A 461,373-nucleotide genomic window follows, 5' to 3' on the forward strand; every position below is an offset into this window, starting at 1 on the left:
TCGAAAAACTCGACAAGTGGAACGGCGAGACCCACGCCCAGCTCACCCCCGGCGAGTACACGCAGCTCACCGGACGCGCCGGGCGGCGCGGCATCGACGTGGAGGGCCACGCGGTGGTCGTGTGGCAGGCCGGGACCGACCCCGAGTCGGTGGCCAGCCTCGCGGGCACCCGCACCTACCCCCTCAACTCCAGCTTCCAGCCCTCCTACAACATGGCGGTGAACCTGGTCGGCCAGGTCGGCCGTCAGCGCAGCCGCAACATGCTGGAGGCGTCCTTCGCCCAGTTCCAGGCCGACCGCGCCGTCGTGGGCCTGGTCAAACAGCTGCGCAAGAGCGAGGAGGCCCTGGAGGGCTACGCCCAGGCGGCCGAGTGCCACCTGGGCGACTTCATGGAGTACGCCGCGCTGCGCCGCGCCCTGAGCGACCGCGAGTCCATGCTCTCCAAGAACCGTTCGGCCCGGCGCCGCGACGAGGCCCTGGAGAGCCTGGAGAAGCTGCGCACCGGCGACATCATCCGCATCCCCTCGGGCCGCTACTCCGGACACGCGGTCGTGCTGGACCCGGGGCTGCGCCACGACCTGCCCGCGCCCCTGGTGCTCACCGTGGACAAGCAGGTCAAGCGGGTCAACGCCAGCGACTTCACCGTGCCGGTGCACCCCTCCGGGCGCATCCGCGTGCCCAAGTCGTTCTCGGCCAAGTCGCCGCGCTCGCGCCAGGACCTGGCCTCCACGCTGCGCAACAAGCTCAAGGAGCGCGGCACCGACCCCGTCTACGAGCGGGGCTCGCGCGACGCGGGGGAGGACTCCGAGGTGCTGCGCCTGCGCGGGGAGATGCGCCAGCACCCCTGCCACGGGTGCGCCGACCGCGAGGACCACGCCCGCTGGGCCGAACGCTACTTCCGCCTGCGCCGGGAGACCGACGGCCTGCGCCGCCGGGTGGAGGGGCGCTCGCACGTCATCTCCCGCACCTTCGACCGCGTGTGCGGGGTGCTGGACGACCTGGGGTACCTGGAGGAGGACAGCGTCTCCGACGACGGGTCGCGGCTGGCCAAGGTCTACTCCGAACTGGACCTGCTCGTGGCCGAGTGCCTGCGCCGCGGCCTGTGGAAGGGGCTGACCCCGGTCGAGCTGGCCGCCTGCGCCGCCTCGCTGGTCTACGAGGCGCGCCGGGGCGACGACGCCTACCCGCGTCTGCCCGGCGGGCGGGTGGACGAGACGCTCGCGGAGATGGTGCGCCTGTGGGGCGAGCTGTCCGAGGTCGAGTCCCGGCACCGGGTGTCGTTCCTGCGCCAGCCCGACCTGGGCTTCGTGTGGACGGCGCACCGGTGGGCGGGCGGCGACCGGCTGGACGCCATCCTGCGCCAGGCGGACATGCCCGCCGGTGACTTCGTGCGCACCGCCAAGATGCTGGTGGACATGCTCGGCCAGATCGCCGGGGCCAGCGGCGACGCCGAGGTGCGCACCACCGCGCGCAAGGCCGGTGACCTGGTGCGGCGCGGGGTGGTGGCCTACTCCTCGCTCACCTGACGCGCCGACCGGACCGTCGCCGGTGTGACCGGGGGTTCCGGCCTGCGGCGGCCTGGCCCCCGGCGGCGCGACGGGCCGTCGGCGGCGCCCCCGGGAGCAGGGTCGTCCCGGCGGCCCCGTCCGGTCGCCGCTCCGGGCACGTCCGGGTCCGCTCCTCCCGAGCCCGAGCCCGAGCCCGAGTACGGGCCCGGGAGGGCCGTCAACGCGGGTCCGGCGGGGGGATCTCCCCGGACCCGCGCACGACGAGCGCGGTGGGCACCCGCTCCTCGCGGGGCGGGCCGTCGTCGCCCGCGATGCGCGCGAAGAGCCGCCGCACCGCCAGGGCGCCGATGCCCATCACGTCCTGGGCGATCACGGTCACCCGGGGCGTGAGCAGGTCGGCCATGGGGAAGTCGTCGAAGCCCACCACCGCGACGCGCTCGTGCAGGCCGCGTTCCTGGAGGGCCTGGATGGCGCCGATGGTCACCAGGTTCTGGGCGGTGAACAGGGCCGTGGGCGGGTGCGCGGAGTCCAGCAGCGCAACGGTCGCCCGCGCCGCCGCGGCGGAGCCGCCCAGGCCGCACACCACGCGCCCGGGGCGCTCGGGCAGGCCCCGCTCGTCCAGGGCGGTCCGGTAGCCGGCCAGGCGCTCGCCCGCCGTGCTGATCCCGCGATCGTGGCCCAGGAAGGCGATCTCGGTGTGCCCGTGGTCGGCCAGGTGCAGCACCGCCTCGCGGGCCCCCTCGGCGTTGGCGGCCATGACCGCGTCGGCGTCCAGGCCGCGCGGCGGGCGGTCGGCGAACACCACCGGGGTGCCGGTGCGGATCTCGCGGTGCAGGTAGGCGTGGTCGGGCGCGGCCGGGACCAGCAGGATGCCGTCCACCCGGTGCAGGGTGGCCGCCCGCACCAGCTCCAGTTCGCGCCGGGGGTCCTCGTCCAGGCTCCCGGACAGGACCAGGGTGCCGTGCTCGCGGGCCACGTTCTCCACCGCCCGGCTCAGCGTGGCGGAGAAGGGGTTGGCCACGTTCTCCAGCAGCAGGGCGATCTGGCGGGTGGCGCCGTCGGTGCGGCGCAGGCTGGAGGCGGCCAGGTTCGGCCGGAAGTCCAGCTGGGCGACGGCCCGCATGACGCGGTCGCGCAGCTCCTCGGAGACGGTGGAGACGTCGTTGACCACGCGCGAGACCGTCTTGACGCTCACCCCGGACAGGGCCGCGACGTCGCGCATGGTGGCCCGGCGCACCGGGTCCGCCGTGGGCCGACCGCCGTTGTGGTCCACCGCTACCAACCCCCTCGTCCCGACACCGGCCGCGGCCCCCCGGCACGGGGGCGGGGCGCCGCGCGCGGTGCCCCGCCCGGGGGCTCAGGGAGGTCCGGGCACGCGCGGTCCCATTGTGCCCCAGCGACCCCGGCCGGTGAGCGGGAACGCCGCAGACGCCTCCCCGTCGGCGCAGGGGAATCGGGGGCGCGTGGACGGAGGAAGGCGTCCGGGTGGCGCACGCCACACGCGGAACACCCCGGTGGCGTGCGATGTTGGACGCGATGGCGGACCCCGGTGGCCGGAGCGGCACCCGGAGGGGGTCATCATGGAGAGACACGGGACCCCTGGGCCTGTAGTTCGCAAGACACCTGAAACGAGGCTTGAGCAGTGCTGCGCACCCTCATCAACGGCAAGATCCACCGCGCCACGGTCACGCAGGCCGACCTGCACTACGTCGGGTCGGTCACGATCGACGCCGACCTGATGGACGCCGCCGACATCGTCGACGGCGAGCAGGTCCACATCGTCGACATCGACAACGGCGCCCGGCTGGTCACCTACGCGATCACCGGCGAACGCGGTACCGGCGTCATCGGCATCAACGGCGCCGCCGCCCGGCTGGTCAGCCCGGGCGACCTGGTCATCATCATCTCCTACGCCCAGCTCACCGAGGCTGAGCGGGCCGAGCACGTCCAGCACATCGTGCACGTGGACCGCGACAACAGGATCATCTCCCTGGGCGAGGACCCGGCCGAGCCGGTGCCGGGCAGCGCGCTGGTCTCCGGGCGCTGAACCCGGGCCGACCGAACCCGGTCCTCCCCAGCCGGAGCGCCGGACCCGGCCCCGCCCGCCGGACTCCCCACGGTGCCCGCGCCGACGCCCCCCGCGTCGGCGCGGGCACCGTCTCCGTATGGGGGTGTCCTCGCAGGCGGGACGCGCCTTCGGAGCGGGGGTGCGGCGCCCGCGCGGCTCCCGGACCCGCTTTCGTGCGGCCGAAACCTCCGAAGCGGGAGACCGAATCCCGTGTTCGGCAAGGGTCGCAGGTCACTGGTGCCGTGGCCGGTTCCGGCCTGATCACCCCTGCCCGTGCCGGGTATGTCCTCCATCGGCATGGACAGGACTGGGGAGCAGGAACAGCGCCGGATCGCCGAACACATCGAGTGGCAGAAGCAGGGTGCGTGGGTGGTCCTGTGGGGTCCCTACACCCGCTGTTTCTGGGCGTTCGCCTGCTGGCCGGTGATCCCCGCGGGCGGTGTCGTCATCAGCGCGCGCGACCCGCACACCCTGTACTCGGAGATGCGCTACGTCGAGCGCGAGCACGACTACCTGCGGTGGCGCTACGGACGTCACTGAGCGGCGTCCGTCAGGGGCGGTGTTTACGACATGGCGGACATAACACGCTTCTGGCTAGGATTCCTCCGTTGGTAGGACCAAACAGAGGACGCACGCGTGTCGACACACACCGCTCAGCCAGGGGACGCCCTCACCGAGTCCGAACGGGCCCGGCTCCAGCGGCGCACCGTCCTGGTCCTCATGCTCGCCCAGGTGGTCGGGGGCGTGGGCATGGGCGCGATGATCGCGGTGGGCGCGCTCATCGCCCTCGAACTCACCGGCTCCGACACCTGGTCCGGCATGGCCACCACCATGATCACCCTGGGCGCCGCGGTGTTCGCCCTGCCCCTGGCCTCGCTGGCAGCCCGGCGCGGCCGCCGACCCGGCCTCGCGCTGGGCTGGATGCTCGGCGCGCTCGGCGGCACCGTCGTCATCGCCGCCACGGTGCTGGAGGCGTTCGCGCTCTTCCTCGTCGGCATGGTCCTGGTCGGCGCCGGGACCGCCACCAACCTCCAGGCGCGCCACGCCGCCGCCGACCTGGCCTCCGAGCGCAGCCGCGGCCGGGACCTGTCGATCGTGGTCTGGGCGACCACCGTCGGTTCGGTGGCGGGCCCCAACCTCACCGGCCCCGGCGCGCGCGTGGCCGACCTGTTCGGCCTGCCCGCCCTGCTGGGCCCGGTGCTGTTCACCACCACCGGGTTCGTCCTGGGCGGACTGCTGATCCTCGCCCTGCTGCGCCCGGACCCGCTCCGCGCAGCCACCGCGGACCGCCCCTCCGGCGGCGCGGCCCCCTCCGGAGCCCGGCTGTCCGTGGCCGGGGCGCTGCGGGTGGTCGCGGCCGGCCCGGGGGCGCTGCTCGCGGTGGTCGGCATCGTGGCCAGCCACACCGTGATGGTCGCGGTCATGACCATGACGCCGGTGCACATGTCGCACCACGGAGCGGCGCTGACCGTGATCGGCCTGACCATCTCCCTGCACATCGCCGGCATGTACGCCCTGTCGCCGGTGGTGGGGTGGCTCACCGACCGGTTCGGGCGGGTGCCCGTCCTGCTGGCCGGTCAGGGGATCCTGATCGCCGCCGCGGTGGTGGCGGGCACGGCCGGGCACGATGAGGCCAGGGTGACGGTCGGTCTGGTGCTGCTGGGGCTGGGGTGGTCGTTCGGGCTGGTGTCCGGGACGGCGCTGCTGGCGGAGTCCCTGGCGGCGGACGTGCGCCCCCGCGTGCAGGGTGTGAGCGACCTGGTGATGAACCTGGGCGGCGCGGCGGCGGGCGCCCTGTCGGGTGTGGTGCTGGCCCAGGCGGGCTTCGGCGGCCTCAACCTGTTCGCGGCCGTGTTCACCGTGCCGGTGTTCGTGCTCGCCGTGCGCGCCCGGCTGGCCCGGGCGGACCGGCGGGAGCGGACCGGGGAAGCGCGCTGACCGCCGGTCGGCCTGTCGCCGCCGAGCGCGGTGACCGGGCTCCGCGGCCCCTGTCGTGCGCCCTTTGCCCGGGCCTTACCGAAAACGCCCCGTGACCTCCACGCGCGGGCCCGCCCCCGCGGTTACCGTGCAGGCGTGAGGCGCCCGACGGCGGTGAATCGGCGGGCGGACCGCGCTGACATGAGGGGTGTTCTCAGTGTCCGATCGGGAGTCCGAGGGTGTGCCGCCGGAGCAGTCGGGACAGCGCCCGGACCCGGTGAACCACCGTCCGCCGGAGGAGTGGCGTCCCGGCGACGCCGGTGACCCGATCGAGGGCGGGCCGCAGCCGCCGGGGGAGCCGCCGCACCGCTTCCCCCGCAGGGAGACGCCGTCCGGAGAGGACCGGCCCGCGGGAGGCGGAGAAGGAGGGTCCCCGCGCGGCCCCCAGGACGCGCCGCCTCCTGGCGGAGCCGACGGAGGCCCCCGGGAGCCGCTCGCGCCGCCCGGGGAGGGACAGCCCCCGCGCGGCCGCCACGAGAGCCCTCCCCCGACGGGGGCCCACGCCTACGGGGAACCCCCGGCCGGGCGCGCCCCCGGAGACGTCCCCCCGGGCGGGCACCCGACGGGCGCGCCGCCCGAACCGGTGACCGGCGAGCTCTCCGAGGGACCCAACGGTCCCGGCCAGGCAGGATACGAACACGCGGGCTACGCCCCCGGATACGGGGAGTCGGACGGGCCCGCGCCCGGCGCGGGCGGTCAGCCCCCCGGCGGGCCCCCGGGCGACTTCAGCTCCGGTCAGGGGCCGGGCTACGCCGCGGCGGGCGGCTACCCCTCGGGTCAGGGGCCGGGGTACGCGCCGGGGCGGGCCGGCGGTTACGGACAGGCCTACGGTTACGGGCCGGAGCCCGGCGCGGGCCAGGGCTACCCGCCCCAGGGCGGCTACGGGCCGCCGGAGAGCAGCCCCACCCCGTGGGGGAAGATCCTCGGCATCGGCTGCGGCGTCCTGCTGCTGCTGATGTTCGTCATCGCCGGGTGCACGACCGTCGCCCTGTTCGCGGCGGCCCACAGGCAGCCCCCGGCACAGGAGACCGAGTCCCGGCAGGAGGGCGGCGAGGCGGCCGGGCCCCGGGTCGAGCTCACCGCCTCACCCGCCGACTTCGACCCCGGGCCGCTTTATACCGAAGGGGATTACACCAGCATCGACGTGTCGGTGACGAACACCGGCCAAGAGGACATCGAGGTCAACCCGCTCTACTTCCGGGTCGTGGACGCCCGGGGCGACCAGCACAGCACCTCCGAGGCCGTCGGCATGGACGCCGACGAGATCGGTGCGCGCACGCTCGCCCCCGGGCAGAGCGTCTCGGGGGTCATCACGGTGGAGGGCGACGTTGACCCCGAGACGGTGGTCTTCTCCCCGTTCTTCGGCGAACCGGTGGAGGTGCCGGTCAGCTGACCGGCGGCGCCGGGGGAGGGCTCAGGGGGCCAGCGCCGGGTCGCGCAGCCACTCCGACAGGTCCTGCTGGCGCTCGCCGTCGCACTTGAGCGGGCACGTGGTGCAGTAGCCGTGCTCCGGGTCGCCCTTGTAGTCGAAGCAGCAGGTGCCCCGCACCGCCCAGGTCCCGCGGGGGTGGTCGGGGGCGAACGGGAACAGGCGCGGGCGCCTGCGGGTCACCGCGCCCGCCGCGACCACCGCGTCGCCCAGGCGGGTGGCCAGCTCCCAGGCCTGTCGGGGGTCGCGGCCCAGGTAGCGGGCCGGGTTGAGCATGTAGAAGTGCAGGGTGTCGAGCACCCAGCCCCACAGCGTGCGCTTGCCCGAGCGCGTGTGCCCGTGCAGGGCGTCGATGATCGGCTCGAACGTGGCGAACAGGGCCTCGGCGGCCATCCGCAGCTGGGCGTCCTCGTCCTCGGCGACCACGGTGTCGGGGTGGCCGACGGCGGGGTCGTCCGGCAGGACCGCGGTCCGCGTGCCGACCGAGGCGGGCGTGCCGAAGCGCGCCAGCCCGGAGTCCCAGGGCAGGTAGAGGGTGTCCGGGCTCAGCAGCGGGGCGCGACCGGTCAGGTACAGCGAGGCCGAGACCAGGAAGATGGGCTCGCGCAGGGTCACCCGCAGGAAGTTCGTGGCGGCGGGGAGGCGGTGGCCGGGGCCGTGCTCGCTGCGGAGGCGGTCGTACAGGACCGGCAGCCAGCCGTCCTCGGCCATGGCGCCCGCCTGGTGCCAGTGCACGCGGCCGCGGGGAACGGCGGAGAGCTCCTCGAAGGAGAGCAGGTCGGGCAGGGGCGCGAACTTCAGCGGCGCGCAGGCGTCGCGGAACGCGTCGAGCGGGTCTGGTGTCACCGCTGAACCTGCCCTTCGTCGCACGATGTCGTCATGTCCGGGGGTCGTGTGAGTGCAGTGACCTTCGGGGGACGAGTACATCTGCGCCTCTTAAGTGAGGCTACCCTAACGAGCACGTGTGCCGCAATGATCATCGGATTATCCCCTAACCGAAACGCGGGCAAAAGATGCAGGTCCGGACGGTTTTCTCCGGATACGGGTCAGGGGTGGCGTAGGTCACCGGTGCCGTTTTCGCTGGCTCTGCGGTGTGACGCGGGTGTCTGAAGGGACAGCAGAGACAGACTCACGCGTCCCTCCAGCCCCACGCGGGGACGGTGCCGAACGCGGACGCCCGGGGCCGCGCACACCGCCCGGACGCGGCCGAGCGGGGCACGGGCCTGGGCCGGACGCGGTCGAGCCGGTCGCGGGCCTGGACCGGTCGCAGACGCCGCGGGCCCGGGGATGCGCCGGGGCCCGCCGGAGGCGCCGTCCGAGGCGGGTACACGGAAGGGACCCTTTCCGCGGTCGGGCCGCGGGGAAGGGCCCCTGCGGAGGGTTCAGGCCGCGGCGCGCGGGCGCCGCCCGCGCGGGCGGCGGTACTTGAGCCACCACTCCACCAGCAGCAGCGGCACGATCCAGGACAGGAAGGCGTTGGCCGGGGCGATGGCCAGCCCCAGCGCATCGGCGTCGCCGCCGTAATCGCTCTCCAGCCGGGGCAGATGCGCCATGACCAGCACGACGGTGAGCACCCGGCTGAACGCGATGCCGTAGATGAGGGCGAAGCTGCGCAGCATCCACTCGCGGTGCTGGGCGAAGCGGCGCCGACGCGCCATCCGGTACCCGATGACGGTGAAGGACAGCCACAGGAGGGCCCAGATGACGTTGCTGATCTGGACGCTGGTGCCGAAGTGGCTGAGCGGGGCGATGAGCAGCCCGGGGACGCCCACGAGCGGGATTCCGGCCAGGACGTAGACGCGGCCGCTCCAGCGGTGCACGGCCGGGTGGCGGGCGCGCAGCCACGGCCACACCTGGAGGATCACCAGCAGCGTCAGCAGGGAGCCGCCGAAGACGTGGGTGACCAGTACCGGGTAGTACCAGGCGACGTCCCCGGGGAGGCCCACGCGCGCCTGGGCGGGGTCCAGGCCGAGGTAGGGCGGTAGGGCGTAGACCAGGAAGGTCGCGCTGAACAGGGCCAGGGGCAGGATCCAGGGGCGCTGCCACCAGCGGGGGCCGGGGCGCTGGGCGGTCCGCTCCGGAGGGGCGGCGGTCGCGGTCATGTCGTTCGTTCCTCTGCGGGAGACGGGTTACGGGGAGGGGACCGCGGCGCGGGGCCGGGCTCGCGGCCGGGTCAGGCTGTTCGGGTCAGCGGCTGAGCCGCCGGAAGCGGCGCACGGCCAGCGGGGTGACCAGGAGCATGACGGCCACCGGCAGGGCCACGGCCACGAGCAGGGCGTTCTCCGCGGGCCAGGCGTCCGAGGGCAGGGACGGGTTGCCGAACAGGTCACGGGCGGCGGTGACCACCGCCGACAGCGGGTTCCACTCGGCGACCGGGGCCAGCCAGGAGGGCATGGCCTCGGACGGGACGAAGCTCGTCGAGAGCATGCTGAGCGGGAACGTCAGCGGGTAGACGATCATGCTCACGGAGTCGGCCGTGGGCAGCACCAGACCCAGCAGCACCCCGAGCCACACCAGGGCCAGCCTGAAGAGCAGCAGCACGCCGACGGCGGCCAGGGCTCCGGAGAGCCCCTCCCCGGCGCGCCAGCCCATCGCGAACCCGACCAGGAGCAGCAGGGCCACCTCCAGGCAGGCGCGCGCCATGTCCGCCAGGGCGCGGGCGCCGAGCAGGGCCGCGGGGGACATGGGCATGGACCGGAAGCGGCTCATCACGTCGCGGGCGGTGTCGCGGGCGATCCCGGAGGCGGTGCCGCCGATGCCGTAGAGCATGACCATCGCCAGCATCGCCGGGACCAGGAACTCGCGGTAGTTCTCCGTGCCCGGGGGCGCCATCACGTCACCGAACACGTAGCCGAACAGGAGCACCACCACCACCGGCATGGTGATCGCGATGGCCGGTTCGAAGGGGTCGCGGACCATGTGCCGGAAGTTGCGGCGGGTCAGCACCAGGGTGTCGGCCCCCGCCTTGCGCAGGCGCTGGGCCCGGGTGGGCCGGCGGGACGGCAGGCTCCCGTGGGCCAGCGGGCGCGGGGCGGACGAGGGGGCGGTGGCGGCGGTCATCGGGACACCTCCTGAGGGGCTTGGCGGGCGCCGTCGTGGTCGGCGGCGGTCGTTCCAGTCAGGCCGAGGAAGACCTCGTCCAGGCTCGGGCGGCGGACGCCGATGTCCTCCACCCGCAGGCCGGAGCCGTCCAGGGCGCGCACGGCCCGGGTCAGCGCCTCCATGCGGTCCTCGGCCGGAACGCTGACGCGCTGCTCGTCGCGGTGCACGCTGGCCCGCGCGGACACGGCCGCGCCCAGGAGCCGCGCGGCGGTGTCCAGGTCGGCGGGGTCGCGCACGACCACGTCGAGGCGGTCGCCGCCCACCTGCGACTTGAGGGAGTCGGGGGTGCCCTCGGCGATGACGCGGCCGTGGTCGATGACGGCGACGGCGTCGGCGAGCTGGTCGGCCTCCTCCAGGTACTGGGTGGTGAGCAGCACGGTCGTTCCGGAGGCGGTCAGGGCGCGCACCGACTCCCAGACCTGGAGGCGGCTGCGGGGGTCCAGCCCGGTGGTGGGCTCGTCCAGGAACAGGACGCCGGGCTCCTGGATGAGGCTGACGGCCAGGTCCAGGCGGCGGCGCATCCCGCCGGAGTAACCGTCGGCGCGGCGGTCGGCGGCCCCGACGAGGTCGAAGCGCTCCAGCAGGGCACGGGCGCGCTCGTCGGCGCCCCGGGGGGTGAGGCCGTACAGGCGGCCGAACATGACGAGGTTCTCGCGCCCGGTGAGGAGTTCGTCGACCGAGGCGTACTGGCCGGTCAGGCCGATCTCGGCGCGCACGCGGTCGGCCTGGGCGAGCACGTCGTACCCGGCGACGCGGGCGTGCCCGGAGTCGGGGCGCAGCAGGGTGGCCAGGACACGCACGGCGGTGGTCTTGCCGGCGCCGTTGGGGCCGAGCAGGCCGAAGACGCTCCCGGCCCCGACGGTCAGGTCGAGGCCGTCCAGGGCGCGGGTGGCCCCGTAGCTCTTGCGCAACCCCTCGGCGCTGATGGCCGGGGTCGTGTGGGACATGGCGGTGTGCTCCATAAACTGTTTATGCCATACATGTATTGGTGTAAGTAATACACAGATCTAGGATGGTGTCAACGACGCAGTCGACGACGGGTGGGGTATGACGGCCGAGCACCAGGGGACGAGCCGGATGGAGCGGGATGTCGAGCTCCTGTGGGGACTGCGCCAGCCCGAATCGCGGAGGGGACCCAAGCCCCGGCTCAGCCGGGAGGCGGTGGTGGAGGCGGCGGTCGCCCTCGCCGACGCCGAGGGCCTGGAGGCCGTGTCCATGCAGCGGGTGGCCAAGGAGCTGGGCTACACCACGATGTCGCTGTACCGGTACGTGGACAGCAAGGAGGACATGCTCGTCCTCATGAGCGACGCGGCCATGGACGGCGATCCGCCCCCGCCGCGCGAGGACGTGGACTGGCGGACCGGCGTGGAGGAGTGGGTCCGCGGGTTGGTCGCGATGTACCGCCGCCACCCGTGGGCGGTCTACCTCTCCCTGAACGGGCCGCCCAGCGGACCCAACGGGTTGCGCTGGATGGAGTCGGGGCTGCGCGAGGTCTCCCGGTCCGGCCTGGACCTCGGCTGGTCGCTCCAGATGCTGACGATGCTGTCCGCCGTCCTGCGCGAGACGGTCCGCATCGAACTGGACATCAGCCGCGCGGCCCGGGCGGCGGGCGGCACGATGGCCGACACCGGGCGCGACTACAGCAGGGGGCTGCGCCGGGTCGTCACCGCGGAGGGGTTCCCCACCATCGACCGGCTGCTCCGGGAGGGGGTTCTGGAGGAGTCCCCGGACACCCCGCGGGAGGACGCGGGCGGACCCGCGGAGGACCTGGACTTCTCCATCCGCCGGATCCTGGACGGCATCGAGGTCTACGTGGAGCGCCAGCGCGCGCAGGAAAAGCCGGAAGGCCCCGCGGGCGCGGGGGAATGAGCGTCGGCGTCCACCCCGCCCCGGCTGCCCCGAGTCGAACGGCCCCGGGCGCGGGGGAGCGGCGGGACCGGCCACCGGGGGCGAAGGGGCCGCGAACGCGCGCGGGTGCTAGCTTCCTGTGCCGTGACAGAGCACCAGGAACAGACCAGGGCGGGCTACGACGGGGTCGTGGAGCTGTACGCGTCGATGTTCGCCGACCGGCTGGAGACGCAGCCGTTCTCGCGCAACATGATCGGTACCTTCGCCGAGCTGGTACGCGCGACGGGGAACCCGCGGGCGGCCGACGTCGGCTGCGGGCCCGGGCACCTGACGGCCATGCTGTGCGAGCTGGGGCTGGACGCCCGCGGGTTCGACCTCTCCCCGGGCATGGTCGAGCACGCCCGGCGGGCCCATTCGGCGCTGCGGTTCGACGAGGCGCGGATGGAGGCACTGCCGGTCGGGGACGGCGCGCTCGGCGGCGTGCTGGCCCACTACTCGATGATCCACACCCCGCCCGGGGAGCTGCCCGCGCTGCTCGCCGAGCAGGTGCGCGTCCTGGCGCCGGGGGGCCTGCTCCTGGCCTCGTTCTTCGCGACCGAGGGACCGGAGCCGGTCCGCTTCGACCACAGGGTGGCGCCCGCCTACAGCTGGCCGGTGGACCGGTTCGCGGAGCTGCTGACCGGGGCGGGGCTGGTGGTGTTCGCCCGGCTGCTCCACGACCCGGCCTCCGAGCGGGGCTTCCTGGACGCCCACGTGCTGGCGCGTCTGCCTTAGGGCGTCCGCCAGCAGGTGCCGGGCGTGTACCGGACGGAACCGTCGCCGGTGCGGCGCGCGTGCCTCTGACCCGCGTCCTGGCGAGGTCGGACCGTCGAACCTCGCTGTAAGTGCAAGACCGCAGTGAAAGGGGAGCGCGCCCCGGCCGCCGGGGCGCGCGCGGTACCGCAGTGCGCGGGCAGCGCGAAGCCGGCGGGGTGGGGACCCCCCTACTACCACGGTAGGCGCGCGCGGGCCGGGCCCACCAGGCCCTTCGCGCGCCTGTGGACGGCTACCGCACCACCACCAGGTGGTGCCGCGACAGCGCGGACACGACCTCCGCCGCCCGCTGGACCTCCGCGCCCGCGCGCTCGGCCAGTTCGGCCACGGTCAGCTCCCGGTGCTCGGCGAGCGCCTCCAGGACCGGTCCGACCACGGCCGGGAACCGGTACCGGCGCCCGCCCACCGTCACGGCCACCCTCTCGCCGTCGTGCGACAGCGGCGGCGGCAGGATCGGCACGAACTCCACCCGCGCGTGCGCGGGCGGCGTCCTCTCCTCCACCGGCCACGGCAGCGAGAACGAGGTCCGGCGCGGGAAGCGCGCGTCCCGCTCGGCCAGGAAGCCGTCCAGGTCCAGCTCCTCGGCCAGCTCCGCCATCCGGGCCGCCAGCGCCCTCTGGTGCTTGCGCCGCACGTCCGGGTCGGCGAAGCGCGGCAGGTCCCTGCGGAACACCTCCTCCTCGAACAGCCGCCGCACCAGCGCGTCCGCCCACTCCACCCCGGTCGCCCGGGTGAAGCCGAAGGTCAGGTGCATGCTCACCCCGCCGGTTCCGGTCACCGTGTGCCACCAGCCGCGCGGCACGTGGATGACCTGGCCCGGCCGCAGCACGCCCTCCCACACCAGGTGCAGCTCGCCGTCGGCGTCACGCGGCGGCGTGTGGGCGTGGTCCACGTCGTTCTTCATCGGGTACGGGCGCGACCCCGGGCCGTGCACCTGCCAGTGCTTGGTCCCCTCCACCTGGACGATCACCGTGTCGTGGTCGTCCCAGTGGGTGTCGAAGCCGCGCGAGCCGCCCCAGATCAGGTACAGGTTGGCCTGCGCGCGCTCGCGCACCAGCCGCATGAGGTCGTCGGCCGCCGCGCCCACCGGCGGGTGCATCCGGTCCACACTGTCCAGGACCAGGCTCGCCCCCTCCCGCAGCTCCCGGTACAGCGCCTCGGGCCGCACCACCCGCCGCGCGCTCCGCGAGGAGGTCGCCGCCTCGGTGTAGCGGTCGGCCGGGACCGGGGACCCGTCCCGGTGCAGGCGCAGTCTGGGCGGCTCGGGGGAGCACGTGGCCAGCAGGTCGTTGAGGTCGTCGAAGGTCAGCAGCGAACGCACCGCGTCCGCGCCCAGGTCGGCGAAGACGAACTCCTCGGACAGGCGCTCGGTGAGGGCCTCCCTTCCCACGACGTCGCTCAGGGTCCGGGTGAACAGGTGGCCGGGATCGGTCATGAGGGGGCGTCCTCTCCGTGCACGGGGGCTGGGCCCCGCCCGACCCGGGGGGACCGGGCCGGGCGGGACGCGATCAGATGAAGTCGGAACTGGAGTCGGTGCCGTCACTGTCGCCACCCGCGGTGATGTCGCGGGAGGTCACCTCGGCCAGGTCCTCGGTCTCGACCTCGATCGGGTCCATACGCACCACACCTCGCTTTCTGTGTGCCGTTTCTCTTGCCAGGGCCGCCTTCCGCGCTCAGCGCGGCGACAGCCCCGTCCGGTGGGCCGCGAACGCGTGCGCGTCGGCGGCCAGTCCCACCGCCCGGCTGACCGCGCGCGGGCCGTGGCCCACGTCGCGTTCGTACCGGAGCAGGACGGGCGGGCGCCCCTCCTCCCGCGCGGCCGCCGCCAGCAGCGCCGCGCACATCTTGCGCGGGTGGGCGGCGTCGGTGCGGGTGTCACCGTGGAAGCCGGTGAGCAGGACGCTGGGGAAGCGCCGTCCCGGCCCGTCCCCGGCGCCCTCCAGCGCCCGGTGGTAGGGGGAGTAGGACATCAGGGCGGCGAAGTCGTCGGGGTCGGCGGCGGTGCCGAACTCGCGGGTCCACATCCGGCCCAGGCCCATCCGCTCGAACCGGGCCATGTCCGCCAGCGGCGCGGAGGCGATCACCGCCCCGCACAGGTCCGGGCGCGCGGTCGCGGCGGCCAGGACGAGCAGCCCGCCCGCCGAGCCGCCCGACAGGCACAGCTGTTCGCGGGTGCACATCCCCGCTCCGACCAGGGCCGCCGCCGCGGCCACCAGGTCCTCCACGGCGCGCGGCTTGTCGCGGCCCGAACCGGCCAGGTGCCAGTCGCGGCCCGCGTCCCCGCCGCCGCGCACGTGGGCGACGGCGTACCGGCCGCCCGAGAGCAGCCAGGCCAGCACGGTCGCGCTGAACCCGAACTGGCGCGGGCGCCCGAAGCCGCCGTAGGCGTGCAGGAGGGTCGGCTCGGGGATCAGCCCGCTGCCGGGCGCGGCGTGGTCGCCGCCCGCGGCGGTGAACACGGTCACCGGTACCCGCGTGCCGTCCGCGGAGCGGCACCAGACCACCGAGCGCTCCACGTCCGGGGAGGGCGGGGCCCCGGCGGCGCCGGGCGGCCAGGGGCGCGGGGTGCGCTCCCCGGGGGCCAGTCGCAGGACCCGCTGCTGGGTGGCCACGTCCGCGTACCCCAGGTACACCGACCCGTCGGGCGCCGTCTCCGGCGCGGAGACCATCCCCTCCCCGGGCAGGTCCACCGTGTACAGGAGCCCGCCGGTGCGGGTGTCGTGGACGGCCGCGGCGCTGATCCCCAGGCGGGTGCGCGCGACGAACAGGGCGGTGCCGCCCTCGGGTCCGGCGGGGCAGGGCGCGAAGGCGTCCAGGGTCGCCCCGTCCTCCTCGGGCACCACCTCGCGCCAGTGCCCCACCCCCGGCTCCTCGGGGGAGACCGCGCAGATCCGCCGCCAGGGCGCGCCCAGGGTGGTGCGCAGGTACAGGAGGCCGTCCGGACCCAGCCGGGCCTCTGTCTCGGCCTCCTCGCCCACCTGGACGGGCCGCAGCGGGGACCGCTCGGGGAGGTCGGCCGGGCCGGTCTCACAGGTCGGGGCGCTCGGGTCGGCCGGAGCCGCGGGTCGGTGCGGGCCGGTCAGGTCGGCCAACCACAGGTCGGTGCGGTGCCCGGTGCCGTGGCTCTCGGACACCAGCAGCCACCGGCTCCCCAGGACGCGCACCCCGGGCACGGTTCCGGACGCCGCGCAGGCGTGGACCAGCGTCTCGGTGCCGTCGAGGACCCGGCGCAGCCACACGCCGCGCACGCCCCTGGCGCCGTCGCGGCGCACGTAGTAGAAGGCGGGGACGCCCCGGGGCGCCCAGGCCACATGGGAGTAGCGCACTCCGGGCACGGCGGGGCCCACCGGCTCCCCGCTGGCCGTGTCGATCACTCGCAGGGCACCGCGCTCCACGCCCCCCGACGAGGTCTGCACGGCGACCAGCCCCCCGTCGGGGGAGGGTTCCCAGGCGTCCAGGGTGGTGTGTCCGGCGGGGTCCTCGGCCACGGGGTCGTAGACGGTGCGCGGCGGGCCGTCCCCGCTCAGGACCACCAGGCGGGGGTGCTCGCCTCCGGCCGGGCGCACGGTGGCGAACACCGCGCCGGGCCGGTGCACCGGCGGGCTCCACAGGTCGGTGTCCACCAGGGAGCGGATGAGCCCGGCCAGGCGGTCGCGCAGGGGCCAGGTGAGCGCCTCGGCAGCGTACTCGCGGCCCCGCTCCTCCAGCCAGCGCAGTGTCCGGGGGGAGTCGGCGGACTCCAGCCACCGGTAGGGGTCGGGCACGGGTCGGCCGTGCAGGACGTCGACGGCGGGCTCGGGCTCGGGCTCGGACTCGGTGACGAGAGCGGCTCCGGGGGCTCGGTTGGACACCACACAATCGTTGGGGTGCGCTCATCCGGGGGTCAAGAAACAGATGCCTTGCCCGCAGGTGCGCGACTGTGTCCTCGGAGCAAGGTTTGCCCCGGTACGGACTGGATAAGGTCCGCGCCCCGCCGGGCCCGTTCCCGCGGGTGCGCGACGGTGGTCGAGATCACCTGCCCCACCTGTCCTGCCCGCCTCACCTGCCCCGCCGGTCGCGCGGGTGCGTTCCACCGCGCCCTCGGGGACCCCGCGCACGGGTGCGCCCCGCCGGGCCCCTCCCGGAGGAGGGGAAGAGGGCCCGGCGGGGCGCTGGGGGAGGGGCTCAGACGTTGTCGGGGTGGCCGATGGCCAGGCCGCTCTGCGGGTCGAAGAAGTGCAGCTGGCTCACGTCCACCGACAGGCTGACCGGCTGACCCGGGCGCACGCTGCTGCGGGGGCTGACCCGGGCGGTGAACAGCGAGGTGTTGCCGCCCAGCGGCAGGCCGTCGCCCTCACCCTCCTCACCCGCGGCGTCCTTGGCCAGGGCGGCGGCGTCCTCGTGGCGCACCGGCGGGGCGTCCACGGTGAAGATCACGTTGATCTCCGTGCCCAGCTCCTCGGTCACGCTCGCCTTGACCTGGATCTGCGGGTCGCCGTTGCCGTCCAGGTCGGCGTCGTTGAAGTCCGAGGGGCGGATGCCCAGGATGAGGCTGCGGCCCAGGTAGTCGCGCAGGCCCTGGCGCGCCTCCAGGACGCTCGCCGGGACCGGCAGCTTGTGCTCGGCGAAGGTGAGCACCGCGCCGTCGCCCTCGGCGACCAGCTCGGCGTCGACGAAGTTCATCGCCGGGGAGCCGATGAACCCGGCCACGAACAGGTTGACGGGGGCGTCGAACAGGCGCTTGGGGGTGTCCACCTGCTGGAGGCGCCCGTCGCGCATCACCGCGACCCGGTCGCCCAGGGTCATGGCCTCGATCTGGTCGTGGGTGACGTAGATGGTGGTGACGCCCAGGCGCTCGTGGAGCTGGTTGAGGGAGGCGCGCATCTGCACGCGCAGCTTGGCGTCCAGGTTGGACAGCGGCTCGTCCATGAGGAACGCGCGCGGCTCGCGCACGATCGCGCGGCCCATGGCCACACGCTGGCGCTGACCGCCGGAGAGGGCGCCCGGCTTGCGCTTGAGGTAGGTCTCCAGGCCCAGCATCTCGGCCGCCTCCTTGACACGGCGCGCGATCTCGGGCTTGGCCACCTTGCGCAGCTTGAGGCCGAAGGCCAGGTTCTGCTCGACGGTCATGTGGGGGTAGAGCGCGTAGTTCTGGAAGACCATCGCGATGTCGCGGTCCTTGGGCGGGCGGTCGTTGACGATCTCGTCGCCGATGACCAGCGTGCCGCCCGTGATCTCCTCCAGGCCCGCGATCATGCGCAGCGCGGTGGACTTGCCGCAGCCGGAGGGGCCGACGAGCACCATGAACTCGCCGTCCTCGATCTTCAGGTTCAGGTTGTCGACGGCCTTGACGTCGCCGCCGTAGATCTTGTCAACGCCATCGAGGACGATCTCCGCCATGGTTGTCAGCTCCCGGGCCGGGGTCGAGATGTGGGGTGACGCGGATCATCGGGGCGTCCGCGCCGCCGACCTGGAACTTTCGCAATTGATCGAACCAGGCCGTTGTGCTGATCACATCAGACATGATCCTGATCGAAAAGTCCATACTTGAGTCGATGTCGATCCGATTGCGGTCAGACACAAACCCCGTCCGCCCAGCTGGCGTGGCGGCCCCAGGTGCGTTAGCCTGTCCGACGGTTCCTTCCTTTCTCCCCTCCACGCCCTCGGGGCGGCGGCCACGACACGGCAGCCGGGTTGAGGCATCGGGTCGGGGAGTCTGGGTAACCTAACGACCAGTCCAGCACTGGACGGACCGGTTGTGCGGCCCCCACTCGTCCGATCGGACGCTGCATCACGCGCCAGGTGCAGCTGGGATCGGGTGAGGGGTGGAGTACCGCGACCGGGCGGGGGGTTGGACCCGGAAAAGGCCCGAACATCCAGTAGACAACGGTCTTCCGAGCTCGCCGCCGACGGGACGGAGCCGGTCCGAAGGGTGGCTCGGGCCTTTTCCGCGTCCCCCCATATGCTGACCGCGAGCACCTCTCACCAGCAAGCGGAAAGCGAGCACCCCACGTGGTTGCCGAGCACACCGAGCAGGGCAGCGCCCACGGCTCCGACAGACCCTCGCCGGAACCGGCGGGGCGGGAGCGGACGGCGAACCCGGCACGCTCCTTCGCCTCCGCCTTCGCGCCGGGGCACCGCTGGGGACACCGCGATCTGCTGTGGCGGGTGCTCGCCGCGGTCGGATCCGGTCTGGCCCAGCTCTTCGCGCTGCCGCCCTACGGCCTGTGGTGGCTGGGCCCGCTCAGCGCCGCGCTGCTCGCCCTCGCCGTGGCGGGGGCCCGGACGCGCCGCGCGGCCTGGCTCGGCGCCCTGTCCGGGGCCACGCTCATGGTGCCGCTGGTGCACTGGCAGGACATCTTCGGTATCGACGTGTGGCTGCTCATCGCCGGAGCCGAGACCGTCTACTTCCTGCCCATGGCGATGGGCCTGGCGTTGGCCATGCGCCTGCCCGGCTGGCCGCTGTGGACCGCGGCCCTGTGGGTGGCCCAGGAGGCCGTGCGCGCCCGCTGGCCGCTGGGCGGCTTCCCCTGGGGCAAGCTCGCCTTCGCCCAGCCCGACACGCCCTTCGTCGGCTACGCCGCCCTCGGCTCCTCCGCCCTGGTGACCTTCGCGGTCGCCCTCACCGGCGGCCTGCTGCTGTGGAGCGCGCTGCGCCTGGCGGGCGCCCGTCGGACCGGACACGGTGATCAGGACGACCGAAACGATCGCAACGCCGCGCACGAGGCGGGCACGGGCCGGGGAGGCCCCGCCCGCACGGGCGGCCCGCTGCGGACCGGCTGGGTCCCGGCCGTCCTCGGGCTGGCCGCCGGAGCGGCCGTCGTCGCCGGCGGCGCCCTGGCCCCCGCGATCGGCCGCCCCGACGTCTCGCACACCGTCACCGTCGGCATGGTCCAGGGCAACGTCCCCAACGTCGGACAGATGTCCGTCGCGGGCGAGCGCATGCAGGTCCTCAACAACCACGCCGACGGGGTCCACGAGCTCGCCGACGCCGTCCGCGCGGGGGAGTACCCCCAGCCGGACATGGTGCTGCTGCCGGAGAACGCCAGCGACATCGACCCCTTCCGCGACCCCCAGGCGCGCGAGACCATCGACGCCGCCGCGGCCGACGCGGGCGTCCCCCTGCTGTGGGGCATGAGCCGCTTCAACGACGACGGCACCCGCTACGTCAGCAGCGTGGTCTGGGACCCCCGGAGCGGGCCGGGCGAGATCTACGACAAGCGCTACCTCGTCCCGTTCGGCGAGTACGTCCCCTTCCGCGACTTCTTCACGCGGTTCGTGGCCCGTCTCCAGCAGGTCAGCTCCGACGCCGTCCCCGGCACCGAGCCCGGCGCCCTGGACGTGGGCGGCACCACCCTGGCCGTGGGCATCTGCTTCGACGTGGCCTTCGACCTGCCGGTGCGCGAGTCCGTCGCCGCGGGCGGGCAGGTCATCGTGATCCCCACCAACAACGCCAACTACAACTTCACCGGCCAGACCAACCAGCAGCTGGCCATCACCCAGCTGCGCGCTGTCGAGCACGGCCGCCCGGCGGTGGTCGTCTCCACCAGCGGCGTCAGCGCCGTGGTCAACCCCGACGGGAGCCTGGCCTACAGCTCGCCCGAGGCGGTGCCCGACATCCACGTGGCCGAGCTGGAGGCGATGGAGGGCACCACCGTCGCCACCCGCCTCGGCGCCGCGCCGGAGGCGCTCCTGAGCGCCCTGGGGCTGGGAGCGGTGGTCGTGGCGGTGGTCCTGGGCCGCCGTCGCCGCGCCTGAGGGGGACACGCCCGCGCCGCGCCCGGCAGGCACGGGGCCGGCGGAAGGGCTCTGCGCGGGCGCGTGCGGACGCCGAGGACGGCGCATCTGAGGGGCGTTCGCGCGGACGCCCGGCCGGGAAGCACGTGCACGGGGAACCCCGGCGCCCGCGCGCGCGTTCTCTCCTGTAGGGGGAGCTCCCGCCGACGACCCGGAGGATGGTTACGCATGCCGCTGCTGACAGTGCTGGCGCTGATGGCGCTGCCCTTCCTGGAAGTGTGGCTGATGATCGCCGTCGGCGGCTGGATCGGCGTCCCGTGGACGCTGGCCGCGCTGGTCTCGCTGATGGTCCTGGGCGTGGCCGTGCTGCGCCGGGCCGGGACCAGGGCCTTCCGGGACGCGGACCAGGCCATGCGCTCGGGCGAGCAGCCGCGCGGGGGCCTGCTCGACCCGCTCATGCTGATGGCGGGCGGCATCCTGCTCGTGATCCCCGGGTTCATCACCGCCGTGCTCGGCCTGCTGATGGTCCTGCCCTTCACCCGGCCCGTCCTGCGCTGGGCCTTCGCCTCGTGGGCGCGGCGCCGCGTGCGCGGGATGCAGGAGCGGATGAACGAGGAGTTCGTCGTCCGCGGGTCCACCGCCCCCGGCCCGGGGGCGGGTCCGGCCGCGGGGCCGTTCGGTCCCGGCCAGAGCCCGTTCGGCCCCCGCAGCGACGGGGACGCCGCCCCGGAGAACCGCGGCCGCGTCATCCAGGGCCGGTTCGAGCCCCGCGACGACGACAAGGACTGACGACGCCCACCGCGCTGACGGTCCTCACGAGCCGACAGCGCTCACCGCGCCGACGGCCCCGCCCGCGCTCAGCGCGGGCGCGGCCGTCGACGGGCTGGGGGGAAGGCGCTGGTGTCAGTCCCGGCCGTGGAAGCGGGCCTGGAGCGACCGCACCCGCGTGACCAGGGAGTCCACCGGCCCCTCCACCGCGATTCCGGGCACGATCTCGCCGACCGGCAGGGGCCGCACCGGTGCCGGGGGCACGCCCCACTCCTCCAGCCACGAGACGAGCTGCGCCGAGGAGCTCGCGTACACGATCCGGCCCAGCCCCGCCCAGCCGTGGGCGGCCGAGCACATGGGGCAGTGCTCCCCGGAGGTGTAGACGGTCGCCGCCGCCCGCTCGCCGGGGCTCACGCGGGTGGCCGACCACCGGGCGATGGCGAACTCCGGATGCTGCGTCGGGTCGCCGCCGGCGACGCGGTTGCGGTCCTCGAAGAGCACCGTCCCCTCCCCGGACACCAGCACCGAGCCGAAGGGCTCGTCACCCGCCTCCAGGGACTCCTCGGCCAGATCGACCGCGCGCCGCAGGTGGCGCATGTCGGTTTCGCTCAGCATGTCCTGCCTCTCTCCCTCTCCAGGCCCCGCCGTGGACCCCGAGCGGACTGCCCCCGCGCGACCGGGCCTTCCGGGGCCGTACTCCGGGGACCGCGCCTTCCGGGTCCGTGCTTTCCAGGATGGGGCCTCCCCCGGCCGCGCCCCGCAACCGGGTCCCGGAGCGAAGACCGGTGTCACCCCGCCCTGCGCACGCGCTCTCACCGGGGCGGGGCGCCGGGGGGACCGGGGTGCCTGTACCCGGCCCCTCCGCCTCCCGGAGAACCGCTGTCACACCGGCTCCGGGGTGCGCTCCTCGGCCTCGCGCTCGTCCTCCCCCTCCGCCGCACGCGCCTCCGAGCGGGCCACCATCCGGTCGTCCACCACCCGGATCACCGTGATCACCACGATCGCCACACCGGCCACGGCCAGACCGGTCAGCACCTTGGTCGGGTCGCTCACGTCCAGGTCGAAGAACCACTGCCCCAGCGGTGTCACCATCGCCAGCGTCAACAGGCCCACCATGGAGCCCACCATCAGCACCTTCCACCACACGTACGGCTTGGCCACCAGCAGCAGCACCCACAGCGTCGTCGCGCACAGCGTGATGACCACCGCGGTCCGGTCGGCCGGGTCGGGCACCGTCCGGCCGCCCAGCACCAGCAGGTAGGTCGTCACCGCGGCGAAGCCCGCCACCATGCCCGAGGGGATCGCCAGCCGCAGCGTCCGCATCACGAACCCCGGACGGGCGATGTCGGTGTTGGGCGCCAGCGCCAGGAAGAACGACGGGATACCGAACGTCACCGCGTTGATGAGCGTCGCGTGGCGCGGGAAGAAGGGGTAGGCCACCGCCAGCAGGCCCACGATGATCGCCAGCGTCATCGTGTACACGGTCTTGGTCAGGAACAGGTTGGCCACCCGCTCGATGTTGCCGATGACCCGTCGGCCCTCGGCCACCACGCGCGGCAGCACCGCGAACCGGTTGTCCAGCAGCACCAGCTGGGCCACCGACCGCGACGCCGGGCTCCCCGAGCCCATCGCCACGCCGATGTCGGCCTCCTTCAGCGCCAGCACGTCGTTGACGCCGTCACCGGTCATCGCCACCGTGTGCCCGCGTTCGCGCAGGCCCCTGACCATGTCGCGCTTGCGCTCGGGCGTCACCCGGCCGAAGGCCGAGCGCCGCTCCACCTCGCGGGCCAGCTCGTCGCCGTCCTCCGACAGCGCCCGCGCGTCCACCGGCTGGTCCGCGCCCGGCAGCCCCAGCTCACGGCCCACCGCGCCCACCGACGCCGCGTGGTCGCCCGAGACGATCTTGACGTCCACACCCTGGTCCTCGAAGTAGTCCAGGGTCGGACCGGCGTCCTCGCGCAGCCTCTGGTCCAGCACCACCAGGGCCGCCGGCAGCACGGTCCCGGGGGCCTCGTCGGAGTCCACCCGCGCCGACGCGCGGGCCAGCAGCAGCACCCGGTGGCCCTGCGCGCCCAGCCGGGCCGCCTCGGCCGCCGCCGGGTCCCGCGGGGAGACCAGCACGTCGGCCGCGCCCAGCACCCAGTGCTCCTCGCCGCCGGAGGCCAGGAAGCTGGCCCCGCTCCACTTGCGGGCGGACGAGAACGGCGCCAGCGCCGTGACCGTCCAGTCGGGAGCCGTCTGGCCCGCGGCCTCGCACCCGCGCGCGATCGCCGCCATGCTCGCGTTGTGGTCGGGGTCGCTGGCCGCCAGCGCAGCCAGCACGAGCGAGGGGGAGTCCTCCCCGCCGTGCCCGCCCAGGTCGCGGATCCCGGCCAGCTTCATGCCCGCCTCGGTCAGCGTGCCCGTCTTGTCGGTGCACACCACGTCCACACGGGCCAGGCCCTCGATCGCGGGCAGCTCCTGCACCAGGCACTTGTGCCTCCCCAGCCGGATCACCCCGACCGCGAACGCGATGCTGGTGAGCAGGACCAGGCCCTCGGGGATCATCGACACCAGGGCCGCGACCATGCTGCGCAGGGCGTCCGCCAGCGGGCCGGAGATCTGGCCGCCCGACGTCGACTCCTCCAGGCCCACGTGCCCGCCCAGGACCAGTTGGCTGTAGATCAGCAGGGCGCCGATCGGGAACAGCGCGTAGGTGATCCAGGTCAGGATGCGGTTGATGCCCGACCGCAGCTCCGAGTGCACCAGTGAGAAGCGGCTCGCCTCCTCGGCCAGCCGCGCCGCGTAGGCGTGCCGCCCCACCTTGGTGGCCCGGAACCGGCCGGTGCCCGCCACCACGAAGCTGCCCGACATCACCGTGTCCCCGGGCCGCTTGACCACCGGGTCGGCCTCGCCGGTCAGCAGCGACTCGTCGACCTCCAGCCCCCCGGCCCAGGTGACGGTGCCGTCGACCACGATCTGGTCGCCCACGCCCACTTCCAGGACCTCGTCCAGGACGATCTCCTGCGTGGCCACGTGCACGGTGGCGCCGTCGCGCACCACCCGGGGCCGGGCGGCGTTGACGATGGCGAGCTTGTCCAGGGTGCGCTTGGCCCGCAGCTCCTGGACGATGCCGATCAGCGTGTTGAAGAGGATGACCATCGCGAACAGCCCGTCCTGCACCGGGCCGATCACCGCGATGATCGAGAACAGCACCGCGACCATGGCGTTGATCCGGGTGAACACGTTGCCGCGGATGATCTGGCCGACCGTGCGGCTCGCGCGCACCGGCACGTCGTTGGTCCGCCCCGCCGAGACCCGCTCGGCGACCTGCTGGCTGCTCAGCCCCGTCTCGGGCGGAGGGCCCGCCGGGCCGCTGGGGCCTGCGGGGGCGGGCTCGGCGGAGGCCCCGGCGGGGGCTCCGGCCGTCTCGGGGGCGCCGCCGCCCGCCTGTGGTCCGGGGACGGCGGAAGCCGCGTCCCGCGGCCTGTCCGCGGTGCTGTCCGCACCGCCGTCGGTCCGGTCGGGTTGCTCGGGCACGCACTACTCCTGTGTGGTCCGGGAAACGAGACGGGCGGGAGGCGCCTTGGACGCGGCATCCGCCCCGCACACGCGAAGGGGGAGGGAGACTACAGACTAGAAGACTCCCGGGCCGGGAACAGGCACACCGTCCCCCGGACCCGGGGTGGTGCCCGCACCACCCCGGGCCCGCGCGGAGCACCACCGGGGGCACCCTCCGGGTACGGTTGCGTCTACCTCCTGTCCACATCCCCGTTCCGCCCGCACCGTCGCGGGGACCGCACCACACCGGGGACCCACAGCAAAGGTCACAAGGTCGTCATGTGCACTGTCATCGTCGGCTTCGACCCCGGCGCGGACACGCCCCTGGTCATCGCCGCGCTCAGGGACGAGATGTCCTCCCGGCCCTGGGACGGGCCCGCCCGGCACTGGCCCGACCGGCCCGACCTCGTCGGCGGCCGGGACCGCCTCGCGGGCGGCACCTGGCTGGCGGTGGACCCCACGGGCCCGCGCACGGCGGCCCTGCTCAACGGCTGGCCCTGGGACGGGCGCATGCCCTGGGAGGGCACCTACCCGGCCAGCCGGGGCGAACTGCCGCTGCGCGCCCTCGCGCAGGCGGGCAGGAACCCGGGCCGCGACCCTCTGCACGGCGACGACCCCACCCTCTACGCGCCCTTCCACCTGCTGGACGCCGACGCCCGCCGGGCCGGACTGCACAGCTGGGACGGCCGGTGCCTGGACACCCGTCCGCTTCCGGTCGGCGTGAGCATGGTGGTCAACACCGGACTGAACCCGGACGATCCGCGCGCCGCCCGCCACACGCCCGAGTTCGCGCGCACCCGGCCCGAACCGGCCGACCTGTCCCGGGCGAAGGGGGTGGAGGAGATCTGGGGGGAGTGGCCGCGCCTGGTCAACGAGGCCGCCAACTCCGCGCCCCGCTCGGCGGGCCCCGACGAGTCCGGCGACCCGACGGGCCTGGTCGCCCGCGCCGACCTCGGCGGGGGCAGGACGTGGGAGACCGGGTCGGTGACCCTGCTCGCCATGGACCGCGAGACCGTGCGCTACGCCTTCACCGACGCCCCGGCCGATCCCGGGGCGTGGCGGATGGTCGACACCTCGGCCCCCCGGTTCTGAGACACGGGGGCCGAAGGCGCCGCCGGCCGCCCGAGCAGTGGCGGGCGGCGGGGCGCCGCCCGCCGGAGGGGTCGGCGGGCGGCACGGGGTAGGGGTCAGCCGTTCAGGCTCCAGCGCTGGACGGCGCTGCCGTCGCAGTCGGCGATCACCATCCGGGTGCCGTCGCTCTGCGCCCGGCCCTGGGGTTGCAGGCAGCGGCCCGACTGCGGGTTGCGCAGGGCCTGCGTCCCGCTGTCGTGGGTCCACCGCTGCGCGCCGGTCCCGTTGCAGGTCCACAGCTGTACGGGGGTGCCCGCGGCGGTGGCGCCGCCCGCCACGTCCAGGCACTTGTTGAACGCCCGGAACGTGCCGTCGGAGCCCTCGGTCCACTGCTGGGCCTGGTTGCCGTTGCAGTGCGCCAGCTGGATCGGGGTGCCGTCGCCCGTCTGGGCCCCGGCGACGTCGAGGCAGATGCCGTTGGAGGCGGTGATCGTCCCGGTGCCGCCGCCGGGGCCGCCGCCGTCCGAGTAGATCCGGACGTAGTCCACGAGCATCTGCTGGGGGAACTGGGTGGTGCCGTCGGGGTAGCCGGGCCAGTTACCGCCCACGGCGATGTTGAGGATCATGAAGAAGGGCTGGTCGTAGACCCAGGGGTTTCCGCGCGTGTCGGCCGGGGTGTAGGTCTGGTAGGCGTTGCCGTCCACGGACCAGGTGATGGAGCCGGGGCTCCAGTCGATGGCGAAGGTGTGGAAGTCGTCGGCGAAGGACCAGCCCTGCGGGTGCATGTAGGAGCCGGTCAGGGGGTTGCCCCCGGAGTAGCCGGGGCCGTGGAGGGTGCCGTGGACCAGGTGGGGTTCGCGGCCGATGTTCTCCATGATGTCGATCTCGCCGGAGTCGGGCCAGGGGGTGTCGGGGAAGTCGGCGCCGAGCATCCAGAAGGCGGGCCAGATGCCCTGGCCGCGGGGGATCTTGATGCGGGCCTCGATGCGGCCGTAGGCGTGTTCGACCTTGTTCTGGGTGGTCATGCGGGCGGAGGTGTAGCCGCCGTTGGCTTCCCTGCGTGCGGTGATGACGAGGTTGCCGTTGCCGTCGAGGGCGGAGTTGGCGCGGCTGCTGGTGTAGTTCTGGAGTTCGTTGTTGCCCCAGCCGTGGGCGCCGGTCTCGTGGTTCCAGTTGGCGGGGTTGGGGGCGCTTCCGGCGGCGCCGTTGAACTCGTCGGACCACACCAGGGCCGCCGCCTGGGCGGCTTCGGCGGACGCCGGGGCCGCCGTGTCCTCGGGGACGGGGGCGGCCGAGGCGGCCCCGACCGGGATCACGAGCGCGGCTGCGGTGAGGAAGGACAGGGCCGCGGAGGCGAGGGACCTGCGGGGCCGGTGCGCGATGCGCATGGGTTACTCCGGGGGGAAGCCCCGCCGCGGCGGGGCGGTGACGGGCGGAGTCGGCCCGGTGCACGGCGGGCGTGCGCGGGACCAGGTGGGCGACTGCGCGCAGTCGCCGTGTTACGCAACGAATCTAATCGGTAAGTTACTGTACGTTTAGTTTTCCTTCGGCACAAGGGGGGTGCGCGGGGCAGGAGCGTGGGGATGACAGCGGCTCCTGGCGCGAACCGCTCGGTCGGGTGTGGAACCGCCCGCGCTCGGGCGGACGGCGGCTGGCCGGGAGGCCGGTCGGCGGGCGCGGGCGGCGGGGGCAACGGGGCAGGTTCTGTCGGGCGCGGTCGGGTCCTGATTCCGAAGACGGACATGGGTGGCTTTGATGCGCCAACTCTGTGCATTCCGGACGGAACAACGGGTAGGGGACAGGAACACCGTGGGCGCTCCCTCCCCGATTCCCCGTTGACCTGGGGTGGAGCGAAAGGATTCCGAAACCGCGCTGGAGGCGGGCTACGGGACCGTGTTCACGGTGAACCCGGGGCGCGGAGGCAGCGTCACACCGTGACCCGGGCTGCCCCACAACCGCCGACCCACCCCCGAAGGACCATCCATGAGCGCTATGCCCGTCCGTGACCAGGCCGCCCCCTCCCGCCACGCCCTGAGCCCGCGCGGGGGGCGCCGCGACGTGTCCCGCGCCCGGTGGCGGCTCCGGGCGGTCCACGCCGACATGGTCGAGTTCGGCCCCGCCGGGGACCCCGAGCTGGCGCGCACGGCCGAGGAGTTGGACCTGCTGGAACTCGCGGACGCGGCCCGGCCCTGACCCCGGGCGGCCGGCCGGGGAGCGGTCCGCCCGCTCCGGCCCCACCTGCTCCGGCGCGGCCCGCCTCAGCCCTGACCAGGGTGGGCGTGCGTCACCGGTGCGCATAACCACCGTCACACCCCCGGGTCGCGACGGCGTGTCAACCCCGAGAGTGACCACGGCGTCTCAGAGAGAGACGGCGTGTGCCGTCAGGCTCGCGTGAGGGCACGCGTTCACGGCAGGGGGCACGATGGAGGGCCGTAACGGCAACCTGGTGGAGAGCGGAGCGTACTGGCTCCTCTACGTCGTCTCGGTCAGCGGCGCGCTGCTGCACTGGCGTCTGGGCAACGAGGGGATGGCCGCTCTGTGCGCCGCCGTGGCGGTGTTCGGCGCCCTGCTCATCAGCAGGAGGCACCACAACCTCGCCGCGTGAGCCCCGGTCCCGGGACGTGCGCACCCTCCGCCGCCCGGGCTGCGCCCGGCTTGTCCCCGCCCCTTGCGGGGTGCTCATCACGCGCGGTGCCCACCCTCCCGCGCGCGTCCGGTCGTAGTACGGGAGACCACCGCCCACACGGCACGAGAGACCACCGCCCTCCGGTTCGGTGATCCCCCGTGTCCCGTCACCGGTCAGCTGTCCCGCCCTCGCCTGCGCGGCAGGGGTGGGACGTATCCCGCGCGGGTCTCGATCACCTGGGCCACCAAGAGGTCGAGCCTGTCCCGCTGGACGTACTTCCAGGTTCCGTGCTGGCCCTGCCATCCCCAGGTCCAGTCGTCCTTGAGCCCGATGGAGACGTTTCCCAGGTAGGCGGGGCCGATGAGGGCGCGGTCGACGTCCGCGCCCCACGTCCAGGGGAAGCGCCTCCATTCCAGGGTGAAGGCGAGTCCCCGCCGGGAGAGGAAGGCGTCGCGGGCCTCGGTGAAGGGGTCCCGCCGTGTGTTCGCGTCCGTTCGACGCTGCTCGATATCGTTCATGCCTCCAGCGTCCGACCGAAACCCCGTGTCCCACAGAAAGTGCTTTGTGTCCTCCTCGGGACTGGTTGTGAGTGAGACAACTTGCATAGCGTATGGGACATGGTGGATCACAGTTTCGGGTCATACCTCTCGGGTGAACGCAAACGCGCAGGTTATACGCTGCGCAAGCTCGCGACTCACGCGAAGGTTTCTTCGTCAACCCTTTCCCGCTGGGAAAATGACCATTATGTCCCAGCACGTGACGACGTTGCGAAGCTCGACAAGGCGCTGGAGATGCGCGGCGCGCTGGTCCGCAAGTGGGAGGGTTTCACCGCTCCGTCCGCGTTGCTCCCGTGGATGCAGGACGCGGGCATGCTCGAAGAAGCCGCCTCCTTGATCGAGTACGTCTCTCCCGTGCTGGTTCCCGGATTGCTGCAATCACCCGGATACGCGGAGATCGTCTTCCGGGAGGGCCAACCGTTGTCGTCCGCGACGGATATCCGACGATTGGTCGCGTTGCGGTGTTCTCGTCACGAAGTGCTTCGAGTGCGCAACGACCCCGGGGTGTCGGCTGTGTTCCCGGTGTCCGCGCTGGAATGCGTTACAGACGCGGTCCGTACCGAACAGGCTCAACACCTGCTGTCCCTGATTGACGGGGGCCGGGTGTCCGTCCACCTGGTACCCGAGGGTTCGGCGTTGATCGGGATCACCTCCCCCATGCTCATGGTGCGCCTCAGAGGGGGCGGAAAGGCCGCGAGCGCGGACCACCTGACCGGTAATGTCGTCTACGGCGAAACTGACGACTTCGAGCGGCTGTCGGAACTGGTCAAACGCGCGTTCGCGTTGGCGCTCCCCGCCCAACAGTCGCGAAAGGTACTGGAGGAACTACTTTGAGTGACTGGCACAAGTCCAGCTACAGCAACACGGGTGGTCAGTGTGTCGAGGTTCGGGAGACCCCCCAGGGCGCGGACGTTCGCGACACCGTCAACCGTGCAGCCGGGCACCTGACGTTCCCCGCGTCGGAGTGGGCCGCCCTGCTGCGCACCCAGACGCGCTAGAACTCGCTCCGGGCGAAGGCTCTGACCTGGCCCGGGACCAGCGCGGAACCCCCAACCCGAGGACGGGCGGGGGTTCCGTCCCCGTCCCGGCTTATTCCCACCTCTTCTGGGGTGATCATCACGCGCGGTGCCCACCCTCCCGCGCACGCCTCCCGCCCACCCGTCCGGATAGGCTGCGCGGTATGCGTTCATGGTCTGCGCCTGACATCGTCCCCCTGCCGGGTACCGGCGGTCCCCTTCGTGTCCACGACACCGCCACCGGCCGGATAAGGACGACGACGCCGGGCCCCCGGGCCGGGATGTACGCCTGCGGCATCACCCCCTACGACGCCGCCCACCTGGGACACGCCTTCACCTACCTCACCTTCGACCTGGTCAACCGGGTCTGGCGCGACGCGGGCCACGACGTCAACTACGTGCAGAACACCACCGACATCGACGACCCGCTCCTGGAGCGCGCGGAGGCCACCGGCGTCGACTGGCGCGACCTCGCCCACCGCGAGATCGACGTCTTCCGCGAGGATATGGCCGCCCTGCGGATCATCCCCCCGACCTCCTACGTCGGCGTGGTGGAGTCCGTCGACCTCATCAGCGACCTCGCCGCCCGCATCCGCGACACCGGCGCCGCCTACGAGCTGGACGGGGACCTGTACTTCTCCGTCGCCGAGGCGCCCGAGTTCGGCGAGATCAGCAACCTGGACCGCGGGCAGATGCTGGAGCTGTTCGGAGAACGCGGCGGCGACCCCCAGCGCACCGGCAAGAAGGACCCGCTCGACTGGCTGCTCTGGCGTGCCGAGCGCCCCGGCGAGCCCGCCTGGGACAGCCCCCTGGGCCGCGGGCGCCCCGGCTGGCACATCGAGTGCAGCGCCATCGCCCTGGACCGGCTCGGCCCGGCCTTCGACCTCAACGGCGGCGGCAGCGACCTGATCTTCCCCCACCACGAGATGGGCGCGGCCGAGACCCGATGTGCCACGGGCGGACCCAACGCCCACAACCACCTGCACGTGGGCATGGTCGGCCTCGACGGCGAGAAGATGTCCAAGTCCCTGGGCAACCTGGTCTTCGTCTCCAAGCTGCGCCAGCAGGGCGTGGACCCGGCCGTCATCCGCCTGGCCATGCTCGCCCACCACTACCGCGCCCCGTGGGAGTGGACCGACGCCGAACTCCCCGCCGCCACCGCCCGCGCCGAGCGCTGGCGCTCCGCCCTCGCCCTGGGCGCGGCGCCCGACGCCGCCCCGGTGCTCGCCGCCGTGCGCGCGGCCCTGTCCGAGGACCTGGACTCCCCGGCGGCCCTGGCCGCGGTGGACGCCTGGGCCGACACCGCCCTCACCGAGGGCGGCGCCGACACCGGCGCGCCCGCCCTGGTGCGCGCGACCGTGGACACCCTGCTGGGCGTGCGCCTGTAACCTCGGGCCGCCTGACGCCACCGGACGCGACCGGCGACACCGAAGGCCTTCGATGCCGCCGGTCCGCCGCCCTAGGGAGCGGAGAGTCCGGGGTGGTGCTCACCGGCGGCCCCCGCGGGGGTCAACCGGACGACCGGGATGTCGTTCCCGATGTCCGCACCCCTCCGCTCGAACCACTCCTCGCTGTCGTCCACCTCGTAGCCCAGCGCGCGCAGCAGCGCCACGGCGGCGGCGGGGTGCCGCTCGGCGTAGCTCACCAGCGCCTCACCGGACTCCTGCGGCGACAGGACGGTGGCGGTGCCCCGGCGGCGCCGGTTGCCCAGCTGGAACAGCACCCGCGGCTCGTGCTCGACGTTGCGGAACCACTGCGACCGCCTTCCGTACCCGGAGGCCACCAGCACGGTTCCCGCGGCGTCGTCGCCGCCGATGACCTCCAGCACCGCCTGGCGGGCCTCTCCCGTGGTCCGCCCCCTGTGGGTGAGCAGTACGAACCGGCGGCCCATCAGTCCGCCCAACCCTGTCCGGTAGATCCAGATGGGGGCGCGGAACAGGGCCCGGCGCAGGGGTGTGGTGGGCGGCTGGGCGAACGACATGGTGTGGCCTTCCTTGGGGGGCGGCCCCGGAGTCGGGGGCCCGAGTATAGCCAGACCGTTCCCGGCGCTCCCCGGCGGCACACCCGCGGACCGTCGGTGGGCGCTGCCACAATCCGGGACATGCAGACAGGACCGGACGTACTCCACACCACCGACTGGACCCGCGCCTTCCACGCCTACGGCTCCGGCGCCGACACCCCCGGGCACCTCGCCAGCCTGCTCACCGGCGACGCGCGTGAGCGCGAGCGCGCGCTGGACCACCTCCACGGCGCGCTCCTGCACCAGGGCACGGTCTACCCCGCCACCGTCCCCGCCGCCCTGTTCGTCGCCGGGATCCTCGACCGCCCCGAACCCGACGACCCGGCCCGGGGCCCGCTCCCCGAGGCGTCGGACGCGGCCCCGGGTGCCCCGCGCCGCGTCCTGCTCGACTTCCTGGCCGCCGCGGCCGAGGGCGCACTGCACCAGACGCCCCCCGGCCCCGTGCCCGAACCCCCCGCCGGGGCCGAGCTGGACCGGGTCTACGCCGCACTGGCCTCCGACGACGAGGACGAGGCGGTCGGGGTCTGGGAGACCCCCGCCGTGGACGCGCTCATGCGGAGGGTGGGCCCGGACATGCGCGCCGCCGCGCCCGTGCTGTACGCGGCGGTCGAACCCCACCTGACCGCCTCCGACGCGCACACGCGCATGTGCGCGGTGGAGGCCGCCTCCGCCCTGGCCCGGCTCGGCGGGCTGGAGCCCGACCTGTCCGGCGCGGCCGACATGGCCGAGACCCGCGACGAGGGCGCGGTGATCGTCCTGGCCCTGGGCGCCTGCGGCGCCGACACCACCGAGTTCCTCGCCCACGCCGACCCCGCCATCCGCGCCTGCGCCGCGCTGGCGCCCGGCCAGCGAGCCAACCCCGCGGCCACCGCGGAGCTGGCCGCCGCGCTCGCGGACCCGGAGGCGGCCGACGCCTGGTTCACCAGGCGTCCCGCCCACTTCACCGGCCACGTGCGTTTCGCCCTGGTCCGGGAACTCGCCGAGCGCTCCACCGCCGAGGACGCCGCGCGCCTGCTCCCGGTGCTGCGCGCGCTGGCCCCGCTGACCTCACCCCTCACCGCGGCGGCCGACGCCGGTCCGCTGCTGGACCTGGCCTTCCGCGCCGCCGACACGGGCCGCGGCGCGGCCGCCGACGCGGACGACGGCACCACCGCTGACGCGGGCGCCGAAACGGGTCCCGACGGGTCGGCGGCCCCGTCCGCCACGGGGCCCGCCGCGCCGCGCGACCCCGCGGAGCTGACCGCCGTCCAGCGCGACTACCTCCGGGTCCTGGCCGACCACGACGGCTTCTGGGACGGCCGGTTCGCCAACTTCCTGGTCGTGCTCGCCCGGCTGGGGCTGCCCCGCGAGCGCCGCGGGCTCCGCGCGCTGCTCGCGGCCTGAGCCGGGCGGGCGCGGAGCCCCACGGCGGGCGGACCGGCAAGCATCGCGACCGTTTCGTCCCCACACGTCTCGTTGGACACGTACACGATGACCACCTGTGGCCACGGGCTCGCGAAAACGCCGGTATCCGGGGGCCGGCCGTGGTGGGATAGCCCCCATGACGACCCCCACGCGGCACAGCGCGGCCGCCGAACTCATCGCGGACTTCGTCTCCACCGGTGCCGGACTCGCCGACCGGGCCGACCTCGCGCGGTTCCTGCGCGAGCACCGCCTGGCCACCGAGGGAGCCATCCCCATCACCCTCGCCGACCTCGACGAGGCCATCGCCCTGCGCGACGGCATCCGGGCGGTCCTGGAGCGGCGGGCCGAACCCGACCACGAGGCCATCGCCCGGGGCCAGAAGGTCCTGGACGGCCTCCGCGTCACCGTGCGCCTCCAGGCCTCACGCGAGGCCCCCGTGCCGCTGACCCCGGCGGTCGTGGACGAGGTCCGCCGCGGGCTGGCCCGCATCGCCGGGGCCTGGGCCGTGGTGCTGTCCACGGGGGAGTGGCGCCACATGCGGCTCTGAGGGGACCGCGGCACACGCGGGGACCCGGCCCCGGGCCGGAGGGGTCCGCGCGGGCCCGCCCGCGGCGCGGGAGCCCCCGTTCCGCGCCGCTTTCCACCGGCCGCGGCGGCCCCGCCGGGGCCGCCGCCGGGGTTTCAGCCCTCGTCGTGGCGGCGCAGGTAGCGCTCGAAGTCCCGGGCGATGGCGTCACCGGAGGCCTCCGGCAGGTCGGCGGTGTCCTTGGCCTCCTCCAGGCCGCGCACGTACGCCGCGATGTCCTCGTCCTCGGCGGTGAGCTCGTTGACGTTGGACTCCCACGCCACCGCGTCCTCGGGCAGGTCGCCCAGCGGCACCCGCGCGCCCAGGAAGTCCTCCACCCACGCCAGCAGCGCCAGGGAGGCCTTCGGGCACGGCGGCTGGGCGACGTAGTGGGGGATGGCCGCCCACAGCGACGCGGTCTCGATCCCCACCGCGCTGAACGCCTCGTGCACCACGCCCACGATCCCGGTCGGGCCCGAGTAGGTGGTCGCCTCCAGCCCCAGCGCCGAGCCCAGCTCCACGGGCGAGGCCATCCCGGTCACCGGGATCGGCCGCGTGTGCGGGGCGTCCGCCAGCAGCGAACCCAGCATCACCATCCGCGTGACGCCCAGCTCCCGAGCCACGGCCAGCAGGTCGGCGGCGTAGGAGCGCCACCGCATGTTCGGCTCGGGGCCCGTCACCAGCACCACGTCGCGCTCCGACCCCGGCGGCGTCGCCACGCGGACCCGGGTCGTGGGCCACTCGACCTCGCCCACCACGCCGTCCACGATCGACATGCGCGGCCGGGTCACCTGGAAGTCGTAGTAGTCGTCCGGTGCCAGCGCGCACAGCTCGTAGGCGTCCCACTCCCTCGACAGGTGCTCCACGGCCAGGCTGGCCGCCTCACCGGCGTCGTTCCATCCCTCGAACGCCGCCACCATCACGGGATCGACAAGCTCCCGGACGAGCTTGGTCATGTGGCTCCTCCCTGCACGCGAACGGAGTCCACCCTACGTGGTGCCGACCCGCCCGGGGAACCGTTCGGGGGCGCTCGTCCGAGGGCTTCCGGCCGCCACGACGCGGGACACCTGTCTCACCTACTGGAACAGCCGATGGGATAACCTCACAGACAGCGACTGACAAGGACACCGCCGTCCCCGGACGACCGACCCGCCCCGCACCGCGGGTCCGCCCAGTGCCACGCGTCACGGGGACACCAACTGGGCCGCCGCGGTGCTCCGACGTAGAGTTGCCAGATATGAGAGCCAGCCCCACCTTCCGCGAAACGCTGTCCCGCCGTGTGGTCGTGGCGGACGGAGCGATGGGCACCATGCTCCAGGCGCACGATCTCGACCTCGACCAGTTCGAGGGGCACGAGGGATGCAACGACATCCTCAACCTCACCCGTCCCGACATCGTCCGCGACACCCATGCCGCCTTTCTTGCCGTGGGTTCGGACGCCATCGAGACGAACACCTTCTCGGCCAACCTCGGCGGGCTCGCCGAGTACGGCATCGAGGACCGCACCTACGAGATCGCCCACGCCGGAGCGCAGGTGGCCCGCGAGGCCGCCGACGCCTACTCCACCCCCGACCAGCCCCGCTACGTCCTCGGGTCCGTGGGCCCGGGAAACCGGCTGCCCACCCTGGGCCACGCGCCCTACACCCAGCTGCGCGACTACTACGAGCAGTGCGCGCGCGGCCTGATCGACGGCGGATCCGACGCCATCCTCATCGAGACCTGCCAGGACCTGCTCCAGGTCAAGGCCGCCGTGGTGGCCGCCCAGCGCGCCCGCCGCGCCGCGGGCAGGGACGTGCCGATCATCGCCCAGGTGAGCATCGAGACCAACGGCACCATGCTGCTCGGCTCCGAGATCGGCGCCGCGCTGACCTCCCTGGAGCCGCTGGGCGTCGACGTCATCGGCCTCAACTGCTCCACCGGCCCCGCCGAGATGAGCGAGCACCTGCGCTACCTGTCGCACCACTCGCCCATCCCCATCTCCTGCATGCCCAACGCGGGCCTGCCCCAGCTCGGCCCCGACGGCGCCTTCTACGACCTCTCGCCCGCCGAGCTGGCCGACGCCCACGACTCCTTCACCTCCGAGTTCGGACTGAGCCTGGCCGGCGGCTGCTGCGGCACCACCCCCGAGCACCTGCGCCACGTGGTGGAGCGCGTCCAGGGGCGCGGCATCAAGAACCGCAAGCCCCTGGTGGAGGCGGCCTCCTCCTCCCTGTACCAGAGTGTGCCCTTCCGCCAGGACGCCAGCTACCTGGCCGTGGGTGAGCGCACCAACGCCAACGGCTCCAAGAAGTTCCGCGAGGCCATGCTGGAGGGCCGCTGGGACGACTGCGTGGAGATCGCGCGGGACCAGATCCGCGACGGCGCCCACCTGCTCGACCTCAACATCGACTACGTGGGCCGCGACGGGGTCAGCGACATGCGCGAGCTGGCCTCGCGCCTGGCCACCTCCTCCACGCTGCCGATCATGCTCGACTCCACCGAGCCGCCCGTCCTGGAGGCGGGCCTGGAAGCCCTCGGCGGCAGGAGCGTGGTCAACTCCGTCAACTACGAGGACGGCGACGGCCCCGACTCCCGCTTCACCCGCATCATGGGGCTGGTCAAGGAGCACGGCGCCGCCGTCGTGGGCCTGTGCATCGACGAGGAGGGCCAGGCCCGCACCGCCGAGTGGAAGGTGCGCGTCGCCACCCGCCTCATCGAGCAGATCACCGGTGAGTGGGGGCTCAACACCAGCGACATCATGATCGACTGCCTCACCTTCCCCATCACCACGGGGCAGGAGGAGACCCGCCGGGACGGCCTGGAGACGATCAACGCCATCCGCGAGCTCAAGCGGCTCTACCCGGACGTGCAGACCACCCTGGGACTGTCCAACCTGTCCTTCGGCCTCAACCCGGCCGCCCGCATCGTGCTGAACTCGGTGTTCCTGCACGAGGCGGTCCAGGCCGGGCTGGACTCGGCGATCGTGCACGCCTCCAAGATCGTGCCGATCAACCAGATCCCCGAGGAGCAGCGCGAGGTCGCCCTCGACATGGTCTACGACCGGCGCGAGGGCGACTACGACCCCCTCTCGCGGTTCATGGAGATGTTCGAGGGCGTGGACGCCAAGTCCATGAAGGCATCCCGCGCCGAGGAGCTGGCCGCCCTGCCGCTGTGGGAGCGCCTGGAGCGGCGCATCATCGACGGCGAGATGACCGGGATCGAGGCCGACCTCGACGAGGCGCTGGAGTCCAAGCCCGCCCTGGCCATCGTCAACGACACCCTGCTCTCGGGCATGAAGACCGTCGGCGAGCTGTTCGGCTCCGGCCAGATGCAGCTGCCCTTCGTCCTCAAGTCCGCCGAGGTCATGAAGGGCGCCGTCGCCTACCTCGAACCCCACATGGAGAAGAGCGACGACGACGGCAAGGGCCGCATCGTCCTGGCCACCGTCAAGGGCGACGTCCACGACATCGGCAAGAACCTCGTGGACATCATCCTGTCCAACAACGGCTACGACGTGGTCAACATCGGCATCAAGCAGCCGGTGTCGGCGATCCTGGAGGCCGCCGAGGAGCAGCGCGCCGACGTGATCGGCATGTCCGGCCTGCTGGTCAAGTCCACGGTCATCATGAAGGAGAACCTGGAGGAGATGAACTCCAGGGGCCTGTCCGAGCGCTTCCCGGTCCTGCTGGGCGGCGCCGCGCTCACCCGCTCCTACGTGGAGCAGGACCTGGCCGAGGTCTTCGACGGCCACGTGCGCTACGCCAAGGACGCCTTCGAGGGCCTGCGCCTGATGGACGCGTTCATGGCGGTCAAGCGCGGTGACGAGGGCGCCGAGCTGCCCGCCCTGCGCCAGCGCCGGGTCAAGACGGGGGCCAAGCTCAAGGTGAGCGAGCCCGAGGAGGTGCCCGCCCGCAGCGACGTGTCGACCACCAACCGGGTGCCCAAGCCGCCCTTCCTGGGGGACCGGATCAGCAAGGGCATCCCGCTGGCCGACTACGCCGCCTTCCTCGACGAGCGCGCCACCTTCATGGGCCAGTGGGGGCTCAAGGCCGCCCGCGGCGGCGAGGGCCCCAGCTACGAGGAGCTGGTGGAGACCGAGGGCCGCCCCCGGATGCGGATGTGGCTGGACCGCATCCAGACCGACGGCCTGCTGGAGGCGGCCGTGGTGCACGGCCACTTCCCCTGCTACAGCGAGGGCGACGACCTGGTGGTGCTGGACGAGGAGGGCGCCGAGCGCACCCGCTTCACCTTCCCGCGCCAGCGCCGGGACCGCCACCTGTGCCTGTCCGACTTCTTCCGGCCCAAGGAGTCGGGGGAGCTGGACGTGGTGTCCTTCCAGGTGGTGACCGTGGGCTCGGCGATCAGCCGCGCCACCGCCGAGCTGTTCGCCAAGAACGCCTACCGCGACTACCTGGAACTGCACGGGCTGTCGGTGCAGCTGACCGAGGCCCTGGCCGAGTACTGGCACACCCGGGTGCGTGCGGAGCTGGGCTTCGCGGGCGAGGACCCGGCCGAGCTGGACGCGTTCTTCAAGCTCGGCTACCGGGGGGCCCGCTTCTCCCTGGGCTACGGGGCCTGCCCCGACCTGGAGGACCGCGCCAAGATCATGCGCCTGCTGGAGCCCGAGCGGGTGGGCGTGACCCTGTCGGAGGAGTTCCAGCTGGTGCCCGAGCAGGCGACCGACGCGATCGTCGTCCACCACCCGGAGGCGACCTACTTCAACGTCTGACCGGCTCGTCCGAGGCGGACCGCCCGGCGCGGCCCCGTCCCCCGACCGGGGGCGGGGCCGCGCGCGTGTGCGGGAGGCGCGCGGTCCGCCGCGCACGCCCCCGGGGCCGTGCGCGTGCGGGAGTGTGGGGCAGCTCTCCACCCGCAGGCGTCCGAGTGTTCGTAGTGTGGAAAGGACGCCGACAGGTCCTCTTCACGGCGCGGGCGCCCCGCGTCCCGCACGATGATGACGCACAGCCCGGGTGTCCCGTGGGCCAGCGGGCAACCCATGACACACGAGGGGAGAGCGTGGCGCCGCCCGGTCCGGAAGGCGCCACCGAACCTATGAGCGAACAGAGCACGCTGAGTCCCGAAGCCTCCGACACCCAGGCCCCCCAGGCCGGACGCCTCCAGGCCGTACTCCTGGACATGGACGGCACCCTCATCGAGAGCGAGCACCTGTGGGGTGAGGCCGAGGCCGACCTGGTCGCCGAACTGGGCGGCGTGTGGACCGAGGAGGACCACCAGCGCAACGTCGGCAACGCCGCCGAGCCCGTGGGCCGCTACATCATCGACCTGACCGGCGCGCACCACCTCACCCCGCGCGAGGTCGCCGACCGCCTCTACGAGAGGTTCCGCGCCAGACTCGCCGAGGGCGCCGACCTGCGCCCGGGTGCCAAGGAGCTGGTCACCCTGCTGTCGGAGTCCGGGGTCCCGGTGGTCCTGGTGACCTCCACCGAGAGGACGCTGGTGCAGGCGGCGATCGGCGGGATCGGCCTGGACAACTTCGACGACTCGGTGGCCGGGGACGAGGTCGAGGCGAACAAGCCCCACCCCGACCCGTACCTGAGGGCCGCCCGGCGGCTCGGCGTGGACCCCGCGCGCTGCGTGGCCTTCGAGGACTCGGTGGTCGGCGTGACCTCGGCGGCCGACGCCGGGTGCGTCACGGTCGCGGTGCCCAACCACGTGCACATCCCGCCGCGCGAGGGCGTGGTGTTCCGCGACAGCCTGGTGGGCGTGGACCTGGACTGGCTGGAGTCCCTGGTCGCCGACCGCTGAACCCGGGTCCGCCCGTCCCCCGGCCTCGCGGCTCTCCCCGCCCCCACCAGCCCCGACGCCCTCTTCCGTGCCCCGGCCGCCCGTCCGGGGTACGGGAGTAGCGTGGGCGTACAGGGGCCTCGCCTCCGGGGCCTGACCTAGGGCATGTCCGGCGGACACATACCCTGCTGCGCGACGGGCGGCATCCACCGCACACGCCCTAGGGGATCGACCGGATGTGCGCTCCGGCGCCGGATGGGAGACTGGGCCCATGCCTGAGAACTTGACGTGGATGACCGGTCTGGTCCTGGGAGGCGGACTCACCCTCGCGGGACTGGTGATCTCCTTCTTCGTGTGGCGCGCCAAGGGCGCCGCCTCGGGTCTGCGCGGCGTGGCGTGGTCGCTGCTGCCGCTGGCCGCCGGTCTGATCGGGCTGATGAACGCCGTCTGGCAGTTCGCCATGAACATCTTCGGCATCCTGGTCGGCCTGCTGTTCAACCCGGCGGTGTGGGCCGGTGTGGCCCTGGCGGGCCTGGCGGTGGTGCTCTACGTCGTCTCGGGCGTCATGCGCGCCCGTGACGTGGGCACCCGCCCCGCCAGGGCCAAGGAGCCCAAGGCCACCGGCGGGGCGGGCGGCGCGGCCGAGCCCGGCGCCGCCAAGCCCGGTGCGGCCCCCGCGGCCCCGGGCGCCAAGGGGAAGGTGGGGCCGGCCCCCAACAAGGCCGGGGCCGCCGACGACCTCTCCGACCTGGGCGACATCGAGGAACTGCTGCGCAAGCGCGGCATCGAGTGACCACCGCGGGCCCGGCCCGCGCACCCCTGCGACGACGGTTCCGCACGCGCGGGGCCGTCGTCCTCGCGTGCGCCGCGACCGTCACCGTACGTGTCCGTGGCGGTGCCCTGGCACGCTCGTGACCGTCGCCCTACGCACTCGGATGGACACGCTGAGACGTATAGCACTTGCCATAGCGTCCCTCTCGGGGGGTCGAACCGGTGCATATTCGGACGTATCGTGGGCGCGGCGGTGGAGGACGTCGCCGCAGCTCGCGGCCGGTCGTCGGATGAATGCGAACTCTGTAGCCTTTTGTTGTTATATAGGCTTTTTAACGTTGTTTGTCACGATTTAGATACATGATCGGATATTGGACGCTATGCGTTCAGATCGCGAGTAAGTTGGTCGCTGTGTAACAGCCCGGGCGCAACGGTCCCGGTGTGTCCAACTCCTCAGGTGATGTGGCGCACTCCCGCGGACCGGGTCTGCGGAGGCGGGTCATCCGCCCTCCCCGCCGACACGCAAGCCCACGCCAGCCAGCGTCGAGAACCGGCCGGCCCCACCGCGCGCGAACCGCAGGTCACCCCTCCTTGCGGCCGTACGCGTGGGTTCTGTCCCGTTCCCCTCGGCCAGAAGCGTATGAGTGGAGAGTGGTGGCCTGATGAGCGCGCCCTCGCATGCCCCCGATTCGGCGGAGCAGGCGGAGCAGAACGACGCCGTGAACGTCGCTGCGCAGGCCCACGGGGTCCGCGGAGACTCCGACAACCGGTCCCTGCGCCAGATCGCCTGGCAGCGGCTGCGCAAGGACAAGGTCGCGATGGTCTCCGGCGTGGTCGTGGTCCTGCTCATCCTCGCCGCGATCCTCGCGCCCCTCCTGGCCAAGTGGTTCGGGCACCCGCCCACCCAGTTCCACCAGGACCTGATCGAGCCCGGCACCGGCCTGCCGGCCAACGACCCGGCCAACCCGAGCCCGTTCGACACCGACCCCTGGGGCGGTATCAGCGCCGACCACCTGCTCGGCGTGGAGCCGGTGACCGGACGCGACCTGTTCAGCCGCATCCTCTACGGCGCCCAGATCTCCCTGCTGGTGGCCTTCCTGTCCACGCTGCTGTGCGTGTTCATCGGCACTGTCCTGGGCATCGTCGCCGGGTACAAGGGCGGCTGGGTCGACACCCTCATCAGCCGGGCCATGGACATCTTCCTGGCCTTCCCGCTGATGCTCTTCGCCATCGCGCTCGTGGGCGTCATCCCCGACGGCGTCCTGGGCCTGAGCGGCAACGGCCTGCGCATCGGCGTCATCGTCTTCATCATCGGCTTCTTCAACTGGCCCTACATCGCGCGCATCGTCCGGGGGCAGACGCTCTCGCTGCGCGAGCGGGAGTTCGTGGAGGCCGCCAGGAGCCTGGGCGCCAGCAACCGGCACATCCTCTTCCGGGAGATCCTGCCCAACCTGGTCACGCCGATCATCGTCTACTCGACCCTGCTCGTCCCCACGAACATCCTGTTCGAGGCGGCCCTGAGCTTCCTGGGCGTCGGTATCAACCCGCCCACGCCGAGCTGGGGCAAGATGCTCTCCGACGCGGTGCCGCTGTACGAGAAGGCGCCCTACTTCGTGGTCTTCCCGGGTCTGGCCATCTTCATCACCGTCCTGGCGTTCAACCTGTTCGGCGACGGGCTGCGCGACGCCTTCGACCCCAAGACCTCCGACTGACCCACGGTCGGTGGAGGCTGACCCGCCCGGCCTCCGCAAGGCAGGGATCCGACGACAGGTTGATCCCATCATCACCATCAGGTTCGCATGAGAGGCAGTTCCTTGAGGAAACGCACCCTCGGCTTCGTCGCGCTCGGCGCGGCGGCTTCCATCCTCCTTTCGGCGTGCGGGGGCGGTGGCTCCAACGGCGGAGACTCCGCGTCCGACGCCGCCTTCGACCAGGGCTCGACCGAGGTCGTCAACGCGTCCGACCAGACCGGCGGCACCCTGCGCTACGCCATCTCCTCGGACTTCGACTCCACCGACCCGGGCGACACCTACTACGGGTTCAGCTGGAACTTCACCCGCTACTACGCCCGTACGCTGCTGGCCTTCACCCCGGCGCCGGCCCAGGAGTCCACCGAGCTGACCACGGACATGGCCGCTGGCATGCCCGAGCCCAACGAGGACTTCACCGAGTGGACCATCAAGATCCAGGAGGGCCTCAAGTACGAGGACGGCTCCGAGATCACGGCGCAGGACATCAAGTACGCCATCGCGCGCTCGAACTACAACGGCGGTGAGCTGCCCAACGGTCCGCGCTACTTCGAGGCGCACCTGGACCAGGAGCCCTTCAACGTCTACGAGGTCGACGACCCGCTGGAGACCTTCACCGCGGTCGAGACCCCGGACGACTACACCCTGGTCTTCCACCTCAAGGACCCCTTCTCCGAGTTCCCCTACGTGCTGACCCAGCCGCAGACCGCCCCGGTGCCCGTGGAGGCCGACCGCGGCGCGCTGTACAAGGAGAAGGTCCTCTCCTCGGGCCCGTACAAGTTCGAGGGCAACTACGAGCCCGGCGTCCAGCTCAACCTGGTCCGCAACGAGCACTGGGACGCCGAGACCGACCCGATCCGCCCGGCCCTGCCGGATGAGGTCACCGTCCAGATCGGCATCGACCAGGACGAGATCGACCAGCGCCTGGTCAACGGCGACCTCGACGTCGACCTGTCCGGCGTCGGCGTCGGCCCGGCGATGAAGAGCAGCCTGCTCACCGACGAGGACGCCCAGGCCAACCTGGACAACCCGTACTCGGGCGCCCTGCGCTACGTCAACATCCACACCCCGGTCATCGAGGACGTGGCCTGCCGCCAGGCGATCATGTACGCGGCCGACCGGGACAGCCTGCACCGCGCCTGGGGCGGCGAGACCGGCGGCGACATCGCCACCAACCTGCTCCCGCCGACCATCCAGGGCTCGAACCCGGAGTCGGACCTGTACCCCTCCGACGACGACAAGGGCGACCTGGCCGCCGCCGAGGCCAAGCTGGAGGAGTGCGGCGAGGCCGAGGGCTTCAGCACCACCATCGCGGTCCGCGACGGCCGTCCCAACGACATCGCCACCGCGGAGTCCCTCCAGGAGTCCCTCAAGCGCGTGGGCATCGAGGTCGACATCCAGACCTTCCCGGCCGAGGACTTCTTCGCCCAGTACGCGGGCTCGCAGGACTACGTCCGTGAGAACAACATCGGCCTGAGCGTCTCCGGCTGGATCCCCGACTGGGCCACCGGCTACGGCTTCGCCTCCAAGATCACCGACGGCGACGCCATCCAGGCCACGGGCAACTACAACACCTCCGAGCTCGACGACCCGGAGATCAACGCCCTGTGGGACGAGGCGCTGGCCACCGAGGACCCGGACGAGCGCGCCAGCATCTACGAGCAGATCGACACCCTGGTCATGGAGCAGGCGGCCATCCTGCCGGTCGTCTTCGACCGCGCGCTGTTCTACCGCTCGGACGAGCTGACCAACGTCTACTACACGTCCTCGTACGCGATGTACGACTTCATGGCCCTGGGCGTGGACCGGGGTTAGTGCTCCGACCGGCCTGAACTAGTACGAGAAGGCAGGTGATGGCGGCGGGGGTGCCACGGCCCCGTGGGTACCCCCGCCGCCGACCGCGATGCTGAACTATATTCTCCGCCGCCTGGGTGCGGGACTGCTGCTGCTCGCCGTCGTCACGGCGGTGACCTTCTGGATCTTCTACGTCCTGCCCCGTTGGGCCGGCGTGACCCCGCGCGGTATGGCCGCGATGTACGTGGGCAAGGCCCCCACCCCCGAGGCGCTCGACGCCACGGTGGCGCGCCTGGGCCTTGACCAGCCCATCGCCGTGCAGTTCATGGACTTCGTCAAGGGTCTGGTCCTCGGCTCCGAGTACACCTTCGGCCGGGAGACGGTGGAGTGCGCGGCGCCCTGCCTGGGTTACTCCTTCACCACCAACAGCCCCGTGCTGCCCCAGTTGCTCGACCGCCTGCCGGTCACCGCCTCGCTGGCCCTGGGCGCGGCCGTCATCTGGATCATCGGCGGCGTGGCCGTCGGCGTCCTCTCGGCGGTCAAGAAGGGCAGCATCTTCGACCGCATCGCCATGAGCGCCGCCCTGGTGGGCGTGTCCATGCCGATCTACTTCACCGGTCTGCTCGCCCTGGCCTTCCTCGTGCACAAGTGGGAGCTGTTCCCGGTCTCGCGCTACGTCCCCCTCACCGAGGACCCGGTCGGCTGGTTCCAGGTGATGTTCCTGCCCTGGGTCACCCTGGCCTTCCTGCACGCGGCGCAGTACGCGCGCCAGACGCGCGCGGGCATGCTGGAGGTCCTGGGCGAGGACTACATCCGCACCGCCCGCGCCAAGGGGCTGAGCGAGCGCCGCGTGATCTTCAAGCACGCGCTGCGCCCGACGCTGACGCCCATCGTGACCATCTTCGGCCTGGACGTCGGCCTGGTCCTGGGCGGCGCGATCCTGACGGAGAAGGTCTTCTCCCTGAACGGCATCGGCGCCTACGCCATCGACGCGATCATCGGCAAGGACCTGCCCGTGGTGCTCGGTGTGACCCTGATGGGCGCTGTCTTCATCGTCGTCTGCAACCTGATCGTCGACCTGCTCTACCCGGTCGTCGACCCGCGCGTGCGCATCGCCGCCTGACGACCGACAGCGTTGAACAGAGCAGCTCTAACGAAGGAAAGTGACATGGCCTCGACCGACCCCGTCGTCCGCGTGGACGACCTGCGGGTGACGTTCCCGACCATGGACGGCGACGTCCACGCGGTGAAAGGGCTGTCCTTCGAGGTGCCCGCGGGCGGTGCCCTGGGCATCGTGGGCGAGTCGGGCTCGGGCAAGAGCGTGACCTCGCTGGCCCTCATGGGCCTGCACCGGGGCAGCAAGGCGAAGATCACCGGCTCCATCGAGGTCGCGGGCCAGGACGTGGTCAGCGCCTCGGACAAGAGGCTGCGGCGGATGCGCGGCAACGACATCGCCATGGTCTTCCAGGACCCCATGCAGTCGCTGCACCCGCAGTACACGATCGGCAACCAGCTGATCGAGGCCTACCGCATCCACCGGCCCAAGGCCACCAAGGCCGAGGCGCACGCCCGCGCGGTGGAGTCGCTGGAGCGGGTGGGCATCCCCGAGCCCGCCAAGCGGATCAACTCCTACCCGCACGAGTTCTCCGGCGGCATGCGCCAGCGCGTGGTCATCGCCATGGGGCTGATGTGCGAGCCCAAGGTGCTGCTGGCCGACGAGCCCACCACCGCCCTGGACGTGACGGTGCAGGCCCAGGTCCTGGACCTGCTGGACGAGCTGCGCCGCGACCTGGGCATGGGCCTGATCCTGGTCTCGCACGACCTGGCGGTGGTGGCGGGTTCGGTGGACGAGGTCGTGGTCATGCGCCACGGCGTCGCGGTCGAGCGCGGCGACGTGCGCAAGGTCCTCTCCGAGCCCGAGCACCCCTACACCCAGGGGCTCTTGGCCGCCGTGCCGCGCGTGGAGGTCTCCCGCGCCCAGCGGCGCGCCCAGGACCGGGCCGACCGGGTCGAGCGCGACAAGCGCGAGGGCAGGGTCACCGAGCCGGGCCAGTTCGCGGCCTTCACCCCCTCCGCCGGCGGCGAGGGCTCCTCCGAGGAGACCCCGCTCCTGCGGGTGGAGGACGTGGCGCAGCGGTTCAAGGTGCGCGGCGGCACCTGGGGCAAGGCCACGGACTTCTGGGCGGTCAAGGGGGTCTCCTTCGACCTGCACCGCGGTGAGACGCTGGGGATCGTGGGGGAGTCGGGGTCGGGCAAGTCCACGCTGTCGCGGATGGTGATGCGTCTGCTGGAGCCCACGCGGGGCCGGGTGGAGTTCGAGGGCCGCGACATCACCCACATGCCCGAGCGGGCGTTGCGTCCGCTGCGTCGGGACGTGCAGATGGTCTTCCAGAACCCCTATTCCTCGCTCAATCCGCGGGTGACGGTGGGGGACGCGATCGGGACCGCGTTGCGGGTGCAGGGGGAGAGGGACACCAAGAAGGTGCGCCGTCAGGTGCAGGAGCTGTTGGAGCGGGTGGGGTTGGAGCCCAATCACTACAACCGGTTCCCGCACGCGTTCTCGGGTGGTCAGCGTCAGCGGATCGCGATCGCGCGGGCGTTGATCCTCAAGCCGAAGCTGATCATCTGTGATGAGCCGGTGTCGGCGTTGGACGTGTCGACGCAGGATCAGGTGTTGCGGTTGTTGTCGGAGTTGCAGGACGACTTCGGGTTGACCTACATCTTCGTGGCCCACGACCTGGCGGTGGTGCGTCAGGTCAGCGACCGGGTCGCGGTGATGCGCGCGGGTGAGGTGGTGGAGATGGGTGACAGCGACGCGGTGTACGAGAACCCCACCAGCGACTACACCCGCCAGTTGCTGACTGCCGCTCCGGTCCTGGACCCCGACGAGGCCCGCCGTCTGCGCGCCGGGCGCGTGGAGAAGCGCGCCGAGGGCAAGGCCGTCGCCTGACGCTCCTCACGGGCTCAACGGTCCTGACGGACCGGTAGCCGACCGGCAGAACGACCCAGCGCCGGTGCCGCCGCGGAACCCCGCGGCGGCACCGGCGTTTCGCGTGTCCGGGACGGGGGCGCCGATGACAGTGCCGGGCCGCGCGTTGGCCCGCCGGGCCGCGCGCCGAGCCGGGTGCTGGACCCGTCACGGCGGGCGCGCCCGTGCGCGGCGGGGGACTGCCAGTACGGGCGTCCGGTCCGCGGCGGTTCCGGCGGCTGAACGCCGTCGGGCGGGGGTCGTCCACAGGGGAGAGATGACCCGGCCGAATCGGGAATGAAAACGGTTATCATTGACTTGTAACGCGTGGGAACCCTGAGGAGGCATCCATGGCACGCAACGAGATCCGGCCGATCATCAAGCTCAAGTCCACCGCGGGGACGGGCTTCACCTACGTCACCCGCAAGAACCGGCGCAACACGCCCGACCGGCTCACCCTGAAGAAGTACGACCCGCGCGTGCGCCGCCACGTCGAGTTCCGCGAGGAGCGCTGAGCCGGGCCGCGCCCCGGCCGCCCGTTCCCGGAAAGGCCGGGCCCCGGCTGACCGGCGCCCCGACCGGCGGCGGTGCCGCCGATCCTGACGGGCGTCCTCCCGTCGCACGCCGCCGAGCAGGCGGACCGCCGCGCCCAACGACCACCCCAAGGGGGCACACATGAAGCAGGGAATCCACCCCGACTACCACCCGGTCGTCTTCCGCGACCGCGCGGCCGACTTCTCCTTCCTCACCAGGTCCACCGCCACCAGCGACAAGACCATCGAGTGGAGCGACGGCCGCACCTACCCGCTGATCGACGTCGAGATCTCCAGCGCCAGCCACCCCTTCTACACGGGCAACGCCCGCGTGGTGGACACGGCGGGCCGCGTGGAGCGCTTCCAGCGCCGCTACCAGCGCAAGGGCTGACCGACACGAGCGCGAGGCGGGGCCCGTCGCCCCGCCCCCGACCACCCGAGAAGAAGGCAGAGGTCCCATGGCCGTACCCAAGCGCAGGATGTCGCGGTCCAACACCCGCACGCGCCGTTCCCAGTGGAAGGCCGCCACCCCCGACCTGGTGCGCGTCCACATCCGCGGCCGCGAGTACCTCGTGCCGCGCAACCTCGTCCGCGCCTACGAGCGCGGACTGCTCGCGCCGCCCGAGTAGCCGGACCCGGCACGGCCCGCCGGCCCCCGGTCCGGCCGCGACACCGGGCCCGGGCACCGCGGACGCCGCCGCGCGTCCGCCCGCACCGCCGCGCGCCGGGACCCCCTCCCGCCCGGCGCGCGGCGGTGCGGGCACCGCAGGCGAGCAGCCGGGCGGGGCGGCCGAGCGCCGTAGGGTGGTGGGCATGCCAGCCCGAACGCCCCCTACCGCGCCCGGCGGCGACGCCCCGGGGCTGCGCGCCGACGCGCTGCACAACCGCCACCGCATCGTCGAGGCGGCCCGCGCGGCCTTCGCCGAACGCGGGATCGACGTGCCGATGTCGGCCATCGCCCGCCGCGCCGGAGTGGGGGTCGCCACCCTCTACCGCCGCTTCCCCACCCGCGAGGCCCTGGTCACCGAGGTGTTCGCCGACCAGCTGACGGCCTGCGCCTCCCTGGTGGACGACGGCCTCGCCGACCCGGACCCCTGGCGGGGCTTCTGCTCGGTGGTCGAGCGGGTGTGCGCGATGCAGGCCGCCGACCGGGGCTTCACCGGCGCGTTCCTCACCACCTTCCCCGGCGCGGTCCCCTTCGAGGAGAAGCGCGAGCGCGCCGAACGCGGCCTCACCGAACTCATCCGCCGGGCCAAGGCGGCCGGGCGGCTGCGCCCCGACTTCGCGCTCGCCGACCTCACGCTGGTGTTCCTGGCCAACTGCGGGGCCGCCTCCGGCCCGCCGGAGGCGGCCGCCGCCTCCTCCCGCCGCCTGGTGGCCTACCTCCTCCAGTCCTTCGAGAACACGGAACGGCGCCGCCCCCTGCCAGCCGCCCCCGAGATCGGGCTGGACCAGATCCCCGACCTCTCCACGGGCTGAGCGCGGACGCTCCCGCGAAACGCACCGCCCCTGGCCCCCGGCCCCCTCGGATTCGGGCAGTCTTAAGGGTGTGACAACGCGAACCGACGAGATCCCCCCGCCGGACCCACGGACACCGAGAGCCCCGCGCAGGCCCGTCGACCTCCTCACGGGAACGGTCGGCCTGATCGTGGTGGCGGCGATCATGATCGCCGTCCGCGTGGTCACCGACGGTGTGGAGGGGACCGATCCCGACCGGCTCCGCGCGCTGCTGCCCTCCGGCCTGCTCCTGCTCGTCGCCGCGGGCGCCAACCTCCTGCTGATCGTCCTGGTCAGCTACGTCGTCCTGCGCACGCTGTTCACCGGGCGGCTGCGCTCCCTGGTCCGGCCGGTCGCCGCCGGAATCGCCGCCTACACACTCGCCTCGCTGATCAACGCCACCCTCTTCGCGCTGATCGGCCCGGAGCGGTTCCCCGACGCGCTCGCCCCCGACGACGTGTTCACCAGCGCCACCCTCGGCTACGTGGCCGCCGTCCTGGCCTTCATCCGCACCATGCCCACCGGGCTGCCGCGGGTCCGCTCGATCCTGTGGGCGGGCAACACCACCGTCGCGGTCTGCGCCCTGCTGGCCGGGGTCACCAGCCTCCTCGCCCTCGTCCTGACCGTCCTGGTCGGCCTCACCTGCGCCGCCCTGGTCCGGTACGCGCTGGGGGAGAGGCCGCCGCCGCAGACCGACAACGGACTGGACGCCGAGCTGCGCCGGTTCGGGCTGGCCGCCACCGGCGTCTCCCGCGCGGACGACGACGAGGAGGGCAACCCCCGCCACCTGGCCGAACTCGACGACGGCCGCCGGGTGGAACTGGTCGTGCTCAGCTCCGAGAACACCGCCGGGTTCTGGCGGCGCCTGCGCGACCTGCTGTTCCTGCGCGGTCCCGTGGCGCCCCGGATGCTCTACGGCGTGCGCCGCCGCGCCGAGCACGCCGCTCTGATGAGCTTCTCCGCCCGGCAGGCGGGGGCCGCCGTCCCCCGGGTCCTGGCCGTCGGCGAACTCGGGCCCGGCACCGTCCTGCTGGTCCGCGAGCTGCCCGCCTTCCGCGCGCTGGACGCGCTCGACGACGAGGAGCTCACCGACGAGCTGATCGACCTGTGCTGGCGCGAACTCGGACTGCTGCACCGCCACCGGCTCGTCCACGGCAACGTCAACGGCGCCACCGTCGGTGTCCTGGACCAGCCCTGCGACCCTGCCAGCGCCTCCGTCCCCGAGGGCGCATCAGAACCGGCAGACGCCGCCACCTCGGCAGGCACCTCCGAAACCGCGGTCCCGCCGGTCCCGGCGGCCTCTCATGAAGCGGCGGTCCTGCTCACCGGCCTGGACCGCGGCGGCGTGGCCGCCCCCCAGCTCCAGGTCTGGCTGGACCAGGCCGCCATGCTCACCCTGCTGGCCATGCGGGTGGGGTCCGGGCGCGCCGTGGACTCGGCGGTGCGCGCGCTGGGCGTGACCGCCACGGCCGCGGTCCTGCCCTTCCTGCAACCCGCAGGCCTGCCCTACGCGCTGCGCAGGGGGCTGCGCGGGGACCGCGGGCTCCTGGCCAGGCTGCGCGAGCGCGTGGTGCGCATCGCCCCGGAGGCGCCCTCCGAACCCGCCCGCCTGGAGCGCATGCGTCCGCGCACCGTGGTCAGCGTCATCGTCGCCACCGTCGTCGGCCTGGTGCTGCTGTACCAGCTCACCGGCGTGGACTTCACCGCCATCGGCCGGGCCGACCCGGTGTGGACGCTGGCCGCGCTCGCCGCGTCGGTGGTGTGCACGCTCTCCGCCGCGATGATCCTCATCGGCTTCGTGCCCGTGCCGCTGCCGTGGTGGCGCACCGTCATGGTCCAGTACGCGGGGTCGTTCGTGCGCATCGCCGCCCCCGCCGGGCTGGGGTCGCTCGCGATCAACACCCGGTTCGTCACCAGGGAGGGGGTCTCGACCTCCCTGGCCCTGTCCGCGGTGGGCCTCACCCAGCTGGTCGGGTTCCTGGTGCACGTACCGCTGCTGCTGGTGTGCGCCTACCTCACCGGCACCTCGTACTGGACCGGGTTCACGCCCTCCCCGACCGTCGTCGTGATCAGTGTCGCCGGAACGGCCGTGGTGGGGGTGGTCCTGCTGCTGCCCCGGCTGCGGCACGCCCTCGGCGCCCGGATCCGGCCCTACCTGCGCGGGGTGCTGCCGCGGCTGCTGGACATGCTCCAGAGCCCGTCCAGCCTGCTGCTCGGCTTCGGCGGAACGCTGCTGATCACCGCGGCGTTCGTGCTGTGCCTGCAGTTCTCGGTCCTGGCCTTCGCCGACCCGGGCGCCCAGGTGAGCCTGGTGGCGGTCGCGGTGGTGTTCCTGGCGGGCAACGCCATCGGCTCGGCCGCGCCCACGCCCGGCGGCCTGGGTGCGGTGGAGGCCGCCCTGATCGGCGGCCTGACCACCGTGGCGGGCGTCCCCGCCGCCGTCGCGCTGCCCGCGGTGCTGCTGTTCCGGCTGCTGACCTTCTGGCTGCCGGTCCTGCCGGGCTGGGGGGCCTTCTCCTACCTCCAGCGCCGCGAGGCCATCTGAGCGGGCCGGGCTTCAGGAGACGCCGGAGCGGGCGGGCACGAGCCTGCCGATCCCCCAGGCGACCAGACCGGTGACGGCGCCGACGGCCGCCCCGGTGAGGAGGCTGCTCACCACCGCGAAGCCGCGGATGACGACCGCGTGCGCGAGGGGCGGCAGGTCGCCGAGGTTGCCGCCGAGCCTGGGGGGACCGCCCTCCCAGGCGGTGTTCCACAGCAGCTGGTGCCCTAGGGCGAGGAGGACGCCGTAGAGCAGGCCGACCGCCAACAGCGTCAGGAACGGGTTCGGCGCCCGGGCCAGGACGGCCACCGCCACCCACACGAGCGGGGGGACGAACACGAACAGGGCGTTGACGAGCGTTCCCTCCTGGATGACGCCGAGGTCGTGCAGGATCACGCGGGGCGCCGCGAGCAGGGCCAGCAGGGCGATGACGGTCCAGGGCAGGCCGAGGGCGGAGCGTTTCTGTGCGGTCATGCCCACGACCCTAGGGAGACCGCCGCGCCAGCACATCCGCGTTCGGTATCGACCGTGTACGCCCGTGGTCGTACCCGGGGCCGCGCCCCGTCGTTAACCGGTTGAGCCCGCCCCGCCGGGTGCGCACAATGGCCGGATGACGACGAGGAGGCGGGAACCCGTGCGAGACTTCGACGACCTGGTGGAGGAGGCCGTCCGGCGGCCGACCTCCGGGTGGGACTTCCGTTTCCTGGACGGGAGGGTGGTCGAGGACCCGCTGCCCTGGTCCTACGGGGAGCGCGCCGGGCGGCTCGTGCGTACCGTGCGGGCGCCCGTCCTGGACCTGGGCACCGGGGGCGGAGAGTTCCTCTCCTCGCTGGCGCCGCTGCCGCCCGGCTCCCGGGCCACCGAGGGGTGGCCGCCGAACGTGCCCGTCGCGCGCCGCAGGCTCGCGGCCCTGGCGGTGGACGTGGTGGAGCCGGGGCCCGACGGGAGTCTGCCCCTGCCCTCCGGGGAGTTCGGCGCGGTGCTCGACCGCCACGAGGCCTACGACCCCGCCGAGGTCGCCCGGGTCCTGGCCCCCGGCGGGGTCTTCGTCACCCAGCAGGTCGGCGGAGACGACGGGTACGAACTCAGCGCCCTCCTGGAGGGGCCGCCCCCAGACCGGGACGCGCGCTGGAACCTCGACGCGGCGGTCGCGGGCCTGGAGGGGGCGGGCCTGGCCGTCACCCGCGCCCGCCGGGCCCGGACCCTGCGCCGCTTCCACGACGTGGGCGCGCTCGTGTCCTACCTGCGCATGGTGCCGTGGCAGGTGCCGGGCTTCGACGCGCACACCCACCGCGGGCCGCTGCTGCGGCTGCACCGGGACATGGCGCGGGGGATCCCGCTCACGTGCACGGTGGACCGCTTCCTCGTCGAGGCGGCCCGGCGCTGACCGGCGCTCACTCGCCCAGCGTGATCGCCTCGGCCTCGGCCCGGGCGGACTCGGGGCCGTTGTCCACCCTGCGCAGCGCCCCGCGGCCCAGGAGCACGATCCCCGCGGCCAGCGCCACGGACACCGCCGCCGCGTACATCGGCGCGCCGGGGGACAGGGCCGCGGCGAGCGCGGAGGCGGCCGGGGGAGCGGCGGCGCCGCCGAGGAAGCGCACCGCCGAGTAGGACGAGGACGCCACCGAACGCTGCAGGTCGCTGGCCTCCATCACGCACTCGGTCAGCACCGTGTTGAGCACGCCCAGCAGCAGGCCGCCCAGCACGATGGCGGTGATCAGCCCCGCCGTGGACGAGATGAGCGCGCCCGCGGCGACCAGGTCCGCGGCCAGCAGGAGCAGGGTCGCCCACAGCACCTGCGTGCGCGGCCACCGGCGGGTGAGCACCGGAGCCACGAAGACCGAGGTCACGGCGACCGCCAGGCCCCAGCCGAAGAAGGTGAACCCCAGGCCCATCTCGTCCAGCCCCAGCGGGAAGGGCGTGTAGGCCAGCAGGGCGAAGAACCCGATGTTGTAGAACAGCGCGGCCAGGGCCAGCACCAGGATGCCCGGGACGCGCAGCGCCGCGAACGGGGCCGACAGCGGCACCGGCGCGGTCCGCTCCGCGGCGTCGCTCCTGAGCAGGACGGCGATCGCGACGAACCCGACCGCCATCAGCGCGGCGGTACCGAAGAAGGGGCCGCGCCAGCTGACGCTGCCGAGCAGTCCGCCCAGGAGCGGGCCCGTGGCGATGCCCAGGCCCAGCGCCGCCTCGTAGAGCACGATCGCGGAGGAGGCCCCGCCGCTGGCGGCGCCGACGATGGTGGCCAGGGCGGTGGAGATGAAGAACGCGTTGCCCAGTCCCCACCCGGCCCGGAAGCCGATGACGGACTCGACGCTGCCGCTGGCCCCGGCCGCGGCGGCGAAGACCACGATCAGCGCCAGGCCGACCAGCAGGGTGCGCTTGGCGCCCAGGCGGCTCGACACCCAGCTGGTGACGAGCATGGCCAGGCCGGTGACCAGCAGGTAGCTGGTGAACAGCAGCGAGGTCTGGGTCTGCGTGGCCTCCAGGCTGCGGGAGATCGCGGGCAGGATCGGGTCGACCAGGCCGATGCCCATGAAGGCGATCACGCAGGCGAACGCCACGGCCCACACGGCGCGCGGCTGCCGGAGGATGGAACCCTCCGGCGCGTGTCCCTGGTCCGCGCCTCCGGGCGGTGCTGTACGCGGGGTGTCGGTCTTCGCCACCATGTTCTCGCTGCTCCCTGTCGTCGCTGATGGTGGGGAGGACGGCGGCCGATCCGGTCGGGGCCCTCATTCACATAGGTAACCTATGTTAATCCCCGCGCATTCCCGACCGGCACGCGAGGGGCCCGAGGGAGGGGAGGTGTCGATCACCGGAACCGCGGGAGGGCACGTGTGCGGCGGGCGCGAGGGCGGTGCGAGCCGAGGGTGTGACCGGGCTCCGGGAACGGAACCGCCCGCTCAGGCCCCGCCGCGGCGCAGCCGCTCGTCCAGCAGCCGCACCGACTCCGACAGCAGCTCCCGCTCGCGCGCGGACAGGTCGGAGAACAGCGGCTCCAGCGCGTCGCCGATCCGTTGCCGCCAGTCCTCCAGCGCCGCCGCGCCCGCCAGGGTCAGCTCGTGCAGCTGGGCCCGCCGGTCGTCGGGGTCGGGACTGCGCGCCACGTACCCGGAGGAGAGCAGCGACTCCACGATCACCGTCATGGTCGGCTGCCTGACCCGGCAGTGCTCGGCCAGGACGCCCAGCCGCAGCGGCCCCTTCTCCTGGAGCACGCTCAGCGCGCGCCATGTCGCCGGGGACGTGCGCTCACCGGTCTCGTGCGCGGCGTAGCGCCCGATCCGCTGGCTGATGTTGAGGAGGCGGACCAGGAGGTGGGCGACATCGGGGCCCCGGCCGTCCCCGGCGTCCGCGTTTTCGGTGTGCTCGTCGTCGTGGTGCACGCCGCAAGGCTAGGGCATCTTCGGCCGGCGTGCTCCGCCGTGGGACGGGCGCTGTTCCCCGCGGCGCGGTACGCCGCGGGGAACAGCGGTCACGGGCGCCTGCGTGCCCGCGCCACGGAGCCGTGCGGGGGCGGCCTCACGGCCGCCGTGGTCGGCAGTCCCGGTCCCGGGGTCGGAGGCGACCAGGCCCTGTCCACACGCCCGGACGCGCCGCCCCCTTCCCGGAGCTCACAGACCGTGGCGGCCCTCGCCCGCGACCAGCTCGCCCACACGCGCCTCGGACTCGGCCGAGAAGGCGTCGCGGCGGGCGGCGACCGCCCGGCGGGTGTCCTCGTTGACCAGGTCGGCGTTGATCTGGGCCCCGGCGGCGGCGCCCGAGGCCGCCGACGCGCCGACCTGGGCGGTCAGGTCGGTGACGTTGCCCGCGGCCCACACCCCGGGCACCTCGGTGCGGCCGTTCTCGTCGGTGGGGACGTACTCGCCGACCCCCATCGGATGCTCCCGCGCCCGCAGGCCGAGCGTCTCCAGGAAGGAGGCGCGTGCCACCATCCGCGTTCCGACGGCCACCACCTCCCGGTCGACCACCGTGCCGTCCGCGAGCCGCAGCCCCGTGATCCGGCCGTCGGCGGTCTCCAGGGAGGCCACCGGACCCTCCACCACGCGGATGCCGCGGGCGGCCAGCTTCTCGGCGTCCTCCTCGCCCGGTGAGGGCGTGGTGTGGGTGAAGAGCGTGACGTCCTCGCTCCACTGGCGGAACAGCAGCGCCTGGTGCACCGCCATCGGACCGCTGGCCAGCACGCCGATGGCCCGGTCGCGCACCTCCCAGCCGTGGCAGTACGGGCAGTGCACCACGCCCGCGCCCCACTGCTCCCGCACGCCCGCCACATCCGGTAGTTCGTCCACAAGCCCGGTGGTCACCAGGACCCGGCGCGCGTGTACGCCGCGGCCGTCGGCCAGTTCCACCCGGAACCCGCCGCCGTCGCGGGTCACAGCCGTGACCTCCCCTGTGTTCACGTGGCCGCCGTAGCCGCGCACCTCCGCCCGGCCCCGCTCCAGCAGTTCGGCCGGGGACATGCCCTCCCGGGCCAGCAGCCCGTGCACGCCCGACGCGGGCGCGTTGCGCGGGGCGCCCGAGTCGAGCACCGCCACCGAGCGCCGCGCCCGGGCCAGCATGAGGGCGCCGTTCAGTCCGGCGGCGCCACCGCCGACCACCACCGCGTCGTAGCCGTTCTCCAACTGATCGTTCACCGCGATCACCTCCATGCCCCCACCATGCGACCCCTCGCCGGTTCGCGCAATCTTTGTTGCCGTTATGGCAAAATGGCGGCATGGAACACGACCTCGACCAGGCGCTCGACGCGGTCGGACCCCGGCTGCGCGCACTGCGCAAGCAGAAGGAGACCACGCTGACCGACCTGTCGGCGGCGACCGGCATCTCGGTGAGCACGCTGTCCCGGCTGGAGTCGGGTTCTCGCCGACCCACCCTCGAACTGCTGTTTCCGCTGGCCAGGGCGTACGGGGTCACCCTCGACGAACTCGTGGACGCGCCGCCCACCGGCGACCCGCGCATCCACCTGCGTCCGGTCAACCGCCACGGCATGACCATGCTGCCCCTGACCCGCCGCCCCGGCGGCATCCAGGCGTACAAGCTGGTGATCCCGGGCCGCGACCGGCCGAGCCGGCCCGACCCGCAGACCCACGAGGGCTACGAGTGGCTCTACGTCCTCAACGGTCGGCTGCGGGTCGTGCTGGGCGAGCACGACCTGGTGCTCGCCCCGGGGGAGGCGGCCGAGTTCGACACCCGCGTGCCGCACTGGTTCGGCTCCGCCGACACCGAGGCGGTCGAGTTCCTCAGCCTGTTCGGCAGACAGGGGGAGCGCGCGCACCTGCGCGCCCGCCCCAAGACGGAGAACGCGTCCGGCGACGCCGACGCGTGACCGGGAGGGCGCGCCGACCCGCGCCCACCAGGGGCGGTCCTGCTCCCAGAGGCGCGGTGGACCGCTGACAGCGCCCTCGGGGGCAGGGCCACCGCTGCGGAACTCCCGTGCGTCACATCGTCCACGCTTTCGGGCAGGGGGTCGGCGCTCGGGAGCCGGGGACCGCCTGTTCGGCGGTGGGGCGGTCGGAGGCGCACACGCTCCGGCACGCGGCGACGACCTCCTCCACGCCGATCGCGTCCAGTCCCGGGTCCAGTTCGGCGGCGTGCGGATCGCCCAGGCGACCCGCCCACAGGCACACGTGGACGTCCCGGTCCACCCGCGGGCCCCACAGCCGCGGGGAGACCGGCCCGAACAGGCGCACCGACGGCGTGCCGTAGGCCGTGGCCAGGTGACCGACCCCGGTGTCCCCGCACACCACCAGCCGAGCCTCGCCGACCAGCCGCGCCAGCAGGTCCAGGGAGGTGCGCCCGGCCAGCACCGCCCGACCGCCGAGCCCGGCGGCCTCGGCCACCCGCTCGGCCAGCGCGGTCTCGTTCGGCGAGCCGGTCACCAGCACCCGCAGCCCCGAGGCCGCCAGGGCCCCCGCCACGCGCGCGAAACGCTCCGGGGGCCAGCGCCGCGACCCGGAGGCGGCCCCCGGGTGGACGATCGCGGTGTCCCCCTCGACCACCGCGCCCCGCCCCCGCGACGGGTCCGGCCACCGCAGGTCGTCCGGGTCGGCCGCCACACCGTGCGCGAGCAGCAGGCGGCACCAGATCTCGGCGTCGTGGACCCCCTCGGGCCACTCCGGGCCCGGCCACTGCGGGGCGGACGGGTGGCCGTGCGTCCACAGCCGCTCCGGCGTCAGCGCCGCCAGGGCCGCGGTGCTCTGCGGCCCCCGGCCGTGCAGGTTGACCGCCAGGTCCGGAGAGCGCGTGTCGGGCGCGCGCAGCGGCTCGGTCGGCAGGACCTCCCAGTCCAGCCCGGCCAGCGCGACCAGGTGCCGGTACCAGGAGGGGCCCGCCAGGGTGCGCCGCCAGGACGGCAGCGCCCGCTCCAGCGCGCGCAGCGCGGGAACGGCCGTGGCGAAGTCGCCCAGCCCCAGCGCCCGCAGCGCCAGCAGGGTCGGCCGCCCTCCCGTGCCGGGGACCCGGCCCCCGTCCGGGCCCCCGTGGCCGGGGCCCGGGTTCTCTCCCACCGGTTCCACCGGATACCTCAGCGGTTGGGGTCGGCGGCGCTGACGTCGGCCAGCGCCGAGTCCTCGTCCACGGCCCGCGCCAGGTCGCCCATGGACACCACGCCCACGACGCGGTCGCCGTCCACGACGGGAAGGCGGCGCACCGCGCTGGTGCGCATGACGTGCACCGCGTCGGCGATCCCGCTCTGCGGCGGCACGGTGGCCACCTCCGAGCTGCACACGTCGCCGACGCTGTGCTCGCTCGGGTCGCCGCCCTCGGCCACGCAGCGCACCACGATGTCGCGGTCGGTCAGGATGCCCATGATCTGCCTGTCCCGGGTCACGACGACGTCGCCCACGTCGGCGTCGCGCATGATCTCCGCGGCCTCACGCAGGGACGTGTCCGGCGAGACCGTGCGGACCGGGCTGCTCATCACCTGGTCGATGGTTCGCACCACCATGGTCCTGCTCCTTTCGTGCCGGTCGTGCCTCTTCCGTTCTCACCGGTCCCATAGCCCGCAACCGTGGGGGCAAACATGACGGCTCCCCCGCCGCCGCGGGGCGGACCGCGGGTGCGCTGGCGGCGTGCACGGAGCGGTTTCCACGCGCGCGTCGGTGCTGGTGAGCGGGTTCCGGTTCGCCTGTGGCCGATGTTTAGGCGTCGCTGCTGCTGGTAGTCGAGTGGGTGCGCTCGGCGTCTGAGTCGCAGACCGGGCCTGAGGAGGGAGCGGTTACATGCGTGTCCTCGGTGTCAACGCCGTCTTCCACGACCCGGCGGCGGCGATCGTCGTCGACGGCCGTACGGTCGCGGCGGCGGAGGAGGAACGGTTCTCGCGGCGCAAGCACGGCAAGGCCGCGGTCCCCTTCTCCACGTGGGAGCTTCCGGAGCAGGCGATGCGCTGGTGCCTGGAGCGCGCGGGGCTGCGCCCCGACGACCTGGACGCGGTCACCTACTCCTACGACCCCGCGCTGGCCGACCCCGACGGGCCCGGACAGGACCGCGGCTGGGAACGCCTGCGCCTGTTCTACGTCGAGCGCGCGCCGCACTTCCTGGCCACCGCGCTGCCGGGCCTGGACCCGGCCAAGGTCACCTACGTCCCCCACCACGTCGCGCACGCGGCCTCCGCCGGACTCGCCGCCCCGCCCGAGGCCGGAGGCGGCGAGTGCGCGGTGTTCGTGGCCGACGGCCGCGGCGAGAGCACCTCGCACATGGCGGGCGTCTACACCGGCGGGAAGCTGGACGTGCTGGTCCGCCAGCCGCTGCCCGAGTCCCTGGGGCTGGTCTACGAGGAGCTGACCGAACACGTGGGCTTCCACCGCTCCAGCGACGAGTACAAGGTGATGGCCCTGGCCTCCTACGGCGAGCCCACCATGCTCGACGCGGTCCGCAAGTGCGTGCGCTACGAGGGCGACGGCCTGGTCCGCGCCTCGGGCCTGGACTGGAACTCCCTCACCGACCCGTGCGAGCCGGGGCAGGAGCCCTCCAAGGAGCACGCGAACCTGGCCGCCAGCGTGCAGGCCGCCATGGAGGAGACCCTCCTGGCCGTCGTCGGCTGGCTGCACGAGCGGACCGGCCGCCCGCACCTGACGATGGCGGGCGGGGTCGCGCTCAACTGCGTCGCCAACAGCCGCATCGTCCGAGAGGGGCCCTTCGAGAGCGTCTGGGTGCAGCCCGCCTCCGGAGACGCGGGCACCGCGCTCGGCGGCGCCCTGCACGCGGCCTCGCTCGTGGAGGACGTGGCGCCCATGCCCGGGGCCGCCCTGGGCCGCTCCTGGGACGAGGACGAGCTGCACGCGATCCTGCGCGAGGCCGACGTCGCCTTCGAGCGCCCCGACGACCTGGCCGACACCGTGGCCGAGGCCCTGGAGCGGGACGCGCTGGTGGCCTGGTTCCAGGGCGCCGCGGAGTACGGGCCCCGAGCGCTGGGACACCGGTCCCTGCTCGCCAACCCGTCCAACCCCGACAACCTCGAACGGCTCAACCGGGTCAAGGGGCGCGAGCAGTTCCGCCCCGTCGCGCCGATGGTGGCCGAGCACAGGGCGTCGGAGATCTTCTCGGGCGGGCCCCTGCCCAGCCCCTACATGCTCTTCGTCCACGAGGTGCACCCCGACTGGCGCGACCGCCTGCCCGCCGTGGTGCACGTGGACGGCACGGCCCGCGTCCAGACCGTGGCCGAGCGGGACGACCCGCTCACCGCGCGCCTGCTGGACCGCTTCGAACGGCGCAGCGGCCTGCCGGTCCTGGTCAACACCAGCCTCAACACCGCCGGGCGGCCCATGGTCGACTCCCCGCGCGACGCCCTGGAGTGCTTCGGGTCCGCGCCCGTGGACCTGCTGGCCATCGGCCCGTTCGTCGTGCGCCGCCGCGCGGGCGAGGGGGCGCACCGGTGAGCGCTCCCCGCTACTCCGTGGTCGTGCCCACCATGGGGCGCGACACCCTGCCCCGCGTTCTGGAACCGCTTCTGGACGCACCGCCGCGGGAGGCGCCCGAGGAGGTCGTCGTCGTGGACGACCGGCCGCCGGACGACACCGCGCGGCTGCCCGGGACCGACCACGCCCGGGTGCGCGTCCTGCGCACCGGGGGAGGCGGCCCCGCAGCCGCCCGCCAGGCCGGGTGGCACGCCTGCGCCACCGAGTGGATCGCCTTCCTGGACGACGACGTGGCCCCGCCCGCGGACTGGCCGCGGCGCCTTCGCGCCGACCTGGCCGACCTGCCCGCCGAGGTGGGCGCCAGCCAGGGCCGCATCACCGTGCCCCGCCCGCGCGGGCACCGGCCCACGGACGCCGAACGGGCCACCCTGGCCCTGGAGGGCGCACGCTGGATCACCGCCGACATGGCCTACCGCAGGAGCGCCCTGGAGACGGTCGGCGGCTTCGACGCCCGCTTCCCGCGCGCCTACCGCGAGGACACCGACCTGGCCCTGCGGGTCGTGGGCGCCGGGTTCGTCCTCGTGCCCGGCGAACGCGAGTGCGTGCACCCGCTGCGCGGCGGCGGGCGCTGGGCGAGCCTGGCCGCCCAGCGCGGCAACGCCGACAACGCGCTGATGGACCGCCTGCACGGGCGCGGCTGGCGCAACCGGGTCGGGGAGGGCCCCGGCGGGCTGCGCGGGCACGTCCTCACCACGGCCGCCCTGCTGGGCGCCGCTGGGGCGGCCCTGACCGGGCGCCGCGCCGCGGCCGCCGCGTGCGCCGCGCTGTGGACCGCGCGCACCGCCGCGTTCGCCCGGCGCCGGATCCGAGGCGGACCCGCCACCCGCGACGAGGTCACCGACATGCTGGTGACCAGCGCGCTCATCCCGCCCCTGGCCTGCTGGCAGCGGCTGCGCGGCGAGATCCGCCACGCCGGGGCGCGGCCCGCCCCGGGGGTGGCGGCCGTGCTGTTCGACAGGGACGGCACCCTGGTCGAGGACGTCCCCTACAACGGCGACCCCGACAAGGTGCGCCCCACGCCCTCGGCCGAACGGGCGCTCGCCCTGGCCCGCGGCGCCGGACTCGCCGTCGGGGTGGTCAGCAACCAGTCGGGCATCGCCCGCGGACTGATCACCCGCGACCAGGTGGACGCGGTCAACCGGCGCGTGGAGGAACTGCTGGGCCCCTTCGACGTGTGGCGCGTGTGCCCGCACGGCGAGGAGGACGGCTGCGGATGCCGCAAGCCCGCGCCCGGCATGGTCCGCTCCGCCGCGGCCGAACTGGGCCTGCCGCCCTCCCGCTGCGCACTGGTCGGCGACATCGGCGCCGACGTGGACGCCGCGCGGGCCGCGGGCGCGCGCGGGGTGCTCGTGCCCACCGCCGCCACCCTGGACGCCGAGTGCCGTTCCGCGCCCGAGACCGCGCCCGACCTGGAGGCCGCCGTCCTGCGCCTGCTCGGAAGGGACGCTTCGTGAGCGGGGGAACCGTGATCGTGGCGCGCCTGGACAGCATGGGGGACGTCCTGCTGTCCGGACCGGCCGTGCGCGCCGTCGCCCACGGAGCCGACCGGGTCGTCTACCTCGCCGGACCCCGTGGCGCGGAGACCGCCGCGACGCTGCCGGGTGTGGACGGCGTCCTGACCTGGTGCGCGCCCTGGATCGCCGCCGACCCGCCGCCGGTGGACGCCGCCGACGTCACCCGCCTCGTGGAACGCCTGTCCGGCCTCGGCGCGGACGCCGCCGTGATCCTGACCTCCTTCCACCAGTCGCCGCTGCCGCTGGCCCTGCTCCTGCGCATGGCCGGGGTGCCCCGCGTCTCGGCCGTCAGCGAGGACTACCCGGGCAGCCTGCTCGACGTGCGCCACCACGTGGCCCACGCGATCCCCGAGGCCGAGCGGATGCTGTCCCTGGCACGCGCGGCCGGGTATCCGCCGCCCCCCGGCGACGACGGGCGCCTGGCCGTGCGCCGCCCGCTGCCCGACACCCGGGAGCTGACCGGGCCCGACGGGTACGCGGTGGTCCACGTCGGCGCGGACGCCCCCTCCCGGGAGCTGCCGCCCGCCCTGGCCGCCAAGACCGTCGCCGCGCTGGCCGAACGCGGCCACCGGGTCCTGGTCACCGGCACCGCCGGGGAGGCCGAGATGGCCCGCGAGGTCGCCGCGCACGGCGCGGCGGACCTGGCCGGGCGCACCACCGTCACCGAACTGGCCGACGTGCTCGACCGCGCCGCCGTCCTGGTCTCGGGCAACACCGGCCCCGCCCACCTGGCCGCCGCCGTCGGCACACCCGTGGTCTCGCTCTTCTCCCCGGTCGTGCCCGCCTCCGCGTGGGCGCCCCACGGCACCGCGGTCCGCGTCCTGGGTGACCAGCTCGCGCCCTGCGCCGACACCCGGGCCCGGGTCTGCCCCGTACCCGGCCATCCCTGCCTGAACTCCGTCTCCTCCGACGACGTCCTGACCGCCGTCGACGAACTCCTGGGGGCACGATGACCATCCACCACCCGACGCCCACGATCCCGGCGCACGCACCCCGGGGCATGGCGCAGGGCCGGGCCCGGACGCCCGCGCGCGTGCTGCGGATCCTGCTCTGGCACGTCCACGGCTCGTGGACGACCGCGTTCGTCCACGGCGGGCACACCTGCCTGCTGCCGGTGACCCCGGACCGGGGGCCCGACGGGCGGGGCCGCGCCCGCACCTGGGACTGGCCCGCCAACGCCGAGGAGCTGCCCCTTGGGGCGGTGCGCGACAGCGAACCCGACCTGGTGGTCCTCCAGCGACCGCACGAGATCGCCCTGGCCGAGGAGCTCCTGGGCCGCGTGCCGGGCCGGGACGTGCCCGCCGTCTACGTCGAGCACAACACCCCGCGCCGGGACGTGCCGGTCACCCGGCACCCCGTCGCCGACCGCAACGACATCCCCGTCGTCCACGTCACCCACTTCAACGACCTGTTCTGGGACTGCGGGCGCGCGCCCACCCGCGTGGTCGAACACGGCGTGCCCGACCCCGGGTACCGCTACACCGGCGAGGTCCTCCGCACGGGCGTGGTGCTCAACGAGCCCCTGCGCCGCTGGCGCTTCACCGGCACCGACCTGCTGCCCGCGCTCGCCGGGAGCGTGCCCCTGGACCTGTTCGGCATGGGCGTGGCCGGGATCTCCGAGCACCTCGGGCTGGCGCCCTCGCGGCTGCGCGCCCACGAGGACCTGCCCCAGGACGCCATGCACGACGAACTGGCCCGCCGCCGCGCCTACGCCCACCCGCTGCGGTGGACCTCGCTCGGACTGTCCCTCATCGAGGCGATGATGCTGGGCCTGCCCGTGGCCGCCCTGGGCACGACCGAGGCCTACGAGGCCGTACCGCCCGAGGCGGGCACCGTCTCGACCGACCCCCGAGTACTCGCGGAGGCGCTGCGCGCGTTCCATGAGGATCGCGACCTCGCCCTTCGCACCGGCAAGGCCGCCCGTGCGGCGGCACTGCGCCGCTACGGGCTCACCAGGTTCCTCGACGACTGGGACCGGGTGCTACAGGAGGTGACGTCATGAGGATCGCCATGGTCTCCGAACACGCCAGCCCGCTGGCGGCGATCACCGGAGAGGACGCGGGCGGCCAGAACGTCCACGTGGCCGAGCTGGCCGCGGCGCTCGCCGCGCGCGGACACGAGGTCGTGGTCCACACGCGCCGCACCGACGCCGAGCGGCCCGACAGCGTCTCCCTGGGCCCGGGCGTGCGCGTGGAGCACGTGCGCGCCGGACCGGCGGCCCCGATCAGCAAGGACGAGCTGCCCCAGTACATGCCCGAGTTCGCGCAGCGGCTGCGGGCGGCCTGGCGCGTCCAACGGCCCGACGTCGTCCACGCCCACTTCTGGATGAGCGGTTTCGCCTCCCTGCGGGCGGCCGGCGCCCTGGGCCTGCCCGTGTTGCAGACCTTCCACGCCCTGGGCACCGTCAAGCGCCGCCACCAGGGCACGGACGACACCAGCCCCGCCGAGCGCGTCCCGACCGAACGCGCCGTGGCCGGTCAGTGCGACATGGTCGTGGCCACCTCCACCGAGGAGCGGCGCGAACTCGCCGAGTGGGGGATCCCGCCCGCGCGCGTGGCCGTGGTGCCCTGCGGCGTGGACACCTCGCGCTTCACCGCCGAGGGTCCCGCCGCCGAGCGCGGCGACCGCCCGCGCCTGCTCAGCCTGGGCCGCCTGGTCAGGCGCAAGGGCGTGGACACGGTGATCCGCGCGCTGGCCGAGGTGCCCGAGGCCGAACTGGTCATCGCCGGAGGAACCGCCCGCGAACGCCTGTGGACCCAGCCCGAGGCGGTACGGCTGCGCATGGCCGCCGAGCGCGCGGGCGTGGACGACAGGGTCCGCTTCCTGGGCTGCGTGGACCGCGCCGAGGTCCCCGCCCTGCTCAGGTCGGCCGACGTGGCCGTCAACGTGCCCTGGTACGAGCCGTTCGGGATCTCCACCGTCGAGGCGATGGCCTGCGGTGTCCCCGTGGTCGCCTCCCGCGTGGGCGGCCACGTCGACACCGTCGTGCACGGGGAGACCGGGCTCCTCGTCCCGGCCAGGTCGCCCGAGCGGCTGGGCCGCGCCGTGCGCTGGCTGCTCTCGGACGAGGCGACCAGGATCTCCTTCGCCGACGCCGCGGCCGAGCGGGCGCGCGACCACTACTCGTGGGCGGAGGTGGCCCGGCGCACCGAGGAGTGCTACCTGCACGTGACCACGACCGCGACCGGTGCGGCCGTCCCCGCGCCCCGCGCGGGGCTCAGCACGCCGGTCGCCACCACCACCGGGGGAGGCGAGGAGTGATGCACACCCACCTGAGACAGCTCAGCTCCGCGCTGGACGGCACGGACGCGGCCCTGGTCGAGGAGTGGGGACGCCGCGCCGCGCGCGCCCTGAGCGGGGGGCAGCGCCTGTTCGCCTGCGGCAACGGCGGCAGCGCGGCCGAGGCCCAGCACCTGACGGCCGAACTGACCGGACGCTTCGAGGACGAGCGCGAGCCCCTGTCGGCCATCGCGCTGCACGCGGAGACCTCCAGCGTCACCGCCATCGCCAACGACTACGGCTACCACCAGGTCTACGCGCGCCAGCTGCGCGCCCACGCCCGCCCGGGCGACCTGCTGGTGTGCCTGTCCACCAGCGGCAACAGCGAGAACGTCGTCGCCGCGGCCAAGGCCGCGCGGGAACTCGGCGTCACCTGCTGGTCCCTGACGGGCCCCGGACCCAGCGCCCTGGAGTCGCTCAGCGAGGAGACGGTCTCCGTCCCCGCGCCCAGCACCTCCACCGTGCAGGAGGTCCACCTGGCACTGGTCCACGTGTTCTGCGCCGCGGTGGACGCCGAGGTCGCCGCCCGCGCGCACGGGGTCTTCGTCCCCGAGGGGAGGGCGGCCACATGAGTGGGGGAACCGTGGTGGTGGTCGGCGACGCCCTGCTCGACGTGGACCTGCGCGGCGTGTCCCGGCGCGACTGCCCCGACGCGCCCGCGCCCGTGCTGGAGGAGCCCGAGCCCTGGTACCGGCCCGGAGGCGCGGCCCTGGCCGCCCGCCGCGCCCGGCAGGACGGCCGCGACGTGGTCCTGGTGACCGCCGTGGGCCGCGACGCGGCCGCCGACGAACTGGCCGCGCTCGTGGGGGAGGGCGTGCGGCTGGTGGGGCTGCCCCTGATGGAGCACACGCCCACCAAGACCCGGGTCCAGGCCAACGGCTGCACCGTGGCCCGTCTGGACCAGGGGTGCGAGGGCGTGGAACTCGACGCCCGCGCCGAGGACGTCGCCGAGGCCCTGGCCGGGGCGGCGGCCGTGCTCGTGGCCGACTACGGGCACGGGCTCACCCGCCAGCGCGCCGTACGCCGGGCCCTGGCGGCCTGCGCGCGGCGCGGCGTCCCGCTCGTGTGGGACCCGCACCCGCGCGGCGCCGACCCCGTGCCCGGAACCCGCCTGGCCACGCCCAACGCCGCCGAGGCCGGGGTCGCCGGGGGGACCGGCGAGCGGGCCCTGCGCCGGGCCGGTGAGCTGGCCGGGGCGTGGGACGTGCACTCGGTGGCCGTCACCCTCGGCGCGCGCGGCGCCGCCTGGTCGGACGCCGGGGGCGGGTGCGCCCTCCTGCCGGGCACACCCGTCGACGCGCCGACCGACACCTGCGGCGCCGGGGACGCCTTCGCCGCCGCCTGCGCCACGGCGCTCGCCGACGGCGACGACGTACGCGACGCCGTCCGACGCGGGGTCGCCTCCGCCTCGGCCTTCGTCGCCGGGGGCGGGGCCTCGGCCTACGCCGCCCCGAGCACCGCCACCGCGGTGCCCGGCCCCCGCGCGGGCGAGGGCGGCCGGGCGGAGAGGGTCGTGGCGACCGGCGGCTGCTTCGACGTCCTGCACGCGGGTCACGTCGACCTGCTGCACCGCGCCCGCGCCCTGGGCGACCGCCTCGTGGTCCTGCTCAACAGCGACGCCTCCGTGCGCGCGCTCAAGGGCAGCGGCCGTCCGGTGGTCGCCGAACAGGACCGCGCCCGCGTGCTGGGCGCGCTCGACTGCGTGGACGAGGTGGTCGTCTTCGACGAGGACACGCCCGTGCGCGCCCTGGAGGAGCTGCGGCCCGACGTGTGGGTCAAGGGCGGCGACTACGAGGTGGAGGACCTGCCCGAGACGCCCGTCGTGCGGAGGGCCGGGGGGGAGGTGGTCACCGTGCCCCTCGTGCCCGGCCACTCCACGACCGGGCTGATCACCCGCATCCGCGGCCGGGGCCGCGACGGGGTACCCGCCCGCTGAGGGCCCCGGGACCGGACGCCCCGGCCCCGGAGCCCGGGAAGTCGGAAACGAACGACGGACAGCGACGAACGACGACGGAGAACGAGGGAGACAGATGCGTCCACTCGGAAACACGCTGATCACCGGAGGGTCCTCGGGCCTGGGAGCGGCCACCGCGCGGGCCGTGGCCGACGGGGGCGGCCACCCGATCATCCTGGACCGGCAGCACCCCGGCAACAACCTGTCCTTCTACCAGGTGGACCTGGCCGACCGCGAGGCGGTCGAGCGCGCCGTACAGCAGGTCAGCGTCCAGCACGGCCGCATCGACGCCCTGGTCAACGCGGGCGGGACCGACGCCTGCGGCACGCTTACCGACGTGTCCGCCGAGGACTGGGAGCGGGTCATCCAGGTCAACCTCATCGGCACCGCCGCCGTGACCCGCGCCGCCCTGCCGCACCTGCGCGCCTCCCGGGGCACGGTGGTCAACTGCGCCTCCACGCTCGGCCTGCGCGCGCTCAGCGACGCCACGGCCTACTGCGCCTCCAAGTTCGGGGTCGTGGGCTTCACCCGGGCGCTGGCCGCCGAACTCGCCGGACAGGTCGGGGTGACGCTCCTGGTCCCCGGGGGCATGAGCACCTCCTTCTTCGACGACCGCCCCGACCAGTACAAGCCGGGACCGGACGCCAAGCTCAACGCGCCCGAGGACGTGGCCCGCGCGGTGGTGTTCGCGCTGAGCCAGCCGCCCGGCTGCGAGGTGCGCGAGATGGTGATCTGCCCCTCGCAGGAGACGTCCTGGCCCTGACCGGTGTCTTTCGGGGCCTCCGCTTCGCTTCGGCCCGCGTTCGGGCGCCCGAAGCACGGGAACCTTCGGTGTCTCCGGTGAGACGGCTCGTTCCTCGCGGTCTCACCTGCGGCACCTCCAGAACCCCGTGGGCGCCCGAACCACCCCCCTCACGCCAAGACTCCGTTCACAAGACAGGCCCCAGGGGCCACAGAACAGCACCCAGGTAAGCGGTGAGACCATCCGAGGAGGTGGGCGACGATGCGCGAGCACGCGTCGAGAGGTAGGGCCCTGGTCACCGGTGGCGCCGGGTTTCTCGGCTCCCATCTGTGCGAACGGCTGCTGGAGAGGGGCACACGCGTGGTGTGCCTGGACAACTTCGCCACCGGCCGGGCGCAGAACGTGGCGCACCTGGCCGGGCACCCCTGGTTCGAGCTGATGGAGGCCGACCTCACCGAACCGTTCACGCTGGAGGAACCCGTGGACACGGTGTTCCACCTGGCCTCGGCCGCGTCCCCGCCGGACTACCTGCGCCTGCCGGTGGAGACGCTGGAGGTGGGCAGCCTGGGCACCCGCAACGCGCTGGAGTGCGCCGAGCGCCACGGCGCCCGCCTGGTCCTGGCCTCCACCAGCGAGGTGTACGGCGACCCGCTGGAGTACCCGCAGCGCGAGACCTACTGGGGCAACGTCAACCCGGTCGGCCCGCGCAGCGTCTACGACGAGGCCAAGCGCTACGCCGAGTCGCTGACCATGGCCCACCACCGCGCCCGCGGGGCCGACGTGGGCATCGCCCGCATCTTCAACTGCTACGGGCCGCGCATGCGCGCCGACGACGGCCGCATGGTGCCCACCTTCGTCAACCAGGCGCTGGAGGGCAGGCCGCTGACGGTGGCGGGCGACGGCCACCAGACGCGGTCGCTGTGCTACGTGGACGACACCGTGCGGGGCCTGATCGCCCTGGCCGACAGCGAGACGACGGGGCCGGTCAACATCGGCAGCGACGAGGAGCTGTCCGTGCTGAACCTGGCACGCGTCGTCCTCGGCGTCACCGGGACCCGGTCGGAGATCACCTTCGTCGAACGCCCCGAGGACGACCCGCACTTCCGGCGCCCCGACATCCGCCTGGCCGAGCAGGCCCTGGGCTGGAGGCCGCGCGTCCGCCTGGACGAGGGGCTGCGCCGTACCGTCGCCTACTTCGTGGACCAGCGCGACCGCTACGAGGACCTGCCCGAGGGGACCGCGCCCGCCAACTGAGGGCCGGACCGGAAACGGTACCGGTGTGACGCCAGAGGTCCCGGTTCGCGGTGCCCTCGTACTCGTGGCGAGTCCGGAGCGCCGGACCCCGCCACGAGTACGGAACCGCGGCGAAGGCGCGGATCGGGACACGAGAGGGGAGAGAGGGCCAGCGTGGGGAATCCGGAGCGCTCACGGGTCACCGTGGTGGTGGCCACCCGCGACCGGCGCGAGGAGCTGCTGCGCACGCTGGGGCACCTGGAACTGCTGGAGCCCCGCCCGCCCGTGGTGGTCGTGGACAACGCCTCCACCGACGGCACCGCCGAGGCCGTGCGCGAGGGGTTCCCCGACGTCGAACTCGTGCGCCAGGACCGCAACACCGGCTGCGTCGCCCGCAACACCGGGGTGGCGCGCGCCCGGACGCCCTACGTCGCCTTCTGCGACGACGACTCCTGGTGGGCGCCGGGGGCGCTGGAGGCGGCGGCCGACGCCCTGGACGCCCACCCGCGCCTGGGGCTGGTCGCCGCGTCGGTGTTCGTCGGCGAGGAGGGGCGGCCCGACCCGCTCAACGGGGCGCTGGCCCACAGCCCGCTCCCGGACGGCGACGGCCTGCCCGGCCCGCGGATCCTCGGGTTCCTGGCCTGCGCCGCCGTGGTGCGGCGCGCGGCGTTCACGGAGGCGGGCGGCTTCAGCCACCTGCTGTTCTTCGCCGGGGAGGAGGCACTCCTGGCCCAGGACCTGGCGGCCTCGGGGTGGGAGCTGTGCCACCTGGAGCACGTGCGCGTGCACCACCACCCGTCCTCGGCGCGTCCGCCCGGCCTGTGGCGGCGCACGCTGGAGGAGCGCAACGCCCTGCTGACGGTCTGGCTGCGCCGCCGCCCCGGCCTGGCCCTGGCGCGCACGGCCCGGCTGGCCGGGCGCTCGCTGCGCGACCCCGTCTCGCGCGGCGCCCTGACCGGGGCGCTGCGGGTCCTGCCCGCGGTGCTGGCCCGGCGCCGTCCGGTGCCCGCGCACGTGGAACGGGACCTGGCCCTGTTGGAGGAGGCATGAACCGGAGCGCGCGCGTGGGCGTCGTGGTCATCACCCGCGACCGCCGGGAGGAACTGCTGCGCACCCTGGACCGGCTGGCGGACCTGCCGGGGCCGCCGCCGACCGTCGTCGTGGACAACGCCTCGCGCGACGGCACGGCCGCGGCCGTCGCCGAACGCCACCGGTGGGTGCGGCTCGTCCGGGCGGGGGCCAACCTGGGCTCGGTGGGCCGCAACGTCGGGGTGGAGGCCCTGGACACGCCCTACGTCGCCTTCTGCGACGACGACACCTGGTGGGAACCGGGCTCCCTGGAGCGGGCCGCCGACCTGTTGGACGCCCATCCCGGGCTGGGTTCGGTGACGGCGCGGCTGATCGTGGAGCCCGGGGGCGGGGAGGACCCCCTCACCCCGGAGCTGCGCCACTCGCCGGTGCCCGGGCCGGACTGGCTGCCGGGTCCCGCCCTGCTCGGGGTGCTCGCCGGGGTCACCGTGTTCCGCGTCCGCGCCTTCTGGCAGACGGGGGGCTTCTCCCGGCGCCTGTGGATGGGCGGGGAGGAGGAGCTGCTGGCGCTGGACCTGGCCGCCGCCGGGTGGTGGATGTGCTGGGACGAGGACACGGTCGCCCACCACGCCGCCTCGCCGGTGCGCGACCCCACCCGGCGGCGGCGCCTGGGCATCCGCAACACCCTGTGGACCGCGTGGCTGCGGCGCCCGGTGGACGGGGCGTGGCGGCACACGTGGTCGGTGCTGCGGTCGGTGCCGCGCGACCTGTCGAGCGCGATGGCCGTCGCCGAGGCGCTCGGGGGGCTGCCCTGGGTGCTGAGGGAACGCGCGCCGGTCCCGCCGGGTGTGGAGCGCGGGCTGCGCACCCTGGAGGCGCCCCGCAGGGAGTCCCGGGCGCGGCGCTACGTGGGCTGAGGCGTCCGGGGCGCGGGTCGCCCGGGATGTGGGCTGCCCGGAACGCGGGACGCCCGGGCTGCCACGGCCGTGAGCCGCTCGGGACGTGAGTTGTCCGGGGCGTGAGCCGTCGGGGACGCGAGCCGTCCGGGTCCCTGGCACGGAGCCGCTTAGGGGACGCCCGGAACGGCTCCGGGTTCCGGGTGGACGCCTGCCCGCGATCCCGGGGGCGGCGCTCGTCCGGGGGCGGCGCCGTCCTCTCCGTGTGTGGTGGGGGGACTGGTCCCCATTCCGGGGGACAAAAGCTGGAATTCCAGGTAAGCGACAGATAGCCATTCGGTGAATACTCGGTGTAGTGGCGCGGGTATGTACACGAACGTGTCACCTGTCCGTTCGATCCCTGGGTCTGCCCCTCCCAGGGCGAGGAGTCCCCCGTGCAAGCGCAACGGAACCCTGTCCCCGTTCCCCCGCTTCCCCCGAACACCCGACCGGCACCGCGCGGGCGGCGCGCATGACACACCGACCCCTCCGCGCGTCGGGCCGGGCCCCCTCCGGCACGGACGCGCGCAGGGCGTTGGCCGCCCTGTGCGTCACCGTCACCGCCAGCCAGGGAGTGCTGTTCTACGCCTTCCCCGTGCTGGCGCCCGCCATCGCCGAGGACACCGGCTGGTCCCTGCCCGCCGTCATCGCCCTGTTCTCCGGGTCCCAGGTCGTGGCCGGACTGGGCGGGCCCCTGGTGGCCCGCTGGCTGCGCGTGCGCGGCCCCCGGCCGGTGATGACCGCGGCGGCCCTGCTGGGCGCGGTCGCCGTCGCCGGACTGGCCCTGGCCCCGAACCTGTGGTTCTTCGGCGCGGCCTGGCAGGTGGCCGGAGTCGCCGTGGCCGGGCTCTCCTACCCGCCCGCCTTCGCCGCCCTGACCCGCTGGTACGGGCCGGGCAGGGTCCGGGCGCTCACCGCCCTCACCCTGGTCGGCGGGCTGGCCAGCACCGTCTTCGCCCCGCTGACCGCCGCCCTGGAGGCGCAGGTCGGCTGGCGCGGCGCCTACCTCGCCCTCGCCCTGGTCCTGGCCCTGGTGGTGCTGCCGCTGCACGCCCTGGCCCTGACCCCGCCCTGGACTCCCGGCGGCACCGCCGACCGGGCCGGGCACCGCCGGGCGGTGCGCGGGGTGGTCCGCAGCGGTGCGTTCTGGGCGCTGACCACGGCGCTCGCCCTGGGCACCCTCACTGTGTACGCGGTCGTGGTCGGTGTCGTCCCGCTCATGGAGGGGCGCGGGTTCGGCACCGCCGAGGCCGCCTGGACGCTCAGCGCCGTGGGCGTGGGCCAGGTGCTGGGCCGCCTCGTCTACGCCCCGTTGGCGCGGTACAGCGGGGCGGTGCACCGGATCGCCGCGGCGCTCCTGGCCTGCGCCGGGGCGACCGGCCTGATCTCCTTGGTCAGCGGGCCGCTGTGGCTGGTCATGACCGCGGCGGCGCTGGTGGGCGCCGCGCGGGGCGTGCTCACCCTGCTCCAGGCCACGGCCGTGGCGGACCGCTGGGGGGAGGAGCACTACACCACGCTCAACGGCATCATGCACACCCCGCTCATGCTCACGATGGCCCTGGCGCCGGGGGCGTGCGCGCTGCTGGCCGGGCCCCTGGGCGGCTACCCGGCGGTGTTCCTGCTGCTGGCGGCCCTGTCGGTGCTCGGCGCCCTGGTCGCGCTGGCCAGCGGTCCGGCCCGCCGTTAGCGCTGTGACCGGCGGGGTCCTCCGGGGCGCGCCCCGGAGGCGATCCCGCTCCCCGCGGCACCCCCGACGGCCCGCGGTGCCGCCGGGAGCGGGAGCACCGGCGAGGAACCGCACACGTCACACCGGACACGTTCTCGGCCCGCCGTGATGAGCGCCCCGCCCACCCGTCCTCGGCGGGTGTCAGACCTCGGACGCCGACGCGACCCGCAGCAGCCGCAGCTGCCCGAGCTCGGCCACGTTCTTCATCAGCTCGCCGTTGACCCAGGCGGCCGTGTGCTCGACCGACAGCCCGGAGTCCGGCGGCCAGGGGAACGCGGCGGGGCCGTCCAGGTCCGGGCCGGTGAGCCCCTCCAGCACCTCCAGCCACTGCGTCCGCAGTGCGCGCAGCCAGTCGGCCGCCTCCTCCGGGCCCGGCCAGTGGACCTCCTCGCGCCCGCGCGGAACGCGCCCCCGCAGGTGGTCCAGGGCCGTGGACCACCACCAGCCGATGTGCCAGGTGACCCAGGCCGCGGTGGGGACGGGCACGGGGTCGGGTTCGGTGTCCGCCCAGTCGGGCACCCAGCGGCCCCCGCCGTCCCGGCGCACCGTCCAGCACAGGGGGCCGGGCTCCCAGAGCAGGTCGCCGGGCTCCAGGCGCTCCAGGTGGTACTCGAACAGGGACCAGGTGAAGTCGAACTGCCAGCGAAGCAGCGCGCGACGAGGATCGGACATGGGCCCAGCCTGGCACAGGGCCCCGCCCGCGCCGAAGCGGTTTTCCCGCGTCTGCCTCCACACGGGGCGGGCTGGACCACACGGCCCGCTGGTCCCCGCGTCCGGGTTTTCCCGCGTCCGCGCGGGCGCGGGAAAACCCGGACGAGAACGTGTTGCGGTTGACGTAGCGTCAACGCCTAACGTCGTTCCCCGGGCCGGAGGGACCGGCCCGACGAGGGAGAGACCGCGATGTCCTGGTCGATGGGAGAGGTGTGCCGTATGAGCGGCGTCACCTCCCGCACCCTGCGGCACTACCACCGGATCGGCCTGCTGGAGCCCGAGCGGATCGGCCCTGGCGGGATCCGCCACTACGGGCACGGCCAGCTGCTGCGCCTCCAGCACATCCTGGTGATGCGCGAGCTGGGCATGGGGCTGTCGGACATCGCCCGCGTGCTGGACGAGCGCGGGGATCGGACCGGGGCGCTGCGCGACCACCTGCGCGCCCTGCTGGTCGAGCGGGACCGCGTCGACACCCTCGTCGCCACCGTGCGTCGTACCGTCGACGCATTGGAGGAGGCAGACGCCATGAAGGCCGTACACCACCCCGAGGACCTGTTCGCCGGGTTCGACACGTCCGACTACAGCGAGCGCGCCCGCGTCGAGTGGCCGCACACGTGGGAGCGGGCGCGGCGGACCACGGAGGGGATGACCGAGGACGACCGGGAGCGGTACCGCGACGAGGCCGCGGACCAGCTGCGGCGCATGGCCGCCCACCTGGTCGCGGGCATCCCGCCCGACGACCCGGCGGTCCAGGCCGAGGTGCACGTCCACTACCTGGTGGTGAGTCGGATGTGGGCGTGGACGCCCGACGCGGGCGCGTTCGAGAACCTGGGCCGGAGCTACGCCGAGGAGGGACCCTGGCGCGAGGTCTACGAGGGCTGTGCCCCGGGACTGGCCGACTACCAGCACGAGGCCATGGCGTTCTACGCACGCCAGCGGCTCGACCGGAAGGAGGAAGCGTGATCCCCGAGGACTGGCCGGTGCACCGCCGCGACGAGGACGGCGAGGTGCTCGGCTACCTCGAACCCGCGGGGGAGGGGCGCTACCGCCCCGTCACCCCCTTCGGCCGTCCGCTCGACGGTCCCGGTGACGAGGACTCCGCCCGCGCCGTCCTGGACGCCTGGGGACTGTCCTACCTGGCCGACCCCTGGCTGCTCAGCCTTCCCGGGCGGGAGGAGCCGATCAGGGTGCGGATCGTGGAGGTCAGCCCCGAGCGCGTGCGGGTGGCCAACATCGACCACGGCTACGAGGAGGCCGACCTGGGCCGCGTCTTCGTCCTGGACGTGCCCGAGACCGAACGCCTTTGCCCGGTCGGGGGCTGAACGGCGCAGTCCTTCCTTCGTTGGGGCGTTCCGCGTCCGGGGGCCGGGAGGCCGGGGCATACGCGCCCCGGCCTCCCCCGCCGCCCCTCAGAGGACGTCGGGCGAGACGTCCAGCACCGTGCGGTCGCGCGAGGCCACCAGGTCGAACTGCGGCCCGGTGCGCGGCAGCTCGTGCCGGAAGAAGTACGCCGCCGCGGCGCGCTTGCCCTCGTAGAAGCCGCCCTCGCGCCCGTGCGCGGCCACCAGCTGCTCCAGCCACATCCAGGCGACCACCACGTGTCCCACCGCCTCCAGGTAGGGGGTGGCGTTGGCCAGCGCCACCGCCGGGTCTCCCTCGGCCCAGGCCTCGGCGGCCGTCTCCGCGGTCCGGTCCAGGGCCTCCGACAGCAGCGCCGCGTACTCGGCCTCGCGCCCGCCCAGCTCCCGGGCCCGGTCCGCGGTGGCGCGCGCGGTCTCCACCAGCAGCGACAGTCGGGAGCCGCCGTCGAGCACGGCCTTGCGGCCCAGCAGGTCCAGGGCCTGGACGCCGTGGGTCCCCTCGTGGATCGGGTTGAGCCGGTTGTCCCGGTAGTGCTGCTCCACGTCGTACTCGCGCGTGTACCCGTACCCGCCGTGCACCTGGATGGCCAGGCTGTTGGCCTCCACGCACCACTGGGAGGGCCAGCTCTTGGCGATCGGCGTGAGCACGTCCAGCAGCAGGTGGGCCCGCTCGCGCGCCTTGTCGTCCTCGGCACTCGCGGTCTCGTCCACCAGCCGGGCGCAGTACAGCACCAGGGCGAGCGCGCCCTCGACGTAGCTCTTCTGGGCGAGCAGCATCCGGCGCACGTCGGTGTGCTCGACGATGGGGACCTGCGGCCGCCCGGGGTCCTTGTCGCCCAGCGGGCGGCCCTGGAGGCGTTCGCGGGCGTAGGCCAGCGACTTGAGGTAGCCGGTGTAGCCGACGGCGGCGGCGCCCGCGCCCACCCCGATCCGGGCCCCGTTCATCATGTGGAACATGTACTTCAGCCCCTGGTGGGGCTCGCCGACCAGGTAGCCCACCGCGCCCGGCCGCCCGCCGGGGGTGTGGCGGCCCTCGCCGAAGTTGAGCAGCGCGTTGACGGTGCCCCGGTAGCCCATCTTGTGGTTGAGCCCGGCGGGCACGACGTCGTTGCGCTCGCCGATCGTCCCGTCGGCCTCCAGCAGGTACTTGGGCACGGCGAACAGGGAGATGCCCCGGACCCCGGGCGGACCGCCGGGGATCTTGGCCAGCACCAGGTGCACGATGTTCTCGGTCAGCTCGTGGTCGCCCGCAGAGATCCACATCTTGTTGCCGAACAGCCGGTAGCCGCCCTCCCCGTCCTCCTCGGCGCGGGTGGTGATGTCGGCCAGAGAGCTGCCCGCCTGCGGCTCGGACAGGCACATGGTCCCGGTGAAGCGCCCCTCCACCATGGGGCGCACCCAGGTGTCGACCTGCTCGGGGGTGCCGTGCGCCAGGAGCAGGCGCGCGTTGCCCGAGGTGAGGAAGGGGTAGGCCGAGGTGCCCAGGTTGGCGGCCTGGAAGTAGGCGCCGCACGCGCTGGAGACCACGTGCGGGACCTGGGCGCCGCCCACGGAGGCGGGCATCCCGGCGGCGCTCAGCCCGGTCTCGGCGTAGACCTCCAGGGCCCTCCCCACCTCGGGGATGACGTGGACGCGCTCGCCGTCGAAGCGGGGCTCGTTGGCGTCGTTGGTTTTGTTGTGCGGCGCGAAGTGGTCGGTGGCCACGCGTTCGGCCAGCTCCAGCGCGGCGTCGAGGGTCTCGCGCGAGTGGTCGGCGTAGTGGGGGCGTCTGGTGAGCGCCTCGGTGTCGAGCCACTCGTAGAGCAGGAAGTGCAGGTCGCGCGTGGACAGCAGGGTGGACGCCACGGGTCGCCTCCTCGGAATCATGGACCGACTGGTCGGTATGCTACCCCGTCCGCGGGACTCCGGGGCGACCGGGGCCACGGCGCCGCCCGGGCCCTAAGCTTGCTGCCACCGACCCGAGAAGGAGCGCTGACCCGCATGTCCGCTGTGTCCGACCCCTCCCGCACCGTCCTGCTGCTCAACGGCCCCAACCTCAACCTGCTGGGCACCCGCGACCCCGGGCAGTACGGCACCACCACCCTGGCGGAGGTCGAACGGCGGGTGGTCTCCCTCGGCGAGGAGCTGGGCGTGCGGGTGGTGTGCGCGCAGAGCAACAGCGAGGGCGTGATGGTGGACCGGATCCACGCCGCCCGCGACTGGGCCGGGGTGGTGCTCAACCCCGGCGCCTACGCGCACTACGGCATCGCGCTGCGCGACGCGATCGACGCGGTCGAGGCGCCCGTGGTGGAGGTGCACATCTCCAACGTCTACGCGCGCGAGGAGTTCCGGCACACCTCGGTGACCGCGCCGGTGGCCGCGGGCTACGTCGCCGGGTGCGGGGTCTTCGGCTACGAACTGGCCCTGCGCGCGGTGCTGCGGCGCGATGCCGAGCGCCGGGAGGCGGACGGCGCCCAGGCGGGGTGAGCCGGGCGGCAGGACCGCGCCCGGCCCCTCGGGGGCGTCCTCCGCGGACCGATCGGACCAGGGGTCCGCGGGGCTGTGTGCGCTCCGGCCCCGACCCGCGAGGGCGCGGGCCGGGCCGGAGCCGGGAAGCCGGGGGCCGCACGCGGTCGCACCGGCCGCCCAGGGGGCGGTACCAACCGGTCGGTTTGCACCGGGCGCGCGTCGGGCCGCACGTGCGTTCAGCGGTAGGTCATCAGCGCGGGACCGCCCTGTTCCAGGTGGGCGTGGTCGTTGAAGGACAGCAGTCGGGTGCCGCCCCGGCCGTGCAGCAGCTTGCTCACCGAACCGTTGACCACCACGCGGTTCAGGGCCAGGAACCCGGCGGGCGCCGTGCCCAGCAGGGTCGAGCACACCGTCGCGATCACCCCGGCGGAGGTGAAGACCAGCGCGGTCTCCCCCCTGCCCAGTCCGGCGACCAGGTCGTCCAGCGCCTGCCGGACCCCGCTCCGGAAGCCCTCCCAGGTGCCCGGACCGCTGCCCCCGGCCTCGATCCACGAGGACAGGGAGGCGTCGAGCCGCTCCTGGAGCGAGCCGGTCGCGCCCGGGTGGGCGCCCAGAAGGCCGAGGTGGTCGTACTCGTTCCACCGCTCGTCGCCGACCGGCTCCAGGTCCAGGCCCGCCTCGGCCAGGGCCGCGGCCGCCGTCTGGCGCTGGCGGCGCAGTGCGCCGGTCACCACGCGGCCGACGCGGGGGCCGCGCCGCCGGAGTTCGGCGCCCAGCAGGCGCGCCTGCTCGTAGCCGGTCGGGCTCAACTCGTCGTAGTCCTCCGCCTCGGGGGAGGCCTTCCCGTGGCGGATCAGATAGATCGCTGGCATCGCACCAGGGTACGAGCGGCCCCGCTGACGCCCCCACGCCGGGGGAGGCGATCGGAGGGACGGGCGAAGGCGCTGACGGGGTCCGGGAACGGGCGCCCGTCGTTCGGGAACGCCCGCGCACACGGCGTTTTCGCTTGCGTCACGCTTTCCGCGAGCAGGACAATACGGGCGCGAACCGCGCTTCCGGTGAGAGGGCACACCATGACGGACACACCCCCCATCGACACCACCGGGGCACACTCCGCCCGGGTGTGGAACTACTGGCTGGGGGGCAAGGACAACTACCCGGCCGACCGCGAGGTCGGCGACTACGTGTTCCAGGCCTACCCGGAGATGGTCACCGCGGCCCGCGCCGACCGGGAGTTCCTCATCCGCGCGGTCACCCACCTGGCCCGGGAGGAGGGCGTCCGCCAGTTCCTGGACGTGGGCACCGGGCTGCCCACGCACGACAACACCCACGAGGTCGCCCAGGCCGCCGCCCCCGACGCCCGGGTGGTCTACGTGGACAACGACCCGCTGGTGCTCACGCACGCCCGCGCGCTGCTGGTCGGAGAGGGGGCGGGGAAGGTCCACTACGTCGACGCCAACCTGCACGAGCCCGAGCAGGTCCTCAAGGCGGCCGCCGCCCACCTGGACTTCGGCCGGCCCATCGCGCTCACCATCCTGGGCACCATGGGGCACACCCCCGACAACGCCCGGGCCTACGCCACCGTGCGCGCCTACGTGGACGCGCTGCCCCCGGGCAGCTTCCTGGCCCTGTGCGACGGGACCGACACCAGCGAACCGATGATCGAGGCGTCCCGGCGCTGGAACGAGACCGCGCCCCTGCCCTACCACCTGCGCAGCCCCGAGGAGATCGCGGGCTTCTTCGACGGGCTCGACCTGCTGGAGCCCGGCGTGGTCCCGGCGCCCTTCTGGCGGCCCGACGCCGCGGAGGTGGGCGAGATCGTCGCGGCCGACCAGTACTGCGGCGTCGCCCGCAAGGCCTGACGGTCCGCCGGGCCCCGGGGAGCGCGCCCCGGAGCCCGGACGACCCGCCGGGCCCCGGCGGGCTGACCGGAGGGGTCGCCGGTGTGGCGCGTGGGGCCCGGCGAAGGGACGGATCGGGGCGCCGTTCCGGTCACGGGGTCAAACGGCCCCGGAGTCGGGTTCGAAGCGCACCACCACCGACTTCGACGTCGGCGTGTTGCTCACCTCGGCCGTGGAGTCCAGCGGCACCAGCACGTTCGTCTCCGGGAAGTAGGAGGCCGCGCACCCGCGCGCGGTCGGGTAGTGCACCACCCGGAAGTGCGCCGCGCGCCGCTCCCTGCCGTCGTGCCACTCGCTCACGAGGTCGGTGTAGGCGCCGTCGGCCAGCCCCAGCTCCCGCGCGTCCTCGGGGTTGACCAGCACGACCCGGCGGCCGTCCTTGATGCCCCGGTACCGGTCGTCGAGGCCGTAGACCGTGGTGTTGTACTGGTCGTGCGAGCGCAGCGTCTGCAACAGCAGCCGCCCCTCGGGCACCTCCGGCGCGTACGTGCCGTTCACCGTGAAGTTGGCCAGCCCGGTCGCGGTGGGGAAGCGCCGGTCGTCGCGCGGGGCGTGCGGCAGGGTGAACCCGCCGGGCCTGCGCGCGCGGGCGTTGAAGTCCTCGAACCCCGGCACCACCGCGGCCACGTGCTCGCGCACCCGGTCGTAGTCGGTCAGCTCCGACCACGCCACCGGGAAGTCGCCGAGCACCCGTTCGGCCAGGTCGCAGACGATGTCCACCTCCGAGCGCATGCCCGGCGACAGCGGGGCCAGCACGCCGTGGGAGGCGTGCACCTTGCCCATGGAGTCCTCCACCGTCACCCACCGCGGCTCGCCGTCGCGCAGGTCGCGGTCGCTGCGCCCCAGGGCGGGCAGGATCAGCGCCCGCGTCCCCGTCACCACGTGCGAGCGGTTCAGCTTGGTGGACACGTGCACCGTCAACCCCACCCGGCGCATGGCGTCCTCGGTCACCAGCGTGTCCGGGGTGGCCGCGACGAAGTTGCCGCCCATCGCGAAGAACACCCGCACGTCACCGCGCGCCATGGCGCGGATGGCGTTGACGGTGTCGTACCCGTGCTCACGCGGCGGCGCGAAGCCGAACTCGGCGCCCAGGGCGTCCAGGAACTCCTCGGCCGGGCGCTCGAAGATCCCCATCGTGCGGTCGCCCTGCACGTTGGAGTGGCCGCGCACCGGGCACACGCCCGCGCCCGGGCGGCCCACGTTGCCGCGCAGCAGCAGGAAGTTGACCACCTCGCGGATGGTGGGCACCGAGTGCCGGTGCTGGGTCAGCCCCATCGCCCAGCACACCACGATGCGCTCGGAGGAGGTGACCATCGCGAAGATCCGCTCGATCAGCTCCCGCTCCAGGCCGGTGTCGCGCTCGGTGCGCGCCCAGAACTCCTCGTCCGGCTCGGCCAGCAGCGCCTTGGCGAACTGCTCGAACCCGTGGGTGTGGGAGGAGACGAACTCCCGGTCCAGGGCCGGCTCACCGCGCTCGTCGGCCTCCAGCAGCAGGCGGTTGAGGGCGGAGAACAGGGCGAGGTCGCCGCCCAGCCGCACCTGTGCGAACAGGTCGGTCAGCTCGGTGCCGCGCCCCAGCAGGCCGCCCGCGCGCTGGGGGTTGCGGAACTCGCGCATCCCCGCCTCGGGCAGCGGGTTGACGGTGACGATCCGCGTCCCGGACTTCTTGGCCCGCTCCAGGGCGGTGAGCATGCGGGGGTGGTTGGTGCCGGGGTTCTGCCCGGCCACGATGATGAGGTCGGCCTCGCGCAGGTCCTCCAGGGACACGCTGCCCTTGCCCACGCCGAGGGTCTCGGTCAGGGCCGAACCGGACGACTCGTGGCACATGTTGGAGCAGTCGGGCATGTTGTTCGTCCCGAGGGCGCGGGCGAACAGCTGGTAGCAGAACGCCGCCTCGTTGCTGGTGCGTCCGGAGGTGTAGAACACCGCCTGGTCCGGGGAGTCCAGCGCCCGCAGGTCCTCGGCGACCAGGTCCAGCGCGCGCTCCCAGCTGACCGGCTCGTAGTGGGTGGCGCCCTCGGCCAGGTACAGCGGCTCGGAGAGGCGGCCCTGCTGCCCCAGCCAGTACCCGGACCGCCCGGCCAGCTCGGAGACCGGGTGCTCGGCGAAGAACTCCCCGGTCAGAGCCGTGGCCGTGGCCTCCTCCGCGACGGCCTTGGCGCCGTTCTCGCAGAACTCGGCCCGGTGCCTCTTGTCCCCCTCGGGCCAGGCGCAACCGGGGCAGTCGAAGCCGCGTTTCTGGTTGATCGCGAGCATGGCGGGCAGTCCGCGCCGCACGCCGGTGTGCTCGTTGAGGTGCCGGAGGCTGTTGAGCACGGCGGGGAGTCCGGCCGCGCTGCTCTTGGGCGGGCTGATCCGCGGGGAGTCCTGGGCGGGGTCTGCGTTGTCCGAGTGCTGGTGTCTCACACTGCGCATTCTGGCACTGACCATCCGATGGTGGGACGTCCGGGTGAGCGTCACCGGCCCGGGCGGGGCGCGGAGCGCACGGAGGCCTTCCCGCGCGGGGCGTCGCGCACCGCCCGCCGGAACCGCCGCAGGTCCGCGGGATGACCCCCGGGACCGGCACGCGTCACGACTCGTCGGGATATCCGATGAGCCGCCGTACGGCGGTCGGAGGCCCGTGCGCGCCGGAGGCGGGGTCGAAGACCAGGTCGTCGCGGAAACAGAAGTACAGCCGCTGCCAGATCCCCCACGCGCGGGCCCTGAGGGGCGCGTCCCGCTTCCTGCGCGCTTCGGTGCTCTGGACGTCCCGCAGGACCAGCGCGGTTCCCGCTCCGATCACCAGTGTCCACACGACCATGCCGAACACGAAGGAGGCGAACTGCTCCACTCCTCCGAGCAGGCTCAGGGCGCCGTTGGCCACCAGGCCCACGAGGAGGAGGACCGCGGCGGACGCGATGAGCGCTCTTCTCCACTCCCAACCCAGCAGCCAGCGCAGAACCAGACCGGTGGCCACCGCCGGTACGGCGCCGAAGACACCGAACTGGATCACCAGCGGGGCGGCGAGCACGAGTAGGGCGATTCCGATCCACCGGGCGAGCCCGGGCGCCGTTCCGGGCGGCGCGGGGAAGCTCAGTTGCGCCGCCAGGGTGCTCTGGGAGTGGGAGGTGGAGGAGTGCCGGGCCCGGGCGATCGTCGTTTCGCCGCGCAGCCACGACCATTCGTCATCCCCGCGGACCGTCGATGATCCGGCGCTCCGCGTGGTCGTCGTGCCCTCACGGACCACGGCGGACACCTTGACCGTCCGATCCTGCCGTGAGCACACCGGGCAGTTCGCCACCGGCCGCCTTCCTCCCGCGTCCCCGTGCCATCAGACCTCCAGCCGAGGTTAACCGTTGGCGGGGCACCGCGGAAAGGCTTTTCCTCCCGGTTCCGGGGCCCGGCCGGGCCCCTCCCGCGGGTCCGCCGCGGTGTTCGCGGGCGCCCCCTCGGGCGGTGGATGACATGCCGCCGACTCCGCAATGCGCTCCCCGGGCCGCCTCGCGGGGCAGACTGACGGCGCCGGTCATCAGGAGAAACGTGGGTAAGCGAACCGCATGGGTGTCTTCGATCGCAGCCTTCGGACGGCCCCGGCGGGGCCGCGGCCAACTCCCGCGCGGCGGCGCGGCAACCGGAGGGCGGCGCGATGAGCGACGACGGCTGGCCGCTGGAGACCGGCCTGCTGCGCGCGGTGTTCGACAGCGTGGGCGCGGGGATGTTCGTCATCGACACCACCGGCCGGATCACCGCCGCCAACCCCTACGCGCAGCACATCCTCGGCCGGCCCAGGGAGCGGATGCTGGGCCTGGACCTGCACGATCTGCTGCACCGCGACGCGGAGGGGGAGAGGAGCTCCAGGGAGGACTGCCGCGTCCTGGCCGTGCTCGCCAGCGGCCACCCGGCCGAGGGGAGCAGCGAGTCCTTCCTGCGCGGGGACGGCACGCTCGTGCCCATCATCTGGGCGACCACCCCGCTCCAGCACGAGGGACGCCTGGAGGGCGCGGTCATCGTCTTCCACGACTTCCGGGCGCACCGCGACGCCGCCGAGCAGACCGCGGCGCACCTGGCGGCCCTGGAGGAGCTCACCGGCCGGTTGAGCCTGGTCGCGGAGATCTCCGTGGTCCTGGTCTCCACCCTGGACGTGCCCGAGATGCTGGACAGGCTGGTCCGGCTGCTGGTGCCGGAACTGGGGGACTGGGCGGTGGTCGACATGGTCACCGACGGGCGCACCAAGGAGGTGGAGCGCGTCGCCGTGCACGCCCTCGGCGACCAGGACACGGCCGAGGCGCTCAAGGGCACGCTGCCGCCGCTGTCCTCCGACGCCCACGCGGCGCTGATGCGCGCCCTGTACAGCACCCAGCCCGTCCTGTTCGTCGCCGGTGACCTCGCCCGTGAACCGGACGAACCGCTCGCCCGGGCGCACCGGCGGCTGTTCGACCGCCTGGGCGGGCACTCCGCGGTGGTGGTGCCGCTGCACACCCGCAGGCAGGTCTTCGGGGCGCTGACCGTGGCCCGCACCGGGGAGCGGCCCGCCTACACCGACGCCGAGATCCTCGTGCTGGGGGACGTGGCCCGGCGCGCCGGTCTGGTGATGGAGAGCGCCCAGCTCTTCGCGCAGCAGCGCCACGTCGCCGAGACCATGCAGCGCCAGCTCCTGACCCCCCTGCCGCAGGTCGACCACCTGCGCTTCGCCGCCCGCTACCAGCCCGCGCAGCAGGCCGCCGAGATCGGCGGGGACTGGTACGACGCCTTCCTGCTCGCCGACGGCGTCATGACCATGGTCATCGGCGACGTGGTCGGCCACGACCTCCAGGCCGCCGCGCACATGGCCGAGGTCCGCAACATGCTGCGCGCCCTGGCGTGGGACCGCCAGGAACCGCCCAGCCTGATCATGCGGCGGCTGGACGAGGCCATGACCAACACCAGCGACGCCCCCATGGCCACCGCCGTCTTCGCCCGTATCGAGGGCCCCGAGGGCGGGCCCTGGTGTCTGCACTGGGTCAACGCCGGACACCCCCCGCCGCTGCTCGTCACCGCCGACGGCCGCACCCGCTACCTGGAGGACGGCCACGGACCCCTGCTGGGCATGAGCGCCGCCCTGCACCTGGGACTGGACTGGCCCGACGCCCGCGAGGAGATCCCCGCGGAGTCCACCCTGCTGCTGTACACCGACGGCCTCGTCGAGAGCCGCGACCACCCCATCGACACGGGCCTGGCCAACCTGCGCCGCCACGCCGCCGCCCTGGCCCGCCGCGACGTCGAGGACTTCTGCGACGAACTCCTCGCCCGCATCTCCCCCCGCGGTGACGACGTCGCCCTGCTCGCCCTGCGCATCCCGGCGGCGGGAGAGGGGGCGGGCGAGGACACCGCGCCGCCCCAGCACGCGCACAGCCCCGCCGCGCCCGACCGCGGGGCGCCCGGCGCGGCAGTCGAGGACAGCCCGGTCAGGGACACCTCCGAGCGGGGGTGAGCGGGAGCGGACCCGGGCGGGGTACGGGCCCGGTGCTCGGACCCGGAGCGCCGGTCCACGGCGCCTCGGTCCGGTGCGCCGACCGGCTCCAGACCGCACGCCGGGCCCACAGCGGACCGGTTCCGGGGCGCCAGCGACTCCCGTTTCCGCCGACACGGGCCGGGTAGTGGCCGAGGGCAGCCCAGGGGGCCGTGCGCTCCCCAGGCGACGACCGCCACCGTCGTGAGACCAGGGGGAACCAATGAAGGCAGTGGTGTGGAACGGGACCAGGAACGTCGACACCGTGACCGTTCCCGATCCGCGGATCGAGGAGCCCGGTGACGCCCTCGTCCGGATCACCAGTTCGGGCCTGTGCGGATCCGACCTGCACCTGTACGAGGTGCTCGGGCCGTTCATGACCCCGGGGGACATCCTCGGACACGAACCCATGGGCGTGGTCGAGGAGGTCGGTTCCGGCGTCACCTCCCTCACCCCCGGCCAGCGGGTCGTCATCCCCTTCCAGATCTCCTGCGGGCACTGCCTCATGTGCGACACCGGCCTCCAGAGCCAGTGCGAGAACACCCAGGTCGAGGAGCAGGGCATGGGCGCCGCGCTCTTCGGCTACAGCAAGCTCTACGGCTCGGTGCCCGGAGCGCAGGCCGAGTACCTGCGGGTTCCGCGCGCCGAGACCACCGCGGTCCCGGTGCCCGACCAGGGCCCCGACGACCGCTACCTGTTCCTGTCCGACGTGCTGCCGACCGCCTGGCAGGCCGTCCGCTACGCCGACGTCCCCGAGGGCGGGTCGGTGGCCGTCCTGGGGCTGGGGCCGATCGGCGACATGTGCTGCCGGGTCGCCCGCCACCTGGGCGCGGGCCGGGTGTTCGGCGTGGACCCGGTGCCGGAGCGGCGCGCCCGCGCCGCCGCCCGGGACGTGGAGGTGTTCGACTCCTCCAAGGGCACCGACGACGTGGTCCAGGAGATCCGCGACCGTACGGACGGGCGCGGCCCGGACGCGGTCATCGACGCGGTCGGCATGGAGGCGGCCGGGCACGGCTCGGCCAAGTTCGCGCAGCGCGTGGCCAACCTCATGCCCCGGGGCGTGGCGGCCAAGATGATGGAGACGGCCGGGGTGGACCGGCTGACCGCCCTGCACACCGCCATCGACCTGGTGCGGCGCGGCGGGACCGTCTCCCTGATCGGGGTGTACGGCGGCATGGCCGACCCGATGCCGATGCTCACGCTCTTCGACAAGCAGATCCAGCTGCGGATGGGGCAGGCCAACGTGCGCCGGTGGGTGCCGGAGATCCTGCCGCTGCTGGAGGGGTCCGACCCGCTGGGGGTGGACGACTTCGCCACCCACCACGTGGGCCTGGACGCGGCCTCGCTGGCCTACGAGAAGTTCCAGAAGAAGCAGGACGGCGTGTTCAAGGTCGTCTTCCGGCCCTGACCCGCCGGAGGCGGGCGCCCCGGGCCGGGGGGATCCGGCCCGGGGCGCCGTTCTGTTCGCCTCCGCCCGTCCGGACTAGTTCTCGTAGACCCGGACGTAGTCGACGACCATCTGCTGGGGGAACTGGGTGGTGCCGTCGGGGTAGCCGGGCCAGTCACCGCCCACGGCGATGTTGAGGATCATGAAGAAGGGCTGGTCGTAGACCCACGGGTTGCCGCCCACGTCGGCGCTGGTGAGGGTGTGGTAGGCGTTGCCGTCCACGGACCAGGTGATGGAGCCGGGGCTCCAGTCGACGGCGAAGGTGTGGAAGTCGTCGGCGAAGGACCAGCCCTGCGGGTGCGTGTAGGAGGAGCCGATGCCGTTCGCGCCCGAGTAGCCGGGCCCGTGCACGGTGCCGTGCACCATGTGCGGCTCGTACCCGACGTTCTCCATGATGTCGATCTCGCCGGAGTCGGGCCAGGGGGTGTCGGGGAAGCCGGCGCCGAGCATCCAGAAGGCGGGCCAGATGCCCTGGCCGCGGGGGATCTTGATGCGGGCCTCGATGCGGCCGTAGGCGTGTTCGACCTTGTTCTGGGTGGTCATACGGGCCGAGGTGTAGGAACCGTCCGCCTCCTGGCGGGCGGTGATGACGAGGTTGCCCTGGCCGTCGAGGGCGGAGTTGGCGCGGCTGTCGGTGTAGTTCTGGAGTTCGTTGTTGCCCCAGCCGTGGGCGCCGGTCTCGTGGTTCCAGTTGGCGGGGTCGGGGGCGCTTCCGGCGGCGCCGTCGAACTCGTCGGACCAGACGACGTCCCCGGGCGCGGCGCTGAGTTCGGCGTTGGCCTCGTCCACGTCGGCTCCGGTCCACTGCGGTGCGGTGAGGATCGCCGCGGCCAGCGCGGCGGAGGCGGTCACCGCCGTGGCGACGGTGGCGGTGCGGCGGGTACTGCGGCGGGCGCTCTTGGTCATGGCGTACTCCGGTGAGCGGGGGGACGGGCGAGCCCGGCGCCGCGACGCGTGCGAAATAGCGGGTCCCGCACGTGCCGCGAGGGGCTTGCCCGCGTGGGCGGACGCCCACTGAACAAGCGTTAAGTGACTGTACGTACGCGACCGCTCGCGGACAAGGGGGGTCGTGCGAAAAAGTTGGGATCGCTCCCATGGGGCTGGGGTGAAACGTGTGGTCTGTGTGCTTTTGGGGTGGTGTGGTCTTCGCAGGAGAGGACCTGTGGGGCGCGCCGTGTCCCGGCGCCTGAGTCCCAAGCCCTCGTGCTTACGGGGTCGGGCCGGATTCGGGTCACGCGCCACACGGCGGTCGGCCCACGTCCTCGTGCTCGCGGAGACAGGTGTTTCGGGCGTCCCTGCCCAGGCGCTCCGGACGCCCGTGCCCCCGCGTTCCTGCGCGGGCCGCCGGGACGAAAGCGCGAGCCGCGCGACCGTCGGCCTTCGGGCCCCGACGACGACGGGCCCCGCGGAGCGCGCGCTCCACGGGGCCCGGCAGGCGGGGCGTCAGCCGTTCAGGGTCTCCTGGAGCAGCGGGACCAGCTCGTCCAGCGCGTGGGAGATGCCCGGGTACGAACCGCTGGAGAAGGCGTTGGCCAGCTCCGGGTCGTCCAGGATGACCAGTCGGCCGTCCTCGGCGGAGGGGATGCCCTGGAGCACCGGGTCCTCGCGCAGGTGGTCCGCCGTGCCGCCGATGGGGAACATGACCGTCAGGTCCGCGTCCAGGACCTCCAGCCGCTCCGGGCTCAGGTCGACGTAGAAGGCGCCGTCGGCCATCTCCTCGACCTCGGGCTCGTACTGGAAGCCCAGCTCCTGGAGCAGGTCCACCCGGGAGTCGCCGGGCACGTAGGCGCCGTACTGGCCGTCGAAGTAGGCCCCCACGGTCAGGGTCATGTCGGCGAACTCGGGGTTCTCCTCGCGGATCCGGGCGAAGCGGCCCTCCAGCTCCTCGATGAGCTCCTCGGCGCGCTCCTGCTCGCCGACCACCTGGGCGACCTGTCGGGTCTGCTGCTGCCAGGTGGTGCCGTAGGTGACCTCCACCCCGGGCGGCGGGCCGACCACGGGGGCCACCGGAGAGAGCGTGTCGTAGCGCTCCTGGCTGTTGTCGGAGCGGGTGTCGAGGATGACGTCGGGCTCCAGGGAGGCGATCGCCTCCAGGTTCGGCTCCATGGTGCCGAGCTGGACCGGCTCCTCCTCGAACATGTCGGCCGCCCACGGGCCCACGCCCGTGCCGCCGTAGGCCTGCCAGTCGGCCACGCCGACCGGCTGCACGCCCAGCGCCAGCGCGGTCTCGGCGTCGGACCAGCCCATGGCGACGACGTTGGTCGGCTTGTCCGCGATCTCCACGTCGCCGAAGAGGGTCTCGATGGTGACCGGGTACCCCTCGGCGACCTCGCCGTCCGAGCCGCCCTCCTCGGAGCCGGAGGTCTGGCCGCCGCAGGCGGCGAGCAGCAGGAGGGAGAGCGCGCCGGCGGCGATCGCGCCGCCGCGGGTCAGCGGACCGGGGTTCATGGGGCCTCATTCGGTCGAGTGGATGAGCTTAGCCTTGCCTAAGCAAGGTTATGGTGCTGGAGGCGTCCGTTTTGCGCAAGCCCGTGGTGGGAGGGCGTGGAAAACCGCGTATGCCGGTGAAGCCCGTTGTGCACGGTCGTCGGCGGGGCCGCGCGGCGCTCCTCGCGGGCCGGTGCCGTGTCGAGGGTCACACCGTCACGAGTAGGCCGCCACGCCGTGGCGCCAGTAGCCGATGAAGGCGATGTCGTCCTTGGGAACGCCGTGTTGGCGGACGAGGGTGCGGCGCAGTTCGGTGGGGAGGGCGTTCTCTCCGGCGACGAAGCAGTAGGGGCGTCCTGGGGGGAACTCGGCGGTGCGTACGGTTTTCAGGGCGAGTCGTCCGGGGACGGTGTGGGGGTCGGTGCGGGCGAGCCAGTGCACGTCGACTCCGGGCGGGGCCTGGACGGGGCGTACGTCTTCGGGGCAGGGGACTTCGAGGTAGGCCTGTCCGCGCAGGTGGGCGGGGGCCTGTTCGAGGATGGAGAGCAGGGCGGGCACGGCGCTCTCGTCGCCGACGAGCAGGTGCCAGTCGGCCTCCTCCGGCGGCAGGTAGTAGATCCCCTCGGCGTACAGGCCCAGTTCGTCGCCGGGCCGCGCGGCCAGCGCCCACGCCGACGCCGGGCCCTCGTCCCCGTGCGCGACGAACTCGATGTCCAGCTCCAGCGCCTCGGCGTCGAAGCGGCGGACGGTGTAGTTGCGCACGTGCGGGCGCACGTCGTCGGGCATGGCGCGGAACGCGGCCACCCACCCGTTGCCGTCGCCGCCGCTGTCGGCGACGGGCAGGTGCAGCCTCTCCTGGCCCGGCCGGGCGAAGAGGATCCGCGTGCACTGGTCCAGGCCCAGGAACTCGAACCCGGTCAGCTCCTCGCCGGTGAGCGTCACGGTGAGGAAGTGCTCGCTGGTCCGCTCGGTGCGCGCCACCCGGGTGCGGATCATGCTGCGGTGGCTCGGATACCTGATGCGCAAGGCGCGGCCCCTTCGTTCGGGTCGGAGAGCGGCGGGTGTCGGGTTCGTCCGGTCTCGGGGTGCTGTGACCGTATACCGACTCGGGAAAGGTTAGCCTAACCAAGCTTGGTGTGGCACGGTGGTCCGGGGGCGCTCCTTCCCGGTTCCGCGGGCGCTCCGCCAGCCCACTAGCCTTGCCCAGGGCACGACACAGCGGGGGGAACGGGACATCGGATGAGTAGACGTCTGTACGGGGCCGCGCGCCCCGCGCCGAGCGGACGCGCCGTATGAGCGCCGCCCCCGCGACCGCCCCCGCCGCCGAGCGCGAACGGCGCTCCCCCCGCACTCCCGGGGGCGGGGTCCCCGACAGCGTGCGCGCCCTGCGCCGCCGCACCCTGCGGCGCAACCGAGGCCGCGTCCTCGTCGGCGTGGTCCTGCTCTCCCTGCACCAGGTCGCCGAGGCCCTCGTTCCGGTGGCCATCGGCCTGACCATCGACTGGGCCGTCTTCTCCGGCGACGTCGGCGCCCTCGCGGTCTGCGTCGCGGGCATGGTCGTGCTCTTCACCGTCCTGGCCCAGGCCTACCGCAACGGCGCCCGCTTCACCCTGCGCGCCGTCGAGAACGAGGCGCACCTGCTGCGGGTGGAGGCCGCCCGCCGCGCCCTGGACCCGCGCGGCGAGCGCAGCGGCCTGCGCGCGGGCGAGGTCCTGTCGGTGGCCACCTCCGACGCCGAGCAGGCCGCCCTGTACGTGCGTGCCTGGTCGGCCTCGATCGCCGTGGCGGTCGCCATCATCGTCACCACCGTCGCGCTCCTGGCCGTGGACGTGCCCCTGGGGATCGGCGTCCTGGTCGGCGTCCCCCTGCTCATGCTGCTCCTGCGCCTGCCCGCCGCCCGCATCACCCGGCGCAGCGAGGCCAAGCAGGCCACCGCCGCCGGGGCCACCGCCCTGGCCACCGACCTGGTCAGCGGCCTGCGCGTCCTCATGGGCATCGGGGCGCGGCACAACGCGGCCGCCCGCTACCGCCGGGCCAGCGCCCTGGCCTTGGACGCCTCGGTCGGCGCCGCCGCCAGCAACGGCGTCTACCGCGGCCTGGTCACCGCAGCCAGCGCCGTCTTCCTGGCCTGCGTGGCGGGCGTGGCCGGGTGGATGGCCCTCCAGGGACGCCTCAGCGTCGGCGAACTCGTCACCGTCATCGGCCTCGCCCAGTTCCTGGCCGAACCCGTGCAGAGTCTGGGCATGGTCGGCCAGCTGTTCGCCACCGCCCGCGCCTCCGCCCGGCGGCTGGTACGCCTGCTCAACGCCCCCGACGCGGTCACCCCGGGCGAGCGCGCCTGTGCGGAGGAGCCCGTGGTCGCGCTGTCCGGGGTCAGCTACCGCACGCTGCGCGGGGTGGACCTCGAACTCGCCCCCGGCGAACTCGTCGGCGTGCTCACCACCGACCCCCGCGACGCCGAGGCGCTGCTGGAACTGCTCTCGGGCCGGGCCGAACCCGCTGCCCTGGACGGCACGCTCACGGTGGGCGGCGTCCCCGTCCCCGAACTCGCCCTGGACGCCCTGCGCGAGGCGGTCCTGGTGGAGGAGCACGGGACCACCCTGTTCGAGGGCACCCTGCGCTCCAACCTGGACACCGGCGCGGACGGCGACGAGGAGCGGTTGCTGGACGCCCTGCGCGCCGCCTCGGCCGCGGACCTGGTCGAGGGCCACCCCGAGGGCCTGGACCGGCCGGTCGCCGACCGCGCGGCCAACCTCTCCGGCGGCCAGCGCCAGCGCGTGGCCCTGGCCCGCGCCCTGGTCGCCGACCCGCCCGTCCTGGTGCTGCACGACCCCACCACCGCCGTGGACGCGGTCACCGAGGAGGCCATCGCCCGGGGCACGGCCGCCGCCCGCGCGGGTGCGGCCAGGTCCACCCTGGTCGTCGCGAACAGCCCGGCGCTGCTGGCCCGCGCCGACCGCGTCGTGGTGCTGGCCCAGGGGCGGGTACGGTGCACGGGCACGCACGCGCGGCTGGTCGAGGAGGACGCGGCCTACCGCGAGGCGGTGCTGCGGTGACCGCCCCGCCGGGTGCGGCGCCGACGCGGTGCGCCTCACGGCCGTTCGCGGCACACCGGAGCGCCCCGCCGCTGACCGCCGACCCGGGGCGCCGCGCCCCCCTTCCCCGCCCCCACGACCCCGAGGACGACCGATGAGCACGCCAGTGGAGGACTCCGCGAGCGAACACGGGGAACTGCTCCCCACCGCCTCGGCCCGCCGCACGTGGGCCGTGCTGGGCGAGGGGGTGCGCGGCACCGGCTGGGGCGCCCCGCTTGCCCTGGCCACCGTGCTCGCGGGCAGCGCCGCCGGACTGGTCGCCCCCTGGGTGCTGGGCCGGATGGTCGACGACATCTCGGCGCAGCGGGGGCTGGACACCGTCCTGTCCTCGGTCCTGCTCATCGCCGGGGCGGGGCTGCTCGGCGGCCTGCTCACGGGTGTGGGCAGCTGGCTGGTCAGCCGGGTCGGCGAGACCGTCCTGGCCCGCCTGCGCGAAAGCGTCATGGACCGCGTGCTGCGCATGCCCGCCGCCCGCCTGGAGCGGGTGCGCATCGGCGACCTGCTCTCCCGGGTCGGCGACGACGTCGCCGTGGTCACCGCCAGCATCGCCCGCAGCGGCCCCGACGCGGTCGTGGCCCTGGCCACCGTCCTGCTGACCGCGGTGGGCATCACCGCCCTGGACTGGCGCCTGGGCCTGGCCGCGATGCTGTGCGTGCCGGTCTACGTGACGGCCGTGCGCTGGTACCTGCCCCGTTCGGGCCCCTACTACGCCCGCGAGCGCGTGGCCATGGGCGAGCGCTCGCACGCGATGATGGGAGCCCTGCGCGGGCGTTCCGCCGTGCGCGCCTACCGCCTGGAGGACGAGCACGAGTCCCGGGTGCGCGACCGCTCGGCCGCCGCCATGGACATCACGGTGTCGGTGTTCCGGCTGTTCACCCGCTTCGGGTCGCGGCTCAACGCCGCCGAGTGCGTCGGACTGACCTCGGTGCTGGTGGCCGGGTTCTGGCTGGTGCGCGCCGACCTGGCCAGCGTCGGCATGGTCACCGCCGCCGCCCTGTACTTCCACCGCCTGTTCGGCCCGCTGATCTTCCTGGTCATGAACTTCAACGAGGTGCAGTCGGCCGGGGCGAGCCTGGCCCGTCTGGCCGGCGTGGTCGACCTCCCGGTGGAGGCCGACCCGGGCGCGGAGGAGGGCCCGGCCGGTTCCTCGGTCCGCGTCGCGGGGGTCACCCACTCCTACGGCAGCGGCGGCCCGGCCGCGCTGGAGGAGGTGTCGCTGGAGGTCGCCCCGGGTGAGCGCGTGGCCCTGGTCGGGGCCAGCGGCGCGGGCAAGACCACGCTGGCCGCCCTGGTCAGCGGCCTGCGCACGCCCACGACCGGAACCGTGTACCTGGGCGGGATCCCCCTGGAGGAGCTGGGGGAGCGGCGGGTGCGCGAGCACGTCTTCCTCGTCAGCCAGGAGACCCACGTGTTCGCCGGAACCCTGCTGGAGGACCTGCGCCTGGCCCGCGCCGGGGCCGACGCGGCCGAGGCGGAGGCCGCCCTGGAGGCCGTCGGCGCCCTGGAGTGGGTGCGCGCCCTGCCCGAGGGACTGGACACGGTGGTCGGCGAGGGCGGGCACGCCCTGACCGCCGAGCAGGCCCAGCACCTGGCACTGGCCCGGCTGGTGCTGGCCGACCCGGACGTGGCCGTCCTGGACGAGGCCACCGCCGAGGCGGGCAGTTCCGGCGCCCGGCGACTGGAGCGCGCCGCCGCCGCGGCCACCGCCGGGCGCACCACGCTGGTGGTGGCGCACCGGCTGACCCAGGCGCAGACCGCCGACCGCGTGGTGGTCATGGACCGGGGCCGCGTCGTCGAGCAGGGGACGCACGCCGAGCTGGTCGCCGCCGGGGGGCGCTACGCCGACCTGTGGCGCAGCTGGCGGGGCGCGCCGGACGACGGGGAGCCGCTCTCCCGCTGACCGCGCCCGGGGGCGGCACGCCGGTGCGCCCGGCCGGGCACGGTCAGCGCCGCACGCGGCCGGGTCAGCGCCGTTCGGAGCGCGGGTGCCGGGGCGGGGAGTCCGGGAGGGGGCGCCGTCCGTACCCGCGCCGCCCCGGGCGCGGGACGGGCCGGGTCACAGCTGGAGTTCGCTCTCCACGCGCCGGAGGGTGTGGCGGGCCATGGCCAGGTTGGCGCGCTGGCGGTCCAGCGCCAGGTAGAGGAAGACGCTGCCGTGCGACTTCTCCAGCAGGCGGATGAGGTGGTACTGGCTGCTCAGCGTGATGAGGATGTCCTCGATGCGGTCGTCGAGGCCGATCGCGCCCAGGGCGCGCGTCTTGGCGCGCACGACCTCGGTGTTGGCCGCCGCGGCCATCTCCAGGTCGAAGTGGCCGCCGCCGCCCATGGTGCCCAGGGACATGCCGCTCTCGTAGTCGACGACCGCGACGCCGATCGCGCCCTCGATCCCCATGGCTTCCTTCATCGCCGCGTCGGCGTTCATGGCGTCTCCTCACGCTCGGTGTCCACCGCGGGAGCGGCGATACATGACGAAAATTAGCGAAACGCCCGGAGGGTGCGTAAGTGGACAGTTTGTGGCGGGAGTCCATCGTTACCACAGTGTGTTCTCTTTGCTCCTCTTTGACTGTTAAATGTCTTTTGGAGGCAACCAGACACCGGGGGGCACGTGTCGAGCACAGCTGTATCCACGGAGCGTTACCTGAGCTGTGACGGGGTCGTGGCCGCGATGCTCGTGGACCGCGCGACGGGTCAGGCGCACGCGCGGTCGGGTGCGGTGTCGGCGCTGCCCGACCCCGAGCACGTCGCGGACTCCCACCACCTGGCCCTCGACCTGGCCCTGGCCTCCCGCGAACCGGCGGTCCGGGAGAGCGTGGTCACCACCGACGGGCACCACGTGCTGACCCGCGCCGTGCCCTCCCCGGGCGCGGACGAGGTCCTGCTCGTCCTGGTCTTCGACCGCGCGCGGACCAACCTCGCGCTGGCCCGCCTCCAGGCCGACGAGCACACCGCGGCGCTGCTGTCATGAGCGCCGCCGAGCCCCCGCGGGCCCTGGCCGAGCCCCTGCTCCGCGCCCGCGAGGAGGGGTTCACCGGAGCCCTGCGCCTGACCGGCCCGCCCGAGGCCCTGGTCCACCTGACCGCCGGGCGCGTCACCGCCGTCACCACACCGGCCGCGCCCACACCCGAGACCCTCCTGGTCAGGTCCGGCACGGTCCCCGCCGGGGCCTGGGCCGCCGCCTACGAGGCGGCCGCCCACACCGACAGCCTGGCCCGGGAACTGCTGGACCGCGGCGCGGTCTCGGCCGCGGTACTGGAACTGGCGTGCGCCACGGCGCTTGCGGACGGCGTCCTGGCGCTGTGCCTGTCCCCCGAACCCCGGGTGGAGGCCGTGCTCTCCGACGCCGCGCCGCCGCTGCTGGGCCTGGAGCACGGCCTGGACCCCGAGGAGGTGCTGGCCGAGGCCGGGCGCCGCCTGGCCTTCCTCGCCGACCGGTGGGGCGCGCCCGCGGACCTGGCCCGCCGTCGCCCCGTGCCCGCCGGGCCGGTACACGACTCCCTCCCCTCCGCCTACCGGCTCCTGCTCGCCCAGGCCAACGGCCGCCGCACCCCCCGGGACCTGGCCTTCGCCCTGGGCCGGGGGCTGACCGGGGTCATGGCCGACGTCGCGCGCCTCACCGAACGCGGGCTGCTGGAGGCCGCCGCCCCCGGCGGGGCGGACGGCCTCACCCGCCGCACGCCCGAGGCCGCCGCCCCGGACGAGGGCCCGTCCGCGCTGGCCAAACGGCGTCCGGGGGCCAACACCGTGCGCCCCGCGCCCCCGTCCTCCTCCGTCCCGGTCCCCGGGAACGTGCGCGAACGCCTGCGCTCACTGGGCGCCGACCACGGGACGGCCGCGGCGGTCGGGGAAGAGGCGGCCCGATGAGCACGACCGGACACCCCTGTCCGGCCCGCGGCGGCGAACCGCCCGCCGGGGGACACGAGGCGGGCGGCCTGACCGCACTGCCCAAGCGCACCCCCTCCCCGGTGCCCCGGGGACCGCGCCCCCGGCCGGGCCTGTTCGGCCCCAAGGAGCCCGAACCGGGGCCCATCGCCGCCCTGCGCCGCGCGCAGCGCGCCGCGGTGCCCCTGGAGAGGGTGCGCCGCGCACTACAGGACCTGGACGCCCACACCGGCCGCGCGCCGCGGCCGACCGACGAGCACGGGAGCGAGTAGATGGTTCAGGGTCAGATCGCCGAGGAGCTGGCGCGGCTGCGCGAGCACGTCGTCGGCGTGACCGACAGCGCCGTGGCCGCCTCCGACGGCATGCTGGTGGCCTCCGACATCCAGGGCGGACGTCCCCACGCGCTGGCCGCGCTCGCCGCCGCCTCCCTGGGCCTGGGCAAGCGCACCGGTGACGAGACGGGGCTGGGACCGCTGCGCGAGGTCGTCACCCGCTGCCAGGGCGGCTACGCGGTCGTCTACGCGGTCGGGATGGAGGCCCTGCTCGTCGTGCTGGGCGACGAGGGCATGGACACCGCCGCCCTGCGCCGCGAGTCCCGGCTGACGGTGGAGCGCGTGGGCTCGCTGCTGGAGGTCACCGCCGCGGGCTGAGGCCCCGGCGGCGGGGCCCTCCCGGGCCCGGCCCGCCGCCCGACGGACAGCGGACCCGGCACGGGCCAGGGGCCGCCTGCTTCGCGCGCGGGCCGGTCAGGCGCCGACGTAGGCCGCGAGGTGCTCGCCGGTGAGGGTGGAGCGGGCGGCGACGAGATCGGCGGGCGTGCCCTCGAACACGACCCGGCCGCCGTCGTGGCCCGCCCCGGGGCCGAGGTCGATGATCCAGTCTGCGTGCGCCATCACCGCCTGGTGGTGCTCGACGACCACGACCGACTTCCCCGAGTCGACGAGCCGGTCGAGCAGGCCGAGCAGCTGCTCGACGTCGGCCAGGTGCAGGCCGCTGGTCGGCTCGTCCAGGACGTAGACGCCGCCCTCCCCGGCCATGTGGACGGCCAGCTTGAGCCGCTGCCGCTCGCCGCCGGACAGGGTGGTCAGCGGCTGGCCGACCCTGAGGTAGCCCAGGCCGACCTCCTCCAAACGCCGCAGGATCCGCGCGGCCGCGGGCACCTTCGCCCCCTCGCCGTCGAAGAACGCGTGCGCCTCGGCCACCGACATCGCGAGCACCTCGCTGATGTCGCGGCCGCCGTCCGGGCCGCCCAGGCGGTACTCCAGCACCTGCGGCTGGAACCTCCTGCCCTCGCACTCCTCGCACGGCGAGGCCACCGTGTCCATCATGGCCAGGTCGGTGTAGAGCACCCCGGCTCCGTTGCAGGCCGGGCAGGCGCCCTCGGAGTTGGGGCTGAACAGCGCCGGTTTGACGCCGTTGGCCTTGGCGAAGGCCTTGCGGACCGGGTCGAGCAGCCCGGTGTAGGTGGCCGGGTTGCTGCGCCGTGAGCCGCGGATCGCGCCCTGGTCCACCGACACCGCGCCCGCGCCCGCGGGCATCGACCCGTGGACCAGCGAACTCTTGCCGCTGCCCGCCACGCCGGTCACCACGCACAGCACGCCCAGCGGCACGTCCACGTCCACGCCGCGCAGGTTGTTGGCGTCGGCGCCGCGGATCTCCAGGGCGCCCCGGGGCGTGCGCACCCGCGGCTTGAGCCGGGCCCGGTCGTCGAGGTGGCGGCCGGTGAGGGTGCCGCTGGCGCGCAGCCCCCCGACGCCGCCCTCGAAGACGATCCGCCCGCCGTCGTCACCGGCGCCGGGGCCGAGGTCGACCACGTGGTCGGCGATCGCGATGGTCTCCGGCTTGTGCTCCACGACGAGTACGGTGTTGCCCTTGTCGCGCAGCCGCAGCAGCAGGCGGTTCATCCGCTCGATGTCGTGCGGGTGCAGTCCCACGGTGGGTTCGTCGAAGACGTAGGTGACGTCGGTGAGCGAGGAGCCCAGGTGGCGGATCATCTTGGTGCGCTGCGCCTCGCCGCCCGAGAGCGTGCCCGAGGAGCGGTCGAGTGAGAGGTAGCCCAGCCCGATCTCCACGAAGGAGTCGAGCGTGTGCCCCAGTTTCTCCAGCAGCGGCCCCACGGAGGGTTCCTCGAGCCCGCGGACCCACGCGGCCAGGTCGCTGATCTGCATCGCGCACGCGTCGGCGATGCTGATCCCGCGGATCCTGGAGGACCGGGCCTCCTCGCTGAGGCGGGTGCCGTCGCACTCGGGGCAGGCGGTGAAGGTGACCGCCCGGTCCACGAACTCCCGGATGTGCGGCTGCATCGCCTCCCGGTCCTTGGACAGGAACGACTTCCGGATCTTGGGGATCAGCCCCTCGTAGGTGAGGTTGACGCCCTCGATCTTCACCTTGACCGGTTCCTTGTGGAGGAAGTCGGCGAGTTCCTCCTCGGTGTAGTCGCGGATCGGCTTGCGGGGGTCCACGAAGCCCGACTCGGCGTAGACCCGCACCGTCCAGAAGTTGTCCGACTTCCAGCCGGGGATGGTGAACGCGCCCTCGGCGATCGACTTGGAGTCGTCGTAGAGCTGGGTGAGGTCGATGTCGGAGACCGTGCCCCGGCCCTCGCAGTGCGTGCACATGCCGCCGGTGCGGCTGAAGGTCTGCTTCACGGCCTTGCCGTTGCCCACCCTGATGGCGCCGCTGGCCTGGACCGAGGCGACGTTGAACGCGAACGCGTTGGGCGAGCCGATGTGCGGTTTCCCGAGGCGGCTGAAGAGGATGCGCAGCAGCGAGTTGGCGTCGGTGGCGGTGCCCACCGTGGAGCGGACGTTGGCGCCCATCCGCTCCTGGTCGATGATGATCGCCGTGGTCAGCCCGTCGAGGACGTCGACGTCGGGCCGGGCCATCGTCGGCATGAGGCCCTGCACGAAGGCGCTGTAGGTCTCGTTGATCATCCGCTGCGACTCCGCGGCGATCGTGTTGAACACCAGGGAGCTCTTGCCCGAGCCGGAGACGCCGGTGAACACGGTCAGGCGGCGTTTGGGTATCTCGACGCTGACGTCCCGGAGGTTGTTCTCACGTGCGCCGTACACGCGGATCAGGTCGTGGCTGTCGGCGGCGTGCGGCTCGGGCGCCTCCGCGTCCGCCCTGGTGGCCGTGCTCATCGTGATCTCCCTCGGTCGGGTGAGGCCTCTGCGTCGGCGTCGTCTGGGTCGGCCCACCAGCGCCGGGCGACGGCCGTCGCGTGCCGGTCCGTGTGACCGGTGGGGTCCGTGGTGCCAACGCTAGACGGGGGAGCGGGGGCGGCGCTTCTCGATTCCTGACCGGAGGGCCCGGAGCGCCTAGTCCATGGCGGCGCGGCCGTGGCGCCAGTAGCCGATGAAGGCGATGTCGTCCTTGGGGATGTGGTGTTGGCGGACGAGGGTGCGGCGCAGTTCGGTGGGGAGGGCGTTCTCTCCGGCGACGAAGCAGTAGGGGCGTCCTGGGGGGAACTCGGCGGTGCGTACGGTTTCCAGGGCGAGTCGTCCGGGGACGGTGTGGGGGTCGGTGCGGGGTAGCCAGTGCACGTCGACTCCGGGCGGGGCCTGGACGGGGCGGATGTCGTCTGTGCTGGGGACTTCGAGGTAGGCCTGTCCTCGCAGGTGGGCGGGGGCCTGTTCGAGGATGGAGAGCAGGGCGGGTACGGCGCTCTCGTCGCCGACGAGCAGGTGCCAGTCGGCCTCCTCCGAGGGCACGTAGTACACACCGTCCGCGAGCATGCCCGCCTCGTCGCCGGGAGCGGCGGCGCGGGCCCAGGCGGAGGCGGGACCGGCGTCGCCGTGGTCCACGAACTCGATGTCCATCTCCAGCGCCTCGGGGTCGAAGCGGCGCACCGAGTAGCTGCGCACGTGCGGCTGGCGGCTCGGCGGCATGGCGCGGAGCTGCTCGAACCACCGCTTGCCGGCGTCGGCGGGCATGTGCAGCCGGTCCTGGCCCTCGCGGGGAAGGAACAGGCGCACGAACTGGTCCCGTCCGAGGAAGGCGAAGTCGGCCAGCTCGGCGCCGCCCAGGGTCACCGTGACGAAGTGCTTGCTCAGGCGCTCGGTCCGCACCACGCGGGTGCGGATCATGGCGCGGTGGCCGGGCTGTTCGACGCGCACGGGACCTCTTCCTCCTGGTTCGGGGGCACGGGGGTGGACCGCCTCCAGGTGAGGTTAGCCGAACCTTGCTTCGCCTGCGTTATCCCGATTCCGAACCCCGGGACCCCTCCAGCGGCTGGGCCGCGCGCGTAGCCCGGACACCCGGCCGGTCAGTCCCGGGACCCGGCCCGCACCCACCGCCACGGGCCGCCCGCCCGGTGGCCATGGGGCCGGGTGGCGCGTCTTTCGCGCCTCTTGTCCAAGTTATGAATCTACGTGGTAAAGGTGCCACTTGTCCGTTTTTCCGTTGAACAGAGGAGTCTCTTCACGAAACCGGGCAGCCCAACGGGACACGACTGTCGGCACCGTGCCCGAGAATCGGCGTATGACACAGCCAGCACACCGACACCACGCCATCGACTACCTGGAGCTCACGGTCACCGACCTGGACCGGGCGCGGCGCTTCTACGCCGAGGCGTTCGGATGGCGCTTCAACGACTACGGCCCCGGCTACGCGGGCATCCAGAACCCCGAGGGCCCGGACGCCCCCGAGGTGGGCGGCCTCGCGCTGGGCGAGGAGACGCGCGCGGGCGGCCCCTTCGTCCTGCTGTACTCGGCCGACCTGGACCGCTCCGTCGAGGCCGTGGAGGGCGCGGGCGGCCGTGTGGTGCGGGGCCCCTACGCCTTCCCCGGCGGGCGCCGCTTCCACTTCACCGACCCCAGTGGCAACGAACTGGGCGTCTGGGCCGAGGCCTGATGGGCGGGCAGGGGCACGAGGGGGGCGACCCCGCCGTGGAGCACCTGACCGCGACCCTGCGCCGCCGCAGGGAGGAGCTGGCGGGAGCGGTCGGGGTGCGGATCGGCAACGCCCTGGTCGTGCACGCGCTCGCCACGCACATGTGGGCGGGGGTGCCGGTCCCGGCCGTGGCCTGTCACGCCTCCGTCGACCCGCTGCGGCTGCGCGCCTCCGCGGGGCCGGTGACCTGCCGCAGGTGTCTGGCCCAGAGCGGCCAGGAGCGGCAGCGGCAGGTGCCCGGGCAGACCGAACTGGAGGTGTGACCGGTCGCGGCTCGGGGTCCGTCGGGGCGCGGGGCGGCGGCGTGTCCCCCCGCCGCCCGCGCCCGGCTCCTTCCCCGCGCGCTCCCCGCCGCCCGGCTCAGGCGGTGTGGCCGGTGTGGCGGGCGACGGCCTCGTTGAGGACCGCGCAGGCGCGGCGCAGGTCGGCGCGGTGCGCCGACCCGTAGCCCAGGACCAGTCCGTGCACGGTCGGGGCGCCGTGGCTGGCCCGCGAGGTGTCGTCCACCAGCACGCCCCGTTCGGCGGCCTCGGCCACTACGGGGGCGACGGCGTCGGCGGGCAACGGGAGCAGGACGTGCAGGCCCGCGGTGTCCCCGACGGGGCGGGTGGTGAGGAGGTCGATCAGCAGCCCGCGGCGGCGGGCGTACTCCAGGCGCATGCGGCGCAGGTGCCGGTCGAGGTCGCCGCGTTCGAGCAGCAGGGCGGTGGCGGCCTGGACCGGAACGCTGGTGCGGTCCGACAGGTCGTGGCGGACGGCGGCCAGGCGTTCCAGCAGCGGGGGTTCGGCGACGATCCAGCCGATGCCCAGGTCGGGGGAGAGGGTCTTGGACAGGGTGCCGAGCAGGATGACGCGGTCGGGGCCCAGGCCGTAGAGGGCGGGCAGGGGCGCCACGTCGTAGCGGAACTCGGCGTCGTAGTCGTCCTCCACGATCATCGCCGCGTTCCGGCGGGCCCAGGCCAGGAGGCGTTCGCGGCGCGGGACGGGCAGCCGTCCGCCGAGCGGGTACTGGTGGGCGGGTGTGGTGTGGACGAGGGTCAGGTCGTCGGGCAGGTGCTCGGTGAGGATGCCGTCGTGGTCGACCGGGCAGGGGAGCACGCGGGCTCCGCGGGCGGCCAGGATGGTGCGGGCCTTCTGGTAGCCGGGCTCCTCCACGCCCGCGCGGGTGCCCGCGCCGAGCAGGGCGGCCCCGACCAGGTCCAGGCCGTTGCCGGTGCCGCGGGTGACCATGACGTTCTCGGGGCCGATGCGTACTGCGCGGGTGCGGCGCAGGTGGTCGGCCAGGAGTGCGCGCAGCCGGGGCAGGCCGCGGGGGTCGGGGTCCTCGTCCAGGGGTTGTTCGGCCGCGTGCCGCCATGCCCGGCGCCAGGCGGCGCGGTCGTGGTCGCGGACCCAGGGGGCGCCGGGGCGCAGGTCGATCATGCCCTGGCTGCGGGCCTGTTCCCGGGAGGGGCGCGGGGCGGTGGTGCGCACGGCGGGGCTCGCGGTGGCGGACGGGGCGCCGTGTCCGCCGTCGTCGCCGCTGATGGTGTGCTCACGAGCGCCGCGTCCGTCGGCGGAGGGCCGGGAGGGGGAGGGCGGTGAGCTGTCCTGGGCGACGAACGTGCCCGAGCCGTGGCGTCCCTCCAACCAGCCCTCGGCGTAGAGCTGCTGGTAGGCCTCGGTGACCACGGTCCTGCTCACGCCCAGCTGCGCGGCCAGGGCGCGGCTGGAGGGCAGGCGTTCCCCGGGTGCGAGCGTCCCGCCGGACATGGCCTCCCGCAGTGCGTCGGACAGCTGCGTCGTAAGGGGGCGGGCGGCGGAACGGTCGAGGTGGAAGGCCGGTTCGGCCAGGGGGCGGGGCACAGTGGTCCTTCGTTTTCGGGCAGAAGTGGCCATGGTCGTAAGGTCCACTTGCTTTCTAGGCTACGGTCATGCTCTCCACGACAGAACGCACCCGGCTGCGCCGCGGCAAGCACAAGGCCCGCACCGACCGGGCCGACCTGTACGACCTCCTGGACGAGGGGATGGTGTGCCACCTGGGGGTGGTGGTCGACGGCGCGCCCATGGTGGTGCCCACCGCCTACGGGCGGATCGGGGACACCCTGTACCTGCACGGTTCGACGGGGGCGCGGTCGCTGCGCGCGGGCGGTGAGGTGTGTGTGACCGTGACCCTGCTGGACGGCCTGGTGCTGGCCAGGTCGCTGTTCCACCACTCGGTCAACCACCGCTCCGCGATGGTCTACGGCGTGCCTCGGGTGGTGGAGGACGAGCGGGAGCGGCTGGAGGGGTTGCGCGCGCTGGTCGAGCAGTTGACGCCGGGGCGGTGGGAGGAGGCCCGCCAGCCGACCGCGAAGGAGCTGGCGGCCACGCGCGTGCTGGCGCTGTCGCTGGAGGAGGCGTCGGTGAAGGTGCGGACGGGGCCGCCGGCGGACGACGAGGAGGACCTGGCCCTGCCGGTGTGGGCGGGGGTGCTGCCGGTGCGGCGGGTGTTCGGGGCGCCGGAGCCGGATCCGGGTCTGGCTCCGGGGCTGGAGGTTCCGGCCTCTGTGGCGGGGCGGTCGCTGTTCCCGTCGCCGCTGTCCTGAGGTCGGCCGTTCCGGGAAAACGGTACGCGGGAAAACCGCGGGGCCGACCCGTCGGACATTCTTTGGTCTATTGGATAGGCCAATAGTCCTTTATTGCGGTGCGTTCGCCAGCCGGACACCGTCCTGGTCACCGCCGCCGGGGGAAGCGGCCCTGCGGTGTGGCGAATCTCGCGTGAAACGGGGGTCGGGCGGTGTGGCCGAGCGTTTTTTGTGGGGTTCCCACAACGCATCGGCTTCGCTATGCGTGGTTCGGCCCATTGGTGTACCGGGCGGTAACCGACCAGGGTAGAAAGGTAGGTGCAGGCGACGCTCCGAGACCCGGACGTCGCCTTCTGCGTGTGGTACTTGGGAGGCTCAACCGGTGTTCAGTCGTGTCGCCATCGTCAACCGTGGAGAGGCCGCGATGCGGCTCATCCACGCTGTCCGGGACCTCTCAGCGGAAACCGGCACGCGGATCGAGACGGTGGCCCTCCACACCGACGCCGACCGCGACGCCACCTTCGTCCGCGAGGCCGACGTCGCCTACTCGCTGGGTCCCGCCTCGGCCCGTCCCTACCTCGACCACGCCGTCCTGGAGCGCGCGCTGGTCCAGACCGGCGCCGACGCGGCGTGGGTGGGCTGGGGCTTCGTCGCCGAGGACCCGGCCTTCGCCGAGCTGTGCGAGAGGATCGGCGTCACCTTCGTCGGGCCCAGCGCCGAGGCCATGCGCAAGCTCGGCGACAAGATCGGCGCCAAGCTGATCGCCGAGGAGGTCGGCGTCCCGGTCGCGCCGTGGAGCCGCGGCGAGGTCGCCACCCTGGAGGAGGCGCTGCGCGCCGGTGAGGAGATCGGCTATCCGCTGATGCTCAAGGCGACCGCGGGCGGCGGCGGTCGCGGTATCCGCATGGTCGCCTCGGGCGAGGACCTGGCCGAGGCCTACGAGCGCACCAGCCAGGAGGCGCTGCGCGCCTTCGGCTCCGGCGTGGTCTTCCTGGAGCGCCTGGTCACCGGCGCCCGCCACGTCGAGGTCCAGATCATCGCCGACGGACAGGGCACGGCGTGGGCGCTGGGCGTGCGCGACTGCTCGGTGCAGCGGCGCAACCAGAAGATCATCGAGGAGTCGGCCTCCCCGGTCCTGGACGCGGAGCAGACCGCGCACCTGAAGGCGTCGGCCGAGCGGCTGGCGCTGGCCGTGGACTACCGCGGCGCGGGCACCGTCGAGTTCCTGTACCACCCGGGCGAGAAGCTGTTCGCGTTCCTGGAGGTCAACACCCGCCTCCAGGTCGAGCACCCGATCACCGAGATCACCACCGGCACCGACCTGGTCCGGCTCCAGTTGCACGTGGCCAGCGGCGGCAGGCTGGAGGGCCCCCAGCCGGTCGAGTCCGGCCACGCCGTCGAGGCCCGGCTCAACGCCGAGGACCCCGACCGCGACTTCGCGCCCGCCCCGGGCCGCATCGCGCGCCTGGTCCTGCCCTCCGGTCCGGGCGTGCGCGTGGACACCGGTGTGCGCGAGGGCAACACCATCCCGGCCGACTTCGACTCGATGATCGCCAAGGTCATCGCCTACGGCCGCGACCGCGAGCAGGCGCTGGCCAGGCTGCGCCGCGCGATGGCCGAGACCACGGTGATCATCGAGGGCGGCGCGACCAACAAGAGCTTCGTGCTCGACCTGCTGGACCAGCCCGAGGTGATCGACGCCAGCGCCGACACCGGCTGGATCGACCGCGTGCGCGCCCAGGGGCGCCTGGTCAGCCACCGCCACTCCGCGGTGGCCCTGGCCGCGGCCGCGATCGAGGCCTACCAGGACGAGGAGGAGGTCAGCCGCCAGCGGCTGCTGTCCACCGCGCACGGCGGCCGTCCGCAGGTGCAGCACGAGAGCGGCCGTCCGCTGGACCTGAAGCTGCGCGGCGTGGGCTACCGGGTGAGCGTGGCCAGGGTCGGGCACCGGCGGTTCCGCGTCGGCGTCTCCGGAGGCGGCGACGTGCACCCGGCGGACGTGGAGGTCGAGCGCTTCGACGCGCACAGCGGCCAGATCGTGGTCAACGGCCACCGGTTCCGGCTGGTGTCGGCCACGCACGGACCGGTGCACCTGGTCGAGGTGGACGGCGTCACGCACCGGATCAGCCGCGACGAGGGCGGTGTGCTCCGCTCCCCGGCGCCGGCCCTGGTGGTGGCGACGCCGTTGGCGGTGGGCGACGAGGTCGAGTCCGGCGCGCCCGTCCTGGTGCTGGAGAGCATGAAGATGGAGACGGTGCTGCGTGCGCCGTTCCGCGCCCGGGTGCGCGAGTGCCCGGTGTCGGTGGGCAGCCAGGTCGAGACCGGTGCGCCGCTGATGCGGTTGGAGCCGCTGTCCGACGGGGACGCCGAGGAGGCGGAGTCGGGCCCGGAGGCCGTGGCGATCGAGCTGCCCGAGGAGGCCGGGGAGGCGTCCGCGGCCGAGCGCGTGGAGCGCGGCCTGCAGGACCTGCGCGGTCTGCTGCTGGGCTTCGACGCCGACCCGCACGACCGAGGGCGGGTGCTGGCCGACTACCTGGTCGCGCGCGCCGAGATGGGCGGTCGTCCGGTCGAGGGCGAGCTGGACCTGTTCATGGTGTTCGCCGACCTGTGCGAGCTGAGCCGCAACAAGCCGGGCGGGGAGCCCGACACCGAGCCGCACAGCTCGGTGCACAGCCCGCGCGAGTTCTTCCACAGCTACCTGCAGAGCCTGGACGTGGAGCGCGCCGGGGTGAGCGAGGGCTTCCAGGCCAAGCTCACCCGGGTCCTGGCCCACTACGGGGTCTCCGACCTGGACCGCACGCCGGAGCTGGAAGCCGCGGTCTTCCGGATCTTCCTGGCCCAGCAGAACACAGGCGCCGCGCTGGCGATCGTGTCGGAGCTGCTGCGCCGCTGGCTGGCGGGCGGGCCGCCCGCGGAGGCGCTCAGCGAGCGCGCCGGTCTGGCCCTGGAGCACCTGGTGGAGGCCACGCAGGTGCGCTTCCCCGCGGTGTCGGACCTGGCCCGCGGTGTGGTCTTCCGCTGGTTCGCCCAGCCGCTGCTGCGCCGCAACCGGGCACGGGTCTACGCCGCGGTGCGCGACGACCTGCGCCACCTCGACCGCGACCCGGACGCGCCGGACCGGGCGGAGCGGATCCAGGCCATGGTGGCCAGCGCCGAGCCGCTGGTGCGGCTGGTCGGCCAGCGCATGGGGCGGGCCGGGCGCGACCACGCCCCGCTGCTGGAGGTGCTGACCCGCCGCTACTACGGCAACCGCGGGCTGTCCGGGGTCGCGGCGCGCGAGGTCGGGGGCTGCCGGTTCGTCACCGCCGAGCACAATGGCGCGGGCGGCCTGACGCGCGTGGTCACGACCGCCGTCGACATCGCCGCCCTGCCCGACGCCCTCGGCGCGGTCGGTGAGCTGGCCGCCGACGTGGCCGAGCGCGGCCTGGTGGCCGACCTCTACCTCACCTGGGAGGGCCAGCCCGACGCCGACGCGATGGCGGTGCGGCTCGGGGGGCTGCTGGCCGAGCACCCGCTGCCCGCGGGCGTGCGCCGGGTCACCGCCACCGTCGCCGGTACCAGCGGCGCGGTGATGCACCACCACTTCACCTTCCGGCCCGAGGGGGACGGCTTCGTCGAGGACCGGCTGATCCGCGGCCTGCACCCGCAGATCGCCCGGCGCCTGCAGTTGCAGCGCCTGCGCGAGTTCGACCTCACCCGGCTGCCCTCGGCCGACGAGGAGATCTACCTGTTCCGGGCGGTGGCCAAGAGCAACCCGGCCGACGAGCGCCTCTTCGCGATGGGCCAGGTCCGCGACCTGACGCCGCTGCGCGAGGCGGACGGGCGCCTGATCGCGCTGCCCGCGCTGGAGGACACGGTCACCGGGTGCCTGGACGCGATCCGCAACATCCAGGCGCAGCGCCCGCAGAACCGGCGCTTCGACACCAACCGCATCATGATGTACGTGTGGCCGGCGACCGAGCTGACCCCCGAGGAGCTGGACACGCTGGTCCAGCGGCTGCTGCCGACCACGGCAGGGGCGGGGCTGGAGGAGGTCCAGTTCCTGGCCCGCCAGCGCACCTCCTCCGGTGAGCTGACCGAGGTCGCGGTGCGCATCAGCCTGGACCAGGGCCAGGACGCGCGGGTCCACGTCGAGGAGCCCTCGACCGAGCCGGTGCTTCCGCTGGACGACTACCGCCAGAAGGTGCTGCGCGCGGCCCGGCGCGGGACCGTCTACCCCTACGAGCTGACCGGCCTGCTGTCGGGTCCGGGCGGCGGTTTCACCGAGTACGACCTGGACGACAACGGTGTGCTGGTCCCGGTGGACCGGCCGCGCGGGCACAACTCCGCGGCGATCGTGGCCGGTGTGGTCACCACGCCGACCGTGCGCCACCCCGAGGGGGTCACGCGCGTGGTGCTGCTGGGCGACCCGACCAAGGCGCTGGGCGCGCTCTCCGAGCCCGAGTGCTCGCGGGTGATCGCCGCGCTGGACCTGGCCGAGTCGATGCGGGTGCCGCTGGAGTGGTTCGCGCTGTCGGCGGGCGCGCGGATCTCGATGTCCTCGGGCACCGAGAACATGGACTGGGTCGCGGCCGCGCTCAAGCGGATCGTGGAGTTCACCCAGGACGGCGGCGAGATCAACATCGTGGTCGCGGGCATCAACGTCGGCGCCCAGCCGTACTGGAACGCCGAGGCGACGATGCTCATGCACACCAAGGGCATCCTGGTGATGACGCCGGACTCGGCGATGGTGCTCACCGGCAAGCAGTCGCTGGACTTCTCCGGCGGGGTGTCGGCCGAGGACAACTTCGGCATCGGCGGCTACGACCGGGTGATGGGGCCCAACGGGCAGGCGCAGTACTGGGCGCCGAACCTGGCCTCGGCCCGTGAGATCCTCATGGCGCACTACGACCACACCTACGTCGTGCCGGGGGAGGAGGCGCCGCGCCGGGCCAGGACCCTGGACCCGGTCGACCGCGACGTCTCGGCGTTCCCGCACGCGGTGGCGGGCAGCGACTTCGCCACCGTCGGCGAGATCTTCTCCGCCGAGCACAACCCGGACCGCAAGAAGCCCTTCGACATCCGCACGGTGATGCGGGCGCTCTCGGACCAGGACCACGCGGTGCTGGAGCGCTGGGCGGGCATGGCCGACGCCGACACGGCGGCGGTGCAGGACGTGCACATCGGCGGTTGGCCGGTGTGCCTGGTGGGGATCGAGTCGCGGTCGGTGCCGCGGCACGGCTTCCCGCCCACCGACGGCCCCGACACCTACACGGCGGGCACGCTGTTCCCGCGTTCGTCCAAGAAGGTGGCGCGGGCGATCAACGCGGCGTCGGGCAACCGGCCGCTGGTGGTGCTGGCCAACCTGTCGGGGTTCGACGGCTCACCGGAGTCGCTGCGCAAGCTCCAGTTGGAGTACGGGGCCGAGATCGGCCGGGCGATCGTCAACTTCGACGGCCCGATCGTGTTCTGCGTGATCTCGCGCTACCACGGCGGCGCGTTCGTGGTGTTCTCCAAGGCGCTCAACCCGAACATGACGGTGCTCGCGCTGGAGGGCTCGTTCGCCTCGGTGCTGGGCGGGGCCCCGGCGGCGGCCGTGGTGTTCGCCGGTGAGGTCAACACGCGTACCGCGAGCGACCCGCGGGTGACCGGGCTCCAGGAGCAGGTGTCGGCGGCCAGCGGCGCCGAGCGGGCCGCGCTCAACGCCCGGTTGGCCGAGACGCAGTCCTCGGTGCGGGCGGAGAAGCTCGGCGAGGTCGCGGCGGAGTTCGACCGGGTGCACAGCATCCAGCGCGCGGTCGAGGTGGGTTCGGTGGACGCGATCATCAGCGCCGCCGAGATGCGGCCGCGCATCATCGAGGCGATCGAGCACGGCATGAAGCGTTAGGGCCGGTCGTGGGCGGGGCGCGGGTGGACCGCGGCCGCCCGCGTGGGGCGGGGGTGCGGCGGCAGACCGCGGCCCCGCCCCGTTCGTGTTGTCAGCGGATCTTCTCGCCGTACACGTGGTCGACGGGCATGGTCATGAGCACCCTGCGGTCGGAGACCATGACCGACCGGTACTCCTCCCAGTCGGGGTGCTCCCCGGCGGCGAGGCGGTAGTAGTCCACCAGTGACTCGACCTCGGGGCCGTGCGGGTCGGTGCCCGGCCCGGTGAGGGTGGCCACGCCCTCGGCGGTGGCCCACGCCCAGCCGTCGGCGCTGGTGACCTGGAGCGTGGCGCGCGGGTCGCGGCGCAGGTTGGCGGTCTTGGCCCGGCCCTCGGTCATGGAGACGTGCAGCAGGTCGGTCTCGGCGTCGTAGAAGGGCTGGACGGGGGAGAGCTGGGGGCGGCCGTCGGCCTTGATGGTGGCCAGGACGCCGAGCCTGCTCTGGGCGAGCAGCGCGCGCGGGTCGAACGTCGTCGTGGTCATGTTCCAGGACCCCTCTCTGCCGGATGCTGGTAGTGCGCGGTGGTGCGGGGCCGTGTGCGGCCGGTCACGATCGTACTCCCGGTGTGTGCGCCGGTCCCGGCTCCGCCGCGTGGTCCGCGCCGCCGTGTCCGCCGGCCGCGGCCCGCGCGAGCGGGCCCGCCATCCGGTGTTCCGGGGCGCCCGCGTCCGTGTCGGCCGGAGCGAGGGCGCGGCCCCAGCGCTCCACCGGCTCCCCGGAGCCGCGCTGACCGGGGCGGGCACCGGAGCGGTGGCGCGGGCGCGGCCCCTGTGCGCCTTCCGGCCGTGAGGGGCCGAGGGGGCCTTGATAGTCTGCCGGGGCCAGTCGTACCACGTACGTGGTCAGGGAATCCGGTGCGAATCCGGAACTGACGCGCAGCGGTGAGGGGGACGGGCGGGGTACTCACGCCACTGGGGCGGAGGCCGCGGCGACCACGGAGTCGAGGCGGCACCGACCTGGGAAGGCACCCCGTCCGGGCGAACCCGAGTCCGAAGACCTGCTGGCCCCTCCGCGTCGAGTGCGCGGAGGCGTCCCGTGCCAGGCTCCGCGTTCGAGCCCCGACATCCAAGGCATGCCCATGCTGCGTCGCGCCCCGCGCCCCCTTCCCCTCCTGCTCGCCTCCGCCCTGCTGCTCACCGCCTGCGCCCCCTCCCCGGAAGGGGGGAGCGGCGGCACGGAGGCCGCCGACGCCGACGGCGCCCGCGCGGTCGACAACTGCGGACACCGGGTGGGCGTCGACGCCCCGCCCGAGCGCGTCGTCTCCCTCAACCAGGGCAGCACCGAGATCCTGCTCTCCCTGGGGCTGGCGGACCGCCTCGTCGGCACCGCCACCTGGACCGATCCGATCATGGAGGGGTTGGAGGAGGCCAACGGGGGCATCCCCCGCCTGGCCGACAACGCCCCCTCCTTCGAGGTGGTCCTGGACGCCGAACCGGACTTCGTGACGGCCTCCTTCGTCTCCACGCTCGGCACGGGCGGTGTCGCCACCCGCGAGCAGTTCGAGGAACTGGGCGTGCCCACCTACGTCTCCCCGACCGACTGCGCCACCGGCAAGGACAACGACAGCGGGGGAGACGGCTCGCGCAGCGAACCGCTCACCCTCGACGCCGTGTACGGCGAGATCCGCGACCTGGCCCTGCTGTTCGGGGTCGAGGAGCGCGGGGAGGAGCTGATCGCCGGGCTGGAGGGGCGGGTGGCGGCGGCCACCGCGGACCTGGACGCCTCCGGCGTCTCCCTCATGTACTGGTTCGCCAACTCCCAGTCGCCCTACCTCGCGGGCTGCTGCGGCGCCCCCGGCGCCATCACCCGCGCGGTCGGCGCGCGCAACGCCTTCGACGACACCCACGACGAGTGGCCCCAGATCAACTGGGAGACCGTCGCCGACCGCGACCCCGACGTCATCGTCCTCGGCGACCTGACCCGCGACTCCCAGACCGCGGAGTCCGCCGACGCCAAGATCGCGTTCCTGGAGTCCCACCCCGCCACGAGCAACCTCACCGCCGTGCGCGAGGAGCGCTACGTCCTGCTCAGCGGCCAGGCCATGAACCCCTCGATCCGCACGGTCGAGGGGATCGAGCAGGTCGCCGAGGGTCTGCGCGGCCTCGGGCTCGGCCGGTGAGCGGTGCGCGTCTGGCGCTGCTCTCCTGCGGTGGACTGGTGCTCCTGGCGGTGTCGGTCTCGGTCGCGGTGACCATCGGCCCCGCCGACATCACCACGGCCGAGGTCTGGAGGTCGGTCGCCGCGCGGCTGGGGTGGGGTGAGAGCGGCCTGTCGCCGCTGCGCGAGGGCATCGTGTGGGACCTGCGCATGCCCCGCACCCTGCTCGCCGCAGTGTGCGGGGCGGGGCTGGCGCTGTGCGGGGCGGTCATGCAGTCCCTGCTGCGCAACCCGCTGGCGGACCCCTTCGTGCTCGGGGTGTCCTCGGGGGCCTCCACCGGGGCGGTCGCGGTGCTGGTGCTGGGCTGGGGCGGCGCGGTGGTGTCGCTGTCGGCGGGCGCCTTCGTCGGCGCGCTGGTCTCCTTCGGGCTGGTGGTGCTGCTCTCGCACACCCTGGGCGCGAGCATGGACCGCGTGGTGCTGTCCGGGGTGGCGGCCATGCAGCTGTTCTCGGCGCTGACCTCGTTCATCGTGCTGACCTCGGCCGACGCCGAGACCACGCGCGGGGTGCTGTTCTGGCTGCTGGGCTCCCTCAGCGGCGCCGGGTGGGACGACGTGGTGCTGTGCGCGGCGGTGCTGGCCGGTGTGCTCGCCGTGTGCCTGGCGCACACCACCACCCTGGACGCGTTCGCCTTCGGTGAGGAGGCCGCGGCGAACCTGGGCGTGCGGGTGGCCCGCGCCCGCATGGTGCTGCTGTGCGCCACCGCGCTGCTCACCGCCGCCCTGGTCAGTTCGGCCGGGGCGATCGGCTTCGTGGGGCTGGTCCTGCCGCACGCGGCCCGCGCGCTCACCGGCGCGGCCCACGCCAGGCTCCTGCCGGTCACCGCGCTGGCGGGCGCCGTCTTCCTGGTGTGGGTGGACACGGTCGCCCGCACCGCGCTGGACCCCCAGGAGATCCCGGTGGGGGTGGTGACCTCCCTCATCGGGGTGCCCGCCTTCGTCGCCGTGCTCTACCGCGCCAGGAGGCACACATGACCCCATCCGACCAGGCGGTGGCGCGCGGCCGCGACGGCGCGTCCTCCGCGGCGGCGCCGGGGAGGGACGCCGCTCCGCTGGCGCTCGGCGGGAGCGGCCCGCCCGTGCGCCAGGCGCCCCCGACCGACGGCCGACGGCCCGAAGGAGGGGACCGGACGCGGCGCGGCGCGCCCGCCGGGGCCGGCCTGCACGCCGAACGGGTGAGCCGCCTGATCGGCGGAGGGCTCGTCCTGGACGGCGTCACCCTGGCTCCGCGCCCCGGCGAGACCGTCGGCCTGCTCGGCCCCAACGGTTCGGGCAAGTCCACGCTGCTGCGGCTGCTCTCCGGTGTCCTGGCGCCCTCCGCGGGCGTGGTCGCCCTCGACGGGACGCCGCTCGACCGGACCGCGCGCCGGGCGGTGGCGCGGCGCGTGGCCGCCGTCGAACAGAACGCGCACACCCAGACCGAGCTGACCGTCCGCGACGTGGTGGCCCTGGGGCGCGTCCCCCACCGCCGCGCCTGGACGCCCATGTCCGCGGCCGACGCGGACGCCGTCGCGGCGGCTCTGGAGCGCACCGGCCTGACCGGTACCGCCGACCGGTCCTGGCACACGCTCTCCGGCGGTGAGCGCCAGCGCGCCCAGATCGCCCGCGCCCTGGCCCAGGAGCCGAGCGAGCTGCTGCTGGACGAGCCGACCAACCACCTCGACATCCAGTACCAGCTCGACCTCATGGAACTGGTCGCGGGCCTGCCGGTCACCACCGTCATCGCCCTGCACGACCTCAACCTGGCCGCGATGTACTGCGACCGGCTGCTGGTGCTGTGCGGCGGGCGCGTCGTCGCCGAGGGCACGCCCCCGCGGGTCCTGACCCCCGCCCTCATCGAGGAGGTCTACGGGGTCCGGGCCGAGGTCGAACCCGGACCCGGGCACCCGGTGATCCGCTTCCTGCGCCGCGGCTCCGAGCCGCCGCGCCACAGTGACGCCCCCGCCGCCGAGGCGCGGACGACCCCCGGACCCGAACGGTCCGACCGACGATGGGGAGCCAACCCCGAAGGAGGAATCCGGCCATGACGGTACGGATCGCACTACTGTCCACCTCCGACACCGATCTGCTCTCCGCGCGGGCCAGCGACCGCGCGTACGCGTGGGCCAACCCCTCCCGCGCCTCCGACGCCGAACTCACCGGCGTCGTCGAGGGCGCCGACCTGGTGGTGGTGCGGCTGCTCGGCTCCCCGCACGACCTGTGGCCGGGCCTGGCCGCCGTCCGGGAACGGGGCACGCCGCTGGTCGTCCTGGGCGGTGAGCAGCAGCCCAGCGCCGAACTCATGGAGCACTCCACCGTCCCGATCGGCCTGGCGGCCGACGCCCACCGCTACCTGGCCGAGGGCGGCCCGGCCAACCTCGCGCGCCTGCACGCCTTCCTGTCCGACACCGTGCTGCTGACCGGCGAGGGGTTCGAGGCTCCCGCGCCCGTCCCGCTGTGGGGACTGGCCGAGCGCGACCGGCCGCGCGGCTCCGCGCCCGCCTCGTCCGCCACCGCCTCCGACGAGGGTCTGCCGAAGGTGGGCGTCCTCTACTACCGGGCGCACGAGGCGGGCGGCAACACCGCCTTCGCGCACGCCCTGGCCGACGCCGTCGACGCCACCGGGCAGGCCGTGGGCGTGCCCGTGTTCGCCGGGTCGCTGCGCTCGGCGCCCGACGAGCTGTACGAGGCGCTCGGCGGCTTCGACGCCCTGGTGGTCACCGTCCTGGCGGCCGGCGGCAGCGTGCCCGCGTCCGCGAGCGCGGGCGGGGACGACGAGGCGTGGGACGTGGAGCGGATGGCGGCCCTGGACGTTCCCGTCCTCCAGGGGCTGTGCCTGACGAGCCCGCGCGCCGACTGGGAGGCCTCCGACGACGGCGTCACCCCGCTGGACTCGGCGAGCCAGATCGCCATCCCCGAGTTCGACGGCCGCATCATCACCGTCCCCTTCTCCTTCAAGGAGATCGACCGCGACGGCCTGCCCCGCTACGTCGCCGACCCCGAGCGCTGCGCCCGCCTGGCCGGGATCGCGGTCGCCCACGCCCGGCTGCGGCACGTGCCCGCCGCCGACAAGCGCGTGGCGGTGGTCCTGTCCGCCTACCCCACCAAGCACTCCCGCATCGGCAACGCCGTCGGGCTCGACACGCCCCGCTCGCTGGTGCGCCTGCTGCGCCGGATGCGCGCCGAGGGCTACGACCTGGGAGAGCCCGGCGCCCTGCCCGGCCTGGACCTGCCCGACGAGACCGAGGCCGGGGACGCGCTGATCCACGCCCTGATCGCGGCGGGCGGCCAGGACGAGGACTGGCTGACCTCCGTGCAGCTGACCGACGCCCAGGTGCGCATCACCCCGGAGGAGTACGCCGCCTGGACCGAGGGACTGCCCGCCCCGCTGCGGGAGGCGATGGCCGAGGCGTGGGGCGCCGCGCCCGGCGGCCTCTACGTCAACGACGCCGGCGAGCTGGTCCTGGCCGCGATGCGCGCGGGCAACGTCGTCGTCCTGGTCCAGCCCCCGCGCGGCTTCGGCGAGAATCCGATCGCCATTTACCACGACCCCGACCTGCCCCCCAGCCACCACTACCTGGCCGCCTACCGGTGGCTGGAGCACGGCTTCGGCGCCCACGCCGTCGTCCACCTGGGCAAGCACGGCTCGCTGGAGTGGCTGCCGGGCAAGAACGCCGCGCTCTCGGCCGCCTGCGCCACCGACGCGGTGCTCGGCGACCTGCCGCTCGTCTACCCGTTCCTGGTCAACGACCCGGGCGAGGGCGCCCAGGCCAAGCGCCGCGCCCACGCCACGGTCGTGGACCACCTCATCCCGCCGATGGCCCGCGCCGAGTCCTACGGGGACATCGCCCGCCTGGAGCAGCTGCTCGACGAGCACGCCAACATCGCGGCCATGGACCCGGCCAAGCTGCCCGCCGTCCGCGGCGAGATCTGGTCCCTGATGCGCGCGGCCGAGATGCACCGCGACCTCGGCCTGGAGGAGCGGCCCGACGACGAGGAGTTCGACGACTTCCTGCTCCACGTGGACGGCTGGCTGTGCGAGATCAAGGACGCGCAGATCCGCGACGGCCTGCACGTGCTCGGCGAGGCGCCCGAGGGGGAGGCCCGGGTGAACCTGGTCCTGGCCGTCCTGCGCGCCGCGCAGGTGTGGGGAGGGGTGGGCGCCGCGGTGCCCGGTCTGCGTTCGGCGCTGGGCCTGAAGGAGGACGCGCCCGCCGTCGAGGTCGACCGGGTGGAGGCCCTGGCCCGCGACCTCGTGGAGCGGATGGAGGCCGCGGGCTGGGACCCGGCCGCCGCGTCCGGCCTGCACGACGACCCCGGGGTGCGCGCCGTCCTGGAGTTCGCCGCCGCGCAGGTGGCGCCGCGCCTGGCCCGCACCACCGACGAACTCGACCACGTCGTCCACGCCCTGGCGGGCGGCTTCGTCCCGGCGGGCCCCTCCGGCTCCCCGCTGCGCGGCCTGGTCAACGTGCTGCCGACCGGCCGCAACTTCTACACCGTCGACCCCCGCGCCGTCCCCTCCCGGCTGGCCTGGCAGACCGGGCAGGCGATGGCCGAGTCCCTGCTGCGCCGCCACCTGGAGGAGACCGGGACCTACCCCGAGTCGGTGGGTCTGTCGGTGTGGGGCACGTCGGCGATGCGCACCTCCGGCGACGACGTGGCCGAGGTGCTGGCGCTGCTGGGCGTGCGCCCGGAGTGGGACGAGGCCTCGCGCCGGGTCTCGCGGCTGGACGTGGTGCCGCTGGAGGAGCTGGGCCGCCCGCGCGTGGACGTCACGGTGCGCATCTCCGGCTTCTTCCGCGACGCCTTCCCGCACGTGGTCGCCATGCTGGACGACGCGGTGAACCTGGTGGCGGACCTGGACGAGCCCGAGGAGGGCAACTTCGTGCGCGCCCACACCCGCGCCGACCTGGCCGAGCACGGCGACCGGCGCCGCGCCACCACCCGGATCTTCGGCTCCGCGCCCGGCTCCTACGGCGCGGGCATCCTCCAGGTGGTGGAGTCGGGCACCTGGCGCGACGACCGCGACCTGGCGGAGGTCTACACGGCCTGGGGCGGCTTCGCCTACGGGCGGGGCCTGGACGGCGTCGCGGCGGCCGACGACATGCGCGCCAACTACCGCCGGATCAAGGTCGCGGCCAAGAACGTGGACAGCGCCGAGCACGACATCGCCGACTCCGACGACTACTTCCAGTACCACGGCGGCATGATCGCCACCGTCCGCGCCCTCACCGGCGCCGACCCCAAGGCCTACGTCGGCGACTCCACCTCGCCCGACGCGGTGCGCACCCGCACCCTGGCCGAGGAGACCGCCCGCGTGTTCCGGGCCCGGGTGGTCAACCCGCGCTGGATCTCGGCCATGCGCCGCCACGGCTACAAGGGAGCCTTCGAGCTGGCCGCCACCGTCGACTACCTCTTCGGCTTCGACGCCACGGCCGGTGTGGTGCACGACTGGATGTACGACAGGCTCGCCGCCGAGTACGTGCTCGACGCCGACACCCAGGAGTTCCTGCGCCGCTCCAACCCGTGGGCGCTGCACGGTATCGTCGAGCGGCTGCACGAGGCCGCCCGGCGCGGCCTGTGGGCCGAGCCGGACCCGGCGACGCTGGAGGCCCTCCAGGAGGTCTACCTGGAGGTCGAGGGAGACCTGGAGGACCGGTCCGAGTGAGGGTGCGCATCCTGGGCATCGGCATGGGGCCGCGGCACGTCACCCCGGAGGTCGCCGACGCGCTGCGCGGCTGCGACTACGCGGTGGCCGCCCGAAAACGCGGGGACGACGGGCTGCTGGCCCTGCGCCGGGCCGTGTGCGAGGCGCACGGCGTGCCGCTGGTCGTGGTGCCCGACCCCGAACGCGACCGCGACGACCCGGCGGACTACGCGGCCGCGGTGGCCGCCTGGCACGAGGCGCGGGTCGCCGCCTACGAGCGGGTGCTGGGCGAACGCGGCGGCACCGCGGCGTTCCTGGTCTGGGGCGACCCGGGTCTGTACGACTCCACGCTGCGGATCGTGGAACGGATCGCCGAGCGGGGGGCCGTCGCGGTGGAGTACGACGTGCTCCCCGGCGTCAGCGCCCCCCAGCTCCTGGCCGCGCGGCACCGGATCGTGCTGCACGAGGTGGGCCGTCCGGTGCACGTGACCCCCGCGCGCCGCCTGGGCGAGGCGGTGGCGGCGGGGCAGGACAACATCGTCGTCATGCTCGGGGGCGAGGCCGTGCTCGGGGGCGAGCTGGCGTTCGGCGAGCTGAGGGACTGGACGGTCTGGTGGGGCGCCAACCTGGGCACCGACACCGAGGAGCTGGTCGCCGGGCGGGTCGGCGCGGCGCAGCTCGACATCGCCGCGCGCCGCAGGCGGGCCAGGGCGCGGGCGGGCTGGGTGATGGACGTCGCGCTGCTGAGGAGGCCGAAGTGAACGGAACCGGGCCGGGGGCTCCGGCCGGTGGTGGTGGCCCGTCCCCGCGCGGAGCGGTCCCGCCGGACGACGGCGGGCGGCGAGGAGGGGAGGACCGCGTGCGGAGCGTGTCCGTTGAGGGTGGTGGCGGGCCGCAGGCCCCGGTGGGCTGCGGCCGTGGAGGAGGACTGCTGGTCGCCGGGACCACCTCCGACGCGGGCAAGAGCGTGGTCACCACCGCCCTGTGCCGGGCCTTCGCGCGCCGAGGCGCGCGGGTCGCCCCCTACAAGGCGCAGAACATGTCCAACAACTCGATGGTCTGCCACGGCCCCGACGGCCGCCCGGCGGAGATCGGCCGCGCCCAGTGGGTGCAGGCCCTGGCGGCCCGCGCCGTGCCCGAGCCCGCCATGAACCCCGTGCTCCTCAAACCGGGCACCGACCGGCGCAGCCACGCCGTCCTGCTCGGCCACCCCGCCGGGGACGTCTCCTCGGCCGACTGGGAGGCGGGCCGCCGCCACCTGGCCGAGGCCGCGCACGCCGCCTACGACGACCTCGCGTCCCGCCACGACGTCGTCGTCGCCGAGGGCGCGGGCAGCCCCGCCGAGATCAACCTGCGGGCGGGCGACTACGTCAACATGGGCCTGGCCCGGCACGCGGGCCTGCCCGTGGTGGTGGTCGGCGACATCGACCGGGGCGGCGTCTTCGCCGCGATGTACGGCACGGTGGGTCTGCTGGAGCCCGCCGACCAGGAGCTGGTCGCGGGCTTCGTGGTCAACAAGTTCCGCGGGGACCCCGGACTGCTGCGGCCCGGCCTGGAGGACCTCCAGCGGCTCACCGGCCGCCGGGTCTACGGCACCCTGCCGTGGGACCCGGGGCTGTGGCTGGACTCCGAGGACGCCCTGGACCTGGAGGGCCGCCGGACGCGCGGGGGAGCGGGGCTGAGGGTGGCCGTGGTGCGCCTGCCCCGGATCAGCAACTTCACCGACGTGGACGCCCTCGGGCTGGAACCGGGCCTGGACGTCGTCTTCGCCTCCGGTCCGCGCGACGTGGCCGACGCCGACCTGGTCGTCCTGCCCGGCACGCGCTCCACCCTGGCCGACCTGGCCTGGCTGCGCTCGCGCGGACTCGACCGGGCGATCGTCGAGCACGCCCGGCGCGGTCGGCCGCTGCTGGGGATCTGCGGCGGGTTCCAGATGCTCGGCCGCACCGTCACCGACGCCGACGGGGTCGAGGCCGCACCCGGGGCGCGCGCGGACGGCCTCGGGCTGCTCGACGCCCGGACCGACTTCACCGCGGACAAGACCCTGCGCCTGCCCTCGGGGGAGGCGCTCGGGGCGCCCGCGCACGGCTACGAGATCCACCACGGCCGGGTCACGGTCGGCGGCGGCGCGGAGGGGTTCCCGGGCGGCGCCCGCGCGGGCAACGTCTTCGGCACCATGTGGCACGGCAGCCTGGAGGGCGACGCCTTCCGCGCCGCCTTCCTGGCCGAGGCGCTGGGCTGCGCGCCCTCCGGGGTGCGCTTCGCCGCCGCCCGGGAGCGGCGCCTGGACCTGCTCGCCGACCTGGCGGAGGAGCACCTGGACGTGGACGCCCTGCTGGCCCTGGCCCGCGAGGGCGCCCCGGCGGGTCTGCCCGTGCTGGCCCCGGGAGCCCCGCCCGCCGCACGCCCGCGGCGCGGGCCCGGAGCGGAGGTGTCCCGGTGAGGCTGCTGCTTCTGGGGGGAACGTCCGAGGCCCGTGAGCTGGCCGCCCTCCTGGTCGACGCGGGGGTGGACGTGACCACGTCGCTGGCCGGGCGGGTGGCCCGGCCCCGCCTGCCGGTGGGCCGGGTCCGGATCGGCGGCTTCGGGGGAGTGCCGGGTCTGCGCGCGGCGCTGGCCTCCTACGACGCGGTCGTGGACGCCACCCACCCCTTCGCCCTGGGCATGACCGCCAACGCGGCGGCCGCCTGCACGGACCTTCCCCTGCTGCGGCTGGAGCGGCCGGGCTGGGACCCCGACCCGGCCTGGCGGTACGCCGCCACCCACGAGGAGGCGGCGGAGCGGGCCGCGGAGCTCGGGGAGCGGCCCTTCCTCACGGTGGGCCGCCAGGAGCTCGCCCGCTTCGTGCCGAGGCTGGAGCGGCGGGCGGTCCTGGCCCGGGTGGTGGACGTCCCCGAACTCGCGCTGCCCGGCACGTGGTCCCTGCTGACCAGCCGGGGGCCGTACACCCTCGACGGCGAACTGGACCTGATGGGCGGGCACCGCGCGGACGTGCTGGTCACCAAGGACTCCGGCGGCGCCTACACCCGGCCCAAGATGGAGGCGGCCGGGCTGCTGGGCGTTCCGGTCGTGGTGGTGCGGCGCCCGCCGGGTCCGACCGGCGTGCCCACCGTCCACGACGTGGCCGCCGCGTTCGCCTGGGTGACCGCCCTGGGGTGAGGGGAGACCGTGGGACGGTCGCGGCCGTCGCCACCGGTGCGCGCGGGCCGCGTCAGCGGGCGAACCGGCTCTTCAGCTCGTCGGTGTCCAGGATGATCCCGGTGCCGGGGATCTCGACCCTGTCGCCGTAGACGTGCCTTGACCGGTCCTGGTACTCACCGTGTTCGGGACGGGAGTGCACCACCACGGCGTTCACGTCACGGTCGACCAACAGGTAGGCGGGGATTTCGGTGGCGGCGTAGGCAGCGGGCTTCTCGACCCGGTCGCGGGCGTGCGTGTCGGCGTCCCAGGAGGTCACCTCGATGACGGCGAGAACCCCGTCGGGCTCGGCCCATTCGCCTTGGCCGTCGAAGTAGCCGACCGGTGTCAGGATGCCGTCGGGGCGGGCGCGTCCGTTGCGGTAGGTGTCGACCTTCAGGCCTTGGCCCTGTGTGAGGTCCAGGTCGGGCCGGTGTGCCATGAACTGGCGGAACAGCCACGTCAGGATGCTGTTGTGGTCCCCGTCGGTCACGCCTTCGGCCCAGATCTTTCCGTTGACGTATTCGAGTTTGACGTCCTCGCGCTCGGCAGCCAGGGCGATGGGCTCGAACTGTTGGACGGTGACGGATGGGTGGGTGGGCGGTGGGTGGTGGTCCGCAACGGTCATGGTGGGCTCCTCCAGCGCACATTCTAGGCCAACGCTTCGTGCAGGACACGTGTGCTCCCCGAGGGGCTCGACGCGTGGACTCCGGGCGATGACCGGGGCCGGTACCGCCATGCGAACCCGGACACCGTCGAACCCGGGAAAGGTGACGCTCGGGACGCGCGGACGCGCACGGCTCCCGTGCCCGGCTGGTCAGGGCGTGCGTTCCGGTTCCGTTGAGGGGGTCCCGGCCCGGGGGCCGCGCAGTGCGGGCATCAGGACGCCGTCCACCAGCGACACGAGGAAGTCCCGGTCGAAGGGCCTGCGCTGGACGAGCGCGCGGTAGGCGGCCATCGACGCGACCACCTGGGAGAGGGTGTCGACGTCGGCCGCGGCCGAGGCCTCCCCGCGCTCGACGGCGCGCCGCATGAGGAGGCGGTGGGCCTCGGCCCAGGGCTGGACGATCGCGGCGCTGACGGCGTCGGCGGACGCCTCGTCCTGGACGAGCATCGAGGCCAGTCCCGCCATGATCCGGAGCCTGCGCTCGCCCTCCCGTGCCGACTGGGGCCGGAACAGGCCGAGCAGGTCCTCCCGGAGGTCGCCGGTGTCGGGCAGGCTCCCGGTGTCGACCTGCTCGCGCTTCATGCGCGCCACCGCGTCGACCACCAGTTCCGTCTTGGAGGGCCAGCGGCGGTAGAGCGTGGCCTTCCCGGCTCCGGCCCGGGCCGCTACGGCGTCCATCGTCAGCCGGGCGAACCCGGCTTCGGCCAGGACCTCCAGCGTCGCGTCGAGGATGGCGCCGTCACGGGAGCTGTCCCGCCTGCGGCCGGGGCGCGCGGGACCGCCGCCGGGAGCGGCGGGGGCGCGGGTGTCGCTGTCTCGCGTCATGGCGGTCTCCTCCTCGTCTCACCGCTGGTCGGAACGATACACACCAGTTCCGGAACAGAGTAGTTCAGGAACGGAAGAGTTCCGGAACTGGCGCGTATCGAAATGTCCGGACGGTGTGGCACGATGAGCCGATGCACCACGTGAGTGACGACGAACGGCGCGCCCGCATCGGCGTTCGGCACGCCCTGGCGGCGGGTTTCCACGCGGACTCCCCGGAGGCGGCCACGCGGGCGGTGACCGCGCTGCACGCCACCGAACCGGCCACCGTCTACCTGTCGTGCCGGGCGCGCGTGCCCTCGCTGACCGTGGCCGACCTCGACAGGGCGCTCTACGAGGACCGGCGGCTGGTGAAGCAGCTGGCGATGCGGCGCACGCTCTTCGTGTTCCCGCGCGAACTGCTGCCCGCCGTGTGGCCGAGCGCCTCCGCGCGCGTCGCCGCCGCGGAGCGCGCCCGCATGCGCAAGGACCTGGTCAGGGAGGGGATCGCCGACGACGGCGACGCCTGGCTCGACCGGGCCGAGGCCGAGGTCCTGGCCCTGCTCGCCGACGAACCCGAGGGACTGGTGGCCGCCGACGTGCGCCGGGCGGTGCCGAGGATCGACGTGAGGGTGACGGGGTCGGCGGGTGAGGTGTGGTCGGCACCGCGGGTGCTCACCCTCCTCGGCGCAGCCGCCGACATCGTGCGCGGCGCCAACACCGGCCGCTTCGCGGTCTCGCAGCCGCGCTGGACCCTGACCGGGCACTGGCTCGACGGCGTTCCCGCCCCGTGGAGCGCCGCCGAGGGCTACCGGGAGCTCGTCCGCCTCTGGCTGCACAGTTTCGGACCGGGGACCGAGGACGACATCGTCTGGTGGCTGGGGTCCACCAAGACGGCGGTGCGCACGGCGCTGGCCGAACTCGGCGCCGTCATGGTCTCCCTCGACGGCGGCGCCACCGGCTGGCTCCTGCCCGACGACCTCGGCCGGACGGCCGACCCGGGCCCGTGGGTCGCCCTGCTGCCGGTGCTCGACCCGACCGTCATGGGCTGGCGCGGCCGGGACTTCTACCTGGGCCCCCACCGCCAGCAGCTCTTCGACAACCGCGGCAACGCGGGCACGACCGCCTGGGCGGACGGCCGCGTGGTCGGGACGTGGGTGCAGGACGGCTCCGGCGCGGTCCGGGTGCACCTGCTCGAACCGGTGTCGACGGCCACGCGCCGGGCCCTGGGGGAGGAGGCGGCGCGCCTGACCGAGTGGCTCGACGGTGTGCGGATCGGCACCGGCTACGTGTCGCCCGCGATGAGGGCCGCCCGGGCCGCGTGGGAGTGAGGGCGGACGACCCCGCGAGAGCCGCGGCGAGGGTGCCCGTGGTCAGCTCGTTGGGATACGCGGCCTTCCCGGGAGGCCAGCCACCGCTGGGGCTGCTCGGAGGGCTCTACGGTATCCAGCAGGCGATACTCGTGGTCTGCGCGGCGCTCGTGTCGGCCTTCCTCGCGGCCGGGTCCACCCGGCGGGCCACCGGCGCCGGGAAGGCGGGCGACCCCGGCGGGCCCCGCTGAGAGGGCCGCCGCAGGGGTCGCCCGGCCGGGTGCCGCTGTCCGCGGCACCCGGTCAGACGGCGGCGCGCACGGCGTCCGCGAAGCGGGCGGCGAGCCGGGGGTGTCCGGCCCAGTGGACGTGCAGGTAGGAGGCGTGCAGCGTCGGTGAGGCGAAACCCTCCGGCGCTCCCTCGATCTCCCACGCCGGGAGGTCGCCGCGGGCACCGGGGGTCAGGGCGGTGCGGTGGAACTCGTGCCCAGTGACCCGCTCTCCGGCCCGGGTCAGCAGGGTGTCCCCCGGTGAGACCGCCTCGGGGTAGCGCAGGGTGAGCCGCCCCGTCATCCGGGCGCGCGCGGGGACGGCCCCGGCCATGGGCTCGCCGTCCAGGGACTCGGCCAGGTAGAGCAGACCCGCGCACTCGGCGACGGTCGGCACCCCGTCCCGCGCCGCCTCGCGCAGCTGGGTCAGCAGGCCGCGGTTGGCGGCGAGCTCACCGGCGTAGACCTCGGGGAAGCCGCCGCCGAGGTAGACGCCCCGGGTGCCCGGGGGCAGCGCGGTGTCGCCCAGCGGATCGAACGCGACGACCTCGCACCCGGCGGCGGTGAGCAGTTCCTCGGTCTCGGCGTAGCGGAAGGTGAAGGCCCGGCCGCCCGCCACCGCGACCACCGGCCGCCGGGACGCGGGGGGTTCGTGGGGTCCGTGGTCGGTGTGGGCTGTGTGGCGCTCACCGGGTCCTCCGGGGGCACGAACCGTGTGGGTCTCGTGGTCCGTGTGGGCTGCGTGGGGAGCCTGGGACTCCTCCCGCGTCCGCGCCGGGTCTTCGGGCGGGGTGCCGGGACCCGAGTTTTCCCATGCCCGTGTCCGACCTTCGAGCGGAGTACCGGGAACCGATGTCTCCCGCGCCTGTGCCGGGTCCTCGGGCAGGGACCCCGGAGCGGGTGTTCCCAGTGCCAGTGCCGGATCCCAGGACCGGGCGTCCAGCGCGGGCGCGGAACGGGCCACCGCGAGCAGCGCGTCCAGGTCCACCTGGCGCGCGACGTGCTCCCCAAGCCGTTCGACCACGCGCGCCGACTCCGCCCGCTCCGACGCCGGAACCAGTCCCAGGTGCCGGGACGGGCTGGCGAGCCGCTCGTCGCGGTGGACCACGCCGAGGACGGGCAGGTGCGTGGCCCGGGTGATCTCGGCGACGTTGCGCACCGAACCCGCCTGGTTGAGGATCACCCCGACCACCTCGACCGCCGGGTCGTAGGCGGCCATCCCCGCCACCAGCGCGCCCACCGAACGCGACATCCGCGACACGTCCACCACCAGCACCACCGGTGTCCGCGTCAGGGCCGCGACGTGCGCGGACGAGGCGAACCCGTCCGTGCCCAGCCGCCCGTCGTGCAGGCCCATCACACCCTCGATGACGGCGACGTCCGCGCCGCGCGCCCCGTGCAGCAGCAGCGGCGCCATCCGCTCCACGCCGACCAGGTGCGGGTCGAGGTTGCGGCCCGGACGCCCGGTGGCCAGGGCGTGGTAGCCGGGATCGATGTAGTCGGGGCCCACCTTGTGGCCGCTCACCGCGTACCCGGCGTCGCGCAGCGCCGCCATCAGCCCGGTCGCGACCGTGGTCTTGCCCTGCCCGGTCATGGGCGCGGCGATCATCAGCCGGGGCAGCGCCGTCGGCCGTGCACGCGGTGTCGGCCGGAGCAGCCCTGTCGGCCGGGCCGACGGCGTCGGTCCGGCCCCCGCTTCTCCGGTTCCCGCGTACTCCCCGGCGGCCTCCGCGGGCCCGGCCGTCCGGCTTCGCGAACCCTCCGAGGTGCCCCGGGAGGTCACCACTCGATGCCCCGCTGCCCCTTGCGCCCGGCGTCCATGGGGTGCTTGACCTTGGTCATCTCGGTGACCAGGTCGGCGGCCTCCAGCAGCCGCGGGTCGGCGCGGCGGCCGGTGATCACCACGTGCTGGCGGCCGGGGCGGTCCCGCAGGGCGGCCAGGACGTCCTCGACGTCGACCCAGCCCCAGTTGAGCGGGTAGGTGAACTCGTCCAGGATGAGCAGGTCGTGCGTCTGGTCGGCGAGCCTTCGCCTGATCTCCGCCCAGCCCTCGGCGGCGTCCGCCGCGTGGTCCTCGGCGTCGCCCTTGCGACGGCTCCACGACCAGCCCGAACCCATCTTGTGCCACTCGACCGGACCGCCCTCGCCGGTCTGCTCGTGCAGCTCACCCAGGCGTTCCAGCACGGTCTGCTCGCCGATGCGCCACTTCGCCGACTTGACGAACTGGAACACCCCGATCCGCCAGCCCTGGTTCCAGCCGCGCAGCGCGAGGCCGAACGCGGCGGTCGACTTGCCCTTGCCGTCACCGGTGTGCACGGCGAACACGGGCTGGTTGCGGCGCTGGCGCGTGGTGAGCCCGTCGTCGGGGACGACGAGCGGCTGTCCCTTGGGCATCAGGCGGCCCTCTCTCGTACGGCGGTGCCCAGCGCGTCGGCGCTGACCTCGCTGACGGGCATGTGGTCGGCGCCCAGGCGGGCGGCCAGGGAGGCGGCCAGGCCCAGGCGCAGCGGCCCGGACTCCCCGTCCACCACGACGGTGGTCACGCCCAGTCCGGCGACGTGGTCGGCGGCGGCCATCGCGCGGCCCACCGCCCCCTTGCCGCCGGTGGCCCGGCCGTCGGTGACCACGACCAGGAGCGGACGCAGCCTCGGGTCCCGCAGCCGCTCGCGGCGCAGGACGCGGGCCGCCTCCTCCAGGCCCTCGGCCAGCGGGGTGCGCCCCCCGGCGGGCAGGTCGTCGAGGCGGGCCGCGGCCACGTCCACCGAACGGGTCGGCGGCAGCGTGAGTTCGGCCTCGCGTCCCCGGAAGGTGACCAGGCCGACCTTGTCGCGGCGCCGGTAGGCGTCCAGGAGCAGGGACAGGATCGCGGTCTTGACCTCGGTCATACGCCTGCGCGCCGCCATGGAGCCGGAGGCGTCCACGCAGAACAGCACCAGGTTGGTCTCCTGACCCTCGCGGACCGCGACGCGCAGGTCGCGGGGGCGCAGCCGCAGTCGGCCGCCGCCCTGGGGCCGCAGCGCGGCGGCCCGCACGGTCTCCACCAGGTGGACCGCGCTGCCCGCACCCCGGCCGGGCTCGGCGGCGCCGATCCGCCGGCCCCGCGTGCCGACGGCCCGGCTGCGCCTGCCGTCGGCGCCCTCGCCGGAGCCCCGCACGGTGAGCAGCCGGGTCCGGTAGGGGGCGGCGGCCCTGGCGGTGGTCGGGGAGGCGCCGGAGGGGCGGGGTTCGGGGGAGTCGCCCTCGGCATCCTCGGGCGCGTGCTCGGCTGAGGCGGGGGAGCGCTCCGGGTCGGGCTGTTCGCCGCCGGAGGTCTCGGCTTCCCCGGTGTCCCCGGCGTTGTCCGGGGGACTGGCGTTGTCGGAGGGATCCTGTGGGTCCTGTGTGTCTGACGGGGTTTCGGAATCGTCGCCGTCGTCGGTCCCCTGCGGGCCCGGCGGCTCCGGGGGGTCGGGCGGCGGTTCCTCGTCGCCCAGGATCCGGTCCAGGAGCTCCTCGTCGAGTCCCGGCGCGTCGAAGGGGTTGCGTCGGCGCCGGTGCGGCAGGGCGAGCGTGGCTGCGCGGCGGATGTCGGCCCGGGTGACCGAGGTTCGGCCCGACCAGGCCGCGTGCGCCATCGCCGTGCGCGCGGTCACGATGTCGGCGCGCAGGCCGTCCACGTCGTAGGCGGCGCACACCTCGGCGATCTTCAGCAGCGCGGCCTCGGACAGGCGCACCCGGCCCAGTGCCTCCCGGGCCGCCGCGATGCGTTCGGCCAGCGCCTTCTCGGCCCCGTGGTAGCGCCCGGCGAAGGCGGCGGGGTCGGCGTCGTGGGACATGCGCCTGCGCACCACCTCGGCGCGGATCGCGGGCTCGGACGGCGCGGCGACCTCGACGGTGAGTCCGAACCGGTCCAGGAGCTGCGGGCGCAGCTCGCCCTCCTCGGGGTTCATGGTGCCGATGAGCAGGAACCGGGCCGCGTGCTCCACGGAGAACCCGTCGCGCTCCACGGTGACCCGGCCGGTCGCGGCGGCGTCCAGCAGCAGGTCGACCAGGTGGTCGTGCAGGAGGTTGACCTCGTCGACGTAGAGGATGCCGCGGTGGGCCCGGGCCAGCAGGCCGGGTTCGTAGGCGACCCTGCCGTGGGTGAGGGCCTGTTCCAGGTGCAGGGAGCCCAGGACGCGGTCCTCGGTGGCGCCGACGGGCAGTTCGACCAGGCGCACCGGGCGGCTCTCCACGGCCGTGCCGGACCCGAAGGGCCCGTCGGGGGAGTGCTGCGCCGGGTCGGCGGGGTCCACGGAGAACCGGTCGCCCTGGTAGACGTCGACGGGCGGCAGGAGGGAGGCCAGGGCCCGGACCGCGGTGGACTTGGCGGTGCCCTTCTCGCCGCGCACCAGGACGCCGCCGATCTCCGGCGAGACGCTGGTGAGGACGAGGGACAGGCCCAGGTCGTCGAGTTGCTCGGCGTCGCAGCCGACGATTGCGGAAAAGGGGTAGTGCGGTGACCGCAATGGCATGTAGAGGCTCCCGCTCATGTCGCCATCGGTAAGGGACGGGCGCGAGGCCGGTCTTCGGACTTGCCGGGTCCTTCCTGGACGGAAGGCTCGGTTCACCGCAGCGGGCCTGTGCCGGAGTCTCACCGGGCTTCCCAGATTCTCCCCGCCGGCCGTCCCCACCGTTTCCGATGGCTGGGCCGTTGGGGCACCTCATGCCTGCCGCCACGATAGCGTCCGAGGAATGAAGGACGACAGCCGCCCTCCCGTCACCCACCACCGCCCGGATGCCGCTGCGCGGGGGAGTGGTGCACCCTCAACGGACGCCTGCGGCGCGGAGCCTGCTTCCGTCACCCACCGTGCCGCTGCGCGGGAGGACGGGGTCTCCCCGCCCACCGGGCGCCGGATCACCGTCGTCGGCATCGGCGCGGACGGCTGGCCCGGCCTGCCCGAGCGGCTGCGCGCGCTCGTCCTGGCCGCCGACACGGTGCTCGGCGGGCGCAGGCACCTGGCGATGCTCCCCGACCGGCCCCGGCAGCGCCGCCTGGCCTGGCCCTCACCCCTGCGCGAGGGCCTGCCGCCTCTGCTGGCCTCGCTCGACGCCGCCTCCGCCGACCCAGCTTCCGCCGACAGCGCCTCCCCTGACGGCCCCTCCACCGTGGCGCTGGCCTCCGGCGACCCCCTGGTGTCCGGCATCGCCACCACCCTGATCGACCTGCTGGGCGCGGACGCCGTGCGGGTGGAACCCGCCGTCTCCTCGGTCGCCCTGGCCCGCGCCCGCATGGGCTGGCCCGCCGAACGCTGCGCGGTGGTGGGCCTGGTCGGCCGCGACCCCCGCCTGCTGCTGCGCCAGCTCGCCCCCGGCCACCGCGTCCTGGTGCTCTCCTCCGACGGCGCCACCCCCGCCGCGGTCGCCGCCCTGCTGGTCGGCGCGGGCTACGGCGCCAGCCGGATGACCGTGCTGGGCGACCTGGGCGCGGACTCCGAGTCGCGCCTGGAGACCACCGCCGACCACTGGCTCGCGTCACCTCCCGGCACGGTGCCCCCGCTGCACGTGCTGGCCCTGGAACTCCTGGGCCCGCCCGGCCACGGCCTGGTCGCGGGGCTGCCCGACGACGCCTTCGAACACGACGGGCAGCTCACCAAGCGCGACCTGCGCGCCTCGGCGCTGGCCCGCCTGGCCCCCTCGCCGGGCCAGCACCTGTGGGACGTGGGCGCTGGCGCGGGCTCGGTGAGCATCGAGTGGATGCGCGCCCACCCCTCCTGCACCGCCACGGCGGTGGAGGCCCACCCCGAACGGGCCGCGCGGATCGGCCGCAACGCGGGCCGCCTCGGCGTTCCCGGCCTGGACGTGGTCACCGGCCGCGCGCCGGACGCGCTGGCCGGGCTGCCCGCGCCCGACGCGGTGTTCGTCGGCGGCGGCGCGACCCGGCCGGGCGTGCTCGACGCCTGCCTGGGGGCGCTGCGGCCGGGAGGGCGGATCGTGGTGCACGGGGTGACGCTGGAGACCGAGCACCTGCTCGCCGACGCCCACCGGCGCCACGGGGGCGAGCTGACCCGGATCGCCGTCGAGACCACCGCGCCCATCGGCGGGTTCACCGGCTGGACGCCCGCCCGCACGGTCACCCAGTGGTGTCTGGCGGTGCTGCCCTGACCCTCCGCTGCGCTGCTTCGCGCCCAGGCGCCGGAGGCACGGGAGCCCTCGACCCCCACGCACGCCCCTCCCTCCACGCGAACCCGCCCGCGGAGCCTCCGGAACCCCTTCGGGGCCCTCCCTACCCGCTGGCCCGCGGCCGGGCCGGGTCGTAGAGGTAGGACTCACCGCCCGCCCCGGGATCGAGCGCCCGCCCCACCAGGATCACCGCCGCCTGCCGGAACCCGGCCTCCTCCACCGCGTCGGCGACGGTGGAGACCGTGCCGCGCAGCACCGCCTCGCCCGGCTGGCTGGCCCGGTACACCACGACCACCGGGCAGTCGCCGCCGTACTCGGGTTCGATCTCGGCCATCAGCTCGCGCACCCGCCGGATCGCCAGGTGCAGCACCAGCGTGGCCCGGGTCGCGGCGAACGCGGCCAGCGACTCGGTCCCGGGCATGGCGGTCGAGCGGGCCCGCGTGCGGGTCAGCACCACCGACTGGGCCACCAGCGGCACGGTCAGCTCCCGTCCCGCCAGCGCCGAGGCGGCCGCGTACGCGGGCACCCCGGGCGTGACGTCCCACGGAACGCCGTGCGCGTCGAGCCTGCGGGTCTGCTCGGCCAGCGCCGAGTACAGCGACGGGTCGCCGGAGGTGAGCCGTACGACGTCGCGGCCCGCCGTGTGCGCGCGGACCAGGTGGTCGGTGATGCGGTCCAGGTCCAGGCCCTGGGTGTCCACCAGTTCGGCGCCGGGCGCGCAGTGCGTCAGGACCTGCGGGTCCAGGTAGGTGCCGGGGTAGAGGACCACGTCGGCCCCGGCGAGCATGCGTGTGGCGCGCACGGTCAGCAGGTCGGCGGCTCCGGGCCCCGCGCCCACGAAGTGCACGGTCACGGCTTCACCCACCTGGGGGTCCACACGCGGCCCGCCCCGGTGACCCGGGTTCCGGACGCGCCGACGATGAGCAGGCAGCGCATGTCCACGGCGGCGGGGTCGAGTTCGCCCAGGGTGGTCACCGTCAGGGACTCGCCTTCGCGGCCCACGTCGCGGCCGACGACGACCACGGTGTCGGGTTTGCGGTGCTCCAGCAGGATCCGGCGCGCGGTGACGATCTGCTCGGTCCGGGACCGGGAGGCGGGGTTGTAGACGGCCAGCGCCAGGTCGGCCTCGGCGACGGCGCGCAGACGCCGCTCGACCACCTCCCACGGCTTGAGGCGGTCCGACAGGCTCATCACCGCGAAGTCGCCGCCCACGGGGGCGCCCGCGCGGGCCGCGACCGCCTGGACGGCGCTGACCCCGGGCAGCACCCGGACGGGCACGTCCCGGTAGGCGGGGTCCTCGGCCGCCTCGAACACGGCGGTGGCCATGCCGAAGACCCCGGCGTCCCCGCCGGAGACCACGGCCACGCGTTCGCCGCGCCCGGCCAGGTCGAGGGCGAACCGGGCGCGCTGGAGTTCGACGGTGTTGCCGGAGGCGTGCCGGGTGAGCCCGGGGCGCTGCGGTACCCGGTTGACGTAGGGGCCGTAGCCCACCACGTGGTCCACCTCGGCCAGCGCCGCGCTCGCCTCGGGGGTGAGCCAGTCCTCGGGGCCCGGGCCCAGGCCCACGACCAGCAGTTCGGCCGCCGGTCCGGTGGTCGCGGACGCCGTGTCCGCCGCCGGTACGGCGGAACCGGGCCCCTCTTGGGTCGCCTGTGCCGTCTGCTCCGTCTGTGCCGTCTGCGTCCGCGCGGCCTCGCCGACCTTGCGGGAGCGCGGCCCGTTGCGGCTGTCCCCGGTCACCAGCACCAGGGAGAAGTAGGGCACCGTCGCCGGGTCCACCTCGGCCACCGGCAGCCGCCGCTCCCCGCCCATCGAGGCCCGCTCCACGTACACCGCGTGTTCCAGCCGCCCGGCCGCGGCCAGGGCGCGGCGCACGGCCGGGAAGGTCCGGCCCAGTTTCATGACCACGGCCGCGTCGGTGTCGGCCAGGCGGCGGGCCAGTTCCGGTTCGGGCAGGGTGCCGGGCAGCACGGTGAGCACGTCGGTCTGCCGGGCCAGCGGGGCGGCCGCGGCGGCCGTGGCGGCGGCGAACGCCGGGACGCCCGGCACGATCTCGGTGGGGTAGCGCTCGGACAGCCGGTCGTGCATGTACATGTACGACCCGTAGAACAGCGGATCGCCCTCGGAGAGCAGGACGACGTCGCGCCCGGCGTCCAGGTGGGCGGCCAGCCGGGCGGCGGACTCCTCGTAGAAGTCGGCCAGCGCCCCCGCGTAGCCGCCCGGGTGGTCGGTCGCCCCGGTGGTCACCGGATAGGTCAACCGCTCCTCGACCACCCCGTCCGGGATCAGCGCGTCGGCGATGCGGCGGGCGTTGGACTCCTTGCCCACACCCGCGTGGTAGGCGACGACGTCGGCCGCGGCGATGAGCCTGGCCGCCTTGAGGGTGATCAGCTCGGGGTCGCCCGGGCCGACGCCGACGCCGTGGAAACGGCCGGTCACTCTTCCTCCTTGGCGAGTGCGTTGAGGGCCGAGGAGGCCATCGCCGAACCCCCGCGACGGCCGCGCGCGGTCACGTAGGGGACGTCGAGGCCGTGCCGGTCGCGCAGCTCGGTCAACGCCTGCTTGGACTCGGCCGCGCCGATGAAGCCGACCGGGCAGCCGACGATCGCGGCGGGGCGCGGAGCGCCGTCGATCAGCATCTCCAGCAGGTGGAACAGGGCGGTGGGCGCGTTGCCGACGGCGACCACGGCGCCGTCGAGCAGCGGCTCCCACAGCGACACCGCGGCGGCCGTGCGGGTGGTGCCCCACTCCCGGGCCAGGCCGGGCACCCGCTCGTCACCCAGGAGGCAGAGCACCTCGTTGTCGCTGGGCAGGCGGCTCGCGGTCACGCCGGAGGCCACCATGCGCGCGTCGCACAGGATCGGCGCACCGGCCCGGAGGGCGGCGCGCGCCGCGGGGACCAGGTCGGGGTGGACGACGAGGTCGTCGGCGAGGTCGACCTGGCCGGTGCCGTGGATCATCCGCACGGCGAGCCGCTCGGCGTTGGCGGGCAGGTGGTCGAGCCGGGCCTCGCGCCGGATGGTGGCGAAGGAGTCGGCGTAGATGGCGGGCCCGTCGTCGACGTACTCGTAGTGCCGGTTCGGTCTTCTCGGGGAGGTCACCGCGCCTCCCCGGGGACGTGGTCGGGCTGTCCGGGAATGTGCTTGTCAGCCGGGACCGGCCTGTCGGGGCCGGGTCCGTGTTCCTCGGGGGCGAGCCTGTGCCGCCCGGACGCGGTCCCGTGTCCTGCGGGGACGAGGACGGCGCGCCACGGCGTGACGACGAGTTCGCCGGATCCGGCCTCGACGGCTTCGGCGGCGAGCGCGTCGGCGGCGGTCCGGTCCAGGCCCTCCTCGGGCACGGGGACGTGCCGTCCGATCCCGGGCACCGGGCCGTGCGGCAGCGGTGGCGCGGGCTCGGGCAGCCCCGGGGCGGGCGGCGCCGGGTCGATCAGGGGCGAGGGGAGTTCGGCCACGTGCCAGGGGGCGTCGGGGCCGTCCCCGCGCAGCTCCAGGAACCGGTCGGCGAGGCGCACGAGCGCGGCCGGGGCCTCCTCCAGCGGTGTCAGCGGGCCCCAGTGCTCCCCGACCCTGAGCTGGGCGGTACGCGCGTCGAGGGCGACCGCCCCCAGGTCGCAGGAGCGCTCCAGCAGGTCGCCGCTTCCGTCGTCCAGGACGAAGAGGAATCGGCCGGGCAGGGCGGCGCGGCGCGGTTCGGCGCACAGCAGCCCGTCCAGCTCGGCGGCCACGGGCCGCAGGTCCGCTCTTCCAGCCCCGAGCCCCGTGCGGGGGGAGACCATGATGTTGCGGACCAGCTCGTGGGAGGGCGAGGGCAGCAGGCCGGTGCCCTCCAGGGCCCGGAGCACCTCGGGGGACAGCCGCCCCCCGCTTCCGGGCAGGGCGCGCAGTTGCAGGTTGGCCCGCCCGGTGACGTGGATCCGGCCGTCGCCGTACTCCCGGGCCACGGCGGCCAGGGCGCGCAGCGAACGGACGGGGAGCCTGCCGCCGACGAGCCGGAGCCGGACCAGCAGCCCGTCGTCGGCGGGCCAGGGCCGCAGGGCGCCCGGGCAGCGGTCGCGCCGGGCGCGGACGGTGGGGGATGGGGATGGGGAGCCCATCGGGGACATGCGCGTCCTTCTGGTCAGGGACCCGTTCGCGGGGTCCTCGGTTGACCTGGCGGCCCGTCACCGCCAGCGCCAGCAGGTCTTCGGACTCGGGATCGACCGGTGCGGAGCGCCTTCCCGGAGCGTGCGCTCCAGTGGCTGTCCCGGGGAACCGCGTCCCCGGGGCGTGCCCGCCCGTCACCCTCACCGCTGCGCGTCAGCCCCGGATTCGCACCGGGTTCCCTGCCCCACGAGGTGGAGTTCGACTGGCTCGACGAGGGTACCGTTCCCCTCCCGGGCCAGGTCCGGGGGCCTTCCCCCGTCGCGGTCCCGGCGTGGCCCCGGCATGGTCCCGGCGTGGCCGGAGGCGGCCAGTCGCGGGCGGGAGAGCGCGGCCGGCACCGCACGACACAACCGGCCGATACGGTACGTACCGCGTATTCCTCGCACGGTCCGCGCCGCCGTGCCCTCACCCCCCGGGAGCCGATGGATGTACACGGTCCGAATCTCGCAGACCGACCCCTACGCCTTCCCCAGTCTGGACGCGGCGCTGCGGGCCCCGATGTACGCGGGAAGTGACCTGTACCTGCACGTCGAGCCGGGCCACTACGCCGAACCCCAGGTGATCGGTGTGAACCGGCACGTCATCGTGGTGCCCCTCCAGGGCCCCGGCACCGTGACGGTCTCGGCGGGCGACACGAACGTGTTCAACGTGCACAAGGGGCGGCTGGAACTGCACGGTGTGCACGTGCGCAACGCATCGGCCGAGTACCCGCCCGTGTACGTGCACCCCGAAGCCTTCCTGAAGGCCGTCGACTGCGTCTTCTCCGCGAGTACGCAAGTGAACGTGAAGAACACCGAAGCCGAGTTCACCAACTGCGGGTTCGCGGGCGGCGGACTCTACATGGACGGCTCCACGGGCAAGGTGGACGGCTGCCGTTTCACCGACGCCGTGCTCGTCGTCGAGGGCCCGGGCTCCCCCGAGATCCGCCGGACCACCTTCACCGGGGGCCACGACACATGGCACACCCTGCACATCTCCAAGGCCTCGCCCACGGTCACCGACTGCGTCCTGACCGACTGCGGAGGGGAGAGGACCCAGGCGGTCCACGTGCGGGACTCCGCCGCTCCGAAGTTCACCAACCTGACGATCACCGGGGACCGGGGCTGGCCGGTACGGGTGACCGGGCGCTCCAGGGCGGAGTTCCACCGCCTCAGGGTGGACGGCGGCCGTGCCGGAGGCGACTCCGTGTACGCCTGGGACGACTCCGAGCTGACCATCACCCACGGCCGCATCACCAACGCCAGGGCCAGCGCCCTGGCGACCGTCGGGGGCGCGTTGACCGTCCGGGACCTGGTCATCGAGGACGTTGCCCGGACAGGCCTCCACGGGGAGGGGGCCAGGGTCAGCGGTGAGGGGCTGTCCCTGGCCCGTGTCGATGGGAACGGGGTCTACGTCGAGGAGTGCCGGACGACGCTCTCCGACGTCGAGCTGCGTGACAGCCCCCAGGAGGCACGGGAGAAGTGGAGCGTGTTCGCCGCGCAGAAGGGGAGGTTCGAGGTCACCGGGTTGCGCGCCTCGAAGTCGCCGACGATGGTGCACATCGTCGACGCGCGGGGAAGCCTGACCGATCTGACCGGGGACGACGTCGAGGGCGGCCTCCTCGTCAGGCAGGACAGCACGGTCACGGTCAGCACGGCGACGGTCACCAACAGCAGACTCAACGCGCTGACCGTCAACGAAGGGTCCGAGGTCGAGGTCGACGGGATCCAGATCTCGGACTGTTCCCTGCACGGTGTCTACGCGGGGGGCGAGTCGCGCCTGGTCCTGCGCTCGTCGACGGTGAGCGGGTGCGCGTCGGCCGGAGTCGGCGTGGAGAACGGGGCCGTGGTCACGTTGGAGGACACCGTGGTCCGTGACGGGGACGGCTCCGGGCTGGCCGTGTACGGCACCAGCCGGGTGCGCCTGGTGGGGTGCACGGTCTCCGGCAACGCCGCTGAGGGGGTGGACGCCGAGGACACCGCCACCGTGCAGACCGAGGACACCGAGATCACCGGGAACGGGGGCGGTGACCGGGTCCAGGCGCGGGCCGCGACCGGCAGCGGCGGCGCGGCCGTGCCGGACGCGCCCGAGGGGGAGGTGCGGCCGCTGGAGGAACTGCTGGCCGAACTGGACGCCATGGTGGGCCTGGACGGGGTGAAGAAGGAGGTCCGCGCCCTCGTCAACTTCCAGCAGGTCAGCGTCAAGCGTGCGGCGGCGGGGCTGCCCGCGCTCAACGTCAGCCGCCACCTCGTCTTCTCCGGGCCGCCCGGAACCGGCAAGACCACCGTGGCCCGGCTCTACGGGCGGATCCTGCGCTCCCTGGGCGTGCTGGGGAGCGGCCAGTTCGTGGAGGCCGCCCGCCCCGACCTCGTGGCCGAGCACCTGGGCGGCACCAGCACCAAGGTCACCGAGGTGGTCGAGCGGGCCCGGGGCGGTGTGCTGTTCGTCGACGAGGCGTACGCGCTGTCCCGCAAGTTCGGCAGCGGATCGGACTTCGGCCAGGAGGCCATCGACACCCTCATCAAACTCATGGAGGACCTGCGCGAGGAGGTCGTCGTCATCTTCGCCGGGTACTCCAGCGAGATGCGCGGCTTCCTCGACGCCAACCCCGGGCTGCGGTCGAGGGTCGCCCGCACCGTCGAGTTCGAGAACTACTCGCCCGAACAGCTCACGACCATCTTCACGGGGATGGCGGACAGGCAGGGCTACACGCTGGGGGAGGGCACCCGGGAGCTGCTCATCCGGCACTTCCAGGCGCAGAAGCGCGACGAGACCTTCGGCAACGGGCGCGAGGCGCGCCGCGTGTTCGAGGAGACCGTCCAGACCCAGGCGACCCGGATCGTCGACGGCGACTTCGGTTCGGCGCGGGACCTGTCACTGATCCTGCCGGAGGACCTCGCCGACGTCGTGGACGGCGGGCTCTCCGCCAGGGTCGCGGAGGGGCCCAGGGACGCCGGTCAGGTCGAGGAGCTGATGCGCCGCCTGGACGCCATGGTGGGCCTGGCGGCGGTGAAGCGGGAGGTGGCCGACCTGGTGAACCTGATCTCGGCCGGACGCCGGCGGCAGGCGGCCGGGCTGGAGGCCCCGCTGCCCTCGCGACACCTGGTCTTCGCCGGGCCTCCGGGAACGGGCAAGACCACGGTCGCGCGGGTCTACGGGGAACTGCTGGCGGCCCTGGGGGTGCTCGCCCAGGGGCAGGTGGTGGAGGCCAGCCGGGCGGACCTGGTGGGCTCGTACGTGGGCCACACCGCCCAGCGCACGCGTGACGTGTTCGACCGGGCGCGCGGAGGCGTGCTGTTCATCGACGAGGCGTACGCGCTCGCCCGGCCGGGCGGCAGCGGCTCCGACTTCGGCCAGGAGGCCGTCGACACGCTCCTGAAGCTGATGGAGGACCACCGCGACGAGGTGGTGGTGATCGCCGCCGGTTACACCGGGGAGATGCGCGAGTTCATGGCGAGCAACCCGGGGCTGGAGTCGCGGTTCTCCGGGACGGTGGAGTTCGCCCCCTACGACGCGGACGAGCTGGTGCGGATCTTCGTCGGGATGGCCGAGGGCAGCGACTTCCTGGTGTCCGAGGAGACGCGCGGGGCGCTGGGCGCGCTGGTGGTCGAGCGGGCCGGGGTGTTCGGGGACGGCAACGGGCGCGAGGTCCGCAAGCTGTTCGAGGAGAGCGTGATCCGCCAGTCGCGGCGGATCGAGACGGCGGCCCTGGCGGGGGAGGTCCCCGGGGTGGCGGAGCTGCAGACCCTGCGCCCCGAGGACGTCGTGGGAGCTCCGTAGACCTCATGGGGGGCGACGGCTCCCCCCCCCACGCGGAGCGGTGGGTTCCGCAGCCTTGGAAACACGGCCCGCCCCCGGACGCGGAGGTGGGGCGGCGACGCGCGTTCGCGGGCCCGGCCCCGGTTCGTGTTCGGGCGGAACAGCGGTGGTGACGGCGGGCGTGGAGCGTTTCGAGGGTTTTGCGGGGATTTTAGGGTTTCTTGTTTCGGGCAGGGGACGGGGAGAGGGGCGGTTCGCAGGCCAGTACGCCGCTCCTCACGGGAACCACCGAAGGAGGAAGAGCGTGAGCGCCACCGAGAAGGGCCGCAGCCAGGCCGAGATGGTCAAGGGCAAGGCCAAGGAGACCACCGGCAAGGCCACCGGCAACGACCGCATGAAGAACGAGGGTCGCGCCGAGATGGCCAAGGGGCGCCTGCGCCAGGGCAAGGAGGACCTGAAGAAGGGCCGGTAGGTGCCGCCTTCGCGGACGGTCGCGGACGGCCCCCCGCCAGCGGGAGCCTCCCGCCCGACCAGCCGGACGGGGGAGGGTCGCGAGCCCCGGTCCCGCCGCGGCCGCCGACCTGACCGCCTTCGCGTCCGAGGGGAGCGGAGCACGTGCCCCGCACGTGCTCCGCTCCCCTTTCGCGTGGCCGCCCCGGGCGGGGCTCACGTCGTGGAGCGCTCCCGCTCCGGTTCGAGGCGGCGGATGCCGAAACCCCGGGTCAGCGGCGCGAGGAAGGCGATCAGGGCGGAGAACAGGAAACCGCTCCAGTTGAACACCGCCCACGGCAGGAACTCGAAGTTGGCCACGCCCAGGGTGGTGGCGAAGAAGACGCCCGACACCGTCCAGGGCATCAGCACCTCGGTGATCGTGACCGAGTCCTCCATGCTGCGCGACAGATTGACCGGGTGCAGGTTCCTGGCCCGGTAGGCGTCGCCGTAGACGTCCTTGACCAGGAAGAAGGTCACCAGCGCGTTGGAGGTGCCGTTGATGATGGTGAAGCCGGAGAGCAGGGTGGTGAGGATGAGGCTTCCCGTGGACCGCAGCCTGGCGATGAGCCCCTCCAGCAGGACCCGCAGCACGCCCGACTTCTCCAGCGCCGAGGCGAAGAAGAAGGCGCAGAAGACGAAGAACGCCGAGTTGTACATCGAGTACAGCCCGCCCCGGTTCACCAGCTCGGCCAGGACGTCGGAGACCCCGTCCCCCTGCGGCAGCATGTCGGTGGTGAAGCCGGAGACGACCGCGGCGAACAGGTCGCCCACGCTCGCCCCCTGGACCAGCAGCGCGATCAGCAGCGCCGTCATGGACGACGCGAACAGCACGACCAGCGGAGGCTTGCGCATGATCGACCCGGCGAGCACGACCACCGCCGGGATCAGCAGCAGCGGGTTGAGGGTGAACAGCTCGTTCAGCTCGGTGACGACCTCGTCGATACCGCCCAGACCGGCGGACGAGGTGGTGATGGTGGTGCCCGCGAGCAGGAAGACGACGGCGGCCAGCACCGACGAGGGCACGGCCGTGTAGAGCATGTGCCGGATGTGCTCGTAGAGGTTGGCGCCCGCCGCGAGCGAGCTCATGTTGGTGGTGTCCGACAGCGGCGAGAGCTTGTCCCCGAAGTAGGCGCCGGACACGACCGCGCCCGCCGTGATCGCCAGCGACACGTCCATTGTCTGGGCCACCCCGATCAGGGCGACGCCGATCGTGCCGCCCGAGCCCCAGGAGGTGCCGGTGAAGGTGGAGACCAGCGCGGTGGCCAGGAAGGCCAGCACGTACAGGTAGGACGGGTTGATGAGCTCCAGGCCGTAGTAGACCATGAGGGGGATCGTCCCGGCGATCATCCACGAGCCGATGAGCATGCCGATGCTCAGCAGGATCAGGACCGCGGGCAGGGCGCTCCTGAGCTTGTCGCCCATGTTCGTCAGCACGTCGTCCCAGCGCACGCCGTGCCAGAGCGCGAAGAGGGCGAACACCACCCCCGCGAAGATGAGCATGAGCTCGGCGGGGTACTTCAGGACGCCGATGCCGCCGACCAGAATCGCGACGGTGATGACCACGGGGACGCACGCCGCCGCCACGCCGGGTCGGCGGACGTGTTCGTCCGGGGGGTTAGCCATCTACTTTCCTCTCGGTGATGACCGCTTTCGGTCCTCTACAGTGCGGTGAAGGCCCTTTCGAGATCCTCGATCTGGCTGTCGGCCCCCTCCAGGCCCACGGAGAGGCGGACCATTCCGGGGGAGAATCCCCTCTCCCGCATCGCCCCCTCGTTTCCGGGCCGGACGGGAGCGGTGACCAGGCTTTCGTAACCGCCCCAGCTCGCGCCGATCCGGAACAGCGAAAGACGGTTGATGAAGGCCGCGACCTTCTCGAAGGAACCGTCCTTCAGGTCGAAACTGAGCAGCCCGGAGAAACCGCTGAACTGGTCCTTGACCAGGGGGTCGTCGGGCCGGTGGTCGTGGTGGGGGTGGTGGATCGCCGCCACCTCGGGCCGGGTCGCCAGGTAGTCGATGACCCGCACGGCGCTGCGCTCGTGCTCGGCCATCCTGATCGGCAGCGTCCGCAGCCCGCGCAGCACCATCGACGCCTCGACGGCCGACATGACCGAGCCCAGGAGCTGGAACCCCGTGTAGAAGAGGTCGCGCACGAAGGAGGCCGGGCCGATCACCGCCCCGCCCAGGACGTCGCTGTGACCGCCGATGTACTTGGTGCACGAGTGGATGACGATGTCCACCCCGGCCAGGATCGGCTTCTGGAAGAGCGGCGTGGACCAGGTGTTGTCCATCACGGTCCAGACGCCCCTGGCCCGTGCGGTCCGGGTGATCGCGGCCAGGTCCAGGACCTTCATCCGCATGGTCCCGGGGCTCTCGACGTAGACCAGCGCCGTGTTCTTGCGCAGGTGGGGCTCGATGTCGGACGTGCCGTCGGGCAGCACGGTGTGGTCGATGCCGAAACCGCGCAGGTGCTCGGCCATCTCCAGGGCCGGGCCGTAGGTGCTGTTGACGAAGAGGATGTGGTCCCCGCCGCGCAGCAGGCTCATCAGGACGGCGCTGATGGCCCCCATTCCGGAACCGAAGCACTTACAGGCCTCGCCGCGCTCCAGAAGGGCCAGCCTCTCCTCCAGAAAGGCCACCGTGGGATTGGCGCCGCGGCTGTAGACGTACCTCTCGTGTTCCTGTTCCTGCTCCTGGATGAACGCCTCGAACGAGGGTTTGGTGAAAATGCTGGTCTGGAAAACCGGAGGGGCGACCGCGCCGTGGACGTTCTCCGCCCCCTCCCACGCGCTCATGCAGATTTCCCTGTCGGACCTGTCCACCGTTGCCCTCCGGTCGGCTCGTGGGCGCGCTCGTGCGGGTGCGGTGGGGGGAGGTTTCCGACCCGCCGCCGCGCCCGCCGTCGCCGCCCGTGTGCGGGCGGTGCCCGCGCTCGTGTCGGTGCGGTCGGCGGTCGCCCGTGGCAGGCGACACCGCTCGCACGCGTGCTCACGGCAGGGCCGCGCGGTCGAGACGACGCGGGGCCCGTGCCGGTGCGGTCATCTTGTAGTACAAGCTGCTAAGTAGTCAATGGGGTGGTGCTGGTCAGCCCGCGGGTTCCGGTCTCTGTACGCTGGGGAGTCGGCACATCCCTCCAGCGAAGGACGAGGCGTACACGATGGGATCAGCGTCGCCGGGAACCCAGGGCGAAGGGCTCGCGGGCCGGTCCCAGCCGCGGCACGCCCGGCCGAACTCGCTGACCTCGCAGGTCGTCGCCTTCGTGGAGGAGCTGTGCGTGGGTCCCGACGCGCGGCCGGGCAGCCAGCTGCCCTCGGAGAAGGAACTCGCCGAACGCTTCGGCGTGAGCCGGGTCGTGCTGCGCGAGGCCCTGAGGACCCTGGAGGCCAAGGGCCTGATCCACCGCCGCCAGGGCAAACCCGCGGTCATCGCCTCGCCCAACGCCCTGCCGGTGGAGAACTTCGTGGCCCTGTCGGTGCTGCGCGACCGCCGGGCGCTGATGGAGTTCACCGAGATCCGCAAGGCGCTGGAGGTGCACGGCGCCCGGCTGGCCGCGCAGCGCATCGCCGGACCGGAGGAGGAGCAGACCCGCGAGGACATCGCCCGGGCCCGCCAGGCCATCGCCGACATGCGCGCCGCGCCCCTGGACGTGCCCAACCGCGTGCGCACCGACTTCGCCTTCCACCAGGCCCTGATCTCGGCCTCGGGCAACCGGAGCCTCACCCAGATCCTGGACGCGCTCGAACGGTCCCTGGCCGACAGCCGCGAGCAGAGCCACCGCCGGTTCCTGGCCACGGCGCAGGACCCGGCGGTGTCCGCGACCGAGCACGAGGAGGTGCTGGAGGCGGTGCTGAGCGGCGACCCCGCCCGCGCGGTGGCGGCGATGGAGGAGCACCTCCAGGTCACCCTGCGCGAGATCGAGACCCGCCCCAAGGCGGAGGGGACGCGGGAGGACCCGGCCTGACCGGCCGCCGGTCGCCGCTGTCCCGGGGGCGCGCGCCCTAACCCGCCGCTCCCGCGACGGGCAGCACCAGGCGCAGCGTCAGACCGCCGCCCGGGGTGGTCTCGGGCAGCAGCGAGCCCCCCATGGCCTCCATGAGCCCGCGCGCGAGCGCCAGGCCCAGCCCGAGCCCCGTCGCCGCGTCGGTGTCCCCGAGCCGCTGGAAGGGCACGAACATGCGCTCGCGCTCGTGCTCGGGCACCCCGGGCCCGTGGTCGGCCACCAGCAGTTCCACCTGGTCGCCCGTCCAGGAGGCGGTGACCGAGGGCGGCCGGTCGTGCGGGCTGAAGCGCAGGGCGTTGCCCACCACGTTGGCCAGCACCCGCTCCAGCAGGCCGGGGTCGGCCGCGACCTCCGGCAGCTCCTCGGGCACCCGCACCCGCACGGCGCGCCCCTGTTCGCCCAGGTCGTCCAGGACCGCGAACACCGACTCGCGCAGCGACAGGCCCGTGACCGTCACGCCCAGCACGCCCGCCTGGAGGCGGCTCATGTCCAGCAGGTCGGTCACCAGCCGGGTCAGGCGGTCCAGGGACTCGTCCGCCGTGGCCAGCAGTTCGGCCTGGACCTCCTCGCTGAAGCGCACCTCCCGGCTGCGCAGACTGGTCACCGACGCCTTGGCCGAGGCCAGGGGGGCCCGCAGGTCGTGGCTGACCGCGGCCAGCAGCGCGGTGCGCATCCGGTCGGCCTCCGCCAGCGTTCCGGCCGCGGCCGCCTCCTGAGCCAGCCGCTCCTGGCGCAGCGCGACGGCGGCCTGCGCGGCGAAGGCCTCGATGATGCGCCGCTCGCCCGCGCGCGGCCGGTGCCCGTGCAGCACCAGGGTCAGCCCCTCGTCCACCGGGACGTCCACGTCGGCCCCGCCCGGGGCCGAGTGGGGAAGCTCCCCGACGGAGGCGACCGCCTCCCACGCGCCGGGGTCGTTGCGGTGGTCGGGCCGGGAGGAGGCCTGCGGCCTGCGCTCCAGCAGCGCGACCGACTCCAGGGAGAAGGTCTCGCGCAGCCTCTCCAGCAGCGCCTCCAGGGGACGCGAGCCCCGCAGCACGCTTCCGGCCACCGTGGCCAGGGTCTGGGCCTCGGCGCTGGCCCGCGCCGCCTCGCGGGTGCGCCGGGCGGCCTTGTCGACCACCACGCTCACCGCCACGGCCACGAACACGAACACCACGAGGGTGAGCAGGTTGCCCGGCTGGTTGACCACCAGCGTCTCGTAGGGCTCGGTGAAGAAGAGGTTGAGCACCACGAACCCGCTGAACGCCGCCGCCAGCGCGGGCCACAGCCCGCCGACCAGCGCCGTCGCCGTCACGGTGGCGAACACCAGCAGGATTCCGCCGCTGAGGTACTCCTCGCTGTGGGGGACGCCGGTGCCGAACACCAGCAGCGCCAGCGCGGTGAGCGCCAGCGCGTACCCCGCCAGCCTGCGGCGGCGCGAGACCGCTCCCGAGCGGGCCCGTCCGGAGCCGCGCTCGGCCTCCTCCAGGATGACCAGGTGGACGTCGATGGACTCCGACAGCGCCGCGGTGGCCGCGCCCACCCCCGGCCGCAGCAGGCGGGCGAGCCTGCCCCGCCCGCTCGCGCCCAGGACCAGCTGGGTGGCGTCCACCCCCTGGGCGAACGCGGTCAGCGCGGCGGGTACGTCCTCGCCCAGGACCTGGTGGTAGGTGCCGCCCAGGTCCTCCACCAGCACCCGCTGCCGGGCGAGCATGGCGGGGTCGGCGCCCACCGGGCCGTCGCCGAGCGCCACGTGCACGGCCAGCAGCTCGACGCCCCTGCCGCGCCCCGCGATCCGGGCGGCCCGGCGGATGAGCGCCTCCCCGCCGGGGCCTCCGCTCAGGCCCACGACCACGCGTTCGCGGGTCTGCCACGCCGAGGCCGCGCGGTGCTCGCCGCGGTGGCGCCTGAGCTCGTCGTCCACGCGCCCGGCCAGCCACAGCAGCGCCAGCTCGCGCAGGGCGGTCAGGGTGTCGGCCCGGAACCGGTGGCCCAGCGCGGCGTCGATCCGGTCGGGGCCGTAGACGTTGCCGTGCGCGAGCCGACGCCGCAGGGCCTCGGGCGTCATGTCCACCAGTTCGATCTGGTCGGCCCCGCGCACCCACGCGTCGGGCACGGTCTCGCTCTGGCGGGTGCCGGTGACGCGCTCCACGACGTCGTTGAGCGACTCCAGGTGCTGGACGTCGAGTGTGGACAGCACCGTGATCCCCGCCTCCAGCAGGGCCTCGATGTCCTGCCAGCGTCGGGCGTTGCGCGCGCCGGGGGCGTTGGCGTGCGCGAGGTCGTCCACGAGGACGACCTGCGGGCGGCGGGCCAGCACGGCGTCCAGGTCCATCTCCTCCAGGCGGGCTCCCCGGTGGGTCAGGACGGCGCGCGGGATGGTTTCCAGGTCGTCCACCATCGCCTCCGTCATCGCCCGGCCGCGGCTCTCCACGAACCCGATGACCACGTCGGCGCCGCGGTCGCGGCGCCGGTGCGCCTCGTCCAGCATCCGGTAGGTCTTGCCGACACCGGGCGCCGCGCCCAGGTAGACGCGCAAGTGGCCGCGTGTCATCGTGTGCCCCCTTCCGGCTTCCCCATCCTGACTGGTCACGGAGGTGTTTTCGGACATTTCACTGCTAACAGGGCGCTAAATCCGGCCCCCGGGCTGCCAAGGGAGCGTTAGCGTTCCCCTCGTGCCGGCCGCCACCGCGCGGAGTCGTCGCGGCGCCGGTGCCGTCGCGACCTGCGGACACGGCGTCCGTGCCGCGGCGACCCGCGGGGGCGGCGCGTCTGGCATCGTGAGCGCGGAGCCCCGTCCGGGGCGTCCGAACGGGGGAGACACGGACCAGTATGGACACGGACACCGGCACCGGCGCGGACAGAGCGCCCTCGGTCCTCGTCGTCGACGACGACCCCCTCATCCGCAGGACGCTGGAGGTGAACCTGCGGGCCCGCGGCTACACCGCCTACCTCGCCGACACCGGTGAGCACGCGCTGCGGCTGGTGGCCCGCCACCATCCCGACCTGCTCCTGCTCGATCTGGGCCTGTCCGGCATGGACGGCCTGGAGGTCCTGCGGGGGCTGCGCGGGTGGACGGACGTGCCGGTGGTCGTGCTCTCGGGGCGCGACACCGAGCCCATGAAGGTCCAGGCGCTGGACCTGGGCGCCGACGACTACGTCATCAAGCCCTTCGGGATGGACGAGCTGTTCGCCCGGGTGCGCGCGGCCATGCGCCGCTCCGCGGTGCCCGAGTACGAGGCGGCGGTGGACACCGCCGACTTCACGGTGGACCTGGCCGCCAAGCAGGTCCTGCGCGGCGGCGAGCCGGTGCGGCTGACCCCGCGCCAGTGGCACATCGTGGAGGTCCTGGCGCGCAACCCCGACCGCCTGGTCACCCACAAGCACCTGCTCAACGAGGTGTGGGGACCCGCGTACGGGCGCGAGACCAACTACCTGCGGGTGTTCATGACCAAGATCCGCCAGCGCCTGGAGCCGGACCCGCCCCGGCCGCGCTACTTCCTCACCGAACCCGGGCTGGGCTACCGGTTCCGGCCGGGCGGTGGCGGCGCCGAGGGAGGGGCCGCCGGGGGCGCGTCCGGGGCGGAAGGTCGTGAGAGCGGGCCGGAGGGCCGGGAGACCGGGACGGAGGGTCCGGAACCCGGGCCGAAGGATCAGGAGAACGGCCGGTGAGAACGGGAACCGGGCAGTACCCACCGGGCCCACGGGCACCACGGGTCCCGAGGATCCCGGTCCGCGCCGGTGTCCGCGCGGACCGGAGGCTGCGCGACCTGTCCGGGTGGATCAAGCCGCCGCAGCTCACGGCGGCGGCCTTCGCCGCCCTGATCCTGATCGGCGCGGGCCTGCTGTCGCTGCCCGCCGCCACCGAGGCCGGGGAGCGGGCACCCTTCGACACGGCCCTGTTCACCGCCACCTCGGCGGCCAGCGTGACCGGCCTGGCGGTGGTGGACACCGCCTCCTACTGGTCGGGGCTGGGCGAGGCGGTGATCCTGGTCCTGATCCAGGTCGGCGGGTTCGGCATCATGGCGCTGGCCACCGTCCTGACCCTGGTGGTCGGGCGGCAGCTCGGGCTGCGGATGGCGGTGCGCACGGGCTCGGAGGCCAAGGTGGTCACGCTGGGCGAGGTGCGCCAATTGGTCACCGGGGTCCTGGTGGTGACGGTGGTGTTCGAGACGACCCTGGCCGTGGCGCTGACGCTGCGCTGGTGGCTGGGGTACGGGCTGTCCCTCCCCGAGGCCGTCTACACGGGCGTCTTCCACGCCGTCTCGGCCTTCAACAACGCCGGGTTCGCTCTCTACGCCGACAGCCTCATGGGGTTCGCCGAGGACCCGTGGATCACGGTCCCGGTGGCCCTGGGGGTCCTGGCCGGAGGGCTCGGCTTCCCGGTGTGGGTGGAGCTGTGGCGCTTCACCCGGCGCCGGGCCGAGCACCGCCACTGGACGCTGCACGTCAAGATCACCCTGGTGATGACGGGGCTGCTGCTCGTGGTGGGGTTCGTGGCCTTCCTGGCCCTGGAGTGGTCCAACCCGGCGACCATGGGCGGGCTCGACCTGCGCGGAAAGCTGCTCACCGCGTTCTTCCAGTCGGTGATGCCGCGCACGGCGGGCTTCAACAGCCTCGACTTCGGTCAGATGAACACCCAGACGCTGCTGGTCACCGACATCCTGATGTTCGTCGGAGGAGGCAGCGCGGGCACGGCCGGGGGCATCAAGGTGACGACCTTCGCCGTGCTGGCCTTCGTGATCTACGCCAACGTGCGCGGTGAGCCCACGGTCCACGTGTCGGGCCGCCGCCTGGCCGAGGGCACCACCTCGCAGGCGACCACGGTGGTGCTGCTGGCGCTGGGCCTGGTGCTGGCGGGGACGCTGACCCTGATGACGATCACCCCGTTCACCCTGGACCAGATCCTGTTCGAGACGACGTCGGCCTTCGCCACGGTCGGGCTGTCCACCGGCATCACGGCCGACCTGCCGCTGCTGGGGCAGGCGGTGCTGATGTTCTTGATGTTCGTGGGCAGGATCGGGCCGATCACGCTGGCCTCGGCCCTGGCGCTGCGCCGCCGCCCCCGCCTGTACGAGCTGCCCGAGGAGCGGCCGATCGTCGGTTGAGCGGTGAGCGGTGAGCGGTGAGCGTTCAGCGGTAGGCGCTGGTCAGCGCGCGGTCAGCGGTGTGCGGGCTGCCGGAGTCCGCGTCCCCGCTCCTGCCCGGTGCCACGCCGGCGGCGGGGCTTCGAGCCCCGCACGGGCCGCGACGGCCTGGGGGTCGGTGGCCCCGCCCTGGTCGGCGTCACGCCGCTGGCGCGCGCCGCTGTCAAAGCGGCGTTCGCCGGGGGAGGGCAGCGGCCCCCAACCCTTTCCGGAGAGCGCCGCGATCCCTACTCCCGCCGGGCGAGGGCGGCGGTGATCTCGGCGACGGTGGCCTTGGCCGTGCGCCCTGCGCCGATGAGGGTGGCCGACGCGGCACCGGTCCAGTCCCCGTAGCCCAGCAGGAACAGCCGGGGTTCGGCCACGGAGCGGGTCCCCTCCAGCGCGATCCGGCCACGGCCGTCCGCCAGCCCCAGCGGGGCCAGGTGGTCCAGCACCGGCCGGAACCCCGTGCACCACAGGACGGCGTCGCAGTCCAGGGAGGTGCCGTCGTTCCAGGCCACACCGGTGCGGGTGAGGCGGTCGAACATCGGCTCGGCCTTGAGCGCGCCGCGCTCGCGCGCCTCGCGGACCGTCGGCACCACCACGATGTCCCCCAGATCACCGACTCCCTCGGGGGCCTCCTCGCCCCGCTGCGCCGCCCGCTGCGCGCGGGTGGCGACGCCGAACAGGGCGCGCCCGTCCAGGTCGTCGGGCAGGAACCGGGGCGGGCGCGCGGTGGCCCAGGTGGTCTCGGCCACCTCGGACAGTTCGGCGAGGATCTGGGCCGCGGAGTTGCCGCCGCCCACGACCACGACCCGCTGCCCGGCGAACTCCTCCGGCCCCCGGTAGCCGACCGTGTGCAGCTGCCTGCCCGCGAACAGCCCCCGGCCCGCGACGTCGGGGACGTGGGGCGCCCGCCAGGTGCCGGTGGCGCTGATGACGTGGCGGGCGCGCCAGCTCACCAGGGGGGACCGCTGGGCGGGGGAACCAGGGGAGCCGGGGACGGCCGGTGGCCGCCCGCCGCCGTCCACGGGCCGCTCCGCCGCGGAGCGGGGCGCCCCCGACAGGAGTCCGCGCCCGGTCCCCTCCCGGGCGAGCACGCGCAGGGCCCCGTCCTCACGTTCGACCGCCTCCACACGGACCGGGCGGCGCACGGGCAGCTCGTAGCGGCGCTCGTACTCGGCCAGGTACCGGGCCACGTGCCGCGCGCTCGGGTACTCCCGCCCCTCCTCGGCTGGCATCCACCAGCCCGGCAGCATGCTGTGCTCGGCGGGGGAGAACAGCCGCAGCGAGTCCCAGTACTCCGTCCAGGACCCGCCCGGCCCCTCACCCGCGTCCAGGACGGCGAAGTCGAGCCCGGCCCGCCGCAGGAAGTACCCCGCCGCGAGCCCGGCCTGCCCGCCGCCGACCACCACCACGTCGTGCACGTGCTCCGCACCGTCCATTCCCCGTCCCTCCGTCAGCGGTGCCGCGGCACCCGGGTTCAGCAGACGCTGTCGCCCGGCTTGGGCACGCCCAGGCCGAACAGGCTGCGGGCCCGCAGCCCCGCCCAGGTCCCGGCCAGGGCGAAGACCGCCCACAGCCACCCGTGCAGGCTGCCCGAACCGATTCCGGCCAGGTAAGCGCCGATGTTGCAGCCGCCCGCCAGCCGGGCGCCGATGCCCATGAGGATGCCGCCCAGGAGCCCGGCGGCGACGAGCTTCCAGCTCAGGCCGGTGTGGAGCTTCCACGCCCCGGCGGCGGCCGCGGCCACGGCGGCGCCCAGGATGATGCCGATGTTGGTCAGGCTGGTCTTGTCCTGGAGCACCGGACCGGCGAGCTGCGCGGCCTGCTGGGGCTGGTTCCAGAACGCCCAGGTCTCGGGGTGCGCGCCCAGCAGCTGGAGCGCCTTGGCGCCCCACAGGTTGAAGGCGGAGGTGACGCCCCAGGCGCCGCCGGAGACCAGCAGCACCGCCGCGCCGAGCACCGACAGCACCAGGGCCCCGGCGATCATGGGCCAGCTGCCCCGGACCACGCGCAGCAGGCCCCGCGCCGAGGGCGGCGTGCCCACGGGCGGCGGGACGCGGCGGTTCTGCACGACGCGGGTGCCCACGACCACGGCCGCGAGCACGGCGATGGTGATCGCCCAGGATCCGCCCCATCCCACGTGGTCGGAGAGCAGGAACGGCGGCAGCGCGGGCAGGTCGTTGACCAGCGGCCACGCGGCGCTGTAGATCACCGATCCCGCGATGAAGCCGACGAGGGTGATGACGATGGCCGACTGGCCGGAGCCGACCGCGAAGAGCGTGCCCGAGGCGCAGGCGCCACCCAGCTGCATGCCGATGCCGAACAGGAACGCGCCCAGGAACAGGGCGATGCCGATGGGTCCGGCCGAGGCCTGCGGGTCGTTGCCGAACAACCCGGTTCCGGTGCCGATGACCAGCGCGAACAGGGTCGCGGTGGTGCCCAGCAGCACGGCGTGCGCGCGCAGGCCGGTGCCGTTGCCCACGGCGAGGAACTGCCGCCAGGCGGAGGTGAAGCCGAACCGGGAGTGGAACAGGGTGAAGCCCAGGCCCGTGCCCAGGAGCAGCAGGACGGCGGGCAGCGCGCCGTGGGTGTTCCACACGTAGGCGGCCAGGCCCACGGCCACGGCCAGGGCGATGCCGAGCGGCCACCAGCGGACCGGTTCGGCCTCGGCCGCGCGGGGCTGCGGCACGGACAGGGTCGGCCGCCAGCTCAGGGACAGGGCGGGCGAGACGGGCGCGGCGGCGTCCGGTGCGGTGCCCGCGGGGGCGGGTTCGGTGGCGCCGGGAGGCGCGGAGGGGTGAGTGGTCACGGGGCAGCTGTCCAAACGGTGACGGAGCGGGTGTCGGCCGTGGCCGAACGGGGACGGGGACACCGGTACCGCGGGGACGCCGGGCGCGGAGGAGACCGCGCGCAGGGGGAGGGGGACGGGGCCCGGTCAGCGCACGCCGTCGCGGCACCGGCGGCGACAGAGTCCGTCGTCGGTGCTCGTCAGCGACATGGAGATGAGCACCATGCGCAGGAAGCGGGCTTTATCGGACACGGGGCTCAGTGTAGGACAAAGTCCAGTGGGGGTGAGGAGACCGTGACGAAGCGCACGGGCGCGCGCTGGTCCAGAACGCTGGGTGTGTCGTCCCGGAGGCGGTGACGCGTACCGGCGCGCGAACGGGACGCGCCGTGGAATGTGTGTGATCCACCGGGAGACGTTGTCCCTGGTGGGGCGGTATCGGGGCTCGTGGCGCCCGCCGATCACGGCGGGTGGCGGGGCGGGCCCATGTTTACCCGAGGCAGGCCGGGTAGACAGGAGGGTGTGCACCTGCGCACCCCGCGGACCACGGGGGCGGCCGTCAAGGCCACGAGGTCCGGGGGACACGGCGCGGGTGCGGGGTCGGGCGCCTACGGGGGTGGGCGCGACCGGCCCGCGCCGGACCTCCGCTATCGGGGGATTCGAGAGGGTCCGGCGAGACGCGGGAGCCCCCGCGCGACCCGGTCGCGCGGGGGCTTTTCCCTTTTCCGGCTCGGTTGGCCGCTACGTGTAGTTACCAAGAGTTGCAATATAACTACTCTTGGTAAACACTGGATGTGTTCCGTCGCCCTGGCCCGTCCGCGGGCCTCCATCCGAGAAGGAAGAACCCTCCCCGTGCCCATGACACTGACGCGTGCCGCCCTCACCGCGGCCGCCGCCCTGGCCCTGGCCGGGCTGGCCGGCGCCCCCGCCCTGGCCGACGAGGCCACCGCCGAGCCCACCACGGAACCCTCCTGCGGCAGCCCCCTGGTGCTGCTCTCGCCCGGTGCGAAGGTCGAGGGCAGCAGCTGCTCAGTGGTGAGCACGGTCGAGCAGGAGCTCCAGAGCGTCGGTTCGGGTGGCCTGTTGCCCAGCATGCCCAGCATGGCCGGTATGTCCGGCATGCCCGGCACCGGCTGGGGCTGATCGCGGGCTCAGTCCTCCTCCGCGTGCCGGGGCACCACGACCACGGGCACCGGCGAACTGTGCATCACGCCCTGGCTGACCGAGCCCAGCAGTGCGCCGCGCACACCGCCCCGGCCGCGCGAGCCCACGACCACCAGGTCGGCCTCGGCGGCGGCCTCCACCAGCGCGTCCACCGGATTGCGCTGGGTGCGCACGGCGGAGATGTCCACATCGGCGGTGGCGTCGTCCATCACCTCGGCCAGCACACCCGAGACGAGTTCCTCGGACTGGCGTTCCAGCAGGTCGTCCGGTGGGGTCCACCCCGACTCGGTCAGGGAGGCGGTGGCGAAGGGCAGCGGAACCTCCCAGCTGTGCACCACCACGACCGAGGAGCCCTCCTGGAGCGCGGCCCGGTGCAGGGCGAAGTCCAGTGCGCGCCGGGAGTCCACCGAGCCGTCCACGCCGACCGCGATCCGCAGCGGACCCGACAGTCGCGGCGCGCGCTCCTCGGTGCCGGGGACGACGACCACCGGGCAGAGCGCCTTGGCGGCCAGCCGCATTCCGGCCGCGCCCGCGAGCACCGAGCGCACCGGCCCCATGCCGCGCGAACCCACGACGACCAGGTCCCCGTGGCCGGTGCGGCGCAGCAGCGCCAGCGGCGGTTCCTCCAGCCCCAGGGCGGTCTCCACGCGCAGCTCCGGCCGCAGCGAGCGCACGTGCTCGGCGGCCTCCTCCAGGATGCGGCGGCCCTGGGCGGTCATCTCCTCCGTGGGAGGGAAGCGGGTGGGACCGGCGTAGACCGACATCACCAGCGGCATGGACAGGGCGTGCACGACGTACAGGGGTAGCTGCCTGAGCTCGGCCTCCGCCGCGGCCCACTCCAGGGCTCCGCGCGCCGACGCCGATCCGTCGACGCCCACCGCGACCTTGGGGGAGGGGATCGGGTCATCGGCCATGGTTTCCTGCCTTCTCGTCGCGGGACGTGTTCTGCGGGTTCTGCGGGAGGCGGATCCCTCCCACCGCAGAGCGTGCCCTACGGCGGGGGTTCGCACCCGCCGCGGCGGCGGTGTGGCGCGAAAAACGTCCGCCTTTCCGCGTGGTTCTCCTACCCGGGCCGTCCGCGCGGACGCACTGGTGTGAGTGGTGAGTGGTGTCGTGTGCTGGGTGAGGATGTACGTCGAGGCCAAGAGTGTTTCCCCTAGCTCCGCAGCTCCGCGCACGCGGAGGCGAACCGGGCTCCGGGGAGCGCGACAGGGACACCCGACCCGCACGGACGCCCCTGTCCGCATTCGGCCACGACCCCGTACATCCTTACCGGGTACATCTCCGTGTGGAGGTGGTCATGTCAGGCAACTGCCCAGCGGGCCAGCACGACTGGCAATCCGGCCCCAACGGCACGGCCAAGTGCAGCAGATGCGGAGCGATCAGCTCGAAGAACTACTGACCTTCGACCTCGCAGGCCGGGGGGTGGCAGTCCACACAATCCTCCCGGCACGCGCCGTAGTTCGTCATCGACATCGACTTGCACCGGGTGCACAGCAACCGCTTCCCGCCCGGCGGGTCGTGCCGCCACCGGTGGTGGTCCCGGCGGCAGATCCCGGACGGTTGGATACGGGTGCGGTCTGTGGAGGTCTCCATGGATGCTCACCGTAGCCGTGACGGGACAGGCGGGGAAGGCTAATCGGCCACACCCGCACCCATCTCCTGGCGTTCGGGTGGACCAACAGCACCCCCGACGCTGACAGGAGCCACCCGTGGCCCAGCGCTCCATCCGCAAAGGTGAAGGCACCGTAGTGATCGAGTCCGACGGAGACGGCAGCGGCGGCGGTCGGACACACCGCCAGGTGGTCACGTGCAGCGGCTGCAAGGGAACGGGGGAGACGTGACGGATGACCTCGACGCGCTTCACACCGCCCTGGTGGAGCGTCTGGACACCACCGCCACGATCCGAGACGCGTTCGCGGCCCATCCCCGCCACCTGTTCATCCCTGATCTGGTCTGGCCTGACGCGACCGGCCTGCCCCTGCACCGGACCTCCGATCCTGGCCGGTGGACGCGTCTGGTGTACGGCTCCGACGCGGTTACCACCCAGGCCAACGACGGCGGTTCGGGGCCGCGCAACGAGCCCAGTTCTTCGTCGTCAGCGCCCCAGGTGATGGCGGACATGATCGCCGCGGCCGGGATCAGCGAGGGCATGCGGGTTCTGGAGGTCGGCACCGGCACCGGGTGGAACGCCGCGATCCTGGCCTCCCTCGTGGGGGAGAAGGGGTCTGTCACCAGCATCGAGATCGACCCCGGTGTGGCGGCCCTGGCCCGGGAGCGGCTGACCGGAACCGGCGTCACCGTCCGCACCGCCGCCGAGCCGCCTCCCGAGGAGGTGTACGACGCGGTCATCGCCACCTGCGCGGCGACCTGGATACCGGACGGGTGGTTCGCCGCCGCTGAGAGTGCGGTGCTCGTGCTTCCCTGGAGTCCGCACCCGGCCGCCCACAGCACGCCGATCGTCGCCCTTTCCGTTCGCGAGGGGCGCGGGTCGGGGCCGTTCGTGCGCGAGGCCGCGTTCATGCGCGACCGCACGCAGCGCCCGGGTGACCTTCCCTTCCCCGGCCTCGGGCAGCAACCGACTCCGGCTGCCGACCTTCCCGTCGGATCGGTGGAACTCATCGGCTCGGGGATGATGACCCAGCTGATGTTGATGATGCCCGGGGTTCGTCTGGGAACAGGGCTGAGGCCCTTCCGGGGTGAGCCCGGACGGATCGTGTGGATGGGTGTTGGGCAGGCGTGGGCGTACGTGTGGCCGGACGGCACCGCCACCGGCGGCGGTGATCGCGCCTTGGGCGAGGAGTTGGGGCACGCCTACCGGCTGCTGCGGGGCGCCGGGCTCCCGGGTCTGGAGAGCTTTGCCCTGCAAGGCGGCGCGGGTCAGGATTCCTGCCGGGTGGTGTGTGCGGCCCTGGGACAGCACTGGGATCACCCCGTATCGCCCTGACCTTCTCGTCTTGCTCATCCTGCTCTTCAGGGCTGTTTCTCCGGGCCGGGGGCCTGCGACCGCAGCCCAGGCATGGAACGCCTGTGTGCCCGGCGCAGTAGTGGGGATGAGCGCCGCCGTGCACTGTGTGAGGATGTACGTCGAAGCCGGGAGTGCTCAGCATGTCCAGGGCCAAGGTTGTGGCGAGATAACGGCCCGCATTGCCGCAGGTCGTTAAGCGTGAGCCCCGCGCACGCGGGGATGGACCGCTCGGGGTCGTCCACCAGGTTGCCAACGAGGGGTGAGCCCCGCGCACGCGGGGATGGACCGCCCGCTGCCCGCTTCATCGACGTCATCGCGCCGTGAGCCCCGCGCACGCGGGGATGGACCGGCGGACGCGACTCCCTGATCAGGCACCTGCTCGTGAGCCCCGCGCACGCGGGGATGAACCGCAGGACGACTACCTCGCGTTGCACCGCATCCTGTGAGCCCCGCGCACGCGGGGATGAACCGCTGAACTGCTTCACCCTGCGACCCTTGAGCAGGTGAGCCCCGCGCACGCGGGGATGGACCGGCTTTCCGCATCGCCTCCATGGCCACGTCCCCGTGAGCCCCGCGCACGCGGGGATGGACCGGTGACCGTGAGTGGCCACTGTGCGTTCGTGGCGAAGCGTGGTGTCCTCGGGGCGGCGGACGCAGAGAACCCCACCTCCCAAGAGAGAGGTGGGGTTTGTTCGCTGTGCCCGAGGTTAGACGGCGGGGTTCTCCGTCATGCCGAGCTGACCGAGGTCGAGGCGCTCGGCGCGGCGCGCGAGCAGGTACAGGTGCCCCGAGGTCCGGTCCATCTCGCGGATGAGCGTGAACCCCTGCTCCTGGTAGTACTTCGCCAGCTCGGGGAAGAAGCACCCTTGCCGCACCCACTGGCGTTCCTCTCGCGCCGCCCGGTCCACCGCCCACAGGTCGATCAGGGTGCCCGGCTTGTGCTCCCGGTAGTCGGGGTGGGTGCAGGTGGAGAACAGGTACAGGCTCGGCTCGTCGGCCTCGTCGGGGGTCCAGTCCTTCGGCGGCGCGTGCTCGGTCACCGTCGTGCACCCGACGACCCGGTCTTCGTCTTCGAGCACCCACATGAACCCGGCCGCGGCCTGCCCGGCGAGATCGGCGACGGCCTCGCGCCACGACTCCAGTCCGCGCTCCTCCATCCAGTCGCAGCGAGCGGTGATGACCGACGCGACCGCGCTGGTGTCGGCCTCGGTGGCGGGACGCATGGTGAACATGGTCGGGATCCTCTCAGCGCAGGAAGGCGGTCGCGGACAGGTGCAGGCTCAGGACTTCCAGGAGCTTCGACTCCCGCTCCTCCTGGTAGTGCTCGGCGGACAGCCGCTCGGCCGCGGCCCGCAGCCCATCGGGGTCGACCAGCCCGTCATCGAACAGGGGCGATCCGTCGGCCAGCATATGGGCGAACAGGGGCGGCGCATGGGAGATCAGGGCGTGCTGGATGACCTCCGCGAAGGACTCGCGTTCGGCCGGGTGCACGACGTCGTCGCTCATGCCGAGTGCGGCCATGCGCCTCCGCTGAAGCTGCTTCAGCTCTCGCCAGGCGAAGGAAAGCTGCTCGCCGAGTTCGACCATGTCGGGGTCGGCGAACGGGTGCACTGGCCACAGCCCTTCTCGCAGCAGGGCGGGCGCGGCGCCGGATCTGCTGTGCGCGCCCAGGGCCGCCGACCAGCAGGGTGGCGGTGGGGAACCGGTCGGGGTGGCGCTCGGCCGCGCGTGGGGTGCGCGACATCGGGGAGCATGTGAACCGCGGGGGCGAGAAAGGTCGGGGCGACGCGCGCCCCGCCCGGCTCCGGCCGCTCCGGACGCGCCCACGGGTGCGGTGCGCGCGGCCAGGATGAGCGGCGAGACGTCCCGCGCGCGCATTCTCACGCACCCGGACGCGCACCCGGACGCGCATCTGAGGGGCGTCCGCCGAGGACATCGGCGAGGCGGTGAGGCTCTCCGCGTCCCGGGTTCGCCGTCAGCTCAAGGTGATCCGTGAGGAACAGAGCGGCTCAACGCGCCACCCCCGCATGCGGGTGGGGCCTTCCGCGTTACCTCGCGGGCTTGGAATCCCGAGCCTCATGCATCCACGCCAGCGAAGCCCGCTCCAGCGCGAGCTTGCCGAGTCGCTGCGCCGACGCCGTTCGCAGTGCTGCCAGGGACGTGTCGATCCACGCCTGGGTGTCCGTGCCCTGTTCCCGGTACTCCACGGCCTGGAGGAGGCACTCCAGCTTGTCAGCGTCCTTGGCGCACACCGCCTCGGCCGTCTCGCGGGCCTCGTACTCGGCTTCCGCGTCGCCGATCAGCCGCGCCAGCCCTTCCGGCATACCCGTCGTCTGGTCGGCGGTCACCTCGGCGTTGGACGCGGCCTTGAGGTAGCGCTTCCCGATGTAGGGGATGTCGGTCAGCCGGGTCTCCTGCGTGTCGTGGAACAGCGCCAGGAACGCCGCCCGCTGCGGGTCCGCGCCTTCCAGTTCCGCGATGACCGCGGCCACGACGGCGGTCCGGTGCGAGTGGTCCGCGATCGACTCCGGCGCGGGCACCCCTGCCACCACCCACCCGGTGCGCTTGTAGCGCTTCAGCAGCCCCACCTCGTACAGGTAGTCCAGTGCCCGCACGTCCTGCTCGTCACCCATCGGGGCCCTCTCTAGCGTCGGTGGATCATCCGTAGAGCGTAGAGGACCTCCTCCAACTCTCGCCGTGACCGAGGAGAGAGCATGGTCGAGTCGAGGATCTGCGACACGGCTCCGACCAGTTCTCCGGCGGCCCGGGTGTTCAGCAGGGACGGCTTGCGGATGATGAGCGCCCACAGGGTGTGGCACACGACGTCGGCATAGGTGTTGATCGGGGTGAGGCGTCTGGTGAGGTGCTTGAGCAGCCGGTCGCCGTGCCAAGCATCCAGGTCGAGTTCAACCATGAACGTGTCCGCGAGCTGCGGGTCGCTGATCTCGCCGAGCCGGTACGCCCAGTAGTTCAGGTTCGCGATCTCGCAGGCGTCCGTGCGTTGTGTGAGGATGTACGTCTAGGTCAAGAGCGCTCAGTATGTCCTGAGTCAAGGTTGCGGGGAGATAACGGCCCGCGTTGTCGCAGGTCGTTAAGCGTGAGCCCCGCGCACGCGGGGATGGACCGGGCCGGTGCGACCACGAGGGCCGCCTCGCGTGGTGAGCCCCGCGCACGCGGGGATGGACCGGCTCACCGGACCGGCCGGGGTTCCGGCGCGGAGTGAGCCCCGCGCACGCGGGGATGGACCGTCGGGCACGGCCATGTTCAAGCTCCGCGTGCGGTGAGCCCCGCGCACGCGGGGATGGACCGCGCAGCGGGATCGCGTGCCGCTCTGCGGGCTGGTGAGCCCCGCGCACGCGGGGATGGACCGGCTCACCGGACCGGCCGGGGTTCCGGCGCGGAGTGAGCCCCGCGCACGCGGGGATGGACCGTCGGGCACGGCCATGTTCAAGCTCCGCGTGCGGTGAGCCCCGCGCACGCGGGGATGGACCGCGCAGCGGGATCGCGTGCCGCTCTGCGGGCTGGTGAGCCCCGCGCACGCGGGGATGGACCGAAGCGCGTCCCCGGGCTTCCACGCGCCTTAGGTGAGCCCCGCGCACGCGGGGATGGACCGGGGTTGGTGTACGTGTTTCCGCAGGTGCCGCAGTGAGCCCCGCGCACGCGGGGATGGACCGAGGAACTGCCGACCCTCAACCCCCGACGCCCAGTGAGCCCCGCGCACGCGGGGATGGACCGCCGATGAAGTCGTCGGGGAGCACGTCGTCGTAGTGAGCCCCGCGTACGCGGGGATGGACCGCAGCCGGGGACGATGTCGGGCGTGGCGATGGCGTGAGCCCCGCGCACGCGGGGATGGGCCTGTCTTGGGAAACTCCCGCCTGGTGGGGCGCGGTCTCGGTACGCTCACCGGGATGGTGACACTGAGACGCAAGGGGCCTGTGATGAGGGAGATCGAGACGAAGTACCGGGTGGCCGATCTCGAAGCGCTGCTGGCCGCGCTCAAACAGGCCGGGGTGTACATGAGCGACCCCGCCTACCAGGACGACCAGGCCTACGCCCCCGCTGGCTGGCGGCCGGAGTTGGGCAAGGTCGGCCACACCTTCGCCCGTGTGCGCACCCAGGATAGCGTGCACCTGCTGACCACCAAGACCCCGCTGGCCAACGCCATGGAGTGCGTGGAGTACGAGACCATCGTCGCCGACCGCGAGCAGATGCACGGCGCCCTGCTGGCGCTGGGCTACGAACCCACGGTGCGCATCGTCAAGCACCGTCGCACCGGCACCACAGGGCTCATCGGGGTGTGCGTGGACCTGGTCGAGGGCCTGGGCGCCTTCGTCGAACTGGAACTGGTGGTCGACGACGACCGCGACGGCCTGGCCGCCCAGGCCGAACTCGACGCGTGGGCGCGAGGGCTCGACGTGACCCTGGAACGCACCACCGACACCTACGACACCCTCGTGCGCGCCGCGACGGCCTGACGGCTTCACCAGCCGTGCGGCACGAACCGGGCCCCTTCCAGCCAGGCCCGAACGCCTGCGGCGGGGTAGGGGATGGTGTTGGACGGCAGCACGTTCGGGTCGGCCCACACGAGCTTGCCCGCCTCGGACGGTTCGGCGTTGTGGGGTTCGCCCCGCCACCGGGTGGCCACGAAGAACGCCCCCACACGGGCGTGGCCGGGCTCCTGTAGGTGGTGGACCACCGTCGCCAGTTCCAGATGGTCGGGGTCGATCACGACCCCGACCTCCTCGTGGGCTTCCCGTACCGCGGCCTGGTGGATGGGCTCGCCTGCCTCCAGGTGCCCGGAGGGCAGGTGCAGCATTCCGTCGCAGTAGCCGGTGTTCTGCCGTTCCAGCAGGGCGATCTCATCTGCCTGGTGCAGGATGATGTGGACATCGACGACGCTGGTGTAGGGCGGCACGGGCGGGGAACCTCTCTCAGGCGGCGGCTTGGCCCTGTGACCATAGCGCCCTGATGAGGTCGCTGAGGTGTGACGCCACCTGCTCCACCCCGGTAGAGGTGTCCACGACTTCGGTGGGTATCCCTTCGCGGAGCAGCTGTTGAGCAACCTGGTCGTACAGGTCGACCTCCCGCGCGGCGCTGGTCGGGTCGTCTTCGAACCGGCCGTGTGATCCGCGCACGGTTAAGCGTTCTCGTAGTTCCTGGGTGGGGGCTGTGAGGATCACCTGGAGGTCGGGGGAGGGGGCGTAGCTGTTGAGCGCTCGGACGAAGCCCTCGGGCACCTGGTCCAGGCCCGCCTGTAGAACGAGTGAGGACGCGGTGTAACGGTCGCACAGCACGAGTTCGCCCCGGGCCAGCGCGGGCCGGATCAAGGTGTCCAGGTGGTGGTAGCGGTCCGCTGCGACCAGGCACGCCAACGTCAATCCGCTGAGTTCATGGGTGGCGCCGCGTGCGAGCTGCCCGATCACCCCTCGCGAGGGCTGGGTGGTGGCTACTACCGGCAACCCGTCAGCGGCCAACCGTTCGCCCACTGCGGCGACCGTGGTGGACTTCCCGGCGCCGCCGGGTCCGTCGAAGACCACGAACAATCCCGTCATATCCCTGCCGCCCTTCGTCCGTGCTCGCCACGGGACAGCTCGACTAGTGCGGCTCGTACCTCGTCCACGGACGCTTCACCGAACTGGATGTTGGAGGAGAAGTTGAACTCGTCTCTTGCTCGCATGGCCTCGTCGACGCCCTGCTCGGTCAGGTCGATCGGGGTGTAGTCCATCAGCTCGGCAGGCGTGTGACGGCCGGTGGCCATGAGGCGGTGCCACTCGGGAGTACCGGGGTAGGGACGGAACTCGAACACTGAGGAACGGAAGCGGCCGGGTGCGTTCTCGGTCAGGTCCCACAGCTGGCGGACCAGGTCCACGGTCTGGACCATCTCGGTGCGGGTCTCAGTGGGAAAGCCGAGGATGAAGTAACCCTTCACGTCGATCCCCCGGTTCACGAGCCGGGTGACGGTTGAGCGGATCATGTCCTGGGTGATGCGTTTGTCGATGTAGGCCAGCATCCGTTCGGACCCCGACTCGATCCCCAGCGCCACCTCGCGCAGACCGTTGGCCACCAATTTGTCCAGGACGTCGTCGCCTTCGCGGGCGAGCACGTTGATGCGCCCGGTGGCGTCCCACACCGCCCACTCACCCACGCGGTGCTGGGAGAAGCCGTCCGTCATCGTGCGAATGACGCGTCGGGCCCCGAGGAAGAGGTCGTCGACGAACCGGAACGCGGTCACCCCGAGGGTGGCGCGCAGGTGTTCCATCTCGGCGACCACGTTCTCGGCCGAGCGAACGCGGATGGTCACGTCCGGATTGGCCGACACCGCGGCGCCACAGAAGGAGCAGTCGTAGGGGCAGCCCCGGGCGCCGACCATGTTGGCTTCCCACCTGTCCGCCTCCAAGTGCGGATCCTGGGTGAGAAAGGCCCGGTCGACGAACGGCATCGTGTCGATGTCGGGCGCCAGGTGGTGGTTCTGACCCGGTCGGCCACCGGTCACCGGAGTCTTCAGGACCGGATCAAGCCACATCACCCCGGGCAGGTCGCCCCGGGAGCGGTGGTCGTGGAGGAGTTCGACGGTGCGGGTCTCGCCCTCGCCGATGACCAGGGCCTCACAGCGGGCCATGCGCGGGTCGGTGAGGATTTCGACCGGCATCGCCTTGGCCTGGTGGCCGCCGAGCATGACCTTGATGTCTGGATGCAGGGCCGCGGCGATCGTCGCGGAGACCTCGTAGGTGGGAGCGAGAAGGTTGAACCCGACCCACCGGGGGCGGACGGTGTTCACCGTTCCAACGACGTCGGCGACGGGCAGCCCGAGCGCTTCGGCGTCCAGGACCCCGACGTTGAACCCGCCGCGCTGGGCGGCGTAGGTGGCGATGTAGCCCATTCCCAGTACCGGCAACGTGAAGTCGTTGACCCGCGGCCTGATGGCGTAGTCGCGCAGGGGAGCGTTGACGAGCAGCAGATCGAGGGACTGCCTGGGACGGTGTCCGCTGATCAGATCATGAGGGGGCTGGGTCCTGTCCACGGGATCCTCCCAGTGCGAGGGTGAGCACCGTCAGAGTGGAAAGCTGATGAGGTGTGGCGGTGAAAGACCGCCACCAGTGAGCGAAGGTGGATTCGTCGGTGGGCCAGGCGACGTCGGGGACCACCCGGGCGGCCCAGGTGCGCACGGCCAGGTCGCCGTAGGGGTAGAGGGAGAAGTCGCCGGTGACGTCAGCGACGGCCGCCCCCGCGGTCCAGGGGCCTATGCGGGGCACTGCCTGTACCTCCGCCACCAGGTCCTCGGGGGCCAGGTCGGCCCACTTGGCCCCAAACTCCAGGTAGGCCTCAGCGGCCGCGAGCAGCGGGCGGCGTTTGAAGGCCATCCCCAGCTCAGCGAAGTCGTTTTCGGTCAGGGTTAGTACCGTCTCGGGGCGGGGGAAGGCCGCAGGACCGTCGGCGAATCGAGCACCGTGGGCGTCGCAGAACCGGGCGAACATCTTTCGTGCCTGGTCGGCCCGGATCACCTGGCGGATGATCGCTGTGGCCAGGGCCTCCCACAGGTCAGGGGTGCGCAGCCGCCGCACTGGCCCCTGAGCCAGCAGTGCTTCACTCAGGGCACTGGGGCACTGCGATCCCAGGGCATCAGGGAAGTAGGTGTCCACGACCGGTGCCGGACCGGAGCCCTTGCCCAAGGGGGCCACCGGCAGATCCGCGCCAGCCGTCGCGGTCCAGACGCCGTGCTCGGTGCACACCGTGCGTTGGCGGCCCGAAGCAGTGGTGGTCCAGCCGGGGTGGTCGCAGATCACGTGCATGTGGTCCTCCTGAGACGGTGGTGGGCTGTCACTATCCCAAGGACCCGCCTCCGGCGTCAGGGGCATCGCGCTTTATGTGTGTAACGACTATGGCCAGTGCCCGCTCGCCGTAGAACCTACGGTCGGATCCCGGTTGGGGCTCCTCGTTGGACAAGGGAGCAGTTGGACAAGGGACCAGTGGGAAGGCGTCACCGAGGCGGGTGATCTGCGCGCGGGACTCTCCATCTGGTGATTCCAACAGCGTTGAGAGGCTCTCGGGGGACATAGGGCATTCCTTTCGCTCGGACACCTCGCGCCAGGACAGGGCGGGGGTTTCCCGGTTCCGCTCGGATGGTGTCCACGGAACCGGGGAGCTTTCGCGGTGCGGCCGAGACGGTGTTGTTCACGGGATGTCGGCAGGGGAGGCAGGCTGTATCGGATGCGCGGATCGGCTCGTGACGGTTTCAGGGGGCGGGGGCGGACTCATCCGGCTGGTTGAGGAGTGCCGCGATGTGTTCTTTGGGGTAGCGGCGTGCTCCGCCGGGGGTGCGGAAGGGTTTGAGGACGTTGTCCCATTGGCCTCGGTGGAGGCTGCGGGGGCGGATGTTGAACAGGGCGGCGACTTCGCTGGGTGTGAAGACGTCGGGGCGGCCGTCGAGGAGGTAGCTGTAGTCGGGCATGAGGGGCTTTCCGTGTCCGGTGTGGTGTGAGTGGTCGATCGGGTGGCCCCGCCTCCCCGGGGAAGGAGGAGGCGGGGCTTCGGGCTGGTGCGCAGGGCACCGGCCCGTCCGCACCGGCCCGGGGGACAGGTCGGGTGGTGCGGAGTCTGGAAGGGCTCGCCTGCCGGGGAGCGGGTTACCAGGGGAAGACGGCGCGGACCGTGATCGCGCCGCACGAGTGCTGCTTCCAGTCCCAGTAGGAGCACAGGGCCTCGACCAGGCGTAGCCCGTTGCCGCTGGGGCGCAGGGGTTCGGGGTCGGGCACGACCGGGAAGCTGGGTTCGTCTCCGGGGCGGGAGCCGTTGTCGGTGACCCGGAGTTCGAGGTGGCGTGAGGTGCGCTCGATCTCGACGCGGATGGTGCCGCCGGGGAGCCCGGAGGCCGAGTGGCGCAGGGTGTTCGTGACCAGCTCGGAGACGGTGATGCTGACGGGTTCGGCCAGGCTGGGGCGGGAGCGGGTGGCTTGGGCGGCCCAGCGGCGGGCGATCTTGACGTGGCCGAGTTCGGGGCCGAGCAGAATGCCTGATTTGGTGGCGGTTCCGCACAGTCGGCGTGGAAGCGTCGGGGCCTGGACGATAGGCTTGTTCATGTCTCACCTCGGGTATTCGGGGTGGGGCACTCTGCCTCGGAGATCGCTCTCACCTTCGGTCTCCGGGGCTTTTTCGTGCCCTTGTAGATATTTGGCCCGATATGGGCTGCGAAGCTTTCTGTATTTGCTTCGTCACGAACCTTGCCAACTGGTCTGTCTTTGGCGCTATGCTTATTACCTAAGACGGTAAAAATTCTATGGCCAGCGATATTTTTGGTTGGCCTGGTGGTGTGATGGTGCAAGAAGAAGATGCCGACAAGGCTGCACAGCTTCGTTTCGGCAAGTTGCTCCGCAAACTCCGAGGTCAGGCGGGTCTTACTCAGCAGGAACTCGCTTCCCTGGCTATGGTGTCACAGAGCACCGTCAGCGATTTGGAACGCGGGAAAAAGGGGACGCGGAGAGATCCAGTAGTACGACTCGACAAAGCCCTTACCGCCCGGGGCATGCTCGTGGACGCGTGGGACGCGGTGTTCTCCGGAGTTGGGGTGACCGCGTATTTTCGCGAGGTGGCCGAGGCGGAGCAGATGGCTCTCAAGATCCGCGACTACTCCTACGGCCTGGTTCCTGGACTGTTCCAGGTCGAGGAGTACGTGCGGGCCATCAGTGAACTCTCCAACCCCGAAGCCACCACGGAGGCCATCGACCAGATCGTCAAGGCCAGGAAGTACCGACAACAGATCCTGGACCGGCCCCACCCGCCGACGATCACGGTGCTCCTGGACGAGGTGGTGCTGCTGCGACGGTTCCGGAAGCCGGAGGTGATGAAGGAACAGATCGATCACCTCATTGACCAGTCCCATCGCCCGCGAGTGAACCTCCAGATCGTGCCGATCGCGACCGAGGGACATCCAGGTCTGTTCGGGTCCTTTAGGCTGATCGACGTGCCTGATTCGAGCACATTCGCCTATATCGAAAGCCAGAGGACAGGGGTGTCACTGAAGCAGCCGGACGTTGTGGCAAGCTACGACCGGATATTCGCGGAGCTGAGGAGCGCCGCCCTGCCGGTGCCCTCGTCACGGTCCCGCATGGAAGAGATTCGAGGCAGCATCACATGATGACTGAGGGTTGGAGTAAGTCCAGCTACAGCAACGGCGAGGGCGGCGATTGCGTGGAGGCCCGCCGCGACCAGGCGGCCGTCCTAGTGCGCGACACCCAGAACCGGTCGCTCGGCCACCTCGCGACCCCCACCGTCGAGTGGACGGCCCTGGTCAGCGCCGTTCGCGCCCAGTAGTCCACAGACACGACCGGCCCCGCCCAGACGCACCGGGCGGGGCCGCTCACTGTCCGGCCGCGTAGTCCCGGGGCGATGACCCCAGCACGCGCAGGAACATCGTGGAGAACGCCGACGGGCTCTCGTACCCCAACTCCATCGCCACCCTGGTCACCGGCTCACCTCTGGCCAACAGCGGCAGCGCGTGCAGCACGCAGGCCCGCTGCCGCCACCGCGCGAAGCTCATGCCCGTCTCCGCCCGGAAGAGCCGGTGCACCGTCCGCTCGCTGACGTGCAACCGTCCCGCCCACCGTGCGGGCGGATCGTGCACGTCCGGCGCCCCGAGGAACTCCTCGCACATCCGCCTCAACCCCTCGTGCCCGGGCAGCGGCAGATCCAGCGGCAACGGCACGAGCCGACGCAGTTCGTGCAGCACCAGCGCGAACACCGCCGCGTCCCTGCCGTGCGGGGAGTAGCGCGGCTCCAGGTCCACCGTCGTCAACAGCAGTTCCCTGAGCAGCGGCGACACCTCCACCACCTGGCAGCGCCCCGGGAACCACGCGACCGCGCTCGGCTCCAGGTACAGGCTGCGCGTGCTCACCTCCGTCATGACCACCCGATGATCGGTCCCGGCCGGGATCAGCACGGCCCGGTGCGGCGGCACGGTCCACTCCCCGTCCGCGGTCTGGACCCGCATCACCCCCGTCGCCCCGTAGAGGAACTGCGCCCGCCGGTGCCGGTGAGCGGGCAGCACGTGCTCGGGCGGGTAGTCGGTGCCGATCGCCAGGACGGGCCGGTCGATGGAGTCCACCTCGGCGACGGGGATGTTGCGCATGGGGTGGACGCTACCGGTGTTGTCCGCTGCGCGAAGGACAGTGGCGTTCTTTCGAAAGCGCGCCAGCGCCCGTCTGCCTAACGTGGTCCGGGTGCTCACCTTCGTCCTTCCCCTGCTCGCCCTGGGCCTGCTGACCGGCGTCACCACCGTCCTGTTCGGCTTCGGCGGCGGCTTCGTGGTCGTCCCCGTCGTCTACTACGTCACCCGCGCCCAGGCCGACCCCGGCGTGGACCCGATGGCCGTGGCCGTGGCCACCTCCACCGCCGTGATGGTCGTCAACGCGCTCAGCGCCACCCTCTCCCAGCACCGGGCCGGGCGGCTGCGCCGCGACTACGTGTGGCCGCTGGCCGCCTACATCGGTGTCGGCGCGGTGCTGGGCTCCCTGGTCGCCACGGTCGTCGGGGGAGGGGCCCAGCGCGTGCTGTTCATCGCCTACATCGCCGTCACCCTGCTCGACACCCTCCTGCGCAAGGGCTTCCTGACCCGCGACCCCGACACCGGGCCCCGTCTGCTGGGGCGGCGCACCACCACGGCGGGCGGGGTCGCCATCGGCGCGGTGACCAGCTTCCTGGGCGTGGGCGGCAGCGTCATGACCGTCCCCCTGCTGCGCCGCCGGAGCCTGCCGATGGGGGAGGCGACCGCGATGGCCAACCCGCTCAGCCTGCCCGTCGCGGTGGCGGGCACGGCGGTGTACGCGCTGTTCGGCGAGGGGGGAGGCGCCGGGCCCGGCCACCTGGGCTCGGTGGACCTCGTGGCCGGGGCCCTCCTGCTCGCCGGGTCGCTGCCCGCCATCGCCGTCACCCGCCGCCTGGTGGGCCGGGTGCCCGACCGGGTGCACGCGGTCTCCTACGTCGTGCTGCTGGCGGTGGTCCTGGCGGCCTTCCTGTTCGTGTGAACGTTCGGCCTCGGGGCGTCCCGCCGCTGGCCCTACCGCCGCGTACCGCTGGCCGCCGGGGCGCTCCGGCGGAGGGGCCGCACCAGTGCCCGGGGGCGCGTGTCGGTGACCGGTCCCCCCGCCACCTGCGGAAATACTGGCCGTATGGATCTTGAGGGAGCCCGAGTCCTGGTGGCCGGGGCCACGGGCGTACTCGGCGGGCACATCAGCAGGGCACTGAACCGGGAGGGCACGCGGGTCGTGCTCGCCGGACGCGACGAGGAGGCGCTCGACGCGCTCTCGCGGGAACTCGACGGGTCCTCCACGGCCGTGTTCGAGGCGGCCGACACCGAGGGCTGCGCCGCACTCGTGCGCCGCACCGCCGAGGAACAGGGCGGTCTGGACGGACTGGTCATCGCCTTCGGCGTCGTGGCCTTCGACACCGGCCCCGACTCCGAGGGCGGCATCGAGGACGCCGCGGTCGAGAAGATGTTCCAGGTCAACACGCTCGCGCCGATGGCGATGCTGCGCGCGGCAATCGACGCGGTCAAGCCCGGCGGAGCAGTGGCGGCGGTCACCGCCGTGACCGCCGAGTACCCGACCCACGGCATGGCGGCCTACTCGGCCAGCAAGGCCGCCCTGTCGGCCTGGCTTACCGCCGCCCGCGCGGACTACCGCGCCAGGCACGTCGCGGCCCTGGACGTGCGCGCGCCGCACATGGACACCGGCCTCGCCGACCGCCCCCTGGCCGGGACCGCGCCCGGGAACCTGCCCGAACCCCACCCCGTGGACGAGGTGGTGGACGCGATCGTGCGGGCCCTGCGCTCCGACGCCAGGTCGGTGGCCTTCGACCCCCGGGAGCGCAAGCTCACCGTCCGGTAACCGCTGGCGTCCGGCCCTGTCGGCGGCTGGGCTGCCAGGCTGCGGAGCGGGCGTCGTACCGTGCGCCGTCCGGTTGTCGGGCTGCGGGCCCTGTGCGGTGCTCGTCGGTGGCCGGGAGGAGGTTCGAGCCTTGTGTCGTGCTCGTCGGTAGCCGGGCCGCGGGGTTGCCAGAGGCAGGGCTGCGGGGCGGGCTCCGGGCCCGTGACTACGCGCGGTCCGGTGGCCGGTCGGCCGCCGGAGGGCGGGTGCGGCGGCCGAGGGCGTGCTCCCGGGCCGCCGGTGACACCCGTGCCGCCGCCCTGTGCCAGGGTTCGGCTGTGAGCCCCCGACCCTTTGCCCATCTCCCCGCTTCCCCTCGGCCCGACGAACCGGCCCTCGCCGCACTGGGCGCCCTGGTGGACCGCTCCGTCGTCCAGATCGCCGAGGCCGCACGCGACGCGCGCACGTTCGACCGCGAGACCGTCCGGGCCGTCTCCGACCTGTGGGACAACGCCGTTCTCCCCCTGTTCCGAGCCGCGACGGGCCGCCCCGGGCCGGAACGGGAACGGCGCGCCCGCGCGGCCCTGGAGTGGACGGCGCTCCTGCGGCCGACGCGCTGGGACTGGATGGTGGAGCAGGCCGCGCTGTGCGGGCACCGCCTCGACGGGCTCGTCCAGCCCCCGCCCGTGTACTTCGACAGGCCCTACCGCGACTACCGGGGCGAGGTCCGTCCGGCGTACTCCCGGTGGGCACCGCAGGCGCTGGCCGACCTGGCGGAGGACTACGCACTCGGCACCGCCGCCCTGCGCCACGTGCGGATCGAACGGGAGGGCGTCCGCCTGTGCGGGTTCCTGACCCTGGAACCGGCCCGCTCCTACGACCCCGGCGGCGCTGCTCCCGGCGACCCGCCCACGCTCGACGTGCACCTGGAGGACCTGACCGAGGTGGACGTGGACACCGACTCGGCGCACGGGGCGCGCCTGGACTCCGACGTGGACGGGGTCGCGGTCGGCCTGGGAACCGGGGGAGTACTGCGGGTCCGGGCGGCCTCGCTGCGGCTCGCCGACGGTTCCTGGCACCTGTCGGGGGCCGGTCGCCGCGCCGACGCGCGGACCCCGCCCCGCGAGGACGGGTTCCGGCCCGCCCAGCCGCCGCAGGAGGGGAGCGTGGAGGGCTCCGCCCGGGGCGCGGCGACCTTCCTGCGCTGGGCCATGCTGATGATCCGCCGAGTTCGTTATCCCGGAGAGGTCGCGCGGGTGCCGGTGGGGGCGTACTGCCGTGCCCTGGAGGGGGCCGGGCGGGGCGTCCTGGCGGCGGGGGCGCTGCCGCCGCCGAGGCGCGAGGCCGCCTTCCGGTCCCTGACCGCCGAGTGGCTGCGGCGCGGCGGAGCCGAGCTGGCGGCTGACTGGAAGCTGCTGCTCAGCGACGTTCCGGACGCCGGGGAGCTGGCTCGCGGCGTGCGCGACGAACTGCTCGCGCGAGGAGAGGCCCCGCCCGCCCCCGTCGCCCCCGAGGAGGTCACCGACTTTCCGGAACGGGCCCCGTTGCGCATGGTCTCCTACACGGCCGAGCACACCGACGGGCGCGTCCGCCGCGAAGCCGGTGCCATGGTGCACCTGGCCGTGCCCGGCCAGGACCGGGACGGACCGTGGCGGATGCGCGTCCTGACCGCGACCGACCCCGTCCGGCTGCGGGTGCGGACCGGGGCGTTCGACGGGACCGGCCGCGCCCGCGTGGACCGGGGCGGGGGCGGGCGGGAGGTCTTCGCGGTGGACGGCGACGCCCTGTGCGTGGACGCCCGTGCCTGGGTCCAGGAAACCCCGCCGCGCTGACCCGAGGCCGGGCCCTCACCTCAGCGCGGTGTTCTCCGGCAACGACGACGGCGTGCCCTCCCGCTCCGGGCGGGCCGCCGTCGTCGGCGGTGCGTCAGCCTTCAGGGTTCAGCACCGCCGCCGCGGCGGCCAGGTCGGCCTCGGCGCCGGTGGTCAGCGCGTACAGGGCGTACCCGATCGGGGAGGCGTCCCACAGGTGCCTGGCCTGCGCCGCCAGGCCGGGGTGGACGTGCCCGCCCGCCCGCTCGTAGGCGGTGAGGGTGGCCCGCAGCATCTCTTCGCCCGCGGCGCCGTACTGGGCGGACAGGTCGCGTGCGGGGTCGTCCACGCGGGCGGTCGTCCAGTCCAGGACCCCGGTGACCGCGCCCTCCTCGTCGAGCAGCACGTGCGCGGGGTAGATCTCGCCGTGGGTCATGACGGTCCGCTCGGGCCAGCAGGTGTCGTCGTCGAGCCACGCCCTCCATGCCTCGGTCAGGGCGGGGGAGACGGTGAAGGCCTCGCTCACGCGGGCGATGTCGTCCCGCCACGCCTGACGTACCCGGTCCGGGGTACGGACCTCGACGCCCGCGGCCTCGGCCCGCTCCGGGGCGATCGAGTGCAGGCGGGCCAGCAGGCGCCCCAGGCGCTCGGCGTAGTCGGGGCTGGCGGGGTCCATGTGCCAGACGGGCTCCCCGGAGCCGGTCAGGGTCAGGCCCGGGGCGCCGGGCAGGGCCGGGTAGGCGATCAGCTCGGGGGAGCGGACCCGCCAGTCGGGGACCGCGACGCCGTCCTCGGCCAGAACCGGGGCGACCAGGTCGAGGACGCGCGTCTCGGCGGCCATGCCCTCGGAGACGTCGGCGCGGCGGGGTACGCGCAGCACCCACCTCCGGCCGGTCGCGTCGCGGGCCATGACGACGCGGTAGTCCAGGCCCGCCTCGTTCACCGTGGCGTCCCGCGCGGACAGGTGTAGGCCGTGGGCGGCGGCGAGGGTGATGGTGTCGTCGATGGTGCTCATGGGACCAAGTTCCCATCCGCGCCCACGTAACGCGAGGCGACGGGTCGTGCGGGTGCCGCCGAGGACGGAGCGGGCGGCCGGATCACCCGTCCGTTCGACGGACCACCCAGTCCGGGGTCCACACGTCATCCGGGGTTCGCGGGCCCGAGGCGCGCAGGTACTCGCGCAGCGCGCTCAGCACGGGGTGCCGCTCCCCGCTGCGGGACAGCAGCACGTGCGGGTAGACCGGCGTCGGGTCGCGCAGGGGGACGCGCCGCAGGTCGTGGCCCTGGGGCCACAGGTACCGGTCCCCGCCGCCGACGAGGGTGGCCAGGGAGGCGGAGTCGGCCAGCGCGTCCATCAGGGCCTCGTCGCCGAAGTCGGGGCCGAGCGCGTCGATGCTCAGACCGAAGGCCTCCGACAGCGCCCGGTAGAACTCCGCCCACTCCGTGCCGGGCCTGATCCCGGGGATCCAGATCCGGTGACCGGCCAGGTCCGCGGGCCTGACCTCGGGTGCGTCCGCCAACGGGTGGGTGGGCCCGACCAGGAGCTCCAGGGGTACGTCCAGGAGCCGTTCGGCGCTGATCCCGGCCGGGACCCGCTCGGCCGCCAGGGCGCGGAAGGACGCGTCGACGGTTCCTTCGAGCACCGCCCGGGAGGCCTGGGCGGCGTTCTCGCCGCCCAGCGCGACCGCGTCCAGGTCCATCCCGGGGTGGGAGCGGTAGAACCGGTAGACGGCCTGGGCCGGGGCGATGCGCCGGTTGAGCACGTCCACGCGCAGGGGTCGGCTGCCGGGGCGCACGGCCCGCTCGGCCTGCTCCAGGGCCGCGAGGACCCTCCGGGCGTGCGGCAGGAGGACCTGCCCGTCCAGGCTCGGTCTGGAGCCCCGGGAGGTCCGCACCAGGAGCGCGGCCCCCAGGTGTCGCTCCAGGGCCGCGATCCGCTTGGAGACCGCCTGCTGGCTGATCCCGAGCTCGTCCGCCGCGGCCTGGAACTGGCCGGTCCGGGCGACGGCCACGAACGTGCGCAGCGCTTCGACATCCACGGCCCCAGCCTACTTGCACAACCTCTGGTTGTGTCCGGTGGATCGTGCGGTTGTTTGACCGGGCGTTCCGCCGGGTGGTGGGATCAGCGCATGTCCACACGCACAGAGCAGGTCATGTACGTCCAAACGCCCGAGTTCGCACGCCACGTGGAGCGCATCGCGGAGGTGACCGACGCGACGTCCCGGCTGAACGTGCTGCCGTTCAGCGACGGCGAGGGCCGCGCCGAACTACTTTCGGTTGTGTTCGGCGGCCCGCTGCCGGAATCGGTGACGATCTACCCGCCGTTCTTCACCGAGTACGGGCTCAACACGACCTTCGGGGAGGACGTCTTCGTCAACCAGGGCTGCACGTTCATGGACAGGGGCGGCATCCGCCTCGGCAGCCGTGTCATGATCGCGCCGAGGGTCAGCCTCATCACCGGCGGGCACCCCCTGCCCCTCGCCGAGCGCCGCGAGTACCTCTCCTTCGCCCCCATCGTCATCGAGGACGACGTCTGGATCGGAGCGGCCGCCGTGGTCACGCAGGGGGTGACCGTCGGCGCCGGTTCCGTGGTCGCCGCGGGCGCGGTGGTCACCCGCGACGTCCCCGCCCGCACCCTGGTCGGGGGAGTCCCCGCCCGCGTGATCAGGGCGATCGACTGAGCCCGCCCCGGGTCAACCGGCCCGGAGGGGGCCGGACTCCGGCGCCGGGGCGGCGAAGTACTCGTGCGCCGTGCGGGCGAGCAGCGTGGCGCCGTCGGAGATGACCCCGTTGGCGGCCTCCCCCACGCAGACGGCGGCGAACTCGGGCTGGTGGTTGCTGACCGGGAAGCAGCCCAGGCCGATGTAGGGGTGGATGGCCGGAACGTGCTGGGAGACGTTGCCCATGTCGGTCGAGGCGCGGTTCATCGTCTGGTGTTCGGGGGGCGCGTCGAACCGCCGCCCGAGCGCCAGGGCGTGACGCGTGTAGATCTCCAGGGCGCGCTCGTCGGTGCGGAACTCCGAGTAGGGCTGCGACTCCGGAGTGAACTCCAGGGCGGTGTCGGTCGCCAGCGCTCCGGCCCGGAAGCACTGTTCCACCCGGCGGCGCAACGGCTCCAGCTGCTCCAGGCTCTCGGCCCGGGTGTACCAGCGGCCCTCGGTCACCGCGGGGATGGCGTTGGGCGCCTGCCCTCCCACCGTCTGGATCCCGTGGACGCGGGTGCCCGGCGGGAGCTGCTGGCGCAGCAGGCCGAGGGCCACCTGGGCGACCACGAAGGCGTCGTTGGCGTTGCGGCCCTCGTGCGGGTAGGCGGCGGCGTGGGCCGACCGGCCGGTGAAGCGGACGTGGTCGTGGGCGACGGCGTAGGGCTCGGCCCGCGGTGCGTCCACCGGCCCGGGGTGGGCCATCAGCGCCAGGTCCAGGTCCCGGAAGGCTCCGGCGTCCAGCAGTTCGATCTTGCCGCCGCCGCCCTCCTCGGCCGGGGTGGCGATCACGTCGATACGCAGGTCGAGCCGGTCCGCCCAGGGGCGCAGCGCGATCGCCGCGCCCGCCGACATCGCGGCGATCAGGTTGTGCCCGCAGGCGTGGCCCAGACCGGGCAGCGCGTCGTACTCCACGACGAAGCCGACCCGGCGCCGACCGGACCCGTAGGTGGCGTGCAGCGCGGTGGGAAAGCCGAGGTAGGCGTTCTCGACGGCGAAACCGAACCGCTCCAGCAGCTCCGCCGTCCACCGCGCCGCGCGGTGCTCCTCCCAGGCGGTCTCGGGGTGGGCGTGCAGCGCCTCGGAGTAGGAGACCAGCTCTGGCAGGTGCTCCGTGGCGCTCGGCAGCGCGCCGTGTTCGGGCGCGCCGGGTTCAGCGGTCATCGCCCGGCACCCCGTATCCCGGTGAGGCGGCCGGTTCCAGGCCGCGCCGGACGTAGTCGTCGCGCTGGGGGAGCCAGACCTTGAGCAGTTCGCCCAACTCCCCGATCGGGTCCTCGCGCCAGTCCACGCGCAGGTCCGTGTCGCGCCAGCCGTGCGCGGACACGGTGGACAGCCCCGCGGAGTACACCGGTCCGGCCTCGCCTCCGGCGGCCAGGCCCGCGGCCAGGGCGGTGAGCAGGCGTTCCTCCAGCTCCCCCCGGGCCGAGCCGAAGGCCTCGCACATGGCCGCGGGGACGCCCGGGTCCGAGAGCATGTTCCCGGCGGCGGCGCAGTGGGGGCCGGTGGCCTCGCCGTGGACGCCGAGGGTGAGGCCGCCGCTGAACGTGGCCGCGGCGCCGGAGGCGTCCACCACCGTGAGCTGCCGGTAGGCGATGTCCGGTGCGGTGGCGGTCACGGCGTCGAGCGCCGCTCGGGGGCTCGCGCCCTCGGCGAGCCGGTCCAGCAGCGCCGTTCCCAGCCGCGGGTCGGTGATGTTCTGCGAGGCGACCGCGCCGACGGAGTCGCGCAGGTGGACGACCCGCGCGGCGACGGCGGGGGAGGACGAGGACGCGGCGACGCCGAACCTGCCGTCCTGGTGGGCCGCGATGGAGAAGGTCACTTGTCGCCTCCCGAGATCACGGCGGTCGCGTCGATCTCCACGAGCCATTCGGGCCGGGCCAGGGCCTGGACGACGATGCCCGTGGAGACCGGGTGGACCCCCTTCAGCCAGCGCCCCATCTCGCGGTAGACCTCCTCGCGGTAGCGCGGGTCGGTGAGGTAGACGGTCACCTTCACGATGTCCTCCAGACCGCTGCCCGCCTCCCTGAGCAGGAGGTCGATGTTGGCCATGGCCTTCTCGGTCTGCGCGCGGACGTCGCCGACGCCCACGGACTCGCGGGTGTCCAGGTCCTGGCCGATCTGGCCGCGCAGGTACACGACCCCTCCGGCCACCACCGCCTGGCACAGGTCGTTGTCGAGGTTCTGCTCGGGGTAGGTGTCCCTGGTGTTGAACTTGCGGATGCGCGTGTGCGTGGTCATGGTGTGATCACCCCTGGGTGTGGGACGGGTGCGGGTGCGCGTCGTGGTGTTCCATGTAGCCGCGCTGGATGCAGATCTGGTCGGCCACGTACTTGGCGTCGTGCCAGGCCCCCCAGATGAAGCTCGAACCGCGGCGGGACTGCCACGGCAGCCCCATGAAGTAGACGCCGGGCTCGGAGGAGACCCCGCGCTGGTGCCGGGGCCTGCCGTTCTCGTCGAAGGCGTCCACCCGCAGCCAGCCGTAGTCGGCGGTGAAGCCGGTCGCCCACAGGACGGTCCGGACCCCGGCGGCGGCGAGGTCGAGTTCGCGGAGGGGGTCGGTCACCGACTCCGGGTAGGCGCCCAGGACGCGGGCCCCGGGCTCCTCGGGCAGGTCGAGTCCGTTGCGTTCGACGTAGGCGTCGGCCTCGTCCAGCAGCGACAGGTAGTTGGCGTCGCCGCGGGCGATGTTGTCCCGCAGGTCGGGCGCGAAGCGGACGGTTCCGGCGTCGAAGGACTCCGTCCGGCCGACCAGCGTGATGCCGCGCTGAGCCAGGGCCCGGAAGTCCACGGTGTGGCCGCCGTGCGCGCCGCTGACCGCGATCGTGACGTGCTCGGCGCCCTGCGCGGGGGCCGAGGCCTCCCACTTGCCGAGGACGCCCAGCCACCAGACGAAGTCGTGCCCCCGGTACCGGCGCGGCGGGCGGTCGTGCGGACCGACGGACAGGTACACCCGTCGGCCGCTGGCGCGGAGTTCGTCGGCGATCTGGACCCCCGAGGAGCCCGACCCGACCACGAGCACGCCGCCCTCGGGCAGTTGCGCGGGGTTGCGGTAGGCGCTGGAGTGGAGCTGGACCAAACCCGAGTCCTCGGGGATGAGCGGGGGGACGACCGGCCGCTGGAACGGGCCGGTGGCGGCCACGACGTAGCGGGCGTCGATGTCACCGTCCGAGGTCCGGACCCGGAACCCCCGGCGTCCGGTGTTGCGTCGCACCGAGGTCACCTCGACCCCGCACCGGATCGGCGCGCCGATCTTCTCGGCGTAGGTCGCCAGGTAGTCCGCGACGCCGTCCTTGGAGGCGAAGTCCTCGGGGTCCAGGCCGGTGAACTCCAGGCCGGGGAACCGGTCGTGCCAGACGGGCCCGTTCGTGACCAGCGAGTCCCACCGCTCCGAGCGCCAGCGCTCGGCGACGCGGCTCCTCTCCAGGACGACGTGGGGCACCCTGCGGTCGCTGAGGTGCTCGCTCATCGCGATCCCGGCCTGCCCCCCTCCGACGACGACGACCTCGATCTCTTCCAGTGACATGCACAGCCTCCAGGCTCTGGTCAACGCGTGTGTTCGGGACGGGTGCGCCCCGCGTGCCTCCCCGGCCGCGCGGACGCCGTCCCCCGGGTCCGGCCGCGGCCGGACCCGGACGGGTGGGGGGAGGGTTCAGCGAGAGGCCCGGTCGCTCTCGTGCAGCAGGTCGGAGCCGCTGGTCTCGGGCATGGTGCGCAGTGTGACCGCGCCGATGACGCCGATCACGACCATGGTGAAGGCGGGGACCATGCTGCTGCCGGTGAGGGAGATCAGCCAGGTCATCAGGTACGGCAGGGTTCCCGCGAAGAACGCCCCGGCGACGCTGTAGGCCATCGACAGCCCGCTCTGCCGGGTCCGGGTCGGGAACAGCTCCGCCACGGCGGACGCGTGGGTGCCCAGGATGACCGCCAGGATCGCGGCGAGGCCGAAGGTCGCGGCGAACGCCGCCCACGAGGTCTGCACCTGCATCAGCCAGAACAGCGGCACGGAGGCCGCGATCAGCAGCGCGGCGGCGGTGTAGAGCACCGGCTTGCGGCCCACGCGGTCCGAGATCCTGCCCGAGAGCGGGATGATCCCCATGGCGACGACCGAGGCCACCGCGGAGAGCAGGGCCGCCCGGTCGGCGGGCACCCCCACGATCTCCTCCTGGTAGGTGATCAGGTACACCAGGACGATGTAGAAGGTGGAGTTCATGAAGGTCTCGATGCCGACCGTCTGGAGGAACTGCCTGCCGTTGGAGCGGAACACCTCGACGACGGGCTGGCTCGGGACGTTGTTCATGTCCTCCAGCGCGCGGTACTCGGGCGTGTCCTCGATGCGCAGGCGGATGTAGAGGCCCACCGCGGCCATGGGCACCGTCAGCAGGAAGGGGATCCGCCACGCCCAGTCGAGGACGACCTCGGCCGGGAAGGACGCGTGCAGGGCCCACACGGCGAACGACGCGCACAGGAACCCGCCGACCGAGCCGAACTCGATCCAGGAGCACCCGAACCCGCGGCGCTTGGGCGGCGAGAACTCCGCGAGGAAGGCGGCGGCCGAGCCGAACTCCCCGCCCGCGGCGAGCCCCTGGATGATGCGGGCGACCACCAGCAGGATCGGCGCGAGGATGCCGACGGACTCGTAGCTGGGCAGCAGCCCGAGCATGAGCGTGCCCGCCGCCATCGAGATGATGACGATCGACAGCGTGGTCTTGCGCCCGAAGCGGTCGCCGAGGTGGCCGAAGAGCACCGAGCCGAGCGGACGCACGAAGAACGCCACGGCGAAGACCGCGAAGACCGACAGCAGGGCGGTGGTGCCGTCCTGCTCGGGGAAGAACACCTGCGCCATGGTGGTGGCCAGGTAGGCGTAGACGGCCCAGTCGAACCAGTGGACGAAGACGCCCACCGCCCCGGCGAACACACCCCGCCGCAGGTCCTTCTCGTCGACCTGCTCCGCGACCTCGCTCGTCATCTCTTCTCCTGGGGTCTCGTCCTGGCGCGCACCGGGGTCGGGGAGGCCGCGGCGGCCTCCCCGGTCGGGGCGTCCCTGTGCATGGTCAGGAGGCCGCTCGTTCGCGGGAGTGTGGTCTCGAACGCCTGGCGGGAGCGGGGTGGGGCCCACGGCGCCGTCGGTATCCGACCTGCCTGTGTCATGGGTCACCACTATCCAGGCGGGGCCTAGGATCTGTAAAACACATAGTTCCGAAGATCTCCTTCGGAAAAAGCGATAGCTCCGAAGGGAGGGCCGGACCGATGGGCGACGTGAGCCTGCGGCAGCTGGAGTACCTGAGGGCCATAGCCAGGCTCGGGTCGGTGACGGCGGCGGCGCGGGAGCTGTTCGTCTCGCAGTCGACGGTCTCGACGGCGTTGTCCGATCTGGAGGCCGCGCTGGGGGTCACCCTCTTCGTCCGCTCTCCGAAGGGGATGCGCCCCACCGCGTCGGGGCAGCGCGCCCTGGCCGTGGCCGACGACGTGCGGGCCAGCCTCGAACAGCTCCGGGAGACCGCCAGCCGGGAGAGGGAGGAGGTCGAGGGGGACCTCACCATCGGCTGCTACGCGACCATCGCGCCGATCCTGCTGCCGAGGGTCATCGCGGAGTTCTCGCGCCGGTATCCGCAGGTGCGGCTCTCGTTCGTCGAGGCCTCCCACGGAACCCTCCTGGACGACCTGCTCAACTCCCGCATCGACCTGGCGATCACCTACCACTACGAGCTGGCGAGCGTCCGCCCGGCGGTCGGCGTGGCCTCGCAGTGGCTGCGGTCCGATCCCCCCTACGCGCTCACCCCCGTGGACGGACCCCTGAGCGCGAAGGGGGAGCTGACCCTGGCGGACCTGGCGGTCGAGCCGCTGATCCTCTTCGACCTGCCGCCCGGCGGCGACTACTTCCTCGGCCTGTTCGACAGGGCGGGGCTGACGCCCAACGTGCGCTTTCGCACCACGAGCTTCGAGATGGTGCGCGCCCTGGTGGCCCGCGGCCTGGGCAACGCCCTGCTCACCCAGCGCACCGTGCTGGAGCGCAGCTACGAGGACCTGCCCTACGCGACCAGGGAACTCGACATCCGGTCCGAGGGGCTCGGGATCGAGGTCATGCGGCTCGCGGGGCGCAAGCCGGTGCGGCGGATGGAGGCCTTCGTCGACGTGTGCAGGGAGGTCGTGGTCTGATCCGCCTGGGCGCCGGGGGCAGGGCGGCCCGGGGCGGAGCGCTCACCCGCGCGCGGTGTTCTCCGGGCCCGGCACGGGGGCCAGGTGCGGGAACTCCGCGGCGGTCGTGAACCGGCCCTCGTCGTGTCGGACCGTCAGTTCGCCGCCGCTGTCGGCCACCCGTTCGCGCAGGGTGGCCAGCCCCCGCAGCCGGGTGGGCGGTTCCTCGGCGGCGCCGTCGTTGACGATGGTGATGCCGGTCTCGGTCAGGGTGATGCGCACCCGCCTGGCCTGGGCGTGGCGCAGGATGTTGGTGGTGGTCTCGCGCAGCACCTGGCCCAGCAGCTCGCCCGCGCCCGGGGCCACCTCGGCCTCGCGGTCCACGCGCACGTCGATCTCGGCGGCCTCGAAGAGGTTCTTGGCGTTCTCCAGCTCCGCGGACAGGTTCAGGCGACGTTGGGCGTGGGCCAGTTCGCGGGTCTGGGTGATGGTGTCGCCGACCAGGGCCTGGATCTCGCCCAGTTCCTCCTCGGCGCGGTCGGGGTCGGCGCGCACCAGTTTGCGGGCCAGCGCGGTCTTGAGTTTGACCACGTGCAGGGTGTGGCCCTGGATGTCGTGCAGGTCGCTGGCGAAGCGCATGCGCTCCTGGGCCACGGCCAGCTCGGCCTCCCGCTCACGCGCCGCCGCCAACTCCGCGATGAGGCCGTGCATCGCGTGGACGAGGATCGTGAGGACGACCCCTCCCAGGGCGACGCCCGCCGAGGCGACCACGTACTGGAGCAGGAAGTCGACCACGCCCTCGCGCGACACCACCAGTTTCGCCGTGAGCCCGGCCGCGGCGAAGGCGGCGATCCCCGCCGTCGCCGCCCGCTGGTGGCGCGGCAGGTCGAGGATGATGATGGTGGCCACGATGGCGAACCCGTAGGCGGGCATGGAGACGTCCACCAGGAGCATGCCGAACAGCCACAGGAGCGCGGTGACGACCAGGCCGGCGAGCGTGGCCCGGGAGAGGCGGCCCACGTGCCATCGGCTGACGACCAGCAGGGTCGCGGCCAGGCTCACGGCCATGAGGATCGCGTCCTGCCACGAGCTGGCGTTCACCGCCACCAGCAGCGCTCCGACGGCGGAGACCGCGCCGGTGATGAGGTCCACGTGGAGCTTGCGCAGCCGTCCCTGCGTCTCCTCGGTCTTCTCCGAAGTCACGCGTGTCCCTTCCAGGTTCGTGTCCACCGCGCACGGTCCTTCGCCTCGGCCCCTCCGCCGCCGGAGCGGCGGCGCCCGGGCCGCGGGGGCCGGGCGGAGCGCGGGTGCGCCGCCCTCCTCGGAAGCGGGAGGCCCGCGTCCGCGCGAGTGGGCGCCGGGTGCGCCCCCAGTATTCTTCCGGCTCCGCCGCGCGCACCAGTGACGCCGCGTCATGACCTGGACCCGACAAACGTCACGGCCGGGTGGTGACGTGGTCCCACTGCCGCCGGAGCGCGGCGACGGCTGCAATGGAGACAGTCCCCCGAACGCAGACCGATCGCCGCGAAGACCCTCTGGAGCCCGTCACCATGACGACCGACCGCGCCGAAGGCCCGCCCTCCGTCCCCGGAGACCCGCCCGCAGCCGCCGCCGACACCCGGGCCCCGGCGGGTTCGACGCCGGTGGCCGAACGGGCCCTGGCCCCGGACCTCGCCCGCGGCATGATGCTGCTGTTGATCGCGCTGGCCCACGTGCCGTGGTTCCTGTACCAGGCGCCCACCGGCCTGGCCATGCTGCACCCGGTCGGCGGCAACCTGGCGGACAGGGCCGCGCAGTTCATGACGATCGTCGTCGTGGACGCCCGCACGCACACGATGTTCGGCTTCCTCTTCGCCTACGGCATCGGGCAGATGTACCGCCGGCAGAGGGCGCGCGGCACCAGCGAGGGGGAGGCCCGCGGGCTCCTGCGCAGGCGCCACCTGTGGATGCTCGTCTTCGGCGCGGTCCACGCCGCCCTGCTGTGGCAGGGCGACATCCTGGGCACCTACGGCCTGATCGGCCTCATCATGGTGCCGCTGTTCCTCAACCGCAGCGACCGCACCCTCAAGATCTGGCTGTCCGTCCTGCTGGCCCTGGGCGCCCTGGTCACCGTCGTCTCGGCGGCCTCGGTCCTGCTGGCGCCGGACGCGGTGTCCACGGCCGCGGCGACCGACATGCAAAGGGCCAGTATCGCCGAGACGGGCTACCTGCTCTCCGCCGTGTTCCGCCTCCCGGCCTGGTTCTTCGGGCTCTTCTCCGGCCTGTTCACCCTGGCCCTGCCGACGGTGTTCCTGATCGGCCTGCTCGCGGCGCGGCACCGGTTCCTGGAGGACCCGGCGCGACACCTGACGCTGCTGCGCCGGGTCGCGGTCCTGGGCATCGCCGTGGGGTGGGCCGCCGGAGCGGTGCTGGGCCTCCAGCACGTGGGCGTCCTGGACGCCACCCACATCTCGGCGGTCGCCTCGGTGCACTTCTACACCGGGATCTTCACCGGGGTGGGCTACGCCGCGCTCTTCGGGCTCCTCGCGCACCGGCTCTCCGCCCGGGGGGCCCAGCGGTCCCTGCCGGTCCGGGCGCTGGTGTCCCTGGGGCGGCGCTCCCTGAGCGGCTACCTGGCCCAGTCGGTGGCCTTCGCCCCGTTCCTGGCCGCCTGGGGCCTGGGCCTGGGCGTGCACCTGTCCAGCTGGTCGGCGGTGCTGGTGGCCGTGGGCACCTGGCTGCTGACCGTCGCAGCGGCGTTCCGGCTCGACCGCGCGGGCAGGCGCGGACCGGCGGAGGTCCTGCTGCGGAGGCTGACCTACCGCAAGCCGTGACGCGGGGCCGTGGCGCGCTCCCGCGACGGGGCGGCGCCACCGCCCCGGCATGACTTTCCTCCGCTCCGGCTGATGATGCGGTGTCAGCGGTGGCACCGCGGAGCCGGAAGAACACCGAAAGACGGATTCCAGCCGACGCCGCGGAGCCGCGGACGGACGCGGGGGCACGGCCCTCCCGATCCGCGGCTCCCGTCACCGAACACCGACGAAAGGAACGACATGGCACTGCCCGCGAGGATCTCGGTCGAGGACTTCTTCGGTTCGCCGGAGCGCGCCGGTGCGACGATCTCGCCGGACGGCGCGCGGATCGCCTACCTGGCTCCGTGGAGGGACCGGCTCAACGTCTGGGTCCAGGACCTCACCCCGTCCGGGGACTTCGACGGCGAACCGCGCTGCGTGACCGCCGACGAGGTCCGCAGCGTGCAGAGCTACCAGTGGACCGAGGACCCGCGCTGGCTGCTCTACCTCCAGGACAGCGGCGGCGACGAGAACTGGCACCTGTTCCGGGTCGACCTGGAGGCCCCCGAGCCCACCGCCGTGGACCTGACCCCCTTCCCCGGCGCCCGGGTGGTGGGCTTCGAGCCCTCCCGGGGAAGGCCGGGGAGGATGACCGTCCTGCTCAACGCCCGCGACGCCGCCGAGTTCGACCTGCACGAACTCGACGTGGCCACCGGCGGGCTCACCATGCTGGCCCAGAGCCCCGGCGCCACGGGGACCTGGTTCCAGGGCCGCGAGGGGGAGCTGTTCACCAGCTCCCTCAACGCCGACGGCGACTTCGAGGTCTCCCGCCGCGACCCCGAAACGGGCGCCCTGCACCCGGTCCTGGTCCACGAGGGCGCCGACTACCCGGTGGGAGTCTTCCCCACCCAGGTCACCCCGGACGGGACCGGGATGTGGATCGGCTCCAGCAAGGGCACCGACCGCACCCGCCTGGTGCGAGCCGACCTGTCCACGGGTGAGGAGACCGAGGTGGACAGCCACCCGACCTTCGACATCGACATGCGCGCACAGGTCTTCCCCACCTTTCCCCCGCCGCTGATCCGGGACCGGCGGGGCGAGCTGTTGGGCGTGCGCTACACGGGTGAGCGCCAGGTCGTCCACGCCCTGGATCCGCACTTCGCCGAGGTGCTGGCGAACCTGGAGAAGCTGTCCGAGGGCGACCTGGCAGCGATCTCCTGTGACGACGGCGGGCGGCGGTGGGTCGTGGGCTTCACCCACGACCGGGACCCGGGTGTGACCTGGTTCTACGACCACTCCACCGGGGAGTCCCGGCTGCTGTTCCGCGCTCACCCGCACCTGGACCCCGACGCGATGGCCCCCATGCGGCCGGTCACCGTCACCGCGCGCGACGGGCTGGAACTGCCCTCCTACCTGACCCTGCCGGTGGGCGTGGAGCCCGAGAACCTGCCGATGGTGCTGATGGTGCACGGCGGTCCCTGGGCCCGCGACAACTGGGGGTTCAACGGTTCCGCGCAGCTGTGGGCCAACCGGGGCTACGCGGTGCTCCAGGTCAACTTCCGCGGCTCCAGCGGGTTCGGCAAGGCCCACATGAAGGCCGCCATCGGCGAGTTCGCCGGGAAGATGCACGACGACCTCATCGACGCCGTGGACTGGGCTGTGGAGCAGGGCTACGCCGACCCGGACCGGGTGGCGATCCTGGGCGGCTCCTACGGCGGCTACGCCGCGCTGGTCGGGGCGGCCTTCACCCCCGACCGCTTCGCCGCCGCCGTCGACGTCGTCGGCATCTCCGACCTGGCCAACTTCATGCGGACCCAGCCCGCGTTCGTGCGGCCCGCGCTGGTCAACAACTGGTACCGCTACGTCGGAGACCCGGCCGTCCCCGAGCAGGAGGCCGACATGCTGGCCCGCTCACCGATCAGCAGGGTGGACCGGATCGCCGCGCCGCTGATGGTCGTCCAGGGGGCCAACGACGCCCGCGTGGTCAAGGCCGAGTCCGACAACATCGTCGCGTCGGTGCGCGGGCGCGGCGTGGACGTGGAGTACCTGGTCTTCGACGACGAGGGGCACGCCATCGTCAACCCGGAGAACCTGATCACCATGTTCGGCGCCATCGACCGCTTCCTCGCCCGCCACCTCGGCGGACGGTGAACCCCTGACCGGGCCCGGCCGCGTCCGCCGTCCCGTCGGCGCCCGCGGGGGATGGCGACGAGGGTGCCGCACCGGGCGGGGGGTTCCGGCTCCAGGGCCGGGTGTCGGGGGAGCGGCCCCCGACCCGGCTCCGGGCCGGGCCCGCGATCGGCTGGGGACGCGGTCGGCGGGGGACGCGTGCGCGCCGCGCCCTCCGCGTCCCGGGAACCTTGATCAGTAGGGAACGCGGTTGCGCCCGACGAGGAACCACAGGACGGCCCCGATCAGGGGCGCGATACAGACGAAGATGAGCCAGACGACCTTCATCGCCCCGTCCACCCGCGACGTGAGGATGCTGAACACCGCCGCGATGATCAGCACGACCGCCACCAGGGACACCACCGCGACCCCGACCAGCAGCAGGATCGGGAGCACGGTGGTGAGGAGGCCCGAGTCGTTCAGCGCCAGGAGTGACATGTGGTTCCCTTTCGAGGTCCGGGGTCGGGCGTCGTGTCCCCTGACCGGCCGCGGTGGATCCGCGGACGGACGGGCTCCCGGCGGTCCGTCGGTGCGGGCCGGCCGGGCGCCCCCGCGGGGACGAACACCACGCTAGGTGCGTGACCCGGGGGGAGGCATCCCTCTGGAGAACCCACCGTGTCGTCTCCTAAGGCGGCACGCCCAGGAGAGCGGCGTCGCTTTGGTCGGTGCGCCGACCGACTTTCGTCGGTGCCCTCCGGGCGGGCGGTTCCCGGAGCGGGTCGGACCCCTGCGGCCCCCGTCCCCCTTGCGGCCCGGACGGACCGGCCGCCGCCCGGGACCGCGCCCGGCGCGGGGGCCGCCGCGTCGCGGCGGAAGATCAGGTGGCGTGCGTCACTTTGGCTTGCGCGCGGGCGGTGCCGGGTAGAAATTGGGACGGGCGTCCCAGTTTTTTGGGTTGGGGCGTTCCCGTCACGAACCCCCCACACACACACGCGGAAGGACCCCCGCGCCATGCCCAATCCGTACGCGCAGATCTTCGCGGTGCGTGGAGCCAAGGGCTTCACCGCCGCCGGGCTCATCGGGCGCATGCCCGTGGCCATGACCAACATCGGCATCATCACGATGCTCTCCACCACCCATGGCAGCTACGCCCTGGCGGGCGCGGTGGCCGCCGCCTTCACCCTGTCCATGGCGCTGATCACCCCGCAGGTCTCGCGTCTGGCCGACCGCCACGGACAGCGCCGCGTCCTGCCCCCCGCGGCCGCCGTCAGCGTCGCGTCCCTGCTCCTGATGCTGCTGTGCGTGCGGTTCGACGCGCCGTACTGGACGCTCTTCGCGTTCGCGGTCCCCGCCGGGACCATGCCGAACATGTCCGCGATGTCCCGCGCGCGCTGGACCGAGCTGCTGCGCGGCTCGCCCCGGCTGCACACCGCCTACTCCTTCGAGTCCGTGGCCGACGAACTCACCTTCATTACCGGCCCGGCGCTGTCGGTGGTGCTGAGCACCATGGCCTTCGCCCAGGCCGGTCCGCTGGCCGCGGCCGCCTTCCTGGCCCTGGGCGTCACCCTGTTCGTGGCCCAGCGCGGTACGGAGCCGCCGCTCCAGGCTCCCGAGGCGTCCGGGACCAAGGGCGCGGGCGCGCTCAGCGGCGCCCTCCTGGTCCTGGTGCTGACCCTGCTCGCGGGAGGCGTCATCGTCGGCTCGGTCGACGTGGTCGCGGTGGCCTTCGCCGAGTCGCTCGGCGTGACCAGCGCCACCGGCGTCGTGCTGTCGGCCTACGCGCTCGGGTCGGCGATCTCCGGGCTGACCTTCGGGGTGCTCGACCTGCCCTGGCGGCTCCACATGATGCTGATCGTGGCCGTGGCCGGGACGTTCGCGACCACCCTCCCCTTCCTGGCGGTCGGTAGCATCTGGACCCTGTCCGTGGCCGTGTTCTTCGCGGGGATCTTCTTCGCCCCCACGATGATCCTGGTGATGACGCTGATCGAGCGGACCGTACCGCCGTCCAAGCTGACGGAGGGCATGACCTGGGCCCTGACCGGCCTGACCATCGGTACCGCGATCGGCACCTTCTCCTCGGGGCTGGCGGTGGAGGAGAGCGGCACCACGGGCGGCTTCCTCGTCGCGGTCGCGGCCGGCGCCCTCGCCCTGGTCCTGACCCTGGTGTTCGCCCCCCTCCTGGCCCGGGCCCAGGCGAGGGCCGAGCGGGCGCAGGAGGAACAGGCCGCGGAGGAGGCGGCCGGTACCGCCGGGTGAGCGCTCCCGGGGGCCCGCGCCGACCTCCGCCCCGCGGCGCCACCCGACCCGAACCGGAGGAGAAGCGTTGAAGCAGTCGGACGGACGCCGCCTGAAGGGCGAGCAGCGCCGCCAGGCCCTGATCGAGGCCACCCTGCGCGTCATCGAACGCGACGGGGTCGCCGGGGTCAGCCACCGCACGGTCTCCCAGGAGGCGGGGGTGCCCACCTCCGCCACCACCTACTACTTCACCGGCCTGGGAGACCTGCTGACCGCGGCCCTGACCGGTGTGATGGACGAGGACTCCGAGCGGATGCGCCGCATGTCCTCGGGGGGCGACCGCCGACGCGACCTGGCCGAGCTGCTGTCCAAGGTCGCCTCCGACCCTGGCCGACTGCTGGCCGAGTACGAGCTGTTCCTGCTGGCCGCCCGCCAGCCCCACCTGCGTGAGGCCACGGACCGCTGGCTGGCCGCGGTCTCGGCCTTCGCGCGGTGCTACACCGACGACCCCGTACGGGTGCGGAACGTGGCGGCGGTCATCGACGGCATCCTCCTGCACACCCTGCTGAGCGACCACAAACCCGACGCCGACGAGTTCGAGGCCCTGCTGGAGGACGTCCTTCCGCGCGCGCCCCGGACCTGAGGCGGGCCGTCCGCAGAGCCCCCCTCCTCTGTGGTGCGGGGCGCGCCCCGGAAGGAGGGGCTCAGGCCGTCCGGGCGGGCGCGCGGCCCAGGAGGGCCGTGGTGAGCGCGCCCAGGGCCAGCGCGGCGGCCAGCCACAGGAGCGCGGTGCCGCCCGCGCCGTCCAGGACCGGGCCGCCCACCAGCGCGCCCAGCGCGATGCTGCCGTTGAACACGCCGACGAACAGCGACGAGACGGCCTCGCGCTCCTCGGGGGCCGCGCGCATCATCCAGGTCTGGGCGCTGACGGACACCCCGCCGTAGGCCAGACCCCACACGACCATGAGCACCCCCGCCCCCAGGACCGTGACGCCGATCCAGGGGAGGAGGAACACCGATCCGCCCAGGGCAGCGCTGAGCACCACGAGGGTGGCGCGCGGGGCCCGGACGGCGCGCGGGCCGGAGGCGAAGTTGCCGACGACACCGGCCAGGCCGTAGACCAGCAGCATCGTGCCGATCAGACCCGCGCTGACCCCCGCCGTCGTCTCCAGGACGGGGCGGACGTAGGTGTAGGCGGCGAAGTGGCCGGTCACCAGGAGCACCGCGAGGAGCAGGCCGGTGACCACCCTGGGGTTGCGCAGCAGGCCGGTCACGCCGCTCAGGCGGGCCGCCCGCTCGGAGGGCAGGCGCGGCAGCAGCACGACCATGGCGACCGCGACGGACAGGGCCAGCACCGCGAAGGCCGCGAAGGCGGCGCGCCAGTCGGTCAGGGCCCCGATGTAGGCGCCCACCGGCACGCCGAACACCGAGGCGACGGCGATCCCGCTGAAGACGGCGGCGGTCGCCGACCCCACCGACCGCTCGGGCACCAGCCGGGGCGCGAGCCCCGCCGCCAGCGCCCAGACACCGCCCATGCCCAGGCCGACGAGCACGCGTGCCGTGACCATGACCGCGAAGTTCGGCGCCCACGCCGACAGCAGGTTGGCGGCGGCGAGCAGGAGCATGAGAGCCACGAGGACGGCCTTGCGGTCGGCGCGGCCGACGAGGGTCGGGACGAAGGGCGCGGTGGCCGCCGCCACCAGGCCGGTGACGGTCAGGGTCAGCCCGGCGGTGCCCTCCGTGACCTCCAGGGAGGCGCCCATGGGGGTCAGCAGTCCGACGGGCAGCATTTCGGTGGTGACGACGGTGAAGGTGCCGAGGGTCACCGCGACGACGGCGGACCATCCCCGGACGGGGGAGGGCACGGGTGGAGAGGCCTGGGGAGACGAGGTCGTGGACATGCCCCGAGTCAAGTGCCCTCCCGGTCGCCGAACAACGGCGAATCCCTCATACTTCGATCAGCCGGGCTCATCGATCCCGGAGTCCGCGGCCGCGGCGCCCGGGCACCGACGCCGGAAGGGTACGGCCGTGGCGCGTGAGATCGACTTCCACGAGATCGAGTGCTTCCTGGTGCTGGCCGAGGAACTCCACTTCGGCCGTACCGGCGAACGCCTCCGCGTCTCCCAGAGCCGGGTCAGCCAGCTGATCCGCTCGCTGGAGGGCCGGGTCGGCGCGCGCCTGGTGGAGCGCACCAGCCGCCGCGTCCGGCTGAGCGAGTTCGGCGCGGACTTCCTGGAGTCCCTGCGCCCGTCCTACGGTGCGCTGGTCAGCGTGTTCGAGGACGCCCGCTCCCGGGCGCGCTCCACGGTCGAACGGGTGCGGATCGGATTCCAGGGGGCCGTCTACGAGCCGCTGGCGCGGGCGCTCACCGTGTTCGAGCGGCGCAACCCCCCGGTCGCGGTCGACCTGGTGGAGATCCCGCTGGCCGACCCCTTCGGCGCCGTGCGGGAGGGCGGGGTGGACGCGGCCGTGGTCCTGACCCCCGTGCGGGAACCCGACCTGACCCTGGGCCTGACCTTCTCCCGGCAGCCGCAGACCCTGGCCCTGTCCAGCTCCCACCCGTTCGCCGGGCGGGAGGAGATCGGCGCGGAGGAGCTGGCCCGTGTGCGGCTGGTCCCGCTGGCCGGACGGGCGCCCGCGTACTGGCGGCAGGTCAACTCGCCCCGGGTGACCCCGGGCGGGGCGCGCATCCCCCAGGAGGGAGGGGCGGTCACGCTCCAGGAGGGGTTGTCGCTGGTCGCGGCGGGCCGGGGCGCCCTGCTGGTGTGCGGAGCCGCCGCCGAGTACAACCGCCGGCCGGACGTGACCTACGTGCCGGTCACCGGCCTGGCCGCGTCGGAGCTGGCGCTGGTCTGGCGGACCGCGGCACGGGGGTCGCGGCTGACGGCCTTCGCCGCCGTGCTGGCCGAGACGGTCGCCTGACCCCGGGGACGGACGATCGCCCGGCCCGGGGACGGACGCCTTCGCGGTGTCCGGGTTCCCCGGGGCAGGGGCGTGTCGCCGACCCGCGGGCCCCCTCGGGAGCGGAGTAGCCTCGGCGGGGAGAGGGAGGACCACCATGACAGGACAGGGCAGGACACCCGGACCCGACCACCCGATCACCGTCGAACCCACGGGTGCGCGCGTCGTCGCACGGGTCGGGGACCGGGTCGTCGCCGACACCGAGGACGCGCTGACCCTGCGGGAGTCCGTCTACCCGCCGGTTCAGTACGTTCCGCTCGCCGACGTGGACTCCGCGGTGCTGCGGCCGAGCGCGACCACCACACACTGCCCCTACAAGGGCACCGCGACCTACCGCACGCTCGCGGTCGGGGAGGGTGAGGAGCTGGTCGACGCGGTGTGGGCGTACGAGGAGCCCTACCCGGCGGTCGCGGAGATCGCCGGGTACGTCGCCTTCCAGCCGGACGGGGTCCGGGTCACCGTCGATTCCTGAGAGGTGGCACGGCGGGCGGCGCTCACTGGAGGCCGTCTTCGCTTCGGTGACCGTGCGGTGCGAGAGCTGGTCCGGGGACCCGCGCCTGTCCGCCGGATGAGCCGCACGCCGGTGCCGCCGTGCCCCGTGCGGCAGCTGTGGCACCCGGTGTGGTCACCGTGTCGTACCGGTCGCGGCGGGCTCCGGTCCGGCGCTCCGGACCGGAGCCCACCGGGTCATCGCGCGTGCGCGTCGCCGTGCTCGCGTGGAGCGGGGGTGCCCGGGTCGGCCCCGGAGCGCTCGGCGTCGCGACCTTGGCGGCTGCCGCGTGGCGCGGGTGTTCAGGGGTGCCGCGTCCAGGTTCCCCCGGGCGCCGTCAACAGCCGTGTTCGTCGGGCGAGGGGCGGAGCCGCCGCCCCTCGGGGGTGAAGGTGAAGGCCGCGCGGAACGGGCCGCCGCCGAAGCGCACGGCGAGCAGGACCGGCTCGGGGCGCGCGGGAGGCCAGGAGGGCGCGGCGCCGGGTTCGGTGCCGTTCCAGAGGTGGAAGAACACCACGGGCTGACGCCGGTCCTCGGTGAGGTAGCCCAGCGTCTTGCCGGAGAAGGGGCCGCCTCCGCCGAAGAGCACCGACGGGGGACCGAACTCGGCGACCACCCCCGTCCACAGGCGGTCGGTCTCCGCCCAGCGGCGGACGCGGCCCCTGAGCGCGTCGTAGGCCCGGGCGTCCAGGACGCGGTCGGGTTCCAGCCAGCCGCGCCGGTGCGCGAACTCGGCGTGGACGGAGGCCATGCCGTGCTCGTAGTCGCCGCCCGGGACAAGCCGCCGGAAGGCTCCGGTGACCCCGGTGGGGGACCAGGCCCCGCGTTCCTCCAGAAGCCGCTGGTGCTCGGCCTCCGCCCGCGGTTCACGCTCCATGAACAGCAGGTGGTCCACCAGCATGCGCAGGGTGGTCTCGCCTCCGTACATCCCGGGCCGCCGCAGGGCCAGGTTCAACTGGCCGACGAGGTGGGAGTGCATGTCCTCGGACGCCACGAGTGTTCTGGATGTGCCCATGCGCGCATTCTTCCCGCTGAGCCGCTCCGGTGCCTCCACGGGCTCCGGGCTCCAGCGGAAGGGATTGACGAACTTGTGTTAGCGAGTATCACTTCTTGTGTCGGAACCGGTCGGGGGAGGGGCGGACATGGACCAGCGCACGCGCCGCAGGCAGCGCAACAGGGCCGCCATCCAGGAGGCCGCCCTGCGCCTGTTCGAGCGGCAGGGCTACGAGGCGACCACGGTCGTCCAGATCGCCCGTGAGGCGGGCGTCTCGCACATGACGTTCTTCCGCTGCTTCCCCTCCAAGGAGGACGTGGTCCTGCGGGACGAGTACGACCCGATGCTGGAGGAGCTGGTCCGCGAGCAGCCCGACACGCTCCCGGCCGTCGAGCGGATCCATCGGGCCACCCTGGTCGGACTCGGCCGGGTCTACGAGGACAACCGGGAGGCGCTGCTGGCCCGGGCCCGCCTCCTACTGTCCATCCCGGCCCTGCGCTCGCGTATCGGCGAGAACCTGGCCTCGGCGAGCACCGCCTTCGAGCGCGGTCTGGCCCCCGCCCGGGGTGGGGCCTTCGACCCGAATCCGCCTGGAAGTGGAGCCTCTGGTCCGGATTCGCCTGCAAGCGAGGTCCCCGCTCCGGATCCGCGTGGAAGCGACGCCCCCGCTCCGGATCCGTCTGGAAGCGAAACCCCCGGCCTGGCTCCGCCCGGAACCGAGGACCCCGCACCCGTCCTGGCTCCGCCCGGGACCGAACCCCCCGACCTGGAGACCAGGGCCGTCGCCGCCGCCTGTTCGGCGGCGCTGTCCGAGGCCGTCGTCGCCTGGGTCGACTCGGACGGGCAGGACGAACTGCCCGCGCTCGTCGACCGGGTCTTCCTCGCCCTGCGCGCCGCCCCACCCTCCCACCACCGATCCTGAGGACCCCCCATGACCGACCAGGTCATCACCGTCGAGGACCTCCTGGTCCGCTACCCGAACGCCGACCGGCCCGCGGTCGCGGGGATGAGCTTCTCCGTGGCCCGCGGCGAGGTCTTCGGCTTCCTCGGCCCCAGCGGCGCCGGGAAGTCCACCACCCAGAGGGTGCTCACCCGGCTGCTGCGCCGTTACGAGGGCGAGGTGCGCGTCCTCGGCCGTCCCCTGCGCGACCGGGGCGCGGACTACTTCGAGCGCGTGGGTGTGGGCTTCGAGCTCCCGGCCGGGTTCGGCAAGCTCACCGCCCGCGAGAACCTCGCCGCCTTCGCCTCCCTCTACCGCGGACCCGTCGAGGACCCCGGCGAACTCCTGGCCCGGGTGGACCTGGCGGACGCGGCCGACCGCAGGGTCGACGACCTGTCCAAGGGCATGCGCATGCGGCTCAACCTGGCCCGGGCGCTGGTCAACAGACCCGAACTCCTCTTCCTGGACGAGCCCACCTCGGGCCAGGACCCGGTGCGCTCCGCCCTGCTGCGGGAGGTCGTCCGGGAGGCGGCGGACCGGGGGTGCACGGTCTTCCTCACCACGCACGACATGGCCACCGCCGACCTGCTGTGCGACCGGGTCGCCTTCGTGGCCGGGGGACGGATCGTCGCCGTGGACACACCGCGCGGCTTCAAGCTCCGCCACGGCCGTCCCGGACTCGTGGTCCGGGTCCGGGGGCAGGCCCCCCGGGAGATGCCGATGGAGGCCCTGACCGGGGACGCCGAACTCCTGGAGCTGCTGAGGCGGGGCGAGGTGGAGACGCTGCACACCCGTGAGGCCTCGCTGGACGAGGTCTTCGCGACGGTCACCCGGGAGAGGCTGTGAACCGCCTGCTCGCGGCTACCGCACTGGAGTCGCGGGTCGGGCTGCGCTACGGCGTCGTACCCGTGGCCGCCGCCCTCGGCGCCGTGTGGACCCTGGTCCTGCTCGCGGTCCCCGCCGAGGCGGCCGGGACGGTGGCGTCCTACCTGCTCTTCCTCGACACGGCGGGCTTCGGCGCGCTCTTCGCCGCGGCCCTGCTGCTCTTCGAACGCACCGAGGGAACGCGTTCGGCGCTGACGGTGACCCCGCTGCGCGCGGGGGAGGGGGTGGCGGCCCGGCTCGCGGTGCTCACCGCGCTGACGCTGCTCATCGCCGTGCCGATGCTCGCGGCGGCGCTGCGGGGCCGGTTCGCCGACCTCGCGCAGGCCCTGCCGCCGGTCCTGGGCGGGGTGGCGCTCACCTGTCTGCTGCTGCTCACCGTGTGCCTGGCGGTGGGCGCCCGCTCCCGGGACCTGTCGGGCTTCCTCCTGGCGGCCCCGCTCACCGTCGCGCCGCTGGTCCTGGTCCCCCTCGTACACGTCAGCGGAATCCTGGAGCACCCGCTCCTGTACGCGGTGCCGACCACCGCGGGCGCCGACCTCATCCGCCTGGGGGCCGCGCCCGGCTCCCCCGACGCGGCCCCAGCGGCCCTGGTCGCGGGCACCGTCTACGCCGTGGCGTGGGCGGCGACCGGGGTGGTCGCCGCCTCCCGCGCGGTCGGGCGCGGAGCGGCTCCCGCTCCCCGGAGGCACGCGAACGGCAGGGGCGCGGGCGGGCCCGCCCGGCCGGTCACCGGGCCTGTCCACCCGCGCCCCGGGCGCGGCGGCCTCCCGGTGATCGTGCGCTTCGCCCGCGTCGACCTCTTCGGCACCGGGCGCGACCCCCTGCTGCCGCTCATGCTCGGCGCCCCGGTCCTGCTGGCGCTGGTCATCCGCTTCGCCTTCCCGGCGGCCTCGGAGTTCGTCCTCGGCTCCTACGGGTTCGACCTCGCGCCGCACACCCCCGTGGTCCTGGCGGCGCTGGTCCTGCTGCACGTGCCCATGATGTTCGGGGTGGTCGGCGGCCTGCGCGCCGTCGAGGACTCCGACGAGAACGTCCTGCTGGTGCTGCGCGCCTCGCCGGTGTCCGTGCCCGCCTACCTCGGCTACCGGACGGTCCTGGTCACCGTCCTGTCCCTGGCCGGGCTCGCCGCGGCCCTGCCCCTGAGCGGGCTCATGACCTCAGGGTGGACCGCGCCGGTCGCGGTCGCCCTCGTGCTCGCTGCTCTCCAGGCGCCGCTGCTGACGGCGTCGATGACCGCGCTGTCGGCCAACAAGGTGGAGGCCCTGGTCGTGGTCAAGGGGATCGGCGCGCTCCTGGTCCTGACCCCCGTGGCGGCCTGGGTCCTACCCGCGCCCTGGAACCTCCTGCTGCTGCCGCTCCCGCCGTCCTGGCCCGCCCTGGCCCTGCCCGGTTACGACGCCGGACCGCTGGGGCCCTGGCTGTGCCTGGCGGGCGGGGTCCTGGTCTCGGCCGCCGCGCTGGCGCTCCTGCTGCGGCGCACCGTGCGGCGGATCGAGGGCGCGTAGGCCGACGCGCGGGGGAGGCGTCCCCGGCCCCGCGGTGAGGCCGCGGACCGGGGCCACCGGGACCTCCCGTGGCGCAGGGAAGCCCCGGAGGCGGACGAGCGGTCACCCGTGGCGTTCAGGCGGGCAGGTCGCGGCGGCGCAGCGCCCACAGCCCGACGGCCGTGAGCACCGCGGCCAGTGCCGCCAGCAGCGGGTAGGAGGCCCAGGTCCCCCGGTAGTACGGGTTGACGTGGGCGAAGGGCGAGACCAGCGTGAACACCGCGTCCGGCACCAGGTTCACCTTGACGGCGATCTCGGTCAGTACCCCGAGGGCCAGGAACCCCCAGCCCACCGCAGCGCACGCGCGCGGAACCGTCCCGTAGGCCAGGAGGGTGACGGCCACGACCACCCACACCGCCGGGGCCAGGGACAACGTCAGCGCGGTGAAGCGCCCGACGTCGAACCAGACCCGCTCACCGCCCAGACCCGCGCCCAGGCCCACCGCGACGCCCAGGGCGGCCAGCAGGACCACGGGGGCGGTGAAGGCCGCCGCGGCGTGCGCCAGAGCCCAGGCCGTCCGTCCGGTCGGCCCCGCGAGCAGCAGCTCCCCCGTTCCCGCGTTCTCCTCGGCGCGCACGCGCAGGGCCGTGAGCACGGCGTGGGCCGCCACGGGGAACACGAAGGCGAAGACGACGTAGACGAAGAAGGTGTCGGCGGGCTCCACACCGAGTTCGGCGGCCATCGCGCGCACCCACGGCATGTCGGCGTACTCGGCCATGGCCTGCGCACCGGTGCGGCCCATCGCCAGTCCCATGACCGCGAGGGCGGCCGCCCACACCAGCACGGAGCCGCGGTGCAGCCGCCACACCAGGGCGGGCACCGACCGCAGCCACCGGGCAGCCCGCACGGGACCGCCCCGCCGGGAGAACAGGGCGAAGCCCAGGTCGCGCCGTTCCGCCAGGGCGAAAGCGGCCCCGACGGTCAGCGCGATCCAGGCCAGGACCGGGAGCAGGGCCCACCACCGCTCGTCGGCGAAGGGGCGCACGTTCTCCAGCCACCCGTTGGGCACCGCCCACGTCAGCCACAGGGCGCCCCCGCCCGCCGCGGCGCCCGTGCCGCGCACCATGTGCATGACGTAGAACGCGCCCAGAGCCAGCCCCGCCGCGGCCCCCGGGCGGGCGGTGCACTGCACCGAGACGGCGGCCAGGCCCGCGCCCACCCCCGCCGCGGCGGCGGTGACCAGGGCCAGCGCCACCGAACCCGCCACGGGCAGCCCCAGGGCGAGCAGGCCCGCCGCGATGACGGCCGCCAGTACGGCCGCCGAGCCCAGCGCTACGGTCAGCGCGCCCGCCAGGCCCGCGTGTCGGCCCAGCGGCGCTCCCCCGAGCAGTTCGCTCCGGCCCGAGGCCTCCTCGGTACGGGTGCCGCGCACCACCAGCAGCACCGCGCCCAGGGCGGCGCACATGGTGGCGGCGGCGAACGCCTGTTGGGCCACCAGGGCCTCGGCGCTCGCGGCGAAGGCCCGGCTCTGGAAGAGGGCGAACATGGGCACGCTCTGGAGCTGCTCCCACCGCTCCTGGCGCGCTTCGGGGGTGGGGTAGGTGGCGTCGGCCGAGACCGCGCCCCCCAACGCGATGCCGACCGTGACGGCCAGCCACACGGTGACCAGGACCCGGTCGCGGCGCAGGGACAGCCGCACCAGGTGCCGCGTTCCGGCCGGTAGCGGGCGGAAGGCCGTGCGGGCGGACCGTGCGGCGATGGGCGCGCTCATCGGACCCGCTCCGGGTGTTCACCGCCGCGGTCTGCCGCGGTGTAGTGACGCAGGAACAGCTCCTCCAGAGTGGGCGGCCGCACGGTCAGGTCGCGCACCCCCAGCCCGGCCAGGCGCGCGCACAGCGGTTCCAGGGCCGACGGCTCGGCGTGCAGGCGTACGCGTGTGCCCTCCACCGCCAGGTCGTGCACACCGGGCAGGGCGGCGAGCCCGCCGGGGGACCCGGTGAGTTCGGCGGTCACGGACAGCCGGGACAGGTGGCGCAGCTCGGCCATGGTCCCGCTCTCCACCGTGCGTCCGGCCCGGATGATGCTGACCCGGTCGCAGAGCGCCTCCACCTCGGACAGGATGTGGCTGGAGAGCAGAACGGTGCGTCCCCGGGCTTTCTCCTCGGCGACGGTGTGGCGGAAGGCCTCCTCCATGAGCGGGTCCAGGCCCGACGTGGGCTCGTCCAGGACCAGGAGTTCGGTGTCGGCGGCCAGCGCGGCCACCAGCGCCACCTTCTGCCGGTTGCCCTTGGAGTAGGCGCGGCCCCGGGTGCGCAGGTCCAGCGCGAAGCGGTCCACGAGCGCGGCGCGGCGCCGCGGGTCGGCCCCGCCGCGCACGCGGCCGAGCAGGTCCAGGATCTCCCCGCCGGAGAGCCCCGGCCACAGGGCGACGTCGCCCGGGACGTAGGCCAGTCGGCGGTGCAGGGCGGCGGCGTCCCGCCAGGGGTCGCCGCCGAGCAGGCGCGCGGTACCGGAGTCGGCCCGGGCCAGGCCGAGCAGGACGCGGATCGCCGTCGTCTTGCCCGCGCCGTTGGGACCGAGGAAACCGTGCACCTCCCCGCTTCGTACGCGCAGGTCCAGTCCGTCCAGGGCCCTGGTGGACCCGAAGTGTTTGGTCAGGCCCGCGACCTGGATCGCGTCCGTCATGGTTCTTCTCCCGGGGGGTCGGGGTCGGGGTGGGGGAGGGCGTCGGTGATCCGCCGCCCCTGCTCGCCGGCGAAGAAGTCGGCCATCGCGGTGTAGACCCCGGCCATGGCCGCTCCGACGCGCGGAGCGTGGGCGGGATCGAGCGAGTCGGCCGCCATGCGGCGGGACAGGTGGGCGTGCAGGACCAGCGTGCCCAGGTGCATGGCGCCCATGACCGCGGCGGTGTCCCGTGTGACCCGCGCTCCCGGCGGATAGCGGTCGGGCCAGCGCTCGCTGAGGAAGCGCTCGGCGAAGTCGGCGCCGGTGTCGAAGAACTCCGAGGCCGAGGCGGACCCCTCCACCAGTGCGCGGGCGAGGTAACGGGTGCTGGTGTGGCTGGCCTGGTACATCGCCGCCCCGAACCCGGGGGCGGACGCCTCCTCGCCCAGACCGCTGCGGGCCTGTTCGAGCAGGGTGCCGATGGCGTACGCGTCGCAGGCCGCGCGCAGGCCCTCCTTGGAGCCGAAGTGGTGGCGGATCAGGCCGGTGGACACCCCCGCCTCGGCGGCGATGGTCTGGACTGTCGCGCCCTTGATCCCGTGGTCGGCGAAGACCGCCAGGGCGGCGTCGCGGATGCGCGCCCGTCCGGTGAGGTCCTCGTTGGGCGGTGGTGCGGAGCTCATGCGACTAGACTACATGTTCGTGTAGCGAACTACACGTTCGTGTAGCACTTTTTGCCCAGGGTCGACCGGTCGACGTGAAGGCGGGTGACTCCCGTGCTCGGTGGGGCGGCGGTGCTTCCTGACCGGACCGGTCATGCGCGGGACGGGGCCGGACCCGGGCCGAGGGGACTTCTGGCCGGACGACCGCGTGCGGGGCGGCGAGGGGCCGGGCCTGGAAGGGCGAGGGGTGTGCACGGGACGGTGGAGACCAGGACCGAGGCGGCGAGGGGCGGTCCCGGGCCGCTGGGGCCGCACGCGGGACGGCGGTCTGCGGCGCGGTCACCAACGGCGCGCTGAAGGGCGGTGTGGGCCGCGCGGGGCGGCGAGGGGCGGCGAGGGGCCGGGGGTGGGGCGCAGGGGACGGCATCGCCGTCTCCCCGTCCCGGCCCGCCGGACACGGCGCGGGGCCCCGCGCCCCTTCCCGGGGCCCCGCGCCGCGGACCCTAGACCGGCTGGTCGAAGCGGGGCGTGCGCGCGAACAGGTCGGTCACCTCGCCCGACACCTCGAAGGGGGCCGTGCCGCGGCGGAAGACGATCGCCGGGCCCGGCGCGTCCGGCTGCACCGCGGCGCCGCCCACGGTCGCGCGGACCACGTCCGACCCCGCGCCCCGCACGCGCAGGTGCGTCCCCTCGCGCAGGCCGAGGACGTCCACGTCGTTGGCCTCCAGGAACTCCGTCAGTCGGGTCTCACGGGTCTCGCCCTGGTGCGTGGACCGGGGGTCGGCGTCCAGGTAGTGCGGGTTGATCTGGAACGGGACGAACCCCAGCGCGGTGAAGGACGGCGGCTCCACGATGGGCATGTCGTTGGTGGTGCGCAGCGTGGGGGCGGTGATGTTGGTGCCCGCGCTCGCCCCCATGTAGGGCAGCCCGGCCAGGACGCGGTCGCGCAGGTCGTCCAGGAGCCCGGTGCGCTGGAGGGCGGCCACGAGGCGGAACGTGTTGCCCCCGCCCACGAAGACGGCCTGCGCCTCGTCCAGGACCCGCGCGGCCCCGGCGTCCGCCGGGACCCCCGTCACGCGGATTCCGCGCGCCGCGAAGGCCTCGGCCACCCGCGCGGTGTAGGCGCCGTGGTCGCCCCCCGCGAACGGCACGAACGCGACCGCGTCGCGGCCGTCGAGGAAGGCCTCCACCTCCTCCCACGCGTGGTCGAGGTAGCCCCGGCCGTGGTTGGTCGAGTTGGAGAAGAGCAGCAGCTCGGGCATGGTCCCCCTTCAGGGAGCGGTCGGGCGCGGGGAGGGGCGGGAGCCGTGCCCCCGCCTCCAGTTGCGCGTGGGCGGTGCCGGGCGGCGGTTGGACAGCAGCCCGGTGAGACCGTCGGCCGCGGCGCGCAGCGGCGCCAGGTGGTCGAGCAGGTCGTCGTCGTGGTCGGAGTGCTTGTTCTCCACCAGCGTCACGGAGCCGACCGGGCGCTTGCCGCCGAACACGGGGACGGCCAGCGCGCGGGACGCGGCGTCGTACTCGCCCTGGGAGAGCGCGTAGCCCTGCTCGACGGCCTCGTCGAAGAGCTCCTCGACCTGCTGTTCGTCGAAGGGCGTGAGGTCGGAGAAGCGGGCGGAGGGGCGCCCCGCCAGCAGGGCCCTGCGCTCCGCCGGGTCCAGGAAGGCGAAGTAGGCCCGGGAGGTGGCCCCGGCGTGGGCGGGGTAGAGCTCGTCGAGGAAGGGGTGGGAGCGGCGCGGGCCCTCCGAGCCGCCGACCGCGGCGATGCAGCGCACGTGCGCGCCGTCGGGGACGCAGAACAGGCAGGTGCGGCCGCTGGAGCGGGCCAGATCGGCGAGCAGGGGTTCGGCCAGGACGGAGAGGCCGCCCGAGCGCTCCCACAGCCCGGCCATGCGCCACATGGCGGGGCCCATGCTGTAGCGGCGCGTGTTGGGGTCGGCGCGCAGGAACCCCTTGCCCGCCAGGGAGGCCAGGAGGCGCTGGGCGGTCGACTTCGACAGGCCGAACTCGTCGGCGAGTTCGAGGACGCCCCAGCTCGTGCGGTACTCGTCGAAGCTGAGGAGGACGTCGAGCGCCCGGTCGACCGTCTGGAGCGGGCCGGTGCGTTCCGTGGAACCGGTGGACATGGAAGCCCACCCTACGTCCCGCGGAGGGACCGGCACCCCCGGCTTCGGGGATCGAAATGTGATCTTAACTCCCACATAGTGGGAAACCTTTGCCCCGGCGGGTGAACGGGAGGCAGCCTGGGCGTGACGGGCCAGGACGCGGCAGCCGCGCACCGCAGGCCTTTGACCAGCGACACTCCGTCCTCGACGGACGTGAGCCATCCCTGAAGGACACACATGGAACCGTCGGCACCTGGTTCGTCCACCGAACCGCAGACCCCGGGAAGCGCCCGCCACCCGCGCGCGTTCGAACCCGTCGTCGTCATCGTCACCGTCCTGGTGAGCCTCCTCGGGGCGGTGATCGGCATCCACATGATCACGACGCTCGGGGTCTCGCCCAACACCAGCGTCATCGGCGCGGTCGTGGCCATGCTCATCGGCCGGATCGGGTTCCTGGGGCTGCGCTCGATGCGCAACACCAACCGGCAGAACCTCATCCAGTCCTCGATCTCCGGCGCGACCTTCGCCTCGGCGAACTCCCTGCTCACCCCGATCGCCATCCCGTTCCTCTTCGGCCGCCCCGACCTGGTGTGGCCGATGCTGCTGGGCGCGTCCCTGGGCCTGCTCATCGACGTGTTCGTGCTCTACAAGGCGTTCGGCTCCCGGTTCCTGCCCGCCGACGCGGCCTGGCCGCCCGGGGTGGCGGCGGCCGAGACCATCAAGGCCGGTGACCGGGGCGGACGCCAGGCGGCCATCCTGGTGGGCGGCGGCGCGGTCGGGCTCGGCGCCTCCTTCCTGGGCATGCCGATGTCGGCGGCGGGCATCGCCATGATCGGCAACGTCTGGGCCCTGCTCATGTTCGCCGTGGGCCTGCTCGTCGCCCAGTACTCCCCGGCGGTCATCGGGATCGACCTCAACTCGATCTACGTGCCGCACGGCGTCATGATCGGCGCGGGCGTGGTCGCGCTGGCGCAGATCGTGGTCATCCTCGCCGGCCGCCAGAGCCGCAGGGAGAGGGAGCGCGAGGCCGCCCGCGACCGCGCCGCCCAGGACGACCCGTCCCTGGCCTACACCGTGGACCGCGCCACCCTGGGCCGGGCCCTGGGCTCGGGCTACGTGCTGTTCGCCCTCGGCGCCCTCGTGCTCGCGGTCACCGGCGGGATCTGGGCGGACATGAGCTGGCTGGGCATCCTCGGATTCGTCCTGTTCGCCGCCGTGGCCGCCCTGGTCCACGAACTCATCGTCGGCCTGGCCGCCATGCACGCGGGCTGGTTCCCCGCCTTCGCGGTCACCCTCATCTTCCTCATCCTCGGCCTGGCGCTGGGCATCCCCGGGGTGCCGCTGGCCCTGCTCGTGGGCTACTGCGCGGCCACCGGCCCCGCCTTCGCGGACATGGGCTACGACTTCAAGGCCGGGTGGGTGCTGCGCCGCGACCGCCGCCCCTACACCGCCTTCGAGCTCGACGGACGCCGCCAGCAGCTCATCTCCTCCATGATCGGGTTCGCCGTCGCCATCGGCATGGTCGCGCTGCTCTGGCAGGGCCTGTTCGAGGACGGCGCCGTGCCGCCCACCTCGATCGTCTACGCCGACACCATCAAGGCCGGGCTGAGCGACCCCTCCGTCCTGCTCCAGCTCGCCCTGTGGGCCGTGCCCGGCGCGATCGTGCAGCTCCTGGGCGGCCCCCGGCGCCAGATGGGCGTCCTGCTCGCCACCGGCCTGCTCGTGGCCACGCCCAACGCCGGATGGCTCGTCCTGGCCGGGCTGGCGATCCGCCTGGTGTGGGAGCGCCGCCGCGGCGAGAAGGGCGAGCAGGAGATCGCCCTGGTCGGCGCCGGGCTCATCGCCGGGGACTCCGTCCACTCCGTCGGCACCGTCTTCAGCCGCTGAACCCGGGAGGAACCATGACACGACTCGGAGTCGTCACCATCGGCCAGGCGCCGCGCACGGACCTGACCCCGGAGATCACCGCCCTGGTGCCCGAGGCCACCGTGGTCGAGCGGGGCGTCCTGGACGGCCTCACCCGCGACCAGATCGAGGCGCGGCCGGTCGCCCCCGACGACCACGCCCTCACCACCCGCCTCGCCGACGGCACCTCCGTCGTCCTGGGCGAGTCCCTGGTCATGGAGCGCCTGCCGGGACTGCTCGCCGACCTGGAACGCGAGGTGGACGCGGTGCTGCTCGCCTGCACCGGCGCCTTCCCGGAGCTGGAGCACACCAAGCCGCTCTTCGTGCCCGACCGGATGATCGCCTTCGGGGCCGCGGCCCTGCTCGGCGACACCGGGCGCCTGGGCGTCGTGTGCCCCCTGCCCGAGCAGAGGCGCGACACCGAGGCCAAGTTCGGCCGCCGCCTGCCCGCCGGGGCCCGGGTGCTCACCGACGTGTGCTCCCCCTACACCGGCACCCCCGACGGCCTCGCCGCCGCCGCACGGCGTCTGGCCGACGCCGGAGCCGACCTCCTGGCCCTGGACTGCGTCGGCTACACCGAGGAGATGCGCGCCCGCGCGGCCGCGGCCTCGGGCCTGCCGGTGGTCCTGGCCCGGTCGGTGTGCGTGCGCCTGGCCTCGGAGGTCCTGGACTCGCTCGGCGCGCGGACGGGGGCGGCGGCATGAGGATCGGCGTCATCCGGGTGGTCACCACCGACGACCGGGAGCAGCTCGACGCGCACGGCCGCGTCATCCGCGAGGAGCTCGGCGTGGACACCGTCTCGCGGTGCCTGCCCGACCAGCCCGACGGCGTGCACGACGACGCCACCTTCGCGCTCGCCTCGGCCAAGGTCGCCGACCTGGCCGCGCGCATGGAACGCGAGGACGGCGTGGACGCGCTGCTCGTCAGCTGCGCCGCCGACCCGGGCCTGGCCCTCGCCCGCGCCGCGGTCGGCGTTCCCGTCGTCGGCGCGGGGGAGGCCGCGGCCCGCCGGGCCCTGGAACTGGGCTCGAAGGTCGGCGTCCTGGACCTGACCACCCGCACCCCGGACTCGGTCACCTCCGTGCTCGGACCCGCCCTCGTCGCCGCGCTCGTGCCCGAGGGCGTGCGCCGGACCCACGACCTGCGCACCGACGCGGGCCTGGCCGCCTCGGTCCGGGCCGCCGAACGCCTGGTCGCCATGGGCGCGGACACCCTGATGTTCGCCTGCACCGGCATGACCACCATCGGCCTGGCCGCCCGCCTCACCGACCGGGTCGGCGTCCCCGTCGTGGACGCCGTCCGCGCCGGGGCGCGCGCCGCCGTGCGTGCGGCCGAAGGCGCGGCGGAGGGCCCGGCCCGGGGCTGAGCCCGAAACCGCGACAACACGGCAACGCGCCAACGCGACAAGCCGTGTCGCCCGCGCGCACAGGCCGCGCGGCGACCACCCGAACGACCGCCCCGGCCGGGGCGCCGACCGCGGTGCCCGGCCGGACCGGGCGGTCCACCACCTGAGAGAGGGAACCCATGTCCTGGAGCCACGTCATCGAGACCCACGACCTGCTCGACACCCCGACCGCCGACGGGGCGTCCGTGGCCGAGTACCTGCGCCGCCACGGCGCGGCCGACGGCGAGGTGCTCGTGGAGACCGTCGCGGGCGAGGGCGGGTCCACCGACTTCGTCCGGGTGACGATCGCCGGCACCGACGGCGCCGCCTCCGGCGGCTCCGCGCCCACCCTGGGCATCCTCGGCCGCCTCGGCGGCCTGGGCGCGCGCCCGGAGCAGATCGGCTTCGTCAGCGACGGCGACGGCGCCCTCACCGCAGTCTCCGCAGCGGCCAAGCTCCTGGACATGCGCCGCCGGGGCGACACCCTGCCCGGCGACGTCGTGCTGGCCACCCACATCGACCCCGACGCCCCGACCCAGCCCCACGACCCGGTCCCGTTCATGGGCTCGGTCGTGGACCAGGACGTCAGCAACCGGCACGAGGTCCTGCCCGCGATGGACGCGATCCTGTCCGTGGACACCACCAAGGGCAACCGGATCTGCAACCACCACGGCATCGCCATCACCCCGGCCGTCGTCGACGGGTGGATCGTGCGGGTCCCGGAGAGCCTGCTCGACATCGTCTCCCGCACCACCGGCCGCGCCCCGGTCGTCATGCCGCTGACCATGCAGGACATCACCCCGTACGGCAACGGCGTCTACCACGTGAACTCGATCCTGCAGCCGTCCACGGCCACCAGCGCCCCGGTCGTGGGCGTGGCCATCGTGACCGAGGAGGCCGTGGCCGGGTCGGCCACCGGCGCCACGGACCTGCGCAGCGTGGAGAGCGCGGTCCGGTTCGTCATCGAGACCGCGAAGGACTACGGCCGCGGCATCGCCCGCTTCGTCGACGCCGACGAGGTGCTGCGGCTCCAGGAGCTGTACGGGAGCATGTCCCACCTGCGCGGCGCGGGCGAGTCCGCCGCCTCCTGAGGCGCTGAGCCTCGGAGGTCTCGGGGGACGCCGTCCCGCCCGGGCCGCGGGGCGGGACGGCGTTCCCCGTTCCCCGGCAGGGCACGGCACGGGCCCGGACCGGTCGCCGGCGCCGGACCCGGCCCGGCTGGTCGGCGCGGCGAGGTCCCCGCCCGGTGAGGACGCCCACCGCGACGCCTGCGCCCGGGGAGCGGCGCTGCCGCGTCGCGGGAGGAGCCAGGGGGTCGACGCGGCCCGCCGTGCGCACCCCGGCTGCCCCCGCCGCAGGTGGGAGACGGGACGGGCCCCGCCGACCCCCTCGCGCCGGGGAGCGGCGGGGCCCGCCGTGCTCGGGCCCTCGGGGCGGTCAGGCGCCGCCCAGGGTCGAGGCGTCGATGACGAACCGGTACCGCACGTCCGAGGCGAGCACCCGCTCCCATGCCTCGTTGATCTGGTCGGCGCGGACGATCTCGACCTCGGGGGCGATGCCGTGCTCGGCGCAGAAGTCCAGCATCTCCTGGGTCTGGGCGATACCGCCGATCTTGGAACCGGCGAACGAGCGGCGGTTCTCGAACAGCGTGAACAGCGTCACCGCCACCGGCTCCGGCGGCGCGCCCACGCTCACGATCGCGCCGTCCAGGGCCAGCAGGTTCAGGTAGGCGTCCAGGTCGATGGGCGCGCTGACCGTGTTGACGATCAGGTCGAAGGTGTTGGCCAGCCGCTCGAAGGTGTCCGGGTCGCTGGTGGCGTGGTAGTGGTCGGCGCCGAACCGCAGCCCGTCCTCGCGCTTCTTCATGCTCTGCGAGAGCACCGTCACCTCCGCCCCCATGGCGTGGGCGAGCTTGACCGCCATGTGCCCGAGGCCGCCCAGCCCGACCACGGCGACCTTCCTGCCCGGCCCGGCGTTCCAGTTGCGCAGCGGCGAGTAGGTGGTGATCCCCGCGCACAGCAGCGGTGCGGCCTTCTCGAAGGGGATGGCCTCGGGGACGCGCAGCACGAAGTGCTCGTCCACGACGATGCGCTGGGAGTACCCGCCCTGGGTCACGGTCCCGTCCCGGTCGGTGCCGTTGTAGGTGTCGGTGAACCCGCGCAGGCAGTACTGCTCCACACCGGCCAGGCAGTTCGCGCACTCCCGGCAGGAGTCGACCATGCAGCCCACTCCCACCCGGTCGCCGACCTTGTGGCGGGTGACCTCGGAGCCGACCTCGGCGACCACACCGGCGATCTCGTGCCCCACGGTCAACGGGTAGGGGACCTCGCCCCAGTCCCCGCGGACGGTGTGGATGTCGGAGTGGCAGATCCCCGCCCAGGCGATGTCGATCAGGACGTCCTTCGGGCCGACCTCCCTGCGCTCGATCGTGCCCGGCGCCAGGGGCGCGGTCGCCGACGAGGCCGTGTAGGCGTGAACGAGGGACATGGATCTCCTCAGAAGAGTTCGTGTTGGACGCGCGTCGAACCCCGTACGAGGGCGCGGTCAGCCCTTCGGGCACGGGTCGACGGGGACGGCCGACCGCGCATGCCGCGTCGGCCGCCTCCGGCAGTCAAACACCCCGACGACGCGTTTGGGAGGTTCTGTCAGTGCCCGTCACGGCAGTGCCCCCTTCCGGTGCTTCGCCGTCCTTTCCCGGAGGGCGGCCTCCCGGGGCCCGGCGGGTCCGGGACCGAGGCGGGCCGCGCCGCCGGCGGCGCGCGTCCGCGTCCGCCGCCCGGCGGATCCCCCCGGAGCGGCCCGCGGCGTCGAACGCCTCCGCCCGGACCGCCACCGGCGGACCCCGTCCGGCGGCCGAGGGAGTTCCTCCTGTTCGGGGTAACGACAGGACCTCCCACGAGCGTGTTCGGCTTCCTAGCCTGGAGGACATGGACCACCGCAACCAGATCCGGGACTTCCTCTCCACCAGACGGGGGAGGATCACCCCCGAGCAGGCGGGACTCGTCGCCTTCGGCGGCAACCGGCGGGTGCCGGGCCTGCGCCGCGAGGAACTCGCCATGCTCGCCGGGGTGAGCGTGGACTACTACACCCGCATCGAGCGGGGCAACCTCAAGGGCGTCTCCGAGAGCGTCCTGCACGCCCTGGCCGAGGCGCTCCGGCTCGACGACGCCGAGCGCGCCCACCTGTTCGACCTGGCGCGCACGGCGGGGGAGGCGCCGGGCAGGCCCCGACGCCGGTCGGCGCGCCAGCGCGTGCGGCCCGGCGTGCAGCGGATCCTCGACGCGATGACCGGCGCACCGGCGGTGGTGCAGAACGGGCGGCTCGACATCCTGGCCGCGAACCGGCTCGGCCGCGCCCTGTACGCGCAGGTCCTCGACATGTCCGGGCGGCCCGCCAACTACGCGCGGTTCGCCTTCCTGGACCCCCGCGCGCGGGACTTCTACCCCGACTGGGAGCGGGCGGCCAACGACACCGTCGCCGTCCTGCGCACCGCTGTCGGACGCGACCCCTACGACCGTGCCCTGTCGAACCTGGTGGGAGAGCTGTCCACGCGCAGCGAGGACTTCCGGACCCGGTGGGCGGCGCACAACGTCCACCAGCACCGCACGGGCACCAAGACCATGCACCATCCCGTCGTGGGCAGGCTGGAGCTGGGCTTCGAGGCCATGGAACTGACCGCGGACCCCGGCCTGTCGCTCTTCGCCTACAGCGCCGAGCCTGGCTCGCCCTCCGCGGAGGGACTGGACCTGCTGGCGAGCTGGGCCGTCACCTCCGAACGCGAGCGGGACGGGGCCCCGGCGGCCGACGGCGACCCGGCCGCCTCCTCCCCGCGTTCGGACACCTAACGTGTCCGGAGCCGCCGGGGGAGCCCGCGGCCCCCGCTCCCGGACCGGGGAACAGACGGACGACCTCGCCCCCCCCCGCGGGGGCCCGTTCGCCTTCGCCCCCGAGGTGTCCGCGTGCGGGTCCGCCGCGACCGGACCCGACCGCCGAGACCGCGGCCGTGCGGGGCACGGCGGACCCACCACACCCGACCCGAGGAGGGGAAAGCAGCACGATGACGACGTGGACGAGTGAGGAGCTCGCCAGGATCACGGACGCGGAGGAGCTGCGGCTCGCGCCCCTGCGCGTCGACGGACGGCCGGACAGCCGCGGGCGCGTCTGGGTCGTGCGTGACGGCGACGACCTCTACGTCCGCTCGCTGAGCGGGCGCGTCTCCGACTGGTACCGGAGCACCCGGGTGCGCCCCAGGGGACGCGTCCGGGTCGGCCGGGTCGCCAGGAACGTGGTCTTCGTCGACGCCGACCCCGGCCTCAACGACCGGATCGACGCCGCCTACCGCGCCAAGTACGGTCACTACGCCACCAGCCACCTCAGGGCCATCACCAGCCCCGAGGCGGCAGCCACGACCCTCCGTCTCGTGCCCTACCCCGACTGCCGCCGGTCCGGCTCCCGACGGCACGCGGGCTGCTGAGGGCCGCGTCCGGGTGCGGCGCCCCCGCCCTGTGCAGGGCCGGTCCGCCCCGGGCGCGGCGTGGGATGATGGCGTCCATGGCCGACAGGGACGCACGGGAACAGCGGTTGCGCGACATCGCCGCCATCCGCCGTGTCCGCGACAGGATCGACCGCGAGTACGCCCAGCCCCTCAACGTCGAGGCGCTGGCCCGCGGGGCGCACATGTCGGCCGGACACCTGAGCAGGGAGTTCCGCCGCGTCTACGGTGAGTCGCCGTACTCGTACCTGATGACCCGGCGGATCGAACGGGCGATGACGCTGCTGCGGCGCGGGGACCTCAGCGTCACCGAGGTCTGCTTCGCGGTGGGCTCGTCCTCGCTGGGCACGTTCAGCACGAGGTTCACCGAGCTGGTCGGCGTGCCGCCGAGCGTCTACCGCCGCGACCACTCGCGGGCGGCGGCGGGCATCCCGCCCTGCCTGGCCAAACAGGTGACCAGACCGGTCAGGAATCAAGAAGCGCGCTCCCCGTAGCCGGACCTAGCGTTGGGGGCATGGACATCACCATTCACCACGCCTTCCTGCCGCACACCGACGCCGAGGCCGCCCTGGGCTTCTACCGCGACCTCCTCGGGTTCGAGGTCCGCAACGACGTCGGCTACGAGGACATGCGCTGGATCACCGTCGGGCCGGTCGGACGGCCCGCGACCTCCATCGTGCTGCACCCGCCCGCCGTCGACCCCGGCGTCACCGAGGACGAGCGCCGCACCGTCCTGGAGCTGATGGCCAAGGGCACCTACACCGCGATCACCCTGGCCACCGACGACCTCGACGGCCTCTTCCAGCGCCTGGAGGCGGCCGGGGCGGACGTGGTCCAGGAACCCATCGACCAGGACTACGGGGTCCGCGACTGCGCCTTCCGCGACCCGTCCGGCAACCTCGTGCGCGTCAACCAGACCGTCTGAACGGGGGGTTCGTACGGCCCCCCGCACGACCTTGCGGCCCGGCCTTCGGCCCGCCCACCGGTCGAGGCCGGTCCGATCGGGTCCGGTCCCGGCCGGGGGTCAGCGCGACCGCTTCCGGGCCCGCCTCACCTCGCGGTCCACGGCCCAGGCGTCGGCGACCGGGCCGAGGTGGCCCAGTTTGTCGGGGTTGATCACCCCGCGCACGGTCTGGACCCGCCCGTCGAGCACATCCAGGACCAGCGCCTGGAGGACCCGGCCGTCCCGGTCGCGCAGGAGCGCACCGGGCTGGCCGTTGACCTCGTGCGGCTCCAACGACACGCCGATCCCCAGCAGCTCGGGGAAGACCGTGCCCAGCAGACGGGCCACGCCCGCCGCGCCCGTGACGGCCCTGGCCAGCTGCGGGGCCCGGCCGCCGCCGTCCCCGACCAACTGCGCGTCGGCGGCCAGCAGGTCCCGCAGGCCGTCCACGTCGCCGTTCTCCAGCGCGTCGAAGAAGCGCGTCGCCAGCTCCCGCTGCTCGCGACGGTCCGCCGCGAACCGCGGCCGCCCGGTCGCCATGTGCCGCCGCGCCCGCACGAGCAGCTGTCGGCACGCCGCCTCCGAACGCCCCACCGCCGCGGCGACCTCGTCGAACCCGAAGGCGAACACCTCCCGCAACAGGAACACCGCCCGCTCCAGCGGGCTGAGCCGCTCCAACAGCAGCAGCGCCGCCATCGACACCGAGTCGGCCAGCTCCACCGACCGCGCCGGGTCCTGGTAGGGGTCGCTCAGCAGCGGCTCGGGGAACCACGGGCCGACGTACTCCTCCCGCCGCACGCGCGCCGAACGCAGCACGTCGATCGAGATCCGGGTCACCGCGGCCGACAGGAAGGCCTTGGTCGACGCGGGGCGGGTCGTCGAGCGGTCGAAGCGCAGCCACGTCTCCTGCACCGCGTCCTCGGCCTCGCTCACGCTGCCCAGGATCCGATAGGAGATCGAGAACAGCAGCGGCCGCAGCTCCTCGAAGTCCTCCACCTTGCCCACGCCGACCCGCCCCTCTCCCAAGCCCTTCCGCCCGGCCGTACTCCCCGGTACGGGCGGCTCGCGCCGACCGGTCCGCCCCCGGGCCCGGGGCCGGAACCCGAAGTCCGCAGCCGCCGGGCCCCGTGCCGGAACCTAGTGGAACTGCCCGGGCTCGTAGCTTCCGGCGGGCTGCCGGGTGATGATGTTGAGCCGGTTCACGGCGTTCATGAACGAGACCAGCATGACCAGGGCGGTGAGCTGCTCCTCGTCGTGGTGCTCGGCGGCGCGCTCCCACACCTCGTCGCTGACCCCGCCCGCCGCGCCCGCGACCCGGGTGCCCTCCTCCGCCAGCTCCAGCGCGGCGCGCTCGGCGTCGGTGAAGACCGTGGCCTCCCGCCACGCCGCGACCAGGTTCAGCCGCACGGCGGTCTCACCGGCAGCGGCGGCGTCCTTGGTGTGCATGTCCAGGCAGACGGCGCAGCCGTTGATCTGGCTCACGCGCAGCGCCACCAGTTCCTGCGTCGCCTTCGGCAGCGCCGAGTCCCTGAGGGCCCTGCCCACGGACATGAAGGGCTTGACGGCCCTGCCCGCGGCCGGGCTGGTGAAGTAGTCGAGTCTCGCGTCCATGGGGTGCTCCTTCGCGGTCGTCGTCGGTTACACCCCCTGAGACGAGACAGCCCGACAGCCTGTGACACGGGTGGTTGTGACCCGGGTCTCCTGTGGGTTCGGGGGTTGGCCGACGTGCCCCCTGGGGCGGGACGGCCCGTCGCCCCGCCACCTGGACGCGCGTGACCCGGGCCCTCCCGCCCGGGAGCCGGTCGACGTGCTCCCGGGCGGGCCGCGCGACCGGTTCCGTCCCTTCCCCCGCGGGGGCGGACGGTCAGCCGCCGTTGGACTGGCGGATCCCCTCGGCGAGCGCGTCGAAGGAGTAGACGAACCCGCCGTCGTCCCCGCTGACGGTCATGTAGGCGTCGGTCGTCCCCGGTGCGATGGCCACGTTGGTGGCCGAGTACAGCCCCTCGGCGGCGTCGGCCGGGACGCCGACCGTCGCCAGGTGCTCACCGAGCGGGCTGTACACGAAGATGCGCGGCTGGCCGTGGACGGCCTGGTAGAGGTTGCCGTCGGCGTCCACCGCGATGGAGTCGATCCGGCTCGTGCCTCCGTCGAAGTACAGGGCGGCGTGGGAGGTCTCCACCTCGGTGCCGTCCTCGTTCAGCGCGTAGTGGTCGACGCGGTTGGCGCCGTACTGGCCGACCCACAGCCCCGAGAAGTCCGCGGTGAACGAGATGCCGTTGGGCGCGGGCAGCTCCTCGGCCAGGACGGTCGCCTCCGCGGTGTCGCGGTCGACGCGCACGACCCTGCCCCGGGCCTCCCACGCCGGACCGTCGAACCCGGCCGAGTCGCTGACGTACATGTTCCCGGCCTCGTCGAAGGCCAGGTCGTCGGGGTTCATCGGCGCTCCGTCGACCTCCCCGGAGAAGAACGTGGTGTGGTCCTCGCCCTCGGGGGTGATGCTGTCGATCTTCCCACCGGCGAAGTCGGTCAGGTAGAGCCGGTCGTCGTGCGGACTGAACTGCGCGGAGGTGTAGGCGCCGGTCTCGTCGGTGAACACCGGGGTCACCTCCCGGGTTCCGGTGTCCACCCGGAGCACCTTGGGCTCCCCGGCGGGGGCGGTGACGTCCACGACGAGCAGGCGTCCGTCGGCGTCGAAGGTCGGGCCTTCGAGCAGGGTCATCCCCGTCTCCTCGTGGACGGAGGTCACCTGGACCAGGAGTTCGGCGGTGCGCTCGGTTCCGCCGTCCTGGCCGTCCTCGCCGGTGGCGGCGGGGGCGGCGCATCCGGCCGCCGCGCCGGTCAGGGCCAGTGCGGCGAGTGCGCGGGCGGCCACCGTTCGTCGCGGCCTGGGGCAGTGCTGTTCCATACGTTTCCCTCGGGGTCTGGGATCAGGTGTCTGGGGTCCGGGAGCGTGTTCGGCGCACGTCCACCCCGCCGCGCGGCGGGGCGGACATGCGCCGGACACGCCCCGGAGGGTGGGCGCCCAGGAAGGGGCGCCCACGGAGGCGTCCGGGCCGGCTAGGACCGCGCGTTCAGGACCTCGTGCATGCGGCTCCCGCGCCAGTCGGCCAGCAGCCGGTGGAAGGCCACGGGGCCGGGGCTGTAGGAGAACCCGCCGTGCACGCCCGCGCCCTCGCGGTTGTAGTAGCCGGGCGTGCACTCGGCCTGGAACGCCGAGTTGTCGTGCGCGCTCTCCCGGACGGTCCGGCCCCACGCGTCGGCGGCCTCCTGGGAGGGCTCGACCACCGGGGCCCCGGTCTTGCGGGCCTCGGCGACGACGGCGGCGATGTGCTCGGCCTGCTCCAGCAGGATGTGCGCGAAGTTGACCGAGTTGGCGTTCTGGAGCGCGCCCAGGTGGAACAGGTTCGGGAACCCGTTGCTGTAGAAGCCGTGCAGCGTGCTGGGCCCGCGGCTCCAGGACCCCAGCAGGTCGCGCCCGCCGCGCCCGCGCACCGGCAGCGTTCCCGACATCACCCCGGACACGCCCACGTCGAACCCGGTGGCGAAGACGACGCAGTCCACGGGGTACTCGGCGTCCCCGACGACGATCGCGTCCTCGGTCATGCGGGTGACGCCGCCGTGGTCGGCGGTGTCCACCAGGGTGACGTCGGGCCGGTTGAAGGTCTGGAGGTAGTGGTCGCTGAAGCAGGGCCGCTTGCACATGTAGCGGTACCAGGGTTTGAGCAGCTCGGCCGTGGCAGGGTCGTCCACGACCTCGTCCACGCGCGCCCGGATCTGGTTCATCTTGCGGGCGTCCACGAGTTCGTCGATCCGCTCGCGCTCCTCGGCCGGGACGCTGGTGTCCAGCGCGCCGGAGATCATCTTGCGCTGGAGCCGGGCGGTGGAGGTCCAGCCGTCGCGGGTCAGGTCGGTCTCGACCCGCTCGCCGGAGACGATCGCCAGGAAGTTCTCCATGCGCTCGCGCTGCCAGCCGGGCTTGAGGGAGGCCGCCCACTCCGGGTCGGTGGGGCGGTTGTCGCGCACGTCCACCGAGGAGGGGGTGCGCTGGAACACGTACAGGTGCTTCGCGTCGCGTCCCAGGTGCGGGATGACCTGTACGCCGGTCGCGCCGGTGCCCACGACCGCGACCCTCTTGTCGGCGAGGCCGGTGAGGCCGCCGTTCTGGTCGCCTCCGGTGTAGCCGTAGTCCCAGCGACTCGTGTGGAAGGTGTGGCCCCGGAAGGTGTCGATCCCCGGGATGCCCGGCAGCTTGGGCTGGGTGAGCGTGCCCGAGGAGGTGATGACGAACCGCGCGCGCATCCGGTCGCCGCGGTCGGTCTCCACTACCCACTCGTCAGCGCCCTCGTCCCAGGTCAGCGCGGTGGCGCGGGTGTGGAACAGGGCGTCGCGGTACAGCCCGAAGGTCTCGGCGACGGCCACGGCGTGGCGGCGGATCTCCTCGCCGGGGGCGTAGCGCCACTTCGGTACGTAGCCGACCTCCTCCAGCAGGGGCATGTAGGAGTAGGACTCGATGTCGCAGTGGATGCCCGGGTAGCGGTTCCAGTACCAGGTTCCGCCGAAGTCGCCCGCCTCGTCCATCATCCGGATCGACTCCACGCCCGCCTGGCGCAGCCGCGCGCCGGTGGTCAGGCCGCCGAAGCCGCCGCCGATCACGAGCACCTCCACGGTGTCGGTCAGCGGTTCGCGTTCGGTCCGGGGGGTGTAGGGGTCCTTGGCGTAGTAGCCGAACTCGCCCGCGGCCGAGCGGTACTGGCCGGTGCCGTCGGGGCGGACGCGGCGGTCGCGCTCGCGGGCGTACCTGGCCCGCAGCGCGTCGAGGTCGATCTCCCCGGTGCGGTCGTCGGTGTCGGCGGTCGTGTCGGAGGCTGTGCCCATGTGCCGTCCTCACTTCGTTGCCGTCGCATCGCGACGCGGACGCGGCGCCGGGCTCGCGCGGGGGATGGCCGTGGTGCTCACGGGAGCGTGGAACGGGATCCGGGCGGCTGCCATCCCGATGCGGCGGCGGTGTCGTTGAACCGTGCGCCAAAAAGCTTAGCATCAGGCTAAGTATTTGGGGTCGGGGGGCGCCCGTCGCGGCGCTCTATCATGGCGGCTATGCGGCAACAGGCGACCGAACAGGGCGAACACGAACGCGAACGCATCGTGCGCGAGATCCAGACCCTGAACGGGATGATGGAGGAGACCGTGATGGCCGCCCTCCTGCAGAACCTGCTGTCGATGGACCTCACCATCCAGCAGCTCAGGGTGCTCATGGTCCTGGTCACCACGAAGGAGGGCGCGACGGGCAGGGGGCTGTCGGAGTCGTTCGGCGTCTCCATGGCGTCGATGTCGGGCGTGCTCGACCGGCTCGTGGCCCACGGTGTCGCCGAGCGCTCGGCAGACCCCGACGACCAGCGCGTCCGCCGCCTCCGCGCCACGCCCCTGGGCGCCTCGGTCGTGCGGCGGCTGATGGTGGCGCGGCCCTTTCGCGACGACATCCTCATGGGCCTGCCCATGGAGGACCTGCGCGCCCTCGAACAGGGGTTTCGCGCGGTGAGCAAGGAGATCTCCCGGCTGGGCGCAACGGACTGACCCCGCGCGCCGGGCGGGCCGGTCACCGGGCGGCCCCATGTCCGGGGCGACTGGGGACAGGGGCGCGCCCCGCACGTGCGGGGCGGGAGGGTTACCGGCCCGACCGGGCGGACAGCCGTGGCGAGACCATGCGTCCGACCGCGCGCAGCAGGGCCCGGAACTCGGCCCCGTTCGGGCGCACGCCCAGACCGGCGTACATGAGCGCGTTCCCGTACTCGGCCATGAGGACGATCCGGCCGTCCTCGACGTCGAACCGCGTCACGTAGGTGTTGCGGTAGGGCTGGCCCGTGCGCGCGACGACCATGTCGCCGACGCCGTGGAAGAAGAGCTGGCGGCCGTCGGGCGAGACGCGCCACGCGTGGTCGCGCCACCGCAGCGGGGCGAACTTGTCGAACAGCGCGCCCGTGTAGGCCAGGACCTCGCTCCTGCCCTTGACGTCCGCCACGCACAGGCCCCGTGTGCGCCCCTCGATGATGTCCGTGACGCCCTCGGGGGTCGTGGCGCCCCGGGCGTGCATGAACAGCTGCCGCGCGTCGTCGGCCAGGGTCCGGGCCACGGCCTCGATGTCCTCGGCCTCGACGGCGCGGACGAACTCCCGGGCCACGGCGAGTCCGGCGTGGGTGGCGGGGGTCAGCCTCTGGTCGTGCATGGAAGTCTCCGATCGTCGTGTTCCGCCGCGCGTTCCGGGCGGTCCCGGTGCGCCCGGTGCGGTGTGCTCTCGATGATCCGGGGAGCCGGACGGGGGAGGAAGACCGCGTCGAGGGTGGTACCGGCAGGACCAGGCTCGCCCGACGGCACGGGGCGCGGGGCGGGGACAATGGGGGGCATGTCGAGCAGCGATCGGACCGAGTTCGGGGAGTACCTGCGGCGGCGCAGGGCCGCGATGAGCCCTCCGGAGCCTCGGGGCGGTGTGCGGGTGTCCCGTCGGCGGGTTCCGGGGCTCCGCCGCCAGGAGGTCTCCGACATCGCGGGTATCTCGGTGGAGTACTACACGCGCCTGGAACAGGGCCGGGCGCCCCGCCCCTCGCGTGAGGTCCTCTCCTCGCTGGCCCGGGCGTTCGGGCTCTCGGACGCCGAACGCGACCACCTCTTCCGGCTGGGGGGCGAGCCCCCGCCCGAACCGGCCTCGCCCTCCTCGGTCATCCGCCCCGGGCTGCTGCGTCTGCTGCGCGGCCTGGACGAGACGATGCCGGTCACCGTGCACGACGGGCGGCTCGACCTCCTCGCCCGCAACAAGGCCGCGCGGGAGCTGCTGGGGTCCTCGACCGGCGGCGGTCCGTTCGATCGCAACATCGCCTACCAGGCCTTCACGACCGACGTGCTCACGCAGCTGCTCGGGGGCGGGGGCGCGGACCGGTTCCTGCGGGCGGCGGCCGCCGAACTCCGGACGGCGCTGAGCCGGTACCCCGAGGACGCCTACCTTCGCGCCCTGCTCGCCGAGCTCACCGCGACCAGCCGGAGCTTCCGCGACCACTGGGAGGAGGGGGAGGTCGGCGTTTCGAGGTCCGCGGTCAAACAGATGCGCCACCCGGCCCGGGGGTGGTCCCGCTTCGAGATCGAGGTGCTCCACGACCCCGAGCGGGACCACTGGATCATGCTCTACACGCCTCACGGCGAGGAGTAGCCCTCCGTGCCGTGAGGGGCGTCAGTCCCTGGGCGCGACGGCGTGGTCGAACCCCAGTTCCCGGAGGGCGGTACGCAGCCGCTCGGCCGAGCGGTCGAGGACGCTGTGGTCCGTCTCGGTCTCGACGCCGCTGAGGTCGAAGTCGGACATGTCCCAGACGGGGGCCACGTGGACGTGCATGTGCGGCACCTCGAAGCCCGCGACGAGCAGCCCGGCGCGGGGCGCGTTCCAGGCGGCGCGAACGCCCCGGCCGACGGCCTGGGCCACTTCCATGCACCTGGTCAGGAGGGCGGGGTCGGCATCGGTCCAGTGGTCGACCTCCGCCCGGGGGACGACCAGGGTGTGGCCCGGCCGGAGCGGGGCGATGGACAGGAAGGCCACGACCTCGGGGTCCTTCCACACGAAGTGTCCGGGGAGGTCGCCGGCGATGATCTTGGAGAAGAGGGTCGGCAAGGGTGGGAGGCCTTTCCAGCGCGGGTGGGAACAGACGGTTCCTCACAGTGTGGGGGTCAGGACCCGGTGGGGCGTCCGGAACCGGCGGGCAGTGCGGGGCGGCCTGTGGCCACCGACCCCAGACAGATCCACGGTTCCGACCCATCTGAACTGGTGTTTCCTCATCTCGGTGTCGGCGGTCAACCGGGCCGAAGGTGCCGTGGACGCGTTGGGCCCCGGCGGTTGGATCCCTCTACCGCGTGGTCCGATCATCGGCGTGTCGCGCACTCGCCTCCCGGGAGAGGGCCAGTGCGGCGACACCGGCTGCTGTGAGCATGAGCCCCGCGAGCAGCACGAGCACGGTTGTGTGGGAACGACTGCCCACAGCACCGACCAGGGATCCGATCCCGGTGACGCCGAGTGCCGCGCCGAGCTGAACGACGAGCAGGACGGCCGTGGTGCCCCTCCCGGCCATCGCTGCCGGGAGTATGCGGTAGATGCTGGCGAAGGTTGGCGCGGAGACCGCTCCGAACGAGAGGCCGGTGAGGCACAGAAGGAGCGTGCACACCAACGCGGGGGAGGGCAGGAGTTGCGCGCAGGCCGCCAGGAGAGCCAGGGAACCCGCCGAACAGGCCGCTGCGGTGGTGACGATCCTTCGGGATCCGACGCGGTCCGAGAGCGCTCCAGCGACGCTCATCGACACCAGCATCCCCGTTCCGAAGGCCGCCAGTGGCACGGCCTCGGTGAGCCCGCTGAGATTCCATGACCGTGCGGCCAGCAGGGGCACGAGAGTGAGTGTGGAGAACAGCAGCACGCCACCCATACCCATGATCGCGGCGGCTCCGGAGAAGCGACGGTCGGTGAAGAGCCGCGGGTCGATGATCGGCGCGGGTACGCGCAGAGAACGCCGGACGTAGACCACCAACAGCAGTGCGCCCAGTACACCCGCGGTGAGCGTTGACCATGGCGTTCCAGCGGAGAGCCGACCGATGGCGAACAGGCTTGCGGTGAAGCCGAGACCGAGCAGGGCCAGGCCGACAAGGTCGAACCGGTGGGCCTGAGCTGCCCCTGGGGCTGATGAGTCGGTGCCGGGGGACGTTCTCCACTGACCCAGGGAAAGAGCCAGGAGCACGCCAGCCAGGAGGGTGGGCGGTACGGCGAAGAGGAAGACGCTGCGCCAACCCGCGGCGGACAACAGAGCGGCGCCGATGACGGGTCCGACCGCCGGGGCGAGGTTGATCACCATGGACATCAGCCCCATGACCGCGCCGATGCGTCGGCGATCGGTGATCTGCGAGATCAAGGCCAGGCAGGCGGGCTCCAGGACTCCGCCGCCGAGCCCCTGCACGGCACGTGCCGCGATGAGCTGTTCGAACGTCACCGCCGATCCGCTTCCCAGCGCACCCGCCGCGAAAACCGCGAGACCCACCAGCAGCACCGGGCGGCCGCCGAACCGGTCCACGGCCCACCCGGCGAAGGGGAGCGCCAGTCCTGCCGTCAGCAAGAAGACCGTCGTAACCCACACGATCGAACTCATGGAGGTCCCCAGAGCCTCCGCCAGGGTGGTGAGCGCCATCGACGTGACCGAACTGACCAGTACCGAGACGAAGCCGATGACCGCCAGCGCGGCGACCGCCAGGGGGAGAAAACGCGCGGAGACGCTTGTCGGCATCATCGGTCCCTTCCGTGCCAGACGGCGACCAGCGCGGTGACCCCCGGGAGGGCGAGGAGGCAGAGCAGGGCCAGGCCCAACCACAGGGGAACGATTCGGTCGTACGCACCGCCTTCGGCCCCGGCACTGAGGATGAGCACTCCCATGCCGACCGTGAACAGGGTCGTGACCACTCCGCGTTCCCACCATCCACGCCGAACCGCCGCCAGGGCGAAGAGCCACCCCAAGAGCCCTGTCGCGCCGACGATCACCAGGTAGAGGATGATCGCTGTCCGCTCGGCGGCTATCTCGACGGCGTCCCACTGGGGGTAGGCGGCCAGTACGTGACGCTCCACCGACCCGAGGAACCACAGGTCCAGGACCGGCAGCAGGATGCACACCACCTGCAAACCGGCACCGATCCGCAACGCCTGTGCGAGGTTCCCACCGCCCCCGTTGCGGCGTTCCTGCTTCTCAGCTGACATGGCGCAACACCTCTCTTACGGCGTATGAGACGGCTTGATGCTACTCTTACGGCGTAAGAGAGGTCAATCGAGGGGTGGCATGAGCCAAACGCGCGTCCAGGGCAAGCACGCCGGTCTGAGTCGGCGCCAGGTACTGCGAACCGCCGTGGGGCTGGTCGACGCCGAAGGAGTCGCCGCGCTGTCCATGCGGCGACTGGCGCGTGAACTCGGGGTGGAGGCGATGACCCTCTACCACCACGTGCGCAACAAGGAGGCGCTGGAAGACGCCATCGTCGAACACGTCCTCGCCGAGTCGATCCGTGAACCCCAGGCTTCAGACTCGTGGCAGGAGGCGGTCACCGGTTACGCGCTCGATGTGCACCGAGGCCTGCTCGCCCATCCGGGGGTGGCCACCCTCTTCGCCACCCGCCCTGCCCTGACCAGCCGGAACCTTCGCGAACTCGAAGGCCTCCTGCGTATCCTCACCGCGGCGGGTTTCGCCGCTGGGACCGCCCTGACCATCGTGCACGTGACGGCCTCGTCCGTGCTCGGACAACACCTGACCAAGCAGGGCGAGAACTCCGGCGACCCTGTTCCCGGAAGTGCCGACCTGCCCTTGGTGAACAAGGCCCTCGAAGCAGGGCTGCCCGGTGTCGACGCCCGGATGAGGTTCACCCTGACCGCACTCGTCACCGGTTATGAGAGTCTTCTGTGAAAGTCGCGGGATTCCCGGCGCACCGCACGTCGCCGTCCTCCACTCGCTGATAGGGCACTGAGCCGGGGCGTGCCTCCAGGCGCCTCCGTTCCCGCCGGTCCTGAATCGGTGCCGGTCGCAGGAGAGGAAGCCGAGGGGAGATGCCGGAGGCAGCCGCGCGCTGGCCGGTCCCGCAGCGCTCGTCGAGGCCCTCCTGAGCGACGCCGGGATCGAGGCGGTACGGCTGCCCTGGGCCCGGTGGGCCGGGGCGCCCGACGCCGGGTCCGGCAGGGCGTCCCCGGCTGCCGCGGACCCGGGGCGGCCCCGCCTCCGGGGCGTCCGATCGGGGAAGGCGGTGCGAGAATCCGATCCGCGGACAGGCTCCTGGGGCCGGTGTGACCTACGCGACTGGCCGCGCGGATACACCCGGGGGTATGGTGGGGGCACGGGCGGAAGGAGACCAGATGAAGCCTGAAATGGTGGGCGACGCCATCACGCGACTCAAGCGCGCGCAGGGCCAGCTCTCCGGTGTCATCTCGATGATGGAGGCGGGGGAGGACTGCGCCGCCGTCCTCCAGCAGTTGGCCGCGGTCTCCCGGGCCCTGGACCGGGCGGGGTTCAAGATCGTCGCGAGCGGCATGCGGCACTGCAACACCGCACGCGAACGGGGCGAGGAGCCCGAGCTCACCGAGGAGGAGCTGGAGAAGCTGTTCCTGGCCCTGGCCTGAGGGTTCGTGGGCGCCGACCGGGTGTCGGGCGCCCGCGCGCCGCCTTTCGCGCGGAGTCCCCCTCCGGCCTCGACCGGAGCGTCTCCATGGCCTCTGGATACTCCCCCCAGTATACGGGGGCGGATATCGGGCAGTCCGGGTTCCCGCGTGTCCGGAGTCCCGGTCCGTCCACTGGATACCCCCGGGTGTATCCAGATCCACTCCCGCACCACCGAAGGAAGGAAACACATGAGTGACCACGGCATCGACGTGCGCGCCGTGCGCGTACTGCTCGAAACCGACCCCCGCGCCCTGATCGTCGACGTGCGCACCCCCGCCGAATACGAGGGCTCACACATCCCGGGGGCCGTCAACCTGCCGCTGGAGCAGGTGGACGCCCACCTGGAGCGCATCGTCGCCGGCGCGGGCGGCCGCCTCGTCCTGGTCTGCCGCTCCGGCAGGCGGGCCGGGCGGTGCCGGAACACGTTGGCGGGGGCGGGCCTGGGCGACACGGTCGTGCTGGAGGGCGGCATGAACGCCTGGGAGGCGCAGGGGGCGCCCCTGGAGCGCGGCCGCGAGAGATGGGCGCTGGAACGCCAGGTCCGACTGGTGGCGGGCGGCATCGTCCTGGGCTCGGTGCTCGCCTCCCCGGTGTGGTTCCCGGCGGTGGCGGTCGCCGGTGTCGTCGGTGCGGGGCTGGTCTTCGCCGCCGTCACCGACACCTGCGCCATGGGCATGGCCCTGTCCCGCCTTCCCTACAACCGGCCGAGCGGGGAGGTCGACATCGAGGACTCCCTGGCCCGCATCGCCGCCGGCCGATGAGCGCACGCGAACAGGACCTCCTTCTGCCCTCTGGATACTCCCCCCAGTATCTGACCAGGGCTGACACGTCACACAGCACCCACCGGACAAGGAGCAGAGCATGCTGCTGGAACGCCTCTACGACGACGACCTCGCCCAGGCCGGCTACTTCGTCGGCTGTCAGGCCAGCGGAGAGGCCGTCGTGGTCGACGCCCGCCGCGACATCGACGACTACCTCGGACTGGCCCGCGCACACGGCATGCGCATCGTCGCCGTGACCGAGACCCACATCCACGCCGACTACCTCTCCGGCACCCGCGAACTCGCCGCGGCCACCGGCGCCACCGCGTACGTCTCCGGCGAGGGCGGTCAGGACTGGCAGTACGGATTCGACGCCGAACGGCTGCTCGACGGTGACGCCATCACCGTCGGCAACATCACGGTCCGCGCGAGCCACACCCCCGGGCACACGCCCGAGCACCTCTCCTTCCTGGTGACGGACGGGGCGTTCAGCCGCGACCCCGGCTACCTGCTCTCGGGTGACTTCGTCTTCGCCGGCGACCTGGGCCGTCCGGACCTGCTCGACGAGGCCGCAGGGGGGAGCGGCACCCGGTTCGAGGGCGCCCGCCAGCTCTTCGAGAGCCTGCGCCGGGTGTTCCTGAACCTGCCGGACCACGTCCAGGTCCTTCCCGGACACGGTGCGGGCAGCGCCTGCGGCAAGGCCCTCGGCGCTCTTCCGGCCACCACGGTCGGGTACGAGCGGCTCAACGCCTGGTGGGGTCCCTACCTGCGCGCCGGCGACATGGAGGGCTTCGTCGCGGAACTGCTCGACGGACAGCCCGACGCCCACGCCTACTTCGCGCGGATGAAGCGCCAGAACAGGGAGGGGCCCCGGGTCCTGGGCCGCCTCGCCCCGCCGCCCGCGCTCTCCGACGAGGAGGTCGGCAGGTCCCTGAACGAGGGCGGGAGCGTCCTCGTCGACACCCGGCCCCACGTCGAGGTCCACCGGGGCACCGTGGCGGGGGCGCTGAACATCCCGGGTCCGGACAAGGCCGCGACCTTCGGGGCCTGGGCCCACGACCCCGAGTCCGAAACCCGCCCCCTGGTGCTGCTCGCCGACGACGGGGACACCGCCCGCCGGGTGCGCGACCACCTGCTGCGGGTCGGCATCGACCACGTGTCCGGTTACACGACCAGCACGGAGGGCCTGCCGAGGACCGTGCCGCCGCGCGTCACCCCCGAGGAACTCGAACAGGCCGGTGCCGCGCTCCTGCTGGACGTGCGCACCAGGGGCGAGCACGCCGAGGGGCACATCCCCGGTTCGCGGCAGCTCAGCGCGGGCCGTGTGCTGTGGAACCTCGACGCGCTGCCGACCGACGGCACCATCGTGAGCTACTGCCAGTCGGGCGCCCGCAGTTCCGTGGCGGCCTCGGCTCTGCGCCGCGCGGGATACGACGTCGTCGAACTCGACCGGGGTTACGGCGCCTGGGAGGACTGGAGGCGGGACCGGGACGCGCCGGTGCGCGCTGGTGCCGACTGAGGCACGCGGCGGGGCCGCGCCCGCCGCCCCCGCAGCGGGGCGCGCGTGGGCGGGCGCCGCCCCCCGCGTCGTCCGGGCGGCCTCCGCGCTGTCCGGACCGCCCCCGCGCCCCACCATCCCCGAGCCATCGGCCGCCCGCGCCCGCCGCGGCGAGCCACGGAAGCGGAGTCAACATGGAGTTTCAGATCGTCCTCGCCCTGGGCCTCGCCGCGGTGGTGGGGCTCGCGCTCGGACTGCTCGGCGGAGGCGGTTCCATCCTGATGGTGCCGCTGCTGACCTACGTCGCGGGCATGGACCCCAAGGAGGCCATCGCCGCGTCCCTGTTCGTCGTGGGTCTCACCTCGCTCGTCGGCGCGCTCGCGCACGCACGCGCGGGAAACGTGCGCTGGCGTACCGGGCTGGTGTTCGGAGCCGCCGGGATGGCGGGGGCCTTCGTCGGCGGCGTGGTGGGAGCGCACGTTCCGGGCGCCCTGTTGATGACCGCCTTCGCCCTCATGATGGTCGCGACCGCCCTGGCCATGCTCCGGGGCGGGAACGCGACCCCCGGCCGGGGGTCGGACGCCGTGGCGCCGCCGCTGGGACGCGTCGTCCTCGACGGGGTGGTGATCGGCGCGGTCACCGGGCTGGTCGGCGCCGGAGGAGGGTTCCTCGTCGTGCCCGCCCTGGTGCTGCTGGGCGGACTGGCCATGCCGGCCGCCGTGGGCACCTCCCTGCTCGTGATCGGCATGAAGTCCTTCGCCGGACTCACCGGTTACCTGACCGCCGTGAGCCCGGACTGGGCCCTGCTCGGCGCGGTCAGCGCGCTCGCGGTGGCCGGTTCACTCGTCGGGGTGCGCCTGAGCTCCCGCGTGCCCGAAGCCGCCCTGCGCAAGGGGTTCGGCGGCTTCGTACTGCTCACGGGGGTGTTCGTGCTGATCCAGGGGCTCTTCGACCCCCTCGGCGCGGCCCTGGTCGCCGTGGCGGCGGGTCTGGCGGCCCTGGCCCTGGTGTGCCGCCTGGTCGGTGACCGCTGTCCCCTGGTCCCCCTCCTCCGGCCGCGCGCGGGATGAGCGGGATGACCGAGGCGGATACGCCCGGTCCGGTCGTGGCCCTTGTCCGGCCGCGCGGGACGATCCCTCCCTCCGCCGGAGGCGCGGCGGCCCCGTGCGGAGGCGGACGCCCGCGCGGTTGGCGGCGGCCCCGGCGGACGGGGCCCCGCTGCCCGCGAGGGCCGGTTCCGTCCGGGCGCGACGGGGTGCGCGACGCCCCGGGCCTCGGCCCGCCGATGCGGACCGAGGCCCGGGGCCGTCGGTTTCGGAGCCGGGGCGCCCGCGCGGGCGCGGTCGGCTCAGAAGCGGTCGACCAGGAGCTGTCCGTCGGCGGCGCGCTGGCCGCTCAGGCCGCTGCCGTAGTTGGCCTCCACCCGCGAGCGCTCGGAGGCGTTGGGGTAGCGGCTGGTGCAGTTCACGCCGCCGGTGGAGCCCGACATCAGCGACGAGCACGGGCCGGGCTTGGCGTCGGGCAGGCCCAGGCTGTGGCCGAGTTCGTGCGCGGCGATGCGCACCGCGTCGTAGCCCTGGGCGGTGCCCTGGCGGCCCATCCAGACGGTGACCTGTCCGCCCGGGCGCACCGGGCCCAGGTGGGCGCGGGGCCAGCCGTCGTCGGCGACGATCCGGATCTCGGCGCGCCGTCCGGCGGAGGCCGGTTCCAGGCGCACGTTGCTGACGCTGGAGTTCCACACGTTCACGGCCGAGGCGACGGCGGAGGTGTACTCCGCGGCCCTGCTGGCGTCGTAGTACAGGACGGTCTGGCGCAGCGGCTGGGTCTGCTCCGCGGGCGCGGCGGTGGCCGGCGCGGTGCCCACCAGCGTCAGCGCCAGGGCGCTCAGGGCGATCAGGACGGGCATGAGGACACGTCTCAGCATGGGGGTCTCCCGGGGGTGAGGGTGCTGATGTTGCCTGGTGACCCGGTGGGGTCGGGTCGATGCTATGTGTAGCGGTGTGCCGCCACAAGATGTGCGGAGCGCCTAATTGAGGCACCGCGTACCGGCCCGGGGCCTCTGGGGGAGAGGGCGCCGTTCTGTCGCAGACCTCCGATAAAACGGAGGAATCCGTACGCCACGACCGCCGCGAGGTACCCCCTGATGGACCGCCCCTCCCTGCCCCTGCCGCCCGCCGACGACGCGTCGCACGTGCCCGGGATGCTGCTCCTGCGCACCGACCACGACGACGAGGCCTGGGACGACGTCCTCTCCCGCATGGGCGAACTGCCCGGCCTGGTGGCGCCCGCCCCCGGCCAGGAAGCCCCCGCGGTGTCGGAGGCCCCCGTTCCCCGGCGCCTGGTCGTGGTGGACGACCCCGCCTGGCGGGGCGCCACCCCCGAGGAGGTGGGCGGGGCCCTGGGCCGGGACGGGGCGTGGACCCCGGACGTGGTCCTGCTCGCCAACGACAGGACCACGGCCAACGCCGGTCCGCGCCCGCTGCTGGCGTTTCGCGGCACCGGCGGGGAGGTGTTCCGGATCACGCCCCGCCAGGCGGCCCTGACCTACCTGGTGATGCACTGTCAGGACCTGGACACGGTCCTGGACGACTTCGAGGAGTGGGCCCCGGCCGAACCCGAATGGGAGGCCGAGGAGGACGAGACGGTGGAGGACTGGGAGTCCGGCCTCCCCGATCCCGTGGGCGCCCACCTGGAGGACCTGGACGCCCCGCCCCGCTACGAGCCCCCGGCCCGGCCCCTGCCCCCGCTCACCCACGTCAACGACGGCCTGCTCGTGCGCACCGACTTCACCGACGAGGCCGCCTGGACCGCGCTCCTGGACACCGTGTACCGTCCGGGGTCGGGCTACGGGAATCCGATCGACGACTTCGGCGACTACGTCGGGGTCGTGGACGACCCGGTGTTCGAGGGCGCCACCCCCGAGCAGCTGATGTCGCTGGTACGCGCCGATCCGGAGGACTCCGACGAGGGCGTCGCGGACGCCCTGCTGGTGGCGGACCGGGCCGCCATGAGCGATCCGGAGCACCGGCTCCTGGTCGTCCCGCTGGAGGAACACGTGGGGCGCGTCTTCCGGCTCGTCCCGGAGAAGGCCGGGCTCATGCTGGTCAACCTGGCCATCGCCAACCAGGACGTCGAGGACTACATGGACACGGAGACGAAGGCCCGCATGCACGGGTGGTGACCCGTGAAGGCGGGGCTCTGCCCGGCCGGGCACGGAAGGGCGGAGCCGGAGCGGCCGCGGTGCGCGCGGGCCGCCGCGCGGTAGGTTGCGGATATGGATGAGAGCGGGAACCGCCGTGCCGACGAGGGCGACGCCGAGGTGCTGCGCGCCGTGGGCGCGCGGCTGCGGCGCCTGCGCAACCGCGCGCGGCTGACCCTCGCCGAGCTGTCGGAGCGCACGGGGGTCACCCCGAGCACGCTGTCGCGTCTGGAGACCGGGCGGGTGCAGCCGACCCTGGGCCAGCTGCTCCCGCTCTCGCGCGTGTACCGGGTGCCCATCGACGAACTGGTGGACGCGCCCAGGGTGGGCGACCCGCGGGTGCACCTGCACCCGGTACGCCGCTTCGGCCTGACGTTCGTCCCGCTCACCCGGCGCGCGGGCGGGGTCCAGGCGTACAAGGTCCTCTACCCGCCGGCGCGGACGCTTCCGCCGCCCGAGCTGCGCACACACGAAGGACACGAGTGGTTCTACGTGCTCTCGGGGACCGTCCGGCTGGTCCTGGGCGCCGAGCAGGACCTGCTGCTGGGCGCGGGGGAGGCGGCCGAGTTCGACACCCGGACCCCGCACTGGATCGGCAACCCGGCCGAGCACGAACCGGCGGAGACCATCGCGATCTTCGGCACCCAGGGCGAACGCGTCCACCTGCACGGGACCTGAGGGGGACGGGCGCGCGGAGCGGCCGGGCGCCCGCTCGCGGCGGCTCCGCGACCGGCACGCCGGAGGCGCGGCCGCCGGGGGAGAGGCCCAGGACCACCGGGGACGCGCCGCGCGCACGTGCTTTTGCAGTTCTGCACGAGAGCTGGCTCCGCTGCCCCGGCGGCGCGAACACTGGCGTCCATGGAGACAGACAAGAACACCTCGCCCAGCCGGGAGTTCTGGGAACCCCGCTACCGGGGCGGGGACCCCTCGACGCCGCCGCCCGGCCCCAACGCGGCCTTCGCCCGCCTCGCCGGGGAACTGGCCCTGGTGCCACCGCCGGAACCGGAGCGCGGGGCGGACGCGCGCCGCGCCCTCGAACTCGCCTGCGGCCGGGGCGGGGACGCCCTGTGGCTGGCGGGCCGGGGATGGGACGTCACGGCCGTCGACGTCGCGGAACACGCCCTGGCCGTGCTGGCCGAGCGGGCCCGCCGGGCCGGGGTAGGGGACCGCCTCACCACGCGGCGCCACGACCTGGCGCTGTCGGTGCCCGACGCCGGACCGTGGGACCTGGTCTACGCGAACTACTTCCACACCCCGGTGGACATCGACCGTGACGCCGTGCTGCGCCGGGTCTCGCGGTCGGTGGGCGGGGGCGGGCTGCTGGTCGTGATCGACCACGCGTCCAGTGCGCCCTGGTCCTGGGAACAGCGCGACGACTTCCCCGCCCCCGAGGAGCTGTGGCGGTCGCTGGACCTGGGCGCGGACTGGACCGGCCTCGTGTGCGAGCGGCGTTCGCGGCTGGCCCACGGCCCCGACGGCCGCAGCGCGCGGGTGAGCGACAACGTGGTGGTGGCCCGGCGCCGTACGGGGGCGACGCCGAAGGGTTCGACGAGGACGGCCGATGCACCCTCGCGCCGACGCGACCAGCCCCCGCCCGGGACGGGGTCCGCGGAGAAGGAGGTCCTCACGGGGTTCCTGGCCTACCTGCGCGAGAGCGTCCTCGCCAAGCTGGACGGCGCGCCGGAGCAGCACGTGCGCACTCCGGGCGTCGCGTCCGGCACGAACCTGCTCGGACTGGTCAAGCACCTGGCCCACGTCGAGCGCGCCCTCTTCCTCGGGGAGGAGGTCGGCGACTGGCAGGCCACGTTCCACGCCGACACCGGTGAGACCACGGCTGGCGTTCTGGAGGGATACCGCGCGGCCGTGGCCGCCGCCGACCGTGCCATCGCCGACTGCGACGACCTCGGCGGGCCCGCGCACGCGGGGCGCCGGAACGGACCGGCCCCGTCGATGCGGTGGGCGCTCGTGCACATGATCGAGGAGACCGGCCGCCACGCCGGGCACCTGGACATCCTCCGCGAACTGGTGGACGGCCGGACCGGTCGCTGAACGCCGCCGCGACGTCCCCCGCGCCCCTCCCCCTGCCTCATGGGCGGGGCCGGGGCGGGGGCGTCAGCGGTCCCCGGCCGCGGGGGAGGGGTCCGCGGTGACCGCGCCGGGGCGCCACAGGCCCGCCGCCGCCAGGGCGCACGCGCCCGTGAGCACCCCGGCGCCGCCCAGCACCAGGACCGGTTCCAGGCCCCCGGCCCACCCGGCCAGCGGGTAGGTGAGCAGGAAGCAGGCGTGGGAGAGCGAGAACTGGGCGGCGAAGACCCCCGCCAACGCGCCCTCGGGAGCGGCCTCGCGCAGCAGCCGCCCCGTGGGCGCGGACACCAGCGCGCACCCCGCGCCCAGCACCGCCCATCCCGCGCCGAGCACCAGCGGTCCCGGCGCCAGGGCCCAGCCCGGCGCCAGGGCCGCCGCTCCCGCCGTGAGGACGCCGGGACCGGTGAGCATGAGCGCGCGCGTGCCGAACCGCTCCACCAGCGCCCCCAGGGCCAGCGCCACCGCCATGGAACCGCCGCCGAAGCAGGCCAGCACCAACGCCACGGCGGTGTCGCCGCCGCCCAGGTGGGAGCGGACGAGGACGACGGTGTCGACCAGGACCAGGGCGGTGACCACGGCCACCGCCGTGTTCAACGCCGTCAGCGCCAGCAGGCGCCGGTCGGTGCCGAAGGCCCGCCAGCTCGCCACGGCCCGGCGGGGACTCCGCGACCCGGGCGTCGGGGCGGGCAGCGCCGTGGCGGCCACCAGGGCGGCGGAGGCGGCGAAGCCGAGCGCGGTCAGCGCGAACAGGCCGTCGAAGGGGATCGCGAGCAGCACGAGAGCGGCCAGCAGCGGCGAGGCCAGCGCCTCCAGGTCATAGGCCAGCCGCGACAGGGCCAGCGCCGAGGTGTAGCCGCGGTCGTCCACCAGTTCGGGGATGACCGCCTGGAAGGTGGGGGTGAAGGTCGCCGAGGCGCACTGGAGCACGGCGATGAGCGCGTACACCTGCCAGACCTGGTCCACGAACGGCAGACAGGCCACCGCCAGGGCGCGCACCGCGTCCGAGCCCACCAGCACCGCCTTGCGCGGGGCCCGGACCAGGGCCGCGGTCAGCAGCGGCCCCGCGCCCACGTAGGCGAGCATCTTGACGGTCAGGGCGGTGGCCACCACCTGCCCCGCCCGGCCCGGAGCCAGTTCGTAGGCCAGCAGCGCCAGGGCGACCGTGGCCAGCCCGGTGCCCGCCAGCGCCACGACCTGGGCGTAGAACAACCTGCGGTAGGAAGCGAAGTCCGTCAGCACCCGCCACACCACGACCACCACCCGGAGAAGAAGGAAGAGCACGACCAGGCGCACCATATACGTGCGCAAGTACGCACATGATGTCATATTCCGCGGGGTCCTCCCTCCTCCGGGCCCTAGACTGCGCACATGCGCACCAGCGACGAGCAGGCCGTCCCCAGCCGCGTGCACCCGGCTCCGCCCGAACCCGAGCGGCTCGCCGTGGCCGCGAGCGTGTTCGCCCTGCTGGCCGACCCCACCCGGCTGCATCTGCTGTGGACCCTGGCCGGGGGCGAGGCGGACGTGGGCCAGCTGACCGAGGCCTGCGGAGCGTCGCGCACCGCCGTCTCCCAGCACCTGGCCAAACTGCGCCTGGCCGGTCTGGTGGAGTTCCGCAAGGAGTCCCGGCACGCCATCTACCAGCTGCGCGACGGCCACCTGCGCCGCCTGGTGCTGGAGGCGCTCAACCACGCCGACCACGTCGTGACGGGCGAGCCCTTCCACGACTGAGGCCGGGCCAGCGGGCACCGCACGGCGCACACGGCGCGAACGGGCCGCGCACCCGCCCGGAGCGGGGCCGAAGGGCGGAGCCCGGTCCGGCAGGCCGCCCCGGGGCGGCCGCGCCGCCGCGGGGCCGAGGCGGCCGCGAGGCCCGCGCCCCGGCCCGGGGGAAGTCCGACGAGCGGTTCGCGCCTGCCGGAGCCCTGCTCGCGGGAGGCGCTTCCGGGCCAGGGGCCCACCGTCAGAACCCGTGGCGGTTCCCCCTATCCCGTGGCCGCCGAAGGCCCCGGCGACACCACCGCTACAGTTCCTGGCATGGACCGGCACACCTCCACGCGGCGACAGCGCACCCTCGCGGTGCCGCTGGTCGCGCTGGTGCTCATGTGCTTCATGTGCGCGCTGTGCCACAGCACGGACCCGGTCGCCCAGGTCGTTCCCGCAGCCACAGCTACCACTGCCGCCGCGACGGCCGACTGCCCGGAGCGGCCCCGGGAGGCCGCCGCGGTCACCGACGCGGCCCCGGCCCCGGCCCCGCAGGCCGCGCACGCGTGCGAGGTCACCGAGGGACACGGATTGCCCACCGCGCCGCCCCTGTTCCTCGTCGCGCTCGGCGTCGCCCTGGTCCTCGCGCTCCTGCTGGCCCCGCGGCCGGGACCGGCCCCGCGCCCCGTCAGCCGCCCGCCCCTGGCACCCCACGGGTACGGGCTGCTGACCCTGCTCTGCGTCCAACGGGTCTAGGACACGGTCACCCGCCCCCTCCCCGCGCCCCGCGCGAGGGGGCCCAGCCGCGCCTCGCGCGGCCCCTCCCCGTGACCGTTCCCCGGGCGCGCTCCGCCGCGCCCCGCACCCCAGGACACCCACATGAGCAAGAACCTCGGCATCACCCTCGGCCTGATCATGGTCGCCGTCATCGGACTGGGCCTCCTCATCGCCCTCGACGACCGGGGCGGCACCGCCCCCGCGGCCCCGGACGGCTCCGCCGACCCGCAGGCCGCACCCACCGCACCGGCCGGGCTCCTGGTCCGCGAGGACAGCCGCCACCTCGACCGGGTGGAGGAGGCGCCGGTGACGGTCGTGGAGTTCCTCGACTTCGAGTGCGAGGCCTGCCGCGCCCAGTTCCCCGTCATGGAACGGATCCGCGAGGACTACGACGGGCGGATCAATACGGTCATCCGCTACTTCCCCATGCCCGGGCACACCAACGCCGAGCCCGCCGCCGCGGCCGTGGAGGCCGCCGCCCAGCAGGGCGCGCTGGAACAGATGTACGTCCGGATGTACGAGACCCAGGCCGAGTGGGGCGAGTCCCGGGACTCCAAGGCCGAGGTGTTCGTCGGCTTCGCCGAGGACCTGGGCCTGGACACGGAGGAGTTCGCCCGGGCCGTGGAGGATCCCGCCACGCTGGAGCGCGTGCGGTCCGACTTCCGGGACGGCGTGGCCCTGGGCGTGCGGGGCACCCCGACCATCTTCGTCAACGGCCGTCCCACCCCGAGCATGCCCGGCTACGAGGTGCTCTCGGCGATGATCGACCGGGAGCTGGAGGGTTGAACACCACTACCGCGCCCCGCCGCGCCGCGGCGTCCCCGCCCGGGGCCGCGACACCCGTCATCAGCCGGGCCCTGCCCTGGCTGCTCACCCTGGGCGGCGGCGCCGGGCTGCTCGCGGCCCTGGCCCTGCTGGTGGAGAGGATCCGGGTGCTGGCCGACCCCGGGCACGTGCCCGCGTGCAGCCTCAACCCGGTGCTCTCCTGCGGCACCGTCATGGCCACCCCGCAGGCCGAGGTCTTCGGCGTGCCCAACCCGGTCATCGGCGTGGTCTGCTTCGCCGTGGTCACCACCGCGGGCGCGGCGCTGGCCGCCGGGGCGCGCCTGGACCGCTGGTTCTGGCTCGGACTCCAGGCGGGCGTGGTGTTCGGCGCCGTCTTCGTGCACTGGCTGATCTTCCAGAGCCTGTACCGCATCGGCGCGCTGTGCCCGTACTGCCTGGTCGTGTGGGCGGTGACGATTCCCCTCTTCTGGTACGTCACGCTGCACAACGTGCGCTCCGCGCACCTGCCCGCGCCGGCGTGGGCCGCCGTACCCCTGGACCTGCTGGCCCGCAACCACACCGTCGTGCTCACCGTGTGGGCGCTGGCGGTCGTCGGCGCGGTCGCCCAGGCGTTCTGGACCTACTGGTCCACGCTGCTGTGAGCCCGTCATCCCGGGCGGGCCGCCGCGCGCGTCGGCGGATCGGCGCCGACGCGCGTGGCGCAACCCGTGACGGAGCGTGCGCGAAACGTAGGTTGGGTCCATGCGCGTACTGGTCACGGGTGGTGCCGGGTTCATCGGATCGAGGGTCGCGGAGGAACTCCGCCTGGCCGGGCACGAGGCGGTCACCCTCGACGCCTACCTGCCCCAGGCCCACACCGGGAGGGACACCGAGCACAGAACCGTGGACGTCGTGGGCGACGTCCGGGACGGCGAGATCGTCGAACGCGCCCTGCGGGGCGTGGACGCGGTCTGCCACCAGGCGGCGATGGTGGGGCTGGGCTCCGCGGACTTCCTGGACGCCCCCGACTACGTCCGCTGCAACGACCTGGGCACGGCGGTCCTGCTGGCCGCCATGGCCAGGACCGGCGTCCGCGACATCGTCATGGCCGGTTCGATGGTCGTCTACGGGGAGGGGCGGTACACGTGCCCCGAGCACGGCGACGTCCGCCCCGGTCCGAGGGCGGAGGCGGACCTGCGGGCGGGGGTGTTCGACCCGCCGTGCCCCCGGTGCGGGGCGCCGCTCGTGCCCGGCCTGGTGGGGGAGGACGCGCCGAGCGACCCGCGCAACGTCTACGCCACCACGAAGCTGGCGCAGGAGCACCTGTGCGCGGCGTGGGCCCGGTCCGTCGGCGGACGCGCGGTGTCGCTGCGCTACCACAACGTGTACGGGCCGGGGATGCCGCGCGACACCCCGTACGCGGGCGTGGCCTCCTTCTTCCGCTCGGCGCTGGCCCGGGGCGAGGCGCCCCGCGTGTTCGAGGACGGCCGCCAGCGGCGCGACTTCGTGCACGTGGGAGACGTGGCGCGGGCCAACGTGGCGGCCCTGGAGGCCGTCGCGGGCAGGGCCCCGGGGGAGCTGTCCGCCTTCAACACCGGCAGCGGGACCCCGCACACCATCGGCGAGATGGCCCGGGCGCTCGCGGACGCGCACGGCGGCCCGGAGCCCCTGGTCACCGGCGAGTACCGGCTCGGCGACGTCCGGCACATCACCGCCTCCTCCGACCGGCTGAGGCGGGAGCTGTCCTGGCGGCCCAGGGTCGGCTTCGCCGAGGGGATGGCCGAGTTCGCCCGCGCCGAACTGCGCGGTTCGACCGGTTCGGCGGCGCCGGAGGCCGAGGTGTCCGCGTGTCGCGACCGCCTTTCCCGGCCTGTGTCCACATGACTTCGTAGCGTAACCAGGGTGAGTACAGAACCACACGAGTACGGCCAGGACGAACCGGCGCAGGCGCCGCCCGACACGGCGGGCGGCGACCCGCCGCCACCGGTCGACGTGGTGCTGCCCTGTCTGGACGAGGCGTCCGCCCTGCCCTGGGTCATCGAACGCGTCCCACCGGGGTGGCGGGCGATCGTCGTGGACAACGGGTCCACGGACGGCTCGGCGGGCATCGCCGCGGAGCTGGGGGCCCTCGTCGTCTCCGAACCCCGCAGGGGGTTCGGCGCGGCGTGCCACGCGGGCCTGTCCGCCGCGACCGCCGAGTTCGTCTGCTTCTGCGACTGCGACGCCTCCCTGGACCCCGCCCTGCTCCCGCGGATGGTGGAACGGGTGCGGGTCGGCGGGGCGGACCTGGTCCTGGGCAGGCGGCGCCCCGTCCGCCGGGGGGTCTGGCCGGCGCACGCCAGGATCGGCAACGCCGTCGTCGCGCGGATGCTGCGTTCGCGGACCGGGGTGCGGGTGCGCGACATCGGCCCGATGCGCGCCGCCCGCAGGGTGGACCTGCTCAAGCTGGGGATGACCGACCGGCGCTCGGGCTACCCGTTGGAGACGGTCGTGCGCGCCGCCGACGCCGGGTGGCGGGTCGACGAGGTGGACGTCCCCTACCTGCCCAGGTCGGGGGCCTCCAAGGTGACGGGGACGTGGCGCGGCACGTGGACCGCCGTGCGCGACATGACGGCGGTGCTGCGCGAGCCGCCGGGCCCGGAGGGCGTGCGCGCGAGGGGAGGGCGGCCATGACCCGGGCCGGTGACCCCGACCTCCCGGCAGGGGGGACCACCCTGCTGGTGATCGCCAAGGAACCCGTCCCCGGACGGGTCAAGACACGGCTGACCCCCGAGTACTCGCCGAGGGAGGCCGCCGCGGTCGCCGAGGCCGCCCTGGCCGACACCCTGCACACGGTGCGCTCGCTCCCCGCCAGCAGAAGGCTCCTGGTGCTGGAGGGGCGGCCCGGACCCTGGCTCCCGCCGGGGTTCGAGGTGGTCCCGCAGTCGGGCGGCGGGCTCGACGAACGGCTCGCGCACGCCTTCGCCCGGTGCTCGGGCCCCTCCCTGCTGATCGGTATGGACACCCCCCAGGTGAGCGGGGAACTCCTGGGGCCCGCCCTGGCCCCGGACGCCTGGGAGCGCGCCGACGCGTGGTTCGGCCCGAGCGAGGACGGGGGCTTCTGGGCGCTCGGCCTGGCCGACCCCGACCCCCGCCTGCTGCGCGGCGTCCCGATGTCCACGCGGCACACCGGGCGGTTCCAACGCGCGCGACTGGTCGAGGCCGGGCTGCGCGTACGCGACCTGGACGTGCTCATGGACGTGGACACGCCCCGCGACGCCGCGCTGGTGGCCTCGCTCGTCCCCGGCAGCCGCTTCGGCAGGGCGGTCGGGCTCGCCAGAGCGGGGTGTCGGCGGTGAGCGCGACCGAGACCGGGGTCGACACGAGGCCGGCCCCGTGGCTGTGCGACCCCTACTCGCGGGCGCTCGCCGACGGCCGCGGCCCCCTCTTCCTGCGACGGCCCGACGGGTGGATGCTGCGCCTGGACGTCGAACGCTGGTGCGGGGGGACCGACGCCGCGGACGAGAGCGTGCTGGAGCGCTGTGAGGGCGACACGCTGGACGCCGGGTGCGGGCCCGGGCGCATGGTGGTCGCGCTCGCCGCCCGGGGCCGCCGGGCGCTGGGCGTGGACATGAACCCCGTGGCCGTGTCGCGCGCGGTCGAGGCGGGCGGCCGGGCGGTGTGCGCCTCGGTGTTCGACCCCCTGCCCGGCGAGGGGGGCTGGCGCACCGCGCTGCTGGTGGACGGCAACATCGGTATCGGCGGAGCCCCCGGGGGCCTGCTCGCCCGCATGCGTGAGGTCGTGCTGCCCGGCGGCCTGCTCATCGTCGAGACCGCCGCCCACGAAGTCCACGAGTGCGTGACGGTGCAGGTCACCGACGGCCGGGGGGAACCGGGTCCCCCGTTCCCGTGGGCGCGGATCGGCCCCCGCGCCCTGCGGTGGTGCGCGCGGGAGAGCGGGTGGGAGTGGTCGGAGGCCTGGCAGGTGCGGGGGCGCCGGTTCGCGGCACTGCGCGCGCCTCGGGGCAACCCGGCGCCGGGACCCGTCCGTCCCGCGGTGACGGCGTGACGCGGCCCGGGCTCCACCAGCGCGACGTCCGGGGCGTGGTCGGCACCGCTTGGACGGGAGCGCGCGCCGACCTGTCCGCGGCGGCCCTGGCCGCGCTCCTCTTCGCGGCGGCCGCGGTTCTCGGCACCCGCATCGAGCGCGCCCACGGAGTCCTGCACGTGGACTGGCCGCCGCTGTACGCGTCCTGGTTCCCGCACACGGGGCCCGGCACGGTCCCCGCCCTGGCCCTGGCCGTTGTGGTGGCGGTCTGCGGTCCCGCGGTGGCGCGGGCCCTGCCCTGGCGCGTCCTGGTGTGGGCCGTCTGGGCCGCGTCCGTGCTCTGGACCACCGCGCTCGCGCTGGTCGACGGTTGGCGGCGCGGGATCGTCGGCCGCCTGCTGTCGCCCCACGAGTACCTGGCCTCGGTCGACCGCTTCGAGGACGTGGGCGCGGCGCTGAGCACGTTCACCCGGCACATCCTCATCGGACAGCCCGACAACTGGCCCACGCACGTGGCCGGACACCCCCCGGGCGCCGTCCTGACCTTCGTCGCGCTGGACCGGATCGGCCTGGGCGGCGGGGCGTGGGCCGGGATGTGGTGCGTCGTGGTCGGCGGCTCGGCCGCCGCCGCGGTCCTGGTCGCGATGCGCGCGCTCGGCGCGGAGTCGGCGGCCCGCCGGGCGGCCCCGTTCCTCGTGCTGCTGCCCGCCGCGGTGTGGGTGGGCACGTCGGCGGACGGGTACTTCGCGGCGGTCACCGCGTGGGGCCTGGCCCTGCTCGCCGTGGCCGCGGCGCCCGGCGCGCGGGCGCCGCGCGCCACCGCGCTGGCGGCCGGTCTGCTCCTGGGGTGGTCGGTGTACCTGTCCTACGGGCTCGTCCTCATCGGGATCCCGGCCGTGGCGGTGCTCCTGTGCGCGCGGACCGCGCGCCCCCTGCCCTACGCGCTGCTGGGCGCCCTGGCCGTCGCCGCGGCCTTCACGGCGGCCGGTTTCCGGTGGTGGGAGGGCTACCACCTGCTCGTGGAGCGCTACTACCAGGGGTTCGCGTCGGTGCGGCCCTACGGCTACTGGGTCTGGGCGAACCTGGCCGTGGCGTGCCTGACGACCGGACCCGCGACGGCGGCGGGCCTGCGCCGGGTGCTGGCGCGCCTGCCAGGAGCGGTGCGCGGCCCGCGCCGGGCGCCGTCCCGGGAGGAGGCCACGACGGCCCTGCTGGTGGCCGCCGCCCTCGGCGCGGTCGTGGCCGCCACCCTGTCGGGGATGAGCAAGGGCGAGACCGAACGCATCTGGCTGCCGTTCGTGCTGTGGCTCGTCCCGGCCGCCGCCCTTCTTCCGGACCGCCACCACAGGGCCTGGCTGGCCGCCCAGGCGGCCACGGCGCTCGCGGTCAACCACCTGCTGCTCACCGGTTGGTGAGCCGGGGCGCTCCGCGGGGCCGGTGCCCGAAGCCCCCGGCGTCCTCGCGGGCACCGGCGAAGGAACGCGCCCGTGGCGCGCCGGGGGCGTCTCCGGGTGTGACCGGCCGTGGGTTGACGGAGTCGGCGGACAGCGGGCGTAGGCCGGGTGTCTCCGGACGCGACCGGACGTGGGGACGCCGAGGGGCGGGACGGGCGGTGCCGTCCCGCCCCTCATCGCTCCGGAGTGGCGATCGTCCCCGACCGTGTGCTCAGGCGGTGTCCTGGAGCCGGTCGAGGGTTTGGGTCCGCGAGCGCTGGACCTCCTCGTCCAGTCCCAGGCCGGAGGCCCCGGACGCCCCGCAGGAGACGTCCCGCTCCGGGAACTCGCCGTCGACCAGGTAGCTCGTGGCCACGTCCCAGGCGCAGGGGTTGTCGCCGTAGACGTAGGCGCCGTGACCGCTGTCGTCGACGCTCACCAGCCGGGAACGCTGACCGAACTCCTCGTCCAGCAGCACTCCGCCCAGGTGCGGCGTGGCCGGGTCGCGCAGGTTCTGCATGATGAGGACGTTGGCCGGACCCTCCCCGGTGATCTCCACCGCGGGTTCGGACGGGGCGTCGTTCCAGTAGGCGCAGGGCATGACGTTGGCGCTGGCCGCGCCGTACATCGGGTATCTCTCCCGGTCCTCGGCCACGCCCTGCTGGTACGCGGCCAGGTCCTCGGGCCACTCGACGTCGTTGCAGGTCGTCGCGAGGAACACCGACCAGGCGTTGTCGGAGGGCCACAGCTCGCCCGTCGCCGCCCCGGCGCCGCCGAGCCCGCTCTCCTCCATGTGCCGCCGCACCGCCTCCTCGTCCGCGAGGCGCACCGACTGCCACAGCTGCGCCGTCCGCCCGTAGCTCCGCTCGTTGTACAGCCCCACGAAGACGGCCAGCCGGAAGACGTGGCCGTCGACACCGGCCACCGGGCCCTCCTCGTCGAGCCGCTCGGCGGTCTCGAAGTAGGTCTCCCGCACCTGTTCGGGAGAGCCGCCCAGGCCGTAGCTGCCGTCGCGCTCCGCCGCCCACGCGGCGAAGTCGGGGAAGGTCTCCTCGAAGCCCAGGGCGAACCTGCGCATGCCGTCGTAGTCGAGGAAGGTGTCGCCGATGTTGCTGTCGAGCACGATCCGGTCGGTGCTCCCGGGGAACATCGAGGCGTAGGCCGCGCCCAGCGCCGACCCGTAGGACAGCCCGAAGAAGCTGGCCTCCTCCTCGCCCAGCGCGGCCCGGATCCGGTCCAGGTCGCGGGCCATGTTGGCCGTCGAGATGTGGCGCATCAGCCCGTTCCCGTCGCTGCGCGCGCACTGGTCGGCGACCCCCTCGGCGACCGCGGCCTGCTCGGTGACCGCCGTCTCGTCGACCGCGTAGGGCGGGATGTTGCCGAAGTACTCCTGGTCGGTGGTGAAGCCGCAGCTCACCGCGGAGGAGTGCCCGACCCCGCGGGTGTCCATGCCGATCAGGTCGTAGCTGTTCAGGACGCTGGCGGGCACGCCCAGGGAGGCCAGGTCCGCGGGCATCGACAGCCCGGACCCGCCCGGGCCGCCCGGGTTGAGCAGCAGCACGCCGCGCCTCTGGTCCGGCTCCGTGCTGGCCAGCCGCGACACCATGATCTCGATCCGGTCGCCGTCGGGGTCGTCGTAGTCCACGGGCACCGGCACGGTGGCGCACTCCAACGGGTACGTCCCGGTCGGGACGTCCTCGGGGCAGGCACCCCACTCCAGTGCCGTCGTCGGCGCCCCGCCCCGTTCGTCGGCCGCCGCCGGCACCGGGGCGACCAGCGAACCGGCCAGACATACCGCCACCATCGGGAGCAGGCTCCGGCCCGCGCTCCGCCTTCGTCCCATGTCCCCAGCCTCCTGGATCTCGATTTCACCGGCGTCCTGGCGGGCACAGCTCTTCCGCCGTCCGTCGCGGGAGGGCCGTGACCGCCGTCGCCGGAGGCACGTGTCCAGCCTGCTGTCACTCCGACGAGTCCACCAGTGACACCGTGTCATGGGATGACGGTGAGAACCTCACGGGAAAACCGTGACAGGCACACATCGTTCGTGGGTGGTGTCGGCGTGTGACGGGGCCGGGGTGCCGCGCGGCGGCACGTAGCGGGGGAGCGGTGCATGGACCCGCCTTCCGTGCTCAGGGCGCGCGCGAGCGCGGACTCCCCCGCGGATCAGGCAGGTCGTTGCGGGGAACGTACCACCGCTCCCGGAGACGCAGGACCGGCCACGGGCGGTAGCCGGGACGCGGAGCCCGCTGACCGGGTTCCGCGTGCGCGGCGGATCAACGCGCGGCGGGAGGCCGTGCCCGGTGGGAGCCCGCGTCCGGTGGGATCAGCTGGTGACGTGCCGGTCGAGCCAGTCCATGAGGGGGCCGGTGGCCCGCCAGTCCGCGCGCACGGTGTCCAGGAGCTTCGCGGACAGCGGCACGTCCGACCGCCGCACGTTGTGCTCGGCCCCCAGGGAGCGGTGGCGCAGCAGGTGCACGCGCGGGTGGTCGCCGCTGTACCCGCGCGGGTGGGTCTTGAGGGTGTCGCCGACGATGTCGAAGCCCCGGGCCTTCAGCTCATCGACGATCCGCGCCAGCCGCGGCCCCTGGCGCTCGTCGTCCACGCCGTCGCGGTAGCGCTCCACCTGCGCGCCCGACATCGCGTGGTAGCCCGCGCCCACCGAGAGCCCCTCCAGGCCGAGCTGGAGGTAGTAGCCGACCGGCCCCTGGGACTGGCTGACCAGGCCCACGTGGGTCTTGTACGGGCTCTTGTCGTGGGAGAAGCGCACGTCGCGGTTGGGGCGGCCCACCTTCATCGGGCCGAAGTCCTCCTCCAGCGCCTCGGCCAGGGCGCGCGCGGGCTCTCGCACCGCGCGCACGTACACCTCGTGGTGGCCGTGGAAGTAGTCCTTGGAGTTGTCCCGGGCCAGGCCGTCGAAGAACGCGAAGGTCTCCTCGGTGAAGCCGGTGAAGTCCATCCCTCTCCTCGTGCTGTGGCGGACGCGCGCCCGCCGTCCTACCCCGCCGGCGCCTACCCGAACCCGGCCACCGACCGCAGGGCCTGTCAGGGGCGGTCTCCAAGGCCGCCTGGAGCGGGTGTGGCGCGCGGCGTGGTGTCGGGCTTGGAAGTGTCCGCGAACGAGGGCGAGGAGTAAGGGATGACGAGGAACGAAAGCTCGCCTTCTGTGTCGAAGCCGATGTCAGCGGACCAAGGGAGAGGGAAGACGGGCCGGGGCTTTGCGAGGTCCCGAACGGTGGGACGCTGGATGTTGTCGGAAGAACACTGTGTTCTGGAGGGAATCGATGAGATACGTCAAGGTCGCATGGATCCATGATTTTTCCAACGAGCCGGTGCTCTATTTTAGTGAACTCGACGAGGGCGGATACGAAACCCGCAGGGTCCAGATCTATCGAGACGGGAGAGCCGAGTGGGCGGATGAAGATTTTGAGACCGGGGCCGTCGGTCTTGCGGAAATACCGTTCCCCCCTGTCGAAGAGATTTCCATCAGGGGAGAATTCGCTGCCGAGGAGATCGGCTCTGAGGAGTTCGGTCGCGCTTGGAGCGAAGCCCGTTCGAGTTCTTGACGTCCAACCGAATCCCGCGGGGTCGGTGCGTGATGGCGGGTGAGCGATAGTGGTCTCGCCCGCCGTGCAGCTTGCCTGGTTCGCGCCTGCGGGGTCCGCGGTGGGGGAGGCTCGGAGGGATTCCCGCGAGGACGTCGGCGCGTGGGTACTGAGCGCGGTGCTCTTCGTGGCGGGGGTGTTCCTGGTGTTGCGTCCCCCGCGCAGGCGCTTCGTCCGGTTCGGATGTTGACGGTCTGGAACCCGTCTGTGCGGTGCCCGTGCGCGCAGACGGATCCAGGCGCCATCGTGGGGCGGTGCGGTCTGGCCTCAGACCGCACCGCCCCAGGAGAACAGGGGTTGAGGAACACGGGAACCGAAACCCGCGCCGAGGGCCACTCGCCGGTCACATGTCCTGTCTTCGGGTATTCGGGAGAACGCCCCCTGCACGAGGGACGGCTCCCCCAGCGCGCCGAGGAGGCGAACGAGGCCCTCCAGTCCGTCGTAGAGGCGATACCCCGCTGGTGAGCGCTGCGCCGCGGGCAGGCGCGCTCCTCGTAGGAGCCCGGGTAGCGCACGCTCACCCGCGGTCCTGACCCCGCGGCGGTGGACAGGCCGGGACGATGCTCGTCGCGCCGTTGCGGGCTCAGGCGTCGGCTCTGGCGGGGGCGCGGCGGATCAGCGCGCTGAGCCCGAGACCAAGCCCGGCGGCCGCAGCGGCGGCGGCCGGGACCAGGCCGGGGCTCGTGGCGACCGCCGCGCCGCCGAGCACTCCGCCCAGGGCCGCCCCGACGTACACCGAACTGCTGTGCACCGCCATGGCCTGCGAGGCGGCGCGTGTACCCGCCCGGTCGAGCATGAGCGTCTGCAGGCTCGGCGGCACCGCCCACGCGGCGGCTGACCAGACCATGAGCAGGGGCACCACCGCCCACACGGGCACCGGGGCCACCAGCCACAGCAGGGCCATGGCGGACATCGTCAGGCAGAAGAGCACGACGGCGCACAGGAAGGCGCGGAAGGGCCCGAGGCGGTCCACCAGGCGGCCCGACGCCTGCGTGCCGAGCAGGCCGCCGACGCCGGAGCACACCAGCAGCACCGCCAACAGGGCGGGGGTGACGCCGGAGAGCCCGGAGAGGACGACCGCGATGTAGGTCTGGAAGGCGAGGTTTCCGGCCACGGTCAGGACGGTGATCGCCAGGACGACGGCCACGGTCCGGTTGACCAGAGGGCGGACGAGGTCCGCCGGGGCTTGGGGTTCCTGGTCGGTACCGTCCGCCCCGGCGGGCAGGGCGCGGGCGGCGAGGGCGAGGGAGGCCAGTCCCAGGAGCCCGCCGAACACGAAGGTCGCCTGCCAGCCCAGCAGGGCGCCGATCCACGTCCCGAGGGGGACGCCGATCAGGATGGCGCCGGTCAGGCCCGTCATGACGGTGGCCAGGTAGCGGCCCCTGCGCTCGGGCGGGGCCTGTGTGCTCGCGATCGCCAGGGAGGCGGGCAGGACCACCGCCGCCGCCAGCGCCGCCACGACCCGCAGGGCCACGAGCGGGAGGTAGCCGTCGACGAGCGGGACGACCACGTTGGCGGCCGTGAACACGGCCAGGGCCCAGAACAGGGCCCGTCTGCGGGAGATCCGGGCGAACAGGACCGCCCACAGGGGTGCGGTGAGCGCGTAGACGAGGGAGTAGACGGTGACGAGCTGTCCGGCCGCGGCCTCCGACACGTCCACATCGAAGGCGATCGAGGGGAGCACGCCGATGATGATGAAGTCGTCCGTCTGGACCGCGAAGGCGGCCAGTGCCAGGGCGAGGAGCCACAGGGGAGGCCGTTGGGAACCACTCATGGGATAACGGTAACAAGTGTTTCCCTTATCCGTGTGCCAAAGTGGCCTTCCGGAGGTGGGGCACCATGCCACGGATCGCGGACCCGCGCCGTCGCCGGGACGTCGTCGACGCGGTGATCGGCCAGCTCTCCCGCACGGGCATCGGTAACTTCTCGCTGCGGGCCCTGGCCGAGGGGCTCGGGCAGAGCACCCGTGTGCTCACCCACCACTTCGCGGACAAGGACGCCCTCGTCGCCGCCGTGCTGGAACGGCTGGACGAGCAGCAGCACGAGGCCCTGCGCGCCACCCCGGGCTGGGAGGACCCCTCCGTGCCGGTCGGCGCCATCGTCCGCTCCACGTGGGAGCGCAACCTCGGCTCCGGTGAGGTGGCCACGACCCGCCTGATCCGCGAGATCGAGGGCCTGGCCGCCAGCGGCAGGCTTCCGTGCCCGGTGCCGGGCTTCGCCCGCAGGCGCGCGGAGTTCGTCGCGGCGTGCCTGGCCGCGCGCGGCCTGGACCCCAAGGCGGCCCTCGTGCACGCCACCGTGCTCAACGCCGCCTTCGCCGGTCTGGAGACCGACTTCCTCATCACCGGTGACCGGGAGCGGACCGAGGCCGCCCTGGAGGACCTGTGCGCCTGGATCGACTCCCGCGTGGCCGGAGCACGACCCGGCGGGTGAGGGGGAGGGCCCGGCGCCCGGCGGATCGCCGGGTGCCCGGCCCGCGCACCCCTCCTCCTGGTCAGGGCCCCGCCCGCGCACCCGCCGGAGGGGTCGGGCGAGTGGGTGCGTCCGGCTGCCCGGAGCCGTCGCCCGCGCCCGCCCGGGGCTCCCGGAGGGCCGGGCGGTCGAAACCAGAACATACTGAGATCCTGTTCACATCCAGTGCGCGGCGCCCTCGTCTGGCCCGCGTGAAGTAGCAGCTGGTACGGTGGCACCCGCTGTGACCCAGCGAGACGTGAGAGGAGGTGCTGTGATGTCCCGGTCAGTGGCCACGGCGCCCCCGTCGCGTCGTCACGCGCCCGTACTCCTCGAAGGCGCCCGCTTCCGCGCCCTGGACGTCTACGCCCGCGTCGGCCGTTCGCGTTTCGCCGAACGGCACAAGCTGCCCGTGCGCAACCCCCGCCCCCTGGGCACCAACGGCTACTCCACCTCGTGGGGTACCAACGCCCACGGCGAACTCAGCTCCTGCCCGCCCGGACGCAGCTGACCCTCCCGCCTCGCCCGAGGCGTCTTCTCCTTTCCGCATGACGGTCGCCCCGTGTCCGCGCGCCGTCGGGTACCGGCCTGCCTACGGCACCGGTATCTGACGTCGGCGTCCGCGGTCCTCTTCGGGTACCGGTCTGCCCACGGCACCGGCATCCGACGTCAGTGCCCGCGGTCCTCTTCGGCTTCCGTCCTGCGCGAGGCACCTTTCGCGTGCCCTCCTCCACCTTTTTTCGCTGAACGCCGACCGTGCCGCACCCCTGTGCGCCACGGCCGTCCCCGGCGTGTGCCCGCATGCCCGGGGACCGGCGCGCAACCGTGAAAGGACAGCGGCGTGCTGCTGCTCCTCCTTGCCGTACTCACCGTCACCACCCTGCTCGTCCCGCTGCTGGGACGCCCGCTGGGCCGCGCCGCGGGGTGGCCCATCGCCCTGGTGCTGACCCTGGCGGCCCTGTGGGTCGGCGCCCGGGGGCCCTCCCTGTGGAACCACGACCGGGTCCTGGAGGCGTCCCTGCCCTGGATGCCCGCCCTCGGCGTGGGCCTGCACCTGCGCATGGACGGCCTAACCTGGCTGTTCTGCGTGCTCGTGCTCGGCGTGGGCGCCCTGGTCATGGCCTACTCCACCCGCTACTTCCCGCCCGGGCGCAGGACCGGCTTCTACGTCCTGATGAGCGCCTTCGCCCTGGCGATGACCGGTCTGGTCCTGGCCGACGACGTGGTCCTGCTCTTCGTCTTCTGGGAGCTGACCACGATCTGCTCCTTCCACCTGATCGGACTGTCCGGACCGGGCGCCTCACGACCGGCCGTGCGCACGTTCCTGCTCACCGCCATGGGCGGCCTGGCGCTGCTGACCGCGGTGGTGCTGCTGTGGGTGCGCACCGGGACCACCCGCCTCAGCGCGATCCTGGGCGACCCGTCCTGGACCCAGGACACCGCCTTCACCGGCACCGTGGCGGTGCTGGTGGTCATCGCGGTGTTCACCAAGTCGGCCCAGTTCCCCTTCCACTACTGGCTGCCCGACGCCATGGCCGCGAGCACCCCGGTGAGCGCCTACCTGCACGCGGCGGCGATGGTCAAGGCCGGCGTCTACCTGGCGATGCGCTTCTCACCGGCCTTCGCGGACACGCCGCTGTGGGGTACCACCCTGGTCGTCGCCGGCCTGACCACCGCCGTGGTCGGCGCCGTGCTGGCCCTGCGACGGCACGACCTGAAGGAGCTCACCGCCTACTCCACGGTCAGCCAACTCGGCTTCCTCGTCGCCGTCATCGGTGTGGGGACCCCGCAGGCGCTCGTCGCCGCCGTCGTGCACACCGCGGCCCACGCCCTGTTCAAGTCGGCGCTGTTCATGTCGGTGGGCGTGATCGACCACCAGACGGGAACCCGGGACCTGCGTGAACTCGGCGGTCTGCGCCGGGCGATGCCCGTCACCGCGGCGGTGAGCGCGCTCGCCGCCCTGTCCATGGCCGGGGTCCCCCCTCTCCTGGGGTTCGTCAGCAAGGAGAACCTCTTCGAGGCGCTTCTCCAGACACCGGGGCCCGCCTGGGCCGGTCCGGTCGCCGGGGCCGTCGCGGTCGTGGCGGCGTCGTTGACCTTCGCCTACGCCTTCCGCTTCGTGTACCTGGCCTTCGGCGGGAGCGGCAGACGCCGTCCCGACCGGGAACCGCCCCGGGAGGCGGGCGCGCTCCTCCTGGCCGCCCCCGTGGTCACCGCGGCGGCGGGCCTGGTCCTGGGGCTGGGAGCCACGGCGCTGAACCCGGCCGTCTCCTGGGCGGCCGGCGACGCGGTCCTGGCTCCCGCGGACTCCCACCTGGCGCTGTGGCACGGACTCAACCCGGCCCTGGGGATGTCGGCCGCCGCCCTGCTCCTGGGCGCCCTCCTGACCTGGGCCTCCCGCTCCGGGGAGAAACTCGCCGGGCGCCGGTTCCTCCCCGTCCGGGGCACAGGCGTCTTCGAACGCGTGCACGCGGCGGTCATCGCCCTGGGAACGCGCGTGGGCGACCTGACCCGCACCGACGCGCCCACCCGCCACCTGGCCGTGCCGTTCGTCATGCTCATCGCGCTCGCCGCCGTGGTCTGCGCTCTCGGACTGGACTACGGGCTGCCGCCCGCTCCCACCTCACGCGCGCTGGACTGGCTCCTGGTGGCGTTGGTGGCGGTCGCGGTGCTCACCTCGGTGGTGACCCGCTCGCGGATGGCCGCCCTGGCCCTGGTCGGGGTCGCCGGGTTCGCCACCGCGCTGTGGTTCGTCTTCCTCGGCGCCGTCGACGTGGCGCTGACCCAGTTGCTGGTGGAGACCCTGACGGTGGTCGTGGCGGTCCTGGTGCTGCGCCGGCTCCCCCGCGAGTTCCACCGGGTCCGCCGCTCACGCACCGCCCTCACCGCGGCGGTCGCCCTGGCCGCGGGAACCGTGGCGGGACTGGGCGCCTACCTGCTCACCGGCCGCAGGGAGCCCTCCGGGGTCAGCGACTACCTGCTCTCCCACGCGCCCGAGGACACCGGCGGCACCAACGTGGTCAACACGATCCTGGTCGACTACCGGGCCCTGGACACACTGGGCGAACTCACCGTCCTGGGGGTGGCCGGCCTGATCATCATCGCCGTCCTGCGCTCGTCCGGTCTCACCGCGAACGGCGAGGTCTCCTCCCGCGTGGCCGGGACCAACCCGGTCTGGGACGCCGACGACAACACCGTCATCATGCGCACCGTGGCGCGCTGGCTCATCCCGCTGCTGGTGCTGTGGTCGCTCTACCTCCTGCTGCGGGGCCACAACGCCCCGGGCGGTGGCTTCATCGCCGGACTGGTCGGCGGTTCGGCCTTCGCCCTGGCCTACCTGACCGCGCCCAGCGCCTCGGCGGCCCGCATCCGCCTGGCCTACCCGGCCTTCATCGCCGCGGGAGTCCTCACCGCCGCGGCCACCGGGCTGCTCGGCTACGCCGACGGGTCCTTCCTGCGGCCCCTGCACGCCGAGATCCCCCTGCCCTGGGGCGGTTACTACCACTTCACCAGCGCGCTCGTCTTCGACGTGGGCGTCTACCTGGCCGTGGTCGGCGTGCTGCTGACCGCGCTCAACCAGCTGGGGCTGCCCCGGAGCGGGCGTAAGAGCCCCCCGGAGCCCGACACGCACCGCACACACGACCCCGTCCAGCACGGTCCGGCCACCGGAGGCACCCGATGACCCTGGCCATCACGATCGGCGTCCTGACCGCCGGAGCCGTCTACCTGATCCTGCAACGCGGCATGGTCCGCGTCGTCCTGGGCTTCGTCCTGCTCAGCCACGGGGTCAACCTCCTGCTGATGTCGGCGGGCGGCGCCTTCCGCCGGGGCGAACCCCTGTTGGGGCGGGACACCGGCGCCGCCATGGCCGACCCCCTGCCCCAGGCGTTCGTGCTCACGGCGATCGTCATCGCCTTCTCCATCACCATCTACATGCTCGCCCTCGCCGCAACCGGTGAGAGCGACGACACCGAGGACGCCTCATGATCCCCGTTCTCCTGCCCGTGCTGGTCGCGGTTCCCCTCCTGACCGCCGCGCTGCTGGTGCTGCCCCTCGCACGCGGGGTGGCCCGCGCCCTGTTCCTGGGGGCCAGCGCCTTCGCGCTCGCCGCCGGTGCCGTACTGGTCTGGTGCACGCGGGAGGGACAGGTACACGCCCACCAGGTGGGTCTGTGGCCCGCCGGGGTGTCCATCCCCTTCGTCGCCGACACCTTCAGCGCGCTGATGGTCACCACCACCGCCCTGTTGGTGCTGGTGTGCTCGGCCTTCGCCGTGGCCACCGGCGAGGCCGGTCGGCGCTTCTTCCCGTCCCTGGTGCTGGTGCTGTCCGCCGGGGTGTACGGGGCGCTGCTCACGGGCGACCTGTTCAACCTCTTCGTGTTCGTCGAGGTGATGCTGCTGCCCTCCTACGGGCTGATGGCCATCGCCGGGACCCTGCGCGGCCTGCGGGGCGGACGGACCTACGTCGCGGTCAACCTGCTCACCTCGACCGTGTTCCTGGCCGGTGTCGCCCTGGTCTACGGCACCGCCGGAACCGTGCAGCTCGGCGAACTCGCGGGCGCCGCCCAGGAGTCGCCCGTGGTCGCGGCCGCCATGGGCGTGGTGCTGCTGGCGATGTCGGTCAAGGCCGCCGTCGTGCCGGTGCACGGCTGGCTGGCGCGCACCTACACCGCGCCCTCCCCGGCGGTGACCGCCCTGTTCTCCGGTCTGCACACCAAGGTCGCCATCTACGCGATCTACCGCCTCTACGCGGTGGTCTTCGGCGGCGAGTCCTCGCTGCTGTGGGTGGGCCTGGTGCTGTTCGGCGCGACCATGCTGATCGGGGTCCTGGGCGCGGTGGGGGAGGACACCACCCGCTCGATCCTGGTCTTCCACATGGTCAGCCAGATCGGCTACATCCTCCTCGGCGTCGCCCTGTTCACCGAACTGGGACTGATGGCGGGCATCTTCTACCTCATCCACCACATGGTGGTGAAGGCGTCCCTGTTCCTGTCCACCGGCGCGATCGAGCACGTCCACGGCACCGGCAGACTCGACCGGCTGGGAGGCGTGGCCCGCCGGGAACCGCTGCTGGCCCTGGCCTTCCTGGGCGCGGCCCTGTCCCTGGCCGGACTGCCGCCCTTCTCCGGGTTCGTCGCCAAGCTCACCCTGGTCGCCGCCGCCTTCGCCGACGGCCAGTGGGCGGTCGCCGCCGTCGCCGTCGCCGTCAGCCTCATCACCCTGATGTCGATGCTCAAGATCTGGGGCTCGGTGTTCTGGGGCCCCGACCCGGGCTCCGGGCCCGAACCCGGGGGCGGACGGTCGGCGCAGGGGAGCGGGACGGTCACCGCGCCCCCGGCCGCCACGAGGATCCGCGCGGGCCTGGTGCTGCCCGCGGCGGCGCTGACCGGCGTCACCCTGTGCGTCGGCCTGGGCGCCCAGGTCCTGCTCGACCTGAGCGCCCAGGCCGCGGCCCATCTGCTGGACACCTCCACCTACGTCGAGGCGGTGACGAACCGATGACCCCCTTCCTGCGCAGGATCCTGCGGATCGCGTGGTTCCCGTTCTTCTACGGCTCCCGGGTGGTGACCTCCACGCTCCAGGTCGCCTGGGACATCCTCACCCCGGGCAGCGCGTCCGTGCCCGCCCTGATCGAGGTCCCGTTGCGCTGCCGCACCGACCTGGAGATCACGGCCGTCGCCAACATGGTCTCCCTGACCCCCGGAACGGTGACCGTGGCCACCCGCACCGACCCGCCCACCCTGTGGGTGCACGGCATGTACACCGCTGACGAGCGGGCCTTCCTCGACGACATCCACCAGATGGAGGACTACCTGTTGGGCCTGACGCGCGCCGGACGGACGCGGGCCGAGCCCCGCGGGGAGGAGACCCGATGAACCCCGTCGACATCGCGCTGCTGCTGCTCGGCGCGTCCATGGTCCTGGCCGCGTACCGGATCCTCTCGGGCCCCGACCGGGCGGACAGGGCCGCCGGGGCCGACGTGGTCCTCTTCGGCTTCGTCGGCCTCGTGGTCGTCCTCGGCCTCCGCGTCGACTCCGCCCTGGTGGTCGACATCGTGCTCGTGTGCGCCCTCGTGGGGTTCCTCTCCGCCCTGTCCCTGGCCCGACTGATCTCCGGAGGCAAACGATGACCCCGTTCGAGACGCTCGCCGTGGCCTGCGTGATCGCGGGCGCGTCCGTGTTCACCGTGGGAGCCCTCGGCCTGGTGCGCCTGCGCGACTTCTACGCCCGCCTGCACGGGGTGTCGGTCTCGGCCGGACTGGGGACGGCCCTGCTCCTGCTCGGTCTGCTGCTGTGGTTCCCCTCGGTGGAGAACGCGCTCAAGATCGGCCTGGCGCTGCTCGTGCAACTGGCCACCGCCGCGGTCGGCGGCAACGCCCTGGCCCGGGCGGGATACCTGGCGGGAACACCGCTTTCCCCCGCCACCCGGCACGACGCCCTCGCTGACGCGGACGCGGACCGCTCGGAGGAGGGCTGACCCTGCTCCGTGCCGGTGGCCCGTCACCACGGCCGCCGGCACGAGGAGGCGGTGACTATGGATGACATGTTCGTCGGTGGAGCGCGGACCGCGCTCCAGCTCCTTGCCCTGCTGGCCACCGTGCTCAGCGCCCTCCTGCTCGCCCGCGTGCTGCGCACGCGCGCACGGTCCACGAGGATGCGCCGCTCCCGGACACCTCCGCTACGGGACCTGCCCCGCTCCGGTACCCCGGTCCTGGTCGACGGGAACGCCGTACCGGGGTCCTCGGGACCGCTGGTGGCCCCCTACTCCGGGACCAGGTGCGTGTGGTACCGGACCGAGGTGTGGGACCACCGCCCCGGTGAGGGCTCGCGCCACGAGCGCCTTCGCGTGAGCCTGGTCCACGCGGAGCAGAGCGAGGCGCCCTTCCTGATCGAGGACAGGACGGGGAGCGCGTGGTGCCACCCCCGTGGAGCCGTCACGGACAAGGTCGCCCTCACCCACGACTCCTTCGTGGTCGACCCCCTGGCGGAGGGCGCTCCGGGCAGGGCGGAGGCGAGGCGGGAGCTGCGGCCCGAGCACGCGCATTCGAGCACCGGCCGCTCCTACCGGGAGTGGGCCATCGCGCCCGGGACCCGTCTGCTGGTCAACGGGACCGCGTACGAGTGGAACGAGGAGACCCTCGTCGCGAGCTCCTCCGACGGGTACCTGCTGCTCTCGACGCGCACCGCCCCACAGGTGTACGACGCCCACCTGACGCGGCAGGTCCTGGCCGGAGCCGCCTTCCTCGGATCCCTCGCGCTCACCCTGTGGCTCCTGTGACCCGGCGATCGCGGACGCGACCATGCCGAAACTGCGCCGCGGCCGACGCCGCCGGACTGCGGACGGGAGGAAGTGTCCCGGTCAGCGGTCGCAGGCGATCGACGACCGCTTGGCCGGGGCGCCGATCAGCCAGCGGGCGGTCGGACGGTGGCGCACCTTCGGTCCAACCCCCGGCGGGTCCCTCGTCAGACCGCCGGGCGAAGGGATCCGCCACCTCGCCCGGCGGCGCGCCCTCAGCGGCCCCGCCACCGGGGAGGGCGTTTCTCGGTGAACGCCCGGGGGCCCTCCCGCGCGTCCTCGCTGCGCGCGCGCCGCTCCTCCCAGAAGAAGCGGCTGCCGAACGCCTGCTCCACGGACAGGTGGGACGAGCGGGCGACGGCCTCCTTGATGGCCCGCACCGACAGGGGCGCGCTGCGCAGGAGGTCGTCCACCCAGCCCTGGACGCACGCGTCCAGCTCCTCGTGCGGGACGACGTCGTTCACCAGGCCCAGGTCCGCCGCGCGGCGCGCGGACATCCGCCGCCCCGTCAACAGGTGGCCCATCGCGATCCGCGCCGGGATCTGCCTGGTGAGCCGGAAGACGCCGCCCGCCCCGGGGACCAGCCCCAGCCGTGCCTCCGGCAGGGCGAACGTCGAGCGCTCGGAGGCGACGATGACGTCACACGCCAGGGCCAGCTCGAACCCGCCCCCCAGGGCGTACCCGTCCACGCGGGCGATGACGGGCTTGGCGAACGCGTGGCGTTCGGTCAGCCGGGGCCAGCCCGGAGCCCCCCGGCTGCCGAAGGTGGTCCCCTCGGCGCCACCGGAGTCCAGTGCCGCCCGTTCCCCCAGGTCCTGGCCCACGGAGAACGCCCGGTCGCCGGCCCCGGTCAGGACCACCGCCCAGACGTCGTCGTCGGCCTCCACGTCGTCCCAGACCTCGGCGAGTTCCTCGTGGGTCCGCAGGTCCATGGCGTTCAGGACGTGGGGGCGGTCGATGGTCACGCGGGCGACCCCGTCCTCCTTCACGTACCGGACCCGTGGCGGGGCGGTCTCCTGCTCTGCGGACATGGTCCTCCGTAGGTTGGCGGGCGGTCCGGCCCGGCGCGGCGGGCCCTCCGGTCCGATCTCAGGCGCGCGCCGCGGTGAAGCGGCCGGTCTTGGTGATGACGTCCTCGCTGTACAGGCGCAGCGACTGCTGGAGCGCGAACTCCGACATGTAGGCGCGGAAGGGCTCCGCCGGGTTCTCCGCCAGCTGGAGCATGCGCCTGTTCGTGACGACGGCCGGGCTGTCCATGCGTTCGGCCGCCTCCTCCACGGCGGCGTCCAGCAGGGCCGGGTCGACCACGTGGTCGAAGAGCGCGGCCGCCTGCGGCTCGGTGGCCCAGATCCGCCGGCCCCAGAGGATGACCTCCCGGGAGAGCCGGGTGCCGCCGACGCGGCCGAGCCGGAGGTTGGCCACACCGGGGACGATGCCCTCCTGCGCCGCCGGGAGGCTGAAGTAGGAGTCCTCACCGGCGATCACCCTGTCGAAGACCAGCAGCAGCTGGGCCCCGCCGCCGATGGCGAAGGCGTCGACCGCGGCCACCCACGGCTTGTGGACCGTCGGAGCCCGCCACGAGTCCGGTCCCTCGACGGCCAGGCCCCGGACGATCTTGTTGATGTAGCCGAGCTCCCGCCGGAGCAGGAAGTCCACGAGGGAGATCCGTCCGGCGTGCAGTTCCTTGAGGTTGATCCCCGCGCTGAACACACGCCTGCCCCGGTGGCGAGGGTGCTCCATCGGGCCGCCCCGCAGTACGCCGACTCCCACGTCGGGGTCGAGCAGCACCAGGTCCACCGCGGTCTCCATGGAGTCCACCTGGTCGTTGTCCTCGGCGTTGAGCCGGTCCGCGCCGCACATGGTCACGTGCGCGGTGGAGCCGATCCTCTCCAGCCGGACGGAGCCGAGGTCCGCGACGCCGGTCCTGCGGTACTCGGGGTACAGGGCCCGGGCTCGGCCGGTGGGGCGGAGCATCGAGTCGACGAGGTGCCGCCCCGCCGCCTCGGAGCCCAGGACGGCCCGGAAGAAGATCCCCTGGTCGATCTCCAGGCCCTCCTTGTGGGCTTGGAGCCGGGCGGACTCGGTAGCCATCTGATCGGGGGTCGGCACCAGGCCGGGGAACCGGGTCGCAGCGTCCGTGACCAGTTCGCGCAGGCGCGGGCGCCGCCGGTGGCCGTCGGTGAGGTCACCGTAGACGCTGTCCACGTGCGCGTCGAGGAACCGGGAGCGGACGGCACGGAGGGTGTCCTTGGCCCGGGAGACGGCCTGGTGCTCCTCGGGCGTGCGCCGCGCGGGCTCGGCGGCCGCCGCGAGCACCTCGTCCAGACGCAGGGCGGCGTCACCGAGGACCCCGGCCGCCGTCGGCAGGTCGTGGGGGAGCGCTGTGGCGTCGACCTTGGCCAGAGCGTCCGCCGCCGTGAGCAGGGCGTTCATCGTTGAGGACTCCGAAGTGGGGGAAGGGGGCCGGAGGGCGTCAGAAGCACCAGTTGATCTGGGCGGGAACGTCCGGAAGCGGGGACGCCGTCTCCTTCGGGCCGGTTCCGGCCTCGGAGCACAGGCGGTACAGGCCGAGCTGGTGGGCCCTGAGGCCGGCCTTGAAGCGGGACGAGGCCCCGAGCGCGGACATGACGCCCGCCACGTGGCGGCGGTAGGTACGGACGGACACGCCCATGCAGCGGGCCGCGGACTCGTCCTTCATCCCGGAGCACAGGTAGTACATCGCCCGTGCCTGGTTGTCGTTGTCGAGGATGCCGAGGGCGTCCCGCAGGTTGGAGAAGCCCACCGCGCGGTCCCAGAGGGCGCACTGGTAGCGGATCATCCAGTCGATCATCCCCGGGGAGCGCACGACGCGCAGCTTGGTCGCGTCGTCGGCCCGGTTGGACTCGACGAAGCCGACACGCGAGCCGATCACCAGCATCGTGGGGAACCCGTCGGGGGCCACGCGGACGCGCACGCCCCGGTCGGAGAGGAGCGCGATCGCCCGCCGGTTCCCTCCTTCCAGCAGGTCCGAGTGGGTGGCCGTCATTCTGAGGTCGATCCTGCGGGAGGGACCTGCGGACTCGGTGATCCTGGTGACGGCGGAGGCACCGAGGATCGAGGCCGAAACGGTCGTCATCCGAACCTCGGGGAGGGGGTCCCCGAGCAGTTCCACCTCTTCCCAGAACCGGGCCGTGAGGTCGCGGGCGTCGACATCCTCGTCCCCGCCGTCCAGGGGAGGAGCCAGATTCATCTTCCAGTGGGCACCAGGGTTTTCGAGATGGTCGTTCGGGGGAGTGGGGGATTCGGCGCCCTCCTCGAGAGAAACGTCGATGCAGGGTTCCCGAATAGCCGGTTCATTCATTTTTGAAAGATGTCTCGCTGGGGGTTCGCGATATAGTGAAGTGACCATATTGAGTGTTCCAGTATGGGCTGTTTCCATCAATGTCTTGGCCAGTTGTGGACATGGTGACAACGCCGACCACTTCGCAGGCGGACGCCGGGGCGCGGGTACGACGGGTCGCGTGCGCCGGTCTGCGGAAAACCGCTGCGAAACCGGGACCGACGCGGCGCGGCATGGTCACCCGTGACCTCCCCCTGCTCCGCCGTCCTGCCCGAGCGGGCCGATCGCGCGCGTGGAAAGCCGAAGGACGGCCCGGCCGCCAAGGACGCGGTCATCGAAGTCCAGGCCGGCCGGACGATCGCCCCCGAAACCGGGAACACCGGGCTCGAACGCCGGTCGGGACCGGACTCGGCCGACTCCGCCGCGCCGCTCCCGACCGATCCCACCCCCGCTCACCGCGCACGTCCGGTGGCGGGAAAACGGGCGAGCAGCCCGGAGGGCACGCCCCGGCCCGCCGCCGGGATCCCCGCCAGCCCGTGCGGAGCGTAGGCCCCCGCCGTCCGGATCGCCGAAAATTTCTGGACAGCCGCCACCACCCGAATAGTCGCCAGCGCCGAATGGATGGAGTTTTGGGCGGATTTTCGTTCAACAATGCAGGCGTTTTCGGTACCGCGTTCCGGAATTCGGCCGGGCGCCTTCCCCCGCGTGAGGGGCGCCCAGCCGGATGCGCGTCACACGCGTGCCGGTTCCTCCGACGGGGTCTGGTCCCGCAGACGCCTCAGCTCACGGTCACAGGCCGACAGGTGGCGGCCCAGGGCGTCCTCGAAGGCCGTCGAGGACGCCTCCATCGCCAGGCGGCGACGGATCGCGAACTCCGGCCCGGAGCGGGCGGCGACCGACGCCAACAGGGACTCCACCCTCGCGTCCGCCGGGTCGAGCACCTCGTCCACCAAGCCCAGCCCACGGGCCTCCTCCGCCGGGAACGGAAGACCCAGCAGCGCGCAACGGCGGGCCGCTCCGTGCCCGGCCTGCTGGCGCAGGCGGTACAGGACCATGCCGGGCCACGCGGTCTCCTCCGTCGCGGGGAAGCGCAGGCTCGACCCGGGCGCCATGATCCTGAGGTCGCTGGAAAGGAGGAGTTCGGCCGCGACCCCGCCGCAGTCCGCCTCGACGATCGCCACGGTGGCGATATCCACCCGCTCCAGACGGCGCAGCGCCCGCTCCCACTTGTTCACCGTGTGGACGGTGACCTCGTCGGACACGGGAAGGCCCGTGGGGACCCCCCGGAGGCGAAGCGTTCCGACGGTCCCGGGGCCCGCGTCCTCACACGCGTCCGCGAACGCGTTCACCTCGGCCACGAGCGCGGCGGACAACGGAAGTGAGCCGTCGATCCGCAGGTCCGGCGCGTTGCCGTCGTTGGACGTACTGGTCACTGTGTCTCCTCTGTTCGAAGGGGTTGTCACCACTGGCACAGCGCTGCCTCGATCGTCGATCCGGGACCCATGGTCATGAGGACGCCGTGGTCGCCGGGGGAGGCGACGCCCTCCTCCAGGAGCTGCTGGTACGAGAACAGGAAGGAACCGCTGGACAGGTTGCCGTAGTCGCGGAGCACGCTCGTCGTGTGCCGGACGTCGTACCTGGTCAGGCCGAGGTTGACCATGACCGAATCGATGACCTTCTTGCCGCCGGAGTGCACCGTCCAGTGCCGGATGTCGCTGCGGCGCAACCCGGTGCCGTCCAGCAGGCGGTCGATGATGATGTTGGCGTGGGCCCCCACGACGTAGGGCACCTCGGGGTCCAGGAAGAAGCTGAACCGGCCCTGCTCGGAGTCCCAGTCGTAGCGCATGGCGGGAAGGGCGTCCACGATGATCTGGCTGGAGAACTTCAGCAGACGCGGACCGGTGGGCTCCGGGCGGTCCGCGGTGTCGCCGGAGACCACGGCGATCGCGGCCGAACCGTCTCCGAACAGGCTGTTCACCACGGACGTGCGCATCGTCCCGTCGAACACGTAGGCGGCGGAGCAGGCCTCGATGCACACCATGACGGCGAGCTTGCCGGGGTGGGCCCGCGCCCACCCGGCGACGGCGTTGAGCGCGTTCAGCCCCGCGTTGCAGCCCATTCCGACGACGTCCAGACGGCTGGCGCTGGAGGGGATGCCCAGCTCACGGATGAGCAGGGCGCTGAACCCCGGGGTGAGGAAGCCGGTTGTGGTGACACAGCACAGGTAGCCGATGTCGGACAGGTCGGCCCCCGCCCTCTTCAGGCACTCCTGGAGGGCGCGGGCTCCCATGTCGACACCCTGCCGCCTGTGCTTGTCCAGCAGCTCTCCCTGGACCTCCATGACCCGTCCGCCGTCCGGCCCCTCCGGGGGGAGGGTGAGGTGGCGCCGGTCGATGGCGCTGTTGCGGAAGACCGAGCGGATTCTCGGATCCCGGATGTCGAAGATCTCCAGGAGTTCGTCCTGGGAGTAGGAGGTGGGCGGGACCGCCGTTCCGACACCGACGATCGCCGCGGGGGCTCCGCCACGGTCGGCGGCTGCGGGAGCCCGGCTCTCCGGAGCGGTTGCGAGATGTGCGTTCACACGGGAATCCATTTCTTGTGGATACGGACCTGGGCGTGATGGGCGGGTGGGCGTCAGCGGTTCGGGGTGCCGTCCAGCCGGTCCACCTGGGGAAGGAGAGAGGCGACCAGGGGGCCCACCGACCCGGCGGACCGGGGCGAGAGCAGGGCGAAGTGGTCGACCGCGGTGGCACGGACACGCACGTCCGAACCGAGGAGGTCCGCCCAGCCGTGCGTGGCGGGGGGTTCGTCCCCCTCCTGACGCGCCTCCACGAAGGCGGTCGGCACGTCCGTCCCCGCCGAACGGTGCGCGGCCATCGCCGCCACGTTGTGGCGCGCGATCTGGAAGAGGCGCTCCAGGACGGGGCCGTCCAGGGACGAGAGAGCGCTCCCCCTCGCCTCCAGGGCCGCGCGTACGTCCGGGGTCCGCGGCCGGTCGTCCGCGGGACCGACCGGCACCACGAGGCCGTCGAACGCGGCCGAGCACACGTCCTCCGGGGACGGGTCGGGGTCGGTCCGGTCGGCGCCGCCGACGTGGGCGTCCAGGAGGATCAGCCGGTCGGGGGCCTCCCCGGCCTCGGTCAGCTCGCGCGCCGCCTGCTGGGCCACGGTGCCGCCGAAGGACCAGCCCAGCAGCACGCGGCGACGGTCTGAGGAGAGTTTGCGGATCCGTTCCGCGTGGTGCGAGGCGAGTTCCGCCACCGTGAGGGGAAGGACCTCGTCCGTCTCCAGGCGCGGGTCGTGGAGGATGTGGACGGGGCGATCCGACGGCAGGTGCCCCAGCAGACTGGAGTAGCACCAGCCCAGGCCGTTGACGGGTGGGAAGAGGAAGAGCGGGGGCAGGTCGCCGTCGCCGTGGTAGGTCACCACCCCGCCGATGCCGGGGGAGCGGCCGTCGCGCTGGAAGAGGCCGTCCGACAGCAGCCGTTCGGCCAGGCCGGCCACGGTGGGGGTTTCGAAGAGTGCACGCACTCCGGCGCGCACGCCCAGAACCGAGCGGACCCGCCCCATGAGTCGGGTCGCGGACAGTGAGTGCCCGCCCAGGGCGAAGAAGTCATCGTCGATCCCGACCCGCTCCACACCGAGCACCTGGGCGAACAGCCCGCACAGGACCTCCTCACGCGGGTTGCGCGGAGCACGACCCGTACCCGAAACCACCTCCGGGGCGGGCAGTGCGGTTCGGTCGACCTTGCCGTTGACGGTCAACGGCAACGACTCCAGCCCGACCACGGCCCAGGGCACCATGTACTCCGGCACCACCCGACCCAGATCACGACGCACCCGCTCAGAATCGATCGTCCTGCCCGGCTCGGGGACCACATAGGCCACCAGGCGTTTGTCGCCGTCCGCGCTCTGATGCACCGAGGCCACCGCGTCAGCCACCCCGTCCAGAGCCGTGGTGGCGGCCTCGATCTCACCCAACTCGATACGAAAACCCCGCACCTTGACCTGGTCGTCGGAGCGGCCCACGAACACCAACTCGCCCCGCTGGGTCCAGCGGACCAGGTCCCCGGTGCGATACATCCGCTCACCAGGAGCGAAGGGACAGGCCACGAACCGTGAAGCGGTCAGGGAGGGCTGGTTGACATACCCCCGGGCCAGACCCGCACCAGAGATGTAGAGCTCGCCCACCACCCCGGCCGGGACCAGGGACAACCCCTCATCCAGAACGAACACCTCGGTACTGGCGACCGGTCCACCGATGGTCACGGGACCGTCCTGCCCAAGCGGCCGCAGGGGTTCCGACACCGTCGCACACACGGTGCCCTCCGTCGGCCCGTAGGCGTTGTGCATGCTGCGACCCGGCGCCCACAGATCGACCAGGTGCTGAGGGCACGCCTCCCCACCGACGACCAGTCGGCGCAGTGAGGGGAGGCCGTTCCCGGGCATCGTCGCGAGCACCGCGACGGGCACGGTCAAGGAGGTCACACGCTGCTCCGCGACGAACTCCGAGAGCTCGAACCCGGTCAGGCCCTCGTCGGGGATGACCAGAGTGGCGCCCTGGCAGAGCGGCGCGTAGATCTCCTGGACGGAGACGTCGAAGGCGGGCGAGATGCACAGGGCGACCCGGTCGCCCTCTCGCAGAGGGTTGCAGGAGACGAGCCGGTCGATTCCGGTGTGGGTGACGGCCACCCCCTTGGGCACACCGGTCGATCCCGAGGTATGGATGACATAGGCGGTGTTGGCCAACCTCAACGCAGACACACGGTCGCGGTCGCTCAAGGGCCCGCACGCATACCCGCTCAGGTCCAACTCCTGGAGGAGGACGGACTCGATCCCCTCGGGCGGCACGTGGGCGGCCCCATCGACCAGCGCCAGGCGGGCCCCGGTCCCGGACACGATGTGCCGCTGACGCGCAGACGGATAATCCGGATCCACGGGCACATACACGCCACCCGCCTTCATCACCGCGAGCAGGCTCACCACCAGCCCCACACCCCGGCCCATCGACACCACCACGGGCACTTCCGGACCCACCCCACGCGCCACCAACCACCGCGCCACACGATTGGACCGCGCGTCCAACTCCGCGTACGTCAACCGCTCCGAACCCGACTCGACCGCCACCGCCTGGGGCGAGTGCTCTGCCTGGGAGCGGAAGGAGTCCACGATGGTGCCCGGTGTGTGCGCGGTGGTCGGGCCCGTGCCCCAGGCGCGTAGCCGGTGGTGTTCGTCTGCTCCCAGGATGTGCAGGTCGCGGACCGCCACGTCCGGGTCCGCGCACACCTGCTCCACCACCCGCACCAGGCGCTCACCCAAAAGACGGGCGCTGGCCCGGTCGAACAGATCCCGGGAATAGACCACACTCACCCGCAACCCGCCCGCGGCATCCACCCCGAACCCGAAGAACAGATCGAACTTGGCCGCCACCTCAGCGACCTGCACCGACACACCCTCCACCCCGGGAAGCTCCACACCCGAATACCCGCCGTCCTCCTCCCAAGCCACCGACACCTGGAACAGGGGATGGCGGGCCAGCGACCGTGACGGGCGCAGTGCTTCCACCACCCGCTCGAAGGGCACCTGGGCGTGATCGAAAGCCGCCAGATCCGCCTCCCGCACCCGCCCCAACAACTCCGCGAAAGACGGATCACCGCTCAGGTCGGTGCGCAGCACCACGGTGTTGACGAAGAACCCCACCAGGTCCTCCAACGCCGGATCCTCACGCCCCTCCACCACGGTGCCCACCACCACGTCGGTGCCAGCACCGAGCCGGCTCAGCAGGGCGGCGACCGCGGCTTGGGCGATCATGAACACCGTGGCGCCGCTGGCCCGGGCGAGTTCACGCACCCGCCCCAGCGTCCCTTCCGGGGCGGGCACGCTGATCTGTCCTCCCTGGTAGGAGGAGACAGCCGGGCGGGGCCGGTCGGTGGGCAACACCAGCTCCTCCGGAGCCCCGGCCAGGTGCTGACGCCAGAACTCGACCTGCTCCCGAGCCAGGTCGGTGGGTTCATCGTCGCTGCCCCACAACTCGTGCTGCCACAGCGCGTAGTCCACGTACTGCACCGGCAGCTCCTCCCACCGGGGAGTCTGACCGCTGCACCGGGTTTGGTAGGCCTGGCCCAGATCCCGGGAGAGCGGCCCCATCGAGGCGCCGTCCCCCGCGATGTGATGCACCACCAACACCAACACCCACTCCTGAACAGCACCCGTTTCAGGTAGCACCCGCACCAGATGGGCGTGCACGGGAATGTCGTGTTCCAGATCGAACAGATGAGCCGCGTGATCAGCCACCACCGCACCCACCCGACCGGGCGGGCACTCACTGACCCCCAGCTCCACCCGCCCCCCGGTGTCAGCCTCCAGCACCCGCTGCACCGGTTCACCGTTCACCTCGGCGAACACCGTCCGCAACACCTCATGCCGACCCACCACGTCATTGAGCGCCGCACCCAACGCACCCACATCCACCGGCCCCCGCACACGCGTCACCACCGGAATGTTGTACGTGGCCGAAGCACCCTCCAACCGCGACAAAAACCACAACCGACGCTGAGCAAACGACAACGGCACCACACCAGGCCGCCGCCCCACACGCGACAACCCCACCACCCCACCCGAACCCCCCGACCCCTCCAACCGCGGCAACAACCCCGCCACCGTGGGAGCTTCGAAGAGTGCCCGTACTCCCGCGCGCACGCCCAGAACCGAGCGCACCCGCCCCATCAACCGAGTCGCCGACAGCGAATGCCCGCCCAGAGCGAAGAAGTCATCATCGATCCCGACCCGCTCCACACCGAGCACCTGGGCGAACAGCCCGCACAGGACCTCCTCACGCGGATTACGCGGAGCACGACCCTGGCCCGAGGCCACTTCGGGTGCGGGCAGTGCGGTTCGGTCGACCTTGCCGTTGACCGTCAACGGCAACAACTCCAGCCCGACCACGGCCCAGGGCACCATGTACTCCGGCACCACCCGACCCAGATCACCACGCACCCGCTCAGAATCGATCGCCCTGCCCGGCTCGGGGACCACATAGGCCACCAGGCGCTTGTCGCCGTCCGCGCTCTGATGCACCGAAGCCACCGCGTCAGCCACCCCGTCCAGAGCCGTGGTCGCGGCTTCGATCTCACCGAGTTCGATACGAAAACCCCGTACCTTGACCTGGTCGTCGGAGCGGCCCACGAAGATCAGCTCGCCCCGACTGGTCCAGCGGACCAGGTCCCCGGTGCGATACATCCGCTCGCCGGGTGCGAAGGGGCAGGCCACGAACCGTGAAGCGGTCAGGGAGGGCTGGTTGACATACCCCCGGGCCAGACCCGCACCAGAGATGTAGAGCTCACCCACCACCCCGGCCGGGACCAGGGACAACCCCTCATCCAGAACAAACAGCCGAGTACCCGCCACCGGACCACCCATCGACGGGACGTCCCGCTCGGTGATCCGGGCGCTGGTCGCGTTGACGGTCGTCTCCGTCGGGCCGTAGTAGTTGTAGCCCGACGTCTCCGATCGGGCCAGCCTGTTCCACAGCGATTCGCCTATCGCTTCGCCACCGGTTGACACGATGGCGGGGCGGTGCCGGGGATCGTCCAACAGGCCCGCGTTCACCAGGTACTGGGCGAGCGTCGGTGTCGTGTTCAGGAAGTCGATGCGCTGCTCGACGACGTAGTCCTTGAGCAGGTCGGCGTCATGCCGGACCTCATCGCTGATCAGGTGCAGCTCGTGACCGGCGAGCATGCCCGCGATCTCGTCCCAGCAGGCGTCGAAGGAGAAGGGCGCGATGAGCGCCAGCCGCATCCGGCTCTTCCCCGCGGACCGGCACTCCGGTGCGAGGAGTCCGTCCCGGATCGATCCCAGGTGGGCCCGGAGGGATCGGTGTTCCACGATCACGCCCTTGGGGACTCCGGTCGAGCCGGACGTGTGGATCACGTAGGCCGGATGTTCTGGAGAGGGGCGGTCCTCGGGCCCGGGGTCGTCGGTGGACTGGAGGTCGATCTCCGCGCGGACGTCCTGGCTGTCCAGGACGAGTCTGGGTACGCCGAGCTCCCGTCCTTGGCTCCAGGCGCCGGTGGTCACGATCAGCGAGGGGCGGTTGTTCGCGAGGATGAGGGCGGTCCGGTCCGCTGGAGAGTCGGGTTCGACCGGAACGAAGGCGCCGCCCGCCTTGAGCACGGCCAGCATGGAGACCAGCAGGTCACAGGTGCGGGGTAGCGCCAGAACCACCCGGCTCTCAGCTCCCACGCCTCGCTGACGGAGCACGGCCGCGAGTCGGTTCGCGCGCGTGTTCAACGTCCTGAAGTCGAGTTCGCCGTCCTGCGCGACCAGGGCGATCTCGTCGGGGGCCGTCTCCACCTGGGCGCGGAAGACGTCGAGGACCGTTTCCAGGGGGGCCGCGGCGGCGGGCTCGGCCGTCCCCCAGTCCTGGAGAAGGGTCTTCCGCTCCTCCGGGGCCAGGGAATCGAACTGGCTCACCGCGGTGTCCGGATTCGCGCACGCCTGTTCCAGCATCCGCACCAGGCGCTCACCCAACAGCCGGGCCGTCTCCTCGTCGAAGAGGTCCCTCGTGTAACCGACGTTCACGCTGAGCTGGAGACCGCTCCCGTCGAGGGCTTCCGCCTCCTCGAAGCTGAATTCGAGGTCGAAGTGCACGGCATCGCTCTGTACACGGTGAGCTGTGCTCACCAGGCCGGGCAGCGACATCATGTCCGCGCCGCCACTGGTGTACGACACGAACACCTGGAACAGGGGATGGCGAGCCAGCGACCGAGACGGGCGCAGTGCTTCCACCACCCGCTCGAAGGGAACCTGGGCGTGATCGAAAGCCGCCAGATCCGCCTCCCGCACCCGCCCCAACAACTCCGTAAAAGACGGATCACCGCTCAGGTCGGTGCGCAGCACCACGGTGTTGACGAAGAACCCCACCAGGTCCTCCAACGCCGGATCCTCACGCCCCTCCACCACCGTGCCCACCACCACATCGGTGCCCGCACCCAACCGGCTCAACACCGCGGCCACCGCCGCCTGGGCGACCATGAACACCGTCGCGCCGCTGGCCCGGGCGAGTTCACGCACCCGCCCCAACGCCCCTTCCGTGGCGGGCACGCTGACCTGTCCTCCCTGGTAGGAGGAAACAGCCGGGCGGGGCCGGTCAGTGGGCAACACCAACTCCTCCGGAGCCCCGGCCAGGTGCTGACGCCAGAACCCGACCTGCTCCCGAGCCAGATCAGTGGGTTCATCGTCGCTGCCCCACAACTCGTGCTGCCACAGCGCGTAGTCCACGTACTGCACCGGCAACTCCTCCCACCGGGGAGTCTGACCGCTGCACCGGGTTTGGTAGGCCTGGCCCAGATCCCGGGAGAGCGGCCCCATCGAGGCGCCGTCCCCCGCGATGTGATGCACCACCAACACCAACACCCACTCCTGAACAGGACCTGGCGCGGCCTCCTGGCTAGAACCTGGATCGGCCTTCTGCTCAGCACCCGCCGCGAGCTTCTGTTCAGCACCCGCCTCAGGTAGCACCCGCACCAGGTGCGCATGGACAGGAATGTCATGTTCCAGGTCGAATAGATGAGCCGCATGATCAGCTACGACCGCGCCCACATCCTCAGGAGCGCACTCGCTGACCCCCAGCTCCACCCGACCCCCGGTGTCAGCCTCCAGCACCCGCTGCACCGGTTCACCGTTCACCTCGGCGAACACCGTCCGCAACACCTCATGACGGCCCACCACGTCATTGAGCGCCGCACCCAACGCACCCACATCCACCGGCCCCCGCACACGCGTCACCACCGGAATGTTGTACGTGGCCGAAGCACCCTCCAACCGCGACAAAAACCACAACCGACGCTGAGCAAACGACAACGGGTACACGGATCGGCCTCTCTGAAAGGGGTGCGGGCGTGGGGAGACACGGAAAAGGTCAGGTTTGCGGAATGGGTGACGGACGCCTGCGGTTCATCTCCTCCGCCGTGTGCGGGCAGCGTGAATTCAGCTGCCGGCGTGGTCGGTGACGAACGAGGCGAAACGTTCGACACCGAGCGCGATCCTGTCCTGGGTGAGATGGCTGAAGGAGAGCCTGATCTCGTTCCGTGGAATTCCGTCGCCGTGGAAGTGGTGCATGGGGGTCCACAGCACACCGTGCTTTCGCGCACAGACGCCAAGTGCCTCGTCACTCGCTGGGAAGGGGACCTTCAGGGTCAGGAAGAATCCGCCCGACGGGGTGTTCCAACTGACGCCGTGGCCCTCGCCTTCGGGAAACCTCCGGGACATCTCCTGGAGGAGGCGGGACAGGTTGCCCTGGTAGACGTTCCTCTCCCGGGTGTTCGCCGAACGGAGGCTGAACCCGTTCATGATCAGCTTTCCCCCCATCACCGCCTGAGTGATCGGGGAGGTGTTGATGTTGAGCATTCCCTTGGCCTTGGCCAGGTGGTCGGCGAAAAGGGTGTCCGATGATTCGTGCGCCGACACACGCTGATCGGCGACGACGTAGCCGACCCTCGCTCCCGGGATACCGGACTTGGCGAAGGAACCGAGGTAGACCACGGACCGCGACGCGTCCAGGGACTTCAGGGTGGGGGTGCCGCTCTCCTCGGGGCCGAAGATGCCGTAGGGGTTGTCCTCGATGAGAAGGATCCCCTGTTTCTCGGCGCTCTCCAGCAGGCTCCGCCGGGCGGCCACCGACAGGCTGCGGCCGGTGGGGTTGGCGAAGTCCGGGATCACGTAGCAGGCGCGGGGGTTGAGCCCTTCCCGGCGTGCCTGCTCCGCGGCTTCGGTGAGGCTCTCACCGTCGATTCCCGAAGCCGGCTCCCGGACCGGGTGGACCCCCATCTCCACCAGGCGCGCCGCCGCGTCGAGCCCCGAGTAGTTCGGCCGCACCGCGAGCACCACGTCCGACGGGCCCCCGCGCAGGGCGCGCAGCACCAGGAAGAGGGCCTCCTGGCAGCCGGAGGTGACGACGACGGCACGGGGGTCCACCCGGATACCCTCGTCCGTCTCCAGGTTGCGGCAGATGAGGTCGTTGACGATGCCCCTGGCGCTGCCGTACTGGAGCAGCGTGCGCCGGACCTGCTCCCCGCTCTGCCCCCGCTCCTCGGCGAGGTGGGCGCGGAACGCGTCCAGGTAGTGGTGGACGGCGTCGAGGTCGAAGAAGCCCTCGAACGGCTGCCCCGCGGCGAACGAGATGGCGTCGGGGTAGACGTTCCCGATCTCGTTCAGGAAATTCATCGACTCCGTGGTCGGTGAGTCAAGTGATGCGTGCATGTCGGAGAGCGCCAGGTCCACTTCGTATCCCCACCGTTCGTTCTTTTCCTGTTCCAGGTGATGCTGCGTGGACCCGTTTTCTCAGTTCTTCTCGTCCGAGAGCATGGCGTCGACCAGGCTTTTGGGGCGCATGTCGGTCCAGTTCTCCTCGATGTAGGAGAGGCATTCGGAGCGCGGGGAACTCGGGACCCGGACTTCCCACCCTTCGGGGACGTCGGCGAAGGCGGGCCAGAGGGAGTGTTGGCCTTCTTCGTTGACGAGAACCAGGAAAGAGAGGTCCTCGTTGTCAAAGGGGTTGCCCATGGCGCTCTCCGGGGTGTGGTGGATGGTGAACGAGCCTTGCTCTGACGGCTTCGTGATGATTTGCCGGTGTCTAAGGAAGCGTAGGTAGACCCTCTCCGGAAGGACAAGGAGGGTATCGAGAAACTCCATGTCAGGAACCTGCCACGGCTCCCTCCGAGCGTTGATCAAGGTTTGACCTGCGAAAACGAAGGGGTGATCGGAAAGAGCGCCGGGTTGTCCGGTTGATGACAGGGAAAAAGCGCACTCGTGGAATATGCTTCGGACTGGCAAGCGGGTGACCAGCTGTTTTTCCTATGGCGGGTGCCCCGGCGGGAGGCGATCGGGAGCAGGGGAACCGCGTGGAAGACGAAGGACGAAAGGAAGCCGGGGCGCCGCCCGTGGACGTTCCGCTACGGCGGAACCGCAGGTTCCAGCTCCTGTGGGTGGGGTCGGCGTTCTCGTTCTTCGGGCTGGAGGTCTCCGAACTCGTCTACCCGCTGGTTGTCCTGGCCCTGACCGGTTCCCCCGCCTGGGCGGGCGCCTTCGGCGGCGTGCAGATGGTCGCCACGCTCCTCGCGGCCCTGCCCGCGGGGGAGCTCTGCGACAGGTACGACCGGCGCGCGCTCCTGCTCCTGGCGGAGGGCACCCGGGCGGCCGCCACGCTGAGCGTGGTGGCGGCACTCCTGTTCGCGACACTCACCCTGCCCCACCTGCTGGTCGTCGCGGCACTCCTCGGCCTGGTCACACCGCTGGGCGGCTCGGCGCGCATGCTCCTGGTCCGCGCCGTGGTGCCCAGGGAACAGCTCACCTCGGCCCTCACCCAGGAAGAGGTGCGCAGCAACGGCGCGGCCATGGCGGGTCCTCCGCTGGGCGGATTCCTGTACGCGGTGAGCATGGCGACGCCCTTCGTGTTCACCACGGTCACCTTCGTCCTCTCCGTCGTGTGCGTACTGTTCGTCCGCCCGGTCCCACCCCGGCCCGGGGGCTCCGAGGAGGACGCCGACGGATCGGCCTGGACCCGGATGCTGTCGGGTCTCAGGACGATGGCCGCCGCCACCGAACTGCGCCGGGTCCTGCTCTTCACCGTCCTGATGAACGCGGTGAGCGCGCCCTTCCTCCTGATCTCGGTGGTGGTCCTGGAGGAACAGGGCGCGTCCTCCACGGTGATCGGTTTCGCCATGATGGGCCTGGCGGCGGGCGGCCTGGTCGGCGCCTTCCTGGTCAAGCCCCTGCACCGGCTGCTGCCCCCCGGCGGGGTCATGCTCGCGGTGGGCGGCAGCACCGTCCTCCTCATCGCGCTCTTCGCCGTCCCGTGGGGCCCCTGGTGGCTGGCCGCCCTCCTGTTCCTGCTCACCGTCGGCGTCCCGGCGATGCGGATCCTGGTCGACCTGCTGATCTTCCGTCAGGTGTCCGACGAGATCAGGGGAAGGGTGATCGCGGCGGCGATGACCCTCTACGGGGTGGGAGGCGCCGTCGGCATGGCCGGGGCCGGTCTGCTCCTGGAGTTCCTGCGGCCCGGCCACGCGGTCCTCACCCTGGCCGCCGTGCTCGCCGTGTGCGTGCTCCTCGCCTTCGCCCACCGGGGCTTCCGGACCATGGCGTGGCCCGTGGAGTCCGCTGACGGCGACGGTTCCCCGGAGAGGTCCACCAGCGAGGCCGACCCCAACTGACCAGGACACCAGCGGAGAGACGATCGGGGATTCATGATGGCGACCAACAGTGCGGTGAGCGGCCTGGAGGGGAAGACCTTCCTCGCCGGCCTTCTCGAACGCCAGGCCAGGAACCAGCCGGACGCGACCGGCCTCGTGTATGCGGGCCGCGCCCACACCTACGCCGACCTCAACGCGAGGGCCAACCGGCTCGCGCGTGCGCTCATCGACGCCGGGGTGGGGCCGGAGACGCGCGTGGCGGTGTCGATGCGGCGCTGCCCGGGTGCGATCGTCACCCTCTTCGCCGTGCTCAAGGCGGGCGGCGTCTACCTTCCGATCGACGCCACCCACCCCCGAGAGCGCATCGGATACGTCCTGGCCGACAGCGCCCCGAAGGTCGCCGTCACCGATGACCGGGGCGCCGACGCCCTCGGCCGCCACGGTGTGCCGATGACGTTCCTGCGCCTGGGGGAGGACGGCGACACCGGCGGACACCCCGCCGACCACGACGTCCGCGACGAGGAGCGCCGGTCACCGCTGCGCCCCGACAACCTCGCGTACGTCATGTACACCTCCGGCTCCACGGGCAGACCCAAGGGCGTGCAGATCTCCCAGTCCAGCCTGGGCCTGTACAGCCGCCACTACGGCCGGTTCTTCGACGAGGTGGACGCCGGACGGCGCCTGCGCATCGCCCACACCGCCGCGCTGACCTTCGACGTCGGCTGGAACTCCGTCATCGGCTTGGCCGCGGGCCACGAGATGCACCTCTACGCGGAGGAGGACTACCGGGACGTCGATCGCTTCGTGCGGATCATGAGCCGACACCGACTCGACTGCGTCGTGTTCACCGCGTCCTACTGGGGGGCGCTGGTGCAGTCCGCGGAGTGGGGCAGGGGGGAGCACACGCCGCGGGTGCTGCTCTCCTGCGGGGAGGCGTTCCCGAACGCCCTCTGGCAGCGGCTCCGGGGGATCGAGGGAACCCGCGTGATGAACACCTACGGGCCGACCGAGGCCACCGTGGAGGCGGTGGCCACCGACACCGACGCCACCCCCCGCCCCACGCTGGGCACACCGATCCCGGACACGGGCATCCACGTCCTGGACGACGCGCTCGCGCCCGCGCCGGCCGGGTCGCCCGGCGAGCTCTACATCACCGGCGCCCGCCTCGCCCGCGGGTACCTCAACCGACCCGGGCTGACCGCCGAGCGGTTCGTCGCCTCGCCGTTCGCCCCGGGAGAGCGCATGTACCGGACGGGTGACGTCGTCCGGCGGAACGACGTCGGCGATCTGGAGTTCCTCGGGCGCGTCGACGACCAGGTGAAGATCCGCGGCTTCCGTGTCGAGCCGGGGGAGGTCGAGGCGGTGCTCGCCTCCCACCCCGCCGTCTCCCGGGCCGCGGTCGTGGTGCGGGAGGACCGGGACGGGGCGCGCGGTCTCGTCGGCTACTTCGTCGTGGACGGTGGCGGCGTGGACGAGGCCGAACTGCGCCGGCACCTGGGCAGGGCACTGCCGGACTACATGGTGCCCTCCGCCCTGTTGAGGGTGGACGAGATGCCGCTCAACGCCAACGGCAAGCTCGACAGGGGAGCGCTCCCGGAGCCGACGAGGAACGCGGAGCGCGCGCCGGACCGGGCGGACACGGTCGAGGAGGTCCTCCTCCACATCCTTCGCGAGGTGCTGGAAGAACCCGGGCTCGGGCCCGGGGACCTCTTCACCGAACGCGGAGGCGACAGCATCCGGGCGTTCCGCGTGGTCACCCGGGCCCGGGACTCCGGAGTCGTGGTCTCCACGACCGACGTCCTCAGGCACCAGTCCGCGACGGCGATCGCAGGGGCGGTCACCGTGGACGCCGGGGCCGGGTCGGACGGGGCCGGGCCGACCACGCGTGTCCCGGACCGCGAGGTCAGCGAGCTCCAGAAGGAACTCGGCCTGTGAACCCGCACCCGCGGTCCTGACGAGGAGACCGTCCGCCCCAGCCGCCCGGACGCGGTGAGAAACCCACCCCCCATCCCACCCCCACCCTGAGGTTGGTACCCATGGCCAAGCCCGCCGTCGAAGACATCGTCGCGCTCCTCCCAGCGCAGCAGGGGATCCTCTTCCACTCCCTGTACGACGAGGCCGACCGGTCGCAGTACACGCAGCAGGTGGCCGTCGACATGGACGGGCGCCTGGACGCGGAGCGGCTGCGCCGCGCGGCCCAGCGGCTCGTGGACCGGCACGCCGCCCTGCGCACGAGCTTCCACCAGAGGCGCGACGGGGAGACCGTCCAGGCCGTCAGGGAGACCGCCCCGGTCGCGTGGGCCGAACACGTGGTGGAGGGGGAGGACTTCGACGGGGAGTGCCGGGAGATCGTCGAGAAGGACCGCCGAGTCGCGTTCGACCTGGAGCAGGCACCGCTGGTCCGCTTCCTGCTCTTCTCCACCCCGGGGGGAGACGCCTGGCGCCTGGTCCTGAACCAGCACCACATCGTCGTCGACGGATGGTCCACCGACGTGCTCCTCGACGACCTGTTCACCCTCTACCAGGAGGGCCCGGACGCGCCCTCGCTGTCACCGGCGGCCCGCTTCTCCGACTACGCGCGGTGGTTCTCCGCGCAGGGGAGGGAGGAGAGCACCCGGCTGTGGCGTGAGGAACTCAGCGGGGTCGAGGGACCCACGCACCTGGACCTTCCGGGGGGAGAGGACGGGCCCGCGGCCTCCGACTCCGGGCAGGTGAGGTTCGAGGTCGACGCGAAGGTGTCGGCCGCCGTCGAGTCCCTGTGCGCCGAGCACCGGGTGACGGTCAGTACGTTCGTCCACGCGGCGCTGTCCGTTCTGCTGGCCAGGCTCATGGGGAGGTCGCAGGTGGTCTTCGGAGCCACCAGCCATGGACGCGACCCCCGCTTCGACGGTGTGGAGGGCATGGCGGGGCAGTTCGTGACGACGATGCCGGTGCGGGTGGACCTCACCGACGCCACCGCGTTCGGTGAGCTGCTCGGGGCGCTGCACCGCAGGCACCTGCGGCTGCTCGGCCACGAGGACCTCGGGCTCTTCGCCGCCCAGGAGGCGGCCGGGATCTCCGGTGAGCTGTTCAACGTGATGGTGACGTCCGAACAGTACGCGGGGGCGTTCCGGGGCGACGCGGTCGACGGGTTGCGCATCACGCGGCCGGAGGTGACGAACGCTTCCCACTACCCGCTGGTCCTCGCCTACCGGACCGAACCCGCGTTCGGGTTCGACCTGAACTTCCGGACCGACTCCTTCGACGAGGGCACGGTGCGGCTGATGGGCGAGCGTTTGCTGCGGGTGGTGGAGCAGGTGTGCGCCGATCCCGGATCGGCGGTCGGCGCGCTTGAGGTCCTGGTCCCGGGGGAGGGGGCCCGGTTGCGCGCCTGGGGCACGGGCCCGACCACCGCGCACACACCGGGCACCATCGTGGACTCCTTCCGCTCCCAGGTGGAGCGTTCCCCTCAGGCGGTGGCGGTCGAGTCGGGTTCGGAGCGGTTGTCGTATGCGGAGTTGGACGCGCGGTCGGATGTTTTCGCTGGTGTGTTGCGTGCGGCTGGTGTGGGGCGTGAGGTGTGTGTGCCGGTGGTGATGGGCCGGTCGGTGGATGTGTTGGTGGCTTTTCTGGGTGTGCTCAAGGCGGGTGGTGCGTATATGCCGTTGCACTCGGGGTTGCCGGTGGGTCGGGTGCGTGAGTTGGTGGGTGGGTCGGGGTCGCCGGTGGTGGTGGTCGATTCCGGGTTCGTGCGGGATGGGGCCTGGCCCTGGGGGGAGGGGGAAGGGCCCCAGCCGGTGGTCTGCGACCACACGGGGTTGGCGGCTCCCACGGTGACGGGCACGGACGCCGGTGGTGTGCGGCCTGGTCAGTTGGCGTATGTGATGTTCACGTCGGGGACCACGGGGGCTCCGAAGGGGATCGCGGTCACCCATCAGGGTGTGGTGGATCTGGCCACGGACACCTGTTGGGGTGTGGGCGCTGCCAGCAGGGTGTTGTTCCACGCTCCGCATGCTTTTGACGCGTCCACCTATGAGATCTGGGCCGCGTTGTTGTCGGGTGGGCGTGTGGTGGTGGCTCCTGCGGGTGAGGTCGACGCCGAGGCGCTCTCCCGGCTCATCCCGGCGCACGGGGTGACGCATCTGAGTCTGACCGCGGGCATGTTCCGGGTGGTGGCCGAGGAGTCGGTGGAGTCCTTGGCGGGGTTGGTGGAGGTCACCACCGGGGGTGATGTGGTTTCGGCTTCCGGTGTGGGTCGGGTGGTCGAGGCTTTTCCGGAGATGGTGGTGCGGACGACCTATGGTCCGACCGAGGTGACGTTGTGCGCCACGCAGGTGCCCTGGCGGGGTGGGGTGCGTCCGGGTGAGGTGGTCCCGTTGGGGTCGGGGCTGGACAACACGTCGGTGTTCGTTGTGGATGAGGGGTTGTCCCTGGTTCCGGCCGGGGTGGTGGGTGAGCTCTACATTTCTGGTGCGGGTCTGGCCCGGGGGTATGTCAACCAGCCTTCCTTGACCGCTTCACGGTTCGTGGCCTGCCCCTTCGCACCCGGCGAGCGGATGTATCGCACCGGGGACCTGGTCCGCTGGACCAGTCGGGGCGAGCTGATCTTCGTGGGCCGCTCCGACGACCAGGTCAAGGTGCGGGGTTTTCGTATCGAACTCGGTGAGATCGAGGCCGCCACCACGGCCCTGGACGGGGTGGCTGACGCGGTGGCCTCGGTGCACCAGAGCGCGGACGGCGACAAACGCCTGGTGGCCTATGTGGTCCCCGAACCGGGGTGTGAGGTGGACCCTGAGCGGGTGCGTGGTGATCTGGGTCGGGTGGTGCCGGAGTACATGGTGCCCTGGGCCGTGGTCGGGCTGGAGTCGTTGCCGTTGACGGTGAACGGCAAGGTCGACCGAACCGCACTGCCCGCCCCGGAGGTGGTTTCGGGTACGGGTCGTGCTCCGCGTAATCCGCGTGAGGAGGTCCTGTGCGGGTTGTTCGCCCAGGTGCTGGGTGTGGAGCGGGTCGGGATCGATGATGACTTCTTCGCTCTGGGCGGGCATTCGCTGTCGGCGACTCGGTTGATGGGGCGGGTGCGCTCGGTTCTGGGCGTGCGCGCGGGAGTACGGGTGTTGTTTGAGGCTCCGACGGTGGCGGGGTTGTTGCCGCGGTTGGAGGGGTCGGGGGGTTCGGGTGGGTTGGTGGGGTTGTCGCGTGTGGGGCGGCGGCCTGGTGTGGTGCCGTTGTCGTTTGCTCAGCGTCGGTTGTGGTTTTTGTCGCGGTTGGAGGGTGCTTCGGCCACGTACAACATTCCGGTGGTGACGCGTGTGCGGGGGCCGGTGGATGTGGGTGCGTTGGGTGCGGCGCTCAATGATGTGGTGGGTCGGCATGAGGTGTTGCGGACGGTGTTCGCCGAGGTGAACGGTGAACCGGTGCAGCGGGTGCTGGAGGCTGACACCGGGGGGCGGGTGGAGCTGGGGGTCAGCGAGTGCGCTCCCGATCGGGTGGGTGCGGTGGTGGCTGATCACGCGGCTCACCTGTTCGACCTGGAACATGACATTCCTGTCCATGCGCACCTGGTGCGGGTGCTACCTGAAACGGGTGCTGAACAGAAGGCCGATCCGGGTGCTGTTCAGGAGGCTGGGGCAGTTTCGGGCCAGGAGCCTGCGGCGGGTGCTGACCAGGAGGCCGCGCCAGGTCCTGTTCAGGAGTGGGTGTTGGTGTTGGTGGTGCATCACATCGCGGGGGACGGGGCCTCGATGGGGCCGCTCTCCCGGGATCTGGGGCAGGCCTACCAAACCCGGTGCAGCGGTCAGACTCCCCGGTGGGAGGAGTTGCCGGTGCAGTACGTGGACTACGCGCTGTGGCAGCACGAGTTGTGGGGCAGCGACGATGAACCCACTGATCTGGCCCGGGAGCAGGTCGAGTTCTGGCGTCAGCACCTGGCCGGGGCTCCGGAGGAGTTGGTGTTGCCCACTGACCGGCCCCGCCCGGCTGTTTCCTCCTACCAGGGAGGACAGGTCAGCGTTCCCGCCACGGAAGGGGCGTTGGGGCGGGTGCGTGAACTCGCCCGGGCCAGCGGCGCCACGGTGTTCATGGTCGCCCAGGCGGCGGTGGCCGCGGTGTTGAGCCGGTTGGGTGAGGGCACCGATGTGGTGGTGGGCACGGTGGTGGAGGGGCGTGAGGATCCGGCGTTGGAGGACCTGGTGGGGTTCTTCGTCAACACCGTGGTGCTGCGCACCGACCTGAGCGGTGATCCGTCTTTTACGGAGTTGTTGGGGCGGGTGCGGGAGGCGGATCTGGCGGCTTTCGATCACGCCCAGGTTCCCTTCGAGCGGGTGGTGGAAGCACTGCGCCCGTCTCGGTCGTTGGCCCGCCATCCCCTGTTCCAGGTGTCGGTGGCTTGGGAGGAGGACGGCGGGTATTCGGGTGTGGAGCTTCCCGGGGTGGAGGGTGTGTCGGTGCAGGTCGCTGAGGTGGCGGCCAAGTTCGATCTGTTCTTCGGGTTCGGGGTGGATGCCGCGGGTGGGTTGCGGGTGAGTGTGGTCTATTCCCGTGACCTGTTCGACCGGGCCAGCGCTTGTCTTTTGGGTGAGCGCCTGGTGCGGGTGGTGGAGCAGGTGTGCGCCGATCCGGGGGTGGGGGTCCGCGACCTGCACATCCTGGGAGCTGAAGAGAAACACCAGATCCTCACCGAGTTCAACAACGCGCCGGGTATCGAGCCGCGAACCTTCCCCGCTCTCTTCGAGGAATGGGTCGCCCGCACTCCGCACGCTCCCGCGTTGGAGGGCGAGTCCCAACGGTTGTCGTATGCGGAGTTGGACGCGCGGTCCAATCGTGTGGCGCGGTGGTTGGTGGCGCGTGGGGTGGGTCCGGAAGTGCCCGTGGTGGTGTCGATGGGCCGGGGTGTGGGGCTGGTGGTGAGCCTGCTCGCGGTGATGAAGGCGGGTGGTGTGTATGTGCCTGTGGATCCGGATTATCCGCCTGCGCGTCAGCGGCACATCGTGTCCGGGACCGGGGCCCGCCTGGCGCTGGTCGATGGGGCCGCCCACGTGCCGCCCGAGGGGATCGAGTCCGTCCTCCTCCAGGAGTTGGACCTGAGCGGGTATGGGTGCGGGCCCTTGAGCGACCGCGACCGTGTGTCTGCGTTGAGGTTGGCCAACACCGCCTATGTCATCCACACCTCGGGATCGACCGGTGTGCCCAAGGGGGTGGCCGTCACCCACACCGGAATCGACCGGCTGGTCAAACGCCACTCGATCGACCTGTCGGCGGGGCCGGGGAGTCGGATCATGCAGACCGCGTCGATCGGGTTCGACGGGTCGGTGTGGGAGATCGCGATGGGGCTGCTCACCGGTGGCTGTGTGGTGGTCGGTCGGCCGGAAGACCTACTGGACGCCAAGGGAGTGACGGGCGAGGCCGGGCGGATCACCCATCTGACGGTGACCCCCTCGATGCTCGCCGCGCTCCCCGACGACGGTCTGCCTCCGGGCGCGGTGGTGGTGACCGCGAGCGAAGCGGTCACCGAGCATGTCGTCCAGCGGTGGGCACGTGACCACAGGCTGGTCAATTCCTACGGTCCGACAGAAACGACGGTTTGTGCGAGTGGTACGGAGCTGCGGCCGGGTGAGCCGGTGACTATCGGTGGTCCGGTGGCGGGTACTCGGCTGTTCGTTCTGGATGAGGGGTTGTCCCTGGTCCCGGCCGGGGTGGTGGGTGAGCTCTACATTTCTGGTGCGGGTCTGGCCCGGGGGTATGTCAACCAGCCTTCCTTGACCGCTTCACGGTTCGTGGCCTGCCCCTTCGCCCCCGGCGAGCGGATGTATCGCACCGGGGACCTGGTCCGCTGGACCCAGCGGGGCGAGCTGATCTTCGTGGGCCGCTCCGACGACCAGGTCAAGGTGCGGGGTTTTCGTATCGAACTCGGTGAGATCGAGGCCGCCACCACGGCTCTGGACGGGGTGGCTGACGCGGTGGCCTCGGTGCATCAGAGCGCGGACGGCGACAAGCGTCTGGTGGCCTATGTGGTCCCCGAACCGGGGTGTGAGGTGGACCCTGAGCGGGTGCGTGGTGATCTGGGTCGGGTGGTGCCGGAGTACATGGTGCCCTGGGCCGTGATGGCACTCGACGCACTGCCGTTGACGGTCAACGGCAAGGTCGACCGAACCGCACTGCCCGCACCCGAAGTGGCCTCGGGCCAGGGCCGTGCTCCGCGCAATCCGCGTGAGGAGGTCCTGTGCGGGCTGTTCGCCCAGGTGCTGGGTGTGGAGCGGGTCGGGATCGACGATGACTTCTTCGCCCTGGGCGGGCACTCGCTGTCCGCGACCCGACTCATGGGCCGGGTCCGCTCGGTTCTGGGCGTGCGCGCGGGAGTACGGGCACTCTTCGAGGCTCCGACGGTGGCGGGGTTGTTGCCGCGGTTGGAGGGGTCGGGGGGTTCGGGTGGGGTGGTGGGGTTGTCGCGTGTGGTGCGGCGGCCTGGTGTGGTGCCGTTGTCGTTTGCTCAGCGTCGGTTGTGGTTTTTGTCGCGGTTGGAGGGGGCTTCGGCGACGTACAACATTCCGGTGGTGACGCGTGTGCGGGGGCCGGTGGATGTGGGTGCGTTGGGTGCGGCGCTCAATGACGTGGTGGGTCGGCATGAGGTGTTGCGGACGGTGTTCGCCGAGGTGAACGGTGAGCCGGTGCAGCGGGTGTTGGAACCGGGCGCGGCCCGGGTGGGGTTGGGGGTGAGTGAGTGCGCTCCCGGTCGGGTGGGTGCGGTGGTGGCTGATCACGCGGCTCATCTGTTCGACCTGGAACACGACATTCCCGTCCATGCCCATCTGGTGCACGTGGTTCCGGGCGCCGATGGGTCGTGCGGGGAGGAGGACGCCGTTCGCGGGAGCGACCCGGTCGGAGCCTTCGCGGATGCCGCATCCTCTGCGGACGCCGGGGTCGGATGTGTGGCCGATGTCGGTGAGTGGGTGGTGGTGTTGGTGGTGCATCACATCGCGGGGGACGGCGCCTCGATGGGGCCGCTCTCCCGGGATCTGGGCCAGGCCTACCAAACCCGGTGCAGCGGTCAGACTCCCCGGTGGGAGGAGTTGCCGGTGCAGTACGTGGACTACGCGCTGTGGCAGCACGAGTTGTGGGGCAGCGACGATGAACCCACTGATCTGGCTCGGGAGCAGGTCGGGTTCTGGCGTCAGCACCTGGCCGGGGCTCCGGAGGAGTTGGTGTTGCCCACTGACCGGCCCCGCCCGGCTGTTTCCTCCTACCAGGGAGGACAGGTCAGCGTGCCCGCCACGGAAGGGGCGTTGGGGCGGGTGCGTGAACTCGCCCGGGCCAGCGGCGCGACGGTGTTCATGGTCGCCCAGGCGGCGGTGGCCGCGGTGTTGAGCCGGTTGGGTGCGGGCACCGATGTGGTGGTGGGCACGGTGGTGGAGGGGCGTGAGGATCCGGCGTTGGAGGACCTGGTGGGGTTCTTCGTCAACACCGTGGTGCTGCGCACCGACCTGAGCGGTGATCCGTCTTTTACGGAGTTGTTGGGGCGGGTGCGGGAGGCGGATCTGGCGGCTTTCGATCACGCCCAGGTTCCCTTCGAGCGGGTGGTGGAAGCACTGCGCCCGTCTCGGTCGCTGGCTCGCCATCCCCTGTTCCAGGTGTCGGTGGCTTGGGAGGAGGACGGCGGGTATTCGGGTGTGGAGCTTCCCGGGGTGGAGGGTGTGTCGGTGCAGGTCGCTGAGGTGGCGGCCAAGTTCGATCTGTTCTTCGGGTTCGGGGTGGATGCCGCGGGTGGGTTGCGGGTGAGTGTGGTCTATTCCCGTGACCTGTTCGACCGGGCCAGCGCTTGTCTTTTGGGTGAGCGCCTGGTGCGGGTGGTGGAGCAGGTGTGCGCCGATCCGGGGGTGGGGGTCCGCGACCTGCACATCCTGGGAGCAGACGAACACCACCGGCTACGCGCCTGGGGCACGGGCCCGACCACCGCGCACACACCGGGCACCATCGTGGACTCCTTCCGCTCCCAAGCAGAGCGTTCCCCCCAGGCGGTCGCGATCGAGTCCGGCCCGCAGCGGTTGACGTATGCCGAGCTGGACGCGCGGTCGGATGTTTTCGCTGGTGTGTTGCGTGCGGCTGGTGTGGGGCGTGAGGTGTGTGTGCCGGTGGTGATGGGCCGGTCGGTGGATGTGTTGGTGGCTTTTCTGGGTGTGCTCAAGGCGGGTGGTGCGTATATGCCGTTGCACTCGGGGTTGCCGGTGGGTCGGGTGCGTGAGTTGGTGGGTGGGTCGGGGTCGCCGGTGGTGGTGGTCGATTCCGGGTTCGTGCGGGATGGGGCCTGGCCCTGGGGAGAGGGCGAGGGACCCCAACTGGTGGTCTGCGATCACACCGCACCTGTTCCGGAGGTGTCGGAGGCGGACTCCGGCCTCGGGGACAGAGGCCATGCCTTCCCCGACCAGTTGGCGTATGTGATGTTCACGTCGGGGACCACGGGGGCTCCGAAGGGGATCGCGGTCACTCATCAGGGTGTGGTGGATCTGGCCACGGACACCTGTTGGGGTGTGGGTGTGGACAGCAGGGTGTTGTTCCATGCTCCGCATGCTTTTGACGCGTCCACCTACGAGATCTGGGCCGCGTTGTTGTCGGGTGGGCGTGTGGTGGTGGCTCCTGCGGGTGAGGTGGACGCCGAGGCGCTCTCCCGGCTTATCCCTGTGCACGGGGTGACGCATCTGAGTTTGACCGCGGGCATGTTCCGGGTGGTGGCTGAGGAGTCGGTGGAGTCCTTGGCGGGGTTGGTGGAGGTCACTACCGGGGGTGATGTGGTTTCGGCCTCTGGTGTGGGTCGGGTGGTGGAGGCTTTTCCGGAGATGGTGGTGCGGACGACCTATGGTCCGACCGAGGTGACGTTGTGCGCCACGCAGGTGCCCTGGCGGGGTGGGGTGCGTCCGGGTGAGGTGGTCCCGTTGGGTTCGGGGCTGGACAACACGTCGGTGTTCGTTGTGGACGAGGGGTTGTCCCTGGTCCCGGCCGGGGTGGTGGGAGAGCTCTACATCTGTGGTGCGGGTCTGGCCCGGGGGTATGTCAACCAGCCCTCCCTGACCGCTTCGCGGTTCGTGGCCTGCCCCTTCGCCCCCGGTGAGCGGATGTATCGCACCGGGGACCTGGTCCGCTGGACCCAGCGGGGCGAGCTGGTGTTCGTGGGCCGTTCCGACGACCAGGTCAAGGTGCGGGGCTTTCGCATCGAACTCGGTGAGATCGAGGCCGCCACCACGGCCCTGGACGGGGTGGCTGACGCGGTGGTTTCGGTGCACCAGAGCACTGACGGCGACAAGCGTCTGGTGGCTTATGTGGTGCCCGAACCGGGGTGTGAGGTGGACCCTGAGCGGGTGCGTGGTGATCTGGGTCGGGTGGTGCCGGAGTACATGGTGCCCTGGGCCGTGATGGCACTCGACGCACTGCCGTTGACCGTCAACGGCAAGGTCGACCGAACCGCACTGCCCGCACCCGAAGTGGCCTCGGGCCAGGGCCGTGCTCCGCGCAACCCGCGTGAGGAGGTCCTGTGCGGGTTGTTCGCTCAGGTGCTGGGTGTGGAGCGGGTCGGGATCGACGATGACTTCTTCGCCCTGGGCGGGCACTCACTGTCCGCGACCCGACTCATGGGCCGGGTCCGCTCGGTTCTGGGCGTGCGCGCGGGAGTACGGGCACTCTTCGAAGCTCCCACGGTGGCGGGATTGCTTCCCCTGCTGGACGAATCCGGGCCCGAGCAACCCAGCCTGCTGAAGAAGCGCCGATAGGGAAAGGGCGATCCTCCTCCGGGAGAAGCGTTCTCGGAATGCCGTTTCTCTCCTGCTCACGTGTGAACGGCTGTGCATTTCACTGTATTTTCCATGGACAATGGGGAGTGGGATTTGAAAACTCTGCCGACCCTGGTCAAGGGTGACGAGCTACTTCTTGACGATTCACTCGAAGACGTCTACGAGGCTTCTCGGGACATCTCGAAGTACCTGCTGATGCACTACGGGTCCCTGGAGGACGTCTTCGGGGAGCGCGACCATCCCCTGGCCATGGCGCACGGGTATCCGCAGCGCCTGTCGCGGGTGCTCCAGCTCGCCGCTTCGCGGACGGAGACGAGGGTCCTTCGAGCCCTGGACGTCGGATGCAGCGTGGGAGGGGTCTCCCACGCGTTGAGCGGCTGGGTCGAGGAACAGGTGCTCGGACTCGACGTGAGCGCACGCTCGATCGATGTGGCCTCCTCGTTGACCCTGCATGGCGGGGGGACCTTCGGCGTCATCCAACAGGGCCCGTTCAGCCAGGAGGTCACCTTCCGGGTCCGGGACGAATCGGAGCGCTGCGAGGTGGGTTTCCAGGTCGGCGACGCCTGCGACCTGGACGGCCTGGGCTCCTTTGACGTGGTGGTCCTGTCCAACGTCCTGGACCGGGTGCCGGACCCCGGCGGCTGCCTGGACCAGTTCCTCACCGAGGGCGGCCCGTTGAACAGCGGCGGCCTGCTCGCGGTCGCCTGCCCCTGGTCCTGGTATCCGGAGTTCAGCAAGCCGGAGAAGTGGTTCGGGTCCCCCGACGGCTCGATGTCCAGCGAGGACCACCTCAAGGAGAGGCTGAAGGCCGGATTCTCCCTGGTGCACGAGGGGGACGAGCCCGCCGTGCTGCGCCAGAACCCCCGGGAGTACGACTACTTCAACGCGCACGTGACGGTCTGGAAGAAGTTCTGAACGGTGCTCCGACGTCGGACGGCACCCTGAGCCCGGGTCGTCGGGAACCGTTCCCGGCGACCCGCGGGCGACCCGCGGATTCCGTTGGTCGGCGGAATTCCACACCGCTGTGGGAAAACGGTGTGTGGAGCGGCCGTTCGCTGATCCGTCCGGTTTCCTGCCCGCGTCAGCCGTTGCCGTGCTGGTCTTTCGGGGGGAAACGCCGGACCGCGGTGATCTGTTCGGCCATGCGGCGCAGGGCGAGAAGGAGGGGTTCGGCCAGCGCCGTGCCCAGCACCACGTACCGAACCGCATCTTCGGGGTCGTCGACCGGAATGTCGGAGACCTCGGCTGCCGCGATGGTCTCCACGGCCCTGACGTACGCGGTCATGACGTTCGGGGAGATCTCGAACCCGGCCCGGCGCAGGGTGTCGAGGGACCTCGCGACGTCCTCCAGGCACTCACGCTCACACATCCCCGGCTGCCATCCGAGCCGTTCGGCCAGCCGCTCGGCGTCGGCGAGGTCGATCCCGCCCTCGCTCCGGGGTAGGACCGCGGCGTGTGCGGCACCGATCAGATCGGACACGTTCTCCGGCGGGTCGTCCAGGGTGGCGATGACCTTCCGTGCTCCGGCCACGCTCACTCCGGCGTCGATCAGCGCGCGAACGACCCTGAGGCGGTGGAGGTGGATGTCCCCGTAGGTCGCCCGGGTCGCCGACGTTCGCACTCCCTCCGGTAGCAGGCCCTCTCGCAGGTAGTACTTGATCGTCGTCACGGGCACACCGGACTTCGCCGACAGTTCCGCCATGAGCATCGTGGCACCCCCTTGCTTTGGAGAGTAGTGCTATCTAGTATTCGATAGTGCCACTATCTAGCAGGGGGAGCGTCAATGGCCAAGGTTGTCCCGGGACGGGTCACGCACCAGTACGCGGGGGAGCTGGTGGTGTTCCACATCGGTGCGACGTTCAACCACTGGTGGCGGCCGGACCTCTGGTTCACCGTCGAGTCCGCCATGCGGCGGATGCTGCGCGAGCTCTCCGAGGACCCGGACTCCGGCATGCTCGGCTACGACATGCTGTTCAACCACCGCGGGCCGTACATCGTGCAGTACTGGTCCTCGGTCGACAAGCTCTACGACTACGCCTCCGACCGGTCGTTGAGCCACCGGCCGGCGTGGACGGAGTTCAACGCCATGGTGAGGAAGAACCCCGACGCGATCGGGATCTGGCACGAGACCTTCGTCGTCGAGCGGGCCGAGAGCATGTACGTCGGGACCCCTCCCATGGGGCTGCCGGGGGCCACCGGGATCCGGCCCGTGGAGAAGCGGCACCACCGGGCCCGAGCGCGCCTGGCGGACGGGGCCACCGTGCCGGCGGAGAAGCCGGTGAAATGACGCCCGACCGCCCGAGCCGGTCCGGATTCGTCGGTCTCCCGGTCACGAACGCCCGCCGCCCTAGCCTCGCAGCAGGTCCCCGAACCCGGCTACCGCCCGCAGGGCCTGGCGGGGGTTGAGCCGGGGGTCGCACGCCGAGCGGTACCGCCGGGGCCCCCGCGCGCGCAGGTCGGACAGCTCCGCGCACTCCAGCACGTCGTCGGGGGTGATCTCCAGGTGCAGCCCCGCCGGGGGGACCCGGTGCGAGCGCAGCACGCGGACGAAGTCCTCGATCTCCGACAGGACGCTCTCGACCAGGCGCAGCTTGCGGCCGTCCGCCCAGCGCTGGGTGTTGGCGTGCAGCGGGTCGCACAGCCACAGGACGGGCGCGCCCCGCCGCAGCGTCTCGGACACCAGGTCCGGCAGGTGCCGACGCACCCGCGACGCGCCCAGGCGCACGATGAAGGCGAGGTGGCCGGGGACGCCCTCGGGGTTGAGCGCGCGGCTGAGCCGGACCGCGTCCTCGGGGGTGGCGCCGGGGCCGAGCTTGACCCCGACGGGGTTGGCCAGGCGTGCGGCGAAGGCCACGTGCGGACCGGCCGGGTCGCGGGTGCGGTCGCCGATCCAGAGGGTGTGCGCGGAGCAGGAGTGGCGTCCGCGGACCAGGGGTTCCTCGTAGTCCAGGAGCAGGGCCTCGTGCGAGGTGAACACCCGTGGCTCCCCGGCCGCGCGCACCGCCTCCAGCACCTGCCGGGAGTGGTGGAGGGCGCGCAGCATCCGGAGCGGGTCGGCGGCGCGGGCCCGCGGGTCGGGGGCGTCGTCGTTGACGGCGTCGCCCCGGTAGCTGGGCAGCACGGTGCCGTCCGCCGTCTCCTCCCAGGGGGAGGAGCGGGGTTTGGCGTACTGGCCCGCGATGCGTCCGACGGTGACGACCTCGGTGCCGCCGCGGCGGCCCAGGAGAGAGGCGAGGTCACGCAGCTGGGCCAACCGCTCCGCCGTGCGCGGCGGCGTGGCCTCGGCGAAGCGCTCGGCGCACTCCCCGGCCTGGAGGACGACCGCGTCGCCGCGTGCGGCGCGGGCGTAGCGTTCCCCGAGGTCGCGGACCTCCTCCCCGGTGACCAGGGCGGGGGCCAGCGCGAGGGAGCGGCGCACACGGTCCAGGAGGCCGGGGTCGGTTCCGGCGGGGAAGGCCGGGTCCGCCACCCCGGCGCTCACCGGGTCCCCCGGTCCGCGGCTTCCTCCAGGCCGCGGCGCAGCCATTCCTTGTCCACCTTGCCGACCCTGGTCAGCGGGAGCTCCGCCACGTTCTCGATCCGGTCGGGGACCTTGAAGGCGGCCAGCCCCAGCGAGCGCAGGTGCCGGGAGACCTCCTCGGAGGAGGGCGGCGGCCCCGAGCAGACGAGGAAGGCGCAGGAGGCCTCGCCCAGGAGGGGGTCGGGCACGGACACGACCGCGCAGGAGCGGACGGACGGAAGGGCCGTGAGGGCGTCCTCGACCTCGGCCGCGGCGATCTTGTCGCCCGCCCGGTTGATGACGTCCTTGGTCCTGCCCTCCACGACCAGGTGGCCGTAGCTGGTCAGGCGGGCCAGGTCTCCGGTGCGCAGGAAGCCGTCCGGGGTGAAGGCGGCGGCGTTGGCCTCCTCGGCCCGGTAGTAGCCCCGGATCGTGTAGGGGCCGCGGACCTGGAGGCGTCCGGTGGTGCACGCGGGCAGGGGGCGGTCGTCCTCGTCCACCACGCGCACCTCGTCGGCCGGTGACAGGGGGCGGCCCTGCGTGGTGGTGCGCATGCCGAAGGAGTCGTCGGGACCGGACTGGCTGAGGATGCCCTCGCCCATGCCGAAGGACTGCTGGACGCGGCACCCCAGGGCGAGTTCGGTCTCGGCGACGTCGTCGGCCGAGGCCCTGCTGCCGCCGACCTGGACCAGCCGCAGGGTGGAGAGGTCGTGGTGGGTGAGGTCCGCGGCCTCCGTCCACAGCGCGGCCAGGGAGGGCACCAGGGCGGTGACGGTCACGCCCTCCTCCTCGACCAGGGCGAAGGCGTCCTCGGCGTCCGCGCTGTCGCTGAGCACGACCGTGGCGCCGCGGGAGAGGGCGCCGAGCACCCCGGGGCAGCCGAGGGCGTAGTTGTGCGAGGCGGGCAGGACGCACAGGTAGACGTCGTCGGGGGTGAGTCCGGCGTTGTCGGAGGTGATGCGGACGTTGTAGGCGTAGTCGTCGTGGGTCCGCGGGATGAGCTTGGACCGGCCGGTGGTGCCGCCCGAGAGCAGGAAGAGGGCGACCTCCCCCGGGTCGGTCGCGGCCGCCGGAGCCGGCGGGCCGGTCACGTCGGCCAGGCGGGTGAAGGCGCCCGGGTCCCCGTCGACGATGACGTCCAGGCCGCCCCCGGCGTCCGCCCGTACCCGCGCGGCCTCCTCCCGGTGGTCGTGGCCGCGGTGCCGGTCCGGGACGAGGTGGGCGACCGCCTCCGAGACCCGGCACAGCTCCAGCAGCTCGGCGCGGCGGTGGGAGGTGAGCGCCAGGACGGGGATGGCGCCGATCCTCAGCAGCGCGCACAGGGCGGTCACGAACTCGGCGGTGTTGGGCAGCTGCACCAGGACCCGGTCGCCGCCGCCCAGCCCGCGCTGCCGCAGGCCCCCGGCCGTGCGGGCGACCCGCTCGTGCAGTTCCCGGTAGGTCCAGCGCCGGGAGCCGCAGACCAGCGCGGTGCGCTCCGGGTGCGCGGAGCACCAGGTGTCGAAGAGTTCGGCCAGGGACCGGCCGAGCCAGTACCCCTCCCGCCGGTACCGTCGGGCGAACTCCTCCGGCCAGGGGACGCATCCCTCGAGCACGGCCGTCTCCTTCCTCGGGGCCGGTGCGTCCGGCCCCGCCGGGTCGTCAGGGGGACATCCACTCGGTGGTCCAGGGGGCCCCGGCCCCCGGACGCCGGTAGAGCACGCGGTCGTGGACCTCGTCGCTGCGGCCCTGCCAGAACTCGACGCTGTCGGGGACCAGGCGCAGTCCGCCCCAGAATTCGGGGCGCGGGACCTCCTGGCCCTCGAAGCGCCCGGCCACCTCGGTCAGGCGCTCGTGGACGGACCCGCGTCCGGCCAGGGGGCTGCGCTGGTCGGTGGACCAGGCGAGCACCTGCACCGGTCGGGGCAGGGAGGCGAACCGGTCGTCGGAGTCCAGGGGGGACAGGCGCTCCACCACTCCGCCGACGCGCACCTGCCTGGCCAGCTCCAGCCAGCCGAAGCACAGTTCCGCGCGGGGGTGGACGGCCAGGTCCGTGCTCTTGCGGCTGGTGTAGGCGGTGAAGAGGACGAAACCGTGGTCCACGTGGGCGAGGTCGATCCAGCGGGCGGAGGGCCGGTGCCGGTCGTCGGTGGTGGCCAGGACCGCCGCCGCCGGGTCGTGGGGGTCCGTGGCGCGCCAGTCGTCGTGCCAGGCGGAGAACAGGTCCAGGGGCGAGTCGGGCAGCGCGTCGGCGTCCAGACCGGTCCGCCGCAGAGCAGCGCGCCGCTGGGCGATGGCCGTGTCCGTCATGGCTTCCTTTCCGGGGGGCGCCGAACGGGTTTTTCGAGGCGGCCCGTTCCTACATGTCGCTTATATATGGACTTGTTCCACAGTAAAGCATATTATGGTGCGCGCCGGAAGTGTCCGACGGAAAAGGAGGAGCGCCATGCGCGGCCCCGGAAGAACGGTGGACCTGCTCAGGGAGAGGCACGCGGCCATTGAGGAACCCGTCGAATTCGAACTGCTCGGGCGCCGCTGGCACGCGCTCCCGGGGGTCTACGCGCCCCACCTGACCACCTCCGCCGCGCTGTACTCCGCCTGGGTCCCCTTCCCGGTCAACGGGGCGTTCTGCGAGGTCGGATGCGGTACGGGCTACCTCTCGGTGCTGGCCGCGCTCAGCGGATGCGCCACCGTCACGGCCACGGACATCAGCCCGGAGGCCGCGGAGAACACCCGGATGAACGCACGCGAACACGGCGTGGAAAGCAGGGTAAACGTCTACTGCGGCGACATGTTCGAAGCCGTTCCCGAGGGCGTTCTCCACGATGTCGTCTTCTGGAACTCCAATTTCCTCAGCGCCGCCCCGGAGGGTGGTGTGAAAAACGGTTTCGACCGTTCCCTGTTCGATCCCGAATACGCCTCGCACCGCGCTTTCATGCAGAACGCGGAGAGGGTGCTGGCCCCCTCGGGCCGCCTCCTGCTGGGGTTCACCGACCTCGGTGACGCCGACCTGCTGGAGTCGGTGGCCGCCGACTGCGGCTGGCGCACGGTCCCGCTGCGGCGGCACCTGGGCCGTTACCCCGAGGGGTCGGTCCTCTTCGAGCTGCGCGAACTGGTCCGGCTCTGATCCTCCTCCTCACGTGTGGGCCCGGGCCGCTCAGGCCCGGCGCCGCAGGGACCGCAGGGCCAGAGGCACCAGCAGGGCCGTGGCCGCGGCGAACCACAGGGCGCTGACCGCCAGGGGGGCGGCCACCGGCCCGCCCGCCGACAGCCCCATCAGGACCTCGTGGGTGCTCGACATCGGGTTGAGCCGGATGACCGGCTGGGCTGCCGGCGGGAACGCCTTCAGCGGGACCAGCCCCGACGACAGCAGGAGCAGCAGGGTGATGGGCGAGGTGAGCGCGCCCGACACCGCCTGCTCGCTCCGGGCGCGCAGCGCCACCACCAGCGCCAGCCACAGGAACATCCAGGCGAAGGCCATGACCACGCCGAAGAAGGCGAGCGCGGCCCAGAACCCGGCGGTGAAGCGGAACCCGAACAGGTACGCCGCGGCCACCGTCACCACCGCCACGGTCAGCAGCCGTGCCAGGTCGCCCAGAAGCCGACCGGCCAGCAGCGCCGGACGCGACAGCGGCATGGTGTACAGCCGGTCGAGGAACCCGGTGCGCACGTCGGCGTGGTACCCGACCCCGGTGCCGACACAGGCGTAGGCCGTGCCGAACAGCACGATGGCCGGAGCCAGCCGCGCGATGTAGGACTCGCCCGTGGCACCCGAGACGACCTCGCCGAAGATCACCAGGAGGGTGACGAGCAGGATGAGGGGGAACCCGAAGGCGTCCCCGAGCAGTTGCGGGCTGCGCAGGAACCTGCGCAGTCCCCGGCCCGCGAGCAGGGCGCTGTCGTAGAGCACGGTCACACCGCCTTCCGGAAGGAGCGGACGGCCGCCCACGAGAAGACGGCGCCCAGCGCGGCCGTCCACACCAGGGCGGGCGCCACGGCCCCGGCCACGCCCTCGCCGGTGGCGAGCGCGCGCAGCGCGTCGATGACCACCGAGACCGGCGAGGCGGCGATGACCGGTTCGAGCCAGCCGGGGAAGGCCTCGGCCGGTACGAACGCCGTGGACAGCATCAGCAGGGGCAGGTAGACGAGGTTGAGGACGGCCGACACCGACTCGGGGTCGCGTGAGGCCAGCCCGACGGCGCTGGTCCCCGCGGTCAGCACCAGCCCGAACAGCACCGCGAGCGCGACGAAGCCGAGCGCGGCGGGCACTCCGCCCCCGAACCGGAAACCGGCGACGAACCCGCACAGCAGGATGACCGCCACGGAGGCCAGGGCCCAGACGGTGTCCGCCAGGAAGCGTCCGACCAGCAGGGCGCCCCGGTTGACCGGCATGGAGCGGTAACGGGCGATGAGGCCGTCGCGCCGGTCGGCGGCGAGCATCGGCGCCGCGCTGTTGGCCACCGAGAACATCCACTGCACGATGATCGCGGGCGGCAGGAACTGGGCGTAGTCGACGCCCTGCTGGCCGAGCAGCCTGCCGAAGAGCAGCAGGAAGCCGAAGACGAAGACGGCCGGGAACACCCCCAGGGTCACCAGGGCGCCCGCGTCGGCCCGGGCGCGGATGTTGCGCCCGGCCGTGGCCGCCCCCTGGGCCAGGAGGTTGCCCAGTCCCCGCTCCGTCGCGGCCGCGGTCGGTGGAGCGCTCACCGCGATCCCTCCCCGGTTCCGCCGGCGGGCGCCTCCGCGTCCCGGGCCGGGCCGCCGGTGGACGCCTGCGCGCCCTCGGACGGGTTTCCGGTCAGGTGGAGGAAGACCTCGTCCAGGGTGGGTCTGCGCAGGCTGAGCACCTCGGGTTCGATCCCCGCCCCGTCCAGGGCGCGGGCCAGGCGGGCCACCGTGCCCGCGTCCGGCGCCGGGACGACCAGCGCGCCGTCCTCCTCCTGGACCCCGGCCGCCTCCGAGCGCAGCAGCTCCCGGGCGCGCCCGCGGTCCTCCGGGGGGACCCGCACCTCGCACACCGATCCGCCGACCCGCGCCTTGAGCTGCTCCGGGGAGCCCTCGGCGACGAGTCCTCCCCGGTCCACGACCACGACGCGGTCGGCGAGCCGGTCCGCCTCCTCCAGGTACTGGGTGGTGAGCAGGACGGTGGTGCCCGCGTCGCGGCGCTCGCGCACCGCGTTCCACAGGTCGCCGCGCGTGCGGGGGTCGAGGCCGGTGGTCGGCTCGTCCAGGACCAGGACCGGACGTTCCACGATGAGGCTGGCGGCCAGGTCCAGACGCCGCCGCATCCCGCCCGAGTAGGAGCCCACGGAGGCGTCCGCGGCGTCGGACAGGCCGAACCGGTCGAGCAGCTCCCCGACCCTGGCCCTGGCCCTGGCCCGGGGCAGCCGCAGCAGCCGGGCGAAGAGCATCAGGTTGGCCCGGCCGGTCAGGACCTCGTCGACCGCGGCGAACTGGCCGGTGAGGGCGAGGGAGGAGCGCACCCCGGCGGGGTCGGTGCGCACGTCGTGTCCGTCGACGACCGCCGTCCCGCGGTCCGGGACGAGCAGCGTGGAGAGGCAGTGGACGAGCGTGGTCTTTCCGGCGCCGTTGGGTCCGAGGAGCGCGGTCACCGTTCCGGGGGGCACGTCGAAGGTGACCCCGTCGAGTGCGGTCACCTTTCCGAACGTCTTTCCGATTTCCTCGACCCGTATTCCCTGAACACCCACTCGGTGGTCGCCTCCTTGTGTTCCCTGGTGAACCCGTCACGCCCTTTTCCCCCGCGGCGGGGGCTGCCATGATGCCACAGCCGAAGCCTCGCGAAGAAAGGGTCGCGAAAGGCGGATCGCCGTCGGGACGGCGACCCGCCGCGGGCGGCGCCGATCAGGACGAGACGGGCGTCTGCTGGTGGAACAGCAGCCGCCAGGCCCCGTCCCTGCGGGCGTAGACGCTGGTCATGTACAGGCGGTAGACCATGTCGCGGCCGGTGACCTCCGCGGTGGCCCGGTAGGTCAGGACCGCGCTGTCGTCGGTGATGCGCACCAGTTTCGGATTTTCCAGGGTGAATCCGACGAACGGGCTGTCATTGGCCTCGATCTCCTCCACGAGGTCCTGTCCGGTTCCGACGCCGTCGTGTTCGACGACGACGGTGTCATCGGTGACCATTTCCCGGTAGAAGTCCGCGTTCGCGCTGGAGATCGCCTCCCATCCGCGGTGCTCCAGATCGAACAGTTCCTTGAGCAGGGCGTCGGCGGTGTTGTCGGACATCGTTCTCTCTTTCCTTTTCTCGGCGTTCTCGTCACGGTTCTCAGGGCGTGGAGGGCCAGGGGTCGTCGGCCGGGGCCAGGCCTACCTGCGCGAGCAGCGCCCCGACGACGTCCCCCGGCCGGTCGATGAGGTAGAAGTGCCCGCCGGGGAACTCCGCCGAGCGGAACTCCCCGTGGGTGACCGCGGCCCAGTCCCGCGCCTCCTCCGCGGTCACCTCCGGGTCCCCGGTGCCCCGGACGGCCAGGACCGGCGTGGCCAGCGGCGGCCCGGGGCGCGGGCGGTACCCCTCGATGAGCGCGTAGTCGGCCCGGATGGAGGGCAGGACCAGGTCGCGCACCTGCTCGTCGCCGAACAGCGCCGGGTCGGTGCCGCCGAGCCTGCGCACGTCCTCCAGCACGGCGGCCTCCCCTCCGGCGGAGACGGCGGTGTCGCGCTGCGTCCGGGGCGAGGGGCGGCCGGACACGACCAGGGACCCCAGCGCGCGACCGGTGCGCGCCTCCAGCGCACGCGCGACCTCGTAGGCGACGGCGGCCCCCATGCTGTGCCCGAAGAGCACCAGGTCGGGGCCGGCGGCCGGGGCCAGCGCCTCGGCCAGCGGCCGTACCAGCCCGTCCATGTCGCGGGCCGGGGGATGGGCGATGCGGTCCTGGCGCCCGGGGTACTGCACGGCGTGCAGCACGGCCCGGTCCGGCACCAGCCTGGCCCAGGGGCGGAAGAAACCGGCGGTCCCGCCGGCGTGCGGGAAGCACACCACCGAGACGGCGCCGGGCGCGGCCGGAGCGCCCAGACGGCGCAGACCGGCCGCGGTCGCCTCAGGTACGGACACGGCGGTGTTCCTCCTCGGCCTCGGACGGCACGCGTGCGCGCAGCTCCTCCAGGGAGAGCGGCACCGGTTCGGGTTCGTGCAGCGGCTCCGGCCGGCCCAGGGGGCCGGAGGCCTCCTGCCAGACCCGGGACAGGGTCAGGTGGTACTGCCCGCGGCGCAGGGGGTCCTCGGCGGTGTCGGCCGCCCGGCTCAGCTCCGCCAGCCCCAGCGCGGCGGCCCGCGGCCAGAGCCCCGTGAGGATCTCCCGGTACCCGGGCGCCGAGGCGGGTCCCCACGGCTGGACGCTGGGCAGGTCCAGATGCGCGGCCTCGGCGTCGCCGTAGTCGGCCAGCTCCCGGCCGGAGCGGGGGAAGTGCGGCCGGGGGCTCCACAGGACCGGGCCGTGGGCGTTGGCGAGCAGCAGGTGGCCGCCGTCGGCCCCCGCGGTCACGCGCAGGAGGACGTGGGCGTGGTTGTCGGGGTCGGCGGGGTTGAGCTGGTTCTGCACCCGCAGGGCCACCGGGACCCCGCCGACCGCGCCCTCGACCGTGCGGAACGGCCCGCCCGCACCGGTGGCGTCCGCGCCGGTCGCGGCGGCGAAGGACCAGGGCCGCCACCGGCCCACGGCCGCGCCGACGATGTCCAGGGCGTGGTAGAGCACCTGGAGGCCGCAGACGACCTCGACGTAGCGCAGCGGCTGGAGCGAACGCAGCGCGCGCACCCCGTCCAGGAAGCGGCGCACCGGGGCGACCCGGTCGTAGTGGGTGCTGACGCGGTAGGCCGCCCCGCCCTCGCGGGCCGCGCCCAGGGTGGCCGCGAGTTCGTCGTGGTGCAGCGGGCCCTCCTGGATCACGTGCACCCCCCGGCGCAGCAGGGCGCGGGCCAGCTCGCTGCCCGGTCCGCCGTTGACTCCGGCGTAGACGGCGACGCAGGCGAAGCGCACGCTCGCGGGCAGGTCGTCGACGGAGGTGTACAGGGGGACCCCGGCCGCGCGGGCGCACTCCGCCGACCTCGCGCTGCCCCGGGCCAGGACCCCGGCCAGGCGCAGGTCGGGGTGGTCGCGCAGGGCGGCGAGGTAGACGCGGCCGAAGCCGGTCCCGCACACGACGGTCTCGCCGCGCCCGTCTCCGGTGCCCGTCACAGGACCCCCTCCTCGACTCCGGAGTGCGCGTCATCGTCGTCGGTGAGGCGCAGGAACGCGACTCCGGGCGCGTTTCGCAGGCCGTCGAGGACCCCGGCGGTCGGCAGCGCCTCGCCCGCCCAGTGCGTTCCGTCCGCCGCCCCGCCCCCGGCCGCGAACCGCACCGCCAGGGCCGCGGCCTCGGCGCTCAGGGCCGGACCCGCGCCGGTGAGCGCGAGGACCCGGGTGCGCTCACGGCCGCCGATCCGGCCCCCGGCCCGCAGCACCAGCGCCTGGTACTGGGTGCGGCCGAACACCTCCAGGCCGGAGGCGCGCACGAGCAGGTCCGCCAGGGCGTCGGGGTCGGTGACACCCCGGCCCCGCGTCCCGGCGAGCGCGTCGGTGGTGCGCGTCCCCTCGAAGACGTGCCACCAGTCCAGGCGCTCCAGGGACAGGGCGCGTGCCAGGCGCTCGGCCTCGGGGCTCAGGAAGGGGTGCAGGGACACGGGCCGGGGCAGGAAGGGCAGCCGCGCGTCCGCCTCGGGCCGCAGGGCGCCCGCGACACGGCGGCCGCCGCGCCAGGCCGCCAGCGAGCGGTCCGCGCCGGAGGCCAGCCCCGCGACGTAGTCGCGCGCGGCCGCCGGGGTGAAGCGCTCCAGGCCGCCGGAGTGGACCGTCATGTCCGTCACCCGGTCGAAGCCGTCGGCCAGCACGCGGGGCAGCAGTGTGCTCAGCCCCGGCAGCAGGCCCGCCCCCAGCAGGGCGCAGCGGCCCGGCGCCGGGCCGGGGTCGTCCGGTCCCGCGGGGGAGAGGTGGTCGCGTCCGTCGTCCCCCACCGACACGTAGTGGGCGCCGGCCGCGGCCGCGGCCCGCAGGACCCGGTCCCCCAGGAGCGCGGAGGGGCCCGCGCAGTTGACCACCACGTCGTGGGAGGAGCAGAACTCCGCCAGCCCCGCGGGGTCCTCGGCGTCGACCACGCGCACGGCCGCCCCGGGGGGAGGGCCGGACAGGCGGCCGGGGTCGCGTACGCCCGCCGTCAGGCGCGCCCCGGTACCGGCCAGCCGCGCCAGCAGCGCGGAACCGACCGCCCCCGCGGCGCCGAGTACGCCCACGCGGGTCATCGCGGCCCCCTCCGTCCCGTGCCGTGCGGCGCGCGTCGGCCCGCCGTGAGGAGGAGCCGCGCGGTCGTGTCCACGTGCGGCTCGCGCAGGCAGGAGAAGTGGTCCCCGGGCACGTCCTGCACCGTCAGCTCGCCCAGGCACAGGTCCCGCCAGAACCGCGTCATGTCCTGGCGCAACCAGGGCAGGAACCTGGTGTCGGAGGCCTCCCGCAGGAACACGGCGTCGCCCGCGTAGGGCTGGGGCCGGTGCGCCGCCACCGCGGCCATGCTGTGGCGGTACACGGGGTACAGCGCCGCGACGTCCTCGCCCGCGAGCCCCGGACCCACCGCTTCGGCCATCGTCTGGAAACGGGCCGCGGCCCCCTTGTCCGCGAGGGCCCGGAACGCCCGCGCCGCGTCGGCCAGGCCCTCCTCCTCGGGGAGCCGGGCCAGCGCGCCCTCGGGCACCCGTCCCGGCGTCCGCGCCAGGACGGCGTCGAAGGCCCGGGCGAGCACCGCGTCGTCGGGGTAGCCCAGCTTGGCGGTGTCGGCGCCCAGCACCCGGGCGAAGACGAACTCCAGGACGAGCTCGTCGCGGACCTCGTGGGGCAGCCGGTAGCTGCTGATGATGCTCAGGCTGGCCACGTCGGCCCCGGCCTCGGTGAGGTTGCGCGCGACCTCGGTCGCCAGCAGCCCGCCCATGCAGTAGCCGACCACGTGGAAGCGGCCCCCCTCGCGGAGCAGGGACTCGGCGTAGTCGGCGGCCAACCGGTCGATGTGCCCCTCCGGGGGGTCGTCGTCGATCCGGCCGCCGTCCAGCGCGATCCCCAGGAGCGGGCCGTCCGCGGCCAGCAGGGGCGACAGCGACCGGTAGGGGTTGAGCGTGCCCGTGCCGTCGTGGACCAGGACGCGGGTGGCCTCCGCGCCGGATCCGCCCGTGCCCACCAGTGAGAACCCGGGGGAGCGCCGTCCGGACCCGGCGGGCGCGGCCGTCCCGGCGTCCTCCCCCAGGGCCGCGGCGAACCCGGAGACGGTGGGGTGGTTGAGCAGGGTCCGCAGGACGGTGTCGTAGTAGTGGGCCCCGACCTCGGGGACGCTCTCGCGCATCCGCCCGGCGACCTGGGCGATGAGCAGGGAGTCCCCGCCCAGCTGGTAGAAGTCCTCGTTGCGGCCCACACGGGAGACCGGCAGCAGGTCGAGCCAGACTCGCGCGATCCGCTCCTCCAGGCCTTCGCGGGGCTCCTCGGCGGCGTCTCCGCCGCCGCCGGAGGCCCCGGGCAGCGCCCCCGCGAGGCGTTCGGCGTCGACCTTGCCGTTGGAGGTCAGCGGCAGGGAGTCCAGCACGGTCACGCTCGCGGGCACCATGTGGGCGGGCAGCGCGGCGGCCAGCCGCGCGCCCAGTTCGGCGGGGCGCGGGTGCGCCCGGTCGCTCTTGTACACGGCGGTGAAGACGTGCTGGCCCAGGGAGTCGGCGGGGTCGTCCGGGCCGGGCAGCACCGTCGTGGCGTCCGCGCCCGACTCCGCGAGCAGCCTGCTCCACTGCGCGACGGACAGGAAGGTCTGGTCGGTGCCCCGGCGCTCGTCCCGGTAGTCCCACTCCCGCGGGTCGTCCTCGGGCATCATGAACTCCATCGAGGTCATGATCTGGAGGTTCTCCCGGGTGGTCTCGATGAACACGAGCCGCCCACCGGGAGCGAGCAGGCCCGCGAGGCGTTCCAGCACCTGCCCGGCGTCGCGCGAGTTGTGCAGCACGTTGGCGGCGACCACGACGTCGTGGCTGTTGGGCGCCAGGCCCTGCTCCCTCGGCTCCCGGTTGATGTCGAACAGCCCGTAGTCCACCCACGGCAGGTCGCCGTGGCGGGCCCGGGCCTCGTTGAGGAAGAACTGGGAGACGTCGGTGAAGGTGTACCTGACGTGGGCGTCGGCCAGGCGCGGGATCAGCTCGCTGCTGGTGCCGCCCACGCCCGCGCCGACCTCCAGCACGCGGCAGGGCCGGTCGGGGCCGAAGGCCGAGGCCGCGCCGACCACGCTCTCCACGGCGGCGGCGTTGACGTAGCGGCTGATGACGTTGTCGCGGTAGGCGGCGTGGGAGACGTCCACACGCCCCTCGGGGAACAGCAGGGGCAGCGGGTCGGTGTCGTCGCGCAGCAGTTCGGGCAGCCGCAGCAGGCTCTGGCGGAAGTAGTCCAGGAGCAGCCGGGGGTAGGCGTCCTCGCGCTGGAGCCGCATCGCGTGCGTCCAGGCGCGGTCCCGCGCACCGGGGTCGAACGGGAGGGCGGCGCTGAGCAGGTCGCCCTCCCTGCGCAGCAGTCCGTCGCGTTCGAGCGCCAGCAGCCAGCGGCGCAGCAGCCGGTGGTGGCGGGGCGCGGCGGCGGTGGCGTCCGCGATCTCGTCCAGTGTGTGCCCGCGCCCGGGGTCGGCGAGGACCCCCTGGGACGCCAAGGCGTGCAGCATGCCCCGGCGGCAGGCGTCGTCCAGCCGGGACATGAACGCGGCGGTCTCCTCCGGGTCGACGTCACCGACGGCCGCGGAGGCGCGGGCGTGCGCCCGCGCGCGCTCGGCGCCGAGGTCGGGGCGGACCGCGCCGGGAAGCGGGGCGGGCTGGACGAAGGCGGCGAGCCTGCGGGTCAGCGGGCTGTCCCCGACGGGGAGCACGACGGCCGCGCCGACCTCCGGGGCCTCCATGAGGGCGGCCTCGACCTCCCCGGGTTCGATGCGGTGGCCGCGCACCTTGACCTGGCGGTCGCTCCTGCCCAGGAACTCGATCGTGCCGTCGCCGCGGTAGCGGCCCAGGTCGCCGGTGCGGTAGAGGCGCTCCCCGCTCCCGGGGCGGGTCACGAACCTGTCCGCGGTCCGTTCCGGGTCGCCCAGGTAGCCCGACGCCAGTCCCGCCCCGCCGATGTACAGCTCGCCCGGCACGTGGTCGGGGCGGTCGCGCAGGGCGTGGTCGAGGACGTGGAAGGTCTGGTTGGCCAGCGGCCTCCCGTAGGGGATGGAGGCCCAGGCGGGGTCGACCTCGTCGACGGGGAAGGCGATGGACCACACGGCCGCCTCGGTGGCCCCGCCGAGGGAGACCACCCGCAGGCCGGGCGCCCGGCGGCGGATCCGGTCGGGCAGGGCGACGGGGATCCAGTCCCCGCTGAGCATGGCCAGCCGCAGGCTGCCGACGTCCCGGCCGCCTCCGGAGGCGAGGTGGTCCTCCAGCATCTGCATCTGGGCGGGCACGGAGTTCCAGACGGTGACGCCGTGGCGCTCGACCAGCTCGGCCCAGTGGGAGGGGTCCCCCCGCCGGTCGGCGTCGGGCAGGACGAGGCAGGCTCCGGCGCCGAGGAGCCCGAAGACGTCGAAGACCGACAGGTCGAAGCCGAGGGAGGCCAGGGCGATGCCGCGGTCGTCGGCCGTGACGCCGAAGCGCCCGCGCACGTCGTGCAGCGTGTTGAGGGCGGCCCGGTGGGAGACCATCACGCCCTTGGGCCTTCCGGTGGAGCCCGAGGTGTAGATGACGTAGGCCAGGTCGTCCGGGCCCGCGCCGGTCGGGTCCGGCACGTCCGACGGCTCCGGGACGGAGTCCGCACCGTCGTCGTCCACGGTCAGGACCCGGGCGCCGGTACCGGCCGCGGCTCCGTCGGCCGTCCACGGCTGGGCCAGGACGAGGCCCGCCCCGGCGTCGCCCAGCAGGAGCCCGCGGCGGGCCGCGGGCTGCCGGGCGTCCACGGGAAGGTAGGCGCCTCCGGCCAGGAGGACGGCGAGGACGGCCACGACCTCCTCCCAGCCCTTGTCCATGACCACGGCGACGACGTCCCCGCGGCGCAGCCCCTCCCGCCGCAGCCGGTCGGCCAGGCGGACGGCCCGGGACAGGACCTCGCCGTGGGTCAGGACGCGCGTTCCGCACACCAGGGCCGGGCGCTCGGGGTGGGCCCGGGCGGCGGCGACGGCGTCCTCGTGCAGTAGCCCCTCGGGCAGGGGAGCGGCGGTGTCGTTGGCGGCGCGCCTGGTCCGGGCCTGGTCCGCGGGCAGCGCCACCGGCGCGGCCTCGTCCCAGGCCCCTCCCTCGGCCAGGCGGCCCAGGAGACCGTCGAAGGCGGCGAACATGGCCTCCACGACACCCTCGCGCAGCACTCCCCGGCGCACGTCCCACCGCGCCGACAGGCGGCCCTCCTCGGCGACGGCCTGGGCGTCGATCCACACCTGGGGGGTCTGGCTGCGCCCGTAGGTCGGGGTGCCGAGGGTCCCCGGTTCCCGCTGCTCCGCCTCCTCCATCCCGACGGTGCTGGTGAAGACGACCGGCATGAGGGAGGCGCCGGGGCCGCGTGTGCGGGCCGTCTCGCGGATGACCTCGACACCGCTGAAGGAGCGGTGTTCGAGGTCGGTCAGGAGCTGCTCCTGCGCGGCACGGGCGCGCCCGGTGAAGGAACCGGCGGAGTCGGTGTGCAGCTCCAGCAGGTTCACGGAGGTGAAGTCGCCGACCAGGCGGTCCACGTCGGGGTGGTGGGCGTTGCGGTTGAGCAGGGTGAGGTTGAGGCAGAAGGCCGGTGCGGCGCTCCAGGCCCCGACGACCTCGGAGAACGCCGCGAGGACGGCGGTGGACGGGGTGATGCCGCGTGCCCGGGCCTGTTCCTGGAGGTCCCGCCAGGCGTCGGGGTCCAGCCCGGTCTCCCACCGGTCGAACCGGCCCGGCGCACCGCGGGCGGCCCCGGGAAGCACGGGGAGCTCCGGTCCCGGGGGGAGGCTGTCCACGCGCCGCGCCCAGTAGGCGCGGTCGCGTTCGTACACGGGCCCCTCGCGCAGGCGGTGCTCGGCCAGCAGGTGGTCGCGGAAGGTGATGCCGAGCTCCGGCAGTTCGGCCCCCGGGTCGCGGTGCAGGAGGTCGAGTTCGCGCACCAGGACGCGCACGCTGGCGTAGTCGGCGGTGAGGAAGTCGATGGAGACGTGCAGGAGGTCGCCGTCGTCGGCCCGGGTGACGCGCACGTCGAACATCGGCCACGTGCCCGGCTCGTAGACGCGGTGGTCCATCTGCTCCCGGACGCGCAGGCGGAGCGCGCTCACCTCCTGCGGGGGCCGCCCGCGCGCGTCCTCCACGGCCACGGTGTACTCGGGGACCTCGGGCCGCACCCGCTGGTGGCCTTCGGGGTCCACGACGGCCCTGAGCATGTCGTGGCGGCGCACCAGCGCGTTCCACGCCCCTTGGAGGCGGTCGGGGCGAAGGTCGCGCACGGGCATCTCGGCGTAGACCTGGCAGGGGGAGCCGCCGTAGTCGAACGCCCCTCCCCGGCCCAGGAGGTAGGAGGACTGGACGTCGGTCAGCGGGAAGGGGTCGTGGCGGCCCTCCGCGTCGTGGTGGACCGCGGCCGAGGCCTCCTGGAGGCGGGCGATCAGTCCTTCCCTCCGCGCGCTCAGGCGCTCGCGCAGAGCCGGGTCCAGGACCCCCCGGGGCGCGCGGAAGCGCAGCCGTCCGTCCTCCACCCACAGGTGGACCCCGAGGTCGTGGAGCTCGGCGAGGAGCTGTGCGTGGCCTCCGTTGTCGGAAGTCATAGGGTTCCTTCCTCGAACTCGTGGTCGGCTGAGGACGGGCCGCGGTCCAGCAGGGCGGCCAGCGCCCGGACCGTGGGCGCCTCGAAGACGCGGCGCAGGGGCAGTTCGGCGCCGAAGCGGCGGCGCAGGGCCTCGGTCATGCGGGTGGCGAGGAGGCTGTCCCCGCCCAGCGCGACGAAGTCGTCGTCGCGGTTGACGGTGTCCAGGCCGAGCAGGTCGGCCCAGATGTCGGCCACCGCCCGTTCGGTCGGGCCCTCGGGCGGTGCGCCCGCGGCGGCGTCGTTCCCGGCCCGCTGTCCGGCCAGGGTCGTCAGGGCTGCCCGGTCGACCTTGCCGTTGGCGTTGAGCGGCATCCGGGGCACCGTCACCACGTGGGCGGGGACGGCGTGTTCGGGCAGCCGTTCGGCGAGGAAGTCCCGCAGCGAGTCCGGAGCCTCCCGGCCCTCCACGGCGGTCACGAACGCGACCAGGCGGGGTGAGGGTGCGGGGGAGACCACCACCGCGGCCGAGGTGATGCGGGGGTGGGCGCGTGCGGCGGCCTCGACCTCTCCGAGTTCGAGCCGGTGGCCCCGGATCTTGATCTGGTGGTCGTCGCGGCCCAGGAACTCCAGTCGTCCGTCGGGCCGGTAGCGTCCCTGGTCGCCGGTGCGGTACCAGCGCACTCCCCGCTCGTCGGTGACGAAGCGGGCGGCCGTGGTGGCGGGGTCGCCCCGGTAGCCCACGGCCACGCCCGCGCCGCCGATCCACAGCTCGCCGGGTACCCAGTCGGGTCGGTCACGGCCGTCGGGTCCCACGACCCGGAAGCACTGGCCGGACAGGGGGCGGCCGTAGGGGATCGAGGGCCAGTCCGGGTCGAGCTCCCCGACTTCCTCGTAGTTGGACCAGATCGCGGCCTCGGTCGCCCCGCCCATCGCCACGAAACGGCAACCGGGGGCCAGGTCCTCGATGCTCCGGGGCAGGTCCAGGGGCACCCAGTCACCGGAGACCATGACCACGCGCAGCCCCGCCAGGGACTCCGGGACACCGGCCGCCGTCTCCGTCAGCATCTGGGCGAGGACCGGCACGGTGTTCCAGACCGTCACGCCGTGTCGGCTGACGGCCCCGCACCAGGCTGCGGCGTCCCGCCGCTGCTCCTCTTCGGGTACGACCACCGCGCCGCCGACGCCGAGGAGGCCGAACACGTCGAAGACGGACAGGTCGAAGTCCAGTGCCGAGACGGCGAGGACGCGGTCGTCGGGGCCGATGCCGAAGCGTGCGCACACGTCGGTCACGGTGTTCACCGCCGCCCGGTGGGTCACCTCCACACCCTTCGGTTCGCCCGTCGAGCCGGAGGTGAAGATCACGTAGGCGGACGCGTCCGCCCCGACCCGGGCCGGTCGCTTCCAGGGCTTCGCCGCCAGGGCGGGGCCCAGGTCGTCCAGGACCAGCGCGGCGTCGGCGCGGCGGAGCATGCGTTCGCGGCGCAGGGCGGGTTGGTCCACCCCCACCGGTACGTAGGCGCAGCCTGCGGCGAGGACGCCCAGGACCGCCGCGACCTGGTCGGGGCCCTTGGGCAGGCTCACCGCGACCGTGTCGCCGGGGCGGGCGCCGTGTTCGTTCAGGTGGGCGGCGGTGCGCAGGGCGCGTTCGGCCAGTTCGGCGTAGGTCCACCGGCCCCCGTCCCAGACCACGGCGACGCGGTCGGGTTCGCGTTCGGCCCACGCGAAGAAACCGCCGTGCAACAGGTCCGAAGCCGGACGCACCGGGGTGTCGGCCGCGATCCGGTTCACCCGCTCGCGCGTGAGGAGCTGCTCCGGCGGGGGAGTGTGCACCGGACGCCGCGTCCAGTCGCCGTCCAGCAGTTGGCGCAGCACGCGGCCGTAGGCGTCGAACATCGCGTCCAGCACGCCCTCGGGGAACAGGCCCGACACCGCGTCCCACACCAGGGCCAGACCGCCGTCGCGCTCCACCACCTGGTGGTCCAGCCACACCTGCGGCGTCTGCGACACACCCCAGACCGGCTCGGCGAAGGAGGGGCGTACGGCCGCGTCGCCCGTTCCGGTCGCGCCTATCGTGCTGGTGAAGACCACGGGCATCGACACGTCCAGGGAGCCCCGGTGGCGGGCCAGTTCGGACAGGACCCACCGGGCGGTGACCTCGCTGTGGTCCAGGTCCTGTCCCATCCGGCGGTGCAGGCGCGTGACGCGCTCGGCCCAGCTGTCCTCCGGTTCGGGCTGGTAGCCCGCCAGGAGCAGGGAGGTGAAGTCGCCGACCAGGGACCCGACGTCGGGGTGGACGTCGCGGCGGTCGAACAGGGTGAGGTTGATCGTCAGGTGCGGGTTCGCGCTCCAGGCGCCGAGCGTCTCGCAGAACGCCGTGGCCAGCACGGCCGAGGCGGTGACCCCGTGGGCCCGGGCCGCGGCGAGCAGGGCCTCCCGTTCGCGGGTGTCCAGCCACTGCTCGCGCCGCTCGAATCGCGGGGCCCGCACGAGCGAGGGGTCGGTCGCCAGCGGCAGCTCCGGCGGACCGGGCAGGGCGCGGACCCGGGCGGCCCAGTGGCGTTCGGCGCGTTCCCGTCGTTCCGGGGACGGGTGCACGCCCAGCACGTAGTCGCGGAAGGTGAGCCCGAGCGGTGCCAACCGGGCCTTCGGGTCGGCGTAGAGGCGGTCCAGCTCGCCCAGGAGGATCATCGCGCTGAGCGCGTCCACGGTGAGCGCGTCGATGCTCAGGCCCAGACGGACCCTTCCGCCGCCGTAGCGCACCGCGCGCAGGTCGAACAGCGGCCAGGTGTGCGGGTCGATGAGCTGGTGGGACATGGCCGCGCGCAGGTCCGCCAGGGCCTGACCGGCGTCCTCGTCCGAGGCGTCGGTGACCGGGACGGCGAACCGGGGCACCTCGGGGAGGACGCGTTGGCGTCCGTCCGGGGTGAGCACGGCCCGCAGCATGTCGTGACGCAGGATGAGCAGGTTCCAGGCCTCCTCCAGCCGTGCGAGGTCGATGTCGGCACCGTCGTACTCGGTGTAGAAGTGGCAGTCGACCCCGCCGAGTGCGAAGTCGTCGCCGCGGCCGATCCGGTACGCCTGCTGCACCGAGGTCAGCGGGAACGGTTCGTGGCGCTCCTCGGGGCGTGCGACCGGAGCGCTGAAGCCCGCTTCACCGGTCCCGTCCCGCAGCCCCCGGGCGAACTCCCGCAGCGAACCGGCGGAGAACAGCAGGCCCAGGTCCGCTCCGCGCAGCCCCCGGTCGTTGAGGCGGACGATCATGCGGGTGGCGAGGAGGCTGTCCCCGCCGAGCGTGAAGAAGTTGTCGTCGCGGTTGACGGTGTCCAGGCCGAGCAGGTCGGCCCAGATGTCGGCCACCGCCCGTTCGGTCGGGCCCTCGGGCGGTGCGCCGGTCGCGGCGGTTCGTCCGACCTGTTCTCCGGCCAGGGCCGTCAACGCGGCCCGGTCGACCTTGCCGTTGGCGTTGAGCGGGATCCGGGGCACCGTCACCACGTGGGCGGGGACGGCGTGCTCGGGCAGCCGCTCGGCGAGGAAGTCCCGCAGGGCCTCCGGTGCCGTGCCTCCTCCGGTCACCGTCACGAACGCGACCAGGCGGGGTGAGGGTGCGGGGGAGACCACCACGGCGGCCGAGGTGATGCGGGGGTGGGCGCGTGCGGCGGCCTCGACCTCTCCGAGTTCGAGCCGGTGGCCCCGGATCTTGATCTGGTGGTCGTCGCGGCCCAGGAACTCCAGGCGGCCGTCGGGCCGGTAGCGTCCCTGGTCGCCGGTGCGGTACCAGCGCACTCCCCGCTCGTCGGTGACGAAGCGGGCGGCCGTCGTGGCGGGGTCGCCCCGGTAGCCCACGGCCACGCCCGCGCCGCCGATCCACAGTTCACCGGGTACCCAGTCGGGGCGGTCACGGCCGTCGGGTCCCACGACCCGGAAGCACTGGCCGGACAGGGGGCGGCCGTAGGGGATCGAGGGCCAGTCCGGGTCGAGCTCCCCGACTTCCTCGTAGTTGGACCAGATCGCGGCTTCGGTGGCCCCGCCCATCGCCACGAAACGACAGTCCGGAGCCGCCCGCGTGACCTGCCCGGGCAGGTCCAGGGGCACCCAGTCACCGGAGACCATGACCACCCTCAGCCCCGCCAGGGACTCCGGTGCGCCGGTGGCCGCTTCCACGAGCATCTGGGCGAGCACGGGGACGGTGTTCCAGACCGTCACGCCGTGTCGGCTGACGGCCCCGCACCAGGCGGCGGCGTCCCGCCGCTGCTCCTCTTCGGGTACGACCACCGCGCCGCCGACGCCGAGGAGGCCGAACACGTCGAAGACGGACAGGTCGAAGTCCAGTGCCGAGACGGCGAGGACGCGGTCGTCGGGGCCGATGCCGAAGCGTGCGCACACGTCGGTCACGGTGTTCACCGCCGCCCGGTGGGTCACCTCCACACCCTTGGGCTCACCCGTGGACCCCGAAGTGAAGATCACGTACGCCGACGCCTCCGGGGGGACCTCGGTCGGGCCGTCCCACGGCCGCGTCTTCGACACCGGTTCCAGGTCGTCCAGGACCAGTGCGGCGTCGGCGCGGCGGAGCATGCGTTCGCGGCGCAGGGCGGGTTGGTCCACCCCCACCGGTACGTAGGCGCAGCCTGCGGCGAGGACGCCCAGGACCGCCGCGACCTGGTCGGGGCCCTTGGGCAGGCTCACCGCGACCGTGTCGCCGGGGCGGGCGCCCCGCTCGCTCAGGTGGGCGGCGGTGCGCAGGGCGCGTTCGGCCAGTTCGGCGTAGGTCCACCGGCCCCCGTCCCAGACCACGGCGACGCGGTCGGGTTCGCGTTCGGCCCACGCGAAGAAACCGCCGTGCAACAGGCCCGCACCGGCGGCGACACCGTCCGTCAGCGGAGAGGCGGCCATGGCGGCCTCGTTGACCCGCGTCCTCACCGCCAGGTGGTCCCGTGTCGGTACGGCGACCACCGGTATCGACCAGTCGCCCGCCAGGACCTGTTCGAGCACGCGGCCGTAGGCGTCGAACATCGCGTCCAGCACGCCCTCGGGGAACAGGCCCGACACCGCGTCCCACACCAGGGCCAGACCGCCGTCGCGCTCCACCACCTGGTGGTCCAACCACACCTGCGGCGTCTGGGAGATCATCCACCCCGTCTCGCCCAGGACCTCGCGGACCCGCGGTTCGATCAGCTCGCCCATGCCGACGGCGCTGGTGAACACCACGGGAGCGGGGGCGGGCGGCCCGCCCCGCCGGGTCAGGTCGCGCAGCACCTCCACACCGCTGTAGTCGGAGTGGGCGACGTGCTCGCGCAGACACGCCTGGGCGGCGGCCACCCGGTCGGCGAAGGAGGCGGTGCCGGTGAGGTCGAACGCCACCAGGACGAGGTTGGTGAAGTCGGCCACGACCCCCTCGATACCCGCCCCCGCCCCGTCCAGGGCCTCGCGGTCGAACAGGGGCAGGTTGAGCAGGAAGCGGGGTGTGGCGCTCCACGCGCCGACCACCTCGGCGAAAGCGGCGGCCAGGACCATCGGCACCGTGGCCCCGTGCGCACGGGCGAGTCCGGCCAGCCGTTCCCGGCGCTCGGGGCCGAGCCGGTGCTCGCGCCGCTCGAAACGCGGAACACCCGCCCGGGCGGGGTCGGCCGCCAGCGGCAGCTGCGGCGGACCGGGCAGTTCGGGTACCCGCGACGCCCAGTAGTCGCGGTGCGCGTCACGGGAGGGGGCCCGGCGGCTCTCCCGCGCGGCGAGGTAGCTCGCGAAGTCCGTGCCGAGCGGGGGCAGCTCGTCCCGGGGGCTGCGGTAGAGCTCCGCGAGTTCGACGAGAGCGATGCGGATGCTCTGGACGTCGGTGGCCAGCAGCTCGAAGTTCAGGTGCAGCCGGTGCCCGCCGTCCGGCAGCAGGGAGAGGCAGGCTGCGAGCACCTGCCCGGAGGCGATGTCCAAAAGGCGGTGGGAGAGGCGCTCCCTGCGCTCCTCCAGGCGCCGGTCGGCCTCCGCCTGGTCGAGGTGGCGCAGGTCGTCGGTCTCCAGCGGCTCCACGCGGGGCTCGGGGAGGACCCGTTGCCCGCCGTCGTCGGTGTAGGCCGTGCGCAGTGCGGGGTGCCGCTGGATCAGCGCGCGCAACGCCCTCTCCAGGCGCCGGGGGCGCAGTCCGCGGCCGTCGAGTTCGACGTAGAAGTGGCAGGCGACGCCGCCGAGGACCTGGTCGTCGCGGCGTCCGATCCAGTAGGCGTGCTGCACGGGCGTCAGGGGGAAGGGTTCGCCCTCGGCCGCGGCCGGTCCGGCTCCGTCCGGGGAGCCCGTGCCGGGCGAGAGCGCGAGCAGTTCGGTCCACGCGCGCACGGTGGGGCGGGCGAAGAGGTCGGGGAACCGTACGCCGAACCCCTTCGCCCTCTGGTCGTTGGCGAACTGCATCGTGCGCAGTGAGTCGATGCCCAGACCGATGAGATCGTCCTCGGGCCCGACCTCGGAGAGGGGGCGGCCCAGCAGCGCGGCCACCGTCTCGCGCACCTCCTCGACGTCCACCGGTCGGGATGGGGCGGGCGGCACCGGCGCGCGGGCCCCGGGGGCGGGTGCGCCGGTCGCGGCGACCGGCAGGAAGTCCGTGTGGAGGGCCCCGTCCAGCGCGGAGTGCAGTATCCGCGCGGGCACCGGCGCCTCCGCGTCGTCGCGGTCCGCGACCGCGCCGCGCGGCAGCACGACCACACCGTCGGGGACGAACCCGTAGGCGTCGGCGGTGGCCGCGCGCACCCGGCGGGCGGCCGACCGGTGGTCGCCGCCGTGCCCGTCGTCCTCCACGAGGACGTACACGGGACCGCCGTGGAAGGGTTGCAGGACACGGACCCGAGAGGGCGACAGGGAAATGCTTCTGCCGATCCCGGCCTCGACACTTCCAATTCCGTGCCGTTTACCCTGGACGAGGACACAAAGCGTGTCCGCGTCTCGTTCGCTGTTTAACACATCGCCAATCGTGCCAAGTGCGGAGTGGGTCTTCAACCCCCTAATCCGGTTACCCGGAGGCCCGGAGAGAAAACACCGCCATGCTTGGCCTTAACCATTCAGGGGCCTCGAGCCGGTCGCCGGTGCCTCCTGCCGGGCGGGCTCCGGCCTGTGCCGACCGGCGCAGGAGCGACCCTGCTCAGAGGGCTTTCGACCGACGTGGAGAACCCTTTTCCGTGTGCTTCGCCGGGGCGGGGCGCACGGGCGTGGAACCGGTCGCGGATGTTTCCGTGCGCCGGTCCGCCCCGCGTGGGCCCCGCCGGGCCCCGGGGCCGCGCCGACGCCCGGGGCGGGGTGGCCGTGAGCGGGTCAACCCCTTCGCGCCGGTCCGTCATCGTGGACCGCATCCCTTACGGAACAGGGAACCGCGGTGACGGCGCCGGGGTCCGCGTGCTGAGCCGCCGGAGCCGCGGCGGACGCGTCCGCGGGTGCGATGACCTGCGCGGCGACCCCCGGGGCGGGCGCCCGACGGCGGTGCCGCGATCGGCGGGGCCGTTCCGGTGGGATGGGCGAAACCGCTTTCCTTTTCGTCACTCAGAGTAGGGAAAGCGACCCAAAGAAGTGAAACGGAAGGGCCAATCCTATAGTTCCGGGCAAACGGCGGACGAGAAGCAAGGGAAGGCATGCCTAATTTATGCAAACCTTGGTAGCCATATGGGCACTTGCGCCTGAACAGAGTCTTCATATATTGAATTATGGTCGACCCAGAGTGCACCAGGGAGGTGCCTGCGATCATTTCCTCATATAGAGAAAAACCTCCGGTCCCAGAGCCCGGTGAGATCGGGGGGCCCGAGGAGGCATTCGCGCTCGGAGACGAATACGTCGAGTGCCTCGGAAAGATCATCAACAGCCACGTGCGCAACGAGAGGGCCGGAGCGGCCGCGTTCGACGAGCCCTCCATCGCGCACGCGCCCACCGCCAAGGACAAGTGGCTGGCCTGCCGGATGGCGATGGAGGAGTACGGCCACCACCTGCAGTTCAACAAACTGGCCGCCGCGCTCTCCCTGGAGGACCCCTACACGCGTCCGCCCCTGACGGTGTTCGAGGAGGAGCTGTCCAGTTGGCCGGAGTACGTCCTGTCCAAGGCGCTGATCGACCTCGCCGAGATCGTCCTGATGGAGGACCTGTGCTCCTGCTCCTACCGGCCGCTGCGCGACCTGTGCGTCTCCCTGATGCCCGAGGAGCGCTTCCACGTGCGCTTCGGGCGTGACGGCTCGCGCAGGCTGGCCCGTGACCCCGCCCGGCGCGGGGAGATGCAGCGCGTCGTGGACGGCATGGTCCCGGTCACGATGACCTTCTTCGGGCGCAGCGACTCGCCCAACAACGCACGGTTCCGCCGCTGGGGGATCAAGCGGCTGACCAACGACGAGTGCCGGCGGATCTTCTCCGAGCGCGCCCGGTCCATCGTCGAGGACGATCTGAACCTGGTCTTTCCCGAGGTGAAGCAGACATGGAACGGCTCTATGAACTGAACCGTCCCCCCGAGGACACCGAAGCCCTGCTGGGCGCGGGCGGCCCCCGGGTCGGTGCGCTGCTCCGCGGCCTGTGCGGGGGTAGGGCGGTCCCCGTCGCCGGGAGGGCCCGGGCGGTCGGCCTGGCGGAGGCGCTGAGCCTGGCGGACCGGGTCGACCCCGCGTGGGTCGCCGGTGTGGAGGGACGCAGCGACCGCGCCCGGACTCGTCTGCTCGACGCCGGACGCGGCGCCGACCTGGAACTGGCACTGCACATGACCATGCTCCTGTGCACGCCCTGTCTGGACCCCGCGGACGACGAGGACGTGGACGCCCACGCCGTCTCCGGCGCCCTGCTCTGGCTCGCCTGCCGACTGGTGGGGCCCGCCCTGTGCGGCGACCCCGACCGGGAGGGCCTGGAATCCCTGTTGGCGGGCGGTTGGTGGCCGCTGGGCCGTGTGGACGGCGCGCTCGTGGCCACCGCCTACCGCGGCCCCGGGACGCGTGCGCTGTTCGCCGCGCCCGGGCCCGAGGCCGCGCACACCCGGGCGCGCACGTGTTGAACCTCGCCCACGACCTGTCCCGCCTGTGCGGGGAGCGCGGATGGCGCGACCGCCCCGCCTGCCTGGAGGACGGCGCGGTCTGGACGCACGGCCAGGTGCACGCGACCGCCGCCCGCTGCGCCGCGGTCCTGGCCGGGCGCGGGGTCGGACCGGGCGACCACGTGCTGCTGGCCCTGCCGGACGGTGCGGCGTGGGTGGTGTCCTTCCTCGCCTGCGCGCGGATCGGGGCCGTGGCGGTCACGGTCAACCCCGACCTGTCCGGGCGCGAACACCGCTACATGGCCTCGGACTGCGCTCCCGTGCTCGTCCTGGCCGAGGAACACCTGCACGAGCGGTTCCCGGACGCGCCCGCGCTCACCGGCGCCGCCCTCCTGGCGGAGGGCGCGACCCGCGCCCCCGCCCCTCCCGTGCCGACGGGCCCGGACGCCCCGCTGTACGTGCAGTACACCTCCGGGACCACCGGACAGCCCAAGGGGGTCGTGCACCGGTGCGCCGACCCCGCCTCGTACATGGAACTGGTGGGGCGTCCCGTGGCGGACGTGGGGCCGACGGACGTGACCCTGTCGGTGTCGAAGATGTTCTTCGCCTACGGCTTCGGCAACGCCTTCGTCTTCCCGCTGCTGTCGGGCTCGGCCGCGGTGTACACCGCCGGGCGGCCCGGGGCCGCCGAGGTCGCCGGCCTGGTGGCGCGGCACGGTGTCACCCTGCTCTACGGGGTGCCCTCCTTCTACGCCAACCTGGTGCGCGAGGCCTCGCCCGCCGACCTCGCCAGCCTGCGCCTGGCCGTGTCGGCGGGGGAGCGGCTGGCGCCCGACCTGGGGGAGCGGGCGCGCGGCCTGCTCGGAGTGCCCCTCCTGGAACAGCTGGGATCGACCGAGGCCGGGCACGGCTTCTGCTCCAACACCGTCTCGCGCGACGTGCCCGGCACCGTGGGCCGCGTCCTGCCCGGGTTCCGCGTCCGGGTGCTGGACCGCGACGGCGCCCCCGTGGCCCCGGGCGGCACCGGCGAACTCCACGTCACGGGGCCCACCCTGATGCAGGGCTACCTCAACCTCCCCGAGGACACGCGGCGGACCCTGCCCGAGGACGGCTGGCTGCGCACAGGCGACCTGGTGACCGCGCTCCCGTCCGGGGACCTGGTGCACCGGGGCCGGACCGACGACCTGGAGATGGTCGGCGGCATCACCTTCTCGCCCGTGGAGGTGGAGGACCTGCTGCGGTCCGACCCCCGGGTGCGGGAGGCGGCGGTGACCAGCCTGCCCGACGAGCGGGGGGCCACCCGCCTGCACGCCTTCGTGGTCCCGGCCTCCTCCGCGGACTCCGCCGAGACGCTGGAGAGCGAACTCATCGACGGTCTGCGCGGACGGGTCGCCCCCTACAAGGTGCCTCGGAGCGTGCGCCTGGTGCCCGACCTGCCGAGGACGCCCACGGGCAAACTCCGCCGGTTCCAGCTCCGGGCCTCCCTGGCGGCCGCCTCCCGGCACGACCCCGCGCGGAGCGCCCCCGGCTCGCCGCCGGCGGGCCCCGCCCCACTCCCGTAAGCAGTGAGAACGGCTCGGAGAGCCATGCACACGTTGCTCATCGACAACTACGACTCCTACACCTACAACCTCTTCCAGCTGATAGCGGCCACGACCGGGGTCGAACCCGAGGTGTGCCGCAACGACGACCCGCGGCTCCTGGGCTCCGGTCCCGACCCCGACGCCGTGGTGGTCTCACCCGGCCCGGGGCGCCCGGACCGGCCCTCCGACCTCGGACACGCCTCCGCGTTCCTGACCCGCACACGCGCGCCCGTGCTCGGCGTGTGCCTGGGCCACCAGGCCCTCGGCTGGCTGGCGGGCAGCCCCGTCGTCCCCTCGCCCCGGCCCAGGCACGGCGCGGTCGAGCGCGTCCTGCACAACGGCCGCAACCTGTTCACCGGCCTCCCCCAGGGGTTCCCGGCGGTGCGCTACCACTCCCTGTGCCTGCCGGACGGGGTCAAGGAGCACCTCGACGTGGACGCCCGGACCGAGGACGGCGTCGTCATGGGCGTCAGCGACCCCCGGCGCGCGTGGTGGGGGGTGCAGTTCCACCCGGAGTCGGTCGCCACCGAGCACGGCGCCCGGCTGGTGGGGAACTTCTTCTCACTGGCCCGCCCCACGGCGCGCGGCGGATCGGCGCTCGGGAAGGGGAGGGCCGCCGACCCCGCGGTGCGGCGCGCGCCCTCCCCGGAGACCCGCCCCCGGACGCCCTGGCTGCTGCGGTGGCGGCGGCTGGAGCGCGCGCCGGAGGCCGAGTACCTCTTCCGCCTCCTGTTCGCGGACCTGCCGTACGCCTACTGGCTCGACAGCAGCCGCCTGGTCGAGGGGTTCTCCCGCTTCTCCTTCCTCGGGGCGCCGTCGGGGCCGGACGCCGAGGTCCTGACCTACGACGCCGGTGCGGGCCGCCTGCGCGTCGGCGACGGGGAGGGCGCCCCGAGGCACACCGAGGAGGGGTCGGTCTTCGACCTGCTGGAGGCGCGCCTGTCCGCCGCGCGCACCCCCTCCCCGCGCGAGCTGCCCTTCGACTTCAACGGCGGTTACGTGGGCTACATGGGCTACGAGGCCAAGGCGGACTGCGGGTCCCCCAACCGCCACACCGCGCACACCCCGGACGCGCTGTGGATGTCGGCCACCAGGACCGTGGCCGTCGACCACCGGGACGGCGCCACCTGGCTGCTGGCCTCCTGCCGCGACCTGCCCGCCTCGGTGGAGGCGGCCGACCAGTGGCTGGACAGCGTCCAGGCGCTGGCGGAGGGAGGCGTGCGGCACTCCCGGCCCGCCCCCGCGGCCCCGGACCCGGTGGAGCCGACGCCGTTCCTGAGGCGTCGGCGCGCGGGGTACCTGGCGGACGTGCACTCCTGCCTGGAGGAGCTCAGGGCGGGGGAGAGCTACGAGATCTGCCTGACCAACGAGGTCAGCCTCCCCTGCTCGGGCGACCCGTTGGAGACCTACCTGCGGATGCGCCGGGCCAATCCGGCCCCCTACGGGGCCTTCCTCCGCGCGGGGCCCGCGAGCGTGCTGTGCTCGTCACCGGAGCGCTTCCTGCGGGTGGGCGAGGACGGCACCGCCGAGTCCAAGCCGATGAAGGGGACCGCGCCGCGCCACCCCGATCCGGCCGCCGACGCCCGGCTGCGCGCGTCCCTGGCGCGGGACCCCAAGACGCGCGCGGAGAACCTCATGATCGTGGACCTGGTCCGCAATGACCTGGGACGCGTGTGCGAGGTGGGCGGGGTGAGCGTCCCCCGCTACATGCAGGTCGAGTCCTACACCTCCGTGCACCAGCTCGTCAGCACGGTCGAGGGCAGGCTCAGGCCGGGGGTGGGGGCCGTCGGGGCGGCACGCGCCTGCTTCCCCGGCGGATCGATGACCGGCGCCCCCAAACTCCGCACGATGGAGATCATCGAACGCCTGGAGGGACGGGCCCGCGGAGTTTACTCGGGCTCGCTGGGGTACTTCGCCCTGAGTGGGGCGGCCGACCTGAACATCGTCATCCGCACGGCGGTGGTCGCCGACGGCCGGATGATCGTGGGAGCGGGGGGCGCCATCGTCCTGGACTCCGACCCCGAAGCCGAGTTCCAGGAGATGGTCCTCAAGGCCCGGGCCGGACTGTGCGGAACCCGGGCGGACGAGACCGGGCCGGCCGACTCCGAACCCGGACCCTCCCCGCGGCCGTCGCGCGCGAGCCGCGACACCGCGCGGTGACGGCCAGCGTTCCCGCCCCGCCCTCCCATCCGACCGGCAAGCACGAGGAGCCGTTATGACCTCCACCCATGAGCACGTCGACCAGCTTCCCGTTCCCTGCGCCCCGGAGAACGGCCCGCCCCTGATCCCCCTGTGCGACCGCGAGCACGAGACCATGGTGGTCGGGCCCGACTCGCCCAGTACCGAGGCCACCCTGCGCGCGCTGCGCTCCATGGACTGCACCGCGGGCGTCCTGGCCCACTTCGACTGTCCCGCCGAGGCCATCGCGCACCTGGGCCGGCGCGGATGGGACTTCGTCTTCCACGTCCGCCGGTCCGGCGCCGAGGACACGGCGGCCCTGCGCGAGGCGGCCCGGGGGGCACGGGGCAAACACCTGTCCGTGCTGTCGGCGTCCGACCGTTCACCGGGGTGCCCGCTCAACGAGACCGGCACGGACGCCCTGGTCTCGGTGGACGAGCTGTCCCCGGCCGACCTGCACTTCGCCTTCTGGCAGCTCGAACGGGGCCGCGTCTACCTTTCCCCCGGTCTGGTCGACCGGGCCGCCGCCCACGGGCGGCGCCTGCACGGCGTGCCGGGCCCGGCCACCCGCCTGACCGAACGCGAACGCCAGACGCTGGCCCTCATGGCGCGCGGGCTGGAGAACAAGGAGATCGCCGCCCAGCTGCGGATCTCCCTGCACGGGGCCAAACGCAACGTCGCGCAGGTCCTGACCAAGCTCGACTGCACCAACCGGACCATGGCCGTGGTCAAGGCGATGAGCGGGACGGCGTGCGGACTCGACCACCTGGCGCGGGGGAACTGAGGCGTCCCCGGGTCCCGTACCGGCGCCGCCCCGGGCCCGGCCCGTCGAGGCGCGGCGGCACGGGCGGTACCGTCCCGCGCGCGTCCGCACCCGCCCCGGCGGCGTGCCCTTCCGGCACCGGCCGCCCCGGGTGTCAGCCGCCGTCCTGTTCGAGGTCGAAGCGCTCGCGTGCCCGCTCGATCTCGGGCGTGTGCGCCGAGATCCAGTCGAGCAGCACGTCCACCGGGTGCCGGAGCGTCTTGCCCAGCGGGGTGATCCGGTACTCGACGGCGACCGGCCGCGAGCCGACCACCGCGCGGTGCACGATGCCGTTGCGTTCGAGGCGGCGCAGGGTCGCGGTGAGCGACTTCTGGGTCACCGAGGGGATCGCGCGGCGCAGTTCGTTGAAGCGCGAGGGGCGCTCGCAGAGCACGTTGAGCACCTCCATCGACCACTTGTCCAGGATCTGGTTGAGGAGCTCGCGGTGCGGCGCGGTGATGCCGATGTCGTCGTGGGCTGCCTGCCCGGTATCCGTCATGACACCTGGTTTCGTTGAAGTTTCCTTTTGATACCAGGTATCAACGTTAGACCAAGTCGGTACCAGTAGCGAGGACACAGGCGATGGCCGTTCAGCGTTTCACCCCCGAGGGCATGATGCAGCCCACCCCGTACCACCACGTCGCGGTCGGCACCGGTACGCGCCACGTGCACGTCAGCGGACAGGTCGCCCGCCGCGCCGACGCGACCCCGGTGGCCCCGGGCGACCTCGCCGGGCAGGTGGCCCAGGTGCTGCGCAACACCGCGGCGGGCCTGGCCGGGGCGGGAGCGACGTTCGACGACGTCCTGCGGCTGACCTTCTACGTCACGGCGTGGGAGCCCGGCAAGATCGACGCCTTCATGGCGGGGGTCGCCGAGGTGGCCGAGGAGATCGGTCTGCCGACGCCGCTGCCGCCCTCGTCGCTCATCGGCGTGGACTACCTCTTCGAACCCGACGTGCTCGTCGAGGTCGAGGCGACGGCCCTCCTCGACTGACGACCGCCACCGGGCGCGGCGGGCGGAGGACGCCACGTCCTCCGCCCGCCGGGTGGGAAGGGGGCGGTCGCCGGTTCGCGGCACGGGGGCGCGACCCGCGGGCGCGGCGGCCTCGCACGCACCCCGTTCGGGTTGGCAGAGGGGCTCTGACGTGGTTATTTGTCGTGTGACAACAAAAAATTCGCTCTGCGGCTTTTGAAGTCGTTTCTGTGGGAACAGTAGTGGTCGCACCGGCGCCGCCCGCCGGGCCGCGGCACCCGAACCGCGGTCGCGAACGGGTCAGCGCACCGGTGTCTGCCGAGGCAGACAGACAGGAGCACACAGGACCAGAGCACCGGGGGTTTCCTCTTGTCCACCACGTTGAACAAGGACACCGTGTCGCAGGCCGACACCGACCACACGACCCTCGTCCCCAGGACGCGCACGTCCTCGCCGGGTAAGGAGATCCCGGCCGAGGAACTCCTCGCCGAACTCCACGGTCTGGACGACGACGACCCGCGCGCGGTCAGGCTGCGCGAGGAGGTCGTGGTCCGCTACCAGCCGCTGGTCAACAAGCTCGCCCGCCGCTACAACGGCCGAGGTGAGCCGTTGGAGGACCTCAAGCAGACCGCCATGGTCGGCCTGGTCAAGGCCATCCGCGGCTACCGGCCCGACCGCGGCAAGCCCTTCATCTCCTACCTGATGCCCACGGTCACCGGTGAGATCAAGCGGCACTTCCGCGACCACACCTGGGCGATCCGGGTTCCCAGGCGTCACCAGGAGAACCGGATCAAGCTGCGCCAGGTCCTCAACACCTTCCAGCAGACCCACGCGCGCGTCCCCACCAACGCCGAGATCGCCAAGGAGATGGGGCTGGACGAGGAGGAGGTCGTCGAGCTCGTCCAGGCCTCGGAGTCCTACCGCTCCCTCTCGCTGGACGCCCCCGACTCCTCCGACTCCGACGGCCAGGAGGGCTCCCGCCTGGAGGACCACCTGGGCAGCGAGGACGAGGGCCTGGAGCGGGTCGTGCAGCGCGAGTCGCTCAAGCCCGCCCTGGCCCGTCTGCCCGAGCGCGAGCGCGAGATCCTCAAGCTGCGCTTCTTCGGCGACCACACCCAGACCGAGATCGCCGACCGCATGGGCTACTCCCAGATGCACGTCTCCCGGCTGCTGAAGAACACCCTGGAGCAGCTGCGCGAGGACGTGGGCGAGCGCGGTCCCGCCCGGGGCTGAGGACCCCGCCCGCTGTCCGGAGGGCGCCACGGGGGCCGCCCTCCGGACAGCGGAACGACCCCGGTCCGCCTTCTGGCCGGTGCGGCGCCGCGGGGAGTCCGCCCTCGACGGGCGCGGCTGCGAACCGCTCAGCCCGTCAACCGCGCCGCTCCGGCGTCCTGCTCGGCCGCCTCGTCCTCCGCCTCGGTCCGCCCGCCGCCGAACACCTCCTCGACGAGCCTCCGCGTCGCCTCCTGGAACGTCTGCGCCAGGGACAGCTCGGCGTCGTCCACATAGGTCAGCGAGGCGGTCAGGATCCTGCCGCCGTCGGCCGTGGCGTACATCAGCGCCGCCGAGCCCGCGATACCGCCGTTGTGGTGGAAGAGGGTGCCGCCGTCCGTCTCCTGGACGAACACCCCCAGGCCGTAGCCGACCTTCGCCTCCGGCGTGCGCATCTCGGCCAACAGCTCGGTCGGCAGGAGCCTGCCGCCCATCAGCGCGGAGAAGTACGTCTGCAGGTCCCGGGTGGTCGAGATCATGTCACCGCCGCTGGAGATCCAGGAGGGGTTCTGCCGGGTGACGTCCACCGTCTTCTCCCCGCCGTCCTCCTCGTACCGGTAGTAGGCGTGGGCGTGCGGCTCGGGGACCTCCGTCCCGGTGGTCGGCACCACGGTGCCGGTCATTCCCAGCGGCCCCAGGAACAGCCGGTGCATCTCCTCGGCGAGCGAGCGGCCGGTAACCCGTTCGATCAGCAGCCTGGCCAGTACGTAGTTGGTGTTGGCGTAGCTCCAGTCCGTCCCCGGCTCGAACCGGGACGGCTTGGACAGCGCCAGCCTCACCAGCTCCTGCGGCGGGTAGGTCCGGAACCGGTCCTCCACCCACTCCCGGCCCGCCCAGACGACCCCCGGCGCGAACGTCCCGTCCTCGTAGAGCTCGCCGGTGTGGTTGAAGATCCCGCTGGTGTGCTGGAGCAGCATCCGCACCGTGATCCGCCGGTCCAGCCCGAACTCGGACAGGTGGTCGGCCACCTGGTCCTCCAGTCCGATCCTGCCCTCGGCCACCAGCATGAGCACCGTGGTCGCGACGAAGTTCTTGGTGGCGCTGCCGATCCGGAAGTGCCCGTCGACCGGCGGCCGCTCCGGCTCGCCCAGCCTGCGCGCCCCGGCGCTGCCGACCCACTCGCCGTGCTCGTCGTGCACGCGCAGCTGCATCCCGACGAAACCGGAGTCGACGATCTCCCGCATGGTCTTGTGCAGTTCCGGGCGGTCCTGCCCGGTGGGGGTGAGGGACATGGTGGTGTGCTCCTTCGAAGCGGTGACGCGGTCGAGGTGTGGGGGAGGGGATGCCGCCGGGGTGGTGGCGCGGAGGTCGGGTCCGGTGGTGCCGTTGGCCTTGAGGGCGTTCGGCGCTTTTCCTTCCTCAGGTGCGGCGCTGGTACGGCCCGATGTTTCTGATGATGGAAAAGCTACGTTGCGTTCATGGTTGTGGCAATAGAAATTCCATGCGGGATCCCCATATGTGCAGGTAAACGCCGGGAAATTGTTGCAATGGTTTGGAATCTAATGCAACGGACTCCACCAGTGCGTTGCAATGGCTGGAAATCGAACGCTATGGTCGCCCGTCCCCGGCGATCACGGCGAGGCGGTGCGCGACGGGGGCCGGCGCGCCGTGGCGGGGCGGCCCCCGTCGCGGTCGTCGGCTCCGCTGGTACGCGCGCGGCCGATCACCCCGGCCTTCGCTGGCGCCGCCCGCGCCTCGACGCGGCTGGGGGCCGTCCCCCCGCCCCTCCCGGCTCCGCCGTGGGCGCGGTCACGACCCGAGGCGCCGGGAGGGCGTGCGCCAGGAGCCGGTGAAGAACGCCGGCGACGTCTCCGGATCCTCGAAGTTCCCGATGCGCTGCCCCTGGAGGAGCTGGAGCGCGGGGAACCTGCCCTTCTCGAACAGGAGGATGTTCAGCGAACCGCCGTACTTGAAACACCCGATCTCCTCCCCCTTGTCCACGTCGACGGGGTCCTCGCGAGTCACCTTGGCGAATTTCTGCCTGAACTCGACGGAGGCGATCGAGTTCAGGCCGACGGGGACCATTCCGACGAGACCGTTGCCGTTCCCGCCCGTGGCGATGACGAGATAGCCCCGGCGGAAATGCTCGAACATGCTGTAGTCGTACCCGTATCCGATGTTGCCCTTGTTGAGCATCTCGGGGAAATTGCGCATTCCGTAGTAGACTCCGCCGACGTCGTCGCGTGATTCCACCACGCGCCCCGCGACGGGGGAGTGGTACCGGTGGTACGACTTGGGCAGCAGGAAGCAGGACACCGCCGTGCCGCCGACGAACCTGCTGGCGTAGTCGGATCCGTCGAGCAGCTGCCTGACGTTCATGGTGACCGTCTTGACCGGGATCCGCGTCTCCTCGGTCAGTTCGCCGACGATCATGTTGACGACGCAGTCGGCCGGAGCGACCACCACGGACCCGTCACCGGGCGCGTCGACCGGCCGCTTTCCCCGTTTGACCCCGCGGACGAAGAACTCGTTGAAGTTCCTGTAGCCGCCGGCCGGGACGACGTAGTCGTCCATCCGCGGCCCGAGTTCCCTCATCCACTCGTCCACCAGGCCGAGGGATGCCTCGGAGTCCATGTAGCGCCCCTGCAACTCCGTGAAGAGCGCGGTCATCCGGCATCCGGGGCCGGAGGTGAGGAAGACCATGCCGTAGTCGTTCTCGTAGCTGATCCAGCTGAACTTCTCGATGTAGTCCAGCCCGTTGGAGACACCCGGCCGCCACCTCTCCCACTCGCGGAAGAAGTCGCACAGGTCGTTGATCGTCCTTCCGCGCCAGTCGTGGCGGACCTCCTCCGGTGCGTCTTCGGGGACCGGCCGCACGTGCCTGATCGCGGCGTCGTACATGGTGGCGAAGCCCCCGAAATCCTCCCTGTACCAGCTCTCGATCAGTGCGACGAATTCGTCGATGTCCTGGATCTGGTCCTGCGGCAATGTTCCCCCTCTGTCGCGTCTGCCGGGCTTGCTCGGCTTCGGCGCGATGGTCGGCGATCAACCGTTGGGCGCGTTTCCGCCGGATGTGGAAAACGGTGGAGCGGGCGCGGCTCCCGTTCGAAGGGCCGACCCCGCCCGCGATGCGGTGCGTATGCGCGACATCGAGGATTCCCGGGGTTCGCGGGGCCGTAACCCCGGGGCGCCTTTCTGCTTTTTCCACGGCAGGATTGGTGATCGCTATTCCTTTTTGGGGCGGCGGTGCGAGGGATTTGTCCGTGTGCTTTCGGCTGGGCTCCGTCCGGGTTTCCCGCATGTCCGCGTGGGGGGTCTCCGCGCCGGGTGGCACGGTGCGCGCTGAACGCGCCCTGCTCACCGGGCCGCGCGTCGCGCCCCCGCCACGGTGACCACGGACGGGACCGCGCCGTCCGGTCTGACGGGGGGCTAGGGTCGTCCCCCGGAGGTGGTCCGCCGTGGACATGGACTGGGACGGATTCGAGGCCGACCTCACCACGGAACTGGAGGGCTTCGCGCGCTCCTGCCTGGCGCGGGGCGGTCGCGTCTACGCGGTGGCGGTGTACCTGTTCTACGCCGAGACCTGCGGCCGGATCATGCTTCCCGTCTTCGCCGCCGCCACCGAGGAGTGGTTCGAGGAGCACCTGGCCGTCGACCGGCGGCAGCGGGAACACCCGCCGAGCCCGGAGCGGGACCTGCGCTGGGACCCCGCGGACTGGCCCCACCAGCACTTCGACGCGGACTGGTCCGACCCCGGGGCCTTCTGGACCTGGAGCAGGGCCCTGACCGAGGCCGCCTCCGGCGACGGGGCCTGGGACGGCGGCCCCGAGGAGGGCGAGGAGTGCGACGAGGAGCACTGGGAGCGGGTCCACGACCGCTACACCGACGTCGTCGCGCGGGCCTGCCGCGGGGTGGCCGCGACGCTGCGCCGTGAGCGGACCGCGCCCGACGGCCTCGTCGTGGTCGCCCTGGACGAGGGGGAGGAACTCGTGCCGCGCACGCTCACCGCCCCCGAGATCCGCCGACACTTCCCCCACCTGGACGCCGACCACAGCTGAGGCCGGGGGCGGGCCCGCCCGGGGCGTGGACGCCCAAGCCCGGCCGTACACTACGGGGCCGGGGCGGACGCCCCGTTCCGCACTCCTGGGAAGGCAGCACCGACCATGGCCGGTTTCTTCGAACGTCTCCTCGGCCCCGAGCCCGTGAGAAGGCCGATCGACCAGGGCACGGTCGACGAGGCGCAGGCCCTCGTGCGGGCGGGCCGCAAGGTCGAGGCCATCAAGCTCGTGCGCGAGCGCACCGGCGCGGGACTGGCCGAGGCCAAGCACGTCGTCGACGCCGTCGAGCAGGGCCACCGGATCCCGGTCGAGCCCACGCCCGGTCAGAGCCTCGCCGACCGGGCCCGGGAGCTGCTCGCCCAGGACCGCGCGGCCGACGCCGTCACGACGGTCTCCCGCGAGACCGGGATGACCGAGGCCGAGGCCTCCCGCTTCGTCGACTGCCTCGACCGCTGACCCCGGGGGCGCCGACGCGCCGCCCCGCCGCCTGACCCCGCCCGGTGCGATGGCACCGGAGGCGCACCGAGGACGTGCCGGACCCCGGACCGTTCCGCCGGGCCGCCAGCCGCAGGGCGGGATCCACCGCCGCGCGCCGTCCTCCGGAGGGCCAAGACCGTCCCGCTCCGGCGGTGCGTGGCGGGGGTGAGACGATATGCGGGAGATGTCAGAGAGCCAGCCGTGCCGTCCGTTGCGCGCCGGGGTGTTCACCCTGGTGTGCGCGAGCGTGTCCGCGCACGGCCACGCCCTCGGCTCCGGCCACGACGTCCCCCTCGCGGGTCTGCTGTTGGGCTGCGCCGCCGTCCTCGGCGTGTCCTGGGCCGCCGCCGGACGCCGCTACGGCCCGGTGATGCTCGTCGGCTGGATGCTGTGGGGACAGCTCGCCCTCCACGTGGCCTTCAGCTACACCCAGAACACGGGGCGGGACCAGAGCGCGCACGGCGCCCACTCCGCTGACGCGGTCACCCACTCCGCCCTTTCGGGGTGGCAGATGATCGCCGTCCACGTGCTGGCCGCGCTGGTCAGCGCGTGGTGGCTGCACCGGGGGGAGGACGCGCTCTTCGCGTTCCTGCGCTTCATGGCGCTCACCCTTCTCCCGCTCCTGCTGGTCCTGGCCGGGGCGCCCGCGCCGCCGGTCCGGGCGGGCGGCCCCGGGCGGTGGAACGACGAGCGCCCGCCGTCGCTCCTTCCCTACCTGCGCCACACCCGGGTCCTGCGGGGTCCGCCCTCCCCGCTCGGCGCCGCCTGAGCCTCCAGCGCCTTTCCGGGCCGCACCCGTGCCGGGTCCGTCCCCGGCGCACGGAGCCGTCGTGCGCGCCGTGGCCTTCCGCCCGCGCCCTCGGGCGCGGTCGTTTCCCGTACCCGGTCCGCCCCGCGTCGCCATCCGAGGGCGTCCGCCGACGGGCACGCCCAGCCCCTGGTGACCCGGCCCCGGTGATTCGGCCGCGGTGATCCGCCGTCCCCGGTACGCCCGGGCGGATCCCGCGCCGCCTCGCGCGCCGTGTACGGCCCCACGCGCCCACGGCGCGGGGCTCCCGTGCGCCCTGCGCGGCGCGCGTGCGCCGCGACCCGCTGCCCGTGCCCGGTGTGGCCCGCGCGCGGGGAGCCGTGCGGGGGAGGGACGGTCACCCTGCGGAGCCACCCGAGCAGAGCCACATCAGCCACATCCGGCCCTTCCGGGCCGTCCAACGACTTACGGAGACACACGATGACCCGCTCTCCCCTCTCCCGCACAGTACGCGGTGCGCTGGCCGCGGCGGCCTCACTGGCCCTGGTCACCTCCTGCGCCGCGGACCCGGCCGACACCCTGGCCGAGACCGAGTACTTCCTGGACCTGTCCGACGAGCCGATGGCCGCCTCCACCGTCCGGCTGGCCACGGTCGAGGGTGAACCCTGGACCTTCGCCGACGTCGCCGACGACCGCCTCACCCTGCTCTTCTTCGGCTACACCAGCTGCCCGGACGTGTGCCCGATGACCATGGCCGAGATCAACCTGGCCCTGGACCAGGCGGGGGAGGAGGCCGGGGACTACGACGTCGTCATGGTCAGCACCGACCCCGGGCGCGACACCGACGAACAGCTGCGCTCGTGGCTGGACCGCTTCGACCCGGCCTTCCAGGGGGTGCGCGGGGACATCGACGCCACGGTGGACGCCGCCGCGGACTACGGCATCCCGGTCGAGGCGCCCCAGGAGAGCGAGGGCGAGTACCTGGTCTCCCACGGGGGCCGGATCGTCGTCCTGCTCCCCGACGGCAGAGCGGCGGGCATGTTCGACGAGGGCACCGAGGCGGACCAGATCGCCGCACTCCTGCCTGAACTCCGGGGCGCGCTGCTGTGACGGGGGACGCGCACGAACCGCCCCGTTTCTCCCGGCGCGGTCTGCTCACCGCCGTGGGGGCGGCGGGGATCGCCGGAATCGGCGCCGGAGGGCTGACGGGGTACGCCTCCGCCGCCGCGGGCGCGGAGGAACGGGACGCCCCCGCCCTCGACCCCGCCCGCTCCAGGACCGGCTCGCGGGAGGGACGCCCTCCCGCGCTGCTGACGCCCACGCCCGCGCACGTGCGGGTGGTGGCCGTGGACGTGAACGCCCAAGACGCGGCGGACGTGCGCGTGGCGGCGCGCGAGGTCCTCGGCGCCTGGAGCCGTGAGGCCCGTTCCCTGCACGAACGGGGCCCGGCCGCGCTCGGGGAGGGGGCGCCCTCCCAGGGCCTGCACCCCGCCTCGCTGGGGGTCACCCTCGGGCTGGGCCCCTCCCTGCTGGAACGCGCGGGGCTGGCCGACCGGCGTCCGCCGCACATGGAGGACCTGCCCGCCTTCGACTCCGACCGCCTCGACCCCGCCTGGTGCGGCGGCGATCTCATGCTGCACGTGGGAGCCGAGGACCCCCTGGTCCTCAGCTCCGCGGTCGACCACCTGCTGCGCGCGGCCCGGGGCCGGGTCGGGGTCCGCTGGTCGCTGTCCGCCTTCCAGCGGTCGGCTGCGGCCGCCGCCGACCCCGCCGCCACACCGCGCAACCTCATGGGCCAGATCGACGGGACGGTCAACCCGCGCCCCGACGAGGCCCTGTTCGCCACCCAGGTCCTGGCCTCCCACACCGAGCCGTCCCTGGCCTGGATGGACGGGGGGTCCTACGTGGTCGTGCGGCGCATCCGCATGCTGTTGGACGACTGGTTCGCCCTGGAGACCCGACGGCGCGAGGACGTCATCGGACGCCGCCTGTCCGACGGCGCGCCCCTGGGCGGGGACCGCGAGTACGACCGGCCCGACCTGTCGGCCAGGGACGGCGCGGGGGAGCCGGTCATCGCCCGTGACGCCCACATCAGGCTCGCCAGCCCCGAGAGCACGCTGGGAGCACGGATGCTGCGCCGGGGCTTCAGCTACGACCTGGGCTGGGACGCCGACGGCCGCAGGCAGGCGGGCCTGCTCTTCACCGCCTGGCAGGCCGATCCGCGCACCGGGTTCACGGCGGTGCAGCGCAACCTCGACGAGGGCGGGGACGCGCTCGGCGCCTACGTCAGACACGAGGGCAGCGCACTGTTCGCGGTGCCGCCGGTGCGGGAGGGGGAGCCCCGTGTGGCGCACACCCTGCTGTGAGACCGGGGGATCCGGGAACCGGAGCGGTTCCCGCGACGACATCACGGTCGGGCCCGGCAGCGGGGCCCGACCGGACGTGGGGGAGAAGAGGCGAGTGAGGACCATGCCGCGTACACAGGCTGACAGGCGACGTAACGCACGCCGCGCCGCACCGGCCGCCCTGGGGGTGCTGCTGTGCGTCACCGCGTGCGGGGGCGGACCGGGCGCCTCCGGGGAGACGGCCTCCGCCGCTCCCGCGAGTGAGCGGGGCCGGGCCGAGGCCGGGCACCTGCTGGTGACGGAGGCCTGGATGCCCGAACCGGCCAACCCGGAGGTGGGGGTGGTCTACCTGCGAGTGTCCAACTCGGGGGAGTCGGACGACGCCGTCACGGGGGTGTCCACCGACGCCTCCGACGACGCCGACCTGTGCAGTACCGAGACCACCGACTCCGGGGCCGCGCGCATGCGGGTCGTGGAGGAGATCCCGGTTCCGGCCGGGGGAGCGACCACCCTGGTCGAGGGCGGCTACCACGTCATGGTCAACGACCTGCCCGAAGCGCCCGTCGTCGGGGACGAGGTCACCGTCACCCTCTCCTTCGCCAGCGAGGAGGAGCTGGCGGTCACCGTCCCGGTGGAGCCGATGACCGCGGAGAGCGAGGACGGCGGCTCCGAACACGAGCACCACTGAACCACCCCGCTGGGTGCGAGGGAGCTCATCGCGTCTGACCCGACCGCTCCGCTAGGGGTGGTCGGGTGGGACGTGTGACTTGCGCCCCGCGTGCGCAACGACGCCGCAGTCCCGACAGACGAACAAGGCCTGTGAGACCCGGTTGGCCTTGTGAGTGTAGGAGCATGCGGCGCACTCGCGTGAGGAGTGCGCCGGGTCCACGAACACCACCGGCACGCCCTTCAGGCGCGCTTTGTAGGCGATGAAGGCGCCCAGTTGGTGGAAGGACCAGGAGTGCAGCGTGACCCGTTGGGGCCTGCGTTGCCGTACCCGGGCGCGGATCCCCCTGAGATCCTCAAGGGAGATACCGCGCCCGGTGCGTTCGGCCTCGGCCACGATGCGTTTCGAGATCTGGTGGTTGATGTTTCTGGCGTACCGTGCTTCACGGCGGAGCCGCTTGTTGGGCAGGCGCTTGGCGGACCGGCTGCCCTTGGCCTGCAACTTCTGGCGCAGCCTGAGCTGCCGACGGCGGTACCGGTTGATCTGGCGCCCGGCCATGACCCGGCCGTCACTGGTGGTGGCGATGTTGACAATCCCCAGATCCACCCCGAGAAACCCGTTGGGGTCGATCTCAGGAGCGTCGGGCACCTCGACGGTCACCGCGAGAAACCAGGCATCGTCGCGGCAGAGCAGGTCGGCCTCACCGCGTTTGTGTTCGGCCAGTATCTTGATCTGGTCGGGGGAGCCGACGAAGGGCACGTCCTTCAATCGGCCCTGGAAGGTCCACAGTGAGATCGTGCGCGCGTCCATGGCGAAGGACAGGTCGCGCGCGTCGTAGGGGTGCGCCGAGTCGGGGCGGAAGGCGATCGGTGTGGATTCGATCCGCTCCCGGAGGGCCGATCCTTGGGGTCCGTAGTTGCCGTTGTTCAGATTGGAGCGGCGGGCGTGGTAGGCGTCGCACACCTTCTTGATCACGTGCTGGGCCGCTTGCGAGCCCACCCCGGCCTCACGCAACTGCTGGTAGGTGTGTTTGCGCAGCTCGTAGTCGCGCATCACACCCTGCTCGTGGGCCACCCTCGCCACCCAGGTGGTGTGGGCGTTGAGATCGCGCAGGGTCGAGGTCAGCACCGCCGCCTGCTCGGGCGACGGCGTGAGCTTGAGCTGCACGACGATCTTCGACACGCCCACCATCATGTACTCGACTAGTGACAGAACGCAGCCAAAGCAGGCCGTTGTGCCCCCCGTCACTGGCGGGCCGGTGGGGACTGGGCGGCGATTTCTCCCGGGGCTGGAGTTCCGGGGTTCCTCGCCACAGCAGAGCTGAACCCGCCGCTCCGCGCCGGTCCGGGGGTGGCCGCCCGGCGCGGCGACCGCTCCCCGGCCCCGGACCCCCGGCCAACGGGTCAGGCGGACCCGTGGCCGCCCGTCACAGGTTCCGCGCCCCGGACGCGGGCGCGCCCGCGGACTCGGGTCCGGCCTGCCCGTCGGCACCCGGAGCCCGGCCGCCCGGCGCGGAGCCCCCTGAGGCACGTGACCGGGCCCGCCACCCGAGGACGGCGTCCACGGCCAGGAACACCAGCAGCGAGGCGCCCAGCAGCGGCGCCGCCCAGCCGACCAGGGCCGTGACCGCCACCGCCGCGACCCTGGACAGCGGGGACAGGGCCGTGAGGGAGCCGCGCGGGTAGGGGCGTCCCACGCCCAGGACTCGGGACCGTGTGGGGCGCCGCTGCCACCACATGCGGTAGCCCAGCACGATGACGGCGATCAGCCCCGCGGCCAGGGCGGACAGCACCAGCTGGTTCGGCACGCCGAACAGCACGCCCATGTGGGCGTCGATCCCCCACCGGCTCAGCTTGGCCATGACCGGGTAGTCGGCGAAGCGGACCACGTCGGTGACCTCGGCCGTATCCGGGGCGACGGCGGCCGAGTCCACCCGCGTCGGCCAACCGCGGTCGATCTGGCTCACCACGTAGGGGGAGGTGTGGTCCTCGGGCAGGGCCACCTCGACGGGGCCGTCCAGGCCCGCCTCGCGCGCACTGGCCAGGACGGCGTCCACTCCCGCGTCCACCCCGGGCGAGGCCACCGGCGCCTCCGTGGACACCGCGGGGGTGCTCCAGTCCAGCCGCTCGCGCAGGTCGCTGATGTTGGCCCCCGCGTACTGCGACCACGTCATCCCCGTCGCCGACAGGAACAGCAGGCCCACCAGAAGCCACAGACCGGCGGCTCCGTGCAGCGAGACCGACCTGGACCGTTCCCCGGCGGTGCCCGCGCCGGGCAGCAGCAGGCGGCGGAGACCGCCGCGCGGACGCCGGTTGCGCGCGACCCACAGGGCGACACCGCCCAGGGCGACCACCCACATCCAGCTCGCCGCGAGCTCGCTGTACAGGCGTCCGACGTCGCCCAGGTGCAGGCTGCGGTGCAGGGTGTCGACCCACGTGCGGGCCGGGAGGGCGCCGCTGGTGCCGTAGGTCTCCATCACCCCGAGCACCTCGCCGCCGTAGGGGTCGACGAACACCGTCGTCCTGTGGCTGGCCTCCAGCCCCGGCACGTCGAACAGCACCCGGGTGGAGTCCTCCGCGCCGGTGGCCGGTCGCACCGCGTCGAGTTCGGCTCCCGGCAGCTCCTCCTGGGCGACGCGCACCTGTGCGTGGAGCGGGACCGGTTCGCCGGAGGGCTCCACCCGCAGCTGTTCGGCGTAGACCGCCTGCTCGATCTGGGGCGTCCACACGTACAGCAGCCCCGACACGGCGGCGACCAGGATGAAGGGGGCGACGAGGACCCCCGCGTAGAAGTGCAGGCGCAGCACCAGGGGGCGCAGCGCCGCCCAGGTGCCGCGCCGGTCCGGCTCCGCGCGCGTCCCGTCCTGCGGGGGCGCGCTGTCTTCCTGTCCCATGGGGCCGCTCTCCTCCTGGCTGGCGCGACCGTTGCGGTGGCACCGCGGTGCTCCCCGGCCGGTGCGGGGCGCGCCGATCGTGATGGTTTCCTCCTGTTCGGGTCGTCCCGGAGGACGGGGGAGTTCCCGGTGGGGGCGATTTCCCCGGAGCCGCGCACGGGCCGCCGTGCCCCGGTGGCCGTGGGACGGACGTGCTGCCGGTCCGCGCGGCGCGGGACGTACGGCCGCCCCGCGCCGTCAGGGGCCGGCTGCCGGGGAATCAGCAGGAGGAAACCGGTCGCTCCGGGGCCGGGCCGGTGGCCTCACACTCCGTCGGGCGCGGTCGGCGGGGCCGCGGCGACGCGGGAGCGCGCGTGGTGCGCCGCCGCGAGGGAGGACGCCACCAGCAGGAGCGCGAAGCTGCCGACGAGGGCGGCCCGCAGGCCGAGGAGGGCGAGCAGGCCGCTCACGGCGATGATGCCGAGCGAACTCGCGGTGCGCAGGAGCGCGAACATCTCCGCGCGGCGGTCCGGCGGCGCGAGCCCGTCCAGGGCGAGCGAGTAGAACGTGCCCAGCATCGGCAGGAAGAGCCCGATGACGGCCGCGCCGGCGAGCGTCAGGGAGAGGTGCCCGCCGACCAGGACCAGCCCGGAGCCCGCGGTGGTCGCCGCCAGGAAGGCGACGACCTGCCAGGGGGCGGGCGTGCGGTTGCGCACGCTCACCCAGACCCCGCCCGCGACCGAGCCCGCGCACAGCACGAGGGCGAACAGGAAGGCCCAGCCCGGTTCGAGTCCGAAGGACAGCGCGAAGGAGACCGCTCCGACCTCGACGGCCGCGACAGCCCCCGCGCTCGCGGCCGCGCAGAACAGCCACAGGAACACCGCGGGGGGTACCGGCGTCCGCACGCGGGGAGCCTCTCCGCCCTGCGGCCCGCGGGCCCCGGGTACGCGCGGCATCAGGAGCAGCGGGCCCACGCCCAGCGCGGTGACCGCCGCCATGGCCCAGACGGGCGAGACGGCGCCGAGAACCGAGGCGAGCACGGGGGACAGAGCGAAGCCGACCTCGTTCAGCGTCGCGGCCACGCCCAGCGCGCGGGGGAGCCCGGACGGTTCCACGAGGTGGTTGAGCAGGAGCCGCTGGTAGCCGTACGCGGCGCCGTTGACGGCTCCCGCCGCGGTGACCGCGACCAGGAGCAGCCCGAAGGGGGCCTGCACCGCCGCCAGCACGGTGACGGCGGCGAGCGCGAGCGTTCGGACGGCGATGAGTGCGCGCAGGTAGTGGACGCCGTTGAACCGGCGGCCCAGACGGGACACGGGGACGGCGCCGAGCACCTGCGCGGCCGTCATGGCGAAGACCAGAGCCGCGCCGGACTCGGCCGTGCCGGTGATGGGGAGGGCGAGCAGGGCGAAGGCGATGGGGGCGGCGGCCTGGGGCACGCCGAACATCCCGTACCCGACCTGCCAGCGCACGACGTCGAGCCGGGAGCGCGACGCGCCGGTGTCCCGCCCGGGCGGCCTCGCCTGGGTCCGTGCCATCAGGGCCTCGCATCCTCGCGTTCGCACGCGGTGGGGTCGGCCCGGAGCCGAACAGGGCGGACGATGGGCAGCATAGTGCTCACCGATGTGACCGTCGACGGAACCGCTGAGCGAGGACGCGCGGCCGAGCTGGTACGACCCGGGGTGGCCGTCCTCATGGGCAGGCGCATCCGCGTCCGGTCGGGTCCGGCCGGCCCGCGTGTGGGGGAGGCCGGGCCGGCGCGGACCGCGAGCGGTTCGGGGCACACGTTCGAGGCCGCCTCGGACGCGGTCGACCTCCTGTGGGTGGTGACGGTTCCCCGCACCGGCGGCTGCCGGGCGGTGCCGCGGGAGCGGTCCGCGAGCCGACCGGGAGGGCCCGGTCCCCACCGCGGCGGGGACCGGGACCTCAACTCACAGGCCCTCGCCGAGGAAGGCGACGGCCTCACGGGGGTAACCGGCGGCGGCCAGGGGGGCGACCACGTCGCGGTCCAGGTCGGGCAGGTAGCCGAACAGCACGTCGGCCGGGCCCGCGATCTCCACCTCGCCCAACGCGGCGGGCAGCAGCAGCGTCCGGGCCCGGCCCAGCTCACCACGCCAGTCGCCGCAGCGCACCCGGACGGGCGCCCCGACGTTGGTGAGGACCTGCGCGGTGGCGAACGTGTGGCGCAGGGGCTCGGCGGTGCCCGCGTGCCAGCGTTCGAGCGCGAAGTGCGGTCCGGCGCAGCAGAACACCCGCTCCACGCCGTCGCCGACCCCGATCCTCAGCCCCGGGTGGAAGTCGGGCCTGTGCTCCGGCCGGACCTGGGCCATCAGCGCCTCCAGGTTCGCGCGCCACCGCTCGTCCGGGACCGGTGAGCCGTCCTCCATCTCCCAGCGCATCGCGTGCTGCTGGACGTCGGAGGTCTGCTCGATCTCGTAGACCAGGGTCCGGGGGCCGAAACTGTGCACGGTGCCGCCCGGGACGTAGACCGTCTCGCCGGGCCGCACCGGCAGGCGGCGCAGCACGGCGTCGAAGTCCTGGTCGAGCAGTGCCTGGTGGAGCCGCTCCCCGGTCACCCCGCTCCTGACCCCGCACAGCGCGGTGGCGCCGGGAGGAGCGTCGAGGATGTGCCAGGCCTCGGTCTTGCCGTTGGGCTGTCCCTCCAGCCGCCGGGCGGTGGCGTCGTCGGCGTGCAGGTGCACCGGCAGCGTTCCGGAGGCGTCGATGAACTTGGTCAGCACCGGGAAGACCTCCCCGGACCAGCCCTCGCCCACCAACCCCTCCGGCCACCGCGCGACGAGCTCGCGCAGGGACCGGCCCGCGAGGGGCCCGTCGAGTACCGTGCTGCCGTTCCCGTCGACGTCGCTGACCTCCCAGGTCTCCGCGACCGCCCAGTCGGGCAGCCCCTCCCGGCCCAGGTGGCGGGCGATGGCGTGGCCGCCGAACACCAGCTGTCGGGCCGGGGCGCTCACCCTCAGCGGGTACCAGTCCACGGCCGCCCCCGTCACAGGACCGGTTTGCCGCCGGTGACCGCGATGCGGGCGCCGGAGACGTAACTGGACTCGTCCGACGCCAGCATCACGTACACCGGAGCCAGTTCCGACGGTTGCCCGGCGCGGCCCATCGGCACCTGGGAGCCGAAGCCCTCCACCTGCTCGGGCGGCATGGTCGAGGGGATCAGCGGGGTCCAGATCGGCCCCGGCGCCACGGAGTTGGCCCGGATGCCCCTGGGCGCCAGCATCTGGGCCAGCGTGGCGGCCATGTTGGCGATGCCCGCCTTGGTGGCGTTGTAGGGCAGCAGGGTGGGCGGCGGGGAGTCGGAGTTGACCGACGTGCTCGCGATGATCGAGGAGCCGGGCCGCATGTGCGGCACGGCGGCCTTGGCGAGGTGGAAGAACGCGCTGAGGTTGGTGGTCAGGGTGTGGTCCCACTCCTCGTCGGGGATCTCCTCCAGCGTCTCGTGGGTCATCTGGAAGGCGGCGTTGCTGACCAGGACGTCCACCCGGCCGAACTCCTCCACCGCCTTCGCGACGAGGGCCCGGCACCGGGCCGGGTCCGCCAGGTCGCCGGGGAACAGGACGGCCCTGCGGCCCGCCTCGCGCACCCAGCGCTCGGTCTCCCGCGCGTCGTCGTGCTCGTCCAGGTAAGCGATGAGCACGTCGGCGCCCTCGCGGGCGAAGGCGATGGCCACCGCCCGTCCGATGCCGCTGTCGGCGCCGGTGATGACGGCCGCCTTCCCTTCGAGCCGCCCCGACCCCCGGTAGGACTCCTCGCCGTGGTCGGGTCTGGGGTCCATGGCGTCGGTGCGACCGGGCGGGGTCTGCTGCTGTGACGGCTGCTGGGGCACGAGGTCCTCCCGTAGACGAAGTCACCACAAGGCTACGTTCCGTGCGCGCCGGTGGCGGGGAGGGGCGCGGCGCTCCCGGTGAAAACCGGGCCGCGCGCGGGCGCCTCCCCGTGGCCCGCTTCGGCGGCGCGTCCACGGACGTGACCACCGGTCAGCGCACGTCCTGGGACCGGCCTCCGGGACCGGACTGTCGCCGCGGGTCCGGATGTCCTAGGGTGTGTGGTCCGTTCCGTGAACGCCGTACGAGGAGGTGGTCGTGATGGGGATGTTGACCTAGCCGCCCGCCCGGAGGGTCCGGGAGAGGGCGGCGGGTTCCGGAAGGAACGAGATGTCCCGTACGGACAAGACCAAACCGCTGTGGGTGCGCCAGCGCGAACACGGAGCGGTGGCGCTGCACGACCACAGCCACGGCCCCTGCGACCTGCCGCCGGAGCCGACGCGTGCGACGCCCGACACGCGGTGCCGGTGGGCGCACCCCGATGCGGTGCCGATGGGCCACGGATGCTGTTCCGGGTGCCACAGGCGCGGATGCACCGCGGAGTGGCAGCGGTACGTCAAAGCCGGCAACCGCAGGCGCCGCCACGGTGACCGCCTCCTGACGCACCTCTGGGTGCGCGAGGCGAACAGCCGCTGAGGGGGCTCTTCCGCGTCCCTCCGCGCGGGTGCGTCCGTCGCGCGGAGGACGCGGTCCCGTCCCACCCGGCGGGCCCCAGCGGCCGGAGGGACGGCACGGGCCCCGGGGGTGAGGGGTTCCCCGGCGTTCTATTCTAGTGCTAGAATATGGGGTGTGGAGCTGACACCCGCCGAACTCACCGTCCTGGGCCTGGTCATCGAGCGCCCCCGGCACGGCTACGACCTGGAGCAGGCCATCGAGCTGCGCGGCGTCCGCCAGTGGACGGACATCGGCTTCTCCTCGATCTACTACCTGCTCGCCAAACTGGAGAAGCGGGGCCTGGTCCACGTCCCGGAGGCCCCCGCCGCCGCGAAGTCGCGCCGGGTGTTCCACGCCACCGAAACCGGAAGGCGGGCGGCGCGCGACGGCGCACTCGACCTCATCCGACAGCCGCGGCCGGTGGCGCACCCGCTACTGGTAGGCGTCGCCAACCTGCCTCTGCTCTCCGAACGCGAGTACGCCGAGGCGCTGCGCGACCGGCTGGCCGGGGTGCGCGAGCGCATCGCCGCGGTCCGGGAGGCCGAGCGGGCGCAGGCGCCCTCCGCGCTCGCGGCGCGCGAGGTGTTCTCGTACTCACTGAGCCTCCTGGAGGCGGAAAGGTCGTGGCTCGCCAGCCGAGTCCAGGTGCACGATGACGGACAAGACCGACTTCAAGAGAACCCTTGACGCCTACCGGGCGCGACGGGACCGGTTCCGGATCACCCGGGTGCCGGACCTGCGCTACCTCATGGTCGACGGCCACGGTGACCCCAACACCTCACCGGCCTTCACCGAGGCGGTCGAGGCGCTCTACCCGGTGGCCTGCCTCTCCTTCGCGAGAGTGTCACCGGCTTCAGTCGGTGGGTGAACCGTCAGTCACGAAACGTCACACCCCCGCGCTAGGGTCGACCCAGACCCGGCAGGAGGTGACACATCAAACGCGAACGCGGCCACAAAGCCCGCCTCTACCCCACCAAGGACCAACTCTCGGGGTTGGAAACCCAGGGCCACGCCGCCCGCGCCCTGTGGAACCTCCTGCACGCGTGGTGGACGATGTCCTCCGAGAACCGGCGGGTGTCCCTGGCTGACGCTGATGCGGCTATCCGCCAGGCCCGCAAGGACATCCCCTGGCTCGCTGACCTGCCCGCCCAGGCGGCGCAGCAGGTGCTGAAGGCCTACTTCCGGGCGTGGCAGAACTGCTGGGCGGGCCGTTCCGGGCCGCCCGTCTTCAAGGCCCGGTTGCGTGCACGGATGTGCGTGGACGTCCCCCAGGGGCGGGACTTGGCCATCGAGCGCCTCACCCGCACCTGGGGGAGTGTGAAGATCCCCAAGATCGGTGTGGTCCGGTTCCGGTGGACCAAGGACCTGCCCGTGGGCAAACACGCCGACGTGGCGAACAAGGTCACCGGGGCGCGGTTGGTGCGGGAGGCCAACGGCTGGCACGTGGTGCTGCGTGTGCGCACCCAGGTCAAGGAACCGGCCCCGCACTCCGGCCCGGGGGCGGGCATCGACCGGGGCATCGCCCAGCCGCTCGCCCTGTCCGACGGCACGTTCCGTGAGCATGGGCCGTGGCTGTCCGGAGGGGAAACCCAGCGTCTGCGCCGGTTGGAGCGCAAAGCCGCACGCCAACGCCGTCACCGCACACCCGGACAGGCGACCTCGAACCGGCTGCGTCGCACCTATGACCAGATCGCCGGGGTGCGCGCGAAAGCCAAGCGCCGCGCCCTGGACTGGCAGCACAAGGTGACACACGCCCTGGCCCGGGAGTTCGGCGTGGTGGGGGTGGAGGACCTGCACATCACCCAGATGACCGGGTCGGCCCGGGGAACGGTGGAGACCCCGGGCACCAACGTGACGCAAAAGCGTGGGTTGAACCGGGCCATCGCCGGACAGGCGTGGGGACGCACCGTCACCCTGCTGGAGTACAAGCTCGCTGATCGGGGCGGGCGCCTGGTGCGGGTGCCTGCCCCGAACACCTCGCGGCGCTGCTCGCGGTGCCAGGCCATCACCGAGGGCAGCCGGAAGTCGCGGGACCGGTTCGTGTGCCAGGCACCGGGGTGCGGGTATGCCGCGCACGCCGACACCAACGCCGCGCGCAACATCGAGCACCTGACCAAGCAACAAGCGCCCCAGGACATTGTGGGTGCCAGGACGTGGAGCCCTCGCCGCCAGGCGGGCTTTGAAGCGTAGACCACCAGCGGCGGACGGGTTCCGTTAGCTGGATTCTCCCGCCTTCAGGGGGGAGAGGATGTCAAAAGTGGATCTGCGAGTTCCACGGCCGCGCCCTGTTCAACAACGACTTCTCCCCGATGAGGTACGGGTGGCTGGAGACGGTCGACGCGGGCCTGAACGCACTGGGCGTGACCGCGGTCGGCGTCGAGGAGTTCAGCTTCGGCGGCGCCCCCTCGCCGATCCCGGCGCCCGAAGAGTTGCCGGGCTACGGCGAGTGGAGCCTCACCGAGTGCCGCAAGGCCCTCGAACAGTGGGAGGCCGCCACCGACGAGGGACGGGCCGCACTCGACCCCGCCGTCCTGAGCGCCGCCGAGTCCTGCATGGACTGGTGCCGGACCGCCGCCGCGGCGGGAAGGGGCGTGGCCGGTTTCTTCAGCTGACCGGCGGCCGGGCCCGTCCCCGGCGGGGGTTCCCACGGGGCCGCGCCCCACACCGGGACCGGCCCCGTCGGCGCGGGGACGGTACGAGCGGGTGGCCCGGAGCGCTCTGCCGTGCGCCCGCGAACACGACCACTCCCTCCACCGGCCAGGAGCACCGCCGCCGCGGTGCCGCCCCCGGAGCGGGCGGACGGGGCGCACCGGATCCCGTAATCCGGGGGAGTCCGCGGACGCCTGGCGCTCGGCTTCAGCGGAGCCCGCTCGGGTGCTCCCGCGCCTGGTCGCGTCCGGTCCCTTCGTCCTCCGAGGGGTCCGCGCGCTGGTCGGGGGCCGCGGGCGGGGGTTCGGGCCGGTCGAGGTCGGCCGGCCTGCCCCGCCCGGGCAGGAAGGCGGCGACGGCGAAGGCGGCGAGCGCGGCGAGGGCGCCCAGGCCCAGGAGCAGGGTGAAGGCCTCCCGGGCGGGGAGGACCTCCGCGCCCGCGGTCATGGTCACGTTGGCGATGACCACGCCCGCGACGGCGCTGGCCACGGAGGTGCCGATGGAGCGCATCAGGGTGTTGAGGCTGTTGGCCGCCGCCGTCTCGGTCCGGGGCACGGCCGCCATGACCAGGGCGGGCATGGCCCCGTAGGCCAGGCCCACGCCCGCGCCGATGACGGTGGAGGCGATCACGAGCTGCCAGAGGGCGGACATGGACACCAGGCTCAGGCCGTAGCCGAGCGCGACCAGCAGTGCGCCGACCATCAGGGTCGTCTTGGGACCCCTCGCCCGGGAGATACGCGCCGAGACCGGGGACATCGCCATCATCACCAGCCCGTTGGGCGCCATCACCAGACCCGCGACCAGGATCGTCTGTCCGAAGCCGTAGCCGGTGACCTCGGGCATCTGGAGCAGCTGCGGGACGACCAGGGACATGGCGAACATGGAGAAGCCGAACACCAGGGACGCGGTGTTGGTGAGCAGGACCTGGCGCCGCGCGCTGACGCGCAGATCGACCAGCGGGTGCGGCGTACGCAGCTCCCACCAGCCCCACACCAGGAGCACCGCGACCGCGACCGCGAGCATGGCGGCGGGGACACCGCTGCCCCAGCCCCAGTCCGAGCCCTTGGAGACCGCGAGCAGCAGCAGGAGCAGCGCCACGGACAGGCCCGCCGACCCGGGCAGGTCGAACCTGCCGCCCGCGCGCACCCCGGACGCGGGGACCAGGGCGCGCACCAGCACGGCGGCCCCGGTCGCGAGCCCGGCGGCGACCCAGAACAGCACGTGCCAGTCCGCCTCCTGCACCACGAGCGCGGCGGCGGGCAGCCCGAGCGCGCCGCCCACCCCGAGCGAGGCGCTCATCAGCGCGGTCGCCCCGCCGAGCCGTTCGGGGGCAGCACGTCGCGCATGATGCTGATGCCCAGGGGGATGACCCCGGCCGCCAGGCCCTGGAGGGCGCGGCCGACGACCATCGGCACCAGGCTGTGGGCCAGGGCGCACAGCACCGAGCCGGCCACGAGGACGGCGAGGCTGAACAGCAGCATGCGGCGCTTGCCGTACATGTCGCCCAGGCGGCCGACCGTCGGGGTGGCGACCGCGGCCGCGAGCAGCGTGGCGGTGATCGCCCACGCGGTGTCCCCGGGCGTGGCGCCCAGCAGGTCGGGCAGGACGGGCACGAGCGGGATGACCAGGGTCTGCATGAGCGAGACGACGATCCCGCCGAAGGCCAGGACGGCGACGATCACATTCGTCCGTAGGGGAGGAGCGGCGTCACCGGGCGCTGTCGCTCCGCCAGGGGCATGGGTCATGGAGTGGGTCCCCGTTTCCGGACGTACGAAAGCGCCCACTTTTAAGTCAGGCGCATGACTTACGCTAACAGCACGTACCCCGACGGCGCCCGCTGTCGGGCGCGGAGGTGAGGAGGGACACAGTGGGCGGATCGTTCGGCGGCGTCCGCGTTCCGGCGGGGAGCGCCCGTGCCGGACGCGCACGGTGTCGGGGGCGGGGCCGGATCCCGGAGCGGCCGGAGCCGGTGGGCGGCCGGATTCCGGGATCGGTACGGTGGTCCCTGTGAACGGCAGGGTGACGAGGTCGGACCGGGTCGCCGCGACGCGGGAGGCGATTCTGGCGGCGGCGGAGCGGCTCTTCGCCGAGCACGGACTGGCCGGTGTCTCCAACCGGCAGATCAGCCAGGAGGCGGGGCAGGGGAACAACACCGCGGTCAGCTACCACTTCGGCTCCAGGGAGGGGCTGATCCGCGCGATCGTGCGCAGGCACAACGACCAGATCGAGGAGCTGCGTCTGCGCATGGTGCTGAGGTTCGACGGGTCCGACCGGGTGAGGGACTGGATCGCCTGCATGGTGGAACCCCTGGCCCAGCACCTCGCCGACCTGGGCACACCCAGTTGGTACGGGAGGTTCAGCGCCCAGGCCGTCAGCGACCCCGCCTACCGTGCGACCGTGGCCGGCGAGGCCCTCAACTCCCCCTCCCTGGTCCGGGTGGGGGAGGAACTGCTCAGGTGCCTTCCCGACCTGCCGACCGAGGTCCGCGGGGAACGCCGGGACATGGCACGCCATCTCATGGTGCACATGATCGCCGAGCGCGAGCGCGCCCTGGCCGAGGGGGCCGACACCCCCAGGGAGTCCTGGCACCGGGCCGCCGTCGGGTTGACCGACGCCCTCACCGGCCTCTGGCTCGCCCCCGTCACCGGGTCCGGGGCGCGGGCCGGCGAGTAGACGCGTCCGTCCACCGCGGGGGACCGGGCGGAGTGCGGGCGGCGGGAGCCCTGACGGCCCGGCGCTCGCCCGGCGGTTCGGCGCCACCGGCGTCGTCGACGGGCGCCGCGCGACCAAGGTGCTGCTCACCCTCTGCCCCGTGCGCTCCCCGTTCCGGGCGCCGTACCCCGTCCCGCGCGAGGGGCCCGCTTCGGCGCGGGGAGCCCCGTCGTGGGCAGGGGCGCGCCGGATCGGACCGGGGTCTCACATTGACCCAACATATCAACGAGCGTTAGTTTGTTGGTATGTCCTCCGACTCCTGTGAACTCCTCTGCCTCGACCTGCCCCAGGCCGAGGCGGTCCGCGCTCGCGTGCCCGCCGACGATGACGTCCGGCTCGCCGCCGACCGGGCCCGGGCCCTGGCCGACCCCACCCGGCTGCGCATCGCCCGCGCGCTGGCGGTCGGCGACGAACTGTGCGTGTGCGACCTGGCCTGGGTCTGCTCCGCCTCGCAGAACCTCGTCTCCCACCACGTGCGCCAACTGCGCACCGCCGGTCTGGCCGCCTCCCGGCGCGAGGGCAAGCTCGTCATGTACCGCCTCACCGACGCGGGTCACACCCTGCTGGCCCTGCTGCTGCCCGACCCCGAACCGGCTGTGGGAGAGGGCTGAACCGTGTCCGACCTGTGCTGCGGCGGCGACGGGGTGCCCGAGCCCCGCCGGGGCCGCCCGACGCCGAACCTGACACCCGCGCCCGCGTCCCGGGCCCCCGCCTCGGTCACCTGCTCCTGCTGCTCGGGCGGCGACGCCCGCGGGCGCCCCCGCCCGGTCACCGCCGACAGTGCCTCCGACGGCGGTCACGCCGGTGCCGGTGAGACTGCCGACGCCGACGGCTGCGGCGACCCCACCTGCGGCGCCGGCGCCCCGGAACCGGAGGAGAACCCGGGCGCGTGGTGGAACTCGGCCACCGTCCGGTGGGCGGGCCTGGCCGGTGTCCTGTGGCTGTCCGGACTGGTCGGCGAGTGGCTCGCGCCGGTGCCGGTCCTGGCGACCGTGCTGTTCGCGGGGGCGATCGCGGCGGGCGGGTGGACCTTCGTCCCCGGCACCCTGCGCGCCCTGGTCCGTGGAAGGCTGGGTGTGGGCACGCTGATGACCGTGGCCATGGCCGGAGCCGTCCTGCTCGGCGAGGTGGGCGAGGCCGCGATGCTCGCCTTCCTGTTCTCCCTGGCCGAGGCCCTGGAGGACCATGCCGTGGCCCGCACCCGCCACGGCCTGCGCGCCCTGCTCGACCTGGTCCCGCCCCGGGCCACCGTGCTGCGCGAGGGCCGCGAGACCACCGTGGACCCCGCCGAACTCGACGTCGGGGACCTGCTCCTGGTCCGGCCCGGCGAGCGCATCGCCACCGACGGCGTCGTCCGCGCGGGCCGCTCCACCGTGGACACTTCCACCGTCACCGGTGAGTCCGTCCCCGTCGAGGCCGTCGAGGGGACCGGGGTGTTCGCCGGGACCGTCAACGGCGGCGGCGCCCTGGAGGTCGAGGCCAGCGCCCGGGTGGCCGACAACTCCCTGTCCCGCGTCGTGCACATCGTCGAACGCGAGCAGGCGCGCAGGGGCGCCGCCCAGCGCCTGGCCGCCCGGATCGCCCGACCCCTGGTGCCCGGCATCCTCGTCGCCGCGGCCCTGATCGCCGTCGCCGGTTCCCTGTTCGGCGACCCGGGGGTGTGGGTCGAGCGCGCCCTGGTGGTGCTGGTGGCCGCCTCCCCGTGCGCCTTCGCCATCGCCGTCCCCGTCACCGTGGTCGCCGCGATCGGCTCGGCGAGCCGGTCGGGCGTGCTGGTCAAGGGCGGGGCCGCCCTGGAGTCCTTCGGAACGGTGCGCGTGGTCGCCCTGGACAAGACCGGCACCCTCACCCGCAACGCGCCCGCCGTGGTGGCCGTCGCACCCGCGCACGGGCGCACCCGCGAGGAGGTCCTGGCCCTGGCCGCCGCGCTGGAGGCGCGCAGCGAACACCCGCTGGCCGCCGCGATCCTGGCCTCCCACCCCGACCCCGCACCCGCCCGGGACGTGGCGGCGGTGGCCGGAAACGGCCTGACCGGCACCTCGGCCGACGGCACGCCCCTGCGGCTCGGCCGGCCCGGCTACATCGACCCCGGGCCGCTGGCGCCGGAGGTGGCCCGACTCCAGGAACAGGGCGCCACCACCGTCCTGGTCGAGGCCGACGGCCGCCTGGTCGGCGCCGTCGCGATCCGCGACGAGCTGCGCGGCGAGGCCGCCGAGGCGGTCGCCGCCCTGCACCGCATGGGCGTGCGCACCGTGATGCTCACCGGCGACAACGAGCGCACCGCCCGCGCCCTGGCGGCGCGGGTCGGCATTGACGAGGTCCACGCCGACCTGCGTCCCGAGGACAAGTCGGCCCTGGTCAGCGCTCTGCGTCGCCACGGGCCGGTGGCGATGGTCGGCGACGGCGTCAACGACGCCCCCGCCCTGGCCACCGCCGACACCGGGGTGGCCATGGGCGCGATGGGCACTGACGTCGCGATCGAGACCGCCGACGTCGCCCTCATGGGCGAGGACCTGCGGGCGCTGCCCCGGGCCCTGGCCCACGCCCGCCGGGCCCGGCGGATCATGCTCCAGAGCCTGCTGTTGTCGGGGGCGATCCTGCTGGTCCTCATCCCGCTGTCGGCGTTCGGGGTGCTGGGTCTGGCGGCGGTCATCCTCACCCACGAGCTGGCCGAGGTCCTGGTCATCGCCAACGGAGTGCGCGCCGGGCGCCGCGCTCCGGTCACTGTCTCCCCTTCCGCCTCCTCGGACGCGGACGCCGCGCGGACACCGGAGCACACGTGAGCGCCGCCGTCACACCGGTCCCCTGCCGCCCACCCTCCTGGCGGTGCTGCTGCCCGTCGCGCCCTGCGCGGTGTCGCTGTCGGCGGTGGCATCGGCGAGCCGGTCTGTGGCATCGGTGAGCCGGTCTGTGGGGTCATGGACCCCGCAGGCGGCACGGGCGACCCCGTGTAGGCGCCGCCACGACGCCCCGTTCCCGCCCGCGCGGCGGGAGCGGGGCGTTCGCGTGCGCGGCGCGTTCCCGCGAGAGGAGGCGGACCGGCGCGTACGGGCCTGACCGACAAGGCGGGCCGAGCCCCGGGTCCGTGTGGACCGGAGGCCGCGCCTTGCCCCGAAATCACGGTCTCGCCCGGCCTTCCTCGGTACGGTCGAACCCTCACGCCGAGCGCATCCGGAGGTCACGTGCAGCCCTTGTCCCTCGCCCAGATCGCTACCGCCACCGGCGGCCGGGTCACCGACGCCGATCCCGCGACCCAGGTGACCGGGGTCGCCTTCGACTCCCGCGAGGCGATCCCCGGTGACCTGTTCGTCGCACTGCCCGGACAGGGCCGCGACGGACACGACTTCGCCCCGTCCGCCGTCGAGGCCGGGGCGGTCGCGGTGCTCGCCGCCCGCCCGCTCGGCCTGCCCGCCGTGGTGGTCGAGGACCCCCTCGCCGCGCTGGGCGCCTGGGCCCGCGCCCACGTCGAGGCGCTGGCGGACCTGGACGTGATCGCGGTGACCGGTTCCTCCGGCAAGACCTCCACCAAGGACCTCATCGCCCAGGTCCTCGACCGCGCCGGAGCCACCGTCTTCACGCAGGGGTCGTTCAACAACGAGATCGGCCTCCCGCTCACCGCCCTGGAGGCCACCGCCGACACTCGCCACCTGGTGGTGGAGATGGGCGCACGCGGGCAGGGGCACATCGCCTACCTCACCGGTATCACCCCGCCCCGGATCGGGGCGGTGCTCAACGTCGGCACCGCGCACGCCGGGGAGTTCGGCGGCCCGGACATGACCGCGAGGGCCAAGGGCGAACTGGTCGAGGCGCTGCCCGCCGCGGCCGAGGGCGGCGTGGCCGTGCTCAACGCCGACGATCCGCGGGTGGCCGCGATGTCCGCGCGCACGAAGGCCGAGGTGGTCACCTTCGGGGTGGAGCGCGCCGCGGACGTGTACGCCACCGGCGTCGCCCTCGACGGGCGGGGCAGGGCCTCGTTCACCCTGCACACCCCGGCCGGGCAGGCCCCGGTCCGCCTTCAGGTGGTGGGGGAGCACCAGGTGCCCAACGCGCTCGCCGCCGCCGCGGTGGCCGGGGCGGCGGGGATGGACGTCGAACAGATCGGCGGGGCCCTCACCGCGGCGGTGCCGGTGTCGGAGGGGCGGATGCGCGTCACCGAACGCCCCGACGGGGTGACGGTGGTCGACGACGCCTACAACGCCAACACCGACTCCACGAGCGCGGCGCTGCGCGCGCTGGCGCACCTGGGCCGTGAGAGCGGCGGACGCACGATCGCCCTGCTGGGGGAGATGCGCGAACTCGGGGACGGCTCGGAGCGGGAGCACCGCAGGGTCGGCGCGCTCGCCGCGTCGCTGGGCGTCGACGTGCTGGTCGCGGTGGGCCGGGCGGAGGCGCACGCGCTCGCGGACGAGTACGGGCCCGGCGGTCAGGTGGTCGCGGACAGGGACGCGGCCGGGGAGTGGCTGGAACGGTACGGCCTCCGGGCCGGGGACGTGGTGCTCGTCAAGGGCGCCAACGCCCTGAAACTGGGGGAACTCGCGGACGCGCTCGCGGCCCGGTAGGCGACCGGGGCCGGGCGGGGCCGCCACGCCGCCCCGCCCGGTGGGGCGCCCGTGGCCGCCGACCCGTCGGCGGAGGAGCGGCTTCGGAGGAGCGGATCTGGAGCAGCGGTGACGCGACCTCGTCGGCGGATGCGCCACAATCACCCGATGACCGACGACCGCTTCATGCTGATCCACGACCCCGAACTCCAGGCCAGGGGCGAACGCGTCTTGGGCGCCGAGTTCCGGGCGATGAGCGAGAGGGTGCTGCGGGCCACGGAGCTGACCTCCCGCCTCAACGTCCTCCCGTTCGACGACGAGGAGGGGAAGGCGGCGCTGTTCGAGCAGATCCTGGGCCGCCCCCTCCCGGCACGGGTGACGATCTATCCGCCCTTTTACACCGACCACGGCCTGCGCCTGGAGTTGGCCGAGCGCGTCTTCGTCAACCAGGGCTGCACGTTCCTCGACTACGCGGGCATTCGCCTGGGCGAGGGCGTGATGGTCGGCCCGAAGGCCACGTTCATCACGGTCGGCCACCCGGTGGACCCCGGCGAGCGGCGCCGGTTCCTCAGCGGCGCGCCCATCGACGTGGCGGAGAACGTGTGGATCGGCGCCGGTGCGACGATCCTGCCCGGCGTCAGCATCGGCCGCGACGCCGTGGTCGCGGCCGGGACGGTCGTGGCCGACGACGTTCCGGCCGCGAGCCTGGTGGCCGGGCCCAAGGGCACGGTGCGCCGACGCTGGTAGCGCCGGACCCCTCAGCCCGGACGCACGTTGCCCAGGAACCGTTCCACGGCGATCTCGATGACCACTCGGTTCGGGTTCTCCCGCGGCGTCTTGTAGCGCTCGCCGTAGCGGCGCACCGCCTCCGCCACCCGCTCGGGGTCGTCGGAGACCGTCGCGGAGCCCTCCACCGTGCACCACGCGCGCCCCTCCACCTGCGACACCGACACCCTGGCGCCGGGGTGGGCCGCGAGGTTGCGCGCCTTGTAGCTGCTGCCCGAGGAGATCACCCGTACCAGGCGCGCCTCGGCGTCGTAGGTCGCCCCCACCGGGACCTGGTGGATGGACCCGTCCGGGCGCGGCGACGCCAGCATGCACAGTCGCCGCTGCGCCCAGAACCGCGTGAATTCGTCCTCGTCCATCCTGTCCTCCCTGGTCCGACCGCCCCCAGCATCCCACCGCCCCGCCCCAGCCCTCCACCGGGGCGGGGACACCGCTGTGACCCGAGCGGTCTGGGCGGTCGGTGCCCGCTGACCGAAGCCCGGGGACGGGCACCGCGGCCGTCCCCGCCGGACATCCGGACCGCCGTCCACGCCCCGCATGCCGGTGGCCGACGAGCCGACACGCCACGGCCCGGGCACCACCTGCGCGGGGACCGGCAAGCCTGGCAGTGCGGGCGTTTCCACGCCACAATCGGCGCCATGACACGTACGCGGTGGGTCCGGGCGGGTGCCGCGGCGACCCTGTTCCTGGGCGCGGCGGCCGTCCTCCTGTGGCTCGTCGGCGGCCCCGACCCGCTCCGGGCACGGGCCGCCGCCGGTGTCGGCGCCGCCGCCGTGCTGACGCTCGCCGTGACCGCGCTCGCCCGGACGGGGCGGGCCGTGCCGCGCCCGACGGCACCGGCGACCGGCGAGGACGCGGCCAACACCCTCACCGGGCGCGTGAGCGGCGGCACCGTGATCCAGGGGCGCACCCTCACCGTGCACCAGCCGAGGCACCACACGGTCATCGACACGCAGATCGTCCACGCGCCGACCGCCGGGCCCGACTGGCCCGTCGTCGTCGGGGTCCTGCCCAACGAGGCCGACCACTTCCAGGAACGGGACCTGACCGGTCGGATGGACCACGCGGCCCGGGGCCGCCCCGGGGCCGTGCCGGGCCTGGTCCTGACGGGGATGGGCGGGGCGGGCAAGACCCAGCTGGCCGCCCACCACGCCCGCGCCCTCCTGGCGAAGGAGCGGGTCGACCTGGTGGTGTGGGTACCCGCGGCCGAGCGGTCCGCCATCACGCAGACCTACGCCGACGCCGCCCGCCGGGTCGTCTCCGGCCACGTGGACGAGGACCCCGAACGGGCGTCCCACCAGTTCCTCGCCTGGCTCCAGACCACCGACCGGCGCTGGCTGGTCGTGCTGGACAACCTCGACGTCCCCCGGCACGCGAGCGGCCTGTGGCCGCCCAACGCCACCCCCGCCGCCCACGCACCGGGGCCGCAGGGCCGCCTCGTGGTCACCACCCGCCGCACCGACACCGCACTGGCCGGTCGGGGCCGCACGTTCGTCGGCGTCGGCACCTACGCGCCGCCGGAGTCCCTCGCCTACCTGGCCACCGCGCTCCGCGACCTGCCCCGGGTACCCGGCGGAGCGGAGCTGAGGGCCCTGGCCGACGAACTGGGCCACCTGCCGCTCGCCCTGTCCCACGCCGCCGCCTACGTCCGCGACCGCAGGGACGGCATGACCTGCGACTCCTACCGCGCCCTGCTCCGGGACCGGCGGCGCACCCTGGCGAGGGTGTTCCCGGAGGGGGAGAGCCTGCCCGACGACGGATCCCGGACGGTGGCCGCCACCTGGGCGGTCTCCGTCGAGCACGCCGACACCCTGGCCCCCGAAGGGCTGGCGCGGCCGATGATGCGGCTGGTCAGCGTGCTGGACCCCACCGGCATCCCCGCCGCGGTCCTGACCTCGGAGCCCGTTCTGGACCACCTCCACCGTGCACGCCCCGACGGCCCGCGGCCCACCGCCCAGGACGCCGACGACGCCCTGTCCGCGCTGGCCAGACTGCACCTGGTCACCCGCACGGGGTTCGGACACGACGCCGTGGTGGGCGCGCACCGCCTCGTGCAGCGCGCCACCCGGGACCACCCCGCGACCGCCGTCGACCGCGACACCGTGCACACGGCCGCCGAGGCGCTCCTGTCGGTCTGGCCCGTGCGCGTGCACGCCAGCCCCCTGGGACAGCGGCTGCGCGCCAACGCCGCCGCGCTGGACGAGCACGGCGGCGAGTGGCTGTGGGGGGACGGCGCGCACCGGGTGCTGTTCGCGCTCGGGAGCAGCTTCGGCCGTTCCGGCGCGCTCTCCCAGGCCACGGCCCGGTTCGAGTCCCTGATGGAGGCCGCCGACCTCCGGCTGGGCCCCCGGCACCCGGACTCGCTGGCGGCCCGCCACGAACTCGTCCTGTGGCGCGGCATGGCGGGCGAGGCCACCGACGCCGCCCGGGGCTTCCGGGACCTGGCCGAGGACATGACGCGGGCCCTGGGCGCGGACCACCCCCAGACCCTGGTCACCCGGGTCCAGGCGGCGCGGTGGCGCGGACGGGCGGGTGACTCCCTAGGCGCGTGCGAGGCGCTGGAGGACCTTCTGCCGGGCCTGCTGCGCCGCCTGGGCCCCGACCACCCCGAGGCGCTCGCCGCGCGCGGCCACCTGGCCTCCCTGAAGGGTCGGGCGGGGGACGCCCGGGCCGCCTTCGAGACCTACCGGTCGCTGATCGGGGACCACCGGCGCGTGCTGGGCCCCGACCACCCGAGCACCATGGTCATCCGCGGCCAGACCGCCCGGTGGCGGGGGAGGGCGGGTGACGTCGACGGGGCCATCGCGGGCTTCGAGGCACTGCTCCCCGACCAGCTGCGCCTCCTGGGGCCCGGCCACCCCGACACCCTCAGCACCCGCGGCCAGATCGCCGCCTGGCGGGGCGTCCGAGGAGACCACGCGGGCGCGCTGGACGGGCTCGGCGAACTCCTGACGGACCAGGTCCGTTATCTGGGCGCCGACCACCCCCACGTCCTCACCACCCGCCACAGCCTGGCCCGTTTCCGCGGTGAGGCGGGCGATCCCGTGCGGGCGGCCGAGGCGATGGAGGCCCTTCTGCCCGACCAGCTGCGGATCCTGGGGCCCGACCACCCCAGGACCCGGGAGATCAGGGCCGACCTGGAGCTGTGGCACCGGAGGGCGCGGGCCGGCGGGGGAGGGTGACGCGGTGGCCCCGGCGGGGCCACCGCGCTCCCGGACGCCGCGCTCAGTCGGCGAGGTTGTCGATCAGCGCCGAGGTGACGTCCTTAGTGGAGGCGCCGCCGCCCACGTCCGCGGTCAGCACGCCCTGGGCGCACGTCGCCCGGATGGCCCGCTGCACTCGCGCGGCCTCCTCGTCCAGGCCGAAGTGCTCCAGCATGAGGGCGGCGCTGCCGACGGCGCCGATCGGGTTGCACACGCCCCTTCCGGCGATGTCGGGGGCCGACCCGTGCACCGGTTCGAACATGCTGGGGTAGCGGCGCTCGGGGTTGAGGTTGGCGCTGGCGGCCAGGCCCAGGCTCCCGGCCAGGGCGCTGCCGAGGTCGGAGAGGATGTCGGCGTTGAGGTTGGAGGCCACCACCACCGACAACTCCTCCGGGCGCAGGACGAACTTGGCGGACATGGCGTCGACCAGCACGCTCTCGGTCTCCACGTCGGGGTAGTCGGCGGCCACGCGTTCGAACACCTCGTCCCACAGCACCATGCCGTACTGCTGGGCGTTGCTCTTGGTCACCGACGACACCTTGCGCCGACCGCGGGTGCGGGCCAGGTCGAAGGCGAAGCGGATGATGCGCTCGCAGCCGGTCTCGGTGAAGACCGCCGACTGCACGGCCACCTCGCCGCCCCGGCCGCGGGCGGAGAAGTTGCGGCCGCCGAACCCGCCGTACTCGCCCTCGGAGTTCTCACGGACCACGACCCAGTCCAGTTCGGTGGTGTCGGCCTTGCGCAGGGGGCTGGTGACGCCGGGCAGGAAGTGGACGGGCCGGACGTTGGCCCACTGGTCGAAGCCCTGGCACAGGCGCAACCGCAGGCCCCACAGGCTGACGTGGTCGGGGACGGTGGGCCAGCCCACGGCGCCGAAGTAGAGCGCGTCGAACTCCCTGAGCCGTTCGGGGCCGTCGTCGTCGATCATCTTGCCGGTGCGGGCGTAGAAGTCCGAGCCCCACGGGAACTCCTGCCAGGTGAAGCCGAGGGTGCCGTGCGAGGCCGAGGCCAGGGCGTCGAGCACCTGGCGGCCCGCGTCGACCACCTCGCTCCCGACGCCGTCACCGGGGATGGCGGCGATGCGGAAGTGGCGGGTCTGGGTCATGTCTCCTCCGTCGGTCGGGTTCCCCGGAAGTCAAGCGCGCCGCCCCCGGCCGCGTCCAAGACGCATCGGCGATGTGACCCATAGGCGGTGCCTATGCCTGCGCGGAACCCCCCGGCTCCGCTTCCGGACGGGTCCTGGCGTAGTGCTCGGCGACGCCGAGGAAGGCCTGCGCGGCGGGCGTCATCCGCGAGGCGCGGCTGACGATGACGACGCGCAGGCGGGAGACCGGTTCGATGAGGCGGACCCGGGCGCCCATGCGCGTGGCGATGGGCTTCCAGGAGGAGGGCATGACGGCGTGGCCGAGCCCGGACAGCACCAGGGGCAGGATCGAGGTGCGGTGGTCGACCTCGGCGGCCAGGTGCGCGTCGGTGCCGCCCGCCAGGATGTCGTCCACGATCTGGCGCATGAGGCTGCCGCGCTGGGAGGCGATCAGCCGCAGACCGCCCAGGTCCGCGCGGTCGATCCGGTCCGGGACGGGACCGGTGCCGCCGGACACGGTCCGCTCCGGCGGGGCGCCCTCCTTCTCGGGCGGGGACAGCAGCACCAGGGGCTGCTCCTCCACCGGCAGCACCCTCAGGTCCGCGGTGCGCGGGTGGCCCGCCGAGCCCAGCAGCCCGATCTCGGCCGCCCCCGAGCGCACGTGCTGGACCACCTCCTCGGGGGTGAACGCCCCCGCCACGTTGACCGTCATCAGCGGGTACTCCCGCGCGAAGGAGGCCATCAGCGTCGTGAGCGGCTCGATCCCCGGGGAGGGCGTCGAGACCAGGTCCACCCGCCCCCGCCGCAGCCCGCGGGCCGAACGCGCGGTGTCGCGCACCGCCTCCAGGTCCCGGACCACCTGGCGGGCCGGTTCGATGAGGCGGGTGCCGGTGTCGGTCAGCACCACGCCCCGGCCCACCCGGTGGAACAGGTCCACGCCCAGCTCCCGCTCCAGACCCCCGATGGCCTGGGACAACGAGGGCTGGGCGATGTGCAGGTGCTCGGCGGCCCTGCCGAATCCGCCGTGGTCGACGATGGCCAGGAAGTAGGACAGCTGTCGCGCGTCCATGTCAGCTCACCCACCGATTCATAGGCGCAGTCTATGGGTCTGAGAGAAACTACGTCTTGGACGTGATGGCGGTCACACGTTGAGAGTGGTCTGCGCACCGACCGAAGGAGAGCGCATGTCATCGGAGACCACGCCCGCCGAGGAGCGGTTCGAACGGGGCCGGGCCACACTGGGGTGGGTCCTGGCCCCCGCGCTCGCGATCGTCTTCGCCCTGCTCCCGCTGGGGATGGACCGGCAGCAGCAGCTGCTCGCCGCGGTCCTGCTCGGGGTGATCGCCCTGTGGATCTGCGAGAGCGTGCCCATCCCGATCGGCGGCCTGATCGGGGTCGCCGCGATCGTCCTGCTGGGCGTGGCGCCCCCCGACGAGGTCCTGGCGCCCTTCGGGTCCACGACCGTGTTCACCTTCATCGGCGTGTTCGTCCTCGCGCAGGCCATGCTCAAACACGGGGTGGCGCGGCGCCTGGCCTTCTTCGTACTCGCCCTGCCCGGCGTGGGCTCCTCGACCACCCGGATCATCCTGGCCTTCGGCGCCATCACCTGCGTGGTCTCCAGCTTCATCTCCAACACCGCCACGGTGGCCATGCTCATGCCCACGGCGCTGGGCATCCTGGCGGTCATCGCCCGCCTGATGCAGGACCGCGGGGCGGTGCGCCCCGGCTTCGACCCCAGACGGCTGCGGGTGGGCGCCGCCCTGATGCTGATGCTCGCCTACGGGGCCAGCGTGGGCGGCCTGCTCACCCCGGTCGGGGCCCCGCCCAACCTCATCGGCCGCGCCCTCATCGAGGAGGCCACCGGCGAGCGCATCCCGTTCACGCAGTGGGTCCTGACGGCCCTGCCCCTGGTCGCGGGCATGTTCGCCGTGCTGGCCGTGGTGCTGCTGCTGATCAACCGCCCAGAGATCCGCCGCATCGAGGGCGTGACCGAGTACATCCGCGAGCAGCGCGCCGCCCAGGGGCCGATGGGCCGGGCCGAGAGGAACACGGTCCTCGCCTTCGGCACCACCGTCGTCCTGTGGCTCACCCCGGCCCTGGTCGGACTGTTCACCGGCACCGACGCCGCCCTGTACACGCTGGTCGACGACCGCCTCAACGACGGCATCGTCGCGGTCCTGGGCGCCTGTCTGCTCTTCGTGCTACCCGTCAGCTGGAAGCGGCGCGAGATGACCCTGAGCTGGAGCGACGCCGCGCGGATCGACTGGGGCACCATCCTGCTCTTCGGCACCGGCATCATCTTCGGCGCCCTGCTCTCCTCCACCGGGCTCGCGACCACGATCGGCCAGGCGGCCTCCTCGGGGCTGGGGATCACCAGCGCCCTGGCCATCACCGCGTTCGGCGTGGTCCTGGCGGTCGTCATCTCCGAGACCACCAGCAACACCTCCTCGGCGGCCGTGGTCGTGCCGATCGTCATCCCCCTGGCGGTGGCGGCGGGGGTCGACCCGTTCGTGCCCGCCCTCGCGGCGACGTTCGCGGCCTCCTTCGGGTTCATGCTGCCCGTCTCCACGCCGCAGAACGCCATCGTCTACGGCTCGGGCTGCGTGCCGATCACCCGGATGATCCGCTCCGGGATCTGCTTCGACGTCGTCGGCGCCGCCCTGATCATCGCTCTCGTCCCGGTCATGGTCGCGCTCACCGGCATCGGGGCCTGACCCGCCCCCGCGCGGCGGGGGGCCGCCCGGGCCGGTGTTCCGGGCGGCCCGCCGCTCCGCGTGGGCTCGTGGGTCATGGCGGGGTCTCCTCGTCGCGGCGTCACGGCCGCCCGAGCGTACTCTCCCTGGGCACCAGGGCGAACCCCGGGCGCACGCGGCGCGACTCGGCCGCGCCCTCCGCGCCGCCCTCCAGCCGGGCCAGCAGCGCGTCCACCGCGGCCCGCGCGATGGCCTGCTTGTGCGGCGCGATGGTGGTGAGGGCCGCCGTGCAGTAGCGGCCCTCCTCTATGTCGTCGAAGCCCACGACCGCGACGTCCTCGGGCACCCGCAGGCCGCGTTCGGTGAGCGTGCGCATGGCGCCGATCGCGATGAGGTCGTTGTAGCAGAAGACGGCGTCGGGCGCGGTCCCCGAGTCCAGGAGGCGGGCCATCGCCTGGGCGCCGTCCCGGCGCGTGTAGCCGTCGGTGCCGGCCACCAGGGCGTCGTCCGCCGCCGCCCCCGCCGCGGTGACGGTCTCGCGCCATCCGCGCAGGCGCAGGTGGGCGGGCTGGCGCGAGCGGCCGTGGCGGGCGCCGATGAAGGCGATGCGGCGGCGGCCCAGGTCGAGCAGGTGCCGGGTGGCGGTGCGGGCGGCGGCCACGTTGTCGATGGCGATGTGGTCGTAGGGCGCCTCGTACTCGCGCTCGCCCAGCAGGACCAGGGGGGCGTCGTGCCCGCGCGCGAGCAGGTCCTCGTTCTCCAGCTCGATCGGGCTCAGGATCAGCCCGTCGATCAGCCGGGCGCGGAAGCCCTGCGCGAACAGCACCTCCTGGTCCCTGCGGCCGTAGGTGTGGTCGAGGAGGACGATGAGGTCGAGCCCGGCGGCGTAGTTGATCACGGCGTCGGCGAGTTCGGCGAAGTAGGGGTTGCCCAGCTCGGGCAGGGCCAGCGCGATGATGCCGGTGCGGCCCTTGCGCAGGTGGCGCGCGGTCAGGTTGGGCCGGTAGCCGAGTTCGTCGATGACCTGCTGCACGCGCTGGCGGGTGGCGGGTGTGACGTGGCGGTAGCCGTTGACCACGTTGGACACCGTCTTGACCGAGACGCCCGCGTGTTCCGCGACGTCCTTCAGGCTGATGGCCACAGCGTCTCCTCCGCACATGGTGCACACGTGCACGACCGTGCGCGTCCCCGCCGCCCCGGCGGCGTTCCCGCGCCGCCCGCTGGCCTCCCGCCGCCGTCGCCGTCCCGACGATCGTCCGCCTGCACGCGCATCCGTGCGTTCTCCGGCGATTTTTCTATCGTTATACAGCACGTGACGGCCCTCCGTGCGACGCTTCCGCCCGGGAACTCTCCCGATCGCGCGCTCCGGAGCCGCTCCGGTCAGGGTTCTTCCGGTCGGGTTTCCGTGTCCGGGCAGGCCGGTGTGACCGGGGTCTCATCATGTGGAGGTCGGTTTTCTCACGTTGTAAAAGACGCGACGGCGCCGCGCACGGCCCCTCCGCCCCGGACCACGGGACGCGGCGGGCACGGGGAAGCCCCGGGCAGCGGCCGCGGTCCAGTACCGCGTCCGCGGCCGTCCAGCGGGCCGTCCAGCGGTGCGTCGAGTCCGCCCTCCCATCCTCACGGTGACGGCCGCATCCGTGCGGAATCTGCTGGAAGGGAGCTTCGGATGGGGAACTCGGAATGGGCCCGCGCGCCGATCGGGATGGACGCGGGGCGGTGGACCACCTGGGGCGGGTGCCGCCGGGTGCTGGCCGTGGCGTGCACGGTCGCCGACGCGCAGCGTTTGATGGACCCGGTGGCGACCGTGGCCTCCGACCCGCGCGTACAGGTGGTCTTCACGGTCGCGCCCGACCAGGTGTTCGGGGCCGGGCTCGCCACCTGGCTGGCGCGGGCCGGGGTCGTGGTGGTGCCCTGGCAGCAGGCGGTCAACACCCGCTTCGACCTCGCCCTGGCGGCCAGCACCAGCCGCGTCCTGGACCGGATCCACGCGCCCGTGGTGCTGTTCTCGCACGGCGTCGGCTTCAACAAGCTCACCCCCGCCCACCTGGGCGGACAGGGCTTGCTCGCCCGCGCCACCTACGGCCTGGGACGCGAGGGCCTGGTCCGGGACGGCCGCCTGGTCGCGGAGCGGATCGCGCTCGCCCACGACGACGAGGCCCTGCGCCTGGCCTCCGCGTGCCCCGAGGCGGTCGGCGGCGCCCGCGTCGTGGGGGACGCCGCCGCGGACCGGATCCTGGCCTCGTTGGAGCGGCGCCCGTGGTGCCGGTCCCAGCTCGGTCTGGGCCCCGACGACGTGTGGGTGGTGGCGGCCTCCACCTGGGGGCCCTCGTCGCTGCTGGGGTCCCGGCGAACCCTGCTCGGACGCCTGGTCGTGGACGCGGTGTCCGCGTCCTGCCGGGTCGGTCTGCTCGTGCACCCGAACGTGTGGGCCGCCCACGGCGACTGGCAGGTGCACCAGTGGCTGGGCCCGCTCATCGCCCAGGGGCTGGAGGTGGTGCCGGTCGACGCCGAATGGGCCAGCGCCCTGGCCGCCGCCGACGCGGTGGTGGGGGACCACGGTTCCACCACCGTCTACGCCACCCTGACCGGACGGCCCGTGCTGGTGGCCGACGACGGGCGGGCGGACGTGGACACGGCCTCGCCCATGGGGCAGGTTCTGCGCACCCTTCCGGCCGTGCGCGGGGACGCCCCGCTCGTGGGCCGGGCCCTGCGCTCCGTGGAGGCCGCCGAGCGGGAGGCGCTGCGCGCCGTGGCCGCGCGGATCACCTCCCACCCCGGCCGCTTCGCCCAGCGCACGCGCGCGGTGCTCTACGAGGTCCTGGGGTTGGACGAACCCGACATCCTGCCCGCCGCGCGCCCGCTGCGTCCGCTGGGCTGGGACATGCGCGGGTGGGCGGCGTGACCCCGGAGGCCTCCCCGGTAGGGGCCCGGCACACGGCGGCCGCCGACGCCGGGGAGCACGCGTTCACCGCCGACCCGTCCCGGGGGCTTCTTCCCGCGGGAGCGGGGGCTCCCGATCCGTTCCCGGAGAGCCTTCCCGTGGGAACGAGGACTTGCGCTCCGCGCCGGGAACGCGTCCTCGCGGTGCCGGGCGCCCCCGACCCGCTCCGGGGGCACCTCCCCGCCGGGCTGGACGCCCCTTTCATCGCCGACCCGTGCCACCCGTCCGAGCGGCCGGACATCGCCGACGTCCTCCTGTGCCGCTGCGGGCGCGTGTCCCCCTCGCCGCGGGAGACGGGGCTCGCACTGCTGCGCGCCCACCCGGGCTGCCTGGTGGCCGCTGTGCACGGCCCCGACGGCCGGGGCGTCCTGGCCACCCCCCGGGGGCTCGTCCTCGTCACACCGGTCGCCCCCGCCGGAGGCGCCGCTCGCGGCGCGGACCGGTGGGGGACGGTCGCGGCCGCGGCCCTCGTGTACGCGTGGCTGGTCAGCGGTCGCGACCCGGCAGCGCTCCCCGACACCGTGCTCAGGTCCGCACGGAACCCGTCCGTCCCCCCACCACCCGACACCGGCGGAGACGGCGCCCCCGCCCCGGAACCCGCCCCCGTCCCGGGAGGGCCGCCCGTCCACGAGGTGTGGGTGCGAGCCGAACCCCGGTGACGGGGTCATCCCAACGCCTCCAGGCGTTCCTCCACACGCAGTCTGGCCGGGTCCGTCGGCAGCAGCAGCTCCACCGCCCGCTCGTAGGCCTCGCGGGCCCGGCCCGGCTCCCCGCGGCGTTCGGCGAGTTCCCCGATCGCCTCCAGGGCCTTGCCCTGGCCGGAGGCCGAGCCGCGCTCGCGCATCACCTCCAGCGCCCGGTCCAGTTCCGCCGATGCGGACGCGAACTCCTCCATGGCGGCGAGGACGGTGCCCAGGACGATCCTGGTCCGGGCCTGGTTGTAGGCGTCCCCGTCCAGGAGGGGGAGGGCGCGCTCCAGGGCCAGGCGGGCCGGGCCGAGGTCCCCGAGGGCGTGGCGGGTCCGGCCGAGCATGAACAGGCTGATGGCCAGGTTGTGGGCGACCCCGGTCCGCTCGTCCGTCGCCACGGCCCGGGCGAGGTGGTCGGCGGCCTGCCCGGGGAGGTGGTTCTGGAAGGCCACGATGCCCCGGCGCTGCTGGGTCTGGGCCAGGCGTTCCAGGTCCTGGTGGCGCCGCCAGACCCGTTCGGCGGCGTCCAGGTCGGCCATCGCCTCCTCGACGCCGGCGAGGTGGCTGTGCACCAGCGCGCGGTTGTTCAGCAGCCGCGCGACCGTCGTCTCCTCCAGGTCGGCCGAGGGCTCCCCGAGCACGGGCGCGGCGGCACGCAGCCACAACCGCGCCTGACCGTGGTGCAGGAACAGCGACCACAGGCCGTCCAGCAGGCGCGGCACGTGCTCGTGCGCTCCCAGCCGCGGCGCCAGTTCGGCCAGGGCGGCGAGGTTGTCGCGCTCCCGGTTGAGCCAGGCCGTGGCCTGCGCGGCGTCGGTGAAGGGTGAGCCCGGCACCGCCCGGTTGCCCGCGTAGGGCCGCAGCACGGCGTCGGCCGACACCGCCAGGTCGGCGAACCCGGACACCAGCCGCGTCAGCGACCGGTGGCGGGCGCCGGAGTCCTCCTCGGCCTCGGCCTTCTCCGCGGCGTGCAGGCGCAGCAGGTCGTGGAAGGAGAAGCGTTCGGCGCTGTGCTCGGTCAGCAGGTGGTGGCGGGTGAGGGCGGCCAGCCCCGCCTCGCACTCGGCCGCCGGGCGGCCGGTGAGGTGGGCGGCCAGCTCACCGGTGACGTCGGGGCCCGGGTGCCAGGCCAGACGCCGGTAGAGCAGGGCGGGAAAGACCGGGAGGGAGGCGTAGGACAGGTCGAAGGCGTTGCGCACGGACACGTCCATACCCATTTCCCTGCTCGCGGTGTCCAGGTGGTCGAGCCGACGGGGGGCGGAGCGCAGGCGCCGCTCGGTGTCCCGCCAGGTCCGGCTGCGGGTGCCGTGGTCGACGGCGACCGTGCACACGGCCACCGGCAGCGCCGAACACAGGGTGACGACGCCGTGCATGGCCTTCCGGTCGGCCTCTCCGGCGGGGGAGCGGCCGCTGAGTTCGGAGAGCAGGGCCACCCCCTCGGCCCCCGTCATCGGATGCAGGTCCACGAACTGCCCGCCGTCCAGGCGCAGCCCGGCCAACCGCAGACGCGTGGTGACCACCACCGTGCCGCGGTCGCCCCCGGGCAGCAGGGCGCGGACCTGGGCGGCGGAGAGGGCGTCGTCCAACAGCAGCGACACGGGCGCGTGCGCGGTGGCCGACCTCCACCAGGCCGCGCGTGTGGCGAGGTCCGCCGGTGCCGTCCCGATCTGCACGCCCACGGCGCGGAGCAGCACGTCCAGCACGTCGTGGGGGTCGGCGGGCTGTCCGGGGGAGAAGCCGTGCAGGTCCACGAACAGCTGTCCGCCGCCGCCCAGTTCCGGGTGCGCGCGCAGGAACTCCGCCGCCAACGCGGACTTGCCCACCCCCGCCGAGCCCGTGATCACCACCAGTGCGTGGCGGCCCCGGGCGTGGGCGCGAGACACGGCCGCCTCCAGCGCCCGCATCGGATGGGGCCGGTCCACGAAGACGGCGGGCGCTGCGGGGAGTTGGCGGGGGACGCGGTCGGCCGCGGATGCCAGGTGCAGGTTCACGTCCCCGCGGAGCGAGCCGACCTGGACGGCGGTTCCGCTGATGTCGCCGCGCACGGTGTTGGTCCGGACGCTTGGGTCGTTGGTCGGGGAGGTGTGACCGGGGGAGTCCACGTGGTCTCCTAAAACACCTGTGACAAATGGTGTGTAAGGGGCTCCTGGTGAGCCGGGTTTCAGTCCTCTCCAGCCAGTGTTGAATTTCTTTCTTCGAAGGGCAACTTGCTGATCGTTCGGGTTAGTCCCGGGCGAGGTTTGTGTCTTGCATATGCACGTGCTAATGCGTTCGCTTATGCAAGAATGCGAGGTCATGGCCAGCCAGGACACGGTTTGATGCAGTATGAGAGGCCCGCCGCTTTGGGCGGCGGGCCCCTCTCGAATGCGCCTAAGGGGTTAGGCAGATGTCGCCGCAGGGATAAGGGGAGCACCCCAAATAACCAGCCAGGTCATTGCGACCAGGACCGAAAGCGCGGCTACAGTAGGAGAGCTCATCGGACTCTTTCTTTGTCGGTTCTTGCATCGTTTAGATCGCGCTGCTATGGAATCGTGAGGTGTTCGGTGAGGGCGGGGCGTTCCAGTGGCCTCTGGGCGTCCCGCCACTTGCCGTGCTATAAGCACGCAGACCGGTGAACGAGTACCGAGCTGGCTCTGAGCATGCCAAATCCTATCTTTGGCGACGGGTGCGCGCGCCAGAAAAAGCCGGTCCGTTATGTGTTGCCCAGAGTTTCGAGCAGCGACCGGGTGATCTGAGCCTCGGGAGCCTGAAGTGCCTCGAAGATTTCCGCGGCCTGGCGCAGGCACGCATTCGCTTCGCTCCGCTCACCGTGGACACTGAGGTGTTGGCCCAGAGCGAGCAGGGCTGTGGCGTGCTCCTTGCGCAGACCGTGCTGCCGCGCCGTCGAGGCGGCCTGGCGCAGGTGGGTTACCACGTCATGGTGCCGTCCGGCCGTCCCCTCCAGTCGGGCCAGGCCCAGTAGAGACTCGGTCCGCGCCGGAGGAGTGATGAACCCGCGCATTGCCAGAGCGCGACAGAAGCAGAGGCGGGCCTGGTCCGGCTGGTTGGCTGCGGCGTGTGCTGTGCCCAGGTTCGTCAGGATCGTGCTCTTGGCCCAGGGGTCTCCGAAGGATTCGAGGATCTTCAACGATTCCTGAAGACGCGATACGGCCTGCTCCGGCCGCTCCCGGTGCAGGGACAGCTTGCCCAGATTCGTCAGAGCGACGGCCGCCCTGCGCCTGTCACCGCGCCGACGGGCGGTCACCAGGACCTTTTCGCACAGCGACCAGGACTGGTGGTGGTACCCCAGTTGTTGGAACGCGCCCGCCAGGTTCAGTTGCATCTCCATGAGCAACTGCTGGTCCTGTGAGCGTTCCAGCAGGGTCGACGCGTCACTGAAGTCCGCGATCGCCTCGTGGGACGCGCTCACGGCGAAGTGGCACAGCCCGCGCACACGCAGGCAGAACACTATTCCGGGGCGGTGTCCGCGCGCCTCGAACGTCTCCAGAGCCCGTTCGACGAGGGCCCGGCTGCCCGCGTAGTCGTTGGCGACGTAGGAGATCATCGCCCCTTGGGCCACGGCCCACGCCTGTCCCAGGACGTCCCCCGCCTCGGACCACCGCTCATGGGCCGAACGGCTGTGTTCTCCGGCGCGGTCCACCTCTCCCACGCGCAGAAGGGCGCGGGCCAGGTCGAAGTGGGCCCTGGCCCGCTCACGGTCCTCCCCCTGATCGCGTGCCCACTCCACCATGGCGGTGTGCAGGGTGACCGCCTCGGACCAGGGACCGTGCGCGTCCATGTGGTCGCACACCACCCGCGCCAGTCGCAGGGCGGTGCGGCCCGCGCCGTGCCGGTCCGCCTCCGACAGCATGGTGAGCACGGTCGCCAGTTCGCGCCGGAACCACGCCATGGCCCTCTCCTCCGGCCATCGCTCCCCGATGGGAAGTGGCTCGTGGTCGTCGCGCCCGGGCCGGTGCGGGTGCAGGGCCCGGTCGGCCAGGCTCGTCAACGACAGGTAGGCCGCGTGCATCCTCTGCTTGGCCGCATGGGCCCGCTCCGGGGACAGACCGTCGCGCGCGCGGTGGCGGGCGTGAACCTGGAGCAGGGCGTGCATCTCGAAGCGATCGGGTTCGGGCTCGTTCAGGAGGTGGGCGCTCACCAGGTCCATGAGGGCCTGCCGTGAGGCGTGCTCGTCGGGGCCGACCAGCGCCGCCGCCACCCGCCCGTCCATACCGCGGGTGGGGTGCAGGCCGAGCAGGAGGAAGGCGTCACGGGCCCTCGGGTCCATGGCGTCCACGGACACGTCGAAGATGCGTGAGAGGTCCCGACCCCCCACCCGGAAGGCGCTCAGTCCCGGGAAGGACGGTGAGGGCAGCCGGTGCAGCAGGTCGCGCGGCGACCACGACGGATGGAACTGGGCCAGGTTCGCCACGAGCCCGACGGCTATCGGCAGCCTGTCGCACCGGTCGATGATCTCGGCGAGGGTGTCGGCCTCCTCCTCGCCCCACGGCCGGTCGAGGGCGGCGGTGAACATCTCGGTGCACTCCTCGTCGGAGGGAAGCCCGAGCGGCAGGTGGTCGGCGCCCTCCACCTCCGGGAGGAAGAAGCGGCTGGTGATCACGACCGCGCACCGGGTCCCGCTGGGGAGCAGCGGAAGGACCTGTTCGGCGCTGGCGGCGTCCTCCAGGAGGAGCAGCAGGCGCATCGACCGCGTGTGCTCGCGCCACAGAGCGACGCGTTCGGCCAGGCTCAGCACGGTGGGCGGCACCGGCACGCGCAGCAGGCGCATGAGTTCGGTGAGGGCCTCCTCCGCGCTCAGCGGAGCGGCCCGCTCGTCGTGCCCGCGCAGGTCCACCGACAGCCGCGCGTCGGGGTAGAGGTCCTTGACGCGGTGGGCCACGTGCAGGCTCAGTTGGCTCTTGCCCACCCCCGCCATCCCGCAGACGACCCACAGGTGCGCGAAACCGGACTCCGTCTCCCGCAGCCGCGAGCAGAGCAGGCGGGTCTGCGCGGTGCGCCCCCGGAAGTGCCGGGGCTCGCGCGCCAGGTTGTCCACGATCGTGCGCGGCCTCCCGGCCGCGGGAGGCGGGGCCTGCGACCCGCCGACCCCGTCCGACCCGCCGTCCCCGTCTGACCCACCGTCCCCGACCGGACCGGCGGTGGCCCGCAGCAGCAGTTCGAACCGCCGCCGCAGCGCCGGGGAGGGGTCCACGCCCAGCTCCTCCGACAGCCGCTCCCGCAACCGCTGGTAGGCCGCGAGGGCGTCGGCCGTCCGGCCCAGGGCGTGCAGCCCGTGCAGGAGGTGGCCGTGCAGGGACTCGTTGACGGGGTAGGCGACCAGGGCCGAACCCAGGGCCTCCACCGCCTCCGCGTGGTCGCCCTCGGCGATGGCCAGCGAGGCCCACACCGCCAGCGCGTCCTGGTGGGAGCGTTCCATGGACACGCGCAGCTGTTCGACCCAGCGTCCGCCCACACCGGGCAGCGCGGGCCCCTTCCACAGCGCCAGCGCCTCCTCCAGGGCCGCGCGCGCCTCGGCGGAGCGGCCCGCCTGGTGCAGGGCGCGGGCGCGTGAGCGCAGGCTCCGGAAGCGCTCCCAGTCCAGCGCCTGGGCGGGGAGGCGCAGCAGGTAGCCCTCGGCGGTGTGGGTCAGGATGCCGCGGTCCAGCCCGGCCGCCTCGATCTTGCCCCGCAGGCGCGTGACGTAGGTGTGCAGTGTGCTGCGGTAGCCCTCCGGGGGAGAGCCGTTCCAGAGCCGGTCGGCCAGCTCCCGAAGGGGTAGCCGTCCCGGGCCCGTCAGTGCCAGGGCGGCGAGGAGCGCGCGTTCCTTGCCCGTGGTCGGGGTGACGCGGCGTCCGTCGCTGCTCAGATGGATGGAGCCCAGAACACAGAGTCTCACCGGCGGATCCTTGGGAAGTGCCCCCGTTTATTGCTCTCGCCTATATGTGTGCCCTGCTGGGATTGTTGAAACTTCTTTTGGTCCCTTTGTAATGGTGCTCGATATTCTGCACGTGCATTTTCTGGTGAAAGTACTTATCGGCAATATCGAATGTTGCCGGAGGTGGCCTGTGTGGTTTATGTGTGCCCGGATGGCGGTGGGTGTTCCTGTCCTTTCCTCCGGAAGACGTGCTGGTGAGGTGGGTTGCCGTGCGTCGCGGAATTGCTTCGCGAAGCTCGTTTTCGGGGGTCCGCGTGTGCGGCGGCACCGCGAGCGGGAGGAGGGTCGGACGTGTGCCTCCGTTGCGCGCTTCGCTGCACCACCGCCCGCCCGTGAGGCTCCCAGGCCCCACCCCTCCCGCGCGGCGCGTCGGTGCCGCGCCACTGTTTCCGGGAACGCCGATTCGACGGCCGGACACGTTCCGCGCCTTCCCCGCGCTCTCCCTTCCCCGCGGGTGCCGTTCTCCGTTCGGCGGAAGGGACGCCGGAGCGGTGGGCGGACCACGGCCGCGTCCCGCCCGCGCGGGGGCCGGTGTGGCCGTCCCCACCCCGGCTGGAGCGGGGGGCGTACCGGGACGGGTCCGGCGGCGGCTACGGTGCTGTTGGGCACAGGACGAGCGCCGCGCCGCTCCGTGTGGCCCTTTTCTTTGTCGGTAGCTTCTTGCGGCCCCGCTCCGGGGCATCCTCCGGGAGGAACTGGTGAACAGCGGCAACCCCCCTGCACGGGACATGCGCCTGATCGTGACCGGAGGAGGAACAGGCGGGCACACCTATCCGGCCCTCACCGCCGTCCGCGCGCTGCGTGACCGGCTGGCGGCGGCCGGGGTCGCCCTGAGCGTGCTGTGGGTGGGCACGGCGGACAGCCTGGAGTCCCGGGTCGCCGCCGCCAACGGCATCCCCTTCGAGTCGGTCGCGACCGGCAAGATCCGGCGCTCGAAGAACCCCCTCAAACTCGCCTCCCGGGCCAACATCAAGGACATGAGCAACGTCCCCCGGGGCGTCGCGCAGGCCCGCGCGCTGGTCTCGGACTTCGCCCCCGACGTGGTGCTGGCCACCGGCGGCTACGTGGCCGTGCCCGTGGGCCTGGCCGCGAAGATGTGCCGCCGTCCCCTCGTGGTGCACGAGCAGACGGTCCGGCTGGGCCTGGCCAACAAGGTCCTCGCCCGTGTCGCGGCCCGTGTGGCGGTGTCCTCCCCGTCCACGACCGAGCTGCTCCCCGACTCCGCGCGCGACAGCGCGGTCATCACCGGCAACCCGGTGCGCCCCGAGGTGCTGACCGGGCAGGCCGACCGGGCGCCCAAGGCGCTCGGGTTCACCGGCTACGACTCCTCGCTGCCCACCGTCTACGTCACGGGCGGGGCGCAGGGCGCCGTGCAGATCAACGGCATGATCCGCGACATCCTGCCCTGGCTGCTCGCGCGCGCCAACGTCGTGCACCAGTGCGGACCGGCGAACCTGGAGGAGGCGCGCCGCAGCGCCGCCCAGCTCCCGCCCGGCCTCGCCGAGCGGTACCACCTGACGGACTTCGTCGGCCCCGAACTCCCCGACGTGCTGGCGCTGGCCGACGTGGTGGTCTCCCGCAGCGGCGCGGGGACGATCGCTGAGCTGACCGCGCTGGGCAAGGCCGCCGTGTTCGTTCCGCTGGCCTCGTCGGCGGGGGACGAGCAGCGCCACAACGCCCGCCACCTCCAGGAGTCGGGCGCGGCGGTGGCCCTGCTGGACCAGGTCAACGCCCAGGGGCTCCAGGCGGCGGTGGAACCGCTGCTGGCCGACCCGCGGCGGCGCGCGCAGATCGCGGAGCGGGCCCGCGAGCACGGGCGTCCCGACGCCGCCGACCGGTTGGTGGACGTCCTGCTGGCCGCTGCCCGGGGTTAGCGGGCGCGGAGGGCATCGCCGGGTCGGCGTGCGCCGGGCTCCGGTCCCGTCGCGGCCCGGACGCGGGTCGCGGCAACTGAGTCCCCGGCGGGCGCGGTGAACCGCTCCGTTCAGATCCAGCCGTGTTCGGCGGCGATGTGCGCGGCCTCGTGCCGGTTGGCGGCGTCGAGCTTGGCGACGGCGGCCGCGAGGTAGTTGCGCACCGTCCCCCGCGAGAGCGAGACGCGCCGGGCGATCTCCTCCACGGGTGCGCCGTCGCGGGCCAGGGCCAGCACGTCGGCCTCGCGCGGGCTGAGCGGGGAGTCGCCCGCGCTGATCGCCTCGGCCGCGAGTTCGGGATCGACGTAGCGGCCTCCGGCCGCGACCTTGCGCACGACCTCGGCGAAGGTGCGCGAGGACACGGTCTTGGGCAGGAAGCCGCTCACACCCGCCGCGAGCGCCGACTTCAGGTAGCCGGGGCGGCCGTGGGAGGTGACGATGACGCACCGGCATCCGGGCAGCTCGGTGGCGAGCCTGCGGGCGATCTCGATGCCGTCGGGGCCGGGCAGTTGCAGGTCGAGCAGGGCCACGTCCGGGCGGAGTTTGAGGGCCATGGCCAGCGCCTCGTCGCCGGAGGCCGCCTGGGCGACGACCTCGAAGTCCTCCTCCAGGTCGAGCAGTCCGGCGACGGCGTCGCGGATGAGGTGTTCGTCGTCGGCGACGAGGATGCGTGTCATCTGGGGGCGTCCTTCGGAAGCGGGAGCACGGCGTCGAGCAGGAACCAGTCTCCGTCACGGCGCGCCGTGACGTGCCCGCCGAGCGCGTGCAGGCGCTCGGACATCGCGCGCAGCCCGGTGCCCTCGCCGTCCCGCGCGGACCGCGGGGGACCGGCTCCGTCGTTGGCGACGGTCAGGTGCACCTCCCCGTCCTCGTTCGCGGTCGCGAGGGTGACCTGGGTGGCCGAGGCGTGGCGCAGCAGGTTGGTGACGCCCTCGCGCACGACCCACGCCAGGGGCTCCGCGCACCGCTCGGGGACGGGATCCCCGGTCACCGTGCAGCGGATACCGGCGGACCTGAGCAGAGAACGGGCGCCCGAGACCTCGTCCTCCCAGGTCGTGCGCAGCTCGCCGCGCACGACGCGGCGGACCTCGGTGCCCGCCTCCTCGGCCAGTCCGCGGATCGCGGAGATCTCCGTCGCGGCCCGTTCGCCGTGGCCGCGCTGGACGAGTTCGGAGGCCAGCGAGCTCTTGACCGCGATCGCGGCCAGGGTGCGGCCGAACACGTCGTGCAGGTCGCGGGAGATGCGCAGGCGTTCGTTGGCCAGGGCGAGCGCGGCGCGGTCCTCGTGGGCCGCCTGGAGTTCGAGCAGCACCCGCAGCATCCACGCGCTGGACCAGCACAACCACAGGACGGCGCTGATCATCAGCGCCCCGACCAGCAGGACCACGACGTCCGCGAATCCCACGAGCGCGGTGTTCAGCACCAGCGCCGCCGCGTGGAGCAGCAGCGCCCGGCGGGCGTGGAGGGCCGGTGCGAGGCTCGCGGCCGCCGAGGCGATCGCCGCCGCGACCGTCATGTCCATCGCGGGAAGGGGAAGCATCAGGGCCACGGCGACGAACGCCGCCAGGACCAGGGCCCACCCGACGACGGCGGTGACGGGGAACCCCCGCGCGCGTCCGACGACGGTGTCGATGCTCCACTTGGTGACGAGGACGTTCCCGCCGACCAGGAGCAGGCACAGCACGGCCGCCGCGACCAGCGCGGTCAGGGGCGCTCCGGTGAGCCGGTCGGCCTCCACCGCGCTCCGGAGGAGTGTTCCGACCGGAGTCGCGACGGCCAGGTAGGTGGACCAGCGCACGTAGGTCTCGAACCTGCGCGCGCCGACCAGCGGCGGATTGCTCATGGACGTGATTCTCCCGTCATACCTGCGCCGGTCACGGGCCGGAGGGGGTCAGGGCCGGTCCCGTCCCGCGCGTGCGCCACCACACCACCGCCGCGACGGCCGCGACGGCGACGCAGAGCACGGCCAGGGCAGCGGACCCGGTACCCGCCGAACGGTCGAGCGCGGGGTTCGGATCGGCGTGCAGAACCGTGAGGACCAGGGCGGCGAGTGTGTTGTGCAGAGCGTGGACGACGACCGCGATCTCGATGCCGCCGGTGCGCCAGGTGACGACGGCCAGGCTGACGGAGAGCGTGAGGCACCAGAGGTTGAACCACGGATCGGTCGAGAGGTGGACGGCGGTGAACGCCAGACCGGAGACGAGGACGCCGAGGAACAGCGCCGTACGCGGGCCGCGCCCCCAGCTTCCGGCGACGCGGAACACGAGCCCGCGGAAACCGTACTCCTCACCCGCCGCCTGGAGGGGCGTCAACAGGAGGTTGACGGCGAGGACCGTGAGGAGTGTGGCGGTGGACCAGTGGACCTCGCGCAGGGGCATGACGGCGGGGCCGATGAACGAGAGGAACAGCCAGAGGGGGCCGATGAACAGGAGCGCCCGGCCGAGCAGGTCGAAGCGAAGACTCGACAGCACCGAGTGCAGCGAAGGGCCGCGCACCCCGTAGAGCCACCGTTGGAGCAGCATGCTCCACGGGATGAGCAGGGCGATCGACACCAGGTTCGCGGCGAGGAAGAGCGGTGTGTAGTCGGTGCCGCCGAAGGTCGGGTTGGTCCTGCCCATCAGGCTGTCGGCGAAGGCGGCGGCCACGGCCAGAACGATGTTGGAGGCGAACAGCCCGGCCACCAGGAGCGCGATCGCGAGGACTCCCCGGCCGATCCGGCGCCTGTCCCCGGCGAGTACCCGGTGGTACTCCACGCCCGGCGGGAGGGGACACGGGCCGCGGCGGCGCGGGTGCGGCGCGGCCGGGCCGGAGGGTGTGCGCGCGGGCGCCTGCGCCCTCCCCGCACCCGAGGGTGCGGGGAGGGGGGCCTCCGTCTGCGGAAGGGGAGCCCGGGGAGCGCGGCCGTCGTTGCTGTGCATGGTTCGACGCTAGTACGGAGTGTGATCGCCGCAGGGTGCCGCGGGTCACGAGTTCCCTCCGCGTTCCGCACGGGCCGGGCATGACAGATGTCATGCGCCGACGGGGCCCGCCCGGTCCGGGCGCGCACCGGTCGTATGTCGGCGGGGGCGTCTAGCATCGGCCCCATGACCACTCTGTCCCAGCTGCGCAAGGCCGCGCTCGCCCTCCCGGAGGTCGAGGAGGGCACCCGCTCCGGCACGGTCGCGTTCTCGGTGCGCGGCAGGGTCTTCGCCTCGGTGAGCGGGGACGGCCGGGTGCTGCTCCGCCTCCCGGACGCCGAGACCGAGGCCGCGGTGGCCGCGCACCCGACCGGGGAGCGGTGGGTGCGGGCGGGCAGGCCCGTCGGCTTCGGCGTGCCCTTGGCCGACGTGAACGGCCAGGACCTCAACGCCCTGGTCCGGCGGGCCTGGCTGTCCCGTGCGCCCCAGCGGTTGGCGGCGTCGGCCGAGGCAGCCGCGTCCGCGGTCCCGGGTGAGGTGGGGGACCTGCCCAGGGCCATCGGCGCACCGGCGACCCGGGCGCTCGCGGGGGCCGGACTGACCACCCTGGAACAGGTCGCCGCGCTCACCGGGGCCGAGCTGGGCGCGCTGCACGGGGTCGGGCCCAAGGCGGTGCGGATACTGCGCGAGGCCCTGGCCGAACGCGGGCTGTCCCCGCGCTGAGCGGGCCGGATGCCGGTCGGCGCCGGACAGGAGGGCGCGGGCCCCGGCACGGCCGGTGTTTCGGCGGGCCGGGGCGGGCGGTGTTTCGGCGGGCCGGGGCGGGCGGTGTTTCGGCGGGCCGGGGCGGGCGGTCCGCGTTCCCGCGCGAGCCGGGCGCTGTGAGGCGTTCGCCGGTCCTGGCCGACCCTGGCCCCGCGGGACCGGGGGCGGCGGATGCCGGTCGGCGCGCCCTCTGACGTGGTGGGGCGCTTCGGCGGGCCGGACCGCCTAAGGGTCAGGCCGCTCCGCCGGACCGGTCCGGCAGCCCGGCGGCGCGTCGCAGGCGCGCGAACTCCCCGATGAGCGGCCCCAGCTGCCAGTGCGCGTTGCGGCCGCTGGGGTTGGGCAGCAGCCACACCCGGGCGCCGCCGATCTCCGCGTCCTGGGGACCCACTGCCGCGCGGCGTTCGGCGAAGGCCTCCCGGTAGGCCGTCACGCCCAGGACGGCCAGCCACCGGGGCCGCCACCGCAGGACCTTCTCCCGCAGCCTGCGCCCGCCCTCCACGTACTCCTCCCGGTCCAGCTCGTCCGCCTGGGCCGTGGCCCGCTCGACGACGTTGGTGATGCCCAGGCCCAGGGACAGCAGTTCGTCCTCCTCATCCGGCCTGAGCTGGCGCGGGGTGAAGCCGGACCCGTGCAGGGAGGGCCAGAAGCGCGTACCCGGCTTGGCGAAGTGGTGCCCGACCGCGCCCGAGGTCAGGCCGGGGTTGATCCCGCAGAAGAGCACGCTCAGGTCCTCGGCGATCACGTCCGGGACCAGCCTGTTCCGGGCCGCCTCCAACTCCGCCTTGCTCGGGCCGGGCCTGCGCGGTGCGGAGCGTGCGCGCGCACGCGCGGCCCCGGCCTTCGCTCCCTCCTTCGCCGCGCCCTCGGCTCGTCCACTCGCGGAATCCATGTGCCACCCTTCCGTGTGCGCTGTCGGTGACGCGGGCGACCGCGTCGCTGTCGCGGTCACCTGCCCGGGACCACTGTGCCCCAAGCACCGGAAGGGGTGAGCGCCCTCCCCGGGAACGGTGCTAGGTGTACTGACCTGAGAGGTTAGGAACGCGGGAGGCGGGAGGGCCGCTGATCGCGGTGTGGAACCGGTGGTGATTGTAGTGATGCAACCACCCGGGGAACGCCTCCCGCCTTTCGCTCTCGGATTGGTAGGGGCGGGCGTAGGCCCATTCGTCGGCCAGGGTGCGATGGAAGCGCTCCACCTTGCCGTTGGTCTGGGGCCGGTAGGGGCGGGTGCGTTTGTGCTTGATGCCCTGGCCATAGAGCAGGCCGCGCCACAGGTGGGACGTATAGCAGGCCCCGTTGTCGGTTAGCACCCGCTCCACCACGACCCCCGCTGAGACGAAGTAGGCGTGCGCTCGCTCCCAGAACCCGGTGGCGGTCTCCTTTTTCTCATCGGCCAGGATCTCGGTGTAGGCCAGGCGGGAGTAGTCGTCGATGGCGGTGTGCAGGTAGCCGTAGCCCAGCTTGGGGTTGCCGTGGTTGTTGCGCGGGGCGTGCGCGGTGGTGGTGCGATTGCGGCGGCCTTGAGCGCGTCCCTGGGTACGGTGTCCGCCCCCGGCGGGGATGTTGCCGAGCTTTTTGATGTCCACATGCACGAGCTCGCCCGGTCGAGCGCGCTCGTAGCGGCGTACTACCCGGTGAGTGGCCCGGTCCAGGTGGGACAGTCGGGGCATGCGGTAGCGGGTCAGGATCCGGTGCACGGTCGAGGGATGCATGCCCAGGTGGCCGCCGATGCGGGCCGGGCCCCATCGGCGGGTGCAGCGGAGTTTGATCACGCGGCGTTCGCGGCGGGCGGGGGTGCGCTGGGGTGAGCGGTGCGGGCGACTGGAGGCGTCGTCCATCCCGGCCTGGCCTTGGGTGCGGTAGCGGTCGGCCCAGCGTTTGGCGGTGGTGGTACTGGTCTGGAAGCGTTCGGCGGCACGCCTGAGCGGCCAGTCGTCTTCGACCACGCAGCGGGCCAACGCCAGGCGCCCTGCGGGTGTGAGTGTGGCGTTGGCGTGGGTAGTGTGGGGCATCGAGGGCCTTCCGGTTCGGTGGTAGATGTCGCAATCCACACCGATACCGGAGGCCCTCTTTGTGTGTGTCAGGCGGGGTGGGTGTTACCAACCTCCGTGGTCAGTACAGCTAGGCCTCCACCGCGGGCAGCAGGCGCAGCACCAGCGGGGCCGATCTCGGCTCGGGCAGTTCGGCGCCGTCCAGGACGACCAGACCGGCCCCGGGCGGCACGGGAGCCTCCGCCCCCTCCCCGGGAGGGACCCGGCGGAACCGGAACTCGGGTTCGCCGACCTCCTCGCGCATCGCCGCCTCGTCCTCGGGGCCGGGCTGCCGCGCGGTCGAGCGGCTGGTCCGCCCCACCGCCTCCGAGGAGCCCGGGGCGGCGGCGCCACTCCCTTGCGGCCTGGGCGGCGGCGTCCCGGGCACCAGCCACAGCGTCTCGCCGGGCGTGCACAGCCCGGCGAGCAGGCCGGGCAGGGTGTCGCCGGGGCCGGTGAGCCGCAGCGACGCGCTGCGGCCCTCGACCAGCCGTTCCAGGGCGGCGGCCTGCCCGTCCGAGAGCGCGACCGCCTCCAGCAGTTCCGCCGCCTCCTCCACCGGCGTCGCCGCCGAGGTGCCGCGCCGCAGCGGCCACCGGGGGAAGACCGGCCGGGGCCAGACGTAGGGCAGACCGCCGGGCGTGCCGGGGAACAGCGGCGCGTAGTGCGCCGGGTCCTTGTACACCAGGGCCGAGCGGTGCGACAGGTGCAGCGCGTCGTCGCCCAGCCACGGCGGGAGCATGTCGCGCTCCCACAGCTCCTCCTCCTCGGGGACGCGGTTCCCGGTGAAGGCCAGCAGCGAGGGCAGCACCGAGTCGGCGTACCCGCGGCGGCGCCACTCGCGGCACACCGCCACCCCGTAACCCACCAGCGCGGGCACGAAGCCGCGCCACATCGCCACGGCGGGGTGGCGCTTCCACCCGTACTCGGGCCACACCAGGGCCCGCAGCACCTGCATGGTCTCCACCCGCTGCTTGCCCAGCCTGCGGTCGTCCAGCGCCCGCGCGCACTCGGCGAACCCGGGTTGGGGCAGGAAGGTCTGCATCGTCCCCCCGTCCGGCCCGCGGCGTTCTCGCCGGTCAGGCCTGTCGTGCGGTCCGCTACCCGTCCGCCGCCGGTGCTACCCCTGTCGCCGGTCCGCCCCTCCCCGGGCGGTACCCGACCGGTGTTCTCACCCACCTCTCACCCTCACCCCTGACCACGCGCCCACCAGGGGCTGCGGCCCCGGCTCTCAGGAACCTCTCAGGAAGTTCTCCGCCTCTTCGCAGGGTCGTCGGGTTGTGTCCTTCCCGTCGTCACCACCCTCAGGAAAGGAGGCACCGTGGTACCACCACGCGACCCCGGTCCCGCCGGGAACGCCGGGAACGCCGGGCACGCCGCGAAGGCCGCACCGGCCGGTACCCCGACCGGCACCGCCGCCGGGGACCGGCTGAGGGCGCCGAGCAGGCTCCACGCCTTCAACCGCTACGAACTCAAGTACCTCGTCCCCGCCGACCAGGCCCGGGACGTGCGCGCCGAACTCACCGCGCGCATGCGGGCCGACCGCAATGCCGGGCCCGACGGCTACGGCGTGTGGAGCCTGTACTACGACACCGACCGGCTGCGCTTCTACCATGAGAAGATCGAGGGCCTGAGGTTCCGCCGCAAGCTGCGCGTGCGCCGCTACGGCGAGGTCGGCCCGGCCGCCGAGGACACCCCCGTCTCCGTCGAGATCAAGCAGCGCGTCAACCGCGTCACCCAGAAGCGCCGGGTCATGCTGCCCTACCACCTGGCCCGCGACCTGTGCGACCGGCGCGTGCGCGTGGAGCACCCCGGCGCCGACCAGGCCTTCGTGGACGAGGTCCTCGACCTCGTCCACCGCCTGGACCTGCGCCCGACCGCGATGACCGGGTACCGGCGCGAACCCTACGTCGGCACCGGCTCCGACCTGGGACTGCGCGTGACCCTGGACCACCGTGTGCGCGGGCGCGACCGGGACTTCGACCTGCGCGCCGAGGCCGAGAGCCGCTACATCATCAGCCCGCACCTGGCGGTCATGGAGGTCAAGGCCAACGAGCGCGCCCCCTACTGGGTCACCGACATGGCCGCCCGCTTCGGCCTCCAGGTGCAGCGCGTCTCCAAGTACTGCCAGAGCGTGGAGGCCCACGGCATGGCCCCGCGTTCGGTCTTCCACCTGCCCGAGGAGGACGTCGTGGCCGAGGCGCGTCCGCTCGGTTCCGTGGTCGAAGCGCCTCCGCCCGTCCCCACGGCCGGGGGCGCGTCCTCCGGCCCCCGTTCCTGAACCCCGGTTCCCACCCGCTTCGTAAAGGCACACCCGCACCATGAACCTCGATTTCGGCGTCACCGACCTGTCCGGCACGTTCAGCGTCATGGACGTGGTCCTGTCCCTGACCCTGGCGTTCGTCACCAGCCTCGTGGTGGCCTGGACCTACCGCGCCACCCACCGCAACATCAGCTACTCGCAGAGCTACGTCCACACGCTGATCATCCTGGGCATGCTCATCGCCCTGATCATGCTGGTGGTGGGCTCCAACATCGCCCGCGCCTTCGCCCTGGTCGGCGCGCTGTCGGTGGTGCGCTTCCGCAACGCCATCAAGGAGACCCGCGACGTCGGGTTCATCTTCCTGGTGATGGGCGTGGGCATGGCCTGCGGCACGCGCTTCTACACCCTGGCGGTCATCGCCACCGTGGTCATCTGCGCGGTCGTGCTGCTCATGCACCGCTTCAACTGGTTCGCCCTCAACGTGCAGCGCCAGGTGGTCAAGGTCCAGGTCCCCGCGGACGGCGACGACTACGGACCCGTGATCGACGACGTGCTCATCCGCTTCACCGACGAGTACGAACTGATCAGCACCGAGACCGTGCGCGGCGGTTCCCTGCTGGAGACGGCCTACACCGCACGGCTGAAGAAGGGCGTCAAGCCCGGCGACGTCGTCCAGCGCCTGCGGGAGATCAACGCGGGGCAGAAGGCGACCGTCCTGACCGGCTACGACCAGACGGACCTGTGACATGCGCGGACTCGATGATGAGGAGGGCGGCGGCGACACCGCTGCCCGCGACACCGCCGCCGGGCGGCGCCAGCGCGGGCCCGCGCGCCTGCGGCACCGCCTCCCGGTGCGCCTGCGCCAGCACTGGAGGAGCACCGCCGTCGTGTGCGCCGCGCTGCTCGCCCTGGTCCTGGTCTTCGGCGAGGCGCGGGTGCGCCCCTACGTCACCTCCGAGTTGGTCTCGCGGGACGCCGTCACCCAGAACATCGAGGGCGAGGGCGACCTGTTCGACGGCGGGGAGCACACGATCGAGGTGAGCTTCGACCAGACCGAGTACGCCGACATGATGAGCACCTTCCGCGAGGAGGGCGAGAAGGAGTACATCCGGGCCGACGTCACCATCGACGGCACCACCGTCGAGGACGTCGGACTCCGCCTCAAGGGCAACTCGACCCTGATGAGCCTGCGCGGCGACTCCGGGGCAGGGGCGGCGCCCGGCCAAGGGGGCCGGCAGCGGGAGGAGACCGGTACGGACACCGGCACCGGGGACGCCGGCGGGGTCGCTGACGGGACGACCGGCGCGGCGGCCGACACCAGGGGTGAACAGGGGACCGGCCCGGGCGGCGGGGGAGCGGCCGGGCCGGGCTCGGTCACCCTGTCCGAGGACGAGCCGGAGAACCTCCCCTGGTTGATCAGCTTCGAGGAGTTCGTCTCCGGCCGGGCCTACCAGGGGCACACCGAGATCGCCCTGCGCCCGGCGACGGCGACCTCCGACACCGCGCTCAACGAGGCCCTGGCCCTGGAGCTGACGGCGGCGGCCGGGCAGACCACGCAGGACTACACGTTCATCTCGTTCGCGGTCAACGGCGGTGAGGGGGTGCCGCGCCTGCTGCTGGACGCGCCCGACGCCGCCTGGGCCGACGGGTACGGGGACGGCGTGCTCTACAAGGGCCGCGCCGGGGGCTCCTTCGACTACCTGGGCGGGGACGCCACCGACTACGAGGAGGCCTTCAACCAGATCAACGGCGAGGGCGCCCACGACCTCCAGCCGGTGATGGACCTGCTGCGGTTCGTGGCCGAGTCCGACGACGAGGAGTTCGCCCGCGAGCTGGACGAGCACCTGGACACCGAGTCCTTCGCCCGCTACCTCGCGCTGCAGAGCCTGATGTCCAACAGCGACGGCATGGACGGCCCGGGCAACAACTACTACCTGTGGTACGACACCGCCCAGGAGCGGTTCACCGTCCTGTCCTGGGATCTGAACCTGTCCTTCGGCGGTATGGGTGGCATGGGCGGCGGTGTGGGAGCGATGCCGGAGGGGGCGCAGTTCCCCGGCGGGGGCACACCCCCCGGTGGGACGTGGCCGCCCGAGGGCATGGAGGCGCCCGGGGGAATGCCCGCGCCAGGAGAAGGGGAGGCGGTCGGGGGCGGCATGTCCATGGGCGGCAGTGGGGCGCTCAAGGAGCGCTTCCTCGCCGACGAGGGCTTCCACCGCCTCTACGAGGAGGCCTACGCCGACCTCTACCAGGACCTCGTCGGGAGCGGCACCGCCGCCGAACTCCTGGAGTCGGCCGTCTCCCGGGCCGGGGCCACTGGCGACACGGGGGCCGACGCCGCGGGCGAGCAGCTCGCCGAGCGGATCGCCGCCGTCTCCCCGGCAATCGAGTGAGGCGGGCCCCGAGGGCCTCCCGCGCGCGAAGACGTCCTTCGGAGCGGCTCCAAGACGGTGTGGGAGGTTCCCGTCTCCCGAAACCTCCCGCCAGGACCCGGACCGGTCCTTCCCGGGCGCCGACCGTGTCCCCGGGGGCTCCCCCCCCGGGGTCACGTCTGATCACTGTTCAGGAACGGTCAGACCCCGAACGCGGCGGGGTAGCCGATGGTGCCGGTCGGGACGGGGTGGTCACCGTTCAGGACCATGGCCATCATTGCCTCGTCGGGAACCTCGAAGGGCGCCCGGATACCGAAGCGGGAGGCCGGGGTGAAGCCGAACCGCGGGTAGTAGTCGGCATGGCCCAGGACGAGGACGAGGTTCTCTCCCATGGCCCGGGCGGCGCTCAGGGCCGCGCGGATCGCGGCCGAACCGGCCCCGGTGCGCTGGGCGGAGGGCGCCACCGCGCACGGGGCCAGGGCGAGGGCGGGTTCGCCGTCGACGTGGCAGCGGCTGAGCAGCGCGTACCCGACCGGAGTGCCCCCAGAGGTCGTGGCGACCATCGACAGGCCCTCGACCCACGCCCCGGGATCGGCGCGCAGGGCGTCGACGATGTCGGCCTCGGCTCCGGTGGGGAAGGCCGCCAGGAGGATGTCGCGGATGGCGGGGATGTCGTCGGCGGTCTCGGTGCGGGTGGTCCAGGTGGTCATCTGTTTGTTGGGCGTGTTCTCCCCGTCCTTCAGGGCGGGGAGAACACGCCCTCTCCCTTCTCGTGACTTTCTGTCGGATTCGCCTCACGCGACCGCACAGCGGTCGCTACGGTGTGTGCCATGACCAACAAGAGCGTGAAGCGGGCGTTTCGGTACCGCTTCTACCCGAGTGATGCGCAGGCGGCTGAGCTGTCGCGCACGTTCGGGTGCGTGCGCCTGGTCTACAACCGCGCCCTGGCCGAACGCAGCACCGCCTGGCACCAGCGCCGGGAACGGGTGGGCTACTCCCACACCTCGGCCATGCTGACCGCTTGGAAGAAGACGGACGAGCTGTCCTTCCTCACCGAGGTCTCCTGCGTCCCCCTTCAGCAGACGCTGCGCCACCTGCACACCGCCTTTCGCAACTTCTTCGACCGGCGCGCGAAGTATCCGCGGTTCAAGTCCAAGAAGACGTCGCGTGCCTCGGCGGAGTACACCGCGAGCGCGTTCCGCTACCGCGACGGCCACCTGACCCTGGCCAAGATGACCGAACCCCTGGACATCGTGTGGTCGCGCCCCCTGCCTGAAGGAGCAAGGCCGTCCACGGTGACGGTGTCCCGGGATGCGGCCGGGCGCTGGTTCGTGTCCCTGCTGTGCGAGGACACCGTCGAGTCGGCTCCGGCCGCCAACGACGCGGTGGGTGTGGACATGGGTGTGACGTCGCTGGTGGTGTTGTCCACGGGGGAGAAGGTGGCCAACCCCCGCCACGAACAACGCGACCGCGCCAAGCTGGCCCGCGCCCAGCGGGCGCTGGCCCGCAAGGCCAAGGGCAGCGCGAACCGGGACAAGGCCCGCCGCAAGGTCGCGCGGGTGCACGCCCGCATCACCGACCGCAGGCGCGACTTCCTGCACAAGCTCTCCACTCGACTCGTCCGCGAGAACCAAGTGGTCGTGATCGAGGACCTGACGGTGCGCAACATGGTCAGAAACCGCAGACTCGCCCGGGCGATTTCGGATGCGGCCTGGCGTGAGCTGCGCACGATGTTGGAGTACAAGTGCGCCTGGTACGGACGCGATCTGGTCGTGGTGGACCGGTTCTTTCCCTCCTCCAAGTTGTGTTCGACGCCCGGGTGCGGGTACCTCAATGTGTCGTTGCCGTTGCGTGTACGGGAGTGGACGTGCCCCGGCTGCGGGACCACCCATGATCGGGATGTGAATGCGGCGAACAATCTCGAAGCCGCCGGGCTGGCGGTGTTGGCCTGTGGAGCTGGTGTGAGACCTCAACGGGAGTCCTCCCGGACGGGGCGACCGGCGGTGAAGCAGGAAGGCCACGGGGCGACCCGTGACGAGGCGTTGGCCTCGAACCACCGGTAGGTGGTTCCGGATTCTCCTGCCTTCAGGCAGGAGAGGAAGTCAAGGTTCCGTTCTCGGTGTCGTCGTGGGGGCGGAGCAGGCGGGCGGGCCGCCTCGGCAGCGGGACTGCCCGGGAACGCCTGTGTCACCGGGTCGTCGTCGGTGCCCCGGCGGGTGCCGTCGGTGTCCCTCACCGCTGGCGATCCCGGAACCGGTAGGTGGCGCGCAGGTGCCGGGTGATGTCCTTCCTGGCGGCCTCGCGGTCGGCGCGCAGCCTCGCGTCGGTGCGGGAGGCGGCGTAGGCGTTCTCCCGGAGCAGCTGGTGGTAGCTGTCCAACCTGCGGCGGGGGATCTCTCCCCCCTCGACGGCGGCCAGCACCGCGCAGCCCGGTTCGCTCGTGTGGGAGCAGTCGGTGAACCGGCACTCCTGTGCGAGGTGCTCGATCTCGGCGAAGGTCTGTTCCAGGCCGCCCCGGGAGTCGTGCAGGCCGATCGCCCGCAGGCCGGGGGTATCCAGCAGCACGCCTCCGCCGGGCAGCGGGAGCAGCTCCCGCCGGGAAGTGGTGTGCCGTCCCCTGCCGTCCGCCTCCCGGACGGCGCCGGTGGCCAGCAGGTCCTGGCCCAGCAGCCGGTTGCCCAGGGTGGACTTGCCCGCCCCGGAGGGGCCGAGCAGCACGACGGTGCCGTTGAGGGCGGCGGCCAGGACGTCCAGGCCCTGCCCCGTCTCGGCACTGGTGACCAGCACGTCCACACCGGCGGCCACCTGTGACACCTGTTCCTGCGCCGAGGGCAGGTCCGCGCACGCGTCGGCCTTGGTCAGGACCACGACCGGCTGGGCGCCGCTCTCCCACGCCAGGGCGAGCATGCGTTCGGTGCGGCCGTGCTTGAGCGGTGCGGCCAGGGAGACCGTCACCACGACGGTGTCGACGTTGGCGGCCAGGAGCTGGCCGTGCGAGGTCCGTGAGGCCGAGGCGCGCACCAGGGTGGTGCGTCGCTCCAGGACCTCGTGCAGGAGCGGTGCGGCGCCGGTGAGGGGGCGCAGCGCCGCCCAGTCGCCGGTGCACGGCGCCGTCAGCGGATCGCTCCGGTCCGCGGCGCCGGGGACGTCCGCGCGGACGGTTCCGGTGTCGGTGACAACTTCGCACGAGCCGCGGTCCGCCCGGACGACGCGGGCCGGGATCAGCCCGTCGGCGCGACGGGGGGTGAAGGCGCGTTCGCGCGCCCGGTCCCAGCCGTAGTCCGTCAGGGAGTACGGCTGAGCATGACGCGAAAGGGATTGAGACAACGTAGAGACCCTAGAAAAGGGGCCCCGATGAGCACGGAGCACTGCCTCCTGTGAGCCGTCAGGGCTCGGACAGGGGGTCAGCGTCAGGTCAGACCGGGGCCCGGGACGTGAGGATGGTCCGACGGGCGCCGCGCAGGGCAGCGGCCTTCACCGCAGACATCAACTCACCTCCCACTTCTGGTCCCGCAGCCGACCGGGTTGTCTCTGCGCCGACGATGGTAGCACGGAGGCGGGAAGCCCTCGGCCCCGTCGACGAGGCGGTGGGGTTCGGGCGCTTCGGTCAGACCGGTGAGCATGCCGGTCAGCGGCCCGCCGATCCCCTCCCGGACGGCCATGCGCCGTCCGGCGGGCCGGTCGGCCCGGGTCCGGGGCAGCGGCAGGAGACGGCGGGGAAGCCCGACGCCCGTGCGCACGACGGGGCCGCCCTCGTTCCACGCGGTCAGCTCGAACGGGCGGGAGGTGTCGATGACGAGACCATCCCGTCGGCCGGGCCTTGGACGAGCGGTGCCACGGGGTCAGCCCAGCGGCAGCACCACGGTGAAGACGCAGCCCCCTCCCGGCGGCGACTCGACGGTGACGTAGCCGTCGTGGGCGGCCACGAAGGCCGCGCTGATGGCCAGGCCCAGCCCCGCCCCGGCCCGCTCGCGGGGCCCGTCCGCCCGGTAGAACCGGTCGAACACCCGGGGCAGCTCCCCGGCGGGGATGCCGGGCCCCTCGTCGCGTACCGCTATGACCGCCACCTCCGCCACCCCCGGCGGTAGCGCGCCCGCGCGGGCCGGTCCCGGAGGCGGCGGATCCTGGGTCCGGCTCACCGACACCCGCACCGGCGTGCCCTCGGGCGTGTGGGTCAGGGCGTTGCCGACGAGGTTCTCCAGCACCTGGCGGATCCGGTCGCCGTCGCCCACCGCCCGCACGGGTCCCTCGGCCTCCAGCGCCACGGGCGTGCGCGGGGCCCGGGCCCGGGCGCTGAGCACCACCCGCTCCGCGATGGCGACCAGTTCCATGTCGGAGTGCTCCAGCCGCGGCGCCTCGTCCAGGCGTGAGAGCGTCAGCAGGTCGTCCACCATGCCCCCCATCCGCCCGGCCTCGTCCTCGATCCGCGACATCCACCGGTCCGCCCGGGCGTCCTCGGCGACCAGCCCCCGACCCCTGCCCTGCCGGTACAGCTCGGCGAACCCCCGGATCGAGGACAGCGGCGTGCGCAGCTCGTGGGAGGCGTCCGCGACGAAGCGCCGCGTCGTCTCGACCGCGCGGTCCCGCTCGCCCAGGGCCCGGGTCAGCTCACCGAGCATCGTGTTGAGGGAGGCGCCCAGCCGACCCGTCTCGGTGGCCGGGTCCTGGGGCGGGATCCGCCGGTCCAGGTCGCCCCCGGCGATGGCCCGCGCCGTGGACTCGATCTCCCGCAGCGGCCGCAGCTGGAACCGCACGATCGCCGCGGTACCGAACCCCACGGCCGCCAGCACCACCAGCCCCGTCACGGCCTCGATGAGCACGAGCCGGTCGAGCGTGCCCTCGATCCCGTCCAGGGACTGGGCGGTCATGAAGACGCCGCCGTCATCCCGGGCCGTGGTCAGCACCCGCCAGTCGCCCTCGCCCCCGGTTCCGGGCAGCGTGAACGGCTCCCCGGACCGCGCCCGCAACTCCTCGGCCGGTACCGCCGACACGTCCGGCAGGCCGTCGTCGGAGCCGGTCTGCCCCACGCTGTCCACCACGTCGCCGTCGGCGCCGATCACCAGCGTGCGCAGGTCGGTGGGCAGCGGAGGCGGCTGCGCCCCGACGGGCGGCTCCACCCGCTCGGCCGCGTGCCGGGGCGCGGGCAGGGTCCGCAGCCGGTGGTCGACCTCCTCGGTCAGCGAACGCTGGAGCAGCAGGGTGGCGACCGCGCCGAAGGCGACCAGGCACACGGCGGTCAGGCACAGCACCGCCAGGGGGATCCGGCCGCCCAGGCCCCGTGGCCGGTGGAGCCCACGGCGGCCGCTCACCCGTTCCCCCCGGCCGCCAGGCGCAGGCTGTAGCCCACGCCCCGCACGGTGTGGATCAGGGCGGGGCGGCCCGCGTCGACCTTGCGGCGCAGGTAGCTGACGTAGGTCTCCACGACGCGGATGTCGTCGCTCTCCCCGCCCCACACCCGGTCCAGGATCTGCGCCTTGCTGACGACCTTGCCCGCGTTGAGCAGGAGGTAGCGCAGGAGCGCGAACTCGGTGGGCGAGAGCCGCACAGGCGCGCCCGCGCGGCGCACCTGGTGCCCCTCCTCGTCCAGTTCCAGGTCGGCGTAGCGCAGGGGCTCGGTGCCCTCGGAACCGCGGCGGCCCGATCTGCGCAGGATCGCGTTCAGCCGCAGCACGACCTCCTCCAGGCTGAAGGGCTTGGTGACGTAGTCGTCGGCGCCGGCCCGCAGGCCCGCCACCCGGTCCTGGACCGTGTCGCGCGCGGTCAGGAACAGCACCGGCAGGCCTGGCACGACCCCGCGCAGGTCACCGGCCAGATCCAGGCCGCTGCGGCCGGGCAGGGTCACGTCCAGGACGGCGATGTCGGGGGTGAACCCGTCCAGCGCGGCCAGGGCGGCCTCCGCGTCGGGCGCGCCGCGCGTGGCGAAGCCGCTCAGCTCCAGGGAGGCGGTGAGCAGTTCGAGGATGTTGGGCTCGTCCTCGACGATGAGGGCCCGGGCCGACGGAGCGGCGGTGCCGGAGGGCGCGTGGGGCATGCGGGAGTCCTGAAGGTTCGTGGTGCGTACGAACACGAAAGGTTACGGGCCGCGGGCAAGAGTTCGGTGAGAACCCTCCGGCATCAGGGGACACCGCCGTGTCGGTCTCCGGGAACGGTTGACGCACGGCGACGCGCGGTATACCGCTGGTAGGCGTTCGGGACCGGGAGGGTTGGTCGTATGGGTGGTGTCCACGGGTTTTCCGCAGGTCGGGTCCGCGCAACCCGGCCGGGGGATGCGCCTGAGTCCACGGCCGGACCCGCGCCGCACGCACTCACCCGGACCCGCCGACCCCGGGCGGGCGCCGCGTGATCGTCGTCGGCCTGTCCTCGGGGACCTCGGCCGACGGCATCGACGTCGCCGCCGCCCGCTTCGCCCTGGACGGGGACCTCGTCCTCCTGACCCCGCTGGGGCACCGCACCGAGCCCTACCCGGGCGACCTGCGGGAGGAGATCCGCGCCGCGCTCCCCCCGGCCCGCACGACCATGGAGGCCGTCTGCCGGCTCGACACCCGCATCGGCCGGGCGTTCGCCGACGCGGCGCTGCGCGCGGTCGGCGAACTCGCCGGGGGACGGGCCGACCTGGTGGCCTCGCACGGCCAGACCCTGTTCCACTGGGCCGATCAACGGGCCGACGGCGCCACGGTCCACGGCACCCTCCAACTGGGCCAGCCCGCCTGGATCGCCGAGGCCACCGGCCTGCCCGTGGTCTCGGACCTGCGCACGGCCGACGTGGCGGCGGGCGGGCAGGGCGCGCCGCTGGCCAGCCTGCTCGACGCCCTCCTGCTCGGGGCGCGCCCCGAACCCACCGCCGCCCTCAACCTCGGCGGCATCGCCAACGTCACCGTCCTGCGGGCAGGGGAGGCGCCGCTGGCCTTCGACACCGGCCCCGGCAACGCTCTGCTCGACGCCGCCGCGCGCCGGGTGAGCGGCGGACGCGCCGACTTCGACGCCGACGGGGCCCTGGCCCGCTCCGGCCGCCCCGACCCCGCCCTGCTCAAGCACCTGCTCGCCGAGCCCTACTACCGCCTGCCCCCGCCCAGGACCACCGGGCTGGAGCTGTTCGGCCCCGGCTACCTCGACGCGGCGCTGCGCGCCACCGGCACGCCCGACGACGGGGACCTGATGGCCACCCTGGTCGAACTCACCGCCGCCACCGTCGCCGACGCGCTGCGCCCCCACGGCGTGGTCGAGGTGCTCGCCTCGGGCGGCGGCACCCGCAACCCGGTCCTCATGGAACGCCTCGCCGACCGGCTCCGACCGGCGAGGCTGGCCGCGTTCGACGCCCTGGGGCTGGACAGCGACGCCAAGGAGGCCTACCTGTTCGCGCTGATCGGCTTCCTCACCTGGCACGGGCTCCCCGGATCCGTGCCCTCCTGCACCGGAGCCCGCCGCGCGCCGGTGGCCGGACGCCTCACGCCGGGCGCCTCACCGCTCCGGCTCCCCGAACCCGCGGCCACCGTCCCCGCGCGCCTGCGCGTCGGGGCACGGGACCGGCGGGCCCCCGACCCCCACCCCCCGGAGTAGCGCAGTGCAGACAATCGACCTCGTGGTCATCGCGGTGTACCTGCTGGGATCGGCCTGGCTCGGCCTCAGGCTCTCCGGCCGACAGCGCGATATCAAGGACTACTTCATCGGCAACCGGCAGCTGCCCTGGTGGGCGGTGTGCCTGTCGGTGGTGGCTACCGAGACCAGCGCCCTGACCGTGATCAGCATCCCCGGCGTGGCCTACCTGGGCAACGTCACCTTCCTCCAGGTGGCGGTCGGCTACCTGATCGGGCGGGTGGTCGTGGCCTTCGTGCTGCTGCCCCGCTACTACCGGGGCGAGATGACCACGGCCTACGCCTACCTCGGCATCCGCTTCGGCCGGGGCATGCAGGGCACGGCCTCGGTCGCGTTCCTGTTCACGCGGCTGCTCGCGGACGGGGTGCGGCTGTTCGCGGCGGCCATCCCCGTCAAGATCATCCTGGGCTCCTACGGGGTGGACCTGTCCTACTTCGCGATCATCGCCCTGCTGGGCGCGGTCACGGTCCTGTACACCTTCGTCGGCGGCATCCGGGCCGTGGTCTGGGTGGACGTCCTCCAGATGGCGGTGTACGCGGTCGGCGGCGTCGCCGCCCTGGCGGTCATCGCGGGCAGCCTCGACGCGGACTTCCTGGCGGTGGCCGCCGACGCGGGCAAGACCCAGTTCCTCGACTTCACCTCGAACCCGGTCTCGGCCCCCTACGCGACGGTCACCGCGGTCCTGGGCGGCGCCCTGCTCTCCACCGCCTCCCACGGCGCCGACCAGATCATCGTGCAGCGGCTGCTGGGCTGCCGCAGCCTGCGCGACGCCCAGAAGGCGGTGATCGGCAGCGCCGTCGTGGTGTTCTTCCAGTTCGCCCTGTTCCTGGCCGTGGGCCTGGCGCTGTACGCCTACTACGAGGGCGCCTCGGTGGAGGAGCTGGGCCTGGCCAACTCCGACGAGCTCTTCCCGACGTTCATCGTGGAGGGGCTGCCGGCCGGCCTGTCGGGCCTGCTGCTGGCGGGGATCCTGGCCGCGGCGATGAGCACCCTGTCGTCCTCGCTGTCGGCGCTGTCCTCCTCCACCATGGCCGACCTGTACGAGCGGTTCAGCAGGCGCACGCTCACCGACGCCCAGGGCCTGCGGCTGGGCAGGCTGTTCACCCTGGGCTGGGGGCTGGTCTTCATCGGGGCGGCGGCGATGTTCACCGGCACCGACAACCCGGTCGTGGAGCTGGGCCTGTCCGTGGCCAGCCTGACCTACGGCGGCCTGCTGGGCGCGTTCTTCCTGGGGCTGTGGGTGCGCCGGGCCCGCCAGCTCGACGCGATCGTCTCCTTCGCGGTCGCGGTGGCCACCATGGTCTGGCTGTTCCTCTTCCAGCCCGACCTGGTCGGCTTCACCTGGTACACCGCCATCGGCACGACCATCGTGCTGGGCCTGGGCTACCTGCTGTCGCTGCGCCACCGCGACGCCGCGCCCCGGCCGGAGGAGATGCCGGGGGAGCCCTCCGACACCGGAACCGGGGAGCCCTCCGACACCGGAACCGGGGAGGGCTCCGGCGCCGCGACCGGCCGGGCGCCCCGCGCGGAGGGCGAGCCCACCCCGGCGGACGAGGGGGAGCGGCCCTGACCCCCGGTCCGGCCCCGGCCCGCGCCGAGGCTCCGCCGCACCGGCGGACGGTGTGCCCGCCTTCGCACCCGTAGCGGGGGCCGGCCCGGAACACGCACCCGTCGGGCCCCGTCCCCCGTGGCGCGGGCGGGTCAGGAGACGCTTTCGACGATCCACGAGACCAGCGCGTCGTGGCCGTGCCCGCTGACGTGGTCGTGCAACCCGTCCTCGGCGACCGCGGCACCGCACAGCGGGCACCCCGGGGGCTCCTCGACGGGGGTCTCCTCCACGGGCGCGTCCCGATCGGCCGGATCGACGCCCTGGCCGCGCAGGTCGGCGTAGACGGTGTCGCGGGTCACGCCGTAGGCGTCGGCCAGCCTGGTGACGTTGCGGTGGCCGCGCCGCCAGCTCTGGGCCACGGACTCGGCGCGCACCCGGGCGGCGAAGCGCCGGATGTCCAGGGGGCTGCGGGGGGCGTCGTCGGGTTGTGCCATGCGCGCAGACTACGGCGGGTCACCGACACCGCCGTCCGGCGTGCCCGCCTCCGCGCACACGAGAAGGGCCGGTCCGTGGCAACCCCCCGGACCGGCCCCCCGCGCACGCGACGCTCACCCCGCGTCGACGGTCTCCTCGCGCCGCGCCTCGCGCGAACGCGCACGGGCGCGGATCCGCAGGAAGGCGACCAGGGCCACGGCGGCCACGAGGACCGCGTAGATCCCGATCGTGATCGGCCCCGCGAAGAGCACCCCCACGTCGCCCTGGCCGATGGCCAGGGCCCGGCGCAGCTCCGTCTCGGCCAGCGGACCGAGGATGACCGCGATGAGCACCGGCGCCACCGGGATCTCGTAGCGCCGCATCATGAACCCGAGCAGCCCCAGAATGATCAGCAGCCACAGGTCGGTGATGGAGTAGGACGCGGCGTACACGCCCAGCGCCGCGAAACCGGTGATGCCCGCGTACAGGTAGCGCCGCGGGATCAGCAGCAGCTTGGCCCACAGCGGCGCGAAGGGCAGGTTGAGGATGAGCAGCATGACGCTGCCGACGAACAGGCTGGCCAGCAGGGCCCACACCAGGTCGGCGTTGCGCTCGAACAGCAGCGGTCCGGGCTGCATCCCGTACTGCTGGAAGGCGGCCAGCATGATCGCGGCCGTGGCCGAGGTCGGCAGGCCCAGGCCCAGCAGCGCGCCCATCGCGGTTCCGGCGGTGGCGCTGGCGGCCGACTCGGGCGCGGCCACGCCCTCGATGGCGCCGTCGCCGAACTCGTCGGGCCGCTTGCCCCGGCGCGCCCGGAGCTGGGAGAGCTTGCGTTCGGTGCCGTAGGCCAGGAAGGTCGGGATCTCCGAGCCGCCCGCCGGGATCGCGCCGAAGGGCAGGCCGAAGCCCAGCCCGCGGATCCACGCCGGGATCGCGCGGCGCAGGTCGCGCCCGCTCAGCCAGGGGGTGCCGGTGCCGGTGATGAGCTTGTCGCCCACGCCCCCGCCCCGGTGCACGCGCGAGACCACGTGCAGCACCTCGCCCAGCGCGAGCAGGCCCACGGTCACCGTGACCACGCTGATCCCCTCGAACAGGGAGGGGACACCCAGGGTGAAGCGGGCCGCGCCGCTCTGGGCGTCGATGCCCACCATCGCGATGGCCAGGCCGATGGAGAGCGCGATGAGCCCGCGCACCATGGACTGGGCCACCACCGCCGAGGTGGCGACGAAGGCCAGGACCGCCAGCGCCAGGTACTCGGCCGGGCCGAAGCGCAGGGCGATGTCGATGATCACCTTCGAGAAGAAGGCCACCACCGTCGTGGCCACCACCGCGCCGGTGAACGCGCCGATGGCCGACGTGGCCAGGGCCTGGGAGGCCCGGCCCTTGAGCGCCATCCTGTGCCCCTCGATCGCGGTGGCGATCGCGGAGCTGTTGCCGGGCGTGTTCATCAGGATCGACGTGGTCGAGTCGCCGAACAGGCCGCCGTAGTACACGGCGGTGAACATGATGAAGGCCCCGGTGGGGTCCAGCTTGAACGTGACGGGCAGCAGCAGGGCGACGGCCATGGCCGAGCCCAGGCCGGGCAGCACGCCCACGGCGGTGCCCAGCAGGACGCCCACGAACGCCCACAGCAGGTTCTCGGGGGAGAGCGCGGCGGCGAACCCGCCGCCGAGCAGACTCAGGGTCTCCACTTACAGCACCCCTCCCAGGATTCCGGCGGGCAGGTTGAGGCCGAGCCCGCCGACGAAGGCGAGCTGGACCACGGACGAGTAGGCCAGCGCGACGGCGGCCTCGAACAGCGGGCGCCTGCCGCCGAAGGCCCAGGTCACGCCGAAGAACAGCAGCGCGCCGGACAGCAGCCAGCCCACCGGCTGCAACAGCAGGGCGAAGAGCACCACCGCGCCGAGCACGGTGCCCACGGCGCGCCAGTCGCTGTGGGCGGCGGGGGCGCTCGCGGACGGGCCGCGCCCCTCGACCAGGTCGCCGACCACGCCCGCGTCGCCGCCGGGGTGGTCGGTCCCCTCCGGCTCGGGCGCCGCGGGGCGCAGGGCCACCTGGACGACCAGGGCCGCGCCGAGGACGAGCATCAGCACCGCGACGATCGCGGGGAAGAGCTGGGGGCCGGGGGAGGCCGAGTTGTCGGGCACGTGCATGGTGAGCGTCTGCACGCCCACGAACACGCCGATGCCGATGGTGAGCAGGCCGACGAAGATCTCGCTGCGCCCCCTCCACCAGGTGGGCCGCTCCTCACGCGGCCGCGCGCCGGGCCCGCCCGGGGCGGTGGGTGTCGTGCTGTGCTGGCTCATGAAAGCCCCAGGTCCTCGGTGACGTCGGTGATGCGTTCGATCTCGGCCGCGAGGAACTCCTCGAACTCGGGGCCGCTCTGGAAGGTGTCGTCCCAGCGGTTGCGCTGGAGGGTGTCGCGCCACTCGTCGGTGCGCACCATCTCCTCCACGATCGCGGTGAGCTCCGCCCGCTCGGCCCCGGTGATGCCGGGCGGGGCCATGAACCCGCGCCAGTTGGGCAGCACCGCGTCCACGCCCTGCTCGGGCAGGGTCGGGGCGTCGATGCCCTCGACGCGCTCGTGGGCCGAGACACCCAGGACGCGGATGTTGCCCGCCTCCACCTGGTCGCTGAACTCGTTGTAGCCCGAGACGCCCACGTCGAGGCTGCCCGAGAGCAGCGAGGTGAGCGCCTGCGCGCCGCCCGCGAAGGGGATGTAGTTGACGGCCTGGGGTTCGACGCCCTGCGACTGGGCGGCCAGCCCCGCCAGGAGGTGGTCGGTGCCGCCCAGGGAACCGCCGCCGACCGCGACCGCGCCCGGGTCCTCCCGCCAGGCCTCGATGAGGTCGCCCATGTCCTCCAGCGGGGAGTCGGCGGGGACCACGAAGACCTCGTAGTCGTCGGCGACGCGGGCGATGGGCACCACGTCCTCCAGGGTCTGGGCCGAGTCGTTGACGATGATGCCGCCGATCATGACGGTGCCCGTGGTCATCAGGGTCGTGGCGCTGCCCTCGCGGCGCACCGTCTGCGCCAGGCCGATGGTCCCTCCCGCACCGGGGAGGTTGAGGACCTGGGTGTTGTCGACGATGTCGTTCACGCGCAGGGAGTGCTGCGCCTCGCGCGCCACCAGGTCCCAGCCGCCGCCGGGGTCGGCGGGGACGACGATGTCGATCCTGGCGCGGGCCTCCGACGCGTTCGTGTCGGACAGCGCGGCGTTCGTCGCGGCGGCGCCCACCAGGAGCGCGGTGGCCACGGCCCCCGACGCGCGGAGGATCCGCTGTCTGTTCATCCTTCACTCCCTTTCGGCCCACTGGTCCACCAGGTGGTCCAACGGGACCGTTTCGTGGTCTGGGAAATCATGCGAGCCCCCGTGAGCACTGTCAATGCCGATTCGAAACCTTTTGTTAACGAGTGTGTTGCGGCGCACAGTCCCCTGTTGGTCTTCCCTTCTGCGCAGGCCAGTCCGGTTCCCGCCAATGGAGGTGCTCTTCGGGGAGGGGCTGGCCGTGCGCCGAGGGGTTGCGCTACGCTGACGGCGCGATTCCACTTAGCGGTCCTTATGAACCACCTAGTGGACCAAACGGAAGGGGGAGGGATGCCTGACGGCGACTCCGGCGGCACCGTGCGCAGCGTCGCGCGCGCCCTGGACCTGCTCGACCTGTTCGACGAGAGGAACCAGCGCTACTCCACACGGGAACTGGTGGAGCGCACCGGCCTGGCCAAGACCACGGTCCTGCGGCTGGTCGCGACCCTGGAGCAGCGCGGACTGCTGTGGACGGCTCCCGACGGCAAGGTCGGTGTCGGCCCCAGCCTGCTGCGCTGGTCGCGCCTGGCCCACGCCGTCTGGCAGGTGCCCGAGGCCGTCCGGTCCGTCATGCGCGAACTCGTCGCCGACACCGCCGAGACCGTCAACCTCTACGTCCGCGCCGACGCCACCCGCGTGTGCGTGGCCAAGGAGGAGGGCCCCCAACGGCTGCGCCACGTCGTCAACGTCGGCGACGAGATGGTCCTGTGGGGCGGGGGCGCCAGCAAGGTGCTGCTCATCGGCGCGGGGGAGTCCCTGCTGCTGCGCGTGGCCGCCGCATCCCCCCACGGCCCCGGGCACGTCAGCCGCCTGCGCGGGGAGGTGGAACTGGCCCGCACACGCGGCTTCGCCGTCAGCCACGGCGAGCGCGAGCGGGGCGCCTCCGGCGTGGCCGCGCCCGTCTACGGCCCCGCCGGCGGGGCGCCGGTCGCCGCGCTGGCCGTGGGCGGACCCACCGCCCGCTTCACGGACGCCGCCGTGGAGGGCTTCACCACGGCGGTGGTCGACGCCGCCCGCCGCATCACCGACATCGGGCTCGACCCCTCGGGAGGGACCGTGGGACCCGGAACACAGGAGAGACGTTGACCGACACCGACACCGACACAGGCTCCGAGGCCGGGGAGAGGACCCTGCCGCTCGCGGGGGTGCGCGTCCTGGACATGACCAACGTCCTGGCCGGGCCCTACGCCGGGTACCAGCTGGCGCTCATGGGCGCCGACGTGGTCAAGGTCGAGGTCCCCGGCTCCGGGGACCTGGCCCGCCAGCTCGGCGCCTCGGCGGAGCTGAACGGGCGCGGACTGGGCGCGTCGTTCCTGGCGCAGAACGCGGGCAAGCGCTCCCTGACCCTGGACCTGAAGACCCCCGGCGGCCGGGAGACCATGACCCGCCTGGTGCGCCGCTCCGACGTGCTGCTGGAGAACTTCCGGCCGGGCGTGCTGGAGCGCCTGGGCTTCGGCTGGAAGGACCTGAGCGCGGTCAACCCCGGCCTGGTCTACTGCGCGGTGTCCGGGTTCGGCTCCGACGGCCCCCTGAGCGGGCGCCCGGCCTACGACCAGATCATCCAGGGCCTGTCGGGGATGATGAGCACCACCGGCACGCCCGGCACCGGCCCCCTGCGCGCGGGCTTCCCCATCGCCGACGTCCTGGGCGGCCTCGCCGCCGCCTTCGCGATCAGCACCGCCCTGGTCAGGAGGGAGCGCACCGGCCGGGGGAGCAGCGTGGACGTGTCCATGCTGGAGACCGCGATCACCGCGATGGGCTGGGGCGTGTCCAACTACCTGTCCGCGGGTGTGGAACCGGTCCCCATCGGCAACGAGAACGCCACGGCGGCTCCCTCGGGCACCTTCGCCACCGCCGACGGCGCGCTCAACATCGCCGCCAACAAGCAGGAGCAGTTCGAGGCGCTGTGCGCGGTCGTGGGCGCGCCCGAACTGGCGCGCGACCCCCGCTTCGCCCAGCGCGAGGACCGCAAGACCCACCGCGAGGCCCTCCGCGAGGCCCTGGAGGAGCACCTGGGCACCCGGACCGCCCTGGAGTGGGAGCGCGAGCTGGCCCGGGTCGGGGTCCCCGCCGCCCGCGTGCTGACCGTGGCCCAGGCGCTGGAACTGGACCAGGTGGCCCACCGGGGACTGGTGCACACGCTGCCCTTCCCCGGCGGGGAGGACCGCGAGCTGCGCGTGCTCGGCAGCGGCGTCCGCGTGGACGGCGCGCCCCTGGGCCCGCGCACGGCGCCGCCCCTGCTGGGCGAGCACACCGAGCAGGTGCTGCGCGAGGCGGGGTTCAGCGACCAGGAGATCGACGCACTGCGCGAGGAGCGGGCCGTATGAGCACGATCGACACGCCGTCCATGACCCACGACGAGATCGGCCTCTGGTGGCGGACCGGGCTGATCCGGATCGCCCCCGGCGAGATCGAACCGGGTGGCTATCCGGTGCAGGAGCTGATCGGCCGGGTCTCCTTCGTGGACACGGTCTGGCTCATGCTGCGCGGCGAGCTGCCCGACCCGCGCCGCTCCCGCCTGTTGGAGGCCGCCCTGGTCGCCGCCGTGGACCACGGCCCCCAGGCGCCCTCCATCGCCGCCGCCCGGATGGCGGCCAGCTGCGGGGTGGGCCTGAACAACGCCGTCGCCACCGGCGTCAACCTGCTCGGGGACGTGCACGGCGGCGCGGGCCAGCAGTGCGTCGCCCTCCTGGAGGAGATGGCCGGGCGCGTCGCCGACGGGACCCCGGTGGCGCGGGTGGCCGAGGAGGTGGTCGCCGAGTACCGCGGGCGCGGCGCGTACGTGCCCGGCTTCGGCCACCGCTTCCACCCGCGCGACCCACGCCGCGACCCGCTGCTGGGCCTGGTGCGCGAGGCGGTCGAGGACGGCCTCGTCCCCGCCGGACCGCTGGAGGCCGCCCTGGCGCTGGAGGAGGCGCTGGCCAGGGGGCGCGGACGCCCCGTGCCGATGAACATCGACGCCGCCACCGCCGTCGTCTACGCCTCGCTGGGCTTCCCCTCGGAGCTGGCCCGGGGGCTGTTCGTCCTCTCCCGTTCCGTGGGCATCCTCGCCCACGCCTGGGAGGAGCACCAGAGCGGGTCGCGCATCAAGGGGCCCCTGCCCAGGGCGGTGCTGGCGGGCTACGACGGCCCCGCGACCCGCCACCTCGCCGCCGACGACCCGCGGCTCTCTGCGGACCCCGGTCGGGACTGACCGCGCAGAGTCCCCCCGACGGCGGGCGCCGGATACCTCCGTCCGGTCCGGTGCCCGCTCCCCCTCCGCGTGACCTGGCTGGACGGCCCGGGTCCGCGGTCGCCGGGCTGTGCTCCGCGCGCCCGGGACGGTGCCGGGGCGGCGTGCTCGTGCCGGTCGGCCCCGGGGCCGCGCGTCCCGCCGCCCCGTCAACCTGTGTGGACCACCATGACGGGGCAGGGGGAGCGGTGCAGTACCCCGTGGGCCGCCGAACCCAGGGCCAGGCGGGTCAGTCCGTGCTCGCCTCCCGCCCCGACCACGAGCAGCCGCGCTGCTCGCGCCGCGTCCGTCAGCGCCGCGACGGGGCGGCCGTCCACCACCTCGGTGCGCACCTCCACCTCCGGGTACCGGGCACGGAGGGGCCCGACCGCGCGCTCCAGGGCGAGTCCATCGCCTGGGCCGCTCTCCCGGGCCCGGGGAGACGACGCGACCGCGGGGGGAAGGAACGGCAGCGCCGACTCCCGGACCCGCACGACGCGCAGCGGCCCGCCCCCGGTGGAGGCTGCCTCGAACGCCTCGGCCACGACCCGCTCCGCGGAGGCCGACCCGTCGTCCCCCACCACCACCTCGGCGCTGGCGTCGGCCGCGGGCCGCGGCCCCACCACGACGACCGGCACCGACGACTGCGCGGCCACGCGGTAGGCCACCGACCCCACCCTCAGCCCCGAGAACCCGCCGCGCCCCCTGTGCCCGACGACCACCAGGGCCGTCCCGTCCTGCCCCGCGCGCTCCAGCAGCGCCCGGCCGGGGGAGTCCATCACCACCTCCCGGTCCACGGCCGTACCGGGGGCCGCGGCCGACGCGCGTTCCTCGGCCAGGTCCAGGACGGCGCGCGCGCTCGCGCGGATCTCCTCCTCGGGCCAGACGAAGGCCGCGTCCGGCGACGGCGCGGGGAGGGCCGTGAGCGTCCGCAGGCGGCAGTGCCGCCGGGCGGCCTCCGCCGCGGCCCACTCCACCGACCGCAGGCTCTCATCGGAACCATCCACCCCGACGAGGACCGACCGCTCCATGACAACCTCCACTGGTCTCGTCACCACCGCGTCACCCACCATCATCACCAGGAAGGGCTCCAGGAGCGGCCGCTCCCGGTTTCCGGGCGAGTCCCGCCCGGTCCGCCCCGGCCCGCTCCCCGGGACCGGGGCGGGCGTGCCGCACACGGCCGCGGGGCGGGCCTCCAAGGGGCCCGCCCCGCGGTGTCATGCCGTGGCGTCACGCTGTGTTTTCCGGAACCGTCGTCCTCCGCGCCCGGCGCCCGACGCGCCGAACCGGGTCCGCCGCCCGGGGTCAGATGCGGGGCCTGCGCCTCCGGGTCAGGGAGTTGATCCACCGCAGGGCCTGCCCGCCGGGGCTCCGTCGGCCCGGGGGCGTCCGGCGCGCCGGACCCCGTAGCGGATCCGGGCCGCCGCGCCCCATCGGGCTGCCGCCCCGGGACCGGGCCGCGGACCGGGCGAACCGCTGGGCCATCGCCAGGGGGTCGCTGCCGCGTCCACCCGTTCGCCCACCCGCACGCGGGCGCCCGCCCGGTGCCGGGCGGGCCAGTCCGGTGCGCCGCATCAGCTGGTTCTTCGCCGTCCTCAGGGGGTTCCTCATGGCGGTTTCCTCCTCGTCTGTCGGTCCCGTGTCCCGGTCGGCCACCCCGCCGCCGGGCGGATGATGACGAACGGAGCACGTTCCTCGTTCCTGTCTGTTGCGCTACCCCCAAGTGTGATATTGATGCGTCTTTCCTCGATCGGGCTGGCGGAGTGACCCCGGCGGGGAAGCCCGTCGGCGTGTCCCCCGGGAGGGTCAGCGCAGGTCAAAGGGGTTCTTGAACCTTCGGAGGGCTCACGCGCCCTCGGACGGATCCCGTCGCGTTTCGCGCGGCAGTACCGGTGTCAGGGCGGCCGCCACGAGCTGCACGGCCGCGAGCAGGCCGAAGACCAAGCCGTACGCCTCCCCTTCGGGTGCGTGCCCCGAGACGGCCGTCGTCATCAGCGCGGCCAGGCCCAGGGCGCCGCCCGTCTGCTTGGCCGCGTTCATCAGGCCCGAGACGGCCCCCGCGTCCCCGGGGGCGGCGCCCGAGGTCACGACGGCGGTCAGCGGAGTGGTGAACAGGCCGCCGCCCACGGACATGAGGACCGCGGGCCCCAGCACCGCCGCGGCGTAGGTCTGCTCGGTCACCGCCGCGGCCTGCCAGGCGAAGCCCGCCGCGGCGGTGAGGCAGCCGACCCCGATCAGCGTTCGCGCCCGCACGAACCCCATCAGCCACGGGGTGACCAGCCAGCCCACGGCCATGGTGACCAGGGTGTGCGGCAGGAAGCCCAGGCCGGTCAGCAGCGGCCCGAAGCCCAGCTCGTCCTGCATGTAGAAGGTGAGGAAGTACCACATGGGCACCTGGAAGCAGACTCCGGCCAGGAACACCATGGCGTTGCCCGCCCAGACCGCGCGGCGGCGCAGGAGCCCCGGCGGCAGGAGGGGAGCGGGCGCACGGGACTCCACCGCGGCGAACAGCGCCAGGGCGAGGACGCCCGCGGCCAGCACCGCCACCGCGGCCGGGTCCCCCCAGCCGTGCTCCGCCGTGCGGGTGAGGCCGTAGGTGAGCGCGACCGTCCCGCCGGTCGCGGTCACCGCCCCGGGCAGGTCGATCCGTCCGCCGCGGCCCTCTCCCGGGCTCCGGCCACGCGGGTCCCGGCCAGGAGAACCCGTGCTGTGAGGGGCGCGGTCGTGGCGCTCCCGGTCACGCTGACCCGTGTTGGCCGGGTCGCGGTCGTGGCGTTCCCGGCCCAGGAGGTAGGGGGTCATGGCCAGCGCCGCGATGCCGACGGGCACGTTGACCAGCAGGACCGACCGCCAGGACAGCGCCTCGGTCAGCGCGCCGCCGAGGAGGTTGCCGACCGCGCCGCCCGCCACGCTCACCGCGGTCCAGGCGGCCAGCGCACGCACGCGGGCCCGCCCCTCGGGGAAGGAGGCGGTCAGGATGGTCAGGGTCGCGGGGGCCAGTACCGCCGCGCCCGCTCCCTGGAGCGCGCGGGCGGTGACCAGCAGTACGGGGGAGGGGGCCGCCCCGCCCAGCAGGCTGGCCGCGCAGAACAGCGCGAGCCCGGCGGCGAACACCCGCCGGTGTCCGTACAGGTCGGCCAGCCGCCCGCCCAGCAGCAGGAGGCCGCCGAAGGCCAGGGTGTAGGCGTGGGCGACCCAGGGCAGCCCCGTCGCGGAGAACCCCAGGGAGGAGCGGATCGAGGGCAGGGCGACGTTGACCACCGACACGTCGAGCACCACCATGAGCTGCGCGGCGCACACCAGGGCGAGCAGCAGGCGCGCGGTCGTCTCCCCCGTCCGGGTTCGGGGCACGTGACACCTCGTTCCAGCAAAGCAATGTGGTTACATTGATTTGAACGGTAGTGTCGACGTGGCCACAAAGCAATGTGCATACATCGATAAGGGGGTCGGATGAGCGCACCGACGCGCGGGCCGGGAGCCGAGCACGAACAGCGCCGCCTCCAGATCGCCGACGCGGTCCTCGCCGTGGCGGCCGAACACGGCATGGCGGCCGTGTCCCAGACCAGCGTGGCGGCCCGCGCCGGGGTCTCACCCGGCCGAGTCCAGCACTACTTCCCCGCCAAGCACCAGATGATCGAGGCCGCCTTCGACCGGGGCAACGCCCTGAGCTCCGCGCGCATCGCCGCCAAGGCGGGCCCGGGCGACGACCCGCGCCGCCTCCTGACGACCGTGCTCACCGAGCTGATCCCCTACGACGACGCCACGCGCGCCCACATGCGCGTCCGCCAGGCCTTCACCGCGCTCGCCCTGTCCGACGAGGCCATCGCCCGGCGCATGCGCGAGGAGTACGCGCGCTTCCACGGCCGGGTCGCGGACCTGCTGCGCCGCGGTCAGGACGGGGGAGCGGTGCCCCGCACCCTGGACCCCGCCGAGCGTGCGGTCGCGCTCGTCGCCCTGGCCGAGGGGCTGGCCTACTACGTGCTCGTGGACGTCCACCCGGCCGGGGCGGCCCGGGAGCGGGTGCTCGCCGAGATCGCCGCCCTCCACGTGCCCGGCCCCGGCGCGGAGGGCTGACCGGCCCCCGGCCGCCGCCGTTCCGGCCGCGAGCGCGAACACGGGTTCCGGCACTGACGGGTGGTCGGGAAGGAGGCCGGACCGCGCGGCCGGGTCGAGGACGAGGCCCCTCGCGGTGGTCTCGTCGGCCGGACCCGCGGCGCCGGCTGACGTCGGCTTCGCCGCGCCCGACCAGGAAGGCCTCACATGTCCGACGACCAGCACTCCCGAGGGGCGTACCCGCATGACAATCAGTGTCCAGCGGCTGATCGAGGCGGCACGCCCGGCGCCGCCGGCCGACCCGTTCGACTGGGAACAGGTCGAGCACCGGATCGGGGCGTCCGTGCCGCAGGACTACCGTGACCTCCTCGACGCGGGGGGCGGCGGACTCTGGCTGGGCTTCCTGAGGCTCCACGTTCCGGCGCCCGGCCCCGGCCTCAGGCACGTCGATCTCGAACGGTCGGGGCTGGAGTACCGACAGCTCCAGGACCTGTTCGAGGACGGGGTCGTGGAGCCGCCCGACGACCTCGCCCCTGATTCCGGACTGCTGCCCTGGGCCTCGACGGGAGCGGGGGTCACGCTCTACTGGCAGGTCTCACCGGGGACGGCGGCCGACGCGTACCCGATCCGGATCTCGGACCGGAGCGGCGAGGTGTGGGAGAGGCACGACCTGCCCACCACCGACCTTCTCCTGGGAACCGTCCGGGGCGAGGTGCGCGGTGAGCTGCTCCACGAGTCGTGGACGGAACGCGACGTGCTCTTCAGGTCCTACGCGCGGGAAGCGGCGCACGGCGGGTGACGCGCCCCATGCCGCGGTCGCCTCACCCCGTTCGGGGACGCGGCCCCGCGGCACACCGCGCTCCGGACGGCCACCGGAAAACCCGTCGCGCCCCGGGCGGCCTTCCCCGTAACGTGCTCCTCGCCGACCCCCGGCTCCTGCCCCTCCACGGCATGCCCGGCTTCCGAGAGGACCCCCCCATGTGCGCCACCACCGCGCCCCCGGCCGCCTGTGACCTCGACGACCGGGGGCGGGCGTGACCGCGGGCACGGACCGTCTCCAGCCCCCGGTGACGCGGTGGGTGCTTCCCGCCCTGGTCCGGTACTCCTTCTCCGTGGCACCGGGTGCGGCCGCCCTGACCATGATGCTGGCCGTCCTCGCCGGTGCGGCCCCGGTCGGCATCACCATCGGGGTGGGCGCACTGGTGGACGGGCTCACCTCGGCCGCCGGCCAGGGGCTGGACGGTCCGGCGGCGCGGGAGTGCTACCGGTGGGTCGCCCTCATCGCCGTGCTCTTCCTCCTCACCCACGTCACCGAGTCGGCGCGCACGGCCCTGGGACGGGCCCTGGGCCGCCGGGTCACCGGCCGACTGAGGGAGCGCGTGATGGCGGCCGCCTCGGAACCGGCGACCGTCGGCCACCTGGAGGACCCGGCCTACCAGGGCAGACTCGGGCGTGCGCGGGGCGAGGGGACCATCGACATGCCGCCGGGGGAAGCGGTCTTCGGCCTGTCGGCCAAGGCCTCGTTGTGGGTGACCGCCGTCGGCTCCGCGGCCCTGCTCACCCAGGTCGCCTGGGGACTGGGGCTCATCGTCTTCGCGGTCTTCGCGGTGCTCCACCTCCGGCTGGTCCGCAACTACCGGACCGCCGTCGTCGAGACCGTGAACCAGACGCGGAAGCTGCGCCGTACGTCCTACCTGCGGGACGTGCCGACCACGCCGGACGCGGCCCGGGAGGTGCGCGTCTTCGGGCTCACGGCCTTCTTCCGCGACGCCTACCACGCCGAGTGGCGCGTGAACATGACCGAGGTCTGGCGGCGACGGCGCGAGCACCGCGTGTTCGTCGTCGTGGTCGTCGTGGTCACCGGCGTCACGGTCGCCTCGGTCTTCTACTACCTGGCACACCGGGCCGCCGCCGGAGGCACGACGGTGGGCGACCTGGCGCTGGGCGGCCTGGCCCTGCGGGCCCTCCTCCAGGTGCTCCGGGCGGACGAGGACGACCTGCGCACCAGCTTCGGCTCCAAGGCGGCCGCCGAGGCGTTCGCCCTTCCGGAGGCCGACCCGCCCGGCGGGTCCGACCCCGAGCCCTGGACGGAGCCGGTAGCGACCGTCTCCTGCGAGGGTCTGCGCTTCCGCTACGGCGGCGCCGCCGACGAGGTGCTGCACGGCATCGACCTCGACGTCCCCGAGGGGCAGTCGCTCGCCATCGTGGGCCTCAACGGGGCCGGAAAGACGACGCTGGCCCGGCTCCTCGCCGGTCTGGACGCTCCGAGCGGGGGCCGCCTGCGCGTCGGCGGAACCCCGGTGGAGGACGCCAACCGCCGGAGCTGGCAGCGCCGGGTGGTCGCCGTCTTCCAGGACTTCGGCCGCTACGAGCTGACCGTGCGGGACAACATCGCCTTCGGCTCCCTGGCCCACGCCGACGACGAGGAGGGCCTGCGGGAAGCGGCGCGCCAGGCCGGACTGCTGGAGTTCGTCGAGGGACTCCCGAAGGGCTGGGACACGGTGATGTCCAGCGGGTACGAGGGCGGGGTCGACGCGTCGGGCGGCGAGTGGCAGCGCGTCGCCATCGCCCGGGCGCTGTTCGGCCTGCGGCACGGCGCACGGCTCCTGATCATGGACGAGCCGGCCGCGAGCCTGGACGCCCGCGCCGAGGCCCGGCTCTACGACACGTTCCACGAGCTCACCGCGGGGGCCACGACCGTCGCGATCTCCCACCGGTTCGCGACCGTGCGCAGGGCGGAGCGGGTGGTCGTCCTCGACCGGGGCCGCATCGTCGAGGACGGCACGCACGAGGACCTGATGAGCGCCGACGGCCGGTACGCCGAGCTGTTCCGTCTGCAGGCGAAGCGTTTCGAGGAGGCGTCATCGTGATCAGCGCCCTGCGCTTCGTCCTCACGACCGGACCCCGCGTCGACGGGTTGCGTTCCCTGGTCGTGGTGGCGATCGCGATTCTCGAACAGGCCACCGGGATCGGTCTCGCCGTGGCGATCGGGCTGTTCAGCGAGGCGGCGAGCGGGGGCCCGACCAGCGGCCTGGCGGTGCTCGCGCTGTGCGTGGCGGTCTTCGTCATGCTCACCCAGGGCACCTTCGTCGCCGGCTACTTCACCCGCCTCCGGCTCCAGGAGCAGATCCAGAGCCACGTCGACCGCCGGTTCGTCGACGCGGTCGGCACGACGCCGACGCTGGAGGTCCACGAGCGTTCGAGCCGCTCCGACAGGGCGGCGGCGGTGCGCGGGGCGCGGGGCGAGATCGGCCCGGGTTTCGACCGGCTGATGTGGCTGGCCGGAGCCGCGCTGGCCCTGGTCGCCTCGGCCGCCCTGATGGCCTCGGTCGTCCCCGTCCTGGCCCTGCTGCCGCTCTTCGCCCTCCCCGCCGTGCTGGCCACCCGGGCGGCGGACAGGAGGCGCGGCCGGGCCGAGGAGCGCGCCACGCCCAGGACCCGGCTGGCCGGTCACCTGTTCACGCTCGCCACGGCGGCCGCGCCCGGTCGCGAGACCCGCCTCTTCGGGCTGGCGGGCGAGTTGCGGCGCAGGCACCGCCGGGAGTGGGACTCCGCGGGCCGCGACATCGCCCGGACCGACGGACTGTCCCGGGTCCCGGTCGCGCTGGCCTGGCTGCTCTTCGTGCTGGCGTACGCGACCGCCGTCGCCCTGATGGTGCGGGCCGGACTGGTCGGCGACGCTCCGCTCGGCCTCATCGTCGCGGCGGTCGCGGTCAGCAGCCAGATCACCGGGCAGGTGCAGAGCCTGCTGAACCTGTCCTTCTGGACGCTGGAGTCGCTCCGGGCCACCCGGGCCTTCCTCGACGTGGTGCGGGACGGCGACGCGGAGCGGGCGGCCCTCGTGCCGACCGCGCCGGTGGCGGTGCCCGCCCGCCTGGAGAGCGGCATCAGGGTGGAGGGTCTGGGCTTCCGGTACTGGAACCGCGATCGGCCCGCGCTGAGCGACATCGACCTCGAACTCCCGGCCGGGGCCGTGGTGGCGCTGGTCGGGGAGAACGGCGCGGGCAAGTCGACGCTGGTCAAGATGCTCAGCGGCCTCTACCGGCCCGGTCAGGGGCGCGTCCTGGTGGACGGGACCGATCTCGCGCGGTTCGCCCCGGACCAGTGGCGCGCCCGGATCACGGCGGCCTTCCAGGATCCGGTGCGCATCGAGCTGTCCCTGCGGGACGCGGTCGGGCTGGGGCGGATCGAGGACCGCGGCGATTCGGAGCGGATCCTCCAGGCGCTGCGGACGGCCGGCGGGGACGGGCTCCTCGCCTCGCTGCCCGGGGGCCTGGACACCCGGCTCGGGCGCGGGTCGTGGGACGGCGAGGGGCTGTCCGGGGGCCAGTGGCAGACGGTCGCCAACGCCCGTGCGGCGATGCGGCGGGCGCCGCTGCTGCGGATCATGGACGAGCCCACCGCCAGCCTCGACGCGCGCGCCGAGGAGCGGCTGTTCCAGCAGTACGCCGACCTGGGCCGCCAGGAGGGCGGCGTGACCGTGCTCGTCACGCACCGCTTCACGACCGCCCGGGCGGCCGACCTCATCGTGGTGATGGACGGCGGCCGGGTCGTGGAGACCGGCACCCACGACACGCTGAGCCGGGCCGACGGGCTCTACGCCGAACTGTTCCGCCTCCAGGCCCGGTACTTCGTCTGACCGGCCGCGCCGGACCCGGACTGACGTGCTCCCCCTCCTGGAAGAGAGGGGTACCGACCGTCCACGACGGGACGGCCCCGCCCGGGCGGGGCCGTCCCGCGACAGCGGTTCCCCGCCGGTGACAGGGAGCCCTCGTCTCCACATGAGCGACGGGCTGTCACCTCATCCCGAGGTCAGTGTCGGAACCCGGCGATACGGGTGGTGCGAGCGCCGTGTGCCCGGGGACGACGGGGCGCCGAACTGTCGGAGGCCCGGGCCATAATCCCGGCGTCCGCCCACCACCGTGGGGGCGAGGCGAGAACCCGTCCCGAGGAGAGCCCGATGACGTCACCGACACCCCGCCCGTGCCACGGAACCCGCCGCCGGTGAGCGGCCGCGCGGACCTGTGGCCGCTGATCCACCGGGAGCGGGCGGCGCTGGCCGACGACTTGTCGGAGCTGACCGAGGAACAGTGGGCGACGCCGTCGCTGTGCGCGGGCCTGACCGTGCGCGAGGTGCTCGCGCACCTGACGTCGTCGGCGAGCCTCAACGGGCTGCGATGGCTGGCCGGGGTCATCCGCTGCCGGTTCGACTTCGACGCCCAGGTCGCGATGCGCCTGGCGGAGCAGATGGGGACCTCCGGCGCCGACACCCTCGCGCGCTTCCGGGGGATCGTGGAGAGCACGACCTCACCGCCCCTGCCCAAGCCCGCCATCCTGGGGGAGGTGATCGTGCACGGCGAGGACATCAGGCGGCCCCTGGGCATCGTCAGCGCCCGTCCGATCGCCGCGCTGACCCTCGTGGCGGACTACTACCGGGGCTCGGACCAGGTCGTCGTCGCCAGGAGCCGGATCCGGGGGTTGAACCTCCAGGCCACCGACGGTCCGTTCGCCTCCGGCGCCGGGCCGCTCGTCCGCGGGAGCACGCTCGCCCTGATCATGGCGATGACCGGCCGCTCCGCGCACCTGGACGAGCTCACCGGCGACGGTGTGGAGATCCTGCGCGAACGCGCGGAGGGCTGACCCGCCACAGCGGGGGGAGCGGGGGACCGCGGCCGCACCGACCGGGCGTTCGAGGTCCCCTCCAGGCGGACCGGACCGGCCATGAGGCGCGGGGGCCTCGGCGTCCGTTCCGCGAAGGCCACCGCAGTGCGGGTCGCGCCGCGACACGGCGTGTCCCGACTCGACATGCAAGCGTTCACTTGCCTATCATGGTGGCCGTGGCAGACGACCTCTTCAAAGCCCTGGCCGACCCGACCCGTCGCACCATCCTCGACGAGCTCACGGAGAAGTCCGGCCAGACACTGTTCGAGATCTGCTCGCGGTTGGCCATGAAGCACCAGCTCGGCATCTCGCGCCAGGCGGTCTCCCAGCACCTCGCCGTGCTGGAGGCCGCCGGGCTCGTCGAGACCAGGCGCGAGGGCCGTTACAAGTTCCACGACCTCAACACGGCCCCGCTGCGGCGGATCGCCGAGCGATGGCTTGCGCCAGACACATCCGGACCGGAGGAGAGCAACCCGTGAAGATCCACCTGACCAGCATCTTCGTCAACGACCAGGCCAAGGCCGAGCACTTCTACACCGAGATCCTCGGCTTCGTGAAGAAGCACGACGTCCCGGTGGGGGAGAAGGACCGGTGGCTGACCGTCGTCTCGCCCGACGAGCCCGAGGGCACCGAACTGCTCCTGGAGCCCGCCGGCCACCCGGCCGTCGGCGCCTACCGCGACGCCCTGGTCAAGGACGGCATCCCGCTCGCCCAGTTCGCCGTCGCCGACGTGCGGGCGGAGTACCAGCGCCTGAGCGGCCTCGGCGTCCGCTTCACGCAGGAACCCCTGGAGATGGGCCCGGTCACCACCGCCGTCTTCGACGACACCTGCGGCAACCTGATCCAGATCGCGGCCGAGCCCCGGTAGGCGGTCGCCCGAACCCGGACGCGGGGCCCGGCCGCACCCGGCGGCCGGACCCCGCCCGGGCTGCTCGGGCCAGACCTGGTCCCGCCCGCGCCCGGTCGCACGGTGGACGGCCGACTACCGCGTCGTTGACCACGTGCGTGCTGCGCCCGCGCCCGGACGCACGCACGCGTACGGGCGGCCGTGGCCGCCGCGCCCGGGCGGATTCACCCCCTGGCGGCACGGGTAGGGGACCGGCGCACAACCGCTACTTCGTCCCGGGGGACACTCATGGCACACCTGACCGAACTGCACGGAACCGCGATGGGGGAGTTCGACCGGCGGGTCCGCGAGGTCAAGCTGACGGACTGGGCGCTGCCCACGCCGTGCGCCGACTGGGACGTGCACGACCTGGTCAACCACCTGACCACCGAGCAGCTGTGGGTGCCGCTCCTGCTGGGCGGCGCCCGGGTCGAGGAGGTCGGCGACCGCCTCGACGGCGACAACCTGGGCGAGGAGCCCATCACCACCTGGGAGGTCGCCTCCCGCGAGGCCCGCACCGCCTGGCTGGCGCCGTCCTCCCTGGAGAGCACGGTGCACCTGTCCTTCGGCGACGCGCCCGCCGAGCTCTACCTGTGGCAGATGACCTTCGACCTGACGGTGCACGCCTGGGACCTGGCACGCGCCCTGGGCACCGACGAACGCCTCGACCCCGACCTGGTCAAGGAGGTCCACGCCTGGCTCAGCGACCAGGACCTCGGGCCGGGGCCGATGTTCGGCGCCCCCGTCGAGGTCGGTCCCGACGCCAGTCCCCAGGACCGCCTGATCGCCCGCACCGGCAGGACCCCCTGACCCTCCGCGCGGCCCCGGCCGGGTTCCGCCCCCGGCCGGGGCCGATTTGCGCCCGGCGCGCCCCGCGCACGCGGGCGCCGGGTGTTTAGCCCCTCCCCTGCGGGTTACGCGCCACAGTGGCGGCTCCCCGGACGCCCCCTTCCCGGCCCCGCGCGCCGTGTCGGCTTCCGGGAGCCCCACGCCTGTCACAGACTGTGACGAGTCCCTGGCGCGGTGCGCCGGGCGGGCCGCGTGGACGGCGGCGCGTAGGACACCGACCCACACACGAGGAAGGGCACTGCCGGTGGAGGCCACGATCACACTGCACGTCGACGGGGAGAAACGCGAACTCACCGTCGACACACGCACCACCCTGCTGGACGCGCTGCGCGACCGGCTGGGCGTCACCTCGCCCAAGAAGGGCTGCGACCACGGCCAGTGCGGGGCCTGCACGGTCCTGCTGGAGGGCCGCCGCGTCGTCCCCTGCCTGACCTTCGCGGTCGCGCACGACGGCGCCAACGTCACCACCGCCGCCGGACTCGCCGAGGAGGGGCAGCTGCACCCCGTCGCCCGCGCCTTCGTCGAGAACGACGGCTTCCAGTGCGGCTACTGCACGCCCGGCCAGGTCTGCTCGGCCGTGGGCATGCTGGAGGAGGCCGCCGCCGACTGGCCCAGCCACGTCACCGAGGACCTCCAAGCGCCGGTCGGCCTCGACGACGACGAGATCCGCGAGCGCATGAGCGGCAACCTGTGCCGCTGCGGCGCCTACGTCAACATCGTCGCCGCGATCCGGGAGGCCGCGCAGTGAAACCCTTCCACTACACCCGCCCCGCCGGGGCCGCCGAGGCCGTCACCGCGGTCGCGGGCGACCCCTGCGCCTCCTACATCGGCGGGGGCACCAACCTGGTCGACCACATGAAACTCGGCATCGCCGAGCCCACCTCCCTCGTGGACGTGCGCGACCTGCTCAGCCACCGGATCGAGGAACTGCCCGACGGCGGCCTGCGCGTGGGCGCCGCCGTGCCCAACAGCGACCTGGCCGCCCACCCCGGCGTCCGCCGCGCCTACCCCGTGCTCTCCCAGGCCCTGCTGGCGGGCGCCTCCGGCCAGCTGCGCAACGCCGCCACCACGGGCGGCAACCTCCTCCAGCGCACCCGGTGCGTGTACTTCCAGAACACCGCCATGCCCTGCAACAAGCGCGAACCCGGCACGGGCTGCTCGGCGATCGAGGGCTACGGCCGCTACAACGCCGTCCTGGGAGCCTCCGAGCACTGCGTGGCCACCCACCCCTCCGACATGGCGGTCGCCCTGACCGCCCTGGGCGCCCGGGTCCACGTGCTGGGCCCCGCCGGGGAGCGCACTGTGGACATGCCCGGCCTGCACCGCCTCCCGGGGGACGAACCCCAGCGCGACACCGTCCTGGAACACGGCGACCTCATCACCGCCGTCGACCTGCCCCGCCTGCCCCTGGCCGCCCGCTCGGCCTACCGCAAGGTCCGCGACCGCGCCTCCTACGCCTTCGCCCTGGTGTCGGTGGCCGCGGCGCTGCGCGTGGTGGACGGCACCGTCGAGGACGTGCGCGTGGCCTTCGGCGGCCTGGCGCACGCGCCCTGGCGCGCCAGCCGCGCCGAGGAGGCGCTGCGCGGCGGACCGGCCACCGAGGAGGCCTTCCGCGAGGCCGCCCGGGCCGAACTCGCCGACGCCGCCACCGGCCCGGACAACGCCTTCAAGGTACCCCTGGCCGTCAACACCCTGGCCGCGACCCTGCGCGACCTGACCGCCGAGGAGGCACGATGACCGGGACGCTGGACGCGCGGGCCATGGGCCAGCCGCTGCCCCGCCTGGAGGGCGCCGACAAGGTCACCGGACGGGCGCCCTACGCCTACGAGCACCCGCTCGCCGACCCCCTGTACCTGCACCCGGTGCTGTCCACCGTCGCGCGCGGGCGCGTCACCGCGGTCGACGCCTCCGCCGCCGAGGCCCTGGCCGGTGTGCGCGCCGTCCTGACCCCGGACAACGCCGAACGCCTCGCCGACACCGAGGACCGCGAGTTCGCGGTGCTCCAGTCCCGCGAGGTGTCCTTCCACGGCCAGTTCGTCGCCGCGGTCGTGGCCGACACCCCCGAGACCGCCCGCCAGGCGGCCGGACTCGTGAAGGTGGACTACGAGCGCTCCGAGCACGACGTGGTGCTCACCGCCGACCACCGCGGCCTCTACCGGCCCGTGGGCGAGGACGACGAGGGCCCCGCCTCCGACACCGAGCAGGGCGACCCCGACGCGGCCCTGGCCGCCGCCGAGGTCGTGGTCGACCAGACCTACAGCACGCCCACCGAGCACAACAACCCCATGGAGCCGCACACCACCACGGCCCTGTGGGAGGAGGCCACCGGCGACCTCACCCTCTACGACTCCACCCAGGGCGTGCACGTGGTCCGCGCGTCCGTGGCCGGGGTGTTCGGGCTCGACCCCGAACGGGTCCGGGTGGTCGCGCCCCACGTGGGCGGCGGCTTCGGCTCCAAGGGGGAGGCGCACGCGCACGACGTCCTGGCCGCGATGGCCGCCCGCGCCCTGCCCGGGCGGCCGGTCAAGTTCGCGCTGACCCGCCAGCAGATGTTCTGCCTGGTGGGCTACCGCACACCCACCATCCAGCGGGTGCGCCTGGGCGCCGACCGCGACGGGCGCCTGTCCGCGGTCGTCCACGACTCCGTGGAGCAGACCGCCAGGATCAAGGAGTTCACCGAGAACAGCGCGATGTGCTCGCGGTGGATGTACGCCGCGCCCCACCGCCGCACCACCCACCGGATCGCGCCCCTGGACGTGCCGGTCAACTTCTGGATGCGCGCCCCCGGCGAGGCCCCGGGGATGTACGCGGCCGAGGCCGCCATGGACGAACTCGCCCAGGCCTGCGGCGTCGACCCCGTCGAGCTGCGCGTGCGCAACGAGCCCGAGACCGACCCGCAGAGCGGTTCCCCGTGGTCGGACCGGCGCCTGGTGCGGTGCCTGCGCGAGGGCGCCGAGCGCTTCGGCTGGCACGGGCGCGACCCCCGGCCAGGCGTCCGCCGGGAGGGGGACTGGCTGGTGGGCACCGGCGTGGCCTCGGCGAGCTACCCGCACCTGTTCAACCCCGGATCGGTGGCCCGCGTCCGCTACGGCCGGGACGGCCGTTACGAGGTGTCCATCGGCGCGGTGGACATCGGCACCGGGGCCTGGACCGCGCTCACCCAGATCGCCGCCGACGCGCTGGGCCTGCCCGCCTCCGACATCCGGCTGCGCATCGGCGACACCGCCTTCCCGTCGGCCTCGGTCGCGGGAGGCTCCAGCGGGACCAGCTCCTGGGGGACGGCCATCGTGACCGCCGCCCGGGCCTTCCGCGACCGGCACGGGGACTCCCCGGCCCCGGGCGCGGAGGCCGAGGGCAGCGGGGCGGAGGACACCGTGGACGAGTCGTACTCGGTCTACTCCTTCGGGGCGCACTTCGCCGAGGCGCGGGTGAACGCGGACACGGGCGAGGTCCGGGTGCCGCGCATGTACGGCCTGTTCTCCATCGGCCGGGTGGTCAACCCGCGCACGGCGCGCTCGCAGTTCCTCGGCGGGATGGTCATGGGCCTGTCGATGGCGCTGCACGAGGAGAGCTTCCGGGACCCGCGGTACGGCCACATCGCCAACGGCGACTTCGCCGAGTACCACGTCCCCACCAACGCCGACGTGGGCGACCTGCGGGCGGAGTGGCTGGACGAGGAGGACCCCCGCGCCACCCCCATGGGGTCGCGGGGCGCGGGCGAGATCGGCATCGTCGGGTCCGCCGCGGCGGTGGCCAACGCCGTCCACCACGCCACGGGGATCAGGGTGCGGGACCTGCCGGTCACGGCGGACAAGCTCCTGCGGTGACGGCCGGTCGTGGTGCGCCCGCCCGGGCGCACCACGACCGGGCACGCCCCGGCAGGGCCGCCAGGGGCGGGAGGCGCGGTCCACGGGAGGGGTCCGTCCGCGTCGTCCTCCTCCGGCCCGCGGACGCGGAGGACCGGGGCCCTTCGCGCCTCGTCCGGGGCCAAGGCCCGCAGTGGGGCGGCCGGGCCGAGCGGGTACCCGGCGAGGCCGTCCGTGCCGGGCCCGCCGATCCCGACGGCGGTGGCCGCGGGCCCCTCGGCGCGGTGGGCGCCGACCGTCGGAGGGGCCAGCCGCAGCGCACGCCCCCCGGTGGGCGCGGAACGCTACGGCAGGAGCTGCCCCGGCCGGGGAGCGGGCAGCAGCGAGGGGCACACGCCGGTGTCCACACCGGGCGACCACAGCACCGACACCGGCTCTGGGTCGTCCACGCGCACACCCGCCGCCCGGAGCAGGTCGCCCTCGTAGGCCCAGGAGTGCGCGCGGAACAGCGGCCAGCGCGGATGCGCCACCCGGATCCACCACGTGCGCCCCGCGCGCCTGGTGTGCAGGCCCCAGCGCGCGGTCACGAAGCGCTCCAGCGGGGACTCGTGCTCCACCCGCTCCCCGACGGTCGCCCGCCACCGCCCCCGGGCCCCGCCCAGGGGCAGGCGGCGGCGCACCGCGCCCGCGTGCACGCCGCCGCGGCCCGCGTACAGGGACACGTCCGACCACATGTAGGGCACGCCCACCAGGGCCCGGGCGGCCAGGACGTTGTGCGCGGAGCTGGCGTCCATGGACAGGAAGACCACGCCCCGGCGGCCGTACCCGTCCACCGAGTACAGGCGCACGTTGACCTCGCCGAACCCGCCTACGGGAACCCCGGCGGCCGTGGTGTAGGGAACACGGAAGGGCACGAGTCCGACGTAGGTGGTCCCGTCCAGCACGTCGGGTCGGGTGTGCTCGGGCAGCAGCGGCGCCACCCGTTCGGGCGGGACGGCCCAGTGCACGAAGAGGGCGTTGCGCCACCCCTGGTACAGCGGCGCGGGCCCCGGCAGGGGCGGCGGGTCCAAGGGCGGCAGGGGTCGGCGGTCCGCGCGCGCTGGCTTCTTCCGCACCGGACGGACCTCCCGCTCCGCAGGGGCGCGGACCGCGCCCGTGTCGTGGCCGAGCCTACGCCCGCGTCGTCCGGGTCGGGACGCGGCCCCGCCCGTGTGTCCGGGAGAGCGGCCGTCCGTGCCGCGGGGTCGGGACGCGGCCCCGTCCGCGCGGAGCGCGGGGACGCGGGCGAGCCCGGCCGCGCCTGCGATGCGGGGAGGCGGCCACGCCTGTGGGCTGCGGTCCTTCGGCCGCCCCCCCCGGGCCGCTGCGCCGGGTTCGTGCCCGCGCGTCCGGGGTCCGGGCCCCGTTTCACCCGGCGCCGCTCCGCCTGTCCGCGGTGCGGCCCCTCAGCGCGGACATCCCCCGAAACGCGGGACCGCCCGCCCCGCGCGGAACGGGACGGGCGGACGGGAGAGCCGGTTCAGGTCACTCCAGGGTGTCCTTGAGCTTGTCCACGAAGCCCTCGCCCTTGGTGGCCTTGGACGGGCCCTTGACCGAGCCCTCGCCGCTGGGGCCGCCGTCGGTCCCGTACAGCGCGGGGTCCGGGGGCGGCGCGGAGGCCGGGCCGCCGAGCGGCTGGGGCTGGTCGAGGTAGCGCAGCTCGTGGCGGCCGTCCGGCGCGGGCCGGTGCGACCAGCCGCCGTTGGCGGCCGCCGTGCCGTCCGACAGGCCCCAGATCGTGTTGGCGTGCTCCTGGTTCTCCTCGTCGAAGAGCGCGTTGGGCGCGATCTCGCCCTCCATGCCGTCCTCCTGGAGCTCCTCGATCGCGGCCAGCCACATGTTCTGGTGGACGGTGTCGCGGGCCAGGTTGAACTGGAGCATGGCCTTGACACCGGGGTCGTCGGTCATGTTGTACAGGCGCGCGGTCTGGAGCCTGCCCTGGGCCTCGGCCGCGGCGTTGGCGCGGAAGTCGGCCAGCAGGTTGCCGCTGGCCACGATGTACTTGCCGTTCCAGGGGGTGCCGCCGGAGTCGGCCGGTACGGCGCCGCCGCCGGCGACGATGGCCTGCTGTGGGTTCATCCCGCCCACGACCGCGGCCACGGCCGGGTCCTTGACGGCCTTGGCCACCGTGGTGGCCGGAGCGCCCTCCAGCAGGCGCGCCACCATCGTGGCGAGCATCTCGACGTGGCCGATCTCCTCGGTGGCCACGTCCATGATCAGGTCCTTGTACTTGCCCTCGACGCGGCAGTTCCACCCCTGGAACAGGTACTGCATGGTGACGGTCATCTCGCCGTAGGCGCCGCCGATGAGCTCCTGGAGCTTGGCCGCGTAGAGCGCGTCGGGAGCCTCGGGCTTGGCCTCGAACTGCAGGTGTTTGGTGTGCCGGAACATGTCCACCTCATCACTGGGGGATGTGGCCGTCGCACTGCGTGCTTCCGACTCCGGCTACCCAGGGCCTCCGGCCGGTAACGCTGATTGGAGGGGATTTGGCCTTTCCGTGTACCCGCCCGTGTACCCGCGCCTGCCGTCCCCGGCCGCTCGGCAGAGGCCCCTTCCGACGGCGGCCCGCCCGCGTCCGCTCGGGTTTGTCGTACAGGGAGGGGGTAGATGCCGGTCCGCAAAGCACAACAGAAGGAAGAGGTGGACATGCTGGAGGCTTTATCTCCCCCCTGGCCGCTGGGGTGGAGCGTCGCGATCTTCGTCCTGGTGGCCGCGGTGACCGTGGTGGCCAGTGTGCGGATGACCTCCCTAGGCGACGTCCTGGCCGACCGCACCGGCTGGGGCGAGGCGGTCTTCGGCGCAGTCTTCTTCGGACTGGCCACGTCCCTGTCGGGGATCGTGATGACCGCGGTCAGCGCCCTCGGCGACCAGCCCGGACTGGCCTACAGCAACGCGGTCGGGGGCATCGCCGCGCAGACGCTGGCGCTGGCGGTGGCCGACTTCTTCTACCGGCGCGCCAACCTGGAGCACGCCGCTGCCTCCTCGGCGAACCTGCTCTTCTGCTGTCTGCTCATCGGCCTGCTGTCCGTGGTCGTGCTCACCGCACTGGGCCCGGACGTGACGCTCCTGGGGGTGCACCCGGCCTCGGTGGGGATGATCGCCTTCTACATGGGCGGGCTCTGGCTGATCAGGCAGGAGAACGAGCAGCCCATGTGGCAGGCCGTGCGCACCCGGGAGACCGTGGTGGACGTCCCCGACGACGACGGCACCGACGAGGAGGACGGCACCGGCACGGGCGTGCTGTGGGTGCGCTTCCTCGCGGTGGGCACCGTGGTGGCCGTGGGCGGGTGGGCGCTCGCCGAGGCTGCGGGCGTGATCGTGGAGTCCACCGGGCTCAGCGCTGGGCTGGTCGGCGCGGTGGCCATGGGCGCGGTGAACGCCATCCCCGAGACGGTCGCGGCGGTCGCCGCGGTCCGGCGGGGCGCGATGACCCTGGCGGTGTCCGCCATCATCGGCGGCAACAGTCTGGACGCGCTCAACGTGGCCGTGGGCGACGTCTTCTACCGCGGGGGTTCGCTGTACCACGCCGCCAGCGCCGACGAACTCTTCCTCACCGTCGGCGCGCTGCTGATGACCGTGGTCCTGCTCGCCGGGCTCATCATCCGCCAGACGAAGGGCTGGGGCCGGATCGGATTCGAGGGCGTGCTGCTGATCGTGCTCTACCTGGGAATCCTCGGCGTGCTCACGTTCTGACGCCGTCCGCGCCCCCGGCGCGGGCCCCGGGCTCCCCTTCAGCCCACCCGGTGCAGCCGGACCCCGTCCAGGCGCCCGTCCTCGGCCACCAGCGTCATGTACGTGTGGTGGGGCTGCCTGCGCCGGTCGGTGGGGGAGCCCGGGTTGAGCAGGCGCAGACCGGAGGGGGCCGTGGTGTCCCACGGGATGTGGGAGTGCCCGAACACCAGCACGTCGCAGTCGGGGAAGCGCTCCTGACAGCGCTTCTCGCGCCCGCGCGCGTCGCCGGTCTCGTGCACGACCGCGAAGCGCACCCCGCCGAGCGTGGCGCGGGCGACCTCGGGCAGCCGCTCGCGCAGGTCGGCGCCGTCGTTGTTGCCGTGGACGCCGACCAGGAGTTCGGCCCGCGCGTCGAGGCGTTCCAGGCTGGCCAGGTCGCACCAGTCCCCGGCGTGGATCACCGCGTCGGCCCGGTCGACCTCGCGCCAGACCTGTTCGGGCAGGTCGCGGGCGCGGCGCGGGATGTGGGTGTCGGACACGATCAGTACGCGCATGCGCGCAAGCGTAGGCGACGCGGGCGTCGGCCGCGCGCGGGTCGCTGCGCCGCTCGTGCCCGCGCGCTCACCCGCGCGGACGCGCTCCGGTCACTCGTCGGCGCCGAGGGAGTTGTACCCCTTGGCCCGCTCCTGACCCGACAGCGCGTGGATGGAGTCCATGATCCGGTCGGTGATCTCCCGGCGCGCCTTGCCCGGGGCGAGGTGGTCGTAGCCGGTGGAGAAGTCCAGCGGTTCGCCGAAGCGGATGCTGTAGGGGCGCGGGCGCGGCATGGAGGCGCCGACCGGCTGCACGTCCTGGGTTCCGGCCACGGCCACCGGCACGACCGGGGCCTTGGACTCCATCGCCAGCAGGGCCACGCCGGTGCGGCCCCGGTACAGGCGTCCGTCCCGGGAGCGGGTGCCCTCGGGGTAGATCACGCAGGCCTCGCCCTCGTTCAGGCGCTTCAGCATCATCTCCAGGGACAGCATGGCCCCGCGCGCGTCGCGGCGCTGCACCGGCATGGCGCCCAGGGAGGAGAACACGGTCTTGGTCACGCGCCCCTTGATGCCGGTCCCCTCGAAGTAGTCGGACTTGGCCAGGAAGCGCACCCGGCGCTGGGTGACCGACAGCGGGATGATCACGCTGTCGATGAAGGACAGGTGGTTGCTGGCCAGCAGGACCGCTCCGTCGGCGGGGACGTTCTCACGGCCCTCGACGGTCGGACGGCACAGGGTACGGGCGAGTACCGACACCGTCTGCCGCAAAGCACCGTAGAACACGTGTTCTCCCTCACCAATGGTCGGATGACGGAGTCCAATGTAAGGCCGACCCGTGGGTAACAACGGGTCGGCCACGAGGAGAGTGTTCCAGGTCACCACGCGGGGAGGGCGGGCGGAACAGGCCCGTGACGTGCGGGTTCCTGTGGGTTCAGTCGGCGCGGCGCCATTCGGCGTTGGCCCCGCACACCACCAGGCACGGCCGCTCGCCGGGGACGCGCCCCGCCAGCCAGGCGGCGAAGGGCACGGCCGCGGCCGGTTCGGTGGCGATGCGGAACTCCTCCCAGAGCCGGTCCTGGGCCCGCAGGATCTCGGCGTCGCTCACCAGGGCCCGGGTCACCGGGTGGGCGCTCAGCACCTCGAAGGGGACCCGGCCCAGGGTGGCCGCGCCCAGCGCGGAGGAGGCCACCGAGTCCACGGGGGTCTGCACGGGGTGCCCGGCGGCCATCGCGGCGTGCATGCTCGCGCAGCCCTCGGGTTCGGCGCCCACGACCTCGCGCCCCTCCGCGCCCAGGCGCACCCCGGCCACCAGTCCGCCGCCGCCCACCGCGACGACGATGGTGTCGCACTCGGGCGCGTCGGCGGCGATCTCCAGTCCGATCGTGCCCTGACCGGCCACGACGAGGGCGTCGTCGAAGGCGTGCAGGTAGCGCACGCCCTCGGCCTCGGCGCGGGCGCGGGCAGCCTCGGCGGCCACCGCGTAGTGCTCTCCCACCCTGACGACCTCGGCGCCGGTGGCGGCCAGCGGCGCCGCCTTGGCCTCGGGGATCGACTCGGGGACGTAGACCGTCGCGCGCACGCCCAGCAGGCGGGCGGCGGTGGCCACCCCCAGGCCGTGGTTGCCGCCGGAGGCGGTGATCACCCGGTCGGCTGCCTCCCCGCCCAGCAGGGCGTTGAGGGCGCCGCGCAGCTTGAACGCCCCGGTGCGCTGGAGGTGCTCCAGCTTGAGCGTCAGCGGACGCCCGTCCACCTCGGCGTGCATGACCGGGGTGCGGCGGGCGTAGGGGGCGATGCGTTCGGCGGCGGCACGGACATCGGTGGCCGTGGGCGCGGCGTGCGCGGTCGTGGTGCTCATACAGCCCACTGTGCCCCTACCGGCCATTAACTTAAAGTTGGGTCTGCTAAAGATCGTTAAGCGAAACTTTGTACCTGGCTTTGTGTGAAAGGAGGGCCGCCGTGCTGGACGCCAACCGGGTGCGGGTGCTCGTGGAGATCGCGCACGCGGGCTCGATCGCCGCGGCCGCCGAGCGCCTGTCCTTCACCCCGCCCGCCCTGTCCCAGCAGCTCACCAAACTGGAGCGCGAGGTCGGCTGCACCCTGGTCGAACGCGGCCGCACCGGGGCCACCCTCACCGAGGCGGGCAGGGTCCTGCTCGAACACGGCGAACGGGTGCTGGGGGAGCTGCGCGACGCCGAGGCCGCCGTGCGCGCCGTGGCCGGCGAGTCCCCCGAGCGCCTGTCCCTGGGGGCCTTCGCCAGCGCGGGCAAGGTCCTGCTGCCCGCCACCCTGGCCGCCTTCGGGCGCCAGCACCCCCAGGTGCGGCTGTCGCTGTCCGACATCGAGCCCCCGGGCGGGTACGGCCTGGTCGCCTCCGGGGACCTGGACCTGCTCCTGACCCACCGCTACCCGGGCGTGCCCCTGCCGCGCTCCGGGGGCCTGCACCGCGAACGCGTCCTGGTGGACCCGCTGCTGGTGGTCGTGCCCGAGGGCCACGCCCTGGCCGACCGCGACGTGGCGCTGGCCGACCTGGCGGGCGAGGAGTGGATCTGCGGGGCCCCGGGCATCTACAACCGGATCAGCCTGGACACCGCCGCCGCTGCCGCCGGGGTGAGCCTGAACGTGGCCTACGAGACCCGCGACTACGAGGTGGCCCTGGCCCTGGTCGAGGCCGGGGTGGGGGTGGCCCTGGTCCCGCTGAGCATCCTGCGCTCGGACCGCCGGGGCGGCTGGGTCAGCCGTCCGCTGCGCGGCACCCGCCTGGCCCGAGAGATCTACGCCGTGCACCGGCGCCGCCCGCCCGAGCCGGTCCCGGCGATGGTCGAACTCCTGCGCGGCGTCGCGTCCCGGGCGCTGGGCGGAGTCGGGGACGCGGCCGGGGCCCGCGGCGGCGGGGAGGCGGCCGGGACGGGCACCGGCGGCTCTCGCCCGGGCGGGGGAGCGGGAGACGAGGGCACCGGCGGGTCTCACAGCGGAGGGGAACCCGGCGGGCTGGGCGCGTTCCAGCGGTAGAGCAGCGCCAGCAGCCGCACGGCGAAGCACAGCACCGCCCCCACCACGGCGATCCACCCCCAGTTCAGGCCCGCCCAGTACGCGACGGCGACCAGGCCCGCGCCCAGCAGGGCGGGGACGGCGTACAGGCGCGAGTTGGCGCTCAGCACGGTCGGCACCCGGTTCAGCAGGACGTCGCGGATCGTGCCGCCGCCCACCCCGGTGACGACGCCGAGCAGGGTGGCCTGGAGGGGGCCGAAACCCAGCTCCAGGGCCTTGGTCGCCCCGATCACCGCGAACAGGCTCAGCCCGGCCGCGTCGAAGACGAGGATGGGCCGGTTCAGGTGGGTGAGCTGCCTGCTGAGGAAGAACGCGGCGGTCGCGCCCAGCAGCGCCGTGCAGATGTAGCGCCAGTCCTGGAAGGTCGCGGGGGTCACGCCGAGCAGCAGGTCGCGGATGACGCCGCCGCCCAGGGCGGTCACCACGCCCAGGGCCAGGACGCCGACGATGTCCAGGCGCGCGGTGCGGATGCCGGTCAGCGCCCCGTCGACGGCGAAGGCGAGGATGCCGACGAGGTCCAAGGCGAGGATCAGGGTCTGCGTGGACATGCGCGTGCGCCGGGGACGGCGGTTCCTTTCGGACGGGGCGGCGGCAGGGATGCCGATCGGCTATTCCACCACGTCCGGGACGCGTGTGACGCGCGCGGGTGCTGTGACGCGCCGTACAGAGGTTCCGCGTGCGGGCACGCGCTCTCCCGCCCCGGGTGGCGGAGCGTGTGGACACCAGCGGTCCGCGCGTCGGCGCCCCGGCCCGGGGCGTGTGCCCGCGCCCGGGCTCCGGGCGGAGGGACGCCCCGTCGGCGCGGTGCGCGGTGGCGCGTGTGCCGGGGGCGGCCCGAACCGAGGCGCGCACGGCCGCGACCGGGGCACCGTCGCCCCGGCCCGGACCGGACCGCGCGAACCCGGAGAATGACGGCGTGTCGGGACTTCCCCGGAACACGGGCAGGCGACACCATCGGGGGTGACCGGGACCCGGGCGGAACGAGGACACATGCAACACATGGACGCGATCGTCATCGGAATGGGGCCGGGCGGTGAGACCGTCGCGAGTCGGCTGCTCGCCGCCGGCAAGCGCGTGGCGGTGGTCGAGCGCGAACTCATCGGCGGCGAGTGCGGCTACTGGGCCTGCATCCCCACCAAGGTGCTGCTGCGCCCGCCGGAGGTGCGCCAGGAGGCCGACGGCGCCGCCGGGGTCTCCCGCCCGGACCTGCGCTGGCCCGAGCTGCGCGACTACCGGGACCAGATGATCCGCCACCTGGACGACTCCGCGCAGGTCCAGGGGTACCGGGACCAGGGCGCCCTGGTGCTGCGCGGCGAGGGGCGCGTCATCGGCCGCGACCCGTGGCGGGTGGCGGTGGGCGACACCGAGCTCACCGCCGACCACGTCGTCGTGGCCACCGGTTCGGAGGCGGTGCGCCCGCCGATCGAGGGGCTGGACGACCTGGACCCCTCCGTGGTGTGGACCAACCGCGAGGCCACCACCCTCACCGACGTGCCCGGCCGGGCCGTCGTGGTCGGCGGCAGCGCCGTGGGGGTGGAGCTGGGCCAGTTCCTGGCCCGGATGGGCTCCCAGGTCACCCTGGTCCAGCGCGGCCCGCGCCTGGTGAACCGCGAGGAACCCCGTCTGTGCGAACTGATCAGCGACCAGTTCGACCGCGACGGCGTCACCGTGCACCTGAACACCCAGGTCTCCGCGGTGGCCCGGGACGGGGACGGGATCCGCGCGACCCTGGACAACGGCGAGCACGTGGAGGCGGACGTGATCGTGCTCGCCACCGGCCGCCGCCCCCGCGGCGGCGGCCTGGGGCTGGAGGAGGTCGGGGTGGAGCTGGACCGCGCCAGCCTGCGCGTGGACGAGCGCTGCCGAGCCGCGCCCGGGCTGTGGGGGGTCGGCGACGCCACCGGCCGGGCCCTGTTCACGCACGTGGCCAAGTACCAGGGGCGCGTGGTCGCCGACAACATCCTGGGTAAGGACCGGGCCGCCGACTACACCGGCGTGCCGCGCGTGATCTTCTCCTACCCCGAGATCGCCGGGGTGGGGCTCACCGAGGCCCAGGCGCGGGAACAGGGGATCGACACGGCCACCGCCGAGGCCGACCTGCCCCAGACCCTGGCCCGGCCCTGGACCTACGACACCGACCCGCGCGGCACCCTGGGACTGGTCGCCGACCGCCGCCGCGGGGTGCTGGTGGGCGCGTGGGCGTTCTCCCCGATGGCCTCGGAGTGGATCCACACCGCGGCGCTGGCGATCCGCACCGGCCTGCCGGTCGCGGCGCTGCTGGACTCGATCCCGCAGTTCCCCACGTACAACGAGGCCTACCTCATCGCCCTGGAGAACCTCGAAATGTGAGGCGGCGGCACCGGCGTCCGGCGGGGAGGCCGGACGCCGTCCGGTGCCCGCGGCCCCGGTGCCCCGGGACGCGGACGCCTCGGGGGAGAGGCCAGGGTCGGCCGGTGCCCGAGGCGCGGACCTGCCCGGACGCGGAACGCACCGGGGGTGCGGGCCCGCCCGGCGGGGAAGGTCAGGCCCTCCCCGCCAGGGCGGCCTCCTCCTCGGCCTCCACACCGCGGTTCCACTCGGCCTTGCTCGACTGCCAGCCGTCCTCGTCGCGGCCCAGGCGCCAGTACCCCGACACCGACAGCTGTTCCTTGGGCAGACCGTGCTCGACACGCAGCAGACGGCGCAGGTCGCGGACGAAGGCGGCCTCGCCGTGCACGAACGCGTGGACACGGCCCTCGGGGAAGTCGAGGGCGCGCACGGCGGGGACCAGGACCGAGCCCACGGCCTCGTCCCCCCGGTGCAGCCAGTGCACGTGGACGCCCGGGCCGCCCTCCAGCTTCAGCTCGTCCTCGGGGCCGCCGACCTCGACGAACACGTGGGCGGTGGCGTCCGGGGCCAGCGCCTCCACGGCGGTGGCGATGGCGGGCAGGGCGCTCTCGTCCCCGGCCAGCAGGTGCCAGTCGGCCCCGGGGTCGGGGGAGTAGGCGCCGCCGGGACCCATCAGGCGCAGCCGGTCGCCCGGCCTGGCGCCCGCCGCCCACACCCCGGCCAGTCCGGTGCCGCCGTGGTGGACGAAGTCGAGGGTGAGCCGCCGGGCCTCGGCGTCCCAGTCGCGCACGGTGTAGGTGCGGGTGACCGGCCACTCCTCGCGGGGGCGCTCGGCGCGCACGCGCTCCAGGTCGAAGGGCTCGGGGTCGCCGGGCGCGGGCGGGGGGAAGAGCAGCTTGACGTAGCTGTCGGTGTGCCCGTCGGTGGAGAACGCGTCCAGGCCCTCCCCGCCCAGGACGACCCTGACCATGTGCGGGGTGATCTGCTCGACCGCCTCGACCCTTCCGGTGTGGACGGTCCTGGCCCGTCCCTGCCGCTGTGCCACGGCGCCCTCTTTCTTCCGGGGTGAGTTAGGTAAACCTAAGTAGGACTTACCGTAAGGCACAGGGACGCACCAGGGCAAAACCTGAGCCCGGCGGCAGCGGAACCGGTCCGCGCGGCGCCGCCGCCGGGCGGCTGCGGCAGCCCGCCCCGGGGCGGGACCGGCTCGCGCCTGCGGGGTGGTCAGATCGGGGCCGGAGCCCGCGCCTGCGGACCCGGGCCCGCTTCCGCTGCGGGCGGTCGACCGCGCCGAGTCGGATCGCGCCCGCCCGGGACGAGTCCGCTACCAGGGCCACCGCCGACACCGACAGCGACGCCGGTAGCGAGATCGCCGTGGGAAACCCCGCTGTCACGGCGCAGTGCGGGCGTGCGCCCTCAGGCGGCGTCGGGGCGGTCCTTGCCCGGGGCGCGGCCGACCACGGTGAACGCCGCGTGCAGCCGCCGGTCGTCCTCCGGAGCCCCCGCTCGCAGGGCCGCCAGCCAGGCCGCCGCGCCCGCCGTGCACCCGGCCGTGGCGACCTCCGCCCCCGACGCGGACAACGCCAGCTTGCGGGTGAGCGCCGAGCGCACCGGCTCGGACCGCGAGAGCACCCCGCCGGCCAGCACCACCGGCAGTCTCTCCCCGGGCGAGCGCACCTGGTGCACCGAGTGCGCCAGGTGTCCCGCGGCGGCCTCCACGATCACCTCGGCCGCCGGATCGCCCTGCGTGTGGGCCTCGCTGACCAGGGGCGCCAGCGCGGCCAGCGTGACCGGGGCGGCCGTGGTCAGGACCCGGGCGAAGTTGCGGGCGTGCTCCTCGGGCAGGTGGTTCCCTCCCTCCGAGGGACGCTGGCCCGGGATGACCTGCTTGGCCACCGCGCGCGCCAGCGGACTCAGCTCCCCGCCCCGGGACAGCTGCCGCGCCGTCTCCCGGGCCGCCTGGTGCCCGATCCAGAACCCCGACCCCTCGTCGCCGATGAGCCACCCCATGCCGTCCGCCGAACGGGTCCGCCTGCGCTCCTCGACCCGGGTGGCGATCGCCCCGGTCCCCGCGATCAGCACCGTGCCGTCGGGCCCCGGGGTGCCCGAGGCGAAGGCCACCTCGTCGTCGCCGGTGAACGCCGTGTTCTCCGGCGCCAGTCCCGCCCCGGCCAGAGCCCGCTCCAGGCGAGCGCGCACCGCGTCGTCGCGCAGCGCGGACACCCCCGCCAGGCCGACCACGCCGAAGGCCACGGCCCCGCGCGCCCGCGGTCCGGCCGCGTCGAGCGCTCCCGCCACCGCCTCGGCCAGCCGCTCGGCGGCCCGGTCCGCGCCGTGGGAGTTGGGGTTGGCGCCCCCGGCCCGGGCCTCGCCCAGCCGCTCTCCGGAGAGGGTGGCCACCAGCGCCCGGGTGGCGGTGCCCCCGGCGTCCACCCCCAGGACGAGTCCGCGCCGGTCGCCCGACTGGTCGGATCGGGCACGGGAAGAAGAGGAGATCGTACGTGTCACAGGGGAGAGGTGCCCCGTGGCACCGCGTATTACTCGTCACGGCGGCCCGGTCCGCGCGGCGGACGGGGAAGAGGCGGTCTGCCGCGGCGGCCGAGCACGGGGGGAACAGGCGTCCGCGCCGCGCGGGGGAGGTGCGCGGCACGCCGGGAAACCCACTGGCGCCCTCCCCGTGGCGGCTGAGAGGCTCGGTGCCATGACAGGAGCGCCACAGCACGACCCCTCCCGCCGAGACGACGCCCCCGCGTGGACCGTGCGCGAGGGCACGGAGAAGGACCACCCCGAGGCCGTCAGGGTCTTCTGCGAGGCCCTCAACCTCTCCGCCCGGGAGATCCTGGACAACGAACGCGACCACCCCACCACCGAGCACGACCGCACCCTGCTCGCCGTGGACGGCGACCGCGTCGTCGGTACCGCCCTGTCCCACGGCTTCGAGATGACCATGCCCGGCGGGCCCCGCCGCGTCGCGGGCGTGAGCGGCGTGGGCGTGTGGCCCACGTACCGCCGCCGCGGCGTGCTCAGCGCGCTCATGCGCCGCCAGCTCGCCGAGGTCCGGGACCGGGGCGAGAACCTCGCCGCGCTGTGGGCCTCCGAGGGCGGCATCTACGCCCGCTTCGGCTACGGCCTGGCCTTCCGCGAGACCAACGCGACCCTCCAGCGCGCCCACGCCCGCCTGCGCCCCGACGCGCCCCGGGACCCCTCCCTCACCCTCGAACTAGCCGAGACCGCCGAGGTCCGCCAGGAGGTGGAGCGGGTGTACCGCGAGGCGCTGCCCCAGCGCGCGGGCCAGCTCGCCCGCGACGAGCACTGGTGGAGCCTGATACTCCAGGACAAGGAGGCCGGCGGGCCCGGACGGCTGCGCGCGGCCCTGGTGCGCGGCCCCGACGGTCCCCTCGGGTACGCGCTGTACCGCGTCGTCAACCGCTGGGAGGACGGTCTCGCCTCGGGGCGGGTGGTGGTGCGCGAGCTGGCCTCCGTCTCCACCGCCGCCCGGGTCGCCCTCTACGAACACCTCCTGGACCGCGACCTGACCAGCGAGGCGGTCTTCGAGAAACTGCCCGGGGACGACCCCCTCACCGTCCTGCTGGCCGACCCCCGGCGCCTGGTCCGGCGGGACTTCGACGCCCTGTGGATGCGCCTGGTGGACCTGCCCGGCGCCCTGTCCGACCGCCCCTACGCCACCCCGGTGGACACGGTGCTGGAGGTCGCCGACCGGTACGCCCCCTGGAACGCCGGGCGCTGGCGCCTGGAGGCGGACACCGGCGGCGCCCGCGTGCGCCCGACCGACGCCGCCCCCGACCTCGCCCTGGACGCCTCCCACCTGGGCGCGGCCTACCTGGGCGGACGCACGCTGACCGCCTTCGCGGACGCGGGTCTGCTCACCGAGCACGTCCCCGGCGCGGCGGCCCGCCTGGACACCGCCCTGCACGCGCCGCGCGCGCCCTTCTGCGGTACCGACTTCTGAGCGCCCGGCCCCGCGCACCGGTCACGGTGCGCGGGGCACGCGGTCCCGTGCGTCCGTCATCACGCGGGCGACGGTCGGCTCCATGCGGCGGACGCCCCTGGGAGCCCAGCGGCCCCAAGCACCCCAGGGACCTCCAGTGGTACCAGGCACCCCGCGACCCTAGGGACCCCGAGTAGCCCCAAGCACCCAGGGAACTCCAGTGGTCCCAGGCGCCCCCGTGACTCCAGGGACTTCCAGCACCCCCATGACCCCAGGGATCCCCAGTGGCACAGACACCCCCCGGGACCACCGGGACCCGCTGGTAGCATGACGGCCATGGAGCTCATCGAGGTCGACAGACTCTAGCCACCGAACCGCCGGTGGCCTTCATCCGCGAGGGCGCGTACCGCGCCCCGGTGAACGACCTCGACCTCGTCGGGGGCGGTCCGTCCGCGTACGCCCCGCGGCGTCGCCGACCCGCCCCTCGACCCGGTCCCCTCCGGCGCGTCCATGACGCCGACCACCCATCGCGCCCCCGTGCGCGTGGTGACGTCCGCCCGCCTTCGAGAGCGGAGACGATCGGCACCCCGTCCGCGTGCGCGCGGCGACGGCCAAGGAGCCGTTGACGCGTTGACGGCTTCCGCCTCGTCCGCGTGCGCGCGGCGACGCCGATCCGACCGCCTCTTCGGCCCGCCACGGGTCGAACACGCACCCGCCCGGCACCACTCTGCCGGCGTTCGCGTGTTCCCCCGCCATCGACCCCGCCCCGCGGCCCGACCACGGAGTCGTCCGCCGCCGGGGACAAGGAGAGCTCCCAGCATGTCCACCAAGTCCGCCGTCACACTCACCGACCTCACCTTCGCCTGGCCGGACGGCACGGTCGCGATCGACCACGTGAGCGGCACCCTCACGACCGGGCGCACCGGGCTCGTCGGCCGCAACGGCGCGGGCAAGTCCACCCTGCTGCGCCTGATCGCCGGTCACCTGCGCCCCACCTCGGGGCGCGTCGACGCGGTCGGCGACGTCGGCTACCTCCCGCAGACCCTGACCCTGGGCACGGAGGCGACGGTCGCCGAACTGCTCGGCATCGACGCCACCCTCGCCGCGCTCCGCGCGATCGAGGAGGGCGACGCCGACGAACGCCACTTCGACGCGGTCGGCGACGACTGGGACATCGAGGCGCGCGCCGACGAGGCCCTGCACGAGATCGGGTTCACCGCCGCCGACCTCGACCGCCGCGTCGCGCAGGTCTCCGGCGGTGAGGCGGTACTCATCGCCGTCACCGGCATGCGCCTGCGGCGCACCCCGATCACCCTGCTCGACGAGCCCACCAACAACCTCGACCGGCCCACGCGGGCCAGGCTCGCCGCGTTCGTCGACACCTGGCCCGGCACCCTCGTCGTCGTCAGCCACGACCTCGAACTGCTCGAACACATGGACAGCACCGCCGAACTCCACGCCGGGAGCCTCGACGTGTTCGGCGGCCCCTACAGCGCCTGGAAGGAGCACCTCGAACAGGAGCAGGCCTCCGCCGTCCAGGCGGCCCGGTCCGCGCAGCAGGCCCTCAAGGTCGAGAAGCGCCAGCGCGTGGAGGCCGAGACCAAGCTCGCCCGCCGCGAGCGCACGGCCAGGAGGACGCAGAAGGACGGCGGCATCCCCAAGATCCTCGCGGGCAACCGGGCCAGCAAGGCGCAGGCCTCGGCCGGGGCGATGCGCTCGACCCTCGACGACAAGGTCCAGGCCGCGCAGGCCGCGGTCGACGCCGCCGACGCCCGCGTACGCGAGGACGAGCACATCCGCCTCACGCTGCCCGATCCGGACGTGCCGCGCGGCCGCCGCCTGGCGGAGTTCCACGCCGAGGGACGCACCGTCGTCGTCCAGGGTCCCGAACGCGTCGCCCTGGTCGGCCCCAACGGCGCCGGGAAGTCGACCCTGCTCCAGCAGCTCGTCCACGGCGGCGATCCGGTTCCGGGCCGCGCGCACGGCACGCTCCTGACCGACCGCGTGGGGTACCTGCCCCAGCGCCTGGACGGCCTGGACGACGCCGCGAGCGCGCTGGAGAACGTGCGGGCGGTCGCCCCCGGCACGCCGCCGGGGGAGGTCCGCAACCAGCTCGCCCGCCTGCTGCTGCGCGGGGACGGCGTCGACCGCCCCGTCGCCACGCTCTCCGGCGGCGAGCGGTTCCGCGTCTGCCTCGCCACGCTGCTCCTGGCGGAGCCGCCCGCGCAGCTGCTCGTCCTGGACGAGCCGACGAACAACCTCGACACCTCCAGCGTCGAGCAGCTCGCCGAGGCCCTCGACGCCTACCGCGGCGCGCTCCTGGTCGTCAGCCACGACCACGGGTTCCTGCGCAGGATCGGGATCGACACCGTCCTGGAGATCGGCCGGGAGGGCGGCCTGCGCCAGCGCGCCGAACTGGGGGACTGACAACGCCGTAACCTGCCGCCTATGCCCGAAAGCCCTGTGTAACAGGCGTTTCTCGGAGGGCGCCCGTTCGGTTGAGCGCTTCACGACGTCCTCCGGGGATCCCCGGAGGACGTCTGTCCCGGCTTGCGCGCACAGTGCTGAAGGGAGCGCCGACCGGAGACCACCACGACGCCCGCCGCTCCGGAAACCGTGGTCAGCGGCGGGCGGGTCGCGGCCGGGGTCCTGACAGACCCCGGCCGCGACCGAGCACGGGAGGGGAGGTGCGCCCCTGCCGGGTACTACGGGCGCCCGAGGTCGGCGGCCCCTACTCCACGGGGACCTCGAAGGTCCCGAAGTCCGCCGCGTGGAGCGTCACGGCGTCCGTCTCCGTCGGCGGCGCCGGGAAGTAGACGAAGACGCGTTCGGTGTGGCCGGTCTCCAGAGGCTGTACCGGCCACTGCGGGGTGGACAGGTACCGGGCGCGCTCCAGGTCCTCGGTCGGCCGGGGCCCACGCGCACGGCCCGGTAGCGCACGTCCTCGTTCCCGACGATGGTGAGGTTGAACGCGGTGAACCGCCCGCCCGGGTAGTCCCGGGAGTTGAGCGGGCGCAGCACCGGCGGGACCGTGCCGCCGGTGTCCATGTGGCGGATGTCGAAGACCCCGACGAGGTAGGCGCCGTCCCGGTACAGCGGACGCACACCGAGTTCGTACTCGGCGTTGCCCTGGACCAGGCCCGCCTCGGCCGTGTCGATCACCTCACCGTCCTCGGCGCGGAAGGGCGCCGGGGGAGCAGCGGCGCTGGTCCGGCCGTCGAGCGACCCGGTCCGCTGTTCGGTACCGGTCCGGGCGTCGCCGGGCTGCCTGATCTTGTAGGAGACCTCCACACGGCGGTTGGTCGCCCGTGCCTCCTCATCGTCGGCGCCGCCCTCCTCGACGAGGGGTTCCTCGGCGCCCCGCCCTTCGGTCTCGTACTCGTACTCGGTGCCCAGACCCTCTTCGAGGACCTCCAGGACGGCCTGGGCGCGGCGCTCGGACAGGTCCTGGTTGTAGTCGTCACCGCCCCTGCCGTCGGTGTGGCCGACGACGCGGATGGGCGGCCGCGACGGGTCGGCGTTCTCCCGGGTCTCCTGTACGACCTCGGCCAGCACGTCCTCGGCTTCGGGGGTGAGGGTGGCCTCGTCGAAGTCGAACAGTACGTCGGCGTGCAGGCCGATGGTCTCCTCGTCGGTGGTCGAGGTCCGGGTTCGGGAGGAGTCCTCGATGATGCTGTACAGGTCGCGGGCGTAGTCTTCGGGCTCGGAGGTCATCTCCGCCTCGCGCAGGGGGACGGCCACCGTGTCGCCGGGGTTGATGTCGGACGGGTCGATGCTGTCGCCGGGCGGTTCCGCCGGGGGTTCGCCGTCGATGACCGGGATACCGGTGAACTCGCCGAACGAACCGTTCACGACCAGGGTGATCCGCTCGGTGTCCTCGGGCAGCGGGGGAAAGTGCACCTGGTACTCGTAGTCGGCGTCCATCACCCAGTGCGGGACCACCTCGCTGCCGATGGTGGTCTCCCCCGACTCGTCGCGGACCGGCGAGTAGAAGGCCTGTTCAAGCGGATCGACGAGGTTGAAGGCGCTGTGCTGGCGGTCGAGGGCCCCGGTGCCGAAGGGGGCGGGCAGGATCAGGTCCTCCCTGTCCTCGTCCTGGTCGTTGAGGGGGGTCACCGTGAACCGCAGGACGCTGCGGTCCTCCCAGCGTTCGACGTGGTGCACCGAGATCCGGGTCCGGAACAGGTTGGACCCGATCAGCCCTTCCCGTACGTAGGGCCCCTCCGGGTAGTCCGCGGTGTCCTGCCGTCCTTAGCTGTCCGGTTCGGGGCGGGGCTCGTCCCGGGAGCCCGGCAGGGTGCAGCCCGAGACCAACAACGTCACGCACGTGAATACGGCCAGCCATGATCGCAATGCCATGGGTTCCTTCCTCAGGGGGTGGTCTGCGCGGTGTTGGATGCCCGGCGCGTACGGTCGGTTTCCACCTGCCTACGCCCGTACCGGCCCCGCTCCGGACTACCCGGCGTCGCGGGTCCACCGCCCCATGGCGGGCCACTCCCTGTCGGGATCGTGCACGGGAGTGAACCCGCACCGGAGGAAGAACTCCACCCTGCCCTCGGCGCCCTCGCCCTCCTCGGGCAGCAGGAACACCCACTCGACCCCGGCCGCGCGGGCCCGGTCCACGAACCCCTCCAACAGGCCCCTGCCGACCCCGCGCCGTCTCCACCCGGGGTCCACCACCACCGCCAGCACGTACCCGTGCGGCGGCGGTGCCGGGCTCCCCGACCCCTCGTAGACGCCGTCCAGCACGCCCTCCACCCACCCCACCACCGCACCGTTCCCGTCCGCCTCCGCGACGAGCACCACCATGTCCTCGGGCAGCAGCGAGGCCGGGTAGCCCTTCTCGTCCAGGTGCGGTGAGGCGCGACCGATCAGGGCGGCGATGCCCGGGCCGTCCCCGGGGCGGGCGGAGCGCACGATCATGCCAGCAAGGTAGTGGCCGGACGCGGTCGGCCACCAGCCCGCACACCGGGCCGACCCCTGACCGAACCGGACCGATCCGCGCCCGTCCGCACCGGTCCGCGCCCGTCCGCACCGGTCCGCGCCCGTCCGGGCCGGTCCCTGTCCGCCCCGGAACGCCGCACGTCCGCCCGAGCGGAGCCGGTCCCTCCCCACGCAGGCCCTGAGGGCAGCGCGCCGCGACCGCATGGTCGGCCTGGAGCCGCACCGCGAAAAGGAGTGGCACGCCCTCCGGTGGAGTCCGTACGTTGTGGCTCTGGCCCTCCGGGCCCTGTGCGCCGTGCGCCGGGACCCACGGGCGCGCTGTCCGGGCCTGGGGCCTGGGCCCCATGTCCGGAACATGCCAGTATCGACCTGAACACGAAGTGGAACCCGGGCCCGTCCCGCCCTCGCCGCGAGTGCGCCGGTCCCCGGTTCGAAGAGTGGAGGACCGTAGCCGTGAACGCCGGAGGGGACGTCACCCCGACCGAATGGACCGTACGGGGAACCGACCGCGACGAGTACTCCGAGGTGATGCGCGTCGTCGGCGAGGCGCTGCTGTCCTCGGACCCGCCCGAGGACCGCGAACCCTTCCTGCGCCCCCTCCTGGACGCCGAGGGCTACGACCGCGTCCTGGTCGCCGTGGACGGGGACGAGATCGTGGGCGCGGTCAACGACTTCGCCTTCGAGATGGCCCTGCCCGGCGGCCCGCGCCCGGTGGCCGGGGTGACCGGCGTGGGCGTGTGGCCCACGTACCGCCGCCGCGGCGTGCTCAGCGCGCTCATGCGCCGCCAGCTCGCCGACATCCACGCGCGCGGGGAGCGCTACGCCGCGCTGTGGGCCTCCGAGGGCGCCATCTACGGCCGGTTCGGCTACGGCCCGGCGGTCACCGAGATGGAGACCGCCGTCCGCCAGCCCCACGCCCGCCTGCGCGCCGACGCGCCCCGCGACCCCGCTCTGCGGGTCCGCCTGGCCGACCCCGGGCAGGTGCGCCCGGACCTGGAACGGGTCCACCGCGAGGTCGCCGCCGTGCAGGTCGGCCAGTTCCAGCGCGCCGCCCACTGGTGGGACCGGGTCCTGCGCGACCAGGCCCAGTTCCGCGAAGGCCGCGGCCCGCTGCGGGCCGCGGTGGTCAGCGGCCCCGACGGGCCGCTGGGCTACGCGCTCTACCGCACCCGCAACAGGTGGGAGCGCGACGGCTCGCGCGGAGAGGTGTACGTCAAGGAGATCACCGCCACGACCCCGGCCGCCTGGACCGCCCTGTACGACCACCTGTTCAACCGCGACCTGGTCACCGAGATCACCTTCGACTTCCTGGCCGTGGACGACCCGCTGCGCCACCTGCTCGTGGACAGCGGCCGGGCGGCGCCCACGCTCTACACCTCCTTGTGGGTGCGGCTGGTGGACGTGCCCGGAGCCCTGTCCGAACGTTCCTACGCCGCGCCGGTGGAGGCGGTCCTTGAGGTCGCCGACCGGTTCGCCCCCTGGAACGCCGGACGCTGGCACGTCAAGGCCGACACCGGAGGCGCCCGCGTGGAGGCCACGGACGCGGCCCCCGACGTCAGCCTGGACGTGTCGCACCTGGGCGCCGCCCACCTGGGCCAGACCACCCTGGACGGCTACCTGCGCGCCGGCCTGATCACCGAGCACACCCCGGGAACGGTGGAGCGCCTGGACGCGGCCCTGCGCCGCTCCCGCGCGCCCTTCTGCGGTCTGATCTTCTGATTCCCGGGGTTCAGCGGTCCGGCCCCGCCCACCGGCGGGGCCGGACCCGCGTCCTCAGCCCTTCAGCACCTCAGCCCTTGAGCGCCTTGACCAGCCGGTCCACGTCGGACTCGTCGTTGTACAGGTGGAACGCCGCGCGCATCCGCCCGTTGCGGGCCGCCGTGACGATCCCCGCCTCGGCCACGCGCTCCACCGCGCCCTCGGGCACCGGGACCGACACGATCGCCGACCCGGCGGGCTCCATGTCCACGGCCTCGCGGAAGCGGTCTCCCAGGGCGGCATTGTGCTCGCGGATGACCTCCACGCCCACCTCCTCCACCAGGGACAGGGTCTCCTCCAGGCCGACCCACGCCCCCCACACCGGCGCCAGGTCCAGGCGCCGCGCGCCTTCGGCCAGCCGCAGCGGGCCGCCGTAGAGCGACTTCCAGGGCTCGTGCGCCCCGTACCAGTTCGCGGCCAGCGGTGAGAGCTTGGCCAGCGCCTCCTCGGTGCCGGTGAGCAGGGCCGAACCGCGCGGGCCCAGCAGCCACTTGTACGTCGCGCACACCGTGTAGTCGACCCGGTCCACGGGCAGCGGCAGCCACCCGGCGGCCTGGGTGGTGTCCAGCAGAAGCCGCGCCCCGTGGTCGGCGCAGGCCGCGATCAGGTCCTCGACCGGGGCGATCGCGCCGTCGGCGGACTGCACGGCCGAGACGGCCACCAGGTCGGTGTCCGGCCCCACCCGCGAGGCCAGGTCGGCCAGGGGCACCTCGCGCACGCTGATCCCCGCGTCCGCCCTGGCCATGAAGGGGTGGACGACCGAGCTGAACTCGTCGGCCGCCGTCAGCACCCGCGCCCCCGGGGCCAGGCTGGCGGCGACCGTGCCCACGAACTGGGAGGCGTGGCTGCCGATGGCCACGTGGGAGGCGGGCACTCCGGTCAGGCGCGCGTAGGCGGAGCGGGCGCGCTCGATGCCCGCGTCTGCCCCACCCGGCTGGAACCGGCCCGCGGCCACGTCGCGGGTGTGCTGCTCCAGGGCCCGTAGCGCCCGCCGGGGCGTCAGGCCGTGCGTGGCGGTGTTGAGGTAGGTGTTCTCGGCAGCGAACTCCTGCTGCGCGGCCCGCAGGCGGGCCCGTCCGGCTTCGTCCATGCCCCCGATGCTCACAGCGCGGCGGGGACCGCTCAAGGTCCATTCCGGCCGGGAAAGGACTGCCTTTGGCGGCGGTGCCCCCGGCGGCCTCAGTTGCGGAACTTGGCCTTGGCCTCGGTGGAGCCCGCCATGAGCTTGTTGAGCAGGCGCACGAGTTCCCGGCGCTCGTCGGGTTCCAGCGCTTCGGCCCAGGCGCTCTCGCGCCGGTTGTGCGCCCGGAAGCCGCCGAGGATCGCCCGGTACCCGGCCTCGGTGAGGCTGAGCTGGAGGGCGCGCCGGTCGTGGGCGGCGCGCTCGCGCACGATGAGCCCGTCGCGTTCGAGGGTGTTGAGCAGCGCGGACAACGCGGCCCGGCTCATCCCCGAGATCTCGGCGGTGGTCTTGGCCTCCATGGGCCCGGCCAGCCACAGCGCGAAGATCACCCGGAACCCGGGCCAGGTGAGACCGCGCGGGCGGTGCACGGACGACTCCAGGTCGTAGACGACCATGCTCGTCGCCCGGTTGAGGGTCAGGACCATCCGCATGGCGTCGGCGTTCACGGAGGGCAGTTCCTGCTCGGCCTTCCGCACCGCGTAGTCCACGAAGGACCAGAAGGTGAGTTCGGGGGCGGTGTCGTGGGTCACGTCGGTCAGCCTAGTGCCTGATCTCCCGCCGGGACCGGTCGCGCCCGGCCCCGCGCGTCCGCGCCGTTCGGGAGCGCCCGCGCCCGGTCCGGCACACGGCGGGCGGCCCGGCGCACGCGTCGGCACCGGTCGCAGCCGCCGCGGAGCCGCCGTGCGGCTGCGTCCGCCCCGCCCGGGCCGCGCTCGCGAACCGCCAGGTGGGAGGTCTGCGGACACGTCCGCCCCCGTCGTATCATGTGATCTGTATCACTCAGTAGCGGGCTCCAGGCCTCTTGGTCCTGTGGCGTGGAGCACGTTATGGTCAGGATCATCAAACCTTTGATCAATTGGGCGGCGGCAGCCGTCCGGAGCGAGTGAAGGGCCCCGACCATGGCAGCCAAGCCGTTCGCCTCATCCGCCGACACCGAGGCCAAGGAGCAGACCCTGGAGGTCCTGGCCGACGGCGTCTACGCCCTCACCGCCGAGGGCGACCCGAACGTGGGCGCCATCGAGGGCGAGGACTTCCTCGTGGCCTTCGAGGCCCTGGCCACGCCCGCCGCCGCGGGGGAGTGGCTCGCCAAGCTGCGCGAGCACACCGACAAGCCGATCCGCTACCTGGTGCTCTCGCACTACCACGCGGTCCGCGTCCTGGGCGCCAGCGCCTTCGACGCCGAGATCATCCTGACCCACGAGAAGACCCGCGAACTCATCCGCGAGCGCGGCGAGGAGGACTGGGCCAGCGAGTTCGCCCGCATGCCGCGCCTGGCCAAGGACGCCGACTCCGTGCCCGGGCTGACCTGGCCCACCCAGACCTTCGCCGACCGCACCACCATCGACCTGGGCGGCGACCGCGGCGAGCTGGTCCTCCAGTACTTCGGCCGCGGCCACACCGAGGGCGACATCGTCGCCTGGCTGCCCAAGCAGAGGATCCTCTTCGCCGGTGACCTCGTCGAGGCCCAGGCCGCCCTCTACACCGGCGACGCCTTCCACCACGACTGGGCCGGGGCCACCCTGGACGGCGTCAAGGCCCTGGAGGCCGAGATGCTCGTCGGCGGACGCGGCGCGGTCAGCCGCGGCCGCGAGGAGGTCGACGCCGCCATCGAGCAGACCCGCGGCTTCCTCGACGTCATGATCCGCGAGGTCGGCGCCGTCCACGGACGCGGCGGCACCCTCAAGGAGGCCTTCGAGGCCACCCACGCCGCCCTCGTCGGCGACTACGGCCACTGGCCCATCTTCGAGCACTGCCTGCCCTTCGACGTCTCCCGCCTGTGGGACGAGTTCTCCGGCATCGAGCGCCCGGTCATCTGGACCGCCGAGCGCGACCGCGAGGTCTGGGACCAGCTCCAGGGCTGACCCGCCGCCCCGCCCACCGACTCCCGATCCCTTCCACGCCCGTACGGGGCGTCCACGCCGAACGGAGCCACCAGATGCGACCCCCCGCTCCACGCACCCCCGCGGACACCGCCGCCGATCCCGTCCTGGTGCTCGGCGCGGGCCCGGTCGGCCAGACCGCGGCCCTGCTGCTGGCCCGGCGGGGCGTCCCCGTACTGCTCATGGACGCACGGCCCGAACGCGACGCCGTCGGCTCCAAGGCCATCTGCCAGCAGCGCGACGTGCTCGACGTCTGGGACTGGCTGGGCGCCGGACGGGTCGCGGAGGAGGGGCTGACCTGGGACACCGCCCGCACCTTCTACCGCGACAGCGAGCTGTTCAGCGTCCGCCTCCCCGACCCGGGAGCCTCGCCCCTGCCGCCGTTCGTCAACATCTCCCAGTCCCGCACCGAACAGGTCCTCGACGAGCGCCTGGCCGCCGCCGGGGTGCGCACCCTGTGGAACCACCGGGTCACCGGCATCTCCCAGGACGCGCGCGGCGTCACCGTCGAGTGCCGCACGCCGGACGGCCCCGTCCGCCTGCGCGGCTCCCACGCCCTGTCCTGCCTCGGCGCCCACGGCGGGGTGGTCCGCGAGGCCCTGGGCCTGTCCTTCGACGGCACCACCTTCGACGACCGCTTCCTCATCTGCGACATCCGCGCCGACCTGGCCGGATGGGAGCGCGAACGCCGCTTCTACTTCGATCCCGAGTGGAACCCCGGCCGCCAGGTGCTCATCCACCCCTGCCCCGGCTCGGTGTACCGCATCGACTGGCAGGTGCCCTCCGACTTCGACCTCGACGCCGAGGAGGCCAGCGGCCGACTGGAGGCCCGCATCCGCCAGATCATCGGCGAGCGGCCCTACGAGATCGTCTGGCACTCGGTCTACCGGTTCCACACCCGTGTGGCCGAACGCATGCGCGCGGGCCGCGTCCTGCTGCTCGGCGACAACGCCCACCTGGTCGCCCCCTTCGGCGCACGCGGCCTCAACTCCGGGGTCCAGGACGCCGAGAACGCCGCCTGGAAGCTCGCCTACGTCCTGGCCGGATGGGCGGGCGAGGAACTCCTGGAGAGCTACCACGCCGAGCGCCACGCCGCCGCCCTGGAGAACGCCGACGTCACCAGCGCCACCATGCGCTTCCTCGTCCCCCAGGACGAGGAGGAGCACCGCACCCGCCTGGCCGTGCTCGAAGCGGCCCTCACCGAGGAGGCGGCCCGCGCCCGGGTCGACTCCGGACGCCTGGCCGAACCCTTCTGGTACACCGACTCGTCCCTGACCACCCCCTGCCCCGAACGGCCCTTCGGAGGCAGGCCCCCGCGCGGCCGGGCCCCCGCCCCCTGCCCCGGGGTGGTCCTGCCCGACGCCCCCGTGGACCTGCCCGGCGACGACGCCCCGGCGCGCCTGCGCCCCCTGCTGCGCGAGGGCCTGACCCTGCTGGTGGGCGCCGCCCCCGAGGGCGCCGACCCCGACGCGTTCCTGGAGGGCGTGCGCGCCGCCGCGCGCGGGGCCACCCCGGCGCCCGTCACCGCCCTGTACCTGGACCGGATCGACACCACCGGCGCGCTGACCAGGGCGCTGGTACCCGAGCCGGGACAGGTGTGGCTGGTGCGCCCCGACGCCCACGTCGCCGCCGTCGTCGCGGGCGCAGACCCCGACGCCGTGCGCGCGGCCGTGCGCACCGCGCTGGGGTTCGCCCCGGCTCCGGCGGTGCCCGCCTCGACGGACGGCGCGAGCGGTCCGGCCGCCGACAGGACTTCCGACCCCAGGGCCTCCGCCGCCGCGGACCGCCCCGCAGGAACCGTGCCCGACCCGCGCGGCGACGAGCCCGCCCCGACCGCCTGACCCGGACCCACTCCACACGGAAGGGACAACACCGCCATGGCCTACTACCGCCAGGTCGGCGAGGTGCCCCGCACCCGCCACACCCAGCACCGCACCCCCGAGGGCGGGCTGTACTACGAGGAGCTGATGGGGGAGGAGGGCTTCTCCGCCGACTCCTCGCTGCTCTACCACCGCGCCATCCCCTCGGCCATCGTCGACGCCGCCGAGTGGGAGGTCCCCGACCAGTCCCGCACCCGCAACGCCCCGATGGTGCCGCGCCACCTCAAACTGCACGAGCTGTTCTCCGACCAGGAGTGGAAGGCCGCCGACGTCGTCGAGTCGCGCCGCCTGGTCCTGGGCAACGACGACGTGCGCATCTCCTACGTGGTCGCCGGGGCGCCCTCGGAGCTGTACCGCAACGGCATCGGCGACGAGTGCGTGTACGTGGAGTCGGGCACCGCCCGCGTGGAGACCGTCTTCGGTCTGCTGGAGGTCGGCCAGGGCGACTACGTCGTCCTGCCGCGCGCCACCACCCACCGCTGGGTGCCTACCGGCGACCAGCCCCTGCGCGCCTACGTGGTGGAGGCCAACAGCCACATCGCCCCGCCCAAGCGCTACCTGTCCCGCTACGGGCAGTTCCTGGAGCACGCACCCTACTGCGAACGCGACCTGCGCGGCCCCTCCGAGCCGCTGCTGGCCGAGGGCGAGAACGTCGACGTGCTCATCAAGCACCGCGGCGACGGTCCCGGGGGCATCTCCGGCACCCGATACACCTACCCCACCCACCCCTTCGACGTCGTGGGCTGGGACGGGTGCCTGTACCCCTACGTCTTCAACGTCGCCGACTTCCAGCCCATCACCGGCCGCGTCCACCAGCCGCCGCCCGTGCACCAGGTGTTCGAGGGCCACAACTTCGTCATCTGCAACTTCGTGCCGCGCAAGGTGGACTACCACCCCGGCGCCATCCCGGTGCCCTACTACCACTCCAACGTGGACTCCGACGAGGTCATGTTCTACTGCGGCGGCGACTACGAGGCCCGCAAGGGCTCCGGGATCGGCCAGGGCTCCATCTCCCTGCACCCCGGCGGCCACTCCCACGGCCCCCAGCCCGGCGCCTACGAGCGCAGCATCGGCGCCGAGGCCTTCGACGAACTCGCCGTCATGGTCGACACCTTCCGCCCGCTCGACCTGGGCGAGGGCGGCCTGGCCAGCGACGACGGAGTCTACGCCTGGACCTGGGCCGGGGGACGGAGGGAGCGGCGGTGAGCGCCGAGCTGTACCGCGGCCTGTTCGACGACGCCGCCCTCTTCCCGCCCGGCAACGCCCCCATGGGCGGGGCGCTGCCCGCCCACCGCGCCCACCGGGCCGGACAGCGCGCCGAGTACGTCGGCCCGTTCCTGGTCTCCGACGCCCGCGTGGGCGAGCTGCGCGCCGTCCTGGCGCGCGAGGAGCCGGGCCACGGCCCGCTCGCGGTCGTGGTCACCGTCCCCGGCGGCGCCGAGGGCGTGGGCCCCGCCGTCGCGGCCGCGACCGCCGACCCGGCGCTGCGCCTGACCGGGGTGGAGGCCGCCGCCGCGCCCGGGACGGCCGCCGAGGTCGCCGCGCGGCTGGACGAGCACCTGCCCGAGGGGGCCGAGGGGTTCGTGGAGGTCTCCCGCCAGGCCGACGTGCCCGCCGAACTGCGGTCGCTGGCGGGCACCGGCCACAGCGCCAAGTTCCGCACCGGGGGGCTCACCGTCGAGGCCCATCCGAGCGAGGAGGAGCTGGCCGAGTTCCTGCACTCGGCCGTGGAACTGGGCGTGCCCTTCAAGTGCACGGCCGGGCTCCACCACGCCGTCCGCCACACCACCGCCGAGGGCTTCGAACAGCACGGTTTCCTCAACGTGCTGCTGGCCACGGCCGCCCTGCTCGACGGGGCCTCCGAGCGGGAGGCCGCCCTCGTGCTGGCCGACCGCGACGGCCCGCGCCTGGCGGCCCTGGCCGCCAAGCTCACCGACGAGGAGGCGCGGGCGGTGCGCGGCCGGTTCCGCTCCTTCGGCACGTGCAGCGTCACCGAACCCCTGGAGGACCTGGTCGTGCTCGGGGCGCTGCCCGCCTCCCGCGCCCGCTGAAGCGTCCGGTCCCGGAGCCCGACCGCTCCAGGGGCCGGTCCGTTCCGAGGGGCCGATCGCTTCGAGAGCTCGCCCGCTCCGAGAGGCCGTCCACTTCGGGAACCTGCACGCCCCGAGGCCCGGCCGCTCGGAGACCCTGTCCATGTGAAGAGCCCCCCGCTTCGAGAAACCGTCCACTCCAAGAAAGCGAACGCCATGCCCGACAGCTGGCTCGACCTCGCCCCGGACACGCAGTTCGGCCTGGCCACCCTGCCCTACGGCGTGTTCGGCACCGCCGACGATCCCGCGTCCCGCACGGGCGTGGCCATCGGTGACCACGTCCTGGACCTGGGGGCCGCGGCCCGCGCTCTGGACGCGCCCTTCGCCGACACCGTCGACCGGCCCAGCCTGGACGCCCTGCTGGCCGCCGGACGGCCGGTGTGGGACCAGGTGCGCGCCGCGCTCACCGACTGGTTCACCGACCCCGCGCGCGCCGCGGCCGTGCGCCCGCACCTGGTGGACCGGGCGTCCGTACGCATGTATCTACCCTTCACGGTCGCCGACTACGTGGACTTCTACGCTTCCGAGCACCACGCCAGCAACGTCGGCCGCATGTTCCGCCCCGACCAGGAGCCCCTCACCCCCAACTGGAAGCACCTGCCGATCGGCTACCACGGGCGTTCGGGCACCATCGTGGTCTCGGGGACCGACATCGTGCGCCCCACCGGCCAGCGCAAGCCGCCGACCGAGCCCGCGCCCGTCTTCGGGCCCTCGGTCCGCCTGGACATCGAGGCCGAGGTGGGCTTCGTCGTCGGGACCGGAACCGAGATGGGCGAGCGCGTCGCGGTGGACGACTTCGCCGACCACGTGTTCGGGGTGTTCCTGCTCAACGACTGGTCCTCCCGCGACCTCCAGGCCTGGGAGTACGTGCCGCTGGGGCCGTTCCTGGGCAAGTCGTTCGCCACGTCGGTGTCGCCGTGGATCGTGCCGCTGGCCGCGCTGGAGTCCGCGCGCGTGGAGCAGCCCGCACAGGACCCCGAGCCGCTGCCCTACCTCCGGGGCGACGGCGGGCCCTGGGGCCTGGACCTGCGCCTGGAGGTGCGGCTGAACGGGCACCTGGTGTCCACGCCGCCGTTCTCGCAGATGTACTGGACGGCGGCCCAGCAGCTCGCGCACATGACCGTCAACGGGGCGTCCCTGCGCACCGGGGACGTGTACGCCTCCGGCACGGTCAGCGGACCCGAGCGCGGGCAGCGGGGCTGCCTGCTGGAGCTGACCTGGAGCGGGAAGGAGCCGCTGAGCCTGCCCGACGGTACCGAGCGGACCTTCCTGGAGGACGGCGACGAGGTGACTATTACGGCTACGGCCCCGGGCCCGGACGGGACCACCGTGCACTTCGGTGAGGTGACCGGCAGGATCCTCCCCGCCCGCTGAGGTGTCGGCACGGCCCCGCGCACCCTCCCCGAGGGCGCTCGGGGCCGTTGCACTGTGGCGTCCCCCAGATGACCGGAAACGTTTGGGTCGATCCCCGGCGACGGGGGCGTCATACCCACGCGTTGCTGGCACAGCCAGAGGACACGGTGTTCTCGATCGCCAACCCTCTCGGCGCGTCGAGGCCGGGCTGTACAAACACGTCCCTGGACTGCTTGCTGACTGCAGTGCGCTGGAAGTCCACGCGGATCAGCAACCGCTACTGGCCGTGGCGATGCTGCGAGGCCAAGGCGGCTCTTGCGCATATCACCAAGCCCTCGTTCGGGAAACCGGGTTTCGCTGGCCCGATGCGGCCACTCGGCGAAACAGCCGCTTGATCTGCATTTGTTCAATCCCTTGTTCCTGTGTGAATGGATTCTTGGTCGGCTTCGCGCCTTTGTCCTCCAGAAAAAGTGCTGTGACCTGCAGATTTAAGAAACTGTGGCTGCCATGCATAGTCCACGGGCGCGTGCTAGGGTGATGCAGTCAGTTACCCAAAATGCGGAGATCCCCTTGCATAACGGAAAACTGAAAGCCATCGCGCCCTTCGCTGCTTCTGCTTTTCTGCTCGGGCTCGCCCCTGCTGCGCAGGCGGAGGAAACCGACCCCGGATTTGAACTCGTTTCCACGAGCACTGTTACGCTCGAAGAAGCGATGCAGCAGGATCGGATCACGACGTTCGCCGCCAACGACGCCATCGAAACCTATGTCACAGAGCAGGCGGCTGAAGGTAGAGAAGTCGACCCTGAAAATGTGACAGCTATCGAGTTCGAAGAGCCGACCACTGGCGAACAAGTGACGGCAGTGTGGGACGACGGCCTGACGCCTACGAGGTTCGATACAGCAACGGCGCAATATTCTGAAGGCCATGAGCAGGTTGCCTACGGGGTCGGAGTCGAACTCGACCCTGCAGAGGCAGCTTCCTCGGACGTGTCGACCAGTAGTAATTTCGGCGTGGAAACCGAAGGAATGGCGGAGGAAGGCGATGCATGCGTTCGCATCGAATTTACTCCTGACTATGCCACGGAGCCCGGAACCCGTGAAAACCACGTTCTCGTGAGTTGCTACGAAAAATACCGCGCCCTCGAAATCGAGACTCCGGATGCGCGTGACTGGGCCTACTACCGGTACGGGAATTTCACGACCGCTGAGCCAAGGTTCCCGGAGGTCGTGCCAGAGCCTCGGATCGTTGACTTTTCACTGCGGACGCAGCCCTGGGAAGGGAACGCGGACGAAGACGTGCGCAGGATGACTGGATTCGCGCCACAGACTCCGTCGAATGACTGCAACGTGGGAAACCAGCTCCAACTCACCGTGGGTCCGGCCTCGCTGACGTTCCCAACACTTCAGTGTGATAACCTTCGCGTCGATATCAAGCCTAATGCTGGCGCATATGGTTTGATCTTCGATGGAAGCGAAACCGTGCAGATCGCAAGCAGCTACGCGATGGCACTCGAGGCCACTGCCGCTGGACGTGAAGTGGTCATGAGTGACTATGCCTGGGCCGAGGTCAACTACGGTGGTGGAAGCGGTCCCATCTGGGAAGACGCCTACATCTGGACCGACGGCGGGTGGACCCCCTGGAATGATCTCTAAATTCCTGTGGTTTAAAGTATGAAATCAGGGGCGCGGGATTCTGTTCCGCGCCCCTGCTTATCGCCCTCGGATAACGTTTACTGCGGCAGCTACAATGCCACACATGGCAAGGAAAAAGCCAACTCTTCCTTCTCTGATGACTATATGGACAGGGTGGCCCAGGTTGGGGCTGTAGGATAGTCTGAAAATGCCGACGTCGTAATGCCCGCCGTAGCCGCTATGTACTGAAATCCAGGCGAGGGCGAACCCGACGTTCAGCAAAACCAAACCCGCTAAGAGGCCAAATAGAAACCCGTAGATTAACCTTCTGCCGCCGAAATTGCTCACGCCATCACCTCACGGGGGAGTCAAGTTTGGTCTAGGGTCATCATACATTGCTGCTCTTCAAATGTCACCTTCGCTCTAAACCACAGGTAAGAGGCTCGCAGTGCTCGCGGTGAAGAACCTTCATGATGCCTAGTTCCACTACTGAAGCGCACTCATCGGCATCCATTTTCTGGAGAACTATGTGGAGGAGGCGAACGTTTTCCTGGGCTCTGCAGAAATTGATCAGTGCGAGGATATTCACCTTGGTAATGGCATCTCCTGCGCCTCGGGTTCCCCGACTGGTGAGGCGGTGGTCGTCCCGCGCGGTCGTGAGACCGCGCGGGACTTTCACCCCGGCTCAGGTGTCGGAGAGGTCGGCGGAGGCGCAATCGTCCGGCTGGTTGAGGAGGGTGGCGATGTGTTCTTTGGGGTAGCGGCGTGCTCCGCCGGGGGTGCGGAAGGGTTTGAGGACGTTGTCCCATTCGCCTCGGTGGAGGCTGCGGGGGCGGATGTTGAACAGGGCGGCGACTTCGCTGGGTGTGAGGACGTCGGGGCGGCCGTCGAGGAGGTAGCTGTAGTCGGGCATGAGGGGCTTTCCATGTCTTCGGGGGGTCGGTACTCGGCGCTGAGTGTTGTGCGGGTGGCTGGTGGGGCGGCCCCGCCCTCCCGGGGAAGGGGAGGGCGGGGCTTCGGGCTGGTGCTCTTCGCATCGGCCCGTCCGCACCGGCCCGGGGGACAGGTCGGGTGGTGCGGAGCATGGAGCGTTGAGCGCTCACAGGGATGCGTGGGTTACCAGGGGAAGACGGCGCGGACGGTGATCGCGCCGCAGGAGTGCTGCTTCCAGTCCCAGTAGGAGCACAGGGCTTCGACCAGGCGCAGGCCGTTGCCGCTGGGGCGCAGGGGTTCGAGGTCGGGCACGCTCGGGAACGTCGGTTGTTCGCCGGGGCGGGGGCCGTTGTCGGTGACGTGGAGTTCGAGGTGACGTGAGGTGCGTTCGATCTCCACGCGGATGCTGCCGCCGGGGAGCCCGGATGCCGAGTGACGCAGGGTGTTCGTGACCAGCTCGGAGACGGTGACGCTGACGGGTTCGGCCAGGCTGGGGCGTGAGCGGGTGGCTTGGGCGGCCCAGCGGCGGGCGATCTTGACGTGGCCGAGTTCGGGGCCGAGCAGGATGCCTGATTTGGTGGCGGTTCCGCACAGTCGGCGTGGAAGTGGAAGGGGTGGAGCGGTAGACTTCATCGGTCTCACCTTTGCTCTTTGTGGACAGGTGGGGCATTTGCCCCGGAGGTCGTTAGTGGCGACCTTCGGGGCTTTTTGTGTCTAGGTCTTGTCTTCGCGAGTCGGTTTCGCGCGTGGCCGCCCAGTGAAGGAAGGAGTCGGTAGGTTCCCGATGCCCCAGCGATCCTCACCTGGGGGCCAGGTGCGTTGGTCTCGTCCTTTGAAAGCCACAGGTTTACTTTCGTGGAGACACCCTGCCTGACCAGCGAAGAAGTTCTCTAGGCCCGGGTCCAAATTGCATCCTTGCTCATTCCCCCCGTGGGCGTCCGTGGTCGGTTGTGGTTACCTGTGGCTATGCCTCCCAAGATCACTGCTTCTCAGCAGGCCGCAATGAATCAGTTCGGCGCAACGCTGCGACAAATGAGAGAATTGGCTGATTTGTCCCAAAAGAAACTAGGTGTTCTCACTCGAACCTCCAAGCAGCAGGTGGGGGCTATCGAACGCGGGGAACGGAGGCCGTCCAAGGAGTTCGCGAAGCTTGCAGATGCTGCCCTGGAAGGCCACGGTTCACTGCTCGGTCTGTGGCCAGGGGCGAGGCGTGCGCAGCCCTGGTGGCTCCAGGAGTTTGTGGTCATCGAGGAGAAAGCCCAGGTCATCCAGGAATTCCAACCTCAGGCTGTGCCCGGGCTGCTTCAGACTGAGGACTACGCACGCCAGGTAGTGAGTGCAGCGTTCCCTCCGCTGGGAGCTGAGGAAAGCGAGCAACTCCTGCAGTCGAGGATGGAGCGGCAGGCGATTCTTGACAGGCCGAAGCCTCCCCTCGCCATGTTTGTCATCGAGGAAGGGGCACTGCGCCGCACGGTCGGTTCCCCGAGTCTCATGCAAGCACAGAGGGAAGTCCTTCTCCGCAGGGCTAGGCAGCCTCACATCGAGGTGCAGGTGGCTCCGTACCATCGCGGTGCGCATGGTGCCATGGATGGGGCGTTCATGGTGATGCGGATGTCGTTCGCGGAGTACCTGGTGTACGCAGAAGTTCCGGGCAAGGGCCAGATCATCACGGACGCCGAGGTCGTGGCAGACTGCCAACAGCGGTTCGGGGCGCTTCGTAGTCTGGCGCTCTCACCCGCTGAAAGCATCGACTTCATCGCGTCGCTTTGAGGAGCAGGTAGTGAAGGAATGGCACAAGTCCAGCTACAGCGGAAACCAGGGGGCATGTGTGGAGGTGGCTGAAGGCGACAAGGTTCTGGTGAGGGACACGGAGAACCGTAACCTCGGGCATATCGAACTTACGCCGGACTCATGGACCGCGTTGGTGAAGGCCCTCTAGAGCGCATCGCAGAGACGGCTCCCTGCCATCCCCTGGCAGGGAGCCGTTTTTGTGCTCAGTGGCAGCGTTCTGGTTGATAAGGATGTCGTTCACGGAGTAGCTGAAGTGTGTGGAAGTTTCTGGAGAAGTCGAATACTACGGCTGCCGGATACGTGACAGACTGCCAGGAACGATGGAGCGCTTCGTGGTTCGGCGTTCTCACCGGCGCAAAGGATCTACTTCATCGCCTCGGATTGAGGAGCAGGTAGTGAAGGAATGGCACAAGTCGACCTACAGTGATGGCGGGGGCGGTAACTGCGTCGAGGTTGCGGAGGGCCCGGTCACCGGCATCCGCGACACCCAGAACCGGCCCTGGGCCACCTGTCGGCCCCGGCTCCTGAGTGGGCGGCGCTCCTGGCCGCGGTGCGCGTCCAGTAGCGGCACAGCGTGAACCGGTCCCGCCCGTAGTGGGCGGGGCCGGTCTTATCTGTTTGCTGGGCGTGGGCACCCCGTTCCACAGAACGGGGCAGGCGGGAAGCCTCCCGCGGCGCCGTCGCCGCGGGAGGCCGTCACCTGTCGCGGACCCGGATCAGGGCTGGTCGCCGGTGTAGCGGTAGATGTTGTTGTTGGCGTTGACGCCCCAGACGGTTCCGTCGGCGGCCGCGCTGATCTCGGTCAGCCCTCCGGGGATGTTGACCCAGGGGTTGGCGTCGTCGTTGGTGAAACGGTAGATCGCGTCACTGCTGTTGACCCCCCACACGTTGGTGCGCGATCCCGTCGAGATCCCCGTGAGAGCCCCGGAGATCTGCTTCCAGTGGGAGGAGCCCTGGTCGCCGGTGTAGCGGTAGATGTTGTTGTTGGCGTTGACGCCCCAGACGGTTCCGTCGGCGGCGGCGCTGATGTCGACCAGTCCTCCGGGGATGTTGACCCAGGGGTTGGCGTCGTCGTTGGTGTAGCGGTAGATGGCTCCGTCGGCGTTGACGCCCCACACGTTGGTGCGGGAGCCCGTCGAGATCCTGGTCAGTGCTCCGGAGATCTGCTTCCAGTGGGAGGAGCCCTGGTCGCCGGTGTAGCGGTAGATGTTGTTGTTGGCGTTGACGCCCCAGACGGTTCCGTCGGCGGCGGCGCTGATGTCGACCAGTCCTCCGGGGATGTTGACCCAGGGGTTGGCGTCGTCGTTGGTGTAGCGGTAGATCGATCCGCTGGCGTTGACGCCCCACACGTTGGTGCGGGAGCCCGCTGAGATCCTGGTCAGTGCTCCGGAGATCTGCTTCCAGTACGCCATGTCAACCTTCTCCGTCCATTCGGGGGACTGCGCTGAACTGTCAGGAACACATGTGGCACAGCCGGTCCTGGGGAGACCGGTGCACCTGTGGGGCGACGGTGGACGCGAAGAATTTCGACGGCTCGCGGACATCGGCCGCTCGACCTTTCCTCTTCCAGAAAGGAATTCTCTGAATGGGGCTGGTGCGACGATGTTCCGCGTCTTCTCGGTGGAGCCGTGGAATCTTCGCCTTTCCCGGTCTCGCGCGTCGCTGCCGTTGAGATGCCCGAGGGTGGGGGAGTGCAATCCCTTTGGACCCGTTTCGGCCAATGTTCAGAAAATTATTCCCACGCAAAAAGATCCGTGATATGGAGATGGCAAATCCACTATAGGAGAAAAAGTATAAGATTCCCGGAATGTATTCCCGTGTGCCGACGGTGGTCCAGGGGCATGGAGCGTCCGGAGGCCGGTCGTCGTTCGGCCGACGTCGTTGCCCGCGTGGGCTGTTGCGGCGGCGGCACGGGAACTCATCGCGAAGCGGTTCCGATCAGGGTTCCCACATGGTCGGCCTCCGGGGCCGCCTCCTCCCACACACGCACCTCACGGAACCCGTGACCAACCAGGATCTCCTCCCACACCGCGGGCTCGTAGGCCCACCGGTACACCCACACCTCCCGGCCGTTGAACCCGCCTCCGTACATGCCCTGCACTCCGTACGACCCGGGAACCGCGGGGGCGCAGGAGAACACGAACCTTCCACCGGATTCCAGACGGTCGTGCACCAGCGGGAACAGCACGCCGGGATCGGTGAACCAGGCCGCTCCCCACACCGAGTAGACGGCGTCCCACCGCTGGCCGGTCCCCGCCAGGAACTCGACCGCGTCCGCGTGGTGGAACTCCGCGCCCAGGTGTCCCCACTGGTGGCGGGCGTGCTCCACCGACACCGGTGACACGTCCACTCCCGCGGCTTTCACCCCTCGGGAGGCCAGCGCGGCGACGGCGTTGCCCCGCCCGGCCCCCAGCTCCAACGCGGAGGCGGGTTCCCCCAGCAGTTCGAACCCGGGACCGTGCCCCGGGTACTGGGTCCACTCCAGGGCGGTGGCCAGAGCCTCCTCCGGGTCCTGTGGGGTGACGCCCTGGGCGTAGCGGTCCCAGTAGCTCGGGACGTCCGTGGTCGGGTTGCCCATGGTCGTGGTCCTCGTGACGCGGCGTGCAGGAACCGGACCAAGGTAGCCACGCCGCGGCCGGGGCAGCAGGGGAATGGCGAAACAGACCGCCACCCGCGCAGGTGTCTACCTCGCCCGGGTCCGGCGCGGAACAGGCAGCGGTGGACCGACCCGCGGGTGCACGGGGCGTCCTGGAACGCGAAGCCGCAGCGTGCCCGGGTCGGGGTTCGCGAAGTCGGGTGTTTCCGGCCGTTTCTGCGTCTTTCCGAGGCGATCCCATGCCATGATTTTTGGGGTTCGCTGATGGGAACCGCCGACTACTGATGGGGAAGACACGTGGCTGAGCGCCAGACCGGCACGGTGAAGTGGTTCAACGACGAGAAGGGGTACGGCTTCATCACGCCGGAGTCCGGGCCCGACCTTTTCGTTCATTTCAGGGCGATCGAGGGCACCGGCTTCAAGTCGTTGCAGGAAGGCCAGACGGTCAGCTTCGAAGCTGTCCAGGGCCAGAAGGGCATGCAGGCGGACAAGGTTCAGGTGGAAGGGTAGGCAAGGCCCGCCTGAACTGAAGCGCGCGAAGCCCTCGAACCCGGTCTCCCGGGCGCGGGGGCTTCGTCGTGTGCGGCGCGAACCACCCCGGCCGGTGGTGTCGGCGGCGTCCTCATGGGCCGCCCGGTCGAGTCCGGAGCGTCGCGCCGGGTCGGGGATGGCTACCGGGCCCGGCCCTCCGGGTTCTGTTCCTTTTTCGTGCCAATCGGAAAACACAGAGCAAAACCGTTCTATGTGAATTGTTGCGCAAAGCAGACAGTTCAGGCTTCTGGCATGTGCGGACTTGACGGAAAATTACGCGAACCCGTGTTCGCTGCGCTAGCGTGTTCCCCGAAAAGGAAAATCCCGGCCGGTGCTACCAACACCGAGCCGGGATTTGGCCGACGCCTGCGTGAACAAGCGTCCGGCCGTGCCACCTGCCTGCTAGAACCAGGAAGGCGACTCGTCGTGGAGTCTACCGCCCCCGCTCCCCGTGCCACCACCGAACGCCGTGATTCGGGCCGGTTTTTCGGCCCGCGTCAACGCCCCCGCAAGGCAATGCACGGAATTGGTTTCATACCGGACATCTGGGTCAATGAAGCCCGCGAAGCCGGACTCTTCCCCACATCCCGCGCTTTCATCGCCGCCACGGTCATCGCCCGCGCCGCCGACCTCGACGGCCGCTGGTGCTTCCTCTGCCTGGACACCCTGGTCAGCCGGTCCGGCCACCTGCTCAGCCTCTCCGTGGCCAAGCGCGCCATCGCGGACCTGGTCGCCGTCGGACTGGTCCGCAAGCTCGACCCCGGTCAGACCCGCGCATTCTTCGCCGGGGACATCAAGGAGCGCACCCGCTCGCACGACCGGCTTCCGATCGTCCTCGAACTGCTGATCCCCGCCGAGGACTTCCCCGAACCGGTCCGCGAGGAGATCAACGCCGTCCGCGCGGCACTGGGGGAGGAGCCCCTGGACGAGACCACCCGACCCAGGATCAGGAAGGCCGCGACGGTTCGAATCGACCTCGGCGACGGGTCGAATCGACCCACACACCTATATCCCATTCACCTCTCCTCCGACGAGCGCCCCGATGCGGCCCCTGCCGGTCGGTGCCGGGCGAACTCCCGCGCCCACCGGCCCCGCCCCGACCACCCGAGCCGAACGGGGCGGGGGAGGGGCCGGACGTCGAGGAGCTGTCGGGGGAGGGAACCCCCGCACTCGAACCGGCCCTCACCGAACGCATCCTGGCCTCGCTCATGGGAGGCGGGCCGATCGCCGCCGACGAAGCCCCCGCACCTGGGACAACACCAGTGCACCCGCCCGGGCGTCAGGTGATCATCGACCGGATCCGCTGACGGCTCGCCGCATGAGGCCCCAGTGGCAGACACGGCACGGCGGCAGACGCGGCCCGGCGGACACGCGGCCCGTCACCGGGCCTGGAGCGAGGCGAGGAACTCGTCGGTCCTCCGGACCTCGTCGCGGTCGTAGGTGCTGACGTTGGCGAGCACCTCGGAACCGCCGGTGCGGTCGAGGAGGTCGGTGAGCGCGTCCGCCACCTGTTCGGGAGTGCCCGCGATCGCGGAGTCCATCCAGCCGTGCACCTCCCTGCGCTTCCTGTCGCGGCTCGTCTCCCCCAGCAGCCGACGCACCTCCTCGACGGGGCGGAGCGCGCGGAACTCCCCGGCCTCCCGCGAGTCCGCGTACGCCCACGCCTCGGGCAGCAGCAGGTCGCGGGCGCGCTCCTCGGTCTCCGCGACGGAGACGTCCACGTTCACGACCAGGTAGGGAGCGGGCGCGGTCCGGCTCGGCCGGAAGTCCTCGAAGTACGCGGCGATCCTGTCCGGGTCACGAAGGACCGGCCCTCCGATCACCGCCGGAAGTCCCAGCTCGGCGGCGAGTGCCAGCCCCTCCCGGACGGCGAGCAGGAACACCGGCGGAGGCGCGACGCTGGGCCTGGCGGTGATCCCGGCCCGCCCGCTCAGATACTCGCGCACCCTTTCGACCTCGGCCGGGTACTCGCCCTCGCCCAGGGCGGTGCGCCCGAGCGCACGCCGGATCGGAGCGGTGAAGCCGAGCGAACCGCCCAGTCCCAGGTCGATCCTGCCGGGGAAGAGCGCTTCCAGGAGCAGCGCCTGCTCGGCGACCACCAGCGGGCTGTGGTTGGGGACCATGACCCCGCCCGTGCCCAGGCGGATATCCCGCGTGCGGGCACCGATGGCCGCGAGCAGCACGGTGGGGGCCGAGCTGGCGATACCGGGCACCGCGTGGTGCTCGGCGGTCCAGAACCGGTGGAACCCGAGTTCCTCCGCGCGCACGGCCCTCTCGACGGTCGTCGCGATCGTCTGCGCGTCGGACTCGCCGCTGCGCGTCCGTGAGCGGTCAAGCAGGGAGACCCGCATCGGTCCTCGCCTCCGTCCGTGTGGTGGGACAGCGCATCGTCCTCCTCCGCCCGGAGCGTACTCCCCGCGAGCCCGTGTGCGGGTTCCGGACTCGGACTCCGGACTCCGCGCTCGTCAGCGGTTCCCTCAGTCCGGTTGCGGACCGGTGCACACTCCCACCGGTCCGTCCGCGCGACCGGCCGTCTCCGCAGGGGACGCGGACACGAGCGGCCCCGGGCGACGAACCGTCGCCCGGGGCCGCACGCGCCAGCCCGTGTCAGACCCGGGTCATGGTGGAGTCGTAGCCGCCCCCGCCGGGGTAGACCCATGCGCCGGTGACGGTGCCGCCGTCGGCGCTGAAGGTGCCCTCGTAGTAGGCGGGGCTGCCCTTCGCGCCGCCCCAGATGGTCAGCCTGTCGCCGACCAGCTCGTAGGCGTAGTCCAGCGTGTTGCCGACCGAGTCGTAGAAGCGCGAGACCACGTCCGCGCCGACCGGCTCCCCGAAGGGGCGCAGGTTGCCGATCACCTCCATGCCGGTGACGGCCTGGCCGAACTGCGAGAGTTCGACGTGCTGGAGCAGGAAGAAACCGCCGGGCATCCACTCGTAGCGCACGGTTCCCTCGGCTCCGCCGGTGACCGTCCAGGTGCCGACCAGGCGGTCCAGGGCCCTGAGGTCGGTGCTCGGCTCGTAGGTCTCCGGCATCCCGTGGTTCTCCGACGTCTCGTGGGTCTCGGTCATCTCGGACATCCCGTTCTCCTTGTGTGTCGTGGTGGGTGTTCGCCGTTACCTCGGAGGCGCGGGCCGATCCTCGACATGCTTTTTGTGTGTCCTAGGTCACGCTCTGATCGTGTCGAGAACCCGGAACCCGCCACGAGGTAGCGGCAGGAACCCACCAAGGAGGAACCCATGGCCGCTACCGCCACCGCTGCCACCACCGCGACCCGCCGCTCGTCCGCGCCCCTGCTCCTCGCCGGAGCCCTGGCCGGACCGGTCTTCTTCGCCTCCGCGACCGCGCAGATGCTCACCCGCGAGGGCTTCGACATCACCCGGCACCCGATCAGCCAGCTCTCCACCGGCGACCTCGGCTGGATCCAGATCGCCACCTTCGTGCTCGCCGGTCTGGGCGGCCTGGCGCTGGCCGTCGGTGTCGGGCGCACCCTCACCGAGGGGGCCGGGCGCCGGGCGCTGCCCGTCCTCATCGGGATCTTCGGCGCCGGGATGGTCGCCGCCGGAGTGTTCACCATGGACCCCCAGTACGGCTTCCCCGCCGGGACCCCCGACGCCCCGGCGGCCCAGATGTCCTGGCACGGGATCGCCCACTCGGCCGCGGCGGCCGTCTCCTTCACCGCGCTGGCCGTCGCCGCCGTCGTCCTGGCCGTGCGCTGCGTCCGCCGCCGGGCGGTGCTGCCCGCCGTCGGCAGCGGAGCCGCCGCGCTCGTCCTGCTGCTGCCCATGTCTGCGGAGCACATGAGTGTCCAGATCGCCGTCAACGGCCTGGTCGCCTTCACCTGGACGACCGTTCTGTCCCTGTCCCTGCGCCGTGCCGCCTGACCGACCCGTACTCTTTCGCCCGAACGTTCGACGGAAGGAACCGCCATGAAGTACCTGCTGCTCAGCTACACCCCGGCCGCCGCCTGGGACGCCGCGACCGCCGACACCCCCTCCGAGGAGGCGCTGGCGGCGTTCGCCGCCTACCAGGAGTTCGAGCGGGAGCTGATCGAGACCGGCGAGTTCGTCAGCAGCGAGGGCCTGGGGCACCCGGCGGTCAGCACCACGGTCCGCGGGGCCGAAGGCGGCGTGGTGGCGACTGACGGGCCCTTCGCGGAGCTGAAGGAGGTCCTGGCCAGCTTCGCCGTGATCGACGTGGCCAGCCAGGAACGGGCCGTGGAGATCGGTTCGCGCATCGTCGAGGCGCTGGGTGAGCCGATCGAGATCCGGCCGATCATGGGCGAGGACTTCACGGCGTGAACGACCGCGACCGTGCGCAGCGGCGCCCGCCGGTGGCGGACGGCCAGCGCGACGGCGGGCGGCGGACCCCCGGCGTGGACGCGGACATCGAGCACCTGCTGGGCACCGAGGCGCCGCAGGTGCTCGGCGCCCTGGTGCGGCGCTTCGGCCGGTTCGACGCCGCCGAGGACGCGGTGCAGGAGGCGCTGCTCGCCGCGAGCCGGGCCTGGCCCGCCGACGGCGTGCCGGAGAACCCGCGCAGCTGGCTGATCCGCGTCGGCTACCGGCGCCTGGTCGACCTCCTCCGCGCCGAACAGGCCAGGCACCGGCGCGAACAGGAGATCGGCGCCGCCGAACTGGCCATGCGGGAGCCGGACCGGAGGGCGGGCCCCGCCCGGGAGAGCGACGACAGCCTGGCCCTGCTGTTGCTGTGCTGCCACCCCGCGCTGAGCGCCGCCTCCCAGGTGGCGCTCACGTTGCGCGCGGTGGGCGGCCTGACCACCGCCGAGATCGCGCACGCCCACGGGACCTCGGAGAACACCATGGGCACGCGGATCAGCCGCGCCAAGCAGCAGCTGGCCCGGGTCGGAGCCCGCGTCACCCCGCCGACCGACGCCGACCGCGACAGCCGGATCACGGCGGTGGCGAAGGTGCTCTACCTGGTCTTCAACGAGGGTTACACGACCTCCGAGGGCGACCAGCTCGCCCGCGTGGACCTGACCGGCGAGGCCATCCGGCTGACACGCATGCTCCACGACTCTCTGCCCGACGACGCCGAGGTCACCGGCCTGCTCGCGCTCATGCTGCTCACCGAGGCGCGCCGTCCCGCACGCACCGGCGACCACGACGAGCTGGTGCCCCTGGACGAACAGGACCGGTCGTTGTGGAACGCCGACCTCGTCCGCGAGGGCACCGCGCTGATCGACGGCGTGTGGAACCGCGGTGAGGTCGGCCCCTACCAGTTGCAGGCGGCGATCGCGGCCGTGCACGCGACGGCCCCGGCGCCGGAGCGGACCGACTGGGTGCAGATCGCGGTGCTCTACCTGTGGCTCGAACGGCTCAGCCCCACCGCTCCCGTGCGGCTGAGCCGGGTGGTGGCGGTGGCCAAGGCGTACGGCCCGGCGCGGGGACTGGCCCTGCTGGACGACCTCGACCGACGCTTCGGGCTCGGCCGGGACCCCCTGACCCGGCAGCGCGAACGCGCGGTGCGCGCTCACCTGCTGGAGAGGACCGGGGAGGGGGAGGGCGCGGCGGCGCTGTACCGGGAGGCGGCCTCCCTGACCGGCAACCGGGTCGAGCGGCGGTTCCTGCTGGACCGCGCCGACCGCCTCGGTTGAGGGGCGGGGCCGTGGCCCTGTCCGATCGGGTTGGCCGCTGATGCTCCCGCCGGAAGGGTGTCCGGTCCCGGGGGCGCGGCCCCAGTCCTGTGCTCACAGGTGTTCCGCACTCACGGGCAATGGTTGCGATCTACGCCGTAAAGACAGTGGTTCATCACGCCCCTCCGAAGCCCGATCCCTCCCCTCACAGCGCACGCCGATGGGAACGGGCTCCGATGCTGACGCCGTGGTGCGGTGACGGCTTCCACCCGGAGGGTGCGGGCCCCGGCCGCGCAGGCGGCCGGGGCCCGCTTCCGCGGCACCGTCAGGGGTTGGAGTACATCTGCACCACGACGCGGTCGAAACGGCGCGCCTTGAGGTCCTCACGGGTGATGGTCCAGTACAGGATCCCCATCGGCACCCCGACCCACTGCGCGAGCAGGACCCAGTCCTCAGGGCTGGACCACTGCTCGCCCTCCTCCGGGAACGCCGAGGCGCGCGCCGGGTCCCCGTAGCCGTCGAAGTCCGCGGCGTAGCCGCCGATCTGCCACTCGCCGCCCCCGTCGGTCTGCTCGGACCAGACCTCCTGCAACGTCTCCGCGTGGGGGTGCAGGGCGAGGTCCCCGTCCTCGACGGGGCAGGAGGGCAGCCCCACGCCGGGGACCAGCCGCAGGTCACCGGTGCGCCGCAGCTCCTCGTCCAGGGCCTCGGGGGAGTCGTACTCGTAGGGCTCGTAGCTCGGTGAGGACTCCCGCTCCTCCACCGGCGTCCCCGCCGGTACGTACGCGGCGCCGCCCGGGATGACGAACTCGTCCAACTCGACGTTCGCGAACAGGAGCAGGTGGCCGTCGGGCGGCAGCGGGATGTCGGTGGCCTCCGGCGGGATCGCGGCCAGGTCGAGCGTCGCGATGAGCTGGTGATCGTCGCGGTTGCCGGGGTCGTCGTCCCACACCGTGCCCGGGGTGGGCGCGTCCGGCGGGAGCATCAGCGGGCTGCCGAGCCTGCCGACGACCGTGCCGCCGCCGTCGCGCGCCGTCCGCAGCTTCGGGCGGGCCAGCCCGAGCCACCGGTCCACGTCGTCCGCCGGAACCCCCTTGTCGAGCGCCTGCTCCCGGAACCGGTCCAGCCAGGAGAGCACCGACGCGGGCAGGGCCCTCACCGACGGGTGCAGCACCCCCGCGCCGAACTCCCAGCCGGGCTCCGGCGCCACCACGCCCGGCTCGCCCAGCCCCGCGAGCCACTCCGCTGCGGACGACCGCGTCCGGGCGTCGGCGTCCGACAGCGCGGCCGCCGCTGCCGCCCGGGCGTCCGGGTGGTCGCCGAGCACGCGCCGGGCCGCCAGCCGGTGGCGGTTCGCGCCGAGCGCGAGCGAGGTCAGGCGCGGGACCAGAGCCTCGGGGGCGGCGGGGAAGCTTTCGAGGACGGTCAGGATCATCGTCCTCGTGTCCACGGCGGGCTGGTCCGGGTGCCGCCTCCCGTCGCCGCCGTCGAGGTACTCGTCCGCCAGGTCCAGGCGCTCGGCGAACAGGGGCCACCAGCGCTCGGCGTCCTCCGGGGTGAGGAAGGCGCCGATCCTGCGTCTGCGGGAGTCCGTGCGGGTGACCAGGAGCGAGGCGGTCCGCCGGTCCGCGTCGGACATCCCGGCGGCGCGGAACGCGTCCCGCAGGGCGCGGACGTCGGGCATCAGCGCCACCCTCCCCTCGACGCCGTTCCAGGAACGGTCCCCGTCGGACCCGCCCCCGGCCCCCAGCGTCCGCAGTTCCTCCGCCAGGTCCGCGTCCTGCGGTGCGGCGACGTCGGGCACGGGGACGGCGGCCTCCGCGGTTCTCAGCGCCCGCACCCGGGAGGCGGCCCGGCGCAGCAGCCCCTCGCGCCCGGGGTCCTGAGTCCCGTCGCCGCCGTCGGCCAGGGCCTCCTCGATCGCCGCGACGCCGCCGTCGAGGTCGGCCAGGCGGGCCAGGACGTCCGGCAGACGGTCCGGCGGCGCGGTCCGCAGGTGCCGTCGCAGCAGGTCCACCTGCCGGGGGCCGTCGGTCCGGGCCAGCGCGGACAGCGCCTGAGCGCGAACGCTCGCCTCGGCGTCCACCGCCAGTTCGGCGGCGAGTTCCGCGTGCGCCTCCGGCCGGTGCGCGCACCGGTCCGCCACGTACCTGCGAGTGTTCGGACCGGACCCGGTGACGACGTCCGCGAGCGCGTCGGCGTGCCGGGCGAGGAACGCGACGCCCGCCTCGCTCTCCAGAAGCCGGTGCCGACGGAACGGCCAGTGGCCGGAGCCCGAGTACAGCAGCGCGGACAGGGCGGCGTGCACGGGAGTCCGGCCGGGTGCGCCGCCCGCCCGGGCGACCTCGGTGAGGGTGTGGGGGTCCCACCGCCGCCGGACGTCGTCGGCGTCGGTCCCGTCGGCGGCGCCGTGGACACGGAGCACGTCGTCGGCCAGCACGAGGAGCCACGACGGCTCCCCGGACGTCGGGGCGTTGCCGGTGACCGCGTGCAGCACCTGCCCGAACCGGACGAGCAGGTCGATCGGCGCGAGCCGGTAGAGCACCAGCCGTGCCGCGTCGGCCTCCCGCAGTGACCAGCCGGGATGCGCGTCGGCGACGGCGGTCAGCCGGTCGGTCCGCCAGACCGCGTCCGGTTTGGCGACCATGTCGGCGCCGGTCGGCCGCTCCCGCAACGCCGCCAGGGCCTCCGGTCGGGTGCCGCTCAGCACGTGCTCGACGACCGGTTCGTGGACCTCGGACAGCCGCAGCGGCGCGAGGCAGTCCCGCACCGCCGCCGCCACCCGGGCAGCGGTGTCCGTGCCGCCGCCCGAGCCGGCCGTTCCTGCTTCAGATTCGTACATGCCGGAAGACTAGGGGCAGAGTCGGACACGCGGTTTCGCCGCCGATCCTTCGGCCGGACCCGCGTCTACCGGATCGGGAGGTGACCACCGAGGCACACGGCGGCGGGCGCAGGGCCCGGCGCGTCAGAGCAGCCCCTTGAGGTAGGGGCCCGTGCGGCTGTCCGGGGCCGCCGCGACCTGTGCGGGCGTGCCCTGAGCGACGATCCGGCCCCCCTGCGATCCGCCGCCCGGGCCCAGGTCGATGACGTGGTCGGCGGTGGCCACGACCCGCATGTCGTGCTCGGCCGCCACCACGGTGGCGCCCGCGCCGACCAGGTCGCGCAGGCGGCCGACGAGGACGTCGGTGTCGTGCGGATGGAGACCGGTGGTGGGCTCGTCGAGCAGGTAGACCGTGTCGGCGACCCGGCGGCGCTGGAGTTCGGTGGCCAGTTTGATCCGCTGGGCCTCGCCGCCGGACAGCTCCGTCGCGGGCTGGCCCAAGCGCAGGTAGCCCAGGCCCACCCCGGTGAGGGTCTCCAGAGAACGCCGCACCGACGGCTCCTCGGTGAAGAACCCCGCCGCCTCCTCCACCGACATCGCGAGCACGTCCGCGACCGTGCGCCCCCGGTACCGCACCCGGAGGGTGTCGTCGTTGTAGCGCGAGCCGCCACAGGCTGGACAGGGCGCGTAGGTGGTGGGCAGGAACAGCAGCTCCACCGACACGAACCCCTCGCCCTCGCACTCCGGGCAGCGTCCCCCCACGACGTTGAAGGAGAACCGGCCGGGCCCGTAACCGAGCGAGCGGGCCTCCTCGGTGGCCGCGAACAGCTTGCGCACTGTGTCGAAGAGCCCGGTGTAGGTCGCCAGGTTGGAGCGCGGCGTCCGTCCGATGGGCTGCTGGCTGACCCACACCACCCGGCCGTGTTCGGCGGCCCGGTCCCCGACCTCCGCCAGCAGGGAGGACTTGCCCGAGCCGGACACGCCGGTGAGGGCGGTGAACACGCCGAGGGGGACGTCGGCGTCCAGCCCTTGGAGGTTGTTGCGGGTGGCCCCGCGCAGTTCCAGGTATCCGCCGGGGGTGCGGGGCCGGTGCTCCGGGAGGGTGTCGCCGAACAGGTAGCGGCGTGTCACCGACTCCGGGACCCCGCGCAGGCCGGGGACCGGGCCGCTGTACAGGACGCGCCCGCCGTGCTCGCCCGCCCCCGGCCCGACGTCGACGATCCAGTCCGCGCCGCGCACGACGTCCAGGTCGTGCTCGACGAAGCACACGGTGTTGCCCCCGTCGCGCAGGCGCCGCAGGGTCCTGGAGAGCGCCTCGGCGTCGGCCGGGTGCAGGCCCGCGGAGGGCTCGTCCAGGACGTAGACCACCCCGAAGAGCCCCGTGCCCAGCTGGGTGGCCAGCCGGATCCGCTGGAACTCCCCGGTGGACAGGGTCGGCGCCGGTCGGGCCGCGTTCAGATAGCCCAGGCCCAGCTCCGACAGCACCCCGACCCGTGCCGCGATCTCCCCGACCAGAGCCCCCGCCGCGCCCGGGTCCTGCGCCCAGGGGCGCAGCAGGGCCACGAGCTCGGTCAGGGGCAGCGCCGCGAGTTCGGCGATGGTGTGCCCGGCGAAGGTGACGCGCAGCGCCTCCTGCCGCAGCCGCCGACCGCCGCACTCCGGGCAGGTCCGGTCCACCATGAACTCGGCGGCCCTGCGCCGACGGGCCTCGCTGGCGGAGGAGGCGTACGCCTTGAGCACCAGCCTGCGCGCGCTGCTGTACCTGCCCTGGTAGGGCCGGTGGACACGCCCCGCCTCGCGGACCGGGTGGACGGTCACCACGGGCTGCTCCTCGGTGAACAGGATCCAGTCGCGCTCGCCTTGGGGCAGCTCCCGCCAGGGCCGGTGGATGTCGTACCCGAGGGTGTCGAGGATGTCGCGCAGGTTCTTGCCCTGCCATGCCCCGGGCCAGGAGGCGACCGCCCCGTCGGCGATGCTCAGCCCGGGGTCGGGCACCAGCGACCCCTCGGTGACCTCGTGCTCGACCCCCTCCCCGTGACACGTCGGGCAGGCCCCGGCCGCGGTGTTGGGGGAGAAGGAGTCCGAGTCCAGGCGCCGCGCCCCGGGCGGGTAGTCGCCCGCCCGGGAGAAGAGCATGCGCAGTGTGTTGGACAGCGTGGTGAGGGTGCCCACGGTGGAGCGGACCGAGGGCGCCGAGCGCGGCTGGGCGAGCGCCACGGCGGGCGGCATCCCGGTGACGTCGTCCACCTCCGGGGCCGGGAGCTGCTGGAGCAGGCGCCTGGCGTACGGCGCCACCGACTCCAGGTACCGGTGCTGGGACTCGGCGTAGAGGGTTCCGAAGGCCAGGGAGGACTTCCCCGACCCGGAGACGCCGGTGAAGGCGACCAGGGCGTCGCGGGGCAGCTCCGTGTCCACGTTCTTGAGGTTGTGGATGCGGGCGCCGCGCACCCGGATGCGGTCGTCGTGGTTGTCCATGGGACAAGGATTACCCGGTCACGGGACCGGAGCGGACCCGCGGACCGCCCGGGCACGGCGCACCCCGGCGCGCACCGGCCCTCTCTCCGGGGGATGCGGGCGGGGCGGGCCGGAACCGGCGGGTTCCCCGCCCACGCCGACCGCCCCCGACGAAGAAAGCCCCCGACGCGGCCGACCTCCCCGCTCCGAGGGGCCGTCGCCCGTGTGGAGCGGCGGCGGGTGGGCGGCGTCGCGTCGCCGCCCACCCTTCACCGGGTGCCGGGGCTGCCTGCCGGGTGGCCGGGACCGGGACCGGGGTCAGCGGCGCGCGGCCCACACGGCGCGTTCGGTGCGCACGGCCAGGTCGTCGCGGCGCAGGATGCTGTGCGGGCCGTCGGCGTCCAGGAGCCGGTCGAGCGCGGCCAGGTCCTCGGGGGAGAGCTCTCCTGCGACGCCGGTGCGGATGCGTCGCAGGCCGCTGAGCGCGTAGCGGCCGACCGCCTCGCTCTGGGAACCCTCGATGTTCACGGCGATCGTGCGCTCACCCTCGACCGTGAAACCGGCGGCGGTCAGCATCGGACCCCAGTCGGCCCCGCGGTGGGGCATGTGCTCGGTGTGGAGGCGGTCGGCCGCGGCGTGGACGCGCTCCTCCAGGCCGGGCCGCTCCTCGGGGGCGTCCTCGGGCAGGAAGCGGGGGAACCCGGCCAGCTCGACGACGGCGAACAGGCCGCCGGGAGCGAGCGCGTCGTGGACGCCGCGCAGCGCGCGGTCGGGACGGGCCATGTGGTGCATCGAGGCCGAGGCCCACACCAGGTCCGGTGAGCCCAGGTCGGGCCAGTCGGAGGAGTCGAGGTCGGCCCGCACGGTGCGCACGCGCTCCTCGACGCCGAGGGCGCGCGCCTTGGCGTTCAACCGCTGGAGGTGTCCGTCGGAGGTGTCGACGGCCGTGACGCGCGCGCCGGGGAAGCGGTCGAGGAGGGCGAAGGTGCCCGCGCCCGTGCCGCAGCCCAGGTCCACGATCCGACGCGGGTCCGCCGTCAGCGGCAGCCACGCGGTGATGGAGGCCGTGTGCTCGGCGAGGACCTCGGCGTCCAGGTCGAGGATCTCCGCCTGGACGTCGGCGTCGTACTCCTGATGGCCGTGTTCCCGGTGGTGGTCGTGCTGGGCGCCGTGGCCGTGGCCGTGACCGTGGTCGTGGTCGTGGTCGTGCGAGTGCGTCTGGTTCATGGTCTCCACGGTAGGACGCCCATGCGCACCGAGCATGAAGGTTCCCGTTTTGCGCAAGACATTGACCGGATGTGCTGCCCGACGCGCAAGACGCGGTCCTCGCGCGGTCGGCGCGGCCGCTCCCTCAGGTGTCCTGGGCGCCTGGGCCGTCCTCCTCCCGCTGGTGGCCGCGGCGGGCGTCGCGGTCGAAGATGCCCAGGATCTCGCACGGTCCCCCCTCGGCGCCGATGGCGTGCGGCGTCATCGTGGGGAACTCGGCGGCCTGGTTGGTCTCGACGCGAAAGCGCCGGTTGCCGAGCATGAGCGTCGCGGTGCCGGACAGGACGACGAGCCATTCGCGCCCGGGGTGGGCGCGCATGCGGGCCGGGTTGTCGGGCGGCGGTTCGGTCACGCGCTGGCGCACCACGCTCATGCCGGGGTCGCCCTTGACGGGCCAGCGCATCCGGCCGCGGGCGCCGTCGACCATCGGGCTGATGACGACGTCGTCGTCGGCCGTCTCCACGAGCTGGTCCAGTGTGGTGTCCAGCGCTCGGGCGAGGGTGACCAGCTGGTCCAGGGCGAGGCGGCGCCGACCGTTCTCGATGCGGCTCAGCGAGGACTGGCTGAGGTGGGCGCGTTTGGCCAGTTCCTCCAGGGACCAGCCCTGCGCCACCCGCAGGGCGCGGATGCGCCTGCGCACGAGGCCGTCCAGCTCTCCGTCTTCTTGCGTCATGGGCATCATGGTATGCCTTGGATGCAAAGTCGAAGGCGGTGGCCGGTCGCGGCGAACGCGAGGGCTCGGCCGAGACCGGTCGTGGACCGCGTGAGGCCGGGGCGGACCCTACCCCGGGTGAGCGGTCGTCGGGAGGGCGTTCTCGACCAGGTCGCGCAGTTGGGAGCGGGCGGTGACACCCAACTTGGGGAAGCTGCGGTAGAGGTGTGAGCCGACCGTGCGCGGAGAGAGGAAGAGCTTCTCGCTGATCTCCCGGTTGGTCAGCCCGCGGGCGGCGAGCCTGATGATCTGCTGCTGTTGCGGGGAGAGCCGGGAGAGCGCGTCGGGGGCCGCGTCCGTGACGTCGAGGCCGGCGGCGCGCGACTCGGACCGGGCGCGCTCGATCCACGGGCGCGCCCCCAGCCGCCGGAAGACCTCCAGAGCCTCGGTGAGCGGCCCCCGCGCCTCGGTGACGCGTCGACGGCGCCGCAACCATTCGGCCAGGTCCAGCAGGGTCTGGGCCCGCTCGAAGGGCCAGTGCTCCAGCCGAGGATCGACCAGGGCCGCCCGGAAGTGCGCCTCGGCGTCCTCGGGGTCCGCCAGGAGGGCACGGGCCCGGCTGATCAGCGCGCGCAGCCGGGGCGAGGCGCCGTCCGCGAGCGCGTGTGCGCAACGCCCGACGATCGCGGCGGCCTCCGCGCGCCGACCGCTGCGCGCGGCGGCGGCTGCCAGGTCCGCGAGGGCCGGGTAGGAGGCGTGGTAGTGCACCGGGGCGCCGTCCGAGGTGAAGACCGTGCGGAGTTGGTCGTACGCGTCCTCGTACCCGCCTTCCGCGACCGCCGCGGCACCGAGCGCGCGACGGGCGTAGACGGACACGGAGCGGCTCTCCATCGGATCGATCAGGGCGAACACGTCCCCGACCCGGTCCCGGGCCGCCGCCGTGTCCCCCTGGTAGGCCAGCACGGTGGCCTCCACCGCGGCCGCGCACGCCACGGCGTGGTCGAGACCGGCCCTCGCCCCGACGGCGGCGGTGCGGGCGCAGGCCTCGCGTGCCCGATCCCACCGCCCCTGCTCCACATAGCTCCAGGCGGCAGCGCCCTCCAGGCCCTCCGGAAGCGGCCCCTGCGACTTCCAGCGGTCGAACGCCTCGTCGAAGGCGCGGACGGCCTGCGGGGTCTCGTCCAGGAGCCACGCCATGACCGCGAGAGCGGTGAGCCGGTCGGGCTGGCGCTCCGCCTCGCAGACCAACCGAGGAAGCAGGGAGAGGAGTTCGGCCCTGCCCTCGAAGGGGTCCGACACGGCCCTCACCCAGGCGCGTGGCCATGCGTGTGACGCGTCCCCGGGGAGTCGCTCCAGGACGGCCCGGATCCGGCGCCGTTGGGCGTCCTCCCCGGAGTAGAAGCGGACCACGGCGGCATCGGCCAGCAGGTCCAGCGCGGTGGCGGGCCGCGAGACCGCCGCCTGCTCGGCGGAACGGACCAGTCGGGAGAAGACCACGGTGTGGCGCACGGTCAGCACCGCCAGCCGTCCGACCTGCGCGGTGACGGATGCCAGGAGCGATGGGTCCTCGGTGTGCGCGCGTGCCTCGGCGGCCAGTTCCTCGACCCAGGAGATGTCGCCGGTGAACACGGCCGCCGAGGCCGCTTCGACCAGCAGCCTGGCCCTGTCCTCGCGCCGCGGTGCGAGTTCGGCGGCGCGTCGCAGGGCACTGGCCGCCGCCGCGTGGCCGCCGCGGCGGCGGGCCCGGTCGGCGGTCCGCTCCAACTCCGCCGACACGGCCGCGTCGGGGCCTAAGCAGGCGGCGGCGAGGTGCCAGGCACGCCGATCCGGTTCGTCCCGCAGTATCCCGGCGAGTGCGAGGTGGGCCTCGCGCTGTGAGGCGGGGGAGGCGGCGTGGTACGTGGCGGACCGGGCCAGAGGGTGGCGGAACCGGACGCCCCGACCGGTCCGCCGGACCAGCCCGGCCCGTTCGGCGGGCAGCCACGCGTCGTCCCCGGCGTGCGGCAGCCCGACGGAGGCGACGACCGCGGAGTCGACGCTGTCCATGGCGGCCAGGAGCAGCAGGGCCTGCCCGCTGGCGGCGGGGAGGTCGTTCAGACGGGCCGCGAAGACCCCCTCCAGGTGATCGGTGAGCGGGAGCGGACCCGGGGAGGGCGGCCCCGCGGCCGCGTCGTGCGCGGCGGACGCCCTCGTCAGTTCGGTCAGCGCCAGCGGGTTGCCGCCGGCCTGGTCGAGGATCCGCGCTCTGACCCGGCCGACGGGGCTGCCCGGCTGCAAGTCCAGCAGCCGGTTGGCGGCGGCGTCGCCGAGCGCTCCCAGCGCGAGCGTCGGCAGGTGGCGGTCGAGCCCCGGCAGGCGGTCGCCGGCGCGGACCCCGAACAGCATCGTCACCGGTTCGCCCTCCAGCCGTCTGGCGGCGAAGGACAGCACGTCCAGGGAAGCGCGGTCGAACCACTGCGCGTCGTCGAGCACCACGAGCACGGGACGCCGGTCGCCCAGGGCCGAGAGCAGACTCAGGACGGCGACCCCGATGAGCATGGGGTCGGGCTCCGCCGTGGCCGACCCCGCGCCGAAGGCGTCGCGCACCGCCGTGCGCTGCCTCTCCGGCAGCGCGTCCACCCGGGCCGAGACCGGCCTCAGCAACTGGTGCAGCGCGGAGAACGCCAGGCCCGACTCCGACTCGCTCCCCTCGGCGCGCAGGACGCGGGCGCCGCCCGCTTCGGCTCGGCGCGCCGCGGAGCCCAGCAGCGCGCTCTTGCCCGTGCCCGGGTCGCCGACCAGCACCAGGACCCGGTCGGTCGACGTCGAGTCCACCGCGCGGAAGAGGCGCGCCAACTCCGTGTCCCGGCCGACGATCGGTTCCACCGGATCCGGGTCCGGCCACGTGACCGCACCGGGGCCGCCTGTGTGCTCGCCCACGGGGTCTCCAGGAGTCGTGGCTCCCCGGTCGGAGCCGCCTTGCCTTGGCCCACCCAGGCTACAAGCGGCGGAGCCGGTGCCGGGGCGTGTGCGCAGGTGCAGTCACGTGACGGATACCGCGTGCGCCGAGGCCGCCCCTAGGGTCCCAAGAAAGCATCCGAATCACTGAGGAACCCTCATGGAACAAATGCAACTCGGCAATGTCACGATCACCCGGGTCCGGGAGTACTACGGTTCCGTGGAAATGACGCCCGACACCTTCTTCCCGGAGGTGTCCAAGGAGGTCTGGGACGACGGTGCACCCCTGCTGAGTCCGCATTTCGTGGATTTCGAGGCCAATACGGTGAACTCGGCTATCCAGACCTGGGTGCTGCGCAGCGAGGGAAAGACCATTCTCGTCGACACCGGTGTGGGCAATCACAAGGAGCGCCCGTACGCGCCCGTCTGGAGCCGTCTCGAAACCGACTTCCTGGCCAATCTCGCCCGCGCCGGAGTCGCACCCGAGGACGTGGACATCGTGGTCAACACACATCTGCACATCGACCATGTGGGCTGGAACACGTACCTGGACGGCCGGAACTGGGTTCCCACCTTCCCCAACGCCACGTACCTGATGCCCAAGGACGACTTCGACTTCTGGAACCCCGAGAACGGCCACCAGCCACGGCTCGGCCGCGGCAACCAGAACGTCTTCGAGGACAGCGTGGCCCCCGTGCACGAGGCCGGCCAGACGCTGCTGTGGGAGACCAGCCACCGGATCGACGCCGACCTGCGCCTGGACGCGGCTCCCGGGCACACCCCCGGTTCCTCCGTGCTGACCCTGGCCTCCGGAACGGACCGGGCCGTGTTCGTCGGCGACCTGCTGCACAACCCGGTGCAGATCCTCGAACCGGACGCCAACAGCTGCTTCTGCGAGGACCCCGCGGGCGCCCGCGCCACCCGCCGCGAGGTCCTGGGCAGGGCGGCCGACGACAACACCCTCGTGATCCCCGCGCACCTGGGCGGCCACGGCGCCGCCGAAGTGGTGCGCGACGGAGACAAGTTCGCCGTCAAGGGCTGGGCGCCCTTCGCCCCGTACACCCAGCAGGGCTGAGGCCAGCGGAAAGGCATGCCTGTGAACCACCACCCCGACCCCGTCGTGACCACCGCGCAGGGAGCGGTCCGCGGTCGACGCCGCAACGGCGTCACCGCCTTCCTGAACATCCCGTACGCCGCCGCTCCCCGCGGCGCCGACCGGTTCGCGCCGCCGCGACCGCACGAGCCCTGGGACGGCGTACGGGACGCCACCGTGCCGGGGCCCAACGCGCCCCAGGCCGAACGCGGACTCGGCGGCGTGGACATGTCCCCCTACTTCGGCGACGGTTGGAGCCGCGGAGACGACTACCTCACCGTCAGCGTCTGGGCGCCCGAGACAGCGGACGGCGGCCTGCCCGTCATGGTGTTCGTCCACGGAGGGGGGTTCGTCGCCGGCTCCACACGCTCCGCGATGTACGACGGCAGCGGTTTCGCCCGTGACGGCGTCGTCCTCGTCACCCTGAACTACCGGCTCGGTATCGCCGGGTTCCTCGACATCCCCGGAGCACCCGCCAACCGCGGCCTGCTCGACGTCGTCGCCGCGCTGCGCTGGGTCCGCGAGAACGCCGCCGCCTTCGGCGGTGACCCGCGCCGGGTCACCCTCTTCGGCCAGTCGGCCGGAGCGACCATCGTCGGCGCCGTCCTCGCCACCCCCGAGGCCGCGGGCCTCTTCCGGCGGGCGATCGTCCAGAGCGGCAGCGGACTGGGGGCGTTCACGACCGAGCAGGCCGCCCGCGTCACCGGCGCCGCGGCCGAACTCCTCGGCGTCCGGCCCCATGCCGACGCCTTCGCGCAGATCCCCGACGACCGCCTGGTCGAGGCCGCCTCCAAGCTCGCGGGCATCGACCTGCGGACCGGGACGCACCACGACCCGCTGATCGGACTCAGCCCCTTCAGCCTGGTCCTCGACACACAGCCCGCCGCATCCGTCGCCGCCGGGCTCGGCGCGGACGTCGACCTGCTCATCGGGACCAACACCGAGGAGGGGAACCTCTACCTGGCCCCCGTGGGCGCCTACTCCACCTCGACCGCGTCCGACGTCGACGCGGCCGCGGCGCGCTCGCACCCGGATCCGGCGCGGCTCGTCCGGACGTACCGGAGGGCACGCCCCCAGGCGTCCTTCGGCGAACTGCGGTCCGCCGTCATGGGAGACGCGCTGTTCGGCGCGGGCAGCTGGGCCCTGGCCCGCGCCCACGCCTCCCACACCGCGTCCGCCACCTTCGCCTACGAGTTCGCGTGGCGCTCCGACGCCCTGGACGGAGAACTCGGCGCCGCCCACGCGGTCGAGCTTCCCTTTGTCTTCGACCTCGCGCACCTGCCGCGGTTGCGCGGACCGGGCGGTCTGCTGGGGCGCGGCGAGCCCCCCGCGGACCTGGCCGCCCGCGTCCACCAGACCTGGATCCGGTTCGCCGGGACCGGCGACCCCGGCTGGGCCCCCTACGACGACGAGCGCCGGGTCACGATGCGCATCGACACCGAGTGGACCCAGGTCGACGACCCCCGGAGCGCTGAGCGGCGGGCCTGGACGGCGCCGTGACGTTCCGGGGCCGCCGTACCGCTCCCGCCCGCCCGAGCCGAGGAAGGACCGCTGGTCCCTCGGCCCGGCGGGACCGCGGTTCGTGGAGCACCCGTGCAACCGGCTGTCGCGTCGGCTCCGGCGTCGTCCGGGCAGAGGGAGGAGCAGCTCCCGCTAGCGCCGTGACGAGGGCTCGGGGACCGCGAGACGGAGCTGGAGGCGGGTGAGCTTGTCGTGGTCCAGGGTGCCCGGCTCCGCGCTGAACACGACCACGCGCAGGTCGGTGCCCGGCACGGCCAGGGTTTGGCAGTCGAGGTCGAGCACGCCGAGTTCACCGTGGTCCACGCGCTTGCGCAGCGTCGCACGCGGCCGCACGTCGTGCCGCCGCCACTGCGCCGCGAACCCGGGATCGCGCTCGGCGAACTCGTCGACCAGCCGCCGCAGCGCGGAGTCGTGCGGGCGGCGGGCCAGCGCCTCGCGCGTCTGGGCCGCCGTCTGCGCCGCGAACCCGCCCGCCGACTCCGGCGGCGCCGAGCACACCGTTCCGCCCAGGCGCATGGACAGCCGCAGCACGTTGCGCTCGGCCGGGGCCAGCGCGGCGAAGTCCGTGATCAGCGCGGACGCCAGGCCGTTCCAGGCCAGGACGTCGTGGCGGGCGTCGCAGACGTAGGCGGCGACCGGGCCGAGCCGCTCCAGCAGGGCGAGCACCCCCGGGGGGACCTGTCCGTCCGGGCCGGGCCGGGCGGGCGGCGCGTGCCCCGCGAGCCGGGACAGGTGCGCCCGCTCCGCCTCCGACAGCTCCAGGGCCCGCCCGATCGCGTCGATGACCTGCGGTGACGGGCGCGGCGCCCGGGCCTGCTCCAGCCGCTCGTAGTAGTTCACCGAGACCCCGGCCAGGTCGGCGACCTCCTCGCGCCGCAGCCCCGGTGTGCGCCGCGCGCGCCCGCCCGCGGTCTCGGGCAGGCCGACGTCGGCCGGGCGCAGGGCCTCGCGGCGGGCGCGCAGGAATCCGCCGAGTTCTCGTCTGTCCACGCCCCCAGCCTGCCACGCGCGCGGGCGGCCAACCACGGACCACCGGTCCGGGGACGACGCGGCCGTTCCCCCGCGCGCCGCGCCCCGCCAGTGTGGCGGACGACGGACCGAACGACACGGACCGGACGACGCAGGCGCGGACGGACCGAACACCCGAAGGGACCGAAGACATGAGCATCCTCGTCACCGGCGGCACCGGCAACACCGGCCGCCCCCTCACCGAGACGCTGCGGGCCCGAGGCGCGCACGTGCGCGTGGCCAGCCGCGGGCCGGGGCCCGGCGGCGTGCCCTTCGACTGGGCTGACCCCGACACCCACGCCCGGGCACTCGACGGGGCGCGGGCCCTGTACCTGGTGCCGCCGCCGATGACCCTGGACCCCATGCCGGCGGCCGGACCGTTCCTGGCGGCGGCCCGGGCCGCCGGGGTGCGGCGCGTGGTGCTGCTCGGCTCGCTGGCGCGACTGTCCGGGGCCCCGGGCGTCGCGGAGCTGGGCGAGGCCGTGCGGTCCTTCCCGGAGTGGGCGGTGCTGCGTCCGTCGGGGTTCATGCAGAACTTCACCGGGGCGCACCCGGTGGCGGCGGGCATCCGCGAGCGCGGCGAGATCCGCTCGGCGACGGGCGAGGGGAAGCTGGGGTGGATCGACGCCGCCGACATCGCGGCCGTCGCGGCACAGCTGCTCCTGGCGCCGGGGCCGGTGGCCGGCGAGCACGTGCTCACCGGCCCGGAGTCGTTCGGGTACGCGCGGGCGGCGGCGGTCATCGCCGAGGCCACCGGTCGGCCGGTGCGCCACACGCCCGCCCCGGCGGCCGAGCTGGTCCGGCGCAACCTGGACGCGGGCATGTCCGAGCCCTTCGCCTCGGCGCTGGTCCGGGTGGACGCCGACATCGCCGGGGGCAGCGAGGACCTCGTCACGGACACGGTCCACCGCCTGACCGGCCGCCCGCCCCGCACCTTCGCCGCCTTCGTCCGTGCCCGTCCGCGGGAGTGGTCCGCCGCGTGATCGGCCGGGCGGGCCCGCCCGCTGGTCGGCGGTGCGGGGCCGTCACCCGTTCCCGGGTCCGGCCCGGCACTGTCCGGGCCCTGTCCCGGCACGCGGACCGGCGCCCCCGTGTTCCCCCTCGTCCGCCGAGGTGAGGCGGGGTCACCGCACCCGGGGCACTGGTGTACGTTCTCTGACGTAGTCGTGGCTGGTCGCAGGCCGGTGCCGGGAAGGAGCTCCCGGCACCGGAGTCCCGCCAGTGCCGGTTGCGGTGAGACCTGTCCAGCCCGTCGAACGGATATGAGTGTCTCCGGCCCCGCCCGCGGAGGGCGGTTCCTCGTGGGCGTGGCAGGTACACACCGGACATGCCCGACCCTCGGCCTGGGGGTGTGCGAAGGTCCGTCGGACAAGGAGACGCTGTGGACGAGGATTCCGGTACGTACAGCGATTCGACCGGTGTGTCAGGTCAACACCGGCTCCTCGCGGAGGCGCTGGACAGCCTGAGCGCGGGTGTGTACGCCGTCGACGAGAGGGAGCGGATCGTCGCGGTCAACGCCACCGCCCTGCGACTGCTGGCCCGTTCGGCGGACGAGACGCTCGGGCAGGACCTCCGGTCGTTGCACCGGGACGCCCGGGGGCAGGCGGTCGTCAGGGAGGCACGCGACGCCTCCCAGGGGGCGCCGTCCGGTTCCCTCTCCCGCGCGGGGGAGTCCTGGTTCCAGCGCGGCGACGGCACGCTCCTCCCCGTGTCGTGGTCCGCCGTGCCCTGTAAGCCCGACGGTTCCCAGGTCACGGAGCTGGTCTTCTTCCAGGCCGTCGAGCAGGACGAGGGGACCCCCGGGCGCTCCACCCCTTCCCGACGGACACTGTCGGAGACGGAGCGGCTGGCCCTGCTGGCCGACACCACCGCACACCTGATCAACAACGTCGACGTGGAGAAGTCCCTGCTCCGGGTGGTGGAGCTGATGCTTCCACGACTCGCGGACTGGGCGATCATCGACCTGATCACCGAAGGCGACGAGGTGTCCCGCTCCCTGGTGGTCCAGGCGGACCAGGGCAGGACCACGGTGCGCGAGGACCTCCAGGGACCGATGCCCCCGGTGCCCCCGACCTCCAGCATGCCCCTGTCCAAAGCCCTGCGAGGCGCCGCCTCCACCCTCGTCAACCGTGAGATCTACTCCGGTCCGCCCGACACGGGTATCGCGGTGGAGCAGCGCAGGCTGTTCGAGGCGACGGGCATCAACACCGCGGCCATCGCCCCCATCCGCGGGCCCCGGGAGGTGCTGGGCGCCGTGACCCTGGGGCGCACGGGCTCCCAGCACCCCTTCGCCCGCGACGATCTCGCCCTTCTGGAGGACATCGCCCGACGCATCGGCCTGGCCCTGGAGAACGCGCGCCACTACCAGCGCCAGCGCCAGGTCGCCGAGACCATGCAGCGCTACCTGCTGCCCCAGCTCCCCCGGCTGGCGGGAGCGGAGATGACCGCCCGGTACCTGCCCGCACCAGACGTCTCGCACGTGGGCGGTGACTGGTACGACGCCTTCCCCCTGCCCCGCGGCGACACGGCCCTGGTCATCGGCGACGTCGTCGGCCACGACCTGGACGCGGCGGCCGGGATGGCCCAGCTCCGCAACATGCTCCGGGCCTACACCTGGGCACAGGAGCAGTCCCCCCACCGCACGCTGGAGCGCATGGACCAGGCCCTGGAGCACATCAGCGACGTCTACATGGCGACCCTCGTCCTGGCCCACCTGACGGTCGACGAGGCCGGACGGTGGGAACTGCTGTGGTCGAGCGCCGGCCACCCCCCGCCCCTGCTCGTCCACCACGACGGCATCGCCCACTACCTGGAGGAGGGGAGCGGGGTCCTGCTCGGCACGGGGATGGCGCGGCCGCGCGCCGACGCGCGCATCGCCCTGCCGCCCGGGTCCACGCTCGTGTTCTACACGGACGGCCTGGTCGAAGCCCGGGGGCAGTCACTGGACACGGGCCTCAGACGTATGCGCCAGCACGCGGCCTCCCTCGCGCACCGCCCCCTGAACTCCTTCGCCGACCAGCTGCTGGAGCGCGCACGGCCGAGAAGCAACGACGACGACGCCGCCCTGCTCGTCATCCGTATTCCGGCGGACGCGACCGACGGCTGAAGCGACGGCCGCCCGCGGGCTCCACCCTCCGGGCGGTGACGCCGGAGACCATCCCGGGGCGCGCGACCACGGCCCGTAAGCGCCCGGCCCGCTGGAGAGGTCCGCCACCGGTTATAGGTAGACTGGTTTACCTAGTCCGATAGCGGAGGTGCACCATGGCGCAGGTCGAGGAGGCCCGGCCGCGTGCGGGATCGGCCAGGGAGAAGCTGCTCGGCGCGGCGGCGCGGCTGTTCTACGCCCACGGCATGACCGCCACCGGCATCGACGCGGTCACCGCCGAGGCCGGCGTGGCCAAGATGAGCCTGTACAACAACTTCTCCTCCAAGGAGGAGCTGACGCTGGCCTACCTCCAGGAACGGCACCGGGAGTGGCTCGACCTGTACCGGCGCCGACTGGAGGAGGCCCACACCCCCCGGGAGGGGGTACTGGCGGTGTTCGACGCCTACGTCGACCACGCCTCGGCCGCCTACGAGCACGGGTTCCGCGGCTGCGGGCTGCTCAACGCCGCGGCCGAACTCCCCGCGGGCGCACCGGGCAGGGAGCGGGTGCGCGAGCACAAGGAGCAGGTCGAGGCGCTCGTGGCCGGGCACCTGGAGCAGATCACCGACCCCGACACGGCGGCGCGCACCGCCCGGCACTGCTCGTTCCTGCTGGAGGGCTCCATGGCCCGGGCCGGACTGGAGGGAGCGCCGGACCGGCTCCTGGAGGCACGCGCGATCGCCGCGGCCCTGGTGGACGCGCTGTGAACCGCCACCGGACGCTGGGCATCGCGGCCATCACGGTCACCTCCGTCCTGTGGGGCACGACCGGCACCGCCGCCACCTTCGCCCCGCAGGCCGGGCCCCTGGCCATCGGCTCGGCCGCCCTGGGGATCGGCGGCCTGCTCCAGGCGCTGATCGCCCTGCCCGCGCTGGCGGCGGCCCGCCCCCGGCTGCGGGAGAACCTGCCCCTGGTGGCGGTGGGAGCCCTGGCCGTGGGCGTCTACCCCCTGGCGTTCTACGGCTCGATGCACCTGGCGGGGGTGGCGGTGGGCACCGTGGTGTCCCTGGCGTCGGCACCGCTGGCCTCCGGCCTGTTGGAACTGGTGGTCCAGCGCACACCGCTGAGCCGGTGGTGGATGCTGGCCGCGGCGGTGGGCATCGTCGGCGGCGTGCTGCTGTGCGTGTCGAACACGGCCGCCCCCGCCGCCTCGCCCGGCGGGACCGCGGCCGGTGTCGCGCTCGGGCTGGTGGCGGGCCTCACCTACGCCGCGTTCTCCTGGGCGGCGCACACCCTCATGGGGCGCGGCGTCGACCGGGCGGCGTCCATGGGGGCGGTCTTCGGCTGCGGCGGCGTGCTGCTGATGCCGGTGCTCGTGCTCACCGGCGCCCCCCTCCTGGCCTCCGCGCAGGCCTTCACGGTGGCCGCCTACATGGCGCTGGTGCCCATGTTCCTGGGCTACCTCTTCTTCGGCTTCGGCCTGACCCGGGTCTCGGCGAGCACGGCCACCACGGTCACGCTGAGCGAACCCGCGGTCGCGGCGCTCCTGGCGGTCCTGGTCGTCGGGGAGGCGCTGACCGGCGCGGGGTGGTTCGGGCTGGGGCTCATCGCCCTGGTCCCGGTCACGCTCGCCCTGGCACCGGCTTCCGGCCCGGGAACGCCGCCCGTGGAACCGGCCCGTGCGGCGGGCACACCCGCGAACGCGGACCGCGAACCGGCGTGAGCGCCGGGTCGCGGGGCCTCACGGCGCCAGGGAGGCGATACCGCCGGTCTCCAGGGCGACCCAGACCGTTCCGTCCGCGGTGACCGCGACGCCGTGGGGTTCGCGGGAGGGCGCGGGCAGGTCGAACAGGTCGATGTCGCCCCCCGCCGTGATGTGCCCGACGCGGTTCGCGCCCCACTCGGTGAACCAGCAGCCCCCTTCGGGGTCCGCGGTGATGGCGTGGGGGCGTGAGTCGCGCCGGGGGAGGGGGAACTCCCGGATGCGTCCGTCCGTGGTGAGGCGGCCGATCTGGCCCGCGGCGATCTCCACGAACCACAGGGCGCCGTCCGGACCCGCGGTGATACCGACGGGTCCCGCCTGGCCGGTCGGGAGGGGATGAAGGGTCACGTCCCCGCCGACGGTGACGCGGCCGACGGCGTCGGCCTGGTTGAGGGTGAAGTACAGGGCTCCGTCGGGCCCGGAGGCGATGAACGACGGGAACCCTCCCCTCGTCGGCAGGGGGAACTCGGTGACCTCCCCGTCGGTGGTGATACGGCCGATGCGGTCGGCGTTCATCTCGGTGAACCACAGTGCCCCGTCGGGCCCGGCCGTGATGCCGAAGGGCTGGGCGCCAGGGGTCGGCAGCGCGAAGGAGTCGGCCTTCCCGTCCGCGGTGATGCGGCCGATCCTGTCGTCCTTGGTACGGGTGAACCAGAGCGCGTGGTCGGGGCCCGTGGTGATGAGCGAGGGCGCGCACGCGGTGGAGTCCAGCGGGTACACGGTCGTGGAGCCGTCCGGTGTCATACGGGCGATCCGGCCGTGGTGGACGAGCGTGACCCACAGCGAACCGTCGGTCCCGGCGGTGATGCCGTACGGGCCGGAGCCCTGCGCGGCCACGGGGTACTCGCGTACGGAACGCTGCTGGAGGCGGTGTGTCACAGGTGTTCTCCGGTTATGCGGTGGGTCGGGCGCGCACGACGTCCCAGATGACGCGGGCGAGTTCCTCCGGGCGGGCCATGGGCACGTTGTGGTGTGTGCGCATCTCCACGAGTGTGCGTTCCGGGCGTGCGGCGACGAGGGCCCGTACCTCGTCGCGGCGCGCGGCGTAGAAGCCCCCGTCGGGAAGGACGACCGTGAGCGGGCAGGTGAGGCGCTCGTAGACGTCCACGCTGGGGTAGACGGCCGCGTCCGGCGCGGGGGCGCTGATCACCGCGATCTGCTCGGCGGTCGGACGCCGCAGCCACGTGTGCTGGTCCCTGCTGAAGGAGCGCTCCAGCACGCCGCGCACCAGGCCGGGGCGGCAGTCCCGGTTGAGTTCGTCCCCGGGGGCCTCCCGCACACCGCGCTCGATGTACTCGCGCGCCTGTTCCGGGGTGGCGGCCCACCCGTAGCCGAACCGGGCGCGCACCCGCTCCATCGCCTCGGGCGTGGTCCAGCGTTCCTGGTTGGCCACGGCCTGCTCCCGGGTGTCCAGGACGAGCCCGTCGACGACGCACACCGCGGCGGGGCGGACCAGCCCGCTGGCGGCCACGGCGGTGACGGCGTAACCGCCCAGCGAGTGCCCGACCAGGACGGGGTCCTCCCAGCCGAGGGCCCGGACCGCGCCGGCGAGGTCGCGCCAGTACTGCTCCGCGTCGTGGGAGTCGGCCCTGGTCCGGCCGTGTCCGCGCAGGTCGACGGCGACGACCCGGCAGCGGTCGGTCAGACGGGCCGCCACGTCCGTCCAGGCGGCCGCGTTGTGCCCGCTGCCGTGAACGAGGAGGACCGGGGCGCCCGCGCCGCCGAAGTCCAGCGCGGCCAGGGCCTCGTGGCCGAGGTCGAGTGTGGTCTCTCGGGTCTGCACCGGATCATCCTGGGCCCGGTGCGTCCCGGCCGCAACCGTATTTCCCGTGTCGCGGCGCGGACCGCTGGCTGCGGGGCTGACGGGTGGGCGAGAGCGCCTCCAGCGGGGCCGCCGAGGCCACGGGCGGGCGGAGCGCACTGTTATGTTGTCGATCGCGAATCCGACTTTCCTCCCCTCCCGGGCCCTGGAGTCGGGCACGAGTGCGGTGAGGAACGAGGACTGCAGGTGGAGAACGAGTCTCGGGTCACCAGCCGAGTCCGTCCGGAGACGGTGAGCTGGGTTGGTTTGGGGCTGGTCAGCGGCGGAATCCTGCTCGCGGCCGTCGACATGGTGCGATTTCCTCTCATGGAAGAGGAGTTGACGACTCCCGACGGCGGCCTCTGGTGGCTGGCGGCCGTGCTCCTCGGCGCGATCGTGCTCTGCGTCGTGTTGCGGCGCGACGCATGGGAACGCCAAGCCGGACCAGCCACACGCCTCGACCGGACCCGCGCGGTGCTCCTTCTGGCCGTGATCGTGTTGTTGCTGTACGTGGCCTACACCGCCTTCTCGCCGATGGCGTTCTCCTGGACAGCGGAGAACCCGCGGTTCTACTTTCCCGATGCGGCCGGAGTCTCCCTGTGGACGGCAACCCTGGCGATCACCCTCGGCGCGATACTGATGGCGGCCACAGCCCACCAGCCGAGGCTTCGGCCCCTGCCCGGTTCCGTGCCGCCCATGGCCGGAGGACTGGTCCTGGTGCTGCTGTTGGAGTTCGGGCTGGGTGCCGCGACCCTGTACCAGCCGACGGAGCACACGGTCGCCGACGCCTTCCCGGACACACCTGCCCCGGTGCCGGGCGACGTCAGCGAGGTCGGTTGGGAGTGGGAGGTACCGCAGGACGTGTCCGTGCGGGGCGTGGAGCCTGGACCGTTCGGCCCGCTCCTGACGCTTGAGGACGGTGTCGTCGCCCTGGACGGCTCCTCCGGCGAGGTGCTGTGGAGCTACCGGCACCCCTACAACAGTTGGGTGCGCGTTGTGATCTCCGACGGTGGAACGCGGGCGCTCGTCACCCGACAGCCTGTCGCGGACCGATCGGGTGATCATCACGTCACCGAGATCGACACCGTTACCGGAGGGATCCTTCGCGAGTTCACCGTGCCGCCGCTGCTTGAGGAAGGCGAGGACGAGGAGACCCGCGTCGACTTCCTCGCGGGCACGTCCGAGGTGAGCCTCTACTCCTGGCGGGACACCACTGAGGAACAGAGGGTCCGTGTGCACGCGGCGGACTCCAACGAAGAGCTCTGGTTCCCCACCGTCCCGGAGTCGCGAGACCGCACCTGCGTGAACTTCGGAGGCTGGCAGAGCGGCGAGAACCTCCTGCTGCACGAGGACCAGGTCCTCATCACGTACTTGTGCGCGGACGAGGACCGGCTCGACGAGGACACCACGCTCCGGGACCTGACCTTGGACAACCGTGAACCGCTGACCGGTGTCGTCGCCGCCTTCGACGCCCGCACGGGTGAGGAGAACTGGATCCGTGAGTGGGACGACACGAACACGGAGCTCAGCATCTCCGTGGACCGGCCCGTCCCAGGCACGGACTCTCACCCCGTGGTCGTGGCGCAGGGCCGCTACCGGAGCGACCTCCCCCGGGCGCTGGACCTGCGTGACGGTTCGGACTCCCTGGAGCTTCCTCCGGAATTGATGGACTCGGAGACCGCCATGAGCGACGACTTCGAGCAACTCGTGCGAGTCGGCTCCGAGAGCACGGTCCTCCTCTCCCGCGGCCCCGCGGACCAGGGGAACGGTGACGAACGCGAGCCTTTTCTGTTCCACCGTGTCTCCGCTTCCGGCGAGATCACCGCCACGGCCGAGATGCCGTTCAGTACGGTCTTCCTCGATCAACTGCCCGAAGCCATCGCTCTGGGGGAGGCCGTGATCATTCCGCGCCTGGAGTACGAGGAGACGGGCACGCAGGAGACCATCCCCGCCGTGGTCGTCATCCCCTACGACGCCGGACCGGACGCCGTACGCACCATCCGGTTCGACGAACCCGAGTTCGCCTCGGAGCCCGGCATGGACGGCGCCCGTACCGGTGACCACCGGGCGATCCCCGTCCCCGGGGCGGTCGTGACCTACGTCCGGGACACCGAAACCACGATCGTCCGCGGGCTGGTGGGCTGAAGCGGACAGCTGTCACCCTCGGGAGGACCGCGTCCCCGGGCTGCCTGGGTCGGCAGTGCTCATATTGACAGCCATCAGCACGCTCAGCCGGATGCTCGCAGCAAATGAGGTTGCAGGCGGCCACACGCTCTCGTGGGGGACGTCCCCACAGGCGCCGTTCAGGCCAGGCCCAGCTGTTCGACCACACGGGCCACCCGCTCCCGCTCGGCGGCGGGCAGTCCCAGGATCGGGCGGGGCAGGCAGCGCGGGGCCACCAGCCCCAGGTGTTCGGCGATCGCGGCGACCACGCGCAGGCTGCCGTGGGAGGCGAACAACTCCCACAGCGGACGCAGCCGTTCCGACTCCGCCGCCGCCCCCTCGGCGTCACCGCCCAGGGCGGCGCGGACCAGGGGCAGGGCGGCGGCGGGCAGGGTTCCGCCCACCACGGAGAACCAGGCCCGGCAGCCCGCGTTGAGCCCCGTCGCGGCGACGCCGTCACCGGAGACCCCGACGCTCACGTGGTCGGGCACGGCCGCGCGGACCGCCGCCACACGCTCGCGGGCGGCCACCGGGTCCGCGGGCACCGGCGGGATCTTGATCGCGGCCACGGCGGGCAGCGCGGCGACGCGCGCGTACAGTCCGGTCGAGAAGGTGAAGCGCGTCGTGCCGGGGTTGTCGTAGACCACCAGGGGCACCGACAGCTCGGCGGCGACGGTCGCGTAGAGCGCGAACACGTCCTCGTCGGTGAGCGGCTGGTAGCTCACCGGAGCCAACAGCACGGCGGACGCACCGGCCTGCTGGGCGTCCTGGGCCAGGGCCTGCACCTGGGAGGTGCGCAGCGCGCCGATACCGACGACCACCGGTGTGCCGTCCGCGTGCTGTACCGCCGTCCGGGCCGCGCGGCGGCGCTCCTCCCGGTCCAGGTAGGCGTAGGAACCGGTCGAACCCAGCGCGCCGATGGAGTCGACGCCCGCCTCCGCCAGGCGGGTGACCAGCCCCGCGTAGGCCCGCTCGTCGAAGCGGTCGTCGTCCAACGGGGTCAGCGGAAAGGCGCTCAGGCCGGTGAACATGATTTCTCCTCACGTGTGCGGGGCGGGTGTGGCGGCCTGGCGCTCCGCCCCTGCTGGTCGCGGGGGCCTCGGCGTCGGCGAACGCCACCCGCCCGGTCGCGCTACCGGGACCGCTGCTGCGCCTTCCACGCCTGGTGGAGTTCACGCCGGCGCTCGTACTCCCTCTTCGCGCGGTGCTGCGGATCGGTCTCGGGGGTCAGGGACGCCGGGCCCATGACGTGCAGGAGCGCGTAGTTGATACGGAACCCCGTCCTGTACAGCAACGAGAACGAGTCCTTCCCACGCGGCTTGTCCATGGCCGTCCACCTCACTGTTTCCGGGATCGCGGACGCGCGCCGCGAGAGTGCGAGAGAGCGGGGAGTCCATCGCCGCGGAAGCGGCGGCCCTCCCCGCTCAGCAGCGTATCCGCCC

Annotated in this window: 379 protein-coding genes, 4 pseudogenes, 2 CRISPR repeat arrays and 3 riboswitches (1 of these 388 only partly in view); of the genes and pseudogenes, 212 read left to right on the forward strand and 171 right to left on the reverse strand. The window is 73.3% G+C overall.

What is annotated here, in order from left to right; genetic code table 11:
- Positions 1-1,526: the 3' portion of an RNA helicase gene (locus UIS43_RS01285; RefSeq protein ID WP_013152554.1), read on the forward strand. 1,327 nt of this gene lie to the left of the window's left edge; 1,526 of the gene's 2,853 nt are visible here — the last part of the coding sequence; its start codon lies off the left edge, out of view; its stop codon occupies positions 1,524-1,526.
- A 199-nt stretch (positions 1,527-1,725) separates the two neighbouring features.
- On the opposite strand, the gene UIS43_RS01290 is transcribed toward UIS43_RS01285, so the two are convergent.
- Entirely contained in the window at positions 1,726-2,730 is a 1,005-nt protein-coding gene (locus UIS43_RS01290; RefSeq protein ID WP_071623176.1) for a LacI family DNA-binding transcriptional regulator, read from the reverse strand.
- A gap of 420 nt (positions 2,731-3,150) precedes the next feature.
- Between UIS43_RS01290 and panD the strand changes: the two genes are divergently transcribed.
- The 4 genes from panD (at position 3,151) to UIS43_RS01310 (ending at position 6,946) form a co-directional block, all read left to right on the forward strand.
- The gene (gene panD, locus UIS43_RS01295; RefSeq protein WP_013152555.1) at positions 3,151-3,555 is read left to right on the forward strand and encodes an aspartate 1-decarboxylase; all 405 of its coding nucleotides are present in this window, start codon (positions 3,151-3,153) and stop codon (positions 3,553-3,555) included.
- 303 nt (positions 3,556-3,858) lie between these two features.
- Complete coding sequence (locus UIS43_RS01300) at positions 3,859-4,116, forward strand: hypothetical protein (protein ID WP_013152556.1); 258 nt, start codon at positions 3,859-3,861, stop codon at positions 4,114-4,116.
- Between the two features lie 96 nt (positions 4,117-4,212).
- Positions 4,213-5,514, forward strand: a complete 1,302-nt coding sequence (locus UIS43_RS01305; protein ID WP_013152557.1) for an MFS transporter — start codon at positions 4,213-4,215, stop codon at positions 5,512-5,514.
- A gap of 196 nt (positions 5,515-5,710) precedes the next feature.
- Positions 5,711-6,946, forward strand: coding sequence for a DUF4352 domain-containing protein (locus UIS43_RS01310; protein WP_370012204.1), 1,236 nt, complete (start codon positions 5,711-5,713; stop codon positions 6,944-6,946).
- A gap of 21 nt (positions 6,947-6,967) precedes the next feature.
- Here UIS43_RS01310 and UIS43_RS01315 read toward each other — a convergent pair whose 3' ends face one another.
- The 4 genes from UIS43_RS01315 to UIS43_RS01330 form a co-directional block, all read right to left on the reverse strand.
- Positions 6,968-7,828 (reverse strand): (2Fe-2S)-binding protein, encoded by an 861-nt coding sequence (locus UIS43_RS01315; protein ID WP_013152559.1) that lies wholly within the window; start codon positions 7,826-7,828, stop codon positions 6,968-6,970.
- Positions 7,829-8,364: 536 nt separating this feature from the next.
- Complete coding sequence (locus tag UIS43_RS01320; protein ID WP_370012205.1) at positions 8,365-9,084, reverse strand: DUF2306 domain-containing protein; 720 nt, start codon at positions 9,082-9,084, stop codon at positions 8,365-8,367.
- 85 nt (positions 9,085-9,169) lie between these two features.
- Complete coding sequence (locus UIS43_RS01325; protein WP_071621855.1) at positions 9,170-10,042, reverse strand: ABC transporter permease; 873 nt, start codon at positions 10,040-10,042, stop codon at positions 9,170-9,172.
- Positions 10,039-11,031, reverse strand: a complete 993-nt coding sequence (locus UIS43_RS01330) for an ATP-binding cassette domain-containing protein (RefSeq protein WP_013152562.1) — start codon at positions 11,029-11,031, stop codon at positions 10,039-10,041. The genes UIS43_RS01325 and UIS43_RS01330 overlap by 4 nt, the downstream gene beginning before the upstream one ends.
- A gap of 100 nt (positions 11,032-11,131) precedes the next feature.
- Here UIS43_RS01330 and UIS43_RS01335 point away from each other — a divergent pair, with 100 nt between their 5' ends.
- Both UIS43_RS01335 and UIS43_RS01340 read left to right on the forward strand, forming a co-directional pair.
- Positions 11,132-11,953 (forward strand): TetR/AcrR family transcriptional regulator, encoded by an 822-nt coding sequence (locus UIS43_RS01335; RefSeq protein ID WP_041552535.1) that lies wholly within the window; start codon positions 11,132-11,134, stop codon positions 11,951-11,953.
- Positions 11,954-12,076: 123 nt separating this feature from the next.
- Positions 12,077-12,706: a class I SAM-dependent methyltransferase gene (locus UIS43_RS01340; protein WP_013152564.1), complete on the forward strand. Its 630-nt coding sequence runs from the start codon at positions 12,077-12,079 to the stop codon at positions 12,704-12,706.
- Between the two features lie 271 nt (positions 12,707-12,977).
- Here the strand turns inward: UIS43_RS01340 and UIS43_RS01345 are convergent, their stop codons facing one another.
- The 3 genes from UIS43_RS01345 to UIS43_RS01355 form a co-directional block, all read right to left on the reverse strand.
- On the reverse strand, positions 12,978-14,180 hold the full coding sequence (locus UIS43_RS01345) for a JmjC domain-containing protein (RefSeq protein ID WP_370012206.1): 1,203 nt from the start codon (positions 14,178-14,180) through the stop codon (positions 12,978-12,980).
- A 238-nt stretch (positions 14,181-14,418) separates the two neighbouring features.
- Entirely contained in the window at positions 14,419-16,599 is a 2,181-nt protein-coding gene (locus tag UIS43_RS01350) for a prolyl oligopeptidase family serine peptidase (RefSeq protein ID WP_370012207.1), read from the reverse strand.
- 310 nt (positions 16,600-16,909) lie between these two features.
- A complete protein-coding gene (locus UIS43_RS01355; RefSeq protein WP_013152568.1) occupies positions 16,910-18,124 on the reverse strand; it encodes an ABC transporter ATP-binding protein in 1,215 nt (404 codons plus the stop codon).
- A gap of 612 nt (positions 18,125-18,736) precedes the next feature.
- Between UIS43_RS01355 and lnt the strand changes: the two genes are divergently transcribed.
- Together lnt and UIS43_RS01365 are read left to right on the forward strand one after the other, a co-directional pair.
- On the forward strand, positions 18,737-20,482 hold the full coding sequence (gene lnt / locus UIS43_RS01360) for an apolipoprotein N-acyltransferase (RefSeq protein ID WP_071621858.1): 1,746 nt from the start codon (positions 18,737-18,739) through the stop codon (positions 20,480-20,482).
- A gap of 207 nt (positions 20,483-20,689) precedes the next feature.
- Complete coding sequence (locus UIS43_RS01365) at positions 20,690-21,250, forward strand: FxsA family protein (RefSeq protein ID WP_370012208.1); 561 nt, start codon at positions 20,690-20,692, stop codon at positions 21,248-21,250.
- A gap of 114 nt (positions 21,251-21,364) precedes the next feature.
- Here UIS43_RS01365 and UIS43_RS01370 read toward each other — a convergent pair whose 3' ends face one another.
- Together UIS43_RS01370 and UIS43_RS01375 are read right to left on the reverse strand one after the other, a co-directional pair.
- Positions 21,365-21,844, reverse strand: coding sequence for a nucleoside deaminase (locus UIS43_RS01370; protein ID WP_370012209.1), 480 nt, complete (start codon positions 21,842-21,844; stop codon positions 21,365-21,367).
- A 267-nt stretch (positions 21,845-22,111) separates the two neighbouring features.
- Complete coding sequence (locus UIS43_RS01375; RefSeq protein WP_013152572.1) at positions 22,112-24,748, reverse strand: HAD-IC family P-type ATPase; 2,637 nt, start codon at positions 24,746-24,748, stop codon at positions 22,112-22,114.
- A 300-nt stretch (positions 24,749-25,048) separates the two neighbouring features.
- On the opposite strand from UIS43_RS01375, the gene UIS43_RS01380 reads away from it, so the two are divergent.
- A complete protein-coding gene (locus UIS43_RS01380; protein ID WP_370012210.1) occupies positions 25,049-25,861 on the forward strand; it encodes an NRDE family protein in 813 nt (270 codons plus the stop codon).
- A 95-nt stretch (positions 25,862-25,956) separates the two neighbouring features.
- Here UIS43_RS01380 and UIS43_RS01385 read toward each other — a convergent pair whose 3' ends face one another.
- Entirely contained in the window at positions 25,957-27,228 is a 1,272-nt protein-coding gene (locus UIS43_RS01385) for a family 16 glycosylhydrolase (RefSeq protein ID WP_370012211.1), read from the reverse strand.
- A gap of 595 nt (positions 27,229-27,823) precedes the next feature.
- On the opposite strand from UIS43_RS01385, the gene UIS43_RS01390 reads away from it, so the two are divergent.
- Positions 27,824-28,033, forward strand: coding sequence for a hypothetical protein (locus UIS43_RS01390; RefSeq protein WP_013152575.1), 210 nt, complete (start codon positions 27,824-27,826; stop codon positions 28,031-28,033).
- Positions 28,034-28,262: 229 nt separating this feature from the next.
- A complete protein-coding gene (locus tag UIS43_RS01395) occupies positions 28,263-28,445 on the forward strand; it encodes a hypothetical protein (protein WP_013152576.1) in 183 nt (60 codons plus the stop codon).
- Positions 28,446-28,639: 194 nt separating this feature from the next.
- Here UIS43_RS01395 and UIS43_RS01400 read toward each other — a convergent pair whose 3' ends face one another.
- Positions 28,640-28,984: a hypothetical protein gene (locus UIS43_RS01400; RefSeq protein WP_013152577.1), complete on the reverse strand. Its 345-nt coding sequence runs from the start codon at positions 28,982-28,984 to the stop codon at positions 28,640-28,642.
- Positions 28,985-29,083: 99 nt separating this feature from the next.
- Here UIS43_RS01400 and UIS43_RS01405 point away from each other — a divergent pair, with 99 nt between their 5' ends.
- The 3 genes from UIS43_RS01405 (at position 29,084) to mshC (ending at position 31,427) form a co-directional block, all read left to right on the forward strand.
- On the forward strand, positions 29,084-29,857 hold the full coding sequence (locus UIS43_RS01405) for a helix-turn-helix transcriptional regulator (RefSeq protein ID WP_013152578.1): 774 nt from the start codon (positions 29,084-29,086) through the stop codon (positions 29,855-29,857).
- A complete protein-coding gene (locus UIS43_RS01410; protein ID WP_013152579.1) occupies positions 29,854-30,021 on the forward strand; it encodes a DUF397 domain-containing protein in 168 nt (55 codons plus the stop codon). The genes UIS43_RS01405 and UIS43_RS01410 overlap by 4 nt, the downstream gene beginning before the upstream one ends.
- Before the next feature lie 182 nt (positions 30,022-30,203).
- Positions 30,204-31,427 (forward strand): cysteine--1-D-myo-inosityl 2-amino-2-deoxy-alpha-D-glucopyranoside ligase, encoded by a 1,224-nt coding sequence (gene mshC, locus UIS43_RS01415; RefSeq protein WP_013152580.1) that lies wholly within the window; start codon positions 30,204-30,206, stop codon positions 31,425-31,427.
- Between the two features lie 71 nt (positions 31,428-31,498).
- Here mshC and UIS43_RS01420 read toward each other — a convergent pair whose 3' ends face one another.
- Positions 31,499-32,020 (reverse strand): nitroreductase family deazaflavin-dependent oxidoreductase, encoded by a 522-nt coding sequence (locus UIS43_RS01420; protein WP_013152581.1) that lies wholly within the window; start codon positions 32,018-32,020, stop codon positions 31,499-31,501.
- A gap of 120 nt (positions 32,021-32,140) precedes the next feature.
- Here UIS43_RS01420 and UIS43_RS01425 point away from each other — a divergent pair, with 120 nt between their 5' ends.
- Both UIS43_RS01425 and UIS43_RS01430 read left to right on the forward strand, forming a co-directional pair.
- Positions 32,141-33,442, forward strand: coding sequence for a hypothetical protein (locus UIS43_RS01425; protein ID WP_041552541.1), 1,302 nt, complete (start codon positions 32,141-32,143; stop codon positions 33,440-33,442).
- 157 nt (positions 33,443-33,599) lie between these two features.
- Positions 33,600-34,010, forward strand: a complete 411-nt coding sequence (locus UIS43_RS01430; protein ID WP_013152583.1) for an ABATE domain-containing protein — start codon at positions 33,600-33,602, stop codon at positions 34,008-34,010.
- A 134-nt stretch (positions 34,011-34,144) separates the two neighbouring features.
- Here the strand turns inward: UIS43_RS01430 and UIS43_RS01435 are convergent, their stop codons facing one another.
- Positions 34,145-34,984, reverse strand: coding sequence for a PAC2 family protein (locus UIS43_RS01435; protein ID WP_013152584.1), 840 nt, complete (start codon positions 34,982-34,984; stop codon positions 34,145-34,147).
- A gap of 281 nt (positions 34,985-35,265) precedes the next feature.
- Here UIS43_RS01435 and metH point away from each other — a divergent pair, with 281 nt between their 5' ends.
- From metH to UIS43_RS01495, 12 genes are all read left to right on the forward strand, one after another.
- Positions 35,266-38,736: a methionine synthase gene (metH, locus tag UIS43_RS01440; RefSeq protein WP_013152585.1), complete on the forward strand. Its 3,471-nt coding sequence runs from the start codon at positions 35,266-35,268 to the stop codon at positions 38,734-38,736.
- 323 nt (positions 38,737-39,059) lie between these two features.
- Positions 39,060-39,773, forward strand: coding sequence for an HAD family phosphatase (locus UIS43_RS01445; RefSeq protein WP_041552543.1), 714 nt, complete (start codon positions 39,060-39,062; stop codon positions 39,771-39,773).
- A 250-nt stretch (positions 39,774-40,023) separates the two neighbouring features.
- Positions 40,024-40,545 carry a cellulose synthase gene (locus tag UIS43_RS01450; protein WP_232833098.1) on the forward strand — a complete coding sequence of 174 codons (522 nt, stop codon included), beginning with the start codon at positions 40,024-40,026 and terminating at the stop codon, positions 40,543-40,545.
- A gap of 640 nt (positions 40,546-41,185) precedes the next feature.
- Positions 41,186-42,235 (forward strand): ABC transporter permease, encoded by a 1,050-nt coding sequence (locus UIS43_RS01455; RefSeq protein WP_013152588.1) that lies wholly within the window; start codon positions 41,186-41,188, stop codon positions 42,233-42,235.
- Positions 42,236-42,337: 102 nt separating this feature from the next.
- Positions 42,338-44,086, forward strand: a complete 1,749-nt coding sequence (locus UIS43_RS01460; protein ID WP_041552548.1) for an ABC transporter substrate-binding protein — start codon at positions 42,338-42,340, stop codon at positions 44,084-44,086.
- A gap of 88 nt (positions 44,087-44,174) precedes the next feature.
- Positions 44,175-45,188, forward strand: a complete 1,014-nt coding sequence (locus tag UIS43_RS01465) for an ABC transporter permease (protein ID WP_013152590.1) — start codon at positions 44,175-44,177, stop codon at positions 45,186-45,188.
- A gap of 45 nt (positions 45,189-45,233) precedes the next feature.
- On the forward strand, positions 45,234-47,015 hold the full coding sequence (locus UIS43_RS01470; protein ID WP_370012213.1) for an ABC transporter ATP-binding protein: 1,782 nt from the start codon (positions 45,234-45,236) through the stop codon (positions 47,013-47,015).
- A 368-nt stretch (positions 47,016-47,383) separates the two neighbouring features.
- Positions 47,384-47,548 carry a 50S ribosomal protein L33 gene (gene rpmG, locus UIS43_RS01475; protein ID WP_013152592.1) on the forward strand — a complete coding sequence of 55 codons (165 nt, stop codon included), beginning with the start codon at positions 47,384-47,386 and terminating at the stop codon, positions 47,546-47,548.
- A gap of 160 nt (positions 47,549-47,708) precedes the next feature.
- Positions 47,709-47,957 (forward strand): type B 50S ribosomal protein L31, encoded by a 249-nt coding sequence (locus tag UIS43_RS01480; RefSeq protein ID WP_013152593.1) that lies wholly within the window; start codon positions 47,709-47,711, stop codon positions 47,955-47,957.
- A 67-nt stretch (positions 47,958-48,024) separates the two neighbouring features.
- The gene (rpmF, locus tag UIS43_RS01485) at positions 48,025-48,195 is read left to right on the forward strand and encodes a 50S ribosomal protein L32 (RefSeq protein WP_013152594.1); all 171 of its coding nucleotides are present in this window, start codon (positions 48,025-48,027) and stop codon (positions 48,193-48,195) included.
- 184 nt (positions 48,196-48,379) lie between these two features.
- A complete protein-coding gene (locus UIS43_RS01490; RefSeq protein ID WP_013152595.1) occupies positions 48,380-49,045 on the forward strand; it encodes a TetR/AcrR family transcriptional regulator in 666 nt (221 codons plus the stop codon).
- Between the two features lie 184 nt (positions 49,046-49,229).
- Positions 49,230-51,608 carry a lysylphosphatidylglycerol synthase transmembrane domain-containing protein gene (locus tag UIS43_RS01495; protein WP_358455569.1) on the forward strand — a complete coding sequence of 793 codons (2,379 nt, stop codon included), beginning with the start codon at positions 49,230-49,232 and terminating at the stop codon, positions 51,606-51,608.
- Between the two features lie 12 nt (positions 51,609-51,620).
- Here UIS43_RS01495 and UIS43_RS01500 read toward each other — a convergent pair whose 3' ends face one another.
- Positions 51,621-52,079 carry a hypothetical protein gene (locus UIS43_RS01500; RefSeq protein WP_013152597.1) on the reverse strand — a complete coding sequence of 153 codons (459 nt, stop codon included), beginning with the start codon at positions 52,077-52,079 and terminating at the stop codon, positions 51,621-51,623.
- A gap of 160 nt (positions 52,080-52,239) precedes the next feature.
- On the opposite strand from UIS43_RS01500, the gene UIS43_RS01505 reads away from it, so the two are divergent.
- A complete protein-coding gene (locus UIS43_RS01505) occupies positions 52,240-52,992 on the forward strand; it encodes a class I SAM-dependent methyltransferase (RefSeq protein ID WP_013152598.1) in 753 nt (250 codons plus the stop codon).
- Positions 52,993-52,999: 7 nt separating this feature from the next.
- Here UIS43_RS01505 and UIS43_RS01510 read toward each other — a convergent pair whose 3' ends face one another.
- The 3 genes from UIS43_RS01510 to UIS43_RS01520 all read right to left on the reverse strand — a co-directional run bounded on the left by UIS43_RS01510 (position 53,000) and on the right by UIS43_RS01520 (position 56,251).
- The gene (locus tag UIS43_RS01510; RefSeq protein WP_370012215.1) at positions 53,000-54,274 is read right to left on the reverse strand and encodes an MFS transporter; all 1,275 of its coding nucleotides are present in this window, start codon (positions 54,272-54,274) and stop codon (positions 53,000-53,002) included.
- Positions 54,275-54,508: 234 nt separating this feature from the next.
- On the reverse strand, positions 54,509-54,988 hold the full coding sequence (locus tag UIS43_RS01515; RefSeq protein WP_013152600.1) for a MarR family winged helix-turn-helix transcriptional regulator: 480 nt from the start codon (positions 54,986-54,988) through the stop codon (positions 54,509-54,511).
- A 228-nt stretch (positions 54,989-55,216) separates the two neighbouring features.
- A complete protein-coding gene (locus UIS43_RS01520; protein WP_071621869.1) occupies positions 55,217-56,251 on the reverse strand; it encodes an NAD(P)/FAD-dependent oxidoreductase in 1,035 nt (344 codons plus the stop codon).
- Positions 56,252-56,316: 65 nt separating this feature from the next.
- Here UIS43_RS01520 and UIS43_RS01525 point away from each other — a divergent pair, with 65 nt between their 5' ends.
- Complete coding sequence (locus UIS43_RS01525) at positions 56,317-56,925, forward strand: helix-turn-helix domain-containing protein (protein ID WP_013152602.1); 609 nt, start codon at positions 56,317-56,319, stop codon at positions 56,923-56,925.
- Between the two features lie 112 nt (positions 56,926-57,037).
- Here UIS43_RS01525 and UIS43_RS01530 read toward each other — a convergent pair whose 3' ends face one another.
- Together UIS43_RS01530 and UIS43_RS01535 are read right to left on the reverse strand one after the other, a co-directional pair.
- The gene (locus UIS43_RS01530) at positions 57,038-58,114 is read right to left on the reverse strand and encodes a glycosyltransferase family 9 protein (protein WP_358455383.1); all 1,077 of its coding nucleotides are present in this window, start codon (positions 58,112-58,114) and stop codon (positions 57,038-57,040) included.
- 8 nt (positions 58,115-58,122) lie between these two features.
- Complete coding sequence (locus UIS43_RS01535; protein ID WP_013152604.1) at positions 58,123-58,545, reverse strand: CBS domain-containing protein; 423 nt, start codon at positions 58,543-58,545, stop codon at positions 58,123-58,125.
- Positions 58,546-58,819: 274 nt separating this feature from the next.
- Here UIS43_RS01535 and UIS43_RS01540 point away from each other — a divergent pair, with 274 nt between their 5' ends.
- The 12 genes from UIS43_RS01540 (at position 58,820) to UIS43_RS01595 (ending at position 72,887) form a co-directional block, all read left to right on the forward strand.
- On the forward strand, positions 58,820-60,475 hold the full coding sequence (locus UIS43_RS01540; protein WP_071621871.1) for a carbamoyltransferase C-terminal domain-containing protein: 1,656 nt from the start codon (positions 58,820-58,822) through the stop codon (positions 60,473-60,475).
- The gene (locus tag UIS43_RS01545) at positions 60,472-61,968 is read left to right on the forward strand and encodes an HAD-IIIA family hydrolase (protein ID WP_370012216.1); all 1,497 of its coding nucleotides are present in this window, start codon (positions 60,472-60,474) and stop codon (positions 61,966-61,968) included. The genes UIS43_RS01540 and UIS43_RS01545 overlap by 4 nt, the downstream gene beginning before the upstream one ends.
- Positions 61,965-62,981, forward strand: a complete 1,017-nt coding sequence (locus tag UIS43_RS01550; protein ID WP_013152607.1) for a glycosyltransferase family 9 protein — start codon at positions 61,965-61,967, stop codon at positions 62,979-62,981. Before UIS43_RS01545 ends, UIS43_RS01550 begins: the two co-directional genes overlap by 4 nt.
- Positions 62,978-64,030, forward strand: a complete 1,053-nt coding sequence (locus UIS43_RS01555) for a glycosyltransferase (RefSeq protein WP_370012217.1) — start codon at positions 62,978-62,980, stop codon at positions 64,028-64,030. The genes UIS43_RS01550 and UIS43_RS01555 overlap by 4 nt, the downstream gene beginning before the upstream one ends.
- Complete coding sequence (locus UIS43_RS01560; protein WP_013152609.1) at positions 64,027-65,289, forward strand: glycosyltransferase; 1,263 nt, start codon at positions 64,027-64,029, stop codon at positions 65,287-65,289. Before UIS43_RS01555 ends, UIS43_RS01560 begins: the two co-directional genes overlap by 4 nt.
- Positions 65,289-65,879, forward strand: a complete 591-nt coding sequence (locus UIS43_RS01565; RefSeq protein WP_013152610.1) for an SIS domain-containing protein — start codon at positions 65,289-65,291, stop codon at positions 65,877-65,879. The genes UIS43_RS01560 and UIS43_RS01565 overlap by 1 nt, the downstream gene beginning before the upstream one ends.
- The gene (gene rfaE2, locus UIS43_RS01570; RefSeq protein ID WP_370012218.1) at positions 65,876-67,243 is read left to right on the forward strand and encodes a D-glycero-beta-D-manno-heptose 1-phosphate adenylyltransferase; all 1,368 of its coding nucleotides are present in this window, start codon (positions 65,876-65,878) and stop codon (positions 67,241-67,243) included. Before UIS43_RS01565 ends, rfaE2 begins: the two co-directional genes overlap by 4 nt.
- 94 nt (positions 67,244-67,337) lie before the next feature.
- Positions 67,338-68,024 (forward strand): SDR family oxidoreductase, encoded by a 687-nt coding sequence (locus UIS43_RS01575; protein WP_370012219.1) that lies wholly within the window; start codon positions 67,338-67,340, stop codon positions 68,022-68,024.
- A 240-nt stretch (positions 68,025-68,264) separates the two neighbouring features.
- A complete protein-coding gene (locus UIS43_RS01580; RefSeq protein ID WP_013152613.1) occupies positions 68,265-69,257 on the forward strand; it encodes a UDP-glucuronic acid decarboxylase family protein in 993 nt (330 codons plus the stop codon).
- Between the two features lie 153 nt (positions 69,258-69,410).
- Positions 69,411-70,286, forward strand: a complete 876-nt coding sequence (locus tag UIS43_RS01585) for a glycosyltransferase family 2 protein (protein WP_013152614.1) — start codon at positions 69,411-69,413, stop codon at positions 70,284-70,286.
- Entirely contained in the window at positions 70,283-71,182 is a 900-nt protein-coding gene (locus tag UIS43_RS01590) for a glycosyltransferase family 2 protein (protein WP_013152615.1), read from the forward strand. The genes UIS43_RS01585 and UIS43_RS01590 overlap by 4 nt, the downstream gene beginning before the upstream one ends.
- Before the next feature lie 490 nt (positions 71,183-71,672).
- A complete protein-coding gene (locus UIS43_RS01595; protein WP_370012221.1) occupies positions 71,673-72,887 on the forward strand; it encodes an MFS transporter in 1,215 nt (404 codons plus the stop codon).
- A gap of 180 nt (positions 72,888-73,067) precedes the next feature.
- Here the strand turns inward: UIS43_RS01595 and UIS43_RS01600 are convergent, their stop codons facing one another.
- Positions 73,068-73,598, reverse strand: a complete 531-nt coding sequence (locus tag UIS43_RS01600; RefSeq protein WP_370012222.1) for a DinB family protein — start codon at positions 73,596-73,598, stop codon at positions 73,068-73,070.
- 228 nt (positions 73,599-73,826) lie between these two features.
- Here UIS43_RS01600 and UIS43_RS01605 point away from each other — a divergent pair, with 228 nt between their 5' ends.
- Both UIS43_RS01605 and UIS43_RS01610 read left to right on the forward strand, forming a co-directional pair.
- The gene (locus tag UIS43_RS01605) at positions 73,827-74,600 is read left to right on the forward strand and encodes a MerR family transcriptional regulator (RefSeq protein WP_370012223.1); all 774 of its coding nucleotides are present in this window, start codon (positions 73,827-73,829) and stop codon (positions 74,598-74,600) included.
- A complete protein-coding gene (locus UIS43_RS01610) occupies positions 74,597-74,959 on the forward strand; it encodes a hypothetical protein (RefSeq protein ID WP_019610028.1) in 363 nt (120 codons plus the stop codon). The genes UIS43_RS01605 and UIS43_RS01610 overlap by 4 nt, the downstream gene beginning before the upstream one ends.
- A gap of 87 nt (positions 74,960-75,046) precedes the next feature.
- Here UIS43_RS01610 and UIS43_RS01615 read toward each other — a convergent pair whose 3' ends face one another.
- On the reverse strand, positions 75,047-76,843 hold the full coding sequence (locus UIS43_RS01615) for an acyl-CoA dehydrogenase (protein ID WP_370012225.1): 1,797 nt from the start codon (positions 76,841-76,843) through the stop codon (positions 75,047-75,049).
- 135 nt (positions 76,844-76,978) lie between these two features.
- Between UIS43_RS01615 and aroQ the strand changes: the two genes are divergently transcribed.
- Positions 76,979-77,464, forward strand: a complete 486-nt coding sequence (gene aroQ, locus UIS43_RS01620) for a type II 3-dehydroquinate dehydratase (RefSeq protein ID WP_071621877.1) — start codon at positions 76,979-76,981, stop codon at positions 77,462-77,464.
- Between the two features lie 218 nt (positions 77,465-77,682).
- Here aroQ and UIS43_RS01625 read toward each other — a convergent pair whose 3' ends face one another.
- Positions 77,683-78,318: a histidine phosphatase family protein gene (locus UIS43_RS01625; protein WP_013152620.1), complete on the reverse strand. Its 636-nt coding sequence runs from the start codon at positions 78,316-78,318 to the stop codon at positions 77,683-77,685.
- Between the two features lie 201 nt (positions 78,319-78,519).
- Here UIS43_RS01625 and UIS43_RS01630 point away from each other — a divergent pair, with 201 nt between their 5' ends.
- The gene (locus UIS43_RS01630; protein ID WP_370012226.1) at positions 78,520-79,308 is read left to right on the forward strand and encodes an SAM-dependent methyltransferase; all 789 of its coding nucleotides are present in this window, start codon (positions 78,520-78,522) and stop codon (positions 79,306-79,308) included.
- A 138-nt stretch (positions 79,309-79,446) separates the two neighbouring features.
- Here the strand turns inward: UIS43_RS01630 and UIS43_RS01635 are convergent, their stop codons facing one another.
- Together UIS43_RS01635 and UIS43_RS01640 are read right to left on the reverse strand one after the other, a co-directional pair.
- The gene (locus UIS43_RS01635) at positions 79,447-81,762 is read right to left on the reverse strand and encodes an FdhF/YdeP family oxidoreductase (protein ID WP_013152622.1); all 2,316 of its coding nucleotides are present in this window, start codon (positions 81,760-81,762) and stop codon (positions 79,447-79,449) included.
- A 154-nt stretch (positions 81,763-81,916) separates the two neighbouring features.
- Positions 81,917-82,627 (reverse strand): hypothetical protein, encoded by a 711-nt coding sequence (locus tag UIS43_RS01640; protein ID WP_013152623.1) that lies wholly within the window; start codon positions 82,625-82,627, stop codon positions 81,917-81,919.
- Between the two features lie 345 nt (positions 82,628-82,972).
- Between UIS43_RS01640 and UIS43_RS01645 the strand changes: the two genes are divergently transcribed.
- The gene (locus tag UIS43_RS01645; RefSeq protein WP_013152624.1) at positions 82,973-84,796 is read left to right on the forward strand and encodes a SpoIIE family protein phosphatase; all 1,824 of its coding nucleotides are present in this window, start codon (positions 82,973-82,975) and stop codon (positions 84,794-84,796) included.
- A 241-nt stretch (positions 84,797-85,037) separates the two neighbouring features.
- Entirely contained in the window at positions 85,038-86,222 is a 1,185-nt protein-coding gene (locus UIS43_RS01650) for an alcohol dehydrogenase catalytic domain-containing protein (protein WP_013152625.1), read from the forward strand.
- 75 nt (positions 86,223-86,297) lie between these two features.
- Here UIS43_RS01650 and UIS43_RS01655 read toward each other — a convergent pair whose 3' ends face one another.
- The 3 genes from UIS43_RS01655 to UIS43_RS01665 all read right to left on the reverse strand — a co-directional run bounded on the left by UIS43_RS01655 (position 86,298) and on the right by UIS43_RS01665 (position 89,684).
- Positions 86,298-87,167, reverse strand: a complete 870-nt coding sequence (locus tag UIS43_RS01655) for a family 16 glycosylhydrolase (RefSeq protein ID WP_013152626.1) — start codon at positions 87,165-87,167, stop codon at positions 86,298-86,300.
- Positions 87,168-87,704: 537 nt separating this feature from the next.
- Entirely contained in the window at positions 87,705-88,709 is a 1,005-nt protein-coding gene (locus tag UIS43_RS01660; protein WP_370012229.1) for an iron-siderophore ABC transporter substrate-binding protein, read from the reverse strand.
- Positions 88,710-88,904: 195 nt separating this feature from the next.
- The gene (locus UIS43_RS01665; RefSeq protein WP_370013215.1) at positions 88,905-89,684 is read right to left on the reverse strand and encodes a siderophore-interacting protein; all 780 of its coding nucleotides are present in this window, start codon (positions 89,682-89,684) and stop codon (positions 88,905-88,907) included.
- A 296-nt stretch (positions 89,685-89,980) separates the two neighbouring features.
- On the opposite strand from UIS43_RS01665, the gene UIS43_RS01670 reads away from it, so the two are divergent.
- Positions 89,981-91,744, forward strand: coding sequence for an ABC transporter ATP-binding protein (locus tag UIS43_RS01670; protein ID WP_013152629.1), 1,764 nt, complete (start codon positions 89,981-89,983; stop codon positions 91,742-91,744).
- Between the two features lie 133 nt (positions 91,745-91,877).
- Positions 91,878-93,683 carry an ABC transporter ATP-binding protein gene (locus UIS43_RS01675; protein WP_013152630.1) on the forward strand — a complete coding sequence of 602 codons (1,806 nt, stop codon included), beginning with the start codon at positions 91,878-91,880 and terminating at the stop codon, positions 93,681-93,683.
- Between the two features lie 156 nt (positions 93,684-93,839).
- On the opposite strand, the gene UIS43_RS01680 is transcribed toward UIS43_RS01675, so the two are convergent.
- Complete coding sequence (locus UIS43_RS01680; protein ID WP_013152631.1) at positions 93,840-94,205, reverse strand: hypothetical protein; 366 nt, start codon at positions 94,203-94,205, stop codon at positions 93,840-93,842.
- Positions 94,206-94,388: 183 nt separating this feature from the next.
- Between UIS43_RS01680 and UIS43_RS01685 the strand changes: the two genes are divergently transcribed.
- From UIS43_RS01685 to UIS43_RS01700, 4 genes are read left to right on the forward strand one after another with little or no spacing between them, the layout of a single operon-like run.
- A complete protein-coding gene (locus UIS43_RS01685; RefSeq protein WP_232833119.1) occupies positions 94,389-94,748 on the forward strand; it encodes a hypothetical protein in 360 nt (119 codons plus the stop codon).
- Complete coding sequence (locus tag UIS43_RS01690) at positions 94,745-95,644, forward strand: hypothetical protein (protein ID WP_071621880.1); 900 nt, start codon at positions 94,745-94,747, stop codon at positions 95,642-95,644. Before UIS43_RS01685 ends, UIS43_RS01690 begins: the two co-directional genes overlap by 4 nt.
- The gene (locus tag UIS43_RS01695) at positions 95,641-95,934 is read left to right on the forward strand and encodes a hypothetical protein (RefSeq protein ID WP_013152634.1); all 294 of its coding nucleotides are present in this window, start codon (positions 95,641-95,643) and stop codon (positions 95,932-95,934) included. Before UIS43_RS01690 ends, UIS43_RS01695 begins: the two co-directional genes overlap by 4 nt.
- Positions 95,935-96,312, forward strand: coding sequence for a roadblock/LC7 domain-containing protein (locus tag UIS43_RS01700; RefSeq protein WP_013152635.1), 378 nt, complete (start codon positions 95,935-95,937; stop codon positions 96,310-96,312). It abuts the gene before it with no gap.
- 96 nt (positions 96,313-96,408) lie between these two features.
- On the opposite strand, the gene UIS43_RS01705 is transcribed toward UIS43_RS01700, so the two are convergent.
- Together UIS43_RS01705 and UIS43_RS01710 are read right to left on the reverse strand one after the other, a co-directional pair.
- The gene (locus UIS43_RS01705) at positions 96,409-98,805 is read right to left on the reverse strand and encodes an excinuclease ABC subunit UvrA (RefSeq protein ID WP_358170327.1); all 2,397 of its coding nucleotides are present in this window, start codon (positions 98,803-98,805) and stop codon (positions 96,409-96,411) included.
- A 177-nt stretch (positions 98,806-98,982) separates the two neighbouring features.
- Complete coding sequence (locus UIS43_RS01710; RefSeq protein WP_071621882.1) at positions 98,983-99,780, reverse strand: siderophore-interacting protein; 798 nt, start codon at positions 99,778-99,780, stop codon at positions 98,983-98,985.
- Between the two features lie 364 nt (positions 99,781-100,144).
- Between UIS43_RS01710 and UIS43_RS01715 the strand changes: the two genes are divergently transcribed.
- Positions 100,145-100,516, forward strand: coding sequence for a VOC family protein (locus tag UIS43_RS01715; RefSeq protein ID WP_013152638.1), 372 nt, complete (start codon positions 100,145-100,147; stop codon positions 100,514-100,516).
- Complete coding sequence (locus UIS43_RS01720; protein WP_013152639.1) at positions 100,516-100,818, forward strand: hypothetical protein; 303 nt, start codon at positions 100,516-100,518, stop codon at positions 100,816-100,818. Before UIS43_RS01715 ends, UIS43_RS01720 begins: the two co-directional genes overlap by 1 nt.
- A 97-nt stretch (positions 100,819-100,915) precedes the next feature.
- Here UIS43_RS01720 and UIS43_RS01725 read toward each other — a convergent pair whose 3' ends face one another.
- Complete coding sequence (locus tag UIS43_RS01725; protein ID WP_370012232.1) at positions 100,916-102,400, reverse strand: PLP-dependent aminotransferase family protein; 1,485 nt, start codon at positions 102,398-102,400, stop codon at positions 100,916-100,918.
- 68 nt (positions 102,401-102,468) lie between these two features.
- On the opposite strand from UIS43_RS01725, the gene UIS43_RS01730 reads away from it, so the two are divergent.
- Positions 102,469-103,122: a pyridoxamine 5'-phosphate oxidase family protein gene (locus UIS43_RS01730; RefSeq protein WP_370012233.1), complete on the forward strand. Its 654-nt coding sequence runs from the start codon at positions 102,469-102,471 to the stop codon at positions 103,120-103,122.
- A gap of 361 nt (positions 103,123-103,483) precedes the next feature.
- Complete coding sequence (locus UIS43_RS01735; RefSeq protein ID WP_370012234.1) at positions 103,484-108,967, forward strand: biotin carboxylase N-terminal domain-containing protein; 5,484 nt, start codon at positions 103,484-103,486, stop codon at positions 108,965-108,967.
- 91 nt (positions 108,968-109,058) lie between these two features.
- Here the strand turns inward: UIS43_RS01735 and UIS43_RS01740 are convergent, their stop codons facing one another.
- A complete protein-coding gene (locus UIS43_RS01740; RefSeq protein WP_013152643.1) occupies positions 109,059-109,490 on the reverse strand; it encodes a PPOX class F420-dependent oxidoreductase in 432 nt (143 codons plus the stop codon).
- Between the two features lie 323 nt (positions 109,491-109,813).
- Positions 109,814-110,028, forward strand: a riboswitch (cobalamin riboswitch).
- 58 nt (positions 110,029-110,086) lie between these two features.
- On the opposite strand from UIS43_RS01740, the gene UIS43_RS01745 reads away from it, so the two are divergent.
- From UIS43_RS01745 to UIS43_RS01775, 7 genes are all read left to right on the forward strand, one after another.
- A complete protein-coding gene (locus tag UIS43_RS01745) occupies positions 110,087-111,127 on the forward strand; it encodes an ABC transporter substrate-binding protein (protein ID WP_370013216.1) in 1,041 nt (346 codons plus the stop codon).
- Positions 111,124-112,140 (forward strand): iron ABC transporter permease, encoded by a 1,017-nt coding sequence (locus tag UIS43_RS01750; protein WP_013152645.1) that lies wholly within the window; start codon positions 111,124-111,126, stop codon positions 112,138-112,140. Before UIS43_RS01745 ends, UIS43_RS01750 begins: the two co-directional genes overlap by 4 nt.
- Complete coding sequence (locus UIS43_RS01755) at positions 112,137-113,192, forward strand: ABC transporter ATP-binding protein (protein ID WP_358170314.1); 1,056 nt, start codon at positions 112,137-112,139, stop codon at positions 113,190-113,192. Before UIS43_RS01750 ends, UIS43_RS01755 begins: the two co-directional genes overlap by 4 nt.
- Positions 113,189-116,812: a cobaltochelatase subunit CobN gene (gene cobN, locus UIS43_RS01760; RefSeq protein ID WP_013152647.1), complete on the forward strand. Its 3,624-nt coding sequence runs from the start codon at positions 113,189-113,191 to the stop codon at positions 116,810-116,812. The genes UIS43_RS01755 and cobN overlap by 4 nt, the downstream gene beginning before the upstream one ends.
- Complete coding sequence (gene cobF, locus UIS43_RS01765; protein WP_370012236.1) at positions 116,809-117,552, forward strand: precorrin-6A synthase (deacetylating); 744 nt, start codon at positions 116,809-116,811, stop codon at positions 117,550-117,552. The genes cobN and cobF overlap by 4 nt, the downstream gene beginning before the upstream one ends.
- A gap of 98 nt (positions 117,553-117,650) precedes the next feature.
- A complete protein-coding gene (locus UIS43_RS01770) occupies positions 117,651-119,234 on the forward strand; it encodes a cobyric acid synthase (protein ID WP_370012237.1) in 1,584 nt (527 codons plus the stop codon).
- Positions 119,231-119,950, forward strand: coding sequence for a cobalt-precorrin-6A reductase (locus UIS43_RS01775; RefSeq protein WP_370012238.1), 720 nt, complete (start codon positions 119,231-119,233; stop codon positions 119,948-119,950). Before UIS43_RS01770 ends, UIS43_RS01775 begins: the two co-directional genes overlap by 4 nt.
- 52 nt (positions 119,951-120,002) lie before the next feature.
- Here UIS43_RS01775 and UIS43_RS01780 read toward each other — a convergent pair whose 3' ends face one another.
- Positions 120,003-120,596: a Uma2 family endonuclease gene (locus UIS43_RS01780; protein ID WP_013152651.1), complete on the reverse strand. Its 594-nt coding sequence runs from the start codon at positions 120,594-120,596 to the stop codon at positions 120,003-120,005.
- A 189-nt stretch (positions 120,597-120,785) separates the two neighbouring features.
- Complete coding sequence (locus UIS43_RS01785; protein WP_071621890.1) at positions 120,786-121,460, reverse strand: TetR/AcrR family transcriptional regulator; 675 nt, start codon at positions 121,458-121,460, stop codon at positions 120,786-120,788.
- A 131-nt stretch (positions 121,461-121,591) separates the two neighbouring features.
- On the opposite strand from UIS43_RS01785, the gene UIS43_RS01790 reads away from it, so the two are divergent.
- Both UIS43_RS01790 and UIS43_RS01795 read left to right on the forward strand, forming a co-directional pair.
- A complete protein-coding gene (locus tag UIS43_RS01790) occupies positions 121,592-122,767 on the forward strand; it encodes a winged helix DNA-binding domain-containing protein (protein WP_370012239.1) in 1,176 nt (391 codons plus the stop codon).
- Positions 122,768-122,805: 38 nt separating this feature from the next.
- Positions 122,806-122,997 (forward strand): hypothetical protein, encoded by a 192-nt coding sequence (locus UIS43_RS01795; protein ID WP_232833158.1) that lies wholly within the window; start codon positions 122,806-122,808, stop codon positions 122,995-122,997.
- A 52-nt stretch (positions 122,998-123,049) separates the two neighbouring features.
- Here UIS43_RS01795 and UIS43_RS01800 read toward each other — a convergent pair whose 3' ends face one another.
- From UIS43_RS01800 to UIS43_RS01810, 3 genes are all read right to left on the reverse strand, one after another.
- Positions 123,050-124,624 (reverse strand): cobyrinate a,c-diamide synthase, encoded by a 1,575-nt coding sequence (locus tag UIS43_RS01800; protein ID WP_071621891.1) that lies wholly within the window; start codon positions 124,622-124,624, stop codon positions 123,050-123,052.
- 170 nt (positions 124,625-124,794) lie between these two features.
- Complete coding sequence (gene cobO, locus UIS43_RS01805) at positions 124,795-125,409, reverse strand: cob(I)yrinic acid a,c-diamide adenosyltransferase (RefSeq protein ID WP_013152656.1); 615 nt, start codon at positions 125,407-125,409, stop codon at positions 124,795-124,797.
- Positions 125,409-127,502, reverse strand: coding sequence for a VWA domain-containing protein (locus UIS43_RS01810; protein ID WP_358170398.1), 2,094 nt, complete (start codon positions 127,500-127,502; stop codon positions 125,409-125,411). The genes cobO and UIS43_RS01810 overlap by 1 nt, the downstream gene beginning before the upstream one ends.
- A gap of 33 nt (positions 127,503-127,535) precedes the next feature.
- Positions 127,536-127,680: riboswitch (cobalamin riboswitch) on the reverse strand.
- Between the two features lie 48 nt (positions 127,681-127,728).
- Between UIS43_RS01810 and cbiE the strand changes: the two genes are divergently transcribed.
- Positions 127,729-129,138, forward strand: a complete 1,410-nt coding sequence (cbiE, locus tag UIS43_RS01815; protein ID WP_370012241.1) for a precorrin-6y C5,15-methyltransferase (decarboxylating) subunit CbiE — start codon at positions 127,729-127,731, stop codon at positions 129,136-129,138.
- A gap of 121 nt (positions 129,139-129,259) precedes the next feature.
- Here cbiE and cobM read toward each other — a convergent pair whose 3' ends face one another.
- From cobM to UIS43_RS01835, 4 genes are read right to left on the reverse strand one after another with little or no spacing between them, the layout of a single operon-like run.
- Positions 129,260-130,021 carry a precorrin-4 C(11)-methyltransferase gene (gene cobM / locus UIS43_RS01820; protein WP_041553100.1) on the reverse strand — a complete coding sequence of 254 codons (762 nt, stop codon included), beginning with the start codon at positions 130,019-130,021 and terminating at the stop codon, positions 129,260-129,262.
- Positions 130,006-131,595 carry a precorrin-2 C(20)-methyltransferase gene (locus tag UIS43_RS01825; RefSeq protein WP_370012242.1) on the reverse strand — a complete coding sequence of 530 codons (1,590 nt, stop codon included), beginning with the start codon at positions 131,593-131,595 and terminating at the stop codon, positions 130,006-130,008. Before UIS43_RS01825 ends, cobM begins: the two co-directional genes overlap by 16 nt.
- On the reverse strand, positions 131,592-132,257 hold the full coding sequence (locus UIS43_RS01830) for a precorrin-8X methylmutase (RefSeq protein ID WP_117198482.1): 666 nt from the start codon (positions 132,255-132,257) through the stop codon (positions 131,592-131,594). Before UIS43_RS01830 ends, UIS43_RS01825 begins: the two co-directional genes overlap by 4 nt.
- Entirely contained in the window at positions 132,254-133,261 is a 1,008-nt protein-coding gene (locus UIS43_RS01835; RefSeq protein ID WP_370012243.1) for a nitrite reductase, read from the reverse strand. The genes UIS43_RS01830 and UIS43_RS01835 overlap by 4 nt, the downstream gene beginning before the upstream one ends.
- A gap of 53 nt (positions 133,262-133,314) precedes the next feature.
- Positions 133,315-133,523: riboswitch (cobalamin riboswitch) on the reverse strand.
- Between the two features lie 204 nt (positions 133,524-133,727).
- On the opposite strand from UIS43_RS01835, the gene UIS43_RS01840 reads away from it, so the two are divergent.
- The gene (locus tag UIS43_RS01840) at positions 133,728-137,060 is read left to right on the forward strand and encodes an AAA family ATPase (RefSeq protein WP_370012244.1); all 3,333 of its coding nucleotides are present in this window, start codon (positions 133,728-133,730) and stop codon (positions 137,058-137,060) included.
- A 283-nt stretch (positions 137,061-137,343) separates the two neighbouring features.
- Complete coding sequence (locus UIS43_RS01845) at positions 137,344-137,511, forward strand: CsbD family protein (protein ID WP_013152664.1); 168 nt, start codon at positions 137,344-137,346, stop codon at positions 137,509-137,511.
- 194 nt (positions 137,512-137,705) lie between these two features.
- On the opposite strand, the gene nhaC is transcribed toward UIS43_RS01845, so the two are convergent.
- Positions 137,706-139,154 (reverse strand): Na+/H+ antiporter NhaC, encoded by a 1,449-nt coding sequence (gene nhaC, locus UIS43_RS01850; protein ID WP_358170290.1) that lies wholly within the window; start codon positions 139,152-139,154, stop codon positions 137,706-137,708.
- 35 nt (positions 139,155-139,189) lie between these two features.
- Positions 139,190-140,323, reverse strand: coding sequence for a PLP-dependent aspartate aminotransferase family protein (locus UIS43_RS01855; protein WP_370012245.1), 1,134 nt, complete (start codon positions 140,321-140,323; stop codon positions 139,190-139,192).
- 362 nt (positions 140,324-140,685) lie between these two features.
- Here UIS43_RS01855 and UIS43_RS01860 point away from each other — a divergent pair, with 362 nt between their 5' ends.
- Positions 140,686-141,489 (forward strand): FadR/GntR family transcriptional regulator, encoded by an 804-nt coding sequence (locus UIS43_RS01860; protein ID WP_013152667.1) that lies wholly within the window; start codon positions 140,686-140,688, stop codon positions 141,487-141,489.
- Positions 141,490-141,526: 37 nt separating this feature from the next.
- On the opposite strand, the gene UIS43_RS01865 is transcribed toward UIS43_RS01860, so the two are convergent.
- Positions 141,527-144,061 carry a DUF4118 domain-containing protein gene (locus UIS43_RS01865; RefSeq protein ID WP_370012246.1) on the reverse strand — a complete coding sequence of 845 codons (2,535 nt, stop codon included), beginning with the start codon at positions 144,059-144,061 and terminating at the stop codon, positions 141,527-141,529.
- 278 nt (positions 144,062-144,339) lie between these two features.
- Between UIS43_RS01865 and UIS43_RS01870 the strand changes: the two are divergent.
- Together UIS43_RS01870 and UIS43_RS01875 are read left to right on the forward strand one after the other, a co-directional pair.
- Positions 144,340-145,110, forward strand: a pseudogene (locus tag UIS43_RS01870) (response regulator); the annotation flags it as partial.
- Between the two features lie 65 nt (positions 145,111-145,175).
- On the forward strand, positions 145,176-146,615 hold the full coding sequence (locus UIS43_RS01875) for a potassium transporter TrkG (protein ID WP_358170284.1): 1,440 nt from the start codon (positions 145,176-145,178) through the stop codon (positions 146,613-146,615).
- A gap of 266 nt (positions 146,616-146,881) precedes the next feature.
- On the opposite strand, the gene UIS43_RS01880 is transcribed toward UIS43_RS01875, so the two are convergent.
- A complete protein-coding gene (locus UIS43_RS01880; protein WP_370012247.1) occupies positions 146,882-148,078 on the reverse strand; it encodes an FAD-dependent oxidoreductase in 1,197 nt (398 codons plus the stop codon).
- 38 nt (positions 148,079-148,116) lie between these two features.
- Positions 148,117-149,448, reverse strand: a complete 1,332-nt coding sequence (locus UIS43_RS01885; protein ID WP_013152672.1) for a YeeE/YedE family protein — start codon at positions 149,446-149,448, stop codon at positions 148,117-148,119.
- 834 nt (positions 149,449-150,282) lie between these two features.
- On the opposite strand from UIS43_RS01885, the gene UIS43_RS01890 reads away from it, so the two are divergent.
- Positions 150,283-150,567: a hypothetical protein gene (locus UIS43_RS01890; RefSeq protein ID WP_013152673.1), complete on the forward strand. Its 285-nt coding sequence runs from the start codon at positions 150,283-150,285 to the stop codon at positions 150,565-150,567.
- An 8-nt stretch (positions 150,568-150,575) separates the two neighbouring features.
- Here the strand turns inward: UIS43_RS01890 and UIS43_RS01895 are convergent, their stop codons facing one another.
- On the reverse strand, positions 150,576-151,502 hold the full coding sequence (locus UIS43_RS01895; protein ID WP_117197742.1) for a universal stress protein: 927 nt from the start codon (positions 151,500-151,502) through the stop codon (positions 150,576-150,578).
- A gap of 926 nt (positions 151,503-152,428) precedes the next feature.
- Here UIS43_RS01895 and UIS43_RS01900 point away from each other — a divergent pair.
- Entirely contained in the window at positions 152,429-153,535 is a 1,107-nt protein-coding gene (locus tag UIS43_RS01900; RefSeq protein ID WP_370012248.1) for a protein-L-isoaspartate O-methyltransferase, read from the forward strand.
- A gap of 219 nt (positions 153,536-153,754) precedes the next feature.
- A CRISPR array of direct repeats spans positions 153,755-154,149; the repeat unit is 24 nt; unit sequence GTGAGCCCCGCGCACGCGGGGATG.
- A gap of 114 nt (positions 154,150-154,263) precedes the next feature.
- Here UIS43_RS01900 and UIS43_RS01905 read toward each other — a convergent pair.
- The 4 genes from UIS43_RS01905 to UIS43_RS01920 all read right to left on the reverse strand — a co-directional run bounded on the left by UIS43_RS01905 (position 154,264) and on the right by UIS43_RS01920 (position 156,470).
- Complete coding sequence (locus UIS43_RS01905) at positions 154,264-154,788, reverse strand: GNAT family N-acetyltransferase (protein WP_370012249.1); 525 nt, start codon at positions 154,786-154,788, stop codon at positions 154,264-154,266.
- Positions 154,789-154,801: 13 nt separating this feature from the next.
- Positions 154,802-155,077 carry a hypothetical protein gene (locus UIS43_RS01910; RefSeq protein ID WP_370012251.1) on the reverse strand — a complete coding sequence of 92 codons (276 nt, stop codon included), beginning with the start codon at positions 155,075-155,077 and terminating at the stop codon, positions 154,802-154,804.
- Positions 155,078-155,604: 527 nt separating this feature from the next.
- A complete protein-coding gene (locus UIS43_RS01915) occupies positions 155,605-156,189 on the reverse strand; it encodes an HD family hydrolase (protein WP_370012252.1) in 585 nt (194 codons plus the stop codon).
- Between the two features lie 11 nt (positions 156,190-156,200).
- Entirely contained in the window at positions 156,201-156,470 is a 270-nt protein-coding gene (locus tag UIS43_RS01920) for a hypothetical protein (RefSeq protein ID WP_370012253.1), read from the reverse strand.
- Between the two features lie 183 nt (positions 156,471-156,653).
- Positions 156,654-157,413: direct repeats of the CRISPR family, unit length 29 nt; unit sequence GTGAGCCCCGCGCACGCGGGGATGGACCG.
- Positions 157,414-157,494: 81 nt separating this feature from the next.
- Between UIS43_RS01920 and UIS43_RS01925 the strand changes: the two genes are divergently transcribed.
- Positions 157,495-158,031, forward strand: coding sequence for a class IV adenylate cyclase (locus tag UIS43_RS01925; protein ID WP_370012255.1), 537 nt, complete (start codon positions 157,495-157,497; stop codon positions 158,029-158,031).
- A 5-nt stretch (positions 158,032-158,036) separates the two neighbouring features.
- On the opposite strand, the gene UIS43_RS01930 is transcribed toward UIS43_RS01925, so the two are convergent.
- The 6 genes from UIS43_RS01930 to UIS43_RS01955 all read right to left on the reverse strand — a co-directional run bounded on the left by UIS43_RS01930 (position 158,037) and on the right by UIS43_RS01955 (position 162,633).
- Positions 158,037-158,471 carry an NUDIX domain-containing protein gene (locus UIS43_RS01930; RefSeq protein WP_370012256.1) on the reverse strand — a complete coding sequence of 145 codons (435 nt, stop codon included), beginning with the start codon at positions 158,469-158,471 and terminating at the stop codon, positions 158,037-158,039.
- Positions 158,472-158,487: 16 nt separating this feature from the next.
- Positions 158,488-159,108 carry a dTMP kinase gene (gene tmk / locus UIS43_RS01935; protein WP_174545865.1) on the reverse strand — a complete coding sequence of 207 codons (621 nt, stop codon included), beginning with the start codon at positions 159,106-159,108 and terminating at the stop codon, positions 158,488-158,490.
- A complete protein-coding gene (locus UIS43_RS01940; RefSeq protein ID WP_370012257.1) occupies positions 159,105-160,577 on the reverse strand; it encodes a radical SAM protein in 1,473 nt (490 codons plus the stop codon). Before UIS43_RS01940 ends, tmk begins: the two co-directional genes overlap by 4 nt.
- Positions 160,552-161,346 (reverse strand): DNA-3-methyladenine glycosylase, encoded by a 795-nt coding sequence (locus UIS43_RS01945; RefSeq protein ID WP_370012258.1) that lies wholly within the window; start codon positions 161,344-161,346, stop codon positions 160,552-160,554. Before UIS43_RS01945 ends, UIS43_RS01940 begins: the two co-directional genes overlap by 26 nt.
- A gap of 443 nt (positions 161,347-161,789) precedes the next feature.
- Positions 161,790-162,005, reverse strand: a complete 216-nt coding sequence (locus tag UIS43_RS01950; protein ID WP_370012259.1) for a helix-turn-helix domain-containing protein — start codon at positions 162,003-162,005, stop codon at positions 161,790-161,792.
- A gap of 175 nt (positions 162,006-162,180) precedes the next feature.
- Positions 162,181-162,633: an ATP-binding protein gene (locus UIS43_RS01955; RefSeq protein WP_370012260.1), complete on the reverse strand. Its 453-nt coding sequence runs from the start codon at positions 162,631-162,633 to the stop codon at positions 162,181-162,183.
- 197 nt (positions 162,634-162,830) lie between these two features.
- Between UIS43_RS01955 and UIS43_RS01960 the strand changes: the two genes are divergently transcribed.
- Together UIS43_RS01960 and UIS43_RS01965 are read left to right on the forward strand one after the other, a co-directional pair.
- Positions 162,831-163,688, forward strand: coding sequence for a helix-turn-helix domain-containing protein (locus UIS43_RS01960; protein ID WP_370012261.1), 858 nt, complete (start codon positions 162,831-162,833; stop codon positions 163,686-163,688).
- Complete coding sequence (locus UIS43_RS01965; RefSeq protein ID WP_071621905.1) at positions 163,685-163,864, forward strand: DUF397 domain-containing protein; 180 nt, start codon at positions 163,685-163,687, stop codon at positions 163,862-163,864. The genes UIS43_RS01960 and UIS43_RS01965 overlap by 4 nt, the downstream gene beginning before the upstream one ends.
- A 46-nt stretch (positions 163,865-163,910) precedes the next feature.
- Here the strand turns inward: UIS43_RS01965 and UIS43_RS01970 are convergent, their stop codons facing one another.
- Entirely contained in the window at positions 163,911-164,678 is a 768-nt protein-coding gene (locus tag UIS43_RS01970; protein ID WP_370012262.1) for a helix-turn-helix transcriptional regulator, read from the reverse strand.
- 82 nt (positions 164,679-164,760) lie between these two features.
- On the opposite strand from UIS43_RS01970, the gene UIS43_RS01975 reads away from it, so the two are divergent.
- From UIS43_RS01975 to UIS43_RS01985, 3 genes are all read left to right on the forward strand, one after another.
- Positions 164,761-165,573 (forward strand): sulfite exporter TauE/SafE family protein, encoded by an 813-nt coding sequence (locus UIS43_RS01975; protein ID WP_370013217.1) that lies wholly within the window; start codon positions 164,761-164,763, stop codon positions 165,571-165,573.
- 144 nt (positions 165,574-165,717) lie between these two features.
- A complete protein-coding gene (locus UIS43_RS01980) occupies positions 165,718-166,434 on the forward strand; it encodes an SDR family oxidoreductase (RefSeq protein ID WP_358455487.1) in 717 nt (238 codons plus the stop codon).
- A gap of 317 nt (positions 166,435-166,751) precedes the next feature.
- Complete coding sequence (locus UIS43_RS01985) at positions 166,752-168,245, forward strand: hypothetical protein (RefSeq protein WP_370012263.1); 1,494 nt, start codon at positions 166,752-166,754, stop codon at positions 168,243-168,245.
- Positions 168,246-168,339: 94 nt separating this feature from the next.
- Here UIS43_RS01985 and UIS43_RS01990 read toward each other — a convergent pair whose 3' ends face one another.
- Complete coding sequence (locus UIS43_RS01990) at positions 168,340-169,239, reverse strand: macrolide 2'-phosphotransferase (RefSeq protein WP_071621907.1); 900 nt, start codon at positions 169,237-169,239, stop codon at positions 168,340-168,342.
- 82 nt (positions 169,240-169,321) lie between these two features.
- Positions 169,322-170,263 carry a LysR family transcriptional regulator gene (locus tag UIS43_RS01995; protein ID WP_370012264.1) on the reverse strand — a complete coding sequence of 314 codons (942 nt, stop codon included), beginning with the start codon at positions 170,261-170,263 and terminating at the stop codon, positions 169,322-169,324.
- 114 nt (positions 170,264-170,377) lie between these two features.
- Between UIS43_RS01995 and UIS43_RS02000 the strand changes: the two genes are divergently transcribed.
- Positions 170,378-170,905: a sugar O-acetyltransferase gene (locus UIS43_RS02000; RefSeq protein WP_370013218.1), complete on the forward strand. Its 528-nt coding sequence runs from the start codon at positions 170,378-170,380 to the stop codon at positions 170,903-170,905.
- Positions 170,906-170,917: 12 nt separating this feature from the next.
- Here UIS43_RS02000 and UIS43_RS02005 read toward each other — a convergent pair whose 3' ends face one another.
- The 5 genes from UIS43_RS02005 to UIS43_RS02025 all read right to left on the reverse strand — a co-directional run bounded on the left by UIS43_RS02005 (position 170,918) and on the right by UIS43_RS02025 (position 175,895).
- Positions 170,918-172,090, reverse strand: a complete 1,173-nt coding sequence (locus tag UIS43_RS02005) for a M20 family metallopeptidase (RefSeq protein ID WP_370012265.1) — start codon at positions 172,088-172,090, stop codon at positions 170,918-170,920.
- Positions 172,080-172,748, reverse strand: a complete 669-nt coding sequence (locus tag UIS43_RS02010) for a DUF1028 domain-containing protein (protein WP_370012266.1) — start codon at positions 172,746-172,748, stop codon at positions 172,080-172,082. Before UIS43_RS02010 ends, UIS43_RS02005 begins: the two co-directional genes overlap by 11 nt.
- On the reverse strand, positions 172,745-173,167 hold the full coding sequence (locus UIS43_RS02015; protein ID WP_013152699.1) for a RidA family protein: 423 nt from the start codon (positions 173,165-173,167) through the stop codon (positions 172,745-172,747). The genes UIS43_RS02010 and UIS43_RS02015 overlap by 4 nt, the downstream gene beginning before the upstream one ends.
- A 7-nt stretch (positions 173,168-173,174) precedes the next feature.
- Entirely contained in the window at positions 173,175-174,452 is a 1,278-nt protein-coding gene (locus tag UIS43_RS02020) for an NAD(P)/FAD-dependent oxidoreductase (RefSeq protein ID WP_071621912.1), read from the reverse strand.
- 126 nt (positions 174,453-174,578) lie between these two features.
- Positions 174,579-175,895: an MFS transporter gene (locus UIS43_RS02025; RefSeq protein ID WP_013152701.1), complete on the reverse strand. Its 1,317-nt coding sequence runs from the start codon at positions 175,893-175,895 to the stop codon at positions 174,579-174,581.
- A gap of 281 nt (positions 175,896-176,176) precedes the next feature.
- Here UIS43_RS02025 and UIS43_RS02030 point away from each other — a divergent pair, with 281 nt between their 5' ends.
- Positions 176,177-177,085, forward strand: coding sequence for a LysR family transcriptional regulator (locus UIS43_RS02030; RefSeq protein ID WP_013152702.1), 909 nt, complete (start codon positions 176,177-176,179; stop codon positions 177,083-177,085).
- Positions 177,086-177,127: 42 nt separating this feature from the next.
- Here the strand turns inward: UIS43_RS02030 and UIS43_RS02035 are convergent, their stop codons facing one another.
- Positions 177,128-178,294, reverse strand: a complete 1,167-nt coding sequence (locus tag UIS43_RS02035; protein WP_370012267.1) for a sensor histidine kinase — start codon at positions 178,292-178,294, stop codon at positions 177,128-177,130.
- A gap of 320 nt (positions 178,295-178,614) precedes the next feature.
- Between UIS43_RS02035 and UIS43_RS02040 the strand changes: the two genes are divergently transcribed.
- Positions 178,615-179,877, forward strand: coding sequence for a DUF418 domain-containing protein (locus tag UIS43_RS02040; protein WP_370012269.1), 1,263 nt, complete (start codon positions 178,615-178,617; stop codon positions 179,875-179,877).
- A gap of 219 nt (positions 179,878-180,096) precedes the next feature.
- On the forward strand, positions 180,097-181,986 hold the full coding sequence (locus UIS43_RS02045; protein WP_370012270.1) for an alpha/beta fold hydrolase: 1,890 nt from the start codon (positions 180,097-180,099) through the stop codon (positions 181,984-181,986).
- Between the two features lie 213 nt (positions 181,987-182,199).
- Here UIS43_RS02045 and UIS43_RS02050 read toward each other — a convergent pair whose 3' ends face one another.
- Positions 182,200-182,442 carry a PLD nuclease N-terminal domain-containing protein gene (locus tag UIS43_RS02050; protein WP_013152706.1) on the reverse strand — a complete coding sequence of 81 codons (243 nt, stop codon included), beginning with the start codon at positions 182,440-182,442 and terminating at the stop codon, positions 182,200-182,202.
- 513 nt (positions 182,443-182,955) lie between these two features.
- On the opposite strand from UIS43_RS02050, the gene UIS43_RS02055 reads away from it, so the two are divergent.
- Together UIS43_RS02055 and UIS43_RS02060 are read left to right on the forward strand one after the other, a co-directional pair.
- Positions 182,956-184,200: an MFS transporter gene (locus UIS43_RS02055; RefSeq protein WP_071621917.1), complete on the forward strand. Its 1,245-nt coding sequence runs from the start codon at positions 182,956-182,958 to the stop codon at positions 184,198-184,200.
- A 121-nt stretch (positions 184,201-184,321) separates the two neighbouring features.
- On the forward strand, positions 184,322-184,822 hold the full coding sequence (locus tag UIS43_RS02060; RefSeq protein ID WP_081461778.1) for a TetR family transcriptional regulator: 501 nt from the start codon (positions 184,322-184,324) through the stop codon (positions 184,820-184,822).
- A gap of 61 nt (positions 184,823-184,883) precedes the next feature.
- Here UIS43_RS02060 and UIS43_RS02065 read toward each other — a convergent pair whose 3' ends face one another.
- Positions 184,884-186,080 (reverse strand): MFS transporter, encoded by a 1,197-nt coding sequence (locus UIS43_RS02065; RefSeq protein ID WP_071621918.1) that lies wholly within the window; start codon positions 186,078-186,080, stop codon positions 184,884-184,886.
- Positions 186,081-186,207: 127 nt separating this feature from the next.
- Between UIS43_RS02065 and UIS43_RS02070 the strand changes: the two genes are divergently transcribed.
- Positions 186,208-187,101: a LysR family transcriptional regulator gene (locus UIS43_RS02070; RefSeq protein WP_013152710.1), complete on the forward strand. Its 894-nt coding sequence runs from the start codon at positions 186,208-186,210 to the stop codon at positions 187,099-187,101.
- 136 nt (positions 187,102-187,237) lie between these two features.
- Positions 187,238-187,612, forward strand: coding sequence for a DUF427 domain-containing protein (locus UIS43_RS02075; protein ID WP_117199183.1), 375 nt, complete (start codon positions 187,238-187,240; stop codon positions 187,610-187,612).
- Positions 187,613-187,967: 355 nt separating this feature from the next.
- On the opposite strand, the gene UIS43_RS02080 is transcribed toward UIS43_RS02075, so the two are convergent.
- Positions 187,968-188,645 carry a hypothetical protein gene (locus UIS43_RS02080; RefSeq protein ID WP_370012272.1) on the reverse strand — a complete coding sequence of 226 codons (678 nt, stop codon included), beginning with the start codon at positions 188,643-188,645 and terminating at the stop codon, positions 187,968-187,970.
- Positions 188,646-188,772: 127 nt separating this feature from the next.
- On the opposite strand from UIS43_RS02080, the gene UIS43_RS02085 reads away from it, so the two are divergent.
- From UIS43_RS02085 to UIS43_RS02095, 3 genes are read left to right on the forward strand one after another with little or no spacing between them, the layout of a single operon-like run.
- A complete protein-coding gene (locus UIS43_RS02085; RefSeq protein WP_071621921.1) occupies positions 188,773-189,546 on the forward strand; it encodes a TetR/AcrR family transcriptional regulator in 774 nt (257 codons plus the stop codon).
- A 9-nt stretch (positions 189,547-189,555) separates the two neighbouring features.
- Positions 189,556-190,410: an ABC transporter ATP-binding protein gene (locus tag UIS43_RS02090; protein ID WP_013152714.1), complete on the forward strand. Its 855-nt coding sequence runs from the start codon at positions 189,556-189,558 to the stop codon at positions 190,408-190,410.
- Entirely contained in the window at positions 190,407-191,954 is a 1,548-nt protein-coding gene (locus UIS43_RS02095; RefSeq protein WP_370012274.1) for a hypothetical protein, read from the forward strand. The genes UIS43_RS02090 and UIS43_RS02095 overlap by 4 nt, the downstream gene beginning before the upstream one ends.
- Before the next feature lie 115 nt (positions 191,955-192,069).
- Here the strand turns inward: UIS43_RS02095 and UIS43_RS02100 are convergent, their stop codons facing one another.
- The 5 genes from UIS43_RS02100 to UIS43_RS02120 form a co-directional block, all read right to left on the reverse strand.
- Positions 192,070-193,704, reverse strand: a complete 1,635-nt coding sequence (locus UIS43_RS02100) for an antibiotic ABC transporter (protein ID WP_370012275.1) — start codon at positions 193,702-193,704, stop codon at positions 192,070-192,072.
- Positions 193,701-194,618, reverse strand: coding sequence for an ABC transporter ATP-binding protein (locus UIS43_RS02105; protein ID WP_013152717.1), 918 nt, complete (start codon positions 194,616-194,618; stop codon positions 193,701-193,703). The genes UIS43_RS02100 and UIS43_RS02105 overlap by 4 nt, the downstream gene beginning before the upstream one ends.
- Entirely contained in the window at positions 194,615-195,280 is a 666-nt protein-coding gene (locus UIS43_RS02110) for a TetR/AcrR family transcriptional regulator (RefSeq protein WP_013152718.1), read from the reverse strand. The genes UIS43_RS02105 and UIS43_RS02110 overlap by 4 nt, the downstream gene beginning before the upstream one ends.
- A 482-nt stretch (positions 195,281-195,762) precedes the next feature.
- The gene (pepE, locus tag UIS43_RS02115; RefSeq protein ID WP_013152719.1) at positions 195,763-196,521 is read right to left on the reverse strand and encodes a dipeptidase PepE; all 759 of its coding nucleotides are present in this window, start codon (positions 196,519-196,521) and stop codon (positions 195,763-195,765) included.
- A gap of 9 nt (positions 196,522-196,530) precedes the next feature.
- A complete protein-coding gene (locus UIS43_RS02120; RefSeq protein ID WP_370012278.1) occupies positions 196,531-197,382 on the reverse strand; it encodes an IclR family transcriptional regulator in 852 nt (283 codons plus the stop codon).
- Between the two features lie 216 nt (positions 197,383-197,598).
- Between UIS43_RS02120 and UIS43_RS02125 the strand changes: the two genes are divergently transcribed.
- The 4 genes from UIS43_RS02125 to UIS43_RS02140 all read left to right on the forward strand — a co-directional run bounded on the left by UIS43_RS02125 (position 197,599) and on the right by UIS43_RS02140 (position 201,741).
- Positions 197,599-199,248, forward strand: a complete 1,650-nt coding sequence (locus UIS43_RS02125) for an OPT/YSL family transporter (protein WP_071621922.1) — start codon at positions 197,599-197,601, stop codon at positions 199,246-199,248.
- A 14-nt stretch (positions 199,249-199,262) separates the two neighbouring features.
- The gene (locus UIS43_RS02130; protein WP_013152722.1) at positions 199,263-199,970 is read left to right on the forward strand and encodes an AroM family protein; all 708 of its coding nucleotides are present in this window, start codon (positions 199,263-199,265) and stop codon (positions 199,968-199,970) included.
- Positions 199,967-200,632, forward strand: coding sequence for an aspartate/glutamate racemase family protein (locus UIS43_RS02135; protein ID WP_013152723.1), 666 nt, complete (start codon positions 199,967-199,969; stop codon positions 200,630-200,632). Before UIS43_RS02130 ends, UIS43_RS02135 begins: the two co-directional genes overlap by 4 nt.
- Positions 200,633-200,790: 158 nt before the next feature.
- Positions 200,791-201,741 (forward strand): DUF1177 domain-containing protein, encoded by a 951-nt coding sequence (locus UIS43_RS02140; protein WP_071621925.1) that lies wholly within the window; start codon positions 200,791-200,793, stop codon positions 201,739-201,741.
- A 346-nt stretch (positions 201,742-202,087) separates the two neighbouring features.
- Here the strand turns inward: UIS43_RS02140 and UIS43_RS02145 are convergent, their stop codons facing one another.
- Positions 202,088-203,137, reverse strand: coding sequence for an NAD(P)-dependent alcohol dehydrogenase (locus UIS43_RS02145; RefSeq protein WP_071621926.1), 1,050 nt, complete (start codon positions 203,135-203,137; stop codon positions 202,088-202,090).
- Positions 203,138-203,577: 440 nt separating this feature from the next.
- Between UIS43_RS02145 and UIS43_RS02150 the strand changes: the two genes are divergently transcribed.
- From UIS43_RS02150 to UIS43_RS02165, 4 genes are all read left to right on the forward strand, one after another.
- Positions 203,578-204,495, forward strand: a complete 918-nt coding sequence (locus tag UIS43_RS02150) for a helix-turn-helix transcriptional regulator (RefSeq protein ID WP_013152726.1) — start codon at positions 203,578-203,580, stop codon at positions 204,493-204,495.
- Positions 204,496-204,707: 212 nt separating this feature from the next.
- Entirely contained in the window at positions 204,708-205,124 is a 417-nt protein-coding gene (locus UIS43_RS02155; protein WP_358170242.1) for a DUF2255 family protein, read from the forward strand.
- 77 nt (positions 205,125-205,201) lie between these two features.
- Complete coding sequence (locus UIS43_RS02160; RefSeq protein WP_071621927.1) at positions 205,202-205,636, forward strand: helix-turn-helix transcriptional regulator; 435 nt, start codon at positions 205,202-205,204, stop codon at positions 205,634-205,636.
- 20 nt (positions 205,637-205,656) lie between these two features.
- Positions 205,657-206,067: a VOC family protein gene (locus tag UIS43_RS02165; RefSeq protein ID WP_019611340.1), complete on the forward strand. Its 411-nt coding sequence runs from the start codon at positions 205,657-205,659 to the stop codon at positions 206,065-206,067.
- Positions 206,068-206,166: 99 nt separating this feature from the next.
- Here the strand turns inward: UIS43_RS02165 and UIS43_RS02170 are convergent, their stop codons facing one another.
- The 4 genes from UIS43_RS02170 to UIS43_RS02185 form a co-directional block, all read right to left on the reverse strand.
- On the reverse strand, positions 206,167-207,090 hold the full coding sequence (locus UIS43_RS02170) for an RNA polymerase sigma-70 factor (protein ID WP_071623186.1): 924 nt from the start codon (positions 207,088-207,090) through the stop codon (positions 206,167-206,169).
- A 132-nt stretch (positions 207,091-207,222) separates the two neighbouring features.
- Positions 207,223-207,696 carry a carboxymuconolactone decarboxylase family protein gene (locus UIS43_RS02175; RefSeq protein ID WP_013152731.1) on the reverse strand — a complete coding sequence of 158 codons (474 nt, stop codon included), beginning with the start codon at positions 207,694-207,696 and terminating at the stop codon, positions 207,223-207,225.
- Positions 207,697-207,949: 253 nt separating this feature from the next.
- On the reverse strand, positions 207,950-208,990 hold the full coding sequence (locus tag UIS43_RS02180; protein ID WP_013152732.1) for an SMP-30/gluconolactonase/LRE family protein: 1,041 nt from the start codon (positions 208,988-208,990) through the stop codon (positions 207,950-207,952).
- A gap of 152 nt (positions 208,991-209,142) precedes the next feature.
- Positions 209,143-210,960, reverse strand: a complete 1,818-nt coding sequence (locus tag UIS43_RS02185) for an NAD(P)/FAD-dependent oxidoreductase (protein ID WP_013152733.1) — start codon at positions 210,958-210,960, stop codon at positions 209,143-209,145.
- 219 nt (positions 210,961-211,179) lie between these two features.
- Between UIS43_RS02185 and UIS43_RS02190 the strand changes: the two genes are divergently transcribed.
- Positions 211,180-211,656, forward strand: a complete 477-nt coding sequence (locus UIS43_RS02190; protein WP_041552577.1) for a MarR family winged helix-turn-helix transcriptional regulator — start codon at positions 211,180-211,182, stop codon at positions 211,654-211,656.
- 91 nt (positions 211,657-211,747) lie between these two features.
- On the opposite strand, the gene UIS43_RS02195 is transcribed toward UIS43_RS02190, so the two are convergent.
- Complete coding sequence (locus tag UIS43_RS02195) at positions 211,748-212,305, reverse strand: nuclear transport factor 2 family protein (protein WP_013152735.1); 558 nt, start codon at positions 212,303-212,305, stop codon at positions 211,748-211,750.
- Between the two features lie 177 nt (positions 212,306-212,482).
- Here UIS43_RS02195 and UIS43_RS02200 point away from each other — a divergent pair, with 177 nt between their 5' ends.
- Positions 212,483-213,280 (forward strand): helix-turn-helix transcriptional regulator, encoded by a 798-nt coding sequence (locus tag UIS43_RS02200; protein WP_370012281.1) that lies wholly within the window; start codon positions 212,483-212,485, stop codon positions 213,278-213,280.
- A gap of 21 nt (positions 213,281-213,301) precedes the next feature.
- Here UIS43_RS02200 and UIS43_RS02205 read toward each other — a convergent pair whose 3' ends face one another.
- The 3 genes from UIS43_RS02205 to UIS43_RS02215 all read right to left on the reverse strand — a co-directional run bounded on the left by UIS43_RS02205 (position 213,302) and on the right by UIS43_RS02215 (position 215,848).
- Positions 213,302-213,733 carry an HIT family protein gene (locus tag UIS43_RS02205; protein ID WP_013152737.1) on the reverse strand — a complete coding sequence of 144 codons (432 nt, stop codon included), beginning with the start codon at positions 213,731-213,733 and terminating at the stop codon, positions 213,302-213,304.
- A gap of 232 nt (positions 213,734-213,965) precedes the next feature.
- Positions 213,966-215,384, reverse strand: coding sequence for an MFS transporter (locus UIS43_RS02210; RefSeq protein WP_370012282.1), 1,419 nt, complete (start codon positions 215,382-215,384; stop codon positions 213,966-213,968).
- Positions 215,384-215,848: a hypothetical protein gene (locus UIS43_RS02215; protein WP_117197932.1), complete on the reverse strand. Its 465-nt coding sequence runs from the start codon at positions 215,846-215,848 to the stop codon at positions 215,384-215,386. The genes UIS43_RS02210 and UIS43_RS02215 overlap by 1 nt, the downstream gene beginning before the upstream one ends.
- Positions 215,849-215,927: 79 nt before the next feature.
- On the opposite strand from UIS43_RS02215, the gene UIS43_RS02220 reads away from it, so the two are divergent.
- From UIS43_RS02220 to UIS43_RS02240, 5 genes are all read left to right on the forward strand, one after another.
- The gene (locus UIS43_RS02220; protein ID WP_071621931.1) at positions 215,928-216,542 is read left to right on the forward strand and encodes a TetR/AcrR family transcriptional regulator C-terminal domain-containing protein; all 615 of its coding nucleotides are present in this window, start codon (positions 215,928-215,930) and stop codon (positions 216,540-216,542) included.
- Positions 216,543-216,997: 455 nt separating this feature from the next.
- Positions 216,998-217,249, forward strand: a complete 252-nt coding sequence (locus UIS43_RS02225) for a metal-sensitive transcriptional regulator (protein WP_019611331.1) — start codon at positions 216,998-217,000, stop codon at positions 217,247-217,249.
- A 228-nt stretch (positions 217,250-217,477) separates the two neighbouring features.
- Positions 217,478-218,050, forward strand: a complete 573-nt coding sequence (locus tag UIS43_RS02230; RefSeq protein WP_358455530.1) for a rhodanese-like domain-containing protein — start codon at positions 217,478-217,480, stop codon at positions 218,048-218,050.
- Between the two features lie 100 nt (positions 218,051-218,150).
- Complete coding sequence (locus UIS43_RS02235; protein WP_013152743.1) at positions 218,151-219,569, forward strand: MBL fold metallo-hydrolase; 1,419 nt, start codon at positions 218,151-218,153, stop codon at positions 219,567-219,569.
- Positions 219,570-219,742: 173 nt separating this feature from the next.
- The gene (locus UIS43_RS02240; protein WP_013152744.1) at positions 219,743-220,618 is read left to right on the forward strand and encodes a sulfite exporter TauE/SafE family protein; all 876 of its coding nucleotides are present in this window, start codon (positions 219,743-219,745) and stop codon (positions 220,616-220,618) included.
- A 278-nt stretch (positions 220,619-220,896) separates the two neighbouring features.
- Here UIS43_RS02240 and UIS43_RS02245 read toward each other — a convergent pair whose 3' ends face one another.
- Positions 220,897-221,472 (reverse strand): snapalysin family zinc-dependent metalloprotease, encoded by a 576-nt coding sequence (locus tag UIS43_RS02245; RefSeq protein ID WP_013152745.1) that lies wholly within the window; start codon positions 221,470-221,472, stop codon positions 220,897-220,899.
- 219 nt (positions 221,473-221,691) lie between these two features.
- Between UIS43_RS02245 and UIS43_RS02250 the strand changes: the two genes are divergently transcribed.
- The 3 genes from UIS43_RS02250 to UIS43_RS02260 all read left to right on the forward strand — a co-directional run bounded on the left by UIS43_RS02250 (position 221,692) and on the right by UIS43_RS02260 (position 224,796).
- The gene (locus UIS43_RS02250; protein WP_370012285.1) at positions 221,692-222,729 is read left to right on the forward strand and encodes a hypothetical protein; all 1,038 of its coding nucleotides are present in this window, start codon (positions 221,692-221,694) and stop codon (positions 222,727-222,729) included.
- A gap of 93 nt (positions 222,730-222,822) precedes the next feature.
- Positions 222,823-223,425 carry a helix-turn-helix domain-containing protein gene (locus UIS43_RS02255; RefSeq protein ID WP_013152747.1) on the forward strand — a complete coding sequence of 201 codons (603 nt, stop codon included), beginning with the start codon at positions 222,823-222,825 and terminating at the stop codon, positions 223,423-223,425.
- A 180-nt stretch (positions 223,426-223,605) separates the two neighbouring features.
- Complete coding sequence (locus tag UIS43_RS02260) at positions 223,606-224,796, forward strand: DUF664 domain-containing protein (protein ID WP_370012287.1); 1,191 nt, start codon at positions 223,606-223,608, stop codon at positions 224,794-224,796.
- Positions 224,797-224,859: 63 nt separating this feature from the next.
- Here the strand turns inward: UIS43_RS02260 and UIS43_RS02265 are convergent, their stop codons facing one another.
- Positions 224,860-226,140 carry an MFS transporter gene (locus UIS43_RS02265; protein WP_370012288.1) on the reverse strand — a complete coding sequence of 427 codons (1,281 nt, stop codon included), beginning with the start codon at positions 226,138-226,140 and terminating at the stop codon, positions 224,860-224,862.
- A 60-nt stretch (positions 226,141-226,200) separates the two neighbouring features.
- Between UIS43_RS02265 and UIS43_RS02270 the strand changes: the two genes are divergently transcribed.
- The 9 genes from UIS43_RS02270 to UIS43_RS02310 all read left to right on the forward strand — a co-directional run bounded on the left by UIS43_RS02270 (position 226,201) and on the right by UIS43_RS02310 (position 233,517).
- Entirely contained in the window at positions 226,201-226,560 is a 360-nt protein-coding gene (locus UIS43_RS02270) for a helix-turn-helix transcriptional regulator (RefSeq protein ID WP_013152750.1), read from the forward strand.
- 306 nt (positions 226,561-226,866) lie between these two features.
- On the forward strand, positions 226,867-227,289 hold the full coding sequence (locus tag UIS43_RS02275; RefSeq protein WP_370012290.1) for a hypothetical protein: 423 nt from the start codon (positions 226,867-226,869) through the stop codon (positions 227,287-227,289).
- A gap of 123 nt (positions 227,290-227,412) precedes the next feature.
- Entirely contained in the window at positions 227,413-228,096 is a 684-nt protein-coding gene (locus UIS43_RS02280; RefSeq protein WP_370012291.1) for a DsbA family protein, read from the forward strand.
- Positions 228,093-228,737, forward strand: a complete 645-nt coding sequence (locus UIS43_RS02285) for a vitamin K epoxide reductase family protein (protein ID WP_370012292.1) — start codon at positions 228,093-228,095, stop codon at positions 228,735-228,737. The genes UIS43_RS02280 and UIS43_RS02285 overlap by 4 nt, the downstream gene beginning before the upstream one ends.
- A gap of 100 nt (positions 228,738-228,837) precedes the next feature.
- Complete coding sequence (locus tag UIS43_RS02290; protein ID WP_094802491.1) at positions 228,838-229,959, forward strand: NAD(P)-dependent oxidoreductase; 1,122 nt, start codon at positions 228,838-228,840, stop codon at positions 229,957-229,959.
- A gap of 18 nt (positions 229,960-229,977) precedes the next feature.
- Positions 229,978-230,748: a glycosyltransferase family 2 protein gene (locus tag UIS43_RS02295; RefSeq protein ID WP_358171680.1), complete on the forward strand. Its 771-nt coding sequence runs from the start codon at positions 229,978-229,980 to the stop codon at positions 230,746-230,748.
- The gene (locus tag UIS43_RS02300; RefSeq protein ID WP_370012293.1) at positions 230,745-231,413 is read left to right on the forward strand and encodes a DUF2064 domain-containing protein; all 669 of its coding nucleotides are present in this window, start codon (positions 230,745-230,747) and stop codon (positions 231,411-231,413) included. Before UIS43_RS02295 ends, UIS43_RS02300 begins: the two co-directional genes overlap by 4 nt.
- Positions 231,410-232,123: a class I SAM-dependent methyltransferase gene (locus UIS43_RS02305; RefSeq protein WP_370012294.1), complete on the forward strand. Its 714-nt coding sequence runs from the start codon at positions 231,410-231,412 to the stop codon at positions 232,121-232,123. Before UIS43_RS02300 ends, UIS43_RS02305 begins: the two co-directional genes overlap by 4 nt.
- Positions 232,120-233,517 carry a hypothetical protein gene (locus UIS43_RS02310; protein WP_370012295.1) on the forward strand — a complete coding sequence of 466 codons (1,398 nt, stop codon included), beginning with the start codon at positions 232,120-232,122 and terminating at the stop codon, positions 233,515-233,517. The genes UIS43_RS02305 and UIS43_RS02310 overlap by 4 nt, the downstream gene beginning before the upstream one ends.
- A gap of 250 nt (positions 233,518-233,767) precedes the next feature.
- Here the strand turns inward: UIS43_RS02310 and UIS43_RS02315 are convergent, their stop codons facing one another.
- The gene (locus UIS43_RS02315) at positions 233,768-235,378 is read right to left on the reverse strand and encodes an alpha/beta hydrolase (RefSeq protein ID WP_370012296.1); all 1,611 of its coding nucleotides are present in this window, start codon (positions 235,376-235,378) and stop codon (positions 233,768-233,770) included.
- A 480-nt stretch (positions 235,379-235,858) separates the two neighbouring features.
- Positions 235,859-236,491 carry a DUF2461 domain-containing protein gene (locus tag UIS43_RS02320; RefSeq protein ID WP_370012297.1) on the reverse strand — a complete coding sequence of 211 codons (633 nt, stop codon included), beginning with the start codon at positions 236,489-236,491 and terminating at the stop codon, positions 235,859-235,861.
- A gap of 325 nt (positions 236,492-236,816) precedes the next feature.
- Between UIS43_RS02320 and UIS43_RS02325 the strand changes: the two genes are divergently transcribed.
- Entirely contained in the window at positions 236,817-237,098 is a 282-nt protein-coding gene (locus UIS43_RS02325) for a hypothetical protein (RefSeq protein WP_013152760.1), read from the forward strand.
- 622 nt (positions 237,099-237,720) lie between these two features.
- Here the strand turns inward: UIS43_RS02325 and UIS43_RS02330 are convergent.
- Entirely contained in the window at positions 237,721-238,911 is a 1,191-nt protein-coding gene (locus UIS43_RS02330) for an MFS transporter (RefSeq protein ID WP_370012298.1), read from the reverse strand.
- A 65-nt stretch (positions 238,912-238,976) separates the two neighbouring features.
- Between UIS43_RS02330 and UIS43_RS02335 the strand changes: the two genes are divergently transcribed.
- From UIS43_RS02335 to UIS43_RS02375, 9 genes are all read left to right on the forward strand, one after another.
- Positions 238,977-239,570: a TetR/AcrR family transcriptional regulator gene (locus UIS43_RS02335; RefSeq protein ID WP_013152762.1), complete on the forward strand. Its 594-nt coding sequence runs from the start codon at positions 238,977-238,979 to the stop codon at positions 239,568-239,570.
- Between the two features lie 295 nt (positions 239,571-239,865).
- Positions 239,866-240,099, forward strand: coding sequence for a hypothetical protein (locus UIS43_RS02340; protein ID WP_071621945.1), 234 nt, complete (start codon positions 239,866-239,868; stop codon positions 240,097-240,099).
- 330 nt (positions 240,100-240,429) lie between these two features.
- The gene (locus tag UIS43_RS02345; protein ID WP_370012299.1) at positions 240,430-243,270 is read left to right on the forward strand and encodes a DUF4040 family protein; all 2,841 of its coding nucleotides are present in this window, start codon (positions 240,430-240,432) and stop codon (positions 243,268-243,270) included.
- Positions 243,267-243,575: a sodium:proton antiporter gene (locus tag UIS43_RS02350; RefSeq protein WP_013152765.1), complete on the forward strand. Its 309-nt coding sequence runs from the start codon at positions 243,267-243,269 to the stop codon at positions 243,573-243,575. The genes UIS43_RS02345 and UIS43_RS02350 overlap by 4 nt, the downstream gene beginning before the upstream one ends.
- Positions 243,572-245,089 carry a monovalent cation/H+ antiporter subunit D family protein gene (locus UIS43_RS02355; RefSeq protein WP_370012301.1) on the forward strand — a complete coding sequence of 506 codons (1,518 nt, stop codon included), beginning with the start codon at positions 243,572-243,574 and terminating at the stop codon, positions 245,087-245,089. Before UIS43_RS02350 ends, UIS43_RS02355 begins: the two co-directional genes overlap by 4 nt.
- A complete protein-coding gene (locus UIS43_RS02360) occupies positions 245,086-245,463 on the forward strand; it encodes a Na+/H+ antiporter subunit E (RefSeq protein WP_013152767.1) in 378 nt (125 codons plus the stop codon). Before UIS43_RS02355 ends, UIS43_RS02360 begins: the two co-directional genes overlap by 4 nt.
- Positions 245,460-245,717: a monovalent cation/H+ antiporter complex subunit F gene (locus UIS43_RS02365; RefSeq protein WP_013152768.1), complete on the forward strand. Its 258-nt coding sequence runs from the start codon at positions 245,460-245,462 to the stop codon at positions 245,715-245,717. The genes UIS43_RS02360 and UIS43_RS02365 overlap by 4 nt, the downstream gene beginning before the upstream one ends.
- On the forward strand, positions 245,714-246,064 hold the full coding sequence (mnhG, locus tag UIS43_RS02370; RefSeq protein WP_013152769.1) for a monovalent cation/H(+) antiporter subunit G: 351 nt from the start codon (positions 245,714-245,716) through the stop codon (positions 246,062-246,064). Before UIS43_RS02365 ends, mnhG begins: the two co-directional genes overlap by 4 nt.
- Positions 246,065-246,121: 57 nt before the next feature.
- Positions 246,122-246,865, forward strand: a complete 744-nt coding sequence (locus UIS43_RS02375; protein ID WP_013152770.1) for a GIDE domain-containing protein — start codon at positions 246,122-246,124, stop codon at positions 246,863-246,865.
- A gap of 233 nt (positions 246,866-247,098) precedes the next feature.
- On the opposite strand, the gene dpgD is transcribed toward UIS43_RS02375, so the two are convergent.
- The 8 genes from dpgD to UIS43_RS02415 all read right to left on the reverse strand — a co-directional run bounded on the left by dpgD (position 247,099) and on the right by UIS43_RS02415 (position 261,764).
- A complete protein-coding gene (gene dpgD / locus UIS43_RS02380; protein ID WP_358171696.1) occupies positions 247,099-247,914 on the reverse strand; it encodes an enoyl-CoA-hydratase DpgD in 816 nt (271 codons plus the stop codon).
- Positions 247,915-247,972: 58 nt separating this feature from the next.
- Entirely contained in the window at positions 247,973-249,316 is a 1,344-nt protein-coding gene (gene dpgC / locus UIS43_RS02385) for a (3,5-dihydroxyphenyl)acetyl-CoA 1,2-dioxygenase DpgC (RefSeq protein WP_013152772.1), read from the reverse strand.
- Positions 249,317-249,356: 40 nt separating this feature from the next.
- Positions 249,357-250,112 carry a response regulator receiver protein gene (locus UIS43_RS02390; RefSeq protein ID WP_071621948.1) on the reverse strand — a complete coding sequence of 252 codons (756 nt, stop codon included), beginning with the start codon at positions 250,110-250,112 and terminating at the stop codon, positions 249,357-249,359.
- Positions 250,113-250,933: 821 nt separating this feature from the next.
- A complete protein-coding gene (gene dpgB / locus UIS43_RS02395) occupies positions 250,934-251,635 on the reverse strand; it encodes an enoyl-CoA-hydratase DpgB (RefSeq protein ID WP_370012302.1) in 702 nt (233 codons plus the stop codon).
- A gap of 26 nt (positions 251,636-251,661) precedes the next feature.
- A complete protein-coding gene (gene dpgA / locus UIS43_RS02400) occupies positions 251,662-252,783 on the reverse strand; it encodes a 3,5-dihydroxyphenylacetyl-CoA synthase DpgA (RefSeq protein ID WP_197724879.1) in 1,122 nt (373 codons plus the stop codon).
- A gap of 53 nt (positions 252,784-252,836) precedes the next feature.
- Entirely contained in the window at positions 252,837-260,072 is a 7,236-nt protein-coding gene (locus tag UIS43_RS02405) for an amino acid adenylation domain-containing protein (protein ID WP_370012303.1), read from the reverse strand.
- A gap of 117 nt (positions 260,073-260,189) precedes the next feature.
- On the reverse strand, positions 260,190-261,425 hold the full coding sequence (locus UIS43_RS02410; RefSeq protein ID WP_198048847.1) for a PLP-dependent aminotransferase family protein: 1,236 nt from the start codon (positions 261,423-261,425) through the stop codon (positions 260,190-260,192).
- A 117-nt stretch (positions 261,426-261,542) separates the two neighbouring features.
- Positions 261,543-261,764, reverse strand: coding sequence for an MbtH family protein (locus tag UIS43_RS02415; RefSeq protein WP_013152778.1), 222 nt, complete (start codon positions 261,762-261,764; stop codon positions 261,543-261,545).
- Between the two features lie 377 nt (positions 261,765-262,141).
- Between UIS43_RS02415 and UIS43_RS02420 the strand changes: the two genes are divergently transcribed.
- From UIS43_RS02420 to UIS43_RS02435, 4 genes are all read left to right on the forward strand, one after another.
- Positions 262,142-263,413, forward strand: a complete 1,272-nt coding sequence (locus tag UIS43_RS02420; protein WP_117199529.1) for an MFS transporter — start codon at positions 262,142-262,144, stop codon at positions 263,411-263,413.
- Between the two features lie 36 nt (positions 263,414-263,449).
- Positions 263,450-265,327 carry an amino acid adenylation domain-containing protein gene (locus UIS43_RS02425; RefSeq protein WP_370012305.1) on the forward strand — a complete coding sequence of 626 codons (1,878 nt, stop codon included), beginning with the start codon at positions 263,450-263,452 and terminating at the stop codon, positions 265,325-265,327.
- 101 nt (positions 265,328-265,428) lie between these two features.
- Positions 265,429-275,127 (forward strand): amino acid adenylation domain-containing protein, encoded by a 9,699-nt coding sequence (locus UIS43_RS02430; protein WP_370012306.1) that lies wholly within the window; start codon positions 265,429-265,431, stop codon positions 275,125-275,127.
- 114 nt (positions 275,128-275,241) lie between these two features.
- A complete protein-coding gene (locus UIS43_RS02435) occupies positions 275,242-276,063 on the forward strand; it encodes a methyltransferase domain-containing protein (RefSeq protein WP_232051653.1) in 822 nt (273 codons plus the stop codon).
- A gap of 166 nt (positions 276,064-276,229) precedes the next feature.
- Here the strand turns inward: UIS43_RS02435 and UIS43_RS02440 are convergent, their stop codons facing one another.
- Positions 276,230-276,856, reverse strand: a complete 627-nt coding sequence (locus UIS43_RS02440) for a MerR family transcriptional regulator (protein WP_370012308.1) — start codon at positions 276,854-276,856, stop codon at positions 276,230-276,232.
- Positions 276,857-276,931: 75 nt separating this feature from the next.
- Between UIS43_RS02440 and UIS43_RS02445 the strand changes: the two genes are divergently transcribed.
- Positions 276,932-277,435 carry a DUF4188 domain-containing protein gene (locus UIS43_RS02445; RefSeq protein ID WP_071621956.1) on the forward strand — a complete coding sequence of 168 codons (504 nt, stop codon included), beginning with the start codon at positions 276,932-276,934 and terminating at the stop codon, positions 277,433-277,435.
- Positions 277,436-277,495: 60 nt separating this feature from the next.
- Here the strand turns inward: UIS43_RS02445 and UIS43_RS02450 are convergent, their stop codons facing one another.
- Genes UIS43_RS02450 through UIS43_RS02460 form a run of 3 tightly spaced genes read right to left on the reverse strand, consistent with a single transcriptional unit; the run spans position 277,496 to position 280,936 of the window.
- On the reverse strand, positions 277,496-278,629 hold the full coding sequence (locus UIS43_RS02450) for a 3-deoxy-7-phosphoheptulonate synthase (RefSeq protein ID WP_370012309.1): 1,134 nt from the start codon (positions 278,627-278,629) through the stop codon (positions 277,496-277,498).
- Complete coding sequence (locus tag UIS43_RS02455; protein WP_370012311.1) at positions 278,626-280,242, reverse strand: (2,3-dihydroxybenzoyl)adenylate synthase; 1,617 nt, start codon at positions 280,240-280,242, stop codon at positions 278,626-278,628. Before UIS43_RS02455 ends, UIS43_RS02450 begins: the two co-directional genes overlap by 4 nt.
- Before the next feature lie 46 nt (positions 280,243-280,288).
- Positions 280,289-280,936: a pyridoxal 5'-phosphate synthase gene (locus UIS43_RS02460; RefSeq protein ID WP_013152787.1), complete on the reverse strand. Its 648-nt coding sequence runs from the start codon at positions 280,934-280,936 to the stop codon at positions 280,289-280,291.
- A 136-nt stretch (positions 280,937-281,072) separates the two neighbouring features.
- Here UIS43_RS02460 and UIS43_RS02465 point away from each other — a divergent pair, with 136 nt between their 5' ends.
- Complete coding sequence (locus UIS43_RS02465; RefSeq protein ID WP_117197800.1) at positions 281,073-281,753, forward strand: methyltransferase domain-containing protein; 681 nt, start codon at positions 281,073-281,075, stop codon at positions 281,751-281,753.
- A 30-nt stretch (positions 281,754-281,783) separates the two neighbouring features.
- On the opposite strand, the gene UIS43_RS02470 is transcribed toward UIS43_RS02465, so the two are convergent.
- The 9 genes from UIS43_RS02470 to UIS43_RS02510 form a co-directional block, all read right to left on the reverse strand.
- Entirely contained in the window at positions 281,784-282,542 is a 759-nt protein-coding gene (locus tag UIS43_RS02470; RefSeq protein ID WP_370012314.1) for an ABC transporter permease, read from the reverse strand.
- Positions 282,539-283,333, reverse strand: a complete 795-nt coding sequence (locus UIS43_RS02475) for an ABC transporter permease (RefSeq protein WP_358171234.1) — start codon at positions 283,331-283,333, stop codon at positions 282,539-282,541. The genes UIS43_RS02470 and UIS43_RS02475 overlap by 4 nt, the downstream gene beginning before the upstream one ends.
- A complete protein-coding gene (locus UIS43_RS02480) occupies positions 283,330-284,334 on the reverse strand; it encodes an ATP-binding cassette domain-containing protein (protein ID WP_255418200.1) in 1,005 nt (334 codons plus the stop codon). Before UIS43_RS02480 ends, UIS43_RS02475 begins: the two co-directional genes overlap by 4 nt.
- Before the next feature lie 154 nt (positions 284,335-284,488).
- On the reverse strand, positions 284,489-284,872 hold the full coding sequence (locus UIS43_RS02485) for a nuclear transport factor 2 family protein (RefSeq protein WP_019607590.1): 384 nt from the start codon (positions 284,870-284,872) through the stop codon (positions 284,489-284,491).
- A gap of 40 nt (positions 284,873-284,912) precedes the next feature.
- Complete coding sequence (locus tag UIS43_RS02490; RefSeq protein WP_071621962.1) at positions 284,913-285,698, reverse strand: thioesterase II family protein; 786 nt, start codon at positions 285,696-285,698, stop codon at positions 284,913-284,915.
- Positions 285,685-286,818 carry a Gfo/Idh/MocA family oxidoreductase gene (locus UIS43_RS02495; protein ID WP_370012317.1) on the reverse strand — a complete coding sequence of 378 codons (1,134 nt, stop codon included), beginning with the start codon at positions 286,816-286,818 and terminating at the stop codon, positions 285,685-285,687. Before UIS43_RS02495 ends, UIS43_RS02490 begins: the two co-directional genes overlap by 14 nt.
- On the reverse strand, positions 286,815-287,918 hold the full coding sequence (locus tag UIS43_RS02500; protein WP_370012319.1) for an NAD(P)H-binding protein: 1,104 nt from the start codon (positions 287,916-287,918) through the stop codon (positions 286,815-286,817). The genes UIS43_RS02495 and UIS43_RS02500 overlap by 4 nt, the downstream gene beginning before the upstream one ends.
- Positions 287,915-293,428 (reverse strand): amino acid adenylation domain-containing protein, encoded by a 5,514-nt coding sequence (locus UIS43_RS02505; RefSeq protein ID WP_370012320.1) that lies wholly within the window; start codon positions 293,426-293,428, stop codon positions 287,915-287,917. Before UIS43_RS02505 ends, UIS43_RS02500 begins: the two co-directional genes overlap by 4 nt.
- The gene (locus UIS43_RS02510; RefSeq protein WP_370012322.1) at positions 293,425-300,201 is read right to left on the reverse strand and encodes an amino acid adenylation domain-containing protein; all 6,777 of its coding nucleotides are present in this window, start codon (positions 300,199-300,201) and stop codon (positions 293,425-293,427) included. Before UIS43_RS02510 ends, UIS43_RS02505 begins: the two co-directional genes overlap by 4 nt.
- 884 nt (positions 300,202-301,085) lie before the next feature.
- Between UIS43_RS02510 and UIS43_RS02515 the strand changes: the two genes are divergently transcribed.
- The 5 genes from UIS43_RS02515 to UIS43_RS02535 are packed head-to-tail and all read left to right on the forward strand — an operon-like array spanning position 301,086 to position 306,928.
- Positions 301,086-301,862: a Phenylacetic acid catabolic protein gene (locus UIS43_RS02515; RefSeq protein ID WP_370012324.1), complete on the forward strand. Its 777-nt coding sequence runs from the start codon at positions 301,086-301,088 to the stop codon at positions 301,860-301,862.
- Positions 301,841-302,404 (forward strand): hypothetical protein, encoded by a 564-nt coding sequence (locus UIS43_RS02520; RefSeq protein WP_071621967.1) that lies wholly within the window; start codon positions 301,841-301,843, stop codon positions 302,402-302,404. Before UIS43_RS02515 ends, UIS43_RS02520 begins: the two co-directional genes overlap by 22 nt.
- Complete coding sequence (locus UIS43_RS02525) at positions 302,398-303,945, forward strand: AMP-binding protein (protein WP_232051655.1); 1,548 nt, start codon at positions 302,398-302,400, stop codon at positions 303,943-303,945. The genes UIS43_RS02520 and UIS43_RS02525 overlap by 7 nt, the downstream gene beginning before the upstream one ends.
- 24 nt (positions 303,946-303,969) lie before the next feature.
- A complete protein-coding gene (gene pabB, locus UIS43_RS02530; RefSeq protein ID WP_370012326.1) occupies positions 303,970-306,126 on the forward strand; it encodes an aminodeoxychorismate synthase component I in 2,157 nt (718 codons plus the stop codon).
- Positions 306,127-306,181: 55 nt separating this feature from the next.
- On the forward strand, positions 306,182-306,928 hold the full coding sequence (locus UIS43_RS02535) for a LuxR C-terminal-related transcriptional regulator (RefSeq protein ID WP_013152802.1): 747 nt from the start codon (positions 306,182-306,184) through the stop codon (positions 306,926-306,928).
- A gap of 133 nt (positions 306,929-307,061) precedes the next feature.
- On the opposite strand, the gene UIS43_RS02540 is transcribed toward UIS43_RS02535, so the two are convergent.
- Positions 307,062-307,445 carry a helix-turn-helix domain-containing protein gene (locus UIS43_RS02540; protein WP_013152803.1) on the reverse strand — a complete coding sequence of 128 codons (384 nt, stop codon included), beginning with the start codon at positions 307,443-307,445 and terminating at the stop codon, positions 307,062-307,064.
- Between the two features lie 83 nt (positions 307,446-307,528).
- On the opposite strand from UIS43_RS02540, the gene UIS43_RS02545 reads away from it, so the two are divergent.
- Both UIS43_RS02545 and UIS43_RS02550 read left to right on the forward strand, forming a co-directional pair.
- Positions 307,529-307,939, forward strand: a complete 411-nt coding sequence (locus UIS43_RS02545; protein WP_013152804.1) for a RidA family protein — start codon at positions 307,529-307,531, stop codon at positions 307,937-307,939.
- Positions 307,940-308,287: 348 nt separating this feature from the next.
- Positions 308,288-309,151 carry a SigB/SigF/SigG family RNA polymerase sigma factor gene (locus UIS43_RS02550; RefSeq protein WP_071621969.1) on the forward strand — a complete coding sequence of 288 codons (864 nt, stop codon included), beginning with the start codon at positions 308,288-308,290 and terminating at the stop codon, positions 309,149-309,151.
- A gap of 128 nt (positions 309,152-309,279) precedes the next feature.
- Here UIS43_RS02550 and UIS43_RS02555 read toward each other — a convergent pair whose 3' ends face one another.
- Positions 309,280-310,422, reverse strand: a complete 1,143-nt coding sequence (locus UIS43_RS02555; RefSeq protein ID WP_013152806.1) for a serine hydrolase — start codon at positions 310,420-310,422, stop codon at positions 309,280-309,282.
- Between the two features lie 517 nt (positions 310,423-310,939).
- Positions 310,940-312,118 (reverse strand): phosphatidylserine decarboxylase, encoded by a 1,179-nt coding sequence (locus UIS43_RS02560; protein WP_370012330.1) that lies wholly within the window; start codon positions 312,116-312,118, stop codon positions 310,940-310,942.
- Between the two features lie 476 nt (positions 312,119-312,594).
- On the opposite strand from UIS43_RS02560, the gene UIS43_RS02565 reads away from it, so the two are divergent.
- From UIS43_RS02565 to UIS43_RS02590, 6 genes are all read left to right on the forward strand, one after another.
- Positions 312,595-313,188 (forward strand): DUF4303 domain-containing protein, encoded by a 594-nt coding sequence (locus UIS43_RS02565; protein WP_370013219.1) that lies wholly within the window; start codon positions 312,595-312,597, stop codon positions 313,186-313,188.
- A gap of 105 nt (positions 313,189-313,293) precedes the next feature.
- Positions 313,294-313,644 carry a ribosomal protein L7/L12 gene (locus UIS43_RS02570; protein WP_013152809.1) on the forward strand — a complete coding sequence of 117 codons (351 nt, stop codon included), beginning with the start codon at positions 313,294-313,296 and terminating at the stop codon, positions 313,642-313,644.
- A gap of 196 nt (positions 313,645-313,840) precedes the next feature.
- On the forward strand, positions 313,841-314,434 hold the full coding sequence (locus UIS43_RS02575) for a hypothetical protein (RefSeq protein ID WP_013152810.1): 594 nt from the start codon (positions 313,841-313,843) through the stop codon (positions 314,432-314,434).
- 459 nt (positions 314,435-314,893) lie between these two features.
- A complete protein-coding gene (locus UIS43_RS02580; RefSeq protein ID WP_013152811.1) occupies positions 314,894-315,523 on the forward strand; it encodes an SCO family protein in 630 nt (209 codons plus the stop codon).
- Positions 315,520-316,779: a Dyp-type peroxidase gene (locus tag UIS43_RS02585; protein ID WP_370012333.1), complete on the forward strand. Its 1,260-nt coding sequence runs from the start codon at positions 315,520-315,522 to the stop codon at positions 316,777-316,779. Before UIS43_RS02580 ends, UIS43_RS02585 begins: the two co-directional genes overlap by 4 nt.
- A gap of 103 nt (positions 316,780-316,882) precedes the next feature.
- Positions 316,883-317,446: a copper chaperone PCu(A)C gene (locus tag UIS43_RS02590; RefSeq protein WP_013152813.1), complete on the forward strand. Its 564-nt coding sequence runs from the start codon at positions 316,883-316,885 to the stop codon at positions 317,444-317,446.
- 51 nt (positions 317,447-317,497) lie between these two features.
- Here UIS43_RS02590 and UIS43_RS02595 read toward each other — a convergent pair whose 3' ends face one another.
- From UIS43_RS02595 to UIS43_RS02615, 5 genes are all read right to left on the reverse strand, one after another.
- On the reverse strand, positions 317,498-318,616 hold the full coding sequence (locus tag UIS43_RS02595) for an RNA-guided endonuclease InsQ/TnpB family protein (RefSeq protein WP_370013220.1): 1,119 nt from the start codon (positions 318,614-318,616) through the stop codon (positions 317,498-317,500).
- A gap of 235 nt (positions 318,617-318,851) precedes the next feature.
- Complete coding sequence (locus tag UIS43_RS02600) at positions 318,852-320,318, reverse strand: PepSY-associated TM helix domain-containing protein (protein ID WP_370012336.1); 1,467 nt, start codon at positions 320,316-320,318, stop codon at positions 318,852-318,854.
- 302 nt (positions 320,319-320,620) lie between these two features.
- On the reverse strand, positions 320,621-321,832 hold the full coding sequence (locus tag UIS43_RS02605; RefSeq protein ID WP_013152816.1) for an MFS transporter: 1,212 nt from the start codon (positions 321,830-321,832) through the stop codon (positions 320,621-320,623).
- A gap of 393 nt (positions 321,833-322,225) precedes the next feature.
- Positions 322,226-323,302 carry a class I mannose-6-phosphate isomerase gene (locus UIS43_RS02610; protein ID WP_198048848.1) on the reverse strand — a complete coding sequence of 359 codons (1,077 nt, stop codon included), beginning with the start codon at positions 323,300-323,302 and terminating at the stop codon, positions 322,226-322,228.
- Positions 323,299-324,090, reverse strand: a complete 792-nt coding sequence (locus UIS43_RS02615; RefSeq protein ID WP_370013221.1) for an SDR family oxidoreductase — start codon at positions 324,088-324,090, stop codon at positions 323,299-323,301. The genes UIS43_RS02610 and UIS43_RS02615 overlap by 4 nt, the downstream gene beginning before the upstream one ends.
- 379 nt (positions 324,091-324,469) lie before the next feature.
- Here UIS43_RS02615 and UIS43_RS02620 point away from each other — a divergent pair, with 379 nt between their 5' ends.
- The 5 genes and pseudogenes from UIS43_RS02620 to UIS43_RS02640 form a co-directional block, all read left to right on the forward strand.
- Positions 324,470-324,775, forward strand: coding sequence for a hypothetical protein (locus tag UIS43_RS02620; RefSeq protein WP_071621977.1), 306 nt, complete (start codon positions 324,470-324,472; stop codon positions 324,773-324,775).
- Between the two features lie 153 nt (positions 324,776-324,928).
- Positions 324,929-325,480, forward strand: coding sequence for a PadR family transcriptional regulator (locus UIS43_RS02625; protein WP_071621978.1), 552 nt, complete (start codon positions 324,929-324,931; stop codon positions 325,478-325,480).
- A complete protein-coding gene (locus UIS43_RS02630) occupies positions 325,446-325,661 on the forward strand; it encodes a hypothetical protein (RefSeq protein ID WP_370013284.1) in 216 nt (71 codons plus the stop codon). Before UIS43_RS02625 ends, UIS43_RS02630 begins: the two co-directional genes overlap by 35 nt.
- Positions 325,662-325,786: 125 nt before the next feature.
- The gene (locus UIS43_RS02635; RefSeq protein ID WP_370012337.1) at positions 325,787-326,983 is read left to right on the forward strand and encodes an RNA-guided endonuclease InsQ/TnpB family protein; all 1,197 of its coding nucleotides are present in this window, start codon (positions 325,787-325,789) and stop codon (positions 326,981-326,983) included.
- A 65-nt stretch (positions 326,984-327,048) separates the two neighbouring features.
- Positions 327,049-327,405: pseudogene (locus UIS43_RS02640) on the forward strand (hypothetical protein); the annotation flags it as partial.
- A gap of 244 nt (positions 327,406-327,649) precedes the next feature.
- Here UIS43_RS02640 and UIS43_RS02645 read toward each other — a convergent pair.
- Positions 327,650-329,124, reverse strand: a pseudogene (locus UIS43_RS02645) (MFS transporter).
- A gap of 337 nt (positions 329,125-329,461) precedes the next feature.
- Between UIS43_RS02645 and UIS43_RS02650 the strand changes: the two are divergent.
- The 5 genes from UIS43_RS02650 to UIS43_RS02670 all read left to right on the forward strand — a co-directional run bounded on the left by UIS43_RS02650 (position 329,462) and on the right by UIS43_RS02670 (position 335,439).
- On the forward strand, positions 329,462-330,115 hold the full coding sequence (locus UIS43_RS02650) for a TetR/AcrR family transcriptional regulator (protein ID WP_197724900.1): 654 nt from the start codon (positions 329,462-329,464) through the stop codon (positions 330,113-330,115).
- 284 nt (positions 330,116-330,399) lie between these two features.
- Entirely contained in the window at positions 330,400-330,765 is a 366-nt protein-coding gene (locus UIS43_RS02655) for a metalloregulator ArsR/SmtB family transcription factor (RefSeq protein WP_013152826.1), read from the forward strand.
- A gap of 3 nt (positions 330,766-330,768) precedes the next feature.
- A complete protein-coding gene (locus tag UIS43_RS02660) occupies positions 330,769-332,937 on the forward strand; it encodes a heavy metal translocating P-type ATPase (protein ID WP_370012338.1) in 2,169 nt (722 codons plus the stop codon).
- Between the two features lie 399 nt (positions 332,938-333,336).
- Positions 333,337-334,713 (forward strand): UDP-N-acetylmuramoyl-tripeptide--D-alanyl-D-alanine ligase, encoded by a 1,377-nt coding sequence (gene murF, locus UIS43_RS02665; protein ID WP_013152828.1) that lies wholly within the window; start codon positions 333,337-333,339, stop codon positions 334,711-334,713.
- A 147-nt stretch (positions 334,714-334,860) separates the two neighbouring features.
- On the forward strand, positions 334,861-335,439 hold the full coding sequence (locus UIS43_RS02670) for a DapH/DapD/GlmU-related protein (RefSeq protein ID WP_041552608.1): 579 nt from the start codon (positions 334,861-334,863) through the stop codon (positions 335,437-335,439).
- A gap of 11 nt (positions 335,440-335,450) precedes the next feature.
- On the opposite strand, the gene UIS43_RS02675 is transcribed toward UIS43_RS02670, so the two are convergent.
- Entirely contained in the window at positions 335,451-335,837 is a 387-nt protein-coding gene (locus UIS43_RS02675; RefSeq protein WP_013152830.1) for a pyridoxamine 5'-phosphate oxidase family protein, read from the reverse strand.
- 279 nt (positions 335,838-336,116) lie between these two features.
- Between UIS43_RS02675 and UIS43_RS02680 the strand changes: the two genes are divergently transcribed.
- Positions 336,117-338,660 (forward strand): tetratricopeptide repeat protein, encoded by a 2,544-nt coding sequence (locus UIS43_RS02680; RefSeq protein WP_370012341.1) that lies wholly within the window; start codon positions 336,117-336,119, stop codon positions 338,658-338,660.
- Positions 338,661-338,703: 43 nt separating this feature from the next.
- Here UIS43_RS02680 and UIS43_RS02685 read toward each other — a convergent pair whose 3' ends face one another.
- Entirely contained in the window at positions 338,704-339,786 is a 1,083-nt protein-coding gene (locus UIS43_RS02685) for a tartrate dehydrogenase (RefSeq protein ID WP_370012343.1), read from the reverse strand.
- Positions 339,787-339,877: 91 nt separating this feature from the next.
- Positions 339,878-340,834: a LysR family transcriptional regulator gene (locus tag UIS43_RS02690; protein ID WP_071621984.1), complete on the reverse strand. Its 957-nt coding sequence runs from the start codon at positions 340,832-340,834 to the stop codon at positions 339,878-339,880.
- A 115-nt stretch (positions 340,835-340,949) separates the two neighbouring features.
- On the opposite strand from UIS43_RS02690, the gene UIS43_RS02695 reads away from it, so the two are divergent.
- Positions 340,950-342,479 (forward strand): DASS family sodium-coupled anion symporter, encoded by a 1,530-nt coding sequence (locus UIS43_RS02695; RefSeq protein ID WP_370012345.1) that lies wholly within the window; start codon positions 340,950-340,952, stop codon positions 342,477-342,479.
- A 100-nt stretch (positions 342,480-342,579) separates the two neighbouring features.
- On the opposite strand, the gene UIS43_RS02700 is transcribed toward UIS43_RS02695, so the two are convergent.
- Positions 342,580-343,599: a LacI family DNA-binding transcriptional regulator gene (locus UIS43_RS02700; protein WP_071621986.1), complete on the reverse strand. Its 1,020-nt coding sequence runs from the start codon at positions 343,597-343,599 to the stop codon at positions 342,580-342,582.
- A 528-nt stretch (positions 343,600-344,127) separates the two neighbouring features.
- Between UIS43_RS02700 and UIS43_RS02705 the strand changes: the two genes are divergently transcribed.
- Together UIS43_RS02705 and UIS43_RS02710 are read left to right on the forward strand one after the other, a co-directional pair.
- Positions 344,128-345,363: a hypothetical protein gene (locus tag UIS43_RS02705; protein WP_019607547.1), complete on the forward strand. Its 1,236-nt coding sequence runs from the start codon at positions 344,128-344,130 to the stop codon at positions 345,361-345,363.
- 137 nt (positions 345,364-345,500) lie between these two features.
- Positions 345,501-346,061 (forward strand): hypothetical protein, encoded by a 561-nt coding sequence (locus tag UIS43_RS02710; protein WP_358171202.1) that lies wholly within the window; start codon positions 345,501-345,503, stop codon positions 346,059-346,061.
- A gap of 5 nt (positions 346,062-346,066) precedes the next feature.
- Here UIS43_RS02710 and UIS43_RS02715 read toward each other — a convergent pair whose 3' ends face one another.
- Together UIS43_RS02715 and UIS43_RS02720 are read right to left on the reverse strand one after the other, a co-directional pair.
- The gene (locus UIS43_RS02715; RefSeq protein WP_370012349.1) at positions 346,067-348,193 is read right to left on the reverse strand and encodes a tetratricopeptide repeat protein; all 2,127 of its coding nucleotides are present in this window, start codon (positions 348,191-348,193) and stop codon (positions 346,067-346,069) included.
- A 590-nt stretch (positions 348,194-348,783) separates the two neighbouring features.
- Complete coding sequence (locus tag UIS43_RS02720) at positions 348,784-351,966, reverse strand: BTAD domain-containing putative transcriptional regulator (protein ID WP_370012351.1); 3,183 nt, start codon at positions 351,964-351,966, stop codon at positions 348,784-348,786.
- Positions 351,967-352,733: 767 nt separating this feature from the next.
- Here UIS43_RS02720 and UIS43_RS02725 point away from each other — a divergent pair.
- The gene (locus tag UIS43_RS02725; RefSeq protein WP_019607543.1) at positions 352,734-353,879 is read left to right on the forward strand and encodes a UDP-N-acetylglucosamine--N-acetylmuramyl-(pentapeptide) pyrophosphoryl-undecaprenol N-acetylglucosamine transferase; all 1,146 of its coding nucleotides are present in this window, start codon (positions 352,734-352,736) and stop codon (positions 353,877-353,879) included.
- A gap of 110 nt (positions 353,880-353,989) precedes the next feature.
- Here UIS43_RS02725 and UIS43_RS02730 read toward each other — a convergent pair whose 3' ends face one another.
- From UIS43_RS02730 to UIS43_RS02740, 3 genes are read right to left on the reverse strand one after another with little or no spacing between them, the layout of a single operon-like run.
- Positions 353,990-354,595 carry a DNA-binding response regulator gene (locus UIS43_RS02730; RefSeq protein ID WP_013152843.1) on the reverse strand — a complete coding sequence of 202 codons (606 nt, stop codon included), beginning with the start codon at positions 354,593-354,595 and terminating at the stop codon, positions 353,990-353,992.
- On the reverse strand, positions 354,592-355,761 hold the full coding sequence (locus UIS43_RS02735; RefSeq protein ID WP_013152844.1) for a sensor histidine kinase: 1,170 nt from the start codon (positions 355,759-355,761) through the stop codon (positions 354,592-354,594). Before UIS43_RS02735 ends, UIS43_RS02730 begins: the two co-directional genes overlap by 4 nt.
- A 31-nt stretch (positions 355,762-355,792) precedes the next feature.
- Positions 355,793-356,836, reverse strand: a complete 1,044-nt coding sequence (locus tag UIS43_RS02740) for a type II CAAX prenyl endopeptidase Rce1 family protein (protein ID WP_013152845.1) — start codon at positions 356,834-356,836, stop codon at positions 355,793-355,795.
- Between the two features lie 165 nt (positions 356,837-357,001).
- Between UIS43_RS02740 and UIS43_RS02745 the strand changes: the two genes are divergently transcribed.
- Entirely contained in the window at positions 357,002-357,538 is a 537-nt protein-coding gene (locus UIS43_RS02745) for a hypothetical protein (RefSeq protein WP_041552611.1), read from the forward strand.
- Between the two features lie 274 nt (positions 357,539-357,812).
- Here the strand turns inward: UIS43_RS02745 and mug are convergent, their stop codons facing one another.
- From mug to UIS43_RS02760, 3 genes are all read right to left on the reverse strand, one after another.
- Positions 357,813-358,358, reverse strand: coding sequence for a G/U mismatch-specific DNA glycosylase (gene mug / locus UIS43_RS02750; RefSeq protein WP_013152847.1), 546 nt, complete (start codon positions 358,356-358,358; stop codon positions 357,813-357,815).
- A 235-nt stretch (positions 358,359-358,593) separates the two neighbouring features.
- The gene (locus UIS43_RS02755) at positions 358,594-359,592 is read right to left on the reverse strand and encodes an IS481 family transposase (protein ID WP_013152155.1); all 999 of its coding nucleotides are present in this window, start codon (positions 359,590-359,592) and stop codon (positions 358,594-358,596) included.
- Between the two features lie 109 nt (positions 359,593-359,701).
- Positions 359,702-360,655, reverse strand: a complete 954-nt coding sequence (locus UIS43_RS02760; RefSeq protein WP_013152849.1) for an MSMEG_6728 family protein — start codon at positions 360,653-360,655, stop codon at positions 359,702-359,704.
- A 276-nt stretch (positions 360,656-360,931) separates the two neighbouring features.
- On the opposite strand from UIS43_RS02760, the gene UIS43_RS02765 reads away from it, so the two are divergent.
- From UIS43_RS02765 to UIS43_RS02775, 3 genes are read left to right on the forward strand one after another with little or no spacing between them, the layout of a single operon-like run.
- Positions 360,932-361,891 (forward strand): polyphosphate polymerase domain-containing protein, encoded by a 960-nt coding sequence (locus UIS43_RS02765; RefSeq protein ID WP_013152850.1) that lies wholly within the window; start codon positions 360,932-360,934, stop codon positions 361,889-361,891.
- A gap of 40 nt (positions 361,892-361,931) precedes the next feature.
- Positions 361,932-362,618: a DUF4956 domain-containing protein gene (locus UIS43_RS02770; protein WP_013152851.1), complete on the forward strand. Its 687-nt coding sequence runs from the start codon at positions 361,932-361,934 to the stop codon at positions 362,616-362,618.
- Between the two features lies 1 nt (position 362,619).
- Positions 362,620-364,266 (forward strand): CotH kinase family protein, encoded by a 1,647-nt coding sequence (locus UIS43_RS02775; RefSeq protein WP_370012355.1) that lies wholly within the window; start codon positions 362,620-362,622, stop codon positions 364,264-364,266.
- Positions 364,267-364,445: 179 nt separating this feature from the next.
- Here the strand turns inward: UIS43_RS02775 and UIS43_RS02780 are convergent, their stop codons facing one another.
- Positions 364,446-364,955, reverse strand: a complete 510-nt coding sequence (locus UIS43_RS02780; protein WP_013152853.1) for a GNAT family N-acetyltransferase — start codon at positions 364,953-364,955, stop codon at positions 364,446-364,448.
- Positions 364,956-365,075: 120 nt separating this feature from the next.
- Here UIS43_RS02780 and UIS43_RS02785 point away from each other — a divergent pair, with 120 nt between their 5' ends.
- Positions 365,076-366,308 carry an RNA-guided endonuclease InsQ/TnpB family protein gene (locus UIS43_RS02785; RefSeq protein WP_370012356.1) on the forward strand — a complete coding sequence of 411 codons (1,233 nt, stop codon included), beginning with the start codon at positions 365,076-365,078 and terminating at the stop codon, positions 366,306-366,308.
- Between the two features lie 169 nt (positions 366,309-366,477).
- On the opposite strand, the gene rsgA is transcribed toward UIS43_RS02785, so the two are convergent.
- The 4 genes from rsgA to UIS43_RS02805 form a co-directional block, all read right to left on the reverse strand.
- Positions 366,478-367,572, reverse strand: a complete 1,095-nt coding sequence (rsgA, locus tag UIS43_RS02790; RefSeq protein WP_013152855.1) for a ribosome small subunit-dependent GTPase A — start codon at positions 367,570-367,572, stop codon at positions 366,478-366,480.
- A 164-nt stretch (positions 367,573-367,736) separates the two neighbouring features.
- A complete protein-coding gene (locus tag UIS43_RS02795; protein ID WP_013152856.1) occupies positions 367,737-367,985 on the reverse strand; it encodes a hypothetical protein in 249 nt (82 codons plus the stop codon).
- A 102-nt stretch (positions 367,986-368,087) separates the two neighbouring features.
- Positions 368,088-369,554 (reverse strand): cell wall metabolism sensor histidine kinase WalK, encoded by a 1,467-nt coding sequence (locus UIS43_RS02800; protein WP_013152857.1) that lies wholly within the window; start codon positions 369,552-369,554, stop codon positions 368,088-368,090.
- Positions 369,551-370,276 (reverse strand): response regulator transcription factor, encoded by a 726-nt coding sequence (locus tag UIS43_RS02805; protein ID WP_370012357.1) that lies wholly within the window; start codon positions 370,274-370,276, stop codon positions 369,551-369,553. The genes UIS43_RS02800 and UIS43_RS02805 overlap by 4 nt, the downstream gene beginning before the upstream one ends.
- Before the next feature lie 308 nt (positions 370,277-370,584).
- Here UIS43_RS02805 and UIS43_RS02810 point away from each other — a divergent pair, with 308 nt between their 5' ends.
- The gene (locus tag UIS43_RS02810; protein WP_013152859.1) at positions 370,585-371,802 is read left to right on the forward strand and encodes an anhydro-N-acetylmuramic acid kinase; all 1,218 of its coding nucleotides are present in this window, start codon (positions 370,585-370,587) and stop codon (positions 371,800-371,802) included.
- Positions 371,803-371,806: 4 nt separating this feature from the next.
- The gene (locus UIS43_RS02815; protein WP_358453528.1) at positions 371,807-373,408 is read left to right on the forward strand and encodes a sodium:solute symporter; all 1,602 of its coding nucleotides are present in this window, start codon (positions 371,807-371,809) and stop codon (positions 373,406-373,408) included.
- 131 nt (positions 373,409-373,539) lie between these two features.
- Here UIS43_RS02815 and UIS43_RS02820 read toward each other — a convergent pair whose 3' ends face one another.
- From UIS43_RS02820 to UIS43_RS02835, 4 genes are all read right to left on the reverse strand, one after another.
- The gene (locus UIS43_RS02820) at positions 373,540-373,881 is read right to left on the reverse strand and encodes a hypothetical protein (RefSeq protein WP_013152861.1); all 342 of its coding nucleotides are present in this window, start codon (positions 373,879-373,881) and stop codon (positions 373,540-373,542) included.
- 114 nt (positions 373,882-373,995) lie between these two features.
- On the reverse strand, positions 373,996-375,552 hold the full coding sequence (locus tag UIS43_RS02825) for a tripartite tricarboxylate transporter permease (protein WP_013152862.1): 1,557 nt from the start codon (positions 375,550-375,552) through the stop codon (positions 373,996-373,998).
- A complete protein-coding gene (locus tag UIS43_RS02830; RefSeq protein ID WP_013152863.1) occupies positions 375,553-376,167 on the reverse strand; it encodes a tripartite tricarboxylate transporter TctB family protein in 615 nt (204 codons plus the stop codon). It abuts the gene before it with no gap.
- Positions 376,164-377,153, reverse strand: coding sequence for a tripartite tricarboxylate transporter substrate binding protein (locus UIS43_RS02835; protein ID WP_071621994.1), 990 nt, complete (start codon positions 377,151-377,153; stop codon positions 376,164-376,166). Before UIS43_RS02835 ends, UIS43_RS02830 begins: the two co-directional genes overlap by 4 nt.
- Positions 377,154-377,459: 306 nt before the next feature.
- On the opposite strand from UIS43_RS02835, the gene UIS43_RS02840 reads away from it, so the two are divergent.
- The 3 genes from UIS43_RS02840 to UIS43_RS02850 are packed head-to-tail and all read left to right on the forward strand — an operon-like array spanning position 377,460 to position 380,361.
- The gene (locus tag UIS43_RS02840) at positions 377,460-378,254 is read left to right on the forward strand and encodes an IclR family transcriptional regulator (protein WP_370012358.1); all 795 of its coding nucleotides are present in this window, start codon (positions 377,460-377,462) and stop codon (positions 378,252-378,254) included.
- On the forward strand, positions 378,251-379,495 hold the full coding sequence (locus UIS43_RS02845) for a CaiB/BaiF CoA-transferase family protein (RefSeq protein WP_013152866.1): 1,245 nt from the start codon (positions 378,251-378,253) through the stop codon (positions 379,493-379,495). Before UIS43_RS02840 ends, UIS43_RS02845 begins: the two co-directional genes overlap by 4 nt.
- Complete coding sequence (locus UIS43_RS02850; RefSeq protein ID WP_013152867.1) at positions 379,492-380,361, forward strand: citryl-CoA lyase; 870 nt, start codon at positions 379,492-379,494, stop codon at positions 380,359-380,361. Before UIS43_RS02845 ends, UIS43_RS02850 begins: the two co-directional genes overlap by 4 nt.
- Before the next feature lie 188 nt (positions 380,362-380,549).
- On the opposite strand, the gene UIS43_RS02855 is transcribed toward UIS43_RS02850, so the two are convergent.
- The 3 genes from UIS43_RS02855 to UIS43_RS02865 all read right to left on the reverse strand — a co-directional run bounded on the left by UIS43_RS02855 (position 380,550) and on the right by UIS43_RS02865 (position 383,730).
- On the reverse strand, positions 380,550-381,410 hold the full coding sequence (locus UIS43_RS02855) for a universal stress protein (protein ID WP_370012360.1): 861 nt from the start codon (positions 381,408-381,410) through the stop codon (positions 380,550-380,552).
- Positions 381,411-381,684: 274 nt separating this feature from the next.
- Positions 381,685-381,990: a hypothetical protein gene (locus tag UIS43_RS02860; protein ID WP_013152869.1), complete on the reverse strand. Its 306-nt coding sequence runs from the start codon at positions 381,988-381,990 to the stop codon at positions 381,685-381,687.
- Positions 381,991-382,224: 234 nt separating this feature from the next.
- Positions 382,225-383,730, reverse strand: a complete 1,506-nt coding sequence (locus UIS43_RS02865; protein WP_013152870.1) for an MFS transporter — start codon at positions 383,728-383,730, stop codon at positions 382,225-382,227.
- A gap of 99 nt (positions 383,731-383,829) precedes the next feature.
- On the opposite strand from UIS43_RS02865, the gene UIS43_RS02870 reads away from it, so the two are divergent.
- The 11 genes from UIS43_RS02870 to UIS43_RS02920 all read left to right on the forward strand — a co-directional run bounded on the left by UIS43_RS02870 (position 383,830) and on the right by UIS43_RS02920 (position 395,655).
- On the forward strand, positions 383,830-384,453 hold the full coding sequence (locus tag UIS43_RS02870) for a TetR/AcrR family transcriptional regulator (RefSeq protein ID WP_013152871.1): 624 nt from the start codon (positions 383,830-383,832) through the stop codon (positions 384,451-384,453).
- Between the two features lie 223 nt (positions 384,454-384,676).
- Positions 384,677-385,231 carry a hypothetical protein gene (locus tag UIS43_RS02875; RefSeq protein WP_370012362.1) on the forward strand — a complete coding sequence of 185 codons (555 nt, stop codon included), beginning with the start codon at positions 384,677-384,679 and terminating at the stop codon, positions 385,229-385,231.
- 235 nt (positions 385,232-385,466) lie between these two features.
- Positions 385,467-387,302, forward strand: coding sequence for an ABC transporter ATP-binding protein (locus tag UIS43_RS02880; protein WP_117198021.1), 1,836 nt, complete (start codon positions 385,467-385,469; stop codon positions 387,300-387,302).
- Positions 387,299-389,071 carry an ABC transporter ATP-binding protein gene (locus UIS43_RS02885; protein WP_071621998.1) on the forward strand — a complete coding sequence of 591 codons (1,773 nt, stop codon included), beginning with the start codon at positions 387,299-387,301 and terminating at the stop codon, positions 389,069-389,071. Before UIS43_RS02880 ends, UIS43_RS02885 begins: the two co-directional genes overlap by 4 nt.
- Positions 389,072-389,436: 365 nt before the next feature.
- Complete coding sequence (locus UIS43_RS02890; RefSeq protein ID WP_013152875.1) at positions 389,437-390,072, forward strand: maleylpyruvate isomerase family mycothiol-dependent enzyme; 636 nt, start codon at positions 389,437-389,439, stop codon at positions 390,070-390,072.
- A 188-nt stretch (positions 390,073-390,260) separates the two neighbouring features.
- On the forward strand, positions 390,261-390,572 hold the full coding sequence (locus tag UIS43_RS02895; protein ID WP_013152876.1) for a helix-turn-helix transcriptional regulator: 312 nt from the start codon (positions 390,261-390,263) through the stop codon (positions 390,570-390,572).
- A complete protein-coding gene (locus UIS43_RS02900) occupies positions 390,569-390,961 on the forward strand; it encodes a VOC family protein (RefSeq protein ID WP_370012364.1) in 393 nt (130 codons plus the stop codon). The genes UIS43_RS02895 and UIS43_RS02900 overlap by 4 nt, the downstream gene beginning before the upstream one ends.
- Positions 390,962-391,228: 267 nt before the next feature.
- Entirely contained in the window at positions 391,229-391,789 is a 561-nt protein-coding gene (locus UIS43_RS02905; RefSeq protein ID WP_013152878.1) for a TIGR03086 family metal-binding protein, read from the forward strand.
- A 283-nt stretch (positions 391,790-392,072) separates the two neighbouring features.
- Entirely contained in the window at positions 392,073-392,576 is a 504-nt protein-coding gene (locus UIS43_RS02910; RefSeq protein WP_370012367.1) for a 2Fe-2S iron-sulfur cluster-binding protein, read from the forward strand.
- Positions 392,573-393,565: a xanthine dehydrogenase family protein subunit M gene (locus UIS43_RS02915; protein ID WP_370012368.1), complete on the forward strand. Its 993-nt coding sequence runs from the start codon at positions 392,573-392,575 to the stop codon at positions 393,563-393,565. Before UIS43_RS02910 ends, UIS43_RS02915 begins: the two co-directional genes overlap by 4 nt.
- Positions 393,562-395,655: a xanthine dehydrogenase family protein molybdopterin-binding subunit gene (locus tag UIS43_RS02920; RefSeq protein ID WP_071621999.1), complete on the forward strand. Its 2,094-nt coding sequence runs from the start codon at positions 393,562-393,564 to the stop codon at positions 395,653-395,655. Before UIS43_RS02915 ends, UIS43_RS02920 begins: the two co-directional genes overlap by 4 nt.
- A 323-nt stretch (positions 395,656-395,978) precedes the next feature.
- Here the strand turns inward: UIS43_RS02920 and UIS43_RS02925 are convergent, their stop codons facing one another.
- Both UIS43_RS02925 and UIS43_RS02930 read right to left on the reverse strand, forming a co-directional pair.
- Positions 395,979-396,749 (reverse strand): DUF2071 domain-containing protein, encoded by a 771-nt coding sequence (locus UIS43_RS02925; protein WP_013152882.1) that lies wholly within the window; start codon positions 396,747-396,749, stop codon positions 395,979-395,981.
- Between the two features lie 409 nt (positions 396,750-397,158).
- Positions 397,159-398,064: a manganese catalase family protein gene (locus UIS43_RS02930; RefSeq protein WP_013152883.1), complete on the reverse strand. Its 906-nt coding sequence runs from the start codon at positions 398,062-398,064 to the stop codon at positions 397,159-397,161.
- Positions 398,065-398,280: 216 nt separating this feature from the next.
- Between UIS43_RS02930 and UIS43_RS02935 the strand changes: the two genes are divergently transcribed.
- A complete protein-coding gene (locus tag UIS43_RS02935) occupies positions 398,281-399,366 on the forward strand; it encodes a sodium:calcium antiporter (protein ID WP_198048850.1) in 1,086 nt (361 codons plus the stop codon).
- A 38-nt stretch (positions 399,367-399,404) separates the two neighbouring features.
- Here UIS43_RS02935 and UIS43_RS02940 read toward each other — a convergent pair whose 3' ends face one another.
- From UIS43_RS02940 to UIS43_RS02950, 3 genes are all read right to left on the reverse strand, one after another.
- Positions 399,405-399,899 carry a metallophosphoesterase gene (locus tag UIS43_RS02940; protein ID WP_013152885.1) on the reverse strand — a complete coding sequence of 165 codons (495 nt, stop codon included), beginning with the start codon at positions 399,897-399,899 and terminating at the stop codon, positions 399,405-399,407.
- 90 nt (positions 399,900-399,989) lie between these two features.
- A complete protein-coding gene (locus tag UIS43_RS02945; RefSeq protein WP_370012371.1) occupies positions 399,990-400,661 on the reverse strand; it encodes a lysophospholipid acyltransferase family protein in 672 nt (223 codons plus the stop codon).
- 148 nt (positions 400,662-400,809) lie between these two features.
- On the reverse strand, positions 400,810-401,733 hold the full coding sequence (locus UIS43_RS02950; protein WP_013152887.1) for a serine/threonine dehydratase: 924 nt from the start codon (positions 401,731-401,733) through the stop codon (positions 400,810-400,812).
- A 101-nt stretch (positions 401,734-401,834) separates the two neighbouring features.
- Here UIS43_RS02950 and UIS43_RS02955 point away from each other — a divergent pair, with 101 nt between their 5' ends.
- Entirely contained in the window at positions 401,835-402,887 is a 1,053-nt protein-coding gene (locus UIS43_RS02955; RefSeq protein ID WP_370012373.1) for a LysR substrate-binding domain-containing protein, read from the forward strand.
- Here UIS43_RS02955 and UIS43_RS02960 read toward each other — a convergent pair.
- The gene (locus UIS43_RS02960; RefSeq protein ID WP_370012375.1) at positions 402,842-403,474 is read right to left on the reverse strand and encodes a trimeric intracellular cation channel family protein; all 633 of its coding nucleotides are present in this window, start codon (positions 403,472-403,474) and stop codon (positions 402,842-402,844) included. The two genes, UIS43_RS02955 and UIS43_RS02960, sit on opposite strands and share 46 nt — an antisense overlap.
- 442 nt (positions 403,475-403,916) lie before the next feature.
- Between UIS43_RS02960 and UIS43_RS02965 the strand changes: the two genes are divergently transcribed.
- Positions 403,917-405,275 carry an NAD(P)/FAD-dependent oxidoreductase gene (locus UIS43_RS02965; protein WP_013152890.1) on the forward strand — a complete coding sequence of 453 codons (1,359 nt, stop codon included), beginning with the start codon at positions 403,917-403,919 and terminating at the stop codon, positions 405,273-405,275.
- 172 nt (positions 405,276-405,447) lie between these two features.
- On the opposite strand, the gene UIS43_RS02970 is transcribed toward UIS43_RS02965, so the two are convergent.
- Positions 405,448-406,299 (reverse strand): siderophore-interacting protein, encoded by an 852-nt coding sequence (locus tag UIS43_RS02970; protein ID WP_013152891.1) that lies wholly within the window; start codon positions 406,297-406,299, stop codon positions 405,448-405,450.
- Positions 406,300-406,670: 371 nt separating this feature from the next.
- Complete coding sequence (locus UIS43_RS02975) at positions 406,671-407,687, reverse strand: N-acetylglucosamine kinase (RefSeq protein ID WP_071622002.1); 1,017 nt, start codon at positions 407,685-407,687, stop codon at positions 406,671-406,673.
- 268 nt (positions 407,688-407,955) lie between these two features.
- On the opposite strand from UIS43_RS02975, the gene UIS43_RS02980 reads away from it, so the two are divergent.
- Both UIS43_RS02980 and UIS43_RS02985 read left to right on the forward strand, forming a co-directional pair.
- The gene (locus UIS43_RS02980) at positions 407,956-409,224 is read left to right on the forward strand and encodes a GNAT family N-acetyltransferase (RefSeq protein ID WP_370012377.1); all 1,269 of its coding nucleotides are present in this window, start codon (positions 407,956-407,958) and stop codon (positions 409,222-409,224) included.
- A gap of 798 nt (positions 409,225-410,022) precedes the next feature.
- The gene (locus UIS43_RS02985; protein WP_370012379.1) at positions 410,023-411,630 is read left to right on the forward strand and encodes an ABC-F family ATP-binding cassette domain-containing protein; all 1,608 of its coding nucleotides are present in this window, start codon (positions 410,023-410,025) and stop codon (positions 411,628-411,630) included.
- Between the two features lie 351 nt (positions 411,631-411,981).
- On the opposite strand, the gene UIS43_RS02990 is transcribed toward UIS43_RS02985, so the two are convergent.
- Together UIS43_RS02990 and UIS43_RS02995 are read right to left on the reverse strand one after the other, a co-directional pair.
- Positions 411,982-413,367 (reverse strand): OmpA family protein, encoded by a 1,386-nt coding sequence (locus UIS43_RS02990; RefSeq protein ID WP_370012381.1) that lies wholly within the window; start codon positions 413,365-413,367, stop codon positions 411,982-411,984.
- A 291-nt stretch (positions 413,368-413,658) separates the two neighbouring features.
- The gene (locus UIS43_RS02995) at positions 413,659-414,126 is read right to left on the reverse strand and encodes a GNAT family N-acetyltransferase (RefSeq protein WP_013152897.1); all 468 of its coding nucleotides are present in this window, start codon (positions 414,124-414,126) and stop codon (positions 413,659-413,661) included.
- A 474-nt stretch (positions 414,127-414,600) separates the two neighbouring features.
- Here UIS43_RS02995 and UIS43_RS03000 point away from each other — a divergent pair, with 474 nt between their 5' ends.
- Complete coding sequence (locus tag UIS43_RS03000; RefSeq protein ID WP_071622005.1) at positions 414,601-415,866, forward strand: GNAT family N-acetyltransferase; 1,266 nt, start codon at positions 414,601-414,603, stop codon at positions 415,864-415,866.
- A gap of 70 nt (positions 415,867-415,936) precedes the next feature.
- Here UIS43_RS03000 and UIS43_RS03005 read toward each other — a convergent pair whose 3' ends face one another.
- Both UIS43_RS03005 and UIS43_RS03010 read right to left on the reverse strand, forming a co-directional pair.
- The gene (locus UIS43_RS03005) at positions 415,937-416,995 is read right to left on the reverse strand and encodes an aminotransferase class V-fold PLP-dependent enzyme (protein ID WP_013152899.1); all 1,059 of its coding nucleotides are present in this window, start codon (positions 416,993-416,995) and stop codon (positions 415,937-415,939) included.
- A gap of 89 nt (positions 416,996-417,084) precedes the next feature.
- Positions 417,085-417,618, reverse strand: a complete 534-nt coding sequence (locus UIS43_RS03010; RefSeq protein ID WP_013152900.1) for a MarR family winged helix-turn-helix transcriptional regulator — start codon at positions 417,616-417,618, stop codon at positions 417,085-417,087.
- 369 nt (positions 417,619-417,987) lie between these two features.
- Here UIS43_RS03010 and UIS43_RS03015 point away from each other — a divergent pair, with 369 nt between their 5' ends.
- From UIS43_RS03015 to UIS43_RS03040, 6 genes are all read left to right on the forward strand, one after another.
- Complete coding sequence (locus UIS43_RS03015; RefSeq protein WP_071622006.1) at positions 417,988-418,950, forward strand: MBL fold metallo-hydrolase; 963 nt, start codon at positions 417,988-417,990, stop codon at positions 418,948-418,950.
- Positions 418,951-419,024: 74 nt separating this feature from the next.
- On the forward strand, positions 419,025-420,809 hold the full coding sequence (locus tag UIS43_RS03020; protein WP_013152902.1) for an FAD-dependent monooxygenase: 1,785 nt from the start codon (positions 419,025-419,027) through the stop codon (positions 420,807-420,809).
- Between the two features lie 36 nt (positions 420,810-420,845).
- On the forward strand, positions 420,846-422,054 hold the full coding sequence (locus UIS43_RS03025) for a homogentisate 1,2-dioxygenase (protein ID WP_019607483.1): 1,209 nt from the start codon (positions 420,846-420,848) through the stop codon (positions 422,052-422,054).
- Positions 422,051-422,899 carry a hypothetical protein gene (locus tag UIS43_RS03030; protein WP_370012385.1) on the forward strand — a complete coding sequence of 283 codons (849 nt, stop codon included), beginning with the start codon at positions 422,051-422,053 and terminating at the stop codon, positions 422,897-422,899. Before UIS43_RS03025 ends, UIS43_RS03030 begins: the two co-directional genes overlap by 4 nt.
- A gap of 195 nt (positions 422,900-423,094) precedes the next feature.
- A complete protein-coding gene (gene fahA / locus UIS43_RS03035) occupies positions 423,095-424,312 on the forward strand; it encodes a fumarylacetoacetase (RefSeq protein WP_370012386.1) in 1,218 nt (405 codons plus the stop codon).
- A 516-nt stretch (positions 424,313-424,828) separates the two neighbouring features.
- Positions 424,829-425,944 (forward strand): hypothetical protein, encoded by a 1,116-nt coding sequence (locus UIS43_RS03040; protein ID WP_370012387.1) that lies wholly within the window; start codon positions 424,829-424,831, stop codon positions 425,942-425,944.
- A 664-nt stretch (positions 425,945-426,608) separates the two neighbouring features.
- Here UIS43_RS03040 and UIS43_RS03045 read toward each other — a convergent pair.
- Both UIS43_RS03045 and UIS43_RS03050 read right to left on the reverse strand, forming a co-directional pair.
- Positions 426,609-426,836: a hypothetical protein gene (locus UIS43_RS03045; protein ID WP_370012389.1), complete on the reverse strand. Its 228-nt coding sequence runs from the start codon at positions 426,834-426,836 to the stop codon at positions 426,609-426,611.
- 203 nt (positions 426,837-427,039) lie between these two features.
- Complete coding sequence (locus UIS43_RS03050) at positions 427,040-427,489, reverse strand: ATP-binding protein (protein WP_071622010.1); 450 nt, start codon at positions 427,487-427,489, stop codon at positions 427,040-427,042.
- 333 nt (positions 427,490-427,822) lie between these two features.
- On the opposite strand from UIS43_RS03050, the gene UIS43_RS03055 reads away from it, so the two are divergent.
- The 3 genes and pseudogenes from UIS43_RS03055 (at position 427,823) to UIS43_RS03065 (ending at position 429,212) form a co-directional block, all read left to right on the forward strand.
- The gene (locus UIS43_RS03055) at positions 427,823-428,626 is read left to right on the forward strand and encodes a helix-turn-helix transcriptional regulator (protein WP_013152909.1); all 804 of its coding nucleotides are present in this window, start codon (positions 427,823-427,825) and stop codon (positions 428,624-428,626) included.
- A 10-nt stretch (positions 428,627-428,636) separates the two neighbouring features.
- Positions 428,637-428,795, forward strand: a complete 159-nt coding sequence (locus UIS43_RS03060) for a DUF397 domain-containing protein (RefSeq protein WP_013152910.1) — start codon at positions 428,637-428,639, stop codon at positions 428,793-428,795.
- 247 nt (positions 428,796-429,042) lie between these two features.
- Positions 429,043-429,212, forward strand: a pseudogene (locus tag UIS43_RS03065) (DUF397 domain-containing protein).
- A 151-nt stretch (positions 429,213-429,363) separates the two neighbouring features.
- Here UIS43_RS03065 and UIS43_RS03070 read toward each other — a convergent pair.
- Together UIS43_RS03070 and UIS43_RS03075 are read right to left on the reverse strand one after the other, a co-directional pair.
- On the reverse strand, positions 429,364-430,059 hold the full coding sequence (locus tag UIS43_RS03070) for a tectonin domain-containing protein (RefSeq protein ID WP_370012392.1): 696 nt from the start codon (positions 430,057-430,059) through the stop codon (positions 429,364-429,366).
- 506 nt (positions 430,060-430,565) lie between these two features.
- Positions 430,566-431,225: a class I SAM-dependent methyltransferase gene (locus tag UIS43_RS03075; RefSeq protein WP_370012394.1), complete on the reverse strand. Its 660-nt coding sequence runs from the start codon at positions 431,223-431,225 to the stop codon at positions 430,566-430,568.
- 315 nt (positions 431,226-431,540) lie between these two features.
- Between UIS43_RS03075 and UIS43_RS03080 the strand changes: the two genes are divergently transcribed.
- A complete protein-coding gene (locus UIS43_RS03080; RefSeq protein ID WP_013152914.1) occupies positions 431,541-431,753 on the forward strand; it encodes a cold-shock protein in 213 nt (70 codons plus the stop codon).
- A gap of 537 nt (positions 431,754-432,290) precedes the next feature.
- Positions 432,291-433,061, forward strand: coding sequence for a hypothetical protein (locus UIS43_RS03085; RefSeq protein WP_370012398.1), 771 nt, complete (start codon positions 432,291-432,293; stop codon positions 433,059-433,061).
- A gap of 92 nt (positions 433,062-433,153) precedes the next feature.
- On the opposite strand, the gene UIS43_RS03090 is transcribed toward UIS43_RS03085, so the two are convergent.
- Together UIS43_RS03090 and UIS43_RS03095 are read right to left on the reverse strand one after the other, a co-directional pair.
- Complete coding sequence (locus UIS43_RS03090; protein WP_358453490.1) at positions 433,154-434,125, reverse strand: MsnO8 family LLM class oxidoreductase; 972 nt, start codon at positions 434,123-434,125, stop codon at positions 433,154-433,156.
- Between the two features lie 256 nt (positions 434,126-434,381).
- Positions 434,382-434,852: a hypothetical protein gene (locus UIS43_RS03095; protein WP_013152917.1), complete on the reverse strand. Its 471-nt coding sequence runs from the start codon at positions 434,850-434,852 to the stop codon at positions 434,382-434,384.
- A gap of 159 nt (positions 434,853-435,011) precedes the next feature.
- Here UIS43_RS03095 and UIS43_RS03100 point away from each other — a divergent pair, with 159 nt between their 5' ends.
- From UIS43_RS03100 to UIS43_RS03110, 3 genes are read left to right on the forward strand one after another with little or no spacing between them, the layout of a single operon-like run.
- Positions 435,012-435,656 (forward strand): DUF998 domain-containing protein, encoded by a 645-nt coding sequence (locus tag UIS43_RS03100; RefSeq protein ID WP_013152918.1) that lies wholly within the window; start codon positions 435,012-435,014, stop codon positions 435,654-435,656.
- 45 nt (positions 435,657-435,701) lie between these two features.
- Positions 435,702-436,073: a YciI family protein gene (locus UIS43_RS03105; RefSeq protein WP_013152919.1), complete on the forward strand. Its 372-nt coding sequence runs from the start codon at positions 435,702-435,704 to the stop codon at positions 436,071-436,073.
- The gene (locus UIS43_RS03110) at positions 436,070-437,389 is read left to right on the forward strand and encodes an RNA polymerase sigma factor (RefSeq protein ID WP_370012402.1); all 1,320 of its coding nucleotides are present in this window, start codon (positions 436,070-436,072) and stop codon (positions 437,387-437,389) included. The genes UIS43_RS03105 and UIS43_RS03110 overlap by 4 nt, the downstream gene beginning before the upstream one ends.
- 304 nt (positions 437,390-437,693) lie before the next feature.
- Here UIS43_RS03110 and UIS43_RS03115 read toward each other — a convergent pair whose 3' ends face one another.
- The 5 genes from UIS43_RS03115 to UIS43_RS03135 form a co-directional block, all read right to left on the reverse strand.
- Positions 437,694-440,210, reverse strand: a complete 2,517-nt coding sequence (locus UIS43_RS03115) for a DUF1963 domain-containing protein (RefSeq protein ID WP_370012404.1) — start codon at positions 440,208-440,210, stop codon at positions 437,694-437,696.
- Between the two features lie 123 nt (positions 440,211-440,333).
- Positions 440,334-442,664 (reverse strand): ATP-binding cassette domain-containing protein, encoded by a 2,331-nt coding sequence (locus UIS43_RS03120; RefSeq protein WP_370012406.1) that lies wholly within the window; start codon positions 442,662-442,664, stop codon positions 440,334-440,336.
- A gap of 297 nt (positions 442,665-442,961) precedes the next feature.
- Positions 442,962-443,870, reverse strand: coding sequence for a trans-aconitate 2-methyltransferase (locus tag UIS43_RS03125; protein ID WP_370012407.1), 909 nt, complete (start codon positions 443,868-443,870; stop codon positions 442,962-442,964).
- Between the two features lie 124 nt (positions 443,871-443,994).
- Entirely contained in the window at positions 443,995-444,582 is a 588-nt protein-coding gene (locus UIS43_RS03130) for an XRE family transcriptional regulator (protein ID WP_197724882.1), read from the reverse strand.
- A 108-nt stretch (positions 444,583-444,690) separates the two neighbouring features.
- Complete coding sequence (locus tag UIS43_RS03135; RefSeq protein ID WP_358453475.1) at positions 444,691-447,480, reverse strand: AAA family ATPase; 2,790 nt, start codon at positions 447,478-447,480, stop codon at positions 444,691-444,693.
- A gap of 187 nt (positions 447,481-447,667) precedes the next feature.
- Here UIS43_RS03135 and UIS43_RS03140 point away from each other — a divergent pair, with 187 nt between their 5' ends.
- Entirely contained in the window at positions 447,668-448,573 is a 906-nt protein-coding gene (locus UIS43_RS03140; protein WP_197724903.1) for an MBL fold metallo-hydrolase, read from the forward strand.
- Between the two features lie 15 nt (positions 448,574-448,588).
- Positions 448,589-450,091 (forward strand): carboxylesterase/lipase family protein, encoded by a 1,503-nt coding sequence (locus UIS43_RS03145; RefSeq protein ID WP_198048851.1) that lies wholly within the window; start codon positions 448,589-448,591, stop codon positions 450,089-450,091.
- 153 nt (positions 450,092-450,244) lie between these two features.
- Here the strand turns inward: UIS43_RS03145 and UIS43_RS03150 are convergent, their stop codons facing one another.
- Positions 450,245-451,102, reverse strand: coding sequence for a helix-turn-helix transcriptional regulator (locus UIS43_RS03150; RefSeq protein ID WP_013152928.1), 858 nt, complete (start codon positions 451,100-451,102; stop codon positions 450,245-450,247).
- A gap of 170 nt (positions 451,103-451,272) precedes the next feature.
- On the opposite strand from UIS43_RS03150, the gene UIS43_RS03155 reads away from it, so the two are divergent.
- The 4 genes from UIS43_RS03155 to UIS43_RS03170 all read left to right on the forward strand — a co-directional run bounded on the left by UIS43_RS03155 (position 451,273) and on the right by UIS43_RS03170 (position 455,928).
- Entirely contained in the window at positions 451,273-452,103 is an 831-nt protein-coding gene (locus UIS43_RS03155) for an ergot alkaloid biosynthesis protein (RefSeq protein ID WP_370012412.1), read from the forward strand.
- Positions 452,104-452,540: 437 nt separating this feature from the next.
- Positions 452,541-454,226 carry a SpoIIE family protein phosphatase gene (locus UIS43_RS03160; RefSeq protein ID WP_232238670.1) on the forward strand — a complete coding sequence of 562 codons (1,686 nt, stop codon included), beginning with the start codon at positions 452,541-452,543 and terminating at the stop codon, positions 454,224-454,226.
- 155 nt (positions 454,227-454,381) lie between these two features.
- On the forward strand, positions 454,382-454,972 hold the full coding sequence (locus tag UIS43_RS03165; RefSeq protein WP_013152931.1) for a TetR/AcrR family transcriptional regulator: 591 nt from the start codon (positions 454,382-454,384) through the stop codon (positions 454,970-454,972).
- Complete coding sequence (locus UIS43_RS03170; protein WP_071622022.1) at positions 454,969-455,928, forward strand: EamA family transporter; 960 nt, start codon at positions 454,969-454,971, stop codon at positions 455,926-455,928. The genes UIS43_RS03165 and UIS43_RS03170 overlap by 4 nt, the downstream gene beginning before the upstream one ends.
- Before the next feature lie 18 nt (positions 455,929-455,946).
- Here the strand turns inward: UIS43_RS03170 and UIS43_RS03175 are convergent, their stop codons facing one another.
- Together UIS43_RS03175 and UIS43_RS03180 are read right to left on the reverse strand one after the other, a co-directional pair.
- Positions 455,947-456,846, reverse strand: a complete 900-nt coding sequence (locus UIS43_RS03175; protein WP_013152933.1) for a hydrolase — start codon at positions 456,844-456,846, stop codon at positions 455,947-455,949.
- 13 nt (positions 456,847-456,859) lie between these two features.
- Positions 456,860-457,750 carry an alpha/beta fold hydrolase gene (locus tag UIS43_RS03180; RefSeq protein ID WP_013152934.1) on the reverse strand — a complete coding sequence of 297 codons (891 nt, stop codon included), beginning with the start codon at positions 457,748-457,750 and terminating at the stop codon, positions 456,860-456,862.
- 225 nt (positions 457,751-457,975) lie between these two features.
- Here UIS43_RS03180 and UIS43_RS03185 point away from each other — a divergent pair, with 225 nt between their 5' ends.
- Positions 457,976-459,913 (forward strand): ABC transporter ATP-binding protein, encoded by a 1,938-nt coding sequence (locus UIS43_RS03185; RefSeq protein WP_071622023.1) that lies wholly within the window; start codon positions 457,976-457,978, stop codon positions 459,911-459,913.
- Between the two features lie 158 nt (positions 459,914-460,071).
- Here UIS43_RS03185 and UIS43_RS03190 read toward each other — a convergent pair whose 3' ends face one another.
- Positions 460,072-460,962 carry a dihydrodipicolinate synthase family protein gene (locus UIS43_RS03190; RefSeq protein WP_358169244.1) on the reverse strand — a complete coding sequence of 297 codons (891 nt, stop codon included), beginning with the start codon at positions 460,960-460,962 and terminating at the stop codon, positions 460,072-460,074.
- Between the two features lie 101 nt (positions 460,963-461,063).
- Positions 461,064-461,258 carry a hypothetical protein gene (locus tag UIS43_RS03195; protein ID WP_370012416.1) on the reverse strand — a complete coding sequence of 65 codons (195 nt, stop codon included), beginning with the start codon at positions 461,256-461,258 and terminating at the stop codon, positions 461,064-461,066.
- Positions 461,259-461,373 lie beyond the last annotated feature (115 nt).

Origin of the sequence: Nocardiopsis sp. LDBS0036 (genome assembly GCF_041228755.1) — a bacterium.
Classification (GTDB): domain Bacteria; phylum Actinomycetota; class Actinomycetes; order Streptosporangiales; family Streptosporangiaceae; genus Nocardiopsis; species Nocardiopsis dassonvillei.

Coding starts and splice junctions, on each gene's coding strand:
- UIS43_RS01290 (WP_071623176.1), bottom strand. CDS start 2,730: ATGCGCGACGTCGCGGCCCTGTCCGGGGTGAGCGTCAAGACGGTCTCG.
- UIS43_RS01300 (WP_013152556.1), top strand. CDS start 3,859: ATGTCCTCCATCGGCATGGACAGGACTGGGGAGCAGGAACAGCGCCGG.
- UIS43_RS01320 (WP_370012205.1), bottom strand. CDS start 9,084: ATGACCGCGACCGCCGCCCCTCCGGAGCGGACCGCCCAGCGCCCCGGC.
- UIS43_RS01325 (WP_071621855.1), bottom strand. CDS start 10,042: ATGACCGCCGCCACCGCCCCCTCGTCCGCCCCGCGCCCGCTGGCCCAC.
- UIS43_RS01330 (WP_013152562.1), bottom strand. CDS start 11,031: ATGTCCCACACGACCCCGGCCATCAGCGCCGAGGGGTTGCGCAAGAGC.
- UIS43_RS01335 (WP_041552535.1), top strand. CDS start 11,132: ATGACGGCCGAGCACCAGGGGACGAGCCGGATGGAGCGGGATGTCGAG.
- UIS43_RS01345 (WP_370012206.1), bottom strand. CDS start 14,180: ATGACCGATCCCGGCCACCTGTTCACCCGGACCCTGAGCGACGTCGTG.
- UIS43_RS01355 (WP_013152568.1), bottom strand. CDS start 18,124: ATGGCGGAGATCGTCCTCGATGGCGTTGACAAGATCTACGGCGGCGAC.
- UIS43_RS01365 (WP_370012208.1), top strand. CDS start 20,690: ATGCCGCTGCTGACAGTGCTGGCGCTGATGGCGCTGCCCTTCCTGGAA.
- UIS43_RS01370 (WP_370012209.1), bottom strand. CDS start 21,844: ATGCTGAGCGAAACCGACATGCGCCACCTGCGGCGCGCGGTCGATCTG.
- UIS43_RS01380 (WP_370012210.1), top strand. CDS start 25,049: ATGTGCACTGTCATCGTCGGCTTCGACCCCGGCGCGGACACGCCCCTG.
- UIS43_RS01385 (WP_370012211.1), bottom strand. CDS start 27,228: ATGCGCATCGCGCACCGGCCCCGCAGGTCCCTCGCCTCCGCGGCCCTG.
- UIS43_RS01390 (WP_013152575.1), top strand. CDS start 27,824: ATGAGCGCTATGCCCGTCCGTGACCAGGCCGCCCCCTCCCGCCACGCC.
- UIS43_RS01395 (WP_013152576.1), top strand. CDS start 28,263: ATGGAGGGCCGTAACGGCAACCTGGTGGAGAGCGGAGCGTACTGGCTC.
- UIS43_RS01400 (WP_013152577.1), bottom strand. CDS start 28,984: ATGAACGATATCGAGCAGCGTCGAACGGACGCGAACACACGGCGGGAC.
- UIS43_RS01405 (WP_013152578.1), top strand. CDS start 29,084: ATGGTGGATCACAGTTTCGGGTCATACCTCTCGGGTGAACGCAAACGC.
- mshC (WP_013152580.1), top strand. CDS start 30,204: ATGCGTTCATGGTCTGCGCCTGACATCGTCCCCCTGCCGGGTACCGGC.
- UIS43_RS01420 (WP_013152581.1), bottom strand. CDS start 32,020: ATGTCGTTCGCCCAGCCGCCCACCACACCCCTGCGCCGGGCCCTGTTC.
- UIS43_RS01425 (WP_041552541.1), top strand. CDS start 32,141: ATGCAGACAGGACCGGACGTACTCCACACCACCGACTGGACCCGCGCC.
- UIS43_RS01430 (WP_013152583.1), top strand. CDS start 33,600: ATGACGACCCCCACGCGGCACAGCGCGGCCGCCGAACTCATCGCGGAC.
- UIS43_RS01435 (WP_013152584.1), bottom strand. CDS start 34,984: ATGACCAAGCTCGTCCGGGAGCTTGTCGATCCCGTGATGGTGGCGGCG.
- metH (WP_013152585.1), top strand. CDS start 35,266: ATGAGAGCCAGCCCCACCTTCCGCGAAACGCTGTCCCGCCGTGTGGTC.
- UIS43_RS01445 (WP_041552543.1), top strand. CDS start 39,060: ATGAGCGAACAGAGCACGCTGAGTCCCGAAGCCTCCGACACCCAGGCC.
- UIS43_RS01450 (WP_232833098.1), top strand. CDS start 40,024: ATGCCTGAGAACTTGACGTGGATGACCGGTCTGGTCCTGGGAGGCGGA.
- UIS43_RS01455 (WP_013152588.1), top strand. CDS start 41,186: ATGAGCGCGCCCTCGCATGCCCCCGATTCGGCGGAGCAGGCGGAGCAG.
- UIS43_RS01465 (WP_013152590.1), top strand. CDS start 44,175: ATGCTGAACTATATTCTCCGCCGCCTGGGTGCGGGACTGCTGCTGCTC.
- UIS43_RS01470 (WP_370012213.1), top strand. CDS start 45,234: ATGGCCTCGACCGACCCCGTCGTCCGCGTGGACGACCTGCGGGTGACG.
- rpmG (WP_013152592.1), top strand. CDS start 47,384: ATGGCACGCAACGAGATCCGGCCGATCATCAAGCTCAAGTCCACCGCG.
- UIS43_RS01480 (WP_013152593.1), top strand. CDS start 47,709: ATGAAGCAGGGAATCCACCCCGACTACCACCCGGTCGTCTTCCGCGAC.
- rpmF (WP_013152594.1), top strand. CDS start 48,025: ATGGCCGTACCCAAGCGCAGGATGTCGCGGTCCAACACCCGCACGCGC.
- UIS43_RS01490 (WP_013152595.1), top strand. CDS start 48,380: ATGCCAGCCCGAACGCCCCCTACCGCGCCCGGCGGCGACGCCCCGGGG.
- UIS43_RS01495 (WP_358455569.1), top strand. CDS start 49,230: ATGATCGCCGTCCGCGTGGTCACCGACGGTGTGGAGGGGACCGATCCC.
- UIS43_RS01500 (WP_013152597.1), bottom strand. CDS start 52,079: ATGACCGCACAGAAACGCTCCGCCCTCGGCCTGCCCTGGACCGTCATC.
- UIS43_RS01510 (WP_370012215.1), bottom strand. CDS start 54,274: ATGGTGGCGAAGACCGACACCCCGCGTACAGCACCGCCCGGAGGCGCG.
- UIS43_RS01520 (WP_071621869.1), bottom strand. CDS start 56,251: ATGGAGGTGATCGCGGTGAACGATCAGTTGGAGAACGGCTACGACGCG.
- UIS43_RS01525 (WP_013152602.1), top strand. CDS start 56,317: ATGGAACACGACCTCGACCAGGCGCTCGACGCGGTCGGACCCCGGCTG.
- UIS43_RS01535 (WP_013152604.1), bottom strand. CDS start 58,545: ATGGTGGTGCGAACCATCGACCAGGTGATGAGCAGCCCGGTCCGCACG.
- UIS43_RS01540 (WP_071621871.1), top strand. CDS start 58,820: ATGCGTGTCCTCGGTGTCAACGCCGTCTTCCACGACCCGGCGGCGGCG.
- UIS43_RS01555 (WP_370012217.1), top strand. CDS start 62,978: ATGACCATCCACCACCCGACGCCCACGATCCCGGCGCACGCACCCCGG.
- UIS43_RS01560 (WP_013152609.1), top strand. CDS start 64,027: ATGAGGATCGCCATGGTCTCCGAACACGCCAGCCCGCTGGCGGCGATC.
- UIS43_RS01565 (WP_013152610.1), top strand. CDS start 65,289: ATGCACACCCACCTGAGACAGCTCAGCTCCGCGCTGGACGGCACGGAC.
- rfaE2 (WP_370012218.1), top strand. CDS start 65,876: ATGAGTGGGGGAACCGTGGTGGTGGTCGGCGACGCCCTGCTCGACGTG.
- UIS43_RS01575 (WP_370012219.1), top strand. CDS start 67,338: ATGCGTCCACTCGGAAACACGCTGATCACCGGAGGGTCCTCGGGCCTG.
- UIS43_RS01580 (WP_013152613.1), top strand. CDS start 68,265: ATGCGCGAGCACGCGTCGAGAGGTAGGGCCCTGGTCACCGGTGGCGCC.
- UIS43_RS01590 (WP_013152615.1), top strand. CDS start 70,283: ATGAACCGGAGCGCGCGCGTGGGCGTCGTGGTCATCACCCGCGACCGC.
- UIS43_RS01595 (WP_370012221.1), top strand. CDS start 71,673: ATGACACACCGACCCCTCCGCGCGTCGGGCCGGGCCCCCTCCGGCACG.
- UIS43_RS01600 (WP_370012222.1), bottom strand. CDS start 73,598: ATGTCCGATCCTCGTCGCGCGCTGCTTCGCTGGCAGTTCGACTTCACC.
- UIS43_RS01605 (WP_370012223.1), top strand. CDS start 73,827: ATGTCCTGGTCGATGGGAGAGGTGTGCCGTATGAGCGGCGTCACCTCC.
- aroQ (WP_071621877.1), top strand. CDS start 76,979: ATGTCCGCTGTGTCCGACCCCTCCCGCACCGTCCTGCTGCTCAACGGC.
- UIS43_RS01625 (WP_013152620.1), bottom strand. CDS start 78,318: ATGCCAGCGATCTATCTGATCCGCCACGGGAAGGCCTCCCCCGAGGCG.
- UIS43_RS01630 (WP_370012226.1), top strand. CDS start 78,520: ATGACGGACACACCCCCCATCGACACCACCGGGGCACACTCCGCCCGG.
- UIS43_RS01635 (WP_013152622.1), bottom strand. CDS start 81,762: ATGCGCAGTGTGAGACACCAGCACTCGGACAACGCAGACCCCGCCCAG.
- UIS43_RS01645 (WP_013152624.1), top strand. CDS start 82,973: ATGAGCGACGACGGCTGGCCGCTGGAGACCGGCCTGCTGCGCGCGGTG.
- UIS43_RS01650 (WP_013152625.1), top strand. CDS start 85,038: ATGAAGGCAGTGGTGTGGAACGGGACCAGGAACGTCGACACCGTGACC.
- UIS43_RS01655 (WP_013152626.1), bottom strand. CDS start 87,167: ATGACCAAGAGCGCCCGCCGCAGTACCCGCCGCACCGCCACCGTCGCC.
- UIS43_RS01660 (WP_370012229.1), bottom strand. CDS start 88,709: ATGAACCCCGGTCCGCTGACCCGCGGCGGCGCGATCGCCGCCGGCGCG.
- UIS43_RS01665 (WP_370013215.1), bottom strand. CDS start 89,684: ATGATCCGCACCCGGGTGGCGCGCACCGAGCGGACCAGCGAGCACTTC.
- UIS43_RS01670 (WP_013152629.1), top strand. CDS start 89,981: ATGAGCGCCGCCCCCGCGACCGCCCCCGCCGCCGAGCGCGAACGGCGC.
- UIS43_RS01675 (WP_013152630.1), top strand. CDS start 91,878: ATGAGCACGCCAGTGGAGGACTCCGCGAGCGAACACGGGGAACTGCTC.
- UIS43_RS01680 (WP_013152631.1), bottom strand. CDS start 94,205: ATGAACGCCGACGCGGCGATGAAGGAAGCCATGGGGATCGAGGGCGCG.
- UIS43_RS01690 (WP_071621880.1), top strand. CDS start 94,745: ATGAGCGCCGCCGAGCCCCCGCGGGCCCTGGCCGAGCCCCTGCTCCGC.
- UIS43_RS01695 (WP_013152634.1), top strand. CDS start 95,641: ATGAGCACGACCGGACACCCCTGTCCGGCCCGCGGCGGCGAACCGCCC.
- UIS43_RS01700 (WP_013152635.1), top strand. CDS start 95,935: ATGGTTCAGGGTCAGATCGCCGAGGAGCTGGCGCGGCTGCGCGAGCAC.
- UIS43_RS01705 (WP_358170327.1), bottom strand. CDS start 98,805: ATGAGCACGGCCACCAGGGCGGACGCGGAGGCGCCCGAGCCGCACGCC.
- UIS43_RS01715 (WP_013152638.1), top strand. CDS start 100,145: ATGACACAGCCAGCACACCGACACCACGCCATCGACTACCTGGAGCTC.
- UIS43_RS01720 (WP_013152639.1), top strand. CDS start 100,516: ATGGGCGGGCAGGGGCACGAGGGGGGCGACCCCGCCGTGGAGCACCTG.
- UIS43_RS01730 (WP_370012233.1), top strand. CDS start 102,469: ATGCTCTCCACGACAGAACGCACCCGGCTGCGCCGCGGCAAGCACAAG.
- UIS43_RS01740 (WP_013152643.1), bottom strand. CDS start 109,490: ATGACCACGACGACGTTCGACCCGCGCGCGCTGCTCGCCCAGAGCAGG.
- UIS43_RS01745 (WP_370013216.1), top strand. CDS start 110,087: ATGCTGCGTCGCGCCCCGCGCCCCCTTCCCCTCCTGCTCGCCTCCGCC.
- UIS43_RS01755 (WP_358170314.1), top strand. CDS start 112,137: ATGACCCCATCCGACCAGGCGGTGGCGCGCGGCCGCGACGGCGCGTCC.
- cobN (WP_013152647.1), top strand. CDS start 113,189: ATGACGGTACGGATCGCACTACTGTCCACCTCCGACACCGATCTGCTC.
- UIS43_RS01780 (WP_013152651.1), bottom strand. CDS start 120,596: ATGACCGTTGCGGACCACCACCCACCGCCCACCCACCCATCCGTCACC.
- UIS43_RS01785 (WP_071621890.1), bottom strand. CDS start 121,460: ATGACGCGAGACAGCGACACCCGCGCCCCCGCCGCTCCCGGCGGCGGT.
- UIS43_RS01790 (WP_370012239.1), top strand. CDS start 121,592: ATGCACCACGTGAGTGACGACGAACGGCGCGCCCGCATCGGCGTTCGG.
- UIS43_RS01800 (WP_071621891.1), bottom strand. CDS start 124,624: ATGATCGCCGCGCCCATGACCGGGCAGGGCAAGACCACGGTCGCGACC.
- cobO (WP_013152656.1), bottom strand. CDS start 125,409: ATGCCCAAGGGACAGCCGCTCGTCGTCCCCGACGACGGGCTCACCACG.
- cbiE (WP_370012241.1), top strand. CDS start 127,729: ATGAAGGACGACAGCCGCCCTCCCGTCACCCACCACCGCCCGGATGCC.
- UIS43_RS01835 (WP_370012243.1), bottom strand. CDS start 133,261: ATGTCCCCGATGGGCTCCCCATCCCCATCCCCCACCGTCCGCGCCCGG.
- UIS43_RS01840 (WP_370012244.1), top strand. CDS start 133,728: ATGTACACGGTCCGAATCTCGCAGACCGACCCCTACGCCTTCCCCAGT.
- nhaC (WP_358170290.1), bottom strand. CDS start 139,154: ATGGCTAACCCCCCGGACGAACACGTCCGCCGACCCGGCGTGGCGGCG.
- UIS43_RS01855 (WP_370012245.1), bottom strand. CDS start 140,323: ATGAGCGCGTGGGAGGGGGCGGAGAACGTCCACGGCGCGGTCGCCCCT.
- UIS43_RS01860 (WP_013152667.1), top strand. CDS start 140,686: ATGGGATCAGCGTCGCCGGGAACCCAGGGCGAAGGGCTCGCGGGCCGG.
- UIS43_RS01865 (WP_370012246.1), bottom strand. CDS start 144,061: ATGACACGCGGCCACTTGCGCGTCTACCTGGGCGCGGCGCCCGGTGTC.
- UIS43_RS01880 (WP_370012247.1), bottom strand. CDS start 148,078: ATGGACGGTGCGGAGCACGTGCACGACGTGGTGGTGGTCGGCGGCGGG.
- UIS43_RS01890 (WP_013152673.1), top strand. CDS start 150,283: ATGACACTGACGCGTGCCGCCCTCACCGCGGCCGCCGCCCTGGCCCTG.
- UIS43_RS01895 (WP_117197742.1), bottom strand. CDS start 151,502: ATGGCCGATGACCCGATCCCCTCCCCCAAGGTCGCGGTGGGCGTCGAC.
- UIS43_RS01905 (WP_370012249.1), bottom strand. CDS start 154,788: ATGTTCACCATGCGTCCCGCCACCGAGGCCGACACCAGCGCGGTCGCG.
- UIS43_RS01910 (WP_370012251.1), bottom strand. CDS start 155,077: ATGGCCGCACTCGGCATGAGCGACGACGTCGTGCACCCGGCCGAACGC.
- UIS43_RS01915 (WP_370012252.1), bottom strand. CDS start 156,189: ATGGGTGACGAGCAGGACGTGCGGGCACTGGACTACCTGTACGAGGTG.
- UIS43_RS01920 (WP_370012253.1), bottom strand. CDS start 156,470: ATGGTTGAACTCGACCTGGATGCTTGGCACGGCGACCGGCTGCTCAAG.
- UIS43_RS01925 (WP_370012255.1), top strand. CDS start 157,495: ATGAGGGAGATCGAGACGAAGTACCGGGTGGCCGATCTCGAAGCGCTG.
- tmk (WP_174545865.1), bottom strand. CDS start 159,108: ATGACGGGATTGTTCGTGGTCTTCGACGGACCCGGCGGCGCCGGGAAG.
- UIS43_RS01945 (WP_370012258.1), bottom strand. CDS start 161,346: ATGCACGTGATCTGCGACCACCCCGGCTGGACCACCACTGCTTCGGGC.
- UIS43_RS01950 (WP_370012259.1), bottom strand. CDS start 162,005: ATGCCCGACTACAGCTACCTCCTCGACGGCCGCCCCGACGTCTTCACA.
- UIS43_RS01955 (WP_370012260.1), bottom strand. CDS start 162,633: ATGAACAAGCCTATCGTCCAGGCCCCGACGCTTCCACGCCGACTGTGC.
- UIS43_RS01960 (WP_370012261.1), top strand. CDS start 162,831: ATGGCCAGCGATATTTTTGGTTGGCCTGGTGGTGTGATGGTGCAAGAA.
- UIS43_RS01965 (WP_071621905.1), top strand. CDS start 163,685: ATGATGACTGAGGGTTGGAGTAAGTCCAGCTACAGCAACGGCGAGGGC.
- UIS43_RS01970 (WP_370012262.1), bottom strand. CDS start 164,678: ATGCGCAACATCCCCGTCGCCGAGGTGGACTCCATCGACCGGCCCGTC.
- UIS43_RS01980 (WP_358455487.1), top strand. CDS start 165,718: ATGGATCTTGAGGGAGCCCGAGTCCTGGTGGCCGGGGCCACGGGCGTA.
- UIS43_RS01990 (WP_071621907.1), bottom strand. CDS start 169,239: ATGAGCACCATCGACGACACCATCACCCTCGCCGCCGCCCACGGCCTA.
- UIS43_RS02000 (WP_370013218.1), top strand. CDS start 170,378: ATGTACGTCCAAACGCCCGAGTTCGCACGCCACGTGGAGCGCATCGCG.
- UIS43_RS02005 (WP_370012265.1), bottom strand. CDS start 172,090: ATGACCGCTGAACCCGGCGCGCCCGAACACGGCGCGCTGCCGAGCGCC.
- UIS43_RS02015 (WP_013152699.1), bottom strand. CDS start 173,167: ATGACCACGCACACGCGCATCCGCAAGTTCAACACCAGGGACACCTAC.
- UIS43_RS02020 (WP_071621912.1), bottom strand. CDS start 174,452: ATGTCACTGGAAGAGATCGAGGTCGTCGTCGTCGGAGGGGGGCAGGCC.
- UIS43_RS02025 (WP_013152701.1), bottom strand. CDS start 175,895: ATGACGAGCGAGGTCGCGGAGCAGGTCGACGAGAAGGACCTGCGGCGG.
- UIS43_RS02030 (WP_013152702.1), top strand. CDS start 176,177: ATGGGCGACGTGAGCCTGCGGCAGCTGGAGTACCTGAGGGCCATAGCC.
- UIS43_RS02040 (WP_370012269.1), top strand. CDS start 178,615: ATGACGACCGACCGCGCCGAAGGCCCGCCCTCCGTCCCCGGAGACCCG.
- UIS43_RS02045 (WP_370012270.1), top strand. CDS start 180,097: ATGGCACTGCCCGCGAGGATCTCGGTCGAGGACTTCTTCGGTTCGCCG.
- UIS43_RS02050 (WP_013152706.1), bottom strand. CDS start 182,442: ATGTCACTCCTGGCGCTGAACGACTCGGGCCTCCTCACCACCGTGCTC.
- UIS43_RS02055 (WP_071621917.1), top strand. CDS start 182,956: ATGCCCAATCCGTACGCGCAGATCTTCGCGGTGCGTGGAGCCAAGGGC.
- UIS43_RS02065 (WP_071621918.1), bottom strand. CDS start 186,080: ATGTCCACGACCTCGTCTCCCCAGGCCTCTCCACCCGTGCCCTCCCCC.
- UIS43_RS02075 (WP_117199183.1), top strand. CDS start 187,238: ATGACAGGACAGGGCAGGACACCCGGACCCGACCACCCGATCACCGTC.
- UIS43_RS02080 (WP_370012272.1), bottom strand. CDS start 188,645: ATGGGCACATCCAGAACACTCGTGGCGTCCGAGGACATGCACTCCCAC.
- UIS43_RS02085 (WP_071621921.1), top strand. CDS start 188,773: ATGGACCAGCGCACGCGCCGCAGGCAGCGCAACAGGGCCGCCATCCAG.
- UIS43_RS02090 (WP_013152714.1), top strand. CDS start 189,556: ATGACCGACCAGGTCATCACCGTCGAGGACCTCCTGGTCCGCTACCCG.
- UIS43_RS02100 (WP_370012275.1), bottom strand. CDS start 193,704: ATGAGCGCGCCCATCGCCGCACGGTCCGCCCGCACGGCCTTCCGCCCG.
- UIS43_RS02105 (WP_013152717.1), bottom strand. CDS start 194,618: ATGACGGACGCGATCCAGGTCGCGGGCCTGACCAAACACTTCGGGTCC.
- UIS43_RS02110 (WP_013152718.1), bottom strand. CDS start 195,280: ATGAGCTCCGCACCACCGCCCAACGAGGACCTCACCGGACGGGCGCGC.
- pepE (WP_013152719.1), bottom strand. CDS start 196,521: ATGCCCGAGCTGCTGCTCTTCTCCAACTCGACCAACCACGGCCGGGGC.
- UIS43_RS02120 (WP_370012278.1), bottom strand. CDS start 197,382: ATGTCCACCGGTTCCACGGAACGCACCGGCCCGCTCCAGACGGTCGAC.
- UIS43_RS02125 (WP_071621922.1), top strand. CDS start 197,599: ATGGAACCGTCGGCACCTGGTTCGTCCACCGAACCGCAGACCCCGGGA.
- UIS43_RS02130 (WP_013152722.1), top strand. CDS start 199,263: ATGACACGACTCGGAGTCGTCACCATCGGCCAGGCGCCGCGCACGGAC.
- UIS43_RS02135 (WP_013152723.1), top strand. CDS start 199,967: ATGAGGATCGGCGTCATCCGGGTGGTCACCACCGACGACCGGGAGCAG.
- UIS43_RS02140 (WP_071621925.1), top strand. CDS start 200,791: ATGTCCTGGAGCCACGTCATCGAGACCCACGACCTGCTCGACACCCCG.
- UIS43_RS02145 (WP_071621926.1), bottom strand. CDS start 203,137: ATGTCCCTCGTTCACGCCTACACGGCCTCGTCGGCGACCGCGCCCCTG.
- UIS43_RS02150 (WP_013152726.1), top strand. CDS start 203,578: ATGGACCACCGCAACCAGATCCGGGACTTCCTCTCCACCAGACGGGGG.
- UIS43_RS02155 (WP_358170242.1), top strand. CDS start 204,708: ATGACGACGTGGACGAGTGAGGAGCTCGCCAGGATCACGGACGCGGAG.
- UIS43_RS02160 (WP_071621927.1), top strand. CDS start 205,202: ATGGCCGACAGGGACGCACGGGAACAGCGGTTGCGCGACATCGCCGCC.
- UIS43_RS02165 (WP_019611340.1), top strand. CDS start 205,657: ATGGACATCACCATTCACCACGCCTTCCTGCCGCACACCGACGCCGAG.
- UIS43_RS02175 (WP_013152731.1), bottom strand. CDS start 207,696: ATGGACGCGAGACTCGACTACTTCACCAGCCCGGCCGCGGGCAGGGCC.
- UIS43_RS02180 (WP_013152732.1), bottom strand. CDS start 208,990: ATGGAACAGCACTGCCCCAGGCCGCGACGAACGGTGGCCGCCCGCGCA.
- UIS43_RS02185 (WP_013152733.1), bottom strand. CDS start 210,960: ATGGGCACAGCCTCCGACACGACCGCCGACACCGACGACCGCACCGGG.
- UIS43_RS02190 (WP_041552577.1), top strand. CDS start 211,180: ATGCGGCAACAGGCGACCGAACAGGGCGAACACGAACGCGAACGCATC.
- UIS43_RS02195 (WP_013152735.1), bottom strand. CDS start 212,305: ATGCACGACCAGAGGCTGACCCCCGCCACCCACGCCGGACTCGCCGTG.
- UIS43_RS02200 (WP_370012281.1), top strand. CDS start 212,483: ATGTCGAGCAGCGATCGGACCGAGTTCGGGGAGTACCTGCGGCGGCGC.
- UIS43_RS02210 (WP_370012282.1), bottom strand. CDS start 215,384: ATGCCGACAAGCGTCTCCGCGCGTTTTCTCCCCCTGGCGGTCGCCGCG.
- UIS43_RS02215 (WP_117197932.1), bottom strand. CDS start 215,848: ATGTCAGCTGAGAAGCAGGAACGCCGCAACGGGGGCGGTGGGAACCTC.
- UIS43_RS02220 (WP_071621931.1), top strand. CDS start 215,928: ATGAGCCAAACGCGCGTCCAGGGCAAGCACGCCGGTCTGAGTCGGCGC.
- UIS43_RS02225 (WP_019611331.1), top strand. CDS start 216,998: ATGGTGGGCGACGCCATCACGCGACTCAAGCGCGCGCAGGGCCAGCTC.
- UIS43_RS02230 (WP_358455530.1), top strand. CDS start 217,478: ATGAGTGACCACGGCATCGACGTGCGCGCCGTGCGCGTACTGCTCGAA.
- UIS43_RS02235 (WP_013152743.1), top strand. CDS start 218,151: ATGCTGCTGGAACGCCTCTACGACGACGACCTCGCCCAGGCCGGCTAC.
- UIS43_RS02240 (WP_013152744.1), top strand. CDS start 219,743: ATGGAGTTTCAGATCGTCCTCGCCCTGGGCCTCGCCGCGGTGGTGGGG.
- UIS43_RS02245 (WP_013152745.1), bottom strand. CDS start 221,472: ATGCTGAGACGTGTCCTCATGCCCGTCCTGATCGCCCTGAGCGCCCTG.
- UIS43_RS02250 (WP_370012285.1), top strand. CDS start 221,692: ATGGACCGCCCCTCCCTGCCCCTGCCGCCCGCCGACGACGCGTCGCAC.
- UIS43_RS02255 (WP_013152747.1), top strand. CDS start 222,823: ATGGATGAGAGCGGGAACCGCCGTGCCGACGAGGGCGACGCCGAGGTG.
- UIS43_RS02260 (WP_370012287.1), top strand. CDS start 223,606: ATGGAGACAGACAAGAACACCTCGCCCAGCCGGGAGTTCTGGGAACCC.
- UIS43_RS02270 (WP_013152750.1), top strand. CDS start 226,201: ATGCGCACCAGCGACGAGCAGGCCGTCCCCAGCCGCGTGCACCCGGCT.
- UIS43_RS02275 (WP_370012290.1), top strand. CDS start 226,867: ATGGACCGGCACACCTCCACGCGGCGACAGCGCACCCTCGCGGTGCCG.
- UIS43_RS02280 (WP_370012291.1), top strand. CDS start 227,413: ATGAGCAAGAACCTCGGCATCACCCTCGGCCTGATCATGGTCGCCGTC.
- UIS43_RS02290 (WP_094802491.1), top strand. CDS start 228,838: ATGCGCGTACTGGTCACGGGTGGTGCCGGGTTCATCGGATCGAGGGTC.
- UIS43_RS02300 (WP_370012293.1), top strand. CDS start 230,745: ATGACCCGGGCCGGTGACCCCGACCTCCCGGCAGGGGGGACCACCCTG.
- UIS43_RS02315 (WP_370012296.1), bottom strand. CDS start 235,378: ATGGGACGAAGGCGGAGCGCGGGCCGGAGCCTGCTCCCGATGGTGGCG.
- UIS43_RS02320 (WP_370012297.1), bottom strand. CDS start 236,491: ATGGACTTCACCGGCTTCACCGAGGAGACCTTCGCGTTCTTCGACGGC.
- UIS43_RS02325 (WP_013152760.1), top strand. CDS start 236,817: ATGAGATACGTCAAGGTCGCATGGATCCATGATTTTTCCAACGAGCCG.
- UIS43_RS02330 (WP_370012298.1), bottom strand. CDS start 238,911: ATGAGTGGTTCCCAACGGCCTCCCCTGTGGCTCCTCGCCCTGGCACTG.
- UIS43_RS02335 (WP_013152762.1), top strand. CDS start 238,977: ATGCCACGGATCGCGGACCCGCGCCGTCGCCGGGACGTCGTCGACGCG.
- UIS43_RS02340 (WP_071621945.1), top strand. CDS start 239,866: ATGTCCCGGTCAGTGGCCACGGCGCCCCCGTCGCGTCGTCACGCGCCC.
- UIS43_RS02350 (WP_013152765.1), top strand. CDS start 243,267: ATGACCCTGGCCATCACGATCGGCGTCCTGACCGCCGGAGCCGTCTAC.
- UIS43_RS02355 (WP_370012301.1), top strand. CDS start 243,572: ATGATCCCCGTTCTCCTGCCCGTGCTGGTCGCGGTTCCCCTCCTGACC.
- UIS43_RS02360 (WP_013152767.1), top strand. CDS start 245,086: ATGACCCCCTTCCTGCGCAGGATCCTGCGGATCGCGTGGTTCCCGTTC.
- UIS43_RS02365 (WP_013152768.1), top strand. CDS start 245,460: ATGAACCCCGTCGACATCGCGCTGCTGCTGCTCGGCGCGTCCATGGTC.
- mnhG (WP_013152769.1), top strand. CDS start 245,714: ATGACCCCGTTCGAGACGCTCGCCGTGGCCTGCGTGATCGCGGGCGCG.
- UIS43_RS02375 (WP_013152770.1), top strand. CDS start 246,122: ATGGATGACATGTTCGTCGGTGGAGCGCGGACCGCGCTCCAGCTCCTT.
- dpgD (WP_358171696.1), bottom strand. CDS start 247,914: ATGTCCGCAGAGCAGGAGACCGCCCCGCCACGGGTCCGGTACGTGAAG.
- dpgC (WP_013152772.1), bottom strand. CDS start 249,316: ATGAACGCCCTGCTCACGGCGGCGGACGCTCTGGCCAAGGTCGACGCC.
- UIS43_RS02390 (WP_071621948.1), bottom strand. CDS start 250,112: ATGAATCTGGCTCCTCCCCTGGACGGCGGGGACGAGGATGTCGACGCC.
- UIS43_RS02410 (WP_198048847.1), bottom strand. CDS start 261,425: ATGAATTTCCTGAACGAGATCGGGAACGTCTACCCCGACGCCATCTCG.
- UIS43_RS02415 (WP_013152778.1), bottom strand. CDS start 261,764: ATGGGCAACCCCTTTGACAACGAGGACCTCTCTTTCCTGGTTCTCGTC.
- UIS43_RS02425 (WP_370012305.1), top strand. CDS start 263,450: ATGGCGACCAACAGTGCGGTGAGCGGCCTGGAGGGGAAGACCTTCCTC.
- UIS43_RS02430 (WP_370012306.1), top strand. CDS start 265,429: ATGGCCAAGCCCGCCGTCGAAGACATCGTCGCGCTCCTCCCAGCGCAG.
- UIS43_RS02440 (WP_370012308.1), bottom strand. CDS start 276,856: ATGCTCATGGCGGAACTGTCGGCGAAGTCCGGTGTGCCCGTGACGACG.
- UIS43_RS02445 (WP_071621956.1), top strand. CDS start 276,932: ATGGCCAAGGTTGTCCCGGGACGGGTCACGCACCAGTACGCGGGGGAG.
- UIS43_RS02460 (WP_013152787.1), bottom strand. CDS start 280,936: ATGACGGACACGGCCATCGCCCAGCGGCGCGCTGCTCTGCGGCGGACC.
- UIS43_RS02465 (WP_117197800.1), top strand. CDS start 281,073: ATGCGCGGCCCCGGAAGAACGGTGGACCTGCTCAGGGAGAGGCACGCG.
- UIS43_RS02485 (WP_019607590.1), bottom strand. CDS start 284,872: ATGTCCGACAACACCGCCGACGCCCTGCTCAAGGAACTGTTCGATCTG.
- UIS43_RS02500 (WP_370012319.1), bottom strand. CDS start 287,918: ATGACCCGCGTGGGCGTACTCGGCGCCGCGGGGGCGGTCGGTTCCGCG.
- UIS43_RS02505 (WP_370012320.1), bottom strand. CDS start 293,428: ATGACTTCCGACAACGGAGGCCACGCACAGCTCCTCGCCGAGCTCCAC.
- UIS43_RS02515 (WP_370012324.1), top strand. CDS start 301,086: ATGGTCGACCCAGAGTGCACCAGGGAGGTGCCTGCGATCATTTCCTCA.
- UIS43_RS02520 (WP_071621967.1), top strand. CDS start 301,841: ATGGAACGGCTCTATGAACTGAACCGTCCCCCCGAGGACACCGAAGCC.
- pabB (WP_370012326.1), top strand. CDS start 303,970: ATGCACACGTTGCTCATCGACAACTACGACTCCTACACCTACAACCTC.
- UIS43_RS02535 (WP_013152802.1), top strand. CDS start 306,182: ATGACCTCCACCCATGAGCACGTCGACCAGCTTCCCGTTCCCTGCGCC.
- UIS43_RS02540 (WP_013152803.1), bottom strand. CDS start 307,445: ATGACGGATACCGGGCAGGCAGCCCACGACGACATCGGCATCACCGCG.
- UIS43_RS02545 (WP_013152804.1), top strand. CDS start 307,529: ATGGCCGTTCAGCGTTTCACCCCCGAGGGCATGATGCAGCCCACCCCG.
- UIS43_RS02555 (WP_013152806.1), bottom strand. CDS start 310,422: ATGTCCCTCACCCCCACCGGGCAGGACCGCCCGGAACTGCACAAGACC.
- UIS43_RS02565 (WP_370013219.1), top strand. CDS start 312,595: ATGGACTGGGACGGATTCGAGGCCGACCTCACCACGGAACTGGAGGGC.
- UIS43_RS02570 (WP_013152809.1), top strand. CDS start 313,294: ATGGCCGGTTTCTTCGAACGTCTCCTCGGCCCCGAGCCCGTGAGAAGG.
- UIS43_RS02575 (WP_013152810.1), top strand. CDS start 313,841: ATGCGGGAGATGTCAGAGAGCCAGCCGTGCCGTCCGTTGCGCGCCGGG.
- UIS43_RS02580 (WP_013152811.1), top strand. CDS start 314,894: ATGACCCGCTCTCCCCTCTCCCGCACAGTACGCGGTGCGCTGGCCGCG.
- UIS43_RS02590 (WP_013152813.1), top strand. CDS start 316,883: ATGCCGCGTACACAGGCTGACAGGCGACGTAACGCACGCCGCGCCGCA.
- UIS43_RS02595 (WP_370013220.1), bottom strand. CDS start 318,616: ATGGTGGGCGTGTCGAAGATCGTCGTGCAGCTCAAGCTCACGCCGTCG.
- UIS43_RS02600 (WP_370012336.1), bottom strand. CDS start 320,318: ATGGGACAGGAAGACAGCGCGCCCCCGCAGGACGGGACGCGCGCGGAG.
- UIS43_RS02605 (WP_013152816.1), bottom strand. CDS start 321,832: ATGGCACGGACCCAGGCGAGGCCGCCCGGGCGGGACACCGGCGCGTCG.
- UIS43_RS02615 (WP_370013221.1), bottom strand. CDS start 324,090: ATGGACCCCAGACCCGACCACGGCGAGGAGTCCTACCGGGGGTCGGGG.
- UIS43_RS02620 (WP_071621977.1), top strand. CDS start 324,470: ATGTCCCGTACGGACAAGACCAAACCGCTGTGGGTGCGCCAGCGCGAA.
- UIS43_RS02630 (WP_370013284.1), top strand. CDS start 325,446: ATGACGGACAAGACCGACTTCAAGAGAACCCTTGACGCCTACCGGGCG.
- UIS43_RS02655 (WP_013152826.1), top strand. CDS start 330,400: ATGTCCTCCGACTCCTGTGAACTCCTCTGCCTCGACCTGCCCCAGGCC.
- UIS43_RS02670 (WP_041552608.1), top strand. CDS start 334,861: ATGACCGACGACCGCTTCATGCTGATCCACGACCCCGAACTCCAGGCC.
- UIS43_RS02675 (WP_013152830.1), bottom strand. CDS start 335,837: ATGGACGAGGACGAATTCACGCGGTTCTGGGCGCAGCGGCGACTGTGC.
- UIS43_RS02680 (WP_370012341.1), top strand. CDS start 336,117: ATGACACGTACGCGGTGGGTCCGGGCGGGTGCCGCGGCGACCCTGTTC.
- UIS43_RS02685 (WP_370012343.1), bottom strand. CDS start 339,786: ATGACCCAGACCCGCCACTTCCGCATCGCCGCCATCCCCGGTGACGGC.
- UIS43_RS02690 (WP_071621984.1), bottom strand. CDS start 340,834: ATGGACGCGCGACAGCTGTCCTACTTCCTGGCCATCGTCGACCACGGC.
- UIS43_RS02695 (WP_370012345.1), top strand. CDS start 340,950: ATGTCATCGGAGACCACGCCCGCCGAGGAGCGGTTCGAACGGGGCCGG.
- UIS43_RS02705 (WP_019607547.1), top strand. CDS start 344,128: ATGGGGAACTCGGAATGGGCCCGCGCGCCGATCGGGATGGACGCGGGG.
- UIS43_RS02725 (WP_019607543.1), top strand. CDS start 352,734: ATGCGCCTGATCGTGACCGGAGGAGGAACAGGCGGGCACACCTATCCG.
- UIS43_RS02730 (WP_013152843.1), bottom strand. CDS start 354,595: ATGACACGCATCCTCGTCGCCGACGACGAACACCTCATCCGCGACGCC.
- UIS43_RS02735 (WP_013152844.1), bottom strand. CDS start 355,761: ATGAGCAATCCGCCGCTGGTCGGCGCGCGCAGGTTCGAGACCTACGTG.
- UIS43_RS02740 (WP_013152845.1), bottom strand. CDS start 356,836: ATGCACAGCAACGACGGCCGCGCTCCCCGGGCTCCCCTTCCGCAGACG.
- UIS43_RS02745 (WP_041552611.1), top strand. CDS start 357,002: ATGACCACTCTGTCCCAGCTGCGCAAGGCCGCGCTCGCCCTCCCGGAG.
- UIS43_RS02755 (WP_013152155.1), bottom strand. CDS start 359,592: ATGCCCCACACTACCCACGCCAACGCCACACTCACACCCGCAGGGCGC.
- UIS43_RS02760 (WP_013152849.1), bottom strand. CDS start 360,655: ATGCAGACCTTCCTGCCCCAACCCGGGTTCGCCGAGTGCGCGCGGGCG.
- UIS43_RS02770 (WP_013152851.1), top strand. CDS start 361,932: ATGAACCTCGATTTCGGCGTCACCGACCTGTCCGGCACGTTCAGCGTC.
- UIS43_RS02775 (WP_370012355.1), top strand. CDS start 362,620: ATGCGCGGACTCGATGATGAGGAGGGCGGCGGCGACACCGCTGCCCGC.
- UIS43_RS02780 (WP_013152853.1), bottom strand. CDS start 364,955: ATGACCACCTGGACCACCCGCACCGAGACCGCCGACGACATCCCCGCC.
- UIS43_RS02785 (WP_370012356.1), top strand. CDS start 365,076: ATGACCAACAAGAGCGTGAAGCGGGCGTTTCGGTACCGCTTCTACCCG.
- UIS43_RS02805 (WP_370012357.1), bottom strand. CDS start 370,276: ATGCCCCACGCGCCCTCCGGCACCGCCGCTCCGTCGGCCCGGGCCCTC.
- UIS43_RS02820 (WP_013152861.1), bottom strand. CDS start 373,881: ATGGCACAACCCGACGACGCCCCCCGCAGCCCCCTGGACATCCGGCGC.
- UIS43_RS02830 (WP_013152863.1), bottom strand. CDS start 376,167: ATGAGCCAGCACAGCACGACACCCACCGCCCCGGGCGGGCCCGGCGCG.
- UIS43_RS02835 (WP_071621994.1), bottom strand. CDS start 377,153: ATGAACAGACAGCGGATCCTCCGCGCGTCGGGGGCCGTGGCCACCGCG.
- UIS43_RS02840 (WP_370012358.1), top strand. CDS start 377,460: ATGCCTGACGGCGACTCCGGCGGCACCGTGCGCAGCGTCGCGCGCGCC.
- UIS43_RS02850 (WP_013152867.1), top strand. CDS start 379,492: ATGAGCACGATCGACACGCCGTCCATGACCCACGACGAGATCGGCCTC.
- UIS43_RS02855 (WP_370012360.1), bottom strand. CDS start 381,410: ATGGAGCGGTCGGTCCTCGTCGGGGTGGATGGTTCCGATGAGAGCCTG.
- UIS43_RS02860 (WP_013152869.1), bottom strand. CDS start 381,990: ATGAGGAACCCCCTGAGGACGGCGAAGAACCAGCTGATGCGGCGCACC.
- UIS43_RS02870 (WP_013152871.1), top strand. CDS start 383,830: ATGAGCGCACCGACGCGCGGGCCGGGAGCCGAGCACGAACAGCGCCGC.
- UIS43_RS02875 (WP_370012362.1), top strand. CDS start 384,677: ATGACAATCAGTGTCCAGCGGCTGATCGAGGCGGCACGCCCGGCGCCG.
- UIS43_RS02895 (WP_013152876.1), top strand. CDS start 390,261: ATGGTGGCCGTGGCAGACGACCTCTTCAAAGCCCTGGCCGACCCGACC.
- UIS43_RS02905 (WP_013152878.1), top strand. CDS start 391,229: ATGGCACACCTGACCGAACTGCACGGAACCGCGATGGGGGAGTTCGAC.
- UIS43_RS02920 (WP_071621999.1), top strand. CDS start 393,562: ATGACCGGGACGCTGGACGCGCGGGCCATGGGCCAGCCGCTGCCCCGC.
- UIS43_RS02930 (WP_013152883.1), bottom strand. CDS start 398,064: ATGTTCCGGCACACCAAACACCTGCAGTTCGAGGCCAAGCCCGAGGCT.
- UIS43_RS02935 (WP_198048850.1), top strand. CDS start 398,281: ATGCCGGTCCGCAAAGCACAACAGAAGGAAGAGGTGGACATGCTGGAG.
- UIS43_RS02940 (WP_013152885.1), bottom strand. CDS start 399,899: ATGCGCGTACTGATCGTGTCCGACACCCACATCCCGCGCCGCGCCCGC.
- UIS43_RS02950 (WP_013152887.1), bottom strand. CDS start 401,733: ATGAGCACCACGACCGCGCACGCCGCGCCCACGGCCACCGATGTCCGT.
- UIS43_RS02960 (WP_370012375.1), bottom strand. CDS start 403,474: ATGTCCACGCAGACCCTGATCCTCGCCTTGGACCTCGTCGGCATCCTC.
- UIS43_RS02965 (WP_013152890.1), top strand. CDS start 403,917: ATGCAACACATGGACGCGATCGTCATCGGAATGGGGCCGGGCGGTGAG.
- UIS43_RS02980 (WP_370012377.1), top strand. CDS start 407,956: ATGACAGGAGCGCCACAGCACGACCCCTCCCGCCGAGACGACGCCCCC.
- UIS43_RS02985 (WP_370012379.1), top strand. CDS start 410,023: ATGTCCACCAAGTCCGCCGTCACACTCACCGACCTCACCTTCGCCTGG.
- UIS43_RS02995 (WP_013152897.1), bottom strand. CDS start 414,126: ATGATCGTGCGCTCCGCCCGCCCCGGGGACGGCCCGGGCATCGCCGCC.
- UIS43_RS03005 (WP_013152899.1), bottom strand. CDS start 416,995: ATGGACGAAGCCGGACGGGCCCGCCTGCGGGCCGCGCAGCAGGAGTTC.
- UIS43_RS03015 (WP_071622006.1), top strand. CDS start 417,988: ATGGCAGCCAAGCCGTTCGCCTCATCCGCCGACACCGAGGCCAAGGAG.
- UIS43_RS03020 (WP_013152902.1), top strand. CDS start 419,025: ATGCGACCCCCCGCTCCACGCACCCCCGCGGACACCGCCGCCGATCCC.
- UIS43_RS03025 (WP_019607483.1), top strand. CDS start 420,846: ATGGCCTACTACCGCCAGGTCGGCGAGGTGCCCCGCACCCGCCACACC.
- fahA (WP_370012386.1), top strand. CDS start 423,095: ATGCCCGACAGCTGGCTCGACCTCGCCCCGGACACGCAGTTCGGCCTG.
- UIS43_RS03040 (WP_370012387.1), top strand. CDS start 424,829: ATGCAGTCAGTTACCCAAAATGCGGAGATCCCCTTGCATAACGGAAAA.
- UIS43_RS03045 (WP_370012389.1), bottom strand. CDS start 426,836: ATGCCCGACTACAGCTACCTCCTCGACGGCCGCCCCGACGTCCTCACA.
- UIS43_RS03050 (WP_071622010.1), bottom strand. CDS start 427,489: ATGAAGTCTACCGCTCCACCCCTTCCACTTCCACGCCGACTGTGCGGA.
- UIS43_RS03055 (WP_013152909.1), top strand. CDS start 427,823: ATGCCTCCCAAGATCACTGCTTCTCAGCAGGCCGCAATGAATCAGTTC.
- UIS43_RS03070 (WP_370012392.1), bottom strand. CDS start 430,059: ATGGCGTACTGGAAGCAGATCTCCGGAGCACTGACCAGGATCTCAGCG.
- UIS43_RS03075 (WP_370012394.1), bottom strand. CDS start 431,225: ATGGGCAACCCGACCACGGACGTCCCGAGCTACTGGGACCGCTACGCC.
- UIS43_RS03085 (WP_370012398.1), top strand. CDS start 432,291: ATGCACGGAATTGGTTTCATACCGGACATCTGGGTCAATGAAGCCCGC.
- UIS43_RS03090 (WP_358453490.1), bottom strand. CDS start 434,125: ATGCGGGTCTCCCTGCTTGACCGCTCACGGACGCGCAGCGGCGAGTCC.
- UIS43_RS03095 (WP_013152917.1), bottom strand. CDS start 434,852: ATGTCCGAGATGACCGAGACCCACGAGACGTCGGAGAACCACGGGATG.
- UIS43_RS03100 (WP_013152918.1), top strand. CDS start 435,012: ATGGCCGCTACCGCCACCGCTGCCACCACCGCGACCCGCCGCTCGTCC.
- UIS43_RS03105 (WP_013152919.1), top strand. CDS start 435,702: ATGAAGTACCTGCTGCTCAGCTACACCCCGGCCGCCGCCTGGGACGCC.
- UIS43_RS03115 (WP_370012404.1), bottom strand. CDS start 440,210: ATGTACGAATCTGAAGCAGGAACGGCCGGCTCGGGCGGCGGCACGGAC.
- UIS43_RS03120 (WP_370012406.1), bottom strand. CDS start 442,664: ATGGACAACCACGACGACCGCATCCGGGTGCGCGGCGCCCGCATCCAC.
- UIS43_RS03125 (WP_370012407.1), bottom strand. CDS start 443,870: ATGAACCAGACGCACTCGCACGACCACGACCACGACCACGGTCACGGC.
- UIS43_RS03130 (WP_197724882.1), bottom strand. CDS start 444,582: ATGACGCAAGAAGACGGAGAGCTGGACGGCCTCGTGCGCAGGCGCATC.
- UIS43_RS03140 (WP_197724903.1), top strand. CDS start 447,668: ATGCAACTCGGCAATGTCACGATCACCCGGGTCCGGGAGTACTACGGT.
- UIS43_RS03145 (WP_198048851.1), top strand. CDS start 448,589: ATGCCTGTGAACCACCACCCCGACCCCGTCGTGACCACCGCGCAGGGA.
- UIS43_RS03155 (WP_370012412.1), top strand. CDS start 451,273: ATGAGCATCCTCGTCACCGGCGGCACCGGCAACACCGGCCGCCCCCTC.
- UIS43_RS03165 (WP_013152931.1), top strand. CDS start 454,382: ATGGCGCAGGTCGAGGAGGCCCGGCCGCGTGCGGGATCGGCCAGGGAG.
- UIS43_RS03190 (WP_358169244.1), bottom strand. CDS start 460,962: ATGTTCACCGGCCTGAGCGCCTTTCCGCTGACCCCGTTGGACGACGAC.
- UIS43_RS03195 (WP_370012416.1), bottom strand. CDS start 461,258: ATGGACAAGCCGCGTGGGAAGGACTCGTTCTCGTTGCTGTACAGGACG.